The following is a 461373-nucleotide window of genomic DNA, read 5'->3' as shown; positions in this document are numbered from 1 at the left end:
CCAATGGCTCAACGCCAACTATCTGCACGTCTTCCACTGGCCGATGCCGGCGGCCTTCTACCGGGCGCTCGACGCCACGCCCCTGGTCTACGGACAGGACATCTGGGTGCAGCCGCGCGCCGAGGATTTCCTGGCCGACGATTTCCAGACGGCCACGCTGGCGATGGTGCGCGCCGCCATCGACCACACCTATGCCGTAGGGCGACCCGACCGGCTGGTGCTGTTCTCGATCGGCGACGAGCTTAGCCCCGAGTCCATTCTCGCGACCGACCGCCGACACCCCGAGGCCCGCGATTTTCAGGGCAAACACCTGAGCGTCTCCGACCGCACGCCCACCGAGATCGCGATGGCGCGTCTCATCGACGCAGCGATGGATTACGAACTGACCCGCTACGGACGGCGTCATCTCTACTGCCACACCAGCTTCACCCATGTCGGCCCGCTGGCGGATCGCCCGGATCTGGAGGTTCCCCCCGCCAGCGCCATCCTCCCGGATCTGGGCGATCTGGTCTGTCTCAACATCTACACCTATGCGCGCGGGGTGCTGACCTCGCCGCCCGGCTCGGTCACGGGCACGACCTATCAGGGTTATCTGGAAGGGCTCACGGCCATGACCGGCAAACCCATCTTCATCACCCAGGTGGGTCTCTCCACGTCACCCTATGAACCCAAGCCCTGGGTGCCGGGATTCGGCGGTCATCGGGTCGAGGACGTGCCCAAAACATTGCGCTCGGTCTGGGAGGACGCGCACACCGCCAGGGGTCACAGACAGATCGTCGGGCTTGCCTTCTTCGAGCTGCATGACGAGTGGTGGAAGAGCGGGGAAACCCCGGACGACTCGCAGCGCCGAAACGCAGAGGACCCGGAGGAGTGGTTCGGTCTCTATGCCCTGGATGAGCAAGGCCGGCTGATCCCCAAAGGCGCCATCCCGGAAACCGTGCGGGAGCTGTTTGGACGCCCGTAGCCTGTGGGATGGCGAAGGTAGTGTTGGCGAGCGGCTGGTTGCAGCATCAGCCGATTGAGCCTGAAAAGCGGTGGTTTGAACCACAAAGGCGCAAAGCGGAATTGGGTTGGAATGAGCGCTTTAAGCCTGCTACTCTGTACGGAAATAAACCGTATGGAGAAAGGGCATGCCCGAAGCCATTGAGCGATTCGACATCCGCTTGCCCGCCAACGCCAAGCAACTGCTGATGCAGGCGGCGGACATCAGCGGCAATACACTCACCGGTCTCGTTCTGAATGCGGCCCTGGACAAGGCGCGGGACATCCTGCGCAGCCACCAGCACTTCATGCTGAATGCCGAGGAATGGCAGCGGTTTACCGCCACGCTGGACCATCCCCCCGCGCCGAATGACGCCCTGCAAGCCGCCTGGCGCGACTACCAGGATGCCGGACTGGAATGAAAATCGTCGTCTTCGATCCCCGTCGCCACCGCCGCACGGGTTTTGCGTGCGGTCATGACGGGCTGGACGATTATCTGAAACGCTACGCGAGCCAGACGCTGCGCAATCGTCTGGCGCGGGTCTATGTGGCGGAGGACGACGAGGGCAAGGTTCTGGGGTATTACACCCTCTCTGCCGCGTCGCTTGGCTGCGACGAACTTCCCGAATCTTTACCCAAATACCCGGTTCCCGCTGTCCTGATCGGACGGATGGCGAGCGACCGCCAGGCACGCGCATCCGGTTTGCGCATTGGCTCGCACCTCTTGATCCACGCCCTCAAGCAAGCCCTCCGCGCCGCCGACGTGATCGGCATACGATGCGTAATCGTGGACAGCAAGCCGGAAGCCGTGGCCTTTTACCGTCGCTTCGGGTTCATACCCTTGACAGAAGATGGCCTGAAGCTCTATCTGCCGGTCAGCACGATCAAAGCGCTGGACGGACGCGACGACTGAGACGCTGCCGGGGGATGCCCGTTGCAGGAGGGGTAGAGCGCAGCGAAACCCATCATTAACGGCGTGCCTTAGTCGCTCTACCCATCCTCGCTCAGTGAAAAATGGTCTCGGGGGTATCAGCGGTAAGAATCCGATCCAGCCAGGTGTCCAGTTGCTCAAGCTCCGCCCTTTCAATGCGCTCGCGGTGCCTTTGCGCCGCTTCGGGACCGAACTTTCGATCAATCAGGCGCAACAGTGTTTTGGCTTCACCCTGCTGTAATCCCTGCTGCAACCCTTTCTCAATCCCCGCTTGTTCAACAGTCGTCACATAAGGCATACGGTGTTGCTCCTCGTAGGCATAGAGTTCTTGGCGAAAATCCGCCTCCAGCCCGGCGGGCAGGCGGATCATCCAGTCGATGAGGCGGAACAGCTCCAGGATCAGCGTCCGCTCGTAGCCGCGCTCGTACATCAGGCGGATAAGGCGGAATTTCCAGCCCTTGAGCGTCTCGGCCTCGGTGGTGATCTTGGCGCGGATCTGCGCCATGACCACCAGGGCGAAGACGTTGTCGCTCGCTTCCAGCTCCGTCCAGCGTTCCGGCTCGACGTAATCGAGCAGTTTGACCATCGGAAACCGGAAGGCGATCCCGCAACCCCAGCGGAGATGACGAAACTGGCTGGGGCGAAAGCTGGCGATGGTGTCGGTCAGGACGGCGAGGCTGACGACATCCAGGCCATACCGATCCCGTAGCCGGGAGTGGTAGACAAACATCCGCTCGCCAAAGCCGCTCTCAGGGTCGCCCTGGACTTCGACATGGATGAGCACCGCGATCTCATGACCGTCGCAGGCGCGCACGCGCACGAGTTTGTCGGCGTAGCGGCGACCGCGCGGGCTGTCGGCGCCGATCTGTTGCAGCTCCTTGTCGAGAAACACCGGCGCCATGCGCCAGTCGATCTGGGCATGAATGGCCGGGAACAGCAGCGCGAGGAACTCCGGGAAGAAGCGTTCCAGGGCTTCTTTCCAGGGGCTGTCATAATCGTTTTTGAGCGAGGTCTCGGCGCTTGGGTGTTCGGCTGTCATGGGGCGAGTGTAGTTGTAGGATTGGGTAGAGCGCAGCGAAACCCGTCATTTCCATCCTCCATCCACGTCAGTGATTGATGGGTTTCGCGACCAATCGGCATCTGTGGCAATAAATTAACGGCGTGCCATGGTCACTCTACCCATCCTACCTCGCTACCCGGCTATTGGATTCGTTCCGCAAGGATTATCTCCCCCTGAAGGAGGACTTCAATTACCGGATCATCAGAACTACCGCCTGACCAATACCTTTCTGCGACTGTCTTAGCCATTGAGTATGTGAAGTTGTTTCCGACAGCGTCAAACAGCGCCATGTCAAGCTCAACTGCTTGAGTGCAATTAGATGCATCAATGACGCAAGAGACACCACGCATTCCGTGCTCTTTTCGATAATGTGCGATGTCAGATTCGCTTTTGAATGCAAAGTAGGACATAAGCCTTGATGGAAGGTTATCAAACTTTTCTCTCCTGACCTTCTCAAAGAGATACTCCCAAAGCCTTGTTGCGTCCGATCCCGTCTCGAACTTGATGTCAAGCCTCTCAATAAGACGACAGGCCTCAAGGAATTCTTCTCTTTTCATAATTCGATTTGCGTAGTGGGAATCTCCCGGCATTACAGATGCCAGCGCTATGTCTGATCCACTCGAAAGAAGGTCAAGGCACACCGCTCCACCACCAGGCAAATTAATGAAGTTGGCCATAACCGCATACAAATCAATGCCAACATCATTTCTATCTGTTGCATCAAACAAATAGTCATAGAACTCTTCACGCTCAAATGGATCTCCAATTGAGCGTGAGTAATTCACATCTGATGTGTTAAATGAGGCGCCTTCCTTGTAGAATTTCTCATTAAGTAACTTGAACAACTTCACGATGACACTCCAGGTTGCGCTCCACCAAGGTTCCTGCGGCATCTAACGCCAGCCGTAACCGGCGCATTTGTAGTGAGCGCAGCGAACGAAAAATGCGTCCGAGTTCACGGCTTTGTTAGCGATCACTTCCCAACAAGCTCCTGCGCCTTCTTCACCAAAAACGAATGAAAATCCTTGTTATCAACGAATTGTTCATAGCCATCTCTGTCTTTGAAACGCTGAATACCCGCAGAAACTACCGCATCAACGGTATGTCTTCCGTTTCGCTTACATGCTCCATTTGCATACGCTACAACTCCGTTGACAGACGCCTTGAACTTTTCAACATTTGACGATGGAACGCCAATGTCTTCAGCGATGGAACTAAGAATTTCGCGCCACGTCCGCCCGTCGTCTACGTCGAAATGCATCTCCCCGGGCAGCACCCACCAATGGATATGCCCACCGTTTAGGATTGCCGTAAAATGTGACTCAGCATAATCGAATGGGGCAGACGGAAAGTCATTACCCCAACTCAGCGCATTCGCAATCGTTCCTTCGGTTCTTCCCGAAAACTCGGTGACACCGTTCCGTTCATAGGCGTACACAACATTCTCTGGAGCAAAGCTTGTCAATCTCTTGGCCGACGCAACAGGGGAGACTTGACACTCGCTAGCCAGCAAGCGATTAGCTTCAGCCAAATCCCGAACATTGGATAGCACGTCTTCAACATAATCTGTCGGCATAAGCAGCTCCGCCGCGAACACATTTGCTTCCGCCTCCACTTTCCAGTAGTGGCTTGATTCTTGAGCTTCTTCCGGGTTCACATGATCGATGATTGTGCCAACGTGCCACGGGATAATAACGTGGCCCAACTCATGCGCCATGGTGAACCGCTGCCGAATCGGCGGCATGTTTTGATTAACTATAACTCTTGTTGTCTTTCCAATGACTTTCAGATTCAACGAGATTCCATCTGCGCCATCAAAAGGTATGTGCGCAAAAATCAGCTCAGCGTATCTCCTAACTAATGACTCAACATCTATTGGGGGACTTAGCTTGTATTTCGCTACCAAGCGGCGAGCAAAATTTGCGGCGACGTCCACAGCTATTCCCACATCCCCTCTCTCTTGAGCCATCGCATTAGTTTTAATGCTTTTTCGGGGCCATCCGATCTCGCTGCCAAGGGAAGCGCTTCGACCTCACCTAGTATCTCGGATACGTCTCGTCCGAAATAGTGGGCGTTAATGATGTAGGGAAGCACGCCGGGATCTGCGACCCACAATGAGTATTCTGACTTCGACATTCCGAGGTAGCGATGCAAGGAAACTTTGCTATCGCCATCATGCCAAGAATCTACAAAGTCATCAATATCGTCTGGTAGCGCAAGCCCCGCAAGGCACTGCTCAATAAAATTAGACATCGATTGTCCTCCCTTTAACTGCATCTTTTATCATCGCTCCATGAGCCGGCTCAATTACCCCGAGGTGCTTGCCACGCTTATTAAACACCTCTATCTCTCCGTGTAGATGGTCCCACGTATAGATGCGCTTCCCATCATGGGATCGCCACCTTCTTTCTCCTGAGAAGACACCGATGTATTCGCAAGCATCCAGGAATGATGGTTTAGGTATTGGCACTGGCGCCATTGAGAATTCCTTACTCTTTCTTGCGCAGACCCAAGCCGGCCGCGGTTTTCGCTAACGACAATTCGACCTCAAAATTGACGCCGAATCCAGTGTGATTAAACCTCAAATGTGAGGCATAAAAATTTTCCACTCACAGCAAATGCTGTTTTTACCTTTATCTCCCAATGCGTTACATCTAATCTTCAGGTTTGATCCCTGTTTTTAGGCGGCATTTCGCTTGTCGAGCAAAAGCCTCGTTTACGGGATCAAGCCTTTCATCCTGTTCGATCACAAGCGAGGCTGGGTAAAGCGCATCTCGCGCTATCCCCAGCCACCATCAGATGCCACGCACTGAGCCAGAAGTGTAAAGTCGGAAGATGACTCAGGGAAATAGCGGTTAAAGCGAAACGTGACCGCTATCAACCTTTCGATGACGCCACCACCTGAGCCCCCTCCCCCGCTTCAACCGCCACGCCAGACTTCCCATGCACCATCTCGCGGAACCGCTGAAAGACGACATACAGCATCGGAATCAGGAAGATGCCGAGCAGCGAGGCGGCGAGCATGCCGCCGAAGACGGCGGTGCCCACCCCGCGCTGACTGGCCTCGCCCGCGCCGCTGGCGATGACGAGCGGCACCAGCCCCAGAATGAAGGCGAAGCTGGTCATGAGGATGGCGCGAATCCGCAGCCGTGCGGCCCTGGTCGCGGCGTCGAGGATGGCCGCGCCTGCCGCGCGCTGTTCCATGGCGAATTCGACGATGAGGATGGCGTTCTTGCTCGCCAGACCGATCAGGACCACGATCCCGACCTGGGCATAGAGATCGTTGGATAGCCCCGCGATCCAGAGCGCGGCGAGCGCGCCGAGCACGCCGATGGTGACTGACAGCAGCACCGCCGCCGGCATCGACCAGCTTTCATAGAGCCCGACCAGGAACAGATAGGCGAAGAGCACCGCCAGTCCGAGCACGATGGGCGTCTTGCCGCCGGCCTCTTTTTCCTGGAAGGCGGTGCCGGTCCACTCGAAACCAAAGCCGGATGGCAGGGTCGTGGCGGAGAGCCGTTCCATCGCCGCGATGGCGTCGCCCGAACTGCGTCCGGGCGCGGGACCGCCCTGGATGGTGACGCTGCGATAGTTGTTGTAGCGCTGCAGAAGCTGCGGCCCGAGGATCAGCTCCGGTGACATGAGCGCACGCAGCGGGACCATCTCACCCTGGCTGTTGCGGACATGGATGCGGTAGACATCCTCGAATGCCTGACGGTCGCGTTGCTCGCCCTGCACCTGCACCTGCCACACCCGCCCGAATCTGTTGAAATCGTTGACATAGTAGCCGCCGAGTGTGGCCTGGAGGGCGGTGAAGATGTCGTTGATCTGCACCCCCAGGGTCTGCGCCTTCTCGCGGTCGATGTCGAGATAGACCTGCGGGTTGTCGGTCGCCCAGGTTGAGAAGACCCTTGAGAGCGCCGGATCCTGATTGGCAGCCAGAATCAGCCCACGCATGGCGGCGGCCAGATCCTGCGGCGAACGTCCCTGGAGGTCTTCGAGCTGATATTCAAATCCGCCGCCGGTGCCGAGTCCGACGATTGGCGGCAGATTGAAGGGCATGACACGGGCGCTCGGCAGACCGATGGTCTGGGCGACGATGCGCTGGATCACCGCATCCACCTTGAGATCCGCCGTCGGACGTTCAGCGAATGGCTTGAGCCGGCCCACCACCAGGGCGCTGTTGGACTGCACGCTGCTATCGAGGATGCTGTAGCCGGGAACCGTCAGCACATGCGCGACCGCCGGATCCGCACCGATGATGGTCTCCAACTGCTTGACGACCTCCAGGGTGCGGTTGACCGAGGCGCCTTCAGGCAACTGGACCTGCGCCATGAAGGCGCCCTGATCCTCTTCCGGCAGGAAGCCGGTCGGCGTGACCGTGAACAGCCAGCCGGTCGCCAGACCGACACCCAGGATCAGGACCAGCACCAGCAGTGAGAAACGCACCAGACGGGCGACGATGGCGGCATAACCGTCGCGCACGCGATCGATTCCGCCCAGGATGTAACGCATCGGGCCACGGCGATGATGGGTCGGCTTGAGCAGAATGGCGCACAGGGCCGGGGCCAGGGTCAGCGCATTGAGCGCCGAGATCAGCATCGAGAAGGCGACCACGGCGGCGAACTGCTGGAACAACTGACCGGTGATGCCGGGGATGAAGGCGACCGGCAGAAAGACCGACAGCAGCACCAGGGTGATGGCGATGATGGGGCCGGTGATCTGGCCCATCGCCTTTTTCGCCGCCTCGCGCGGCGGCAGTCCGTCCTCTTCCATGATGCGCTCGACGTTCTCGACCACGACGATGGCGTCATCGACCACGATACCGATGGCGAGCACCACGGCCAGCAGCGAGATGGTATTGGCCGAAAAACCGATCATGAGCAGAAAGGCGAACGAGCCGATCAGGGCCACCGGCACCGCGATCAATGGAATCAGGGTCGCACGCCAACTGCCAAGAAAGAGAAACACCACCAGAATGACCAGCACGAAGGCTTCAAACAGGGTGTGAATGACCTTTTCCAGGCTCGCCTTGACGAAATCAGTGGTGTCATAGACGACCGCATACTCCAGATCATCCGGGAAGCGTTCGGCCAGCCGTTCCATCGCCGCCTGCACCCCGTTCGCCACCGCCACCGCATTGGCGCCGGGCGCCAGATAGATCGCCATCGCCGCCGTATCGCCGCCATCCAGCCGGCTGAGCGAATCGGACTGCTGGGAACCCAGCTCCACCCGCCCGATGTCCTTGACCAGCACGGTCGAGCCATCGGGGTTGGCGCGCACCACGATCTGCTCGAATTCGGCCACATCGGAGAGCCGCCCCTTGGTCTGGAGCGTGATCTGAAACTGCTGGTCCGCCGTCATCGGCTGGGCGCCGATACGCCCCACGGCGGCCTGGACGTTCTGGCCCTGGATGGCCGAGATGACATCCGAAGGGGTCAGACCCAGCGCGGTCAGACGATCCGACGACAGCCAGATCCGCATGCTGTAATTCAGCGCCCCGAACAGCGAAACCTGGCCGACGCCATTGATGCGCGACAGGGTGTCGATGACGTTGATGGTCGCGTAATTGCTCAGAAAGAGCGCATCGTAAGACTGCTTGGGCGAGCGTAACGCCACCACCTGAAGCATGGCGCTGGACTGCTTCTGTACCGTCAGCCCCTGACGCTTGACCTCGTCGGGGAGCTGCGCCATCGCGAGATTGGCGCGATTCTGCACATTGACGGTGTTGATGTCCGGGTCGGTGCCGAGCGCGAAGGTCACGGTCAGTGAATAACTGCCGTCGTTGCCGCTGCTCGACTTCATGTAGAGCATGTTATCGACGCCATTGATGCGCGATTCGATGGGCTGGGCCACCGCCGATTCGACCACGGCGGCATTGGCGCCGGGATAAGAGGCGGTCACCGAGACCTGCGGCGGCACGATGTCCGGGAACTGCGCGACCGGGATCTGGGTGATGGCGATCAGCCCGGCCAGGGTCAGGACGACCGAGATGACGATCGACAGCCGGGGCCGGTCGATGAAGGTATCCGAGATCATGATGCAGCGCCCTCGGTGATCGGCGTCACCGGCGCGGCCTTGACCGCCTGACCGGGCCGGACCTTCTGGATGCCCTCGGAGATGACCAGCTCGCCCTCCTTGAGTCCCTTCATCACAGCGATATTTGAACCTTTGGTCGGGCCAGTCTCGACGCGGCGGATCTGGGCCTTGCTGTCGGCATCGATGATCAGGACATAGACGCCTTGCTGATCGACCTGCAACGCCGACTGCGGGATGAGGATCGCCGATTCCGGCTCGCCGCTCTGGACCATCACGCCAACGTATTGACCGTCGATCAGGGTTCCATCGGGATTAGGCAGCGCGGCGCGCAGGGTCACCGAATCGGTGCCCTGATCGGTCGTCACGTCAACGAAGTCCAGATGTCCGGAATGGTCATAGAGCGTGCCATCCGGCAGACGAACCGTGACCGCCACGTCTTTCGGATCGCCACCCCTGGACTGGACATCGCGTCGGGCATCGAGCAGCTCACGCTGCGTGACGGGAAATTGAACATAGATGGGATCGCGACTGACGATGGTCGCCAGCACCCCGGACGAGGGGCTGACCAGATTGCCGACCGTGAGCTGCGCCAGCCCGATCCGACCGGCGACCGGCGCGATGATGCGCGTATAGCTCAGATCCAGTTGCGCCGCCGTGAGCGCCGCCTGGGCCTGGGCGATGCTCGCCTTGGCGACCGAGGCGGCGGCCTGGAGTTCATCGACCTTGGCCTGGGCGATGTTCTTCTGCGTCAGCAGTTCCAGACCGCGCTTGAGCTGGGCATCGGCGTTCTGCGAATCAGCCTGCGCCTTTGCCACATCCGCCTGACGCTGCTCGACGATGGCCTCGTATTGATCCGGCTCGATCAGAAAGAGCACATCGCCCACCGCGACCGCCTGACCTTCGGTAAAACGGCGCTCTTTCAGAAAGCCCTCGACCCGCGCCCGCAGTTCGACCCGATTCACCGCTGCGACCCGACCGACGAACTGTGCGGTCTCTTCGATGGTCTGGGATTTGGCGGCGACGGCTGTGACTGCCGGCGGCGGCATCGCGGGCGCTGCCGCCTGCTCGGGCCTGCCGCAGCCGGCAAGGAGCGCCAGGGTCATTACGATCAGAATGGACGCCGCAGTCCAGACGCGACGCTTAGACGGCTGACCGGGGATTGAGCAAGACGCCGGGACTGACCGCCGTGCCTGTAAAACCGAATCGAAAGCGTGAGTTGACATCGGTAGAGCGATCCTTGGAATGGTTTGCTGGAGGAACGGCTTTGGTAATGGTCCTGCGATCCAGGCGCACATCGAGCAGGGCGGAACCTAGCGCGAGACGCAGAGGAACGCAAGCAGGGCGAGATGCGCAGAACCAGTCTGGTGCAGCCGTGCAGATATCCCGCGACCGCATCCGATCATTGTCGTTGTCGGCTTTCGAATCTTCGACAACGACCACGAACGGCCTCGGGATTTCCAGTGTGCTGCTGCCGGAATGTCTGCGTCGGCACAGACAACGGTTTAGCCGTTGGACGGAACATAGCCGGCAGGCGGCTCGGCGCCTGCCCCAAAGAAAAAGGCCTCCATCTGTTCTTCGAGGAACCGGCGCGCATTGGGATCCAGCGGACTCAGGCGATTTTCGTTGATGAGCATGGTCTGGTGTCGCAGCCAGTCCTGCCAGACCTGTTTTGAGACCTGCGCGAAGATACGCTGGCCGAGTTCGCCCGGATAAGGCGGGCGGTCCAGACCTTCGGCTTCGCGGTCGAGCTTGATGCAGTGGACGAGACGGCTCATGCGGGTGCTCCCTGGTTCCTGTGGCGTGCGGCGTTCAGGCTGTCGAGAATGGCCTTGACCGGGGCTGGCAGACCGAGCGCCTGAAGCCCGGATGGATTCAGCCAGCGTTGGTCGTCGCGGTCGGCGATGCCGACGGGAAAACCGTCGAGACGAACCTGCGCGACCTGGATGGTCAGACTGAAGTGGCTGAAGGTGTGACGGCGCGGGGCGAACATTTCAACCCCGAGCGGCGCGACGCCAAGGCGGGCCAGACACCAGACGCCGGGTTCGGTGTCCGCCGTGGTCTCCGGCAGGCTCCAGAGTCCGCCCCAGATGCCACTCGGCGGGCGGCGTTCGAGCAGGATCTCGCCGGCTGGATTGATCGCCAGCAGCATCAGACAGCTTCGCTCGGGGAGACTCTGACGCGGGCGGCTGGCCGGCAGGTCGCGCTGTCGGCCCTGGGCGCGGGCGAGACAGGACACCGCGACCGGGCAGCGGTCACAATCCGGCCTGCTGCGGGTGCAGAGCGTGGCGCCCAAATCCATCATGCCCTGGTTGTAAGCACCGACGCGCGTCTGCGGGGTGCAGGATTCGGCCACTGACCAGAGCTGGGTCAGCACCTCGCGGTGTCCGGGCCAGCCGTCGATGGCGAAATGGCGGGCGAGCACCCGTTTGACATTGCCGTCCAGAATGGCATGACGCTGTCCGCACGCCAGCGACAGAATCGCCCCGGCGGTGGAGCGACCGATGCCGGGCAGCGCCTCGACCTGATCGAAGGTCGTGGGAAAACGGCCCTGGTGGACATCCCGAATCAGACCGGCGGCGCGATGCAGATTGCGCGCGCGGGCGTAATAACCCAGCCCGGACCAGAGCGCCAGCACGTCATCCACTGGCGCATCGGCCAGATCCAAAACGTCTGGAAAACGCGCCATGAAACGCTCGAAATAGGGAATGACGACGCTGACCTGCGTCTGCTGCAACATGATCTCGGAGACCCAGACGCGATAGGGCGTGGGCTCGCGCTGCCAGGGCAGACCGTGGCGACCGTGGCGGTCGAACCAGGCCAACAGATGGGCGGCGAAGGTGTCGGGCGGAAGGTCGTCCATTCAAATGCGGTTCGACTGGACGCGGCGCGGGGAAACTGGAGCGGGTGATGGGAATCGAACCCACGTTAGAAGCTTGGGAAGCTCCTGTTCTACCATTGAACTACACCCGCATGAGGGGGCGTAGTTTAGGCATTGCGCACGATGAAGGCAAGCTCAGCCGTCCATCCGATACATGCCGTCGATGGCCTCCTGATAGCGTTCCATCACGGCGGCGCGCTTGACCTTCATGGTCGGCGTCAGCAACCCGCTCTCGATCGACCAGGGTTCCAGGGTCAGGGTGACGCGGCGGATCTTGGCATAGCCGGGAAAACCGTGCAGCGCCAGACGGATGCGCTTGAGGACGTCCTTGTGCAGATGCGGATCATCCAGACTGGCGGACTGTCCGGGATCCAGACCGTATTCGCGGGCGAGCCCGCCCCAGAGATCGGCATTGAGCACCAGGAGCGCCGTGAGATAGGAATGACCCTCGCCGAGCACCACGACCTGATCGAACAGTGGATCCATGCTGATCGCCATTTCCAGATCGGCGGGCGGCACCTTCTCGCCGTTCGACAGCACCAGGATGTCTTTGAGCCGGCCCGTGATGAAGATGTGGCGACCCTCCATGCGCGCCTGATCGCCGGTGTGCAGCCAGCCGTCCTGGGTGAGGATTTTGGTGGTCGCGGCGTGATTGTTCCAATAGCCCTGCATCACATTCTCGCCCTTGACCAGCAGCTCGTCATCCGCACCGATACGGACCTGGATGCCACGAATCGGCACCCCGACACTTTCGGGGATGTTGGCGTGCAGCGGATTGAAACTGACCACCGGACTGGTCTCGGTCAGTCCATAGCCCTGGATCAGGGGCAGCCCGAGACCGATGAACGTCTGCGCCACGCCGGTCGGCAGCGCCGCGCCGCCGCTGACCGCGACCCGGATGCGCCCGCCGAGCCTGGACAGCACCTGCCCGGCGACCTTGCGCCTGAGCCAGGGCCAGAACAGCAGCAGCGGATGCCAGCCAGCGCGTCCCTGTTCGCGCAGAAAGGCGCGCCAGCCGGTCTTCACCGCCAGCCGGAACAGCCAGCGCACCGGCGCCGGGCGATTCTGCATCTGATCGAGGATACGCTGATGGACACGCTCGAAGACGCGCGGCACGGCGACGATGACGGTGGGACGAATGGCCTGGAGATCCTCGGCCAGTTGTCCCACCGAGCGCGCGTAGGCCACGGTGGAACCGGTCATCAGCGGCAGATAATAGCCGCCGGTGCGCTCCAGCATGTGCGACAGCGGCAGAAAGGAGAGAAAGACATCGTCCGGATAGACATCGATCAGCGTCACCACGGCATGGGCGTTGCCGAGAATATTGTGGTGACTCAGCATCACGCCCTTGGAGCGGCCCGTGGTGCCGGAGGTGTAAACGATGGTCGCCAGCTCGTGCGGATTGCCCTCCCGTTGCGGCAGGGCGGGCGCGGACTCGGGCAGCCACTGTTCGGCCACCACCACGCGCGGATCCGCCGCCGCCAGTTCGCTCGCCGCCCGACCCGGCTCCAGGATCACCACGCGCAGCGGCCAGGGCGCATCGCCGACGACCTCGGCCAGACGCTTCCAGCGCCCGGCATCCTGGATCAGCAGTACCTTGACGGCGGCGTCCTGGAGGATATAGGCGGCATTCTCTGCGCGGTCGTCGGTATAGAGCGGAACCGTCACCAGACCGAGCGAGAAGGCGGCCTGATCGAACATCACCCATTCGGGACAGTTGCGCAGCAGCATCGCCACCCGGTCGCCAGCAGCCAGCGGCTCGCCGGCCAGCGCCTGACGCCAGCGCGCGACCTGATCGCCCATCTCGCGCCAGGTCAGACCCTGCCAGCCTTTATCCCGTTCGAAATACTGGTACGCCAGACGGTCGGGCGAGCGCATGACACGCTGCATGAAGAGACCGTCCAGGGTTCTGGCGCGATCAACCGCGATCAAATCTTCGGACCATCGACTCACAGGGCTGTCCTCAGTCATCGTTATCGTCTGCGCGGTGGCGATCAGGCCGTGAGCGAGGGCCGATCCGGCCTTACCGCGCCTCAGGGTGCAAGGGTGCCAACGGTATAAAGGCTGTCATGGTTTTGCAATCATTCCTGGCGACCGCCGGGACGGATCATCCTGCGGCCGGCTGTGGCGCATGGGCGCTCAGGATCAGATCGACACTGCATTCGATGCGCTGCCGCAGGGTCTCGGCGGTCGGTCGCGGACAGCCGCCGATGAGCAGCCCGGTGGTCTGAATCCCCTGCCACATGCCAAGGAGCTGTTCAGCCGCCCGATGGCTGTCGTGCGGCCGCAGATCGCCGCGCGCCACCGCATCCGCCAGCAGACCCGCCAATTTATCGCAGGTTGCCTCAGCCCCTTCGCGATGGATCAACAGTCCGAGCCAGGGCTGCTGGACCGCCTGGGTCGCCAGCAGACGTTGCAGGGTCAGAAATTCATCCCCGGTCAGAAAGTCCATCAAACAGCGTCCGAAGTCGATGAGCGCCTGACGCAGGCTCTGAGGACCGGTTGGCAGTCCTTCCAGGGCGGCGGTCATCTGATCGCGCTGCGCCAGGATCACGGCGCGGATGATCCCCGGCAGATCGCTGAAATGGGCATAGACCGTGACCTTCGAGACCCCGGCCGCACGCGCCACCGCCTCGATGGTCAGGCGCTGGAGCCCCCCGGCAAAGAACAGAGACCGCGCGGCGGCGAGGATCGCCGCGTGCTTGGCGTCGTCCGGCGGTCGGCCACGGGTGCGGCGTGGTGTGGTTGGCGCGTCGGGCGCGCTGCCTGGTTGTGGGTAGGTCATGGATGCAGTCGGCTGGTCGGTGGATGAGCCTGAAAAGAACAGTTGAGATACCAGTCATCAGGCATCTGAATTAAGACAGGATTAAACCGCGCCCGGTGCGGTATGTGATGTTTGGGGATTGGGGCGGCCTTGGCAGCATCGACGACCGTTAGAGCTGGCGCGGTTTAAGATATTAAAAAATATAAAATTTTAAACCGCGCCTCCACTGAGGTCGATGACATCTCCAAAGCTAAACACAAAATGAAAATTACGCATATCGCGCTGGACGCGGTTTAACAAGATTAACAGGATTAAAACAATGCCTTAAAAATCCTGTGAATCCTGTCTGGATCCCCGTTGGCGATCCGGTCTTTCGTCTGATGGTTGTTGCGCCAAGGCTATTTACTAAACGATACCGTACAGCAATAATCACAGGGTCCGTCAACCCTGAGGAATCAACCGTGCGGCCTTTTGCTTTCACCATCCGTTTGGCGTTGACCAGCCTGATGCCGATCAGTCTGGTTCTGCTGTCGGCCTGCCAGCCAGATGCCCAGGAAGCGCCGCCGGAGGCGCCGCTGCCCTGGGTGCTGACGGCCCCCGTCGAAGTCTCGTCCAATGCGGCCTGGAGCCTGACCGGCACGGTGCATGCGCGGCACGAGATTCCACTGTCATTCCGGATCGGCGGCAAGATCCTGGAGCGTCAGGTCGATGCGGGTGAGCGGGTGACAGCGGGGCAGGTATTGTTCCGGCTCGATCCGCGCGATGTCATGCAGCAGCGCATCGCCGCCGAGGCGACGGTGGCGAGTGCGCGAGCCGAGACCGAAAACGCGGACCGCGAACGTGCGCGGCTGGCCGATATGCTCAAGAAAAAGCTTGCCAGTCAGCAGGATTATGACCGCGCCGCGACTGCCGCACGCGCAGCCAAAGAACAGTTGACGTCCGCGCAGGCGGCCCTGAAACAGGCGCTGAACGCCATTGAGTACGCTTCACTGACGGCCCCGGTCGCGGGCGTGGTGCTGGAGGTGAGCGGCCAGCGCGGTCAGGTCGTCACCGCCGGTCAGTCGCTCGCCGTCCTCGCGGAAGACGGTCGGCGCGAGGTGGAGGTCGATGTCCCGGAGGACCGGCGCGACGATCTGCCGCTCACCGCACAGGCCAGTCCCCTTGGCAGCGATCAGACCATCGCCGCCATCCTGCGCGAGATCGCCGGAGCCGCCGATCCCGTCACCCGCACCTGGCGCGCGCGCTATCAGTTGGCCGAAACCTCGGACACACTGTCGCTGGGCACGACCATCAGCCTGCGCTTCACGTCCGCGCTTGACGATGTGCGGCGTGTTCCCGTGGGCGCCATCCTGGAGCGCGGACAGGGCGCGCTGGTCTGGCGTCTGACAGACGACGGACGGGTGCAGCCCGAGCCGGTCGTGCTGCTGGGTCTCGACGGTGAAGCGGCGCGGATCCAGACCAGTCTGCCGCCCGGTACGCCAGTGGTCGCGCTGGGCGTGAACCGGCTTCAGCCGGGACAGGCGGTGCGGGTGCGGCAGCCATGAGTCGTTCACAGCATTCAAACCCCAGGACATCCGGCTTCAATCTCTCGGCGCTGGCGGCGCGCGAGCGGTCGGTGACGCTCTTTTTCATCCTGGCGACGGCCATCGCCGGTCTGCTTGCCTTTCTGCAACTGGGACGGGCGGAGGATCCGGCCTTTACCGTGCGGGTGATGGTGGTGTCGGCGACCTGGCCGGGGGCCAGCGCGCAACAGATGCAGGATCTGGTCGCCGATCCGCTGGAGAAGCGCATTTCCGAAGTGGATTATTTCTACAAAGTGGGGACGACCGCGCGTCCCGGACGGGTGGATATGCTGGTCGAGTTCCAGGATTACACGCCCTCGCCGAAGGTGCCGGATCTCTTCTATCAGGTGCGCAAGCGGATGCTGGACGCGATGTCCAGCCTGCCGGCAGGCGTGCAGGGCCCCTTCGTCAACGACGAATTCTCCGATGTCTATTTCGCGCTCTATGCCCTGTCCGCGCCGGATCTGCCGCCGCGCCTGCTGGTGCGTGAGGCCGAACGCATCCGCGACCGGCTCGCGCGGGTCGAGGGGGTGCAGAAGGTCCGCGTGCTCGGCGAGCGTCCGCAGCGGATCTTCGTCGAGTTCGATCAGACCCGTCTCGCCACGCTCGGACTGACCCCCGAAACGGTGAAGGACGCCCTGGATGCGCAGAACCGGCTCCTGCCGGCGGGTCTGATCGAAACCTCGGGGCCACGCATCTATCTGCGTCTGGAAAGCGGACTCGATGACCTGGAGGCGATCCGCGCGGTGCCGCTGCGGGTGGGTTCGGATCAGGACCGGCGACTCATCCGTCTGGGCGAGATCGCCAGCGTCGAACGCGGCTACGAAGATCCGCCCGGCTATCTGATCCGCGCCGGCGGTGAGGATGCGGTGCTGCTCGGGGTGGTGATGCGACGCGGCGACAACGGCCTGGAACTGGGCGCCCGTCTCGCTGATCTCGCCGCCAGTCTGGAGTCGGACCTGCCGCTGGGCATCGCCCTCACGCCCATCACCAACCAGGCCGACGCCATCGCCCATGCCGTCAACCTTTTCCAGATCAAATTCCTGGTCGCGGTCGGGGTGGTGATGCTGGTCAGCTTCGTCGCCCTGGGCTGGCGCGCCGGTCTGGTCGTGGGCATCGCCATCCCCCTGACCCTGGGGCTGACCTTTCTGCTGATGCTGATCCGGGGCGTCAATCTGGATCGGGTCTCGCTCGGGGCGCTCATCATCGCCCTCGGTCTGCTGGTGGACGACGCCATCATCGCCATCGAAATGATGCTGGTGAAGATGGAGGAAGGCTGGGACCGTCTGCGCGCCGCCGCCCATGCCTGGACAGTCACGGCCGCGCCCATGCTGAGCGGCACCCTGGTGACGGTCGTGGGTTTCGTCCCCATCGGTTTCGCACAGTCGGGCGTCGGCGAATATGCCGGCAACATCTTCTGGGTGCTGTCCTTCGCGCTGCTGGTCTCCTGGCTGGTGGCGGTGACCTTCACGCCCTATCTGGGCACGGTGCTCCTGCGTGCGCCCAAGGTCGCGGCGGCGAGTCACGACGCCGTCTACGACTCGCCGCGCTATCGACGCCTGCGCACCCTGATCCGGGGCTGCGTGCGTTACAAGCGTTGGGTGGTGGCCGCGACCTTCGGCCTGCTGGCGCTCGCCATCGCCGGTCTGGCCGGCCCGGTGCAAAAGCAGTTCTTCCCGAGTTCGGATCGGCCCGAGGTGCTGATCGACATCACCCTGCCGGAAGGCAGCGGCATCCGCGCGACGCTGGCGGTAACGGATCGGGTTGAGTCCAGTCTGCGGGAGGCGCCTGGATTGCGCTCACTATCGACCTACATCGGTGCGGGTGCACCGCGCTTTTTCCTGGCACTGAATCCCGAGCTGCCCAATCCCGGTTTTGCCAAGCTGATCGCGGTCGCCGAGAGTCCGGCGGCGCGCGATGCGCTCATCAATCAGATGCAGACGCGGATCGAAGCGGGTGAGTTTCCCGAGGCGCGGGTGCGGGTGCACAAGCTGCTCTATGGACCGCCGGTGATCTGGCCGGTGACTTTTCGGGTGGTGGGAGCGGATCCCCTGAAACTGCGCGAGATCGCCGACCGGCTGCGCGACCAGGTCGCCGCCCATCCCCACACACGGGACGCGCATCTGGAATGGGGCGAACGGGCGCCGGTGGCACGGCTCGCGCTGGATCCGGATCGGCTGCGTCTGATCGGCCTGACCCCGCGCGAACTCGCCGGGCAACTGCAATACGAGCTGTCCGGTCTGGTTGCGACCGAGATCCGCGAGGATGTCCGCAACGTCCAGCTCGTGCTGCGCGGCCTGCCCAACGAAACGGCGCGCGCCGGCACGCTTGCTGACCTCAATCTCAAGACCCAGGACGGACGCCGCATCCCGCTGGCTCAGGCCGGCGTGCTATCGATCGAATTCGAGGATCCGGTGCTCAAGCGTTACAACCGCGAACCCTTCATCGCCATCAACGCGGAGGTCGTCGATGCCCAGCCGCCCGATGTGACCCTGGACATCTGGAGCCAACTCGAACCGCTGCGGGCGCAACTGCCGGATGGCTACCGCATCGACATCGGCGGCGCCGTGGAGCAGTCGGGCAAGGCCGATGCGTCGATCCAGCGGGTGCAGCCCATCATGCTGGCGCTGATGCTGACGGTCATCATGCTCCAGATGCGCAGCTTCTCCGGCACCTTCATGGTGGTGGCCACCGCGCCGCTGGGGATCATCGGCGCAACCCTGGCCCTGTTGATCGCAGACAAGCCGTTCGGCTTCGTCGCGCTCCTGGGGCTCATCGGCCTGGCCGGAATCCTGATGCGCAACACGCTGATCCTGGCCAAACAGATCGAGGACAATCTGGCGCAGGGCATGGCCTCAGCCGCTGCCGTGGTGGAGGCAACGGTCGGACGCGCGCGTCCCGTGGTGCTGACCGCCGCTGCGGCTGTCTTTGCCTTCATCCCACTGACGACCGATACCTTCTGGGGACCGCTCGCCTATGTGCTGATCGGCGGCATCATCGTCGGCACCGCCATCACGCTGCTCTTCCTGCCAGCGCTCTATGCGCTCTGGTTCCGGGTGCGAACGGATGAAACGGGAAAAGAAAAATCATTTTAAATCATAAGCCAATGTGTCTGCGATCTACGGTCATGCCCATCAGATGCAGTACAGACAAAATTGGCGACATCAGCTTCAATTCAGTGATGACGACCGCCTGATTCTGGTTTGATTCGCAGATCTGATGGTAGATACCGCTGGGCGGCGATGACCACACCCATGCCGGTTACGATGAACCCGACCACTAAAAAACTGCTGGTTTTGACGCTCGAGTATCGTCAGTTCACCTAACTCGGCACTCGTACCTTTAGCAAAACCAGATGCCATTCTTTATCATGTCAAGCAACTGCCGCCGCGCGAGGCGGTAGATGGTGGGCTGTAGATTCTGTACCGGCGGTATTTGCAATCAATCTGGAGATCATCGTCCTATGTCACTACCGCATCGCTTGATTTTGCCTCATCGCGTGGCTGGATTTGGAGGCTGGCTCTTGGCCGGCTGGCTCGCGTGCCTCACGCCATCGCTGGCTGCACTCAATGATACCGGGGTAAAGACCTGCTCGGATGGGAGCCAAGGCGGACTACCCTGTCCGGTTGCGAATTTTCCCGGTCAGGATGCTGAATACGGCACCAACGGCTTTGATTTCACCAAGCTTGATGCCGACGGCAATGCCCTGCCGGCCGACGCCATTAATCATGTCTGTGTGCGCGATAACGTCACCGGGTTGACCTGGGAGGTCAAAACCGACGACGGCGGTTTGCATGACAAGGATTCAACCTTTAGCTGGCAAGACACCGAGGAGTACGCTCAGGACGTCAACGCGATCGGCCTTTGCGGTTTTCAGGACTGGCGCCTTCCCAGCGTGAAAGAGCTGACGGGGATTGTCGATTACAGTCGCACCTATCCCGGCCCTACGATCGATGTCGATTATTTCCCTAATACTCCAGACGGCCGCAATCGACCGGCATCGGATTTCTGGTCTTCCTCTTCTGGCGCCCGCGATCCGTCCAATGTCGCTTGGGAGGTCTTTTACGGTTTTGGAGGCGTCTACGTCGTTTCCAAAAATAACGAGAGAGGTGTACGCCTCGTACGCGGCAGACAATCGACTGAGTCCCGTTTCGTTGATAATGGGAATGGTACCGTCGTTGACCACGCCACGGGACTCATGTGGGGGAAATGCAGCGAAGGACAGGATGTCAGCCATTGCACAGGTCAGGCCAACACTGGACTGACCTGGCAGCAAGCCCTGACTGCTGCCAAGGATTCACGCTTGGGCGGCTACAGCGACTGGCGCCTTCCCAATGCCAAGGAACTGCAATCCCTGGTCGATTACAGCCACGATGCCCCCAGCATTGATCTCACTTACTTTCCCAATACCCCCTCGCTGGAATTCTGGTCCTCTTCGACTGGTTCGTGGCTGTGGTGCGTCGATTTCAACAGCGGTAAGGTTTCCGCTGACTATGGTCATTGCAAAGGCACGGGCTTTGCCACTCGCTTCGTGCGCGGCGGGCAGGTGTTTGATTTGACGGTTTTGAAGACCGGCGGTGACAATCACCGAGTGACCAGCGATCTGGCTGGCATCGACTGCGGGGACGATTGCACAGCCAGTTTCGCGACTGGAACGACGGTAACCCTGACAGCCACCCCGGCGAGCGGCTATCAGTTCAACGGCTGGAGCGGCGGAGGCTGTGCGGGAGCCGGATCCTGTACGGTCAAGATGACGTCTGCTCAGACTGTCAGCGCAGCATTCGTAAAGGGTCTGGCCCGCTTCCCGCTCTCGGTCAGCAAAGCCGGCGATGGCACCGTGACCAGCGACCCGGCGGGGATCAACTGCGGGACAGCCTGCACTGCAAATTATGCCACCGGCACCCGCGTGACCCTCACCGCGACTCCGGCAACTGGCGGCATGTTCGCTGGCTGGTCAGGGGCGTGCACCAACAGCAGTGGTACCTGTACGGTCAACATGACGATGGCCCGAAATGTGACCGCCAAATTTATCCGCCCGCAGATCACGGTCACCAAGACCGGCACCGGCTCGGGCCGTGTCACCGCGCCCGGCATCAATTGCGGGATCGATTGCAACCAGCCCTATAACCTCAACGCCCAGGTGACACTCACGGCCGCCCCGGCCAAGGGTTCCAGTTTCGCTGGCTGGACGGGCTGCACTCCGGTCGCAACCAATCCGAAACAATGTACGGTGACCATGAATGGATCCAAGAGTGTCAAGGCCAGGTTTAATACCACGACAGCCGGGACATTTGCTCTCACGGTCTATCGGAGCGGGGTGGGGTTGGGCACCGTCAGCAGCAATCCCGCAGGCATTGCTTGCGGATCCAGCTGTGTTGCCAATCTTCGTCAAGGCGCAGAAGTCACCCTGACAGCTACGCCAACTGCCGGCTCGACATTTGTCGGCTGGACAGGCTGCACCCCGCTTGCGAACAACCCCAAGCAATGCAAAGTGACCATGAACGCCGCTCGCATCGTCATCGCCAACTTCACGCGACCCTTGCTGACGGTCATCAAGGATGGAAATGGTGCGATCACCAGCGACCTGCCCGGAATCGTCTGTGGGGCGGATTGCACCCTTAGCAATCTCACTTGTAGATCGTCGAGAGAGTTGGATTTCCTTCGTCCTTCTACAGAGTCGAGATATGGCCGATCTTGATGCCGGTCCGTTCGGAAAGCTGCGCTTGACTCCAGCTCTTGTCCTGGCGCATTTATCGGATATTCCTGCCGAGAGACATGCTCTGCTCCGCTGACGACCGATGGCGCGATGGCGCAGCTTGGACATTTCAGCCTCGACCACGCAGAATGCACATCAGCAGCGGGGCCGTGCTCATTGCCAGCATCCGCCGCCGCGCCTCTTTAACAAAGACGACATCCAACAGAACCGAATCGCATCACCCATGGCTCAATACATCTTCACCATGAACCGGGTCGGCAAGATCGTGCCGCCCAAGCGCGTCATTCTGCGCGACATCTCGCTGTCCTTCTTCCCCGGTGCCAAGATCGGCGTGCTGGGTCTCAATGGCTCGGGCAAATCGACCCTGCTCAAGATCATGGCCGGGCTCGATACCGAGATCGAGGGCGAGGCGCGTCCGCAGCCCGGCATTCAGGTCGGCTATCTGTCGCAGGAACCGGGTCTGGATCCGACCAAGGACGTGCGCGGCAATGTCGAGGAGGCGCTTGGCCACATCACGGCGGCGCTCACCCGACTGGATGAGGTCTATGCGGCCTATGCCGATCCAGACGCCGATTTCGATGCACTGGCGAAGGAACAGGCCGATCTCGAAAATCTGATCGAGGCGACCGACGGTCACAATCTCGACCGTACTCTGGAGGTCGCCGCCGATGCGCTGCGTCTGCCGCCCTGGGACGCCGATGTCACCAAGCTCTCGGGCGGCGAGCGCCGCCGCGTGGCGCTGTGCCGGCTGCTGCTGTCCAAGCCCGACATGCTGCTGCTCGACGAGCCGACCAACCATCTGGATGCCGAATCGGTCGCCTGGCTGGAGCGTTTCCTGCACGAATATCCCGGTACCGTGGTCGCCGTCACCCACGATCGCTATTTCCTCGACAATGTCGCCGGCTGGATCCTGGAACTGGATCGCGGTCACGGCATTCCCTGGGAGGGCAATTATTCCTCCTGGCTGGATCAGAAAGAACAGCGTCTGGAGCTGGAACAGAAGCAGGAACAGGCCCGCATCAAGGCCATGAAGCACGAGCTGGAATGGGTGCGCTCCAACCCCAAGGGCCGGCACGCCAAGAGCAAGGCGCGTCTCGCCCGCTTCGACGAATTGCAGTCGCAGGAATTCCAGTCCCGCAACGAGACCAACGAGATCTATATCCCACCGGGGCCGCGTCTCGGCGAGCTGGTGATCGAGGCCAATGACCTGAAAAAGGGCTACGGCGATAATCTGCTTTACGAGAATCTGTCCTTCAATCTGCCGCAGGGCGGAATCGTCGGCATCATTGGCCCCAATGGTGCGGGCAAGACCACGCTCTTCCGTCTGCTGACCGGGCAGGAACAGCCCGACGCCGGCACCCTGCGCATCGGCGAGACGGTCCAGATCGCCTATGTCGACCAGAGCCGCGACGCGCTCGATGACTCCAAGACCATCTGGGAAGAGATCTCGGACGGTTCCGACCTCATCACCGTCGGTCGCTACGAGATGCCCTCGCGCGCCTATGTCGGGCGGTTCAACTTCAAGGGCACGGATCAGCAGAAGCGTATCGGCGATCTCTCGGGCGGCGAGCGCAACCGGGTGCATCTGGCCAAGCTGCTGAAAAGCGGCGGCAACCTGCTGCTGCTCGACGAACCGACCAACGATCTGGACATCGAGACCCTGCGTGCGCTCGAAGAGGCGCTGCTGACCTTCCCCGGCTGCGCCGTGGTCATCAGCCATGACCGCTGGTTCCTGGATCGGATCGCGACCCACATCCTGGCCTTCGAGGGCGATTCGCAGGTGACCTGGTTCGAGGGCAACTATGCCGACTATGAGGCCGACCGCCATCGCCGGCTGGGTAATGAGGCCGATCAGCCGCATCGTCTGAAATACCGGCGGCTGTCGGCCTGATCCGGTTTTCGACTGGAACAGGTATATGCTCCGCGCCACCCTCCTTCGCCAGCGCCTGCTGATCCTCTTCCTGGGCGGACTGCTGCTCTGGTTCTCGCCGCTGGCGTTGCAGTTCGAGGCCATGGGCCACTGGCTGGGGGTGCCGATTCTGTTTATTTATCTCTTCATGACCTGGGCGGCGATCATCCTGCTCGCCGCCTGGATCCTGACCCGAGGCCGCGACTGAGCGGATAAAGACGATGATGACCGGGCCACTCATCATTGGCGCTTCATTCATCTATCTGGCCCTGTTGTTCGCGATTGCCTACTGGGCGGATCGACGCGCCGATCAGGGGCGTTCGGTCATCGCGCATCCAACCGTCTATGCCCTGTCGCTGGCGGTCTACTGCACCGCCTGGACCTTTTACGGCAGTGTCGGGCGTGCCACCGATAACGGTCTGGGTTTTCTGCCCATTTATCTCGGGCCGACCCTGATCGCCCTGCTCTGGGGTTCGCTGCTGCTCAAGATGGTGCGGGTCAGCAAGTCCGAACGCATCACCTCCATTGCCGATTTCATCGCCTCGCGCTATGGCAAGAGTCAGGCGCTCGGCGGGCTGGTGACGATCATCGCGGTCATCGGCGTCGTGCCCTATATCGCGCTGCAACTCAAGGCCATCGCCTGGAGCTTCACCATCCTCCAGCATTATCCAGAGGTGCGGATGCCGGACTCGACATCCGCCCTGCCCTTCTGGACCGATACTGCTTTTATCGTGGCGCTGCTGCTTGCGGCCTTCACCATCCTCTTCGGCACCCGTCAACTGGATGCCAGCGAACGTCACGAGGGACTGGTGGCGGCGGTGGCCTTTGAATCCATCGTCAAGCTCGTCGCCTTTCTGGCCGTGGGTCTGTTCGTGACCTTGACGCTGCTCGGCGTGAGCGGCTCGGCGCTGCCCGGCAGCGGCGATGAGGTCCAGCTTGCCGCGCGGCTTGAGCCGCTGCTGGAGCCCGGCTTCGCGCCCGCTCAGGACTGGTTCGCGATCTCGCTGCTGGCGGCGTTCGCGGTCATGCTGCTACCGCGTCAGTTCCAGGTCGCCGTGGTCGAGAACAGCGACGAGCGCCACATCCGCCGTGCCATCTGGCTGTTCCCACTCTATCTGCTGCTGATCAATCTCTTCGTGATCCCCATCGCCATCGCCGGGCTGACGGCCTTCCCGGATGGCCGGGTGGACGCGGATACCTTCATGCTGACCCTGCCGATCCTGCTGGAACAGCCCTGGCTGGCGCTGCTGGTGTTCATTGGCGGGCTGTCGGCGGCAACCGGAATGGTCATCGTCGAAACCATCGCACTCTCGACCATGGTCAGCAACGATCTCGTCCTGCCCGCGCTGCTGCACCGCTGGCGCCGCCGTCCGCCCGACGCGGATCTGGGACGGCTGCTGCTCAACATCCGGCGCGGGGCCATCGTCGTCATCCTGGTGCTCGGCTATCTCTATTACCGCTTTGCTGGCGAGGCTTACGCGCTGGTCAGCATCGGACTCATCAGCTTCGTCGCCGTCGCCCAGTTCGCGCCAGCGGTGCTCGGCGGACTCTACTGGCGCGGCGGCACCCGCGAGGGGGCCATGGCCGGTCTGCTGGCCGGTTTTCTGGTCTGGATCTACACCCTGCTGCTGCCCTCCTTCGCCAAATCCGGCTGGCTCCCGCCCGCCTTCATGGAGTCCGGTCCCGGCGGACTGGATTTTCTCGCCCCGCTCGCGCTCTTCGGTCTGACCGGCTGGAACGAGATCACCCACGGACTCTTCTGGAGCCTGACGGCCAATCTCGGCGCTTTTCTGCTGGTCTCCTCGCTACGTGAGCCGAATGTCGCCGAGGCGGCGCAGGCGCGCATCTTTGTCGATGCGCTGCACCAGCGTCGTCCGACCAGCGCCCCGCGCTGGCGCGGTCGCGCCGAGATCGCCGAACTGATGGCGCTGGCCGAGCGTTTTCTCGGTGTCGCGCGCACCCGCGACGAGTTCGCACGCTATGCGCGCTCGCGCGGCGTCGAGCTGCCCGCCGATCTGCCTGCTGACGCCGAGACCGTCTATTTCGCCGAAACGCTCCTGTCCGGCGCCATTGGCGGCGCCTCGGCGCGGGTGATGGTGGCCTCGGTCACGCAGGAGGAAACCCTGGGTCTCGACGAGGTGCTGGATATTCTCGATGAAGCCTCGCAGATCCGCGCCTACAGCCACGAACTGGAGCAGAAGTCACAGGCACTGGAAGCCGCGACCACCGAACTGCGCGCGGCCAATCTGCGGCTGACCGAGCTGGATCGGCTGAAGGACGACTTCATGTCCTCGGTCACCCATGAGCTGCGCACCCCGCTGGCCTCCATCCGTGCCTTCTCCGAGATCCTCTGCGACGATCCCAAGATCGCGCTGGATCAGCGCCAGCATTTTCTCGGCATCCTGGTCAGCGAAACCGAGCGCCTGTCGCGTCTGGTCAATCAGGTGCTGGATCTGGCCAAGATCGAATCCGGTCACGCCGACTGGCTCACCGAGGCGGTCTCACTGCAAGGGGTGATCGAACAGGCGGTCTCGGCGACCGGGCAGCTCATCAAGGATCGCGGCATCCAGCTCAGTCTGGCGCTGCACCCGCAGCCGGCGGTCGTCTGGGGTGATCGCGACCGGCTGGTCCAGGTGCTGGTGAATCTGCTCTCGAACGCCGCCAAATTCGCCCCGACTGACACCGGTCGGCTGGAGATCCGGCTCTTTCCCGCGCCACCCCCGGCCACGGATCCGGCATCTGAGCCCGAAACCGCGCCGGTCGTGGCGCACTGGCGGGTCTGTGTCACCGACAATGGTCCCGGCATTCCCGAGGGCGAACTGGATCTGGTGTTCGAGAAATTCCGCCAGTCCGCCATCGGCGGAGCCAAGCCGGCAGGAACCGGCCTGGGATTACCTATCAGCCGTCAGATCATCGACAATCTGGGCGGTCGCATCTGGGCTGAAAACACGCCCCAAAAAGGTGCTACTCTCTGCTTCGATCTCCCTGCCCATCCTGCGGACTCCATCGACTGAAGGCATCATCATGAGCAAACGCATCCTGATCGTCGACGACGAGCCCAATATCGTTATTTCACTCGAATTTCTGATGATGCGCGAGGGCCATGAGGTGCGCGTGGCGCGCGATGGCGAGGCCGGTCTGGCGGCGGTGCGGACGCATCGACCGGACTTGGTGGTGCTCGATGTCATGATGCCCAAGCTCGACGGCTTCGCGGTGCTGGAAGCGGTGCGCGGCGATCCGACCCTTGCCGGCACCCGGATTCTGATGCTCACTGCCAAAGGACGTGAGGCCGAGCAGAACAAAGGGCTTGCGCTCGGTGCCGATGCCTATATGCCCAAACCGTTTTCGACCCGGGATCTGGTTGATAAGGTGAAGGAACTGCTGGCGCTGACCGGATGACCCTGGCACAAGTCTGCCCGGCATCTCCTGTGCGACCCTGCACCGTTGCGGTTCCATCGCTGAATGCAGACTCAGAGGCCCGTCATGACCGAGACCCATCCCCACGAGACCGGATCCGATTACACCCCGCTGCGGTCACTGGCGCACCGCCAGCCGCTGATGGTCACGCCCGCCACCACGCTGCGCGAGACGCTCTACCGCATCAGCCAGTCGCAGCATGATGCCGCCATCATCATCGATGCCGCGACCGATCTGCCGCTGGGTCTCGTCACCCTGCGCGACATGCTGCATGTCATCAGTTTCGAGGACGGCGATCTGGACGACCCGGTTGCCGCGCACATGCTCGGCGCCCCGCCCAACCTCGCCGCCGACGCACCCGTTCATCGGGCCAAGGTGATGATGGCGAAGAAGGGCGTCGCCCATCTGCTGCTGACCGAACCGGACGGGCGTCTGTTCGGGCTGGTCACTCAGGCGGATCTGCTCGGTCTGCGTGCGGGCGGCGCGGAGTCGCTGATCGCCGCCATCGGCGCCGCCCGCGATCTGGACGCCATGGTGCTCGCGGCGGATCAGGTGCGCCGACGCGGCGCCGAACTCTTCGCAACGGGGATGGGCGTCGAGGCGCTCTGCCAGTGGATGTCCGGGCTCAATGACCTGATCGGCATGCGTGTCATCGAGCTGATCGAGGACGAATTCGAGCTGCCGCCGGTGCCCTGGTGCTGGATCGTCTTCGGCTCGGAGGGGCGACTGGAGCAGACCTTCGCCACCGATCAGGACAACGGACTGCTGTTCGTCCCGCCTGAGCCGGAGAGCACGGACGCCATCCGCGACGCCTTCCTGCCCTTTGCGCAATCGGTGAACGAGGCGCTGCATCGCTGCGGTTTCGAGCGTTGCCGGGGCAACATCATGGCCGGCAATCCCGAGTGCTGTCTGAGCGCGGACGAATGGCGACAGCGTTTCGCCAACTGGCTGTGGGTGCCGGATCCGCAGGCGCTGCTGCACAGCACCATCTTTTTCGACTTCCGCCCGCTCTATGGCAGCAGCGAGCCGGTGGATCAACTGCGCGACTGGCTGATCGCCGAAGCGCCGGGCCACGACCGCTTCTTGCATGCGCTGGCCGAACAGACGCTCAGTGTCGCCCCGCCGCTGGGCTGGGCCGGTCAATTCACCTTCGACCGCAATCGCGATTTCCCCCACACCATTGATCTCAAGCTCCAGGGCGCACGCTATTTCATGGACGCCGCCCGTCTCTGGGCGCTGAAATGGGGCGTCTGGGCCACCAATACCGCCGAGCGGCTGCGCGCGACCGGCAGCGGACGCGGACGACTGGGCGAAGACACCGCCGCCGAGATCGAATCATTCCATCTGATTCAGCGTTTCCGCATCCATCAACAGCTCCAGACCAGGGATCCGGACGCCGTGAACCGCGTCGATCCGGACGATCTCAATGAGCTGCATCGACTGATGCTGAAGGAAGCCCTGAAGCAGGCACGCAAGCTCCAGTCGCGGTTACGGCAGGAGTTTCCGCTTTAAACCGCGTCCAGTGTGACATGCGTCATTTTCATTTTGTGTTTAGCTTTGGGGATGTCCGCGACCTCAGTGGAGACGCGGTTTAAAATTTCATATTATTGAATATCTTAAACCGCGCCGGCTCCAGCTTTCATCAATTCTGCCAAGGCCGATCCAATCCCCAAACATCACATACCGCCCGGGCGCGGTTTAGGAGATTGCCGGCAACGATCAGGGACGGTCTCGGAACATCTGCACTGCTGCACCAGCGCTTACAAAACCGCCCCCGGTCGCTGGTCAGTGAGCCAGTAGAAACGCAGCGGCGGAATCACCAGACGGGTGTTCAGGAGTGCCGGCGACTCGCCGGTCGCCAGATCCTTGACCTGTCCGAAACGGAACAATCCACGGTTGCCGAGATCCTTGAGATCCAGATACTGCGGCTGAAGATCGAAATTGGCGACCACCAGCACGCTGTCGGTCTGCATGGTCGGATGCGTGCGCAGAAAGGCGAACAGATGCGGGTTGGGCACGTCGAGCAGTTCGCGGTTATTGAAGTCGGCGAAGGCCGGCGTGCTCTTGCGCACCGCGATCAGACGTTTGAGACCATTGAACAGACGTTGCTCAACCGTTCCGGGTTCGCGCCGACGCTCGGCACGATTCCAGTCGATGCGCGGGCGATGGATCCAGCGGTTGTCGCCGGCCTTGTTGACATCGTCCAGAAACGAATTGTCGTTGAGGGTGCCCAGCTCGTCGCCATACCAGATCAGCGGGATGCCGCCGAAGGCCAGAATCATCCCGTGCAGGGTCAGGATCAGATTGACCGAGCGATCAATGGACTCGGTGTCGCCCGACTCCAGCGCAGTTTCCAGTCCGGCCAGCGAGGCGAGCGCCCCGGAAATGCGGGCGTCGCCGGTCCTGGGATTGACGCCGAAGGGCCGACCGCGACCGGGTGAACCCGCGAAGACGCCGGTGAACCAGTCCACCAGAAAGCGGCGGTGCGAATAGGGATCGTAATCACAGGCGCGGATGTCGGCATCGTCGAAACCCAGACCGATGTCGTCATGACAGCGCAGATAATTGAGCCAGGTCGCCCGGTCGAGCTTGCTGGGCAGGTTTCTGACCCCCTGATTGAGCAGCTTGGCGTTCCTGGTCGCGACCGCGTCCCAGAGTAGCGCCATGAAGGTGGCGTTATAGGCGATCTCGCACTCCTTGGCGATGATGGCGTCCTCACCGAAATATTTGATGATCTCGGATGGCGCAACGATGGCCTCGGCGATGAAGAGCACGCCGGGCGCGACCACCTGACAGCAGTCCTTCATGAGTTGCAGGATGAGATGCGCCTCGCGCTCGTTCTGGCTGGTGGTGCCGATCTTTTTCCAGAGGAAGGCCACGGCGTCCAGACGCACGACATCCGCGCCCTGATTGGCCCAGAAGAGAATGATGTCGAGCATTTCGATGAAGACGGCGGGATTGGAATAATTCAGATCCCACTGATAGGAATTGAAGACCGTCATCACCCAGCGTTCCATCGCCTCGTCCCAGGTGAAATTGCCGGGCGCGGTCTCGGGGAAGATCTCGGGCAGGGTCTCCTCGAACATGTCGGGCACGTCGCGGTTCGGGAAGGTGTAATAAAACTTCTGATACTCGGCATCGCCAGCGCGTGCGCGTTGCGCCCATTCGTGTTCATTCGAGGTGTGGTTGACCACGACATCGAGCGTGAGCAGCATGCCACGCTTGCGCATCGCCTCGGCCAGCGTCACCACATCTTCGACATTGCCGGCGCGCGGGTCGATGTCGCGAAAATCGCTGACTGCATAACCGCCATCGCTTGCCCCCAGCGGGCATCTGAGGATCGGCATGACATGCACCAGATTGACGCCGAGTTCCTGCAGATAAGGCAGGCGCTGCGTCAAACCCTGGAGATTGCCGGCGAAGCCGTCCGAGTAAAGCGCCATGCCGACCCATTCCTGGCTCAGAAACCAGTTGTGATCCTCCTCGCGCGCCATGTCGATCTGCTTGAGCGCCGCTGGACGCTCGATATAGGCACGCGCCAGACGTTCGGTGAGCTGGATGGTCTGTTGCCGGAAATCCTCGCGATGACCATACAGATGGTAAAACAGCGAATGGATGGCATAAAAGTTGGCGCCGAGCCGGGTATAGAAATGTCGGAGATCCTGGCGCGTGATGCGATGATCGAATTCGTCGAGGATATCGTTGAGCAGGGCGTGCGAAACCTGTTCGTACATATTTGTTCCGTTGAAAAATATAGACAGAATTAAACCGCGCGAGCTGCAACAATCGTCGATGCTGCCAAGCTCGCCTTGCTCAAGGCAAGCGGCATCGTCTTCGCTACACAGCGGGAGGCCAAGGCATGCGCTAAACTCGGCCTCGCACGCGATGCCTGCCTTGTCGCAAGATGCGCGTTTGGGAGCCCACCACACCATGCCCAACCTCTATCAGCAGGACTTTTACGCCTGGACCCAGGAACAAACCCGGCTGCTGCGTGCCGGGCGTTACACCGAACTGAACGCCGAGCATCTGATCGAGGAGATCGAGGACTTGGGAAAACGGGAGCGCAGGGCACTAGAAAACCGTCTGGCGATCCTGATCGGTCATCTGCTGAAGTGGCGCTACCAGCCCGACTATCCATACCGGAAAAGCTGGCGCGCCACCATCAACGAACAGCGGCGGCGCATCGCGCAACTGCTGACCGATAGCCCCAGCCTGCGCACGCATCTGCCGGATCTGCTCCCGGACGCCTGCGCGGACGGACGCGATCTGGTGGTGAGGGAGACGCCACTCGATTATGACGACCTGCCGCCCGACTGCCCATTCGCGCTGGACAGCATTCTCGACCCTGATTTTTGGCCCGACGCCTGAACCTCAACTAACCGTAATCAGTTGCTTGCAACCCCCACTGCCCGATAAACGGTGCATAGAACGCCGCATCGGCGCAGGTCGCGCCGCGCTGGCCGACGATCCGTGAGGCGAACGACTGGGCGCGCTCCAGCGTCGTGGTCAGCGGCCAGTCGTGCAGGATGCCGAGGATCAGGACGGCGGCGAAGGCGTCGCCGGCACCGACCGTATCCACGACCTCAGTGATCGCTGGCGGGGCGATCCGGGCCTCTGCGCCGTCGGCGGTCAGCGCCAGCGCGCCCTCGCCGCCCAGTGTCACGATGAGTCCGGTCAGCCCGTGCCGTTCGAGAAAGACGCGGGCGCGGGCGGGCAGATCGAGCGCGGGCGGGCTGTCATCTGTATCCAGCCAGATCAGTTCATCGCGATTGAGCTTGACCCAGTCGGCACCATCCAGCAAGGCGCGTGCGCTGCTGTACGACCACCGGGGCTTGCGCAGATTGACATCCAGAAAGACCGCATCCGGCCCGTCCGATTTGAGCGCCTGCAGGGTGGCGGCGGAGACCGGCTGACGCAGGGCCAGGGTGCCGTGATAGAGCAGACCGCCAGCATCCGCCGGCACATGGCGGATATGGTCATAGGCGCGATCCGGAACGATGTCATAGAGGGGTTCGCCATCGATCAGCGATACCGTCACCCGACCGGTGCCATGCGCGGCATCGGTCTGCAAACCGGCGAGGTCCATGCCCCAGGCGCGCATGGCGTCGCGAATGACCTCACCATCGGGGTCGTCGCCTACTGCGCTGATCAGACGCGGCGCGGCGCCGAAGGCGTGCAGATGCCAGGCGACATTGAAGGGCGCGCCGCCGAGCACCCGGCGACCGTCGGGAAAATGATCGAAGAGGACTTCGCCGAAGAGGCGGATGGGTGGCTGGGGCATCATGGTTTCTCCAAACAGCTTCTCAGATCAGCTTCGCCACTTTCATCAAGACGCCGATGATGACGGTTGTCTGTAACAGACCCGCGCCAATCACCCAGCGGGTCAGATCCGCCCTGGCCTCGGCGATTCGGGCGTGCGTGTCGGCAAACCGGGCCTCCATTTTCAGTTCGAGTTCGCGGATGCGGGCGTCCAGCCGCAGTTCCAATTCACGCAGATCCGGGCGGATGATCGGCTCGCTTTCAATCTGGGCCGAACGCACCGCCTCTGAGATCGCTTCGGCCTGACGCTCGGGCACGCCCGCTTCTTTCAGAGTACGGACGAATTTCAGCGTATCAAATGTGATCGTGGTCATTCCTGCTCCTCGTTCAGCCATCGCCGGGCCTGAGTCGGTCCAGCAGGTCGGGTCGAAAATGCGCCACGCCCTCCAGGATGCCGGCGCTGTAATGCCCGTTCATCCCCTGCCAGCCGCCGAGTGCGCAATAGAGCCGCTCGGTCAGACCATTCATCGCGACAGCGCGGCGGGCCTGCTCGCGAACCGGGTCAGAGGCGTTGGCGACCAGTACTGATGGAATGGAACTGGTCAGGACATCCAGATCGTTGCCGCTGTCACCGGCAAAAACGGTTGAGCCCTCGTCGCAGCCAAGTGCGCGCATCAGAAAACGCACCGCCTGATATTTTCCCGCCTGCTCGGGCAGCACGTCGAGCAGACCGATGCCGGCGGCCTCGTCGATGCTCCAGATCAGGCAGGCGCGCATCCCCGCCTGTTCCAGACGTGCACGCAGCCGCACCAGCAGGTCGTCCGCATCCAGATCGAGCGTCACGTCGTAACTCAGCTTGAACGGCGTCTGCCTTGCCGCTTCCTGCCGACGCAGACCCGACACATCGGCAAAGAGGTCTTGCAGGGCCACCGGTCCCGGCCAGGTTTGGGCCAGTTCATCCGTCCAGCCCGGCAGCGGGTTCCAGATCGCCGTGCCATCCGCGCCGATCACCACCGCCTGAATGCTCGTCCCCACGTCACCAATCACATAATCGGGCCAGGGCAGGTCATGTTCAGCGATGGCCGTCTCGACCAGGGCGCGATGACGGCCCGTGACATAGACCAGGGTCACGTCCGACCCGGCGACGAAGCGGCGGAAACGCGGACGCGCGTCGGGCGATTCAGGCTCGGCCCCGTTGGGAATCAGGGTGCGGTCCAGATCGGTGCAGAGCAGGAGGGATCTTGGCATCGTTGGCGTCATTCCAGGTCCGGACTCGGCGGCACACGGCAGGCGCCGAAGAAATCGTAATGCTCGACCGCTTCGAGAATCCCCAGCGCATGCGCCTGCTGGGCGTAATAGATGTTTTCGTGCTCGGCTAGCTGCGAGAGTTCCTCATGATGACGATTGGCGACGACCACCGCGAGGGTGTTGCCGCGCAGCATGTCCTCGTCCGCACCGGAGCCGCCCGCCACCAGGATCTGTTCGAGCGGGATCCCCAGACGATGCGCGACATAGCGCAGCGCCTGACCCTTGCTGGCGCGGATTGGCACGATGTCGAGAAATTGTCCGAAGGCATGGACGACATTGACGCTCTGCTCCTGGGTGCGCAGCAGGGTCGTCAGTTCTTCCACGCTGGGTGCAATCATGGGGTCGTAGTGATAGGAAATCTTGAAACGCCCCTGTTCGCCCTTGGATTGCGGAATGAGCCCTGGAATTTTCGCGAGTGCGCGGCGCACCGCCTGGGGTTTCCACAGATGATCGACATGATCATTCCAGTAATCGTCCGGAAGCAGACGCGAGGTGTAATGGATCTCGGTGCCGAGACTGGTGATGAGGATATCCGGCACCGGGATGCGATGCCGTTTGAGTTCGACCAGCAGCGAGTCGAGCCGGCGACCGGTGACGATGCCGAAATTGGCGCAGCGTTTATTGTCCTGCATCATGGCGACGAAGCGTTCGACGCCCTCGGCATGGCCCAGCAGGCTCTGATCCAGATCGGTGAAGAGCGCACGATCACGATAGATGAGACGGCGGCGCACCGGCGGCGTGTCCGGGATGGGCGCGGCGCGCTTGGCGAGCGGGGCGACACGACGGCGATAGCGCTCAGCATGAGCGGGCCAGGCGTAATGCTCACCAACGCCTGAGATGCCATTGCGCGAAAATGTCTGCCAGCGATCCGGATCGCTCAGGATGTCGAGCAGCGCCGCCGCGATGGCCTGACGGTCGAGCGGATCGACCAGCAGACCGTTGCCGCAGTTGCCGATGATGTCCACCGGCCCGCCGTTTTCGGTCGCCACCAGCGGCAGACCGGTGGCGGCGGCTTCCAGCAGGGTCAGACCGAAGGGTTCGGTCAGGGCCGGATTGACGAAGACCCCGCCGGAACGCGCCACCAGACGATAGATGTCCGGCACCTCGTCGGCGCTGTGATGCTTGGGTACGGCGACCTTGCCATAGAGATCACAGGCATCGACCGTCAGCAGAATCTCGGTCAGCACGGCGCGCGCGCCGTCATCCAGTTCGCGGATGTCATCGCGGTTGCCGGCGATGATCAGCAGATTGGCGCGTGCCTGGAGCGCGGGCGATTCGCCGTAAGCCTCGACCAGCGCCACGATGTTCTTGCGCTGATCGGCCCGCGACAGAGCCAGAATCAGGGGTTTGCCGGGGTCATCGAGAAAACGCTCGACCTCGGCGGCGAAGGTGCTTGGTGGATCGTCCGGGCGCGGCGGATGGAACTGCTGGAGATCGGTGCCGGGCGGCAGGACGACCATGCGCTCAGGCTGATAGTAATCATAGAGCGCGTACTGCTCGTCGATTTCGTTGTGGGTGCTGGTGATGACCAGATCCGCGCTGGCCAGCACGCTTTCCTCGGCCTCGATCCGGCGCACCATGTTATAGCGCGCATCAATCGCTTCGCCATCGAGTCCGGTCGCCAGCAGACGCTGACGCTTGTCGCGCCCCAGTGAATGACCGGTATGCACCAGCGGCACGCCGATCAGGTTCGCCAGCCGCGCCCCGACATAGCCGGCATCGGCATAGTGACTGTGGATCAGATCCGGCCATCGCCCCTGCTCCTGCAACCAGGCGGCGAGGTTATCCATGAATCCGTCGAGATGGTCCCAGAGCTGCTCCTTCATGATGTAGCCCTCGGGGCCGGCCTCGATGCGAACGATCCGCGCCCGGTCACCCAGCGGTTCGAGCGGCACGCCATAGTCCTCGCTCACAGCGGGATCGAGCACGCGCCGCGTGACCAGATCGACCTGCGTCACATCGTCGCGTTCACCGAGCGCGCGGGCGAGATCGACGACATATTTGGTCTGTCCGCCGGTATCCGCATCACGCCCGAGTTCGAGGTCATGGCCGCGAATCAGGCCATGCAGACTGAGCATCAGGATATACATGATGGGTACTCCAGATTGTCTTGCGACGCCTGATCGAACATCACGAACAGGCATTGCCATGGTCGAATGCAAGGAAGAATGGGGAATCGGAATCCAGGCGGATGCCTGATCACGCCGCCTCGTCTGTCGAGGCGGCGCCAATCAGCATTCCCCATTCGCTATCAGGCGAGGTCGTAGCGATCGAGGTTCATCACTTTCGTCCAGGCCGCGACGAAGTCCCTGACGAACTTCTCGCTGGCATCGTCGCAGGCATAGACCTCGGCGAGCGCCCGCAGCTCGGAATTCGAGCCAAAGACCAGATCGACCCGGGTGCCCGTCCATTTGTGCTGGCCGGTGGCCCGCTCCACGCCGTCGAATACCCCCTCAGTCGCAGAGGGCCGCCACTCGGTGCCCATATCGAGCAGATTGACGAAGAAGTCATTCGTCAGGGTCTCGGGTCGGTCAGTGAGTACGCCATGCCCGGACTGCCCGACAGTGGCACTCAGGGCGCGCAGGCCGCCGATCAGCACTGTCATCTCGGGCGCGGTGAGCGTCAGCAACTGGGCGCGATCCACCAGATATTCCTCGGCAGGGATCCTGACGCCGTCCCGGATGTAGTTGCGGAAACCGTCGGCAACGGGTTCCAGCACCGTAAAGGATTCGACATCGGTCTGTTCCGGCGTGGCATCCGTGCGTCCGGGCGCGAAGGGAACCTGCACCGCATGACCTGCCTTCCGCGCGCCCTCCTCGACAGCGGCACAGCCGCCCAGCACGATGAGGTCAGCCAGGGAGACCTTTTTGCCATCCGACTGTGTGTCGTTGAAATCCTTCTGAATGGCTTCCAGGATCGACAGCACTTTGGCGAGTTCAGCCGGCTGGTTCACCTCCCAATCCTTCTGCGGCGCCAGACGGATACGTGCGCCGTTGGCGCCGCCGCGCATGTCCGAGCCGCGGAAGGTAGACGCCGAGGCCCAGGCGGTCCTGACCAGCTCGGCAATGGACGGCCCGGAGGCGAGGATTCGAGCCTTCAGGGCGGCGATGTCGGCGTCGCCGATCAGCGGATGATCCACAGCGGGAACCGGATCCTGCCAGATCAGCACCTCAGCCGGAACCTCCGGCCCCAGATAACGCGGGCGCGGCCCCATGTCGCGGTGGGTCAGCTTGAACCAGGCACGGGCGAAGGCGTCGGCGAAGGCTTGCGGATCCTGATGGAAGCGCCGCGAAATCGGCTCGTAGATGGGATCGAAACGCAGCGACAGGTCCGCCGTGGTCATCATCGGGCGGTGCTTCAGCGAAGGATCGTGGGCGTCCGGGATCATGTGCTCTTCCTTGACATCTTTGGCCAGCCACTGCCAGGCGCCTGCGGGACTCTTCACCAGCTCCCAGTCGTAGCCGAAGAGCATGTCGAAATAGCCCATGTCCCAGGTGGTTGGGTTTGGCTTCCAGGCGCCTTCGATACCGCTGGTCGTGGTGCAGACACCCATGCCTGAGCCGAAGCTGTTCCTCCAGCCCAGACCCATTTCTTCAATGGGTGCGGCTTCCGGCTCGGGGCCGACCAGCGCGGGATCGCCCGCACCATGGGCCTTGCCGAAGGTATGACCGCCGGCCACCAGCGCGACGGTTTCCTCGTCATTCATCGCCATGCGCGCGAAGGTCTCGCGCACATCGCGGCCCGATGCCACCGGATCGGGATTGCCGTCCGGTCCTTCCGGATTGACATAGATCAGACCCATCTGCACCGCCGCCAGCGGATTCTCCAGATCGCGCTCGCCGGAGTAACGGCTGTTGGGCTTGTCGCTGGTCGCCAGCCATTCGGACTCGGCGCCCCAGTAGATGTCATCTTCCGGCTCCCAGATATCCTCGCGGCCACCGGCGAAACCGAAGGTCTTGAAGCCCATGGATTCCAGGGCGCAGTTGCCGGCCAGGATCAGCAGGTCCGCCCAGGAGAGCCGGTTGCCATATTTCTGCTTGATGGGCCACAGCAGACGGCGCGCCTTGTCCAGATTGCCGTTGTCCGGCCAGCTATTGATGGGTGCAAAACGCTGATTGCCGGTGTTGGCACCGCCGCGCCCGTCGGAGACACGGTAGGTGCCTGCGCTGTGCCAGGCCATACGGATGAAGAGACCGCCATAGTGTCCCCAGTCAGCCGGCCACCAGTCCTGCGAATCCGTCATCAGCGCGTAGAGATCCTGCTTCACCGCCGCCAGATCAAGCGTTTTGAATGCCTCGGCATAGTTGAAGCCTGCGTCCATGGGATTGGACTTCTCAGAGTGCAGGTGCAGGATCTTGAGGTTGAGTTTGTTGGGCCACCAGTCCTGATTCGACTGGGCAGCAACCGTCGTGCGGGCACCGTGAGCGCCCGCAAACGGGCACTTGGATTCGTTCGACATGACATTCCTCCTCTTCTTTTTGGACGAAAACGCGCGATCAGATCAGAGGTGATTCTCAAGCAGTTAAGGTGGTTTCCGGGAAAGTTTCTACCAGAGTCAAGGCTCCAAATGGACAGGATGAACAGGATTTCGCAGGATTCACAGGAGACAAGTCATTGTTTTCTGAATCCTGTCAATCTTGAAAAATCCTGTGAATCCTGTCCATTCACGACATCTCCGTGGGTAGATTGTTTTCAGGAAATCGCCTAAAGGGCCGTCCCGGATGCGGCCAGATCAACTACCGAATCCTCCTGATGGCCAAAACGATAACGTCCTCGGGCATGACTGCCCAAGGCCTTGACTGGCGCGCCGAAGAAGGCCAGCACGGTCAGATCTTCCTGAATATCGAAGAAGGCGTGGCTGCATGCGGCATGCACATACATCAGCGTGCCTTTCTGGACATCGTGCTCGGTGTCGCCGACGCGCAGATTGGCCTTGCCTTCCAGCACCAGATAGAGCTCGTCTTCCTCATGGGCGCTGGCCATATCTTTGGAGCCCACCGGCAGATAGTAGATCGAACAGGACAGCGAGGGCGTGCGCAGAAATTCCTTCAGCGTCACACCGTTGCGCTCGACCTTCGCCACCAGATCGTCAAGCTGAAAGACCATCCAATCCGCTTCGTTCATGAAATATTGACCTCTGAAACCACTGTTTTAAGGATGCAGACAGGATAGCCCCATCGTGCCGGTGACGATACCAAGGCATTGGACCCCGGACAACTGAGAAAGGTTTGCATTGGCGATCTTGATGCGCTATAAACGATAACTCATATCATTTACGCCATCCTGACGAGCCAGCGAGGTCGCCATGAACCAGTCGATTCACCATGTCCCCGGGCGTCTGCGTATTCGTTCAACGTCGTTCCGTCGTCGATCCATCACCGCCCTGAGCATTCAGGATCAATTGCTTGCCCTGGACGGCGTAACCCATGTCCGACTCAACCCGGACGCCAGCAGCATCACCATCCATTACGACACGGCCCGCCTGAGCCGCGCTCAATTGCTGGCGATGCTTGAAAGTACCGGTTGTCTTGGCGCTCAGACACGCAGCGATGCGTTTACGACCAAGACCGGCGAACTGTTCGGCAAGGTGCTGATGGGGGCTATCGTCAAGAAAGTTGCCGAGCGTTCCGCGCTCAAACTGGTCAGCGTCCTGCTTTAAACCGCGTCCTGGAGTGCAGTTTGGATCTCGGCGGGGTCCGACCCTGCCGCCTGATCGGCTGACTTGAGGCCGGATTCACAAAACTGTCGCGCATCATTGAGCGGCAGTGATCGATTGATACAGATGACCCTGCTGGTCAAAACCCTTCACGATCAATTCACGATGCCAGCCACCAGGCCGGTGAACCAACACCTCACCGCAGTCTGTTCGCCATTCAGACAGCACGAGTCGATGGATGGCTGTTCCGTCAAGCGCGAATGCGTGTTCAGCGGGCCGATGGGTATGACCGTGAATCAGCCGCGAGGCGTTGAAACGGCGCAGACAGGCAACGACCGCGCCCTGGTTCACATCCATGATCTCGGGCGGTTTGTCTGCGTTGGCGGCGCGGCTTTTATCCCGGTAATCCGCTGCGAGTGCGCGCCGGCCAGCCAGTGATTTCCAGAGAAACAATCGCCGCACGAACGGATTGCGAACGCGCCTGCGAAATTGCTGATAAGCCGCATCGTCGGTACAGAGCAGATCGCCGTGCATCAAGAGGGTTGGTTCGCCGTCGAAGTATCTGAGCGTCGGGTCGCGCAGCAGGGTGCAGCCGGTGTCGCGACAGAAGGCGCGTCCGATCAGAAAATCGCGATTTCCATGCATGAGGTCGCAGGCGGTGCCAGAGTCGGTCAGCGCGCGTAGCGCCGCGCGAACCTGCGTGTTCAGCGGCGTGTCGTCATCGTCCCCGATCCAGGCATCGAACAGATCGCCGAGAATATAGAGCCGCGCCGCCTGACGGGCGCGTCCGGCCAGAAAACGCAGGAAGAGATCCAGGGTCGTCGGGCGCTCCGGCGACAGATGCAGATCCGAGATGAAGAGTGTTTCATCCGGCCTGACGAGAGTTGCGCGCGAATCGTCAACCGTCTGAAGCCTGTGGTCTCGATTGTGATCCATGAGGTGTGGCCAAGGTATAGTGCCAAATAACAATGACCATCATTATGTCACGAGGTTTTCGGGATGGGGCGGCCTGAATGAAGGCGATGCGCTGACCGCCCGTGCCGGAGCGATCCCAAATCGTTATACTCACGGGCTTCACCCGCACCCGCAGTGTCCGACCAGTCCCCCATGAGCGAACTCCAAGAACAACTCGACAAACGCCGCACCTTCGCGATCATCTCCCACCCTGACGCCGGCAAGACCACACTGACCGAAAAACTCCTGCTGTTCGGCGGCGCCATTCAGCTCGCTGGCACGGTCAAGGGTCGCAAGGCGGCACGTCACGCCACCTCGGACTGGATGGCGCTGGAGAAGGAGCGCGGGATCTCGGTGACCTCATCGGTCATGCAGTTCCCCTACGGTGACGCCATCCTCAACCTGCTCGACACCCCCGGACACGAGGATTTTTCCGAGGACACCTATCGCACCCTGACGGCGGTTGATTCGGCGCTGATGGTGATCGATATAGCCAAAGGCGTCGAGGAGCGCACCATCAAGCTGATGGATGTCTGCCGGCTGCGCGATACGCCGATCCTCACCTTCGTCAACAAACTCGACCGCGAGGGACGCGATGCCATCGAGGTTCTCGACGAGATCGAGAGCGTGCTGAAGATTCGCTGCTCACCCGTCACCTGGCCGATCGGCATGGGCAAGCGCTTCAAGGGGGTTTTCGATCTGCGTACCGGACGCACCCATCTGTTCAGCGCCCAGCATGGCGGACGCATCACCGAAGGCGAGATCATCGAAGGTCTGGACAATCCGCGCATGGACGAGGTGCTCGGGGATCAGGCGCAGGAACTGCGCGACGAGATGGAACTAGTGCTCGGGGCCAGTCATCCGCTGGATCAGGATGCCTACCTTGCCGGCAAACAGACCCCGGTTTTTTTCGGCTCGGCGATCAACAACTTCGGCGTGCGCGAACTGCTGGACGCCTTCGTCGAGTATGCCCCGCCGCCGCGCGCGCGCCAGACGCGCCAGCGCGAGGTCACGCCGTCCGAGGAGGGCTTTACCGGCTTCATCTTCAAGATCCAGGCCAATATGGACCCGGCCCATCGTGACCGTGTGGCCTTTCTGCGGGTCTGTTCGGGCAGCTATAAAAAAGGCATGAAGATGCGTCATGTACGCATCGGCAAGAGCATCCAGGTTGCCAACGCCATCACCTTTCAGGCCGATGAGCGCCGTCATGTGGAGGAAGCCTGGCCCGGTGACATCATCGGTCTGCATAACCACGGCACCATCCAGATTGGCGACACCTTCACCGAAGGCGAGGATTTGAAATACGAGGGCGTGCCCTATTTCGCGCCCGAACTCTTCCGGCGCGTGGTGCTCAAGGATCCGCTGCGGCTCAAGGCGCTCCAGAAGGGCGTGCTGCAACTCTCCGAGGAGGGCGCGACCCAGTCGTTCCGTCCGCTCAAGAACAACGATCTGATCCTGGGCGCGGTCGGCATCCTCCAGTTCGACGTGGCCGCCTATCGGTTACGCGATGAATACGGCGTCGATGCCATCGTCGAGCCGGTCAGCGTCAAGACTGCACGCTGGATCCACTGCGAGGATCCCAGGATGCTGGAGCGGTTCAAGGAGAAATGCTACGAGAATCTGGCGCTCGACGGCGACGATCAGCTCGTCTATCTGGCCCCGACCATGGTGAATCTCAGCCTGGCGCAGGAACGCTGGCCGGACGTGCGCTTTCTGGCGACACGGGAGCTTTAGGGCTTAAACCGCGTCCAGTGCGATATGCGTAATTTTCAATTTGTGTCTAGCTCTGGGGAAGTCAACGACATCAGTGGAGACGCGGTTTAAAATTTTATATTTTTTAATACTTTAAACCGCGCCAGCTCCGATAATCCTTGAGTCTGCCAGGGCCGATCTGATCCACAAAGATCGCATACCGTGCTGGGCGCGGTTTAATCCATATCCCGCGAGTTGGTGAGCAGTCGGGTCAGCAGCCCCAGCGGCTGCACCTCGCCGGGCACGCGAATCCGCACCTGCCAGCCGGCGCCCGGCGCGACATCGAGCGCCGCCCCATCCAGAGTTTCCATCTGTTCCAGACAAAATGAGCGGTTGCCGCCGGGTGTCATCAGTTCCAGCCCGTCGCCCACAGCGAAGTGGTTTTTGACCGTAATTTCGGCCCAGCCATCACCGCCCCCGGTCACTTCGCCGACGAAAATGCTGCGCTGGTTGCGCGAGGCGCCGTCGGCATAATTCTGCAACTCGGCGGCGGCGTGGCGGCGATAGAAGCCCTCGGTATAGCCACGGTTGGCGAGCCCCTCCAGCGCAGTCAGCAACTCGGGCCGGAAGGTCCGTCCGGCCACAGCATCGTCGATGGCGGCCCGATAGACCTGAGCGGTCCGCGCGGCATAGTAATGCGACTTGGTGCGCCCTTCGATCTTGAGACAGTCGATCCCCATCGCGACCAGCCGCTCGACATGGGCGACGGCCTGGAGATCGCGCGAATTGAGGATATAGGTGCCGTGCTCATCCTCGAAGATCGGCATGAATTCGCCCGGCCGCTTGGCCTCTTCGAGCAGATAGACCGCGTCGGCGTCGGGGTGACGCATCTGACCGGAATCCGACATCTCGGCCCCCAGTCGATAGTCCCAGCGGCAGGAATTGGTGCAGGCGCCCTGATTGGCGTCGCGGTGGTTGAAATAGCCCGACAGCAGACAGCGGCCTGAATAGGCCACGCAGAGCGCGCCGTGGACGAAGACCTCCAGCTCGATGTCCGGACAGGCGGCGCGGATCTCGGCGATCTCATCGAGCGAGAGTTCGCGCGACAGAATCACCCGTGACACACCGACTCCCTGCCAGAAGCGCACCGCCGCCGCGTTGACCGTATTGGCCTGCACCGAGAGATGGATTGGAAGCTCGGGCCAGCGCTCGCGTACCAGCAGGATCAGGCCCGGATCGGCCATGATGAGCGCATCCGGCCCCAGCGCGACGATGGGCGCCAGATCCTCCACGAAGGTTCGCACCTTGGCCCCGTGGGGCATGAGATTGGCGGCGAGATAGAAGCGCTTGCCCAGGGCGTGCGCCTCGGCGAGACCGAGCGCCAGATTCGCGGCGTCGAAATCGTTGTTGCGCACCCGCAGACTGTAGCGCGGCAGACCCGCATAGACCGCATCCGCCCCATAGGCGAAGGCATACCGCAGATTGCGAAGGGTGCCGGCTGGCGACAGCAGTTCCGGGGCGCGTCGCTTGTCCGGGTTCAATGGAGTTCTACCAGAAAGGTCAGACGTTCGTCCGCGCCGACCAGTCCTTTACGCTGCACCTCGACCGGCAGGGTCTGGCCGGGCTGGCTGTCGAGCAGTGCGATGCGGATATCGGCATAGCTGGCGATAGGCTGCGTACCGATGCGGAGGATGCGATCGCCCGCGACGATCCCGGCGGCCTTGGCCCCGCTCTTCTCCGCGAAACCCTGCACCAGCATGCCCTCGCCTGCCGCCGTCTGATCCAGCATCACGCCCAGCAGACCGGCAGCCGGCAAGTCTACCTGCTTGGGAAAAAGCAGAAAATCGGCCACTGCCGGATCGAGATCGCGATCGGCACCATTGAGCACGATGGCCGAGGGGACATCGACCCGCCGCAGCAGGCGTTTGGGGATGCCCTGCCCGTATTCGAGATGACCGGACCCGGCCAGTACGACCAGGGTGCGGTCGGGATGCGCAGCGAGCGCTTGTGCGGCGCGGTCAGCCATGCCTTCGTCCCACATTAACTGCACCTCCACGAAGTGCTCGATATTGCGCTGATCTGCGCCGGGATGCTGTTTGAACACCGCCTCCAGACGCGCCCGATAGGCGGGATCCGCACGGTCGATGCCGGTTGGAATCCGCGCCCGCTCGTCCGTGCTCAGACCGGCGATGCCGACCTCGCCGACCCGGCGGGTCAATTCAGACTCCAGATTGAGCGCGATCACGGGGATCCGCTGTTCGCGGGCGAAGCGCAGAATGGGTCGATAGAGCCGATAGTCATAACGCCAGCGGTCGAAATACTGCGTCCGGCGCAGGAACTCGGCCTCATCAAGGGTTCCGGCGATATAGTCGTCGAGTGCCGGCTGAAAGGGCTGCTGGAAAAACTCCATGCCGATCACGAGCGGTTTGCCGCGCGCATGCAGACCCTGGATGATCGCCAATTGGTTCAGATGGTCTTCATAGCGGTCATGGCTCTCGCCGACGAAGATCACCCGACGGTCAGCGAGACGGTCGAGCAGCCGGTCCATGCCGCTCAGCTGCGCAAGATCGAGCACGCGGGTTGAGGTCTCGGGGAACTCCGCCCCCTTTGACTGGCCAGACAGCGCAGTCGAACAGGCCAGCGTACTGAGCGCGCAAAGACTCGCCGCGAGTGCGAATGTAAAAGGATGTTTGTGTGACACGAAATCCCCCAGTAGGTGCGAATTTATTCGCACAGGCAGTTGGCATAGGATGATAAGGCGATTTTCTGAAAAACTCGTACCTGTGCTGACCTGAAATGAACAGGATTAACAGGATTTTTCAGGATGGACAGGATTTTTCAAATCTTTGTTTTTAATCCTGTTAATCTTGATCCATCCTGTTAATCCTGTCTATTCCCTATTCAGACACATGCCAAAATCGTTCAGCACAATCAAAGTGATTCTGTCCCTGATGCTCGTCCCGGCACTGCTGCTGCCGACCCCGGCCTCAACCGCAACACCCCTGATCGAACATCAACTGGAGGTCAGCATCGATCCGGTCGCGGGCCGTTTGCAGGTGCAGGACCAGATGGGGCTGCCGGATGATGAAAACGAATGGACGATCCTGCTGCACAGCGGACTCGATCCACAGGTCACAGCGGGACATGCCGAACTGACCGCCTTGGGCAATCGGGAGCACCTGACCGCCTACCGGCTGCGCCGCCTGGACCCCGGCCCCGTGACCCTGAGCTACGGCGGGCGGATTCGTCATGACCTGGAATCCATTGATGAAGGCATGGGCCGCGTGCGTCAGTGGTCGCGTGGAAGCATCGGCCCGGACGGTATTTTTCTCGACGGCTCCAGCGGCTGGTATCCCCGCATCCCGGACAGCTTGCAGCGGTTCCGGCTCCAGGTCCAGCTTCCGGCAGGCTGGACGTCGGTTTCACAGGGCGCAGGGCCGGGCGACACCCGCACCGGACGCTCCATCTGGTCCGAGACGCAGCCACAGGATGACATCTATCTGATCGCCGCGCCCTTCCAGCTCTATCGCGAGCCGGGCGCCGGCTTCGAGGCCCAGGTCTATCTGCGCCGTCCGGATCCCGAGCTGGCCCGACGTTATCTGGAAGCCACGCTCCAATATGTCGCGCTCTATTCGGAGCTGATCGGCCCTTACCCTTTCGCCAAATTCGCCCTGGTCGAGAACGTCTGGGAAACGGGTTATGGCATGCCCTCCTTCACCCTGCTGGGTCCGCAGGTCATCCGCCTGCCCTTCATCGTCCAGACCTCCTATCCGCATGAGATCCTGCACAACTGGTGGGGCAACGGGGTTTATGTCGATTACGAGTCAGGCAACTGGAGCGAAGGGCTGACCAACTATCTGGCCGATTACTGGCTCAAGGAACGCGCCGGACAGGGTATCGAACATCGTCGCGACATGCTGAAAAGCTATGCCGATCACGTGCGCGAGGACAGGGATTTTCCGCTGATCGAATTCCGCGCGCGGCATGGCTCAGCCTCGCAGGCCATCGGCTATGGCAAGGGGGCGATGTTCTTTCACATGCTGCGGCGCAATCTGGGCGATGAATCCTTCCGGCAGGGACTGCGGCGATTTTATGCCGAGAACCGCTTTCAGCACGCCAGTTACGCTGACCTGCGGCGCGCCTTCGAGTCGGTCAGCGGTCAGGATCTACGCCCGTTTTTCCAGACCTGGACCACTCAGGCCGGCGCGCCCCGGCTCGCGCTTGCTGAGGTGCAACGGGTACGGGATGGCGATGGATGGCGGGTGACGGGCCGAATCGAGCAGGCCCAGGCTGCGCCACTCTTTCCGTTGCGGGTGCCGATCGTCATCGATCAGGAAACAGGCGAGCCGCAGCGTCTGATCGTCGTCAGCGACAGCCGCCGTGTCCCATTTGAGATCAGGCTGCCATCCGCACCGGTGCGACTCGCGGTCGATCCGGCATTCGATGTCTTTCGCGAGTTGTCACCGGGCGAAACGCCGGTTGCACTCAGCAATCTCTTCGGTTCTGACCGGGGGTTGATCCTGCTTCCAGCCGACGCGCCGTTTCCGCTCCAGACGGCCTATCGCCAACTCGCCGCTGCCTGGCAGCAAGGGCGTCCGGACTGGCGCATCGCGCTGGATCGCGAGGTGGCGATCCAGCCCGACGATCGCCCGGTCTGGCTGTTGGGTTGGGAGAATCGTCATCTCGACGACTTCGCCGCGCAGTCATCCGGCTTTCGGCTGGATGTCGCCAAACGCCGGCTGGATCTACAGGAGGCGGCGCTGGATGGTGCGACGGTCAGCCCGGTTCTGACCCGCTGGCGCAACGGCCAGCCTGCCGCCTGGCTGGCCGCGAGCGAGACCAGCGCGGTTCCCGCCCTCGCCCGCAAGCTGCCGCATTATGGGAAATACAGCTTTCTGACCTTCACCGGTCCGGAGGCGACGAACCGGATCAAGGGACAATGGCCTTCAGACGATTCGGCGCTCGTTCATTGGTTTGGCGCCCGGCGCGAATTGGGGGCGGTGCAGGATCTGCCGCCGCTGGAAACACGCTGACGATCATTGCGCGCCCCGGCCATGGCCGGGGCAGGAAGACGTTACCCCAGACTACTTGGTCAGAATCAGCTTGTTGTTGCGGGTCATGCGCAGATAATAGCTGCTGCCGGCGTGCTCAATCATCAGCAGATGATCGCTTCCCATCAGGGTGCGGCTATCGACCCGGCGCGTCTGAGGCATGGGATTGCGCCCCTGACGAGGAGACTGAAGACGGCTGTCTGTCGTGTGTTCGGATGGCATGCTCATGTCCTCAAGTGAAGGAAAAGGGGCTGGCGTGACCGCCAGAAGAAAAACAGTTAAGAATCATTCTCAAATAAAATAGAGCCGGATGCGCGTCCTGTCAAGACGACAGGGCGTCGAGATTCATCCAGGTGCCAACGTCACGCCCATGGGGCGGCGGAACGCTTCGTTATGACCCTCAAAGGCAAGACTGACGCCAGTGATCAAGCTGGCCAACTCCTGACCATCCTGCACAGCTTCGCGCAGGAGTCACGCCTGCCCGCGCCACCGGAAGGCATCACCCTGGATACGCGGCTGGAAACCGACCTGGGACTCGACAGTCTGAGCCGTTCGGAGCTGATCGCACGGGTCGAGAAGGGGCTTGGGGTGGCGCTGCCGAATGAGGCGCTGCTGGCGGCGACGGCGCGTGAACTGCTCGGACTGGTGCGCGACGGGGCAGACACGACGGTCGAAACGACGCCACGCCTGTCCGGGCTGGATGTTGCCGCCGATGCCGGCATTCCAACCTCAGCCCGGACGCTGTTGGATGTGCTCACCTGGCATCACGCGCAGCATGGCGAGCGCGTTCACATCGTTTATTACGATGGCGAGGATCGGGCGCAGCCTATCACCTATGCCGGTCTGGCCGAGGGTGCCTCACGGGTCGCCGCACGTCTGCGTCGCGCCGGTCTGACCGAAGGCGCAACGGTGGCGGTCATGCTGCCGACCGGGCCGGATTATTTCTTCAGCTTTTTCGGCATCCTCGCCGCAGGCGGCATTCCTGTGCCCATCTATCCGCCGGCGCGTCCGCAGCAGATCGAGGACCATCTGCGCCGCCATGCGCGGATTCTCGACAACGCCGGCGTCACCTGTCTCATCACGGTGCCCGAGGCGCGCACCGTCGCGCATATCCTGCGTCTTCAGGTCACGTCGCTGCGCGAGATCCTGACCCTGGAAAACCTGGACGGCGAATCGCCCGCGACCGTCTGGGCGCATCCCGAGCCCGACGACATCGCCTTTCTGCAATACACCTCCGGCAGTACCGGCGATCCCAAGGGCGTGGTGCTCTCGCACGCCGATCTGCTCGCCAATATCCGCGCCATGGGCGAGGCCATCGCCATCGGCCCGGACGATGTCTTCGTGAGCTGGCTGCCGCTCTATCACGATATGGGTCTGATCGGCGCCTGGCTCGGCAGTCTCTATTTCGCCGTGCCACTGGTCTCGATGTCGCCGCTGTCTTTTCTGGCGCGCCCGCGCCGCTGGTTGCAGGCCATCCACGATCATCACGGCACACTCTCCGCCGCGCCCAATTTTGCCTACGAACTCTGTCTGACGCGCATCTCGGAGGCCCAGCGGGACGGGCTGGATCTGAGTGGCTGGCGCTGCGCCTTCAACGGCGCCGAGCCGGTCAGCCCCCTGACCCTGCGCCGCTTCGCCGAGCATTTCGCCCCCTGCGGTCTGCGCCCCGAGGCGCTGGCACCGGTCTATGGTCTGGCCGAGGCGGCGGTCGGTCTGGCCTTTCCCCCGCTCAATCGGGGATCGCGCATCGACTGCATCGACCGTGTTCGTTTCGCCGACTCAGGCTACGCCCTGCCGGTTCCCGGCGACGATCCGGAGGCGCTGGAGGTCGTCGCCTGCGGCAGTCCATTGCCGGGTTATCGGGTGCGGATCGTCGATGGCGAAGGCCGGACGCTGCCCGAGCGTCACGAAGGACTGCTCCAGTTTCAGGGTCCGTCGGCGACGCGCGGCTATTACCGCAATCCCGAGGCGACCGCCCGTCTGATCCGTGACGGCTGGCACGAAACTGGCGACCGCGCCTATCTGGCCGGCGGCGATATCCATCTGACCGGGCGGGTGAAAGACCTCATCATCCGTGGCGGTCGCAATCTCTATCCCTACGAGGTCGAACAGGCGCTGGGCGAACTGCCCGGTATCCGTAACGGCTGCGTGGTCGCCTTCGCCGCGACCGATCCCAAACAGGGCAGCGAGCGGCTGGTCATCGTCGCCGAGAGCAAGGAGCAGGATCCCGCCCGCCGCGCCGCGCTGATGCAGCAGGCGCGTGAGCGGGCGACCGACATCCTGGGTCTGCCGCCGGATGAGATCGTCCTCGCTCCGCCGCGCTCAGTGCTCAAGACCTCCAGCGGCAAGCTGCGCCGGGGCGACACACGCACACTCTATCTCGCCGGCAGACTCGTCGCGGGTCCGCCACGTCCAGTCTGGCAACAGGTGGCGCGATTGGGTGGATCGGCGCTCCGGGGCCGGCTTTCACGCCTGATCCACCGCCTGCCGCAAAGGATTTACGCCGGTTATGCCTGGGCCGTCTTCTATCTGATCGCGCCCTGGTTCTGGATCGGCGTCATGCTGACCCCGCGTCTGACCTGGCGCTGGGGTCTGGTTCGGTTCGGGATCCGGCTGCTGCGCCGACTCGCCTTCGTGCGCCTGAGGGTCACAGGCCGCGAGCGGCTTCCGCCAGCCGGTCAGCCATTCGTGCTGGTCGCCAATCATCAGGGCTATCTGGATGCGCTAGCGCTCATCGAGGCCATCGAGCGACCGGTCAGCTTCGTCGCCAAACGCGAACTGCTGAACAATCCGTTCGTGGGTCGTTTTCTGGCGCGGATGGGGACGCTCTTCGTCGAACGCTTCGATCTCCAGCGCAGTCATCGCGAATCGTCTCAGCTCAGTGCCGCGCTGGCGCGTGGCGCAAGCCTCGCCTTCTTTCCCGAGGGCACCTTCCGCACGCAACCGGGGCTGCTGCCCTTTCGCATGGGCGCCTTTGTGATCGCCGCTCAGGCCGGGCTGCCGGTGCTGCCGGTCGTCATCAAAGGCACGCGCGAGCTGATGCCGGGCGACAGCCTGCTGCCGCATTGGGGACAGGCCGAGGTGCTGATCGGTTCGCCCATGATGGCGACCGGAGCGGATTGGGAGGCGGCGGCGGCATTGCGCGATGCGGCGCGGACAGTCATCGGCGCGCAATTGACGCCATGAATCACCGCCAGCGAGAGGCAGCCTGTGCGTTGAGAGTCCATCCTGAGAAATCCTGTTAAACAGCGTCCAGCGCGATATGCATCATTTTCATTTTGTGTTTAGCTCTGTGGATGTCTACGACCCCAGTGGAGACGCGGTTTAAAATTTCAAATAATTGAATATCTTAAACCGCGCCAGCGCAGATGGTCGCTGATGTCGCCAAGATCGATCCAAACCAAAAACATTGCTTATTGCACGGGGCGCGGTTTAATCCTGTCCATCACCCAAAGAGACAAAGCGTTCGAGTGTCCGGCGCAGCTCGGCGGGTGCGACCGGCTTGGCCAGAAAGCCATCCATCCCGGCCTCGAAACAGGTGCGCCTGACCTCTTCTTCCGCATTGGCGGTGAGGGCGATGATCGGCAGGGGCCGTCCATCGGATTCGGCCCGATAACGCCGGGCGAACCCCAGCCCGTCGAGTTTGGGCATGCGCAGATCGATGATGGCGATCTGGTATCCGCCCTCCAGCGCCGCCGCCAGCGCCGCCTCCCCGTCCTGAAAGAGCGAGCAGGAAAAGCCCATTTTGCCCAGAAAGGTCGTCAGTACCCTGGCGGCGATCCGATTGTCCTCGGCCACCAGGACACGAACCTCAGGGCCGGCATGCGGCGTCTGCCAGTCCGGCCCTGGTGCCGGACCGGCATCGTCGTCCGCCTGATCCGCCTTCTCTGACGGAGCAGGCGCGCGCAGCGTAGCGATGGCATCAATCAGCGCCTCCGCGAGAAAGGGCTTGTTCAGACAGAGAACGCCCGATGGCGGCTGCGGCAGACGACGCCCCGTATGCGTCAACAGCAGGCAGCACGTTTGAGCGCCGCAAAGACGCCGCACCTCGGCCAGGGCAGCGGGAAGGTCAGCGCCGCTCGGGGAATCGGCGAGCAACACCAGATCCGGCGCATTCATGCCGGACAGATCCACGGCGGCGAGTTCCGCCGATCCCTGACAAAGCGCCTGCTCTCGCTCCAGGATCGCGCACAGCAGTGCACGCTGCGTTGCATTGCGCTCCAGCACCAGAATCTTCACACCACGCAGTCTGTCGCCCGGCTCCAGCGTCGGCAGAACAAAATCCTCACCGAGCAGCGGCAGACGGACCCGGAAACAGCTCCCCTGCCCTTCCTCACTCTCGACCTCAATGGTTCCGCCCATCAGCGCCGCCAGATCGCGGGCGATGGTGGTGCCCAGCCCGGTACCGCCAAAACGCCGCGTGGTCGAATCGTCCGCCTGCCGAAAGCTCTCGAACAGCTGCGGGAGTTTGTCCTGGGGAATCCCAATACCGGTATCCAGTACCTCCAGCAACAGGTGTGGGCGGGGCAAGGCCGAGTCCGCCATCTGCACGCCTGCCCGCACCCGGACCTGACCCCGCTCGGTGAACTTGATCGCGTTGCCCACCAGATTGAAGAGAATCTGCCGCACCCGCAGGGAATCGCCGCAGACTGTCTCCGGCATCTCGGGCGCGACCTCGCAGATGAGTTCCAGGCCCGACACCAGGGCGCGGCCATCCAGAATCTCGCAGACCTCGCGCACCAGGGTGCGTGGATCGAATGGCGCCTGTTCGAGCTTCAGCTTGCGGGCATCGATCTTGGAAAAATCCAGGATGTCGCCGATCAGCGCATTGAGTGCATTGGCCGAACTGGTGATCGCCTGGACATAATCGCGCTGTTCCAGGTCGAGCCGGGTATCCTTGAGCAGTTCAGCCATGCCGATGACACCGGTGAGCGGCGTGCGCAGCTCGTGGGTCATGAAGGCCAGAAAATCGCCCTTGGCCTGATTCGCCCGCACCGCCTCCTCGCGCGCCCGCTGCACCTGGCGCAGCAGGGATGCCTGATACAAGGGCAACAGCACCAGCAGCAGCAGAAAAAATCCCGCCTCGAAGGGATGCCGGTTCCATTCGTCGAGTTCAAAGAGCACGATGTTGTAGGCGATCACCGCCACCACCGACGCCACGATCAGATGATCCCGACCGAAGCGGGTGCCGGCCGAGATGAAGATCAGGATATAGAGCAGATAAAAGGGGCTGATCGCCTGCTGGGTGATCGAGATCGCGAGACTGACCACAATGATGTCAAGACAGAGCGCCAGATAACGCCGCGCCGACCAGTCCGGACGACGGAGCACGCTGATCAGCAGGATGATTGTCGCGAGCAGATAGGGCACGAAAATCATCAGGTAATAACGGGTATCGACGCCATAATAGTCGGTCCAGGCACCAACCCCGATGTAGAGCGCACCGAACAGACAGACCGTGATCCGCACCAGCGCCGATTGAAACTCGGGGTTGGCACGTAGCGCGGGCGTGATCCTGAGACCTTCGTGCAAGCGGCGTGTCTGCATCTTTCCCACCTCATCGCTGCATGGTCGAAAGACCTCGCATCCGTGTTGTATCGACCTCATGCTATATTCGCCAATCCTTACACATCCATTCAGCGCGGGCTACCGCCCAGGGCGCAAAGATAACGAAGACAAGGGGGAACCATTCATGTCCAAGAAACATCCGATCGTCGCCGTCACCGGATCCTCCGGCGCGGGCACCACGACCGTCAAGCGTGCCTTCGAGCACATCTTTCACCGCGACAAGATCAGTGCGGCGGTGATCGAGGGGGACAGCTTCCATCGTTATGATCGCGTCACCATGAAGGCCGAGATGGCCCAGGCGGCGAAAGAGAACAAAAATATCAGCCACTTCGGTCCCGAGGCGAACCGCTTCGACCTGCTGGAAGATCTGTTCCGCAATTATGGTGAGAATGGCACGGGCAAAAAGCGTTATTACCTCCACAGCGACGAGGAGGCAGCGGCGCACAACGCCCGTCTCGGCACCGAACTCAAGGCAGGACAGTTCACACCCTGGGAGGATGTGCCGTCGCAGACCGATCTGCTGTTTTATGAGGGTCTGCACGGCCTGATCGTGACTGAAGAGAATCAGGTCGCCCAGCATGTGGATCTGGGGGTGGGCGTGGTGCCGATCGTCAATCTGGAATGGATCCAGAAGATCCATCGCGACAACGCCGAGCGCGGCTATTCAGCCGAGGCCATCGTCGATACCATCATGCGCCGGATGCCGGATTACATCCGCTACATTACGCCGCAATTCTCGCTGACTGACATCAACTTCCAGCGCGTGCCGACGGTGGATACGTCCAACCCCTTCATCGCGCGCGACATCCCGACCCCGGACGAGAGTTTCGTCATCATCCGCTTCAGGAACCCCCAAAAGCTGGAGGTTGATTTCCCCTATCTGCTGTCCATGATCCACGATTCATTCATGTCGCGGCGCAATTCGATGGTGGTGCCGGGGGGCAAGATGGGAATGGCGATGGAGATCATCCTGCAACCCATCATCGAGCGCATGATGGAGGCGCGCAAGGTTTGACCTTGCGGGCGTCCAGCCCGGCAGGTCGGGTTAGCCCGGCGGGCGTAACCCGACCGACTGAACGCCACTCTGCTCCTGTGCGGTTTCGCGGTTTGCACCGCTCGATAGCTGACACCTCACCGCCAGACGAGAGAATCGCCGACCCATGACCAATCCCTTCCGCGCCGTCCTCTCCAACTGCCGTGGTACCTGTCCCGGCACCCTGCTCCTGGCGCTGGTCGCCCTGCTGGCCATCGCCACCGGCTGGTGGCAGCTTGTCGCGGCGAGCGATGGGCTGCGGGTCACGCGCACGCTCGCTGGCACCGTGCCGGTCACACTTTACCGACCGGCCAGCGACACGCCCGCACCGGCAGTCGTCATCGCCCACGGTTTCGCCGGCTCGCAGCAGATGATGCAGCCTTACGCCATCACCCTGGCCCGCAACGGCTATCTCGTGGTCACCTTCGATTTCGCCGGCCACGGGCGCAATCCCAACCCGTTCGTGCCCAATCTGCTGGATCAGGACCAACGGCTGCGGGTGCTGCTCGACGGACTGGAGCCGGCGATCGAGTTCGCCCTGTCGCAACCGGGCGCGGACGGACGGCTGGCGCTGCTCGGACACTCGATGGCCGGCGATGTGCTGGCGCGCTACGCCCAGTCACATCCCGGAACGGTCGCAGCAATGGTGCTGGTTTCGCCCTATCTATCCGAGGCCGTGCACACCGCCGATCTGCGCAATCTGCTGTTGATCTATGGCGCGCTGGAGCCGGCGATGCTGCATCAGCAAGGCCTCAAGGTACTGGCTGAAGCTGGCGCCGATGCAACCGAGGTGGGGACAATCTATGGGAATCCAGCCGATGGCAGCGCCCGCCGTCTGGTGCTTGCGGATGGCGTGGAACATATCGGCGTGCTCTATGGCGCGGACGGACTGGCGGCCGCGCGCGACTGGCTGAACCGCGTCTTCGCGCGCACGGGGACGGGCTTTGTGGATGATCGCGGTCACTGGCTCGGCCTGCTCTATCTGGGTCTGGTGGCGCTGGCCTGGCCGCTGGCGCGTCTGCTGCCGCGCGCCGCCTCGCAACCGCTGGGAGCGAATCTTCGCTGGCGTCAACTCTGGCCGGTCGCGGTCGCGCCTGCGCTGCTGACCCCACTGCTACTCTGGCCTGTCCCCAGCGATTTCCTGCCGATCCTGCTCGGCGACTATCTGGCTCTGCACTTTGCGCTCTACGGGTTCATCAGCCTGCTCGGGCTGTGGCTGATCCGGCGTCGCGCCGGTCCCATGCCAGCGAGCGGCGGGCGGGTGCTCTGGCGTGGATTCGCCGTTGCAGCGTTCGCCACCACGCTCTATTTCACCTTCGCCATCGCGATTCCGACGGATCGCTTCGTTACCACGCTGCTGCCGGGAGCGGAACGGCTGCCGCTGGTACTGGCCCTGTCGCTCGGCACCCTGAGTTATTTCATCGCCGACGAATGGCTGACGCGAGGCGCCAGTGCCGCGCGCGGCGCTTATCCCGCGACCAAGGCGCTGTTTTTGCTTTCGCTGCTGTTTGCCGTTTTGCTGAACCTCAACGAACTCTTCTTTCTCATCATCATTGTCCCTGCCATCCTCGTCTTTTTCCTGGTCTACGGACTCCTGAGCGGCTGGGCCTACCGCCGCACCAATCATCCGCTGGTCGGCGCCATCGCCAACGCGCTCGCCTTCGCCTCCGCCACGGCTGTCACCTTTCCGGTGGTGGGAGGCTGAGATACAGGGCAACCTGCTAAAAGCTCACCCCGATCCCGCCGCCGACATGACCGCTACCGCCGCCGATGCCGATGTTGATGCGTGGTCGCACCGGAAAGGGTGAGAGCTGCTCGTTTACTGGGGGCGGCGCGGGCCAGAGCCGGAGCCTGGCGGCATCCAGCACGGGCAGACTGACGGCAGCGGCGCCCACCCAGCCGTCACTGACCCCGGCGAGACGACCGGTCGCCGTCACGGGGCGACCGGTGCGATAGTCCAGCGGTTCGAGATAACCCGGATGCCGGATGAGAAACCGACCCTGCGATTCACCCTGCACCAAAGGCCGTCCGCAGCCATCCAGCCGATAGCCCATGACCTCCAGCTCGGTGTGCGTCTCCAGGTTGCGCGTGTCGAGCAACATCCCGCCCCAGGTCACCATCTCACCCTCGGCGCGCGGGCTGAGGGCGGCTGAAGCGGGTGTCAATCCGCGCTGTCCGACCGGCTTGAAGCAGTCTTCCTGCGTGGCGCAGCCGCTCGACAGGACAGCGGCGCAGAGCGTGCAGACCAGCATTGGCAGAACAAGGCGCGAGACAGTGGATGGCTGCATGGCGGTCGCCCGGGTTTGATGATCGATCAGCCTGAAAGGGGGTTTGAGCGGCGCATTGGATTACCAGGGTCCATACCAGGGACCGGGGTAGCGCCCGTACCAGGGGCCATAGGGATACATGAAGGGAGCTGGATACAGCACCGGCTGAACCGGGTCGGCCCAGCGATGCAGTGCATCGACCGCGATCACCGGATACACATAGGTGAACTCGCCAATGGAACGGGGCTCAACCCGCGCCAGACGTCCGGCAACAGTCAGTCGGCGATCGGTGGGATATTCGCTCGGATCCTTGAAGCCGGCAAATTCGGCAATGAAGCGACCCAGTCCCTCGGCATCGGCATCCGGCTCACCGAACTGGCCGAGCGGTCGCGCCAGCAGTTCGATTTCAGTGGTCCGGGCATGATTGCGCACCGCGAGGATGGTGCCGCCCCAGCGCAACGGCTGGCCGATGAATCGCTCCGGCTGCCGCTGTACCTCGCTCAGGGCCGGATTCGATACCGGCGCTTCACGAATGGCCGACGGCACCCCGGCAGCGCAACCAGCGAGCAGCGGGAGGCTGACCGCCCACAGCCGCAGCCCGCGCATCGGCACCCGGCTAACGCCCCTGGCGATAGGCATCCATTTCGTCCAGCGACAGCGGCCGGGCCTCGTCTTCCAGCATGACCGGAATATCGTCGCGGATCGGGTAGGCGAGCTGCGCGGAGAGTGAGATGAGCTCGCTGCGCGTCCTGTCGAAGATGAGCGGCCCCTTGGTGACCGGGCAGACGAGGATGTCGAGCAGCTTTTTATCCAGCATCGGTTGATTGCTCCGCAGAAAAAATAAAGGAACGGGAAACGCCCCTGGCGACCGCCAGTTTAACCGTCCAATGTATCGGATGGCGACCTTTTGCAGATGCGGCGATGACTCCCTTGGCGTCTATACGTCCGGCTTCACCAGTCGCGAGTGATCGATCAGCAGCAACTGGCAGTCGGGACAGCGCCAGGCCATGTTGGAGGCCGGTCTGAGGGAAAGACTGATGGTATTGGGCAACGCCATGCCGAGATGCGCGAAGGCACCCGGCGGTCGCTGGTGTCGCGGCGACCAGATGGCGCCCTTGCCGAGCAGCACCCGGCCGGGTTGCAGCGGTTGGCAGCACTGGGGACAGGCATAATCCCGACCGTGCCACAGCGCATCGGTCGCCGGCACCTCGCACGACTGGCGGCGCAGATGACGCACGAGCAACAGCAGCGACAGCAGGGCGCCAATCGCAACGGCGGCCGCAGGCCAGAGAGCGGGATGAGCGGTCATGTCGATTCACGCTCCAGTCGTCTTTTGATATCCCCCGGCGAGCCGGTGTGGCGCGCGAGCAGGTCATAGGCGACCGGCACCACAAAGAGGGTGAAAAAGGTCGCTGCCAGCACCCCGGCGAGGATGACGGTGCCGATGACGGCACGGGTCTCGGCCCCGGCACCGCTCGATAGCAGCAGCGGAATGGAGCCGGCGGCAGTGGTGAGTCCGGTCATGACGATGGGACGCAGCCGCACGTCGGACGCCTCCAGCAGCGCGGCGCGGAATTCCTGACCCTGATCGCGCAACTGGTTGGCGAATTCGACGATGAGAATGCCGTTCTTGGCCGAGAGTCCGACCAGCATGATGAGCCCGATCTGGCTGTAGAGATTGAGCGTCTGGCCGGTGAACCAGAGCCCGAGCAGGGCGCCGGCCATCGCGAGCGGCACCGTGAGCATGATGACCAGCGGGTGAATCCAGCTCTCAAACTGCGCCGCCAGCACCAGAAAGACCACCACCAGACCCAGCAGGAAGACGAAGAGGATGCCCTGATTGCTGGTGCGAAAATCACGACTCTGGCCCTTATAGTCGAGCTGGGCCTGCTCGGGCAGGTGCTGCGCGACCTTGGCCTCCAGATAGGCGAGCGCCTCGCCGAGCGCCAGTCCCTCGGCCAGATTCGCTTCGATGGTGATGGCGCGCAGACGGTTGAAGCGTTTCAGGCTCTGCGATTCGGCGGCCTCGGTCACGCGCACCAGATTGCCGAGCGGGATGAGCGCGTCGCTGCGTGCGGAGCGCACATAGAGATTCTCCAGGCTGCCCGGCGTGCGCTGTGCGGCACGCTCGCCCTGGAGGATGACATCGTATTCCTCGCCGGCGTCGAGATAGGTCGTGACCTGGCGCGAGCCGAGCATCGTTTCCAGGGTGCGTCCGATCGCGCCGACGGTGACGCCGAGATCGGCGGCACGGTCGTAATCGATCTCGACCTTGAACTGGGGCTTGGTCTCCTTGTAATCCCAATCGATGGCGGTCAGTCCGGGATTGTCCTGGGCGATGGCGGCAAGCAGGGTGTCACGCCACTGCGCCAGTTCCTCGTAGGTCCCGCCGCCGAGAACCAACTGCACCGGCTTCTGGGTGCGCGCGCCGAAGCCCTGACGCATGACCGGCGCGGCCCTGACCCCCGGCAGATCGGCGAGCTTGGCGCGGACCTCCTCCATGATGACCCAGCCCGAGCGGCGCAGCGCGAAGTCGTTCAGCACCATGACCACCATGCCTGAGTTGAAGGTGGCGGTATTGCCGAAGGCGCGGGGTGCGCGCACCATCAGCCGCATGACCTCGCCGCTCTCGGTATAGGGCAGGAGACGCCGTTCGATCTCCTCCATATAGTCCTTCATATAGCTGTAGGACGCGCCTTCCGGGCCATTGACCATCACGAAGAAGGCGCCCCGGTCTTCCTTGGGGGTGTATTCCTGCGGGATCCGCTCGAACAGCCAGAGCGCGCCGATCAGGGTGCCGACGAAGCCCAGCATCACGATCCAGTGATGACGCAGCAGAAACCGCAGCAGGCGGCCATAGACACGCCGAACCCATTGAAAGGCGCGATCAATGCCCTCGGTGAGTGACAGACGCCCCGCGTGTTCGACATGGCTGGGCGGCAGCACCTGCGAGGCCAGCATCGAGGACAGCGATAGCGCCGCGAAGGCCGAAAAGCTGACCGCTGCCGCCATCGTCAGCGCGAATTCGCCAAATAGCCGCCCGGCATCCCCCTGCAGAAAGGCAATGGGGACAAAGACCGCCACCAGCACGACCGTCGTGGCGATCACCGCAAAACCGACCTGACGGGTACCACGATAGGCGGCGACCAGTCGCGTCTCACCGTATTCCTGCATCCGGCGATGGATGTTCTCCAGTACCACGATGGCGTCATCAACCACCAGACCGATCGCCAGCACCAGTGCCAGCAGGGTCAGGATGTTGATCGAAAAACCCAGCATCAGCAGCACGCTGAAGGTGGCGACGACGGATACGGGCACCGTGACCGCCGGCACCAGCGTCGCCCGCAGACTGCCGAGAAAAAGAAAGATCACCAGCATCACCAGGACGATGGCGATGCCGAGCGTTTTATAGACCTCTTCGATGGCGCTCTTGACGAAGACCGAGGCGTCATAGCTCTGTCTGATCTCCATCCCCGCCGGCAGGCTGGGATTGATCCGCGCCGCCTCCGCCTTCGCGGCCTCGGCCACCGCGATGGTGTTGGCGGTGGACTGTTTGATGATGCCGATGCCGACCATCGGCGTACCGTTGCCCCGGAAGAAGGTGCGATCTTCCTCGGTGCCGCGCTCGACCCGCGCCACGTCGCCCAGACGCAGCAGATAGCCATCCTCGCCACGCGCCAGCACCAGACGCGCGAAGTCCTCCGGGTCGTTGAAGGCGCGATTGACCCGGACGCTGAACTGGCGGTCGATGGATTCCACATCGCCCGCCGGCAGCTCCAGATTCTCGGCCCGCAGCGCGTTTTCCACGTCGGCTACCGTCAGCCCGCGTGCAGCCAGTTCGTTGCGGTCGATCCAGATGCGCATGGCATAGACCTGATTGCCGCCGACGCGCACGCGCGCGACCCCGTCCAGGACCGAGAAGCGGTCCACCAGATAGCGGCGCGCGTAATCGCTGAGTTCCGGCACGGTCATCGATTCGCTGGCCAGATTGAGCCACAGAATCACGTCCTCGTTGCTGTCGACCTTCTGGATCTCGGGCGGCTCGGCCTCTGTTGGCAACTGATCCAGGATGCTGGAGACCCGGTCGCGGATATCGTTGGCAGCGCCGTCGATCTCGCGCCCGGTGTTGAACTCGACCGTGATGACCGAACGCCCGTCCTCACTGGTCGATTCCACCGTGCGAATGCCCTCGACCCCGGCGATGCGATCCTCGATGAGCTGGGTGATGCGGTTTTCCACCACCACCGCCGCCGCGCCCTGATAGCGGGTCTCGATCGAGACCACAGGCGGATCGATGTCGGGGAATTCGCGCAGCGGCAGACGGTCGAAGGCGACCAGTCCGAAGGCGACCAGGAGCAGCGACAGAACCGAGGCGAGGACCGGACGGGTGATCGAAATATCGGACAGGATCACCGGGCGGACTCCGTCAGGGTCTGGAGGCTCTGGCGACCGTCATCGACGGCCAGAACCTTGAGCGGCTGGCCGGGACGGACCTTGTCCTGTCCGTCGAGAATAACCCGCTCGCCGGCGACGAGTCCGGCGCGGATCTCCACCCACCCCGGCTGGCGGGTGCCGATCTCGACCTGACGGCGCTCGGCGCTGGGCGGCTCCTGAGCCTCGATCAGGGCCATGACGAAATGATCGGTTCCATGCTGGAGCAGTGCCGCTTCCGGGATCACCAGCCCTTCACGCGGATCGATCAGCAGCTCGACACGCATCAGCAGACCCGGTTTCAGACTGCCATCCGCGTTCGGGATCAGGGCGCGCACCTGCACCGTGCGCGTCACCGGATCGACCCGGCTGTCAACGCCGCGCACCACGCCGGTGAAGACCCGCTCGCCCTGGGCGCGGGTGCGGGCCTCGATCTTCAGCCCCGGCGCGAGCGCGGACAGATGCACGCTCGGCACCGCGAAGTCGAGCTTCATGACCGTGTCGTCATCCAGGGTCGTGATCGGATCGCCGGGCTGAACCAGCGCGCCGGGACTGATCTGGCGCAGTCCCAATACGCCTTTGAATGGCGCCTTGATCAGCCGGTCGGCCAGCCGCGCCTCCAGCGCCACCAGCAGCGCGCGCGTGGTGTCCAGATCGCGCTTGCGCTCATCGAGCAGGGATTCAGAGGCCGAACGCTGCGCGACCAGCGATTTCACCCGCTCATACTGGCGCTGCGCCTCGTCCGCCCGCACCCGCGCCTCTTCGAGCAGTGCGTCCTCCTCGTCATGGGTCAGCTCGACCAGCAGCTCGCCCGCGCGCACCCGCTGCCCGTCATCGAAATGAATGGACGCGACGGTCTCGGTGGCATTGGCCGTGATCGTCACCGACTCGTTGGCCTTCAGGGTGCCCAGCGCCTCGATCCGTTCGGCGAGCGCCTGACGCTGCGTCTCGGCGACGATGACGGACAGCGGCTTGTCCGGCGGCTTGTCCGCGGCCAGCACCAGCGTCGGGAGAAGGAGTGACAGACAGGAGAAAAGGATCGTGTTTGGATGTGGCATAACGAATCATCGACCGCTTGAGGTGCCCGGATGTTTGTTTGCCAACGGACAGGGCTCATGCAACCTGGTTTTCCCTCTGTTGAACATCGGTCCAGTCAGGCATTGAGATAGACAGCCAGTTCCCGATGTCGGGGTGCAAAGCGGTCGCAGCCAGGGCCGCCGGTCTCGCCGCGCGTCCGTGGAGCCGAACCCGGATGCCAATCTGTGCGCCCGCGATCACCATGCCGGTGAGTGCGGCGGTCTCGAATTCACCCCAGCGCCGCAGTGCGTCGTAGGGGTCTTTTCCAGCCTGGAGCGCTCGCATCAGAGACATCGGGGCGCGCTGACCGACGCCGATCACCCGGACACAGCCGGCCAGTCTGGCCCGTTCAACGGCATGCCGTCCGGTGCTCAGGGCGACATCCAGCCGATGCGTATCGAGCGCGGCCTGCGTCTCCTGTCTGGACGCCTTCACGCCAGATCCCAGGTTCGCCCAGTCAGGAACGCTCTCCGACCAGCCGAGGTTTCCGGCATCGAGCATCTCGATGTCGCAGTCTGCATGTCGGGTTAAGTTTGGCGGGAAATCATCGTCAAGTGCCGCCATCATGGACTCGTGATGCGACCGGTCAGTCACGAACAGGACGACACGCAACCGCCCGCCACATCGTCCATGCCGACCGCCATCAGAGGCGGCGGGGACCGCCAGCCAGTCAGGTCTCACGAGATTCCAGCGCCTGCGCCAGACGCCGCCACGCGGACTCATCGCCCGGCAGTCCAAACCGCAGACTGGCCGGCTGCGCAAAGCGTCGCACCAGAATCCCCTGCTGCGCCAGGGCGATCTGGATCTGCTCGGCGCGCGGAGTCAGAACCCACTGAAAGAGCGAAGTTCCGCCGGCTGGCGTCAATCCCTGCTCTGTCAACAGCGCGGCGAGACGCGCGCCAGCGAGCGGCAGCGCTGCGCGGGCGGATGTCTGCCAGGCGGTATCGGCCAGTGCCTGCCGGGCGATCAGGCGCGAGGGACCGGCGAGCGTCCAGGGTCCGAGCCGAGCCTTGAGCCGCTCCCGCAGTCGTGATTCGGCATACAGAAAACCGACGCGCGCCCCGGCCAGACCGAAGAACTTGCCCAGCGAGCGCAGCAGGATGAGTCCGGGGCGACCGGCATCAGGCGTCAGACTCCCGTCCGGCGTCGCGTCCATAAAGGCTTCATCGACCACCAGCCAGCCGCCGTGAGCGGCCAGACGGGCATGCCAGTCGAGGAGTGTCGCCACCGGCCAGCGGCGTCCGGTGGGGTTGTTGGGATTGATGACGATCAGACAGTCGAGCCGTTCCGGCCCGGCATCCAGCAGCGATCCGGGATCGCCGTCAGCCAGTTCGATCACCCGATGCCCGGCGCAGCGCCAGGCATGTGCATGCTCCTGATAACCGATCTGCGGCACGCCGACGCGACCGGGTGCGCGCAGGCGCGGCAGCGCCTGAATCGCGGCCTGGGAGCCGGCCAGCGGCAAGGGATCCGGGGCGCCATAGTAGCAGGCCGCCGCCGCTTCCAGACCGTCTCCGTCCTCGGGCAGGCGTCCCCAGACATCCACAGGCAGCGGGGGAACCGGCCAGACATGGGGATTGATGCCGGTGGAGAGATCGAGCCAGTCTGATAAGGGAATGCCAAAGCGCGCGGCGGCCTGGCGCAGGCGACCGCCGTGCTCGGGTGGTGCATGGTCTGACATATGAAATCTCCTAAAGATTTCACTCTTTAGGCTTCGGCGATTCGTCAGTGGTCAGGGTGACGATCAGCAGGATGACGATGCCGATGGTGATGGCGCTGTCGGCGATATTGAACGCCGGCCAGGGATTGAACAGCGCGAGCGGGATGACTGGCAGATAGACTTGAATGAAATCGATCACATGGCCAAGCAGCGCACGATCAATCAGATTGCCGACCGCACCGCCGATGATGAGCGCCAGCGCCGCCGCCAGCCAGCCCTCGCCCGCTTTGAGACGGAGCAGCCACAGCGTCAGAACCACTGTCACCGCGAAGGCGAGCAGCGTGAAAAACCAGCGCTGCCAGCCACCCGCATCGGCGAGAAAACTGAAGGCGGCGCCCTCATTGAACATCAGGGTGAGATTGACGTTCGGCAGGAGCGCAACGGTTTCGGAAGGCTGAAAGGTCAAAAGGATCAGCCATTTGATCGATTGATCCAGGATCAGGACAATCAGTGCAAGCCAGAGCCAGTGTTTCACTGCGGTTGTATTCCTAAATAATCAATTGGTTGTCGTTGCGGCGCGATAGTAGCCAACACCGGCACTCCCCGGCTCCGCCTTGTTCAGCACAATCCCCATGCTCTTCTTCTCGCCAAGCAGATTCTGCGCCTGTTGCAGCTCTTCGCTGGTGACCTTCCCCTCCTCCACCACGAGCATGACGGCATCGAGATAGGGCAGAAAGGCAATCACATCATCGCCAGCGAGAAGCGGCGGCATGTCGAACAGGATCAGGCGGTCCTGATAACGCCCCTTGAGTTCATCAACGAGCTGAATCACACGCGGGGAGGACAGCATTTCCGACGAGTCCGTGAAGGAGTCGTTGCCCGGCAGGATGACCAGTCGTTCGATGCCGGGATTGATGAGCAAGTCGGCGAGTTCCGCCTCGCCAGTGAGATAATCGCTGATGCCACGGGTTTGACCCTTGACGAAATAGCGGCCGATGGATGGGCGTCGCAGATCCAGATCCACCAGCAAAATGGTTTGGTTGACTTCGCGAGCAAGGCTGATCGCCAGATTGATGGCGGTGACTGTCTTGCCGTTACCGATGCCGGGGCTCGTCACGGCGAGGGTCTTCCAGCCGTTGACGCGCATGCGTTGCAGGACATGGGTGCGTAGCACCTTATAGGCGTCGGCGAAGGGGTCGGTGCCTTCGGAGAGGATGATGCGCTGTTCGCGCAGCCACTTGGCATTGATCGGGATTGAGGTGGTGCGGGTGTAATCGACCTTGACATCCACCAATGGCTTGGGCGTTTGAGCCCGGATGGCGCGAACCTTCCCTGCCGTGTCGCCCGGTGCGCCTGGAGAGGGACCGACAATCGACTCCCGTTGTGCACGGGCGAGTTCCATTGCTTTCTTTAAGCGTTCCATATGAAGAGACCCCAATAACCGGATTGAGAGCACTCAGACAGCATGGGTAGCGCACGGTCAAGCCGGCGCATGAGGGTAAACCAGAGCACATCGAGTGGCATGAAGAGGAAATGTACGGCCAGGGCCATGCCAACCAATGCGGCGAAGCTGCCACCGATGAGAAGCGAGAGCCGTTTGACGCGACGACGGTGATCGTCGCGAGTGTTGATGTAGGGGATGATCGCCAGCAGGGGCGCAGTGGTCGATAGGCGGATCGCACGCGCGCCGTGGAGTCCTTTGTCGAGGCTCTCACGCAGCGCCAGATTGCCAACGCCACCCGCGACCGCCAGCACCAGACCCAACACCACGATGGCCAGCCGGTTGGGCTTGAAGGGTTTTTCCGGCAATAGCGGCGGTTCGATCAGCGAGAAACGCTCCCCTTTGCGGCTTGTTTCAAGCGATTGAGCCAACTGGGCCTGAAGCCCTTTTTCGCGGATCTCGCGGTATTTGCTCATGGCGTTGTCATAGTCACGGGTGAGCGCCCGGTATTCCTGCTCGATCTTCGGCCCCGCCGTCACCCGCGCCTCGTATCGCGCCAATTCCTGTTCCAGTTGCACGCGAGCCTCTTTGAGCGAATCGATTTCCAGGCGCGCCCCTTCCAGACGAGCGCGGAGTTGCACATAGGCCGGGTTGTTCGCGCCATCCATGAACCCTTGCCGACCCTCGCCCGAACGTCGGGCAGAGGCGATCTGGGTCTCGGTCGCCGCGATGCTTCGTTTCAACGCTACGACATCCGGGTGATCGTCCGAATAACGCTTGCGTAACGCCGCCAGTTCAGCCTTGAGTTCCGTAAGCCGGTTTTGCATTGGCGCGGCGCTCGTCTGTCCAACCAGCGATCTCAGCGACGCGATCTCACGTTCCAACTGGATCCGGTCGGGATGTTGAGGCGAATAGCGCTCTTTAACCCGCACATATTGAGCCTCCAGTTCGTCGAGGTGCGCCGCCACGCTGCTGGGCTGCTGCGCCGTACTCATCGCCGGATCGATCTGCGCCAGTTCGGACTCCAGATACAGCGCCTGCTGTTCAAGGGTTCTGGTGGACTGCGTGTTGTCCCGCAGACGCTCCTCCGTGCGCAGCATCTGCTCGCGATTGATCGCCGCCAGTTCCGGCAGGTTGTCGCTATTCTGTTCCTTGAAGGCCGCCAGTCGCGCCTCCAGCGTGCCGATTTCCTGGCCCAGCCGATCCGCCTCGGTTTGCAGAAAGACGGTGGCTTCGTTGGCGGCGGCCGTGCGCTGTTCGAGATTTTCGTTCAGAAAGAGCGAGACCAGATCGCTGGTGATTTTCTGCGCCAGCGTTGGCGAACCATCCTCGAACGAAAGCGAAAAGGCGATGGTCGCCTCCTGAGGCCGACCGCTGCGGGGATCCAGGACATCCGCGCTGATCATGTTGAGCTTGATGCGTTTACGCATCTCCTCAACCGCCATGTTGATGCTCTCTTTACGGCGGATATCCTGGTAGAGATCGTAACGCTCGATCAGGCCGCTGAGATTGCTGGTCGTCATCACCCGCTGACTGATGACCTGGATGCGCTGATCGGCAAAACCGGTGACAGTCGTCTGCACCAGCTCAGAGGGAATTTCCTGGCGTTCGATCAGGATGGTCGCCGATGAGCGGTACATCGGCGGAATCAGCAGGGCGGCGAGCAGGGCGAGGATGGACAGCAGCACAGCGGGAACGATGAGCTGCCATTTACGTCGTTTCAGGATCGCGAGATAGTCTTCGAGCGTTTGAAACTGTTCGTCCACGAATCACCTGCACCTGATCACGAAAACGTCCCGGCTGGGAATCATATCACGCGCATCCCCCAGGATTTTGCCACGACGCCCCTGTCCTGCATGCATCGGGGCGCACCCGGCTGCATCGTCAAACACACCATAATCCCTTGCAGGTCAGCACCACCAGGGCGGCGATGACACCGAGACGCAGCGGACCCCAGGCATCATTCCGCTCCGCCATCAGAACCTCAATGGCATAAAAGAGGATGATCGACTGTACCGCCACCATTCCGAGTTGCTTGAACCAGGGATCGGCAAGACTCGGCACGACGAGGGCAATGAGCAGGATCAGGAGATCCAGCGATGTGACCTGGAAGTTGATCCAGGCAAAACGAACCCAGATAGCGGTCAGGACGCCAATCGCGGCGAAAAGCGCCAGGATCGCATGGGACCATTCAGCGAGCCCGGGCGTACCTGTGACCAGATAAACGACGACGACCGCAACAACATAGAGGGTGAGACGGTCAAGATAAGACCGCAATCGCGGCTTCAGCCAGGGTGCCAGCAGCACCGGAACCAGCAGAATTCCGGCCAGACTCCCGATATCGCGACTCACCGAGCCGACAACCAGTGCACCGAGAAACAGGGTCGCGGGCACCGCCAGACTGAGCAGGACAAAGGGCGTGCCACGCAGCAGCTGGGACGGACGCCAAAGCGGTTCAGAATCCAGCGCCGGGGGACCGGATCCGGCTGCGGGATGCCGCCATGCGTGCCCTTGACGATACCGTACAAGCCGGCAGAGACCGAACAGCACCGCCGCCGCGAAGAGCAGGTAGACACCAAGCACCACGGCGTCGGCGCTATAACGCAGCAGCCAGGCCAGCAGAATCAGCAGGGACTGAGCCGCATAGATCAGGGTCACTGCCTGAGGCTGGCTCAGCCCCGCATTCAGCAGGCGATGGTGCAGATGCGAGCGATCAGCGGCAAAGGGCGAGCGGCCCTCGACAATACGTCGGACCATGACCGTGAGGGTATCGAGGACCGGCAGCCCCAGGATCAGGAGCGGCACGAGACGTCCCACGGCGGAGTCCTCACGCTGGGTCACCATGATGGCGAGCACGCCAGCGCCAAAGCCGAGAAACTGACTGCCCGTATCGCCCATGAAGATCTGCGCCGGATTGGTGTTGAAGCGCAGAAAGCCAAAGGTCGCCCCCATCATGGCCAGGGCAACCATGAAGGCCGGGTGATTCCCGCCCTGCCATGCCAGAACCGACAGACCGCCGAGCGCGAGCAGACTGATGCCGCCAGCCAATCCGTCGAGACCATCGGACAGATTGACCGCATTGGTCAGCCCAACCAGCACAAAGACCGTCAGCGGCACGGCAAAGAGCGCGGACAGAGAGTTATCGCCCAGAAAGGGAATCGTTTGGATCAGGATGCCGCCGCCAAGCGTGACGATCAGGGCGGCGAGCGCCTGACCGAGCAGTTTGAGGCGATAATCGAGATTGAACCGGTCATCCAGCACGCCAAACACAAAAAGCACCCCGACCGCCATCATGAAGGCGCGCAGATCCGGCCCCATCGGCACCCACAGCAGAATCGGCGTGACGCTACCGGCGACGATGGCGATCCCGCCGACCCGCGGAATGCGTGTGGTATGAATTTTGCGCCCATCGTCCGGTTTGTCGGTCAGACCCAGTGGTCCGGCGAGACGCGACAATGGCGGAACCAGCACCATCGAGATGAACAGGGCTAACAACAGAACATAAACGACTTGCATGATTGAATTCGCGCCGTGTGGCCATTCGCCCGACATGGCAGCAGTCGATGACCGCTGATGTGCTGGTTCCGCACCGACCCCGTGTCGGACCTGATTGCAGTCATGGACGCCATCGGCAGACTCTGCATCGGTGGCCGGTTCCAGCCCCCTTACAGAGGCTCGCCCTGCATCAAGAGCGCATTGCGAATCACGGTCCGCGCGCCCTCCTGCTCGACCAGACGTCCGCATGACTGATCGGCGAGCATGTTATCGATCATCTGTTCGGCGCTGAACCAGTCCGATTCGGCGCCGCCCGGACTGAATCCACGACGTTCCGCCAGATAATAGGCGGCAATGGCGATCATCTCCTGACGGTGCTCGGGGGCGGGCGGGGCTGTCTCAGGCGTCATCTCATGTCACTCTGGGCGCGGTTTGGTTTGTCATCAGCCCGCGCCTGTCTCTGGCGTCCGGCTGCGGTAAGATTATGCCACCGCCGCCGTTCCTGACGTTCAGCATCTTTCAACGCCCTTTAAAGACCATGAGGAATCCTGCATGACCGCTCCAGCGCCTTCCATTCTGCGGAGGGCAGCCGCCACCGTAATCCGCATTCGTGATGAACTGCGAGAGGCGGCGGTCGTCCGTTCGACCGCCAACTGGTTCAAACATCAGACGCCCAGGGTCATTGCGGCTCTGGGGCGTGCACGCCGCGAACTGGCCGATTCGCGCGCCGCTCATGCACTGGCAGACTGGATCCGCGACCGGCTCCCTGCTGATACCCGTCCGGCGCCCGCACCGCCTGCTGCGCTGGAGAAAGCGCCGCCGGATTCGGCCCTGCTGCTGCTGGGTCTGCTCCAGAAAGAGGGGCGTCTGCTGGATTTTCTCCATGAGGACATCAAGAGCTATTCCGATCAGGAGGTCGGCGCCGCTGCGCGGGTCGTGCATCAGGGCTGCCAGCGGGTGTTGCAGGAATACCTGACCATCGCCCCGGTGCGCGACGAGCCGGAAGGCAGTCGCATCACCCTGGAGCCGGGTTTCGATGCCTCGGCGATCCGCCCGACAGGGAATCTGGTCGGCGATCCACCCTTTACCGGCCATCTGGCGCATCGCGGCTGGCACGTGGTCGAGACCCGTCTGCCGCAGCTTGCCAGCACGCACGACCTGCGAATCCTGGCACCGGCGGAGGTGGAACTGTGAGCGCGACACGCTACGCCGTCGGTATCGATCTGGGCACCACCCATTGCGCCCTGTCCTACGTCGATGCGGAGAAGAGCGAGGGCGAGGACATCGTCCAGGCGCTGCTGCCGATCCCGCAGCTCGTCTCGCCGGGAACGGTCGAGGCACGTCCGCTGCTGCCGTCCTTTCTCTATCTGCCACATCCGGACGAATTCCGCGCCGACGATCTGGGCCTGCCCTGGCAGAGCGATCCCACCCGCATCGGCGGCGAGCTGGCGCGCAGTCAGGGCGCCACGACCCCGATCCGGCTGGTCTCCAGCGCCAAGAGCTGGCTCTGTCATCCGGATCTGGATCGCAAAGCCCCCATTCTCCCGGCAGGCGCGCCGGATGAGATTCCGCAGATCTCGCCCTTCGAGGCCAGCGTCCAGTTTCTCAGCCATCTGCGCGACGCCTGGAACGGGATGCATCCCTACGAGCCGCTGGATCGGCAGGAAGTCACGGTCACGGTGCCGGCCTCCTTCGATCCGGCGGCGCGCGAACTCACCGCCGAGGCGGCACGCGCCATCGGCATCAAACATCTGGTGCTGCTGGAAGAACCGCAGGCGGCGCTCTATAGCTGGGTCAACGACAGCCGGGGCGAATGGCGTCATCAGGTGCGGGTCGGCGATGTCATCCTCGTGGTCGATGTCGGTGGCGGCACCACGGATCTCTCGCTGATCGCGGTCACCGAGAACGCGGGCGCGCTGGAGCTGACCCGGGTGGCGGTCGGCGAGCACATCCTGCTCGGCGGCGACAACATGGATCTGGCGCTGGCCTATCTGCTGCGCGGGAAGCTCGCGCAGACCGGCGTCGAGCTGGACCGCTGGCAGTTGCAGGCGCTCACCCACGGCTGCCGTCAGGCCAAGGAATCGCTGCTGGCCGATCCCGATCTGGAACGGGTGCCGGTGGTGGTGCCGAGCCGTGGCTCGCGTCTGATCGGCGGCAGTATCCGCACCGAGCTGACCCGCGAGGAGGTGCGGACCAGCCTGATCGAGGGCTTTTTCCCGGCGGTCGAGGCCAGCAGCCGTCCGGCCAGCCGCTCGCGCGGCGCCTTGACCAAGGTCGGTCTGCCCTATGCGCAGGATCCCGCCGTCACCCGTCATCTTGCGGCGTTTCTGGGGCGTCAGGCGGGGGCGACCGAAGATCTGGCCGGCTTCGTCGATCAGCGCCCGGATGCGACCTTCCTGCATCCGACCGCCGTACTCTTCAATGGGGGGGTCTTCAAGGCCGAACCGCTCCAGGCGCGGGTGCTGGAGGTGCTCAATCAATGGCTGGCGGCTGAAGACGCACCGCCTGCGCGTCTGCTGGAGGCGCGCGATCTGGATCTGGCCGTGGCGCGTGGCGCGGCCTTCTATGCCCATGTGCGTCGGCATGGCGGGGTGCGAATTCGCGGCGGCACCTCGCATACCTATTATGTGGGTGTGGAAAGCGCCATGCCCGCCATTCCAGGTATGGAGCCCGAGATCCAGGCGCTCTGTCTGGTGCCTTTCGGTCTGGAGGAAGGCTCGGCCCCGGTCGCCCCGCCGCAGGAATTCGGCCTGGTGGTCGGCGAGCCGGTGCGTTTCCGCTTCTTCGGCTCCAGCGTGCGGCGCGAGGATCAGGTCGGCGATCTGCTGGACGAGTGGCGGGAAGACGAACTGGAGGAACTCGACGAGATCCAGACCACACTGCCAGCCAAGGATCGCAAAAAGGGCGAGGTGGTCGCGGTGCGTCTGCAAGCCGCCGTGACCGAGGTCGGCACGCTCGAACTCACCGCCATCCCGGTGGACGCCACGGATGAGCACTGGAATGTCGCCTTCAATACCCGAGGGAATGGCGCCTGAGAACGGCTGGACCGCCAACAAGGATGGGGGCGGTTCCGTGAAGGCTGGGTTACACTAGCACGCAGATTGCATCCTCAGAAGGAAACGAGTCCATGGCAAAAAAGCCGACTGGATCCAAACAGGTCACCACTGTCTCCCGCAAAACGGATCAAGCCGCCAGGGCTGAAGCCGCACCGCTTCGCAAACAGGCTGCGACACCGACCGAGGCAACGCCTGCTGTGTCGGTAACGGTGCCGACGCTGCCGGTGGAGAGTCAACAGCCTGATCCCGAAGCCTTTTCGTCTCTGATCAAAGGGAAGGCGGACGCCCAGTCGGCGACCGGCCAGAAAGCGAATGCGCCGGTTGTCAAACCCGCCCCAATGAAACCATCTGCCGCGCGTCCGCGCGCGCGCGCGGTCAAAGCGGCGGAACCGGCACAGGCCGCAGAGGCTCCGGCAGCCGCAGCATCGCCAGTATCCGCCCCGGCATCTGCGCCCTCCCCCGCTCCAGTCGCCACATCTGCCAAACCGGAATCCAGGCCGGTCGTCCGCGACACCCTGACCGAGATGAAGCAGCCCGAGGCGACACCGGACACGACGCCAGAGCCAGAACCGGAGATTGAAAACCGCCCGCTGACCGTCCCGAGCACAACGCCAGAGCCCGCGCTGGCGCTGGACGTGCAGCAGGGACCGGAACCCTTTCCCGAACAGGCCAATGTGGAAGAGACCTCGCCCGAGCCGGTCCATTTCCCGCCCGCACCTTCACGCCCCAGCCTCTTCATCGTCCAGATCACGCCCGAACTGGCGGCGGTGGCCAAGGTCGGCGGTCTGGCCGACGTGGTGTTCGGGCTCAGTCGCGAACTGGCGATCCGGGGCAATCATGTCGAGATCATCCTGCCCAAATATGACTCGATGCGGTATGACCAGATCTTCGATCTGCATGTGGTCTACCAGGATCTGTGGGTGCCCTGGTATGACGGCGCCATCCATTGCACGGTCTTCTTCGGCTTCGTGCATGACCGCAAGTGCTTTTTCATCGAGCCGCACTCGCCGGACAATTTCTTCAATCGTGGCCGCATCTACGGCTTCAAGGACGATGTGCTGCGCTACGCCTTCTTCTCGCGCGCCGCAATGGAATTCCTGTGGAAGAGCGGCAAGCATCCGGACGTGATCCATTGCCATGACTGGCAGACCGCGCTGGTTCCGGTCTTTCTCTATGAGTTCTATCAGACGCTCGGCATGACCCATCCGCGCGTCTGTCTGACGATCCATAATTTTGCCCATCAGGGCGTGACCGGAATCGACCTGCTGCACGCCACCGGACTGCATCGCCCCGAGCGCTTTTTCGACCAGACCCGGATGGCCGATAACCGTCATCCCAAGGCGCTGAATCTGCTCAAGGGCGGCATCGTCTACGCCAATTTCGTGACCACCGTCTCGCCGCGCTATGCCTTCGAGACCAAGGATCAGGGCCAGGGCTTCGGTCTGGAGCCGACGCTGCATACCCATCACATCAAATATGGCGGCGTCGTCAATGGCATCGATTACGATGTCTGGAACCCGGAGATCGACCGTCATATCCCGGTTCATTACAGCGTCGAATCCATCGACGGCAAATACGACAACAAGCGCGCGCTTCGTCACCGGCTGATGCTCGCCGACAACGAGAAACCCATCGTGGCCTTCATCGGTCGGCTGGATCCGCAAAAGGGTCTGGATCTGGTACGTCACGCCATCTTCTATACCCTGGAGCGCGGCGGTCAGTTCGTGCTGCTCGGCTCAAGCCCGGATGACCGCATCAATGGCGATTTCTGGGGCCTGAAGCAGATGCTCAACGACAGTCCGGATTGCCACCTGGAGATCGGCTTCGACGAAGATCTTTCGCATCTCATCTACGCCGGTGCGGACATGATGCTGGTGCCGAGCCGCTTCGAACCCTGCGGCCTGACGCAGCTCATCTCGCTGCGCTATGGCACCATTCCGGTGGTGCGCGCCATCGGCGGACTGGCGGACACCGTGTTCGACAAGGACTATTCGAATCGCCCACTGCATGAACGCAACGGTTATGTCTTTCAGGATTACGACCTGCCAGGACTTGAATCCGCGCTCGGGCGCGCCATTGCCTGCTATCGCAATCACCCCGATCATTTCCGCGAGCTGATGAAAAATGCGATGCGCTCGGATTATTCCTGGAATGTTCCGGGTCAGGACTATCTGAACATCTACGACTACATCCGCGACTCCCAATAAAATTCCGGGTACGGAATTTTATGAGATCAAATTTAAACCGATCCATAAACATCACATGCCGCGCTGAGCGCGGTTTAAATCGATGACGAATCCTCTATGAAGATATACAACCTGTTTCCGCGACTGGCCGGATGTTTCGAGGACTGGACTCCACATCTGGAGCGGGCGGCGGCGATGGGTTTCGACTGGGTCTTCGTCAATCCCATCCAGAAGACCGGGCGTTCGGGCAGCCTCTATTCCATCGCCGATTATTTCGCGATCAATCAAGACTTTCTGCGCCCGAATGCGCGGGTCTCGCCGAAGGATCAGGTGCTGGCAATGGTCGCGGAGGCCGAGCGCCTGGGGCTTTCGATGATGATCGATCTGGTCATCAATCATTGCGCGGTGGATTCCAATCTGGTCAGGGAGCATCCGGACTGGTTCCTGCATGACGGCAAAAAGATCGCCAATCCCTTCTGTGTCGAGCCGGACGGCTCCCGGGTCATCTGGTACGACCTGGCTCAGTTCGATCACGCGCACTCGCCAGATCGCGCGGGTCTGCTGGATTACTGCGTCAGGCTGGTGCTGCATCTGGTCAGTCTCGGCTTCCGTGGCTTTCGCTGCGATGCGGCCTATCAACTCCCCAACGCCTTTTGGGAACAGCTCATCGCGCGCGTCCGCCGCGAGCGTCCGGACGCGGTCTTCATCGCCGAAACCCTGGGTTGTTCACCGGAACAGAGTTGTGCCACGGCTGCCGCCGGTTTCGACGCCATCTTCAACAGCTCCAAATGGTGGGACTTCGAGGGCGACTGGCTGCTCGATCAATATGATCTGACCCGTCGGGTCGCGCCCTCCATCAGCTTTCCCGAAAGCCACGACACCGAACGGCTGTTCAGCGAGTCGGGCGGCAATCCGCACGCGATGAAGCAGCGCTATCTGTTCTCCGCACTCTTTGCATCCGGGGTCATGATCCCCATTGGTTTCGAGTACGGCTTTCGCAGCCGGCTCGACGTGGTCAACACGCGCCCGGAACAGTGGGAATCGCCGAACCTGGATCTGACCCATTACATCGCCCAGATCAACGGGATCCGCGACGCTTACCCCGTCTTCCGCCACGAAGGGCCGATCAAGCGCCTGGATCACGCCCATTCAGCGGTTCTGCTGCTGCATAAAAGCGCGCCGGACGGTCAGGGCGAGGCGTTGCTGGTGCTCAACAAGGATCCCTGGAATCGTCAGCATTTTCAGAGCGAGGATCTTTACCGCCATGTCCAGACACCTGGTCCGCTGGTGGATGTCTCGCCCGAATGGCCGATGGATTACATCCCGACACCCTTCGATTTCGATCTGGCGCCGGGCATGGGGCGGATTCTGGTCACCGAGCCTGCGGCTGCCTAATTCAGCAATGCAGATGTTGCACTGACGTGATTTCCGCGAAAGATTCGACCGGAACCAAGGCTTCAGATACGCACGAGGTCATGCCGCATGGATTCCAGACTGCTGCAAGCCGAAGAACTTGGCGTCCGGCTCGAAATCGTCGGCGGACTGCCGATCTGGGAGGCGCAGCCGCTCTATCGGCATCAGAAAGCGGTTGACCGGATCCGCAGCTCTATCGCCCCGGAAGCGGAGCGGGGCTGCGCTTGCGTGCATGTCGCCGATGTCTATGTCAGCTTCCCCGACGGTTCGCTCAAACGTCCCGATATTGCCATCTTCTGTCGCGAACCGGACGAGCAGGACGAAGCGATCCGGCTGATCCCGGAGGCCGTGATCGAGATCATCAGCAAGGGTTACGAGAGCAAGGATCTCCAGATCGGCCCGCCTTTCTATCTGGACCAGGGCGTCAAGGATGTGATTGTCTTCAATCCCTACACACTCGCCGTCCTGCATGTCCGGCGCGACGCCGTCAGTGAGCTTCGCTCTCCGGTCTCGATCCGACTGACATGTGGCTGTACGGTTGAGGTATAGCCGATCGATGCGAGACACATCCATGACATCGCTTACTCGATCCCTCTGCTCCATGCTCGTCGCCTCCACCGTTCTGGCCGGCTGCGCGCACGCGCCGTCACAGCGCGCACCCGAGCGTCTGCCCGTCGCGGAACAGGCCGTTCCTGAGACGACGCCAGCGCCGCTGGTCGAGACGGCCCAGACCGCCCCGAGCAACGACAGCCGTGTCGCACCATCAAAACGCTCGCTGACAATCAGTCTGGGGGCGCAACAGTTCGCTTATGCCGAGGATGGACAAGTGGTGCGAACCGGCCCCATCTCATCCGGCGCCGCCGGCTCGCCGACGCCGACCGGACGTTTTGCGGTCCTCAGCAAAGACCGGGACAAGGTGTCTTCGCGCTACACCAACCAGCTCGGCTGGCAGGCCTGGATGCCGTATTCAATCCAGTTCAACGGACATTATTTTCTACATGAAGGCTGGTTGCCGGGCTATCCCGACTCGCACGGCTGCGTGCGTGTCGGCGAGCCGGATGCGCGCTTTCTTTTCGAGCGGCTGAAGATCGGCGACCGGGTTGACGTGGTCGCTTCGTTTTGAGGAATGGCCGGCTCATGCCGGCGACAGTCAAATAGGCCAAGTGGCGGAGGTTCCGAAACCCTCTTTGATCGTTGTCGTTGTCGTAATCGTTGCCGGTTTGCGAATCTTCGATGACGACAACGACAACGACAACGAACAGTATCGGCGTGGTTTAATTATTTTGAATCATGATGCGCGGAAACTTCGCGGCATAATCCTTGGCCTGCAGCGACAGCTTGGCAGCGGTTTTGCGGGCGATTTCGCGATAGATGGCGGTCGCGCGCGACTCGGGCTGGGCGACGACCGTGGGCTTGCCGCTATCAGTCTCTTCACGGATATGCATATCGAGCGGAAGCGAGCCGAGCAGATCCACGCCGTATTGCTCCGACATGCTCTGCCCGCCACCCGAGCCGAAGATAGGCTCCTCATGCCCGCAGTTGGAACAGATATGCGTGCTCATGTTCTCGACGATGCCAAGCACCGGCACCTCGACCTTCTGGAACATCTTGAGCCCTTTGCGTGCGTCCAGCAGGGCGATGTCCTGCGGCGTGGTGACGATGATGGCGCCTGAGACCGGCACCTTCTGCGCCAGGGTCAACTGGGTGTCGCCGGTGCCCGGCGGCAGGTCGATGACGAGATAATCCAGATCGGACCAGTTGGTGTCATTCAGTAACTGTTCCAGCGCCTGAGTGACCATCGGGCCGCGCCAGATCATCGGCGTTTCCTCGTCGATCAGAAAACCGATGGACATGGCCTGAAGACCATGGCCGCTCATCGGCTCCAGACTCTTTCCATCCATCGATTCCGGCTGACCGGAGATGCCAAGCATGCGCGGCTGCGAGGGACCATAAATGTCCGCATCCAGCAGACCCACGGTTGCTCCTTCGGCAGAGAGGGCCAGCGCCAGATTGACAGCGGTCGTGGACTTGCCGACCCCGCCTTTGCCCGAGGCCACCGCGATGATGTTTTTGACCTGATCGATGGGTTTCAGGGACTTCTGGACCGAGTGGGCCTTGATCTCCCAGCTCACATCGACCTGCACACCGGCGACACCTTCCACATCCATCACCTTGTCTTTGACGGCGGCGGCGATGGCCTCCTGAGCGCCTCGTGCCGGAAAGCCGAGAACGACCCTGACCCGTACCTGATCGCCCTCAATGGCGATGTCTTTGATGGCATGCGCGGCGATCAGATCGCGGCCCAGATGCGGCTCTTGATAGGTCTTGATGGCGGCTTCGATAGCTTCTTTCGTGGCTGCGGACATTCAGGTGCTCCATTGATTCGGACAGACGCCCGCCAATGGCGGACGCAGGCTATGGGGATTGGCGAGGCGGGAGATGCCAGGGCATCGAGCCGGCAGGCACTCGGGTTTCGCCAGTGTTGGTCTAAACCGAACCGAATTCAAGCCCGGCGGGCGGTTGCCGCGATGGTTCGCCCGTCTTCAAATCATGAAATAATGCATGCCATTCGTTCACCCGAGCCCCGTCACGACATGAGCACTCCCCGCGACATCCTCATCACCAGCGCCCTGCCCTACGCCAATGGCCCCATTCATATCGGCCATCTGGTCGAGTACATCCAGACCGACATCTGGGCGCGCTTTCAAAAGATGCGCGGGCATCACTGCTGGTACGTCTGCGCTGACGACGCGCACGGCACCCCGATCATGCTGCGGGCGCGTCAGGAAGGCATCACGCCCGAGGATCTCATCGCCCGCGTGAGCGAGGAGCATCAGGCCGATTTCGCCGCCTTCCGGGTCGGCTTCGACAACTATCACTCGACCCACTCGCCCGAGAACCAGCATTACGCCAACCTCATCTACGAGCGCAACCGCGACGCCGGACACATCGCCAGACGCACCATCACCCAGGCCTATGACCCGGTCGAGCAGATGTTCCTGCCGGATCGCTTCATCAAAGGGGAATGTCCCAAGTGCGGCGCGCCCGATCAGTACGGCGACAACTGCGAGGTGTGCGGGGCGAGCTACTCCCCAGCCGAGCTGAAAAACGCGCGCTCGGCGGTCTCGGGCGCGGTGCCCGAACAGCGCGAGTCGGATCATTATTTCTTCCGGCTCGGCGACTTCGAGCCCATGCTGCGCGAGTGGACGCGCGGCGGCAGTCTGCAAAAGGAGGTCGCTAACAAGCTCGACGAGTGGTTTGCGTCCGGTCTTCAGGAATGGGACATCTCGCGGGACGCACCCTATTTCGGCTTCGAGATCCCGGACCATCCGGGCAAGTTCTTCTATGTCTGGCTCGATGCCCCCATCGGTTACATGGCGAGTTTCCAGAACCTCTGTGACCGCACGCCGGGGCTGGATTTCGACCAGTTCTGGGGCAAGAACTCCACTGCCGAGCTGTATCACTTCATCGGCAAGGACATCATCTATTTCCATGCGCTCTTTTTTCCGGCCACCCTGCACGGAGCCGGTTTCCGGGTGCCGAGCGCCATCTTCGCCCACGGCTTTCTCACCGTGGACGGGCAGAAGATGTCCAAATCGCGCGGCACCTTCATCAAGGCGCGCACCTATCTGGATCATCTCAACCCCGAGTATCTGCGCTATTACTTCGCCGCCAAGCTCGGGCCGGGGGTCGATGACATCGATCTCAATCTCGAAGACTTCACGGCGCGGGTCAACGCCGATCTGGTCGGCAAGGTGGTCAATATCGCCAGCCGCTGCGCGGGCTTCATCGGCAAGCGGTTTGACGGGCGGCTGTCGGGCTCGCTGTCCGAGCCTGCACTCTTCGCCGAGTTCGTCGCCGCCGGAGAGTCGATCGCAGCGGCCTATGAAAAACGCGAGTTCAGCCGCGCGGTGCGCGAGATCATGGCCCTTGCCGACCGTGCCAATCAGTACATCGACGAGAAAGCGCCCTGGGTGGTCGCCAAACAGGACGGGCGGGATGCCGAGCTTCAGGACATCTGTTCGATGGGGATCAATCTCTTCCGGGTGCTGATCGGCTATCTGCGCCCCATCCTGCCGGGCACGGCGGCGGAGTCCGAAGCCTTTCTGCGCATCGCACCGCTGACCTGGGAGGCCATCGGCACGCCGCTGCTCGATCACGCCATCGCGACCTTCAAGCCGCTGATGACGCGCGTGGAACCGGCACAGATCGCCGCCATGCTGGAGGCATCGAAAGAGGATCTGAGCGCGACGGTCATGGCCCCCGATGCCGCGCCAGCCGCCGCCAACCCGCATCTGACCCGCGATCCCATCGCCGGGCCGGTCGATTACGACACCTTTGCCAAAACCGATCTGCGCGTCGCGCTGATCCGCGAGGCGAAACAGGTCGAGGGCGCGGACAAGCTGTTGCAGCTCACTCTGGATCTGGGCGGCGAGACCCGCAACGTCTTCGCCGGCATCCGCTCGGCCTATGACCCTAGGGATCTGGAAGGCCGGCTGACCGTCATGGTCGCCAATCTCGCCCCGCGCAAGATGCGCTTCGGCGTCTCCGAGGGCATGGTGCTGGCAGCGGGGCCGGGCGGTAAGGATCTCTTCATCCTCAGCCCGGATACGGGCGCCGAGCCGGGGATGAAGGTGAAGTGATCAATGAGACAGGATTAACAGGATGAATCAAGATTGACAGGATTGAAAACAGGACTTTATAAGATCCTGTCCATCCTGAAAAATCCTGTTAATCCTGTCCATTCGAATCAGGAAACCGCCATGTCGCTGCAACCGCAACCCTATTACAGCTTCGAGGATTACCTCGCCGCCGAGCGCGAGTGCATCGACGAGAAGCACGAATATGTCGCCGGCCAGGTCTTTGCGATGACTGGCGCGAGCTACAACCACAATGTGATTTCGGCAAACCTTGCCAGAAAACTCGGGAATCAACTGGAATCCCGCCCCTGCGTCGCCCTGAGCAGCGACATGCGTCTGCGAATCGAGATCGCCGAGCCTGCACCTATCCGGATGTCGTGGTGCTCTGCGATGAACCGGCCTTTCATGACCGGCGCCGGGATGTGCTGACTGACGCCACCCTGGTGGTCGAGATCCTCTCGCCGTCCACTGAGGGCTATGATCGTGGCGGCAAGTTCGCCATCTATCGCGATCTGCCGGGGCTGTGCCAGTATGTGCTGATCGCCCAGGATCGCCATGCCATCGACTGCTTCACCCGCCAGCCGGACGGACGCTGGCTGCTTGACGCCTATACGGATCCCGCCATCATGATCCCTTTCGATTCCATTGGCTGCGCCGTCCGTCTGGACGAGATCTATGACAGGGTCCGGTTCGAGACTGATCCTTGACGCACGACCAAATCACACAGACCGGAACGGTCTGACCAACAACACGAGGCCCATCATGACCGCCAAGCCCAAACTCATCATTTCATCGCGCGACGCTGAACGACTGGAGGATCTGCTCACCTCCCTGCCCCAGGATGCCTTCCCCGGCAGGCGAGAGCTGGAACAGGAACTGGATCGCGCCGACATCGTCGATCCAGACGCAGTCCCGCCCTCGGTCGTGACCATGAACTCGACCGTCCGCTTTCAGGTCGCATCATCCGCCGACGAATTCTGCCTGACGCTGGTTTACCCCAAGGATGCGGACGCCAGTGGGGGCACCCTCTCAATCCTGGCGCCGGTCGGCAGCGCGCTGCTGGGACTCACCGAAGGCGATGAGATCGAATGGCCTGACCCAGGCGGCGGAGCACTGCGTGTGCGTATCATGGAAGTCCTCTATCAGCCGGAGCGGGCGGGCGACTATCACCGCTAAATCGCGCCCGATAACCCTACCGCATTTTGGTTGTTACCAAGCGTCTTGGAGGGTTATGCTTACGCGCTTTCGCGTCGCTCCACGGTCTTTGGCCGCTGTCAAACGGCGACCACAGGGCGTTCGCATACCCTCTCATAACCTCTGGCTCGCATGACTGAATACGCGCTCATTCTGGTCGGCACGGTGCTGGTCAATAATTTCGTGCTGGTCAAGTTTCTCGGGCTCTGTCCCTTCATGGGCGTGTCCAAAAAACTCGAAACCGCAACCGGCATGGGACTGGCGACGACCTTCGTCATGACCCTGTCCTCGGTCATCACCTGGCTGGTCAACGACTATCTGCTGGTGCCGCTCGGCATCGATTATCTGCGCACCATCGCCTTCATCCTGGTCATCGCCGCCGTGGTGCAGTTCACCGAGACGGTGATGCGCAAGACCAGCCCCGTGCTCTATCAGGTGCTCGGCATCTTTCTGCCGCTGATCACGACCAACTGCGCCGTACTTGGGGTGGCACTCCTGAATCAGCAGTCGGGACACACCCTGGTGGAAGCGGCACTCTACGGCTTTGGCGCGGCAATCGGTTTTTCGCTGGTGCTGACCCTGTTCGCCGCGATACGCGAACGGGTGGCCGTCGCCGATGTGCCCGAGCCTTTCCAGGGCAGCGCCATTGCCCTGATCACCGCCGGACTCATGTCGCTCGCCTTCATGGGTTTCGCCGGACTGGTCACGAACTGAGGCGCCGCACACCATGTTGATTGCGATTCTGGCCATCGCCGCGCTGGCGGGCGTCTTTGGACTGCTGCTCGGTTATTCGGCGATCCGTTTTCGGGTCGAAGGCGACCCCATCGCCGATCAGATCGACAGTCTGCTGCCGCAGACCCAGTGCGGACACTGCGGTTATCCCGGCTGTCGTCCTTATGCCGAGGCAGTCGCCCAAGGCGAGGCGGAGATCAATCAATGCGTGCCTGGTGGCGAGACCACGGTACTGGCATTGGCCGACCTGCTCGGACGCGAAGTGGTACCACTGGACGCCGAGGAAAAACAGCCGTCGGTCGCTGTCATCGATCCCCTGTCCTGCATCGGCTGCACACTCTGCCAGCAGACCTGTCCGGTCGATGCCATCGTCGGCGCCGCCAGACAACTGCATGGCGTGCTGGCGGTCAACTGCACCGGCTGCGAACTCTGTCTGCCGCCCTGCCCGGTGGACTGTATCCGCATGGTGCCGGTGACTGAAGACATCCCGCGCTGGCGCTGGCCCTATCCCAGTCGGGCGATTCCGGCAGCCGTTCCGCCCACGCCCGAGCGTGAAGCCGCCTGATGGACATCGCACACATGGCCGCTCTGCATTCATTCATCCCCCAGCCACCGTCGAACGCCCTGCCCCGGCTCTGGACCTTCCACGGCGGCATCCATGTGCCGGACGAGAAATCGCTCTCGAATGCGCAGGCCATCGAGCCCGCGCCACTCCCCGCGCGACTTGTCATCCCCCTGCAGCAGCATATCGGCGCCCCGGCGCGCGTGCTGGTCCAGGTCGGCGACCGGGTGCTCAAGGGCCAGATGATCGCCGAGCCCAGCGGCTTCATCAGCGCGCCGGTGCATGCGTCGAGTTCGGGCCGGATCATCGCCATCGAGCCGCATCCCATCCCGCATCCGTCCGGTCTGTCTGCGCTCTGCGCCGTGATCGAGACCGACGGCGAGGATGTCTGGGCCGAATTGCCGCCACCGCTGACCGATTATCCGCAGCGCTACCCGCACGACATCCGCGAGCGCATCCGCTGGGCCGGCGTGGTCGGCATGGGCGGCGCATCCTTCCCGACCAGCGTCAAACTCGACCCCGGCGCGGATCGACCCATCCACACACTCATCATCAACGGTGTCGAGTGCGAGCCCTATATCACCTGCGATGACCGTCTGATGCGCGAGCGCGCCGGACACATCCTGGCAGGGGTGCGCATCATGCACCACCTGCTGGGGGTCGAGCGGGTACTGATCGGCATCGAGGACAACAAACCCGAGGCCATCGCCCGGATGCGTCTCGCCCTGGCCGAGACGGATCTGCATGCCTGTACCCAGGTCGTGCCCATCCCGACCCTCTATCCAAGCGGCGGCGAGAAACAGCTCATCCGCATCCTGACCGGTCGCGAGGTGCCGAGCGGTGGTCTCCCGGCCCAGCTCGGCATCGTCTGTCAGAATATCGGCACGGCGGCGGCGGTCGCCGATGCCGTGCTGGAGGGACGCCCGCTCATCTCGCGGATCGTCACCGTGACCGGACGCGCCATCGCGGCCCCGCGCAATCTGGAGGTGCGCATCGGCACGCCCGTCAGCGAGCTGATCGCCCATTGCGGAGGCTATCTTGAGCCGCCGCACAAACTGATCTGCGGCGGCCCCATGATGGGCTTTGCGCTGACGCATCTGGAAACGCCGATCACCAAGCCGACCAACTGTGTGCTGGCACTGACCGAGGCGGAAAGCCCGGATCCCGGTCCGGCGCTGGCCTGCATCCGCTGCGGACGCTGCGCCGAGGTCTGCCCGGCCAAACTCCTGCCGCAACAACTTTACTGGCACGCCCGCGCCAAGGATCTGGACCGGGTGCAGGACTACAACCTCTTCGACTGCATCGAATGCGGCTGCTGTGCCCAGGTCTGCCCGAGCCATATCCCCCTGGTCCAGTATTATCGCTACGCCAAGACCGAGGTCTGGGCGCGCGAGCAGGAAAAACGCAAATCCGAACAGGCACGCGCGCGCCACGCCGCCCGGCAGGCCCGGCTGGAACGCCAGGAGCAGGAGAAGCAGGCCCGGCTGCGCAAACAGAAAGAAGCTGTCAAAAGTCCTCAGTAAGCAGTCGTCAGTCGTCAGTCGTCAGTCGTCAGTCGTCAGTCGTCAGTCGTCAGTCGTCAGTCGTCAGTCGTCAAAATGATGATCTGACGGGAACTTTTCAGGATCAAGCCAACCAACTGCCAACTCACCCAATGAAAACCATCATCTCCTCCCCCCATGTCCCCCGCGTGAACCGGGTTGATCGGATCATGCTGGACGTGCTGCTGGCGCTGGTGCCGGGCATGCTGGCGATGACCTGGTTCTTCGGCTGGGGACTGCTGATCAATCTGGTGCTGGCGGTGACCTTCGCGGTCGTGGCCGAGGCGGCGGTGATGCTGGCGCGCGGTCGTTCGCCGCTGATCGCCATTGGCGATCTCAGCGCCGTGGTGACGGCGGTGCTGTTCGCGATCTCGGTGCCGCCGATGCTGCCCTGGTGGCTGACCCTGCTCGGCATGGTGTTCGCCATTGTGCTGGTCAAACAGCTCTACGGCGGCATGGGCTACAACCCCTTCAACCCGGCGATGGCGGCCTATGTCTTTCTGCTGATTTCCTATCCCATCGCCATGACGACCTGGCTCGCGCCCGGCATGCTGGCCGAGCACTCGTTTACGTTCATGGAATCGCTGCGGCTGATCCTCGACGGCACCCTGCCCGCTGGACTCGACTGGGACGCCATTTCGTCGGCGACGCCGCTCGATGAAATGCGGGGCAAACTCGACCTGCATCTGACAATCGATGAAATCCGCCACAGCCCACTTTGGGGTTATGTCGGCGGTCGCGGCTGGGAGTGGATCGCGTTCTGGTTCCTGGCGGGCGGCATTTATCTCTTGTGGCGGCGCACCATCACCTGGCATATCCCGGTGTCGATGCTGCTGGCGCTGGCGATCTGCTCCGGCATTTTCTGGTCCCTTGATCCGCAGACCCACCCCTTCCCGGCCTTTCATCTCTTCAGCGGTGCGGCCATCCTCGGCGCCTTCTTCATCGCCACCGACCCGGTCACCGCCTGCACCACCAGGCAGGGACAGTTGATTTTCGGCGCCATCATCGGCATCACGGTCTTCGCGATCCGCACCTGGGGCGGTTATCCCGACGCCGTGGCCTTTGCCGTGCTGCTGATGAACATTGCCGCCCCGACCATTGACTATTACACCCAGCCGCGTGTCTTCGGACACGGTCGAGAACACCGATGAAGACCCGATCCATTCTGCTCGCCGGTTTTGTCCTCGGCGCCTTCGCCATCACCGGCGTGACCCTGGTCGCCGTTACCCATCTGACCGTCGATGAACGCATCGTCGATAATCAGCATCAGGCCATGCAGCGCAAACTCGCGACCATCCTGCCGGCCGGTCAGTCCGACAACGATCCGCTCGCCGACCGCATCCAGGTCCATGCACCCGATTTTCTGGGCATCGACACCAGCCAGGTCTATCGGGTACGCAAGGGTGATGAGCCGGTCGCCGTGGTGCTCGAACCCGTGGTGCCCGACGGTTACGCCGGCCCCATCAAGCTCCTGGTCTCGGTGTTGCACGACGGCACCCTGGGCGGGGTGCGCGTCCTCTCGCACCACGAAACCCCCGGACTGGGCGATAAGATCGAAGAGTCCAAATCGGATTGGGTGCTGCATTTCCAGGGCAAGTCGCTGACCGATCCGCCGCTCGAAAAATGGTCCGTGAAGCGCGATGGCGGCGAATTCGATCAGTTCACCGGCGCCACCATCACCCCCCGTTCCATCGTCAACGCGGTCAAGAACACCCTGATTTATGTCAGACAGCAGGGCGACCGGCTCTTTGTCCCCGTTGATACCAGTACGCCTGCCACTGTTCAGGGGAAATCCTGATGTCCGCTTCCAAAAGCGTTAAAACCATCGTCAGCGAAGGCGTCTGGACCAATAACCAATCGCTGGTCGCCCTGCTCGGGCTCTGTCCGCTGCTCGCCACCACCACCTCGGCCACTAACGGGCTCGGCATGGGGCTCGCCACCACCGCCGTACTCACCTGCTCCAACGGCACCGTCTCGCTGGTCCGCCACCTGGTGCGTCCCGAGGTTCGCATCCCGGTCTATGTACTGGTCATCGCCTCCTTCGTCACCATCGTCGAACTGGTGATGCAGGCGTTTTTCTATGAGATGTATCTGGTGCTGGGGCTCTTCATCTCGCTGATCGTGGTCAACTGCATCATCATCGGTCGCGCCGAATCCTTCGCCTCGAAGAACCGGGTGGATCTGGCACTGTTGGATGGACTGGCGGTCGGGCTGGGCTCCACGCTGGTGCTGACCACGCTCGGCGGTCTGCGCGAGCTGGTTGCTCAGGGGACGATTTTCTATCAGGCGGAACTGCTGCTGGGCGAGGCCGGCAAGGCGCTGACGCTCAATTTTGGCAACGACTATCAGGGTGCATTGATCGCCATCCTGCCGCCCGGCGCCTTCATCGGGCTCGGACTGCTGATCGCGCTCAAAAACCTGATCGACAGGCACGCCAGGCGGCGCGCACCCGCACGTGCGGCCAAGGCGCCGGTCGAGGCTCAGGCGCATCCGGCCTGACGCAATTCACAGATCAATGTGCGGTGGCCTTGATCGCCTCGTCGCGGGTATAGAAAACGCCGTCGCGGATGAAGCCGGAGACGATCTCAGGCACCGTGCTGGTCACATGCCCGTCTGCATCCCGGGCCATCACCCAGGCCGACGGCAGGCCGTCCAGCACATGGATGGGCGCCGGGTTGCCGTCACCGAAACAGGACAGGACGCACTCTCCACTGTGACGGTTGAGATAACCGGGCTGAAAACCCTGCTGGCGATTGTTCTGGCTCAGGCCGCGCGTGTTGGCGTAAAGGGTGTTTTCGTCACGCAGGGTCAGTTCGGTCAGGACACCATGCAGACGGCGCGCGCGCATCCGATCCTGTGGATCCTGGTTCACGATCAGCGTCTGAAGTTGCTCGGCGTACATGTCAGTTCTCCTGTTTTCCCGGCTGGTCAGGGGTGCCTTGATTCGATCAACGCATCTCCCGTGCCAGCGATCAAGCGTCATCTTTCCGTCGTTCGATGATCGCTGACGATCATCCGACTCATGCCTGGGTTAACGGCAGATGCGTGCGTTCCAGTACCCGTCGCAGCACGAAACTGGAATGCACGCCCGACACCCCTTCAATCCGCGTGATCCGGTTCAGCAGCAGATCCTGATAGGCGTCCATGTCACGCACCACGACCTTGAGCTGATAATCGGCATCGCGTCCGGTGAGCAGGAGACACTCCAGAACCTCCGGCATGCCTTTGACAGCGGCCTCGAAACGGTCGAAACGCTCCGGCGTGTGCCGGTCCATCGAGATGCTGAGGATGACCAGCAGATTCAGCCCGAGCTTGCGCGCGTCGAGTGCGGCGCGATAGCCAAGGATGAGCCCCGACTCTTCGAGTGCGCGCACCCGGCGCAGACAGGGTGAGGGCGAGAGACCGATGCGCTCGGCCAGTTCCTGATTGCTGATCCGCCCGTCCTGTTGGAGTTCGTCGAGAATGCGGCGGTCATAGCGGTCGAGTGTCATGCGTGATCTGCCACTATCCGGTTGGTGATTGGCGGATTATTGCGCAATCCATGCCTTGATGGGCGGATTTCGCAATCCGCTGCCGGTATCTTTGCCTTATCCTTTCGACATCCATCGACATGAGCCACAGGCGAAATTAGGACGCAACCCATGACCACCAATCCAACCCACCGCTTCGACCATCGCAAATACCGCCCCGGCCCGGTGGTCGATCTGCCCAACCGTCAATGGCCTGGCCGCACGATCCAGCAGGCGCCGATCTGGGCCAGCGTGGATCTGCGCGACGGCAATCAGGCGTTGCTGGAGCCAATGGACGTGACCCAGAAGCGCCGTTTCTGGGATCTGTTGATCAGGCTCGGCTTCAAGGAAATCGAGGTCGGCTTTCCGGCTGCCAGCCAGCCGGATTTCGACTTCGTGCGCTGGCTGATCGAGGAGGACCGAATCCCTGCCGATGTGACGGTTCAGGTCTTGGTCCAGGCGCGCGAGGATCTCATCCGACGCACCTTCGAGGCGCTCGTCGGCGCGCGGCAGGCCATCGTTCATGTCTACAACTCCACCTCGCCGGTGCAGCGCGACTGGGTCTTCGGCCAGGATCGCGAGGGGATCAAGACGATTGCGCGTCAGGGCGCGCACTGGGTGCAGCAGGGCGCACGCGACTACCCCGAGACCCGCTGGACCTTCCAGTATTCGCCCGAGAGCTTTACCGCGACCGAGCCGGATTATGCGCTGGAGGTCTGCGAGGCGGTGCTGGATGTCTGGCAGCCGACGCCTGAAAACCCCTGCATCATCAATCTGCCGGCGACCGTCGAGGTGGCGACGCCCAATGTCTTCGCCGATCAGGTGGAATGGTTTTCCACTCATGTCAGCCGGCGCGCGGGCGTGATCCTCTCGGTGCACACCCATAATGATCGCGGCGGTGCGGTGGCGGCGGCTGAACTGGCGCTGCTGGCGGGTGCGGATCGGGTCGAAGGCACCCTGCTCGGCAACGGCGAGCGCACCGGCAACGCCGATCTCCTGACACTGGCGATGAATCTCTACAGTCAGGGCATCGATCCGCGTCTGGATCTCAGCGACCCCGACGAGATCATCCGGGTCTGCACCGACTGCACCGGGCTGACGGTTCATCCCCGGCATCCCTGGGTGGGCGAGCTGGTTTATACCGCCTTCTCGGGCAGTCATCAGGATGCGATCCGCAAATGTCTGAGCCGTCAGACGGACGACCAGCCCTGGCAGGTTGCCTATCTGCCCATTGATCCGGCCGATCTGGGACGCGATTATCAGGCCGTGATTCGCGTCAACAGCCAGTCGGGCAAAGGCGGAGTGGCCTTCGTGCTGGAGCGCGATTACGGTCTGGTGCTGCCGCGCTGGATGCAGACCGAGCTGGCGCCGCTGGTCCAGCAGGCAAGCGAGAGACGCGGCGGCGAGATGGACCCGGCCAGCATTCATGCACTCTTCCGCGCCCGCTTCATCGCCGACGATCCGCAGTGGCTGCTCGGCTACCGGCTCGACCGCAACGGTCATGACGTGATCGAGGCGCGTATCGGTGATCGATCCGGTGAACGGATCCTGCGCGGCGAAGGGGATGGCGCCATTGCCGCCTTCGTCGCCGCCTGGACGGCCTGGAGCGGCAAGCGGCTGCGGATTCTGGACTATCAGGAGCACGCGATCGGCGAAGGCACGGATGCCGAGGCCGCCGCCTATGTGCAGCTCGACGTGGAGGGCGCGCGGATCACGGGCGCGGCGATCGATCGGGATACGGTTGCGGCCTCGCTGCGGGCGGTGCTGTCGGCGGTGAATCGTCAGGGCAGGGCATGAGCGCCAGCATCCGGTGATGCACTGACTACCAGGGACGGTACTCCAGACCCGGAATGGACCCGCGATCAAAGACGGCCGGCAATCCCAGGATCAGTTCCCGCAATGGTTCGAGATCGAGATGACGTCCGTAGGACGCCTTGGCGGCGTCAAGGGGCAATTCCACCCAATAACAGAAGGTATCCGGCTCGTAGAGAATCTGGAGGATGTTCTCTTCGGCGTCGATGATCCCGAGATAATCGTCCTCGCTTTGCAGGCGCGGCAACAGTTGCTCGCAGATCGTCCGGGCGCTCATCTCCACGGCGCTGGCCGACGAGACGGATTCGCCGGATCGGTCAAACAGATAAAAGACTCGATAATGCATGGTCGACGGTCATCGCTCCTTATCATCGATTAAATGTCTGCGCGGGCGTTTTAACGATCACATGCTATGATTCACGCGCTCATCGGCGCCAGCTCCGGGTGCGGCAACCCTTGCCGCCACCTTCCGGAAACGCACCGAAGCGGCTGATTGTACTCCTGATCCTGACCGGGATCATCGTTGGTATCGCGCGTGATGTCCGGGCGCGTAACAGAGACTGATCGCCTTCACCAACCCCAGCGTCACGAGCCCACCGCCCCGTGTCTCCCCAGACCACCCTTGACGCCGAATCCGCCACCCGGCTGTTTCGCGCCTATATCTTCAAGCCTGCGGAAGGCGTTTTCCTCTTTCACCCGCGCGCCATGGAGCGACTGGTCGCCGAACATCTCGATGCGCAGGGCCAGGACAGTGCGGTGCCGGACCTGGTCTATTACCTGATGCCCTCCCCCGCCTTTCTGCGCGGCCTGGAGTCGGAAAACCCCGAGGCACTGATCGTCATCGAAGGGCTCAATCTGCCCGATCAGGTGATTTTGCTGCCGATGCCGGTCGAACAGCGTCTCGATCACGCCGCTTTCAACCGTCTGCTGCGGGATTACTGGGGGCGACGTTTCGAGGCCGAGGTCGCCCGTGCCTGGCAGATCGCCCGTGACGACGACCAGAACGACCATCGATTCGGCGCGGACGCGCTCTGCGAGCTGATCGGCTCTCCCGCCTTTGCCGAGGCGCGCGACATCCTGACGCGCGACGCGATCATCCCCGCCGGACTCGATGCGGCACTGGTCTGCCGGGCGTTTGTCGCGCGCGTGGTCCGCCTGCGTTATTTCAGTCCGGGCGCGCGCGGATTTTTTTTCCCCGCCATTTACGACTGGAATACATTCGATCAGTGGCTGACGGAAAGCGGGTTCGATCTGCCTCCACCCCGCCCCGGCAGTCGCCTGCCGCGCCTGCTGGAGCAGACCCGGCCCGACCGGCGCTGCGACCATCCCAGCCAGCCGCCATTCCTGCCGGGCGGTCTGACCTATGGCTATTCGGATCCCGACTTCGATCCCATGCAGACCCGTGTCATCCGCCAGGAACCACTGGTCACGCCGGAGCGAAACAGCGACGCGAATCCGGCGAACGCACCGCCGGAGGCATCGGCCATCATCGAGACGCGCTGTCTGGCGGCCTTGCGCCAGGGACTGCGGCAGCCCAGGAAGAACTGGCGTCTGCATCTGCACGAGACGCTGCTCGGCGTCTGGGCCTTCCTGCTTTATCCTCTGCTGTGGCTGCCGACACGCATCCGGCGGCGCGGCTCACCTCCCCCGCCAGCGCGTGGGCTGCGTCTGGATGTCGCGCTGATCCGTTTTCGTCAGGCGATCCGCACCGCCAGCCAAGCGGAACTCATCGACCATTACGCCATCAGCATTGACCAGTTGGCGAGGGCGCAGCGGCGCTTCGACGCCATGCATGAGCCCTGCGCCGCGACCATTGCCCAGATCACCGGCATTCTGACCCAGCGCCGACTCGGTGCCGAGGAGGCGCTCGCCAATCTGCTGGCGGCAAAATGGAAGCTCGGCCCGGAAAGCGCAACGGAACTGGCGGCACTGGTGGAGCGTCTGGGGGCTGACTGCCTCGATTCACGGCGCGCGCGCGCGGCGCGGAGCTTGCTGAGAAACCTGGAACAGGTGCTGCTGGAGAGTCGCACCACTTACTATCACCTGCGCCCCTTGCAGTGGATGTTCAGCCTGGGTCGGGTCAGGCTGCGTCAGATCCTGCCCGTTCAGGCCCATCTCAAGGCGCTGCGCGAACTCGATGTCGCCCTGAACCGGCTGGAACAGCTCGGCTGGTCCAGCCCGGATGTCGAACATTTCGGCCAACCGCTACAGGCGCTCTCGCAGCGTCTCACCGTTCAATTGGAGGCCGCGCTCAAGCCGCATCTCAAAGACGCACTTCAGACCTCGGGCTTCACGGCCGGCAGTCACCGCGAACGGGTTGCCGTCCACAAGCTGCTGCGCGAACTCCTGGACGTGATTCAGCGCCGTCGGCATCTGAAGTTCACCGATGTGCGCGACATCGTTGCCCGCAACAGTCTGAGGCTGCCGGATCTGGCGCCGCACGAGCTGCTGACGGGCGACCGCCTGGCCCATTTCGACCGCCGCGCCGCCCGTGCCCTGCCCGGCGTCTATCAGCCGGGCGAGATCTATATCAAAGGCTTGCAGCAGATCAGCGCGCCGCTCTTCGGCACCCCGATGGGCCGGCTGCTGCTGCGTCATCTGATCGTACCGGGCGGTCTGGCCTTTCTGGGACTCAAGACCATCGACGTACTGATCGGCCTGATCATCGAGGTCGATCCCGCTTTTCATCTGGCGAATTTGTGGCTAACCGGCAGTTGTATGCTGCTGATCAACGTCATCGCCTACACCCGGCTCGGACTGCTGACTGCCCGCGCCCTGCTGCGTGGATTCTGGTGGAGTCTGCGGCTGATCCTCTTCGATGGCGTGCGGCGGCTGTTGCGCTGGCGACCGGTCACGCATTTTCTGGAGACCAGTCTGGTGCGTGGTCTGGATCGCAACCTGCTGCGCCCCTTTCTGATTGGCGCACTGCTGATCCTGCCTTTACTCGGCCTTCTCAGCTTCATTGAGGGCGCCCTGGTCAAGCCCGATCTCTCGTTGCTGGCCTTCGCCCTGGCGCTCGGCGCGCTGGTGCGCAACACCGCTGCCGGGCGACGCCTGCTCGACGACAGCATCAGCGCCACCGGCCGTTTTCTGCGACACCTGAACCAGACCCTGGTCATTGGCTTCGTGCAGGAACTGATGGGGTTTTTCAAGGAAGTGAACCGGCGTTTCCAGCAGGGACTGCACCGGATCGAGGAATTATTGAGTCATCGGCTGGGCGAATCCAGGCTCGAACTGGCGCTGAAATCCATGCTGGCGCCGCTCTGGCGTATCCTGGAAGCCATCAGCCAGTTCTATGTCACGGTACTGGTTGAACCTCAGGTCAATCCCATCAAGCACTTTCCGCTGGTTACCATCGCGCACAAGCTGATGCTGCCCTTCTTTCCGCTCATCACCAGTCTGATGATCACCCTGCTAGACCCCTTCTTACCCCGATGGATCGCCTATCCATTCATCACGATCACCATCCTGCTGCTGCCGGGTCTGGCCGGCTTTCTGGTGTGGGAACTCAAGGAGAACTGGAAGCTCTACGCCGCCAATCATCCGGCATCCGTCGAGCCCGCCATTGTCGGCAGTCACGGCGAGACCATGCGCGGCATGCTGCGCCGGGGCTTCCACAGTGGCACCCTGCCCAAGGCATTCGACCGGCTCCGGCGCGTGCTGGGCCAGCAGATTCGCGACGGCGCCCAACACCCGTCGCGCCTGCGTGAGGTACAGCGGCATCTGGCCGAGATCGAGCGGACCATCTGCGTCTTCTGTGACCGGGAGCTCACCTATGCGCTGCACCAGCGCGGCAAGGATCCGGTCTGCGCACTGAGCCGGGTCGAGACACGGCGTCCGCGTCTCGCCACCAACTCCTTTGAACTCACGCTGGATCTCTATACCCCGGCAGCGGTCAACCCCGGACCGATCGAGATTCGTCTCTGTATCTGTCTCATGGAACCCGACGACCTGCACCTGCGGATCAGGATCGCCGGCCCGCGAGACAACCTGCACGCAAGCTGCTGGGAGCTTGTTCGTGAAGACATTGAGGTGTTTGGCAGACGCGCTGGCGCCACTCAGATCCTGTTCAACTGAAGCGCCGCCTTGCGACGCTCCTCAGTGTCAGCGCCCCCGGATGACAGGCGGCCTGACCGGGTATCTGACACGGACATAGACGCTGGCGATACCGAGCAGGATGTTGACGATCCCGACCAGCACGAAGGGCGCGCGCGGATCGATGCGGTCGAACAGATGACCGCCCACAAGCGTGATCAGCAGGATGCCGATGGCCCCGGCAACATTGAAGGCACCGAGAATCGAGCCGCGCTGCGCGGGCGGAGCCTCCTGTCCGATCAGCGATTGACCGCCAAGAAAGACGCTGATCTGACCGATACCGAGCAGGATGAAAAAGATCAGTCCATGACTGGCAAGCGGATCGTCGAGCAGCAGCAGCGCCAGATTGCCGAGCGCCGCCAGTCCCATGCAGATCGCCAGTGCGGACACCCGGTCGATACGGTCGAGCAGCGGGCCGAGGATCGGCGCCCACACCAGCGCCGCGATCTGGGCGATGACGAAGATGAAGGTGCCGCTCATCACCGCCGCTGCCGGCTCCAGCCCCGCCGCCTTGCCGGCAAGCGTGCCCCAGAGAATCAGAAAGATGGCGTTGATCGACTGATCGCCGCGTGCGATGAAGGCCGCCGAATAGGCCAGCAGGATGCGCGGATTGCGCGCCTGCGAAAAACCGCCAACCAGCAGTTCGCGCACGCTGGGACGGTCTTCGTGACTGATCGGCAGGCCGGGCTTGAGTCCCCACCAGATGAAGAGCGCAACGGCCACCGAGAGCCCGGCGACGATGAAATGGGTCAGACGGCCGGCAGCGACCCCGTCGAAGCCCATACCGACCAGAACCTTGGGCACCGCGCCGAACCCCTGGCTGATGAAGACCACGCCCAGACCGCTCAGCAATCCCACCATCGCCACCAGCTTGCCGCGCGAGCGTTCGGCTGGGTAGTCGGCCAGCACGGTCGACAGACCGCCAGCGACCGCAACCACCCCCAGCGCATAGATGACGCGGTAGAGGTACAGCGCCTCAATGGACTCAGCCAGCGGATAGAGCACATAGGTGAGCGCCAGCAGGAAAAAACCCGCTACATAAACCGCACGGCGTCCGATCCGGTCCATCAGCACCCCGGCGGGCAGAAACAGCAGCAGGGTGACGACCTCGGTCAGAAATACGAGGTTGCCGCTGATGACGCCCTGCACCGACTCGGGAATGTGGAGGTGTTCGTTGAGGATATAGGTCTGGCCGATGGAGATGAAGACCATCAGCCCGATGGTGAAAAAGGCCGCGATCAGAAAGCTCCAGCCATGGCGCGGCAGCACGCCGGGCGCAAGATGGAGTGGGCCGATGCGGGCGGAATGGTCGAGGTCGGACATGGCGTGGGTCTCTGGCCGAGGGTGACGGATGAAGCGGTGTATTATTCCATCCGCCGCGCGGCGCGTCTCGACCGAAGCGACCCGTCATGCAGAAAAGGGTAGTGCCCTAATTCGTAGATGGTGATTGAGGGAGTCACCCTCTTGATGAGAGATGGAGCGGCTTCGTGGTCAATAGTCGCTCGGTTTGCATCCTACGGATTGGGGAACTACATTTCTTTTAACCGGTTGCGCATTCACTTTGGACCCCCAGCACGCAGGGCTAACGCAATGATTCGTTCCTTGAGACTGCAGCTTCTCGTCCTTGGCATGGGACTCGTAGTCCTCTTGGCGATTCCTGGCAGAGGACCAATGACAGCAGAGCCAGCCACTCCGGGATCGCCCTGCCCCGCAGGGGCTGGGGTGACCCCTTACCTCATTATGGAGACAGCAGCCGGGCGGATTGAGATCCGACTTGACCCACAGGCCGCACCAGCAGCCATCGAGCGATTCCTGTCGGTCGTACGCGGACCGGTCTTTAATGAGACCCTGTTCGGCAACAACGAGGTCGGTTACTACGATGGATTGACGTTTGCCTACACAAGGCCTCAGATTGAGATCAGAACGGCCGAACGTCAGCCCTCCGGGTTGATCCAAATCCCCGTCCAGATTGATGCTGAGTCCCTGGGTCTCCATGAGGATAAGATTGCAGACATCAATCAGGCCACGGATGTCATGCAGTTCGAGTTGCTGAAGGACTTCAGCAACTCCAAGGAGTCGGGTAAGCGTACTCCACAGCTCGACAATCTGGTTGCACACTGGTTCAACAAATTTGATGCCAAAAACTTGATCGGGGTCTCGCGCAAGGAGATCAATGAGGCCTTGGGCTATCTCTATACACCAGGCCTACCGTCGCGCCCCGTGAAACGGGGTGCAGTGGCATTGAAGCCCCTCTCGCCTAAGCTCGCGGGAATGGAGCTGACAATCGCCCTGAGTGACCTGGACGAACGAACCGGCCGATGGATGGTCATCGGAGAGGTGGTTACTGGCCTCAATCTGGCCGACAGCATTTCAACCCAGCCATTGAGGGAGCCTCCTCACGTCCGGTCCCGCACCTACATTCCTTACGAACCGGTCGTGATCGAATCGGCACGCGTCACCTGTCGGTGACACCTTGGCAAGCCGCATCGGCCATGCTTCCTTCGCCGGTTGTCATCCAGGTCGGCAGGAATGTGACTGGTAGTGAAAGGCTGCCTGTTTAGCGCCATTGACGTAATCGCTTTGCTAATAAAGGAGGTGTCACATTCCGAACAATGTCTGTCACGCCATGGGTTCCCGTCATTTACCCGGAGTCCGCGCAATGAATATTCTGACGCCTCGTATTCCAATTCGCAAACCACCCAACACTCGTCACCGGTCAATGGTCGTTGCCTGTTTTTTGGCTCTTGGAACGACATTCGGTGCCGTGTCCTTGGCAGTCAGCCAGGAGGCGCTCCCCCCCATTGACACACCCAAGGGTCTGGCCGCAGCGGTTGCGACACCCGGTTCAGACGCTCCGCTCCCATCGGAACCATTCGGTTATCCCGATGAACCTGTCGAAAGTGCGGCAGTCAAGACGAAAGGTGGCACCCCTGGTGGGGTGATCTTTCTGAAAGATATCCCCCGCGCCCTCACACCTGAGGTGTCGTATCCGCAGGTCATCCTCCAGGGCGAGCAACTGCAGCCTCTGACCGATGACCAGAGTCAGGACCCGACATCCCCCTTTTCGGTGATACCCACCGATCGCCCCTCGGCACCTCCCAAACTCGATCAGACCAATGCGCCCGGGGATGCCAAGGCACCAGGAGATTTGGTGGCTCAGTGGAAGGCAATCAGTAATACCGGCTGGATTCCGCCCGACACCGTCCACGCCGTCGGCCCTTCACATGTCATCGAGGCGGTGAATTCAGGCTTTGCTGTTTACAATAAGACGGGAGGCACGATCCAGGCCCATACGACCTACGACTCCTTCATGAACAAACCCTCTCCCTGGTCATCAGGGGCCTTCATGTATGATCCCAGGGTCATCTATGATCCCTGGCATAACCGTTTTCTGATGCTGATCCTGGGGCTCGACGAGACCAATCAGAAGTCCTACTTCTGGGTCGCCGTCTCGAAGACCTCGAACCCGACCCAGGGCTGGTGCCGCTGGCGGTGGGATTCGACCATCGGCTCAGGCAGCACGGCACAGTGGCTGGATTATGCGGGCCTGGGAGCGGACAAGTGGGGCGTCTATGTGACAGGGAATTACTTCCGCTTTGGTGGTTCATTCCAGACATCCATGATTCAGACCATCAACCCCGCTATTTTCACAGCCAACTGCGCGGGCGCCACCAACGGGGTGAAATGGACCGGACTGACCTGGCCCTCCGGCGGCTCGGCGTTTTCCCTGCAGCCTGCCCTTCCACACTCTGCGAGCTCGACCTCCAACACCTACTTCGTCAACACCTTCTCCGGCTCCGGGAACAGCATGCTGCTGTGGAAACTCGGGGGTAGCCGGACCAGCGCCGCCGCAGCCACTCTGAGCCGCAGTGCCATCGCGGTCCAGCAGTACTATGCCATCGGGAACAATGTGAAGCAGCCCGGCAGCTCAGTTCGGATCGATGGCGGCGACGCCCGGGTTATGAATGCGGTGTATTCGCAAGGCCGTGTCTTCACGACCCTCACCACCGATGTCAACAATAATGGAAACAGATCCGGATGGTTGACGGTCCGCCTGAACACCTCGAACAATTCGCGGGACTGGCAGCACCTGCTTTACGGCGGGAATGGCTTCTACTATTTCTACCCTGCCATCACCGTGCAGGGAGGAGGCTCTGCCAATGCCCACCTGGGGGTCTTCGGGGGTTGGACCGATGCGGAGACCGCCCAATCCGCAGCCACCAAGTACGGCTCTGGACTCGTCAAGATCTATGACAATCAGCCGGCGGCCACCACGGGACCCTTCCTCAATCTCGTCAATGGCCTAGGAGTTTACAATCGGGTTTCAAACGGCCGTAACCGTTGGGGTGATTACAGTGGCGCGGGCTATGACTGGTCGACGGGGAACCTCTGGGGTGCCTTCGAGTGGGCGGATACCGGAAACAAATGGGCGACGTCCATCAGTGCCCGGAAGTTCTGACGCGTAACAGAACGGTCCACATCCGGATACCCTCATGGGGCAAGATCTCGGGGCAGGAAGCCCCTGTTGCCCTGCCAGCGCGCTGTCACCGACCAATCAACGCTGGTAGTGCCCTAATTCGCAGGATGGTGATCAAGGGAGTCACCCTCTTGATGAGAGACGGAGCGGCTTCGTGGTCGATAGTCGCTCGGTTTGCATCCTACGGATTGGGGCACTACCCCCAGATCTACCCAGATAAAGAAAAAGCCGCCCCAAATCAGTGGGCGGCCTGTGAACAAGTAGGAGTGGATGATTTCGCGGGCCGGAGATTAGCAAGCCACAGCCGCGAAGGATTTGAAAATTCTCAATCGGACAATCCCAGCTCGCGCCACAGGGCCTGCACCGGCCCGGACTGATTCATGGTGTAAAAATGCAGACCGGGCGCGCCGCCGGCGAGCAGTTCGCGACAGAGCCGCTGCACCACCTCATGACCGAAGGCCCGGATGCTCTCGACATCGTCGCCGTAACCTTCCAGACGTCGGCGCACCCAGCGCGGGATCTCAGCGCCGCAGGTGTCCGAAAACCGCGCAAGCTGGGTGTAGTTGGTGATGGGCATGATGCCGGGGATGATCGGCACCTCGATTCCTTCTTTACGACAACTTTCGACGAAGGCGAAATAGGCGTCGGCATTGTAGAAATACTGCGTGATGGCGCCATCCGCGCCCGCCTCGACCTTGCGCTTGAAGTTCTCCAGATCGCGCGCCGGGCTGCCCGATTGCGGATGATATTCAGGATAGGCCGCCACCTCGATCTGAAAGGCATCGCCGAATTCCGCGCGGACGAAGCTCACCAAGTCATTGGCATAGCGGAAGTCGCCGCTGTTGCCCGCGCCCATGCCGGACGGCATGTCGCCGCGCAGCGCCACCAGACGCCGGATGCCCTGCCCCAGATACTGGTTCAGGATCTCGCGCACCTCGTCGCGACTGGAACCGATACAGGCCAGATGCGGCGCGGTCTCGATCCCCAGGCCGCGCAGCCAGGCGACGGTCTCGAAGGTGCCTTCGCGGGTTGAGCCGCCAGCGCCATAGGTCACGGAGAAATAAGCGGGGCCAAGCGCATTGAGCCTGGCAATCTCCAGCTTGAGCTTGTCCATGCCCTCGGGGGTTTTGGGGGGGAACAGCTCGACGCTGTAAAGTGGATTTGAAACAGGCGGAAATGACATGAATAGCGTTCCTGGAAGATGCGGCTTTGGCTGTCACAGCCTCAGCCATTCAAAGGCTCATGGCATGCTTCGCATCGCCAGCCTGCGCCAAGATCAATCGCGTTAAATTCATGCCGGAGGTCATTGGAGGCAGGGGCTTTGCGTCCTGTTTCAGGATGTCGATCCATTCATCGACAATCAGACAAAGCTCGTGATAAACCTGCTCCTCGTCGTCGCCATGACAGCAGGGCCAATGATTCCCGGACATTGCCCGATAAAACATTGGTCTTCTTCTGACCACTCGACGAGTTTGACGTAACAGGCACTTTCTTTCATGCGCGAATTGCCTTAGGCATGCCGAGTCATCGATTGGCGAGCGCGGTAATGGCGAACGGTCGATGCTTGAGACACAGCGTTCGCCGCGTGGCTAGTGCAGCAGTGCAGATGTTCCGAGACCATCTCCGATCATTGTCGTTGTCGTAATCGAAAATTTGCAAGCCGACGACAACGACAACGAACGGCCTCGGGATTTCTAAGGTGCTGCACACTAGTCGAGCTTAAACCACGTCCAGAACGAGAGGCTTAAGTTTCAGGCGAGTTTGCCGTTTGCCGCATTTATGGACCCTGCGGAGACGCGGTTTAAAATCTTTAATACCTTAAACCGCGCCAGCTCACATGGTCGTCAATGCTGACAAGGTCGATCCAGCCCAAAAACATCGCCTATCGCACTGGGCGCGGTTTAATTTAATACCGATAATGCTCCGCCTTATACGGCCCATCGACCGGCACGCCGATATAATCGGCCTGCGCCTGTGAGAGCCGGGTCAGCCTGACGCCGATCTTCTCCAGATGCAGCCGCGCCACATCTTCATCCAGATGTTTGGGCAGCACATAGACGCCAATCGGGTATTGCTCCGGCTTGGTGAAGATCTCGATCTGCGCCAGCACCTGATTGGTGAAGCTGTTGGACATCACGAAGCTCGGATGGCCGGTGCCACAGCCCAGGTTGACCAAACGCCCCTCGGCCAGCAGCGTGATGCGATGACCGTCCGGGAAAATGATCTGATCGACCTGCGGCTTGATGTTCACCCATTCGTACTGCTTCAGGCTGTAGACCTGGATCTCATTGTCGAAATGGCCGATATTGCAGACGATGGCCTGATCCTTCATCGCCGCCATGTGATCATGGGTGATGATGTCGGTATTGCCGGTGGTGGTGACGAAGATATCCGCCTGACCGACCACATCCTCCAGCAGCACCACGCGATAGCCTTCCATCGCCGCCTGGAGCGCACAGATCGGATCGATCTCGGTGATGTAGACGATGGCGCCCAGACCGCGCAGCGAGGCCGCCGAGCCCTTGCCAACGTCGCCGTAACCGCAGACCACGGCGACCTTGCCGGCAATCATGACATCGGTGGCACGCTTGATGGCGTCCACCAGCGATTCGCGGCAGCCGTAGAGGTTGTCGAACTTGGACTTGGTGACCGAGTCGTTGACGTTCATCGCCGGGAACAGCAGGGTGCCGCTCTTCGCCATCTCATAGAGACGGTGCACGCCCGTGGTCGTCTCCTCGGTCACGCCCTTGATGCCGGCGGCCATCTTGTGCCAGTGCTGGCGATCACGCTCGAAGGTGCGGCCCAACACGCCGAGAATGGCGGTCCATTCCTCGTTGTCGTCGGACTTGGGCGCGGGCACGGCCCCGGCCTTCTCGAACTCGACGCCCTTGTGGACCAACAGGGTCGCATCGCCGCCGTCATCGAGGATCATGTTCGGACCCTGGCCGTCGGGCCAGTTGATGACCTGCTCGGTGCACCACCAGTATTCCTCCAGCGTCTCGCCTTTCCAGGCAAAGACCGGAATCCCCGCAGCGGCGATGGCGGCGGCGGCATGATCCTGGGTCGAGAAGATGTTGCAGGAACACCAGCGCACCTGCGCGCCCAGTTCGACCAGGGTCTCGATCAGGACGGCGGTCTGGATCGTCATGTGCAGACTGCCGGTGATGCGCGCCCCGGCCAGTGGCCTGGAGGCGGCGTACTTGCGGCGGATCGCCATCAGACCCGGCATCTCGGTCTCGGCGATGGTCATTTCCTTGCGACCGAAATCGGCCAGTGACAGATCGGCAACCTTGTAATCGGTGAACTCACTCATGTGAATCAAACCTCGATAGAACGTGAGTGAGCGCCGTTGGAAAAATTGACCCCCATCGCCGAGCCTGGCCCGAATGGATTCGGGTCGCAACGCTCCTCGGCAGGGGGATTTGGAAGTCAGTTCGATTTTTTGATTATTATGAAGTCTTCGGCGGTTTGGGCAAACCGCCAGGATGCAGATGGCGCTCAGGATGTCTTTGGGGATAATGTTGCCGCCCCGGACGAGGTGTCAAGACCCGCTGCATCAGGAGCTGGACGCCGCGCTCGCCGTGATGCAAAAGCCGCAGGGATACAAGCGCCGCCTCAAAAGTGGCACACTTGCCCCAGACACCAGAGATCGGCTGGCGCTGGCCCGCCGATCATCCTTCCATCACCGAGGTTCGATGACAGCATGAAAGACGCGGTCAAATTCCTGCTCGACGAGCAACACCTTCCACGTTTCTGGTACAACATCAACGCGGATCTGCCCAAGCCGCTTGATCCGGTCCTGCATCCGGGCACCCAGCAGCCGATCACGCCGGACGAACTGGAAGTCATCTTCCCGCGTGCCGTCATTGAGCAGGAAATGAGCACCGAGCGCGAGATCGAGATCCCCGAGCCGGTGCGCGAGGTGCTGCGTCAGTGGCGCCCCGCCCCGCTTTACCGCGCGCGCCGTCTGGAACAGGCGCTCAAGACCCCGGCCAAAATTTTCTACAAATACGAAGGGGTCAGCCCCTCCGGCAGCCACAAGGCCAACACCGCTATCGCCCAGGCGTTTTACAACAAGGCCGAGGGCGTCAAACGCATCACCACCGAGACCGGCGCGGGCCAGTGGGGATCGTCGCTGGCGCTCGCAGGTTCCATGTTCGGGCTGGAGATCCTGGTCTACATGGTCAAGGTGAGCTTCAACCAGAAGCCGTATCGCCGCGCCTTCATGGAGACCTTCGGCGCCGAGTGCATCGCCAGTCCCAGCAACACCACTGAGTCGGGCCGCGCCATCCTCGCCGAACACCCGGACAGCACCGGCAGTCTGGGGATTGCCATCAGCGAGGCGGTCGAGCTGGCGGCGCAGCGCGATGACACCAAATATGCGCTCGGCAGTGTGCTCAACCATGTCCTGCTGCATCAGACCGTGATCGGACTGGAGGCACAGAAACAGATGGAGATGGCCGATGTCTATCCGGACATGGTCATCGGCTGCACCGGCGGCGGCAGTAACTTTGCCGGTATCGCCTTCCCCTTCCTTGGCGAGCAGTTGCGCGGCGGACGCAAGGTGCAGTGCATCGCGGTCGAGCCCTCGGCCTGCCCGACCCTGACCAAGGGCCGCTTCGCCTATGATTTCGGCGACACGGCGCATCTGACCCCGCTGTGCAGAATGTACACCCTCGGCTCAACCTTCGTCCCGCCCGGCTTCCATGCCGGCGGTCTGCGCTATCACGGCATGGCGCCCCAGGTCAGTCATCTGGCCGCGCTTGGTTACATCGATCCGCGTTCCTATAACCAGCTCGACTGTTTCGCCGCCGGCATCCAGTTCGCCAAGGCCGAGGGCATCATCCCGGCGCCCGAGGCCAATCATGCGGTCAAGGCAGCCATCCATGAGGCCGAAAAATGCCGCGAGACCGGCGAGGCCAAGACCATCCTCTTTAACCTGAGCGGTCACGGCAACTTCGACATGCAGGCCTATACCGATTATCTTGGCGGCAAGCTAAAAGATCTGGTCTATGCCGAGGATGAGGTAGCGATGGCGCTGGCTGGATTGCCATCCATCGGCTGATCGTCAGACCCTGCCAGGCCAGGAGCAAAGGAGATGTCAGATTCTCGCTGTCTGCGTCAACACCCGTGGCGAACACGCGTCGCGTTCGCCATGCTTCTGGCTGCGTCCGGCTGGATGTCTCTCGCGCCAGCTGATCCAACGGAGATGAAGACGCCAGCAATCACCCCGGAATCTGCCGCAGAGGCACCGCTGTCGGTCGCCCAGCTCCAGCTTCAACTGGATGAGCTCCGACTGCGCGTGCAGGGGATGGAAGGCAAGCTCAAGGATTCGGCTGCCGCGCGCAAAAGCGCCGATCAGGCGCGGATGGACGCCGAGCGCCGGCTCGCCGAAGGCGCACAGGAAAGCGACCAGTTGCGCCAGGCGCTGCTTGCGCGTGAGACGGAGGTCACGCGGCTTGGCGCCGAGTTGATGGCCGCGCGACAGGCGCATGCCGAACTGGTGGAGCGTCTGGCGGCGGCCCAGCGTGGCGATGACGCTCACCTGAACTGCACTGGCGGATCCCGATGAACTGGCATCGGGGATAACGCAGGCGATTTCATGAGAGCCAGAACCGACCACAGGCTGATGGATATCGATCTTGATGATTCAATTGGATAAGACGCCACAGAGCGGGGCGCGCCTGCGGCGACTGCCGTTACGGCGCTGGCGCAGTTTGCTGCCCGTCATGACCAGTCTCGCCCTGGTCGCCCTGGCGCTCTGGGCCGGTTTCAACGCCCTGCCATCGTCCAGAACGCTGCATCCGGTTTTTTCCACCCGCTTCGAGTCCGAGGCCAGTCTGGGGTACTGGAAGCATCGCTCGTCACTGGCCTTCGTGTTTGAAGCGGGACTGCATCCCCGCCAGTGCGGAACCGTTCAGATCGCCTCCGAGCACCAGGTTCTGCTCGCGCCCTATACCTCCGAAAAATGCCGCGATGCGCTGGCGTCAGCACGGATCGTCAGTGTGCAGCCCGCCGGTCTGCGACTGCTGTGGTCGCTGATGCCCAACAGCGACCGCGAGGCCATCGCGACCGAAGGCTGGGATCTCACGCAGCAGATCGCACGCCCCTTTGCCGAGGTGCTGGATTCGTCCTATTTCAAAGAGCACTACCGTGACGAGCTGTCGCGGACGGTTCAGGATGCCTTGCGCCAGACCTGGATGTCGCCCCGGATCCAGGTGTCCTGGCTGGATCTCGTCGGCGCGCTCGATCCCAGCTATACGGAGAGGCTGGTCAATGACCTCTGGCCGATCGCCGTCGAGAAAACCAAAACCGGCCTGATGAATACCGTGTCCGATCTTGGCAGCGCACTGCTTGGACAATCCGCTCAGACCCTGCCCGGCGCGCCTCCTCCGGGCTCGCTGACCGGTCGCATCTTCCAGGATCTGCTCGCGGATCAGCGCAGTCAGGCGCTGCTGTTCGAGACCTTTCTCAGGGTGTCGAGCGACCCCAAGGTCGTCTCCTTTGCGAATCTCTTCGCTACCGAAATACTGCTGGCGCTGATGGCCAATCCGCATCTGCCGGCGCTGGTGGACAAGGTGGCGACCGATCCACTGCTCCTGGCGCGCTGGCAGGGCAGCCGTTTCGATTTCGATTTTCTGACCCAGAAACTGCCGCGCAAGCTGCTGCGCTACCGGCACCCGCGCGATCACAACCCGCTGGTCGCCTTCCTGGTGCGCGGCATTCTGCTCGGGCATGACAACTATGTGGTTCTGCTCATGACCGACGAACAGGCGGCGGTGGCGGCCGCACAGGGCATCAGCACCGGCCTCCCGCTCCAGGCGACGACACCATGACCGATACCCCTTTAGTCCTTGAGGGTCTGCGGATCGCGACCCCGAGCGGACGTGTCCTGCTCAATGACGGCCATTTCGAGATGGCCGCTGGCGAACTGGTGCTGCTCATCGGCCCGAGCGGCAGCGGCAAATCGACCCTGGTGAATGCACTCAGCGGTCTGCTCGGCCGCGACGGCGCACGCTGGCAGCTCCGGGGCACCCTGACCCTCAAAGGGCAGGACTATGATCTGGCGCACGAGCGTTGCGACGCAGGCGGTCTGGTGTTTCAGGGCAATGCGCTCTTCGACGATCTGAGCGCGGCGCAGAATCTCGCCATCGCCATCGATCATGCCGGCCCGCCCGATCCCGGCCTGCCTGCGCGTCTCGCCGCGCTGCTACAGGATGTGGATCCGGACCAGAGTGTCGCCTCACTGAGCGGCGGCCAGCGCCAGCGCATCGCCATCGCCCGCACCGTGCTCTCGCGACGCCCGATCCTCCTGTTCGACGAACCCAATTCGGGACTGGATCCGCACGCCGCCCAGCGCCTCGGCGAACTCATCAAAGAATTGTGCCGCGAGATGAAGACCCCCGCGCTGGTGGTGGTGCATCATTTCGACGAACTGGTGCAGCTCGCCGACAAGGTCTTGATCCTGGATCCATTCAACCGCGCGCTGCATCAGATGCCGCCGGATCGCGCGCGCATTGAACGGACGCTGGCCGAGATTGGTGAGGCCATGGACACCCAGGAGGCGGTCGCCCGCGATCCGGCGCGCGCGATCCCGGTCTCCGCCTGGGAATCGCGAATGCGCAGCGCCTCCCGCTCACGCTGGTTTCTCTATTATCTGCTGGAATATTTCTGGGTGCTGACGGCCTCGCCGCTGACCCTGCTCTATGTACTGTCAGGGGCCGCCATCGTCAGTTTCGTCTCTGTCTGGTTCGGCTTCAACTACGACGTGCTGGGCGACTACATGCGCTCCTTCGTGCATGACGGCGCCCTGATGGGAATTGGCTTTCTCCTCACCACGCTCGCCGTGCCGCTCTTCTGCAATATCCTGATCGTCGCCCGCAACAATGCCATCATCACTGCCGACATTGGCAACCGGGTCTATTCGGCGCAGTTTCGCGCCATGCACAATCTGCATATCCCCGGACGCTTGTATCTGAGCGCCGCCATCACCCTGAACATGGTGCTGGGGGCGATTCTGATGCTGGCGCTGGCGACCGGTGTATCAGTCTGGTTCGCCCTTCAAACCTGGCAGATCCTGTTTCCTGATCAGCCGCTGGAACTCTGGCGCACCCATTTCTTTCGGATGTTCGTTCGGGATCCTGCCGTGCTGTGGGAAAATATCGGCTGGGTGCTGGCGAAAACCGTCATCGGCACCCTGCTCGCGTCAGCCGTCGCCATTCACGCCGGATTCGGCCAGAAAGGCTCGGTCATCGACATCAACCATGCCATCGCGCGTTCCATCGTCTATGGCGTCACCATCACCCTGCTCGTGCATGCGGGCATCGCCGTGTTGCAGCTATAACCGTCAGTGACCGGTTGTCACAGGTCAGTGTCTGTGAAGGCTGTTTTGACATTACCGCCCACACTCAAAAACGAGTGCAGTGAGTTGCGTATCATGGATATTGCCCTGCTTCAAAAGACCTATCGGCGTTACGCCAATCATTACGACTATCTGTTTGGCCCGATTCTGCATCCGGGGCGCCGGCTCACCGTCTCGCTGGCCAACACCAAACCGCACCAGCAGATCCTTGAGGTCGGCGTTGGCACCGGGCTGTCGCTGCCCTTTTATCGTCCCGACAGCCGCGTGACCGGCATCGATATCTCGCCGGAGATGCTGGACAAGGCGCGCCAGCGCGTCGCCGGCTGCAATCTCCTGCATGTCGAGGCGCTGCACGAAATGGATGCCGAGCACATGGATTTTCCCGACGCCACATTCGATACCGTGGTCGCGATGTATGTCGCCTCAGTCGTACCGAATCCGCATCGTCTGATCGATGAAATGCAACGAGTCTGCAAGCCGGGGGGCGACATCATCCTGGTCAACCATTTTGCCTCCAGGCAGCCTGTGCTGAGAAAAATCGAGGCCATGCTGCGGCCCCTGTCAGTCACACTGGGGTTTCGCCCTGACATGGCGCTTGAGAGCCTTTTCGACGCTGCGGATCTGCAACGGATTCAGGTGATCAATACTAATTTTTTAGGGTATTGGAAATTGATCCATTATCGCAATGAAGCTTCTTTGGCTTTTGCCGGATCAGAATCCCAGGCCATCTGAACGTCATAAAACCGATTAAACTATCGGCCTTGTTTTCATGTGCGCCAGTACCAACCTAGGCCGTGAGGGTGGCTCTAATGATTCGATGCGCCGGGGACGTCCAGTTAGGTAACTGTTTGAAGGCCTGTCAACGGGGAAAACCGGAAAACGAGATGGATATCTCCTGTTCATGACACCGCCATTTCATTCTTGACAGGAGAGTCGAAGCTGAATTAGGTTTCATCAGCCAGTCTTCATCGTGCGCACATCGACCTTGGTGTCAGGTGTCGGGCTCCACCACTTGACAGATCAACATTTTCCAGAAGGTATACACATGAAAGCCTTACCGATTTCCGGATTGATCGCTTTGTTTGTCGTCGCACCGCTCCAGGCAGAGCCTGTTCCCGGTCAGCCTTCCCCCGCGCCCACACCTTCCGTTGTCACCGCATCCCCGGCTGTCGCCAGTGCGACGAGCGCAGTCTCCGATGCCGCCGCAAAAACCTCACAGGAAATCGCTGAAGTCAAGGCCATGTTCAATCAGGTCTATGCCGACGCCAATAAAAATCTCTCGCCCGGCGCAGCTGAAATCCTGGCCATCGGCACTGGCGCCGGTCTTGGATTCCTGGCATCGGGCTTCATCATGAATGCCTGGATCGCCCCCGTTGCGGCTTCGCTTGCCACCACGCTCGGCCTCTCGGAGGCCGGAACCGGCATCGTCACGGCATCGGTCACGACCATCGGCATCATCTCGGGCACCTATGCCGGCGGCGTCTATGCACGGAATCTCGTCTCGAATTAAACCGCGTCCAATCATGACATGCATGGTCTTTGCTTTGGTCTGGTGTCGCTTCAGCTAACCGTCCTTGTCGGGGGCGCGGTTTAAAATTTTTAATGTTTTAAACTGCGTCCCCACCAAGTGCAGTGGATGCGCCAAAGGTTGATCTCACTCGAAACTTAGCATCTCGCTCCAAGACGCGGTTTAAAGTTGGATGCGATCCTTTTTGATTCTTTTCGACAACAGAGGATGATCATCCATGAGACGCTCAACTAAAACTGCTCTCGTCAGCGCATTTGCAATCGCCATCATCGCCGCTCAGATTCGTCCCGCCGATGTCGGCTGGGCGGAGCGCAGCTATCTCACTCAACATAAAGCCAGCCTGATTCAGGCGATGGAAGCAAAATTCAATATCAACGGCAATCCTCGCTACGACCCTTATTATCAGATGCTTGCCCAAGTCGAACGGCTGCGTTCGACCTCCTGGTTCAGCACTTCACATTAACAATTTTCATGATATATCGATGATCAGCGTCATGGGAGTGATAGAGATGTGAGCGGCGCGGAACGCCAGTTCAGCTTGAGCCGACTCAAGCGGAGATTTATTGTGATCTTCGCTTTCCTTTTTCTTATTCACAATCCTACCGGTCTGTCGGCAGTGGACTGGCTGCGCAACAGCGACAACGCCTTATGGTATCGTTTGACACTGGCGATCGTGATTCTGACGCTCCTGATCGTCCTGCTGCGTCATACCTGGACCGCGATGCGGATGCTCGGCTCGGCGGTCGTCGTCCTACTCATCCTCGCGATTGCGGCGTTGCTCTGGCATCTCTGGGATTGGGTCGAAATCAGCGAGATGACCCGCTATTTGGCGAGCATCCTGGTCATCACGTCGATCCTGACGTTCGGCCAGATCGTGCCCTTGGCAGTCCGCCAGTTGTCTGGACAAAAGGGCGTGCTCAAGTACCCCCCTTGATGGCTCCTTGCGGGTGGCTGGTGGCGTGCAAACAGGCTCGGCAGACAGTTTCCGGCTCGGCAGCCGGGCGCATTGGTTGGCAAAGGCGACCACTGTGACAGCTCGTTTTTCCCCCTCACCGTCGTGTGAAATCGTCAAGCCAATGGCCGGATCAGTAATCTGCGCAGTGTCCAGGCTTGCCCTGAGCGCCGTGAGCGAGGCATTAACGGCAAATGTCTCGGGATTACCCCGGCGAATGCCGCGACCCGACAACAGCCCGATCACATCATCCCACCAGGAATCGCGCTCGCCTTTAACTCGAACCGATGACGTAAACATTAAATTTAACCTCGGCGCTCATTAGACATCGCAAATTGGCTATTGCAACGATCCCGGAGCCTTTGATTGCATGAATGTCGAGCAGCACGTCTTATTGATTATCCAGAGCGCGATTCCAATGTTTATCCTGCCAACCTCGATGATTTTTGTCAATCGCCTGCTGATTCAGCATCTTGACAATCGCGGCATGTATTCGGTTCCACCTTTTTCATGGCTACCAATCCTGGCCGGCCTTATTCTGTGCGCCGCGGCTCTGGATGCAATGGAAGTCACCAGTTGGCTAAACCCGGAAGGCATCTGGCTTTCGGATTACTGGTCACTGCGTCTCGATGAACTCTATGACATCTGGCTGAACCCTTTTGATATCCTGTTTGCGCTGATTGCCGGCCTGATTCAATTACGTCTGGATATGCTCGACGATAGCTGGCGCCCCTGGGTGTTTCAGGCGCTGTTCTGGATCGCGCTGGCGGTGGCCCTGCTGGCGTGGCGTTCCTGGCAGGCCATGCGCGGCGTCCTGCTGTTTTGCTGGGCGACCCTGACGACCATGGTGGTTGGTTATATGGCAGTCATCATCCTGGCCTGGATCATGTATTGGCTGAATTTTTGGCTCCTGTTCGTCATTTTTATTTTTCTCTATCTCTATGATCAGGATGGCGATCTGCCGCAGCGTTCGCCGCTCTGATCGCGCTTATGATATGATCGCAAAGCCAAACGGCTTTGAATAATATACCGATCCGGGTGCCCGAACTTGTCCGAGACACAGCACAGAGGCCGACGCTTCCATGATTTCGTCATGGATCAAACGCAGCGTTGCAAATGGGTCAATAAACAACGCGAAAGCGAATGGCTGCAAAAGGCGACCTTCGATCTCGACCTGGATCCGTTCGAGGCTCGTTCCCTGATTCTGGGCGCGTCTTCGGCGCGTCTGGTTTTCGTTGAAACTGAAGTTGAGCGTCTGCTTGACGACTTGGTCGTCTCATTTGCTGATCCCCGGGGACGTCTCACCCGTGACTCTTTTCGTCAACTGGCTGCCGCCGTGCAAACCATGGCGCGCGGTGTCGTGGATAAAAAGGTCGCGGAACAGGCGGTCAAGGATGCCGCCGCCCGCAAGGGATTAAAACCACAGGGAAGCGGCCTACTGCGCTCGAAGCGTTGGTTTCGCGCCGCCGGGATCACCGACGCCAGAACTGACACTTAAAGATCATGGCGAGCAACTTTCTCGAATGGCTGGCGGAAACGCCCTTTCTGGCAGCCTTTCTGCTTCTCGCCATTCCCGGCATCCTGATTTCAGTGTTGGGGATCCTGCTCGTTCGCGCCTTTTATCCAAGCGAGTATCGCATTACCGGCACCGCCGCCCAGGCCAAAATCAATTACATGGCTGAAATTTATGCAGTCATGATCGGTTTGTTTCTGGTCTCCGCCTTCGAGCAGTACCAGGACATGCAGACGACCGTGAGAAACGAAGCCCTAGCCTTGCGTGCGCTCAGTCAGACCACGGCCCAATTTTCGCCGAGCGCACAGGGCGCCCTGCCAGATCTCATCCAGGATTATCTGCGCACCGTGATTGAGGAAGAATGGCCACTGCTGAAATTCGGCGACGAGAGTCAGGCGGCTCAAGTCGATCTTGACCGGATTTTTGCCGGCATCGCCGAGGCGGGGCGCTATTCAGCAGAGGATCGGGGGATTGCCGTCCAGGCGCAGCAGATCGCCACACAGGTGCTGACGCGGCGGGCGGAACGTGTGACGAATGGGCCAGGCAATGGTGACGCCCTGCCCAACATGCTTTCAAGCGTGCTGATTATCCTGACCCTGGTTGCCATCGCCCTTCCATGGTTCGTTTATACACCTTATGCGATTGTCCATATTCTGCTTGGCACCGCACTGGTCGTCGTCTTCATCTCGCTCATCACCCTTGCAGTGAAAATGCTCTATCCCTTCGCCGGAGAACTGATGCTTCAGCCAGACGACTTTGTCGCGGCGCTGCAAACCCTGACTGATCTCCCGAAGAACGGAACCACGCCATGAAATTCGGCATTTACAGTATCATCCTGCGCTGGTTTCTGATCGCTGCCGTGGTTTTCGGCACCTATAACCCGAGCGGACGTTCATTTATACATTGGGCGTTTGAGTCCGACGCCGATCTGTCACTAAAAATCTCGGTCGGTCTGGTGGTCTTCGCACTCAATCTGACCTTTATTCAACTGACCTTTCGCGCGCTTGGTTATGCCGGCGTGTTCCTGCTGACGATCTGCATGATCTCCATCGCGATCACTCTCTGGCGGCTGGAATTCGTCACCTTCTATAGTTGGGAATTACTGCAGTTGTATATCATCATGTTCGTGACGATCGCGCTCACGATCGGCGTCTGCTGGTCGGCAATGCGGACCCGTCTCTCCGGTCAGGTTGACTCAGACGACATCAGCAGGAGACTTTAAATCAATATGTTCGGTCATTCCCGATCACTGTGGCTTGGCGTTTTTCTGACCCTTCAGACCGGCATCGGCCAAGGCGCCGCGCCATCCGCCCCCGTCGCTGCATCGCCTTTCGCACCACCCGCGAGTACCACATCAACCGATTTCGCGCTCTTGGTCGAGCCGCTGAGTGCGGAATGGGAGGCTCGACTCGTTCCGCCCATGCTGCAAAACCTCCTGCGGATCGCGCCTTACACAACGATAAGGGCGGAACCGGCAGATGCCCTGCGTGCTGTCGCCGGATCGTCCCGACGTCTGGCGCTGCTGCGTCGCTCAAGCGCAATCGCCGCTGGTGCGGGTGACAATCAAGGCATCGAGCTGCTCGAAATCGGCCCGGCGTCCTGTCTGACGCTGGCCGTGCGCCAGGATTCCATCTGGAACACCTATGCTGATCTGAACTACGGATCTGAGCGCCCACTGCGCGTAGAGGCGGTCAGCCCGGGCGCACGTCAGGATTTTCAACGTCTGCTCAATGATTTTCCGATTGGCAGCAAAGTGCTGCTTCTGGAGCGCCCGACCCATATCGCCGTCCAGCGTCTGGTGGCCGGGGATGCGGATCTGGTGGTGCTCGATGTTCCCCGGCGGGGCGCGTCTGATCAGCCGGAAGATGTCATGACCTTCGTCACCTCGCGCGACCTGCGCCTGCTGGAACTGCCGCTGGCGCTCGACCGGGCGGCGGACGGACGCAAACTCGGCGAGATCGTCATCTCGAAGGGCTGGTTCTGGGAATCACCCAAGCTCTATCGCAGTCTCTGCGACCCCTTCGTCCTTGCCATGCCGACGACCGGCGCCGACCAACTGATCTATGCGCTCTATTCCAAGCTGGCGGAAGAAGGCGGCACCGGCGGCGCCGCCCCCGCTCAAACCGAGACGCAACCGGGCTTTTTTGCAACACTCAGCGATGCCTTCCGTCGCCTGCTGGTCGCGGCAGGGATCCTCTCGCCCTGAAAGAAACAGACAGGACGAACAGAATTGACACTGTGAATGGACTGATGGTCATTCGGGAGTCACGCTACCGACTGGCCGCTGCCTGCTGAATCCGGTCGATCAAATCAAAGGTGATCGATCCATTTGACGTTTGTCCCTCTGCCGTCTGGAAGCGCCGGATCGCCTCGCGGGTGCGGGCTCCAATCAGCCCGTCGGGGCGGCCCGCCTTGAAACCCAGATCATTGAGATGACGTTGCAGCATCAGGACCAGCGGATTGCTCAGTGGCGGCTCCTTGAGCAGACGGGGTTCGCCCTGGTCAAGCGTGCAGCGGACCAGTTCCAGGCGCGTCTCGCTCCCGGCATGTAGCAAGACATAGGGCTTTGCCGGATCGCAGATCGCGGTCGATACCGGTGTTTCCGCTTCGACCTGAACCGGCTCAGGGACCGGTACGGGCGTCTCAACATCGACCGGTGCTGGCGGCGAGGGATCAGGCGCCGGATCCGCCGCCGTCGCAACCGGTGTCCAATCCGGTATCGCAACCGACATGCCTGCACTCTCCGCAGTCGTCATCGCCCCGACCTGTCCCTTGCTCAACACGCGATGCAATGCATACACCAGACGGTCGGCCTGCCCCTTTGGCATAGCGAGCACAAAGGGGTCGCAGAGGGTGCGATAGGTTCGGGGGGATTCCCAGAACCATCCCGACGAGATCAGCACCTCGCCAGCGGTCAGACCGGGCGCCCTGGCGATCAGGGCTGGCGGGATGTCCAGCAGACGCAAGCCGCGCTCTGCCACCAGCGGCATCGTCTCGCTCGGATGAGCGCCGACACCGTGGCGCGGGACATCAAGCACGGCCAGATCACTATCCCGTGCCGCCAGACGCTGAAGTGCGATCAGTGTTGGTCGAACCTGAATCTGGACCTCGCCAGCCAGCGGAAAGGCGGTCAGCAATCGCTCGAAATCCTGATGCGCCGCAACGCTGGCGACATCCACACGCAGCGGCCGACCAGACCCGTAATTCAGATCGCCATAGCTGAACCAGTCGGCGTCGTCGCGCACAACCAGCGTCAGACAGGCGGCAGGACCGATTTCCAGCCATTCGACGGGGGACGCCGCGCCGGCAGCCAGGGCGCTCGAACGGCGCAGCAGCGCCAGATGATGGGTCGAGGCACCCACGGCTGACAGCGCATCAATGGCTGACGCACGCTGAATGACATAAGGACCAATGCGCATCAGGCTTTGCAGCAAGGGTGGCAGCAGGCTGGCTTCCCATTCCGCGCTCATGGGCTCGGCCAGCAGCCTGAACTCGCTGGCTCCGGTCGTCGGGGCAGAGAGGGTCTGCGCCGATGAAACGCCGTGCCAGCCTGCCAGAAGGACGGTTATGAACACGGCTGACCGATGAAAAGCTCGCATGATCACTGGCTCCGGTTGTCCTGGTCTATGGGGATGACGCTTGCAGACGATCAAGTAACGCGAAGTCGATCATGCCGGTCGTTTTCAGCCCCTGCGCTGTCTGAAAGCGCCGGATCGCCGCACGGGTGCGGGGGCCGATCAGACCATCGTTGCGCCCGGCGTCGAAACCCTGATCGTTGAGATGTTGCTGAACCAGCAGGACGAGCCGGTTCGTCAGTGGTGGCGCATCCAGCACACGCGGCGCACCATTGTCCTGCACGCAGCGCGGCAACTCGATCCGGGACGCACTGCCGTCATGCCGCAACACGAAGGGTTGTCCAGGATCACAGGGTGAAGGCGGCGCGATGCGCTCAACCGTCTGCGTTTGACCGCTCGAAGTCGCTGAGATGGCTTCTGTTTGCTCGACCTTGCTCGCCTCAAGCGGAATGGCCGGAACGGTTGGCCCGGACGATTGCCCCGGCGGCGCAACGGTCGCAGCAGCGACGTCATCCGGCAGACAACCGCCTTCGTTGTAGCAGATGAGCTCGGCGACTCGCAACAAGGCAATCGGCGGCAGACGATGGACGCGGCGGGCAGCGTCCACATTGACGAGAAAGGCGAAACGGTTGATCGACTCAATGGGGATCTCAGACGGACCCAGATGGTCGCGCAGAATCTGTGTCGCCTTGAAGCCGGCGAATTGTCCGACATTGTAATAGGCGCTGACCAGACCCATGGTCGCGCCACTCGCACGGACGGGATCTTCCGTGGCTGAAAAGGTGGGAATCTCAGCCGCCGCTGTGATCCCTGTAATGAGTCGGGCATGCTGGATCACAAAGGAGTCGGATGGCAGATAGATGACATCGACCTTCTGGTCAAGCAGATCCTGAACGACGCGGCTGATCGCAGCGGCGACAGCGTGGGAACCATTCGCAGGTGTGACGGGTGCGCGCAGGACGCTCAACCCGTCACGTTCAGCCAACTGCGTCAAGGCATCCACCGACAGCGCGGAATTGGGCTCCTGCGGATTATAAAGGATCCCCAGTCGCGTACAGGGCAGCGCCTCGCGCAGGGTCCGATACTGCGCGGCAATGGGAACCGTGTGCATGGTTCCGGTCAGATTGCGTCCGGATGACTTGAGATCGGGGACGAGTCCGGCGCCCACAGGATCGGCGACGATATTGAACAGGATGGGGATATCCGTGATATGCACGGCCGGATCAATGCTCCCCTGCGTACCCGCCAGGATGCGGGTCAGGGTGGTGCCAAAGCTGTAAACGAGATCCGGTCTCATGGCGCGGATGTCATCGCGCATCGCTGGAATCGCGTTGGGATCGTTGCCTGCATCCCGCACGATGAACTCGACAGGCAGATCATGATCCCGCAGATAATCCATGAAACCCTGTTCAGCCGGCGTCATACCCCGATACAGGGCCAGATAAATTCGATGGGTCGGAGGAGAGACGCTGGCACCAGCGACTTCCGAAGCCATGGCGCCAAGGCCGACGAGCAGGATCAGCAGGACGCTCAGGATGGTCGGAAAAGGCTTCATGCCGCCGCACGCTCCGCACGCAAAACCGGTTGCACGCACGCTTGCGATGAAGCCAGCCGCCGATCCTGGCGCGCGAATGCCAGCCAGATCAGACCGAAGAGCGCCACGGATAAGAGGGCGTACAGACCGAGCGCCAGGAAGGCGCCATCGAATCCCAGCGCCCCGATCAGCAGCGCCAGAACGATTGGCCCCAGCACATTGCCGAGACGCTCCATCAGCCGGAAGATCCCCATCACGGTCCCGGCACCCATGCGTTCGCTATGGATCCGGCTCACATCCATCACCAGCGAGAGCTGCGGCGAGACCCCGATGGCCTGAGCGGCCCCCAGCAGGGTGATGCCAAACACCGCCAGCAGCACGCTCGCCTTGAGTTCGAGCAGCAGGATCGCGAGCGCCGCCAGCAGACCACCCACTGTGACAAATCCAGCGCGCCGGCCCCAGGCGTCGGCGAGATACCCCACCAGCGGCGACAGGAGGATCATGGCCAGACCATAGGTCATCATGACCCGTCCGACATCGCCCGAGTTCAAGGCCAGGGTGCTCAGATACAGCGGCATCGCATAGTAGAGAAAACCGGTCAGGATCAGCTTGGCGGGGATCGCCGTCAGCAGGGTCACGGCCATGAAGCGCGGGTTGCGCAGCAGATCCCAGAGATCCGCCAGTCGCACGCGCGAACGGGCGGCGACTGACGGTCCTGCCGGAGGAATCAAGAAGCGTCCGGCAACGGCGGCGGCAATCAGGGCCAGCAGGGCCGACAGCCAGAAGACCGGTGCATAGCCGATCCGTTCGGCCAGGATGCCGCCGATTGCTGCGCCGCACAGCGAGCCGCCGAAAAAAGTAGCCAGAAACATCGCCATGCCGCGTGTACGCTGGGCGGCCGGGGTGTAATCGACCACATAGCCTTGGGCGGTGATGAAGACGACGCCATACCCCAGTGCAGTCAGTGATCGCCAGAGGATGAGATCCCAGATCCCCTGTGCCGTCGCTGTCAGCGCCAGCCCCACTCCGGCCACAAGGGCGCCGAGCAGAAAGGCGCGGCGGCGGCCTACCCGGTCGGACCAGGCGCCGCCGGCTGGCAGCGAGAGCGCCCAGACCAGCATGAAGATCGAGATCGGCAGTCCCAGCACCAGTTCCTGCGACCAGCCGGGAATGGGGGTGTAAAGCTGTCTGACATAGAGCGGGAAAAACGACAGCGACAGGGATTCGGCGAAGATGAGCAGAAAGAACGGCCAGCGGATCAGGATCAGCCGATCCTCGGCAACGGGTTGCAAGTCACCCGCCTGATCGCGGCCATAACGATCATGCAGACGGGTCAGCGCGATCCGGGTCGTCTCGGTCTGTGCCTGGGCCAGCGCCTGCCGGCAGACCTGAGCGACATGGTCAAGACGCGCGTTCAGGGCAGCGGCAAGTTGTCCAAAGTCATTGCGAGCACGAACGACGATGCGCGCGGCAAAATTGCCAGCGCACACCTCCCGCGCCAGACGCGCCACGGCAGAAAGCGGAACATGGACGAGAAAGGCGATGGCGAACAGCAGCAACTCGAAGGCGATCAGCATGGAGACCAGTGCGACCGTCCCGAGATCCCACCAGATTTCAGCCATCTGATGGTCGATAAAGCGACGCTCCTGCCCGACATGGAGATAGCCGATGAGGCCGGACACGCGATGAACCGGGGTCGGGGTATCGACATAAATGTCCGACTGAATCACGACCGGCCCTTCCGAAGCGGCATTTCGGGCTTGAAGATCAGCGCGGATCTGCTCGGGAATGGTGCCGGCAGCGGCCTGGATCTGGCCGGACGGATCGACCAGCGCGAGATAACCGACTTCAGGATGATGCGTGCGAATGGTCTCGAAATGATCGTCCAGACCTCGCAGGGACTGCGGCTGCACGCCATGCGCATCCAGAAACAGCAGCATCCGCCGCAGCGAATCGCCGATGACCTCCGCCTTGCGATGGAGCGCAGGCTCGAACTCGCGGCGGAAATCGAGCAGGGTCAGATAGGAGAGGACGCCAACACCGGACAGGATGAGCAGAAGCGCGAACAGCAGCATGCGTCGGTTGAAGCGATCCAGTCCAATCAAACGGGCAAGCGTTGCGTTTGATTCCATCTCAGGCGCCGCATCGTCTGGCCGGCCTGCCGCCACCTGTGCGAGCCGACGCAGCGCACGATTGATGGCCGCCGCAAAGGCCATGACGTTGGCGAGCATGTCGCTGACCGGATGGGCCGGTGTCTGCGCCTCATCAGGGCGCTCCAGCCTCCCTCCCCCGCAGGCTTTCGCGACATGCAATTCGGCGCGCAACGGGCGCACGAGCCGATAGACCCCCACCGCCACCAGCAGCGTCATGATGGCCTGAGTCAACACCAGATTGCGCACCAGCGCAGCGCGCATCGATACAACGGGGGCATCAACGCGCGCGCGGTCATAGGCCAGTACCAGGGTTCCCGCCGGCTGGTTGAAACTGTTTCTGAATCCCATGCCGAGCAGATAACGGTCGGGGTTCGCCAGATGCCAGCCATCCTGTTCCGCCGCGCCATGCGGCCAATCGCCTGGTATCCGCTCCGGCACGCTGACATCTCCCTGTGCGGCCTGGAAGATGATCTGACCCGATTGGTCATAGACCATGATCGCGAGAAGATCGGCATCCTCATCCAGCATGGTCTGCAAGCGTTGCGGCAGAGTCGTCAACTGCGTCAGGGCGAGACCGAAGTCCATACTCGACTCAATCAGACGATGCAGATCCTGGGTTGGAACCAGCATGCGCGAGATGGCGAGCTGCGTATGGGCGCGCCTGAAATTAGCCTCGTCGAGATAGGACGCCAGCGCCAGACCAATGGCCAGAATGAGCGCAATGGCAAGGGTCAGGGTCAGGGTCAGGCGCCCGCTGCGTGGCGCCGGCTGTAATGGCATGGATCAATCTCGGCAAAGATGGACGCAGGGGCGACGAGAAACCCAACCTCGTTCGCCCGCGTACCTGGAGACGGTTATCTGGCGTGTTACTTGGCGGGAGCCGCCTCTGGTTCTGAGAGATCGGTGCGCAGCGGATACAACAGGGGATAATCCCAACCACCATAGAAAAAATCGTAGGTTAACTGGACGCCGTAATAAACCAGAGCCGCGACTGCACTGGCGCCGCAACCCAGCATAGCCGAGACACCGGTGGTGGTCATGGCCGTTGCGGGAAGAATCTGCGTGCCGGCCATCGTAAGCGCGGCGGGGCCGACAAAGAAGGCGGTCAAGCCGAAGACAGCGCCACCGGTCAGACAGGCGCTACCGGCGCCTCCCAGAAATTCCTGGGAAGTCGGTGCGGTCGCGGCATGGACATTGGCAAGACCCGCGCTGAACAGGGCGACGGTGAAGAGGAAAGCACGAATCATAGCGTTAGCACTCCCGATTGGCAGCAAGCGATTGAATAGGATGTTGACCGCCACACCGAGGCTGAGCGGGATCGGTTGGGCGGCTAGAAGCGAACAGATACCTCAGGATTGGGGGGCGGATTCTCTGGCCATGGCCTGATCCAGCAGCTTTCGTGGAACTGACGGATCGGGATGCGTGACCAGGGCGCTTTGCAGTAGCTTGATCGCTGGATCGAATTGTCCGTGGCGCAGATAGAGCGAGCCAAGACTGGTCTGAAGCAGAGGATCGTTGGACGCCAGCGCCAAGCCCTGAACATAGACTCCGCGCGCCGCCTCATCCGCGCCGATTTTGACCAGATGGTCGCCCAACAGCGTATAGATCGGTGGGGCAAACGACGTGAGATGGTGCGTGGCGAAGTCATTCTGGTGCATCTTGACGACCGCCAATTGCATCTTCTCCAGACCACCCTTGACATCGCCCTTGGCGACCAGTGCCTCACCCCAACGCGCAAAGGCGAGCGGGAAGTTGGGGTCGATTCGCAATGCCTCCTGATATGTGAGGATCGCCTGATCATATTCGCCCAGTCGATAATGCACACGCCCCCGAAGCAATAGCGGCCACACCTTGGATACTTGCGGCAGGACGCGAACGCTATGCTCAATCATCGGCAGACTTTTGGTGAAATCACCCAGCGCGTAGTCCTGACGGAAATAATAAAGCGTCAAGACATAAGGATCGACCTTTTCGATGAAAAGCTGGGCGAGCCTATCGATGAGGACAGGTATGTCTTCATCCTGACCGCCCTTGACGGACAGATAAAACAATTGCCCATCCGCCGATTCGCCCTTGATCCCCAGCTTGACTCCATCCGGTGACTGAACGAGATAGGGATCGAGACTATAGGACTGCAAATCGAGAAATTCGCGCAGCGAATCGACGACGCCATCCACATAGAGCCGCTCCGCCAGGACATCAATGGCGGATTCATCCGCGTTGAAGACGCCCAGCGAATCACCGCGCGAGGTGCCGGCTTCCCGGGCGATGATCCGAATCCGTTCCCGCAGGAGTTTTGAGACCAACATGCCGTTGTATCCCTGATAATATTCAACCGTAAGCGGCACGTAGGCCTTGCGGACCACGATCGGATCCGTCGAAAGCAGAGCGGCAAGACCCACTGCGGATCCGGCGCCGAAAACAAGGGTGGCAAGATCGAACATCCGGATAACTCCTTCGTGAACGGCCTAAAGGTTGGGATAAGGCGACTTACTCTAGTCCAAATATCAAAAGCAGACAATACACCCAGGGTTACTTGGCCGGTGATATGACAAACAGGTCACAGAAGAGTTGGGACTCATGATCTATCGCATTGCGACATATTTTCTTTTGCTCTCCATGACGTTTTCAGGCATATCGCTTGCGCAGAGCAATCCGGACAACGTCTCGCCAACACCGGCTATTCTCGATGGTTATAGCCACTTCATGTTCGATTTCAACCATGAAGTCTATCGTTTCATTCACGAATTTGGCGCGGGCCTCGCGCCACAAACCCCGCAGGCTGCACCAAGTCAGACCGACCAGGGCGGCGGCTTCGGCAACATCGCCATCAATTTTGTCAACGAGCCCCTCACCCTGCTGTCGGGATTGCTGATCGGAGACTGGGCGACCGCCTGGACCGCCACGCAGCGGTTCGGCATCAACAGCACGGTCGGCGTGCTCGGCTGGTACGACACCGCTACCGACTGGGGTTATCCGCGTCAGGAACTGGATCTCGGGCTGGTGCTCTGCGCCTATGGGGTGGACGCCGGACCCTATCTGGTGCTGCCCTTCATCGGCCCGCGCACCGCCCGTGACGCCTTCACCGATGTCATCGTCACCAACGCCATTCTCTGGACATCCATGTGGATGCTGCTCGACCCCTCATCGGGCCTGCTGGCGATTGCCGCCGCCGAGGCGGTTGAGGTCGTGGCCGAGATCGCCGCCACGCGACAGATCGACAGCCACGCCGGCAAGCTGGAGTTCTCTGATTACGAAGCGATGCGCGCTGACTATCTGGCGCATCGCCTCGACCGCTGCAACGGGCTGCGCGGGATCGCGAGCGATTCCGGTCAGGATTGAGCGATGTTGCCTGACTCGTCGATCTCGACGAGGACGCCCGAACCATTCGGCAGCCTGACGATCACCAGCCGGCCCAGTGTGGGATGCCGGGCGGCGACGACCGTAACCCCCGACCCGGACAGTCCCTTCTCGCCCACGACATCGCTTTCGTCTGCCAGGTCAGCGAGGATGGCGGCTTCGGCATCAATCAGGCGCATCGTTGATCCTCCGGTTTCATGTTAAGGCGATTTCCTGAAAACAATCTACCCACTGAGAGATCGTGAATGGACAGGATTCACAGGATTTTTCAAGATTGACAGGATGAAGAAAACAATAGCTTGTCTCCTGTAAATCCTGCGAAATCCTGTTCATCCTGTCCATTTGGAGCCTTGACTCTGGTAGAAACTTTCCCGTGAAACCACCTCAGTCGTCAGTCGTCCTGCCAACTGGCGTTCAACCCGAGCGCGACCCCGCGCCATAGTGGGATTCGATATAGTCATCCACCATGCGTTTGAACTGGTCGGCAATTCCCTCGCCTTTGAGCGTGGTGACTTTCTCGCCGTCGATATAGACGGGCGCTGAGGGCCGTTCGCCGCTGCCCGGCAGGCTGATGCCGATATTGGCGTGCTTGCTCTCGCCGGGACCGTTGACGACGCAGCCCATGACCGCCACCTGCATGGTCTCCACGCCCGGATACTGAGTGCGCCACACCGGCATCTGGTCGCGGAGATAGGTCTGGATATTCTGCGCCAGATGCTGAAAGGTGTCGCTGGTGGTGCGACCGCAGCCGGGACAGGCCGTGACCATCGGCGCGAAGGCGCGCAGCCCCATGGTCTGAAGAATCTCCTGCGCGACCACCACCTCCCGGGTGCGCGCCTCGCCAGGGGCCGGGGTCAGCGACACGCGGATGGTGTCGCCGATACCTTCCTGCAACAGCACAGCCAGCGCAGCGGTCGAGGCGACGATGCCTTTGGAGCCCATCCCCGCCTCGGTCAGACCCAGATGCAGCGCATAATCGCTGCGCGCGGCCATCATCCGATAGACCGCGATCAGATCCTGCACCCCGCTCATCTTGCAGGACAGGATGATCCGGTTTTTGGGCAGACCCAGTTCGACGGCGCGCTCGGCGCTGGAAAGGGCCGACTGCACCATTGCCTCGTGCATGATGTGTTCGGGCTCGCGCGGCTGGGCGGAACGGGCGTTTTCGTCCATCAGGCGGGCAATGAGTTCCTGATCCAGACTCCCCCAGTTGACCCCGATCCGCACCGGGCGCTCATAGCGGCAGGCCAGATCGATCATGGTCGCGAACTGGCTGCCCTTCGTTTCGCCGGTGCCGACATTGCCCGGATTGATGCGGTATTTGGCCAACGCCTGCGCGCACTCGGGGTAATCGGCCAGCAGCCGGTGCCCGTTGAAATGAAAATCGCCGACCAGCGGAACCCTGCAACCCTGGGCATCAAGCGCCTCGCGGATCGCCGGCACCGCACGCGCGGCGGATTCGTGATTGACCGTGATTCGCACCAGCTCCGAACCCGCCCGCGCCAGCTCGGCCACCTGTTGCACGGTACCGGCCACATCGGCGGTGTCGGTATTGGTCATCGACTGGATGACAATCGGCGCCAGACCGCCAAGGGTGACGGGGCCGATGGCCACGGGAAGGGTGATGCGTCGTTGGATCGATGGTCGAACTGGGCTCATGGTGCCTGTTTCCGCAAGTGCGATGAACTGAAGATGGATTCTGACAAGATTAGATGGTTTTTGCCTGACCGGGCAAGGGTACGCGCAGACCACGGAGAATCGCCAGATAATCCGGGTCGCTTTGCTCGATCAGGCCATGACGGATCAGAAAATCGATGATGACCAGATTGCAGTTGAGCTTGAATTCCCCGGTGTCACGGACCAGATCGCGCACCTCGGCCACCGGCAGACGATAGAAGGTCTCGACCTCGCCATCGGTGCAGCGCGGCACGAAATCATCGGGCAGTTCCAGATCGTAGCAATACATGACATCGGGTTTGAGACCGTGCTCCGAGTCGCGGCAATAGGTCACGGCCCCCACCGGTACCGCGCGATCCGCCAGTTCAGCCGGCATGCCCGCCTCCTCGGCGCATTCCTTGCGCAGATTTTCGGCGAAATCCAGACCATAGGGCAGACCTCCGGCCACCAGATGATCCAGACGCCCAGGATAATTGCGGCGACTCGCCGCGCGCCGTCCGATCCACATCTCGATGCCGCGTGCGGTTCGCACAAAGCCGTTGAGATGCTGCCCGAAGGCGCGCATGCCGAAGAAGGGCGCGCAGGCGCGGTCGATCAGACAGCGCGCCTGCTCCCGATTGCCGGGGGTCACCGGATACAGCTCGCCATGCAGCGGCTCGATCACGCCGGCCTCGGCCAGATGCTGCGACACCTCTGCGAGCACGGCGGTTCGCGTCGCGAAGTCAGCGGGGGCGTCGATCCAGTGCACGGCGTTTGCCGTCAGTCGAAAATGCGGCGGCCATCGTCGCAGCGCATCCGCCGCACTCGGGCGCAGACTGCCGATGCGCTCGCCATCGAGCAGAAATGGCAGGAAATCGTCCGGATTCCAGCGATTGCAGGCCCGGATCTGGTCAAGAAAGCTCATTGCGTCCGTCCATCTTGGCTAGATTCCAGAGATGTTCCATCTCGTCGCGCACCGCCGGCCCCGGCTCCAGCCCCTTGACCCGCAGTGCGGCCTCGATCTGTCCGAAGCGTCGCTCGAAACGCCGGTTGGCCGCGCGCAGCGCCTGTTCTGCATCAACCCCCATGTGACGGGCCAGATTGACGCAGGAGAAGAGCAGATCGCCGATTTCGTGAACGCGCTCGGTCGGGTCGGTCTGTTCAGCCAGCGTTGCGCGGCATTCGCCGAGTTCTTCCTCGACCTTCGCAAAAACGCCAGCGATGTCGTCCCAATCGAAAGCGACCCGCGCCGCCCGCCGCTGCAATTTCTCGGCACGCACCAGGGCAGGCAAGGCAGCCGCTACGCCAGCCAGCAGACTGTCCGTCGCGCCCTTGCCTTTGGCTGCGCGTTCGCGCGACTTTTCGCGCTCCCAGTTGGCATGCACCGCGTCGAGATCGGGCAGATCCAGCTCAGCAAAGACATGCGGATGGCGACGGATCAACTTGTCGCAGATCCCCTGCACCACCTGCCCGAAATCAAACAGGCCCGCTTCTTCGGCAATACGCGAATGAAAGGCGACCTGCAACAGGAGGTCGCCGAGTTCCTCGCGCAGGGCGGCCGGATCTTCCTGCTCAATCGCCTCGGCGACCTCGTAGGCCTCTTCCAGGGTATAGGGGAGAATGGTGCGAAAGGTCTGTTGCAGATCCCAGGGACAGCCGCGCTCCGGATCGCGCAGCCGTGCCATGATCGCAATCAGATCATCAATGGAAGCCTCTTGGCTCAAGCAATTACCCCACTCGCTCACTCAAGTTCAGGCATCATGTTAGCGGAGCCGCTACCGGTGGTCCATGCCAAGCGCACGACGACAGAATCAAAGCCCGACACCGACCCACGGCGCTGACAATGGCGCTAAAATCGCGATCAGGCGCATCGAAAACCCAGACCGAACCGAATTTGCGGTTCAAGCCGTTCATCCCAGCCGCATCCCCCGGAGACACGCAATGACCAGCGAGCAGAAGCACGAGACGACCGACAAACTGGTGCAGGCTTACGAGCAGATGCTCAGAGAGACGCACGAGACCATCGAGAAGACCCAGCAGGAATCCGTGCCCAAATTCCGTGAGATGCTGGAAAAGGCGCGCGACAACATGGTCGAACTCGGCGAGCTGACCCGCGAGGAGGCGCAGAAGGTTTCCGAATACATCACCCGCGATATCGAAGACGCCGCCAACTATATCGCCGAGACCGGGCAGGAAATCCACGACTGGTGGCGGTTCGATCTGGAACTGATCGAAAAACGCATGCTGGACATGTTCAAGCTGGTCGCCGATCAGACCAGCCTGCAACTGGCGCAATGGGCTGAGACCGCGCGCCAGATGAGCCTCTATCAGGCCGGCGAGATCACCGGCCCCGGCACGCTCGTTTGCGACCGCTGCGGCGCCGAGACCCATTTCGTCAAGGCCGGACGCATTCCGCCCTGCGCCGACTGCGGAGCCACCACCTTCCGTCGCAGGACCGACGGGGCGAGCGGAAAATCCTGATTAAAAAAGAATTTTTATGATGGACGCGGTTTAAAGCTGCTTGATCCATGCCTGAAGATCCGCTGGCGTCTGGCTGAGGATCCAGTCCGCCAGCACCTGGAAGTCGCCGATCAGGGTGGACTCACGCCACCAGGTATCTTCCGGCAAAGGCGTCAGGGCCACCAGAAAGACCGTCATCGCCACGATGACGCCACCACGCGCCGCGCCGAAGACGAGACCCAGTAGGCGGTCGATACCCGTCAGACCGGTCCTGTCGATGAGCCTGGTCAGCAGCGCGCCAAGGATGGCACCCAGAATCAGGGTGACGAACACCAGGGCGACAAAGGCCACCGCGATCCGCGCCGAGGGCTGCGAAAGCTGCGTCGTCAGCAGCTCGGCCACCTCGCGATGGAAGATCCAGGCGACCGCCAACGCCGCGATCCAGACCCCCAGTGACAGCACTTCGCGAATCAGACCGCGCGCCAGTCCCACCAGCGCGGACAGCACGATGATCGCAATAATGACGTAATCGACCCAGTTCATTTGAATCACTGCTGATAGCGTTGAACCAGAGGTTCGACCTTCTGTTTCTGGCGCAGTCTGTCAGCGGTCTGCTCGGCGCTCGTGCGATCCGCATTGGGGCCGACCCGCACCCGATAATAGGTCTTGCCCCGCACCTCGGCCTTCTCCACAAAGGCCGAAAAACCGTCACCCCGCAATTTCTTTTCGAGATCGTCCGCCGCCTGCGCACTGCCGAGACTGGCGACCTGCACAACCCAGGTCGGCATCCCATCGGCAGGCGAACGGGCGTTGGGGGCGGTCTTCTCGGGTTTGGCAGGCGTCGCCGTTTTCGCGGGCGGGGTCGCTGCCGGTTTAGCGGGAATCGCCGGCTTGGTGGTCACAACCGGCCTGGTGGGCGTGACCGGCTTCGTCGCCGCTGGTTTCGTGGGAGTCGCTGCTGGTTTCGTGGGAGTCGCTGCTGGCTTGGCAGACGACTGGTTGAGCCGATCAGGCTGAGGTGCGGAATCGATCCGGCGCGTTCTGTCGGGCTGGCTGATCTGACCTGGCGCGACAAGCGGGGGGGCGAACGCCAGATCGTCCGTCTCAGGCGGCTCGCTTTCGACTGCCGACAGATCGCCATCCATCACCGGCAAATCGGCGTCCGCCGTACCCCGTGCTGATTCAACCGGAGGGCTCAATGTCGCCGGCTCGAAGCGGCTCGCAAAATCCGGTTCAGTCGGCAGCGGGCTTTCCACCATCGGCGGCACCGACACTTCCTCCTCGAACAGCATGGGCACAAAGATCACCGCCAGCGCGACGACCACCACTGCCCCAGTCAACCGTCTTTTGGCTCCTTCTCGCATAGCTCTTTACCCCAGATAGCGAACGCCGCCGCATCCGGCCGCGCGATGAGGGGGTCGATGCCTGGCCGACCCGCAACAGACAGCGGAGTATACCTGTCGGGATTGGAATCAGGTATCGGCAGGCGCACCGCACGTCGCATCAGCGTGACAGCGCAGTGCCTGACCGACGGTCGTGAAGGAGCCGACCACCACCAGTGTGTCGCCTGGAGCGGAGGCGGCACAGGCGGCATTCAGCGCCATCTCGACCCCGGTAAAGCAGCCCGTCGGCGGCGCTGGCAGCACGTCTTTCAGCCTTGCGGCGAGACGCTCGACCGGCAGCGCCCGCGCATCGTCGCTCTGCGCCAGATACCAGTCATCGACCAAGGGCAGCAAAGGTTGCGCGATGGATTCCGGCTCCTTGTCGGCCAGCACCGCCAGCACCGCCCGCACCCGACCGGGAGAGGCGAAGGCGCGCAGATTGGTCGCCAGCGCCTGCGCAGCGGGACCATTGTGCGCCACATCGAGAATCCAGGTCACAGCGCCCGGCAGCACCTGAAAGCGTCCGGGCAACTGGGCGCGCTGCAAGCCGATGCGCAGGGCGTTGACCGGCATCGGCAGACGCTCGCGCAACGACTGGAGCGCCGTGATGGCGGCAGCGGCGTTGTCCAGTTGAAAGGCGCCGCGCAGGGCCGGAATCGGCAGCGCCAGGCGCTCGCCCTGCGGGCCGCGCCAGATCCAGCCGGCATCCGCTGTCTCGCGCTCAAACTCGCGCCCGAGTTGGAGCGGCACGGCGCCCAGACGCCCGGCCTCCTGACGCAAGGTCGGCGGGGCATCGCGCTGCCCCATGACTGCCGGGCGACCGGAGCGAAAGATTCCGGCCTTCTCAACGGCGATCAAATCCAGGGTCTCACCCAGCCAGTCGGTATGATCGCGCCCGATCGAGGTCACGACCGAGACATCCGCATCCAGCAGATTGACCGCATCGAGCCGCCCGCCCAGACCGACCTCCAGCACCGCCAGATCCGGCCGCTCGCGGGCGAAGAGATCAAGCGCGGCCAGGGTGCCGAACTCGAAATAGGTCAGCGCGATCTCGCCGCGCGCCGCATCGATCCGCGCGAAGGTCTCGCACAGCGCGGCGTCAGAGACCGGCTCGCCATCGATGCGGATCCGTTCGTTGTAGCGCAGCAGATGCGGCGAGGTGTAACAGGCACAGCGATAACCCGCCGCCTGAGTCATGGCCTCGACCATGGCCACGCAGGAGCCCTTGCCGTTGGTCCCGCCAACCGTGATGACCGGGAAGGGCAGCGGATTGGGGCCAAGCCGCTTCCAGACCGCCGCCACGCGCTCCAGCCCCAGGTCCATGCGTTTCGGATGCAGCCTGACCTGCCAGTCGAGCCAGTCGGAGAGGGTTGTGAATCGGGGGTTCATCCGAGACAAAGGCGCCTCATGTCGCGCACCGCCTGATCCAGTCCGGTGAAGAGGGCGCGGGCGATGATGGCGTGACCGATATTGAGTTCACGCACACCTGGAATGGCTGCAACGGCCTGGACATTGTGATAGTCCAGCCCGTGACCGGCGTTGACCTGCAAGCCGAGCGAGCGGCCCAGATCGACGGCCCGGCGGATTTGCGCCAGTGTTTCCGCACGTTCCGCAGGGGTGCTCGCCTCGGCATAGTGTCCGGTGTGGATCTCGATCACCGGCGCGCCAATCGCGTGCGCGGCCTCGATCTGCGCCGGATCGGCATCAATAAAGAGCGAGACCCGCACCCCGGCCTCGGCCAGACGGGCGCAGAAATCGGTCAGGTAAGGCTGATTGCCCGCCACATCCAGACCGCCTTCAGTGGTCAGCTCCTCGCGCCGTTCGGGGACCAGACAGCAGTCGGCGGGACGGATACGGGCGGCAACCAGACCCATCTCGGCGGTTGCCGCCATCTCCAGGTTCATCCGGGTCTGAAGAATGCCGCGCAACAGCTCGACATCCCGGTCCTGGATATGACGCCGATCCTCGCGCAGATGCAGGGTGATGGCGTCCGCGCCGGCCTGTTCGGCCACCAGTGCGGCCTGGATCGGCTCCGGATAACGGGTGCCGCGCGCCTGGCGGATGGTGGCGACATGGTCGATATTGACGCCGAGCAGAACCCCGGCGGATGGTTGAATGTCTGGCTGCATGGTTTTTTCGTTGGTAGGGGCGAATTCATTCGCCCTGGCAGTTGGCAGTTTGTAGGGGCGAATTCATTCGCCTAGGCAGTTGGCAATGATGATCTGTCGGCCTGTTCTGCAACACCACTTTTTTCACGCGGGTTCATGCTCGATACGATGAAGATCGCCATACCAGCGCCGATAGAGTTCACGGCTTTGCAAGGGGCGCTCGCCCAGATGGGGCGCGAGCGCCTGTCTGCACAGCCTGCGCGCTTCGTGGCGCTGCGTGGGCTCCAGCGAGATTCCCCTCGCCAGCGCCAGCAGGGTTGAACCGGACAGGATCGGCTCGCGGGTGCCCGGTGCCGCAGTCTGCACACCGCGCTCGATCTCGAAGTAATAGGACCGATCCGCCCGCACGGGTTCACCGCTGTCGGCCTCGCGATCCAGCGTCAGTCCATAACCCAGCTCGGCCAGCAGACGCAGTTCGAATTGACGCAGCAGGGTGTCGAGATCGTCTGCTTTGGCCAACTGCGCGAGCGCGGCCTGATAAGAATCGAACAGACGGTCATGCGGATCCTGACGGCCAAGCAGACGAATCAGCAGTTCATTGAGATAGAAACCGGCCAGCAGCGCGCGTCCCTGGAGCGAGATCGGACGCCCCGCGCCTTCGATCCGGGTCAGGGTGCGCACCTCGCCGCGCCCGACGACCGCAAGCCATAAGGGCTGAAAGGGTTGCAGCAGGGCGCTGGCCGGATTGCGTGGCCGACGCGCGCCTTTGGCGATGGCCGGAAAACGCCCCTGCCCGCTGCCGAAGACCTCCAGCAACAGACTGGTATTGGTGTAATCGCGCCGGTGCAGGACGAAGCCCTGGAACCCTTGTACTACGGGAGGATTTTCAAAATGGACAGGATTGACAGGATTTTGCATGATTGACAGGGTTTTTTAGGCCATTGTTTTTAAACCGCGCCCAGCACGGTATGCGATCTTTGTGGATCAAATCGGCCCTGGCAGACTCAAGGATTATCGGAGATGGCGCGGTTTAAGATATTAAAAAATATAAAATTTTAAACCGCGTCTCCACTGAGGTTGGTGACATCTCCAAAGTCAAACACAAACTGAAAACTACGCATATCGCGCTGGACGCGGTTTAAACACAAACTGAAAATGACGCATATCGCGCTGGACGCGGTTTAATGGTCTTCGCTGTACCCAAGACTCGCAATGGCGGCCTCGTCGCTCGACCAGCTCTTTTTGATCTTGACCCAGACTTCCAGATGCACCGGGCAGTCGAAGAGCTTCTGCATCTCCTGACGCGCCTGACTGGCGGCGGCTTTGAGCGCCTCGCCCTGTTTGCCGATGATGATCGCCTTCTGGCTCGGGCGCTCGACCCAGATCAGGGCATGAATCCGATAGCGGCCATCGGCTTCTTCGAAACGCTCAATCTCGACCGATGTGCGGTAAGGCAGTTCCTCGCCGTAACGCTGCATCAACTGCTCGCGCATCAGCTCGGCGGCGAAGAAGCGTTGTGAGCGGTCGGTGATTTGATCCTCCGGGAACAGCGGCTCGGCCTCCGGCAGGGCCGCGATAACCGCACGTTCCAGCGCCTCGACCTGATCCCCGTTGGTCGCCGAGACCGGAATCAGGGTCAGAAAATCATGGCGTCCGGCGAGCGTTTGCAGATAGGGCAGCAGCGCCTGCTTGTCCGCGACCCGATCCACCTTGTTGACGACCGCGATCACCGGCACCCCGGCCTGAGCGACGGCCTCCAGCGCCTTGGCGTCTTCATCGGTCCAGCGCAGTGCCTCGACGACCAGGAGCGCCAGATCGGTGTCAGCAAGCGTCGCCCGCGCGGCACGATTCAGATAACGGTTGAGCGCGCTGCCGCCACGCTCATGGATGCCCGGCGTATCGACAAAGAGGATCTGCCCCTCTGAACGGGTCTTGATGCCGAGAATGGCATGGCGCGTGGTCTGAGCCTTGTGCGAGGTGATCGCCAGTTTCTGACCGAGGATGCGGTTCAGCAGTGTCGACTTGCCCACGTTGGGACGCCCGACGATGGCGACATAGCCGCAGCGCCCGGCAATGGCTTCGGACAGCTTGGGGTCAGACATTTTCGATTTGCTCCAGCATGGCTTGGGCGGCGGCCTGTTCGGCGCGGCGGCGACTGCTGCCCTCGCCCTGGGTGCGCACATCGGCATCCGCGAGCACACAGGCGACATGAAAGATCTGATCGTGCTGGTCGCCGCCGATGCTCAGCACAAGATAGTCGGGCAGTGGTCGCCGGCGCGACTGCAACCATTCCTGCAGACGGGTCTTGGGATCCTTGCCCGAGCGGGTCGCACTGGTCTCATCGAGCCGGTCCGCGAAGAGATCCATGACTACGGCACGGGCAGTGCCAAAACCGGCGTCCCGATAGACGGCGCCGAGCACAGCCTCCAGCGCGTCGGCCAGAATGGAATCGCGCGCATGGCCGCCGGTGCGCAACTCCCCTCCGCCCAGTCGCAGATAGTCGCCAAGACGCAGTCCCCGCGCCAGGGCGGCGAGCGATTCGCGCTTCACCAGCGAGGCGCGCATCCGGCTCAGGGTGCCTTCGTTCGCCTCGGGAAAGCGTTCCCAAAGCGCCTCGGCAATGATGAAACCGATCAGCGCATCGCCCAGAAACTCCAGACGCTCATTATTCACAGGCCCGGCGCTGCGATGCGTCAGACCCTGCTCCAACAGATCCTGCCGCTGAAATGAGTGTCCCAGGGCATGCGCCAGACGACGCGGGTCAGCATTCACGGCAGCCTGACTTCCACCTGATAGTCGAACATCACCACGGCATCGACATTGAAGAAGAGATGTCGGCGGTCTTCATAGCTGAGGATCAGGTTATAAACATTGTTATCGACCTTCTCGATGGCGAAATCGTCCTTGACGCTGCGGTCACGCAGATTATTGACGTCCATTCGTTTGCTGACCGCGTTCAAAATCCCCCGGGGACCGCCTTCGATCATCTGGGGCTGTTTGGCGACTTCGGTCATGATGGTCCGAATGGTCCAATAGTTGAGATAAGCCGGTCCCATCTTAAGCAGAATGGTGATGAAAAACGTGGCCAGACCCACAATGAGGATGAATCCCAGCATCCCGATGCCACGCTGACGCGATTGCGATCGTCTGTACATTGCCTATATCTCCGGTTATTGGATTCCACCACCCAGGCGCGACCAGGCGATGGGGAAGCCCTCGCGCTGTCCGTCCCAATGCATCCAGATCCCAAACGCCCTGCCCACCAGATTGTCTTCCGGCACGAAGCCCCAGCACCGGCTGTCGGCGCTGTTGTCGCGATTGTCGCCCATGACGAAGAAGTGACCCGGCGGCACCCTGACCGGCCCGTCCGCCAGCACCTGACAGTTGAACGGCAGGTTCGGCGCATTGGGTCGGGTCAGCATGCGATGATCGACCCCGCCCAGGCTTTCCAGCGCCTCGCGCGCCCCGGTCATCTCGCTGCCGGATCCAACCCCAGCATACGACCCGATGGGCAGTTGAGCCATGGGCTCACCATTGACGAAGATCGTTTTATTGCGATAGGCGATCTCGTCTCCGGGCAGACCGATAACACGCTTGATGTAATCGATCCGGGTATCCAGGGGGTATTTGAACACCACCACATCGCCGCGCTGCGGATCGCCAACGGGGATGATCTTGCTGTTCAGCACCGGCAGACGCAGACCATAGGCATATTTGTTGACCAGGATGAAATCGCCGGTCAACAGGGTCGGCATCATCGAATTGGACGGAATGCGGAAAGGCTCGACCACGAATGAACGCAGAATGAGCACCGCAAAGATGACCGGAAAAAAGGAGCGCGCGTACTCGACCAGCACCGGTTCCTTTTTACCCGATAAACGACGACGCGGCGCGAAGAGACGGGCATCAAGCAGCCAGATACCGCCGGTCAGAACGGACGCCAGGACGAGAAAGGCAGGGAAATCAAAGGTCATACAGGACTCTTTAAACAGGTGAAACGAATTTGGATCAATGATCCTTGCCGACCTGAAGCACGGCCAGGAAAGCCTCCTGCGGAATATCGACCTTGCCGACCTGCTTCATCCGCTTTTTGCCTTCCTTCTGCTTCTCCAGGAGCTTGCGCTTGCGGGTCGCATCGCCGCCATAGCATTTGGCGGTCACGTTCTTGCGCAGGGGCTTGACCGTGGTGCGGGCGATGATCTTGCTGCCGATGGCGGCCTGGATCGCGACCTCGAACATCTGACGCGGAATGAGATCCTTCATGCGGACGGTCACGTCATGCCCGCGCGTCTGCGAGAGCGAGCGATGCACGATCGATGAGAGCGAATCGACCTTGTCGCCATTGATGAGGATGTCCAGCTTGACCAGATCGGCGACCTGAAAACGCTTGAACGTATACTCGAACGAGGCGAAACCGCGGCTGCACGATTTGAGCCGGTCGAAGAAATCGAGCACCACCTCGCTCAGGGGCAGCTCATAGCTCACCTGCACCTGTCCGCCCAGATACTGGATCTGCTTCTGGACGCCGCGTTTTTCGATGCAGAGATTGATGACCGAGCCCAGATAATCCTGCGGCACCAGGATATGGGCCTCGATGATCGGCTCGCGCACCTCGCTGAATTTGCCCGGCTCCGGCAGGTCGGCGGGATTGTCGATCTTGATGACCTCGCCGTCGCTGCGCAGCACCTCATAGACCACGGTCGGGGCGGTGGTGATGAGATCGAGATCGTACTCGCGCTCCAGCCGCTCCTGGATGATCTCCATGTGCAGCATGCCGAGAAAGCCGCAGCGGAAGCCGAAGCCCAGCGCCTGCGACACCTCGGGTTCGTAATTGAGCGCCGCGTCGTTGAGCCGCAGCTTACCGAGCGCCTCGCGCAGATCTTCGTAATCGTCCGAGATCACCGTATAAAGCCCGGCGAAGACGCGCGGCTGCATCTGTTTGAAGCCGGGCAGCTTGTCGGCTGGCTGATCGGGGCGGGTGATGGTGTCGCCGACCGGCGCGCCGTCGATCTCCTTGATGCCGGCGATCATATAGCCGACCTCGCCCGCGCGCAGCACCTCGCGCTCGGTCTTCTTGGGGGTGAAGACCCCGACCGCATCGATCTGCTGGGTGCGCCCGGTGGACATGATGAGAATCTTGTCGCGGCGGCGCATCTCGCCGTTCATGACCCGCACCAGCGAGACCACGCCGACATAGGGGTCGAACCAGGAGTCGATGATGAGCGCCTGGAGCGGCGCGTTCGGATCGCCGGTTGGCGCCGGGATGTGCGCGACCAGCGCCTCCAGCAGATCGTCGATCCCCTCGCCGGTCTTGGCGCTCACGCGCAACGCGTCCTGCGCATCCAGACCGATGATTTCCTCGATCTCCTTGATAACCCGTTCGGGTTCAGCCGACGGCAGATCGATCTTGTTGAGGACCGGCAAGACCTCCAGACCCTGCTCGATGGCGGTATAACAATTGGCGACGCTCTGTGCCTCGACCCCCTGCGCGGCGTCCACCACCAGCAGCGCACCCTCGCAGGCCGCCAGCGAGCGCGAGACTTCATAGGAGAAATCGACGTGTCCTGGGGTATCGATGAAATTCAACTGATAGGTCTGACCATCGCGGGCCTTGTAGTCGAGCGTCACGCTCTGCGCCTTGATGGTGATGCCGCGCTCGCGCTCCAGATCCATCGAATCCAGCACCTGGCTGGACATCTCGCGGGCGGTCAGCGCACCGCTGATCTGGATGAAACGGTCGGCAATGGTCGATTTGCCATGATCGATATGGGCGATGATCGAAAAATTACGGATATGGCTGATGTCGGTCATCGTCTCGTCTGGATGCCCTGGGCTGATGAATGCGGTGCGGCAGGCTCGTCGCGCATCCGACCAGACCGCGCTCGCGAATGGACTGATCTGAGGATGCTGGCCGGGGGCTGAACCGCCCCCGGCACATCGTGCAAAACCTGCACGCTGAAAAGAGCGCGCAATAGTAACAGACCGGGGCGCGGTTTAGGGCGCGGGGATCTGGATGGCGTAGAACATGCGACTGTCACCACGCTGAATCAGCACGGCGACCGGACGCCCCGGCTCGACCGCCTCAAGGAGCGCGTTGAATCCGGACAGGTCGGCAACGGACTGATTGTTGAACATGAGGATCAGATCACCCGCCCGCAGTCCGGCGGTTTCAGCCGGCCCGGCATCGACGCTTTCCACCAGCACCGCACCCTGCTCAATGCCGATCTGCTGGCGCTGCTCGGCGGTGAGATCGCGCACGACCAGACCGATGCGGTTGGCCGGCTCCTCGTCCGGTTCGGTCGGACTGCCGGACTGCGACTCATCCTCCGGGAGTTCGTCGATTCTGAGACTGAGTTCGATCTGTTCGCCGCGCCGCAAGACCTGCACCGTTGCCGTTTCACCCACGGTCGCCGCACCGACCAGTGGCGGCAGGGCGCTGGAGGTCGGGACATCGCGGCCATTGAAACTCAGGATCACGTCACCGGGACGCAGATCCGCCGCCGCTGCCGGGCTGTTGGGTAGCACCTGCGCCACCAGCGCGCCGCGCGGCTGTTTCATGCCGAAGGTTTCGGCCAGCTCGCGGGTCACGTCCTGGATGAGCACGCCCAGCCAGCCGCGACTGACCTTGCCTTTGGTCTTGATCTGGTTGACGACATCCATCGCCACATCAATCGGGATCGCAAACGAGAGCCCCATGAAACCGCCGGTGCGGCTGTAGATCTGGCTGTTGACGCCGATCACTTCGCCACTCAGGTTGAAGAGCGGCCCGCCGGAGTTGCCGGGATTGATGGCGACATCGGTCTGAATGAAGGGGACATAGTTCTCGGTCGGCAGACTGCGCCCCTTGGCGCTGACGATGCCAGCGGTGGCGGATGACTCGAAGCCGAAGGGCGAACCGATCGCCAGCACCCACTCACCAACCTGCAAATCTTTCGAGGAACCGATCCGGGCGACTGGCAGATCCTCGGCGTCCACCTTGAGCAGGGCAATATCGCTGCGCTTGTCGGTGCCGACCAGGGTGGCGACGAACTCGCGGCGGTCGCTGGTACGCACGATGATTTCATCGCCGCTCTCGACCACATGGGCATTCGTGATGACATCGCCATCAGGGGAGACGATGAACCCTGAACCGAGCGAGCGCGACTGGAACAGATCCTCGGGAATCTCGCCCTCTTCGCCGAAGAAGTGCCGGAAGAAGTCCTGCAACGGGCTGTCTTCGGGCAGTTCGGGAATCTCAAGGCTGCGCGGCTTCTGGGAGCCGGACAGCGACTGCTTGGTGCTGATATTGACCACTGCCGGCCCATTCTCGGACACCAGCAGCGTAAAATCGGGGAGTTCGCGACTGAACGCCGTCCCGGCGATCAGAACGGAGCAAAGCAGCGCCGCCGGGACGAGCGACAGGATGGATGTGGATCGCATGGATGCTGTTCCAGTCAGGATGAATGCTCACGCCATTCAGAGGCGCGGGAGTGAGACCAGAGCCGAATGGGCCTCAAGTCGCCGCAGGATCAGCGGCTGGCGCTCCGGCTTGGGCGCTGAGGCGACACTGTAGCCGCGCAGCCACAGCAATGCCAGCACCAGACCCAGGATGGCGCCCAGCACGCTCGCCGCATCGGCCCGGTCACCACCCAGCGCATCACCGAGCATGGCGCCGGCCAGCAAAGCCAGAATCGGCACCAGATAGGCCGCCAGCGCGGCCCTGAGCAATCCCTGTTCGCTGATTCCCACCAGAACGCGATCACCGACCATGGCCTGAACCGGGTTGAGCGCCGTCAGCGCGACCGTCCGGCGACCGAAAAAACGCTCCAGGAGCGAGGTGCCGCAGGCGTCCTGCGCGACACATTTGCCGCAGGCGCTCCGGCGCTGGGTCTCCACCTGTGCATAATCGCCCTGGACGGCAATCACCGTCCCCTCTTCCTCGATCATATTATCCGTTCCGGTTGTTAATCCGTGGTCTCTGGCAGCCGGTGCACGCCCGCAATGGCGGCCTCGACGGTGGCTGCGGGCACTTCGCCGACCACCGTCACCTGATAGCCGTTTATTTTCCGGCCAATGGCATGCACGGCGCCGATATGGGTCGGTTCGTCCAGACCGTCCTGTGCGCCGCTTTCGACATAGATCGAATAGGCGGACAGAGGGTCGGTGAAGAGAAAGTGCTCGGCAGGGGCGCCGTCTGACTGCGGCATGTCCCGATGCATCACCAGTTGGAAACCCGCTGGCGGGTTGTCGAAACGCCAGCGGCTTGATGCCTGGACCTGCGTCGCCGGGGCGCTTCGCACGGACGGCTCAAATGTGGCCTCGGGCGCGACGCCATCGGAGGGCTGGAAGCTGATGGTGGTGAACATCAACTGTTCGAGCGGATCCTCATGCTGATCAATGAGATCCGATTTCAGCGGCAGGGCGGTTTCGCGGTCAATATGGAAGCGATAGCCATAGCGCAGATGATCGCGTGGCACGATGGCGACAACATCGGTCTCGCGCCCGGCGACACGGGCGACGCCGGCAGACTGGATGCGATAATGCTTGCCCAGCAGTACGGGGTTGATCCCGCCGACGCCCAGGATGCGCCCGCCGCCCTGACGCTCGATTGAAATCGGATGACCGTCGGGCAGCACGCACATGACGCGATCATGGGCCTGTGTCACCGCACGCAACGGTCCGGTCAGTGAAATCAATCGCTCCTGAATCTGCCCCTGCTCGACCCGATGCAGCAGGTTGAGGGTCTCCAGCCGATTGTCATGCAGATAGACCAGCGTGCCCTCATAATTCACTGTTCGCAGCGCCGTCGCCATGCGTTCGAGCAGAGTGTCAATAGCTGGCGCGGTTGCAGTCTGTGGTACCGGCTCGACGGGTTCACCATCGCTGGCGGCAACGACCTGGATCCAGCCGATCCCGCAGAGTATCGCGCCCAGCCCGGCTATCCAGTGCACAGGAGAGCGGCGCATCCGCGCCCGCCTGTCAACGGGGCTCGTCATAGCCAACGAGTGTCGCATAAGGCAGCATGCCCTTGGCCCCGGTCGCCGGGGCCGTCGCTTGATGGGTCACCAGGAAGCGATCAAGCTTGCTGGCGAGTTCGGGGCGATCCAGTCGCCAATGCCTGTCGGGAAGCGGGGCGTAACCGGCAAAGGTCGGGGTGAAGGCGGCGGGAGTCGGATTGGTCGGGACAGGCTGAAACAGCACCGGAGCGGCAAACAGGGCGACAAGAGCCAGCGTGGCGGCCAGCGCGACCCCGACCACGGGACGTCGCGCGTGCAGCCAGCGGTGGCGGCGATGCTGCGTCAGCGGCACAGGCTCGGCAATGAGCGCGCACCGGACCCGCTCGGCAAGATCGCGGTGGGTCAGGTCGATGTGTTCGTTCCGGATGGCCTGGCCAATCAGGTGGTAGCGTTCCCAGGTTGCTCGCAATGACGACTCACGCGCCACGGCGTCAAGCAGTCGGGAGGTGCTGGCGGCATCGAGTTCGCCGTCCTGAAGTGCGGAAAGTTGCAGTCGTTGCTCGTCGGTCATGGTTTCACGCCTGAGCTGGTCGTCAGTTGTCGATTCCGGTTTGAGCCGTCGCTGCGCGACACCAACGACCCAGTCCGCCCTGCGCGGTCGGCACGCCGAACGCACGCCTTATTCACTCTGTTATCCCTCAAGCAGCGGCCGCAGCCGCTTGTCGATGGCATCCCGCGCACGAAAGATGCGCGATCTGACCGTACCGATCGGGCAATCCATGGCGGTGGCGATTTCTTCGTAGCTCATGCCCTCGAATTCCCGCAGCACGATGGCGGTGCGCAGATCGTCCGGCAGATCGTCGAGCGCACTCTGAATGGTCCGCGCCATCTCATCGCTCAGGAGGAGCCGCTCGGGGGTCGCGGACTCGCGCAGCCGACCGCCCATATCCATCTGCTCGGCCACTTCCGCCTCGACATCATCGCCGGGGGGGCGACGCCCCTGGGCGACCAGATGATTCTTGACGGTATTGACCGCGATCCGATACAGCCAGGTATAAAAGGCGCTCTCGCCACGAAATCCAGGCAGCGCCCGATACGCCTTGATGAAGGCCTCCTGGGCCACATCCATGACTTCACTCGAATCCCGGATGTAGCGGGAAATCAGGTTCGACACCTTCTGCTGATATTTGAGAACCAGCAGGTCGAAGGCGCGCCGGTCTCCTGCCTGAGCACGCAGAACCAGCTCATGATCGCTCTGGCGCTCAGACATGAGGACGTCCAGCCAGGCTTCTGGTCAGCGGTTCCGTTGGCATGGACAATTCACCGAATAGGAAGTTCTTCGCCCGGATCAGATGTGGCCGACGTGCGCCAGATAACGCACGAAACCTTGACCCAGATCGCCAAACCGGCGAGTTTATTGTGAACCAGGGCTGCGGTACACCGCCAGCACCAACTTGATCAATGCCGGCACCGTCCGCGCAACCTCTGTTCAGCCAGCGAGCCAACTCTCCATGTCCGACAACTTTTTTCGTCATGACGTTCTGATTCTCGGTAGCGGTGCCGCCGGTCTGAGTCTCGCGCTGCGATTGCACGACGACATCTCGATCGCGGTCGTCTCCAAACGCGAGCTGGTCGAGGGTAGCACTTTCTATGCCCAGGGTGGGATTTCGGCGGTCCTGGACGCCCAGGATTCGATTGAATCGCATGTGCAGGACACACTCAAGGCCGGGGCCGGTCTCTGCAACCCGGAGGTGGTACGGTCGGTCGTCGCGCGCGGCCCCGACAACATCCGCTGGCTGCTTGATCAGGGCGTCGAGTTCACCCGCGACGCGGACAGCAACACGACCGGCGGCTATCATCTCACCCGCGAAGGCGGCCACTCGCATCGCCGGGTCGTCCATGCTGCCGACGCCACCGGACGCGCCGTCGCCACCACTCTGGAAACGCGGGTGCATGCGCAGTCGAACATCCATCTTTACGAACAGCACATCGCGGTCGATCTCATCACCTCCAGACACCTTCCCGGCCACCCCGAAAATCGCTGTCTGGGCGCCTATATCCTCAATCTTGAAACGGGCAAGGTCGAAACCTTTCTCGCCCGCTTCGTCGTCCTCGCCACCGGCGGTGCCAACAAGGTCTATCTCTACACCAGCAACCCGGATGTCTCCACCGGCGACGGCATCGCCATGGCCTGGCGTGCAGGCTGCCGGGTCGCCAACATGGAATTCATGCAGTTCCATCCGACCTGTCTCTATCATCCCGAGGCACGGTCTTTCCTCGTCACCGAGGCGCTGCGCGGCGAAGGGGCACGACTGCTGCTGCCCGACGGTGATCGCTTCATGCCGCGCTTCGACCCGCGCGCCGAACTGGCGCCCCGCGACATCGTCGCGCGCGCCATCGACCACGAGATGAAGCGCATCGGTGCCGCTTATGTCTATCTGGACATCTCGCATCGGCCCGCCGATTTCATCATCGAGCATTTCCCGACCGTCCACGCCCGCTGCCTGGATTTCGGCATCGACATCACCCGCGACCCCATCCCGGTCGTTCCTGCCGCCCACTATACCTGCGGCGGCGTCATGGTGGATCAGCATGCCCGCACCGATCTGGCCGGACTCTACGCCAGCGGCGAAACCGCCTACACTGGACTCCACGGCGCCAACCGCATGGCGAGCAATTCGCTGCTTGAATGTCTGGTGTACTCAGAAGCGGCGGCGCGCGACATCGAGCGCCTGATGGCCGGGCAGTCTCACTCCTTCCTGGAGGTGCCGCACTGGGACGAAAGTCGGGTGAGCGAGCCCGATGAGGAGGTCGTCGTGACCCATAACTGGGACGAACTGCGGCGTTTCATGTGGGATTATGTCGGCATCGTGCGGACCAACAAGCGGCTGCGGCGCGCCAAGCGACGGGCCGACCTGCTGGCCCAGGAGGTCATCGAGTATTACAGCCAGTTCCGTGTCAGCAACGACCTGATCGAACTGCGCAATCTGCTGGAGGTCTCCACCCTGATCATCCAGTCCGCACTTCGCCGACGCGAGAGCCGCGGGCTGCATTACACCCAGGACTTTCCGCTCAAGGACTCCACCCAGCGCACCCCGACCATCCTGATCCCGGACAGCTATCAGCCCCGTCGGCGGGATTGAGGTGATTTCCGGCAAAATCCGTTCGTTGTCGTTGTCGTTGTCGTTGTCGGCTTGCGAATCTTCGATGACGACAACGACAACGAACAGCATCGTGCAGTTGGCCCCGGCGAGTCGTTCTGGCTGGCCGGTACGCGATAGAGCTGACAACCTCAACGGAAGCCGTTTGCTCAACTGTCAGAGCCGTTGAGCGCTGACCACGCCCAAAGGGCATGGATTTCGACGTTACGATTAAAAACAATCATTTGAAAATCCTGTCCATCCTGGGAAATCCTGTTAATCCTGTCTATTTTGCGATGGCACCTGCCTTCAACACCTCAGCAGAACCTCCGCCGGACAGGTGCGGCAGAGCGCCCAGTCCGGGCCGAAATCTGCACTGACCCGATGATCGATCTCAACCTGGATCAGCGGTCGGGGCAGCGGCGGCATCAGCATGACGCCGCCGGACGGGATGTCCAGGTCGCCGGAGAGCGAGAGACGATAGCTGTCCGGCCCATCGCGCCACAGGCGGTAACTGAGTCTGCCGTACTGGGTGGGCAGGTCGCGCACCCGGATCCCCTCGCCGTTCAGCCAGTCCCCGGCGACCCCGGCGGCAATGACGAGACGCTGATCGGACTCGCGTTCATAGGCGAAGAATGAGCGCACCGCGAGGATGTACTCAGCCCCGATCCAGCTATGCGGCATGTCACCGATGAAGCTGGGGCCGAGCGGATCGCGCCAGGAGATCTCGGGCCACTGGTTCCAGGGGCGGATGCGCCGGTCAGCCAGAAAGAAGTCCAGCAGCTCGTGCGCCTCGCGGCGCCAGCCGAGCCGGACCAGTGCGGCGATGATGCGGATCTCGTAAGCGGTGTAATTGGCCCAGGGCGTTGCGCCGCTGACCCGTTCGCGGAAGCCGATGAGATATTTTTCAAAGGTCTGCTCAATGGCCGGACGGGGCAGACGGTGCAGCTCATCGGCAATCGCAATCGCGATGGATGTCGCCGTGGGATCGAAATCGGCGAACTCGACCGAGCCAGGCACAAAATCCAGTCCACGCTCGGCGATGACACGGTTCAGCGAGGCGTACAGGGTCTCCTGGAAGGCGTCCAGCAGGGCCGCGATGCGTTGCGCCTGATCCCGCTCGCCAAGCAGAGCGGCCATCCCGGCGGCGTCCTTGAAACCGCGCACGGCCCAGAAATCGTCCCAGTAGGCATGGACCGGATGGGCCATGTAGCCCTCATGGCTCATGGATTCCGGCAGGAGTCCGTAACAGGCGCGCCTGACCTCGGTCTGGTATTCGGGCGTCAGGCGCTGGTTGCGCAGCCGCTCCAGATAATCGACCGACTTGATGACCGCCGGCCACATCTCGACCAGAAAATCCCGGTCGCCACTGAAGCGGTAATGATCCATGACCGCGAAGATCAGCTCACCCCAGCTATCGAACTCGGGCAGCCACTCGCAGCCGTCGCGGTCGGCGCAGTCCGGCAGATTGCCGTCTTCGCTCTGAAAACCGGCGTACCAGCGGATGAAATCGCGCCCGGCGTCGGCATCGCCAACACGCGCCAGGGCCGCACCCATGAGCGCGCCATCGCGAATCCAGGCGCGCGAGTAACGGCGCGGCCCCGGATGCAGCGCCGGACCATCGCGACTGATGAGGATGTGGGCGGCTGCGGTCTTGAGAGTCTCGACGACCCCGGCGGCCTGGAATGGGAGCTGGATGTCGAACAGGTCGAGCCTCGCTTTCCAGTCGGACAGGGCGCGCGCGAACGGCTCGCCGCCGTCCAGATCGGTGGGCCAGTCTGTCGCCCGATCCGGCGTCCAGTCGCCGAAGGGGACCGCAAGAAAGACCTCCTGCTCTGATCGCGCCGGCAGTTCCAGATCGAAACGCAGCGCCCCGGAGGCGTAACCGAAGGGGTCGCAGACCCGATGCAGGGCGGGCAGTTCGCCCGCCGTCAGAAACTCGCCGAGCGCGCCCTGGGCAAAGGTCGCCGCGCCGAACCCATCGGGCGCGGTGAGCGGGATGATCCGCTTGACCGCGTTGACGCTCAGGATCCCATCCGCATAGTTCAGATCCGTGATCCGACTGACGCCGCCAAAGCCTTCCCAGTGCTGCCAGGTCGGCGTGACCTGAAAGGGCCGGATGGCGGCAAAGAGCGTCACCGCCCTCCCCTGCTCCGCGTCATTCGTAACTCGGTAGCGAATGAACAGACTGGAACTGCCGCTCTTCCCAGTCGCGCAAGCGGTGATGCGCAGGCGCAGATCGCCAGCACGCCAGTCGCTGGAGGGGATCGGCAGATAGCCCTGTTCGAGCGACTGGCTCAACTCAGCGTCGGCCCAGGCGATGAGCCGGCCATCGGCGAAGAGGAAGGGCTCGATGGAGAAACTGCCCTGATCGACCTCGACCATCCCCTCTTCGTTGAACAGCGCCTGAGTGACATCCGCGCCCGTACCGACCGGCGTCCAGTAGGTCTGACGGCCCAGGAGATATTTCGGATAGAGTCCAGGACGCGCGCGCGCGGCGATGGCGCTGAAGAAGGCATTGATGGAGCGCGAGAAGTCGTCGGGCTGGACCTCGACGGACCGGATCCCGACCCCATCGCCATCCTGACCCGGCTGGAGGTCGAGCGCCACATAGCGCGAGCGGGCGGCGGGGAGATAGACGCAGGTTTCCCTGCCCACTCCCTGCCGGGTCTCGAAGCAGGTCCACCAGTCGGTCCCGTCGGATGCAAGCTGGATGGTCAGACCCAGGGGCCGGCGTTCGGGATCCCAGCGGATGACGAGTCCGCCGTACTCCCGCTCGGCCTGGAAGTCGATCACGAGCCGCTGGGCTTGATCGGTCGGCGTACTGCGCCAGCAGGTGGCGGGCGATGGATCGCAGACATGGCACGGCTCACAGCCCGGCAGGACGCTGGTCGCCTCGACCAACGGGGTTAGATAATAGCTGGTGTCGGTGAGGCGCAGATCCTCGATCCAGACGCTGCCCTGTCCGCCGGGACCGGCGGCGATCACGAACTCGATGGCGGCGATGGCGCGCGCCCTGCCGCCGCCGAGCGGTCCCCAGGCGAAGGCGATCTGACTGCTTTTGATCCGCAGATCCAGCCAGTCCGCAGGCAGGTTGAAAACATCCTCGCGATAGCGCCAGACGTTCTGATTGGAGGCGTCCACCAGCTTGAATTCGAAGATGTTGGCCGGCGCCTGACCACGGATGCCGAAGCTGAAGGTGTAGTTCTCCGGCAGACTCAGATCGAACTCCTTGCGCGCGACCACGAAGCCCCCGCCGCCCTGAAAGTCGAAATCCAGACGCATCGCCGTTCCCTGCCGTCCGGGCTCCGGGGTGAGGTTCAGCCGCGCCTGTCCCGAGGCGATGGCGGTCCAGCCGGAGAGGCCCGCGAAGTCATCCAGAATATCGCCGTTCATGGGTGGGATCCCCTTTGGTTGGCTTGGGAAGTGAGTTGAGGTGACACCAGACTGGACGCAGTTTAGCCCAGCTCGATCTGGAGCCGATTCACACCTGGGTTCAGCCTCTCCCGCACCGCATTCAGCGCGACCTCCGCCGCGCCAGGGCGATAGGGCGAATCGCCGCGCTCGAAGCCCATCGCGACCCCATTGAGCCGCACCGCGACCGGGCCGCAACCGGCATGGCGAATCCTGTAGATCACTTCAAAGGCATGACCGGCCAACTCCAGCTCGGCCCGCAGACCATCCAGGCACGCCGGGATCACCGGATCGATCACCAGCCGCTCGCGTTCCAGCCGCAGTCCGAGCAGACCACGCAGGATCAGCCCCATACCGATGCCCGCGCCGCTCGAATAGACCCGCCAGCCGCCTTCCAGGGGGATCTCGCCGCGCATGGCCCGATCATAGTCGGCGTCGGCCTGATAGCGGTCGGCGAAGGCGGCGTCCGAGCTGGAGTAGTAACAATTGGCCTGACGCAGGGCGGCGGCGGGAACCAGGGTGCGCAGACCGATGGGGTTGGCCTGGCAGAGCGCGCGGAAAAAGCCGTCGGCATCGCCATACCGCCAGAGCGCCTCGGCGTAGCGCAGATGGGCGTGGGTGTACATGACCCCGATCTCGCGCCCGAAGAAGCTGCTGGTCTCGGCGCGCTGAAACTGGCGTGACAGACCGCCGCGATAGGTCAGGGGCCGGTCGAAGAGTCTGGCCCCATCGGGACCGAGCAGATAGCGTTCGATCAGACCCAGATGATGACGCGCCTGATCCGGGGTCAGGAGTCCGTCGATAATGGCGTGCACCATGGCAAGCAGGCTGTAGGAGAGCCCGGTGCTCCGGTCGCGCGGGTGCAGCAGATAGCTGATCACGTCCGGGTCACGGAAATCGGCGAAACCGGCCAGGGTGTCATCGACGATCAAAAGCCGCTGGAAATCCGCACGCACCGCCTCGGCCATGGCCCTGTATTCGTCCGCCAGCGCGTCCTGTCCCAGATGGCGAAAGGCGCCAGCCAGGGTGGCGAGGGTGTTGAAATGGAGCGTCACCGTCCAGGCGCTGCACAGATGCTCGCGCATGGCGGGATCGACCGGCTGGAGCGAGTCGTTCCAGTCGCCATGACCATAGGCGGCGAGCCGGGTACCGGCGATGCGGCGCGCTTCAATCACCGCCAATGCGCGCTCCAGGTGCTGACGAATGGTGGCCTGTTCGGCCTGGGTGTCGCCCTCGGGATGGAAGAAGGGGACGATCTCATCGAGCAGCGCGCCATCCCCGGATGCCGCCAGATACTGCCCCAGCGCCAGCAGCGGCCAGAAGACGATATCGCCGTGCGAATCCTCGGGTCGGATATGGCGCTCGCGTGCGAAGAACATGAACCACTGAGGCCAGTCACCATCCGGGTTCTGCTGCCTGAACAGACGCAGCAGGAGATCGCGTACCGGCGCATGGTGGCCCAGCGCGAGCAGAATCTCGACCGGCCCCTGCGCGACATCACGGGTGCCCCAGCCACCGCCCGAATACTGCTCCAGCCCGCGCGGGCTCAGATAATGGATGAGCGCGTTCTGCGCCAGCCAGGGCAGGATCTCGCCCAGCCGGGCCAGGTCTTCGGCGAGTGGACTCGCGGTCGGCGGATGCAGATGCAGCCCGGCGGTCATGCGCGACCAGTATGCCGACTCGTCGAGCGGTTCGATCGGCGTTGCAGCGACGAGATGGCCGGTCAGGCGAAAACCGACCGACATCGCAGGTTCGGTGATCAGGCAGAAATAGGGCTGGTTGCGCGAGTGACCATCGGCAAACAATAGCTCGTCGCCACCGCAACCCTCGATCCCGGTCTCCGGCAACGGATCAAGCCGGAAACCGCCCTCGGGAAAACGCCGCCCGACATCGCTGTCAGGGATAGGACGGATGAAAAAGCCATCGGCATCGCGCTCATGGACGACCGGCACCGCTCCCGAACCATCGTCCCCATTGATGGCGACATGATTGGCGAGCAGGAAGCGCGCGGGCTGACCCGCGTAGACTTCGACCGTCAGGGTCAGCTCATGGCGGTCGGTTGCGGCGCGGCTGTTGATCTGAATCCAGCCGTCCGCATGACGATAGGCCCAGTGACAGGAACCGGGAGTCATGGCGAAGGCGGATGGCACATCGAGCAGATGCCAGACCCCGTCCAGCTCCACGAACAGACGCTGACCGTGCGAGCGGAAGAGCCCCAGATAGCTGTGAGTGGTGGAGAGCAGCCGGTTGATGCTCACATGGCCTTGAGTGACCATGGAGTGAAAGACGCCGGCCATCCAGGCGGTCGAGGTCAGGCTCGATTCATCCGGGGTCGGACCCGAACCGGTGCGCAGAATCTGGCCATGTGGACGCAGAACCCGCAATTCCTTGGGCTTGAGGACGACATGGGTGTGCTCATCGGTGAAAAAGGACAGCAGCACGCCATCCTCGGATTCCAGGTGACGCCAGTCGGTGCCGAAGAGCGCGGCCAGCTCGCCCTGGGTCAGGTCCAGACAGTCCAGAATGGGCGCGCTGGCGAAGAGGCTGGCGGCATTTCCCTCCCCCTCTCCCCAACCCCTCTCCCACGGGGGGGAGAGGGGCTTTCCGGTCGCCTCGGGCAGGGCGAGTGCGCGCTCGATGAAGGTCAGATCGGCGTCCGATGTGACTTGCGGATGATCGGCCTCGAACCAGCCAAAGAAACCGCGCATCGCCCGCTCGCCCGGCCTCAGCGCAAACGCGGCTTCCTGGAGCGCCGCCATTCCATGCTCATGTTGATGGCGCATGCCCGGCAGTCCCTCGACCAGTGCAACCGGTTCCCGACCGGCGCGGGTCGCGAGTCCATGAATTTGCAGGGCGTCGGTCGCATAACTTGCGGCCTGTCCCAGCGAGCCGATCAGACACCAGGGATGGCGACCACCCATCGACTGATTCTGTCGCGTCGCCAGCACCCAGCCGTGCCGGGGATGGGCGAGCGGTGTATGGTCGAGATAATGGCTGACGTAGTACTCGTTCAGCCGCACCGCGCCAGTGTGCGCCAGGGCCAGATCCTGGGTGTGGATCAGATCCAGCGTCAGCGCCTCTGCGCCGAGATTTTCAAGCCCCAGATGCCAGAACCAGGCCGGGGCCGTTTCCGCCAGCACCAGGGCGAGGCTGAAACGGATGTCGCGCCAGACGCCGCTGATCCTGAGTCCCTGCCCGTCGCACTCCACGCGGCCCGGTGCGCGCGGGCCGAGCAGTGGGACCGATTCGATCCGCTCGCCCAGTCGGCGCAGATAGAGGTTCGCCGGCCCGCCCTCCATCTCGTTGCCGGGAAAGAGATTGAGCATGATGTCCGCATGGTCCAGTCGGTGGATGGAACCATTGACATTCACCCGCGCGACGAGTCCGCTCGGGCTGGCGATGGGCCGGGGGAAGTCGGCGGACGGGCGGTTCTCGGCGGTCATGATCATGGCTCCACTCTCGATAGGCTCGAACTTTGGCATATTACTGTCGTCCAGAAGGAAACGCGCGGCATGTTCGGCCAGAAAACGCTCGACCCGCCAGTGGATGTCCTCGGGACGCTCACGCAGTGGCGGGGTCGCAATCTCCAGCACCCGGCAATCGAGATCCTCAAGAGGGTTCGCAGGTCTGGCAGCGGGTCGCGACCCCGCCGCTGTTGTTCGTCGAGGTACTGATCGGTCTGCTCCTGTCGCTACGGTTGTCGCATACTGAAGCGAACGGGACCGGGCGCATCGACACGGATCCGCCCTGGAGGATCATCCGGCTGACCGGCATCCACTGGACTCCATCCAGGTTTTACCGGCCAGTCCGAACAGCCTGCCCGCTCCTGCGTCGGGGATCCCTCGCGAACCGGGACTCTGCGATGGAAATCAAACCGCTTCAGGACGCCTTCATCGAAGAGGAGACCCGAGGATGAGCCATACCTCACTGACCGATCCCTTTGGCCGACGCATCGATTATCTGCGTCTCTCGGTCACCGACCGCTGCGATCTGCGCTGCGGCTACTGTCTGCCCAAGGGCTTCAAGGGTTTCGCGGAACCGGCGCACTGGCTGACCTTCGATGAGATCGAGCGCGTGGTCGGCGCCTTCACCGCGCTGGGTGTGCGTCGCGTGCGTCTGACCGGCGGCGAGCCGCTGATGCGGCGCGGCCTGACCGAACTGGCCGGGCGTCTGTCGGCCCTGCCCGGTCTCGACGATCTCTCGCTGTCGAGCAACGCCACCCGGTTGGAATCGCTCGCCGCGCCGCTTGCGCGCGCCGGGGTGCGCCGGCTCAATGTCAGTCTCGACAGTCTGCGCCCCGAGGTCTTCCGCCAGATCACCGGGGGCGATCTCGAACGGGTGCTGCGCGGCATCGCGGCGGCGCAGAAGGCAGACATGAATCCGATCCGCGTCAATACGGTGGTGATGCGCGGGGTCAACGATGACGAGATCCAAGACATTCTCGACTACTGCGCGGCGCGCGGCTTCACCCTGCGTCTGATCGAGACCATGCCGATGGGCGCCACCGGACAGGCCGCCGCGAGCGCCTGCGGCGACCTGGAACCGATCAAACGGCGTCTGGAACAGCGTTTCGAGCTGATCCCGGACATCCTCCCCGGCGGCGGCCCGGCCCGTTACTACCGGGTCGCTGGCAGCGAGACCCGGCTCGGCTTCATCACGCCGCTCTCGCAACACTTCTGCGCCACCTGCAACCGGGTGCGCCTGAGCGTCGATGGCACACTCCATCTCTGTCTGGGTCAGGATCACTGTTACCCGCTGCGGGATCTGCTGCGCGGCGGAATCGGCGCGGCGGAACTCCAGGGGCATCTGCGCCAGGCTCTGGCCCTGAAGCCCGAGCGCCATGCATTCAATGAACGACCGGGACAGATCGTGCGCTTCATGTCGATGACCGGGGGCTGAAACCAGGCCGGCATCCTCCGCCGGATCAACGCGGCATCCGCGCTTCAACACTGAAACCGCTGTTGCGGTCCCCTTCCTCGCCGAGCGCCTCGACGCAGCGATGCACCAGCCAGCGCGCGTCATTGAGCCGCCATGCCGTCACCGATTCCCCGTAGGTCAGGGCCTGATAGAACTCCTCGTCATCGTCCGAGCGCAGATCGATCAGGCGGTAATCGTAGACGCAGTAACAGGGCTGACCCTGCTCGTCGTAGCCGATCAGGCGTCGCGCTGGCACCTCATATTCCCGGAAGACCCGGAAGGTAACTGGCACGACGACCTGGTCACGCCACTCGGCAGGCAGCCCGGACAGCCAGTCCGGGAGACAGTCACGGGATGGCTTCAGCCCGGATGATGGGGGACGGTGACCATAGGGACAGTGCGAGGATGGCATCGGCAGACCTCCATGGAGTCAGGATCCGGCTGGATCGGTCAGGGCAAACCGCACCTGTACATCGCGCGGCGGCGCCAGATGAGGGGCCGTGGTCACCAGCACGCGGGCGCCGGCACGGGCATAGTCTTCGGCATTACCGGCATGAATGCCGCCAGCCGCCGCAATCACCGTGGATGCCCCCCGCCCGGCGAGCCCCATGGCGACCTCCGCCACCGCAGCGGGCGAGAATTTTTCCAGTTGCAGCACGTCGGCAGCGGCCCAGTCCAGTGCCTCTGCCGGATCGGCCACCTCGACCACCACGCGCTTTTCCGGACATTGGCGACGTAACCGTGCGAGCGTCTCCGTCGGCGACTCGCCGCCCAGGAACTGGCGATGTTCGGCGAACACCAGCAGGGTCTCGGACAGCCCGTTGCGGTGCATCACGGCACCGCCTGCATGAAAGGCCTTGACCGCCAGCCGGCGGGTGCCGGGAACATTCTTGCGCGAGCCGGCCACGATGGCATCCGGGTGTCCGCGCCGGGCAGCGGCCACGATGGCGGCGGCGCTGGTGGCAATGCCGGCGCTCCATTCCATCAGGGTCTGCGCCACCTTCCAGGCCCGATGCAGCGCGCCAGCACTGCCGCTCGCCTCCAGCAGCAGGGTGTCGGTCGCGGCGAGGCTGCCCGATGGCAGCCGGATCCCGGTCTGTGCCCCGCACAATTGAAAGAGACGCGCCGCCTCCTCGACCCCGCAGACTGTCATGGCATCGCGGGCAAAAAAGCGAATGCGACCGGGCTGGGCGGCAATCCCGAGCGACTCGGTGGTGAGATCGCCAAAGGGGACATCCTCGGTCAGCAGCCGGTGAAGTTCATGGTCGCCGAGGACCGGCGGTGTCGGGTGGATCATGGGTCTCTCCTCGCAAGCGTGGCAGTCGTGAGCGGAAGCGCAAAGGGCAGGGCCGCCGATCTGGCCGGCAGGGGAATGATCGTCTCGACCGGAACATCAAGCCGGGTCCGCAACCCTGGCGTCGGACAGGGTGCGGACCTGGGCAGATGGACCCGCAGTGGCGAACGGTCGGACAGCCGGCACCAAACGGCATGATACCCCCCCATGTCGGTCACGCGGACCACCTCAATCGGCAGACCCCTTTCCGGGTCGAGTCGCGGGCCGTCCGGCGGGATGGCAATCACGTCCGCCGAGATGGTCGGCTCGTCCAAGGCGAGCGGCAGGGATCCCCAGGCTCCGCAGGCCGTTCGAGAATCCCAGGACGACACCGGCAGCAGGTTATGCCAACCCAGCACCCGCGCGACCTCAGCGTCGCACGGCTGGGCGAAGACTTCGGCGGTCGGACCAGACTGACGCAGCTCGCCGTCGATCAGGACGCCCACCCGGTCGGCGACCTGACGGACATCCTCCAGGTCGTGCGTCACCAGGATGGTCGGCACCGGGCGATCCGCGACCACCTCCTGAAACAGCAGCCGCAGTGCCTGTCGCAGACTGAAATCGACCGCCGAAAAGGGCTCGTCGAGCAGCAGTACAGCCGGCTCGGACGCCAGGGCACGCGCCAGGGCCACCCGCTGGCGCTGCCCGCCGGAGAGCGCATCCGGTCGGCGCGCGGCCAGTCCGTCGAGTTGAAGCCGCGACAGCCAGAGCGCGATGGCGGTATCCCGATCCACTCCGCGCGGCAGTCCGTAAGCAATGTTGCGTGCCACGTTCAGATGGGGGAAGAGCGCATAGTCCTGGAACAGCAGACCCACACGCCGGTGGCGCGGGGCCAGATCGATGCGGCGGGCACGGTCGAACCAGACCTGATCGCCATGCCGGATATGGCCGGCGGCGGGGGTCTCCAGTCCGGCCAGGAGCCGCAGCAGGGTGCTCTTCCCGCACCCGGACGGACCGATCAGGGCGGTGACGCCAGCCGTCGGCACCTGGATGTTCAGACACAGACGAAAACCGGGGTGGCTGAAATCGATAATGGCTTCGAGGCTGGTTTCACGATCGGACATCAGAGCCGCCCCAACCGCCGCAGCAGCATGAAGAGACTCAGCGACAGCACCCCGAGCAGCACCGACAGCCGGGTCGCACAGTCGAAATTGCCATCGAGCACCCGGTTGTAGATCGCCAGCGACAGGGTCTCGGTCGAGCCCAGGATGTTGCCGCCAAGCATCAGGGTGATGCCGACCTCGCCGAAGGAGCGCCCGACCCCCAGGGTGAGCCCGGCGGCGATGTGGCGTCGGATCACCGGGATCACGACCAGAAACAGCGTCTCCCAACGGCCCTTGCCGAGCGTGCAGGAGACCTCGATCAACTCGCGCGCCTGACCCTCGATGGCCGACTGGATCGGCTTGACCACCAGCGGCAGGCCGGCGATGAAGGCCGCCAGCACCAGTGCCGGGAAGGAAAACACCAGATCCCAGCCCAGCCACTCGTGCAGCGGACCGCCGATCGCGCCATGCCGTCCGCACAGCATCAGCAGAAAGAAGCCGATGGCGATCGGCGGGAACACCAGCGGCAGCGAGACCAGCGCGTCCAGCAGCCCGCGCAGCGGGAACGGCTGACTGAGCGCGTAGCCCAGGGCGATGCCGGCCACCAGAAAGAGGACCAGCACCACGCCGGCCACCTGGAGACTCAGCAGCAGGGCGGTCGGCGCGCAGTCGAGCAGGCTCATCAGAGACCGTACCGGATCAGGATCGTCCTGGCCTCGGCGCTGCCCAGGAAGGCCGCGAACGCCCTGGCGGCCTCCGACTCGGGCCGGTCTTTCGGAAAGGCCAGGACGATGACCGGCGGGTCGTAGAGATCGGTGGGGATCTCATCGAAGCCGGCGAGCTTGTCCGCCAGCCCCAGCGCATCGGTGATGTTGATGAACCCTGCGTCCACCGTTCCGGCCACCAGATAGGCCGAGACCTGCGGCACCGTCGCCAGCGTCATCAGCTTGTCTTTGACCGACGGCATGAGTCCGCTACGCTCCAGGAACTGGGTCGCGGCCTGACCGTAGATCGCTTTTTTGGGATCAGGCAGCGCGATGCGCTCGACCTGGGGGTCGGTCAACGCCTGATAGCCGCTCAGACGCCGTGCGCCATAGGCCAGCACCAGCCGGCCGGTGCCGAGGACGATGTCACGGTCGAACAGCCCGCTTTTGGCGAGAAACGCCTGCTCGCCGACCACCAGATCCACCCGACCGCTGTCGCGGGTCTGGGCCAGCACCTGCTGCATGTTGCCGAAAACGGCCTCGACCCTGGTGCCCGAGGACTGGGTGAAGGCGTCATAGATCGCCATCAGGGGCTTTTTGTATCCCGCCCCGGCGGCGATCAGCAGCGGCTCCGCCGAAACCGAAAGAGACAGACAAAGCGTGAGGATGAGTGTGATGAAGCGCATGGACGAACTCCTGGATCTAGAAATTGGCCGACACTGACAGCGCCAGGGTGCGTGGCGCGCCAGGGTAGTAATCGATACTGCCGGGACGTGCGTCATCCTGGCCCACGTCGATGGTTCCGATGTAACGGGCATCGAACAGATTGAGCAGCGACAGTCCGACCTCCAGCGACTGAATGCCGGCGACCGAGCCAATTCGATAGGTCGCAGTGAGATCGACCGTGGTATAGGCATCGACTTCCTCTTCATTGAGGGCATCGCCGAAGCGGGCTCCGACATAGCGCACCAACGGGGTCAGGCTCCAGTTGCCAGCGCGGTACTCGGCGCCCAGTTTCACCATCCACTCCGGCGCGTCCGGAACCTGGTTGCCGGAGGTCGCCAGCACCGACTGGCTGGCGGTGCGGATATCGTCGTCGAGCTGGTTGAGGTTCCAGGACAGGCCGCCCAGCAGAATCCAATCGCGAGTCAAGCCCCAGCTTGCCTCCAGCTCCGCGCCGTAGGCGGTCGCCTCGACACCGCTCTGGAGATAGGACACGCCCACCAACGGATCATAGGCCGTGACCTGTTTGTCGCGCAGCCGGCTGTAGAAGAGTGTCGGCGACAGGCTCAATGGCCCCTGATGCCATTCCAGACCGATTTCGACGGTGTCGGATGTCTCCAGTTGCAGCTCGTCCCACAGGGTTTGCAGTGGGATGCCGGCCTTCTGGAACGCCTTCTGATTGCTCATGTAGACGCTGTAGAGCGGCCCCATCCAGGGATTGCCGACGGTGCGTCCATAGGTGGTCCTGGCGTCGAGCGATGGGGTCAGGATCCAGCGCGACGTGAGCGTCGGGAGCCATTCGTCGAGCGTCACCGCCTGGGTACTGAGCCTGGCGTTCACGGCCGGGTCCAGCGCCAGCGCGGCGTCGTGGCTGACATCGGGGAGACCCGTCCCGTCATAGCTGGTGATGCCGGGGATGCGGAAGCTCAGATAGCGCAGTCCCAGGCTGTAACGCCAGCGGCCCGATTCCCCCGCCAGTTGCAGATAAGGGCTCTCGTAGGCGCGGTCGCCCATGTCGGCGAGGATGCCCCATTTGGAAAAGACCAGCCGGCCCCGTTTGTCGAGCGCATAGACCTTCTGACTCAGCGGCGGCGGCATGGTGGAGATGCGCTGACTCCAATACCCCAGGGTCAGTGTCTGACTGGCGGCGAGCCTGGCGACCAGTTCGGCGGTCGCCCCGTATTGCTCCTGATCGATATCGACGACGGTGACCGTGTTGGATTTACCGGTGGAACGCTGCCCTTCGTTGGAGAGCCAGTAGGGGTTGAAGCGTAACTGGAGATCCTCGCTCAGATCCCAGGCCAGCCGGGCGAGGACATTGTTTTCATCGAAGTGCTGGGTGTTGTAGGCGTAGTAATTGACGTCGTCGGCCGCGATCCCGGTCAGCTCGGCGTTGAAGTCGAAATCCCGGTAGGTTCCCAGATCCTGGCTCTGGGCATAGGTCAGAGGCCGGTACTCGTCGCGGCGGAAGTGGTTGTGCGCGGCATAGACCTCCAGGTTGCCATGCTCGCCCAGCGTCTGGTTGAAACCGGCATTGACGGTGTCGCGCGACTGATCGCCCGGCCCCCGCCATTTATCGGTTTCGGCGGTGGAGCCGGAGAGAAAGAGGCGCGACCCACCGTTGAAGGTGCCGGTGTCGATCCGGGCAAAGACCTTGTGGAAATGATCACCGCCGATGGCGGTGCGGACCCGCAGACCTGGATCCTCGGTCGGCGCCTTGATGTTCAGATCCAGGCTGCCGGCGAGATTACCCATGCCGAATCCGACATTGGCCGGCTGAGGACCGCGCCAGAGGGTGAGACCGTCCAGATTCTCCAGGTCGAAGAGGTTGCCCACACCACCGCGTCCAGCGCTCACCGAGGAGGGCGTACCGTTCACTGTCACGGCCAGATTGCTGTAGCTGTAAGCCGAGACACCGCGTATCCGCATGAAATTCTGATCGACGCTCAGGCCATAGGCATCGGTTCCGGACAGATTGACCGAAGGCATGAGGTCGAGCGCCCGGTAAGGATTGGTCTGGGCCGGACCGCCAAAGGTGGCGATGCCATCAGCCGTGACACGCGAGGCCGAATAATCCTGCCCGGACAGGGGCGCAACCGAGGGGACTGGCGAGGCCCTGACCTCGACGGTGGGCAGTTCGGCGTCCGACGCGGCGAGAGCCGTCTGCCCAATCGCGAGGGCCGGATACAACAGCATGAGCAAGGGGGTGTGACGCTGCATGGCGTTTCGATTTCTCCAGAATTTTCTTGAAAATGGATGACAGCCAATCGAAGTGAGCGCGCGCATCAGCCGGATGACGAGTTGGGCATGGCCGCTGGCGACAGCGGGAAGATCCAGGGACCCGGCTGCTGCTCATCAGAACTGGGCCGACAGCCCGACATAGAGCGTGCGCGGCGCGCCATACTGGTAGGTCGAACCGTTGCCAGTCACCCCGTTGAGCGCGGCGGTGTAGGCGGCGATGGCGTCGTCCGACGCGCTGATCGGGCCGATGTACTCACGGTCGAACAGATTCAGCACATTCAGCGAGAGCGTCAGGGCGCGAGTCAGGCGGTACTGGGCCAGCACATCGACCAGGGTCACCGCATCGATCCGCTCCTCGTTGAGGACATCGCCGTAACGCTCGCCGATATAGCGTGCATCGAGACCGACACCCCAGGACTGATGGTCATAGCGCACACCGAGCTTGAGCATGTGCTCGGGGGCGTCCACCACCTGTTTGTCCTGGCTGGCGATGGTGGCGGTCGAGGAGAGTGCGAGATCGTCCAGATAGCGGAAACGGTTCCAGGTGTAGTTGCCGGCCAGACTCCACGCCGGGCTGATCCGCAGGGTGCCTTCGAGTTCGACCCCGTAACGGTCGGCATCGGCGGCGTTCCAGGGGTAGCGGACACCGATAGCCGGGTCATAGATGGTGGATTGTTTGTTGGCGTGCCGTGCATAGAAGGTCGTGAGGCCGAGGCTCCAGCGATCCCGCGCATGGCGCAGACCAAGATCGATGCTGTTGGCCGTTTCCAGCTTCAGACGATCCCACAGCGACTGGAAACTGACGCCATTCTTCACGAACTGCGCCTTCTGCACGGAGTAATAGGGGAAGAGATTGACATCCAGCCCGTAACTGCGCCCAAGCCGGGTGAAGAGGCTGGTCGTGGGATCGACGCTCCAGGTCAGGCCCAGATAGGGCAGCCACTCCTCGAAGCTCCTGGCGTCGGCCGAGGCCATGGCATCGACCCCGCCGGCCGCACGCGCGGCACCGGGATCCGACAGCGTGGCGGCCTTGCCGGTGGCGGTGTAGGCAGTGAGCGCCCCCACACGCAGATCGACATAACGCAGACCGGCCTCGACGTTGAGTCTGTCGAAGGTTCCCTGGTAGCTGAGGAAGGGCGACAGTAGGCGGTGCGGATCGTGATCGGCCAGCATCTGCCAGCCATCGAAGACCAGCCCCGAACTGGTGACCCTGTACTTCTGCTGGGTGGACGGCGGACCGGGCGGCTCCTGGCTCTGGACCCAGAATCCGGGTTTGAGGCTCTGCGTCGGCGTCAGTTGCCAGTCCACCTGGGTCAGCACGCCCAGGTTGTCATGGTCGATCATCCAATTGACGACCCGGCTCCTGGCCGCATCCGTGGCGTTGATCGAGCTGAACCAGTAGTTGCCGGTCTCGCTGAGATAATAGGGCTTGATCGAAAGCTGCACGTCTTCGGCCAGGCGCGTGCGCAGATTGGCGTAGACGAAGCGATCGATGAATGCCTGGCGGTTGTAGTCGTAATAATCGACACGGGCCGGATCGTTCGACCAGTCGCGCTTGAAATTGGCGAAGTTGCTGGCGGTGGCGTAATCGAAGAAACGATAGTTGTGCCGCTCGTCCTGACTGTAGCCGGCATAGAGCTCGGCCTGCCAGGCCGCGCCGCCATCCAGGGCCACCCCGCCGAAGAGATTCTGGCGCTCGAAGTTGCCCTCCCCTTTCCATTTATCCCCATCGTTGATACTTCCCGACAGAAATCCGGAGAAGAGACCATGCCGCCCGCTATCCTGACGGAAGAAGAGGCGTTTGAAGTCGTCGCTGCCGCCCTCCAGTCTGAGCTGACTGGCGGCGGTCGCCTGGGGACCGAGCGTCGTCAGATTGATCTTGCCCGGCAGATTGCTGAAACCCAGCGACTTGTCCACGGGTGCCGCGCTCCGGTAAACGCTGATCCCGGAGACGTTTTCCAGATCCAGAATGCCCTTGCTCCCGCCTGGATTGACGGTGAGGGGCAGGTCGTCGATGTTGCGCGAAGAAGAGGGGCCGGTCTGACCGACGCCACGGATCTTGATGGTTTCGTGAAAACCGACCTCGGTCAGACCGTGCGGGTCGGCGCTCTGGAAATTGACCGAAGGCGTGTCGGCGATGGCCTTGAATGGCGATGACGCGGACGGCCCGGCCGCCTCGCGCACGGCACGGGCATCGAGCCGCGTGACCGTGGCGGTCGCGCCCAGATCAGGCAGCCGGTTGTCTTCTGCGACGACGGTCACCTCAGGCAGATCGGTGGTCCTGGCGTCCGCGAGACCGACTGTCGGGCCCAACAGCGAGCAGGTCACGCACAGCCCCATGGCTGTACTGCGGTGATGGGTCATGATCGTTCACTCCAGTTCAATATAACGCTGCGCGGCATTCAGGGCTCAGCCCTGCCCCAGGATGTCGCGGACATCCACCGCTTCCGGCTTCACGCCCAGAAAGAGTTCGTAGAAGGACTTGATCTCCAGGTCGGCATCCCAGGGGAAACGCTCCGGATAGAGCCGGTTGGCGAACCACTGGATGGCCAGCGCACGCATGAAGGACGGTGGACGTCCCAGCCAGTTGAAAGGCTTGGTGGGCCCGAGATGGACCTGTCCCTCGCGCACCGCGCGCAGCGCGTTCCAGGCCGGATCGGTCTTGATGTGGGTGAGGAATCTGGCATCGTCGGCGAGGATGACATCTGGATCGAGCGTCTTGATCTGGTCCAACGTCATCTTTTCGCGTCCGCACATCGCCTGGGTTTTGCAGTCCATTACGTTCTCGCCACCGGCCAGGCCGATGACCTCGGCATGGAAGGAATCGGCGCATTCGGTCAGCAGCCCATCCGGACCTTCAGCGAAATAGACCCGCTTGCGCTCGCCGTCCGGGATGGCGCCCACCGCCTGCTCGACGCGGGTCATGGCGTCGCGGATGGCGCTGGCGAGCCGGGTCGCCCGCACCTCTTCGCCGATCGCCTGACCGACCAGTTCCAGGGCGGCGGGATAGTCGGCCAGCCGCGCGAGATGGACGAAGAGACCGGGCGTGCCGAGCGTCCGGAAGGTCTCCTCGACCCGCCGGGCGTCGATGAAGGGTATGTCCCAGGCGATGCTGATCTGGGGCGCGGCACGCGCCAGGAGCTCCGGGTTCGGCGGCGGACCTTCACCCGTATAGCGTCCGACGATGGGCAGATTCATCACCTCCGGCCTGATATAGGCCGCATCCTCCGGCTTGAAGGGAAAGCTCAGGGTCACGAGCTTGCCGGGATCAATGGCGTAGACCAGCGGCACGATGGGCGGGGTGGCGGCGAAGACCCGATCCACCTGATCGGGGATCTGGACATGACGGCCGGTCATATCGACCAGCTCGGCGGCCTGGGCGGCGATACCGGTGAGGATCAGCGCCGTCGCGAGCAGAGGGCGATGGCTGGGAAAAGGAGAGCGAAAAACACTTTGCATCAGACAACTTCCTTCATGGGTTGGCGATCGAGCAACCGCATGGCAGAGCCAGCGGAATCTCTGTCAAAACAGGCGTTATTGATTGAGTTTGAATCGAATGGGAATACGCACCCAGGCGGTGATCGGCTGGCCGTTCTGGCGTGCGGGCGTAAAGCGCCAGCGCCTGACCGCCCGGATGGCGGCCTGATCGAGACTGGAGACGCCCGAGGAGCCGGCAAGATGGACTTCGCTGGCCCTGCCCCCAGCCGTGACCAGCACACGCAGAGAGACTGTCCCCTCCTGACGCGCGCGGCGCGCCGTGTCCGGATAGCCGGGCGCAGGATTATTCAGATAGGCCGCAGGCGAAGTGGGACCACTGCTGGCGGCCCGCTCCTGACCGGTGGCGGTGCCCGCTGCGCGTCCCTTGCCGGGCGCGCCAAGGTTGCCCGCAGTCGCCTGATCCGCCCTGGTTCGACTCCTGTCCGGCTGCGCCATCGCCGGCTTCGACCTGGTTTTGGCGACCTGCTTCGGCTTGGCCTTAACCTTGGGTTTTGGCTTCGGCTTCGGTTCAGCTTGCGGCGGCGGGGTCGGTCTGGCGATGGCGACCGCAGGTTCCGGATCAGGCGGCGCCAGGTCGCGCGGTTCCGGGTCGGGTGGATCTGGCGGAGGCGGCTCCGGGACGACCGGCTCGGATTCCGGGGGGGACGGCGGAGCCGGTTCGGGCTCCGGCTCTGCCACGGAAGAAAGGCCGCCCGCCATACCGGCCGCAGCGGATTCGGCCAGCATGGGGACGGCAACCAAACTAACCTCGATCGGGGCGCTCGGGGTTTGAATCATGCGTGGTGACGACCAGGCCGCGAGCCCGGCCAACACCGCGCCTTCGGCCAGCATGGCGATGGAGACGGCCAGCCACAGCGGCAGACTGGGCAGTGGTGCGCTGGCCCGTGTCACGCATCCGGCTCCCGGGTCGCAATACCGATGCGGCTGATGCCGGCGTGACGGCAGGTGTCCATGACCGTGACCAGATCGCTGAGCGCCGCCTCCTCGGCCCCGGCGATGACCACACGGGACTCCGCGCCCCGCTCGCGCAGCAGCGTCGCGAGCTGTTCCAGGCTCAGGCTCTGCCGATCGACGCTGATCATTCCCGCCGCGTCCAGACTGATCACGACCTGTGGCGATTCCAGATGCTCCGCGCTGGAGCTGGCCGGCAACCGGCTGCCGATCCCGCTGGCAGGGATCATGTTGAGCGTGACCAGGATGAAGAACACCAGCAGGAAGAACATGATGTCGATCATGGGCACGATCTCGATCCGTGCCTTGCGACGCTGGAAATAACGCATCAGCCTGCTCCAGCGCCTTTGACCGGGGCTGGCGGTTGCCCGAAACGGTTGACCAGCATCACCTTGAGCGTGTCGAGCTGGTGGACCGCGAGGCGGACCCGTTCGCTGAGTCCGTTGAAAAACACCAGCCCGATGACCGCGATCAGCAGCCCGGCGGCAGTCGCCACCAGGGCCTCGGCCACCCCGCCGGTCACCGCATTGGGCGAGGCACCCGGTTCGGTCAGGACATGGAAGGCGTGGAACATGCCGATGATGGTCCCGAGCAGTCCGAGCAAAGGGGCCAGCGTGACCGTGGTATCCAGCACCCAGAGACGCCGGTCGAGCAGCGGGACGTGACGCAGGATCACCTCGTCGAGCCGGTTGGTCAGCAGATCTTCAGACGCTGGCGGCAGCGCCAGCGTGGTTTCCAGCAGCACGCCGTGCAGAGGCCTGGCCTGCGTGTCACGGATCCATTCCAGCCCGGAACGATCCCCAGCCGCTAGTGGGGCCAGCGCCTGAGTCAGCGCCTCGCCCTGGCGCGTGACATGGCGCAGCACCCAGGTGCGCTCGACGATGACCGCCAGCGTCACCGTCAGCAGTCCCACCATCAGATAGAGGATGCCGCCCGACTGATCGGCCAGGTGCAGCCAGTAGGAAAGATTCATCCCTGTCTCCTCAGCGGCCGAGCGGCCTGACCTCGATCTCGTTCAGCCAGCGCACATGACGCGGCCCGGTGCGCTGGTCCGTGGTCGAGATGAGTGCGATGCGGCCCTCGGCGTCGTCGAGCGGCTGGCCGTCCTTGCTGAAATAGACGATGACCTGATCGCCCACCGTAGAATTGAAGATCTCGGCCCAGGAGAAGACGGCGATGTAGTCGTCCGTCGCCCTGGCGATGATCGCCATCCGGCGGAAATGATGCGGCGTGAGCGCCTTGAGCTGGGCCTGCTCCAGGATGTCGCGGAGCCGCACGCCACGCAGATTCTGCCGCTTGCCGAGATTGGCACCGCTCTCGCAGATCATCTCGAACTCACCGATCTGCTGCGGCGGAAACCGCTCCAGATCCGCGACGGAGAGGGTGCGCGGGTTGACCACGGCACCGGTGATGGCGAGGGTCTCGGAGATCGCACCGCGTTTCGGCGCGATCAAGGATGGCGTGGAAACCGGGGCAGGCGCCGGTGTGGAGACCGGCGCCCCGGCAACCGGCATCGCGACCGGCGCAGGGATCTCTGGCGCGCTCGGCGACGATTCCCTGTGGATCAGCGCCGCCAGGGCGAGGGTCAGCAGGGCGATGACGAACAGAGGCTGTTTCAAAAGTGACATGATGGATTGACTCCTAAACCGCGCCCGGCGCGGTATGCGATGTTTTGGGATTGGGTCGGCCTTGGCAGAATTGACGACTGCTTGATCTGGCGCGGTTTAAACGTGGATCAGAACTCATAACGCGCGTTGACGAACCACATGCGCCCCGGATTGGGGAAGCCGTCCGCCAGCGCGTAATCGGCATCGGCCAGATTGTCCAGCCGCGCCTCGATGACCAGCGCCTCGACCGGTTTGAAGGCGAGCTTGAAATTGGCCGTGGTGTAACTGTCCAGCTCGACGGTCTGAGAGTCCCAGCGCGGACCTTCATGCTCGACGAAGAGCACGGCCTCCCAGCGCTCGGCAGGGCGGAACGTGGCATGGGCGGTGAGCTTGCGATCCGGGACGCCGGTCAGACGGGTGTTGTCACTGCGATTCTCACGGTCGAGCAGGGTCAGATTGCCGCCAACCTCCCAGCGTTCGCCGATCGGCGCGGCCACATCCAGTTCAAAACCGGCGATGCGGACCTCACCGACGTTCTGCATCTGGTATTTCCCCGGCACGACATTGTTGACCTGCTGAATCAGATCGGTCACATCGCTGAGAAAGACGGCACTTTCCACCTGAATCTGGCCCCAGGGATTCCCCTGATAGCCGATTTCATAGTTGATGGAACGCTCCATTTCGAGGTCCGGGTTGGGAATGGCGGTCCCCAGACGCAGCGAGTAACGGTCCTTGAGCGTCGGAAAGCGGCTCTTGGTGGCGACCGTGGCATAGAGTCGCCCCACCCGGTCGAGATCCCAGAACAGACCGCCCTGACCATTGGTGGCGGACTGCACGCCCGGTGTCGGAACCGGGTCGCTGGATTTGTAGACAGTGTCGGCCTGCAACTCGCTCCAGGCAGCGCCGAGCGAGAGGGTCAGGTTCTTCGCGAGACTGACGTTGTCCTCAAGCCCGACCGAGGTCAGGGTGTCCTCGAAGTGTTCGGTGAGCCTGATGGTGTCGTCGGCCTCGTGATCGTCCTGCTTGAGCTGGACGCTGAGCCCGATGTCGTGACGGCTGAGACGGGTCGAACGCAGTTCCACCGAGCCGCCGAGGGTGCGGTCGTTGTAGACGCTCTTGCCCGCCGGCCCGACGTTGCCGCGTCCCGAGGTTCTGAGTTTGGTGTAGGTCTCGTCGGTGTAGGACGTGACCGCGTTGTCGTACTCGTCCTGATAGAGGCGCACCTTGAGCGATTCGCTCGCGCCGAGCGCGGTGTTCGAGATGAAATAGAGGCTCTCCTTGTCCCAATAGGGCCAGCGCCAGTAGCGTGCCGCCGCCGGGTCCGTGGAAGGCGGCTGTCCTTTCTCGCCATTCTGCCTGTAGTAACTCAGCGCGTATTCGTCGGTGGCATTGGGCGTCAGACCGACCTTGAGCGACAGCTTGTCGTCACTGCGGTCGGAATTGTTCCGCCTGCCCCCGTCCTCGGTGGCGGTGGGCGTGAAGTCGGACGAGAGCCGAAAGAAATCGCTGTCGATCCAGGAGGCGCCGGCCTGGACATACCAGAGACCCTGGTTGCTGCCGACATTGGCCGAGGCCGACCGTTCGGTGCCGTCGCCGAAGCCGATGCTGACATCACCCTCCAGCTCGGCGGTCGGTTTGCGCGAGATGAGGTTGATCGCCCCGCCCAGCGCGTTGGGGCCATAGGCGACCGAGCTGAAACCCTTGGCGACCTGGATGGCCGACAGATCCGCCGTGGTGAAGCGGTTGAAATCGACATAGCCGTCATAGGGGACATAGACCGGGATGCCGTCGATGAAGAGCGGCACCTGACGCGAATCGAAGCCCCGCACGAAGACCGTCTTTTCATTGCGCGAGTTGGTCGAGACGGTCACCCCGGAGAGCAGATCGAGCGCATCGCCGACGTTGTCGCGGTTGAAGCGGTGCATGTCGTCCAGCGTCACCAGGGATGACACCTGATCCGTGCCGATGGCGCCCAGCGCCACGGGTGCGGCGGTGACGTTGATGACACCGAGATCATAGACGGGTGGCTTGGACTCGGCCTGTGCACCCACGGCGAAGCCCAAAAGGGCCAGGGCAATGGTCCGGTCGAGGCATTGATGTTGAGTCAAGGTCGGTCTCTCTCTACAGCTTGGTGAATGAAGCGGATGGATCGCAGACTCGTCCACCCAATCGCTATACTTTTTTCAACATAACGAATCGCGACACCAGATCCGGGCTCGCACGCCAGTGACATGGCGATTAAGCATATTCGATGCCACTTTTTTAAAGCGCCCTCATTTGCCATTAAGCGATTGTTTTAAAAATATAAATAAATCCGACCGGAAAACAGCGCACAGCGGATGAGGCAGAAATGAGGCGAATGCGACGCTTCGTTATCATTTTTTGTATATAACGAAACATTGTCCGGCAACCGACACGGCATTCCGCAACGAGACCGGGAAACGGCCTGCGTCAACCCAGGGTGGCGAGGATCACGCTGGTGGCCTGAAACATCGCGCCGACCTGAGCGCCCACCTCCAGTCCGAGTCGGGCCGCGCTGTCCCGGGTGATGAGTGCGGTGACGGTGCGCCCGCCGGAGATGGACAGGGTCACTTCCGTATTGACCGCACCCTCATGGATGCGCTTGATCGCGCCCCACAGATGATTGCGGGCCGAGGTGTGAAGCCCCGGTTCGGTCGAGAGTAGAACGGAGGACGCCTTGATGAAGGCATGGACTTCCCTGCCGACCGTCAGGGCCAGATTCTCCGCACTTTCACGGGTGATGACTGCCGTCAGCTCCAGCCCCTCATCGACCCGCAGCCGCACCTCGGTACTCACCTGGCTGTGGTTCAGAGCCGAGATGCTGGCAATGAACTGATTGCGTGCGCTGGTTTTCATCGCCATGCGGCGCAACAGCAGACGGCACTGCCGGAGATCAGCCGCTTCGGTCAGGTCCGCGTCGCGCGACAGCCGCTCCATCGCTTCCTGATATTCCTCCTCGACCGCGCGAAACATGGCGATGAGCCGGGCGCCATAGGGCGTCAGATGGGTTCCGCCGCCGTGGCGTCCACCCACCGAACTCTCCACCAGCGGCGCTTCGGCGAGATTGTTCATCGCATCGATGGCATCCCAGGCCGCCTTGTAGGACATGGGCACGGCCTTGGCAGCACGGGAAATGGAGCCATGCCGCGCGATGGCCTCCAGGAGACGGATCCGGGTATCGCCGAGGAAACTGCCGAGTGCGGTATCGATCGACAGCCGGCTGACCAGTCTGGTCGATTGGGTGCGGTTCGAGATCATGCGGATGACGCTATATTTAATTTAATATAGCGATGAGTATACCCGGATCGCGGCTCATCGAAACAGACGCGGTTCGCTATGGTGGTCAATACCGACCGCTTTGCTCTAGATTGCATCACCCGTCTGCGATTGATCGAGACGGGTTCCCAAGCCCCATTGAATCGAAAAGTGAGATCCAAGATGAAAATCAGTGCACGCAATATTTTTCGCGGTCAGATCGAGTCCGTTAAGACCGGCGCCGTCAACAGCGAAGTGGATCTCCTGCTGTCCGGTGGCGAAAAGCTGGTGGCGATGGTGACCAACGAGAGCGTCCAGTCGCTCGGCTTAGCCGCTGGCAAAGAGGTCGTCGCACTCGTCAAGGCGTCCTCGGTGCTGGTCATGACCGACGATTCAGGCATTCGTCTGAGTGCGCGCAACTGTCTGGCCGGAACGGTCAAAACCGTGACCGCCGGCCCGGTGAGCGCGGAGATCACGATCACGCTGGCTGGCGGCGCTGAAGTCCACGCCACCATCACCCACAACGCCGAGACCGAGCTGGGACTCAAGGAAGGCAGCGCGGCGACGGCGGTCTTCAAGGCATCGGCCGTGATTCTGGGCGTGCCGGCCTGATCCTCCAGCGGCCCTGAGTGATGAGGGCCAGGGCCGGCGTCATCGCGACGCCGGCTGTTCCGTTTTCAGTCCATCAGGGCCACCGTCTTCACTTGCGCAAAGACGGGCTGCCCCACCTGCAACCCCAGACGGACGCAGGAATGACGGGTGATGCGCGCAAGCAGCGATGTGGCCGGATCATCGCCGACTGCGAGCCTGATCAGGACCTGCGCCTGTTCGATCTCCCGCAGTTCCTGAATGCGCGCGGGCAGGATGTTGAGAATGGTCGAACTGGCGGGCTCAACCAGAGCAAGACTGACATCGCGGGCATGGATGCGTGCCCGTACCGTCGCGCCCACCGGACGTTCCAGACGACCCAGCCACAGGCAACCGCCCGCGAAGGCAACGCGGGTCAGGGCGTCCCTGTCGTCGTGGCCCGCGATGGTGCATTCGATGAGTGCGCTGGCATCCTGATCCTGAGCCAGCGGCAGATCCGTCCGGCTGAACACCTCAGCAATGGGGCCAACCGCCAGCGCCCTCCCCTGCTCCATCAGCACCACCGTATCGGCCAGCCGGGCGACCTCGTCCGGCGAATGGCTGACATAGAGCACCGGAATCTCCAGTGCGTCATGCAACCGCTCCAGATAGGGCAGAATCTCATACTTGCGCTTGAGATCCAGTGCCGCGAGTGGTTCGTCCATCAATAGCAGCGCCGGCTGGACCGCCAGCGCGCGGGCAATGGCGACACGCTGACGCTCGCCGCCGGAGAGCTGATGCGGGCGACGGTCGAGCAGATGGGCGATGCCGAGCAGATCGATGACATCTCTGAGCGCCGCCGGATCCATGGCGTTGGCGGTGCGTTTCATGCCGTATTCCAGATTGCGCCGTGCGTTCAGGTGAGGAAAAAGGCTTGCCTCCTGGAAGACGTAACCGAGCGGACGCTGGTGCGTGGGCAGAAAGGTCTCGCTGTCCTGCCAGATGCGGCCATTGACGCTGAGATGACCATTCGGCACGCGCATCAGCCCGGCGATCAGCCGCAGCAGCGTGGTCTTGCCCGAGCCGGAATGACCAAAGAGGGCGGTGACGCCCTGACCGGGCAGATCAAGATCCACGTCGAGCGAAAAATCGGGGTAATCGACGCGGAAGCGGGCGTGGATCTGATCGGTCTCGATGGCAGCAGAAACCTGAGCCTGTTGGTTAGTGGGCATGCTGAAACACCTTGATCGCGGAAACGAGCAGGATGACGCCCAGGGCCGTCATCAGCACATCCGCTGGTATAACGCCCAAGAGCAGACCACCAATCGCCGCACCAAGGATCGACCCCGCCGCCAACCATCCGAATAGCACCGATTCCCGTTTTAAGACGCTAAAAGCGCCGGACTGGCTGTAGCGCGTGAAACCGACAATCATAGTCGGCAGACTGATTGCGAGAGACAGACTGCCGGCCAGCTTGATATCGAGACCATAGAGCAGAACCAGGGTTGGAATCAGCAGTTCGCCGCCAGCCACGCCCAGCAGCGCCGCCACCATACCGATGCCCAGACCGGCAGCGAGTCCAGCCAGCCAGCGCAGCAGGCCAGCGTCCAGCAAGGCTGGTCCATTCCCGCCCAGACCGAGCCAATAATGGGAGAGCATCAGCAGAGCCAGCAAGACCAGGAGCACCAATATGATCCGGTCGCGCCAGCGCCGCGACAGACGCATGGCATGCCCAGCCGCCCACCAGGCACCGACCAGACTGCCAGCGAGCAGGTTCAAGGCGATATCGACATGCGCCCACAGCACCGAGAATGAAATAGTGTCGGCACGAAACAGCAGTGCAAAGGCGACGACCACCAGACTCGTCGCCTTGTTGAGAATGACCGCCTCCAGGGTCGGCAGCCGGAAGCGTCCGACCAACACCGGCAAACGGAACTCCGCCCCGCCCAGACCGATCAGACCGCCGAGCGTGCCAATCACGGCGCCCCAGCCAAAACCCGCCGCGCCGCGCCCGGAGAGGACGCGCGGCCAAATTGATCCTGTCATCTGCTTCAGAATTTCCGCTGATTGGGATTGAGGGTATAGAGCGCCAGCAACACCAGGAAGGAGAAGATCACCATGCTCGCCGCCAGCCAGTGCGCCTCACCGTATTCCATTGCTTCCACATAATCGAAGATCTGCACCGAAACGACACGGGTCGCGCCAGGGATATTGCCGCCGATCATGAGCACCACGCCGAACTCGCCGACGGTATGAGCGAAACCAAGAATGGCGGCAGTCAGAAAGCCCGGTCGCGCCAGCGGCAGCACAACCGTGAAGAAGCGATCCCAGGGACCGGCGCGCAGGGTGGCGGCGACCTCCAGCGGACGTTCGCCCAGCGCCTCAATGGCGTTCTGGATCGGCTGCACCACAAAGGGCATGGAATAGAAGACCGAGGCGACCACCAGTCCCCAAAAGGTGAAGGGCAGCAGCCCGATGCCGAGCCATTGGGTGAACTGCCCGACAGGGCCGTTCGGCCCCATCGCCACCAGCAAGTAGAAACCGAGCACGGTCGGCGGCAGCACCAGCGGCAGCGCCACCACGGCGCCGACCGGCCCTTTCCAGCGCGAGCGGGTGCGCGCCAGCCACCAGGCGATGGGCGTGCCGATCAGCAGCAGGAGCAGTGTCACCAGACTGGCGAGACGCAGGGTCAGCCAGATGGCCTGAAGATCGGCATCGGAAAAGCCCATGGTCAGGGGATTGCGTAACCGAAGGAACGGATGATCTCCTTCGCCTTGTCGCCCTTCAGATAGTCCATCAAGGCGGTCGCAGCGGCGTTGTTCTCACCATTCTTGAGAATCACGGCATCCTGACGGATGGGTTTGTGCATGTCGGCGGGCACGATCCAGGCCGAGCCTTCACCGATCCTGCCGTCCTTGAAGACCTGCGACAGGGCGACAAAACCCAGTTCGGCGTTACCGGTACTGATGAACTGATAGGTCTGTGCGATGTTTTCGCCCTGGACCAGCTTTGGCGTGATCATCTGGTCGATGGAAAGCCCTTTCAGAACCTCCATGGCGGCGGCGCCATAGGGTGCGGTCTTGGGGTTGGCGATGGCAAGCTTGCGGAATTGGTTCCGTCCCAGCACCTTGGGGCCATCCTTGATGAGGTCGGGATCGGCGCTCCAGAGCACCAGAGTGCCGATGGCATAGGTGAAACTGCTCCCCGTTTTGGTCATGCCCTCCGCTTCCAGCTTGGCCGGGGTCGCGTCATCGGCGGACAGCAGAACCTCGAAGGGTGCGCCATTCTTGATCTGGGCGTAGAACTTGCCGGTCGCACCGAAGGCAACCTCGGCAGTATGCCCGGTGTCCTGATTGAACGCCTCGGCGATGAGCTTCATCGGTGCGGTGAAGTTGGCCGCGACCGCGACCTTGACCTCGTCGGCCAGCGCAGCGGTGCTGGCGCTGATCAGCATGAGTGCCGCCAGACCTGATTGCATCAATTTCATGGTGAATACCTCTTGGTAAGTGAGTTGCATGCGTCTCATTGCATTGAAACGTCTTCATTCGTTATATCACGAAGCAATAGCGCCTCACAATCGGGAGGCCGGAGCGACAACCCGGCGCAGCAACAGCAAAGGGCGGACGATCAGTCACTGCTCACTCCGTCCTTCCTCTATAATCATTCTCTGCCCGTGGCGGCGTGAGCCTTCACGATCCATTGCAGGGTGGCTCCGCTCCGCACAGGTTTCAGCCCCGACCAGACCAGGCACACAGCAATGGATGACACACTTTCCCGACTGCTCGATGCCGAAATGCGTGCCGAGGCGCTCGCCAGCCAGGCGGAAGCGGAACAGGAGCGCATCATCCAGCAGGCGCTCGCCGACACCAGGGCGGATAACGATCGCTTCACGGCGCGTATCCCCGAGCTGCATCGGTCATTCATCGCCAAGGCGGAGGAGCGGGCCGAGCAGACCGTCGCCGAGCTGCGGCGACGTTATGACGAGCGTCACATCCAACTGCGCAATCAGGCTGAACAGCGCGAAGAGGACGCCCTGGAGGCCGCCTTTCAGATCCTGATCGGCCCCGAGCGTTAGCGGGTTTGACTGACTTCACACGCAGAGCCGCCGCATGAGCCACACCGCCGGGCAAGCCTATCTGAATACGCGGGTATCGGTGATGTCGATCCGGCTTTTCTCGCCCGAACTGCGCGTCTCCCTGTCCCAACTGTCGCTCCCGGCGCTGGCCGAACGCTTTGGCCTGTCCGCCCTGCTGGACGAACAGCCTTCGATTGCGGCGCGCAGCCGTGCCATCGAACAGAGCCTGATCCAGGTGCTGCTGACTGAATTGCAGGTGCTGGCGCACCCCATGAGCCCCGCCGAACGCGCCCTGCTGCTGGCCTGGGGGCGCCAGTACGCGCTCTTCAACCTCAAGGCGCTGATTCGCGGCAAGCTCTATGCGCTGGATCAAGAGGCGATCCGCGCCAATCTGTTTGAACTGCCCGGGAGCATCCGTCTGCCACTGCCCGAACTCCTGCGGGCCGAAAACGTGCTGGAGCTGCTGCGTCAACTGGAAAACGGCCCTTACCATCAGATCGCGCGGCAGGCGCGCGAGGTCTATGAGCGTCAGCGCGAACCCTTTGCCCTGGAGGCCGCCATCGATCAGCGTTATTACACCGAGATCGTGCGTCGGGCGATGGGCTTCCATCATCAGCATCTGGACTCGCTGCGGCGTCTGATCGGCGCGGAACTGGATCGGGTCGCGCTGCTCTGGCTGCTGCGTTTCCGTTTTTCCTATCGTCTCTCGCCGTCCGAGACCTATTATCAACTGGTGCCATCAATGCGTCGTCTGACCCGCGAGCGACTCCTCCATCTGGTCAATCTCGACACCTTCGAGCAGGTCATCGCGGCGCTGCCACCACGTCTGCGCACCTTGCTGGCCGAATGCCAGACGATCTCCGAGGTCCAACAGCGCATCGGTCATCACACCCGACGCGAGGCGCGCGGGGTGCTGGCGCGCAGTCAATCGGCAGTGGCGCGCGCCCTGGCCTATCTGATGCTTCGCGAATCCGATCTGATGCGGCTGTTCGCGGTCGTGCAGGGGCGATTGCTGCAATTCCCCGAGCAGGCGATCGAGGCCGCGCTGGATCTGACCGAGCCGTCCGGCAACCCCGTCAATACAACCAGGCGGTGACTGAGTCATGTTGAGGTCCACGCCAATGAAACACGTCCGTCTGCTGGTCCTGACCGAGGATCTGCCGCAGGCGTCACTGGCATTGGCCGAGACCCGGTGCTTTCACCCGGACACCCGTCCGCCCACCGAAACCCGGCTCGACACCCTGCCCGGTCGCGAATACTGCGAGATCTTCAACCAGGCAAAATCGCGGCTCGACAAGATCGCGCGTCTTGTCCCGCTGGATACGGCGTCCGCAATCGATGCCATGCGGGTGGTCGAAGTGGCCGAACTCAGCGCCTTGAACGACTGGCTGGGCCGGCTCTGGGGCGAGGCGTCCGGTTATGAAGAAGATTTCCGGCGACTCGACGACGAAGAGCGGCTGGTGAAGGAGCAGCAGACGGCGCTGGAGAATTTCGCCCATCTGAACATCGATCTCGGCATGCTGCGCACCAAGACACGCTTTCTGGATTTCTATGTCGGACTGGTCCCGCGCGAGAACCTGCGCCAACTGGAGGGCGCCACCGGCCTGGCGAAGCATATCCTCCATGTTTACATGCAGCAGGGCGACACCGCCCATGTGGTCATCGTCGGCCCTCCCGGCGCTCGCCAATCGCAACTCGCCGCCGTGCTCGCGGCAGCCGGCTTCCAGAACCTGCCGATTCCCCGCGAACTGGATCGCGAGCCGGCGGCACTGCAACAGGATCTGGCGCGCCGGCTGCTCGACATCGAAGCGCAGCGTCAATCGCTGCGCAAGACCCTGGAGGGCTGGGGCGAGCCTTTCCACGATACGCTGCTGGCGGCCCGACACACCCTGATGCTGGCCGAGCCACTGGTCACGCTCGATCCCTCGCTGCGCAGCGCCGGACAGCTTGCCCATCTGGCCGGCTGGGTGCCGGTAAGCGCCGTCGCGCATCTGGAACAGCGTCTGCGTGCGTCGCTGCATCATCCATTCGACCTCACCAGCCGCGACCCCCTGCCCGACGAACGCCGGCTGGTGCCGACCATGCCGGTCACGAACCCGCTGCTCGCCCCCTTCGCGATGCTGGTCAACCAGTATGGCATTCCCGCCTATGGCGAAATCGATCCGACCCCGCTGTTCGCCGTCACCTTTCTGCTGATGTTCGGCAGCATGTTCGGTGATGTCGGCCAGGGCGCCGTGATCGCCGGAACCGCCTGGTCTTTTCGCGACCGACTCGGGCGTTTCTGGCCCTTTGGTCTGATGGCGGGGCTGTCGTCGATGGTCTTCGGCTTGCTCTTCGGCAGCCTGTTCGGCTATGAGCATATCCTGCCCGCGCTCTGGATGAGCCCGCTCAGTGACCCGCTGCTGATGCTCTCCATCGCGCTCGGCTGGGGTGTGGTCTTTCTCACTGTCGCCTGTCTGCTTGCCATCTATAACCGGCTCGCCATCGGCAACCGGGCGGACGCCCTGCTCGGCCATCATGGCGTCGTCAATCTGATCTTTTATCTGTCGCTGATCGCCGGGAGTCTTCGGGTGGCGCGGGGCGACGGCTTCGGCTCAGTGCCCGCCGCGCTGATCGCCAGCTCGCTCCTCACGCTCGGCTGGCAGAGCTGGCGGCACCAGCAGGCATCCATCGGCGAAAAGATCCTGGTCGTCTTCATCGAAACCCTGGAGACGGTCGTTGGCTATGTCTCGAATACGCTATCTTTCCTGCGTGTCGCGGCCTTCAGTCTCAACCATGTCGCCCTCTCGATTGCCGTCTTCACCCTGGCCGGGATGATGGGTGACTTCGGTCATGTGCTCACCGTCATCCTCGGCAATGTCTTCGTGCTGGTGCTTGAAGGCGGGATCGTCATGATCCAGGTGATGCGTTTACAGTATTACGAAGGTTTCTCGCGCTATTTTTCCGGTGACGGACATCTGTTTGCACCGCTGCGGTTTCGCCCCTTGAACCACTGACCAAGAGTCCTCTCTATCCCGCCTATGAATGACCCCATTACCATTGCCCGCGACTGCATTCTGACCCCCGCCGGTCTCGACGACCGGAATCTCGATCAGCTCCTGGGTCTGCTGACCAGCACCGCCGTGGACGCGGCGGACATCTATTTTCAGTCCAGCCGGCTTCAGTCCTGGGTGCTGGAGGACGACATCATCAAGGACGGCACCTTCAGCATCGAGCAGGGCGCCGGACTGCGCGCCATCAGTGGCGAGAAGACCGGCTTCGCCTATTCCGACGAACTCCAGTTTCCCGCACTGGCACAGGCCGCCGAGGCGGCGCGATCCATTGCGCGCGGCGGCCAGGAGGCGCGGGTCAGGATCAGCCATGCGCCGGGCGTGCGCCCGCTCTATGGCCCATCCAACCCGATCGGCAGTCTGCCGGACGCTGAAAAGATCGCCCTGCTGCACCGGGTGAACGCCGAGGCGCGACGCGCCGATCCGCGTGTGTGCGAGGTCACGGCGAGTCTGGTTGCAGTGCAGGACGTGGTGCTGGTGCTCGCCGATGACGGCACGCTGGCTGCCGATGTCCGTCCCCTGGTGCGGCTCAATGTCAGCGTCATCGTCGAGTCGCATGGTCAGCGCGAACAGGGCGCCAGCGGGGGCGGCGCGCGCGCCGATCTCGGGTATTTCCTGCTCGAAGACCGTGCGCTGGGCTTCGCCCGCGAGGCCGTGCGTCTGGCCCTGGTCAATCTGGATGCCGGGGAGGCGCCAGCAGGTACCATGACCGTGGTGCTGGGCGCGGGCTGGCCGGGCGTGCTGTTGCACGAGGCCATCGGTCACGGGCTGGAAGGCGACTTCAATCGCAAGGGCAGCTCGGCCTTCTCCGGGCGCATCGGCGAGCGGGTCGCTGCGCCCGGCGTCACCGTGGTCGATGACGGCACCCTCGCGGGCCGGCGCGGCTCGCTCAGTCTGGACGATGAGGGCACCATCACCCAGAACACGGTCCTGATCGAGGACGGCATCCTGCGCGGTTACATGCAGGACAAGCTCAATGCCCGGCTCACCGGCACCACGCCCACCGGCAACGGGCGGCGCGAGTCTTACGCCCATCTGCCCATGCCGCGCATGACCAACACCTATATGCTGGCTGGCGACCGCGATCCCGCCGAGATCATCGCCTCGGTCGAGAAGGGGCTCTATGCCGTCAATTTCGGCGGCGGTCAGGTCGATATCACCTCGGGCAAATTCGTCTTCTCCGCAAACGAGGCCTATCTGATCGAGAACGGCAGAATCAGCCGTCCGGTCAAGGGCGCAACCCTGATCGGCAACGGTCCGGATGTCCTGACCCGGGTCAGCCTGATCGGCAATGACCTCAAGCTCGACGAAGGTGTCGGCACCTGTGGCAAGGAAGGACAGAGCGTCCCGGTCGGGGTCGGTCAGCCGACACTGCGTATCGACGGACTGACGGTTGGCGGGACAGGTCAGTAAGCGGTCAGTTGGGCGAGTCCCGCCTCACCGACTGGCGGCTCGGGCAGCCAGGGAATCAGTGCGCAGCGTTGGCTGAGCCGATCGGCCACCCGGCGGATGAAGGGGGTCTCGCTCACCCCGCGCTGACGCAGCAGCGGATGCCGGGTACCGGAGGCGAGCAGGCTCTGGTTGATGACCCAGCCGAAGGGTTCGATTCCGGCACGGCGCAGATCCGCCTGCAGCCGCTCGGCCTCGTGCACCGGGGTGGCCTCGGGCAGGGCGACGACCAGCACCCGGGTGAACGCGGGATCGCGCAGACGCGGCAGCAACTGGCGCACCGCCTCCGGCATGTCGCCCTGGGTGCGCGAGACCTCGCGATGATAGGCCTCGGCGGCATCCAGCAGCAGAATCGTGTGGCCAGTCGGCGCGGTATCGAGCACCACGAAGCCATCCTGACCGCCATCCACCGCACGGGCGAAGGCGCGGAAGACGGCGATCTCTTCGGTGCAGGGCGAACGCAGATCCTCCTCCAGCATCGCCCGTCCGTTGGGATCCAGGTTGGCGGCGGCCTTCGCCAGTACCTCGGCCTGATAAGCGGCGACCTCAGCGGACGGGTCGATACGGCTGACGCGCAGATTGGCGACCGACTCGCCAATCGCCTCGGCGACATGGGCGGCGGGATCCGTGGTCGAGAGCTGCACCGGATGACCGCGTCGAGCGAGCGCCACGGCGATGGCCGCCGCCAGCGTGGTTTTGCCGACCCCGCCCTTGCCCATGGTCAGGATGACGCCGCGTCCGGCCTGCACCAGCTCATCCACCAGACCTGACAGCTTCCCCGGCAGGACGCAGTCGCTGTCCGGCTCATCGCCCGACGGCTGGATCAGCGCCGGATTCGCCATCTGGCGCAGGGCGTCGAGTCCCAGGGTGCCCAATGGCAGCAGCGGGGTGATGGTCGCGGGCAGCGCGGCGAGTCCGGTCGGCATCGCCGCCAGCGCCTCGGCACCGCGTCGCATCATGGCTCCGGCGATGGAGTCATCCGTTTCTGCCACGTCCAGCACACCATTGAGCGCCAGATGCAGATGGCTCACCCCGAGATCCGCCAGTTCCGCGCGGGTGCGCTCGGCCTCCCGGAGCGCGGCGGTTTCCGGGCGACTGACCAGGACCACCGTGGTCCGCTGCGGATCGGCGAGTTGCGCCACTGTCGCGGCATAAAGCGCCTGTTGTTTTTCCAGCCCGGCCAGCGGCCCGAGACAGGAGGCGCCGCCGGTGCTGGAGTCGATGAACTCGCTCCAGGCCGAGGGCAGGGTCAGGAGACGCAGGGTGTGGCCGGTGGGCGCGGTGTCGAAGATGACATGCTCGAACTGCGCTGTGGCGGCGGGATCGCCCAGCAGCTTGGAGAATTCGTCGAAGGCGGCGATCTCCATGGTGCAGGCGCCCGAGAACTGTTCTTCCATGCTGACGATAGCCGCAGCGGGCAGGAGGCCGCGATAGGGCGCAACCATGCGCTCGCGATAATCGTGCGCCGCCGCTTCGGGGTCGATGTTGAGCGCGAAGAGTCCCGACGCGCCGGGAATGGCCGTCGGCGTTTGGCCCAGCGCGACGCCCAGCACCTCATCCAGATTGGAGGCCGGATCGGTGCTGACGATCAGCACCTGCCGACCGGACTCGGCAAGTGCCAGTCCGGTGGCGCAGGCGAGCGAGGTCTTGCCCACGCCGCCCTTGCCGGTGAAGAAGAGGTGACGGGTGCGGGTGTCCGGGATCGCCATCAGCAGCACCCGCTGCCGGGCTTGCAGCAACCGGAATTGACCTGGACGCGGAAAGGGTTCGCGCTTGCTGGCGGAGCGGTCGGCGTCAAGTCCAGCTTCTCGATCAACTGGTCGCGCGACAGATAGGCACCCGTGGCGACGATCTGCCCATCGATCAGGGTCAGCGGCAGACGCTCCATGCCGGCTTCGATTTCCTTGAGCACCGACGGATTGGCGGTGAAAGCCTGGGGCTGCTGCGACAGGTTATAGCGGTTGACCGTGACGCCCTGTTCGGCCAGCCACAGCAGATCGGCATTGCACTGCACCAGCACCGGATCGACCTCGACGCCGCAGACGCCCGTGGAACAGCACATGGCCGGGTCGAAAATTTCGAGTGTTTTCATGCGAATATCTCATCAAGTTGGCAGGAATGGTTTTTTGAACCGCAAAGACGCGAAGGACACGAAGTGAAGGTGTTTAGGTGATTTCCGGAAAAGCTCGTGTCCGTGATCAAGTCTTTTTCGACAGGATTAACAGGATTGACAGGATTTTTTAAATTGCTGTTTTTAATCCTGTTAATCCTGTCTAAAAAACCGCTGCGGCTCAGTTTTCAGGCACGTGAGCCCCGGCCTCGTACCAGCCCCTGGTCCGGTTGACCACCCGCACCACCAGCAGCATCACCGGCACCTCAATCAGCACCCCGACCACCGTCGCCAGTGCCGCGCCGGACTGGAAGCCAAACAGCGAGATGGCAGCCGCCACCGCCAGCTCGAAAAAGTTGGATGCCCCGATCAGGGCCGAGGGACAGGCGACGCTGTGCTTCTCACCGACCGCGCGATTCAGCCAATAGGCCAGCGACGAGTTGAAAAACACCTGGATCAGGATCGGCACCGCCAGCATGGCGATGATCAGCGGCTGTCTGAGGATCTGTTCACCCTGGAAGGCGAACAGCAGCACCAGAGTCAAGAGCAGAGCGACGATGGAGGCATGACCCAAAGTCGCCAGAGTGGCGTCGAATTTGGCCTCGCCCTGCTTGAGCAGAACAGACCGCCAGAGCTGCGCGATGCCGACGGGAATCAGGATATAGAGCACCACCGAGGTCAGCAGCGTGTCCCAGGGCACCACGATGGACGAGAGTCCGAGCAGCAGCGCCACGATCGGCGCAAAGGCAAGGATCATGATGGCGTCGTTGAGCGCCACCTGTGTGAGCGTGAAATAGGGATCGCCCCCGGTCAGCCGGCTCCAGACGAAGACCATGGCGGTACAGGGCGCGGCGGCCAGCAGGATCAGCCCGGCGACATAGCTGTCCAGTTGATCTGCCGGCAGCCAGTCGGCAAAGACCATGCGAATGAAGATCCAGGCCAGCAGCGCCATCGAGAAAGGCTTGACCGCCCAGTTGATGAAGAGGGTGACGCCAATGCCCTTCCAGTGCGATTTGACCTGACCCAGGGCGCTGAAGTCGATCTTCATCAGCATCGGGATGATCATCACCCAGATCAGCACGCCGACCGGCAGATTGACCTGCGCCACCTCCAGCCGACCCAGAAACTGGAAGGGAGCAGGGAAGAATTGACCCAGGGCGATTCCGGTCACGATGCAGAGGGCGACCCACAGCGTCAGCCAGCGTTCGAAGACGCTCATGGGCGCCCCCGCAGCTTGTTTGGCAGTGACCTCACATTGAATGCTCATGTCGTCAGATCCCCAGTGCTTCACGGACGGCGGGCACCAGCCGCGCGCGGATCTCGTCGCGCACGGCGATGAAGGACTCCAGCGGCTCGCCGTGCGGGTCATGGAAGGGCAGATGGATACGCGGCACGGGACGCGGGAAGATCGGGCAGCTCTCTTTGGCGTTATCGCAGACTGTCACCACCAGATCGATGGGCTCGTCGAGCACGGCCTCGATGTTCTTGGGATGGAGCCCGTCGGTCGGCAGCCCGGCGTCATGCAGCGCAGCGATGGCGCCATCGGCCACCTTGGGTTGCGGACGGGTGCCGGCAGACAGGGCGCGCACCTGCCCCGCCAGATCATGCTTGAGGATGGCCTCGGCCATCTGCGAGCGGCAGGAGTTGCCGGTGCAGAGGACGAGGACCGTCTTGTGGACAGTGGTCATGAAAGCGGCCTCGTTTGATGCAGGTCGAAGTGGATGCGGTGTGGCGCGGAGATCAGGACACGCCGGAATCGCATTGGGATGGCGCGGGCATGCTCGTCTCGACTCCCATGCCGTCCCTCATGTGCATCAGGATCCGCAGCGCCCAGTCCGGCAGTTGCGGACAGATCCGATAGCGCATCCAGACCCCGTCGCGGCGCGCCAGCACCACACCTGCCTCGCGCAGCACTGCCAGATGACGTGAGACCTTGGGTTGCGGGGCATCAAGTGCGCTGTGCAGATCGCAGACGCACAGTTCATCAGCGTCCAGCAGCATGGCCAGGATGCGCCGCCGGATAGGATCGGCGAGCGCCTCGAAAAAGGCTTGGGGATTGATCATGATAAAGGCGATCTTGCTCATCAGGGGGGTATTATATGCGCAAAATCGGATATATCACAGCGAGCCAAACCACATTTAAAGCGGGATGCCTGGGAAGCATACGGTCTTGCAGGTCGGGTCAGGCGCGCGTGGTATGGCGCATTCGTGCGGCTCAAATCATTTAACGCGCCGTAACCCGATGTTTTTAGATGGAGCGGACTGCCGGCTACTTCCCGCCCCCCAGGGCATGGACATAGACCACCAGTTTTTTGATCTCCTGTTCGCTCAATTTACCCGCTGAGCTGAAGGCTGGCATCACCGCGTTGCGGGTTTCGGGAACGCCGGTCTGATTGACCCCATAGAGAATGGTATGTTTCGCACTGTCGTAACCGCCCGGCTCGAAACGCCAGATGCCATCCGTCAGATTGGCGGCGCCGACCGTGACGAAATCGCCGTTCGGCAGATCCAGCACATGGCCGTTCGCCTTCGCGCCATGGCAGGCAATGCAGCCCTTGGATTTGAACAGCGCCCAACCCTCCTCGCTGCCGCCCTGCCCTCCCGTCTCGCTCATCTGCACCACCCAGTTCGCCAGGGTGTCAGCTTCAGCATCGGTCAGGATGCTGCGATGTGCAGTCATGGCGCCCTGACGACCGCCCGCGACGGTTTCGGTGAGCTTGGCCGTGGTGCCGCCATAGAGCCAATCGTCATCAGCGAGAACCGGAAAGCCCGGATTACCCTGACCGCCGCTGCCATGACAGGCCGCACAGTTATCACCGAACAGCACCTTGGCGGAAGACAGGGTGTATTGCATCAGTCCCGGATCGGCGAGGATCTCGGTGGCGCTCAGGCTGCGGATCCGATCCTCGAATTGGGCGCGCTTGGCCGTCACCTGCTCCAAACCGCGTTCGTATTCCTTCATCTGGGTCCAGCCCATGATGCCGGGTGTCGCCTCCTGACCGACGGGCCAGCTCGGGTAAAGGATCGTATAACCGATCACAAAGAGAATTGAGGCCCAGAATCCCAGCATCCACCAGCGCGGCGGCGGATTCTGCAATTCGCGCAGATTGTCGTCCCAGACATGCCCGGTGTTGTTCTCGCCCGGAAAAGGGTTATTTTCCGCCATCGCTGTCTCCGTTGCGCTCGTTGTCTTCATCGAACGGGATATGCTTCATGGCTTCGAGCCGCTCCCGGTTCTTGGGACGAAAAACGTGGAAATAGGCCAGGATCATGAGCAGGAAGATGACAACGGTCAGGATGGTGCCGATCCAGTCATTGACCGTCATCGCCTGCCAGTTGGTCTGGAAATATTCAACCAGACTATTCACGGTAGACCTTCGAATCATCAAGCTTGACCATGGTGCCAAGAACCTGAAGGTAGCTCACCAGGGCATCCATCTCGGTCTTGCCTTCGACCAGCATGGCAGCCGCGATGTCTGCGTCGCTATAGGGCACGCCGACCACCCGTAAACCACGCATGTGACGCTTGATCGTTTTCGCCCTGAGATACGAGCTGTCGAGCCAGGGATAGCCCGGCATGACCGACTCGGGAACCAGCGCGCGCGGGTTACGCAGGTGCTGACGATGCCAGTCGTCGGAATATTTGCCCCCGACACGGGCCAGATCGGGACCGGTTCGCTTGGAGCCCCACTGGAAGGGGTGATCGAAGATCGACTCGGAGGCCAGCGAATAATGGCCGTAGCGTTCCTTTTCGTCGCGGAAGGGGCGGATCATCTGCGAATGACAGAGATAACAGCCCTCGCGCTGATAGACATCGCGCCCGGCCAGTTCGAGCGCGGTATAGGGGCGCACCCCGTCACCGGGCTTCCAGTTCCACTGTGCCTTGCCGGACTCATCGACCATGACGATGGGTTCACGCCCCGCTTTCTCCCACACAATTTCAGGGAATTGATTGTGCTCAAAGGTGTTTTTCATGATGAAGAGCGGGACAATTTCCACTAGCCCGCCCACTGACAGCACTAGCGCGGTCGCGATCAGCAGACCCCAGATATTGACCTCCAGCCATTCCTGGAAGCTCTTCACCTTGGTCTTGGGATAATCAGCCATGTTCGATCTCCCGGAGTCAGGCGGCAGCAGGCAGGGCGCGCGCCTTGTCCAGGCTGCCCCTGACGATGGACTGGCGAACGGTCATGAGCACGTTGAAGAGCATCACGGCCGCGCCGAGCAGGAAGATCATCCCGCCGATGGCGCGCATGGCGTAATAGGGGTGCATGGCGTCAACCGATTCGACGAAGGTGTAGGCCAGAGTGCCGTACTCGTCATAGGCCCGCCACATGAGCCCCTGCATGATTCCCGAGACCCACATGGCGACGATATAGATGACGGTGCCGATGGTCGCGGTCCAGAAATGGAAATTGATGAGCCGGATGGAATACATCTCGGTGTGAAAGAGGCGCGTCATCAGATGATAAATGGCACCGATGGAGATGCCGGCCACCCAACCCAGCGCGCCCGAATGCACATGACCGATGGTCCAGTCGGTGTAATGCGAGAGCGCATTGACGGTCTTGAGCGACATCACCGGTCCCTCGAAGGTGGACATGGCGTAGAAGGCCAGCGCAATGATGAGGAAGCGCAGGACATAGTCGGTGCGCAGCCGGTCCCAGGCGCCCGAGAGGGTCATCATGCCGTTTACGGCTCCACCCCATGATGGAATGATCATGGCGATGGAAACCGCCGCGCCGAGTGAACCGGTCCAGTCGGGCAGCGCCGTATATTGCAGATGGTGCGCGCCGAGCCAGACATAGCCGAACATCAGCGCCCAGAAATGTATGACCGACAGCCGGTAGGAATAAATGGGTCGCCCGGCCTGTTTGGGGATGAAGTAGTACATGATGCCGAGAAAACCGGCGGTCAGATAGAAGCCGACCGCGTTGTGACCCCACCACCACTGGATCATGGCGTCCTGCACGCCCGAGAAGATCGAATACGACTTGAACAGACCAACCGGAATGGCGAGGCTGTTCACCACATGCAGATAGACGATCATGATCATCATGCCGAGGAAGAACCAGTTCGACACATATATGTGCGAGCTCTTGCGGATGGCGATAGTCATGATGAAATTGATGGTGAAAGACAGCCAGACCACGGCGATCAGGATGTCGATCGGCCATTCCAGCTCGGCGTATTCCTTCGACTGGTTGATGCCGAAGGGAAGTGTCAGGACCGCCAGCGCGATGACTGCATTCCAGCCCCAGAAGGTGAAGCGGGCCATTTTATCGCTCCACAGCCGCACCCCGCAGGTACGCTGGACGCTGTAGAACGCCGTCGCCATCAGGGTACAGCCGCCGAAGGCGAAGATAACGGCGTTGGTATGCAACGGACGCAGACGCCCGAAGGAGAGATAGGGACTATCGAAATTCAGGAACGGCCAGGCCAGTTCCGACGCGATATAGACACCGACCGCCGCGCCCACCACCAGATAGACGACAGCCATGACGGTGAACCAGCGTACAACGTCGAAGTTGTATTTGTGCTCCAGGCTGGCTTGCATAGACCCCCCAGGGACGATGAGATGACAAGGAAAGCGACCAGGCATTCCAGCCATCGGATTCAAGGCCTCGCTCCCTGGGCGTCGTGGCCTTCATCACACTGGATCGCGTCGCGAAAGTCAACATGACTTGCTGTCACGAAATGCAGATGCTGAAATCCCCGTTCAGCGTTTGAAAGCCGCCGTCACCGTTTTGGCCGCGTTCATCTTTACGACACAGTTCCCCATTCCGCTGCAAACGCCGCCGCTCCAGCTAGCGAAAACATAGCCATTGGCAGGCTTGGGGGTCAAGGTCACTGAGGTACCACTAAAGTAGGGCTCCTTGCAGTCGCTGCCGCAGATAATGCCGATCGGGGCACTGGTGATCGTACCACCGCCGCCGTGCTTGACCGTCAGCGTGTATTTGGGGGCGACCTTAAAGGTGGCCGTCACCGTTTTGGCCGCGCTCATCGCTACCACACACTTTGCTGTCCCGCTACAACCGCCGCTCCACCCGGAAAACACATGACCGGTGGCTGGTTTGGGCGTTAGAGTCACATTTGCACCACTGACATAAGACGCCTTGCAACTGCTGCCGCAGTTAATCCCTGTCGATTGACTTGCAACAGTACCGCTACCCTCGCGCTTGACCGTCAGCGTGTATTTGGGGGCAACCTTAAAGGTGGCCGTCACCGTTTTGGCCGCGTTCATCTTTACAGTGCAGAGATCTTTGCCAGAGCAGGCGCCGCTCCATCCGGCAAAGACTGAACCAGATGCAGCCTTGGCAGTTGGGCTAACCGTCGCACCGACGGCATAAGTGCCGGCACCGCCAACCGTACCGCTACCAGCGCCCGCCTTCAGCACTTTGAGCGGATAGGTGGCGGTCGGGGGTAAAACAGCCTTGCCGTCAGCACGCTCCCGCTTGAAGGCCGGCCATAAGCCACCGTTACCGACCTGATACTCATCCGAGCCAAATTCCATGCTTTGGGCGTAGGAAAACTGATTCGACGCGTCCTCGAAGAGTTCGACGATGCCATTGCCTCCCGCGCCCAATCCAACGATCAATTCACCCCGACCATCGGCGTCAAGATCACCGACCGCCGGGCGGGTCTCGCCATTGAGCGCGCTGTACTCAGGCCAATCGACACCAACCCAGGCCATGGAAACGAGCGCGGCGGAGCGATAATCGAAGATCTCGACATTTCCGCCGCCTTTCTTGCCAAGACCCATGACAATTTCTGCGGAACCATCGCCATTCATATCACCAATGGCAGGGCGGGTTTCTCCCGATTGACCGGCATATTCGGCCCAAGAGAGATCGCCAAGCAACAACTCCTCTTCAACCAGAAGTTGATTCCGATCTGCGCTTGCAGCTGCCAGGGCGGCGGAGTCAAAGCCTTTCTTGACGAAAAAGGTTCCGCCAGGAATGTCAGCTCTCCCTGCCACCGGCCCCAAGCCAATCACGATTTCATCACGACCATCACCATCGAGATCGCCAACGGCAGGGCGTGCTGCACCATTGGACTGGTTGTATTCCGGCCAGTCGATGGCGGTCCAGCCGAGTGGCGCCAGTGCGCCGTTTTCCACCCGGAAGACCTGAATCAATCCCTGACCGCCAGCGCCAAGACCGATGAGCAGTTCATTCTTTCCATCGCCGTCGAGATCGCCAATCGCCGGATAGGTTTCGCCATTTGCTGTATTGTAATCAGGCCAACTGATCTGACCCCAGAGCAAGTGAGAAAAATCGTCATCAAGGATCTGGAAGCGTCCCCCCGGCATGCCCGGCTGTGTGGTGACCTGACCAAAACCGATGACGATTTCGTCCCGTCCATCGCCATCGAGATCCCCCGTCGCCACCCGTGCCTCGCCATTCAATGCGTTGTATTCCGCCCACCCTACGGGGACTTCCTGCTCAAACAGCCGGTTGAGATCCGCCACCTCAATCCAGCCTGACTTGTTGGATAAAGCACTGCCACCAACAACATACCGGAAGGATCCGGATGTCAGTTCATTTGAAAAACCGGATTCAGAGCCGTCATTTCCCCGCGCCTTGACTGAAAAATAATAAATGACATTCGGATCGAGATCGGAAAAGGTGAAACTGGTCTGATTGCCCACGTCCAGCGAGTGGTCGTACTGACGAGGCGCCTCGCCATAATAAATCGTGTATCCGGAGACGCGCTCATCATCGACAGGATCCCATTCCAGGACATAGGACTGAGCCGAAAATACCGCCTTGGAAGAAAAGATCAGAATGAACAAAAAACTGACCTTCAAGCTAAAATCAAAATGGTTTTTCATGAGATCGATTCCTCTCAATTCAATCCGGCAGGCCTGCACTGATCGACACTCAAGCCTATCGTTAAAATCAGACCAGAAATGATGACCGAGTCACAAAATTTATCACTCAAAAAAAAGAATCGACAGAAAAGCCCTCTTTATCAAGTATATCTCGCAAACGTCTGAGCGCATCCATCTGGATCTGACGGACCCGTTCGCGTGTCACGCCGAGTTCCAGGGCGACATTTTCGAGCGTCGAGTATTCATGACCGTGAAGACCGAAACGGCGCTCCACGACCTCGCGCTGCTTGTCGTTGAGCTGGCCCAGCCAGAGCTCAAGGTTGGTCTGGATATTGGTGTCCTGGATATGATTCGCCGGATCATTGACCGCCTCGTCCGACAACATATCAACCAGCGGTTTGTCGGCGTCCTTGCTGTAGGGCGTGTCGATTGAGGCGATGCGCTCGTTGAGTCCGAGCATGCGCTTGACCTCGCTGATGGGCTTGTCAAGCAGGGCGGCAATGTCTTCGGCGGTGGGTTCGTGATCGAGCTGCTGCGCCAGCCGGCGCGCCGCCTTGAGATAGAGATTGATCTCCTTGACGACATGAATGGGCAGCCGCACGGTGCGGGTCTGGTTCATGATCGCCCGCTCGATGGTCTGGCGGATCCACCAGGTCGCATAGGTGGAAAAACGGAAACCGCGCTCCGGGTCGAATTTCTCCACCGCTCGGATCAGTCCCAGATTGCCCTCCTCGATCAGGTCCAGCAATGGCAGACCGCGATTCAGATAACGGCGGGCGATCTTCACCACCAGACGCAGATTGCTCACAATCATGTGTGACCGCGCGGCATGATCGCCGTTCTGCGCCAGCCGGGCCAACTGGATCTCCTCCTCGGCCGTCAGGAGCCTGGATTCGCCAATTTCGTTGAGATACAGACGGGTTGCGTCGAAGTCGCCCTCACCGGAAGTGAAATGCTCGCGGCCCGATTCAACGATTTTCGCTTCGCTGACATCCGTATCAAGGAGGTCACTGACCTGGGTTTCCGTTTCCTCCATGAGCGGGCCTGAGTCATCGTCGAGCAGCAGTGATTCGCTGTCGATATCGGGCGGATTCTCGTTTGCCTGCTCGTGTGCCTGGCGGTCGTTGGCGATTGGCATCCACACCTCATTCGCGTCTCTCGAAAAGGTTTAGTTTCGTGGGGGCAGATAGAGCAGCGGATCAACGGCCGCACCCTCGCGGCGAACCTCGAAATGCAGGAGATAAGAGCCTTCGGTTCCCTGGCCGATTTCAGCAACAGGCTGTCCACGTTTGACGTGCGCCCCCTCCTTCACCAGCAGCCTGCGGTTGAAACCATATGCGCTCAGATACTGATCGTTATGTTTGACGATGATCAGGTTGCCGTAACTCTTGAGTCCATCGCCGCTATAGACCACCTGTCCGTCCGCGCTGGCAAGCACCTGCTCGCCGCTGCGTCCGCGGAGCCGGATACCCTGCCGGGTGCGATCATCGGCGCGGAATGTTTGCAGCACTGTGCCGGACAAAGGCCAGTCCCAGGTGATGCCGGAGGTATCGCGCAGCCCCCCGGCAGACGTTGCGACCTGATCCCGGCTGACCGGCTTCGCTGGCGTCACGTCACGCTGCCGGCCCGTTCCCGTCGCGACATCCGTCTTTTCGGTGATCGCTCCCGATGTTCTGGCAGCACGCCCGGGGGGAGTCGAGCCATCGGGTGGCTCGATGCGCAGCAGGGTCTCCGCATAGAGCGTGTAAGGCGGCTTCAGGTCATTCCATTGCGCCAGCCTGCGTGCATCGATGCGCAGCCGCTGGGCGACCAGACTCAGGCTGTCGCCGCGCCGCACAAGGTAATAGCCTGCTGGCACCGGTCCCGTCCAATCCCAACCCGAGACCGGGGCCGGTCCGGTCGTTGAACAACCGCCAAGCAACCAGGCCAGCCAGACACTGAGCGCCAGCGTCGGAAGCGCGCCCCGCACTGAACCAGACATGAAGTGTGGGGATCGCTGGCGCAGGAAAAAAGTCATGATTGCGGCTCAGGACAGGCTGTCAGATGATGACCGGCTCAGGAAACGGCCGCTCCCGTCAGCCAGCGCCCGAGCGTTTCCAGTGCGGCGTGCCGGGTCAGATCGACCTGGAGCGGCGTGATCGAGACGAAACCCCGGCGCACGGCATCGAAATCCGTCCCCGGCCCGGCATCCTGTTCCGGTCCCGCCGGCCCCACCCAGTAAATCGTGCGTCCGCGCGGATCCTGCCCCGTCACGACGGCTTCCGCCTTATGCCGGTGTCCCAGCCGGGTCGCCATGAAGCCATTGAGTTCGTCATACGGCCGATCCGGCACATTCACATTCAGAATGATGCTTGATTCGAGCGGTTGCTCGCACAGCCGGGTCACCAATTGCACCGCCACCCGCGCGGCCGTGTCGAGATGCCGGGGTTCATGTGAGGCGATGGAAACCGCCATCGAAGGCAGCCCCAGAAAACGCCCCTCGGTCGCCGCCGCGACCGTGCCCGAGTAGAGCACATCGTCGCCCAGATTCGGCCCGTGATTGATGCCCGCGACAACGATGTCGGGATCGGCCTCGGAGAGTCCGGTCAGGGCCAGATGCACGCAGTCGGTCGGTGTGCCATCGACCCGGATATAGCCATTGTCCATCCGTCTGGCCCGCAGCGGCACATCCAGGGTCAGCGAATTGCTGGCGCCGCTGCGGTCACGCTCCGGCGCCACCACGAACACCTCGCCAAGCTGGGCGAGTGCATCGGCAAGGGCGATCAAGCCCGGCGACTGATAGCCGTCATCGTTACTGACAAGGAGCTTCATAGGCTGTCGGGTATCCATCGGAAGCGTGAATTCAAGATGAGATGCCTGCTCGGCAAGGCGATGGGGAACACGGGGATCATACCCAAAAGGCTGGCATCCGGCATCCCGACCGCGTCAGGCGACAGGCACTGATATACTCGCGCCAAACGCCTCACCGATGACAGCCGACGAAACCGATGAAGCAACCCATCCAGGAGGCAGAGCTGGATCTGTTTCGACAGCAGGTCCAGGATGCCGAGCGGCTGCAACACGATGGCGCGGAGCCCTATCGCCGCAGACCGCCGCCCATCCCGCGACCACGTCTCCCCGAACTGCCGGAAGATGGCGTGACCCTGAGGCTGTCTGAAGCCGGGATCGAGACGCCCGAGTATCTGCTGTTTGCACGCCCGGGAATCCAGCGACGGGTGCTCGCCGATCTGCAACGGGGCGCGATTGAAGTCGGGCTGGAAGTGGACCTGCATGGCCTCCATGCCGAACACGCCCGGAAACTTCTCGCCGATTTTCTGGCCGAATGCCATCGTCGTCATGTCCGCTGCGCGCGGATCATTCATGGCAAGGGCCATCGGTCATCCGGCAATCAGCCCGTTCTCAAGCAAAAGGTCAATTACTGGCTGCGTTTATACGATCAGGTGCTGGCCTTCTGCTCGGCCCCCCAGCGTGACGGCGGTACCGGCGCGGTCTATGTGCTGCTGCGCAATCCCAACAAAAGGCAAGACCGAGAACGCTCCTGAACACCAATACCACGCTCTCCCGTTGGACCCGATGCCTCGCACTCGCCATCATGTTCGGTCCCGCCCCGTCCGTCGCGGCTGATCCGGTCATGGGCCTGGCCTATCAGCCCTATGTCGGTCAGTGGAGTCAGCAGGCGAACAATCCCTTTGCACCGGATCGCTTCTATACCCCGTCCTTCAATACCTATGCGGGCGGGATCGATATCGATCATCCTGAACAGTCGCTGCTGACCGCCCGACGCGAGGTCGATCTGCGCTTTGATCTGGCTGGACAGGTAAGCGGCATCGCCGCGCGCGGGACGCTGACCTTCAACCCGAATGCGCTGCGGGGCGGCACGCCGGAACAGTGGAGCCGCACCTGGTTCAGATTCCATGAGGGCACCACAGCCAAGCCGGCCAGCCACATCGAACATCAGGCATCGGTCTACCGTCAGCTTGCCTTTCTGGTCCAGCAGGCAAAAGGCGCACCGCTGACGCTGGCGACCTATGGCAGCGGGTTTCAGGCCGGCTACTGGCGCACGCTCAACAGTCGCAGCTATGCCGCACTCCCGGTCTGGACCGACAACCGGGTCAATTTCATCCCCGCCAATGGAGCGCCCAACCAGACTCGGGCTATCGATGAGATTTATTTTTATTTTCCGCCGACCGCCGCTTATGTGAAACCGGCACCCGAAAGGGTCACGCTGGAGACGACCGGCGCGCCCGGTCGCGATCTGGCGCTCCAGGCCACTCATCTCACGGTCTTTGAGCCGGCGCGCAAGGGCGCGCCTGACGCACGGCTCAATCCCGGATTCTTCGCTGGCGATGCCAATGGACAGATCGCGCTCGCCGCCGCCGAGATCAACGCCCAGGCGGGCAAACGACTGTTGACGATCAAGGCGGGCGTGGAGAATGTCGCGGTTGATGGTTCGCTGGTCAACGACCGCATGCGCTTCGCGATCCTCGCCGCACTGGCCCAGGCCCAGGTCGCCAATGCGCGTTATCCCGGCACCGTGACGCACCTGATCATTTCAAACGAATACGGTCAGGTTGAGGATCCGCACAGTGATCATCTCAGCAGCACCGGGCAGATCACCGAGATGGTTCGTTTTGCCAAAACCAGAATGGCATCGGGCGGGGACTTTGCCGGGCTGAATCTGCGCATCGGGGTACGGGGTCACAGCTTCCGCGCGGTCGATCCCAAATCGACGAATCCAGCTGTCCGGCGCTTCAGTCAGGATGTCGCCGCGCTGGTCAAGGAGGTGGATTTCCTCATGGAAAATCTCTATCCGAGCCCGGAAGCGGTCGCCGCCGCGCGGACAGACGGCCACTGGGATGCCTATTTTGCCCCTGACACCGGCGAACTCAACGCCCAATGGCGTCAGTTCCAGCAGGCCATCACCAGTGTCGCCAGGGGGCGGGAGATCGAGCTGATGATCGGCGAGACCGGCCATCCCACCAAGGGTATTGCATTCAACCTGCCGGGCTACCCGGCTGGCCCAGATACCGCGTCAGCGGATTCGGCGTTCGCAGTGATCGCCAGGGCGGTGGATCCTTCCGGCACCCGTATCGGTCAAAGCGGGATCAAAACCTTCCGGGAATATTTCAATGAGGAACTGGCCACCGCCTTTCTCACCGGAGTCTTTCGGTGGTCACGCGAGACTGGCGTGCAGATCCATGTCTTTGAAGCCTTCGACGAACCACAGAAATTCGTTCAGAATCTCCCTCTTCCCGGTCTGACGCTGAGGGCATCGACCCTGAATCATGCCGGGAGCCATGGCGCCGAAGGCTTCTATGGTTTGTTCGCCTATACCGGCGTGGCTGATTTCCAGGTCCGACCGCAGACGCGCACCCGGTTAGCGCCCGGTTCAAAGCTGATGAACGCGCTCCCCGCCGGTCTGGACTGGACCGCTCAGTTCGATGGGCGCTTCCATGCCAAACTGCCCGGATTCGATTTTGCCCGGACTGCCGCATCCTTTACTGTCATCTCGCACTGATACCATCCGCACCCATGCTGACCTATCCCGATCTCGACCCCGTTGCCCTCGCCATTGGACCACTCCAGGTTCACTGGTATGGGCTCATGTATCTGCTCGGCTTCGCCATTGCCTGGACCCTGGGGCGCTGGCGTGGCTCGCGTCCCGGTTCCGGCTGGACCGGCGAGATGGTGGATGATCTGGTCTTTTACTGCGTCATCGGCGTGATCGCTGGCGGACGGCTGGGCTACATGCTCTTTTACGGCTTCGATCAGATCCTTGCCAATCCCTTGAATCTGCTCAAGGTCTGGGAGGGCGGCATGTCGTTTCACGGCGGCCTGATCGGCGTGCTGCTGGCCGTCCTCTTTTTCGCGCGTAAACAGGGGATGCATTTCTTTCAGGTGGCCGATTTTCTGGCGCCGCTGGTGCCGCCCGGACTCTTCGCCGGACGTCTCGGCAATTTCATCAATGGCGAGCTCTGGGGTCATCGCACTGACCTGCCCTGGGGCATGCGTCTGCCCTGCCGCGAATTTCCGAACCAGTGCGAGGATGCTGCCACAAACGCAGTCTGGAGCGCGCCGGTCCATGCCTCGCAGCTCTACGAGGCGGTGCTCGAAGGTCTCGTGCTCTTTGCGATCCTCTGGCTCTTTTCGCGCCAGCCGCGCCCCATGATGGCCGTATCGGGTCTGTTCCTGTCGGGCTATGGAGTCTTCCGTTTCATGGTGGAGTTCGTGCGTCTGCCGGACGCCCACATCGGCTATCTGGCCTTCGGCTGGTTCACCATGGGGCAACTGCTGACGCTGCCCATGATCCTCGCGGGCGCGCTCCTGCTGGGACTGGCCTATCGCAGCCGCGCCAGCGTCGAACAAAAAGCGGATTGACGATCCAAACCATTCGGTCCGCACAAGCGGACCGAACGGTTTGAGAACAAGACATAAAAAAACCGGCCTTCAAGCCGGTTTTTTGATCAGGCCATGGCCTTGATGTGGGCGTTGAGCCGGCTCTTGTGCCGCGCCGCCTTATTGGCATGGATCAGACCCTTGCGCGCGGCGCGATCAATGCGCGGCACGGCGTCTTTATAGGCTTGGGTGGCAGCTTCCTTGTCCTCTGCCCGGATCGCCTTGATCACCTTCTTGATAAAGGTGCGCAACGCGCTGCGCTGCGCCATGTTGCGCTGACGGCGGACTTCCGACTGACGTGCGCGCTTACGGGCCTGTGGTGAGTTAGCCAACGTGGTCTCCTGAAAAATCCGGCGGTTTGAATCTGGGTTCAAATGTCAAGACCGCGCATTCTTCACAAAACCAGCCCGGTTGTCAACGTATCAGATCGCCGTGTCGTCACAGGAGGGATGCAGCATGACGGCATGAACGCATAGAATGGCGATCAGATCTGCACCTCATGAGGAGCACTGCACAGATGGCAAGCCAGCCGTTCAGGGATCGGATCTTCGCGATTCCCTGGTTCGATTTTTTCCGTCTTCGTCCCTATGGGGACAGTCTGGCCACGCCTGCCGTGATGGTCTGGCTGGGCTTTGCCTGGGTCGTCATCCTGCTGATGGCCAGTATCGAAGGCATCGTCTGGGGACTGGTCGGCGCCTCCATCGTGCCCGAAGGGGTGGCCTGGCTGCGTCCGATCGCCGGGCTGTTCCTCTTTGTGCTGATCTTCGCCATCATCTGGATCGTCGATGCCTCGCTGATCCTGTCCGAGCGCCCGCCACTGCGCGCACGACGCTGGCAGCCGGGCGCCAACCAAGGGTTTGGCGCCTTGCTGCGCTGGGGTTTCGGACTGGTGGTGCGGGTCGCCATCGTCGCCGTGTCGCTCTATGTCACGGCGCCTTTTCTGGCCAAACTGATCCGGGCCGACGACATCGCCTCCTATCATCAGCGTCAGGTCGAACAGTATTACGCCCAGCGTGACGCGACACTGAGCGGTCAGACCCGTGAGCGAACCGCACAGATCGAGTCATTGTTCCGCGAACGCGCCCAGCCGCTGGAGATGCGGATCGCGCAACTCAACCAGTCGCTGACCGCAGAACGTCAGCGGCGCGCCGAAATTGAAGCGGAATATGGACCCGAACTGGAGGTGCTGCGGCGCGATCTGACTGAGGCGCAGGCGCGCGTCGGCAATGAAATCCTGGGTCGCGAGGGTCGCCCTGAAGGACGGGGTCCGGAGGCGCGCAAATGGGAAGCGAACGCCAGCCGGCTGGCCGAACAACTGACCGCCAAGCAGACTGAAAGCGACACGCGCACCACCCTGATCGCGCAGCGGATCGCCGAGATCGAGCTGGAACTGCGCACCGCCTCGGACGAGCTGCAACGGCTGCGTCAGGAACAGCAGACACGCATCGACCAGATCGCGGCTGAGGTTGCAGCGCAACAGGTCGCCGCCCTGCCGCCGCGTCTCACCTTTGCAGCGCGCTCCAAGGCGCTGCATGCGCTGCGCGCGAGCCCGGATGAAAGCGGTGTTCCCCATTTCGAGACCGTGGAAGGTTTTGCTCAGGCGGCGCTGGGGGTTCTCTTTTTCGCCCTGATGGCACTCAAGCTGTTCGAGCCGCCAGCGGTGCGCGCCTATTTCAACGAAACCATCCAGTTGCAATACCGGAAATATCTGGTGGGCGGTCTGGCGGATATTCCGGGCTTCGAGCTGCCGGAGGATCTTGCGCAACGGCTCAATCCGGTGGAATTCGCCCGACGCTGGCAGGCTTACGAGAGCGATCCGGCGAGTTTCTACGCCGAGCGTCTGGCGCTGCTTGAAGTGCGTGAGCCCTTGCTGGCGTTCGCGGCCCAGCAGTCGTTCGAGCAGGCCGTGCTGGAGCGGCGTCAGGACAATCTGGATGATGAGCTGGAGTTTGCGCGCCGCCGCCGCGAACGCGAACTCACCGCCTATGATCAGGAGCTGGCGCTGCGGACCACACAACTGCAAACCCATTTCGAGCAGGAGGCCGAGGCGCGGCGCGAACTGCTGCGGGCCGAACTGGCGACCGAGCTGAAACAGGCGCGCGAAGACTGGGCGCGTCGCAAACACCAGGAAGAAGAGGATCTGCGCCAGCGCAAGGCGTCATTCGAACAGGCACAGGAAGAGGCGCGGGAAACGCTGCGCCTGCGCGAAAAAGAGCTGGAACAGTTGCGCGAGCAGAATCTTGCTGCCGCCCGGCAGACCGAGATCGCCACTCAGCAGGCGCATGAACGACAGCTTGCCGAGCTGGACATCAAACGCGAGCGCGAGGCCCACCAGAGGCGCCTGAACGCCATCCGTGAGGAACTGGCCCGACTGCGCGGGCTGGAGGCCAAACACAGCGGGGAACGCCAGGCCATCCGCGAGGCGGGACGCAAGCTGCGCGAATCACTCGATGCCGCCGTCAAGCAGCTCGCAACCCTGGAAATGGAGTTCACCGCGCAACAGACGCAGGCGGCCCATCTGGAGCAGATCATCGCCGATGAGGTTCGGATGGCCGAAGCGGCCAAAACGCAGCGGAAACGCTTTTGGTCGCGCGGCGACCAGGTCGATGACAGCAAACGGGCGCGCGAGGCCAGACGGGAACTCAAGACCCTCGACAAAGCGCAACGCACCACGCGCGAACGTCTCGACCGGTTACGCGAAGATTTGCACGGGCTGGAACAGCGCGGCATGGCCAACGCCGGACTGCTGCGCGAAGCGGAAGACCGTGTCGCGTCCATTCAGGCGCGCATTCTCTTCTACGAAGATCAGCTTGGCGTCCTCATCTGCTCGAACCATGACCGTGCAGAGGATGAGCCTGAGTCGCGCCTGCATAGCTGATTTCCTGAAAATTCATATCTGATACACGCCTAAAACAGACAGGATGAACAGGATTTCCCAGGATGGGCAGGATTTTCAGGTCATTGTTTTTAATCCTGTTAATCTTGAGCCATCCTGTTAACCCTGTCCATTGACAGCGTTTCGGGCGCAGGCCCGGCGAGCGTCCCAGGACGCTCGCCGGGCGGGTCTTCAGCGTGCGCCCTTGAGCGCCGCATGCGCCGCCGCCAGTCTGGCGACCGGCACGCGCGGACCCGAACAGCTCACATAGTCAAGCCCGGCATCATGGCAGAAGGCGATGGATGCCGGGTGGCCGCCGTGCTCGCCGCAGATGCCGACATGCAGGTCGGGTTTTGCCGTGCGCCCCCAGTCCACCGCCAGCCGCATCAGCTTGCCCACGCCTTTCACGTCCAGCGTCTCGAAGGGATTGTCCTGAAGGATTCCCGATTGATTGTAGAAGGGCAGGAACTTGTTCTCGGCATCCTCACGCGAGAACGAGAAAGCGGCCTGGGTCAGGTCATTGGTGCCAAAGGAGAAGAACTCAGACTCTTCGGCCAGGGCATCGGCCAGCATGCAGGCCCGCACCACCTCGATCATGGTGCCGAACTTGAAGGGCACAGCCTGACCCGCATCCGCGACGACCTCGGCGTGGATGCTGTCGACGAACGACCGGACCTTGCGCAGCTCCTGCGCGGTGCAGACCTGGGGCACCTTGATCTGCGGATGGACCTCGATCCCGGCCTTCACACAGTCGGCCGCTGCTTCCAGGATCGCCCGGATCTGCATCTGGTAGATCTCAGGGAAGGTGATGCCGAGACGCACCCCGCGATGCCCGAGCATGGGATTGGTCTCGTAGAGCGCCCGCACCTTGCGCAGCATCGCCTCCTTCTTGCCGATCGCCTCTTCGATCATCGCCGGATCGAACAGACGCCGCATCGAGTCAACATCCTCACGGACCTTGTCCGACTTGTGCAGCAGGCCCATGGTGCCGGACAGCACCGTCATGCCATAGGCCGCCTGTGAGAGCGCGTGCAATTCCTTGAGTTCGCGCCGGAGGACATCCTCGTTCGGCAGGAACTCGTGGATCGGCGGATCGAGCAGGCGGATGGTCACCGGATAGGGCGACATCACCTCGAACAGCTCGCGGAAGTCCTGACGCTGGAGCGGCAGCAGCCGGTCGAGCGCCTCCTGACGCTGTTCAGGCGTTTCGGCGACGATCATCTCAATGACGATCGGCAGTCGCGCCACGTCATTGAACATGCGCTCGGTGCGCGCCAGACCGATGCCGACCGCGCCATAACGGCGTGACCGGCGGGCGTCGTTCGGGGTATCGGCATTCGCCATGACCTTGAGTCGGGCCATCTCGTCCGCCCAGCCGAGCAGGGTGTCGAGTTCGGGGGTGAAATCCGGCTCCACCGTCGGGATGGCGCCCAGATAGACCTTGCCCGAGGTGCCGTCGATGGTGATGACATCGCCTTCCTTGAAGCTGGCGAGTCCGACCCGCGCCTCGCGCCGGTTGACATCGACGCTGATGCCCTCGGCGCCCGCGACACAGGGCTTGCCCATACCGCGCGCGACCACCGCCGCATGCGAGGTCTTGCCGCCGCGCGAGGTCAGGATGCCTTCGGAGGCGAAGAAGCCGTGAATGTCCTCCGGCTTGGTCTCCTCGCGCACCAGGATGACCTTGTTCCCCTGTTCCTTGCCCAGAAGTTCGGCACGATCCGCATCGAAGACCGCGATGCCGGACGCCGCACCGGGCGAGGCGGACAGACCCTGGGCGACCGGTTCGACCTTGACCGTCGGATCCAGATGCGGAAAGAGCATCTGTTCCAGCGATTCGGGCGCAATCCGCAAGAGCGCCTGTTCCTTGGTGATGAGCCCCTCCTGCACCATCTCGACCGAGGTGCGGACCATGGCAATCGAGTTCATCTTGCCGTTGCGGGTCTGGAGACAATAGAGCTGACCGCGCTCGATGGTGAACTCGAAGTCTTGGACCTCGTGATAATGCGCCTCCAGCTTGTCGCGCAGCGCATCGAGCTGGGCCGCGAGACCGGGCATCGCGGACTCGTTCGCCAATTGGTCGATGGCGGTCGGGGTGCGGATGCCGGCGACCACGTCCTCCCCCTGCGCATTGACCAGATATTCGCCGTAGAGCTTGTTCTCGCCGGTCGCCGGGTTGCGGGTGAAGGCGACGCCGGTCGCCGAATCGTAGCCCCGGTTGCCGAAGACCATGGTGACGACGTTGACCGCCGTGCCGTTGGCCATGTCGGGCGTGATGTTGAACTGACGACGGTAATCGACCGCACGCTTGCCGCCCCAACTGTTGAAGACCGCCTTGATCGCGATCTCAAGCTGCTCATAGGGATCGCTTGGGAAGGGACGGCCGGTCGCGGCCTCCACCACGCGCAGAAAGCGCTCGCTGACCTGCTTCAGTTCGCTGGCTGAAAGACCCACGTCCTGCTTGACGTGCGCGGCCTCTTTGATGGCCTCGAATTCCTTGTCGAAGGCGGCATCCGGTACGCCGAGCGCGACCTTGCCAAAGAGCTGGATGAAGCGCCGGTAGGCGTCATAGCCGAAGCGCGGATCGTCGGTCGCGCGAATCACGCCTTGCAGGGTTTCAGCGTTCAGACCCAGATTGAGGATGGTGTCCATCATGCCCGGCATGGACATGGCTGAACCCGAGCGCACCGAGACCAGCAGCGGATTGTCGGGATCGCCGAAGCCCTTGCCGGTCTTCTGTTCCAGGGCGCGCATCTGCGCGTGCACATCATCCATCAGACCGGCGGTCAAATTGCCATCCGGCGAATCCAGATAGGCCAGACAGGCATCGGTCGAGATCACGAAGCCCGGCGGGACGTTCAGCCCGATCTGGGTCATCTCGCACAGATTGGCGCCCTTGCCGCCGAGCAGCCGCTTGTTCTTGCCGTCTCCTTCCTCAAAGGCGAAGACATGTTTGGTGGTGAGCGTGTCCATCGATGATTGCCTCTCTCGTCAGTTGGTTTGATAGAGATTCCGATCCTCGCTGAGCCCGATGAGCATCGGGCCAGAACCCTATTCTGGCATTTTGCAGCGGGTTGTTGGCGAAAAACGGCGTTCACTGCGCTTGCGAAAATCAACGCCATCATCAGCGTCTGCCACGCAGACGACAGACCGCGCGAAACCGTGCACTGCCAGGAGTCGACCCGGACTGCCAAAATAGCGTAATCTTAGCCCCCAGATCGTCGCCACGGGCCGTCGGCTTGACAGCCTTCAGCCGCACACCTAGCATCCGCCGCCACCATCGACAGACCCCAGACACGCATGGACCTTTCCACGATTCGACACCCTGTCGCCGATGACTCGAAGGCGGTGGACGCCTTGATCCTGCGCCGACTCCAGTCCGATGTCGTGCTGATCAACCAGATCGGCCACTACATCGTCAACAGTGGCGGCAAGCGTCTGCGCCCGCTCTCCGTGCTGCTCGCGGCACGCGCCTGCGGGTACAGCGGCGAACGCCACATCGATCTCGCCGCCGTGGTGGAATTCATCCACACCTCCACCCTGCTGCACGACGATGTGGTGGACGGCTCGGAGCTGCGCCGCAACCGCGAAACGGCCAACGTCGTCTGGGGCAACGACGCCAGCGTGCTGGTTGGCGACTTCCTCTATTCGCGCGCCTTCGAGATGATGGTCGATGTCGGCAGCATGCGGGTCATGGAAGTCCTCGCCCACGCCACCAACCGCATTGCCGAGGGCGAGGTGCTGCAACTCCTCAATGAACGCGATCCGGATACCGACGAGGCGCGTTACATGGAGGTCATCACGCGCAAAACCGCGACCCTGTTCGAGGCGGGAGTCCGTCTTGGCGCAGTGCTCGCCGAAGCGCCGCAGGAGATCGAGGACGCCGCCGCCGAATACGGCCTCAGTCTCGGCATCGCCTTCCAGTTGATCGACGATGCACTTGATTACAGCGTCGATAATGCCGAGCTGGACAAGAATGTCGGCGACGATCTGGAAGAAGGCAAACCGACACTCCCGGTCATCCGCGCCATGGCGGTCGGCACACCCGAACAGCGCGCCCTGCTGCGCGACGCCATTGAGCACGGCGGACGCGACCGGATCGACGCAGTCACCGAAGCAATTGCGTCCACCGACGCAATCACCTATACTTTGCAGCTCGCGCAATCCTATGCGACGCGAGCGAAAGATGCGCTTAAAGCCTTGCCCCCATCTTCCGCGACCGAGTCGCTTGCCATGATGGCGGACTTTGCAGTCAGTCGCATGCATTGATGCGCAATTCAATTACGGGGTGTAGCTCAGCTTGGTAGAGCGCTGTCTTCGGGAGGCAGAAGTCGCAGGTTCGAATCCTGTCACCCCGACCAATTTTCCCGAATCAAATCAGCCGCTTCACAGCGGCTTTTTTGTGCCTGTTGATCCTCCTTCCTGGGTTGTGAACCGCCCCGGGAATCTCGGAGACTCGTTAATGTGAGTCACACGGCCATGGCTGACTCAGCGAGTAGCCGATAATAAGCCTCTTCGGCCTCGGCGGGTGGCACATTGCCGATCGGTCCGAGCAGGCGCCGATGGTTGAACCCGTCAACCCAAGCCAACGTCGCCAGTTCCACCGCCTCTCGGTTTTTCCAGGACTGGCGGTGGATCACCTCCGCCTTGTAGAGGCCATTGATCGTTTCGGCCAAGGCATTGTCGTACAAGTCGCCCACGCTGCCGACCGATGTCTCAATACCCGCTTCGGCCAAGCGCTCGGTATAACGAATTGACACAGATTGCACCCCGCGATCACGGTGATGGATCAAACCGCCCTGATCAGGCGGCTGGCGTGCGAAGAGGGCCTGTTCCAAGGCATCGAGCACGAAGTCAGCCCGGGCGGCGCTGGACACCGTCCAGCCCACGATGCGCCGGGCAAACACGTCGATGACGAAGGCGACGTAGACAAAGCCTTGCCAAGTCCTGACGTAGGTGAAATCGGAGACCCACAGGGCGTTGGGGCGTTCAGCCTGGAACTGACGGTTGACCCGATCCAGCGGACAGGGCATCGCCGGGTCTTTTGACTGTCCGTCCCCGGACCACGCCTTTCAACCCCATCTGGTGCATCAGGTGCTCGCCGGTGCAGCGTGCCACGTCGATGCCTTCACGTTGCAACTGCCGCCAGACCTTGCGCACGCCATATACCTGGAAGTGCTCATCCCAGATGCGCTGGATGTGCGCCATCAGCCCCGCGTCGCGCTGGGCGCGGGCCGAGCGCCGGCCAGGGTCGGCACGTTGGGCTGCGTGCCGGTCGTACGTCGATGGGGCGATCGGCAAAACCTTGCAGATCGGCTCGAATTGTCGTCGATGAAGGCCGTCATCGCTTCAAGGGGCGGTCGAGCTCCGCCTGGGCAAAATACGTCGATGCCTTGCGTAGAATTTCGTTCGCCTGGCGCAGCTCCCGCACCTCCCGCTCCAGCGCCTTGACCCGCTCGGACTCGGCGGTCGTCACACCCTCACGTTGACCGCTGTTCTTGTCGGCCTGGCGGATCCAGCGACGCAGCGTCTCAGCCGTACAGCCGATCTTGCCGGCAATCGAGACGATCGTGGCCCATTCGCTGTCATGCTCGCCCGGGTGCTCGCGGACCATCCGAACGGCGCGCTCACGGACTTCTGGGGAATACTTGGTTGCTGTTTTCATCGCTCCATCCTCTCAAAGGTTGGAACCTCCGAGAAACCCGGGGCGGTTCACCCTTTCGGCGACAGGCACGACACGACATTAGCGAGGCAGTCGTGGGAGGGCGCTCCGTTACGAAAGGGCGCGAGTCGTCGCAGCCAGCCCACCGTCACCGTCATGTCATCCTCCCTGGTTAGCATCCATCCCCACCCGGCGAACTGCCGGGGTCGGCTTGCATCTATTTTTGTTTTCCAATTCTTTCAACGGATAAGGCATTCAGACCATGAGCATCTCCAGACGCCAGTTCCTCAGGATCGCCGTCGTTTCCGCCGCCAGCGCCTCCCTGGGGGCGACCGCGAGTCAGGCCGCAACGGAATCCGCCGACATCGACCCATCCGGCGCAACGGGCGCCCCCAAGATCAGCCGCGTCCGCTTTCCGCAATCCGTGGCTTCGGGGGATCCCAAGCCGACCAGCCTGATCCTCTGGACCCGGGTGCGCAGCGATAGCGGAGCCGATGTCAGTCTCCGTTTGCAGGTGGCGAAGGATGCGGCTTTTGCGAAACTCGTGGTGGATACCGAGCTTTTGGCCAGCGCCGAACACGACCATTGCCTGAAGGTCAAGGTCGTGGATCTGGCGCCTTACACCAATTATCGATATCGCTTCCTCTATGGGAGCAAGACGCCCGTCTCCTCGCCCGTTGGCCGGGCCAGAACCGCTCCCCTGGCGGATGCCGACGTGCCCGTGCGGTTCGGCGTGGTGGTCTGTCAGGACTATATCGACGGTTACTACAACGCCTATGCCCTGATGCAAAATCGTGACCCCAACCTGGACTTCATCGTCCATCTGGGCGACTACATCTACGAATACGATCATGGCACCGGCGGTGAAGGGGACGACATCGCCGCGCGGGCCATTCGTTTTCCCGACCAGTCGCCGGGCGCCTGGGTCAAGGCCAACTGGGAGCAGGGCGGCAAGGATTCCAAGGCGGCGCGCAGTCTGGAAAATTACCGTCACCTCTACCGGGTCCACCATGGCGACCGCATGCTGCAACGGATCCATGAACGCATCCCCATGCTGCTGATCTGGGACGATCACGAATTCTCCGATGACTGTTACGGGGCGAGCGGAACCTATTCCAATGGCCGTATCAAGGAATACGACCCCGAACGCCGACGGAACGCGCAACAGGCCTTCTTCGAGTATCTGCCGGTCGATGAAGACTTCGCCGACGGGATCGACGACACTCAGGCCCTCGACCCGCCACTGAACGACACCTATCGCTCGACCGCCAAACCGGGTCGCGGCTGCTGGAGAACCCTGCGCTTCGGTCGGCACCTGGAGATGTTCCTGGCCGACTACCGCACCTATCGCCCCGATCATCTCATCCCCGAGGACGCCTTTCCGGGTCAGGTCGTTCTCGACAAGGCCGCGCTGATCGCCCTGTTCGAGGCCCAGTATCCCGGTCAGGGGGCGGCCATCTACGCCGCCCAGAGCGGCAGCTTCTCCGCCTATACCGCCCTCTCCAGTCTGCCTGCGGGTTACGCGGACCATGCCGCAGCCTACACCCAGGTCCTGATGGGAGTGCTGACCCAGGTCTATCTGGCCGAGGGCCTGACGGCGACCAAGGCGCAGGCCAAGGCCACCAGGGATCTGTCAGGGCCGATCGCCGTGCGCTGGTTCAACGGACTGCTCGCCCAATACAACGCCACCGTGCCCCCGGCCCAGCAACTGCCGCCGATCGACAGCGCCACCGAATCCAAGCTGGAGCGCGGACTGGACTACACCCTGCTGGGGAAGACCAGCTTCTTCTCCTCGGTCGGCGCCCGCTATGGGGTGGTCAAGGCGACCTATGACCTGCTGGCGGCCGCCAGATACAAGGGGCGACCGGAAAAGGTGCTCGGCGCGCAACAGCAGGCAGCGCTGGATCGGTTCATCGCCACCAGCGACGCCAGCTTCCTTTGTCTGGCGAGTTCGGTCTCCACCGCCTCGCTGGTGTGGGATCTGACCGAGGTCGACGAATTCGCGCCCATCGGCTTCAACCAACGCTTCCTCGCCAACGTCGATCATTGGGACGGCTTCCCCACCCGCCGCCAGGCCATCCTCTCGGCCCTGCAAGAGCGCGGCAAAACCTTCGTGGTTTCCGGCGACATCCACGCCTCCTTCCTGACCCAGTGGCGCCCCGATCCCGGCAACCTCAATGCGGTCGCCGATTTCACCGCCACGTCCATCTCCTCCACCGTGTTCAACCGCTTCGTCGAACTGACCGTCGAGGCGCTGTCCGATCTCCTGAACACCCCGGAGATGCAGGCCAAGGCTAGGGAATTGCTGGTGGACGGGCTCGACGACACCCTGAAATCGGGCTTCGCCAACGTCTATCCGCACTCCGAACTGCGATACGCGCTCACCCGCGAGAATGGCTATGCGGTCATCGCCGTCAACGCCGATCAGGTGCAGGCCACCTACCGCACCTTCCCTCACGCCCAGGCCAAGACCCCCGCCTCCAACACCGGCGCTGGGCTGACCGTCACCACCGCCCGGTTCCGTTTCGACGGACGGGAGATCACAGCGATTTAACCGATCCGCAGCGGGTGAGGCGCAGGGACGCGCCCGCATCCATGACCCGCGCCGGTTGGCTGGGATCCCCAGAGCGAAACACAAACTGAAAATAACACATATCGTGCTTGACGCAGTTTAATCTCGCATAGTGCGCGCGTCAGGACCGAGAGGCACGGCGGACTGTCTCAGCCGCGGCCCGTCCAGCAGAAGCACTGCCAGCAGAAAGACCGCCAGACAGAGCGTACCGACGACGAGCGCATGCCAGTCGAGCACGGGTTGCAGCCACAGGCTCGCCAGATAGAGCGCCACGCCGAAGGCGACATAGCCCAGCACCCGCCAGATTTCGTAGGGAACCGGATAATAACGCCGCCCGAGCAGATAGGACATGACGACCATGGAGACATAGCAGACCAGATGCGCCCAGGCCGCACCCGCATAACCGTAGATCGGCACCCACCAGAGCAGCAGCAGGATGGTGATCCCCGCGCCAGCCAGTGACACGCCCGCCCCCAAGAGGGTGCGATCAGTCAGCTTGTACCAGATCGAAAGATTGACATAGATGCCGAGAAACAGCCCGGCCAGCAGCAGTACCGGCACCACATCCAGCCCTTCCCGATAGGCCGCACCGACGAAATACTGGAAGAGATCCAGATAGAGCGTGACCAGCAGGAAGAGAAAGACGCAGCAGATGACGAACCAGTTGAGCACCAGCGCATAGGTCTGGCGCGCGTCCTGCTGTTTGGCATAACTGAAAAAGAAGGGCTCACCCGCATAACGGAAAGCCTGAATAAAAAGCGCCATCAGGATCGAGAGCTTGTAACTGGCGCTGTAGATGCCGAGTTGCGCCATATTGGTGGCGTCATCGAAGGGCAGCAGATATTTGAGCGCGGCGCGATCGAGCATCTCGTTGATGATGCCGGCGAAACCGATGACGACCATCGGCAGCGAATAGCGGATGAGAGGATTGAAGAGATTCGTCTGAAAGCGCCCGCGAAAACCATCCCGCAACTGGGGCGCCAGCAGCATCAGCTTGAGCAGACTCGCCACCAGATTGGCGATAAAGACATAGCCGACGCCGATGTCTGGATCCCAAAGCTGCCCAAGCAGGGAGTGCGGATCGGTCTCGAAGGCGCGCCGGCAGAGATAGATGAAAAAGATCGTCAGACCGACATTGACGCCGATCTCCAGCAATTTGATCGTGGCGAAACGTCCCGCCCGATCCTCGGCCCGCAGCCGCGCGAAGGCCACCGCGCCCACCGAATCGAGCGTCAGGATGGCGGCAATCCACCAGATGTATTCAGGATGCCCTGGATGACGCAAGAGCTCCGCAATCGGCTCGCGCAGCAGGATCGCCGCCAGCAGAAACAGTGCGTTAACCAGCACCAGAAAGCGCAGCACGGTCGCATAGACATTCTCCGCCGGCCATTCGCCACCGGCGCGAAACCGGAAATAGCCGGTCTCCAGACCGAACATCAGCAGCACCGCCAGAAAGCCCATATAGGCATAGAACTCAGCCACCACCCCATACTCAGCCGGGGCGAAGGTATAAGTCAGCACGGGCACCAGCAGATAATTGAGAAAGCGTCCGAAGACGCTGCTGACGCCATAGACGGCCGTCTGCGAGGCAAGTCGTTTGAGTGGGTTCAAGGTCGGGAGTCCGGGATGGTTTGACGGCGGATCGGGGCGCATTCTAACCTACGAATCCCGTGCCTCGGCGCCACATCACAGACCTGTCGGCGAGTGTCCTGTGATATCGGGCGAGCGCCCGTCTCCTCGTGCAGCACCTTAGAAATCCCGAGGCCATTCGTTGTCGTTGTCGAGGATTCGCAACCGATAACGAAAATGATCGTGGACGGTCTCGGAACATCTGTACTGCTGCACGAATGTTTGACAGGCAGATGCCTCAGGTGCCGTCGGATCACGATTTACCTTCAACATTGCCTGTCGAGCAGCGAGCCTGAATCATGACGACGACATTGAACCTACCAGCATCCGCCGACGAAAAAGATGCCACTCCTGGGCTCATGACGATCTGGAAGGCGAAGCCCTGGCATTGGCTGCCTGTCGTCGTGGCAGTTGGACTGCTCATCTTTATTTTTTTCGATGGCCTGACCTCCATGCTCTCCGCTTGGGAAAGCGAGGAATACAGTCATGGCTATATGCTCCCGCTGGTCGCCGCATTGCTGATCTGGCAGCGATCATCGTTATTGGCGCAAACCTGCTTCCAGACGAGCTGGTCGGGCGTGCTGCTGACGCTCTTTGGCCTTTCCGTCTATCTTGTCGGTGAACTGGGCACGCTTTATACGCTTATCCAGTATGGACTTCTGATCACACTGGGCGGCATCTGTCTTTCATTCATGGGATGGCGGGCATTTCGGATCATTCTGCCCGCTTACGCCCTGCTTTTTTTTACCGTCCCACTCCCCAGTTTTCTTTACAACAATCTCTCATCCGAACTTCAGTTGATTTCATCTCAACTGGGCGTCTTTGTCATACGACTGTTCGGCATCACCGTCTTTCTCGAAGGCAATGTCATCGATCTCGGCACCTATCAGTTACAGGTAGTCGAAGCCTGTAGCGGATTGCGTTATCTGTTTCCTTTGTCCGCGCTTGGTTTCATCGCCGCCATTCTGTTCAAAGGCGCATTCTGGAAAAAGGCAGTGCTGTTTCTCTCAACGCTACCCATCACCGTTTTGATGAACAGTTTTCGGATCGGCATGATCGGCGTGCTGGTCAACTACGGTGGCGTCGGCATGGCCGAAGGCTTCATCCATGACTTCGAAGGATGGGTGATCTTTATGGCCTGCACCGCCCTGCTGGTGCTGGAGATGTGGGTTCTGGCGAGAATTGGACCAGACCGGCTGCCGCTGCGCGACGCCTTTTCAATCGAGGGTCCGGAACCCCTGCCCCCATCGGTCAGAGTCGTCGAGCGCCGCCTGTCCTGGTCCTTTTATCCCATCATTCCTGTGCTCCTGGTGGTTGCCACTGTTTCGCAGCTCCTGCCGCAGCGCGAGGAAATCATTCCCGAACGAACCGAGTTCCTGTTTTTCCCCAGCACCCTTGCTGCGTGGCAGGGACGCACGGATCGACTCGAAAAACAATACATCGACGCCCTGCAATTCGATGACTATCTGTTGGCGGATTATGGCGACGGTTCGGGAGACACGGTCAATCTTTATGCCGCTTATTATTCTTCGCAACGCAAGGGGGCGTCGGTTCATTCACCAAAATCCTGTCTGCCGGGTGGCGGCTGGCGCATCAATGAATTTTCGCAACGCGAAATAGCCGGGGCTGGCGGTCAGCCCCTGCGTGTCAACCGCTCGCTGATCCAGATGGGCGATGAACGCCTGCTGGTTTATTACTGGTTCCAACAGCGCGGACGTGTCATGACCAATGAATATTTGGTGAAATGGTTTCTCTTCTGGGACGCGCTCACCCGTCAACGCACCGATGGCGCCCTGGTGAGGTTGACGACCCGCGTTCCGCTTGACGCGGATGTGGCGAAAAAGGATGCGCTGCTTGCCGATTTCATCCACCTGATCGATGCACCGCTGCGGCGTTTCATCCCGGAATGAGGCGTGAAATGCATTCTTCTCACTCTGAGTTTGGCGCTGGCGATGTCAGCGACCTTTGTGGAGACCCGGTTTGATCTGGCATCATGAGGCGGCTGGCGCACCTGATCGCCCTGTCTGGCCGCTCAGATGAGCGCCGCGTCACCACTCTCACCCTGTTTCCTGAAGGAGTCTTGAATGAATCCAGGTTTTGTAAAAAGCGCCGCCATCACAGCCACCGTTGCGGTGCTGATTTCCGGCTGCGCCGCTGATGGCTCGGGCATGACCGAGACGGGCCGGGGCGCTGCCATCGGTACTGCCGCAGGCGCTGCGGCAGGCGCGCTGATCGGCTCGTTCGGTGCCAACGCGGGCAGAGGCGCCCTGATCGGCGCCGTCGGCGGTGCCCTGATCGGCACGGCGGTCGGGAAATACATGGAAGACCAGCGCAAGGATTTTGAAAAAGAACTGGCAGCTGAGATCGCCAGCGGCATGATCCGGGTGCAGAAACTGCCCAACGACGAGCTGCTGGTGGGTATGACCGGCGAAACGACCTTCGCGGTGGACTCGGACCGTATCAATCCCGGCTTTTACAGCACCATGGATAAGATCGCCGCCATCATGAACAAATATGGCAAGACCGAACTCGGCATCTCGGGCCATACCGACAACACCGGTTCGGCCCAACACAACCAGCTCCTCTCCGAGCGTCGTGCCGGCTCGGTGCAGAGCTATTTCGAGGGTAGTGGCGTCATCCCGCAGCGCCTCAGTTCAGCCGGTTTCGGCAAGAACCGACCCATCGCGAGCAACGACACCGAGTATGGACGTCGTCAGAATCGGCGCGTTGACATCCTGATCGTGCCGATCAGGGCCAGTTAAACCGCGCCCTGTGCGATATGCAGTGCCTTTGGAGTAAAAAGCCACCCGCAAAGCGGGTGGCTTTGGATTAACCCCAAAGGGGGTCATTGGCTGCCGCGAGCGGCTGTCTCATGCCGCCGTGCAGAGGTTCCGAAGCCGTCTTTGATCGTTGTCGTTGTCGTTGTCGTCATCGAAGACTCGCAAGCCGATGACGAAGACGACAACGACAACGACAACGACAACGACAACGAAAAGCATCGGTGCGGTTGGCCCCGGCAAGTCGCTTCAGGCGCGCCGATCCTCGTCGGCAGTGCCCAGGCATTGCTCCGACTCAAACCACATCACATTGATGACGCCGAACGCCAGCGCCAGCAGCACCCCCAGAATCCAGGTGAAATACCACATTGGATCATCCTCTCTCGATTAAGCACGGTTCAATAGGCCAGATGATCCTGTTCGCGGATCTCCTCCACCGTGACCCGCCGCCACATCTTGGCATAGGTCCAGGTCGTATAAGCCAGGATCAGGGGCACGAAGATCGCGGCGGCCCAGAACATGATCGTCAGGGTCAGATGGCTGGACACGGCGTCCCAGACGATGAGACTGCTGTTCGGCTGCGTGCTGGAAGGCAGGATGAAGGGGAACATCGCCGCCCCCGCCGTGACGATGATGCCGGTCAGCCCCAGACTGCTGGCGACGAGTCCGAGTCCGGGGCGGTCGGCCAGTGAGGCGCGAATCGCCAGCCCCATCCCCACGAATCCCAGGGCCGGGAACAGCAGCGTCCAGGGATAGTCGCGGTAGTTCGCCAGCCAGGCCGACGCCTCGTGCGTCACCTCCTTGGCCAGCGGATTCGGGGTCGCGCCCAGCGGCGGCATGGACGCCACCCGGAAGCCTTCGATCCCGAGACTCAGCCAGATGCCCGCCAGCGCAAAGGCGGCGATGGTCGCCAGACCCGCGCGCTTCGCCCAGAGTTTGGCGCGGCTGCTGATGGGGTCCGCCGTGCGCAACTGGAGCCAGATGGCGCCCTGCGTGGTCAGCATGGCAACACTGACGATGCCGGCGATCAGGGCGAATGGATGGAAGAGCGCGATGAAGCTGCCGGTATAAAAAGGCCGCAGCATGTCGTCCAGATGGAAGGGGACGCCGAGCAGCAGATTGCCGAAGGCGACGCCAAACACCAGGGCTGGCACCACGCCACCCACGAACAGCCCCCAGTCCCAGGCACTGCGCCAGCGCGGATCGGCTATCTTGCTGCGGTAATCAAAACCAACCGGACGCAGAAAGAGGGCGAAGAGCGCCAGCAGCATGGCGAAATAAAAGCCGGAGAAGGCCGAGGCATAGACCAGCGGCCAGGCGGCGAAGATGGCGCCGCCGGCGGTGATCAGCCACACCTGATTGCCGTCCCAGTGCGGACCGATGGTGTTGATGATGACGCGCCGCTCCTCGTCGTTCTTGCCGAGAAACGGCAGGAGTGCGCCAACGCCCATGTCCATGCCGTCGGTGACGGCAAAGCCGATGAGCAGCACCCCGACCAGCACCCACCAGATGAATTTCAGCGTTTCGTAATCGAAGATCATGATGTCTGCTCCGGGTCTCTAATCCGCCTGTTGGTGAGGTGCAGTCGCCGGGGTCATGCCGCCGGCATGGCCGGTTTCGCACTCGTGATGATAGCGCCCTGTGTGCAGCGAACTCGGCCCCAGACGCGCGAACTTGAACATCAGATACATCTCGATGATGAACAGAATGGTGTAAAAGAGGATGAAGCCGGACAGACTGATGATGAGATCATTCGCGGTCAGACTGGAGGCGGCAATGCTGGTCGGCAGCACCTCGCCGATGGCCCAGGGCTGACGTCCGAACTCGGCGACGAACCAGCCGGTCTCGGCGGCAATCCAGGGCACCGGGATGCTGAAAAGAAAGAGACGCAGCAGCCAGCGTTGATTCTGAATGACGCGCTTGGCGTTGTAATAGAACCCCAGCACGATCAGGAGCAGCATCCAGACCCCGGCCCCCACCATGATGCGGAAGGTCCAGAAGAGTGGCGCCACCTCGGGAATCGAATCCTTCACCGCCATCCGGATCTGCTCCTCGGTCGCCGCCGCCGGATTCTCGGTATAGCGTTTCAGCAGGAGTCCATAGCCGAGATCGGCCTTATGCGCCTCAAAGGCGGCAATATTCTCGGGCGTCTTCTCGCCGCCGCGCAGACGCTCAAGATAGGAATAGGCGATCATGCCGCTGCGGATGCGTGCCTCATGTTCGCGCATCAGGTCCTTCAGCCCCTTGACCTCGGTATCGAGCGAGCGGGTGGCGATCAGACCCAGCAGCCAGGGAACCTTGATCGCATCCTGCGTCTCCTCGGCTTCATTGTCGGGAATGCCGTAGATGGTAAAGGCCGCTGGCGCGGGCTCGGTGTGCCATTCGGCCTCGATGGCCGCGAGCTTGACCCTCTGCACGTCACCGACTTCATAACCGGACTCGTCGCCAAGCAGGATGACCGACAGGATCGAGGCCAGACCGAACCCGACCGCGACCGAAAAGGAGCGTTTGGCAAAGGGCAGATCCCGCCCTTTGAGCATGTACCAGGAACTGATGCCGAGCACGAACATGGCGCCGGTGACATAACCGGCGGCCACGGTGTGCACGAACTTGACCTGAGCGACCGGGTTCATCACCACCTCCCAGAAGCTCACCATCTCCATGCGCATGGTCTCGTAACTGAACTCGGCACCGACCGGGTTCTGCATCCAGCCGTTGGCGACCAGGATCCAGAGCGCGGACAGATTGGAGCCGAAGGCCATCAGGAAGGTCACGGCCAGGTGCTGACGCTTGGTCAGACGTTCCCAGCCCAGGAAGAAGAGACCGATGAAGGTGGACTCCAGAAAGAAGGCCATCAGACCCTCAATCGCCAGCGGCGCGCCGAAGACATCGCCGACATAGTGGCTGTAATAGGACCAGTTGGTGCCGAACTGGAACTCCATGGTCAGCCCGGTGGTGACGCCGAGCGCAAAATTGATGCCGAACAGCTTGCCCCAGAACTTGGTCATGTCCCGGTAGATCTCGCGTCCGGTCATGACATAGACGCTCTCCATGATCACCAGGATCCAGGAGAGCCCCAGCGTCAGGGGCACGAAGAGAAAGTGATACATCGCGGTGCTGGCGAACTGCCATCGCGAGAGTTCGATCATGGAGCTGTCGAGCATGGGCGATTCTCCTGAAATCCGAAACCTTGAGGACACAAGATAAATCGAAACGGGATACGTGGGAATGACCTGGGGCAACGTCATGCGCTGAGCAAACGGTGACCGGACACGGACCCTTGAAGGGTCAGGTCGCTGCCGCGCATTCCTGCGCCAGCCGATGGCCGCAAAATTAAGCCTCGCCATGCGGCGCCGACCGCACAAACCACGCCCGCTTCAGACTACAATAGCGGCCCTTTCCAGGATTCAAGATGCCTCATGAACAGGCTTTGACCATTGCGCTCAGACATTCGCGTCTACGCACTTTATGTATGAAAAATCATTCATTTAACGAGAATATGACGATGACCTCGCGCATTTCAGGACTTCTAGCCTTGAGTTTGACCCTTGCGATCGCCGGAGGCGTGTGGGCGGGAGACGAGACCGGCGTGGTGGAGCCGGCCCCGGTTGAAGGCGCACCGGGCGAATTCACCTTTGCCGCCGTGGTGCGGCGCGCCGAGGAATTGGCCGCCAGTCCCTATGCCCCGGATCGTCCGGATCTGCCCGACTATCTGGCGAACCTGAATTACGACCAGTATCGCGACATCCGTTTCAATCGCGACCATAACCTGTGGCGCGACGAGGGCCTGCCCTTCCAGGTCAATTTCTTCCATCGCGGCTTTCTCGCCAAGGACCGGGTCAGCATCAACGTCATCGATAACGGTCAGGCAAAGCCTGTGGCCTTCAGTCACGATCTGTTCGACTACGGCAAAAACCTGGTACCCCAGGAGATGCCTGCCGATCTCGGGTATGCCGGCCTGCGTCTCATGTATCCGCTCAACCACGATCAGATCTTCGACGATCTCGCGGTCTTCCAGGGTGCCAGCTATTTCCGCGCGCTCCCGAAGGATCTCAACTACGGACTCTCGGCGCGCGGCCTGGCCATCGATACCGGACTCCCGAGCCAGGAAGAATTCCCGGTGTTTCGCGAGTTCTGGCTGCGCAAGCCTGAGCGGGATGCGACCGAGATCACCGCCTACGGTCTGCTGGACAGCGAGAGCGTCGCGGGGGCTTACCGCTTCGTGATTCGCCCTGGAGTCGAAACCGTCATCGACGTCAAGGCGCATCTCTTTCTTCGCAAATCGGTCCAGAAACTGGGTATCGCGCCTTTGACCAGCATGTTCTTCCACGGCGAGAACACTGATCGCTTCATGGACGACTTTCGTCCCGAGGTCCACGATTCCGACGGTCTGCTGGTGGAAACCGGCCATGGCGAGCGGATCTGGCGTCCGCTGGTCAATCCCATCGGACTGCGGGTGAGCGATTTCCAGGTCGAAAATCCCCGTTCTTTCGGTCTCTTCCAGCGCGACCGCGACTTTACCAACTACGAAGACCTGGAAGCGCACTATCAGAACCGCCCGAGCGTTCTGATCGAGCCGATCGGCGATTGGGGTAAAGGTGTCGTGGAACTGGTTGAGATCCCCAGTTCGGCGGAGCTGTATGACAACATCGTCGCCTACTGGATACCCGAGCAGGCAACCCGGTCCGGTCAGGAACTTGAGTTTGCCTATCGGCTGCGCTTCGCCAAAGACCCCGAGGCCGGCATGCTCGGTGGACGCGCCATTGCGACCCGTGTCGGTGCGAGCGGCACCGCCGAGCTGGACTCGAACAAGCGCAAATTCGTGGTGGACTTCGCCGGCGAGACGCTGGCCGGCCTGGATCCTGAAACGCCGGTCGAGGCGGTCATCGCCACCACCTCCGGCGAACTGTCCCAACCGGTGGTGCAGGCCAACCCCGAGACACGCGGCCGGCGGCTCTTCTTCGAGCTGACCCCGGACGGCGCAACGCCCGCCGATCTGCGCGCCTTCCTGCGTCACGGCGACAACGTCCTGAGCGAGACCTGGAGCTTCAGATGGGTGCGCGAATAATGCCGGCCAGCATCCCTGATTCCGAATCGCTGTCCAGCGGCCCGTCCGTCGCCGGGCTGGATCCGTCCGACTGGCAGCGTGCTGAACGCCGGGTCAGCGACTATCTGCGCGCCATGGGGATCAGCGATCCTCAGGAAATCGAGCGACTGCTTGATCAGGTGCGTCAGCGTGCCGCAATACGCGCCGCCGCCGCACCGCTGGAGGATCCGGTCGAGGCGGCCATTGAGGAAGCGCACAGCCTGCTGGATCAATGGCTGATCGCCGAGCTGGGGCTCGAAGGCGATGCCGACCGTCTCTGCGCCGCGCGCGCGGCGGTGCTCAACGGCGCGGTTCCCGGCTGGAGTGCGCGCTGGGCCGGGTTCGCCAGCGACTCACTCGCCCCGGCGATTCTTGCCGCGCATCTCCCTGCGACGCCCGAACCCGCGCCGTTGAACATGGAACCGAACCGGATCGATCTCCTGTTTCACCGTCTGGGACACCGTTTCCTCGCGTCCATCTGTCGTGTTCTGTGCCGCTCCAGCCTGGGCGGCGGCTCACCTGGGGTGCGCTCATGAGCAGTCTTCCTGGTTCGTTCGCCGGACTCGGGCGTCATTTTCACCGTCCGATCTACTTCTCGCTGGTGACGATCACCACGCTCTGGACCATGTCGCTGCTGACGGCGGCGATCCAGGACGGCGGCATCACGCCGCTCGAACTGGTGCTCCTGATCCTCTACGCCATCCTGATGCTGTGGATCAACGCCTCCTTCTGGACCGCCGCGCTCGGCTTCGTGCGGCTTCTGCGTCATCAGAACGATGCGGACACTTTTGGGGAGGCCGCTCCGGCCTCCCCGGACGAGTCCGACGGACCGTTCAAGACCGCGCTGGTGATGCCGGTCTATAACGAGGATCCCGAGCGGGTCTTCGCCGGCCTGCGCGCCATGTATCAGTCGCTGGTCGAAACCGGTCGCCATCAGGGCTTCGAGATCTTCATCCTCAGCGACACCCGCGACCCCGACACCTGGGTGCGCGAGGAATGGGAATGGCGCCGCTGGGCGCAGGAGCTGGGCCATCCGGCGCGGATCTTCTACCGCAACCGGGTCGAGAACACCGCCCGCAAGAGCGGCAATCTGGCTGAATTCTGCCGACGCTGGGGCGGTCGCTACCGCTACATGATCGTGCTCGATGCCGACAGCATCATGTGCGGGACCACGCTGGTGGAGATGGTGCGGCGCATGGAGGCCGACCGCCGGCTGGCGCTGATTCAGGTACCGCCGGTACCGGTCAACCGCTCCTCGCTGTTCGCGCGCATGCTGCAATTCGCCGGCAGTCTCTACGGACGCATGTTCGCCGCTGGTCTGGCTTACTGGCAGCAGGACACAGCGAATTTCTGGGGTCATAACGCCATCATTCGGGTCAGACCCTTTGCCCAACATTGCGGACTGCCGCAGTTGCCGGGACGCGAGCCATTCGGCGGCGACATCCTGAGTCATGATTTCGTCGAGGCCGCGCTGCTCGCGCGGGCGGGCTGGAAGGTGCGACTGGCGGACGATCTGGGCGGGAGCTATGAAGAAATCCCACCGACCCTCATCGACTATGCCAAACGCGACCGGCGCTGGTGTCAGGGCAATCTGCAACACACGCGGCTCATCCTGGCGCGGCACTTCAAATCGTTGAGCCGCATCCATTTCGCCATGGGCGTCATGTCCTATCTAGCCTCGCCGCTGTGGCTGCTGTTCCTGATCGCCACCGGGGTCGAGGCCTATTTCAGAAGCCTTACGGTGCCGGTCTATTTCTTCGGCAACAATGTGCTCCCGGTCTGGCCTGAGTCCTATGCGGTCGAAATGGCCACCGTGCTCTGGGTCACGCTGACGATGCTGTTCCTGCCCAAGCTGCTCGCGCTGATCCTGCTCGCCGTCAAGCGCGATCTCGCACCGCGTTTCGGCGGTCTGGCCCGCGCCACGATCAGCGTGGTCATCGAGAGTCTGCTGTCGGTGCTGTTGGCCCCGGTGCTGATGCTCTTTCAGAGCAAGTTCGTGGCGGCAATCCTGCTGCGCACCACGGTCGGCTGGCCGACCCAGGAGCGCGGCGACCATCAGACCGGCTTCGCCGAGGCCTTTGGCGCCCACGCCGTCCACACCCTGATCGCCGCCGTCGTCGGCGTCGTGACCTATGTCTATGTCCCGGACTTTTTCTGGTGGTTCACCCCGGTGCTGGCCGGACTCGCGCTTTCGATCCCGGTGTCCATGATCACCAGCCGCACCTCGCTCGGTCTGCTGGCGCGACGCGCCGGGCTCTTTCTCACCCCCGCCGAATCCGACGAGCCGCGCGTGCTCAGGCTGCTTGATGACAACCTCGCCGCGTCCCAGCCCACACCACAGACGACAGGCCGCGATCTCTGGTCCTGGGCCGTGGTCGAGCCGAGCGCCTATGCGCTCCACGCCTCGCTGCTGCCGGACGAAAACCCGAGCCGCCGCCGCCGTCATGCACTGGAGGGCATCATCTTCAAACTCCAGGACGAGGGGCCGCAAAGCCTGAACACCGCCGAGAAACGGGCGCTGCTCTCCCATCGGGATGGGCTTTATGAGCTCCATACCCAGTTGTGGGCGGGAGCGGAGCCGCCTGTGAGCGTGCAGCGATTGAATTGAGACAGGATGGCGTATCCGAGGCCGTCTCTGATCGTTGTCGTTGTCGAAGATTCACAAGCCGACAACGACAACGAACAGCATCGGTGCAACTGGCTCCGGCGAATCGCTCTGGCTGGCTGGTACGCGACGGCGCTGACAGCCTCAACGGAAGCCATTTGCTCAACTGACAGAGTCGTTGAACCCTGACCACGCCCAAAGGGCGTGGATTTCTAAGTTACGATTAAAAATCCTGTCAAAAAAGACCTGATCACGGGTACGAATGCTGCCGAAAGCCGCCTAATGCCCGCCGCCCTTGAGCGCATTGTTCATGCCGTCGATCGTATCCTTGGCATCGCCGAACACCAGCGAGGTGTTCTCCTGATAGAAGAGCAGATTATCGACGCCTGAGTAACCCGGACGCATGGAGCGCTTGAGGAAATAGACCTGACGCGCGCGACCGGCCTCCAGGATCGGCATGCCATAGATGGGGCTGGTCTTGTCTTCCTTGGCTGCCGGGTTGACGACATCGTTGGCACCCACCACCAGCACCACGTCGGTGCTCGGAAAATCGGGATTGATCTCGTCCATCTCCAGCACGCGGTCATAGGGGATGTCCGCCTCGGCGAGCAGCACGTTCATATGTCCCGGCATGCGTCCGGCGACCGGATGGATGGCGAATTTGACCTCAACGCCGCGCGCCTCCAGCAGTTCCATCAGCTCTTTCAGCGAATGCTGGGCCTGGGCGACGGCCATGCCGTAACCGGGGATGATGATGACCCGGTTGGCGTCTTCCATCCAGTAGACGGCATCCTCGACCGCCGCCGATTTGACACCCTTCTCCGCCGCCTGCGCGCCCGCACTGTCGCCCACCGCATCGTCCGAGCCGAAACCGCCAAAGACGACATTGATGATCGAGCGGTTCATCGCCTTGCACATGATGTAAGACAGGATCGCGCCCGAGCAGCCGACCAGCGCGCCGACGATGATCAGCAGATCGTTGTGCAGGGTGAAGCCGGTCGCCGCCGCCGCCCAGCCCGAATAACTGTTGAGCATGGAGATGACGACCGGCATGTCGGCGCCGCCGATGGGGATGATGAGCGTCACACCGATGATGAGCGCCAGCAGGGTCATGAGCGCGAGCGCCCAGACCGAGCCGGTCAGCGCAAAATAAACACCCAGCGCGATGGTCGCCAGTCCCATCGCCGCATTGAGCAGATGCTGGCCGGTGAACTTGACCGGCGCGCCACTGAGCAGTCCCTGGAGCTTGCCGAAGGCGATGACCGAGCCGGTGAAAGTGATGGCGCCGATGATGACCCCGGCTGAAAGCTCACCCATCATCACCGCGCCCGGACTGGCGGTCTTGATGAAGGTGCCGATGGCGACCAGCACTGCCGCCAGACCCACGAAGCTGTGCAGCGCCGCGACCAACTGGGGCATGGCGGTCATCTGGATCCGTTGCGCCAGGATGGTGCCGATCACGGCGCCGCCGGTCATCCCGGCGATGATGAAGCCATAGGACTGGACCTCGCGGCTCAGGAGTGTGGCGACGACGGCGATCAGCATGCCGAGCATGCCATAGACATTGCCGCGCCGCGCGGTCGATGGGTGGGTCAGCCCTTTCAGACCCAGAATGAAAAGGATCGCCGCGACCAGATAGGCCAGCGCCTGATGATTGACTGTGAAATCCATCGCTATTGGCCTTTACTTTTTCTTCTTGAACATGGAAAGCATGCGGTGGGTCACCAGAAACCCGCCGAAGACATTGATCGAGGCCAGCAGCACCGCAATGAAACCGATGAGCTGCGCCAGGATCCCCGCCTGCGGATCGCCCGCGACCAGCAGCGCGCCGACCAGCACGATGCCTGAAATGGCGTTGGTCAGGGCCACCAGTGGTGTATGCAGTGAGGGCGTGACGCCCCAGACCACCCAGTAGCCGATGAAGCAGGCCAGGACGAAGACATAGAGGGCGATGATCGAAGGATCGAGTACCTCGGGCATGGGTGTGACTCCTTAATTTGAATAGACAGGATTAACAGGATTTCTCAGGATGGACAGGATTTTTCAAACCATTTTTCAATCCTGTTAATCCTGTCTGATCGATAATATGACAGATGGCGCCGACCGGCAGATTTCGCTGCCGCCCGACGCGCCATAAGGTGGTTTCCGGGAAAGTTTCTACCAGCGTCAAGGCTCCAACATGGACAGGATGAACAGGATTTCGCAGGATTCACAGGAGACAAATCATTGTTTTCCGAATCCTGTCAATCTTGAAAAATCCTGTGAATCCTGTCCATTCAAATCCTCTCCGTGGGTAGATTGTTTTCAGAAAATCACCTAAGCGCCAACCAGCATCGCCGCCGTGATGTCGTCTGCGGCGAGATCCTTCCAGGTCGGCCCGGACTCGCCCGGCTGGATCATGATCTCGATCAGGTTATAGAGATTGCGGGCATAGAAGGCGCTGGCGTCCGCCGGGATGAGCGCGGGGTAATTGGTGATGCCGACGATGGTCACACCATGCCGCTCGACGATCTCGTCAGCCACGGTCAGCGGACAGTTGCCGCCGCTGGCAGCCGCCAGATCGACGATGACCGAACCGGGACGCATGCGCTGCACGACCGCTTCAGTCACCAGCACCGGCGCGGGGCGGCAGGGAATGAGCGCGGTCGTGATGATGACATGCGCCTTGGCGAGTTCATCGGCCAGCGCGGCCTGCTGACGCGCCTTGGCCTCGTCGGACAATTCTTTGGCGTAACCGCCCTCCCCTGCCCCGCTCTCACCAAGATCCAGCACGATGGGCTTGGCGCCGAGCGACAGGATCTGTTCGCGGGTCTCGGGACGCACGTCATAGGCGTGGACATCCGCGCCCAGACGGCGCGCGGTGGCAATCGCCTGCAATCCGGCGACGCCCGCACCCAGCACCACCACCCGCGCCGGTTTGGCGGCGCCGGCTGAGGTCATCATCATCGGGAAGAAACGGCCATAACGCGCGGCGGCTTCAAGCGTGGCGCGATAGCCGGCAAGATTGCCCTGCGAGGAGAGCGCATCCATCGATTGCGCACGCGAGGTGCGCGGCATGCGCTCCATGCCGAGCACGCGCACATTCTTCGCCAGCATGGCCGCAACCACCGGATCCTCGCCGCAGCTTTCCAGGAGTCCGATATAGAGCCCGCCCGGCTGCATCAGATCCACATCCTCGGCGTCCGGACGCCGCACCTTCAACAGCAGATCGACCGCAAAGGCGCCGGCGCGATCCGTCAGACGTGCGCCAGCCTGTTCGTAATCCGCATCCGGATAGCCGGCACGCACGCCGGCCCCGGACTCGACCAGGAGGTCGAAGCCCTTGCCAATCAGTTTTTTGACCACTTCAGGCGTAGAGGCAACGCGCGTCTCGCCGGGCCGCGTCTCCATTGGGATACCGATTTTCATGGATAGCATTTCCTGTCTTCGCTAGAGCCGCCCGCAGGCGAAAAATTGCCGCATTATGAGAAGCCGATGCCGGTCGATGCAACCGCACTCATGCCCGTTCAATCGGAAAGGTCAGCACCTCGTCAATATGCACGGCGCCAACAGCCGTCATCAGCAGCCGGTCGAGCCCCAGCGCGACACCCGCGCACGCCGGCATGCCAGCGGCGAGTGCGCCAAGCAGACGCTCATCAAGGGGCGGAATGAACTGTCCCCCCTGTTCCCGCACGGCCAGATCCGCAGCAAAGCGCGTGCGTTGCTCGACGGCATCCGTGAGTTCATGGAAGCCATTGGCCAGCTCGACGCCATCAAGATACAGCTCAAACCGTTCGGCGACCGGGAAGGGATCGGAACGGATCCGCGCCAGCGCCGCCTGACTGGGTGGATAGTCATGGAGAAAGGTCATGCCACCACGACCCAGGCCGGATTCGAGTGTCTGCGTCAGCAGCAGATCGAGCCAGGCGTCCGCGTTCAGGTCCAGATCAGCGGCATCAGCAATGCCCACTGCGAGCGCCGTCGCGCGCAGATCCGCGAGGGTCGCAGTCCAGGGATCGAGATCCAGCCGCTGACGAAACAGATCGCGGTAGGCGATGCGCTCGACCGGCAGATCCGGACGGGCGAGCGCCGCGCGCACCAGCCCGGCCAGTTCGTCCATCAGCCGGTGATGGTCCCAGCCGGGACGGTACCACTCCAGCAATGTGAACTCCGGATGATGGCGGCGTCCGCGTTCATCGTCACGAAAGACCTTGCAGATCTGATAAACAGGCCCGCTGCCCGCCGCCAGCAGACGTTTCATCGGAAACTCGGGCGAGGTCTGGAGATAGAGCGGCCGACCCAGGCCGCTCACCCCGGTCCTCAGACTGGCGAGCGCCGGATCGGTGACGGCCGCCTGAGACAGGATCGGCGTCTCCACTTCCAGCACCCCGACTGCCGCGAAGAAGTCACGGATACGCCCGAGCATGGCAGCGCGGGCCCGGATCGTCCCCAGCCGCGCGCTCGGCTGCCAGTCGGCGCAGTCGCCCGGCGACGGATCCGCGATCATGCTTCCTTGGCGCGCGAGACATAGTCGCCGGTGCGGGTATCGACCTTGACCAGCTCGCCGGTCTGCACGAACAGCGGGACACGCACCACGGCGCCGGTTTCCAGCGTGGCCGGCTTGCCGCCGCCGCCGGAGGTGTCGCCTTTCAGACCCGGATCGGTTTCGGTGATCGCCAGCACCACGAAATTGGGCGGCTCGACCGACAATGGGGCGCCATTCCAGAGCGTAACCTTGCAGACATCCTGCTCCTTGATCCACTTGGCGGCATCGCCAACCGCGTTGGCATTGGCGGTCATCTGCTCATAGGTGGCAGGATCCATGAAATGCCATTCCTCGCCATCGTTGTAGAGATACTGCATCTCCGTATCATGGACATCCGCCGCCTCGACGCTGTCGCCCGACTTGAAGGTCTTTTCCACCGTCCGTCCGGTCTTGAGATTACGCACGCGCACGCGGTTGAACGCCTGACCCTTGCCGGGCTTGACGAACTCATTCTCGACGATGTTGTACGGATCGCCGTCCAGCATGATCTTGAGCCCGCCTTTGAATTCGCTGGTACTGTAGAAAGCCATGTCATCCTCAATTACTGTGAAACCAAACGCCGTGAGGCGAAAGCGCGCAATGGTAGCGCGAAGCACGACCGCTTGTCAGACCGGTGCCTGTCAAACCGAACGCTGGAAGCAGGATCTGGCCGATGCCTTCAGCGATGCGGAAACGCTGCTGCAATCGCTTGGTCTGCACAGTCAGGACATCCCGGATCTTGATCCGACACCTGCCGCCTGGCGCATGCGGGTGCCACGCGGCTTCGCCGCCCTGATGCAGCCGGGCGACCCCGATGATCCGCTCCTGCGCCAGGTGCTGCCGCGCCAGATCGAGCGCGCCCTTGTCCCCGGTTATGTGACGGATCCGGTCGGCGATGTAGCGGCGGGTCTGAGCCAGGGTCTCATCCGGAAATACGCCGGTCGGGTGCTGCTGATCGCCAGCGGCGCCTGCGCCATCCATTGCCGCTACTGCTTCCGCCGTCACGCCCCCTATTCCGCCCTGGGCGCACAGGCGCCGCGTCTGGCTGCCGCCATCGCCCGCATCGCGGACGATCCCACGCTTGACGAGGTCGTCCTCAGCGGCGGCGATCCGCTGATGCTTGACGACGACCAACTCGACGCGCTCATCGCGCAATTCGACGCCATCGGACATCTGCAACGGCTGCGCATCCACAGCCGACTGCCGGTCGTTCTGCCGACGCGGGTCACGGAGCGACTCTGCGCCCGGCTCGCCGGCTCACGTCTCGCGCCGGTACTTGTCATCCACGTCAATCATGCCAGGGAGCTGGGTGAGGCCGCCGCCGAGGCGCTGCGAAGACTGAAAGAGGCCGGCGTCACGCTCCTGAATCAAAGTGTCCTGCTGCGCGGCGTCAACGATGACGCCAGTCGCTTGATCCGGCTCAGTGAACGGCTGTTTGCCTGCGGTGTCCTGCCCTATTATCTTCATCAACTGGATCCGGTGCAGGGCGCAGCCCATTTCCAGGTCAGCGACGCCGATGCCGCCGGGTTGATGGAAACTCTGCGGGCGCAACTCCCCGGTTATCTGGTGCCGCGTCTGGTCCGCGAGGTACCGGGAGCCGACGCGAAGCGCCCGATCCATTAAACTCTGCGCCAGCACAAATCAAATCGTGTTGCCCTTTCCTTCACTGCATGCAAGGGCCGATAATCGGTCCCAGCGATTTATTCAGGTGCGCCCACGCCAGCATGTCCGTACAAACTCAAAACGCCACACTGCTCATCATCGCTTCCGAGACCAGCGAGGCCGAACGGCTGATCAGCGCCCTGCGTGAAGACGGCTTCGCAGCCAAAAGCGTCGCGGTTCCCCATGCGGAACGTCTTGACGAAGCCATCGCGCAGCGTGGCTGCGACATGATTCTCTGCTGTAGCCATGACCGCAATATCGATCTGGATGCCGTGCTCACCGCCTATCGGAAACTGGATGGCGATGTCCCGCTGATCCTGATCGCGGACGCCGAAAACGCCGCCGCCGATCTCGCCAAGGCCCGGCGCGGCGGCGCACGCGATCTGATCCGGCGCAATGACAACGAGCAGCTCAAACTGGCGGTGACGCGCGAATTTGCCGATCTGCTGCGGCGACGCGACGCGCGCGGACTGATCGAACGGCATCAACTCTGTGAGCGGCGCAGCCGCGAACTCATCGAGGTCACCAGCGCGGGCGTGGCCTTCATCCAGGACGGTCTGCATATTGACGCCAATCCGGCCTATCTCGCGCTTTTTGGCTATGACTCCATGGATGACCTGCAGGGCGCGACCTTTCTCGATCTGGTTGTCCCCGAACAGCAGAAATCACTTCGCGATGTTCTGCGCGGCGGCGATGGCTCCGCGCAAGCCGCTCCCCTGGAACGTGACCTGACCTGCCGCCGCGCCGACGGGACTGAATTCAAGGCGCACCTGTTCGCCGCCTTCGCCGAGTTCGACAGCGAACCCTGTCTGCGACTGCTTCTGAACGCAATGAATGGTTCTCGCACCGTCAATCAGACAGGAAGCGACCCGGCTCACGGGGAGGTCGGCCAAAGGTCGGAACTCACGCGCCTGCTGGACGAGATCGAAACCCATATCGGCGCGGAGGACCGTCGCGTCGAGCGACCCTTTGCCATCTTTTACATCCGCGTCAAGGACAGCATGACCCTGATGCGCGATCTGGGTTTGACGAGCGGCCTTGAACTCCTCAATGCATTCGCCAGCGCCCTGGCCGCCACGGTTGCCGGGCGCGGTTTTCTTGCGCGTCTGAGCCAGGACGGTTTTGGACTCATCGTCGATGGACTCGGAGAATTCGACGCCAAGGCGCTGGCCGAACAGATCGCGGCGACAGTCCGTCTGCCATCGCACGCCACAAAAGGCGACAGCGCCACAGCCGATTGTGACATCGGCTACTACCTCGTCAGTGATCGCGCCGCCGCAGCGGAAGACATCATCAATGCCGCTCACCGGCTCTGTCTCGACCACGCGCACCACGCACCAGTCGGCAGCCCGCCCACATCACTGGCTGCACGCACCAAACAGGAAGACGCAGACGACGATACCGCCATCGCGAGAAAGATCGAAGACGCCCTGCACCATGACCGGCTCAAACTGGTCTATCAGCCCATCATCAGTCTCATGGGCGACAATCAGGAAAACTACAGCGTCCTGATGCGCCTGCTGGACGCCGAGGAGAATCTGCTCGAAGGCAAGGATTTCATCGGCCCGGCCATTCGTGGCGGACTGATCGAAGAGATCGACAAATGGGCCATCCGCACCGCCATCCGGGTCATTGGCGAACAGCGCCGCGCCGGACATAACCTGGGTCTCTTCATCAATCTGTCTGAGGACACCTTTCGCAATCCGAGCGTTGTGCTCTGGATCTGTGACTGTCTGCGCGAATTCGATGTCCGTGGCAACTGGCTGACATTCCAGTTCCAGGAAGAACTGGTGACCAGCAATCTGACCAGCATCAGCAAACTGGTCGAATCGCTCAAGAAAATCAAATGTCGGGTCGCCATGAATCGATTCGGCGAAAACGCCCATCCCGAGCGACTGCTCCAGGGGCTCTCGCTCGATTTCGTGCTCATGAAACCGGAGTTTGCTCAGGGACTCGCCGACGATCAGACCAAACAGCAGCAGATCCTCAAACTCGCCAATCTCGCACGCGAATTCAACGTCAAAAGCATTGTCACCGGGGTTGAAGACGCGCGCGCCCTGACCGTCCTCTGGACCGCCGGGGTCGATTATGTGCAGGGCAATTTCCTGCAACGCCCGTCCCCCACGCTTGAGGTTCAGGCCTGACCAGCGTAACGGCCTCAGTCCGCCACGGCGCGGGACACCTGCCTGACCGACCGTCCCGACAACCCGGCTGCGGCACGCCGCGCCGGATCGGTCAAACGGCTCTTGAGCAACGAATGTCCGGGCACGGCGAGACGGGACGACAACGTTGTCGCGCGGATTCGCGGGCCAGGCGCGCCGCCGCTCTGCCACCTCGCGGTTTGTGTCTGCGCGGACGACGCGCCCGGAAACATGGCGGACGAGCGGGGAGTCGCGAACCGACGCAGAGCAGACGAACCTCCCCCGGCCACGGCCATTTCCGGCGTCAGCGCCATGCCCAGCGCACGTCGGGCGTCCGACGAGTAAGGGTGAATGCCTTTCCTGATCAGGTAGTCGCTCAAGACCTGATGTGTGTAACGCTGCGTTTCCGGATACTCAACAAATCCCTGCCCGCGCTCCAGCGCCCCCTCGCCCGCGTTGTAAGCCATGACGGCGGCACCGATGCCATCGTATTTTTCGAGCAGCCGCTTCAAATGACGCATCCCCGTGTGCAGATTGATTTCCGGCTCGAAGAGTTGATCAATTGAATCGATACCATAATCAACCGCCGTCTCCGGCATCACCTGCATCAGTCCGACTGCTCCCGCGTGTGAAACAGCCTGCGGATCATAAGCCGATTCGACACGGATCAAGGCATGCACGAGATCGGGATCCAGACCATAATCCCCGGCAAACCGGTCAATCATTGACTGGATTTCGGCCTTGTCGGGCAAAGACCGGTGCGACGGCGCCGGGGATGTCATGGTCTGAGCGGATGCATCACTGCCCGTCTGTTTTGCAGCGAGCTCGGGGACGGCGGAAGTGGATGGCGCTGGCGCACTGGCGATGTCGGCGTCGCGCGCGTTGACCGCTGTCGCGGTCAGCGCCAGAATCCAAACCGGGGTCCAGGCCAGAACACAAGCCAGAACACCAACAAGCCGTATCAGATTGTTTCGCATACGCTGAACCATGGTTTACAGGGGAGGGAACCCGGATCGAAACGCGAAGCATCGGATGACGTCTTCGAGTTTTCGAATTGATTTTTGATTATCCGAGAACTGTAAAAGATGTACGAATCTTTTTTTGGCCTTCGCGAAAGGCCATTCTCACTGCTTCCCGATCCCAGCTTTCTGTTTCTCAGTAAAATTCATCAGGAAGCCCTGACGCTGCTTGAATACGGATTAGTGAGTCAGGCCGGCTTTACCATCCTGACCGGAGAGATCGGTTCCGGCAAAACCACACTGATGCGTTATCTGCTCGAACGACTGGACACTGACGTTACCGTTGGCCTCATTTCCCACACGCACCAGTCGCTCGGCCAGCTCATGGACTGGATCTGTCTGGCCTTTGACCTGAAAGCCGATCAAGGCAGCAGACTCGACCAGCATGAGGCATTCGTCAATTTTCTGATCGAGCAATACGCAAAGGGAAAAAGAACCCTGCTCATTGTGGATGAAGCCCAGAATCTGGGCATTGAGAAACTTGAGGAACTCAGGCTTCTGTCGAACATCAACGCCGACAAGGACGTTGTTCTGCAACTGATGCTTCTCGGTCAGCCGCAACTGCGCGATCAATTGCGCAAACCGGAACTCGAACAGTTTGTACAGCGCGTTTCCGCCTCTTATCATCTTGGCCGTCTCAACTCGGAAGAAACTTATAAATACATACGCCATCGCATCAGAGTCGCCGGAGGTGAAGCAGAAATTTTCACCTCCGATGCCTGTCATGGCGTTTACCATTACAGCAAAGGCATTCCCCGCATCATCAATTTAATCTGCGACGCGGCGCTTGTTTATGCCTATGGGGCCGGAGAAAACATCATCTATGGCGAAGCGATCGATGAATTTGTCAAATCGCATGCGCCACATCTTTTAATCTCGTTCGAAACCGAAGAGCGATCCAGGCCGGATGGTCCCAGGCCCGTCTTTACCATCCCGACGGCAAAGATCAGTGAGCCTGAGCCTGAGCCCGATGTGGCCGAACCGGCAGCAGTCAGGCTGGATGAGGTCACACGGAAACCGGATGGCTTCATCCAGCATCCATCTCCTGAAGAAAAACCTGCCTCGACTCCAGACCTGCCCGCCCCGCCCGAATCCGGCATGCAAACAACATCAAGGGCAATGCCAGTAGACAGCCATGCACAGCAACCGCCGGCAGCCGCTCCGGTTCCCGAGAGAAGGCCGATTCCGCTGATCGCGATAGCGACTGCCGTGTCGATCAGTTTTGCGCTGATCCTCTGGTATGGGTTAAAGGACAGTCCGCCCAATTCAATCGATCCACCAGCCGAGTCGATCAAGCCGATATCGACCGAGTCAGCGCAAGTGGCGACCGACCTCCAGAATCAGACCCAGGATCCTCTCGCATCCGAGACCAGGGAAGATCCGGTTGATGTCGCGACAAAGAATAGCCCGATGCTTGAACAGATGACTGCGCCAGTCCATGCGCCGACGCCTTCCGACCAACCCGCTCATCAGTCTGTGGATGCCCTGGATACAGGGCCAGACGCCCCGGTTGATCCGAATCCAATCGCCGAAGATATCGAAGAGGCTCCCATCAGTGCCTCAGCCGCGCCTGATCAGACAACTGGAAACCATGCCGAAAATCAGGTTCTGACTCCGTCCGATGCAATCGCGGTGGAAACACCCGTTCCTGCCTCCAGCATCTCGGCGGTGACTGCGCCGAGCGCAACCACCGAGGCGTCATCCACGACAGACGAATCCGTCACGGATCAATCCGCAGACGGGCCCGTGACGCCAGCACTTCCCGAATCCAAGCCAATGGCCGATCTGGAGCAGAAAATCAAAGATTTCTCCATTGCCTTGACCAGAACCGATGACAGCCATCTGAAGGTCGATTTTGCAGACGCCATTCAATTCGCAGACGGCAGTGTCCAATTGAATGAAAAATCGAAGACGATCCTCAAACAGTTTGCCGAATTGCTGCTGGAATTTGATCATGTCCAGGCCAAAGTGATCGGACACACCGACAGCATGGGCGGCGGCGAGATCAATCGACGGCTATCGGAAAAGCGCGCCAACGAGGTCGCCCGTTTTCTTGCCAGCAATGGCGTGCCGACTGATCGCCTGACCCATGAAGGAATGGGAAAAACGCAACTGAAGGTCACCCGCGAGCAGGAGCAGCGTCTCGGATCATGGGTCAACCGACGTATCGAAATCGATCTGACAGAGCCGGATTCGCCCTGACATCAAGCCTGTTTTGCGACAGGGCGTCCCCGGAGGCCGTCAAGACCCATCCAGCGTCACCGGCGTCACGAAGCTGGGCGGCTTGATGGCGAGCACATCGCAGTCGCAGCGGCCGAGGATGGTCTCGGCGGTGTTGCCGATCAGGAGACCGGGAATGCCGCTGCGTCCAAGCGTGCCCATGACGATGAGATCGACCGCCAGCTCCGCCGCCAGAGCGGGGATCAGTTCGGCGGCGGCACCGCGCGGCAGATGCGACGACAGCTTGAGATAATCGAACGCCTCGTCGCCGATGATCTCGCGCAGATCGTTCAACAGGGTTTTGAGCGAATGGGCGTGCCGGGTACGCATCTCCTCGACATAGCGATATTCGGCCGCCACCGTGTCCTGTGCCTGAACGCCGGCATCCCACAGCCGCAGCATCCCCGCCGCCGGCGCCTCCCAGACATGCGCCACATGGAGTTCGGCGAATTCGGTCAGCGCCAGCGCACTGGCGCGCAGCAGGATGGCGCGATTGACGGCGCCGATATCCTCTTCGGTGTCGAGATCGGGCGTGACATCGACCGCCGCCAGGATCCGGCTGTACGGATTGGCGCCACCGCTTTTCAGCAACCAGACGGGGCAGGGACATTTGCGCAGCAGATGCATATCGCGACTGCCGAACAGACGTTCGCGAAAGCTGCCCTCCCCTTCGGCGGCCTTGATGACGAGATCATAATCGCCACGCAGGACCTCGCGGATCACCTCGATATGCAGCCGACCGAAGACGATCTTCGGCTCGACTTCATGCTGCGGATCGAAGTATGCGAGTTGAGCATCCAGGCGCGTGCTGTAATCGTTGCGAATCGCCCGGTCGATCTGCTCCTGGGTCAGACCGCCGCCAGCCGGAACCGGCTGCGCCACCCCGATCAGGGTCAGGCGCGCCTGTGCGCTCCTGGCCAGGGTCCAGGCGCGTTCGAGCGCCCAGGGACGCGCGACCAAAGGGTCGGCAACATAGAGAATGTGCTTGAACTGATGCATCGTGACTCCTGCTGAAATGAGCGCCTGACGTGCACGCCAGCGGGCTGACTGGTCCGCGCAGGCGCCCCTGACCTTGCGCACCGCCGACCAGCAGCGGCAGAAAGTCCAGATTCCGTACCGGCAGATCCACCTCGGCATCGAACCAGGGAATGGCCAGGGCCATGATGCCTGTGCTCTCCGCAATGGCGAAGGGCGGGATCTCGATGCGACCTTGATTGCGGCGTCAGCACTGACGTCCTGATCGCCGCCGATTGCCAGGGACTCAAGCCGCAGATCCAAGGTGCCGTCCGCCAGACCGCGCAGCTCCACACGCAGCGGATACCAGCTCCAGGCCCGCGACCACTCGATGGCGAAACGCTCGGGCGCGATCCGGTTCAGATAGCCGCGGGTCAGGGTCTACTCGCAATCGGCCATGGTGACATCGACGATGGATCGGTAATGTCCATCGACCGTGCGCGCCGTGACGCAATGCGAACCTTTGAGCCAGGTCGAATAGGCGCTGTCGCCACCCTTCTCCGTGGAGATGAACTCATAGCCGCGCGACTCCAGCTCCGCCTCGCCACTACTCGCCCGCGCACCGACCAGATCCTGAAGCGCGGCGGCGCCGGATCCGCCATGCCCGGTGTGGTGGGTCTCGGTACTCGGATGCTTGCTCGCCTCGCTGGCGGCGATCCCAACGGCGATCGCAGCGGCCGCGCCAACCGCCAGCTTCTCGGCCGTCCCCATGCCCTTGGGCTTGGGACCGCTGTACTCGGCGGTGGTCACATGACGATTCTTGACCTCGCAACTCCAGGCATGCCTGTCGCCATCGACCTTGGCCATTCCCTGCACCTTGTAATGATGATCGCTGTCCATGATTTTCTCAGCCGTGGCATCGCGCAGATCATTGAGATGATATTCGCTGCGCAGCCGGCTCTCGCAATCGCGGATGGCGTCTTCCTTGCCATAGGCGAAGGCAGCGCCCGGCATCGCAATCGCTAGGGTCAGCAGGACGGTTACGGATGATTGGATGGAGTGATGTCTGTGCATGGCAGTTGCCTCTCTGGGTTGGGTGAATCGTTCAGGGCTGATAGGACGATTCGCGCAGAGAGCGTCCGGCAACCCAGCCTCTGGTGCGGTCATCGTCCGATCGCGCCACCTGACACCAGCGCTGGCCATCGACCCGCTTGCAGCCCAGGTTGCGCACCACATCGCCCTCGTTCAGTTCGTCGATCGCACGGTCCTGAAACGAGGGACCGGCCCGCAGATTCAGGGTATCGATCTCCAGTTCAAGGTCTTCAGGATGGCGCAATCTTGTGTGGGGATCACCCCGAAATCAAGGCTCCCGCTCACGGGAACACTGACAATGCCGGATTCTCCCTGCCACAGGTGTTGGCGAGCAACCACAGAGAGCCTGTAATGCCCCATGACATCAGCCTCATCAGTACCATCGCCGCTGCCTTCGGGCTCGTGCTGGTGTGCGGTTTTCTGGCTGCGCGGCTGCGTCTGCCGCCACTGGTCGGCTATCTGGTCGCGGGCATCCTGATTGGCCCGGCAACCCCCGGCTTCGTCGGCGATCTGCACCTGTCGGGCCAGCTTGCCGAGATCGGCGTCATGCTGCTGATGTTCGGCGTCGGACTGCACTTTTCGCTGGAAGAACTCTGGGCGGTCCGACGCATCGCCCTGCCGGGGGCGATGGTGCAGATTGCGGTCGCCACCGCGATGGGCGCGCTGCTCGCTCTGAGCTGGGACTGGAGCCCGGCGGAGGCACTGATCTTCGGTTTGTCGCTGTCGTGCGCCAGCACCGTGGTCCTGCTGCGTGCACTGGAGGCGAAAGGCGTGCTGCAATCGGTCACTGGACGCATCGCGGTCGGCTGGCTGGTGGTGGAGGATCTGGTGATGGTACTGGTCCTGGTGCTCCTGCCCTCGCTGGCCGGTCTGCTGACCGACAGCGCGGATGCGGCGTCGCACGCGGTCAGCCGCACTGATATCTGGCTGGATGTGCTCATCACCTCGGCCAAGGTCGCCGCCTTTATCGCCCTGATGCTGGTGGCGGGCAAGCGCCTGCTGCCCCAACTGCTGTGGCTGGTGGCGCGCACCGGCTCGCGCGAACTTTTTACCCTGGCAGTCGTTGCCTCGGCGGTCGGGATCGCCTTCGGTGCGGCAAAACTCTTCGATGTTTCCTTCGCGCTCGGCGCCTTCTTTGCCGGGATGATGATGCGCGAATCGCCGCTCAGTCATCGTGCCGCCAGCGAATCGCTGCCGCTGCGCGACGCCTTTTCGGTGCTCTTTTTCGTCCTGGAACGCATCTCCGCTCAGGCTTGCAAGACATCGGCGAGCGATTTGGGCAACACCCGGATCTGAGCGCGGAGTCGCGGCAGCAGACGGTTATAAAGCAGTTCGCGCTCGCTGACGCCGCTCTGACCGAGCGCCACCAGATAATCCCTGGCGAAGAGCGTCGGCAGGCGTGAACCGTCCTGGTGCAGGGCATGATAGAAACGCCGGGCCAGATAAAGCACGGCGACATTCGTCCGCACATCCTCCGGCACGCGCGACGGTGGCGCGAACTGGGGGTAATGCTGATACTCAAGACTGCTGCACAGGGCTTCGGGCAGCTTCCAGCTCCGCAGCAGTTCGGCGCCCATCTCAGCCGGCTCCAGAAAATCGAAGAGAATGCTCAGACGCTGGTTGTACGCCTTCAGCAGTTCGATCACGACAAAGCCGATCTCACTCAGAATGCCCAGCGTGGCAACCTCCGCCGGTTTGGCGACATTCACCGTCTGCGACAGGACGAAGGCAATCCGCGACACCTCGACCGCCCGCTGATGGAGGTCGGCAAAAAACGGCGTGCCCGGCAGACTCTGACGCACGCTTTCGGACATGATGATCTGATAGACGACCTGATGTCCCAGCATCACCAGCGCCTGGCTGACATTGGTCACTTTCTGCTGCAAGCCATAGGCCGGCGCATTCGCCGCCTTGAGCAGCAGGCTGGTCAGGGCCGGATCCTGCGTCACCAGATCGACGATCTCGCCCTGAGTGGTGCGCTCGTCGAGAATCCTGTTGAGCAGCGCCATGGTGGAGACCGGCAGGGCCGGCACCTTGGCAAAGAGCTGGCGGGCGACGGGCGTCTGCGCGAAGCCGGTTTGGGTGCGAGCCTCAAAGAGGGCGTCGATGAGTTCGCCATTGAGCGTGGTCAGCGCACGCTGACGACGTGCCAGTCGGCGCAGGCGATCCAGATTCAAGCGCGCCATGTGCTCAATCAGATAGGTCTTGAGCGAGGCGTCGAAGGACGTAAAGGTCGGGGTGTCGATGATCAGGAGCGTGGTCGGCACGCGCGCGACCGCACCGGCATCACGGGCAGCCGGGGCCGCGAAATCGACATCACAGAGCCAGTCGCCTGCGCCGAAACCCTCACTGCGGGCAACGTCCGTCCCCTGCAGATCGATGCGCCCAGCCAGGATGATATACAGCCGATCCGCTGGATCTCCGGCGTCGAACAGACGCTCGCCCGCTGTCAGTTTCGCCAGCACGGCGGTATTGAACAGGCGCACCAGATCGGGATCGGGCAAAGCGGGAAACGCGCCCGCCTCGCCAGCATCCCGCAGCCCCTGAGCCAGGGACTCCTGTGTCTCATCGGCGTCACTCTCGTGTCCGCGCGCGCCCTGCTTCCAAAATTTCAACATCTAACTCCGCCCCGAGAGATCAGTGAGTTGAGATGACACCGGATCAATGTCAAAACCAGGCGTACCATCATCGATCGATTTTAGGATCAGGATTTCGGCGTCCCGGCACGACGCAACTCGCCAAGACGCTGCGCGGTGAGCGCCGACCACTTGTCGAAGGCGTTTTTGGCGTAGGCCCAGCTCTGGAACGAATTCACATAGCCGCTGGCCCAGGTCTGCGCCGCACCTGCCGCGCCCGCATCCAGGTCGGCGGCATATTTGCGCCCGATCTCGGTATCGCGGCACTCGGCGATCACCGCGCCCGAAGCGCCATCGCGGAACTGCATCTCCATCCCCGTCTCGCCGAGATAAGGCGTCAAGCCGGCAGGCCGCCCCGTCGCCACCCCGGAACCCGCTTCGGCCACAAAGCCATAGGGCACCAGCGTTCCGGTCACGCTCCGATCGACCTGGGTCGGAACCAGATTGGTCAGCGCCACCCGCAGGACCAAGACCCTCCGTCCCGGCTTCTCGACCACCTGCAACTGCGGTTTGAGCGCCTTGGTCAGCGAACTGTGGAAATAGTCGGTCAGCGTCTTAAGATCGGTCGGATCGATACCCTGCTGCTGGTCCGGCTTGAGCGTGACGACCATGCGCGAGATCAGCACCTTGTCATATTGACTCGCGTCGAGTTTGGGATCGCGCCAGCACTGAATGCCATTACCCCAGGGCGCAGGCTTGAGCCGTGCATAATCGGATAGAAAACCGCTTTGGGTGAGACGGGTCGGATCGCTGGCAGTGACGCCCGTGCCGCTGCCTATGAGATTGGTATCGGTGGATGCGCAGCCCGCGATGAACATCGCGCCAGCCAGGGTGACGCCGCGCCATCCGACAGCCGGTCGATTGATTTCGATCATGTTCGATGTTCCAGGAGATGGTGGTTAAAAGGATCGCAGCAGATGCGCCCGGTAGTACCGCAGCTCATCGATGGACTCGCGAATATCGTCGAGCGCCAGATGGCGGGACTCCTTCCTGAAGCTCTCCGCCACTGCCGGGGCCCAACGCTGGGCGAGAATCTTGAGCGTGCTGACATCCAGATTGCGATAGTGGAAATAGGCCTCCAGCTTCGGCATCCAGCGGGCCATGAAACGGCGATCCTGACAGATGCTGTTGCCGCACAGCGGTGACGCCCCCGCCGGGACATGGGCCGCCAGAAATTCCAGCGTCGCCGCCTCGGCCTCGGCCTCGCTCACAAGGCTTGCACGCACCCGCTCCAGCAGACCGGAGGCGCCGTGATGCTCACGGTTCCAGTCATCCAGCCCGGCCAGAATCTCATCCGACTGATGGATCGCCAGCACCGGCCCTTCGGCCAGAATCTGAAGCTGGCTGTCGGTGACGAGTGTGGCGATTTCCAGGATGCGATCCGTGAAGGGATCCAGCCCGGTCATCTCCAGATCCACCCAGATCAGGTTGAGTTCGCTCATGCTGTGCTGTCCAGTCGGAGCCTCGGCGAAGAGGCGGGAAGATTGCCCGGCGCCAAGTCTAACGCAGGCGGTAAACGCGAGGATGCCAGAAATCAGCGACATCGAAATCCCGTCAATATCTGTCAAGCAGGATTCCTGGTTGCTAAACCGCGTCCAGTGCGATATGCGTAATTTTCAATTTGTGTTTGGCTCTGGGAAAGTCAACGACATCAGTGGAGACGCGGTTTAAAATTTTATATTTTTTAATATCTTAAACCGCGCCAGCTCCGATAATCCTTGAGTCTGCCAGGGCCGATTCGATCCACAAAGATCGCATACCGTGCTGGGCGCGGTTTAGTATCAGACTTTCTGGAGCCGTCTGAAACCGTGCAGCAGACAAGGAGCGCATTCGCATGACGCATCAACCGGCCATCTTCTGCAAACGAACCTGGCTCTTCGTGGTGCTGGCCATCCTGCCGATCCTGGGGATGGAGCAGCTCATCGAGCATTTTGCCCGCCAGAGCGCGCTGGAGCAGAAACGACTGACGACCCTGGACAGCCTCGCGATCCTGCGCGCACGGCTGGAAGGGCTGATCAATTCACACCGGCTGCTGGTGCATGGTCTGACCGCCGTCATCTCTGCGCACCCGGATATCGGACAGGCCGAATTCGCCCGAATCTCGCACGGACTGGTGAATGAACGCCATGCCCTGCGCAACATCGCTGGCGCGCCCGACCTGGTCATCTCGCTCATGTACCCGCTCGCCGGCAATGAGGGCGCCATCGGCCTCAATTACCGAACGCATCCCATCCAGCGCACCACCGCACTGCGGGCGATGCGGACGGGTCAGTCGGTGCTGGCCGGTCCCGTACCGCTCGCCCAGGGCGGCATCGGCATCATCATCCGCGAGCCGGTGTTCATCGGGTCATCACAACCGCAGGAAACGCCGCGCTTCTGGGGAATCATCTCGGCTGTCATGGATATCATGGTGTTCTATCAGGAATCGGGCGTCCTGGACGCCGGATCGAATCTGCGTCTCGCACTGCGCGGCACGGATGGAACCGGCGCCGCCGGGGAGATCTTTTTTGGCGATCCGCACGTCTTCGCCAGCAACCCGGTCATACGCGACATCGCGGTGCCCGGCGGCACCTGGCAGCTTGCGGCCATTCCGAGGTCGGGCTGGAGCCAGCCGACGACGACGCTGTGGCTCATGCGTGTGATCGGACTGCTGGCCGCGCTGGCCGCCGGTTTGATGATCACGCTGCTGGTGCATGCCAATGAGTTGCTGCATCGGCAAAAGCAGATCCTGGATCGCACCGGACGTCTGGCCAGGGTCGGCGGCTGGGAATTCGAGGTCGCCACCCTGCAAGGCACCTGGACCGATGAGACGGCACGGATCCATGACCTTGAACCGGGCGCCCATCCCAGCGTGTCCGTGGGACTCAGCGTCTTTCAGGGGCCGTCGCGTGCGGCCATCGAAGCGGCCCTGCACGAAGCGATCAAATACGCCCGACCCTATGACCTGGAACTGGAGATGACCACGGTGAAGGGAACGCGCAAATGGGTGCGGACCATCGGCCTGCCGGTGCTGGAGAGCGGTCGGGTCGCCCGGCTGGAGGGCGCCATTCAGGACATCACCGACCGCAGACAGCGCGAGGACGAGATCCGTCAGCTCAATGCCGAGCTGGAAGAGCGGGTCGCGGCGCGCACCGCCGAACTCGCCACCATCAATAAGGAGCTGGAGACCTTCAGCTATTCGGTCTCGCATGACCTCAAGGCGCCGCTGCGCGGGATCGATGGTTACAGCCGACTGCTGCTGGAGGATCATCTGGAGCAACTGGACGCGGAAGGCCGGCTCTTTCTTGCCAATGTCCGCCAGGGCGTGACGCAGATGAATGATCTGATCGAGGATCTGCTCGCCTATTCGCGCATGGAGCGACGCGGAATGCTCGGGATCCCGGTGGATCTGGCGCAGCTGATTGAGCGGGTGCTGGTGGAGCGCGGTGAGGATATCAATGCCCGACACGGGGTCGTCAGACTGGATCTGGACGATGAACTCATCGCGCAAGCCGATCCGGATGGTCTGGCCATCGTGCTGCGCAATCTGCTGGACAACGCGGTCAAGTTCAGCCGCACTGACCGTCCGCCGGAGATCGACATTCACGGAAAGGTTATGGAAGAATCCATTATCCTTTCCATCCAGGACAATGGAATCGGTTTTGACATGCAGTTTCATGACCGCATCTTCGAGATCTTCCAGCGTCTGCAACGCGCCGAGGACTATCCGGGCACCGGCGTCGGTCTCGCCATGGTGCGCAAGGCCATGCTGCGCATGGGCGGACGGGTACGGGCCGAGAGCGCACCCGGCGCCGGCGCCACCTTTCATCTGGAGCTGCCGCGATGATGAGCGACGCATGCCCCCGCCCCATCCTGCTGGTCGAGGACAATCCGATGGATCTCGACCTGACCCTGCGCGCCTTCGCCCGCCGCAGGCTGGCCAATTCCATTGAGGTGGCACGCGACGGTCAGGAGGCGCTGGACTGGATTCCGCGCTGGGAGGCGGGCGAACCGCTGCCGCTGGTGGTTCTGCTCGACCTGAAACTGCCCCGCGTCAGCGGACTGGAGGTGTTGCGCCAGTTCCGCGTCCATCCGGTCAGTCAGGATCTGCCGGTCGTGGTGCTGACCTCGTCCAGCGAAGACAAGGACATCGAAACCGCTTATCGCCACCACGCTAACTCGTACATCGTCAAGCCGGTCAATTTCGAGAAATTCATGGAGGTGGCCGCTCACATTGAACTCTACTGGTGCCTGCTCAACCATCCGCCGAGGTAAGCGAATGCGTGTCCTGCATGTCGAAGACAACCCGGTCGATGTCGATCTGACCCGCCGTCTCCTGTTCCGTCAGGCACCGGAGATCCAGCTTGAACCGGTCTCCACCCTGGTAGCGGCGCGGGCCTGTCTGCAGACCCCGGATCTCTACGATCTGGCCCTGGTGGATCTGAAACTCCCCGATGGCTCCGGGCTGGAACTCCTGACCGAAATCCGCGAACGCACCCTGCCGCTGGCGGTGGTGATGCTCACCGGCTCCGGCGATCCCGAAGCGGCCATCGCCGCGCTTCAGGCTGGTGCCGACGATTATCTGGCCAAGGGCGAAACCGCCCTGGAGCGGCTGCCCACCACACTGCGCGATGCCCGAAAACGCTTTCGCGAGGCGCACGACCGTCACGCCCATCCGCTGCGGGTGCTCTACGCCGAGCACAATCTCGCCGATATCGATCTGACTCGCCGCCATCTGGCCCGTTACGCCCCGCATGTCCGCCTGACCCCCGTGACCGATGTCGCCCGGATCCTCACCCGTCTGCCGTCCAATCCGCACACCCCGTGCGATTATGATCTCGTCCTGCTCGATTACCGTCTGCCCGGCCTGGATGCACTGGAAGCGGTCAAGATCCTGCGCGCCGAACGTGGCCTGGACATTCCCATCGTCATGGTTTCAGGCCAGGGCAGTGAAGCGGTGGCGGCACAGGCCATGCATCTCGGGGTGAACGATTACCTCTCGAAACACCATGGCTATCTGCACAAGCTGCCGGCCATTCTGGACAAGGCGCTGAGTCAGACCAGACTGGCCCGTGAACGCGCAACACTGCGCGAAACCGCTCACCGGCTGGAACTGGCGCTCGCCGCCAGTCAACTGGCCGAGCAGACGCGCGAAACCCGACTGGCGGTGCTTGACGGTCTGGTCGAGAACCAGCCTCTGGAGAACATTCTCGACCGGATCATCACCCGCCTGGAGGCCATTCATCCGGATCTGCGTGTCTCCATTCAGCTCCCGTCAGAAGACCCCGCCATTCAGGACGCGGCGGCCCCGCTCGATGCCTCCATCAGTTGGCCCATCCCGTTGCAGGGCACGCCCGATCAGCCGCAGGGCCGCTTCACCGTCACCTCGACCGAGTCGCGCACGCTGTCTCCAGACGAAATCAACCAGATCGATGAATTTGCCCATCTCGCCAGTCTGGCGGTGGTCCGGGTAAGCGCTGACGCGCGACTCCGCCAGGCCGCAGCCGTCTTCGAGAGCACGCACGAAGGCGTCATCATCACCGACCTTCAGACCCGCATCCTCACCGTCAATCGCGCCTATACCGAGATCACCGGCTACAGCGAAGACGAGGTGCACGGACGTCAGCCCAACATCTCCTATTCCGGTCGTCAGGATCGGGGCTTCTATCAGACGCTCTGGAGCAGCGTGAAGGCCAGCGGGCACTGGCACGGCGAGATCTGGAACCGGCGCAAAAATGGCGAGATCTATCCCGCGCTCCTGAGCATCAGCACGGTTTACGACAGCCAGAATCAGCCCAGCCATTATGTTGGCATCATCACCGACATCAGTCAGATCAAGGAATCCGAGGCACGACTGGAACACCTGGTTCATTACGACCCGCTGACCAACCTGCCCAACCGGCGCCTCGTCCAGTCCCGGCTGCAACATGCGCTCGAACAGGCGGAACGACAGCGATGGCGGCTCGCCGTGCTCTTCCTGGATCTCGACCGCTTCAAGAATGTCAACGACAGTCTCGGGCATCCGGTCGGCGACGAGCTGCTGGAAGCGCTCGCCAGACGACTGAGCGCGCGGCTGCGCGAGGACGACACGCTCGGACGTCTGGGCGGGGATGAATTCCTGCTGCTGCTGGAACGTCTGGCGCGTCCGGAAGACGCGGCCGATGTCGCGCAGATGCTGCTTCAGTTACTGGAACAGCCCTTCATCCTGCCCAGCGGACCCGAGATCTATATCGGCGCCAGCATCGGCATCAGTCTCTACCCGGACGATGGTCACTCCGTCACCGAACTCATCAAGCACGCCGATGTCGCGCTCTATCAGGCCAAGGAACAGGGACGCAACACCTACCGCTTCTATACCCCGACACTCACCACTGCCGCCAACGAGCGGCTGGCGCTGGATGCGCGCCTGCGCCGGGCGCTGGCCAACGGCGAGTTCGTCCTGCATTACCAGCCGCAATTCGAGAGTCAGAGCGGCGCGCTGATCGGCTGCGAGGCGCTGGTACGCTGGCTCTCGCCCGAGGAGGGCATGATCTCACCCGCCCGTTTCATTCCGCTGGCGGAGGATACCGGGCTCATCGTGCCGCTGGGTGAATGGGTGCTGCGCACCGCCTGCGCGCAGGGCAGGGTCTGGCTGGATGCCGGTCTGCCGGCCCTGACGATTGCGGTCAACCTGTCCGGCCGTCAGCTACAGCAGCCTGATCTGGTCCAGCGCGTGGCCGACATCCTGGAGCAGACCGGACTGCCGGGCGAGCGGCTCAAGCTGGAACTCACCGAGAGCATGATCATGGGCTCCGGCGATCAGACGCTGGATCTGCTGCGGGCGATCAAGGCGCTGGGACCGCGTCTCTCCATTGATGACTTCGGCACCGGCTATTCGTCGCTGGCCTACCTCAAACGCTTTCCCATCGACGAGCTCAAGATCGACCAGAGTTTCGTGCGCGACATCCCGCAGGATGAAAGCGACATGGAGATCGCCGCCACCATCATCGCCATGGCCCGCAATCTGCACCTGAAGGTCATTGCCGAGGGGGTTGAAACACCCGAGCAACTGGCATTCCTCACCAGCCAGGGATGCCATGCCTGCCAGGGCTATCTGCTCGGCCACCCGGTCCCGGCGAACGAGTTCGTCCGCACGGTGTTTGGGCGCGCTTCCGGTCTTCATCCGGTTTAGAGCGAGCTACTCCCGCCGCAGCGCCTCAATCGGATCCAGACGCGCCGCGCGCCGCGCCGGGAAATAGCCGAAGATCACGCCAACTGCGGCGGAAAAACAGAAGGCCAGCAGCACGATGCCGCCATTGAAAACAAAGGGGACATTGAGCAGCGGGGCGAGCCCCAGCGAGGCGCCGATGGCAAGCAGAATGCCGAGGATGCCGCCAAGCGAGGACAACGCCACCGCCTCGACCAGAAACTGGGTCAAAACCTCGCGCTCCAGCGCACCGATGGCGAGCCGGATACCAATCTCGCGGGTGCGCTCGGTCACCGAGACCAGCATGATGTTCATGATGCCGATCCCGCCCACCAGCAGACTCACCGCCGCCACCGCCGTCAGCAGCGCCGTCAGCACCTGCGTGGTGCCGGTCAGCATGCTGGCGATCTCCTTCATGTCGCGCACGCTGAAATCATCCTGTTCGCCGGGCCGGATATGGCGGCGTTCGCGCAGCAGACGTTCCAGATCGCCCTTGGCGCTGTCAGTGGATTCGCCGTCGCGGATCGAGACCTGGATCAGGCTCACGTCCTGATTCCCGGCGATGCGTCGCTGGAAGGTGCGCAGCGGCATCAGCACCAGATCGTCCTGATCCGAGCCCATGCTGCTCTGGCCCTTGCTCTGCAAGAGTCCAATCACCTGACAGGCCATGCTCTTGAGCCGGATCTTCTCGCCGATGGGATCGAGCGCACCGAAGAGTTCCTTGCGCACCGTCGCGCCGATCACGCACACCGAGCGTCCGCCCTGGAGATCACCGTCGCTGAAGAGCCGACCGGATTCGAGCGTCCAGTTGCGCACGCTGAAAAAGGCGTTATCGGTGCCGGTCACAGAGGTCGACCAGTTGCTGTTGCCGACGATGGCGATCATCGACTGACTGGCCGAGGGCGCAACGGCGCGCACTGACGGGACATCGCGCCCGACCGCCACGGTGTCCGCCAGACTGAAGGGTGGCGCGTTCGAGCTTTGTCCCGGCCCCATGTGCTGACCCACGCGGATCATCAGCAGATTGGTGCCCAGACTTTCGATCTGGGTCGTCACCTGACGGGTCGCGCCATCGCCCAGCGTCACCATGACGATGACCGCTGCGACACCAATGACGATGCCCAGGATCGTGAGCACCGAGCGCAGCACGTTGCGACGGATCTCGCGCAGGGCGAGAAGAAAAGCGTTCCAGATCATTTATGCGTCCGAAATCCGCCCATCCCGAAAATGAATGACCCGATGGGCGTATTCGGCCATGTCGGGCTCGTGAGTGACCATGAGGACGGTAATCCCCTGCTCGCGGTTGAGACCGGCCAGCAGTTCCATGATTTCATGGCTGCGGGCGGTGTCGAGATTGCCGGTGGGTTCGTCCGCCAGCAGGAGACTGGGCTGGGTGACGATGGCGCGGGCGATGGCGACGCGCTGCTGCTGACCGCCGGACAGCTCGCCGGGCGTGTGGCGCTCCCAGCCGGTGAGGCCGACCAGATCCAGCGCCTGACGCGCGCGGGCGTGACGTTCGGCGCGGGGCGTGTGCCGATAGATCAACGGCAGTTCGACGTTTTCCAGCGCCGTGGTGCGGTTGAGCAGATTGAAACCCTGGAAGACGAAGCCGAGATAATGGCGCCGCAATCGCGCGCGCTGATTGCGGTCGAGCGACTCCACCGGGATCCCGCGAAAGCGATAGGAACCGGCGCTGGGCGTATCCAGACAGCCAAGGATGTTCATGGCGGTGGATTTGCCGGACCCGCTCGGACCCATCACGGCGACAAACTCGCCCTGCTGAATCACCAGATCCACTCCATCCAGCGCGCTGACCGCCGCCAGACCGGCGCCATAGATCTTCGTTACCGCTCGGAATTCGATCAGCGGGGCCGGCTCGCCGGTCGATGTCGCATCATCCGCCGCCATCACGACTTGCGCCCTGCCCGCTCCACATCCACCAGCACCTGCACGCCGGGCGCGAGCCCATCGCCGAGCACCTGGGTCACGACGCCATCGGTCAGCCCGGTTTTGATCTCGACTGCGGTCGGCTCGCCATCGCGCAGGATCCAGACCCGCCCCGATTTGCCAGTGCGGGCGCCCGCTTCCGGCTGACGCTTGGGCGAACGGGGAGGACGCGGCAGCAGCATGCCCAACAGATTGGGACCGGCCTGCTCGGATCTGGCTTGAGGCGGTGTGAAGCGCAGCGCGGTATTGGGAACCAGGAGCAGATCGTCTTCCTCATGCACCAGGATCTCAGCCGTCGCCGTCATCCCCGGACGCAGCGACAGATCGACGTTATCGACTGCCAGCAGCGCGCCGAAGGTCACTACGCCATTGACCGTTTCGGGAGCGAAACGCACCTGAGTGATGGTCGCCGGAAAGGTGCGGGCCGGATAGGCATCGACCGTAAAAATGGCCTTCTGCCCTTCGTTGACCTGACCAACATCGGCCTCGTCCACCGCGACCTTGAGTTCCATCTGGGTGAGATTCTCTGCCAGCGTGAAGAGCACCGGCGTCTGGAGCGAGGCGGCGACGGTCTGTCCCGGCTCCACATCGCGTTTGAGCACGATGCCATCGATGGGCGAGCGAATGGTTGTCTTGTGGAGGGTGCGACGGTCGGCGTCGAGCTGCGCCTGTGCCTGATCGACCTTGGCGCGGGCGACCGCCAACGCGGCGGCCGCGCGTTCGGCGGCGGCGGAAGCCGTGTCGAGCTCCTCTGGCGAGGCCAGACGTCTGCCCATCAGGTCGGTCGTGCGACGCAGCTTGTTGGCGGTCTCGTTGACCGTCGCCTGGGCCTCATCGACCTGCGCCTTCGCCAGTTCCAGCGCCGCCGCCGACTGCCGTTCCTTGGCTTGAGATTGATCAGGATCCAGCCGCGCCAGCACCTGTCCCTGCTTGACCCGATCATTGAAATCGACTTCGACCGCCTGGATGGTGCCCGAGACCTCGGTTCCCACGTCCACCTGCGTCACTGGCTGCAACTGCCCGGTCGCCGTGACCCTGATCGTCAGCTCGCCACGCTTCACTTCCGCCGTCTTGAAACTAGCCCGATCCGCTGGCCGCGTTGACATGAAAGCGACCGCCGCCAGCACCAGCCCCAGGACTGTCAGACCGGCAAACCAGAGCCAGCGGCGGCGATGAGATGCCGGGCGTCCAGTCAGATCGATCTGTTGCGCGATAGCGGAATCGGGAAGACTTCCCTGTTGTGTCATGCGCCAAATACTCCAAGCGTTTTAACCAGCGGATGGCAATCAGCATACCGTCAAATGAGGGAAGAATAAGGGAACAAAACAACGCAGACCGGCTGGCCCCTGCCAGCCGGCTTCGGACTTCAGGCAGGCGTGTTCAGGCTCAGTTCCTCCGCCCAGCATCCGGTCGGCGGACCCAGTACCAGATCCGCGCCCTCGAAGCGCACCAGAAAGAGTTCCCGGTCCGGGCTCTCTTCCAGATGACCGATATTGACGATCACGCCCCGCGTCCCGGCGCTGGCGATGAGTGCATGCTCAGGCAGATCGGGGATGCCACCATCGTTATGGATGTCGATCAGGGCATAGACCAGATCGCCCGGCTGGGTATCGGGCGGTAAAGCGTTATGTGTTTGGTTGGCTTCCATGGCGGACTCCTGTTGTCGGGTTTATCACCAGCGAACCCTCGGCCACCTGTTTCAGATATGACAAAGGAACTGGTCTATTTTTGAAAATGACCTTATAAATCAGCGATTTTTCAACGCTGACCAGCATGGCATAAGGTTTGCTGAAGTCTACTTCAAGAATCAAGCAAGACGTAAGCCATGCGCCGGATCCGATCCGCGCGCCCAAGCCAACGACGCTGGAGACAAGCCATGTGGGATTATTCGGACAAGGTTCAGGAACATTTCTTCAGCCCCCGCAACGCCGGGGCGGTGCAGGACGCCAATGCGGTGGGCGACATCGGGTCGCTGTCCTGCGGTGACGCGCTGCGTCTGACCCTGAAGGTCGATCCGGCGAGCGAGGTCATCCTCGAAGCCGGCTTTCAGACCTTCGGCTGTGGCTCCGCCATCGCCTCCAGTTCAGCCCTGACCGAGATCATCAAAGGCATGACGCTCGATCAGGCACTCCTGGTCAGCAATCAGGACATCGCCGATTATCTTGACGGTCTGCCGCCCGAGAAGATGCACTGTTCCGTCATGGGACGCGAGGCGCTTCAGGCCGCCGTCGCCAACTATCGCGGCGAGGAGTGGAAGGACGACCATGAGGAAGGCGCCATGGTCTGCAAGTGCTTCGCGGTCGATTCCAAGCTGGTCGAGAACACCATCCGCTCCAACAACCTGACCACGGTTGAGGAAGTCGTCAACTACACCAAGGCCGGCGGCGGCTGCTCCGCCTGTCATGAAGGGGTCGAAGAGATCCTGACCCGTGTGCTGGCCGAATCGGGCCAGACCTTCGCGCCCGGCAGTGCGGCCACGGCGCCCGCACCGGCGCGCGGCAAGCTGACCAATCTGGAGCGTATCCGTCGCATCGAAAACGTCATCGAGAGCATCCGCCCGAACCTGAAACGCGATCACGGCGATGTGGAACTGGTCGATGTCGATGGCAAGAATGTCTATGTGAACATGAAAGGCGCCTGCGTCGGCTGTCAGATGGCGTCCGTTACCCTGGAGGGTATCCAAGAGCGCATCGTCGAGGATCTGGGCGAATTCGTACGGGTGCTGCCGGTCGCGGCGAAGCGGCTGAACGGCTGATCCTGACCTGAGTTCGAGCTTTTTCGATTGGCGCACAAGACGAGGCGAACGTCATGACCACTCTCACCCAGGGCATCTATTTCGACAACAACGCCACCACCATGGTCGCGCCCGAGGTCGTCGCGGCCATGCTGCCCTATTTCACCGAGCAGTTTGGCAATCCCTCGTCGATCCACCAGTTCGGCAACCGGGTCGGGGTGGCGATCAAGCAGGCGCGGGCACAGGTTCAGGCGCTGCTCGGCGCGGAGCACGATTCGGAAATCGTCTTCACCTCCTGCGGGACGGAGTCCGACTCCACCGCCATCCTGTCAGCCATCCGTACCCAGCCGGAGCGCAGGGAGATCATCACCACCGTCGTCGAGCATCCGGCGATTCTGGCGCTCTGCGAGCAATTGGAGAAAGAGGGCTACACCATCCACCGCCTGCCGGTCGATGGTAAAGGGCGGCTGGATCTGCACGCCTATCAGGCGCTGCTGTCGGAGCGGGTCGCCATCGTCTCGGTGATGTGGGCCAACAATGAGACCGGCACCCTCTTTCCGGTCGAGGAAATGGCCGAGCTGGCGAAATCAGCCGGCGTGCTCTTCCACACCGACGCGGTGCAGGCGGTCGGCAAGCTGCCAATCGATCTTAAACGCACCGCGATCGATATGCTGTCGCTGTCCGGGCACAAGCTGCACGCGCCCAAGGGCATCGGGGTGCTCTATCTGCGCCGTAACACCCGCTTCCGTCCGCTGCTGCGTGGCGGTCATCAGGAGCGCGGACGGCGCGCCGGGACCGAGAACAGCGCCGCTATCATTGCGCTCGGCAAGGCGTGCGAGATGGCGCTGGAACACCTGGAGCAGGAACAGACCCAGGTTCGCACGCTGCGCGACCGGCTGGAGCAGGGCATCCTCGCCGCCGTGCCCAATAGTTTCGTCACCGGCGATCCCGACAACCGGCTGCCCAACACCAGCAATATCGCCTTCGAGTACATCGAGGGGGAGTCCATCCTGCTGCTGCTGAACAAGCTCGGCATCGCGGCGTCGAGCGGTTCGGCCTGCACCTCCGGCTCGCTGGAGCCTTCGCACGTCATGCGCGCCATGGGCATCCCCTACACGGCGGCGCATGGCACCACCCGTTTCTCGCTCTCGCGTTACAACACCCTGGATGAGGTCGAGCGGGTCATCGCCGCCATTCCGCCCATCGTCGCCCAACTGCGCAAGCTCTCGCCCTATTGGGGCGAAAACGGGCCGGTGGAGAATCCCGAACAGGCGTTTGCGCCGGCCTACAGCTGAAAGCATCACGTAAAAATCTACAGCCAAACCTAAAGGATTCGTTGTTGCATGGGCGGGTTTCGGGCAGCGTCGTAACCCAGCCGGTGAAGCCTAATCTGTCGTCAGAACTTGAAGCAGCAGATAGCAGAACTCAGAAATACTGCTATCTTTTAGGGGAAGAAATTTTGGGACAACCCCACCCGAACGAACAAAGTCGAAGAACATTGCATACATCTGTATGCATTTACCGTTGCTGACGTAAGATCAGCATCTACATAACTCAAAATCCTTCCTTCTGGAAGGGTGATCTACACATTCAGGAGGTTATAGATCGACTTAAAATGAGCGCTCAGAGCGGTCTCTCGAATCTCAGAATGTAGAGCAGTAGAGCAGTGACTGACAAGGTATCTAATGCTCTTTACTTTTATTCAGTTTCGTTCAAGGGGATTGCCATGAAAAAAATGACCGTTGCTTTAGTCTCCAGCCTTTTCCTGTTTTCCGCAAACTCTTTCGCTGACGCAACATGCCAGGCGCTAATGAGTAATTTAATTGCTTATGCACAGATGCCTCCTGCGTCATGCAACAAACATTACAACACGATAAGCGTCGAAATGGCCACCAACCGGAATGATATGAAATATGTTTCGTATGCTTCCGGCATACTCTATAAGAAAAAAAAGACTATCCCAGTAATCAGTTATTTTCTTGAAGGTGACGCGAACCAGCAATTTAGCGACCGCAGCTATGACATTGGCACCACGCCTCCAGGCGGCATTCACGTTCCTATAATGCAGAATTTTTCTGTGAAGAATGAAGATTTACTTGGCCTGAATATCAAACCAAATGGCGATTTCACCTACACCCTTAAATCATGGGGGAATGCAAAATCCACAGTCAGCGGAGCCTGCATAAACAACATTCTTTACGGAGTGAAGGATGGGACATTTTATACCTTGTCATTTAAGAAAACGAAGCTAGGATACACTGGACCATGCTAGTAGCAATGCAGTCGCGTTGAAATATTCAAATATAGGCGCGCCGGATCACGGCGCGCTTCCTACAGGCTTCGGTTACGTGGCAGCCAGATCCGCCGCTCACTCATGCCCTACTTGCAAGCTTGCAAATCAGCGCGTCTTGAAGCGCATCGAAATAAAAAGATCTCGCGTTAAAAAAGATCGTCCATCACCCGTGGCGTCGAGCGTTTGACGGTCGCCGTGTTCTCCTGGCGTCGGGCCCCGGTTTCCGGGCTGGCAACTCGCACCGGTTGCGGGCCAAGCAGCATGTCGCGGTATTCCTCCTGCACCATCTCCAGGATGCCGCCCTTGGATGTGGTCTCGACACCACGGCTCGGATCAATGCGGACCTCGACCAGTCCGGGCGGCGGATCCAGTGTGGCGACGGGCTGATCCTTGAGCGCGGCGGCCATGAAATCGACCCACATCCCCAGGGCGGCTTTGCCGCCCTCCTCGCCCCGACCGAGTTTGCCGAAATCGTCGTGACCCATCCAGGCGATGGTGACAAAGTTTGCCTGATAGCCGGCGAACCAGGAATCGCGCACATCGTTGGTGGTGCCGGTCTTGCCGACGACATCCGTGCGGTTCAGCGCCTTGGCGCGCGTACCGGTTCCGGCATCAATGACCTCGCGCAGCAGCGAGGTCATCTGATAGGCCGTGCGCGGATCAATCACACGCTCGGCAAGTCCGTCCGACTGGATGCCCTGCGTGGTGGCTGCCGTCTCGCCAAAGCGATACCAGCAGTCAGCGCACGCCTGCAGGGGACTGGCATCGAAGAGCACCCTTCCGTTGACATCCTCAATGCGCTGAATGAAATAGGGGATGACGCGATAGCCGCCGTTGGCGAAGACCGCATAGCCCTCAGCGAGTTTCACCGGCGAAAGCGCGCCGCTGCCAAGCGCCATCGACAGACCGCGCGGCATGGCGTCATCGCCGAAACCGAAACGGCGGATGTAATCCTGCGCCTCATCAAGCCCCACGCTTTGCAGGAGATTGATGGTCGCAAGATTGCGCGAGAGCGCCAGCGCCTTGCGCAGACGGATGGGTCCCATCTCCTTGTGGTCGAAATTCTGTGGATTCCAGCGTTCCTTGGTGTCGAGCTTGACCGCCTGGTCTCTGAGCAGACTGGCCGGGGTCCAGCCCTGATTGAGCGCAGCGGCATAGATGAAGGGTTTGAAACTGGAGCCGGGCTGGCGACGCATGTCCACCGCCCGGTTGAATTTGGTTTCGTTGAAGCTGTAACCGCCGACCAGCGCGCGCACCGCACCGTCGCGCGGGGCGATGGACACCAGCGCACCCGCCACGCGGGGAATCTGGCTCAATTCCAGGCCGCCATCCTCAGTCCGCTTGAGACGAATCAGATCACCGGGGAGCACCACGTCCGCTGACTTGCGTCGCGAACCGCGCCAGTTGGCGAGATCCCGTTGATTGCGCGCCCAGGACATCTGGCTCGACGTCAGGTCGATGCGCTGCCCCTGCCCCAGGTACACCTCCGCCACCCCTGCCTTCACCCGAGTCACCAGTCCCGGTTGCAGATCCGGAATACGGGTCACGCCCGCCAGATAGTCGTCCAGCTCCAGGTCAGACAAGCCGGCCAGTTTCAGTGTCGCCTCGGGGCCGCGATAACCATGACGCTGGTCATACTGACGCAGGGCCGTGCGCAGGGCGTCCTGCGCAGCGTTCTGCAGCCAGGACTCGATGGTCGTGATCACGCGATAACCCTGACTGACCGCCGCCTCACCATAAAAGCGGGCGATCTCGGCCCGCGCCATCTCGGCCACATAACCGGCATCCAGCTCGGACTGGCGACGGTGCAGACGCCCGGTATCGGGTGCAGCGATGGCGCGCTCGTATTGCTCCGCGTCGATATAACCGAGTTCGCGCATACGTCCGAGGATGTAATTGCGCCGTTCCAGCGCCCGCGCCGGATTGGTCACCGGATTATTGATGGATGGCGCCTTGGGGATACCGGCCAGCATCGCCGCCTCAGCCACCGTCAGTTCGTTCAGACTCTTGTCGTAATAGAGCGAAGCGGCAGCCGAGATGCCGTAGGCGCGATGGCCGAAAAAGATCTGATTCAGATAGAGTTCGAGGATCTCGTCCTTGGTCAGGGTCTGCTCCACATGCAGGGTCAGCAGCACCTCCATCAGCTTGCGCCGAAAGGTCTTCTCCGGGGTGAGAAAGAAATTGCGCGTGACCTGCATGGTGATGGTGCTGGCACCCTGAGCTTTTTCGCCCGTCGCGAGATAACTCATGAGCGCGCGGCCCATGCCGATGGTATCGACGCCGCCATGCTCGAAGAAGCGGCTGTCCTCGGTGGCGAGAAAGGCCTGAATCACCAGCGGCGGAATCTCGCCGATCGCCACCGGCTGACGGCGCTCGACGCCGAATTCGGAGATCAGCGCCCCATCCGCGCTGAAGACCTGCAAAGGCGCTTGCAATTGCACCGAGCGCAGGCTCTGCACATCGGGCAACTCCGGGAGCGCCACATGAACGAATACACCCCCGCCCAGCAGACCCAGCATCAGGAGCTGCAAGGGCACGCCCAGTGCGCTGCCGAGAAAATGGCCCAGCCAGCCCAGCACCGAACGTGGCGCGCGCGACGCTGGCCGACGTGTCGACGGCTTGGGTTTAGGCTTGTGCCTGGCCGGAGGATCGGCGGCGGTCTGGCGCGGGGCGGTCGAGCGATAGGAGGCAGCGGGGCGCACCGGTGGCGGGGAAATCCGCGCGCGATTCGGTTTTGGTTCCAAATTCCACTCCGCTCGCCTCAGACGAGCCGGTCAACAAAGGGGCTTGCAGATTGCTGTGACGGCGGGATTATAGCCCAGAGCCATGGCTGGGGATGCGGCGATGCCAGAGGGCGCGGATCAATGCGCGTTTCCGGTTGGTGGCGGGATCGTCTGCGCCACACAGACGCGGCCTTTAACAATAAGAGCCGTTGGTGCTGGCGAGCGGCGCAACGGGCGACTGGTCGCGGTTACGCACCGTCACGCTGAAATTTTGGATCTGCTCCGGCGTGGCTTGGGGGTACAGCAATCCAGCTCGCTGGTCCTGTAGGCCACGCTATAGCGGGTGCGTGCCCGGATCCGTTCCCATAGCGCGAGGAACTGCGGGTCGGTCTCAAAACTGAGGGAACCTCAGTCCAACGGTGCCAAACCCGAGCGGCTACTGGCCTTTCCTCTCATCTCAGCCGGGATAAGGTGACACGTGCGCCGGTGCGGCAGTCACCTGCTCTCGTCTGATGGCCGCCCCGCCCGGAATGGCCAGCACGAAGCGGCTGCCTGTCGCGCTGCTCGTCACGGCGACCGTACCGCCATGCCGCTTCGCGATGCGCTCCACCAAGTAGAGCCCGAGTCCCGCGCCAGGTTTGTTTTGCGCGCCACGGCCACGGAAGTATTTCTGGAAGAGTCTCGGCATTTCGTCCGCCGGAATGCCGCCTCCCGCGTCCGCTACCGCGAAGTCAATACCTCCGTCGACACGTCCTTGTGCGTGGAACTGCACCGGCACGCCCTCGGGTGAATGACGCACGGCGTTCGCCAACAGATTGCGCAAGGCGATGCGCAGCAAACCGGCGTCGCAGGCAAGGCACTGAGGTAAATCGGCGCAGGCGACGTCGATGCAACCGCGATCCCATTCAGCCGCCGCCCCACGCACGATCGCTGCGGCGTCCTCATCGACCGCCGTGAAGCTGACCAAGTCGCCATCCACGCGGTCCAATGACAGGAATTCGTCCATCAGCCGTATCATGCGACGCGTGGCTTCGCGAATATTGCGGCAGCGTTCCTGCGTCGCCGCGGACGGCTCGCTGCTGGCGATGCGCTGGACGCTGGTGTCGATGATCGTCAGCGGCGTGCGGAATTCATGGGAGGCCATCTCCACGAAGTCGCGCTGCTCCTGCCGCGCCAGCCTCTCGACTTCCAGGCTTCTGCGCAGCTCCGTCTCCAGTTGCTCGCGCCGCACGATCTCACTGGTCAGCGAGCGGGTACGCGCGGCCACTTCCTCCTCCAGTTCCTCGGCGCGCTGGATCTTGAGCCGCAAGGTCTCTGCCTGGGCCTGCTCCGCGGCGGCTTTGATCCGCTTGTAGCGGTACATGATCGCCAGACTCATGACCACCATGTGGGTGATGGCGCTGATCTGAAAGCTATTGTCGGTCAGCAAGTTGGGCGGCAGCAGCATGAAGTTGCGCGCTACACGCAGCACGATGCCGAGGCAATACAACCCAAAGGCGGCAAGAAAAAGGGCGGCTGGCGAATAGCCTTCCCTCAGCAGGTGCAGAGAAATAACGATGAGGACGGCCACCTCGATGACCCCCGCAAGTTGCGCGGGCGCCACACCGGCTACATAACTCACCGTCAACGACAACAGCGCGGTCAGGGCGGACAGGGCTGCCATCGAACGGACCAGCCAGCGCGCCGTGCGCGGCATGCGCGGCGCGAGTTCGAGCACGCCCACGCTCATCTTCGCCCCCACCCATAGCGACACGCAGATCAGTAACGACAGCGCCAGATCGCTGATGCGTCCCGGCATCCCGGTGTATTGCTGAAGAAAACCGAAGGAGAGCACGATATGGAAAAGGCTATTCACGACGTAGAGCGCATACCAGCCGTTCACGACGGAGCGCGTCGAGCGCCAGAACAACAGATGAATGGTAATGATCGTGAGGTAGATGCCCAGCAGCAGTCCGTAAGCCAGCGACTCGCCGCGTGAGGCTTCGCCGAAAAACGCGGGACGCCAAAGCGTGATCTGCGCCGAGATCGAATTGCGCGAGGTGACGCGCAGCCACAGGGTCTGTTGGGTCGGTTCGGCCAGATCGATGAGAAAGGCCGGATTGCGATAGGGCAGGTCCCACTGGTCGCGGGGGATGTCTTCTCCGGCGCGGTGCTCTTCCCAGGTGCCGGCCGCGGTGCGTTGGTACAGCCGCACGTCATCGAGGACCGCGTTATTGACCTCCAGGATCCATTCGCGCGGGCTGCCGGCGGGACGTTCGATCTGCACGCGCAGCCACAGCGCCTCCTGGGTGAATCCCCGATTGAAAGCGCCGCGCAACGCCTGCCAACCGGGTGAACCCGCCACGTCCGCCACGCCCATCGCTCCGCCCGCATCCCGCAGGAGACTCAGATGGGGCGCCAGATCGGCACGTGTCATCTCCGGCGAAAGGACAAGCGGCGTCTGCGCCCAGGCGTGAACCGAGACCAAAGCCAACCACAGGAGGCAAAGCAGGCGAAGCGGCATGGGCGCGCATTCTATCAGTCAATAGGATGCAGGACCGCCGCGCTCAGATTTCCTCAGATTCGCGCCTCGGCCGCCCTCTATACTCGACGTTATGGCCCATCTGATCCTACTCGAAGACGAACCCATCTTGCGCCATGAACTCGCCGGCTACCTGGCCGAGCAGGGGCACATGGTCGACGCCGTCGGCTCGGCGGCCGAGTTCCACACGACCTTCTCGCCCGCCAACCACCTGATTGCACTGGTGGATCTCGGCTTGCCGGACGGCGACGGCATCGACCTGATCGACGGACTGCGCGGCCAGGGAAAGCGCCTGGGCATCGTGGTCATCTCCGCGCGCTCCAGGACTGGCGACAAGGTACGCGGTCTCGTCGTCGGTGCCGACTATTACCTGACCAAACCCATCGAACTGGAAGAGCTTTCCGCGGTCGTGGCCGCCCTGGCGCGCCGTCTCGACACCGGCGGCGTCAGCCTGCGCTGGGTACTGGACGCGGTCCGGGGCGAACTGATCCCACCCGGCAAGGCCCCGGTGGCGCTCACGACGCACGGCACCGTCGTCCTGGCGGCGATTGCGGGCGGCGGTGGCAAGCCGGTGGATCGCCGCTGCATCGTCGCCGCGTTGGGCGAAGATTTCCTGCAATACGACCAGCGTCGGCTGGATACGCAAATCCACCAGTTGCGCAAGGCGGTGTGGGATGCCGCGGGGGTGGAACTCCCGCTGCGCGCAATCCGCAACCGTGGCTACCAGTTCCTGGTCGATGTTGAGATCAAGCAGAAGAATCTGATCGTGGCCTCCAAGGTCGCGGTCGATTCCGAGCTCAACGACAACAACGGGAAGGTGGAGCACTAAATCGGCGAGACCGCGATCGGGCTGGGTGTCGATCTGAACTGGAAGCGCGAGAACAAACTGGTCTACACCGTTCTCGCGGCCTCGCAGGATACGACACCCGGCGCCGGGCTCCCGCCGGTCAGTTCGTGGGCGGCAAGGGCTCGGCATCGACGGTGGGGGCGGGGCGCTGGCCGGTGGCGGTCAGGCGAATCTGACCCTGCAACCACTGACACTGGAGAAGAGCAAGGGGCTCGGCATCGCGGGGGGGCGTGAGCTATTTGACGCTCAAGCCGGCGAACTGATCGGCGGCGGCGCGGGGCGCGCGATCCGGTCGTATGCCTGATTTCTCAACTCGACCGCTACAGGTTGTCTGCGCCGACTCTGGATTTTTCATGAACAAAGATATTCTCGGCTTTATCAATTCCAATCGTGATCTTCTCGATCTTATTATAGACATGGTTCCAATCCCTTTGTTCGTGAAAGACAGAGCAGGACGGTATATCGACTGCAACATGGCTTTTAAGAATTTCTTATCCTTTAGTCGTGAGCAAATCATTGGAAAAACCGTATACGACATATGGAGCAAGGACGAGGCTGATGTATTTTTTTACAAAGACAAGGAGTTGCTTGATCGGGGTGGATTACAGATTTATGAAGCGAGAATCACCTCTTCTGGAGGGGTTCACTACGACGTGCAGTTCCACAAACAGACATTCACTGACTCATCCGGTGCCGCGATAGGTTTTCTTGGTGCGGTTTTTGATATTACCGAGAACAAGAGGCTGGAGAACGCCTTGGTCAGACTGGCATCTACTGACGAGCTGACTGGCCTGCTAAACCGCCGCGAGGGTATGGCTCGATTTGAAACACTACACAAAGACAGCGAAAGAAAGAAGCGGCCATATTGTTTGGCGATTATCGACTTGGATCATTTCAAGGGTTTAAACGACAAATATGGTCATGCCAGCGGCGATCTGGTGCTGAAGGCATTCTCCGACCTAATGAAAAAGATATTGCGATGTGGCGACGTTTGCTTTCGCTATGGAGGCGAGGAATTTATCGTTCTACTACCGGAGACTCAGCTTGAAGAAGGGTTCCGCGTTGTCGAGCGATTGCGCAAAAACTGGGCTATAACCAAAGTCGCCCTGTCGGATTGCCAGTTTGTTCAGTCAACAGTCAGCATCGGTCTCGCCCAATCCATAACGAATAATTTTTCGTTCGATTATTTGATTCAGGCAAGCGATAAAGCGCTTTACGATGCCAAGAACAATGGACGAAACTGTACCGCCTGTGCGCAATCCCGACCAATCTAAAGGATGAGAGTTGGCCAATCGCTTTTTATGCATTGACTCTGCTTCACCATGATGAACGGCAAGATCACCCGTCGTAACGGGATATAGGGGGAAAATATGATGAAAACGATCAATACCAGAACAGCACCTAACCTGAATATGCCTGCGTCTGACCGGGATGAGCATCGGGATGGCCCGAGTGGCGCAAGTGGCGATGATGAATGCCTAAAAGGAAATCTAACAGAAGGCATGAAAATGGATCGGCGGACTTTTGCCGCTTGGCTGCTTGCAGCGCCGTTCGTGATGAAGTCTGGCCTCCCGGCGGCGGCATCCGATCTGCCAGCCGCGGAAGCCGTACCCGCCGACCCGCTCTGCTATGCGTCGGTCGACGAGCTCAAGGCCATGTTCCAGGCCGGGAAGGCCTCGCCGGTCGATCTGCTGAAGGCGCAGATCAAGCGGGTCGAAGCGCTCAACCCGAAGGTCAACTGCATCACCTACGAACATTTCGATCAGGCGATGAAGGAAGCCCGCGCGTCCGAAGCGCGCTACCGGAGCGGCGAGGCGAGACCGCTGGAAGGGATTACGGTCGCCCTCAAGGACGATTGCAGCCGGGTGGGCTGGAAAACGACCCAGGGCTCGCTCCTCTTCAAGGACTCGCCGCCGGCAACGGAAAACGCGGCCATCGTCGATATGCTCGAGGCGGCCGGCGCCGTCATGCCGTTCCAGACGACCGTGCCGGAGTTCTATCTTTTCGTCGGCGCTTCCACCCGTGCCTTTGGCACGACCCGTACTCCGTGGAACCTTGAATACTCCCCCGGCGGGTCTTCGGCGGGATCGGGAGCGGCGCTTGCCGCAGGCTTCGCGACGCTCGCCACAGGGTCGGACATGGGTGGCTCGATCCGCCTTCCCGCCTCGCAAAACGGTGTCTATGGCTACCGGCCGACGCACGGGCGGGTGGCGAGCGGGGAAGTTCCCATGTGGACCCACGGTCCGCTGGCCAGGCGCTTTGACGACCTGGTTCATTTCCAGAACGTCATAGTCGGTCCCTCCGAGAAGAGCATGTCCGCCATCCGGCCGCGTCTCGATTATCCTGCCCAATACCCGGACCTTTCGGGGTGGCGTATTGCCGTGGACTGGGGCGCAAACATCGCCACGGTCACGCTGGCGATGAAAGACGCGATGCTGAGAGGCATCGAGGTGCTCCGCGCCGCCGGCTGCGTCGTGGACGAAGTCGACTGCGGCTTCTCGAAGAAAGACTTCAACACTTTTTCTCATGGTCTGATGGCGACCTCCATCGGCGTCATCATCGATATCGCGAACGCCCATCGCGAACAGCTCTCACCCTATATGAGCGAAATCCTCGACCAGGTTGCCGGCACACCCATCGGGCCGCATCAGGCTGAAGAAGCCGAGGCGTTGGTGGCGCGCTGGCATCAGCAGATTCAGCAGCGCGTATTCGGCAAGGGCTACCGCATCCTGCTCATGCCGACCATGGCGACGTCCCTCGTGGGTGCCGACATGTTCAAGAGCAAGGAAAGAAATGTGCCCCTGATGGAAGGCTGCGGGCTGGACTATGCGCTGACCTGGCCGTGGAACCTCCTCAACCGCTACCCGATTGTCGATGTCCCACTCGGGATCGTCGAGGAGCGGATGCCCGCAGGCATGCAGGCGATCGGACAGACCTTCACCGATCTCGATACCTTCCAGTTCGCGTCCAACTGGTCTCGCCTGCAGCCGCCGCTGTTTGCCGACGGGCGGTTCCCGACCTTCTCATGACACGTGCCTATGGTCGCATTCCGAGGGTTCGGTAGATCCCGCACGGTGTCAGTGGTCAGGTCGGGTGAGCGCAGCGTAACCCGACGGCGGCGGTGCTGTGTCGGGTTACGGCGCGTGCCCTGCTCGGCGTAACGGGCACGGTCGGCAGGGTGCGCCTAACCCGACCACCGGTCCGGCTGAGGAATAGCGTCAATCACCAATCGTCAAGACCTTCGGTTGCAGTGAAAATGCTTAACGAGCCGGACCCCGGTCTTTTCAGTGGGCCTGTCTAGGCTGAGGATCATGGTATGAATCAGTGGATCTTTCTTTCCGTCGCAATTGTCAGCGAGGTGATCGGGACTTCTGCTCTAAAGGCAGCGGAGGGGTTCTCCCGTTTATGGCCATCAGTGACTGTTGCTGTCGGTTATGCGGTTTCTTTCTACTTTCTCTCACTCACGCTGAGGACAATGCCGATTGGAGTGGCCTACGCAATCTGGTCGGGAGTCGGAGTTGCCCTCATCGCGCTGATTTCATGGGTTCTCTTCGGACAGTCACTCGACCTTCCAGGAATCCTCGGCATCTCTCTCATCATGGCCGGGGTCATCGTCCTCAATCTATTTTCGACGACCGTGTCCCACCCATAAGCCGCTCACCCTGTCATTCCACTCCCAACAGGAGACGAGGCAGAATGCACCCACAAAGACTTGTCGCCGCGCTGCTGCTCGGCTCCGCCGTCGCTGTCTCGCCGGCTGTCGCGAATGGTCCATCCGCCGAGGAGCTTGCGCGCAAGGCGCAAGACCCCCTCGCGGATACCAAGGCGATCATGACGGACAACACCATCGGCTTTGGGACCGCAGACCACGAAACCGCCTACGGCTTCCAGGTCCAGCCGGTTTACTCCATTCCGACCGGCGACAGACCCTACAACCTGATCTTGCGATCAGTGATTCCGATTGTCGGCGCTCCTGTCGGTGCAGCGCTTCCCCGGCTGGGCGATGCGCCGATCCAGGATCGCGGAACGGAATGGGGACTGAGCGATACCTTTCTCCAGGCGTTCTGGTCGCCAAAAACCGATGACGGCATCAAATGGGGTATCGGTCCGCAGGTTTCGCTCAGGACCCGAACCTCCGATCGCGTCGGCGGACCAGGCTGGGGCGGCGGGATTTCAGGCGTGTTTTTCGGGGCAGTCGGCGAGTTCTCCTATGGTGCGCTCATCAACCACCACTGGGGCGAGGAGAACTACAACGTGACTTCGTTTCAGCCGATGATCTACTACAACCTCAAGGCGATCCCCGGCGCCTACGTTGGCTACAGCAACACGACGACGTACAGTTGGAAAGCAGACTCCGGCGATCGCTGGCAAGTCCCACTGGGCCTCGTCGTGGGCCGGACTTTTCCTATCGGCGGCAATGGTCACGCCCTCGACCTGAACCTGGGGGCCTACAAACTTGTCGCCAAGCCGGAAGGTGGGGCGGACTGGCAGCTCAAGTTCGGTCTCTCCTGGTTCCTGCCTTGACCGTGGTATCGTGGGCTCGGTGGTCATGAACATCCGCTGGGACGTCGGCTACAGTCGCTCCAGATAGGCCGTCCCGCCCAGTTGGCGCATCTGGCCCCGGATCCGCTCGGCGCGGCGTTGCACGCTGGCGGACGGGGGATCCAGTCGATAGCGGTGCGGATTCGGCAGCACGGCGGCGAGCAGCGCCGCCTCCCGATTGCCAAGGGCAAAGATGGGCCGGTCGAGATAACGCCAACTGGCGGCGCCGACGCCATAGGTATCGGGGCCAAATTGGGCGATGTTGAGATAGACCTCCAGGATCCGCTGCTTGGGCCACAGCGCCTCGATCAGCACCGTGAACCAGGCTTCCAGTCCCTTGCGCAGATAATCGCGCCCCGACCAGAGAAAGAGATTCTTCGCCGTCTGCTGGCTGATGGTGCTGGCTCCGCGCAGCCGTCTTCCATTCTGGAAGGCCGACCAGGCGTTGCGCAACTCCACCATGTCGAATCCGGCGTGCTGCGGAAAACGCTGATCCTCGGCGGCAATCACGGCCAGTGCCACCGGCGGCGGAATCAGGCTCCAATCGACCCATTCGTGATGAAGCGTGCGCGGTGCATCGTCCTGCCAGAGCGCGGCGATGTGCTGCCCCAGCATGACCGCCGAGGTCGGCGGATTGACCCAGCGCAGGAGCAGCACCGCCAGCGCGGACAGGAGCATGAAGCCCGCTACGCCGAGCAGAATCCATTTCATGGCGGCGCGCAGCCGATTCCCGATTTTCATGCGGCTTTTCACGTCTCCGGTTTGCCCGCCTGACGCACCGCCCAGGCGATCTCCGCCGCCTGACGGTTACCGGCCACATCATGCACGCGGAAGACCTGGACGCCGGCCATGACGCCGAGGGCCGTGGTCGCGCAGGTCGCGGGCATGAGCGCGGCGGGGTCCGGTTCGTTACAGAGCGTCGCCATGAAACGCTTGCGGCTGGCGCCCAGCAGGACCGGAAAACCCAGCGCGACCAGTTGCTCCAGTCCGGCCAGCAGGGCCAGATTATGTTCCAGCAGCTTGCCAAAGCCGATCCCCGGATCGAGCAGGATCCGGTCCTCGCGGACCCCGGCGGCCAGCGCGGCATCGACCCGCGCCAGCAGCGCCGCGCGAACCTCGCCGACCACATCGTCATAGTGCGGATTGGCCTGCATCTGCACGGGCCGTCCCTGACGGTGCATGAGCACGATGGGGACATTGCGTTCCGCCGCCAGCGGCAGCATGTCGGGGTCGTCCTCGCCCGCCGAGGTGTCGTTGATCCAGTTCGCGCCCGCATCCAGCGCGGCGCGGGCGACCGGGGCCAGCGTGGTGTCGATGCTCATGAGGATCTCGGGGGGGATCCGCTCGCGCAGACGGCGGATCGGCTCGATGACACGCCGCGCCTGTTCCGCTGCCGTTACGGGCTGCGAGCCGGGCCGGGTCGATTCGCCGCCAATATCGATAATGGCCGCGCCCTGGTCCAGCAGGCGCAGACCCTGGGCGATGGCGGCATCCAGATCGAGATACCGACCGCCGTCCGAGAAGCTGTCCGGGGTGAGATTCAGGATCCCCATGATGCGGGGGTGCGTGGGATCTGACGAAGCCTTGTTCATGTGCTGCGGGCCAAATGCCGGGCGACTTTGACGCCCAATGAAATTAAGAGGCATGATCCGGGCCTTCAAGACCGGTCATTCACCATCCAGAGCCAATCGAGAGCCATCGCCATGCCCCGGAAACCCCTGATCTGCATTGCTGCACTGCTTGCGACCGCACTGGTCGCCGGGTGCGCCTCCGGCAAGATCGGCACCGCGCCTCAGGTCCAGCGGCCCACCGAAGCCGGTACCCTGACCTTAACCCGTGACGGCTCGCTGGTCGGTCTGGGGGTGCCCTTTCATATCCGGCTTGATCAGGCCGATCTCTATCGGCTTGGTCGCAACCAGAGCTATACCCTGCAACTCGATCCGGGCGAATATCTGATCGAATATACGATTGGTTTGAACGAATGCAGTCTGATCGTCAACATGCGGTCGCGACAGATCAAGCGTCTGCGTTTGACCGCCAATTGCATGATTTTTTCGGGCTAAACCGCGTCCGCGCGAACGGTCATCGATTCTGCCAAGGCCGACTCAATCCTCAAGCACCGGGCGCGGTTTAAAGCGCTTCCAGCCTTGATCTGCCAGCTTTTGGCATCAACCTGATCGCTGGCGGCCGGGGTCTCACCGCCCTTTATCAGGCCAAATGATCGACCCGGTCTATACTCATATCCCATCAATGCTTTGCAAACCACAACAAGGGGGAGACTTCGATGATGGCGGACACGAAAGCAGACGAACGGCGGATGTGCGAACGGATGTCATGGGCCTGTCAGGCACGCCTCCTGCCACTCTCGCTCGAATTGAGCATGCCCACGCCCGGCATCCGGCATGCGATGGGACGGGACATCAGCGAAGGCGGGATCCAAGTCTGGAGCGATCGCCTGTTCGCGGTCAAGTCGAGACTGCTGCTTGAACTGGACGCACCCGAGATCCCGGAAGGCATTCAGGCGGTCGGCTCGGTGGCCTGGGTCTCGCCGACAAATTCGGATGATCGATGGTGTGTCGGCATCGAGTTTTCGGATGTCGGCGATACCGCCCTGACCAGCCTCCGCGCCCTGATGCAGCCTCCGGCGGCCTGAACCGCAAATTTATGATCTTTGCGCCCTTGCGGTTCAACTGCTCTTTTTACATGTTCCCAGGTGCACATAGAGGTCGCGATACAACTGACCCGAGCGGGTCCAGGAATGATCGGCGCGCATCCCATTGAGCCGTAGCTGGCTGAAATACTCCGGAAAACGCCGCCATAAGTCGATGGCGCGGCTCATGGCGCTTTCCAGCCCGTCCGGGGTCGGCTCGTCGAAAACATAGCCATTGCGAACCGCGAAGGGCCGGGTTGAGTAATTGGCGTCGAAGACGGTATCCGCCAGACCGCCGACCCGCCGCACGATGGGCACCACGCCGTATTTCATCGCGATCATCTGCGCCAGACCGCAGGGCTCATACAGGCTCGGAATGAGGATCAGGTCCGCGCCGGCATAAATCAGATGTGCCAGCCTCTCGTCGTAGGTCAGCTCCAGCCGACAGTCCGGGTTGGTCGCTGTTTCCTGTTGTAACCGCCGAAACTGCCCGTCGATCTCGGGATCGAGCGCCGCACCCAGCAGCGCCACCTGAGCGCCCTGCGCCAGGGCATAACGGATGCCATGCAGGATGAGCGTCACCCCTTTCTGATGATCCAGACGGCTGACCACGGCCAGGATCGGCTTCTCCGTCTCCTGCAAACCCAGACGCACGCGCAGCGCCTGACGATTGGCCGCCTTGCGCGGCAGCCTGTCCGGCCCGAAGTGCGCGGGGATCAGCGGGTCGATCTCGGGATCCCAGACACTCTCGTCGATTCCATTCAAGACGCCCCCGAACTTGCTGGCGTGAGTCTTCAACAGCGACTCCAGCCCCATACCCTGCTCGGTGTTCTGGATCTCCCAGGCGTAACGGGGCGAGACGGTGTTGACGACATCCGCATCGACAATCCCACCGCGCATCAGATTCGCCATGCGCCCGTCGCCTGCGTGGAGCAGCCGCTCCGGCAGCATGAGCCGCGCCGGATCCAGCCCGACCTGCCGCAGAATCGACACATCGACCACACCCTGATAACCGACATTGTGCAGGGTGTAGCAGACCCGGCTGTCGGGAAAACCCCGCGCCCGATAGCGCTCGCGCAGCAGGACCGGAATCAGTCCGGTCTGCCAGTCGTGACAGTGCAGAATGTCCGGCTGCCGACCCGATTGCAGGATGAACTCCAGCACCGCGCACGCAAAGACGGCAAAGCGTTCAGGGTCATCCGTCTCGCCATAGATCCGACCACGCTGGAAGAATCGCTGCTCGGATTGCGGATCGATGAAGCCGCAATCGATGCCGTCCACCGTGCCGGCCAGCACGCGGCAGGTCAGCCAGTGATCATGAAAGGGCACGCGCAGGTCAGGATGAACCACGCGCAGACCGGCGATGCGATCCAGAGGCAGGGTGTCGTAATACGGCAGCAAGACCTCAAGGGTCTCGCCCCGGGCGATCAGATCATGTGACAGACCCTGCACGAAATCGCCCAGACCGCCCGCCTTGGCGATGGGCGCACATTCGGCGCTGATCATGACGATTGACAGAGGCATCGGTTTCGCAGTGGGCAGTTTTACAACATTCGCGCCGACATCGCGGGCGGGGTCAGTCGTCGCGTGGAGAAAACAGTTCATCAGGTGGATGGAGCGCCAGCGCCTGTCGCAACAGGGCCGGGTCATCCACCTTGAGCACGAACTGAAAGCGTCCTCCAGGGCCGACAAAATAGGGATGACCAAAGAGATCGATCCGGGTATTGGGCGCGGCCCAACCCTGGATGCGCAGTTCGGCCTCGATCAGAAGCCCAGCCGCCGGAACGACCGGCTGACCGTAGATCAGGGTCGGGATCGTCGATTGCCGATCCAGCCGCCGCATCATCGCATCGCTATCGATGGAAGGCGCTGCCGTCCCGCCCGCCGTGACCAGACAGACTGGATCGGCTGCCACCGATGCCAGCGATTGATGCGTCGCGGACAGGATCGGCGCGGATGGCCGGGTCTCGTCAAATCGAACCGCCTCCTGCACACCGTCACCGGTGGCATGCGCCGGAAACGCCAGCCCGATGCCGGGGGCATGCTGGAACCGGTTGGACCGCGCCAGCAGCAGCCAGCCGCCATCCTCATTGACGAGACCCAGCTCGGCCGCGAAACGCGCACCTTCCCGCCCGACCTGAAAGCCGCTCTGCCCGGTCCCGCCCCGTCCGGCGAGTCGCAGCCGAACGGTGGCGACCGGCTCGGCAGCGCCATCCTCGTCCAGCCGCAACAGACGCAGGACTGGCTGCGGTTGTCCGCCAGCGGCTGGAAAATCGCCGCCGATGCCGATGACATCGCTGGCACGCAGAAACCAGCGCGCCCGCACTTCTCCCGGCGCGCCATCATGGAGAACCACGCGGGTATCCGGGATCGAGAGCGGAAAAACCGGCGTGAGCGGCGATGTCGGTGGCGCCAGATCGGGGGTTGGCGGAGTCTGCTCCGCGTGGCGGGCAAAGGTCATGTCACCCGGTTGAACAAGACGGCAGGATTCCATTCCGGGTCAATCATGAGGCGCGTCGAAAGGCGCCGCTATCGTGACATCCGCTGGCGGCGCACCCGTCCCAGCAGTCGCGCTGTCAGACTGCTCCTTCAAGGCATCCTCGACCTCGCTCAAAGCGGTCTCAGCCGACCCGGTGCGGGCCTGGAGATAGGGCATCCAGGCCTCGCCCCAGAAGAGGAAACAACTGGTCTCGGCCTCTAGGATCAGGCGCCGCGCGCGGAACATGGCCGCGCTGGCAAGCCCGTAAACATCCGACTGGCAGCGGCACAGTTCCCAATAGCGCTCGCTGAGTCGCTGCACGGCGGCGAGCGCCTCGTTCTGATGCGCGCTGCCGGTCCATTGGGATAACTCTTCACCAGAGTTGGAACCGACATTCCAGGCGCCGCTCTGCACCTGCGCCTGCGCCTGGGGTCGCACCTGGGCCAGATACTGACTCAGACACACCGGCCTGACCGGCGAGTCGCCTGCCCGGACCTGCTCCATGCAGGGCGCGAAAAAGTGACCGAAAAAGCCGGATGGCTCATGCATCTGACGAAACCAGCCGCCGTTCTCGCCGTCAGTCCAGGTCGTCACCAGACGGTCTTCGTAGGGTCGCGGCGAAGCGGCGGCGCGGGCGCAGACTTCATTCCGAAACCAGTCAGGATGCAGACCGCTCTGCTGGGCGCTGGACAGTTCGCGATCCCGTGGCACGACATTGAGACAGACACCGTCGCGACAGACGACATAGGGCCGGAAGATATCGCTGATGCCATCCTGCGGACGCACATGCACCCCATCGACCACGGCATATTCGTAACCGGTCTGGATCAGCGCCGGAATCATCTCCATGCTGAAGGCCATCTCGGGCGGCCAGAAGCCGCGCGGGGCGCGTCCGAAGACCCGCTCCATGATGGCACGTCCGCGTTCAAGCTGCTCCGGCCAGTCGGCGCGCGGGATCAGCGGGAAGATCGGGTGGTAATAGCCCATGCCGACCAGTTCGATATTATCAGCTTCGCAATATTGGTTGAGCATCGCCGGAATGTCGATGATATGGCGATAGCGGTCGATGACCTCCGGATCCAGGAACTGCTCCAGCAGGACACCGGAGAAGCCGACATGCAGTCGCGCCACATCCCGATACAGCAGGGCGTAACGGGCAGGCCGCTCATAGCAGCGCATGATGGCTTCCGCTTCCTCGGGATTGGCATCGATCAGGAGACGCAGATTTCCCGGAGGCTGGTGCATGTGCAGCCCGAGCGCATGATGGATGGTGGTCTCAGTCATGGATCCTCACAAAGACGCTGACACCGCGCAGCCGATGCAAGGCAACGGGAGGCATCATCTCCCTGTCGCCTGTCGCAACCTGAAAAGGCGCGCGCCACACTCACGCGCGCCTCTTGCCGGTTTGGATAAAACTAAACCAATGAACAATATTAAACAATCCGGCCATGCCTGCCGACCTCACAAAGACCGATTGCGAATGTTATTCTGAGTGCTCTTTAGCGACTGGAGATCACCATGGCCCATCTCATCCTGGCGGAAGTGACCGCCAGCGTGTCCGAATTGAAGCGAAACCCCATGGGGACCGTGGCGGCTGGCGAGGGCTTCCCGGTCGTCATCCTCAACCGCAACGAGCCCGCGTTCTACTGCGTGCCGGCACATGCCTACGAGGCGCTGATGGATCGATTGGAAGACCTGGAATTGAATGCGCTGGCCGATACCCGCCTCGCGGACGGACAGGCACCGCTCAAGGTGTCATTGGATGAGCTATGAACTGGCCTTTCATCCAGAGGCGCTGAAGGAATGGAGCAAACTGGACACCTCGGTGCGAACCCAATTCAAGAAGAGGCTCGCCGAACGCCTGCTCAACCCGCGCGTCCCGGCAGCGCAGCTTGCAGGACGCTCCGACCGCTATAAAATCAAACTGCGAACGGTGGGCTACCGACTGGTCTATGAAGTTCGGGATGCCGAACTGATCATCCTCGTCGTCGCGGTGGGAAAGCGCGAACGCAATACGGTCTATCAGATCGCCATGAAACGGTAGACGAGCGATGCCGGGCGGTTGGTTGTAACCCAGACTCAAACCCACAGCTTGAAGGCACCCACAATGCACGCCCTTTCGCTTACCGCCCCCTTCGGTTCAATCCGCGTCCACTGGCACCAAGAGACCCTGACCGGGATCGATCTGAATCCGGCGGAGTCCGCCCTCCAGGATTCCGCTGAGCCGGATCCGGATGCGGCGTCCGTCATGCCCGTGCTGATCGTCAGTCAACTGCACGCTTATTTCAGCGACGGCTCGGCCCGCTTCGAGCTGCCGCTGGCGCTGTCCGGCACGGCGTTTCAGCAGCGTGTCTGGGCCGTGCTGCGCACCATCCCGTCCGGTGAGACGCGCACCTATGGTGAGGTCGCCCGCGTCCTTGGCAGCGCCGCCCGTGCGGTGGGCCAGGCCTGCCGCGCCAATCCCTGCCCCATTGTCGTCCCCTGTCACCGTGTCGTGGCGGTGCAGGGTCTGGGGGGCTTCTCGGGCGACACCAGCGGATCCCGGCTCGCCATCAAACGCTGGCTGCTGCATCATGAAGGGGTCCGGATCCCTGACCATCACTGAACCACTCGCCATGATGCAAGACGACCAGGCGGTCATCGAAGGCTTTGCCGACATGCTCTGGATGGAGCGGGGGCTGAGTCAGAATACGCTCGCGGCCTATCAATCCGATCTGCGCGCCTTTGCCGTCTGGATCCTGCGCGAACGCGGCCACGGTCTGATCGCCGCCGAGCGGTGCGATCTGCTCGACTATCTGGCCCTGCTCGCCCAGCAGGGACGCAATCCACGCTCGACCGCGCGGCTGCTGTCCTGTCTGCGCCAGCTCTATCAGTATTTTCTGCGCCAGCGCCTGATCCAGGAGGATCCGAGCGCGCGGGTGTCGATGCCCAAACTGGGTCGGCCATTGCCCAGGAGTCTCAGCGAGTCCGAGGTCGAGGCGCTGCTGCGCGCGCCGGATACCGGGGATACGCGCGGACACCGCGACCGCACCATGCTGGAGGTGCTCTATGCCAGCGGTCTGCGCGTGACCGAGCTGGTCACCCTGACGCCAAGCCAGGTCAGCCTGACTCAGGGCGTGGTGCGCATCGCCGGCAAGGGTGGCAAAGAGCGTCTGGTGCCACTGGGCGAGGACGCCTGCGACTGGCTGCGCGATTATGTCCGGGGACCGCGTCAGGATCTGCTCGGCGGGCGCGTCAGCGATTATCTTTTTCCGACCGGTCGCAGCGATTGCATGACCCGCCAGGCGTTCTGGCTCCTCATCAAGCGTTACGCCATCGAGGCCGGGGTGATGAAACCACTGTCGCCCCATACATTACGCCATGCCTTTGCGACGCACCTGCTCAATCATGGCGCCGATCTGCGGGTGGTGCAGATGCTGCTTGGTCACAGCAGTCTGTCGACCACGCAGATTTACACCCATGTGGCGCGCGAGCGCCTCAAGCAACTGCATGCACGGCATCATCCGCGCGGATGATGTGCGGAATGGGCGAAAATTCGAGTGCAAGCATGTATATTTAGCGTCTTTCCCGGAATGAAGCGAGATTCTCAGCCATGCCATCGTTCGACGTTGTCTCCGAAATCGATCTCCAGGAAGTGCGCAATGCGGTCGATCAGGCCAGTCGCGAGATCGGCACCCGCTTCGATTTCAAGGGCGTCGATGCCAGCTTTGAACTGAGCGACGACAAGATTCTGATGGTTGGCGAACAGGAATTCCATCTGCAGCAGATGATGGACATCCTGCGTCAGAAACTGGTCAAACGTCAGGTCGATCTCGCCTGCCTGGACCCTGCCGATCCGGTCTCCACCCTCAACGCCGCCCGTCAGGAGATCAAACTCAAGCAGGGCGTCGATACCGAGACCGCCAAACGCATGGTCAAATTCATCAAGGCCAGCAAGCTCAAGGTCCAGTCCCAGATCCAGGGCGATCAGGTGCGCGTCACCGGCAAAAAGCGTGACGACCTCCAAGAGGCCATCGCGCATTTGCGTGGCGAGGACTGGGGCTTGCCGTTACAGTTCACCAACTTCAGAGACTAGAGATTCCATCCGCATGAAAATGATTCGCGCCTTTGCCCTGGTTGCTGCATCCATCACACTCGCTGGTGCGGCCCTGGCTGCCAAGCCAGAGGAAACGATTCGCGCCGCGCTCGAAAGCGTCATCCCCGACATCAAGATCAGCCAGATCCAGCCCTCGCCGATCAAGGGCATCTACGAGGTCATGGCCGGCACCCAGATCATGTATGTGACGGGCGACGGTCGCTATTTCGTCGGCGAGCGGATCGTCGATCTCAAGACCCGCGAGGATCTCACCGAACCGCGTCTGGCCGCCGCACGCAAGGCCCTGATCGATGGCATCGGTGAGGATCAAATGCTCGTCTTCGGTCCGGCGGACGCCAAATACACCGTGACCGTCTTCACTGACATCGACTGCGGCTATTGCCGCAAGCTCCACGGTCAGATCGCCGACTACAACAAAGCAGGCATCCGTGTCCGCTATCTGTTCTTCCCGCGCGCAGGTAAAGACAGCTCGGCTTATGACGAGGCCGTTTCGGTCTGGTGTGCGGGCGATGCGACCGCACAGCGCGCCGCCCTGACCGACGCCAAGGCCGGCAAACCGATCGAATCCAAAACCTGCGCCAACCCGGTCGATGCCCACATGGCCATCGCCGCTGAACTCGGGCTGCGCGGCACGCCGGCCATCCTGACCGCATCCGGCGATCTCATCCCCGGTTATGTCGATCCCAGCCGGCTGGCGGCCCAGCTCAACAGCACGGCCAAAAATTGAGCGCAACCAGTATTTTTCCTCATTTCACCACGCATTGAGACTCATGACCGCTCATCCGCTCTCCGCCTTTGAGTTGGAATTTGCCTGGCGTACCGATCAGGGTCGCGTGCGCAAGCGCAATGAAGACGCGGTTGCGGTGCATCCTGAGTGCGGTCTGGTGGTGGTCGCCGACGGTGTGGGCGGCGCCAGTGCTGGTGATGTCGCCAGCCGACTGGCCGCCGACACCATCGCCGAACGCTATCAGCGCCGCACCCTTCCCCGCCGCGATCCGGAAAAAGCGCGTCTGTTCGTCGAGGCAGCGGTTGAAGAAGCCAATATCGGCATCTGGCGTCAGAGCAAGGAAAGAACCGGTTGCACCGGGATGGGCACCACGGTCGTTGTGGGTTCAATCGGCTGGGATTGGATGGCGTTTGCCCATGTCGGCGATTCGCGCATCTATCGCCTGCGCGAAGGGTTGTTCGAGCAGCTTTCGCGCGATCACTCATTCATCCAGGAAGTCATTGATCAGGGCTTTTTCGCCTCGCGCGAAGACGCCAAACGCTATGGCATCGGCGAAAACATCCTGACCCGCGCGCTCGGTTCATCTCCCGCCGTCGGCATCGCCTCGGACGTGACCGAGCTGGCGAGCGGCGATCTCTATCTCTTCTGCACCGACGGACTCACCGGCATGATCCCCGACGACTGGCTGCGTCAGGTGCTGATGGCCGTTGCCGGCAATTCGCTCGACTCAGCCGCCGATGCGCTCATCCGCATGGCGAATGAGCGCGGCGGCAATGACAACATCACCCTGGCGATGATTCGGGTTGGCGAGCGATTGGTTGCAGCATCGGGGGGTTGAAGCTGAAAGTCTGCAATTGGGATCCAAAGGCGCAAACGGAGCTTTATCAACATGCCGTCTCAAACATAATAATGTTTTTGACGGACTGGATGATCTTCATGAACCATAACCACATCAACCTGCCACAGCACACTGTCTGATGGACGGTAAAGATGATCCACAATATCATGTAATACAAAACCATAAGGCCGAAAAAAGTCGATAATTTTAGGAAAGCGAGGTTGATCGACCAGCATTGCCGCCTCAACAACAAATATGCTTTCCGGGTTAATCAGCGTCGATGCCCCTTTGAGAACCTCAATTTCCACGCCATCGACATCAATCTTGATCAAGAATGGCCCGCTGTAGCCCCCGCTATTGCATAAATCATTAAGCGAAACAGCCTGAACCAGACGATTGTTGAGCGGATCGCCAATCTGCTCAGCAATTGATGAATACTGCAGACTGTCAGTAACGCTGAGCGAAACCATTCCTGATCGGCTGGTCACGGCAACCATCATGCACTCTGCGCTTTTTAATGACTGACAGATACCCTGAAGAACCGATTCATTTTCCTGAACAGGCTCCAGCATAACGTGATGAGCTTCGGGAAATGCTTCGTAAAGAGGTTGCGTGCCCACCTGCGCCCCTACATCGATCACCGTTGCAGGCATAAAGCCGTTCCTTTTAAGATTTAAAAGAGCGGCAAGCTTCGACGAGCGCAAGTGAACAGACTGCATTTGAATTAAATTGATCAGGACGGGCGCAAAAATACCACCCGGATCCGCGACCATCACATCTTTATAAATATCATAAGCGGATTCAATATCACCTGAAAGATGGCTTTCAAATGCGCGAACCAACTTTTGCTTTTGATGATCCATTTTCAACCTCAGCCAAGGCTTTTGATGGCGGAAAGAATGAACTTTAAAATCATTGGGTATCCTGAGTTTTGATTAATATCCTTCTGGAGCATCTTAATCAACGCCGTTCGCTGACGTAAATTTTCGGGGCGTGAAAAATACTTCACGCGGTCTTCAAGGTCGGAAATCGTCCGAAACGAAATATCATCATAAGCAGATGTGAGCTCAGACAGCCCTGGAAGCGGTTCAGTCAAGCAAAGCCCGCCGGACATCGTGACATCGTGGAAGCGATTAACAACCGCATGATCAAATTGCAGGGACGTTATGTTGATGTTAATTCTGCTTTGACGAAAAATTTCTTTTGTTTTTTGCAAGTCATGAGTCGCCGGGGAATAAAAAATCCCAGGACGATCAATTTTAATATCTCTATCAACACCATGAAGATAAGCAGGATCTCCTCCAAAAATAGTCAACCGTCCAATATCCGCATGCTCAAGCAACCATCCCCGGAACTGTAAACTTTGGTTTTTCAATTGCGTGCGCAACCACTGCGAATAAGCGATTCGAATAATTTCCCGATCTTCTTTATCGCCCAAAATCTCAGCGGCAGATTTCGAAAAATAACCCACATGATCGTGCAAAGAAGCAGCAAAATCACCGCACTTTATTTCAAGGGCCCTATCTATAAAATCCTGAATCCTTTTTTCGTCGAATAAAGAGCGATAAGAACTGGGAACAACATGACCAACAAAGGAAACATTGTAGTCAAAGAAATTTTCGCATGGATCGGATGGCTCGATTTCCGTCGCATGTGGCACAATCGCGGCGTTAAAAATGCCAACGGATTTTAAATCCACCAAGTCATTAGGTTCGATGCAAAGATGAAATGAGCGGGAAGCGATATTTTTCCAAGCGATTATTTTCAATATGTTTTCGACAAAATTTAATCCACTAAGAATTTTATCCTGGTGGAGAAAAATCAATTTCCCCGGAAATACCTCGAAAAAATATTCTTTTCTATCGGGAATTCTGGATTGAATGATATTGCTTGCCCCGCCGTTTGACACATATAACGAAGAGCCATCTTGAACAGATAAAAAATCCTGAAAAGATGATGCGTTAAATCCTTTTGGCTTAACGGTAAAAACATCCATTCCGGAACTCGCCAAATAACGCCCCAGAGAATGAGCGATACGCTGATAAATCGGCGTGCTGGATTCTTCTATGTAAGCCCGCATCAGTAGAGCAGTCCCGTTGTCCAGAAATCAATCCGCAGAGCAAGAGGGTAAAATTTCAGACCAACAAGGGACTGACTGCCTTGAATCGCCGTAAATTTTCACCATGTCACAACCAGCTTCTCACACAGGAAATCAAGCCCGAAACTCTAAACTCGAAAGATCGATCAATCTCATCCAGTTTTTCTATATATGCCATGCGTTTCCTGCAAAATTCAACGAAATCAACCTGAGGCCGATATTCATCCTTGACAATTTCATAAAAAGGAAAGCCGGCGCCTGAATCAAGCATTTCCTCCCTTGAAAAAGGCTTAAAGCAAAGAATAACGGGAATTGCACCAAGCAGCACGGACTCCATAAGCACGGCAGTCAGCACATCGTAAGAAAAAACAAAATTCGTATTCTCCAGAAGATGAATATACTCATCCCTAGTTTCAGGCCATGAACGAGTCATCAGCACGCTGTCTCTAAACACCTTTGGGTCATCGACATAAAGACCACCCTTTCCGATATAAGTCAAATTTAATTTCCTGGGCTCCATCTTCAGATTTCTTGCGTACTCCAAATTTATTTTCCCATTATATTGCGGCAAAAAAAAATCCGACTCGCCAACAAAAAGAGGCGAGAAAGAGAGCTTAAATTCGTCGTCATTAACACGCGGAAAAATGCCAAGCACGCCAAGCCTGTTCAAATAATAACGAACAACTTTCATGCCCGCCAGCCATCTTGAACAAAAAACCTCCGGCACAATGAAAACAGGTTTATCTTTGCCGGACGAATAATAATCAGGCAACGATCTTTCATGACAGCAATACCAGCTTTTTCCGTCCGGGGAAATAGTCATGGTTTGATCAGAATAGCTGCAAAACAGGCAAACTTTCACCGCCTGCCCTTTGTTTTTCAATGCCTCGATCAATCTCCATAGCGCGAGAGAACCGCCGCTCCTTTCACTGTAAGGAGGCGTCATTACAACGAAATTCAAATGCGCATCAGATTTGAAAAAAGGTACCGATTTAAAATTTTCCGCTTCGCGAAAAAGCAGGCTCAAAAACAAAAACTCCAAATTGGAACAAAACTTCCCGCTATCGAAAAAGCGACCCGCCTCCCTGCTTTCCTTTAAATGCACTTTGATTCTGAGCAATTCTTCCGGATTGTTGGCCAATTCAAGCGCCAGAGATTCATATTGCTCTAAAGACTGACCGACAAGATTTCCCAGCCCAACCGAATACAGCAAGCTACCCGCCACACGCGACGGAAAGGCATTGCCCATATAAGTCACAACCGGCAAACCCGCCATGAGCGCATCAGCGGCAGTGGTATGAGCGTTATAGGGATGCGTGTCGAGAAAGAGATCGGCCTGACGGTAGCGGGCGAGATGATCCTCGATCCGTGGCACGCGGCTGGCAAAGATCAGACGCGCGGGGTCGACGCCATGCCGGCCGGCTTCACTGCGCAGATTACGCTGCGATAATTCGTTGCGAGACATCAGCCATAGAACACTGCCGGGCACCTGATTGAGCAGACGCATCCAGACGGAAAAGATGCTCGGGGTGATCTTGTAATCGTGACTGAACGAACAGAAAACAAAGCCGGTTTCGGGCAATCCGCATTCGGCGCGTGTTGGAGTGCGTTCGGAAATCCGGATGCTATCGTCGGTTGGCAGATAGCTCTCGGGCAGGTAAAGCACACGCTCGCTATAAAATGGCTGGTGTTCTTCTGGAATCACATGCCGATCCGCGATGATGTAATCCATGTAATCGGTGCCGAGAGTGCCGGGATAGCCGAGATAGCCGACCTGCACCGGTGCAGGACGATAGGCGAAGACATGAATGCGGGAGTCGGCGGTGTACCCGGACAGATCGATCGCGATATCGACTTCCATTTCGCGCATCTTTTCGGCGATCTGCCGGCTGCCCATCAGACGGGCATCGATGAAATGATCGAATGCCTTGACCATGCGCTCGCGCAGTCGGCTCTGATCATCGATGCCGACCGAAATGGCGATGGTCTCGAAGCGAGATTTGTCATGATGTTCGAAAACCCCCGCCATTAAATGGCCAACGGGGTGCTCGCGCAGATCAGCCGAGACATAGGCGATACGAATCCGGTCATGCTTATATTGCTCGCCCTGCCACAATGCAATGGGCTGACGCGGGCAATAGCTTTCGGCAAAGATCCTGGCGGCCCGGAAATGATCCTCAGCGGAATCGCAAATCGCCATCAAGGCCAGGGTTTTGCAGACACGGCGACCGGCGCGAAGACCTTCGATAATCCTGGCAGCCTGCGACTCGTAATCGGTCCAGTCGCAGATGTGCAGGCGCTCGTAACACAGCAGGCCCAGGCCGTAATCGAAATCAGGATTGAGTGCGAGCAGGCGCTCGAACAGTTTGATCGCTTCTTCGCTTTGCTTGAATTCGGTCAGGAGAATGGCGCAGTTCGCCAGCGCCGTGGTCGAATTGGGGTCGATGGTCAGGATGCGATTGAAACGCTCAAGCGCCTCTCCGTGACGCAGGAGCTCCCGCAGCAGCACGCCGCTGTTGGTCAGCGCTTCGAGATAGTCGGGTTGAATCTCAAGCGCCCTGTCGTAATTTGCGAGCGCCTCTTCCTGGCGTCCGAGCGCACGCAAAGCGGTGGCATGGGCGAACCAGATGGGCGCGAAGTCCGGCGCGGCGAGAACGCCCGTTTCGGTCAGACGCAACGCCTCCTCCGGGTCGGCGCGATCCATGGCGATGACGGCCAGCGAATAAAGCGCGGCGGGATGGTTGGGGTGAGCCGCCAAGACCGCTTGGAACAAGCGCGCGGCCTCATCCGTCCGGCCTTGGTGCTGGAATTCGATGCCCTGGATCAGGATGTCATGCGGCGAAGGTGCCGCCTGGGGTTGCAGAAACATCACGTCACCTCGCCAGCGGCGGCAGAAGGGTTGTCGGCCAAGCCAGCGGACCTTGGGCTGTTTATCGGCCGGATCGAGAACCGCGACCTTGCCGACAGCACCGTGTCGGGCGCCGACGACGATCAGGCCGGTGCCGTCGGTCAGACGCGCCAGGAGCGGAAATCGCTTCTGCTGCGTCAGAAGGTTTTTCCAGGAGAGCGTTCCGGGGCTGGCGTCGAGGCCGATGTCAGTGGCGAGGGTCTGTAACCGTGCAGTGTCCGGTTCCTGCGCTCCCAGGTCATGCGCTTTGATCAGCTGCGCGGGATCGGCTGACAGGCCGTGATGCTGCGCGATGGCGGCGAGACAGCGTAGGATGCTCTGAATGCGCAAATCGGGCATGGTTCGCTTGGCCGAATCTGGTTGGGACCGTTCGCGGGGGTGACGACAATACGGCGACACCCACACGCGACCCGATTCTAGGCGCTTGGGCCGCTGCCACGCAAACAGGCGTTTGCAAAGAAAATCTCTTTGGCTGACAGGGTTTGATACCTGGCGCAATTTTGTGACGCCGTTTGCAGATTGGCCGATATGTCGAATCTTTTGTTCGATTTATCCTAAAGTTTTGACACGGGCAACCGATCTTATATGCGATACCGGCACGATTGAACTGGAAGCATTTTAAGTGCCAAATATATTCTTTACACGAACATTCAGCAGGAAGGGCGCGACAATGAGCATTACAGCCACCACAGATATCACCACTTTAGGCACTGCGGACATCGTCGCGTTAACCGAAAGTGAAATCAAAGCCTTAACGGCAACGCAGGTCAAGGCGCTATCCGCAGTTCAAGTGACTGCCTTCACCACGGCGCAAATTCCACATTTTGGTGGAGCACAGTTCAAGTCATTCGGCAAGACCCAGGTGGATGCCTTACAAACCAACCAGATCGTGGCCTTGACCGTCTCACAAATTCCCGAGATCACCCCAATCATTAAACTTCTGACCACCACCCAGGTCGCGGCGCTGGAAACCGAGGATCTGGCCACGTTCGATGCCAAAACACAAATCAAGCTGCTGTCCGCCGCGCAGACGGGCGCCCTGGGCACATCCCAGATCCAGGCACTCACCAACGCCCAGCTCGGCGCCTTCGCCAAGAATCAGGTGGCCGGTCTGACCACGACCCAGATCGCGGCCTTCACCACCGGACAGATCGGCGGACTCGCCGCAGCGGCGATCAAATCCTTCACCGCCACCCAAATCGGGGCGCTGGAAACTCAGGATGTGCAGCAACTCACCGCCGCACAATTCAAAGGATTCACCAAGACCCAGGTACCCGGTCTGACCACCAGCCAGATCGTGGCGCTGGAAACGTCGCAGATTGCCGGCATCACCCCGCTGATCAAGCTCCTGAGTACGTCACAGGTCGCGGCGCTGGAAACCCAGGATCTGGCCGCGTTCGATGCCAAGACACAAATCAAGCTGCTGTCCTCCGCGCAGACAGGCGCCCTGGGCACATCCCAGATCCAGGCGCTTACCACCGCCCAGCTCGGCGCCTTCGCCAAGAATCAGGTGGCCGGTCTGAGCACGGCCCAGATCGCGGCCTTCACCACCGGACAGATCGGCGGACTCGCCGCAGCGGCGATCAAATCCTTCAGTTCCACCCAGATCGCGGCGCTGGAAACCGTCGATGTGCAGCAACTCACCGCCGCACAATTCAAAGGATTCACCAAGACCCAGGTACCCGGTCTGACCACCAACCAGATCGTGGCGCTGGAAACGTCGCAGATTGCCGGCATCACCCCGCTGATCAAGTTCCTGAGCACGTCACAGGTCGCGGCGCTGGAAACCCAGGATCTGGCCGCGTTCGATGCCAAGACACAAATCAAGCTGCTGTCCTCCGCGCAGACAGGCGCCCTGGGCACATCCCAGATCCAGGCGCTTACCACCGCCCAGCTCGGCGCCTTCGCCAAGAATCAGGTGGCCGGTCTGAGCACGGCCCAGATCGCGGCCTTCACCACCGGACAGATCGGCGGACTCGCCGCAGCGGCGATCAAATCCTTCAGCTCCACCCAGATCGCGGCGCTGGAAACCGTCGATGTGCAGCAACTCACCGCCGCACAATTCAAGGGGTTCACCAAGACCCAGGTCGATGGTCTGACCACCGCGCAGATCGTGGCGCTGGAAATATCGCAGATTGCCGGCATCACCCCGCTGATCAAGCTCCTGAGCACTGCGCAGGTTGCGGCGCTGGAAACCCAGGATCTGGCCGCGTTCGATGCCAAGACACAATTCAAGCTGCTGTCCAACACTCAGGTCGGTGCGCTCAATACCAGCCAGATTCAGGCTCTGACGAGCGCGCAGATCCAGGAGATCGATGCCAAGAAGCTGCCAGGGCTGACAACCAGTCAGATCGCCGCCCTGACATCAACCCAGATCGGCGCATTCTCTGTGGCTACTGTTCAGGCATTGAGTGACAATCAGATCCAGGCGCTGGGAAGTGATATTGTCGGTCTCACCCAGATCGGCTCACTGAAAAACAGCCAGATCGTGGCCTTGACGACCGCCCAGGCCGCTCTTTTGACCGCCACACAAATGGGCGCGTTAACCGCTGCTCAGATTGGCGCGATAGAGACGGCGGATCTGGCCGTTCTGTCATCCACTCAGTTGAATGTGTGGAGTAAGGCGCAAACCATGGGTCTGTCAACGAACCAGTTGGGCGCGCTGACAACAAGTGGTGTCACATGGCTGACAACCACCACCGCCCAAATCTCGCCGCTGGTTCTCGACCTCAACGGCGATGGCATCAAGACGCTGAGTCTTGCGCAGGGCACGCAGTTCGCGCTGGATCCGGATGTCCCAACTCTGCGCAACGGCTGGGTGGATGCCAATGACGGTCTGCTGGTCCGCGATCTGAACGCCAATGGCAAGATCGACGATGGCACCGAACTCTTCGGCACCGCCACCCGTCTGGCCAATGGCGAGAAGGCGACCGACGGTTACGCCGCATTGAGCGAGCTGGATAGCAACGGGGACGGCGCCATCACGGCGGCAGACGCTGCCTGGTCCGAGCTGAAAGTCTGGCAGGACAGCAATTCGGACGGCGTGAGTCAGGCGGGCGAGCTGAAGAGTCTAGCCGAGCTTGGCATCAAGCAGATGGATCTGAATGCGCAGGCCACCTCGGTCATGAACAACGGCAACTGGGTGGGTCTGGTCTCCAGCTTCGAGACGGTGGATGGTGAGACGCACGAGATGGCGGATGTCTGGTTCACGGTCGAGAAAGCCGGAGTACAGGTGGCGGGAGACGTGCTGCGCACCCAGGTCGGCGGCATGGTGCAGGCGATGGCCGAGTTCGCAAGCGGCGCCGGAACACCGACCGGCACCACCGGCTCGCTGACCGACGCGCCCGATCCAACCCGCTTTGCCGCCAGTGTTGCGAGTATGGCGACGACGCTTACCAGCTTCATGCAAGGCAACCCTGACTTCGGCGCGCACTCCGGAACAGCGCTCGCTTCGGTCCTGAAGCCGCAGGAGCCCGGCAAACCGCAGACGGATCTCCTGACGGTCTCGCCAATGCTCACGTCTTCGTCATGATCTGAGTCCGCAAGGATGCAAAGCGACCAGGCTGAATGGCCTGGTCGCTTTTTTGTTTGTCACGCAACCTTGATTTTGCCACGCTGCAAACCGGCTGCTTTGGGTCTTGCGCGCTGAAAGAATGAGAAAACCATGACAAGCATCGCTTTCGATACCCTGAAATTCGTCCGCACCCTCAAGGATGCCGGCATTCCCGAGCCGCAAGCCGAATAAAGTCGCAAAGTTGATTTAAGCCCCGTCAAATCGCTGAACCGCGACGAGATTCACCGGCATCAAAACTGGATTTACGGCACAATCCGCTCCAAGATCCAGGCGGATTCCCAACAATGCCCAACGCCTTTCCTCATACCGTCATCCAATGCCTGACGGCCATTGCCCAGCATCATGGCTTGCAGATCAATCCCGAGCGGTTGATCGATGAGTATGCCCTGAAAGCGGAAGAGCCGGGCGATGCGCGTCTGCTGCGGATCGCTTCAGACATTGGACTCAAGGCCCGAACCGCCAAACTCTCCTGGGAGGCGCTGCTGGAGCAGACTGGCGTTTTTCCGATCATGGCCCGTCTGATCAATGGCAACGGTGTGATCGTGGTCGGCGCACGCGCTGAGGACGGCGGCAAGGTCGCGCTGATCGATCCGCTGGTGCAGCAGGTGGGCGTTTTTCTGCTTGATCGCGAGCAGTTCTGTGCCCGATGGGACGGCGCGGTGGTGCTGCTCAAACGCCAGCACAAACTGACCGACCCCAATCAGCCGTTCAGCCTGCGCTGGTTCATCCCGGAGATCCTCAAGCAGAAGGCCGCCTTTCGCGACATCGCCCTGGCGGTGATGGTCATGCATGTGCTGGCCCTGGCGACGCCGATCTTTTTCCAGATCGTCATCGACAAGGTGCTGGTCCATCAGAGCATATCAACGCTCTGGGTGCTGGGGATCGGCATCGTGATCGCGATGGTGTTCGATGCGCTCTTCGGTTTTGTGCGCAATCTGCTGAGTCTGGCCGCGACCAACAAGATCGACATGCGGCTCACCCGCCGCACCTTCAGCCATCTGATGTCGCTGCCCATCGATTATTTCGAGACCATGTCGGCGGGGGTCATCACCCGTCACATGCAGCAACTGGAAGGTATTCGCGGCTTTTTGACCGGCCAGCTTTTCTTTACCGCGCTGGAAGCCACGGCGCTGATCATTTTCCTGCCGATCCTCTTCACCTATTCGGTCAAGCTGGCGGTCATCGTGCTGGTCTTCACGGTCATCATCGCCGGCACCATCGGCGCACTGCTGCCGACCTTCCGCCGACGGCTGGAGGCGCTCTATACCGCCGAGGCCAAGCGTCAGGCGCTGCTGGTCGAGACCATTCACGGCATGCGCACGGTCAAGGCGCTGGCGATCGAACCGGTGCAGCGGAAGAACTGGGATCAGTTTTCGGCTGAGGCGATCACGATGCATTATCGGGTCGGGCATCTGTCGATCATCGGCAACACCTTCATTGATTTCATGGGCAAGCTGCTGCCGATCGCCATCATCGTGGTCGGCGCGCAGGATGTCTTCAATCAGGAACTGACGGTCGGCGCGCTGATCGCCTTTCAGATGATCTCGGGGCGGGTCTCCGCGCCGCTGATCCAGATCGTCGGTCTCATCAACTCCTATCAGCAGACCGCGCTCTCGGTGCGCATGCTGGGCGAGGTCATGAACCGTGCGCCGGAAGGCCGCCCCGGTGCGGGCGGTCTGCGTCCGGCCATCGTCGGCGAGATCGCCTTCGACGAGGTGACCTTCCGTTATCCCGGCGCGAGCGTGGCAGCGCTGGACCGCGCCAGCTTCACCATTCCGGCCGGCACGGTGGTCGGGATCGTCGGACGCAGCGGTTCGGGCAAAACCACGCTGACACGATTGATTCAGGGACTTTACAGCGTCCAGGAAGGACTGGTGCGGTTCGATGGCATCGACGCCCGCGAGATCGATCTAGCCCATCTGCGCCGTCAGATCGGCGTGGTGTTGCAGGAAAACTTTCTGTTCCGGGGCTCGGTGAAGGAAAACATCGCGGTCGCCAAGCCGGATGCCTCCTTCGAGGAGATCGTCGCTGCCGCCCAGGCGGCGGGGGCGGATGAATTCATCGAGCGTCTGTCGCAGGGTTACGATACCCTGCTGGAAGAAAACGCCGCCAACCTGAGCGGCGGACAGAAACAGCGGCTCTCCATCGCCCGCGCGCTTCTGACCAAACCGCGTATTCTCATCCTCGACGAGGCGGCCAGTGCGCTCGATCCTGAAAGTGAGTCGATCTTCATCCGCAATCTGTCGCGTATCGCGGTGGGGCGAACCGTAATCATGATCTCGCACCGTCTCTCCACCCTGGTCAATGCCCATGCCATTCTGGTGATGCAGCAAGGGCGGCTGGTGGATCGGGGGCGTCATGACGAGCTGCTGACGCGCTGTGAGACTTATCAACAGTTATGGCATCAACAGACCAGTCACGTTTAACTGCGTCCACGCCGGCCAAGGGCAAAGGTCAGGACGCAACGGTCGTCGCCTTTCTGCCCGATGCCGACGAGATCGAGCGCCGTCCGCTACCCTGGATGGCGCGCACAACCCTGTACATTCTGCTGACCCTGATGATTGCCTTTGTGCTGTGGGCGAGCCTGTCAGAGGTCGATAAGGTCGTGGTGGGGAGCGGGCGTCTGGTCACGCCGCTGCCCAATATCGTGGTGCAGCCGCTCGAAACATCCATCATCCAGCGGCTGGACGTGCGGATCGGCCAGGTGGTGAAACAGGGCGAACGGCTGGCGACGCTTGATCCCACCTTCACCGGGGCTGACGAGTCACAGTTACGCACCCGCCTGCTCAGTCTGGATGCGCAGATCGAACGCATGCAGGCCGAGTTGAGCGATCAGGCGAGATTCGCGCCGGCCCAGACCGATCCCGACTACCGGCTCCAGGCGCAATTGTTCATCGAACGCCAGGCCAACTATCGGGCGCAACTGATGCGGATGGATGAAAATCTCGCCCGTCTGCGTGCCTCGCAGGATACCTTCCAGCGCGACCAGAAATCGCTGGAGGCGCGCATCAAGCCCTTGCGCGAAATGGAGACCATGCAGGAAAACCTGCTGGCCAAGCAGGTCGGCGCGCGGATCATGCTGCTGGACGCGCAGCAGAAACGCATGGAGGTCGAACGCGATCTGGAGCTGGCGAAAAATCGTGAACAGGAACTCAAGCGCGAACTGGCCTCGACCGAGGCCGATAAGACCGCCTTCGAGAGAAGCTGGCGCGAAAAGACGATGGAAGATCTGCTGGCAACCCAGCGCGAGCGCGATGGCGTCAATGAGCAACTGCAAAAGGCCACCAAGCGCAGCCAACTGGTAACGCTGCTCTCGCCGGCGGATGCCGTGGTGCTGGACATCGCCAAACTCTCCCAGGGTTCGGTGGTTGCCGCCGCCGAAAAGCTCTTTACCCTGGTCCCACTGAATGCCCCGCTGGAGGCCGAGGTCCAGATCGACTCGCTCGATGTGGGCTATGTGCAGGTCGGTGATGCCGCACACCTCAAGCTGGCAACCTATCCCTTCCAGCGTCATGGCATGCTGGAAGGGACCGTGCGCACCATCAGCGAGGACGCCTTTCATCGCGATACCAGCGTCGGCTCAGGACTGGATACCTATTATCTCAGCCGCATCGACTTCGGCGACTCACGTCTGAAAAGGATGCCCGAGCAGGCGCGACTGCTGCCGGGCATGGCCGTGACGGCTGAAATTGCAGTGGGCAAGCGTTCGGTGATCTCTTATCTGTTATGGCCGCTCACCAAAGCATTGGATGAATCGATTCGGGAACCTTAGACGATTCCCGAAATGATCGATATGAGCCGCGATCCGGACCTGAATAGACAGGAGTAACGGAGTCTAAGCGCCCGTTTTCAATCCTGCCTCAATTCCTGCAACGATATGTTCATCACGATCCTCTTCACCCTGGCCGGACTGGCCGTCGGTTTCTGGCGCGACGAGCCGCTGCTCGATGCGCTGCTCGGATTTCTGCTGGGGCGGGTCATGGCGCTCGATCTGTCACGGCAGACGCTGGCACAGCAGGTCGCCGCCTTGCGCACCGAACTGCTGAGGGTGCGCGCGCTGGCGAGATCGGCGGCAGATCGGGTCGCCATTGATGACCCGGCAGAACCGGCTCAAGGGGTGCGCGATCAGGCAACCCCGACCGGACCGGCAATGGCGTCAGCCGTAACGCCTGACCGCGATCCAGACTCGGAACCGCTCTCGCTGGATCTGGACTGGGAGCCGGCACCGGAGCCTGTACGTCATCAGCCACGCGGCGCGGCGGACAGCGGTTTCCGCCCCACTCCGCGCCCCCTGCCCGAGACCGCGCAGGGTATCGGCTGGATCATGGATCTGCGCGACTGGTTCCAACGCGGCAATCTCTTCGTGCGGGTCGGGATCCTGCTGCTGTTCCTGGGCGTCGGTTTTCTGCTCAAATACGCCGTGGACCAGGAATGGCTGGTCTTCACCCTTGAACTGCGTCTGGCCGCCGTCGCCGCTGCCGGGCTTGGGTTACTGGGGCTGGGCTGGTCGCAGCGTGAACGACGCCGGGACTATGCCCTGCTGTTGCAGGGCGCGGCGATCGGTATCCTTTATCTGGATGTCTACGGCGCTTATCAGCTCGCGCATCTGCTGTCTGCGGGCACCGCCTTTGTGCTGCTGGCGCTGATCGGGCTGCTGGCGGCGGCTCTGGCGGTGATCCAGAATGCGCACTCGCTGGCCTGGTTTGGCTTTGCTGGCGGTTTTCTCGCACCCATCGTCGCTGCCTCCGGGCGCGATGACCATATCGCCCTGTTCGGCTATTACGCCCTGCTCAATCTGGCGATCCTGGCCGTGGCCTGGTTCAAGAGCTGGCGGGCGCTGAATCTGCTCGGCTTCGGCTTTACCTTCGGCATCGCCGTGATCTGGGGCGTCCTGCGTTACGAACCCGAACGCTTCGCCACCACGGCGCCCTTTCTGCTGCTGTTCTTTCTCTTCTATGTGAGCATCACGGTGCTCGAAACGCTGCGCCAGCCAGCGCGTCCGCGCGGTTATCTGGATACCACGCTGCTGTTCGGTACGCCAATCCTGACCTTCGCCTGTCAGGTCGAACTGGTGCGTCACATCGAATACGGCATCGCCTGGTCGGCAGTGGCGATGGGCGTCTTCTATCTCTTTCTTGGCTGGCGGCTCCCGCGTCGGGACGCGGCGCAGATCGCGCTGCTGTCGCAGGCATTCATCGCGCTCGGGGTGATTTTTCTGTCGGTGGCGATCCCCTTTGCCCTAGCGGCGGAGACGACAGCGGGCGTCTGGGCACTGGAGGGCGCGGGTCTGGTCTGGATCGGCGCGCGTCAGGGACGCCCGTCGATCCGCGCCTTCGGGCTGATCCTGCAGGCGGGCGCGGCGGTCGCGCTGGCGGCGGCCTATCCCTTCCCGGACGCGCTGCCTTTTCTCAACGGCGGTTATCTCGGCGCGGCCATGATCGCCATCGCGGGTGTCATCAGCGCCTGGTGGCTGGATCGCGACGACCCCGACAAACCGGCCTGGGAGCGCGGCGGTGCGCCCTGGCTGCTGATCTGGGGGTTGATCTGGTGGTTCGGTGCGGGGCTGGCCGAATGGCAGCGCAGCGATGTTCCGGCAACCATTCCAGCGCATTTCCTCTGGTATGGCGTCTGTACCGCGCTGATCGCCGAGGTCATCGCCAGCCGGCTCTCCTGGCGGTTGCTGCACCGGGCACAGGCGGCTTTTCCACTGGTGGGGCTGGTGGCGCTCTGGATCGCCTTCGAGCATCTCGCCCATCCAGCCGTTGCCTGCGGCGAATTGGCCTGGCCGCTGTTTTTCGTGGCCGGATATCTGTCGCTGTGGCGGATCGAACGCCGCGAGGCGCACCCGTCCCTGGCGTGGAGCCATGCGGTCACGGGGCTGCTGCTGCTCGGCGTGCTTCAGTGGGAAGTCGTGTGGCGTCTGCTCGAACAGATGGGCGTGATGCAGGGCTGGCGGGTGGCAACGGTCGCGCTGGTGCCGCTGCTCGGGCTGTCGCTGCTCACGACCCTGAGCCTGTGGCCGCTGCACCGCTGGCCGTTCGTCTATCGGATCCTGCTGGGCGGGACGCTGGCCGTCTCGCTGTTGTTATGGATCCCCTGGTCGAGCCACTCGCCCGGCGGTGCCGCGCCCTGGCCCTGGCTGCCGCTCCTGAATCCCCTGGATGGGATGCTGGCGCTGGTGCTGCTCGCGCTGTGGCAGTGGTGGCAGGGTCTCGGTGCGCGCAAGCTGATCCGTCCGCACCGGGATACGCAGCGTCTGGTCTGGGCGCTGCTCGGCAGTCTCGCCTTTCTCTGGATCAATCTGGCCCTGCTGCGTGCACTGCATCATCTGTGGGCGATTCCATACGACCTGGATGCACTCTTTGCATCCAATCTGGCGCAGATGGCGGTTTCGGTGCTCTGGGGTCTGGTCGGCGTCGGGCTGCTGCTGGTCGCCCGCGCCCGTCAGTCGCGCGGGGTCTGGATGAGCGCGGCACTGATCCTCGCCGCCGTGGTGGTCAAGCTCTTTCTGGTCGATCTCGCCGCCAGCGGCACCATCGAGCGCATCGTCTCCTTCCTCGCCGTCGGCGGTCTGCTGGTCGGGATCGGCTGGCTGTCGCCGCTGCCGCCGCGCGGAGACGGCTCGGAACGTCGCGACACGGTTTAGAATGTGTTCTCAATGCCGTCAGCGGTTGCAATGCTGACCGCGACGCGCAGATGGCTACCTACTCAACGACAGCAAGATCGAGGAGGACCGCATGCAAAGACGTGATTTTCTGACCTCAGCCGGGCTCGGCGCCGTCGCCGCCGGATTCGCCCTGCCCGCCAGAGCCGAAACCCCCGCCATCAAATGGCGTCTGGCATCGAGCTTTCCCAAGAGTCTGGACACCATCTACGGCGGCGCGGAGACGCTGGCGAAACGGGTGACCGAGCTGACCGATGGACGCTTCGAGATCCGGGTCTTCGCTGGCGGCGAGATCGTGCCGCCCTTTGGAGTCATGGACGCCGTGCAGCAGAACACGGTCGAATGCGGACACACGGCGTCTTACTATTACTACGGCAAGAACCGGGCGCTGGCGCTCGAAACCACCATGCCCTTCGGGCTCAACACGCGCCAGCTCACCGCCTGGGTCTACGAGGGCGGCGGGATGGAGATCCTGCGCGAGATGTTCGCCGAGTACAACATCGTCCACTTCCCCGGCGGCAGCACCGGGGCGCAGATGGGCGGCTGGTTCCGCAAGGAGATCAAGTCGCTCGCCGATCTCCAGGGGCTCAAGATTCGCATCCCCGGCTTCGGTGCCGAGATCTTTTCGCGTCTGGGGGCGGTGCCGCAGTCGCTGCCCGGCGGCGAGATCTATCCGGCCCTGGAGCGCGGGGCCATCGACGCCGCCGAGTGGACTGTGCCTTACGATGACGAGAAGCTCGGTTTTCAGAAGGTCGCCAAATATTACTACTACCCCGGTTGGTGGGAGCCAGGTACCCATCTGGTCTTCTATGTGAACAAGGCCCAGTGGGAATCGCTGCCGCCCGCCTATCGCGCCGCCTTCGAGGTCGCGACGCAGGAGGCGCATCTCATGATGCTGGCCCGTTACGACGCCCGCAATCCACCCGCCCTGCAACGTCTGATGCAGAACGGCGCCCAGTTGCGGCGCTTCCCGGACGATGTGCTGATCAAGGCTTACGAGACCGCGCAGACGGTCTATGCCGAGGAAGCCGCCAGCAATCCGACCTTCAAACGGATCTACGACTCCATGACCGCCTTCCAGCAGACGTCGGATGTCTGGTGGAACGTCGCTGAGTCCTCCATGGCCAATTTCATGCAGGCCATGCGGCGCAGGAAGTAGGCGGGTTTCCGAGGGGGGGAATAGACAGGATTAACAGGATTAACAGGATTTCGCAGGATTCACAGGATTCACAGGATTAAAGACATGATCTTGAGAAGCACTGTTAATCGTTGTTAATCCTGTCAAAAAGACTGGGCACTGGGTATCTGGATTCCAGAAAGTCACCCAAAAAATCCTGTCAATCCTGCGAAATCCTGTTAATCCTGTCTGTTTTCGCTGGAATGCGATGTTTCGGATCCCTCTGATGCCACACTATCCCCTGATCCTGGTCGATGCCTCCGGCTATCTGTTCCGCGCCTATCACGCCCTGCCCAAGCTGACCAATTCGCGGGGCGAGGCGACCGGGGCGCTGCTGGGTGTGCTCAACATGCTGCGCAAACTGATCGAGACCCATCGACCCGAGTATCTGGGTGTGATCTTCGATGCTGGTCGGCGGACCTTTCGCAACGATCTCTATCCAGACTACAAGGCCCATCGCCCGCCGATGCCGGACGATCTGCGCGAACAGATCGAGCCGCTCCAGGCGGTGATCCGGGCGATGGGTCTGCCGCTGCTGGTGATCCCCGATGTCGAGGCGGACGATGTCATCGGCACCCTGGCGACCCAGGCCGCCGCCGCCGGTATCCCGACCCTGATCTCGACCGGCGACAAGGATATGGCGCAACTGGTGGGCGAGCAGGTCACCCTGGTCAACACCATGACCGACACCCTGCTCGATCCGGCTGGTGTGACGGCAAAATTCGGCGTGCCGCCCGAACGCATCGTCGATTATCTGAGCCTCATGGGCGACACCGCCGACAATGTCCCCGGCGTGCCGGGATGCGGCCCCAAGACGGCGGCGAAATGGATCGCCGAATATGGCGGTCTGGACGGGGTCATCGCCAATGCCGGGGCGGTCAAGGGCAAGGTCGGCGAGAGTCTGCGCGCGGCGCTCGGCCAGCTTCCTCTGTCGCGTGAACTCACCACGATCAAATGCGATGTCGATCTCGGGCTGGGACCGACCGATCTCAAACCGACCGCACCGGACATCGACACCCTGCGCGGCTGGTACGAACGCTTCGAGTCGCGCCGGCTGCTGGCGACGCTGGACGACCTGGCCGCGACCTGGCCGAGCACAACGCCCGCGCCAGCGACCGAACCAGTCCCGCCGATCCAGACCGAATACGATCTGGTGCTGACCCAGGATGTCTTCGAGACCTGGATGAGCCGTCTGCAAGCCGCCGCTCTGTTCGCCATTGACACCGAAACCACCAGCCTCGACACCCAGCGCGCCGAGCTGGTCGGACTCTCGTTCGCCGTCACGCCGGGACAGGCCGCTTATGTCCCGCTTGCGCATGTCTATCCCGGCGCGCCCGATCAGCTCAACCGCGATGCGGTGCTGGCCCGATTGAAACCGCTGCTGGAAGATCCCGACCGCGCCAAGGTCGGTCAGAATCTCAAATATGATCTGAGCGTGCTGGCGCGCTACGGCATCGCACTGCGCGGTATCGCCCACGACACCATGCTTGAAAGCTATGTGCTCGACAGCACCGCGACCCGCCACGACATGGACTCGCTGGCGAAAAAATATCTGGACCATGACACGGTCCATTTCGAGGACATCGCGGGCAAAGGGGCCAGACAGATCACCTTCGACCAGATCCCCATTGAACCGGCCGGACACTATGCCGCCGAGGATGCCGATGTGACGCTGCGTCTGCATCGCACGCTCTGGCCGCGTCTGCAAGCGATACCCCGGATGGCCGAGGTGTATGAGTCCATCGAGATGCCGCTGGTGCCGATTCTTGCGCGAATGGAAGGCACCGGAGTCCGCATCGACTCCGCACGGCTCGCACACCAGAGCCAGGATCTGGGGAGGCGTATCGCCGCGCTGGAGATTGAGGCTTACGAGCAGGCCGGTCGTCCCTTCAATCTGGGCTCACCCAAGCAGATCGGCGCCATCTTCTTCGACGAGCTGGGACTGCCGGTCGTCACCAAAACACCCAAGGGCGCGCCCTCCACGTCGGAAGAGGTTCTGGAGCGGCTGGCCGCCGAGGGTCATGCGTTGCCGGCGATCATCCTCCAGCACCGGACGCTGTCGAAGCTCAAATCGACCTACACCGACAAGCTGCCGCAGATGGTCAACCCGGCAACCGGACGGGTCCATACCTCCTATCATCAGGCGGTCGCCGCCACCGGACGGCTCTCATCGAGCGATCCCAATCTCCAGAACATCCCCATCCGTACCGAAGAAGGCCGGCTGATCCGGCGCGCCTTCATCCCCGAGCCGGGCTGGCGGATGCTCGCCGCCGACTATTCGCAGATCGAGCTGCGGATCATGGCCCATCTCTCCGGCGACGAACGGCTGCTGGCGGCCTTTGCCAGCGGGCTGGACATCCACCGCGCCACCGCCGCCGAGATCCTGGGGCTCGCGCCGGACGAGGTGACAGGCGAGCAACGCCGCTCGGCCAAGGCGATCAATTTCGGGCTGATCTATGGCATGTCGGCCTTTGGACTGGCGCGCCAGCTCGGCATCGCACGCGGTGCGGCACAGGAATATGTGGATCGCTATTTCGCACGCTATCCAGGGGTCAGGGACTTCATGGAGCGCACCCGCATCCAGGCGCGTGAGGATCACTATGTGGAAACGCTCTTCGGACGCCGGCTCCATCTCACCGACATCGCGCACAGCAATCAGAACCGCCGCGCCGGTGCCGAGCGCACCGCCATCAACGCGCCCATGCAGGGCACGGCGGCGGACATCATCAAACGCGCCATGATCACGGTGGACGACTGGATCCAGACCGAGCAGCCGCCGGTGCGGCTCATCATGCAGGTGCATGACGAACTGGTATTCGAGGTGGCGGAAGCTGCCATCGATTCGGCCAGCGCACGCATTCGCGAGTCGATGGAATCAGCGGCGGAGCTGGCGGTGCCGCTGGTGGTGGATATTGGCACGGGCGAGAACTGGGATGAGGCGCATTAAACCGCGTCCAGCGCGATATGCGTAATTTTCAGTTTGTGTTTAGCTTTGGAGATGTCATCCACATCAGTGGAGACGCGGTTTAAAATTTTATATTTTTCAATATCTTAAACCGCTCCCGCGCGAACACCCGTCGATTCTGGCAAGGCCGGCTCAATTCTCAACGATGACATGCCGCACCGGGTGCGGTTTAAACCTGGGCAGTGCCAAAAAGGCGCTGGAAAACGAGCCGCGGACCGAACCGATCCTCAGTCGGTGTTGAGCGTCTCGTCCGTCCTGATCCTGTGAGGTGTGCGTTGCTCGATCAGTGCCCGCCCAGCACCAACGTCTGAACCGGCAGCAGCAGCGCCTGCATGCGCAGAATCATCGCATGCACCAGACCGACCGTATCGATGGCATGCAGCCCGAACCGATGCAGGCCGCCGAGGTCGGGATCGGCAAGCGCCTCATGGTTGTTGGTGTAGGTGTTGGCGATGCAGTTGCCGCCCTGGGGCAGATCGTCGAGCTGGCCCTTGTAGAGCGGCTCCAGAATGACCGTGAGGGTGCCGGGACGCGCGAATTGCTGGACATCGACTAACTGGTCGGTCGGGCGGACCTGACCGGAGGCGATGACATCCTGCACCTCGGTGACGACCACCGGGATGATCTGCCAGGGCTTGGCGATGCAGGTGACCTCGCCGATCATGCCGACCTTGAGCACCGATGCCTCGATCTGGCCGAACCCGGCCAGCAGACCAGTGACCCGGCGTTCCGGCACCAGGATGCCGGCGGGCCGCAGCATGGGATTGACCACATCGCCCGGACGCAGCGCAAACTGCTGCACGACGCCATCGGTTCCGGCCACGACCAGACTCTTGTCGAGCGCGATCTGGGCCTCGCGCAGCGCGGCCTCGGCGCTCGCCTTCTGGGCCGGGAGTTTGAATTCGATCTCCGAGACCACGGCCTCGCGGCTGGCCTGAGCCGCATCGAGCGCGCCCTGCTGGGTCTCAACCTGCACCCGTGCGCGCTCGACGTCGCGCTCGGCGACCGATCCCGGACTGCGCTTCTGCACCTCGGAACGCGCCTTGAACTCGTCGGTCGCCTGTTCGAGCATCCCGCGCGCCTGGACGATCCGCCCGTCGGCCTCCGCCAGTTGCGACCTGGCGACGATCATCGACGCCTCGATCTCGGCGATCTTGCGCCGGGCGGTTTCGATGGCGGCCTCCTGTTCGGTGCTGTCGAGTCGGAACAGCGGCTGACCGGCCGTGACCCGCTGGTTGATCTCGACATAGGTCTCGGCCACTCGCCCGCTGCGCTCCGGCAGTACGGTCACGGTGCGGAACACCGAGCTTGCCGCCTTGGTCGAGGGATGAAAATAGAAAATGGTCGTGATCAGACTCAGGGTCAGGATCAGACACAGCGTGATCCCCCAGCGCAACTCGAACCAGACCGAGAAGAGGTTGATCTCCTGTCCAAGACGCTTGCCCTGGACGAAGCGGCGAAAGAGGAAATCGGGAAAGATCGTCAGCATCGAGCAGAGGAAGAGTTCCAGCATGGCTCAAGACTCCATCGGTTCGGCGGGCTGATCGGCGGCGGGCGGTGCGGCTTTCTGAGCGGGTTTGGCGGGCGGTGAAGGTGCGGTTTCGTGCGCCGCCGTGACGGGTGCGGGTGCCGGCACCCCTTCGGCAAGCCGTTCCAGCGAGCGCGCCATCGAGCCGAGCGGCGTCGTGAAATCGGGCAGCGGCACCAGCGCCAGCAGCAGTCCGGCGATCCAGAAGGCGTGGTTGTGGGTGAAGAGCGCCAGCAGTCCCAGCACCGCAACGAGTTGGAACTGGATCTTCTGACCGCGATGCGCCAACTGCTCCGGCAGCGCGTGGAGTTTGAAGTAGAAAAGACCGATGCCGACCACAGCCAGCAGCACGAAGATGGCCATTACCACGAACAGTACATCCGTCTCCCCCGGCGCGGTGACGAAGGGCGGCAGGTGATGGATCGCGACCGGGTGTAACAATGAGTCCGTCATATCGATAAGGCTCCTGAATGGGACGATCAGTCGCGCAGTCGCTTATTCTAGTCGCGGCTGGACGGTATTTTGTAACGGGTTGCGTGAGCGCGGGTTTCGTCATGGCGCGATTGATGAATTCGAGCCGCGATGGCAAAGAACAGGGAGGCTGACAAAACGAGGATCATCGGCTTGCTGTCGGGGATGGGTAGTTTGCCTGATAGTGCCGGATCACCTCCCGCGCATTGAAGAACAGTCGTTCCGATCCGAGCCGGGCGGCAAAACCGGACGCGCGGACATAGTCCAGGACACTGGGGCTCAGGCCGGCGAGCCAGAGCGTGATACCCGCCTCCGCCGCCCGCCGTTCGCCCTGAATCAGCATCTGGAGGGCCGAGTATTCGATGTCGAAGACACGGCTCAGATCAAGGGCCACCACCTGCGGACGGTGTGCTCTGGTCAGTGCCAGGATCTGGTCTCCGACATTCTGGGCATTGGCAAAGAAGAGTCGGCCCTCGGGCCTCAGGATCAGGAGACCGGGGAAGGTCTCGTCGTCTGGATGCTCGGGCGAGAGAGGTCGCAGCACGTCCGCGCCACGCTTGCGTCCGATGACATGTACGGGCGGGTGCGCCACCTGACTGGCGAGACCGATCAGCGAGAGCACGATGGCGACGACGATACCCTTGAGCGTGCCGAACACCAGCACCCCAACGAACGCGGCCAGCGCCCAGTGAAACTCCATGTTTCTGACGCGGCGAATCGCCCGGAACTCGCCGGGCTGGATGAGCCCGAGCGAATAGACGATGACCACCGCCGCCAGCACCGCATTCGGCAGCAGACCGAGCAGCGGGGCCAGCACCAGCATAGTGGCGGCGGTGGCCCCGGCCGTGACCAGCGAGGCGGCTTGCGAATGACCGCCCACCGCGCGCACCACGGAGGTCTGCGACGTCCCGCCGCCCGCCGGCATCGCACCGAGCACGGCGCCGCCCAGATTGGCGGCGCCGATGGCCAGTAGTTCGCGATTCGGCTGGATGGGCGGCTCCCCAGAGACCGCGAAGGCGCGCCCGGCGGCGATGGTCTCGGTAAAGCTCATGAGGGCGATACCGAAGGCGCCGGGCAATAGCTGCTGCAACAGTGCGGGATCGGGCAGGGTCAGGGACGGCAGACCCTGCGGAATCAGGCCCACCGTCGAGACTCCCAGGTGCTCCAGACCGAAGAGCCAGGACAGCGCGATGCCGCCGCCCACCGCGATCAGCGGCGCGGGTGAATGGGGGTGCAGACGTTCCATCGTCGCCAGCAGAACCAGCGTCAGGACCGCCAGACCCAGGGTGATCAGCGAGGTCTCGGGAAGCGCCTGGATCAGACTCAAGAGGTCGCGGAAAAAGCCCTGCTTGTCGATGTGGAGTCCCAGTAGCTTGGGCACCTGATCGAACACGATCACGAGACCGATGCCGGCCTTGAAGCCGGTCAGCACCGGGGTCGAGATGAAATTGGCGACAAAGCCCAAACGCAGGGCCGAGGCCAGGATCAGAATGGCGCCGGTCAAGGCCGACAGCGTCGCCGCTGCCACGAGCAGCCGCGCCGGATCGCCATCCGGGACCGCCAGCCCGAGCTGGGTTCCGGCCAGGATCGCCAGGGTCGCCGTCGAGCTGACACTGAGCACCCGTGACGTGCCCAGCAGCGCATAGACGATCATGGGCACGAAGGCGGTATAGAGTCCCACGGCCACCGGCAGACCGGCGACGGTGGCGTAGGCCATCGCCTTGGGCAGGACGACCGCCGCCGCCGTGAGACCAGCGACGAGATCCAAACGGAGCCTCGGGAGCATGGCCGACCTTTCCATGCGGTCAATAACGCTCAGGGATAACCTTGAATGGATAGTCCGGTTCCCGATAACCCTGCGGCTTCTGCCGCCTGGGCAGGACGATGCGCTCGCGCGGCAGCTCCTCGTAAGGAATCTGGCTCAACAGATGACGGATGACGTTGAGCCGGGCACGCTTCTTGTCATCGGAGTGCGCCACGAACCAGGGCGCGAACGCGGTGTCGGTGGCAGCGAACATGGCGTCGCGCGCCCGCGAATAGTCGTACCAGCGACTGTAGGAGGCCAGATCCATCGGCGAGAGCTTCCAGAGCTTGCGCCCATCCTCGATGCGCGCCTCCAGACGCCGGGTCTGTTCCTCGGGACTGACCTCCAGCCAGTATTTGAGCAGGATGACGCCCGAATCGACCATCGCCTTCTCGAACATCGGGGTCAGACTCAAGAAGCGTTCGGTCTGCTCCTCGGTGCAGAAGCCCATGACCCGCTCGACCCCGGCGCGGTTGTACCAACTGCGGTCGAAGATGACGACCTCGCCAGCGGCCGGAAAATGGCGCATGTACCGCTGGACGTACATCTGGCTCTTCTCGCGCTCGGTCGGCGCTGGCAGCGCCACCACCCGAAAGACGCGCGGACTGACCCGCTCGGTGATGGCCTTGATGGTGCCGCCCTTGCCAGCGCCATCGCGGCCCTCAAAGACGAGGCAGACCTTGAGTCCCTGGTGACGCACCCACTCCTGGAGCTTGACCAGCTCGACATGGAGCTTCGCCAGTTCCTTCGCGTACTGCTTCGCCTTGAGTTTGGCGGGGGCGCTGGTGTCTTCCGGCGCTGCGGCTACAGGTTTGGTGTCGCGCTTCATGTCCGATCCTCCGAGGGCTGGGTGCCGCGTTTGGCGGTCTTGGGACGAGCATGATCGATCAGGATATAGAGACTGATCAACAGCACCCAGACGGGAAAGACCATCAGGATCCATTCGACATAGCGTCCGCTGAACAAAAGCGACAGGGCCAGAACGAAGCCGACGAAGGCGATCCAGCGGGCAAGGAAACCGGTTCGCAGGGCGAGCGTCGAGGTCACGATCATGAAGACGCCCGCCATCTTGACGGCATAGACGTTCATGATCTCATAGGTCATGGCGCGCCCGAGGGCGAAGGTCGGCGAGCCGAGCAACCGCGCCTGATCGGCGGTATAGGCGATGATGAGACCGCCCACCACCGCCGCCGAGAAAAAGAGCATGGCGAGGAAGAGCAGTCCGCTGCCAAGAAAAACGGTGGCGAAGAAACGATCCTCGCGCTCGCCCAGCCGATCGCGCAGCACCCCGATGAACCAGAGAAAGGCGATGCCGGCGAAGGGGATCAGATTGAGCGCCACCGCCACCGTGCTGGCGCGGGTTGTGAGCCAGATGCCCGCCTCCAGCGGATCGGCAGGAACCGCCAGACGCAGCAGGACGATGCTCGCGGTCAGCAGGAGCGAAAAAAGGATGCCCGCGATGGCGGCGGCGCGGGGTGCGCGCAGCCGCCCGGCGGTTGTGTCCGGCATTGGCGCTGCCCTGGACATGGCTCAACCCGCAGGACAGGAATCGAAGAGGGCCACGATCCGCGCCAGTCGCTCGGCGCGCTCGCCAGTGGGCAGGCCGATGGCGGAGACGACGCGCCGGATCCGCGCCAGCGTATCCGCACGGATCGCCGGATCGGACATCAGCATGTCCGGGATGGCGTCAAGCGCGGCCTTTTCGTCGAGCAGCAGGGCAAAAAACTGCTCGCGCAGCGCACGCTTGAATTCGTCCAGCGTCATGGCGTCCTGCTCGACGCGCATCTGGCGCAGGACGTTGAAGGCGCGTTCGTCCACCCCCGGCCCACCCATGCCGATATAGACCAGACTGCGGATCGCCGCCTCGCGCACCCCGCCCTCGGCCAGCCGCAACTTGATCTCGTCGATCCGCTGCTGGATGAAGTTGAGCCGCTCCGGTTCCAGCCCCGGACGGCGTCGTGGCGGCTCGTCGGTGGCGCGGATGCCGACCAGCGCCTGCAACACCGGCGAGCCATAGATGGCGAGAAAGACCTCCTCCAGGCTCCGATCGCGCAGATCACGAAAGCCGTCGAGCGCGGCGATCACCGACTCCGAGACCAGCGCCTGCCACTGCAAAAATGGATTGTCGGACGCGGCAGGGCGACGCTCCTGGCGCACCTGCCCGGCCAGTTCGGCCAGCGGCTGCATCAGCGGATTGCGCGCCGAAAAGAGCTCGTCGGACAGACTGGCGGGTTTGAGCAGGGCCAGCCAGGGATTGCGGGCCAGCGCCTGGACGAAGGGCTGGAACAGAGTCCGATAGAGCCCGAGATTGATCTCGGACACGCGCCGCACGGCGGCAAAACGGCGCTCATTCTCGGGATCGGGCCGGACGATGGTCCGCACGTCATCCAGTGTGCGCGGCTCGAAGCGCACGATCCAGTCGCCGACGATCAGCTCGGGGTTGACCGCATCCGCCGTCCTGGGGGTCAGCACCGCTTCATAGAGACCGGGCGGCAGCACATCGAGCAGATCGATGTTAGTGGCGAACTCCTCATGTTCCTTGCGGGCGACGCCGCCCGAGACGAAGATCCCGAGATGACCGACGCTGTCATGGATGGCGTAGACGATGGTCTGACCGGCTGCCAGCAGATCATGGTCGGTCTCATAGAGATCGACGATCCAGCCCAGCGCCTGTTGTGGCGGGGTGATGTTGTCGCCCCTGGAGCAGAAACAGAGGATCGGGGAGCGGATATTGCGCAGATCGATCCGCACCCCGTCGTCGGTGACGATCTCGGCGGTCGCCAGCCGGTTGCCGACGAAGAGCTGATCGACGATCCACTGGATCTCTTCGGCATTGAGATTGACGTGCCCGCCCCACCACTTCTCGAATTCCAGAAAGCGCGGTGCCTCACTGTCCACCCTGGCCCAGAGATTGTAGTGTTTGGTCCAGAAGGTATTGGCCGGATTGAGGTTCTCGAAATTCCTGACCAGATGACCGCCGTCAAAGCGGCCGCCGCCCAGATCGCCCATCAGCGCCGTCATCCAGCTTCCGCCGGCCAGCCCCCCGGTGTAGCGCATCGGGTTCTCTCCTTCGACCCCGGCCCAATAGGACAGCGGCGAACCGGGGACGATGATTGGCCCGCAGAGTTCGGGGCGGGTCGCGGCGAGCATCATCACCGCCCAGCCGGCCTGACAGTTGCCGATGACACAGGGCCTGCCTTCGGCCTGCGGATGCAGCGCGATGACCTCCTCCAGAAAACGCGCCTCGGCATGCATGATGTCTTCGATGGTCTGGCCCGGCATGGGATCGGGGGTGAAGCCGACGAAATAGGCGGGATGACCGGCGCGCATCGCCACGCCCAGCTCGCTGTCGGCCTTGAAGCCCCCGATCCCAGGTCCGTGACCGGCGCGCGGATCGATCACGACGAAGGGGCGTTTGTGCTGGTCGATCGTCACCCCCGGCGGTGGCTTGATCCGCACCAGGAGATAATTGACCGGACGCTCGAAGGTGCGTCCATCGCGCACCAGCTCGGCATCGAAACTGAGCACATGCGGCACCGCCCTGGCCTTCTGTTCCGCGTCCTGTTCGCTGCGTCGGCGCAACACATCCCAGAAGAGGATGGTTCGCTGGGTGGCGTCCAGCAGATAGTCGCCCAGCGGTCCCCAGGCTTGCAGCAGCGCCATCGGATCCGGATTCGGCGGGGTTGATTTGCCGGGCGAGCCGTTCGGTTGAGTCGTGGAGGCTTTAGGCATCGCGGCGTTCGCTCCAATTTAAGAGTTAATCCTGTCAAAAAATGCACATCGACGGAGCACCGACCGGGCCGGATCGGGGCGATCATTGCAGATAACGCAGCGCCGCCGTCACCAGATCCTCGCGCTCGGGCAGATCGCCGGGCACGATGGTCAGTGGCAGCATGACGGCCCGCCGACCCAGGGCATTCCGCAGTTCCCAGAGATCGATGCAACGCGCGGCTGGATCACGCGCATCGCGCTGGATGTTCATGGCGTCGAGAACGAGTGTGATGGGCTCGGCCCAGATTTGGCGCGGGGCATCGTCGAGCAACTCGACGACGATGTCGAGATGTGCATCGAGCACGCCCTGATCAACGCCCAGTTCGTTCAATTGCTCCATGATGCGGTCGAGTTCGGCTTCCAATGCCGCTGCATCCGGGTGATCCGCATCCGCTGCCGCAAAGCTCCAGCCGCCATGTTCGAGCGCGTTCAGCTTGCGCCGCAGCAGATCGCGCTGACGGGTCAGATCGGCTCGCTCCTCGCGCACCTCGGCGATCCGGGTCAGCGCCAGGGTCAGCAGATGGTCGAAGGCGCGGCGCTTCAACAGACGACGGGTCTCCGCCTCGCTGGTGGTCGGATCCAGCAACCGGTGCGCGGTGAAACTGACCGCTACCTGCTGCACATCCTGCCGCACCTGATCGCCGACCAGATCCATGCCGAAAATGGTGCGCTCACGCCGCTCGGTCAGCAGCAGGGCAGTCACGCGCTCGGCACCCCGTCCCTCCGGACTTGACCGAAAGGTCGATAGCGCCTCGTCGCGTCCAAACATCGCCAGCATGTCCCCGGCGGAAGCAAAGACCGCCCCCAGACGCGGCTCGACACTGTGATCGCGCGCACCTGCCGGTAGCGGCTCCTGAATGGCGTCCACCAGCGCGACCACATGATCAATGGCGGCAATCACCGGCTCGCGCAGCCGTTTGCGATAGCCAGGCAGCAGACGCAGCCGCGAGTCCGTACCATCGACGGCGCGCTCGATGGCCAGCTCGATGAGTGACTCAGGATAGCGACCGCGCGATTCGCCACCGCCGAAGATGGATTGGAAGAGTTTCATCGGGGCCGCTCCAGGGCAGGCGGCGTATAGCCAATCCCCTCGCGGTCGAGTTCGCGGCACAGGGCGTCCATCGCCTCGGTCAGATCGCCCCGGCCACGGAAGCCGAGCAGGATATGCGGATCCTCGTCCATGTGCGGCAGACTGAACAGCTTGAGCGCGGGGAAATCCCCGCCCAGACGCCGCATCGGCAGAATCAGTTGGCTCTCCGAGACGCCGCGCACCTCGACGGCGGCCTCATGCAGACGTTCGCCATGACCGAACCGCTGTTCCAGCACCCATTCGGCCATCGGCCAGGCCATCTTGGGAAAACCGGGCAGAAAGCAGTGTCGCGCCAGCGCAAACCCCGGCACCCGGTTGACCGGGTTGGGAATCAGATCGGCCCCCTCCGGCAGGTCGGCCATCAGGATGCGATGGGGATAGGCCTCGGCGCCAAATCGATCCGCGATCAGTTGCGCGGCTTCAGGATGACGGACCAGCGCCACATGCGCCGCCGCTGCCGCGCAGGCGCGGGTGTGATCATCCGGCGTGGCACCGATGCCGCCACAGACAAAGACCGGCTCCGGTCGTCCCATCGAAAAACGCAGATGCGCGGTCAGCACGTCCGGGTCGTCCGGGAGCATCCAGTGCCAGGCCAGATCATGACCGCGCTCGCCGATCAGGCGCTTGAATGTCGTCAGATGGAGATCGGTCCGCCCGCCATTGAGCACCTCGTCGCCAATGACGATCAGACCAAAGCTGACAGGGGAGCATTCAGGGTCGTCACGCATCATGGATCTCCAAAAGAGCAGATGAACCTTTTCTTTGCGTCCTTTGTGCCTTTGCGGTTCAAACCGCCTGATTCAAGGCAAATGCTCCCTGAGCGCATCCCGCTTGCGGTAGACGGTCCCTTGCATCAGCGCAATCAGGGTCTCGTCTTCGTCGAGGACGCGGATCAGATAGGTGGCGAGTTTCGGATTGATGGAGACCTCTTCCGCCTCGGCAGTCAGGGCGCCGCGTCGCGCCGCCTTCATGAAGGAGACCGAGACATTCACCCCGAGCGCCACGGTGCCATGCGAGTTGGACGCCACGGCAAAGACCAGATCGGCCAGACTGAAGATCGCCGCGCCGTGCGCGACACCAACCGCGTTCAGATGCCGGTCATCGATCACCAGCCGGGCGCGGGCACGACCGGGGGCGGCCTCCAGCAGTTCGATCCCGACATGCTCGGCAAAACGGTCGTTGCGGAAAAAATCATGGAGTTCAGTGGGAGACATCATTGGATTTGGGCTTAATTGGGCAGTTGGCAGTTGCTGGTGCATGGCTGAAGAATATTTTTGACAGGATTAAACCGCGCCCGGTGCGGTATGTGATGTTTGGGGATTGGGGCGGCCTTAGCAGCATCGACGACCGTTAGAGCTGGCGCGGTTTAAGATATTAAAAAATATAAAATTTTAAACCGCGCCTCCACTGAGGTCGATGACATCTCCAAAGCTAAACACAAAATGAAAATTACGCATATCGCGCTGGACGCGGTTTAACAGGATTTTTTAAATCATTGTAAATCGTGTCAATCCTGTCTAAAAATTTTACATTCGTCAGGGCGCGAACCTGATTTGACGACGGACGACTGCTAAGAAACGCTGTCATCCTGAGCAATCTCTTTGGGCCTGCGACGTGGCAGGATGCGCGCCGGCTGCTCGACTTCAAGCGCCCGATATTCTCGCTCCTCGGCGGCCAGACGTTTGGCGGCGATCAGTTTTTCCTGACGCATCCGCACCGTATAGCCCAGCGCCGCGCCACCAGCAGCGGTCAGCGTGACCAGCCCCAGGGTCATGAACTGGGCCACCATCATGGCGACACCCAGCCCGACCGTGCCGCCGACGACCACCCCGGTCTTGAGGCTCACGCCCGCCGAGGAGCGGCTGCGCGCCTTGGCCGCGAGCCGTTCGTTGGAACGCCCGTCCTTGGCCCGCTGCTGCTCGGCCTTGACCCGGATCTTTTCGCGCTCCTTGGAATAACGCTCGCTGAGCCGGGAGACGGCGCGATGCCGGTCGGCGCTGACGATGGTGTTGAACCAGAGCGCGACCAGAAAGCCGATGGCGCCGCCAAGCAGCGCAAACAGCGGCCAGGTGGTCAGCCAGTCGGTCTGAATCGCGGTATAGACCAGGAGCACGGTCACGCCCTGGAGGAGAAAGATGCCGATCAACAAACGGATGAGACTGCCGAGACCAAAGGGAATGATGTTCATGGCTGAATTGGATTGCTCTGTCAGATGTTCGTTTGCTCGATCTGCCGCGCCAGCTCAGTGACGCGCTGACGCCGCACGGTTGATCTGTCGCCGATCTGCCCGAGGCTGAAGAGCCAGTTTGGCTGTTCGCCCCTGTTATCAAGCGCGTCAGCAGGCAGCAGGGGCAAATTCAGCAGACGCTCGCGGATGAGCCTGAGACTCTCGGGGCGACCGCTCGCGCCAGACGGAATCGGACGATCATAGGCATCGACGATGCCATACAGGTGTTCGGGGCCGAGCCGGGACAGATCCGCCACCAGCCGGAATGCGGACGGATCGCTCGACAGGAGACGCGGCTCCAGGGTCGTGATCAGAAAGGGGCCGTCACCTTTTTCCAGATGCGCCGCCAGTCTGGCCTGACCTTCCAGACGCAGGCTCTGGCTGAACTGACGGTGCATATGCCGCGACAGATCGACGGCGATCTGGTCGATCAGAGGCTCGTCCAGTTTCGCGGCGTTGACCGGGATCAGAAAGGCATGGGCCTCGGCACTCGGGCCATCGCCTTCGTTCTCGGTGGTGGCAACATAGGTCTCGATGATCCGCAGAAGTTCGCGCAGGCGCGCGGCGGAGGCACCCGACGCTGGGGGCAGTCCACGACCAGGGAGCACGAAGGTATAGATCCCATAGCCGGGAATGCCATTTTCATAGAGCTGGTTCAGGGCCATTGAGGTATCGATTCGCGCCCCCTCGCCCACCGATGGGAAATAGAGCATCCCGTAAGCCGGTGGTGGATCCGACACCGGGACAGTCTCCGCATCCGGCTTGCTGGCATAGCGGGCCAGACCCGCCGTTACCGCTGCATCGATCCGGCGTGCGGAGCCAGGACCGGCCACGGCGCGGGCACGGGCGCTGACGGCGTCGCCACTCGCCGGGCCACCCTGCGCAACCATTTCAGTCAGGATCTCAGGAAGGGTTCCGCACTCGCCCAGCAGCAGCGCCTCGGTTGCCACCGCCGGATCGACCCCGGAGAAATAGAGATCGGCCACCAGCGATCTTAAAAAGCGGCGATCATTGGCCGCGCGCGATCTGGCGCAGGCGGTTGCGACCTCGCGTCGCAATGGCAGCGGATTCTGAGAATAGAGCACGGTGGCCGGTTCGGTACCTTCGGACAAGGCCTTGCCATTGCCGGACAGCCTGCCGTCAGCAGACCCTTCGCCGGATTGCCAGGCGGCGGTCGGCGGACGCTGGTGCCGGTCGTCAACCGCCGCTCGTCCTTCGGCAAGCGGCTGTACGCCACTGCATCCGACCAGACAGAACAGAAGAAAGAGCCACAGCCAGCGTCGCGCCGTCTTGCTGAGGACGCTCGAACGCGCACGCAGGGAGGGCGAAACATTGAGTGTGAGGGATAGGCGACGCAGCAGCTTCAAGGTTTCGCGGTCTCGAACGGGAAAGGCGCATGATAGCGGATCGCGGATCCTAACCCGAGTGCCTTTTAAGCCTGCACGTCCAGGTATCGACGCAAATACCTGACCGACGGGGCCGGCTAAAGCCCTTGCTTGAGTCGGCGGAGCTCCTCCTTGAGCGCGCGCACATCCTGATCGACTGCTTCAACGCCCTGCGTGTGCAGGTGTTCATGCTTGGCCTGATTCAGCGCGATCTGGCGTATGTATTTCCGCAGTTCGTGAAGATCGCTCTCAACGCGCCCGAGACTCACAAGGGTCTGATCGAGTCGTTCATCGAGTCGCGCGAGACGGTCGTCGGCTGGACTGGATCCGGCATCGCTCCCCTCTTCGCCTGCCACCCGTCTCTGCTCGCCAGCGGTTCGATGCAGATGCTCATCAAGCCGGCTCAGGCGTTCATCGACCTGAGCCTGATGCGCGTTGGTCTGATCCTGGCGTTCATTGAACTCCTGTCGCAGTTTTAGAATGCTTTCGCGAATCTCCCTCAGGAGAACGAGGACGAAACCGGTGGACATGGTGGACTCCAGAGACAAAGGCAAGGATGAGGCCCGATCCCGCCGGAACACCTCAGTCGGATGATGCTCAAGACGGGAAGCGAGAGAAAGCGCCGGCTTTCCGCGTCAGTCGGGTCCGGCATGAACGGCTATCCCTGACCCCGTGTGCGCGTCTTGCCAAGCACGGCATTCTTCTCAATGAATTCGATCATGAGGGCGGCCACGTCTTTTCCAGTCGCCCGTTCGATTCCTTCCAGTCCCGGTGACGAATTGACCTCCATCACCACCGGCCCGTGATTGGAGCGCAGGATGTCCACGCCGGCCACATTGAGCCCCATGATTCTGGCCGCGCGCGTCGCGGTGGACCGTTCTTCCGGGGTGATGCGGATCAGTGTGGCGGTGCCGCCACGATGCAGATTGGAGCGGAACTCTCCCTCTTTGGCCTGACGCTTCATGCTCGCGACCACTCTGTCGCCGATGACGAAACAGCGGATATCCGCGCCGTTGGCCTCCCTGATGTATTCCTGCACCAGAATGTTGACCTTGAGTCCCATGAAGGCCTCGATCACGCTCTCGGCGGCCTTCTGTGTCTCCGCCAGCACCACGCCGATGCCCTGCGTGCCTTCCAGCAGCTTGATGACCAGTGGCGCACCGCCAACCATCTTGATCAGGTCTTCCACATCGTCCGGCGCATGGGCGAAGCCGGTGATCGGCAGTCCGATTCCTTTGCGTGAGAGGAGTTGCAGCGAGCGGAGCTTGTCACGGGCGCGCGTGATGGCGACCGACTCATTCAGCGGATAGACCCCCAGCATCTCGAACTGACGCAGCACCGCCGTGCCATAGAAGGTCACTGAGGCGCCGATACGCGGAATCACCGCATCGAAATCATTGAGCTCCTCGCCCCGATAATGCATCGAAGGCGCGTGGGAGGTGATGTTCATATAACAGCGCAGGACATCGATGACCTTGGTCTCATGTCCGCGCGCGCGCGCGGCCTCCACCAGGCGGCGAGTGGAAAAAAGCGACGGATTGCGCGAAAGGATGGCGATTCTCATCGTAGGGCCGAATGACTGCGGATCGGGGGCGGATGATACGGGTTCCCGCTCCCGGCCTCCAGCTTTCAGCGTCCCGGCGCCAAAACAGACTTGAGCCTGATGTCAGGCTTCACACCCGACAGCCAGGGCTCATGTCGTCAAACACTGGGGGACTCCCGACCCAGCAGCGCCGCCAGACCGGCCTCGTCGATAACCTCAACGCCGAGCGACCGCGCCTGTTCGAGCTTGGAGCCGGGCGACTCGCCGGCCAGCAGATAATGGGTGTTGCGCGAGAGACTGCCAGTGACTTTCGCCCCCTGCCTTTGCAGCCAGTCTTTGATGGCGTCGCGCGGTTGGCTCAGGGTGCCGGTGATGACGAGGGTCTTGCCAGCCAGCGGCTGTTCGGCTTTCGGCGGCGCGGCGGCTGGCGTCTCGGGCCAGTGCACGCCCACCGCGAGCAGGCGTCCGATGGCCTCGCGATTGTGCGGCTGGGCAAAAAACGCGGCCAGATGCGCAGCAACCACCGGCCCCACGCCTTCGACCAGCCGGCTGCTGTTGGCATAGAGGTCTTCCAGTTCAGCCGCGCGCAGCGCCTCAAGCGTCGTGAATCGCTGCGCCAGCAACCCGGCACGACTAGCGGTCAGACCGCGAATCCCCTGCCCCGCCAGCCAGTCGGCCAGCTCGCCTTTGACATCGAGATCCGGGCGCTCGGACAGAAAGCGATGCAGCGCGGTCGCCGTTTCGCGTCCGATGCCCTTGACACCCCGCTCGCACACGAAGTCGGTCACGCGGGCCTGCATCAGCGCCTCAATGCCGTCGAAACGGGCCGCCAGTGCCTGGGCGGTTGACTCGCCGACCTCGCGAATTCCGAGCGCGAAGATGAAGCGCGCCAGCGTGGTGTCCTTGCTGCGCTCCAGTGCCGCCAGCAGATTGGCGGCGGACTTCTCGCCCATGCGCTCCAGCCCGGCGAGCTGTTCCAGCGACAGACGATAGAGATCCGCCGGCTCGCGCACCCAGTCGAGATCGACCAGTTGTTCGATGAGCCTGTCGCCCAGACCCTCGATGTCCATCGCACGTCGTGAGGCGAAATGCCTGATCGACTCCTTGCGCTGCGCGGGACAATAAAGCCCGCCCGAGCAGCGGGCGACCGCCTCGCCCTCGGGACGGATGACATCGGAACCGCATACCGGGCATTGCGCCGGCAGTTCGACGACACGCGCATCCGCCGGGCGGCGTTCGACGACCACCCGCGCCACCTCCGGGATGACATCACCGGCGCGGCGCACAACCACGGTATCGCCGATCCGCACATCCTTGCGGCGCACCTCGTCCAGGTTGTGCAGCGTCGCGTTGGCGACGGTCACACCGCCGACCTGTACCGGCTGCAATCGCGCCACAGGCGTCACCGCGCCGGTGCGTCCGACCTGAAATTCCACCGCCTCGACCAGGGTCAGTGCTTCCTGTGCGGGAAACTTGCGGGCGATGGCCCAGCGCGGATGATGGCTGGTCGCACCCAGCCGCTCCTGATCGGCAAGCCGGTCGAGCTTGAACACCACACCGTCGATGTCGTAATCCAGCGTATCGCGACGGCGGCCCAGATCCTCGAAATAGGCGCGACACGCCTCCAGCCCCGCGACCTGACGCAGCTCGCGCGAGATAGGAATCCCCCAGGCGGCGAGCCGTTGCAGCATGGCGAACTGGCTGGCAGCGGGCGGCGCGGAGAGATCGCCCCAGCCATAGCAGCAGAAGGCCAGCGGACGGCTGGCGGTGATGCGCGGATCGAGCTGACGCAGACTGCCAGCTGCGGCATTGCGCGGATTGGCAAAGGGCTTGTCACCAGCACGCTGCATGGCGTCATTCAGTCGGGCGAAGCCGGTGCGGGTCATATAGACCTCGCCACGCACCTCCAGCACCGCCGGCCAGTCGTCGCCAAACAGACACAGCGGCACGCTCTGAATGGTGCGGACGTTGTGGGTCACATCCTCGCCGGTGGCGCCGTCGCCGCGCGTGGCGGCCTGCATCAGCCGACCCCGCTCGTAACGGATGCTGACCGCCAGACCGTCGAGCTTGGGCTCGGCGGTGTAGAGAACGGAATCCGTTGTCTGGAGTGCCGCCTGGGTTTTGCGGTCGAAATCGGCCAGTTCAGCGTCGCTCATGGCGTTATCGAGCGAGATCATGGGGACGGTATGGCGCACCGCCGCGAAGTCCGGACGCGGCGCGGCGCCGACCCGCTGCGTCGGCGAATCAGGTGTCACCAGATCGGGGAAATCGGATTCCAGCGCCTGGAGTTCGCGCACCAGACGGTCGTAGTCAGCGTCCGGAATCTCGGGATCGTCGAGGACGTAATAGCGGTGATTGTGATGGCGGATGTCGGCGCGCAGCAACTCGACCCGCCGCCCTGCCTCGTCCGGGGTCGTCATTGAGGATAGGCCTGCGCCCAGCGGCGTTCGTTGGCGAGCACAGCCTTGCGCATCGCCTCTTCGTGATTGACCGTCAGCGGACGCCGGGCGTCGTCGAGCACATCACCATTGAGCGCGACAGCCAGCTTGCGCGCAGCGGCGATCATTTCCTCCAGAATGGTCATGTCTTCCGGGTCGCCTTCGAGCTGCGCGAACAGCATGAGTCCGGGCGTCGTGAAGTCGTCCATGTCATCGAAGGGGAAGGTGCCGGGCTTGACCATGTTGGCCATGCTGAAATAGATGCGGGTCTCGTCTTCGAATTCGTCGAGACAGTGGAAGATGTCCATGTCGCCCGGATGCAGGCCGCAGGTCTCGGCCACATCCAGCAGTTCGGCCCCCTTGAAATGAGCGCGGCGGGCACTGACGCTGACCTGGATCAACAGTGGTTCGAGTGGCGCCTCGGCAGGGGCGGCTGATCGGGGTCTGGGTGGCGGCGCGTCTTCCTTGGACTCGGCGACGGACGGTTTGGCGGCCTTTGGCGACTCGTCCGCGTCGGTCAGCGCGCCGAGGCGTGGCTCCCGTTTGTCGGTGCGCACGCCATAGGGCGAATCCTCTTCGTCATCATCCGCAAATCCGGCTTCCTCATCGAACTCATCCGCACCAGCCTCCTCGGCCTTCTCGCGATGACGCTCCCACAGGTAGAGCAGCAGGATCAGCAGCGCTCCAACGACAATCAGGATAAGGCGAATCGTATTGGCGTCCATTCGAGTTCTGGTTGCAGCATGGGTTTGAAATCAGGAGTGCGGGAGTATAGCAACGCTGGTCGAGGCTGTATCCTTAGGATCAACCCGGTCACGGATAAATTCGGCTGGAGGCGGGGTCCGCGAACGGACGAATCTGATTGCCCACCAATTGCCCACCAATATGTCGGCGAGCGCAATGCGGATGTCTTCCCCTTTTCTGCTGCGGTGCCTGTTGCTGTCATGCAGCATCAACGCGGAAGCCGCCACCCGCGATGTCCCGGTACAGGGACCACAGCGGGAGCAGACGGTGCGGCAGGTGGTGATTCATGCCACGGGCGGGCCGGACTGTGACCCGTTACGCCGCTTTCGCGGCGACACACTGGATGGAATCGTGGGGCATTTTCTGCGCCATCAGGGACGGATCAGCATCCATTACATCATCGGTCGGGACGGCGAGGTGGTGCGCATGGTCCCCGAATCCATGGTCGCCTATCATACACGCGGTCAGAATGCGGATTCGATCGGGATCGAACTGATCAACGATGGGGACGGACAGGATCCCTTTGCCGACGCTCAGATCGCCGCCCTGACATCCCTGCTGCGCGACATTCTGGATCGTTATGGCCTGACTGGGTCCGACATCAGGACGCATGCGGAGCTGGACGATTCCTCTCTGACCTGCAACGGCAAACAGATCAAGCGCAAACAGGATCCCGGCCCTGCGTTTCCCTGGACCGCGCTGCAACGCCAGTTGAAACAGCGGGCGGTCACGCCCAAGCCGGAGCAGAGGGCGCAACTGGATCGGCGCGAAGCCGAACTGCGCGCGGCGCTCCAGGCCATCGAGCGGGATCTGGACGACGCCCGCAACGCGCTTGGCCGGAACCGACCCCGGCGCGCCTCCAGTCCGCCGGTCGCAGATCCGGTGGCGCAAGCGGAAGACGACCGCCGGGGATCGATCCAAGAGGCGATCAGCCAACTGTTGCGGCGTGAGACCGAGCTGCGAGCCGAGATCAGGGCGCTCAGAAGGGCGACGGGCGACGGCTCTTTGACTGGAGAGAAGTAAAAAGCCACCCGCAAAGCGGGTGGCTTTGGGTTAAACCCAAAGAGGTCAATTGGCTGCCGCGAGTTGCTGCCGAGTGCCGCAGTGCAGAGATTCCGAGACCATCTCCGACCATATTCGTTGTCGTTGTCGTAATCGCCATCGACTTGCGAATCTTCGATTACGACAACGAACAGCCTCGGGGGACAGTGTCAAAACCCAGCGCTATGTCACCAGCGTCCCCTTGTCCAGATGCAGGGTGCGCTGTGCGAATTCGGCGGCCTTGGGGTCATGCGTGACCATGATCAGGGTCTTGCCATAGTCGCGGTTGAGCCGTTGCAGCAGGGTCAGCACCTCTTCCGCCGCGTGACGGTCGAGATCGCCGGTCGGCTCGTCGCAGACCAGCAGGGTCGGATCCGAAACGATGGCGCGGGCGATGGCGACCCGCTGCTGCTGGCCGCCGGAGAGTTCGGCGGGCTTGTGGCTGGCGCGGTCACTGAGCCCGACCAGCTCCAGTGCAATCGCGGCATGACGGCGACGGCGGGCGGCTGAGAGTCGGGTCAGCAGCAGCGGCAGCTCGACATTCTTCTGCGCCGACAGCGCTGGCAGCAGGTTATAGAACTGGAAGACGAAACCGACATGGGCCGCGCGCCAGCGGGCCAGTTCGGTGGCTGACAGACGGTCGATGCGCTGGCCGGCGACACTCAGTGCGCCCTCGGTGGGCAGATCCAGACCGGCGATCAGATTGAGCAGGGTGCTCTTGCCGGAGCCGGACGGCCCCATCAGGGCGAGGAAATCGCCTGCCGCGATGTCCAGATCGACATGATGCAGCACCTCGACCCGCTGTCGGCCACGTTCGTAGACCTTGCTCAAGCCCCGGATGGTGACCAGCGGCGCGGTTGGATCTGTCATCGCTTCACTCTAAGGTGTCGCGGTTCCGTCACGGGCGACCACGCGCGTGCCGTCGATGAGTTCCGGCGGCGGATCGCGCACCACCCGCTCGCCTGCCGTCAGCCCCTGCTCGATCAGTCGCCGCTCGCCGCGTGTCTCGCCCGGCGTGATGACGCGCTCGCGCACATGCTCGCCATCCAGAACCAGCACCACAGCGCCCGTTTCGCGCTCGACGATGGCGCTCGCCGGCACCAGCACCGCCGCCGTCGGCTCCGCGCCGGTCGGCGTTTCGGCGAGAAAGGACACGCGCACACCCATCTCGGGGAGCAAACGCGGATCCTTCTGATCGATCGCGATCCGCACCTTGACGGTCGCCTTGCTGCGGTCGGCGGTCGGGATGATGGCGATCACCGAGGCGGGAATCTGCCACTCGGGATAGGCGTCCAGAATGGCCTGGACCGGCTGCCCCGGCTGCACCCGATTGATGAAGGATTCGTTGACATCGACCTCGATCTCCAGCGAATCCATATCGACGATGGTGCCGATGCCGGTGCGGGTGAAGCCGCCGCCGGCTGACATGGGCGAGACGATCTCACCGGGCTGGGCCGCCTTGGCGACGACCATGCCGGTGAACGGGGCGCGAATCACCGTGTTGTCATGGTCCACCTGCGCAATCCGCAGCTCGGCCTCCGCCACCTCGACCTGACTGCGCTGCGCCGCCAGCAGCGCGGTCTGGATCTCGACCTGGGTGCGGGCGTTCTCCAGCGATTCGTCAGAGGTCAGCTTGCGCGGCGCCAGCCCTTCCTGCCGCCCGAGATCGCGTCTGGCCTGCTCCAGTCTGACCTGGATCTGCGCAAGCTGGGCGCGGGCCGCCGACAGGCGCGCCTGCATCAGATCGAGCTGCGCGCTGGCATCCGTGTCGTCGAGACGCGCCAGCACCTGCCCCGCCGTGACCTGCACGCCCTCCTCGATCAGCACTTCGGCGAGCTTGCCCGAGATCTTGCTCGACACCGTGGCCTGACGCCGCGCGATCACATAGCCGGTGGCGTCCAGCACCGTCAGCGGTCCCGCGCCCGGCGCTTCGGCGATGGCAAGCTCGACCGTCACCGCCCGGTTGGACAGGGCGAAGTAGCCGCCGACCGCCAGCCCGCTGACGATCAGGGCCACCAGCAGCCGCCACGGCCAGCGCCGCCCGTCGTCCTCGCGGGCGGCGCGATCAAGGCGCAGTTCGTTCAGGAGATCCGATGGAGGCATGTCAATGTGGCAACCAGTCGTCTTCAAGCACCTCTGACGCGGTCCAGGGACAGACCGACGGAAAGACATCGAACCCCATCCCGGTTTCTTTCGCCGCATCCGTTCTGGCATCGAGCCAGGTGTCGCTCCACCAGTCGGGATCGGTGAGACAGCCACGCAGGCTCGGTGTTTTCTGGAGACGCCGCGCCAGGGCACGGCGCTGTTCGCGAATGGTGCACTCCCAACTCGCGCCGCGCCGTTGCGGCTGATGCGCCCACTTGAGCAGATGGGTCAGGAGCACAGCCATTCTGGCCGCCAGTTCGCGCTGTTCGCTTTTTCCCACGTCCTCAATCTCCCCGGCGAGATGCTCGATATCCAGAAGATCGAAACGTCCGGCGCGCAGCAGCCGGGCCTGTTCGTTTGCCCAGGCGACGATGTCGAGATCATAAGTCTGCATGCGATTTCTCCAGTTTGGCCGGATCCGCCCCGGCAGCGGGCGGCGCAGGCGGATCGATTTCGTCCTCGTCCATCAGGATGCGTCGCCCGTCGCCGTCGAGATCCTCGAACTGACCGGTGCGCGCCGCCCAGAAGAGCACCGCGACCGTCGCCAGACCCAGAAACAGCATGCCAGGAATCAGACCGTAGATCACATCCATCGCATCGCAATCTCATCAATAAAACATCGAACCGGATTTAGACAGAAACCGCGACACTGAACAAGATCATGTGAGCCGGAAAATCAAGGCGCGGTTCTTCCCGGCCAGCGTATCGATTCGGCACATGGCGCAGATCCGGCATTTGCAGATGAACCGGCGATATCTCGTCCACTCACGGCTTGACAAGCGGAAGGAAAACCCGCATAGGTCAGACTTTCCTCAAAGACATATCATCCCCCAAGATGGACTTTGCTGAGATGGTTATCCTGCGACAGATCTTTGAGCTGCTTCCGGGACGAATCCGGCGATCCAGTTTCAACACTGGTCGTTTCCCGGTGCCACTCAACCCGCTTTCCTTAGAACCCGCTGGGCGGCCTTTCCCTTCCACAATCCAGCACGCCCGCATTGACCAGGCGTTCGCCGCCTTGCGGGGAACACGGTGAACGCCCCCGCCGCTCGCTCGCGTCCCGATTGGCAACCCTTTTTGCTGGCGCTGCTGGTTACACTCATCATCCTCACCCTGTGCGGTTCAGGCATTCTCTATGTTCTGAATGAAAAACAGGACCAGGAGGGCGCCCGTCTGCAAGCCATTGTCGATCTGCAAACACGCCAGATCGCCGACTGGCTGCGTGAGCGTCAGGACGATGCCGAGATGGTCCGTCTCAGCCCCACCCTGCTGGATGAATACCGGCGCTGGCTCGATCAGGGCGATCTCGCCGCTGCTCAACAGGCGCAGGCGCGACTCGCGCGGCTGACCGTCAAGCGCGACATCGGAGCGGTCTATCTCCATGACCCCGACGGAAGGCGCGTCTGGGGTACCGAAAACATGCCTCAGCACCTTGACCCCGAGCTGGCGCGGGCGCTCGCCGCCAGTGCGACGACCAACCGCATCCAGCGGATTGGACCCTATCTGGACGATCTTGGACAGATCCATCTCGACCATGTGGTCCCACTCGCGGATGAGGGCCGATCACCCCTGGTGGTGCTGCACAGCGATGCCGAGGACTGGCTGTGCCCGACCCTGCGCGCCTGGCCGATTCTCAGCGACAGCGGCGAGACCTTCCTCTTCCGCCGCGATGGCGATCAGGTGCTCTATCTCTGTCCCCTGCGTCATCTGCCCAATGCCGTGCTGCGGCTGCGGCTGCCGGTTTCCAGCGAGCGCCTGCTGGCCGCGCAATGGCTGCGCGGCGAGGTGGGGGCGGGCGACCTGATCAAAGGGGTCGATTATCGGGGCGTTCCGGTTCTGGGCGTGGCGGAAGCCATCCCCGGAACCGACTGGTTCATGATCGCCAAGCTGGATCAGGCGGAGATCCGCGCCCTGGCCGTGCCGAAAATCCTGCTGATCGGACTGGTTGGCGGACTCATGCTGGTCATTTTTTTCGCTGGATCGCTTTTGCTGCGTCATCGTCAGCAACTCGCACTGGCGACCGCCACCCACGCGGCCCAGAGCGAGCGACTGGACGCCCTTGAGCGGCTTCACGCGAGCGAACGGCGTTTCCTCGCCACCTTCGAGCAGGCGGCCGTGGGCATCGCCCTGGTCGCCCCGGATGGCCGCTGGCTGCGCATCAACCGCCGGTTCTGCGAGCTGCTCGGTTACGCCGAGACCGAACTGCTCGATAAAACCTTTCAGGACATCACCCATCCCGAGGATCTGGGTCGCGATCTGGATCTGGTGGGCCGTCTGCTCGCCGGGGAGATCGAAACCTATGCCCTGGACAAGCGATACATCCGCAAGGACGCCAGTCTGGCATGGGTCCATCTCACCGTTGCCCTGGTCCGCCAGGACGACGGTGCGCCTGACTACTTCATCTCCGTGATCGAGGACATCTCAGCGCGCAAGGCGGCGGAGTCACGGCTCGCGCTCTGGAACGACGCCTTTGAAAAAGCCGAACTGAATCTGGCGCTGGGCGATGCGATCCGACAGCGGCTGCTGGCCGTCAATCCGGCCTTCGCGAAGCGGCGCGGCTATCGCCCGGAGGACATGACGGACATGCCCGTCGCTTCACTGTTTCCGGCGGATCGGCTGGACGAGACCTTGAGCCAGATACGGGAAGCGGACGCGAAAGGACATCACGTCTTCGAGGCCGAGCACCTTTGCAAAGACGGCGAGCGTTTTCCGGTGCTGCTGGACGTGACCGTGACCCATACGGAAGACGGTCGCCCCGCAACGCGCATCGTCTACGCCCTGGACATCAGCGCCCGTCTCGCGGCCGTCGCCGCGCGGCGCGAGAGCGAGGCGCGACTGCGCGAGGCGCAGCGGATCGCCGGCCTTGGGCACTGGGAGTGGGACGCACGCACGGATCGCCATACCTGGTCGGAGGAGATCTACCGGTTCTATGGCCGCGATCCCGCGCTGCCTCCAGCCAGATACCCGGAGGTCGCAGAGTATTTCACCCCGGAGAGCTGGGCCGGCCTGACGCAGGCGGTGGAGACGGCACTGTCCGAGGGCAAAGCCTATCAGTGCGACGCCGAGGTGGTGCGCCCGGACGGAAGCCATCGCTGGATCACGGCGCGTGGCGAACCCGTGCGCGATGCCACAGGCCAGGTGATCCTGTTGCGCGGCACGGTGCAGGACGTCACCGCGCGCAAAGAGGCTGAGATGGATCTGCGCACGAGCCGCCAGCGTTTCCAGGACATCGTCGATGCCTCCGCCGACTGGGTGTGGGAGGTGGATCCCCAGGGGTGTTACACCTATGTCTCGGAAAGCGTGGTGAATGTGCTCGGCTACACCCCCGAGGAGTTGCTCGGCCGCTCGCCTCTTGAGCTGATGCCCCCGGCAGAGGCGGAGCGGGTGGCGGCGGTGTTTGACGACATCGTCGCCCGCCGCGTGTCCTTCCGCGATCTGGAGAACATCAACCGGCATCGGGACGGGTCTCTGCTCCACATCCATACCACCGGCATGCCCATTCTGAACGCCACTGGCGAGCTGTTGGGCTATCGGGGTCTGGACCGTGACGTGACCGACAAACGGCAGGCCGAGATCGCGCTGCGTGACAGCCGGGAACTGCTCCGAACCCTGGTCCGCAGCATCCCGGATCTGGTGTGGTTGAAGAACCCGCAAGGCATGTTCATGATTTGCAACGCTCGGTTTGAAGACCTGCTTGGCGCGCCGGAGGCACAGGTCATCGGCAAGACCGACTACGATTTCGCGCCCCGCGCGCTGGCCGACACCTTCCGTGCCAATGATCTCGATGCCATCGCCGCTGACGGTCCATGGCTCAACGAGGAGGAGCTGACCTTCGCCAGCGACGGTCATCGGGAACTGGTACAGGTGATCAAGACACCCGTGTATGACACGACCGGCGCCCTGATCGGCGTGCTCGGCATCGGACGCGACATCACCCGGATCAAACGCACGGAAGACGAGCTGGAGCGCCACCGTCATCATCTGGAGGAACTGGTGGAGGAGCGCACCACCGAACTCATGGCCGCGCGCACCGAGGCCGAGCGGCTGGCGCGAGCCAAGAGCGAGTTCCTGGCCAACATGAGCCATGAGATCCGCACCCCGATGAACGCGGTGCTCGGACTGGCCTATCTGCTGGAGCGCCAGGATCTGAACGCGGAGGCGCGCGAGCTGGCGCGCAAGATCCACCACTCCGGACGCAGTCTGCTCGGCATCATCAATGACATCCTCGACTTCTCCAAGATCGAGTCCAATCGCATCGAGATCGAGCGTGCGCCCTTGCGGCTCGATGAGGTGCTCGACAATCTGGCGACCATCATGACGGCCAGCGCCGCCGACAGGTCGCTCGAACTGGTCATCCGTCCGCCGGACTGTCTCGACTGCACCCTGCTCGGCGATGCGCTGCGGCTCGGTCAGATCCTGATCAATCTCACCGGCAATGCCATCAAATTCACCGACAGAGGTGTGGTCGAGGTCAGGATCGATATTCTCCAGCGCATCGAGTCAAGCATCAGTCTGCGTTTTGCGATCCGGGATACCGGCATCGGCATCGATGCCGACGCCCAGGCGCGTCTCTTCCAGCCCTTCGCCCAGGCGGATGCCTCCACCACGCGCCGCTTCGGTGGATCGGGTCTTGGACTGGCCATCTCGCGGCGTCTGGTGGAGCTCATGGGCGGACGCCTGGAACTCGACAGCACGCCGGGCGAGGGCAGCACCTTCTGGTTCGATCTGACATTCGATGTCCTGGACACCGGCCCCAGACGCCGCGACGACCTGGCGCGGATTCGGGTTCTGATCGTCGATGAGCATGCCGTCGTGCGCGAGGGCGCGGCGGCCACGGTGGCGGCGCTGGGCTGGACCTCGACTCAGATCGCATCGGGCCGTCAGGCGCTGGGTCACGTCCTGCGCGACAGGTCGCTGCAGGGACCGGACGCCGTGGTGCTGCTGGACTGGCGCGAGCCTGGACCGGACGTTCTGGGCATCGCCAACGCCATCCGGCACACCCTGCCGGCCTCGTCCCAGCCGCTGCTGTTCCTGCTCGCCGCGCACAACAGCATGGCGCTGCTGGAGACGCCGAACATGCGGGTGGTGGATGCGGTGCTGACCCAGCCGTTGACGCCCTCGACCTTCCACGACGCCGTGGTCAGGGAGCGTCGCCGACGGCTGGGCGGTCTGCCGCTCGACCAGGTCACGATGGCGAGCGAGCGCCGGCTGGCCGGTCTGCGCCTGCTGGTGGTCGATGACAGCGATATCAATCGCGAGGTCGCCCAGAGCATCTTTGCCGACGAGGGTGCCGAGATCCATCTGGCCAGAGATGGCCGAGAGGCCGTGGACTGGTTGTGCGCCCATCCCACCGCCGTGGACATGGTGCTGATGGACGTGCAGATGCCGGTCATGGATGGACGCGCAGCGACGCGGCTAATCCGTCAGATCCCCGAGATCGCCGCACTGCCCATCGTGGCCCTGACCGCCGACGCGCTGCGCGATCAGGAAGCCGCCGCGCTGGAGTCCGGCATGGACGCCTTCCTCTCCAAACCATTCGATGTCGCCGAGGCGGTGACGCTGATTCGCATCCTGGCGAGACGTCCGGCCGATGTTCAGGCCACGGACAGAATCCGGCCCCCTGGGACACATCACGACCATCGGGAGAGACCCGCCGTGCCGGTCGTCTCAGCGCCCGTCCCGGCGGACCTGATTCACAACGAGCGGGATCCGGCCCGACAGCATCCCCCCTGCGACGACCAGGGCGCCGAGCTGCCCGGCATTGATCTCAACCAGGGGCTGAAGATCTGGAAGGATCCGAACGTCTATCGCCGCTACCTGCGTCGCTTCGCGGACAGCTATGCCGACAGCGTTCAGGTCATGGCCGCCGCCGAACCCGACGCAGCGCGGCAGTTCGCCCACAAGCTCAAAGGAACGGCGGGCAACCTGGGGTTGCCTGAGGTCGCGGCCCAGGCCGGCGCCATGGAGAAACAATTCGCGTCGGGGCTCCCGGTCTCGGTCGAACCGCTGCGGGAGGCGCTCGAACGCGCACTGGATTCCATTGCGCGCTATGCTCCTGATGTCATCGCCGTTGTCCCGGCGGACGCTCGACCCGCGACCTCACTGAACCTTCCACAGGTTCAGATCGCCTCCCTGCTCCGCGAGGCACTGAGCGCCTTCGAGCGGTTCGATCCGGCGGGCGCTGCACCGGCGCTGGAGGCGCTGGCCGCTTACCTGCCTGCCGTGCAACTTGTCCCGCTGCGCCAGGCGATCACTGAGTTCGATGTTACCGCTGGCACGGCAGCCGTGCATGACCTCGCCGGCCGCCTCGCCATTCAAATGGAGAATTGAAGATGCCTGACAGGCCACTGCTCATCGTCGATGACGAACCGGAGAATCTGGCCGCCATGCGCCAGATCCTGGCCGGAGACTACCGGCTCATCTTTGCCCGCAACGGCGCCGAGGCGCTTGCGGCGACGGCCCGCTGCACGCCCGCGCTCATCCTGCTCGACATCCAGATGCCGGACATGGACGGCTATCAGGTCTGCCGCACCCTCAAGGCCGATCCGGCGACCGCCTCCATTCCGGTCATCTTTGCAACCGGGCTTGCCGACGTGGGTGACGAGGCCGCCGGTTTCGCGGCCGGCGCGGTCGATTACATCGTCAAGCCCTTCTCCCCGCCCATCGTGCGCGCCCGTGTCGCGACGCATCTCTCGCTGGTGCAGTCCTCGCGACTCCAGCAGAGCTATCACGACGCGCTCGCCATGCTGGGCATGGCGGGGCATTACAACGACACGGATACCGGCGTGCATATCTGGCGCATGGGCGCCTATGCCTGCGAACTGGCCAGCGCCTGGGGCTGGACGCACGCCGCCTGTGACGAACTGCTGCTGGCTGCGCCCATGCATGACACCGGCAAGATCGGCATTCCCGGCGAGATCCTGCGCAAACCGGGAAAGCTCGATGCGCGTGAATGGGAAACGATGAAACAGCACACTCGCATCGGTCACGAAATTCTTTCCAAAAACGATGCACCCATTTTCAAACTGGCCGCCGAGATCGCGCTGCGTCATCACGAAAAATGGGACGGCAGCGGTTATCCGGATGGGTTGGTGGGCGAGGCTATCTCGGAATCCGCCCGGATCGTCGCCATCGCCGATGTCTTCGATGCGCTCACCATGAAGCGTCCCTACAAAGAGGCTTGGCCGATCGAGCGCACCATGGCGACCATGCGCGAGAGCAGCGGGAGCCACTTCGACCCGCGTCTGTTCGGGCGCTTTGAGGAGATTCTGCCACGCATCCTGTCGATCAAGCAGGAATGGGATGCGCGCGAGATTGCCGGGGCCGACATATCCATCGTATCGCAATCCATCGAGTCAAAAACGTAAAAATCCACATCCCAAGCGGGTAATTGGCTGCCGCGAGTAACTGTTTCGTGCAGCCGCGCAGAGGTTCCGAGGCCGTCTCTGTTCGTTGTCGTCATCGAAGATTCGCAAGCCGACGACAACGACAACGAACAGCATCGGTGCAACTGGCTCCGGCGAATCGCTTTGGCAAAGCGTCTCCGCAACACGTCTGAATCGCGCCCGGTGCGGCATGTGATGTTTGGGGATTGGGGCGGCCTTGGCAGCATCGACGAGCGTTAAACCGCGCCCAGCACGGTATGCGATCTTTGTGGATCGGATCGGCCTTGGCAGACTCAAGGAGTATCGGAGCTGGCGCGGTTTAAGATATTAAAAAATATAAAATTTTAAACCGCGTCTCCACTGATGTCGTTGACTTCCCCAAAGCTAAACACAAACTGAAAATTACGCATATCGCGCTGGACGCGGTTTGACAGACGTTTTGTGCAAAAGACGCGCCGAGTTGCCGATCACCGCAAGTGAACTCAACGGCATCGCAATGGCAGCGATCAGGGGCGTGACGATCCCGGCCATGGCGAGCGGGACCATGATGAGGTTATAGACCGCCGAGATCCCGATATTCTGGCGAATGGCGCGCAGGGTCTGCCGCGAGAGTTCGGCGGCCTCGACCACGCGCCCCAGTTCACTCGACATGAGCACGATGTCGGCGCTGGCGATGGAGACATCCGTGCCACTGCCCAAGGCGATGCCGACATCGGCCCGCACCAGCGCCGGGGCATCGTTGACGCCGTCGCCGACCATCGCCACCCGCTGACCGCCGCGCTGGAGGTCGCCGATCACCCGATCCTTGTCCTCGGGCAGTACCTCGGCGATGAGGTCGATCCCGCCCAGTTGCGCCGCGATCCGCTCCGCAACCTCGCGGCGGTCGCCGGTCAGCAGGGTCACACGGATGCCCTGAGCGCGCAGCCGGGCGATGATCTCAGCGGCATCGGGACGCAGCCGGTCCTGGATGCGCAGTCGTAATACCTCGCGACCATTGAACGCGCAATGGATCAGGCCCGCATCCTCATGGTGGACACAAGCCGCAACACCATGACGCGCCAGCCATTCCGCACTGCCGATCACAACCATCATTCCCGCGACTCGTCCCCTGAGCCCCAGCCCCGGCGCAATCACGACCGCCTCGACCTCGCCCCCGGCAGTCGCAATCCCCGCGCGCGCGCAGAGATCCAGGATCGCAACCGCCGCCGGATGCTCGGACAGACGTTCGAGCGCACCGCACAGACGCAGAGATCGCCGCTGGATTTCGGTCAGCCCGGCGGCATCGCTGGCGACCGGCTGCCAGCCCGAATCACCTTCCAGATCGTACAGCGCCACCACCGCCGGTCGCCCTTCGGTCAGGGTGCCGGTCTTGTCGAAAACGATGTGATCGATCCCGGACAGGCGTTCGAGCACCGCGCCGTTCCTGACCAGAATGCCGCGTGCCGCGCCGCGCCCGGTGGCGACCGCGACCGCCATCGGCGTCGCCATGCCGAGTGCACAGGGACAGGTGACGATGAGCACGGACGTCGCCGCCATCAGGGCGAACTCGACATCCCTGCCCATCCAGCCAAGGAAGGTGAGCGTCGCCAGACCCAGGGTCGCGGCCACGAACCAGGGCACGATACGGTCGGCCAGACGCTGGATCGGCGCGCGACTGGACTGCGCCGCTTCAACCAATTGGATGATGCGTCCGAGCGCGGTCTCGCGCAGCAGTCCGGTGACGCGCACCCTCAGCACGCCTGCCCGGTTGATGGTCCCCGCCGCGACCCGGTCGCCGACGGCCTTGGCAATGGGGCGCGATTCGCCGGTCAGCATCGACTCGTCCACCTGACTGGTCCCGCTCAACACCTCGCCATCGACCGGGATCCGCTCACCCGGACGCACCAGCACGCCGTCATCGATCTGGAGCGCGCGGATCGGCATCACCGCCTCCTCTTCGCCCCGCAGACGGGTCGCAACCCTGGGCTGGAGATCGAGCAGACGCTGGGTCGAGGCGACCGCACGCCGTCGCGAGATGGCCTCCAGATAGCGCCCGACCAGGATCACGAAGAGAAAATTGACGACCGTATCCCAGTAGACCGCGCCCTGTGCCGCGAGACCGAGCGTGACCGCCAGCGAATAGCCATAGGTGACGCTGACCCCGATCGCGATCGGCAGGTCCATGCTCAGACGCCGGGCGCGCAGACCCGACCAGGCACCCCGGAAGAAGGGCGCGCCCGAGTAAAGGATGGTCGGGGTCGCGAGCAGGAAGCCGATCCAGTGAAAGAGGTCGCGGAACTCGCCCTGATCGGCGCCGCTGTAGAGCGCGATGGAGATCCACATCAGGTTCATCATCGCGAACCCGGCCCAGGCCAGACGATAGAGCAGCGCGCGGTTCTCGCGGCCCAGCGCGCCTTCGGCTGAATCGGGATCGAAGGGGGCGGCGCGGTAGCCAAGATCGGCCAGCCGCCCGATGATGCGCGAGAGCGCCAGCCGACCGTTATCCCAGCGGACCCGCAACCGTCGCCCGGTGAGATTGACCCGCGCCTCTGCGACGCCGGGCAGGGTCTGCAAGCCCTTCTCGATCAGCCAGACACAGGCTGCGCAGTGGATGCCCTCGACCAGCAGATGGATCTCGCGGGCATCGCCGCTGACATCGGCGAATTCCTCCTGGACGGCGTCCAGATCGTAGACGGCGAGATGTGGCGGCGGCTCGGGCGGCGGTCCCAGCACCTCGCCCGCCGGGGTGCGGCGGTAGAATCCTTCGAGTCCGGCGGCATGGATGGCCTCGCAGACCGCCTTGCAGCCGGTGCAGCAGAAGGCGCGCTCGGCACCAGCGACGACTGCCGTTTCGCGCGCCGCAGGCGAGACCGGCAGGCCGCAGTGAAAACAGCCGGTTGGTGAGTCGGTCATGATCCGCTCAGGATGTTAAATCCTGTCCATTCGATGTCAGTTCACCGCCCAGCAGCGCCTCGGGATCGCGAATCTCGGCCAGCGGCGGCAGCTCGTTGAGTGAGCGCAGACCGAAATAGTCCAGGAACTTGCGGGTGGTGGCATAGAGTGCCGGGCGACCGGGCACGTCGCGATGTCCGACCACCCGCACCCACTCGCGTTCGGTGAGTGTCCTGATGATGCTGGTGCTGACCGCGACGCCGCGAATGTCCTCGATCTCGCCTCGGGTGATGGGCTGACGGTAGGCGATCAGCGCCAGCGTCTCCAGCAGGGCGCGCGAGTAACGCGGCGCCTTTTCGTCCCAGAGCCGCGCGACCCAGGGCGCAACGCTGGCGCGCACCTGCACCCGGAAACCGCCAGCGACCTCAATGATCTCGATGCCGCGCGACTGATACTCCGTCTCCAGTTCGCGGATGGCGGCCAAGATCAGCGCCCGCTCGGGCCGTTCGTCCTCGCTGAACAGCGCCAGGATCTGGTCCAGGCTCAGGGGTTCGCCAGCGGCGATCAGCGCCGCCTCGACGATGAGTTTAAGCGACGGCGCTGTCATCGATCCCGGCCTGCGGCGAAGACTCGCGCAATCGCACATGAATAGGCGTGAAGGGTTCGGTCTGGACCAGTTCCAGGATGCTGGACTTGATCAGCTCCAGCAGGGCCAGAAAGGTGACAACAGCCCCGGCACGGCCTTCGTCGAGATTGAACAGATCGGTGAAGTTGAGAAAACGCCCGCCCATCAGACGCTCCATGACCTGCGACATGCGCTCGCGCAGCGAGAGCGATTCCTTCTCGACCCGGTGACTGGTAAAGAGATCGGCGCGCGCCAGCACCCCGCGCAGGGCCATCAGCAGTTCGCCCAGATCGACCTCGGGCGGCAGGCGCTGGCTGAGTCCGGGCGGAATGGCGGCGCTGACCGCGAAGACATCGCGCTCCAGTCGCGGGAGCGCATCGAGATCCTGGGCCGCCTGTTTGAAGCGTTCATACTCCTGAAGCCGCCGCACCAGATCGGCGCGCGGATCGATGCCATCCTCCTCTTCCTGACTGGTGCGCGGGAGCAGCAGACGGGATTTGATCTCGGCCAGCATGGCCGCCATCACCAGATACTCGGCGGCCAGTTCGAGCCGGAGTTCGGTCATCAGCTCGACATACTCCATGTATTGCGCAGTGATCTCGGCGATGGGGATGTCCAGAATGTCCAGATTCTGCCGCTTGATGAGATAGAGCAGCAGATCGAGCGGCCCCTCGAAGGCATCGAGAAAGACCTCCAGCGCATCCGGCGGGATATAGAGATCCAGCGGCAGGGTCAGGAGCGGCGCACCCTGCACCATGGCGAAGGGCAATTCAGGCTGGGTGTCAGCCGGCGTGGTCTCTGCAACATCAAGCGTGGCCGGGGCTGATCCGTTCGCTGACCGCTCGCGCAACCTGGTCCGGGTCGCGGGGACGCTGCCCGCCCCGTGCGACGCAGTGGACAGCTCAATGACGGTTTCCGCTTCCATCATCTTTTCATCATCTAAACCGCGTCCCACTGACGGCCATTGGTCGCCGCCAGATCGAACCAAACCGCAAGTGGTCTTTGGTCACACCGGACGCGGTTTAGATTGAGATTAAGCCATGACGAGTGACATGGCGTGCCGCACTTCTTCAAGGGTCTCATGGGCCACATCGCGCGCCTTCTCGCAGCCTTCGTTGAGGACGCTGCGCACCAGCTCGGGCTGGGCCTCGTATTCCTGCGCGCGGGTCTGGATCGGCAGCAGTTCGGCCAGCACGGCATCGACCACGGGCTGCTTGCATTCAAGACAGCCGATGCCGGCAGACTTGCAGCCCTGCTGCACCCACTCATGCACCGCTTCATTGGAATAGACCTGATGGAACTGCCACACCGGACACTTGGCCGGATCGCCCGGATCGGTGCGCCGCACCCGCGCCGGATCGGTCGGCATGGTCCGCAGCGCCTTCTCGACCTCAGCCGGGGTATCCCGCAGTGAGATGGTGTTGTGGTAGGACTTGGACATCTTCTGTCCATCCAGGCCCGGCATCCGCGACGCCTTGGTCAGCAGCGGCTGCGGCTCCGGCAGGATCACCCGCCCGCCGCCTTCCAGATACCCAAGCAGACGTTCGCGATCGGCCAGGGTGATATTGCCCTGGCCCTCGATCAGTGCGCGGGCGACGGCGAGCGCCTCCTGATCACCCTGCTCCTGATAGCGGCGTTTGAGGCTGTCGAAGAGCTTGGCGTTCTTCTTGCCCATCTTGCGTTTCGCTTCTTCGGCCTTTTCCTCGAAGCCCTTTTCGCGCCCGTAGATGTGGTTGAAACGCCGTGCCACCTCGCGGGTCAGTTCCACATGGGCGACCTGATCCTCACCGACCGGCACCTGTCCGGCCTTGTAGACCAGAATGTCCGCGCTCTGGAGCAGCGGATAGCCGAGAAAGCCGTAGGTGGCGAGATCCTTCTCCTTGAGCCGCTCCTGCTGATCCTTGTAGGTCGGCACACGTTCCAGCCAGCCAAGCGGCGTGATCATGGAGAGCAGCAGATGCAGCTCGGCATGTTCAGGCACCCGCGACTGGACGAAGACCGTCGCCGAGCCGGGATTGATGCCGGCGGCCAGCCAGTCGATCACCATCTCGCGAGAACTCTCGGGGATGGCCGATGGATCTTCGTAATGGGTCGTCAGCGCGTGCCAGTCGGCGACGAAGAAAAAGCACTCGTACTCGTGCTGCAACGCCAGCCAGTTCTTGAGCACGCCATGATAATGGCCGAGATGCAGCCGGCCCGTGGGACGCATGCCCGAAAGCACGCGCGCGTGTTGTGCGGAGACAGAAGCCAAGGGAGACGACCTCGCGTCAGATGGAGCGGACGAAAAAAAGTTCTTTCACGATCCCCGAGCCGGGGAGCAGATCGACGGTACCGATGACGACCGGCAGCAGGATGGTGCTCAACAGCCCCGTGACCAGCAGCGCCAGCAGGACGATGAGCCCGAAGGGCTCAAGCCGGGAAAAATAGTAGCTGAGCTTTGGCGGCAGCAGCGCATTCAGCACCCGCCCGCCGTCCAGCGGCAGCAGGGGAAGCAGATTCAGGACCATAAGAAAGACATTGATGAGCACCCCGGCAGCGCCCATGTAGACCAGCGGCAGCGCGACCCATTGATAGATGGGCAACAGCAGCAGACCCAGATGGATCGCGAGCCCCCAGAGCAGGGCCATCAGCAGATTGGCGCCGGGACCGGCCACCGCCACCAGCGCCATGTCGCGCCGGGGATGGCGCAGATTGCGCCAGTTGACCGGCACCGGCTTGGCCCAGCCGAAGAGAAAACCGGTGAAGAGAAAGGCCAGCGCCGGCACCAGAATGGTGCCGACCGGATCGATATGCCGGAGTGGATTGAAGGTGACGCGCCCGAGCATGAGCGCGGTGCGGTCGCCCAGCCGGTTGGCGACCCAGCCGTGGGCCGCCTCATGCACGGTGATCGCGAAGATCACCGGCAGGGCCAGCACCGCCAGCAGTTGCATTTGGTTCAATGTGTCCATCATTCCTCGAAGAGGGTCGAATCGCCCTTGCCGCGCCGCACCAGCGCGGGCGGATCGGCCATCATATCGACCACAGTGGTGGGTTCCAGGCCACAGAAGCCGCCGTCGATCACCAGATCCACATGCTTGTCGAGGATCTCGCGCATCTCATAGGGATCGGTCAGCGGCTGATCGTCATCCGGCAGGATCAGGGTCGTGCTCAGGATCGGCTGATTGAGTTCGCTCAGGAGTGCGCGGCAGATCTCGTTGTCCGGCACCCGCATCCCGATGGCCTTGCGCTTGGGGTGCAGCAGGCGTCGCGGCACCTGTTTGGTCGCTTCATGGATGAAGGTATAGGCGCCGGGCGTGAGCGACTTGAGCATCCGGTAGGCCTGATCGTCGATCTTGGCATAGGTGGCGATCTCGGAGAGATCGCGGCAGACCAGGGTGAAGTTGTGCTTGTCGTCCAGACGGCGGATGCGGCGGATGCGCTCCATCGCCGATTTCTCGCCGATCTGGCAGCCAAGCGCATAGGACGAGTCGGTCGGATAGACGATCACGCCGCCTTCCAGCAGGATCTCGACCGTGCGCCGCACCAGCCGCGCCTGCGGATTCTCGGGGTGAATCTGAAAGAATTGCGCCATTTATTGAACCGCGTCCAGAGCGATATGCTTGATTTTCAGTTTGTGTTTAGCTCTGGGGATGTCACCAACCTCAGTAGAGACGCGGTTTAAAATTCATCTTATTGAATATATTAAACCGCGCCAGCTCTCACGGTTGTCGATGCTGCCAAGATTGATCCAACCCAAAAACATCGCCTGCCGCACCGGGCGCGGTTTAGCGCATATTTTCCTGCATCAGCGTCAGAATGCGCCGACCGCTCTCGGTCTGTTCGGGTTTGCCGTTTGCGTCCAGCACGCTGACACGCGACTCCTTGTCATTGCCTGTGACCTGGATCTGGTATTGCTTCACCTGATCGATGTCTTTATTCCGCCAGAAGGCCAGCCGGGAGATGAAGCCGGGCTTTTCGGTTCGGGTGTCGCCTGAGGCGTCTTTTCCCGCATAGCGCACATAATAGATACCGCGACTCTGGTCGCGGTCTTCCACCGCGAAGCCGGCACGATCAAGCGCCGACCCGGTCAGACGCCAGGCGCCACGGAAATCTTCCGGAACCAACAGCGATTGAGCACTGCCTTCGGTCACCAGTCGCGCCCGCGAACCCTGAGCCGGCGCCGCACCGGACGGTCTGGCGCTCACCTCGGTCGCACTCTGCTTCGAGGCGCCCATGAAGACCATCAGACGCCTGAGCATCTCGGCCTCTTTGTCCGGATCGCTGCCGCTCGGCTCCCAGATGGTGCGGCTGCCATCGCCGATGGCGCTGGTCACCAGTTTTTCTTCCATGCCACGATGGGTGAGATGAATGTCGGCGGTGCCCGGTCGCGTCCCTTCTTCGATCCGCACACTGTACTGGTCGCGGGTGGAGGTGGCGTAGAGTCCCTCGGCGACCTTGCTGACCATGCGGGTCAGGAAGTCCTGGCGGATCTCGGCGCGATTGTCGAGCCAGTCGGTCTTCATCACGCCGATTGCGGGATTCTGCTCCACCAGCAGGATGCCCTGCTCGCGCCAGAAGGCGACGACCTTCGGCCAGACCTGCTGGGCCGGCGCCTGCACTTCCAGCCAGCGACCCTTGTCCGTCCGTCTGAGTTCGACATTCGGGACCGCTGGCAGCACGGTTCCGCTTGAGGCAACCTGCTGGCGCTGCGCACGTCCGCCTGAATATTCGGAGAAGGTGGCGGGCGCTCCGCCATCGGGAATATCCAGGGCGTCATCGAAGCTGCTGCCGGCGAGATCGGGCGGAACCTCCAGGTTCTCGCTCGCTTCGCGCTGCTTCTTGTAGATCAGCCGCTGATCGGGCAGAGCCTCATCGAGACCAAGCGAACTGCAACCAGGGAGTTGCAGGTACAGGGCCAGTGCGGCAAGGGTCGCGATTACCTTGAAACCGGGTCTCAATGTCAAAAACCTCTGAGTGAAATGGGGTGTTCCCGACGCCTCTCGGCGACGGATGCCTTGTCAAAGAAGGTCGGCCTGCTCCATCGCCTGCCGGACACGCGCCTGACAGTCCTCGGCCAGCCAGGTCAGCGGCAGGCGGATGCCGGGCTGACAGAGCCCCATCTGTGCGGCGGCCCATTTGACCGGGATCGGATTGGACTGGACGAAGAGATCGTGATGCAGCGCGTCCAGAGGACCATTGATGGCCTCCGCCCGCTCGCGGTCGCCACTCAGGGCGGCCTCGCACATTGCCTGCATGGGTCCGGGCGCGAGATTGGATGTCACTGAAATGACGCCGTCGCCACCACGCAGCATGAATTCGCAACCGGTCGCGTCGTCGCCGCTGTAAAGTGCAAAGGCGTCGCCACAGAGCTCGCGCAGCCTGGACACGCGGCTCAGATCGCCGGTTGCCTCCTTGACGCCGATGATGTTGCTGATCGGCGCCAGCCGGGCGATGGTCTCGGGCTGCATGTCGCAGGCGGTGCGACCCGGCACGTTATACAGGATCTGCGGGATATCGACCGCCTCGGCCACCGCCCTGTGATGGAGATAGAGTCCTTCCTGGGTCGGCTTGTTGTAATAAGGTGTGACCAGCAATGCCGCGACGGCGCCGGCCGCCTTCGCACAGCGGGTCAGCAGGATGGCCTCGCGGGTCGAATTGGCGCCCGTGCCGGCGATGATCGGAATGCGTCCGGCGGCGAACTCGACCGTGCGCCGGATGACCGCGCAATGCTCGTCCTCGTCGAGGGTCGCCGATTCGCCGGTGGTGCCGACGGCGACGATGGCCGTGGTCCCGGCAGCGACATGAAAATCGACGAGACGTTGCAGGCTCGCGTCATCGATTTCGCCATCCGGATGCATGGGCGTAATGAGCGCAACGATGCTGCCGCGAAACATGCTCCAACTCCATATTGGTAAACAGGCATTGAACGGGGTGGGTTCATGGTAGCTCGCGCGACCCTGCCGAGACAACCGGCAGCCGCAACCGCAATGCACAAGTCACCATTCTCCGACCATGCCGGGGCACCTGGCTCCCAGAGGATCGCTTCCGGGCGGAATCGGCTTCGGTTATGATCAGCACCCCGCAACGCCCCGTCGGATGCCGGACGCCGGATCCCCGATTCACCCATGAAGGTTGAAACATCCCCATGTTCGACATTGGTTTTTCAGAACTGGTCATGATCGCGCTGGTGGCGCTGATCGTCATCGGCCCGGAACGGCTGCCGAAGGCCGCGCGCGTCGCCGGCATGTGGGTGGGACGTGCGCGACGCTCACTCGCTTCAGTCAAGCAGGAGATCGATCGCGAACTCAAGGCCGATGAACTCAATGAGATACTCAAGCGACAGACGCACATCGAGTCGCTGGAAACCATCTTTGAAGAACCGCCGAAGCCCGCCGCCGGCCTCGCACCCAATCTGCCGCCAGCCCCGGCGTCGCCCAGCCCTGCCAAATCCGACGCCCTGCGCGAGCCGCCGCCGCGCGGTTAAACGCGGTCAATCCATCATGCTCTTTATTTAAGAGGTTGAACGTGTGAGCCCTTCATCGACCTGGATCAGTGTCCGCCATCTACTGGCGCCCTTGCCTTCGCAGGACCGGCACATGCGCTGGCCAGCAGTAATCGTCCTGATCCTGCTGCTGACGCCGTTCGCCGCCGCTGCCGCGCCGCCCATGCACGAAATCGCCGTTTTCGGCATCCCGGTGGAGTTCATTCTCTTCGCCTTCACCCTGCTCGGGGTGGCCTTCTTCCACAACCATACGCTTGCCGTGGCCCTGACCGGGCTGACCGCCATCGTCAGCTACAAACTGGAGTTCACCGGCTTTCACACCGGCGCCGGGCTGGCCGGTCTGGCGGGCCATCTCGAACACGAGTGGGTGATTCTGACCAATCTGCTTGGTCTGCTGCTCGGCTTTGCGCTCCTGGCCCGTCACTTCGAGGACAGCGGTGTCCCGCACATCCTGCCCCGTTACCTGCCGAACGGCTGGTTCGGCGGACTGGCACTGCTGGTCGTCATCTTCGTGCTGTCGAGCTTTCTCGACAACATCGCCGCCGCCCTGATCGGCGGCACCATCGCCGCCAGCGTCTTCCGTTATCGGGTGCATATCGGCTATCTCGCCGCCATCGTCGCCGCCTCCAATGCCGGCGGTTCCGGTAGCGTGGTCGGCGACACCACCACCACCATGATGTGGATCTCCGGGATCGCGCCACACGAAGTTTTCCATGCCTATGTCGCCGCTGGCGTGGCACTGCTGATCTTCGGCATTCCAGCCGCGATTCAGCAGCATCGCTTCTCGCCGATCGTGCGCGATGTCCCGCAGGATGCCCGCATCGACTGGACGCGGCTGGGAATCGTGGCGGGGATCCTGTTCGCCGCCGTCGCCACCAATGTCGTCGTGAATTCCGCCTTCAAGAGTCTGGCTGACAGCTTCCCCTTTCTCGGGGTGGCGGTGTGGGTCGCCATCCTGTTCGCCGCACGCAAGCGCCAGCCCGAGTGGAGCCTGCTGCCGGAGGCATTCAAGGGCAGTCTCTTCCTCCTGACCCTGGTGGTCTGCGCCTCGCTGATGCCGGTCGAAAAACTGCCGGAGGCGTCCTGGTATTCCGCCCTCACGCTGGGCTTCGTTTCCGCCGTCTTCGACAACATCCCGCTGACCGCGCTGGCCATTGAGCAGGGCGGATTCGATTGGGGGATGCTGGCCTATGCCGTGGGCTTCGGCGGTTCCATGATCTGGTTCGGCAGCTCGGCGGGCGTCGCCCTGTCGAACATGTTTCCGCAGGCCAAATCCGTCGGCGCCTGGCTGCGTCACGGCTGGCATGTCGCGCTGGCCTATGTGATCGGCTTTGCCGTGCTTTTCTTCACCCTCGGCTGGCAACCGCTTGCCACCGAATCCGGAACGGCTCAGGCGATCGAGTCGCTGCCAGCCGCCGCGCCCCAGATCGAAAACCCGCTCATGGCGGTTCGGGAGACACTCCGATGATGACCTTTCTGGTTCCAACCGACGGCTCCGAGTACGCCGAGCGCGCCGTCCGCTATCTGATCAAGCTCGCCGGCAGTCAGACGCCGGGAACGATCCATCTGGTCAATGTGCGCAGGCCCATCGACGCCTGGGAGGTGCGCCGCTTCCTGACCGACGAGGAAATTCAGGCGACGCAGCACCGCGAGGGCGAGCAAGACATGGCCTCCGCTTGCGCCCTGCTGGATGAGGCGGGCATCACCTACAGCAAGCATGTCCTGATCGGCCCGATCGCACCGAGCATCGCCCGTTTCGCCGCTGAGCAGGGCTGCGACGCCATTGTGATGGGCAGCCATGGCCGGGGCGAGCTGGGGAACCTGCTGCTGGGATCGATCGCGACCAAGGTCATCCATCTGACGACGATTCCGGTGACGCTGGTCAGATAAGCCGCATCGCACGGCGGGCGATGTCAGTCAAACGAACGCCAGCGACACGGCATTGCGTCCGCGCTCTTTTGACCGGTACATCGCCTCGTCCGCACGCTGCGCCAGTTCGATCGGATTGGCGCCATGATCGGGGTAGATCGCGATCCCAATGCTGGTTGAGATATCGATCTCATGGCCTTCAATCGTGAAGGGCACATCAATGGCGGCGCGAATCTTTTCCGCTACCTGAAGGGCATACTCGGGCTGGCGCGCATTGCGCAGCAGCACCACGAACTCATCGCCGCCGATGCGGGCGACGGTATCCGACTCGCGCACGCACTGCCCCAGACGCTGGGCGACATCCCGCAGCAGCAGATCGCCGACACGGTGCCCGAGCTGGTCGTTGACCGGCTTGAAGCGGTCCAGATCGATGAACATCAGCGCAAACCGGGTCCGTTCGCGTCGTGCCTCAACCAGCGCCCGCTCGACCCGGTCATCGAAGAGTGCGCGATTCGGCAGACCGGTCAGGGCGTCGTGCTGCGCCATCAGCCGGATCCGTTCCTCGGTCTCTTTCTGGGTCTGAATGTCGGCAAAATAGCCAAACCAGACCAGACTGCCATCTGGTTCGACATCCGGGGTCGCCTGTCCCTCGAACCAGCGATAATCGCCGAGCGGCTGACGGATGCGGAACTGTGTCTGCCAGAGCGAGAGGGTCGCCGCCGAGTCGTTGAGTCCCTGCAACACGGCGTCGCGATCCTGATCATGCAGACGCGCGAAAAAAGGCGCCGCATCCCCGGCCAGAGCATCTGCCGTGAGGCCGAAGATCTTGACCCTGGGGCTGATGTAGGAAAAATGCGCGACCCCGTCGAGGGGGCGGCGATAGCGGAACATCACGCCCGGAACGCTGTCGGCGATGCGTCGCAGGAATTCCACGCTGGCGTCCAGCTCGGCCACCCGCCGACGCTGATCATTGATCGTCATCTCCAGACGCGCCGCCATCTGATCGAGCAGGACCGAAATCGCCGCCAGCTCATAACGACCGACGACGCCGATCCGGTGGGTCAGATTCCCCTGCTCGAACTGGCTGGCACTGCGATGGAGAATGACCAGCGGCGCGACGATTTCATGCCGCGTAAAACGCTCGGCGCGGCGAACGCAATACACCACTCCGCTCAGTGCAAACAGCGAAACACCGATGAGGGCGGACAGCCCGAACACCAGATCGCGAATCGGCTGCCGGGCGACGGCCAGCAGTCCGCCGCGCACCGCGCGTGCACTCAGAGACAGAACGATGGCGCCATCGCGGTCGCGCAGCACACCCATCGCCATGCTTGCGTGCAGACCGATGCGCTCCGGATACAGATCGTCGAGCGAGGTCGCGCCGCGCATATAGGCCAGCTTGCGATGGAGAACGATGCGTTCGGACGAGTCAATGACAAAGACCGTGCCGGTCTTGCCGACCTGAAGGGCATTGATCTGAGTCCATAATCTGCTCAGGTCGATGCGTGCGACCAGACTGCGGGCGAAGCGACCGCCGGCATCGGGTACGGCCACCGCCAGAAACAGAGATGGCAGGGGTTGCCGGTCGTGTTCAGGGGGACCGATATAGGTCAACCCCTGACGCACCGGATCGAGCCAGGGCTGTTCATCGAAGCGCAGACGCGAGGGCAGCGCGACCCATTGCTGCTGCGCCAGCACAGCGCCGTCCTGTCCGACCAGATAGAGCCCCTGAAAGCCTGACTTCTGCACCAGATTGCCGCGAAAGAGCGGATCGGGATCGCTGGTCGTGGCCAGATAGTTGGCGATGGTGTTCAGATCGATCTCGACATTGAGCAGATAATCATCGATCAGGGCCGCCCCCTGACGCGCCTGCTCGGTCAGGTGCCAGGCCAGTTGCTGCCAGACCAGCAGACCGCAGACCGCCACCAGCAGCAGAATGACCAGCTTCGCCAGCCGGCCAAGCCGACCCACCCGGCGATACAGGGCAAGGGCAATGCTGGATTCATCCTCTCTGCCAAATGGACGGGCTGACGCCGGCATGTCCATTTCAATGATTTCCGGCTGGAACATCGGCTTCCAGCGTCTCGCGATCAAGCAGCGGCATTTCCCGCCAGACGGACTGAGCGGGATAGGTCTCACCGCGTTCGAGATGGCGCACCAGCAGTTGCACCGCAGCGCGCGCCTGCGCCTCGGGCGACTGTTCGATGGTGACATGCATCCGCCCGGCACGGATGGCGGCGAGCGCCTCGGGATTCGCATCGACCCCGGTGACGAGAATCCCGGTGCGACCGGCGCGGGCGATGGCGTCGGCGGCACCCAGCGCCATGGTGTCATTGGCGGCCAGAATCGCGTCGATATGCGGGAAACGATCAAGCCAGCCGCGCGTGACCCGTTCGGCCTGCCCGCGCAGCCAGTTGGCCGACTGCATGTCAAGCACCTCGATGTCGCTCGCGGCGAGCGCGTCAAGAAAGCCGTTGCGCCGCTCGATGGCGTTCTGACCCTCTTCCTGCCCCGAGAGGATCAGCACCCGGCCACGACCGTCAAGCCGGCGCATGATCCATTCCGCAGCGAGCCGTCCGGCCTGTTGATTATCGAAGGCGAGCTGGGTCAGGACCGCGCGCGAACTGAGCGGCGTATCCAGGATGACCACCGGCTTGCCGGCGGCGACCACACGCTCGACCGGCTCGACCAGGAGATTGCTGTTGATCGGCGCCAGCACCAGACCGTCGATGTCACTGTGCGCCAGCCGATCCACCAGATTGACCTGAAGGGCGACATCGTAACGCTCGCTATCCGGAGTCATGACCTCGACCCTGACCCTGAAATCAGCACCGGCCTGCCTGGCGCCCTGAGCTAAACGCCGCCGATAGGCGTTCCCGCCCTCCCCGGCCTTGGTCACGAAGGCGATCTTCCAGGGATGGGACGCCTGAATGTCGCGTGCCGGAGAGAGATGGTCATCGGCGTTCGCCCGGCCCACGCTCATCAGCACCAGCCAGAGAGCGAAGCAGCGTGCAACGGGCCGGATCATGGCAGACCCTGAGGCGAAAACGCTTCGCGGTCCATTGCGCCCGGCAGCGGGAAATCGTCTTGATTGACCTGGAGCATAATGTCATCACCATAGAATGCAGCGGGATCGGCAACGAAGGTCAGGCCAGCGTCCGCTCTGGCCGGAACAGTCCTCAGCCGTTCGAGGAGCCCGTCATCTCGCTTTGAATGTCCTGCGCCCAGGCAAAGGCTTCCAGGAAATAGGCCGAGAGCGACGGCATGTCCAGACCGGCGGGCGGCGTGACGGTCGCCGATCCATCCGACTCGAACCGCTTGGCGATCACCAGCACCTGCCCCATCAATCCCTCATGGCGCAGAATCGCGCCCTTGATTTCCTCGTCCAGCGGAAGCGGTTGGAGCGCCTCGTCCAGCGATACCTCAAGGAGTTCATCGAGATTGGAAAAAAGCCCCACCGTGAAAAGCGCATCTTTTGCAGCATGCAGATGGCGTTCGCCAACGATCTGACAGAAGCGGGCGTAAGTCAGTGAGCGGGTAATGGAAAACTGACTCTCGACATTCAGCCCGCCCAGCATGATGAGCGCGGCCCAGCGGCGGATGGCACGCAGCCCGACGAGGGCGATGGCCTGCTTGAGATTGTGGACGGGGCGTCCCTGCGAGATCGCGGCGTTGCCGAGAATCCGCAGCAGACGGTAACTGAGGGTGACATCCTGTGCGATCAGGTGCTCGACCTGTTGCAGACTGATGGAGTCGTCCTGCAGCTGCGCCAGCAGGTTGAGGATCTGGATCCGGTTGCCGGGAGGACGCTTGCCCGAGATGACGCGCGGGCGGGCAAGATAATATCCCTGGAAGAGATCGAAGCCCAGATTGAGACATTCGACGAACTGAAATTTGTTTTCTACCTTTTCGGCCAGGAGCTGGGGCCGGTTGCGCCGGGGCAGCGACTCGAATTTGGCGCGCATGGCGCGCTCATCGTCGCCCAGCACATCGAATTTGACGATGTGACAGAGATCCAGCAGCGGATCCCAACTGGTGTGATAGATGAAATCATCCAGCGCGATCCTGAAACCCTGACCGACCAGTTGGCGCACCGCGTCCACCAGCTCGGGTGTGATCTGCGCCGTCTCCAGGATCTCCAGCACCACCCGCTCCGGCGGCAGCATCTGGATGATGTCGCTGGCAAGCAGGCTTTCGGTCAGATTGAGGAAGAGGAGTTTGTCGCGCCCCAGGCGCTCAACGCCGATGTCGGAAAAGGCATTGATGATCACCTGCGAGGTGGCGGCGTCGCCATCGAGCCGGCTGCCCTCGAAGCCGCCGCTGGCGTCGCGAAACAGGAGCTCGTAAGCCACGACCTGCCGATCACGGTCGAAGATCGGCTGCACGCCGAGAAAAATGTTGTTCATGATTTAAACCGCCAGGCGGTCCAGAATGCCGAAAAGCACCGCATTGAGCTGCGCGTAATCCTGCTCGCTTGCCGCCAGCATGCGTTCGGCGGTCTGGACATGGGCCGCCGGAATGATCTCGTCGGCGCAGTGGAGCAGGATGTCGGCGACGCTTTCGGGTGTGGATTCCAGGTGACACTGAAGCCCGAGCACGCGCCCGTCATAAAGAAATGCCTGTTGCGCGCAGGCGGCGCTGCGGGCCAGATGGACCGCGCCGGGGGGCAGTTCAAAGGTGTCGCCGTGCCAGTGATAAACCTGAAACACTGGCGGCAGAAAGCCGAAGAGCGGGGATGACCGGCCGGCCTCGGTCAGTTCGATGGGGAACCAGCCGATCTCTTTTTCCGGATTGCGCGCAACGCGCGCACCCAGCGTCCCGGCGATCAACTGGGCGCCGAGACAGACACCGATCAGGGTTTTGCCGACGGCGATGCTCTCGCCGATGAAGCGTTTTTCGGGGACGAGCCAGGGGTGATCCGCCTCGTCATGAACGCCCATCGGGCCGCCCATGATCACCAGCCAGTCGAACGCGGTCTGAGCGGGCAGCGACTCGCCGGCATAGACATGGGTCGTCGTGATGGCATGACCGCGCCGGGCCGCCCAGTCGGCGATGCCGGCCGGGCCTTCAAAGGGGACGTGTTGCAGACAATGTATACGCATGATAGGAAATCGCCCGTCTCAACAGCCCTGATCCTCAGACAGCATCTCCGCCGCACCCTGAATGAAGGCGTCGGCGCGATAGAGACCGATCAGGGTCTTGCCGTCGGTAATGGTTCCGTCGTGACACCAGTCCAGCGCCTGACTCAGGGGCAGCCAGTGAATTTCGATCAGCTCGCCATGCTCATGGGCGACCGGCAGCGCGGTCAGGCCGCGCGCCAGCCACAGATGAATCACCTCGGTGAAAATGCCCGGCGAACTGTGCATCGGCCCCAGATCCGTCCATTCCGCCGCCTCCAGCCCCGCCTCTTCAGCCAGTTCGCGGCGTGCCGTCGCGAACGGTGCTTCGTCGGGATCGATGCGTCCGGCAGGCAGCTCCCACAGCCAGCCCCCGCTGGCATGGCGGAACTGACGCAGCAGACAGACCCGATCCTGCTCATCCAGGGCCACGGCGGCCGCCCCGCCAGGATGGCGCACGATCTCCAGCTCGACCTGGCTGCCGTCCGGCAAGGCGACGCTTTCGAGCGCAACCTCGATGACCCGTCCCTGATAGATGGGTTCGCGTTTCAGGATGTGGCCTTCACTCATCGCAATCTCCTCATTATGAAGCCGCTGCGGCGGCGCCTAAACTAGCCTTCTCGCGCCGATTCGACAAGCCGGATCGCGGTCTCTGTGGCGATCTCGACACGGTCATCTGGCTGTAACCTGTTGTCAATAAACTAATGCAATCGCTTATAAACCCCGAAGCCGTTCGTTGTCGTTGTCGTTGTCGTTGTCGTTGTCGTCTTCGGCTTGCGCATCTTCGATTACGACAACGACAACGACAACGACAACGACAACGATCGGAGATGGTCTCGGAACCTCTGCATTGCTGCACCAAACCGCCGATCAGCTCAGTCAAACTTAACAGGACCCTTGTGCATGACAACCATTCTTGTCGTTGATGACGAACCGGATATCCGCGAAGTGATGCGCTTTGCGCTGGAAAATGCGGCGTTTCAGGTCATGGAGGCGGGTCATGCGGACGACGCCCGCAAACTGTTGAACAACGAATGTCCGGATCTGATCCTGCTCGACTGGATGCTGCCCGGACGTTCGGGCCTGGAACTGGCGCAGCAGCTCAAACAGAATCCCAAGACCCGGGACGTGCCCATCATCATGGTCAGTGCGCGCGGTGAGGAAGAGGATCGGGTCAAAGGTCTGGAAACCGGTGCCGATGATTATATCGCCAAACCTTTCTCGCCCCGCGAGATGGTGGCCCGCGTCAAGGCCGTGCTGCGCCGCAGTCAGCCGGACGAACCGACCGATGAGATCGAGATCGGCGGTCTGCGCATCGATCATATCAGTCACCGCATCACGGCGGCAGGACAGCCCATTGAGGTGGCGCCGACCGAATATCGTCTGCTGCATTTTTTCATGACCCATGCCGACCGCGCCTTCAGCCGTTCGCAACTGCTGGATCGGGTCTGGGGGGATCAGGTCTATGTGGAAGAGCGCACGGTCGATGTCCATATCCGGCGGCTGCGCAAGGCGCTGGAGGCCACCGGACACGATCATCTGCTGCAAACCGTGCGCGGTGTCGGCTATCGTTTTTCGGACAAGCCATGACCGGCCTGGCCAGCGGATCGCACCCACAGGGGGCGTCCATGCGCGACTCCCTGCTGGTCGAACTGGCGTTTTTCATGCTGCCCATCGGCATTGGCGCCGGACTGTGGCTGCTCGGCGCCAATCCATCCTGGATCTGGCCGCTGGTGCTGCTGTCCTATGCACTGCGCCATGTCTATCATCTGCTCCGGCTCGCGCTCATGATCCACCGCCGGCATCGGCTGGCCCCCCCTTTTCCACGCGGACTCTGGGGCGACATCCACCGCAGCATCGCCCATTATCAACAGCTCGGACGCAAGCGTCGCAAACGCCAGATCCGCTTCACCCGGCGCTTCCGCGAGGCCGCCAATGCGGTGCCGGACGCCCTGGTCGTCCTCGACAAACAGCATCGCATCGACTGGGCCAATCCGGCGGCGGGGCGACTGATGAACATTCACTGGCCGCAGGATGACGGGCGACGTTTTACCGATATTCTCACCCATGCCGAACTGGGCGCTTTCATCGATGCCGGCGACTACACGCGCCCGCTGGACATCGCGCCCGAGCACAACCGCACGCTCATGCTCTCGCTGCGGATCACGCCCTTCGGTGAACGCAAGCGGCAGCGTCTGGTGGTCGGGCGCGACATCACCAAGATCTATCATCTGAACATGATCCGGCGCGACTTCGTCGCCAACGCCTCGCACGAACTGCGCACCCCGCTGACCGTGATCGCGGGCTTTCTGGAGCCTTTGATCGATGCGCCGACGACCCCGGCCAACCATCAACGACCGCTCATCCTGATGCACAATCAGACCGAGCGCATGCGCTCGATCATCGAGGATCTGCTCACCCTGTCGCGACTGGACATGAGCGACCATCCCGATGAACAGCAATCCGTCGATGTCCCGGACGAACTCCATCTGATCCTGCAGGAGGCGCGGACGCTGAGCAACGGACAGCACTGCGTCGAGACCGACATTGACGACGATCTGCTGCTGTTCGGTAATCAGCCGGAGCTGCACAGCGCCTTCTCGAACCTGATCTTCAACGCGATCAAGCACACGCCGGAAGGCACACGGATCCGTATCGGCTGGAGCACGGACCGGAGCGGTCCCTGTTTCTCAGTGGAAGACGACGGTCCCGGCATCGCCCCGGAGCACCTGCCGCGACTCACCGAGCGGTTTTATCGGGTGGATCGCGCGCGCTCGCGCGAATCGGGTGGAACCGGGCTGGGACTGGCCATCGTCAAGCACGTCCTGAATCGACATGATGGACGCCTGACCATCTCCAGCGAGGTCGGACAGGGGACGATTTTTTCCTGCCGCTTCCCGCCTGCTCGCGGGTCGTGCAGAGATGAGATGGACGTGCTGGGGGCGGGTTGAGTGGGATGGAATGGATTAACAGGATTTCGCAGGATGGACAGGATTTTAAAAGCCCCGCTTTATCATCCTGTCAAACCGCGTCTGGAGTGAAATGCGTGGTTTTTCTTTTGTGTTCAATGCTGTGGATCTCAGCGACCTCGGTGGAGACGCGGTTTAGAAATTGATATTTTTTAATCTCTTAAACCGCGCTGCCTCCGACAATCCCTGAATCTGTCGGGGCCGGCCCGATCCATAAACATCGCATACCGCGCTGGACGCGGTTTAATCCTGTCTATTTTTCCTGGTCGGAAGGTTCCTGCAATTCCTGAAACGCCTGATTGACGCGATCCCGCAGTTCCTTGCCGGGCTTGAAATGCGGAACATGCTTGCCAGCCAGGGATACGGATTCACCGGTCTTGGGATTGCGCCCGATGCGTGGCGGACGGTAATGCAGCGAGAAACTGCCGAATCCGCGAATCTCGATCCGCTCACCGGAAGACAGCGCACCGCTCATGCGTTCGAGAATCCTGCGAACCGCCTCTTCGACATCTTTGTGGGGAAGATGATCCTGCTCGGCGGCCAGAATGTCGATCAGCTCGGATTTCGTCATGGTATCGACTCCTGGGAAAAGATCGCGGGGTCCAGTGGACCCCGCATTCTGATCAGGAGCAACGCAGGAATCAGTTCCCGCGCTGCGCCTCTTCCATCTGCTCCTTGAGGAGGTCGCCGAGGCTGGTGCCGCTGGAGGCGTCACGCGAATAGCCCTTGATCGCCGACTGCTCTTCTTCCATGTCCTTGGCCTTCATGGAGAGTGAGAGCGTGCGGTTCTTGCGATCAACGCCCAGGAACTTGGCTTCGATCTCTTCGCCAACCTTCAGCACCAGACGAGCGTCTTCGATACGGTCACGCGAGATTTCGGAGGCCCGCAGGTAGCCTTCGACGCCATCGGCCAGGGTGATGGTCGCGCCCTTGGGATCGACATCCGCGACCACGCCGGTGACCACGCTGCCCTTGTCATGCAGCGCCACGAAGCTGGAGAAGGGATCCTTGTCGAGCTGCTTGACGCCGAGCGAAATGCGCTCGCGCTCCGGATCGACCGAGAGCACGACCGTTTCCAGCTCATCGCCCTTCTTGTAGCGACGCAGCGCCGATTCACCGCCCTCTTCCCAGGAGATGTCGGACAGATGAACCAGACCGTCGATGCCGCCGTCGAGACCGATGAAGATACCGAAGTCGGTGATCGACTTGATCTTGCCGGAGACATGGTCGCCCTTCTTGTGGGTGACCGCGAACTCGTCCCAGGGATTCAGGGCGCACTGCTTGATGCCGAGCGAGATGCGGCGACGCTCCTCGTCGATGTCCAGCACCATGACCTCGACCTCGTCGCCCAGCGACACGATCTTGCTCGGATGGATGTTCTTGTTGGTCCAGTCCATTTCGGAGACGTGGACCAGACCCTCGACACCCTCTTCGATCTCGACGAAGCAGCCGTAATCGGCGATGTTGGTGACCTTGCCGAAGACGCGGGTGCTCTCGGGATAACGGCGCGAGATATTGACCCAGGGATCCTCGCCCATCTGCTTGAGACCGAGCGAGACGCGCTGACGGTCGCGATCGAACTTGAGCACCTTGACATCGATCTCGTCGCCGATCTCGACCACTTCGGACGGGTGCTTGACGCGGCGCCAGGCCATGTCGGTGATGTGCAGCAGGCCGTCGATGCCGCCCAGATCCAGGAAGGCGCCGTAATCGGTGAGGTTCTTGACCACACCCTTGACCTGCATGCCCTCTTCCAGGTTCGCCAGCAGGGTATCGCGCTCGGCGCTGTATTCCTCTTCCACCACGGCGCGGCGGGAGACGACGACATTGTTGCGCTTGCGGTCGAGCTTGATGACCTTGAATTCCTGCTCCTTGCCTTCGAGGTAGGTGGTGTCGCGCACCGGGCGCACATCGACCAGCGATCCCGGCAGGAAGGCGCGAACCGTGTCCAGCTCGACGGTGAAGCCGCCCTTGACCTTGCCGTTGATGAGACCCTTGACGGTGTCGCCGTTCTCGAAGGCCTTTTCGAGGAAATCCCAGGCGGCGAAACGCTTTGCCTTCTCACGCGACAGGCGGGTCACGCCAAAGCCATCTTCGACGGCATCCAGGGCGACTTTCACGACATCGCCGACAGCGACCTCAAGGCGGCCTTCCGCATTGAGGAACTGGCTGCGCGGGATGACGCCTTCGGACTTGAGCCCGGCGTTGATCACGACATTGTCAGCCGTGATCTCGACGACCGTTCCATCAACGATGGTGCCCGGCTGGAGTTGAGTGGTGCTTAGACTCTGTTCAAAAAGTTCGGCAAAGCTTTCGGTCATGGGATCCGGTTATCCTGAAGATCGGCGCGCAAACCCGCTCCATCCGGAGCGAGGGGTATGTATGAAATGAAAAGGCCGGCGCATTCTGCACCGACCCTGTTTTTTGGTCTTCCCGCATCATCACGCTGCAATGATGCGGGACGGCCAGTCACATCAGAGGACCAGCTCCGGGAAGACGCGCCTCACCTCTTCCAGGACCCGATCGAGCACTTCAACGATGGACATTGCGGTGGAATCCACCAGGACAGCGTCAGCAGCGGCGATGAGCGGCGCCACCGAGCGGGTGCGGTCACGCGCATCCCGTTCGCGAATGTCTGCAACGAGGTTCGGCAGGTTAGCATCCAACCCCTTTCCTTTCAACTGTTTATATCGACGTTCAGCGCGTGCGTCGGGGCTGGCGTCGAGAAAGATCTTGAGCGGCGCCTCAGGGAACACCACGGTGCCCATGTCGCGTCCATCGGCGACCAGTCCGGGCGGGCGCGCCAGGCGGCGCTGCCAGCCCAGCAGCGCCGCGCGCACCGGCGGATGCACGGCCACACGCGAGGCCGCCATGCCGGCTTCCTCGGTGCGGATCGCCTCGCTTACATCCTCGCCATCCAGGATGACCTGATCAGCGGCAAAGGAAACCGGCAGCGTCGCAGCCAGCGCCGCCATGCTGATCGGGTCATCGCATGACAGCCCGCGCCGCGCGGCGGCCAGCCCCAATACGCGATAGAGCGCGCCACTATCCAGGGTATGCCAGCCCAGCCGCTCGGCGACCAGGGCGGCAAGCGTGCCCTTGCCGGTGCCGGACGGACCGTCGATGGTGATGACCGGAATCATGCGCCGGACGCCTCGATCCCGAGACCGACGCCTGCCGCCAGTTCGACAAACCCCGGAAACGAGGTCTCCACATTGGCGCAGTCGCGGATCGTCACCGACCCGCTCGCACGCAGCCCGGCGATGGCGAAGGACATGGCGATCCGATGATCGCTGTGGGCATCAATCGGCTCGCCGCCAGCAGTCGAACCGAATTCGCCGCCGACGATACGGATGCCATCCGGAAGCGGTTCGGCGAGAATGCCAAGCCGGGTCAGGCCATCGGCCATGACCTGAATCCGGTCACTCTCTTTCACCCGCAGTTCCTCGGCACCGGTGAGGATGGTCTCGCCCTCGGCGCAGGCCGCAGCGATGAAAATGGCGGGAAACTCATCAATGGCGAGCGGCACCTGATCCACCGGGATCCGGATGCCCTTCAGACGGGCGGTACGGACGCGAATGTCAGCCACCGGCTCGCCGCCCAGGGTGCGCCGGTCGAGCAGTTCGATGTCCGCCCCCATGCCGCGCAGGATATTGATGACGCCCACCCGGGTCGGATTGATGCCGACCTCTTCCAGCAAGAGATCCGAGCCCGGCGCGATACTGGCGCCGGCCAGAAAAAAGGCCGCCGACGAGATGTCCGCCGGGATCTGCAGCTGACAGCCGCGCAGACGGCCGCCGCCGTTCAGACAGGCCCGCGCGCCCTGGCGGCGCACCGGATAACCGAAGGCGGTCAGCATGCGCTCGGTATGGTCGCGGGTGGGCGCCGGCTCGGTCACGCCGGTCTCGCCCCCGGCATAGAGTCCCGCCAGCAGCAGGCTCGATTTGACCTGGGCGCTCGGCACGGTCAGCCGATAGTCGATGCCGGTCAGATGCGGCACCGGCTCGATGACCAGCGGTGCGGTGCCGTCAGCCGTCGTGCCGATGTGCGCACCCATCAGCGCCAGGGGCTCGGTCACGCGCCGCATCGGACGCCGCGACAGCGAGGCATCGCCAGTGAGCGTGACCGGGAAGGACTGGCCCGCCAGCAGGCCCGCCAGCAATCGCATGGAGGTACCCGAATTGCCCATGTCGAGCGGCCCGTCCGGCGCACGCAGACCGCGCAGACCGACCCCGTGCACCCGCACCCGACCGGCATCAGGGCCGTCGATCTCAACCCCCATCCGCCGAAAGGCAGTCAGGGTCGCCAGCGCGTCCGCGCCTTCGAGAAAACCGGCGATGCGGCTCTCGCCCTCGGCGATGGCTGAGAGCATGATGGAACGGTGCGAGATCGATTTATCGCCGGGCACGCGCAAACGTCCGCGCAGCGCGCCGCCGGGCGCGATCTGGAATCGAAGGTCGGTGACTGCGGTCAATGCCACTCCCGCACGGGCGTGTCGGATTCGGGAAAACCCGGCATTCTAATCGTGCCGATAAAAATGGTTCAAACAGTTTCTGTCCGAGCGGGATCCGCCCTAGATTCGCAGATGGGTTTGAATGTCAGCCGCAAGCGGTTGCGCGCGTCCTGATCTTCAAGCTCCGACAAACTGACCACACCCGGATTCTGCGGCTGTCTCGGGACGACTCGTCGCGGCGACAGACGCCGGTTGCTGTGGGATTCGTTCGAGAATGTCGGTAATGCCACAGTCCCGATTCGGCAAGTACCCGATTGATCGACGGTTTCCGTCTGGCCCCTGTTTTGCTTCCGGCTCGCTATGAACGCGCATTCACCATCCCCAGACTCCGCTGCGATGCCCGACCAGCCGCCGCTTCCGGAAAACCTGCTGACCGGCTTCGCGCGTCGCGAACTGGACAGGGGCTGTCTGCTGGCCACGCCATCGAGCACGCGCGATCAGGTGTTCATCGTGCACAGCGGACGCCTGCGGGTCTATTTGATCGGCGAAAATCGCGAACTCAGCCTGACCTTTCTCGAACCGGGCGACATCTATACCACCCACACGCCGACCTATGTCGAGGCGGTGGCGACGAGCGTCATCTATCTCCTCGACACCGCCGAATTCGCCCGCAAGCTGATCAGCGAGCCATCCGTCTCGCCGGCCATGATGCGCGTGCTCGGCAAGCTCCTGAACAATGCCGTGCATCTGATCGAGGATCTGGCGTTTCGCGAGGTGCCGGCGCGACTTGCCCGTTTCCTGCTCGGTCTGGCCGACCGGCGCGGAACACCGCTTGAGCGGGGCTGTCTGGTGCCGCTCGACCTCAGCATGGAGGACGTTGCAAGCCTGCTCGGCACCACCCGGCAGACCGTCTCCTCGCTCATCAATCTGTGGGAGCGCCAGGGGCTGATCGAGCGGCGGGGACGTGGCAACCTCTGCATCTATTCGCGCGAGGCGCTGGCCCGACTCTGCCCGCCAAGTGTCGGCCAGCCGACGGACAATCTGCGTCAATCACGCTAAAGTCCTGGCGTCGCAACGTTAAACCGCGTCCAGAGCGAGAGGCTGAGCTTCGAGTTGAATCCGACGTTTGGTGAATCCACGGCCCTTGGCGGGAACGCGGTTTAAAATTTTTTATTTTTAATGGTTTAAACCGCGCCAGCTCCCACGTTTGTCGATGCTGCCAGGGTTGATCCACATCGCATACCGCACTGGGCGCGGTTTAGGAGACGAACATGAATGCAGAATCCACCACCCTGATCGATTGCCCCTGCCAGCAGCAACAGGCCGACCGCTATATCACCTTCGACGGCATCGATTGCGACGGCAATGCCCGCCGCGTCATGGAATGCATCGAACGCAACCAGGAGGCGGCCGGCGCCGGACGGGCCTTCTGGGACTATTTCATGGCCAAACGCCAGCCGGCGCACGGCCTGGCGCCGGACGATCTGTTCCTGGTGCACTCGCACCTGAACCAGATCCGCGAACTGTTCGAGACCACCGGCGACGATGAGGCGCTTGAGCTGTTGTTGCAGCTTGAGGAAGAGTGTTGTTAAACCGCGCCCGGTGCGGTATGTGATGCCTGGGAATTGGGTCGGCCTTGGCAGAATTGACGACTGTTGGCGCCTGCGCGGTTTAAGATATTCAATTATTTGAAATTTTAAACCGCGTCTCCACTAAAGTCGGTGACATCCCCAGAACTAAACACAAATTGGAAATGACGCATATCGCGCTGGACGCGGTTTAGCGTAGAAAAATGTTGAATCTCTTCAGAAAAAACCAGGCATCGACCGATGCGGCGGGATGTCCCCGCACGCCAGAGGACATGCGGATCTACGCCATCGGCGACATTCATGGACGCGACGATCTGCTGCGTCTGCTGCATGAACGGATACTGAACGACGCCACGCGGCATCCGTACCGGCAGAAGATTGCCATCTATCTGGGCGACTATGTCGATCGCGGTCCCGCTAGCTACGATGTGCTCGAACGCCTGATCACATGCCCGCTCCCGGATTTCACGTCGATCCATCTGATGGGCAATCACGAACAGGTGATGCGCAATTTCATGCGGCATCCGGAAGCCCACTCCAGTTGGATACTGTATGGCGGTCTCGCCGCCCTGAGTTCCTATGGGGTCAGCACGCGGATTCAGAATGCACCGAAACCCCTGCATCAAGTGGCAGAGGAGCTGGCGCTCAGGATGCCGGCGCATCAGCTCGACTTTCTCGACCGGCTGGAGACCTGGCGGGTGTTCGGCGATTACTGCTTTGTTCATGCCGGCATTCGGCCCAACATCCCGCTTGAGCGGCAAAACCCGGACGACCTCATCTGGATCCGGGATGAATTTCTGCATTACGCCAAACCGCACCCCAAGGTCGTGGTGCATGGGCATCAGATCTGCGACGAGCCGGAAGTCAAGAGCAACCGGATCGGTATCGACACCGGCGCCTTCGCCACCGGGCGGCTGACCTGTCTGGTGCTCGATGGCGAGGAGCAGACCTTTATCGACACGCGCCGCTTGCCTTAAAGCGCCGTCAGCCGCCAGCGATCAGCTTCCAGCGGACGGCCAACCGCTCGACTCCGTTCAGGATCCGGCCTCCAGCGCCTCACCCAGTGTCCGCACGGCGACGATGTCCAATCCCTCCACGCCTTCCTTGGGCGCGTTGCCCCTGGGGACGATGGCACGACGGATGCCGTGCTTGACCGCCTCGCGCAGCCGGTCCGGTCCATTGGGGACGGGGCGTACCTCGCCCGACAGACCGACCTCACCGAAAACCGCCAGATCCAGCGGCAGCGGGCGGTCGCGATAGCTCGACAGCACGGCCATGATGAGCGGCAGATCGACGGCGGTTTCAGCGATCCGCACCCCGCCGGCGATGTTGACGAAGACATCCTGATTGAAGAGCGCGACGCCGCCATGCCGGTGCAGCACCGCCAGCAGCATCGACAGCCGGTTCTGATCCAGCCCCAGCGCGACCCGGCGCGGATTGGCGAGCGGGCTTTCATCGACCAGCGCCTGGACCTCGACCAGTAGCGGTCGCGTGCCCTCGCGCGTGACCATCACCAGACTGCCGGAGACGGGTTCGTCATGCCGGGAGAGAAAGATGGCCGACGGATTCTTGACCTCGCGCAGACCGTGATCGCCCATGGCGAAGACACCCAGTTCGTTGACCGCGCCGAAGCGGTTCTTGATCGAGCGCACGATACGAAAGGGTCCGCCGTGCTCGCCCTCGAAATAGAGCACGGTATCGACCATATGCTCCAGTACACGCGGCCCGGCCAGCGAGCCGTCCTTGGTGACATGGCCGACCAGAAAGACGATGGTGTCCTGTTGTTTGGCGAAGCGCACCAGTTGCGCCGCCGAATCGCGCACCTGCGACACCGATCCGGGGGCCGATTGCAGCGCCTCGGTGAACAGGGTCTGGATCGAATCGACCACCATGATGCGGGGACGCTCGGCTGCCGCCTGTTCCAGGATGCGCTCGACGCAGGTTTCGGCGAGCAGCCGGATGCCATCGCCGGCCAGACCCAGCCGGCGTGCACGCAGCCCGATCTGCTGGGGCGATTCCTCGCCGCTGACATAGAGCACCGGATACGCCGTCGCCAGCGCGGCGCAGGCTTGCAGCAGCAGGGTCGATTTACCGATCCCCGGATCGCCGCCGATCAGCACCACCGAGCCGCTGACCAGACCGCCGCCGAGCACCCGGTCCAGTTCGCCGATTCCGCTCAGGATACGCTCGCGCTCCTCGGGGCTGACCTCGGACAGAATCTCGATCCGGCTGGACTCCGCCGCGCCGGTGTAACCGCCACCCCGCTGTGCCGGGCGTTTGCTCTCGGCGACCTCGACCAGACTGTTCCAGGCACCGCAATCGCTGCACTGACCGGCCCATTTGGGATGACGCGCGCCGCAGGCGTTGCAGACATAAGCGGTGCGGGGTTTGGGTGCGGCCATTGCTGGTTTCTCAAGTCGGGTTACGACGCGCGTTTCTCTGGTCACGAAGCTCCGGCTTCGTGACCTCAGCGATGAAGCTCTGCTTCACAAGACGGCGGCTTCGAGCTTTCGCCTGGATCAACCTGAGCACTCATCACTCGGAGTCGCGAAGCGGAGCTTCGTCTCGCGGGTGACGAAGCTCCAGCTTCGTCACCAGATCTCCGGATCAGGAAATTCCTATGCAACGCGTTCGGCCTCGATGAGCGATTTGAGATTGCTCACCGTCCGCTCGGTGCTGTCCTGGGCGACGCGGCGGATCAGGGACTCGAAGGGGCGCAGGATCGGCTTCAGGTGCTGGAGTTCAAAGACGAAGACGACACGGGTCTGGGCGCCGACCGGCTCGAACCAGTAGTCGATCTGATAGGGATCAGAGATGCCCTGAAAGATCAGACAGCGTTCGGGCTCGAAGGCGATGACGCGGAACCGGCTGTCGCTCCGGCGTCCGGCATCGATCCGCACCTGCTGCCCAGTCCAGCCGACCTGGATCGGGCCATCGGTCAGGGCATCGATCCGCTTCACCTCGGGCGACCAGCGCGGATAATTGCGGACGAAATCCTCGGCGACGAAGCCGAATACCTGCGTGGCGGGACAGTGGATCAGGGTTTCGGCCTGGGTCTTGACCATGGCGCATCAGTCTCCCAGCAGGCGGCGCTTGGCGGCATTGATCTGCGCCGCCAGATAATCGGAACCGCCGCGATCCGGGTGCAGACGCTGCATCAGCCGGCGATGGGCGGCGCGGATGGTCTCGGGATCGGCGTTGGGTTCGAGACCCAGGATCGAACAGGCCTCGGCCTCGGTCAGTCTGGCCGTATTCGCTGGCGGGCGTCCGGTACTGGCACGGGCGTCCATCCGCTCGCGCCAGTCGGCGTCACGCTCACGGTCCAGATAGGCTTCGAGGACGGGGACCGACCGGGGATCGCTGTCGCGATAGAACTCCAGCATCCGCAGCAAGTCTTCGAGCGCCAGTTCGCTGAGCTGACGCCCTTTGAAGGGACCGTCGAGCACGCTGCCATCGAGCACACCCGTGGCATGGTCCAGACGCATCTCCAGAAAGCGGGTGCGGATGCTTGATGCCTGACCGGCGCCGCCCGTGCGCGCAAACCCCGCCCCGCCGCCGAGACCCAGTCCGCGCAGTAGCCGTTGCAGCAAAGGGAAAAACTGCATGAGCTGCGCGACCCGCGCCAGCAGCACGATGACCGCGCCCAGCGTGGCGCCAAACGCGGCGAGGATGAACGGCAGACGCCCGGTCAGTACCGCCAGCGCCAGCAGACCGCCGCCGCCCCAGAGCAGCGTTTTGCGCAGGATCCGCCTGGCCCGCTCCGGCGGCAGACGGCGGAACCAGTAGATCAGCCAGAGGATCGCCAGAATCAGCGCAATCAGGAGCAGCAGGCGAACGAGCATGGCAGTCTCAGGTTCCTTTGCGGGTCATCTGATGCGTTAACTGGAGAATGGCCCCGCCGCGCGACTGTCCATACTGTTCCAGTGCCCGGCGACCACCGGCGGCATAGACGGCCACGGCACTGAGCAGATCGCGCAGCAGGTGTGGACTGTTGACATCGAAGGGGCACCAGGCGCCGCCGCTCAGTCGGGCGATGTCGCGCAGACAGTGTTCGGCCTCGGGATCGCGGCTCTCCTGAAAGACGAAGGCGGGCACGCCCAGCAGTCCGAGCTGACCGGCCAGACCGGCGAGTCGATCACGATTTTCTTCCATGCAGTCGCCAACGAACACCAGTGCATTGACGCGCTCCCGCGCCGCCTCATCGAGCGCATGCTGGAGCACCCGACCGATCTGGGTCAAGCCCGCCGCGCAGACGACGCGATTCATGCGTTTCAGCAGTGTATCCGCATCCTGGCACCAGTCGGACGCCTCGAATTCTTCAAAGCCGCGATAGAAACAGAGCTGGATCGCCAGTCCGCCCAGATCGCGGGTCTCGACGAACATGTTCGACTGGATCTGCGCGGCCTGATCCCAGGTCGGTTCACGGCTGGCGGTGGCGTCCAGGGCAAAGATCAGACGCCCGCGCCCGCCCGCCGGGCCGGCTTTAGGCGTGGTCGCGACCTGACGCAGAAAAGCGTTGACGGCGCTGGCGTTAGAAGCGGTGTCGATGTCCGTGCGTTTCGTCGGCATTGCTCATCCCCGATGTGACACCATTCAGTCCGCGCCAAAAAAGGCCCGCACATCCTCGATCTGGCGCGTGCGGGCCATCGCCGGCAGGCTGTCGAGAAAGGTCTGGCCATAGGATTTCGACAGCAGGCGCGGATCGCAGACCACCAGCACGCCGCGATCCTCGCTCCCCCGGATCAGACGCCCCGCACCCTGTTTGAGCGCGATCACAGCCTGCGGCAACTGATAGTCGCGGAACGGATTGCCGCCGCGCTGACGCAGCGCATCAATGCGCGCGGCCAGCACCGGATCGCCCGGCGAGGCGAAGGGCAGACGGTCGATCAGCACGCAGGACAGCGCCTCACCGCGTACATCGACGCCCTCCCAAAAACTGGAGGTGCCGAGCAGGACCGCATTGCCCAACTCACGAAAACGCTCCAGCAGTTCGGCGCGAGGCGCCGTGCCCTGCACCAGGAGCGGATACTCGATTCGGCCCTCCAGCCCGGCGGCCGTTTCACGCAGGGCGCGATGGCTGGTAAAAAGCAGAAAGGCCCGCCCGCGACTGTAGCCGATGACCTCGCAGGCCAGTTCGAGCACCTGCCGGTTATAGCCCGGCTCCGAGGGTTGCGGCAGGCCGCGCGGGACGAACCAGAGCGCCTGATGCGGATAATCGAACGGGCTGTCCCAGCGCTCGGTCAGCGCCTCCTCGATGCCGAGTTGACGCGAAAAATGCGCGAACCCCTGGCCGACCGCCAGTGTGGCCGAGGTGAAGACCCAGGCGGTGCGTCCCTGACCGATCTGCTCGCGAAACAGATCGGCGACCTCCAGCGGGGTCTGATGCAGACGGAAGCCGCGTCCCTGGGTCTCGAACCAGCGCACGCTGTCCGCCGTTTCGGCGGCGGTCAGGGTGTGCATACGACCGAGCAGATCTTTGGCGCGGGCCAGACAGGCATCCAGACCCTTGCCGCGTCCGGCGGTCGCTTTGAGCGCGTCGGCCAAGGCCGACAGACGCCGCTCGACCGTCTCCAGCGCCCGCTGCACCCCTGATTCAGCGTCGAGTTCGCGCCAGGGGCCGCGCCGATCCGCATCGCCCAAGCCCAAACGCAGATCCTGCGTTGCGCGTCTCAGGCGTGCGGCACGGTCGGGCAGTTCCGGCACATCGCCTGCCTCGTGGCGCGCCTCAAGTTCGGTGTCACGGGCCAGATCGAGCAACTGGCGGCTGCTGAGCGAGATGCCGAAAAAGCTGGAGGCGGTCTCGGGGAGCTGGTGGGCCTCGTCGATCACGAAGCAGTCAGCACCCGGCAGGATCTCACCGAAACCCTCGTCCTTGAGCGCCAGATCGGCGCAGAGCAGATGATGGTTGACCACCACCAGATCGGCGGCCTGGGCCTCGCGCCGTGCGGCGACCAGATGACAGCCCTGCCATTCCGGGCAGTCCTGTCCCAGACAGTTATCCGTGGTGGAGGTCACCGCCGGCCATACCGGCGCATCCTCCGGGATGGAGAGTTCGGCGATGTCGCCCCGCTGGGTCGCCTTCGACCAGTCGCGCACCTGTCCGAGATGGGCGCGCAGGGCGAGGTCCAACCCCGTGAGATCCTCTAAGGCCAGATTGAGCCGATGCCGGCACAGATAATTGGCGCGTCCTTTGAGCAGCGCGGCGGAGACCGGCAGTCCCAGCGCCGCGCGGATCAGGGGCAGATCGCGATGGAACAACTGATCCTGAAGGTTGCGCGTGCCGGTGGAGAGGATGGTCTTGCGCCCCAACAGCAGCGCCGGCACCAGATAGGCGAAGGTCTTGCCGGTGCCCGTCCCCGCCTCGCAGATGAGCACGCCGCCCGCCTCCAGCACGGCGGCAATGCGCTCGGCCATCGCCTGCTGCTGCGCCCGAAAGGCGAAGCCGGGCACCCGCTCGGCCAGCAGCCCTTGAGAGCCGAAGATGTGAGAGAGATCGGTCATGGCGCTCAACGGATCGCAGGAAATACGGACGGCAGTGTCCCGATTCGCAGGATGGATGAATTCAATTCAGACAGGATTAACAGAATTAAAAACAACCATTTAAAATCTTGTGCATCCTGAAAAATCCTGTTAATCCTGTCTATTCGAGGCGCGTTATCAGGTATGGATTTCTCAGGAAATCACCTTGATCCTGTCAAAAACACGCGCATCGGCAGATGCGCCGACACCGTTGCCGCTCAATTCGCAGTGGCGCGGCGCTCGGCCTCGCTGGCACCCGCCACATCGCCGGCACGACGTTTGGATTCGGCGATGATGCGCCAGTTGTCCTGTTTGACCGTCGCGTTGCCGCCAGCCAGATCGTTGGAACGGGACGCGAAACTCGCTGCCTGACTGGTCTGACCCTGCTCCATCCGCACCCGCGCGAGCCGGTTCCAGAGATACGCCTTGCTGTCAGACGGGGCATTGATCCGTAGCGAGCGCTCCAGCGAGGCCGCCGCACCTGCATAGTCGCCAGCCTGACGCTGCTGCTCGGCCTGACTCGCGAGTGCCTGCGCGGCTGGCGGCAGACTGGGTGCTGCCAGTGGCGGTGCAGGTGGACTCGGTGCGCGCTCCGCCGGTCGCGGCGGCGTGGGCGCTTCGGCCACTGGGGACTGCGGTTTGGGCGTGGTTGGTGGCGGCTTGGGGGCTTCGGGCGGTTTGGGCTCGACCTTCGCCAGCGTCTGTTCCGGCGGCTTGATCGGGGTGGAAGCGTTGGGCGCAGGCTGTGCAACCGTGGATGCCGGGGCTGGCGGTGCCGGCGCGTTGGAACTGGACGGCGGCGCCGGTCTTGATGGAGCCATTGGGGATGCCACCGATCCGGGTGCAGTCGGTGCGGTACCCGGCGGTGCGGTTGTGGCGGTGCCAGCGCTCGGGGTCGCTCCCTGCGCCGACTCTGGAGCGGGCCCCGGCACGGCTGGCGCCGGCTCCGGCGGTGCGGACGGATCCTGGTAGGCATAGACCTGTGTGACAGGCTTGGATGGCGCGACCGGTTTAGGGGTTGCGACGCGCACCGGTTCGGTCTCTGGCGGCTTCACGGGTGCGGAGTCACGCGGCGTCACCTGCACGACCGGCGCCGCCGGTCCCTCCCGCGTCTCCATGCCGCAGGCGGTCAATCCCAGCAGTGCAATAAGGCTCGTCAGCCGTGTCGTGGATGCTTGCATTGGCTATGTTGTCTTCGTTAAACCAGTCCTGCCTGAACGATGGTTCAGGCGGAACCGGTGTCAGTTTACAGATTTTCCAGAAAGGGGCTCTGCGTGCGGGTGGGCGGTTTCGGCGGCGGCGCAGGCGTCGGCTCGCGTTCAGGCTTGGACACCGCATCCTGCTCTGCCGCCTGTTCCGTTGCGCCGCCGCCTGCCTCGCGTTTGGCAGCGGGTTTGCCACCGCCGCCACATTTGACGCGCGAGGCGCTGTTGCCAATATAGGGGACATTGGCGCGTCCACAGGCATCGGCGAGCACCACGCCATCCGGCGGGGAGGCCGACAGCGGCTCATTGTCCAGCGCCAGCATGAATTCGCCCCACACCCGCAGCGCGCCCGCGCCGCCAGCCAGCCCCATCGGCTGATAGTCGTCGCGACCGACCCAGACCACGGCCACTTTGTCGCCCGAGAAACCGGCGAACCAGCTATCGCGCAGACCGTCGGTGGTGCCGGTCTTGCCGGCCATGGTCATGCCTTCGGGAAGCTGATCGCCGAGCCACTTGGCGGTGCCATTCGTCACCACCCGCTGCAGGGCCCAGGTCGTCAGAAAGGCCGCCTTGGGATCGACAACGGCCTCGACCGCCAGCGGATAGCGGTTCAGCGGTCGGCCATGTGCATCCACCACCTCGCGAATCGCCCGCAGCGGAGCGCGATAGCCGCTGGCGGCGATGGTCTGATAGATCTGCGCCACTTCCAGCGGCGAGAGCGCGACCGCGCCCAGCATCAGCGAGGGCCGCCCGACGATCTTGCGCTGCGCGCCCAGACGATGCAGGGTGTCGGCAACCTTGCTCGTCCCCAGACTCAGCCCGAGATTGACCGTCGCCAGATTCAGCGAGCGGGCCAGGGCGTCATAGAGCACGACCGAACCATAGACCCGATGGTCATAATTTTTCGGCTCCCAGCGTTTGTTACCGTCCGGCAGACTCACCGGACGGTCATCAATGCTGCTGGTCAGGGTATAGCGATCAGGTTGCGACAGCGCCAGCAGATAGACCGCCGGCTTGACCAGCGAGCCGATTGAGCGCACCGAATCCAGCGCACGGTTGAATCCGGCATAACCCGGCTGGCGTCCACCGGCCACCGCCAGCACCTCGCCCTGATCCACCGAGGTCACGACCGCCGCCGTTTCCAGGGTGCCGGGTTTCATGCGCTTCGACTTTTCCAGCTCGGCCAGCCGTTTGGGCAAGGCGCGCTCGACCGTCGCCTGAATCAGCGGATCCAGGGTGGTAAAGATGTTCAATCCTTCGGAACGCAGATCCTCGTCGCGATAATCGCGTTGCAGTTGACGCCGCACCAGGGTGATGAAATCGGGGTAGCTCCCGACCGGACGCCCGCCTCCTTCGTGCAGTCCAAGCGGCGCTTTCTTGGCGCGGTCGGCCTCGGCGAGCGTAATGACACCGTCGCGGACCATGACATCCAACACCAGATCGCGGCGTTTTTGGGCCGCTTCGGGATGACGGCGCGGATCCAGGCTGGACGGCGCCTGGATCATGCCGACCAGCAGCGCGGTCTCGGGGATGCCGAGCTGGCTGAGGGATTGATTGAAGAAGAAATTGCTCGCCAGTCCGAAACCGTGGATGGCGCGGCTGCCGTCCTGGCCCAGATAGATCTCGTTGGCATAGGCTTCCAGGATCTCGTCCTTGCTGTAGCGCAGCTCCAGCAGGAGCGCCATGTAGGCCTCCTTGATCTTGCGCTCGAAGGTGCGATCCGCGCTGAGATAAAAATTCTTGACCAACTGCTGGGTCAGGGTACTGGCGCCCTCGACCACCGCACCGGCCTGGAAATTGCTGTAAGCGGCACGCAGGATGCCTTTGGGATCGACGCCGAGATGACGGTCAAAATTGCGATCCTCGACCGCCATCAGGGTCTTGATCAACAGTTCGGGCAGCTCCTTGCGCCGCACCAGCACCCGATCCTCGTTGTGGGTGGGATAGATGCTCGCGATCAGCATGGCGTCGAGCCGCACCAGCGCCGGATCCGCGCCGCCGTCGGCGTCTTTCAGACTGGCGACCTGCCTGTCCGCGAACTGAATCGCCAGATGACGACCGGGCTCCTGACCATCCCAGAAGCGGAAGGGTCGCGTCTGGATCTCAAAGCTCTCACCTTCGCGGTGATAGGTTCCCGGCTCGGACGGCCTGGCGACCGCACGATAATTCAGGCGCTTCAGTTCGGACTCGAAGGCATCGGCGCTCAAGGCGCGATTGGCGTAGAGTTCCAGCGGACGCGCAAAAACACGCGCCGGCAGCGCCCAGCGCTGGCCCTCGAACTTACCCCGCACCACGCGGTCGAGATGGACGCCATAGGCCAGCCCGGCCAGACCGATGCCGATTGCCAGCAGCAGGGTCCAGCGAAACAGAAAGGCGCCCAGACGGAAACGCCTGGGCGCGGATCGGCGTTTGCGTCCGCGCGTGGCGGAGCGAGATTTACCCGTCGCCACCGGTCAACACCGCCCCGGCGACAGGGCGCGGCTGGCTTGCGAGTGAAACAGGGTCAGAAGCGGATTCGGAAACATCAGGAACTCGGTCTTGTTGCGGGATTTTCAGGTGTGGATGGTCCCATTTGCAGCGCCGCGATACAACCTGTTACAGCGGGTCGCGTTAGAATCCGCCTCCGCACGCTGCATGTCAGCCCCTTTTCAGGTTCGATCTTATGCCAGACCAACCCAATACCGCCATGCCCTGCCAGCCGCCCGAGCTGGCCATCATCGTGCCGACCTACAAGGAAGCGGACACGGTCGCCGAACTGGCGCGGCGCCTGTCCATCGCGCTCGACGGAATCGCCTGGGAGATCATCTTCGTCGATGATGACTCACCGGACGGAACCGCTGCACGGGTGCGCGAGCTGGCGCGGCGCGACGCCCGCATTCGCGTGATTCAGCGGATCGGACGCCGGGGTCTGTCGTCCGCCTGCATCGAGGGCATGCTGGCGACCTCGGCGCCCTTTCTGGCAGTGATGGACGGCGATCTTCAGCACGATGAATCGCTCCTGCCCACCATGCTCCAGACGCTCCGCGACGAGGAGCTGGACATCGTCGTTGGCAGCCGTTATGTCGCAGGCGGCGGAGTCGGCGACTGGAGCGACCGCCGCCAGTCGATGAGCCGTTTCGCGACCCGTATCGGCCAGCGCCTGATTCATGCCGAGTTGCAGGATCCCATGAGCGGCTTTTTCATGGTGCGGGCGGATGTTGTTCAATCCTGCGTGCGACGTTTGAGCGGGGTCGGCTTCAAGATCCTGCTGGATATTTTCTCATCCGCCGAACAGCCGCTGCGTTTTCGTGAACTGCCATTCGTCTTCCGCCAGCGCCATGCCGGAGACAGCAAGCTCGAACAGGCCGTGCTCTGGGAATATCTGCTGATGCTGACGCAGAAGGTCATCGGGCCGGTGATCCCGGTACGCTTCATCGCCTTCTCGCTGATCGGCGGTCTGGGTGTCTTCGTGCACATGGCCGTGCTGTGGCCAATTCTGACCCTCCTCGGCGGCGGCTTTCTGCTCGGTCAGGCCATCGCCACCCTGGTCGCCATGACCAGCAACTTCTTCCTCAACAATCTGCTGACCTACCGCGACATGCGGCTGCGCGGACGACAACTGCTCTGGGGCTGGCTCACCTTTGTCCTCGCCTGTGGGGTCGGCGCGCTCGCCAATGTGGGCATCGCCAATTATCTCTTCGAGCAGGGCGATTCGGGCTGGTTTCTCTCCGCCCTGGCGGGAATCCTGGTCGGCGCGGTCTGGAATTATGCCGTCACAGCGGTTTACACCTGGAAGCGGCCACGGAGTGATTGATGTTTGAGATCAGGGCGGGTCGCCACCCGACCTCGGGCTCATCAATGGCGGCGTGACGCCGCCCTGGAACCCCCGGAAGCGGCATCCTGGGCATGCAGACTGAAGAGCAGATCCACTTCGGACTGGGTCAGTCCGCACAGGCGACGGACCTCTTCGCGACTCCGGCCATCGTGAATCATCTGGATGGCCTGGGGATACAGGCCTTCATCAACATCGCGCAGACGCAGTTCGCTTTGCCCGTCGGTCAGACGCTCAAGCGTGCGCCGCACTGAAGACTGGGTCTGAGCATGCGCGATCACATCCTCGGCAATCACTTTCATGGCACCGTGCAAGGCCAGCAGCGAGGTGTTCTGACGCTGGACATCGCGCCTGATCTCGCGAAGCTGACGGCGCAGAGCGGAGATGGAAAACAAGGCCGAAACAGCCAGGATCATCGCCAGCACGGCCACAACAGGCGGAAGCCAGGTCAGGCCGAACGTCAGGATGTCGTTCATCGACTGGCGCACAAGGAGCGCACAGAACCACCCGAGGGGACGAATCCGGCGCCAGCCGTCACCTCAGGCATAGTCATCGACCAGCCTGCGACGTCCACGCGGTGACAGTGGCACTTCGGCTGCCGGTTGCTGCGCACCGCGCACCTGCCGCGTTTTAAGCAGGCGACGATCCGCCGCACGCCGATCAGTCGCCCGGCGGTCGTCAAGCCGCCGCTCGACAGCACGCCGCTCCACCAGACGACGGTCACCTGACAGGCGCTCGCCCAGACGGCGTTCGTCCGCACGACGCTCATCCAGACGGCGTTCGGATTGACGGCGTTCATCCGCGCGCCGTTCTCGTCCGCGACGCTCCGACCGCGCGCTGGCGCGTCGCCCGCCTCTGCCGCTCCGCGGCGCATGCCGGGCCAGCTCACGATCCTGCTCGTCACCCAGCGACCGTGCCGGGATCTGTGCGTGCACCGGCTTCAAGGGTGTGAAGGAATCGCTCATGTGCATCTCCTGAGCTTCCCGCTGACAGGCGATCATTCTTGCAGGACAGCGCCTGGATCAGAGTTCGCGGATGCTGGCCCACTCATCGTCCGACAGCAATTTATTGATATCGATCAGAATTGTCAGACCTTCTGCGGTGCTGGTCACACCCAGGATGAAGCGACTGGTCTGATCGTTGCCAACCGCTGGCGCGGGATCCACCGCATCCGGCGAAATCTGCACCACTTCGGCGACCGAATCGACCAGGATGCCGACATTCTGATTATCGACATCGATGATGACGATGCGCGAGGCATCGTCCAGCTCCCGTTCAGGCAGCATCATCCGTCGGCGCGCATCGATGACGGTCACCACGTCGCCGCGCAGATTGATGATACCCAGAATGTAATCGGGCACACCTGGAACCGGGGCGATGTCAGTCAGCTTCAGGACTTCCTGGACCTGAAGCACGTCGATGGCGTAGGTCTCTTCCGCCAGACTGAATGTGACGAAAGCCGACGAGGCCCCCTTGGTCTTCTCATGTGAATCGACTGCGGTCATTGCTTCCTCGCGATAGTTGCGGAATCTGTTAAACCGCGCCCCGTGCGGTCTGTGATGTTTTTGGTCTGGATCAGCCTTGGCAGCATCGACGACCCTGGGAGCTGGCGCGGTTTATAGAGATTAAAAATAAAATTTTAAACCGCGTCCCAGCCAAGAACCGTCGATGCGCCAAACATCGAACTCACTCGAAACTCAGTATTTCGCTCTGGACGCGGTTGAATCCTGTCTGTCTGCTACCCGCCAGCGCGACGTGTACGGACTTAACGGATGCTGCCGATGCCCTCATAGTCACTGCGCAGCCGCTCCGGCTCATCGCTGCTTTGAACCGCAGGTGCAGGCGGATTGGGGAGCACGATCACTGCCACCCGACGATTCTGCGCCCGGCCCGCTTCCGTCTCATTACCGGTTAACGGCTGAAACTCGGCATAACCGATTGCGACCATGCGTTTCGGGTCAACGCCGTTCTGGGCGAAGAGGTTGACGACCGTTGCGGCGCGACCGGAGGACAGCTCCCAATTGGACGGATAGATGGGATTGCGGATCGGCAGATTGTCGGTGTGGCCCTCGACATGGATCCGCGCATCCCGCTTGACGAGCAGTTTCGCCACCTCCGCCAGCGCAGGACGCGCGGCGGCTTCCAGTGTGGCCGACCCGCTGGTGAAGAGCAGGCTGGTGTTGATGGTGATTTCGAGCCAATAGGGCTTGCGTTTGACCTGAATATTGCCCTCCTGGATCAGAGGCTCCAGTGCGGCCTCCATTTCCTTTGACATCTCGCTGATCTCACTCAGGATACTGCTGCGGTCCTGAGCGGCGACCGCATCAAGCGTGCTCTCAATGGCCAAATCCGTGGGTGACAGCGGATCCAGTGTCTGGCCAGAGTTGGATAACGCTCCCAGATCGACTGGCGCCAGCGAACGCAGCACCTCGTCGCTCAGGGGTTCCAGCGCCAGGGTCGGATCTCCGACCTGGATGGGCGCGACCGGTATCCGCGCGCCGAAGGCCTCGACCAGCGAGTTGGACAAGACGCGGTATTTGCCGGTATCAACTACCGATATCGCATAGAGGACGACGAACAGGGCCATCAAAAGGGTGACCAGATCGCCATAGGGGATCGCCCATGCCTCATGATTGGTGTGTTCTTCATGCCTCTTGCGCCGTGTCATGACTGCGATCAGCCCTGAATGAAGCCGCTCAGCTTGTTTTCGATGTTACGTGGGTTTTCGCCTTCGGCGATCGAGATCAGCCCTTCTATCAGCATCGCCTGGTAGTTCGCCCGCGCCTGAATGATTCCCTTGAGTTTATTGGACACCGGCAGAAAGAGCAGGTTTGCCAGACCAACGCCATAGATGGTCGCCACAAAGGCGGCCGCGATGCCATGCCCCAGCTTGCTGGGATCGGCCAGATTCTGCATGACCGCCATCAGGCCCATTACCGCGCCGATGATGCCCATGGTCGGCGCATAGATGCCCATGCTCTCGAAGACCTTCGCCCCCTGCAAGTCGAAGGCTTCGCGGTTGTCGAGGTCCGCCTCCAGGATCTGACGCAACGACTGTGGCTCGGTTCCATCGACCAGCAACTGCAAGCCCTTACGAATAAAGGGATCTTTTTCCTGATCCGCAAAATTTTCCAGACCCAGCAGACCCTGCTTGCGCGACAGGTGGGACCACTCGACGAGACGTGCAATCATGGCCTGCGGATTCAGGCGCGGCGGTCGGAACACCCAGATCAGAATCTTGAAGGCATGGAGAAAGACCGGCGTGCGCGCCTGCACCAGCACCGCACCCAGGGTGCCGATCACGACGATGATGAACGCAGCCAGATTCCAGAGCGCGCCAACCGTGCTGCCTTTCGCAACCGATCCGCCCAGGATGGCCACGAGACCCAGCAGGATCCCGAGCACGCTCAGGATGTCCACCTCAGCAGAAGCCTTTGACCAGCGCCGGCCCCACGTCCTTGAGCGCCAGGATCTGATCCGCGAGACCGGCATCGACCACCGCCGCCGGCATACCGTAGACCACCGAGCTGGCCGCGTCCTGCGCCCAGACATGAGCGCCCAGCCCTTTCAAGGCCCGCGTGCCTTCGCGTCCATCGGCGCCCATGCCGGTCAGGATCACGGCCAGCACCTGTGATTTCAGCGCGGTCACGGCCGAGTTGAAGGTGATATCGACGCTCGGCTTGTAGATGGTTCCCGGTGGACTCTCCTCGATCCGGATGCGGGTCTGGGAACCACCGCCTTCGAGCACCAGTTGCACGCCTCCCGGCGCCAGCAGGGCGCAGCCGGGTTTCAGAACATCGCCCGCCGCCGCTTCCCGCACCTCGATCTGACAGAGGTTGTTCAGACGCTCGGCAAAGGCCGGAGTAAAGCTGGCGGGCATGTGCTGGATCAGCACGATCGGCAGGGGAAAGGTTTTCGGCAGCACTTTCAGCACTTCCTGCAAGGCCACCGGCCCGCCGGTCGAGGTGCCGATGAGCACCGCACGCAGGGAATGAAGTGGTGTGCCGCTGGCTGGCGCTCGCGGCGGAATGGGACGCGGGACATCAGGCGCAGGTGAACGGTCGTGCGGCTCGGCGCGGGTGATCGCAGGCCGGCGACTGCGGGCGAGCGCCCGCACCCGGCGGCGCAGCAGGATCTTGGCGGTGTCTTCGTCGCTGGCCATTTCGCTGAAACGCTTGGGCAGAAAATCCATCGCCCCCGCATCCAGCGCATCCAGGGTCGCCTTGGCCCCCTCAGTCGTCAGGGTCGAGAACATCAGCACCGGACGCGGGGATTCGGCCATGATGCGACGCACCGCCGTAATGCCGTCCATCACCGGCATTTCGATGTCCATGGTGACCACATCCGGATCCAGACGCTTGACGACCTCAATCGCCTCCTGGCCGTTGACGGCGGTGCCAACCACTTCGATGCCGATGTCGGCATTGAGAATCTCGACGATGCGTCGGCGGAAAAATCCGGAATCATCGACGACAACCACGCGCAGCGCCATGACTCAGACTCCCGCTGCTGCCGGCATTCGGGGTGCGCGTGACGCGCGACCGCCGTAACCCGGACGGCCCATGAGCCGCAGGAGTTCGGGGACATCAATGATCAGGGCGATCCCGCCATCGCCGGTGATGGTCGCGCCAGCCAGACCGGGAACGCCCTGTAACCCCCGGCCAAGCGGCTTGATGACGACCTCCTCCTGACCCACGAGGCCATCCACGACCAGCCCGACCTTGCGTTGCGCGACATGGACCACGACCACATGGGCATCGGTACGCGGCTCGACCAGCCGGCTCGGATGCACCCAGCGACCGATGTAATAGAGCGGGAGCGCATGATTGCGCACCATGATGGCTTCCTGATCATCGACAAAATGGCTGCGTGTCAGATCAAGGTCGAGGATTTCCGAGACCGATGCCAGGGGAATGGCGAAGCGCCGACCATCCAGAATGACCATCAGCGCCGGCAGGATCGCCAGGGTCAGGGGCAGCTTGACCAGCAGTTTCGTGCCGCGCCCGACCTCCGAATCGATTTCGACCGTGCCATTGAGCTGGGCGATGCGCGTCTTCACCACATCCATGCCGACCCCGCGCCCGGACACGTCGGAAATCTCCTCCTTGGTGGAAAAGCCGGCCATGAAGATCAGATTGAAGGCATCGCGATCGGACAGGCGTTCGGCCATGGCCGGATCCAGCAGACCCTTTTCGACCGCCTTTTCGCGCAGAATCTGCGGATTCATGCCGCGTCCGTCATCCTGAATGATCAGGGAGATATGGTCGCCTTCCTGCGCCGCGCCGAGGATCACGGTGCCTTTGCGCGGTTTGCCGCTCGCCTCCCGGACATCCGGCATCTCGATTCCGTGATCAACCGCGTTGCGGATCAGATGCACCAGCGGATCGGCCAGCGCCTCGACCAGATTCTTGTCGAGATCGGTTTCCTCACCGAAGGTTTCGAGATCGATCTCCTTGCCCAGACTGCGCGCCAGATCGCGCACGACACGCGGAAAACGGCTGAAGACCTTTTTGATCGGCTGCATGCGGGTCTTCATCACCGCCGTTTGCAGATCAGCGGTTACCAGCGCCAGGGCGCCGATCGCCTTACCCAGCTCCTCGTCCATCGTCCGGGTGCGCAGCATACTCATGCGGTTGCGGACCAGCACCAGCTCGCCGACCAGATTCATGATCTCGTCCAGACGCTGGGTATCGACCCGTACCGAGGTTTCGGCGACGGCTGCGCTGCCGCGCGGGGATTTGGACGAGGCGGCAACCGCATCCTCCTTCTCGCTTCCCGCAGCGGTCGTTTCTGACTGAACCGGAGTCGGGGCCGGACTGGCTGGCGGTGCTTGAGGCGACGGCGTGACAGGCGCCGGGGGTGCCGACGGAGCACTGGCGGAAACCGTTCCCTGACCATGCAACTGACTGATCAGCGCATCAAATTCATCCTCCGTCATGAGATCGTCCGCAGCGGCGGGCGGCGGCGCGGGCGCGGCAGGCGGCGGCTTGATGGCAACCGGTTCAGCGGAGTCAACAGCGAACGACCCGTCGGCGCCGGGCAGCGCATTCAGCAGCGCCTCGAATTCTTCCTCGGTGATGTCGTCTGCGGCGGCAAGCGTCATTGAGGCGTCAGCGCCTCCCGCAGCGACCGGCTCGATGATCTCAGGCGGTGGAGAATTCGTGACTGGCGGGGCCGCCGGGACAGCGGAGACCGTCGGCAGCGGTGTCGCATCACCGGGCACCGCCAGCTTTTCGAGATCCCTGATCAGACCGTCAGGGGCCGGCTCCGGCTCATGGCCGGCCTTGAGATCGCCGAACATGACATTGAGCACATCCAGGACACGCAACACGGTGTCCATGAGGAACGGATTGATTTTGCGCTGATTGTTGCGCAGCAGATTGAAGACGTCCTCGGCGTGGTGACAGACCAGCACCAGGGCGTTGAGATTGAGAAAGCCCGCGCCGCCCTTGATGGTGTGGAAGCTGCGAAAGACCGCATTGAGCAGATCACGATCCTCGGGGTTCTGCTCCAGATCGATCAACTGCTCATTCAGCGCTTCGAGCAGTTCTCCAGCCTCGACCAGAAAATCCTGGAGAATCTCGTCATTCGGGTCGATTGCCATGCCTGATTACCTGATAGCAGCGGGCTTAGAAGCCCAGGCTGGAAAGCAGCGCGTCCACGTCGTCCTGTCCGCTGACCACATCCGCCACCGCGTCGTGCGTATTGGGAACGATCGGCCCCTGGCCTCTGACAGTGGCGTCTTCCGCTTCATTCGCCGACTGGACCACTCTGGAGGGCTCCATGCGGGCGCTCGACAGACGAATCAGCCCGACCAGATTCTCCTCGACCTCGTGGACCAGACGGATGACGCGCCGGATGATCTGGCCGGTCAGATCCTGAAAATCCTGGGCCATCATGATTTCGGACATCAATGAGCGCAGACGCTCGGTCTCCTCGCCGCTTGCCACGAAAAAGACATCCAGGCCACGGGCGAATTCACGAAACTCGACGACCGAGAGTTCACGGTGGCGAAAGCGGACCCAGCTCTCGGTGAGTTCCGCCGAACGCGCGTGCAGGGACTCCGCGATGGGCATGGCCTCGTCGATGGCATTGAGCGTGCGGTGAGTCGCCTGCTCGGTCATGGAGACGACATAATGGAGACGCTCCTTCGCATCGGGGATCTCGTCACGGGTGAGTTCCACCAGACGGGAATCGCCGCGAAAGCTGTTCAGCGCCTCGTGCAGGTCGCGTGTCAGTTTGCCCAATTCATCGAAGAGTTCCCGCTCATAGGGGATTCTCAACTGGCGGATCACATTGGATGCGGCGTCTTCATTGCCGACCTCCAGATGCCCGACCAGTTGGCGCGCCAGATCCAACTGACGTGTCAAGCGTTCTTCATCATTGTCCATCGATCATTCCCGGGCGAACTGTTTGATGATCCTTGACCGTTGATCGGCAGGGTGATCTCGGGTCTGACGTCGCAACGAAACACCGACGCCCAACCGGCATCCGCCAGCAGACAGCCTGAACAGCCATCAAAAGCGGACGCGCGGCATTCACCTTTATCACTGGGCGTCGATGCGCTCAAAGATCTTGTCGATCTTCTCTTTAAGCGTCTCAGCAGTGAACGGCTTGACGATATAGCCGTTGACCCCGGCCTGCGCCGCTTCGACGATCTGATCCCGTTTGGCCTCAGCCGTCACCATGAGAACCGGCAGGGATTTCAGATCCGGATCGGCACGGACGGCCTTCAGCAGGGCGATGCCTTCCATGTTCGGCATATTCCAGTCCGTCACCAGGAAATCGAAATTGCCGTTTTTCAGCATCGGCAGCGCGGTACTGCCGTCGTCCGCCTCCATGGTGTTGTTGAAGCCCAGTTCACGAAGCAGATTTTTGATGATGCGTCTCATCGTGGAAAAATCGTCCACGATCAGAATTTTCATGCCTTTGTCCACGCAAAGCTCCCAGTGGCATTGGTCGGGTTGATAATCATGAACCAGTTTGTCTCCACTCGCTCAGACGCACGCGCAAACGGTGGAGCGCCTGACTGCGAATCTGGCTCACGCGCGATTCGGTTAACTCAATCACGGCGCCGATTTCCCGGAGGTTGAGTTCTTCATCGTAATACAGCGCGAGCACCAGACGCTCTTTTTCGGGCAGACTGGCCAGCGCCTGCGCCAGGGCGTCGCGCAATCGCTCGCGCTCGAACAGCTCGCCCGGCGCCGCACTCTCGCCCGGCAGCAGGCGGTCAGCCTCCATATCCTCGCCGAAAAGATCCTCCAGGCCAAGAATCTGGGCGCTGGCGGTATCCTGAAGCATGGCGTGGTAGTCGTCGAGCGTGACCTCAAGCTCGGCGGCAATCTCGCGATCCTGCGCCGCCCGCCCCTCGCGCGACTCGATCTGATGAATCGCGGCGGCAATCCGGCGACTGTTGCGATGAACGGAACGCGGCGTCCAGTCGGCGCGGCGCAGCTCGTCGATCATCGCGCCCCGGATACGAATGCCGGCATAGGTGGCGAATGTCGCGCCCTGCCCGGCCTGGAACTGCCGGGAAGCCTCGATCAGGCCGATCATGCCGGATTGCACCAGATCCTCGATCTGCACCGACGCCGGCAGCCGCGCTGCCAGATGATGGGCGATGCGCCGCACCAGATCGAGATGAGCCGCAACCAGCTCTTCCGCCCGGTCGGCAACCTTCGCATATCCTGGTAAGGAACGGTTGAGAACCATCAGGCACTTTGCAACATCCGTTCAACGAAAAAGCCGATTCCACCGGTGTCGGCATCCGCCGCCGCCCAGCGGTCACTCTGTCTGGCCAGCTCGGTGAAGGCGCGCCCGGCGGGACTGCCCGGATAGAGACTCACCACCGGCTGGCGTTTCTGCACCGCCTGACGCAGATGCTCGTCCATGGGAATGATACCCGAAGCGTCGAGCAATACGTCAGGCAGATATTGCGCGCACACGGAAGAGAGTTTGTGCATCAGACGCCGCGCCGATTCGGCATCGCGCACCATATTGCAGATGACGCGAAAGCGCCGCAAGCCATGATCCTGATGCAGCACCTTGATCAGCGCATAGGCGTCGGTCAGGGAGGCCGGCTCGTCGCAGACCACAATGAAGACGTTTTGCACCGCCCGGCAGAAACTGGTGACCGAGTCCTGAAGACCGGCAGCGGTATCGACGATCAGGACGTCGAGCGGCTGGTCGTAGGTGCTGAAGGCGCGAATCAGACCGGCGTGCTCCACCGGACTGAGATTGGCCATGTCGCTGATGCCGGAGGCGGACGGCACCAGCAGCATGCCTTCCGGACCTTCCACCAGAATCTCGTCGAGCGTTTCCACCGTGCCGGCCACCAGATCGCGCAGCGTCCGGGTCGGCCGCAGACCGAGCAGCAGATCAGCGTTCGCCAGACCCAGATCGGCATCGAAGAGCATGACGCGACGCCCCAGCTTGGACAGGGCCACGGACAGATTGACCGCCACATTGGTCTTGCCGACACCGCCCTTGCCGCTGGCGATGGCAATGCTCTTGAGTCGCCGGTTCCTAATGGGCTGCATGGACGGCTTTCCTGAAAGGCACCACCGACTCCAGCACCATGGTCTCCGGCTGGGATCGGGTCTGAGCGTTAAACGGGAGACCGCTCGGCGGCGGATCCGTCAGTGGACGCCGCTCGGCGTCGGCTGACATCCGCACGGCGCGGGCCGGCTCCTGGAGCGCAAGCCGGGTCAGATACATGGTGTCCGCCTTGTGAAAATCGTCGTCAATCCGCTGCCCATCGCTGTAAAACGCCAATCCCAGACGCTGTTCGAGCAAAACCGACAGGGTTTCGCCCAACTGTTCCGCCTCATCCACTTTCGTCAACACCAACGCAGACGGATCGCTCGCCTGGAAGGATTGCAGAATCTGTTTCAACACCCCGGCCTGATGGGTCGCCGCGATCACCAGCCAGGTGTCGAGCTCGACCTGATTGCGAATCTGGGCAAAGAGTTTGCGCTCCGCCGCGTCGCGCGCTGCCTGTCCCTCGGTATCGATAAGGATCAGTTTCCCATCGCCCGCGCGATTCGACAAGGCAACCAGATCGCGCTCGCTTTCGAGCAGCATGACCGGCACGCCTGCCATCTGACCGAATGCCTGCAACTGTTTGTAAGCGCCGATGCGCTGCCGGTCAAGGGTCACGAGCATCACCGAATCGCGACCCATGCGCCGGATCTGACGCAGGGCGAGACGACTGATGGTCGTGGTCTTGCCCACGCCGGTGGTGCCGACGAGCGCGAGCATACCACCCTGTTCGAGTACAGTGGGCGACGCCGTGGCGATGGAGGCCGAGATGCGGGTTCGCAGACGCGACCAGACGATCTCGGGGGTGCTGTCTTCCTGTACGCCGCTGGCCAGACTGCGGGCGAGTTTTTCGCCAAACCCGCAGGTCTGGAGACGCTCGATGCACTCCGCCGCCAGCGGATGACGGATCGCCCATTGGTCGCGCTCGCTCAGGCTCTGCTGCTGCACCAGGAGTGCGCGCAGGTCATAGAGTTCACGGCGCATGGCGGCGAGTTCGGGATCGGTTGCACCTCTCGTGCCGCGCGGCGGCGGCTCAAACGCGGGCTGACGGGGCGCGGACAGCGCCGGCTCGACCGATGCCACCACTTCCAGCATCTCGCCAACCCGGCGGCTGGACAGAATGACCGCATCCGGACCCAGTTGCTCGCTCACCTGCCGCATGGCGTCGCGCATGTCCCGAGCCGTATATCGCCGTACATTCATGTTCCACCCCTTCCTACTGCATCATGCCCGCGCCTGAGCGGTCTCGCTTTGACCGACCGTGGCCACGACCCGAATCCGCCGGTTATCGGGAATCTCGGTAAAGGCCATGACGGTCAGATTGCGCACCGCACCCCGCAGCCAGCTTGCGATCCAGGATCGGATCTCCGGCGCCACCACCAGCACGGCCGGGATGCCTTCCGACTCCTGACGCCGCGCGGCATCGATCACTGATCGCTGCACCCGCTCCGCCAATCCCGGCTCGATGCCGATGGTCTCGCCCTGACTGCCCTGAAGCGACCTGTGCAAAAGTTGTTCCAGCGATGGGTCCAGGGCGATGAGCGGCAGTTCATCGTCCGGGCCGATGAGATCCTGCACGATGGAACGGGCCAGGGCCACGCGCACGGCGGCGGTCAGGGTGGCGGGATCCTGACTCTTGAGCGCCCGTTCCGCCAAGGTTTCGGCGATTGTCCGCAGATCGCGGATCGAGACCTGTTCGGCCAGCAGGTTCTGCAGGACCTTGAGCACCACGCCCAATGACAGCGCCTTCGATGAAAAGAGATTTTCGATCAGTTTCGGCGAACGGCGACCGAGTTGGTCGAGCAGATGCTGCACCTCTTCGTGGCCGATCAGACGGTGCGCATTGTCGCGGAAGATCTGTGACAGATGGGTCGCGATCACGGTGGCAGCATCCACCACCGTGTAACCGGCACCCTGTGCGGATTCACGGTCTGCCGGGTCGATCCAGAGCGCATCCAGATTGAAGGTCGGATCCTTGGTCGGCGTCCCGGCCACGGCGCCAAAGACCTGTCCGGGATTGATCGCCAGCTCGCGATCCGGGAAGACCTCGGCCTCGGCCGCCGTCACGCCCAGCAGTGAGATCCGATAGTGATTAGGGCCAAGCTCAAGGTTATCGCGGATATGCACCGGCTGAATCAGGAACCCGAACTCCTGCGACAGCTTGCGCCGGATGCCCTTGATGCGCCCCATGAGCTGTCCGTCCTGACTGCGATCAACCAGGGGGATCAGACGATAGCCGACTTCCAGCGAGACCAGATCGACCGGCGGGACGTCTTCCCAGGACAGATCCCGATCCTCGGGCGCGGGAAGCTCGACACCATCAGGCAGACGTTCGACGACATCGGTGTCGAGCACCGGCGCTTGCCGGCTGCTCAGATAGGCGCCGCCCGCCAGCATGGATGACAGACCGAGGAACACCAGATTCGGCATCCCGGGCACCACGCCCAGGATGCCGATGACACCCGCCGTCACGTAGAGCACGCGGGGATTGGACAATAACTGTCCGACGACCTGCTTACCCATGTCCTGCGCGGTGTTGGCGCGGGTGACGATGATGGCGGTAGCGGATGACAGTAGCAGCGCCGGGAGTTGCGCAACCAGGCCGTCGCCGATGCTCAGGAGCACATAGTTGTTCGCCGCATCGCCAAACGTCATGCCATGCTGCGTCGTCCCGATGACGATGCCGCCAATGACGTTAATGAAGAGGATCAGGATGCCAGCGATAGCGTCACCGCGCACGAATTTGCTGGCACCATCCATGGAGCCATAGAAATCCGCCTCCTGCGCCACTTCAGCGCGCCGCTTGCGGGCGTCGTCCTGCGAGATCAGACCCGCGTTCAGATCCGCATCGATCGCCATCTGCTTGCCCGGCATGGCGTCCAGGGTAAAGCGGGCGGTGACTTCGGAGACGCGCCCGGCACCCTTGGTGACGACCACGAAATTGATGATGACCAGAATCGTGAACACCACGACGCCGATTGCAAAATTGCCGCCCAGAACGAACTGACCGAAGGCCTCGATGACCTGACCGGCGGCCTCCGTGCCTTCGCTCCCATAGAGCAGAATCACCCGGGTCGAGGCCACATTCAGCGCCAGACGCAGCAGGGTCGCCAGCAGCAGCACGGTCGGGAAGGCGGCAAAATCGACGGGGCGCGGCGTGTAGACGGCCACCATGACCACGATCAGCGAGAGCGCGATATTGAAGGTGAACAGCAGATCCAGCGCCAGCGGCGGCAAAGGCAGCACCAGCATCGCCAGCAGCGCAATCAGCAGGACCGGCGCCCCCAGTCCAAAGCGGCCGATGATGCTGGCGCGTTCAGCCAGCGTGGTCATTCCTGACTCCGCGCCTGACGCGCCCTGTGCGGATCGAGATACTCATCCGGGACCGGCAGATCATCAGGCAGATCGACATCCGCATCCTCGCGCCGGATCTGATAGACATAGGCCAGGATTCTGGCCACGGCCACGAACAGGCCGCCGGGGATCTCCTGCTTGAGATCGGTGGTGAAATAAATGGCGCGCGCCACTCGGGGCGCTTCGACCCGCATGATTCCGTGCTCCTCAGCCAGGGCGCGGATGGCGGCGGCCACATCATCGATACCTTTGGCCAGCAGACGCGGGGCGCGCATGACACCGGGCTCATAGGCAATGGCGACGGCAAAATGAGTCGGGTTGGTGATCACGACATCGGCCTTGGGCACCTCGCCCATCATCCGTCGCTGCGCCATTTCCATCTGGAGCTGACGGATACGGCCCTTGACCTCGGGCTTGCCGTCGCTTTCCTTGAACTCGTCCTTGATTTCCTGGAGCGTCATCTTGAGCTGTTTGTTGTGATTCCAGAGCTGGAAGGGGACATCAATCGCCGCCACCAGAATCAGCGCCGCCGAGGTCAGGATAAAGGTCCAGAGCGCCATGCGCCCGGCCTCAATGATGCCCCGCTCCACGGGATGTTCGCCCAATGCCAGCAGTTGATCCAGAAAAGCACTGATGGTCAGCCAGGCGACGATCAACACCAGGGTGAACTTGCCCAACGCCTTGAAGAGTTCCACCAGCCCCTGAACCGAAAACACGCGTTTCATCCCGGTGATTGGATTGACCTTCGAGAATTTCGGCGCCAGCGCCTGGGTGGAGAAATTGAACCCGCCGATCAGGATGGGTCCGAAGAGCGCAATCGCCATGAGGATCGCGAACAGGGGCGTGATGATCAGCAGGGCGCGGGTCAGGAGATCGCGGAGATAAGGCAGAAGCAGGCCCGGATCGAAGATCAGGCTGCGGTCCAGAGTCAGGGCGTCGGTCATCAGTGCACTCAGACGAATGCCCAGATAACTGCCAAAGAACAGGAGATAGGCTCCGCCCACTATCAGGATCATAAAGGTGTTGAACTCACGCGAGCGTGCGATCTGCCCTTTTTCGCGCGCATCGTTCAGACGTTTGGCGGTGGGCTGTTCGGTTTTTTCCTGGCCATTTTCGTTTTCGGCCACGTCACATCCTCAGAATCTGCTGGACCAGCGCAAAGGCAACCATGAGCAACTCGCCGATGCGAGCGGGGAAGCCCGGAAGAATCAGGAGAATGATCAGAAAACCGGCCAGGATCGTCAGCGGAAAACCCACGGCAAAGATATTGAGCTGCGGCGCGGCGCGGGTCATCACCCCCATCGCAATATTGACAAGCAGGAGGGATGCCACAGCGGGCAGGGCAATCAGCATGGCGCCGGCAAACATCTGACCGCCAAAACTCACGACCAGCCAGAGCTGGTCGCGGGTCACGCCCTCGGCCATGATCGGCAGGGTGTCGAAGCTGCGAATCAGCAGCTCGATCAACACCAGATGACCATTGAGCGCCAGAAAGATCAGGGTCGCGAGAATGGTGAAATACTGCGAGATCATGGGTACCTGGACACCGCCGACCGGATCCACAGCCGAGGCGAAACCCAGCCCCATCGACAGCGCGACCAGTTCACCGGCCTGGGTCAGTGCTGAAAAGACCATTTGCAGCACAAAACCCATCGCGATGCCGATCAGCACCTGATGGATGGCCACCACCAGACCGTTCAGACTGAGCGGATCGATCAACGCCTGCCCGGAGACCTGCGGCGCCACCACCAGCGCCAGCAGCAGGCCCAGTGACAGGCGTGCGCGGACATTGACATTGCGGGCGCCAAAGACGGGCGCGACCAGCAGCATGGCGCTGATGCGCACGAAAGGCCAGATCACCGAACCTGCCCAGACCTGAATGTCTTCAGCCGCAAAGGTCATGAGGGATCAGCCGATCAGATTCGGAATGCTGTGATAGAGCCGGATGACATAACCGGTCAGGAGCGACAGCATCCAGTGACCGGCGATGACCAGCGCCGCGCCGACCGCCAGCAGTTTGGGGATGAAGCTGAGGGTCATCTCCTGGATCTGGGTCGCCGCCTGAAACAGACTGACCAGCAGACCCACCGCCAGGCCGGCCAGCAGTGGCGGCGCCGATAGCAGAACGATGATTTCGCCCGCCTCTTTTCCCACATCGATCACCATCTCGGGCGTCATTGCGATTCATCTCAACTGAAAAAGCTCTGGGCCAGGGTGCCCATGATCAGCGACCAGCCATCAATCAGGACGAAGAGCATGAGCTTGAAGGGGAGTGAAATGATCATCGGCGACAGCATCATCATACCCATCGACATGAGCACGCTGGCCACGACCAGATCGATGATCAGAAACGGAATCAGGATCAGAAAGCCAATCTGGAACGCGGTTTTCAATTCGCTGATGACAAAGGCCGGCACCAGCATATTGAGCGGAATGGCGTCGGGCGACTCAAAGCCGTCGAGCCCCCGGATCTCAGCAAAGATCGCCAGATCGGTCTCACGGGTCTGCTCCAGCATGAAGGCGCGCAGCGGCTTGAGCGCCCGGGTCATCGCCTCTTCAGTTCCCAGTTTCTCCTCGGAGTAAGGAATGATCGCCGTGTCATAGATTTCCTGAAAAATGGGCGCCATGATGAAGAAGGTCAAAAAAAGTGCCAGACCAAGCAGAATCTGATTGGACGGTGTCTGCGAGGTGCCCAGCCCCTGACGCAGGATGCCCAGCACAATGATGATGCGGGTAAAGGAGGTCAACATGATGAGCGCCGACGGCAGCAGCGTCAGCAGGGTCATCAAAATGATAATCTGCAGGGTCACCGAATAGACCTTGCCGCCATCCGCCGCCGTGGTGACGGTCACCGCATTGAGCCCGCCGATCTGCGCCAGGGCCAGACCCGGCAACAGCAGCAAGACCAGCATCAGCCCTGCGCGCCCCATCCCGCTCATGCTTTTGGCCCGGTTTTCGCGCGGACGCGGTTGAGCAGACCCGCGAAATCGCTTGGCCAGTCCTCGGCGGACGGCCTCTCGACCGGCTGCCGCAGGGTATGGAGATGACGCATCCCCGTCGGCGTCAGACCCACGAGGATCTGTTCCTCGCCGATCTGCACCAGCAGCAGACGCTCGCGCGCACCCACCGCACGCACCGCCAGGATCTCGATGACCTGTGGCCCCTGCCCCGGCACGCCCGGCATCCGGCGTAGAATCCAGGCCAGAATGATGATGACCAGGATCACCAGCGCCAGACCGCCCACCAGTTGTGTCAGATAGCCGGCCGCCATCTGGGCGTTTTGAGCGGACGGTTCGGCGACCGACAGCGATGGAATCAGGATGCCGCCTGCCGCCAGCGGCATGAAACCAGGATTGCGGATCCGGATTAAACCGCACCCGGTCCCGGTCTGATATATGTTGCTTCTGCGTTGACCCAGAGTCATCTCAATTCACCGAATATAAAATTTTAAACCGCGTCCCCACTGAAGTCGGTGACATCTCCAGAGCCAAACACAAAATAAAAATAGCGTCTATCGCACTGGACGCGGTTTAAAGCGGTTTAACGCAGTTTCCGCACCCGCTCACTGGGACTGATCACATCGGTCAGACGAATGCCGAATTTTTCATTGACCACCACCACCTCACCATGTGCGATCAGGGTGCCGTTCACCAGCACGTCCAGCGGCTCGCCGGCCAGCCGATCCAGCTCCACGACCGAGCCCTGATTCAGCTGCAACAGATTGCGGATCGGGATACGGGTGCGACCGATCTCCATCGCGATGGTGACCGGCACATCCAGCAGCATCTTGAGATTGACATCCCCGCTGACAGGCATCTCAGAACCGGAGAAATCTTCCGGATTCAAGGGTGTCGCCTGATGCGTCTCGGCCGAAAATCCACCGAAGTTGCGTCGTTCGGGCGGGGGCGCGGACGGGCCGGACGCTGCACTCTGCGCAGGCGTTTCAGTGGCTTCCTTCTGTTCTTCCAGAGCCGCAGCCCAGTCGTCAGCAATGCCGTCATCGGCGGCGCCTGCCTGTTCCAGCATGGCGTCAATATCGGATTGGGTGCTCATGTTTCAATCCATTTTCGATTCGAGACGTTGGAGAGATTCAATGATTAATGATTAATGATTTCAGCGATCTTGATGGCATTGACACCATTGGAAACACCGAATTTGCCACGAAAAATCGGAATATCCTCGACATTAAGAATCACTGTTTCAGGCAGGTTAACCGGAATGATGTCCCCCGGACGCATTTCGAGCAGTTGCTGAACCGTGAGGGTGGCCTCGGTCAGGGTCGAACTGATTTCCACCTTGGCGAACGGAATCTCGTCCTGCAATGCGTTCAGCCAGCGTCGATCAACCCCGGAGCGATCGGACTGAAGCCCCGTGTCCAGTTGTTCGCGAATGGGTTCGATCATGGAATAGGGGAAGGTGACATGCAGATTGCCCCCTCCGCCATCCAGCTCAATATGAAAATCGTTGATGACCACAATCTCGGTCGGACTCACGATGTTGGCGAACTGCGGATTCACTTCTGAGTTAATGAACTGGAACTCCAGTTTCATGACCGGCTCCCACGCCTTCTGCATATCCTCGAATGAGGCATCCAGCAGATTCTTGATAACCTTGAGCTCCATCGGCGTGAAATCGCGGCCTTCGATGCGCGAATAATAGCGTCCGTCGCCACCGAAGAAATTATCGACCAGACTGAACACCAGCTTGGGATCAAAGACGAAAAGCCCGGTTCCATGCAATGGAATAACCCGCACCAGATTCAGACTCGTTGGCACATACAGCGAGTGGAGATATTCCGAAAATTTCGTCACCCGCGCGCCGATCACCGATATTTCAGATGAACGACGCAGCATGTTGAACAAATGGATGCGCAGATAACGGGCAAACCGTTCATTGATCATGTCCAGCGTGGGCATGCGCCCACGCACGATGCGCTCCTGCGTGGCAAAGTCGAATGGGCGCGCCCGACCATCCGCCGGAAAGGCATTGGTATCGGTATCGACATCGCCATTATCGACGCCATGCAGTAGTGCATCGATTTCATCCTGGCTGAGAATGTCGGTCTGCTGTGACATGCCGATACCTACTGCATGACCAGATCGGTGAACAGGATCTCCTGAATCCCGGACGGTTCACTGGCGCGCGTGAGAATTCCGGCAATCAGTTTTCTCAATTCCTCGCGCAATGCCGCCTTTCCTTCCGGAGTGTTGATGGCTGCCGCATCCAGGGCCGAAAGCTGCGCGAGCAGATCATTGCGAATCATCGGCAAATGCTTGTCGATGGCCGCAATGACCAGCGGGTTCTGGGTCACAACGGTGAGACTGATGCGCAGAAAGCGCACCGATCCGGGGGTCGTAATATTGACCGTGATCGGCTCAAGGGCATGGTAGATCACTTGGGTGTGCTCAGCCGCTGGCGCCGCATCTGTTTCAGGCTGATGTGCTGGCGCGGGTTCCTGATGTGTCTCAGTCGCGGCATGCCCCTCGGTCGTCTCTGCGGCAGGATCCGCAGGATCCGCTGCTTTGTAGAAGAAAAAATAATAAGCGGCTCCGCCCCCGCCGCCGAGGACCAGCAGCGCGATCAGGATCAGCAGAATCAATTTGAATTTGCTGCCGGAGCCTTTTGGGGATTCCGGCTTGTCGGCTTTTTTCTCGGCCATGTGTCACCTTAAAAATAGAGATATCCAAACGACGCCTAATCATACCGGATGACGTCCAGGCAAACTTTCAAACAAAGTAATCGAGTCGTCTCGCCAGAACGCTCAGGGTGCTATCGTTGAACTCAGGCGCTTCGCTCACATCTGCGCCAAAATCGTCAAAATTCTGACGCTCATGCCCTGATCCAGCCCGACCCTGGCCCTGATCGGGTTCGCCGCGCCTGGGAGCCTGATCGGAGACCGAAACATTACCCAGCGACAAACCGTCCTGCGCCAGCGTTTCACGCAAGCGCGGCAAAGCCGCCTCGATCACTTCGCGCACGACCGGATGAGGCGACAGGAACTGCACATGCGCCTTGTCGGCCTCCATGGTCACGCGCACGTCCAGCGTCCCGAGATTGGCCGGATGCAACTTCATTTCGGCGGTTCCGAGACCGGCCTGTACGAACCATTTCACCTGTTCCGCCAGACGCGCGTCGCCACCGGGCTGAAGCAATTTGGACAGATCCAGAACCGAGGCGCGCTGCAAGCCGCTCGGGGCGTCGGCTGAGGTCGCGCCAGCCGTCGAGAGTCCTGCCAGCGACAGACCGGTTGGCGAGGCAGGCAAATCCGGACTCTCACGCCCGGCCAGTTGCGCCAGGCCATCGGCCATCAAGCCGGGCAAGGATTCACGCAGCAGTGGCAGAGGCTGCCCTGCCCGCGCCTTGATTGCCAGATCGGCGGCGGATTGCCTGTCATCGTCACCAGTCCGGGACTGTTCCTGACTGATTTGGTGTAACAGATCCAAAGAGACCGCTTTCAGGATCGCGGTCTGCTCGGTATCACCATCGCCCGCCGCCGCACCGGGCGTCATGGTCGCACCTTCCACCGGGAGCGATTGCAGCAATCGGCGCAAAGTGTCCGCTGGCAACGATTGCAGCCGTTCACTCAGCTCCTGAACAACATCATCCGCTACCGGGGTGACGGCTGTCCCCGTCGCCGGGAGCGATTGCAGCAACTGACGCAGGGCATCCGCTGGCAGCGATTGCAGCCGTGCGCTCAACTCCTGCACGGCATCCTCTGCTGAGGCGCTGGCAGTCGGGGTGACGGCCGCCCCTGTCGCCGGGAGCGATTGCAGCAACTGACGCAGGGTATCCGCTGGCAGCGATTGCAGCCGTGCGCTCAACTCCTGCGCGGCATCCCCTGCTGAGGCGCTGGCAGTCGGGGTGACAGCCGTCCCTGTCGCCGGGAGCGATTGCAGCAACTGGCGCAGGGCATCCGCTGGCAGTGATTGCAGCCGCGCGCTCAACTCCTGTGCGGCATCCTCTGCTGAGGCGCTGGCAGCCGGAGCAACGTCAGCCCCTGTCGCCGGGAGCGATTGCAGCAACTGACGCAGGGCATCCGCTGGCAGTGATTGCAGCCGCGCGCTCAACTCCTGCGCGGCATCCTCTGCTGAGGCGCTGGCAGCCGGGGTGACGGCTGTCCCCGTCGCCGGGAGCGATTGCAGCAACTGACGCACGACGTCCGCTGGCAATGCCTTGAGCGATGCCAGATCGCTCTCAGGCAACAGAGGCGATGTCTGCCCCGTCTCATCCGACGCCGTCGAGGCAGTTGGACGCCAGACGCCCTCCGATCCATCCGGCGGCGCGGACTGCAAGAGTTTCTGCAATAAATCGGAGGGTGTTGCGGCCGCCTGGGTCGAGGTCGGGGTGATCGACAACAGGGCCTCCCCAACCGCCAGTTTTGGCGCGGCAGTTGGCGACGCCGGTGGCTGCATGAGCGCCATGAACTGGGCCATCAGCGCCTCTGCATCGAGCGCCGCGATCTCGTCAGGATCTTCGCCAGCATCGACCAGGAGCGACCTGATCTGTGTCTGCAAGGTGTCAAGGAATCCCTGCCCCGCCGCCGGATCGCTGACACCGGTCTCGCCGATGCCGCCGAGCAATGCCGACAGCAAGCCGGCACCGTTGATTTGCACGCCGCCTGATTGCATCATCTCAGACCTCACCGATCAGATTATGACGATTCATCGCTGCGATCCCGGTCGAACGCCTTGCGTGTCGCCCACATGTCCAGTTCCCGCTGCTGTTTGCGTCCGTCCAGAATATTTTCGGCCCGACGCCGTCGCTCGATCAGTTTTTCCAGCGACAGGCTGGCCTGATGCCGTTCCATCCACACATCTCTGGCCCGTTCAACCTGCGCCTGTGCGGCGGCAACCCGCAACTCCTGCTGCTCAATCGCCTCACGCAACTGCTGGCGCATGAAGGCGATCTGTTTGAGCATCTGCGCATCGTTCGGCATCAGCGCCTGGAAGTAGAGCGCCTGATAGTCAGTCAACTGATCGCGCTGCTGTTCGGCCCGGCTCAAGTCGGCCAGACGATCCGCCAGCACCACGGCGACCTCGTTTTCCTGTGCCTCGCGAATCTTGAGCAGACGCTGGAAACGCTTCACGCTCATGCGGTTTAACCCTGGCCGAAGCCACCTGCCGAGGCGAGCAGATCGAACAGCGCCTGCCTGGATTGCTCGAAACTGGCGCCCTCATCGCGGTGCTGTCCGAGATAGGCCTCCAGACGCGGGTTCATGGCGACCGCTTCGTCCAACTGCGGATCGGTCCCTTTGCGATAGGCGCCGACCGCGATCAGATCGCGGTTGCGTGCATAATTCGCCAGCAGGCTCCGAAAACGATAGGCGGCCTTTTGATGCTCAGGCGTGACCACGGCGCTCATGACGCGCGACACCGAGGCACCGACATCAATGGCCGGATAGCGCCCGGTCTCGGCGATGTCGCGCGAGAGCACCACATGACCGTCGAGGATGGCACGGGCCGAATCAACGATGGGATCATTCTGATCGTCGCCCTCCGCCAGCACGGTATAGAAAGCAGTAATCGAGCCACCGCCATGATCGCCATTGCCGGCGCGTTCCACCAATTGCGGCAGACGGGCAAAGACCGAGGCCGAATAACCCTTGGTGGCCGGCGGCTCACCGATGGCCATCGCGATCTCGCGCGCGCCCTGGGCGAAGCGGGTCAGCGAGTCCATCAGCAGCAGCACATTGAGCCCGCGATCACGGAAATACTCCGCGACCGTGGTTGAGACCCAGGCGCCATGCTGACGCAGCAGCGGTGACTGATCGGCCGGCACCGCCACCACCACGGTGCGCCGACGCGATTCGTCGTCGAGAATATCCTGAATGAATTCGTTGACCTCGCGCCCGCGTTCGCCGATCAGACCCACGACGATCACGTCCGCTTCGGTATGTTTGGTCATCATGCCCAACAGCACGCTCTTGCCGACGCCGCTGCCGGCAAAGAGCCCGATACGCTGACCGCGCCCGACCGACAGCAGACCGTTGAGCGCACGGATCCCCACATCCAGCGGCTGTCTGACCGGCGCCCGTGTCAGGGGATTGATGGGGCGGCCTTCGAGCGGAACCATCTCCTGGGTGCGGAGCGGCCCGCCGCCGTCCAGCGGCTTGCCGAGCGCATCGATGACGCGCCCCAGCAGCTCAGGCCCGACCGGAATGCGGCGGCTCTGCTCCAGCGGCTCGATCCGTGCGCCGGGAATCAGACCTTCCAGCTTGCCTTCGGGCATCAGAAAGGTCCGTTCGCCCTGAAAGCCCACCACCTCGGCGCCGAGCCGGCGGCCAGTGGCGGTATGGATGGCGGCGCGTCCACCCACCGGCAGACGGATGCCCTCGGCCTCCAGGGTCATGCCGACCATGCGCGACAGCCGACCTTCCGGCTGCGGATCCGGGGTCTTCTCCAGCCGCTGGCGTGATTGGGCCAGACGCTCGCGCAGCCCCGTGACCAGTTGCCGGGAACCCTGCTCCTGCAAATCGCGGATGACATCGGTCATATACCCATTCCAATGTTTAATCAGACAGGATTAACAGGATTAACAGGATTAAAAATAATCGATTAAAGAGCCCTGTTAATCCTGTTAAAAACCAGTGCAGCACCTTGGCAATCCCGAGACCGTTCGTTGTCGTTGTCGTTGTCGAAAATTCGCAAGCCGAAGACGATTACGACAACGACAACGACAACGACAACGACAACGATCAGAGACGGTCTCGGAACCTCTGCACTGCTGCACTAGGCAGCGGCCTGATCCGGCTCCGGTGCAGATTCCAGTTCATCCGGCAGCGGTTCATCCGCTTCTGACACAGTATCCAGCGGATCCGCTTGCAGAATCTCCGGCATCACGTCAGTCAGGGCGTCCAGCACGGTTTCCGACGTCGCCTCTGTCGTCGTGGCAGACACATCGTCCGCTAAAATCTCGTCTGGAGTCGTCTCCTGACGCGCCGCCGGAACGGGTTCGGCAGGCTGCGCCAGTTCGCCCCAGATGGCGTCAATGGACTGGCGCAGCCGGGTATCCAGGCTGGCGTCAATCCGGCTCGGACCGCTGTCGATGAGACAGCCGCCGCGCTCGATGGCTGGATCCGCTACCCAGGTCAGGTTCTCGCCGCTGGCCTCGGCATAGGCGGCGAGCGTCGCCTGCTCGTCGGGATGCACATGCACCCGCACCGGATGATGACGGGATGGCAACTGGGCCAGCGCCTGCCGCAACACCCCCTGAATCAACTCTGGACGGAGGTTCAATTCTTCCATGATGACGCGCCGGGCCAGGGTTGCCGTCAGCGACAGCAATTCGGGTTCCAGGGCATCGACCGTGGCGGCCAGCGGATCGGCCAGCGCCTGGGCAATCCCTTCGAGCGCCGCGACGGTCTCGCGCAAGGTCACCTCCTGAGCCGTCCGCCAGCTCGCCTCGCGCTCTTCGCGCACCTGCCGTTCGGCTTCGGCCTCCTGTGCAACCTGCTCGCGCGCCTCCCGCTGCCCGGTTTCATAGCCAGCCTCATAGCCAGCCTGATAACCTGTCTCAGCCCCGATCGTCCGCGCGGCTTCCTTGATGGCCTCAACCTCCTCCACCGTCGGCTGCGGCACCACAGGCACGGGCTCGGGTTCATTCTGAGGTGGTGGCGGCGGCATCCCGACATCTGGCGGCATCCAGCGCTGTGCCTCATGGCCGGCCTGCTCAGACAGCATGGATTGAAAACGGCTCACATCAAGGTCTCCCCGCCTTTGCCACCCAGGACGATCTCGCCGCTTTCGGACAGACGGCGGGCCACCGCCAGGATCTCCTTCTGCGCCGCTTCGACATCACTGATACGCACCGGACCCTTGCTTTCCAGATCGTCGCGCAGCATCTCGGCGGCCCGTTTGGACATGTTGCGAAAGATCTTGTCGCGGAGCGCTTCTTCGGCACCCTTGAGCGCCAGGATCAGCGACTCGGTCGAAACCTCGCGCAGCAGGGTCTGGATCCCGCGATCATCGACATCGACCAGACTGGCGAAGACGAACATCAATTCCTGAATCCGTGTCGCCAGGTCTTCATCCACCTGCTGGACGCTTTCCATCACCACTGATTCCTTGGACGAATCCATGAAATTGAGGATATTGGCCGCCGTCTTGACGCCGCCGATCATGGACGACTTGGCGGTGCTCTTGCCGGAAAGCTGGCGCTCCAGAATCTCGTCGAGTTCCTGCAGGGCCGCCGGTTGCACGCCGTCGAGTGTGGCGATGCGCAGGATGAGATCGGACTGCATCCGATCAGGAAGATATGAGAGCGTTTCAGCCGACTGATCGGGATCCAGATGGGACAGCACGATGGCAACGATCTGCGGATGCTCATTGCGGATCATCTCAGCAATCGCACGCGGATCGAGCCATTTGAGCGCCTCCAGACCTTTCGAGTTGCGTCCCAGCAGGATGCGGTCAATCAGACCCTCCGCCTTGTCGTCGCCCAATGCCGAACGCAGCACGCTGCGGACATAATCGTCGGCGCCAATGCCGAGCGAGGTCTGATCCTCGACCAAATGCAGGAATTCCTCCAGCACTTGATCGATCTCGCCACGCGTAACACGCTCCAAGGTCGCCATCGCCGTGCCGATCTTCTGTACCTCCTTGGGCCCCATGTGCCGGAGGATTGCTGCTGCCGATTCCTCGCCAAGAGACATCATAAAAATCGCCGCACGCTCGGCACCCGGTCGATTGGTTGGATCAGTTGCCATCTTCAGTCAACCATATTTTCATGACTTGCACCGTTCGCTTAGGATCCTTTTGCAAGACATCACGGACCCGCTCCAGATTCAACTGCCGCTGATCAGATAACTTGGCTGCCTTCGCTGCGGTGACGGCGGATTCCTCCCGATTTAAGGATCGTGTCGCCGTACCCTCTGCATTCCGCACGTCCTCCACACCGGGCGCTGGCGCCTCTTCCGTGCTTTTCGCATGCTGCGCAGACTCGCGATCTGCCGTCTCTGCCGTTTCTGCCGTCTCCTCCCTCTCCTCTTCTCGCTCAATCTGTGGTGGGCTGTCTGCCAGCAACAGTGTTTCGTCTCCCGAAACAGCCGGCTCATCTCGCTTTGACTTGGGATTGCGAGTCGCTTCCGGGAGCGCGAGCAATAACTGCTGCAAGGTCGGCTTGACCACTCCCAACAAGACGGTCAGAGCGAATAACAAGCCACCGACGAGCTTGACCAAATTCAGAAGCCCGTTTGGATCAACTGCCATCTTCGGTCAACCATGTCTTCATGACCTGAACCACCCGCTTGGGATCCTCTTTGATCATTTCGCGAATGGTCTCAAGATTGATTTGTCGCTGATCAGGCACATTGGGTCCGGTCAACGAAGCCATCGCAGTACCTTCCTGGCTCAAAGCCAGCTGCTCCTCGTCGCCCTCTTCGCCTTCCAGTCCATCGGTGAGCGCCAGGGTTTCGTTGCCCTCCCCTTCCAGCGCCGCCACCGGTTCCGGCTCTGGAGGCTTAGGCAGGAGCTGCCGCAGGGCCGGTTTGACCACCGCCAGCAGCACGATCAGCGCAAGTAACAGTCCGCCAACGACCTTGACCAGATCCAGGAACCAGCTTTGCTCCCAGATGGGGCCGGCCGTTTCGTCGAGCGTGTCCGGCACAAAGCTGGCTGAACTCAGGTTCAGCGAATCGCCGCGTTTTTCGCTGAAACCGACCGCCTCACGCACCAGCGCACGGAGATTGTCCAGATCGGCCTCCGAACGCGGAACCCGCACGACCTCGCCCGCCTCATTCGTCTGATCCTGATAATCGACCACGACCGCCGTGGACAGACGACGAATCCCACCCGGCGTTTCCTGAATATGCGAAATGGTCCGATCGACTTCGTAATTGCGTGTCGTCTGCTGGCTGCGGCTGCTTGGCGTCGGCGGCGCGCCAGCGGCATTGGCCGCCGGTTGACCGACCGCGCCGCCCTGTGGCGGCTGATTGGTCAGGGCGCCCGGAATGCCGCCAATCGCCGGATCGTTGCCGACCTTTTCCTCTTCGTTGCTTTGCTCGGAGCGCACCGCCGTGCGATCCGGATCGAAGGTCTCCTGGGTCCGCTCGACGCGCGAGAAATCCAGTTCCGCCGCAACCTGCACCCGTACCCGGTTGCGCCCGACAATGGGCGTCAGCAGCGACTGCACACGCTCCACAAAGCCGCTCTCGACCCGATTCGTATAATCGAGGTGGTCGAGCGAGAGATTCATCTTCTTCTTGTCTTCGTCGTCGTTCGTCAGCAGACGCCCGGTCTGATCCACCACCGTCACCCGCTCTGGTGTCAGTTGGGGCACGCTCGATGAGATCAAATGCACGATGGCCCCAACCTGGGCATCGGTCAAGGTCTCATTGCCGCGCAATTGCACCACGACTGAAGCAGTCGGCGGAGTGCGCTCGCGCACGAAAACGGATCGCTCGGGCTGGGCAATATGCACCCGCGCCTGTTCCACCGGCTTGAGCGAGGCGACGGAGCGTCCCAGCTCGCCTTCGAGCGCACGCTGGTAACGGGCACCCTCGATCAGCCGGCTGGCGCCGAAGCCGGCGTCCTGCTGCAACAATTCAAAGCCGATATCGGTTTCTTTCGGGAATCCCTGGCCGGCGAGCAGCAGGCGGGTCTCGGCGATCTTCTGCTGGGGGATCTGGATCTGTCCCGACTGGCTGTCAACCTTGTAAGGCACACCCATCTGGTTCAGCGACTGCATGACCTCAGACGCCTCGGCAGGATCGATCTGGGCGAAGAGCGGGGCATAAGTGGGGCGCAGCGCCCAATAGAGGATGGCGGCCGTCACCACCAGACCGCCCGCAATCATCCCCAACAGCGCGACCTGTTTGCCGACCGGCATCTCGGTGAAGGTCTGCGCGGCGGTTGACAACGCCTCGGTGAGTGACGCCATGGATCAGTTTCTCCGTCGACCCGATCATCCGTCCGGTCAGACTTGCATGCTCATAACTTCCTGGTAGGCCGACAACAGACGATTGCGGACCTGGTTGGTCGCCTCGAAGGCGACCGTCGATTTATTCATGGCGATCATGACCTGGGGCAGGCTGACCTGATTGTCGCCGAGTTCAAAGCGGGTTTGCAGTGTCGTGGCGTCCTGCTGCACGTCGTTGACATAGCGCACCGCCTCTTTCATTTTGGAGGCGAAATCCTCGCCTTCGACCCGCCGCACCCCTGTGACCGGTGCGACCGGCGCCACGCCTTCGCTGCGCCCGGACTGCTCAATGCGACCCGACTGCGACATTGCGCGCATCTGCTGCAGGACGCTCTGGATCTGCATTTCGCTCATGCCCGGCCTCTCCTGCTTTGCGCCGCGCGCCCGGAACTCCGGGGTCCGGAATCGCCTCGATTAGGTCAGGCGCAAAGCGCCGCACCGATGATGATGGCGATAGAGCAATTTCGATGCCGACAGGAGACGGCGTTTTTTTGACGCTGCCGGAGGGTGGAAGCAAAGAAGTCGCCAGGCAGGATCGTGTGATGAAGGATCAGGGTCAGCTCACGGCGTCCGATCCGTCCCGTTCGAGCCCGAACTTGCGCATGCGTTCGACCAGCGTGGTGCGACGCATCCCCAGCCGACGGGCGGCGCGGGCAACCACCTGACTGTTCTGTTCCAGCGCGGCGACGATCATGCCACGCTCCAGGTCGTTGAGGTAGTCACGCAATTCGATCCCCTCCGGGGGCAAGACGATCGGATCGGCAGTGGGCACAAGGTCACGCGCACGCCGACGCTCCTCCAGCACCGGCAGCAACTCCACATCCAGCGGACGGAAGCGGGCCGGCAGTTGCGGCAGATCGACCAGCAGCCCCGGATACATGATCGAGAGCTGTTCAAGCAGATTCGCCAGCTCGCGGATGTTGCCCGACCAGGCCTGTCGCTCCAGATGGGCTACCACGGACGGGGTCAGCGCGGCCGGTTCCGCCCCCTGCTCGCGCAGACGCCGTTCGAGCGTCTCAATCAGCAGCGGAATATCGCTCTGGCGTTCGCGCAGCGGGGGCAGATCGATGGGAAAGACATTGAGACGGAAAAAGAGATCCTGTCTGAAATGGCCGGCGACGACGGCCGTTTCGAGATTGCGATGGGTTGCGGAAATGATGCGGGCATTCGTCTGAATCGATTTGTTCGAGCCGACCCGCTCGAAGGTGCGTTCCTGGAGCACGCGCAGGAGTTTCACCTGCATCGGCAGCGGCATGTCGCCGATCTCGTCGAGAAAGAGCACCCCGTCTGCGGCCAGCTCGAAACGTCCCGCGCGGGCTGTAAAAGCGCCGGTAAAGGCGCCTTTCTCGTGACCGAAGAGTTCGCTTTCGAGCAGATCGGCCGGAATGGCGCCGCAGTTGACCGCAACGAACGGCTTGCCGGCACGACTCGATGCGTCGTGAATGGCGCGCGCGACCACCTCCTTGCCGGAACCGGTCTCACCAAGAATCAGCACCGTGGCATCGGTTCTGGCGACCTGGGCGATCAGCCGTTTGACCGCCAGCATCGCCGGATGGCGACCCACCAGATCGGTCTCAGACGCCGGATCGGCTGTCTGTCCGAGCTGTAATCGCTGCAAAATCTGGATCACCTTGCCCGGCGTCAGTGGCGACTCGGCCAGAAAGGCGCGCCGGGTCTCGAAGGCGATGCCGTCGGTTGGCTGGCAGACCAGCGGCAGGGCGCTGGCGTGGGGCAGCACGTCGAGCAGCGCGTCCAGGTTCGCGGACGACTCGCACAGCCAGAGCCCCGCCAGGTCCGCCTGGGTCATGGCGCTCAAGGCGGTCAGCTCCCGGACCTCGCAACCCAGAAATTCGAGAATGCAGCGCGTCGTCGCACGCGCTGGATCCTGACCAAAGAGACCGATTCTCATCACCTGGGCAAATTCCGGTTGTCCGGCATCGTCAACACCATCTTCAATTCAAGCTGCCGCGATCCTAACCGCTTCGCGTCCGGTGGAAAAGCCGTTCACACCTTCGGCGCCCGGGCTTGGTAAGATCGGCGCATCGACACGACATCAACAATCTTTCCACGCCATTCACATCTCCATTTGCATCGGCTCGGATCAACAAGGTGAGGATCATGCTCTCCAGTATCGGCAATTACTATGAACGGCTTGTCATGGAACGCATCCATGACACCCTGCTCCAGCAGGACGAGGCGACCGGCAGCGACTATGTGGACGACCTGGCCTGTGTGGCGCTGAACTACCTGCCACCGCGCTATGTGCGCTATTCAATCGATCTGGCGGCCCATCTCACTGACCAGGAACACGCCACCATGCGCGAGGAGGTGGCGGACGCTGTCGGCTTCGCCATCGCAACCCTCCGGCGACGCAGCGCTGGTCGTGACGACGAGCGGGAAGGTTGAAGATGAGCGCCTACTCGGCCAGATGCTCCAGACAGCGAACCGCCTGACCGACCAGCTCGCGAAATGACTGGTAGCTGCGCGCGTCCAGATGACAGCTCTCGGTGCGCCGATCCGCGTAAACCAGTCCAATGACGCGCCCCCTGACCCACAGCGACATGACGAAAAAGCGCGTAACGCCGATCAGTTCCAGGAGAGGCACCGGGATCCGGGGGGCGAGAGCGGCCTGATTATCATCGTTGAGCCAGACGGCGGATGGCGCGTCGAGCAACCCGGCAAAGAGCCCGCCGTCCGGGCGCGACAGGCTGAAGCGGTTGAAGGAGGGCTCGAAATCGGTGCCGACCAGATATTCCGCGACCAGGGCATCCTCGCGGGCGCGATAAGCGGCAAACACCACGCGATTCAGCCCCAGGCCACGGTGCAGACCGCGCAGCAGGATCGCAAACACCGACTCGCGATCAACCGGCTCGCCCTCGCGCAGGGCGGTCATGGCGGCTGCGTAATCGTCCTGACGCGGTGCCAGACCAAACACCACCTGTCGCATTGCAGGCAGAACCGCCGGCCGACCAGTGTCATCGATCGGCAGACTCTTGAGCGGCGCCAGACCATAGTCGGCTGCCGTTCGATTGAAGTGATCCAGCACGCGGTTGATCCGCTGCGCCAGGTCGGGCAGCTCCAGTTCCAGCACGATGCCCGCCAGATGCAGGTCGTCCATCTGCATCGGATGACGCCAGGCGGAAAAGGCGTAACGGGCGATCTGGGTCGCCAGCATCACGCACAGAGCCCTCGGATGTCGCGCATTGCGGGCGCGCATCGCCTCGCGCACCATCTCGGGCAAGCCCCACTGCACCGCCAGCACATGCCCAAGATCTTCCAGGCTCTCACCCAGTGAGACATATTCGGCCTCATGCGGGAGCACATGGCAACCTTCGACTAACTCCAGATAGCGGCTGATACGGGCATCGCCATGCGCAAGCAGGAACAACTCACCCAGATTATTCAACAGTGCAGCCAGACTCACTTCGGACGGAAAGCGGTCATGATCGATCTCGGCCCAGTCGTAGGCGAATAGGGCCGCCAGCACCGCGCGCCCCGCGCTTCGCCGGTATGGAGCGAGACGTTCGGCATTCAGTACCCGCTCGTCCACGGCGGCCTCGGACTCCAGACGCAGCAGCGTCTGGGTGCCCAGCATGTGCGCCGCATCCTCCAAAGTCACCACATCCGCCCTGAAATGGCGGTGCGGCACGACATTGGCCTGTTGCAGCACCCGCAACGCCATGGCCGGATCGCCCATGAGCGCCATGGAGAGGGTTCGCAACGGTGCCAGATCATCCGTCAGCAGTCGCGCCAAACCCTGCCGCGACCGCGCCAGGATCGGCAGCTCATCCGGCACGGCATTGGCCGTCACCGCCTTCAGCCAAACTGAACACACAGTGCGCATCCCCCTGTAATCAGTATCATGAAGGGTCATCCCAGCGATCCTGAGTCAAGCAAAGAATGCCCCAATTCGCTATTATTGGCCGCCAATAACCTTCGTCACAAGCAAGCCGCCCGACCTGCAAAACGTCCCTGAGGACCTGACAGCGTGAATTTGATCCTTGGTTCCATCGTCGTATTGGGTGCCGTCCTCGGCGGATTCGCGGCGGGTGGCGGTCACGTTGCCGCCATCTGGCAGCCTTTCGAACTCATCATCATCCTGGGCGCAGCCTTGGGTGGCTTCATCATCGCCAATTCCATGGGCGTCGTCATGAAGTCGCTGAAATCCATTCCCTCCTTGTTTACCGGCTCTAAGTACAAAAAGGCCGATTATCTGGAGGCATTGGGGCTAATGTATGACCTCTTCACCAAGGCGCGCAAGGAAGGGCTCATGGGCATCGAGTCGGATATTGAGGAGCCATCCAGCAGCGCGCTCTTCCAGAAATATCCGCGCCTACTGAAAGATCATCACGCCTGCGAATTCATTTCCGATTACATGCGGCTCGTGGTCAGTGGCAACATGAATCCATTTGAGCTAGATAACCTCATGGACGTCGAGCTGACCACCCATCACCATGAGGCCGAAGAGACCTCGCATGCCGTGCAGCAGGTCGCCGACGGACTGCCCGCCTTCGGCATCGTGGCCGCTGTCCTCGGCATCGTGCATACCATGGCTGCCTTGGGCGGCCCGATGTCCGAAGTTGGCAGTCTGGTCGCCGCCGCCCTGGTGGGAACCCTCAGCGGCATTTTGATCTCCTATGGTTTCGTCAGCCCGATCGCCACCATGCTGGCGCGTTATGCGGCCGAGGAGACACGCTTTCTCTCCTGTCTCAAGGCCTGCATCCTGGCTAATGTCCAGGGTTACAGCCCGCAGGTGGCGGTGGAATTTGGCCGAAAAACCATGGCCTCCGACTTCCGCCCCAGTTTCAGCGAACTGGAAAAGCATCTGCGTGGCGGCGGCTAACAGGAGTCATCAGGCATGGCAATCGAGACCAACAAGCAGCCCATTGTCGTCAAGAAGGTGTTCAAGGGAGGGGGCCATCACGGTGGCGCCTGGAAGATCGCCTTCGCCGATTTCGCCACCGCCATGATGGCGTTCTTCATGCTGCTCTGGCTCATGGGATCGACCACCAAAGAGCAGAAAGCGGCCATCTCGGAGTATTTCAACAACCCCTCGGCGTTCGAAGGCATGAGTACCGCACCCTCGCAGTCAACCGGCGAGGGAACCGGTTCGTCACCCTCCATCATCAGTTTCGATGGCGCCATCGACATGGCCCCCGAAGCGCCGCAAACGGCAGCGCTGGATCAGGAGCGGATTGATGAGCTGGCCCAGGAGCAGGATCAGGCCCGCCTGGAGTCGCTGCAAACGGCGCTTGAAGATGCACTGGACAAGAGTCAGGCATTGGCCCCCTTCAAGGATCAGCTCCTGATCGACATCACGCTGGAAGGACTGCGGATCCAGATCGTCGATAAGGAAAACCGCTCCATGTTCGACCTGGGCAGCGCCCAGCTCAAGGACTATACGCATGACATCCTCAAGGAACTGGGCGCCATCATCAATCAGGTGCCAAACCGGATCAGCCTGACCGGCCACACCGACGCCCGCCCTCTCGAACGTGCTGGCTTCAGCAACTGGGAACTTTCCACCGAACGGGCCAATGCCGCCCGACGTGCACTCATCGCGGGCGGTATGCGGGAAGACAAGGTCGGTCGGGTGGTGGGCCTTTCCTCCACGGTTCCTTTCGACAAGACCGATCCTGACAATCCCATCAATCGGCGCATCAGCATCATCGTCATGAATAAAAAGACCGATGAAGCCGTCCAGGAAGAAACAACAACCGTAGAAGAATTGACTAAACCGAAATAATCCTCCTCGCCAAGGCTTGCCCGTCAAGCGCCGTCTCAAACAGCATTCCTCAAATCGTTCCGCGTCGTCAGGATCTTGACGCTCGCAGCCGACACCCTTTCGACATCCGGCCAACCCAGCGATGGGTGGCCGCCTCGCCACGGCTTGACTGATCGTGTTGGCCTGAATTGTGCGTTGCTTTCCGCAGACACGCCTGACAGCAGGCGGCGCATCCCGATACACAAGAGCGGAAGGTGGTTATGTTCGAATCCATTGCCGGTGGCATGTTCGCAACGCTGAGTCATCTCGATGATGCCAACATGGTCATCGGTGTCTTCACGTTCATTCTTCTCGCGTTGTTCAGTAGCGCGCTGGTCCTGATCCTGCGCAATCGCGCGCCCACCTTTTATCGCAGTGTCCCCACGCTGCTGACGACTTTCGGCATCCTTGGCACTTTTCTCGGGATTTCCACTGGACTACTGCATTTTGATGTCAACGATATCGAAGCAAGCATTCCAATGTTGTTGGATGGTCTTAAGCTTGCCTTCGTCACCAGCATTACCGGGATTCTGCTGGCCGTCTGTCTGCGTCTCATACTGGTTCTGAGTCGAGACGCGGCAGCGAATGCGGATCATCAGAACCCAACTTCCCTGGCCAATCCTGGCAATCTGACGGCGCTCGTGCAGTACCAGGCACAGGCGGCCGAGGCGCAATTAGCGGCGATCCAGCAACTGGTCCAACAGGTTGCGCGACTGGATGATCGCCTGATCCAGACCTTGGAACATCAGCATACGCAGCAGCTCGACGCCATGCGCGGCTTCGCCGATCAACTCAGCGAGATGGGGTCGCGCCAGCTCATCACCGCGCTGGAATCGGTGATCCGCGATTTCAACAGCAATCTGGGGGAACAGTTCGGGGAGAATTTCCGCCGACTGGATGCCTCGGTGGAAAAACTGTTGCGCTGGCAGGATCAATATCGTGAACACATGGAATCGCTCGGCCAGCAGCTCGACCACGCCACGGCTGGCGTGGCCAAATCCGAAGCCAGTCTGCAAGCGCTCACTGAGCAGGCCCGTCAAATCTCCTGTCACGTCGAGGATCAGGCATCGGCCATCGTCGGCCTGCGCCGCGAATCCATCGAACTGGAGTCACTGCTCGGCAGCATTGCGGACTTGCGCGACCGCGCGAAGGAGGCCTTCCCGGCGATCGATCAGCGTCTGAAGGCCATGCTGGAAAGCATCGAAAACGCCGTACTGTCGGCATTGAGCGCGCAGCAGCGCTTAGGTCAATACGGCATGGATGGCAGGTATGACGATGGCATACGTCACGCTTCACCGATGAGGGCGCATGCATGAACAGCCTGCCACTCGCTCCGCCCAAAACACCCCAGCAGGAAGACGATTTCCATTGGGTGGCCTTGTCCGACCTCATGTCATCGCTGATGATGATCTTTCTGTTTCTCGCCCTGCTGCACATGCTTCAGCTTGAGCGTTCGCGCGCCATCGAAGCGGATGTCAGAATGACGGCGGTTGAGGTGCGACAGGCCATTTACTCGGCCCTCGATCGTGAATTCAGGAAGGATTTACAACGCTGGAACGCCGAGTTTGATCGGAACAGCCTGACGCTGCGTTTTCGTGAACCGGATGTGTTATTTGATCGTAACTCGGCCCGTATCAAACCCGAGTTCGAGGCCATCCTGCGCGATTTCCTGCCGCGCTATGCCGCCCAGCTCACGCCTTTCCAGGAGGTGATCCGCGAGATCCGCATTGAGGGCCATACGTCCAGCGAATGGGCGCCCGGCAGCAGCCCGTTGGATGCCTATTTCGCCAATATGGAATTGAGCCAGCAACGCACCCAGGCCGTCCTGCGCTTCGCCTATGGCCTGGACAGACTACGCGATGAGGTCTGGTTCCGGCATCGGGTGGCAGCGGTCGGACTCTCTTCGTCACGACCGATTCGGGACGCATCCGGCCGGGAGAATGCAGCAGCGTCGCGACGGGTCGAATTCAGCGTGCTGACCAATTTCGAGGCCCGTCTGCTGGAGCCGGTCAGTCTTGCAGAGCCGGCAACCTTCGGGCGTGACCGGCTTCAGACAGAGCAGCCGCAGCGGCCTTGATTCCAGTCAGGCCATCGGGGGTATCTAAATTCGGCAATTGGAACCGCAAAGGCGCAAAGTACGCGAAGAAAAAGAACGATTACTTGGCGTTCTTTGTGTTCTTTGCGGTTCGACAGATCTTTATCGGGCTTATCCAGCCAACTGCGGATTGCGCAGGGCTTCCACGGCCAGCACCTGATGCTGCGCCTTTTCGACGCTCTCCAGGAGCGCTTCAGGACGCATGCGAACGGCCGCCCAGACAGCGGGGTCCACCGGCGGGGCATCGCGCCAGTCTCTGGAGTCGAGTTCGGCAAGATGCGCGCCGGTATTGGCCAGATGCACCAGCACGACCGGCAGACGGAAGGTTTCGGGCGCATCCAGGGGTGAATGATGGAAACGCAGACAGGCGCAGAGTACATCCGGCAGTCCCCAATGCGCCGCCAGGGCGCCGCCGAGCTGGGCGTGATCGAAGCCGAGTTCGGCGCGTTCAGCGGACTGTGGCGAGATGGAGTCAGGCTCGCTCAGACTGCGCAGGAAGGCCAGATGGGCCGCTTCCGGTGCCTGAGAGAAAAGAATCAATTGACCCAGATCATGCATCAATCCGCCCAGAAAAACGGTTCCGGCCAGATCGGGGGCCTCCAGCTCGGCCAGCAGACGCGCGATGACCGCGCAATAGGCCGAATGACGCCAGAAGACCTCCAGCGGGAGCAGATTCTGCATCGGCAGCCGCTCGGATGCCTGAGTCACGGCGCCGGCAATCACCAGCCGTCTGAGATGATCGCGCCCCAGCAGCATGATGGCGCGCTCGACCGAATCCACGGTACGGGCCGGCGCAAAGGCCGGACTGTTGGCCAGACGCAGCACGATCGCCACCAGCGCGGGGTCATGCGCCAGCAGCGCCGCAATCGCCGACTGGCGGCTGTCCGGATCGCTCAGCAGCTTCAGTACTTCGCCGACCACCCGGGGGATGGCCAGCAGACGACCGGTGCGCTGCACCAGGGTATCGAGAGTCATGGATGACACGCGCGCATACTCCAACACAGACAGGCTGGCGAGAATCGTGGAAGCATAACAGTCGGAATGCCCCTGAACATATCGACCGGCATCACATGTTGAACATGGATTTCAGCGCCGCCAGCGACTCACCGCTGTCGGCAAGCTCGGCAATCGGCTCGCCGGGCGGCGGCGGCGTCAGACCGAGCGTTTTGAACGCGGCCACTTCTGTCGCATCGGGATGTGGCCGACCTTCGCTTTGCAGGACCGCCCAGCGGGCCACCATGGCGATGCTCGCGTAATCCGGCTCGCCGGCCAGGTAATCCCAGTTGCCGAACTGCTCGGCCACCGCGACCAGATCCTCGCCCAGACCCCAGTAATTGATCACGAGCACGCCAGTGATGCTGCTCAATTTCGCAACGAGCCGTTCGATCTGTTCAAGCTGCGGGTTGGGATCGCGCATTTCGATGAACTGGATGATGGGCACGGCACCAATTCCCGCCACCAGCCCGGCCAGCAACGCACGCTCGCGATGCAGCATGTTGAGGACATCCGACAGGACATAGCTGAAGGCCGAACAGAGCACACCGTCGGTCCAGACCGCCTTCATGGCCTCGCGCGTCACCTCGTGTCTGGCCTTGAAGGTCTGGCGCAGCGCCAGACTGGTCGTCAGCATCCGGGTGTTGCGAAAACCGAGACGCATCACCGCATCGCGCACCGAAAGAATCTCTTTGGTACCACGAAACAGCGGACTGTTGGTCGCATGGAGCAGCGCACCGGCAATGGTGCCATCGCGCTGGATGACCTCGGTGAGCTCGGTCACTCCGGCATCCGGATCGTTGGTGAGTTCCTGAATCTTCAGTGCCACCTCGGGTCGCGCCGGCAGCTCCAGTCGGTTGCTGGTGATGAGACCATAGAGTTCGGCGAGAAACTCACCTTCGGTGGAACTGAGTTCGATGTCACTGACTTCGAGGCTGGATGCAAGCGCCGATTCCAGGGCGGAGACCGGCATCCGCAGTACGATGCAGGGGGTCTCGGTGATGACGCAATCGCCTGGATCCTCGGAATCGCTGAACAGATCGATCGGCTCGCTGAGTCCCTGATAGCTTTCCAGACGCTCGCCAATGCCGTTGATCATCCGTACCGCATGCCCATCGATCAGAAAGAGCCGGTGTCCTGCGATATCCGTCACCCGAATCCGCTTCTTGGGGGCAAGCCCGCCCACACGGCATTGCGTGGATAGTTCCTGGAGAGTGGTCTCTGAAAGATCGCGGGTCAGGTCGATTTCCGTCAGGAGCGACAAAACCTCTGATGTCTGCTGCATGGGTGGATTCCTGGATGAACAAAACGGCTCTTCACCCCTAGTCTAGCAGCATCGGGCGGCAAACTGATGCCACCGCATAAACTGGATTGACCGTCAAAAAGCAGATCGTCGCCCCCCGCTGATGCCTGTTCGTGGCACGCACGATCCGCGTTGGAATCAACTGAACCGCGCCCAGCACGGTATGCGATGTTTTTTGGATCAGATCGGCCCCAGCAGACTCAAAGAATTGTCGGGGCCGACGTAAAAGGGTAACCATCCCCCGGCAGAGCCGGGGGCTTTGAATTCGTGAGCCGCTCAAAGCGGCAAGGGGTCGCTAACGCGGCCCCACGGTTTATTGGGCCGCCTAAAGGCGGCAGATCAGCGCCACAGATTCAACTGCTCAAGTCGCTGACCCTCGGCCTCTTGGCGCTGTATGTACGTTCGGATCGTGGCCTCATCGCGACCTACCGTCGAGACAAAATAGCCACGTGCCCAGAAATGCTGACCACGGTAATTGCGTTGCCGCTCGCCGTAGACTCGTGCCAAGTGGATGGCGCTCTTCGGAGACGGCGTACTTCGGTGGAATCGAGATCAGCATGTGAACATGGTCGGCCATCAGATGCCCTTCTTCGATGCGACATTCCTTGTGGCTCGCAAGCTTGTGGAACACCTCTCCGAGATGTGACCGCAACTGTCCATACAGAACCTTTCGGCGACACTTCGGAATTGTCGCATCCCGTATGATTATATCCCGAACAGGAGCTATCCTTTGTTCCAGGCTCGCGAGGCGCTGCGCACACTTGGCGATGAGCTGAGGCGGACCAAGCGCCCACTGCCAACGACGCCCTCACCGACCTGACGGGATACCTGACCATGAATCTGAACCTGCATCGCAACGCCCGCACCACGCCCGCCATTCGTCAGGAATTGCGGGAGTCCACCAAGTCGGAGCGCGAACTGGCGCGTGAATACAACCTGAATCGCGCCACCGTGCGCAAATGGCGGCGACGCGAAACCGATCAGGATGCCTCCCACCGTCCACACCGGATTCATGCCACCCTGAGCTCCGTGCAGGAGCAGGTGGTGGTGGCGTTACGCCAGACCCTGCTGTTGCCGCTGGACGATCTGTTGGCGGTCACCCGGGAGTTCATTCACCCCGCCGTCTCGCGTTCGGGCCTGGATCGCTGTCTGCGGCGTCACGGGGTGTCCAACCTCAGCGCCCTGATCCCGCAACCCGAAGGGGAAACCCAGCCGGTCAAGACCTTCAAGGATTATGAACCCGGTTTTGTCCATAAGGAATTCACCGACCGCTTCTGCGCGACGGGCGAGCGCGAGCCGACTGGACGCCATCTTTTCGACCAGGGCTGCGCGCATCACGGCATCGAACACCGACTCATCGCCCCCCGCCACCCGCAGACCAACGGCATGGTGGAACGCTTCAACGGGCGCATCGCCGAGGTGCTCGCCACCACCCGCTTCGATTCCGCGCAGAACCTCGCGGACACCCTCACGGGCTATGTGCGGTTATACAATCACCAGATCCCGCAGTCAGAGCATACCGCCTGATTCCAAGCCAAGATGCCCGAGCCATGCCTGAAGTGCACCCGCAATTTCTCACTGATCCAGACGGTGAACGGCTGTCGCTCCCGCTGCCCATCGCCGAAAACACAGACGCCACACTCCCGCTCACGCTTTGCGCAAATAACCGTTCGGACCAAATAGTGTTGATCGACTCAAGTGTCGATTGAAGTATCGACAGGAGGGTTCACCAACGTGCAGGCACGCCATGCAAGCCCCTCCCGCATCGGTGCATCCCGGATCCAATGCGCAACGATGCTCGTCATACATGACGGCGTTGAGTAGAGGATGCAGCTCTGTCTCGAACACGGCTTGAAGCCCACCCAGTACGAAATCCCCTCGCGCCGCCGCGTAGATGAAGAATCCAAGGTGCAGTGGTACCAAGAGTTCGGAGAGGGCGTTTCGATCGATGCCGGCATGAACAGCGGATATCCTCAGGAACCGATGTGCATAGGAATGCACGAGGCAGAGGAGCGAACTCCCAACGGAACCCTCATGCGTCTCTGTCGAAGACGGCAGCCGAGCGGCTTCCAAAATCGCGATGCGCGCCGTGCGGTCGTCCGTCCAAGTTGGGAGATCATGGCCCATGGCAACGAGCCAGTCGGCGACACGCACTGGATCCAGTCGAACGAACAGGGCCTCCGTCTCCGCGATATCCGCATACACCTTGTACCCTTGTCCGTGTCGACCCTTATAGGGAACAAGTCTTCCCGCTCCGGGGTCATGGGCGCCCCGGGTATAGCCGAAGTGGCCCGTGAGCACGGGGAACCGCTCGATCAAGTCGAGAGCGGACAAGCCGGCGGAACCTAGGGCATCGGGGTAGCGATGCCGGTAGAGCATCCCGAGTTCACTGGCTGCGTCGGTTGCGTCGATCAGATCCTCGATTCGAATTCGAGATTCCAGCGTCGCCAGCGCAATGGTCACGGCCTGGGCCTCTGCGTCCTCTTGCTGACCAGCGGAAAGAACGATGTCCTGCCCTTGGATCCCACCCGAGACAGTACCGGCGATGTCCAGCATCTTGTCGATGACCTCGACCGACAATCCCTGCCCCTCCAACTGCCGGCGCAAGGTCTCACGACTCGCGGGCACCTCTTCGACGGTTCTCGTGGACATTCCATCGACGACCCACGACAACGCCTTGGGTGGGCCTCCTGCTTCGGCGATCGCCCGGATACGCTCGCGCGACGGAGGATTGACGATCACGATGCTCCGGGCCGTATAGACCGACGATGCCCGATGCGGTTGGAAGACGAGATTGCCTTGGCCGCAATGGCACGGGACATGGCCGAATCCGCGTCGGATCTCCCGATCGCAGACCGGACACTCGAACCGGATCTCAGTCGCCGACGAGGTCCCGGGGAAGACGACACGAACTTGCTTGTGATCTGGGCACTTCGGGATCCAGGGTGCCCGTAGCGCTCCGCATTTGTCGTGATAGCCCACGAAGAAGAGTTGCCCCTTCTGCCCTCTGGCTCCGCAAGGACAGGTTGCATCCGGCGTCTCGTGAATCCGTTTGCAAGCCTTGCATATCCACGAACGAGGGAAGGGTTCGACTTCGACGCCATTGTTCTCATCGAGCGTCAGCACCTTGATCTCCGCTCCAGCGTGCAGGTGCTCGACATAACCCGCGTCCATGCCCGCCAGCCGCCAAGGGGTCGCCTGGCGAATGATCTCGCGGCGCAGGGCCGCCGAATCGATCTCGCTGCGCACCTTGGGATGCCGCCAATCCTTGACCTTCCAGACTCCGCCACGCAGGTCGACCGTTTGCTCCGGCAGGAAACCGAACAGAATCTGGGAGGCGCTTCGTGACTCTCTCATGTCGTCGTCTCCTTCAGACTCTGGTTCCGATGACGGGAACTTGCTTCTCGACATCTCGTAATGACAGCATCGGAGGCCCCGAAGGAGACAGGTCGGACGGGAAGCGAGCGTCATTGGGCGGTGTCGACACGTTGTGACGCAGTTCCTCGAACCAGATCGCCAAGTCTCGCTTCAATGGCTCGTCGAGGTCGCTCTGCAATTCCAGGGTCGCCTGCATCGCTTCGAGTTCGGCGGTGAAGTCGAATCTTCCACTCGCCACGTACTGCTTGAATGCCTGCACTGTCGTCAAGGGCATACCAGCTACGGCTTCATGGATCATCAGCAGACGCGCCAATTCCAGGCCAGCGATCGTTCGATCGAGCACCCTGCGGCTGCGTTTCGTGACGGGGATGGGTTCGACGAACCGATCGCCCTGCGCAATGAACTGCGGGAAGGAGCGATAGACCCCGGCATCACGTTCTCGTCCGATCTTGTGGACCACGAAGACGATTCCCGGATAACGACGCCCGACCCGCGCGGTCGCCTGGATGAACTCGGCGGCCGACAAGGGGATGCCCAACATGACCATCACGTTCAAGCGATCCACGTCCACGCCGTGGGACATCATGGACGACGCCGAAATGATATGAAGCCGTTTCTCGAACTCGGCTTCCGGACTCTGCAAGCGTTCGAGGATCTCCCTGACCTCACCGAAGTCCGTCTTACCGGTCAAGGTTGCCGTATTGATCTGGCCGGGGACGATTACCTGCGTCTCCATCGATCGCATCACGGCTTCGAGGTCGCGCAGTGTATTTCCATAGACGACGTTGGTCCCATACAGGGACAGCAGATCCCCGGCGGACGATGGATCGACCCCGATTTCCGCACAAATCGAGACGGGATCTTCCGCAAGCCCTCTCAATGCGATCTGCAGTTCCGTCAGTAATCGGTCGACCGTGTATTCGAGGGTCACCCCCCGAGGTGCGATCGCGATGAAGCGTCGCATCAGGCCGCTCGAGTCCGACGTCCAGAATCCACCTCCCGAACGTGGTGGAGGTACGGGAAAGACGCGAGCCGATCGGCGGTACAGGACATCGACCTGCTTCTCGTAGCCCGTGAGCGTTGCGGAGGACGCGAGGATCTTCGGCTTGCGACCGCAGAGTTCCTTCTGGAGCGCGTCATACAAGGCTTCGTAGTGTGAATCGACCGCACCCAGACTATCCCGCAGTAAATGCAGTTCGTCTTGTAACCGGAACGAAGGGCCGTAACGCTCGGCATCCATGGGCAGGGCTTGCGAGGTACCCTGACAGCCTGGCACGAGACAGCCGGACGGTCGCGAGCTTCTCGGAGCATAGGTATAGCCATGCCCTTCCTTCGAGCACACACCGCGCGGTGCACCGACCATCCCCCGCATGGATGCCTGTATTGCGATGGATGCCGCCTTGTCGAGCGTGCCGACGACGATGGTCGGGAGGAACCTGTAGATCTCCTCATCCACGACATAGACCGGCAACGCCCGGCCCGCTGAAGCGCAAGCGGAGTCGTTGCAACGGTGCTCCAGCTTCCAGAGGCGGCGATCGAAAGCCATCACGATGGATCGCTGATGACAGAACGGGCAGTACTCCAGGATCTGATACCGTGCCGGCATCTGGTCGTCATCGGGATCCGCTTCGCCAGGCTTGGGTTTCTCAGGGATTCGGTTGGGGGTCGCCGTTTGTCCGACGAAGAATCCGAGCGAAAAGGGGGCGCCAGGAATCCGCATTTCTCGGCGGACCAGCTCTGCTGCCGCGATGGCGTCCGCGAAGCGCTGAGTCTGCTGCAATGAGAGCATCCGCAACGGGAAGCGGCTCCAAGCCGTGATTCCAGACACCTTGCCCGTCAGTCGATCGTAGAGCGCAGCCGTGACGAGTAGTCCGAGATAGGTCTCCGTCTTGCCACCGCCCGTCGCGAACCAGACGACATCCACGATCTCGGATTCGTCATGAACATCGACGATCGATCGGAGGTTGGCCAGGAGGAAGCCGAACTGGAAGGGGCGCCACGCATCGTATTTACCATTGGCGCTATGCGACATCGCACGGTTCATCCCCTGGAAAGCACGCAATAGCCGTTCGTTCGACCGTAAGAGTTCGATGCCATTGGTGAGTCGTTCGCACTCATCCTCGAACTGGGCCGCCGCCTTGGATGCCTGCATCCGCATCTCCGCCGACCAGTCTTCTTCGGCTGCTCGCAGATCCAGGATGTCAGCCGCCCAATTGGCCCGTCCCCAGCGCCGGAGGCACGATAGAAGGGCTTCTGCCGGTGAAATCGGGTCTAGCGCCAAGTCGTCGAACCGCATGGTGGGCATTTGCTCATCCACGCTCCAGTAATGTGGTCTCCGGCGATCGACCGTCACGGCGTCCTCGGTGACGAAGACACCAGTGTCCAGATGCTGGACACCGCAGTTGATGCCGTAAGCGGGCACCCGTCGATCGTAACGGAACGAGTCCTCCAGCGATTCGAGCATGAAGGGCGTCGGCTCCAATCCTTCCAACCGCATCTCGCATTGATAGAGCCGGGTATCCTTGAATTCCGAGTGCTCCTTGGGAGAACAGTTGACGAGCGAGATCGTCAGTTCATGGTCGCCCGACCGTCCGATCTCGACATCTACGTCGATCCGTGCCGAGAGCCCTTGGCGTCCCGTCACGTCTTCGAGTGCACGAGCGAATTCGTCCTCCCCGAACCTATGCGCGCCGATCTGCGCAGGCACGTCCACCGTCGTTCGCACATCCGCCGCGTTGGTCTTCCGCCACTGCCGTTCGGACTTGTCCCAGAGCCATACTCGGCACGAAGCAACGACATGGAAGTGCCAAGGCCCGTTCTGGGCCGGTTTGACCTTGATACCGAAAGCACAGGGCTCTAAACGTTCCCCCCTGTCCCCCCAGTCGCTCTCGATCACAGCTTCGGCAGATTGCAATCGACCCAGCCAGTACTTCCCCGATGGCTCGACCGTCAGCAGATCTTCACGATCACCCCGGCCGGCAAGAGTCATGCGCTGCGCCAGCCAATCGACGAATCTCTCGCGATCAGACTCAAGAGTCATTCTCGTTACCCCCTAATCCTGCTGGTCTAGGTGTCGTCCTGGCATTTCCTGCCTTCATGAATCCAGGAATTCTCGGAGTACAGTCCCACGACTCGGATGCCTGAGCCTAGCGAGGGCTTGGGCTTCTATCTGCCGGATCCTCTCACGGGTCACCCCAAACATCAGTCCGATCTCTTCTAGAGTCGCTTGATATCCGGAAGTGCTCAACCCGAACCGAAGCCGCAATATATCGATCTCGCGCTGTTTCAAACCGCCCAGCGCATCTTCGACGCATCTCGCAAGCTCACTGCGCTCCAGTTGATCCGTCGGCGATGGGAGATTCGACACGAGACTATCCATCAGCGTGAAATCGTCGTGCCCTTCGATCGGATCGTCCAACGATGCTGGTACGAAACTGGCGACTTGCTGGATGAAGTGCACTTTATCGATGGTCCAGGCCAATTCATCGGCAAGTTCGTGCATGCGGATGCGTCTTTCGGGATGCGTCTGCTCCAAGAGACGGCGCGCCCGTCTGAAGCGGTGTACATCCAAATAGGCATGCACGGGAAGTCGGATAGTCGCCCCGCGGTCGGCGATCGATCGTGTGACGGATTGCCTGATCCACCACATCGAGTAGGTGGAGAACCGATAACCGAGCGCATGGTCGTATTTGTCCGCCGCACGCATCAACCCGGTGACGCCTTCTTGGAAGAGATCATCCAGGCTTAGATCGGAAAAGCCGACAAAAGGTATGGCAACATGGAGAACGAGTCGGAGATTCGCCATGACCATGGCTTCCTTCGCGCGTTTGGCCCGTTCGATGACACTGTCATGTTCCTCGGATCGTGATATGCCGGCATCCAGTTCATCCTGGGCGCGGCGTCCGAGTGCCATGCGACGCCCCAGATCGACTTCTTCCTCGGCAGTCAGGAGTTTGGTCCTCCTGATGTGCCACTTCAAAGCGAGGTACTCATGGACCTCTTCGCGGTCGGTAGGGAGATAGGCGTCAGCATCGAAGTCCTTGATCTCAGAGTCGTCAAGACTCTCGGGCTCTTCCTCCAAGCTGATGCCCAGTTCGCTCAGTTGCCGAAAGACCTCGGCGCCTTCCTCGACGCTGAGTTGTCGCTTCTCGAATAGTCTTTCGACATGATCTTTGGGCAGAGATCCATCACGTCGGTCATGATCTGCAACCAGGTCTTTGACAACCCTGTCTATTCTCGACTCGTCCACACTTCCTCCGTCGCTGATCCTGAAAATCCCTCCTTCCGTGGATGTGCTGCATGACTGAAGAGCATTCCCGTCACTGGGAATCTGATTTGCGTCCTTGATCGGTTCGGCGAGCCCGAACCAAGCGGGCGAGCCTGGCGACGACCTCGTCCGGATCTTCATGCTCCCAGACTCGTACGACCTCCCACCCGGCTTTCTCCAGCCGAGCATTCGTGTCTCGATCACGTCGCTGATTGGTTTCGATCTTTTCGCGCCAGAAGGCGGAGTTGCTCTTCGGCGCAGTCCCATGCTCGGGGCAACCATGCCAGAAACATCCATCTACGAAGATGGCGATGCGAGTCCGAGTGAAGACGATATCAGCTCGTCGACGGGGTTGGTCGGGGAGTGGATAATCAACACGGTAGCGCAATCCAAACGCATGGAGGCGGCGTCGAATTCGCATCTCCGCCGAGGTATCCCGAGGACCAGTTCTCGCCATACGGCGACTCGCCGCCTCGGACGAGGGCGCCGGTCCCTTGCTGGTCAAGAATGACTCCGCACCATACTCACCCAATCGCCTTCGTTGCCTTGAGCCAACTGATACGCTCAATGCTTGATCATATTGTGAGATTCAGGCGAGCCTAAATTCAACTCCAATAAATGCCTCAGGATACTCCGAGCAATGGCGCGACCCAGATCGACTGGCACGGCATTCCCTATCATTCGACCGAGCGGAGCGAATTGAACCGGCTCGTGGGGCTGAACGAATTGGTAGTCGAGGGGAAAACTCTGAAGGATCGCCGCTTCGCGCAATGAGATCGCCCGATTCTGGTCCGGGTGTCCGAAGCGCCCATTTCCATAGCCGTGGCATTGTGTCGTGATCGTCGGCGCGGGCTTGTCCCACTCCATCCGTCCATAGACACTCGGGTAGGTCCTTCCAGTGGATTCCCTATGGCAATCGGCGATCAGATGCTCTGGCCAGTCACGCCACGATCCCCCCGGCTTCGATTCTTTGATCCTTTCGAGGTTCTTAGGCGACAAGGATGAGGCCGTATGCAACCTGTCGGCCGATGCGCATTCACCGGCTTCGATCTGTTCTAGGCCAAAGATCGCGTCCTTGACACTGCGCGGTTCTGCGTGAGTCGGCTCGATCATCCGGATCGGCCCATGGCGGGACGCCAGCAAGACCAAACGCTTCCTCGTCTGAGGCACGCCATATCGAGCACACTCGACGACGTCACTCCAGACCTCGTACTCGAGATCTTTCAGTCTGGCGACGAAGTCTCCGAAAACAGCATGGCGCACGACTCTGGGCACGTTCTCCATGGTGACGATATCTGGTCCGATCCCTTCCACCAAGCGGGCGAACTCATATAGGAGGCTCCATTTGGCATCTCGATGCGTTTCGTATCGCTGACTGTAAGTCGAGAACGGTTGGCAGGGTGCACATCCAGCAAGAACGCGGAGTTGATTTGGTACGAAGAGGCCGTCGACCTCTTCGACAGTCATATCGGCGACGTCTCGTTCGAGAAAGGTAGCATTGTTATTGTATTCATAAGGGAAGCGACAGAGATGATCCGAATCGATCCCGGCGACAACGAGGAGCCCCTCTCGGATAAACCCATGCGTAAGTCCTCCGACCCCACAGAAGAGATCGACGCAGCAGGCCTGAATGTTCGACGGAATCGGAACCATCTGTTCAGCTCCTTTTCGCCATAAGTAGTCCCCTTCTCTCAGCAGAAGCTGATACCAACCCGATTATATTACACGAATCGATTGGGCCAATGATTGGGCTCCGATCTCGACAGAGGACATTGATCGATATCAAGATCCATTGTTGGATTCGTTTTTTCCTTTGGAAGGATACGACACGCACAATGATCAGTCCGCAGAAACCGAAGGTTCCTTCAGGGCCGAGAGCCGAGGATGACTCAGTCGAATCCGACTGAAGGTCTAAGTTTAGGAGAAGGGCTAGAGTCGCTTGAACTGGGAGAGCCAGGGACAAAAATCCCCGGAAATGCACCAGAGCAAGGGACCAGCAGGCATAAAAAATCCCCGTGTCTCAGCGAAACACGAGGATTTTCAACGCTTATTTGGCTCCCTGGGACGGGCTCGAACCGCCGACCTAGTGATTAACAGTCACCCGCTCTACCGACTGAGCTACCAGGGAATGTTGCGAGCCCGGAATATTAGTGACCTTTCAGCCTCAAGTCAAGCCCCCGCTGCCACGTTGGCGATGCGCTCCACGGCCTGCTCCAGATTGGTGGGGCTGGTGGCGATGGAGATGCGGAAACAGCCTTCCAGTCCGAACGCGGAGCCGGGGACGATGGCGACGCCGGCCTGTTCGATCAGGTACTCGGCCAGTTCCAGGTCGTTGTTGACGCCGGGCAGACGCTCGATCAGGCCGGTGGCCTTGGGGAAGACATAGAAGGTGCCGTCGGTCGGCAGGCACTCGATGCCGGGGATGCGGTTGAGCCGGTCGACGACAACATCGTGACGTTCCTTGAATGCCCTGACCATCATGCCGATGAAGTCCTGCGGGCCTTCCAGCGCGGCCTGGGCGGCGACCTGCGAGATGGAGGTCGGGTTGGAGGTGCTCTGGCCCTGGATCTTCTTCATCGCCTTGATGATGTCGGTGGGACCGCCGGCATAACCGATGCGCCAGCCGGTCATGGAATAGGCCTTGGAGACGCCGTTGAGCACCAGGGTGCGGGGCGTCAGGTCCGGGCAGGCATTGAGGATGTTGACGAAGGGCTGCTCCAGGCGCCAGCGGATGTGCTCATACATGTCGTCGGTGGCGATGACGACCTGCGGGAAATCGCGCAGCACGGCGCCAAGCGCCGCCAGTTCGGCGTGGCTGTAGGCCATGCCGGTGGGGTTGGAGGGACTGTTGATGACGACCAGGCGGGTCTTGTCGGTGAGCGCGCCGCGCAACTGGTCGGGCGTGATCTTGAAGGACTGATCAGCGCCGGCATGCACCAGGACCGGAACGGCGCTGGCCAGCAGCACCATGTCGGGATAGGACACCCAATAGGGCGCCGGGATCACGACCTCGTCGCCCGGATTGAGCAGGGCCTGGGCGAGATTGAAGAAGCTCTGCTTGCCGCCGCACGAGACCAGGATCTGATCGTGGCCGTACTCCAGCCCGTTATCGCGCTTGAATTTGTCGATGACGGCCTGCTTGAGTTCGGTGGTGCCGTCGATGGCGGTGTATTTGGTGAAGCCCGACTGGATGGCGGCGATGGCGGCGGCCTTGATGTGGTCGGGGGTGTCGAAATCGGGTTCACCGGCCCCGAGTCCGATCACGTCCTTGCCCTCGGCGCGCAGCGCCTTGGCGCGGGCGGTGATGGCAAGGGTCGCAGACGGCTTGACGGCCTGAACGCGGGCGGCGAGTTGAATGGTCATCGATGGTGGTCTCTGAAATGTCTTGATGGTGGCTGGATTGGGTGTTGCAGGAGGCAATCATAGCGAAACGCTCGCCTGGCGGCACGTCGATCATCTTGCGGGCATGTTTTGATGGTGTGCGATACTCATCGCTGCGCCAACCGCCAACCGCTTCTGACCCATGCCCCTTAGTCCGCATCCGCTCCCCGATCTTCGCGCCCGGCTCGACGAACTGGAGACCGCGCACCTTTACCGCCGTCGGCGCGTGCAGGATGCGCCCCAACAGCCGCAGGCGCTCATCAATGGCCGTCCCATGCTGAGTTTTTGCAGCAACGATTATCTGGGGCTCGCCAATCACCCCGAGGTCATCGCTGCACTGCAACGCGGCGCGGCGCGCTGGGGGGTGGGCAGTGGGGCGGCGCATCTGGTGAGTGGTCACAGCGCGGCCCATGAGGCGTTGGAGGAGACGCTTGCGGCCTTTACCGGATACCCACGGGCGTTGCTGTTTTCCACCGGTTACATGGCGAATCTTGGGGTCATCGCGGCGCTGGCCGGGCGCGGCGACAGGGTCTGTGAGGACCGTCTGAATCATGCCTCGCTGCTGGATGCGGCCTTGCTCGCGCGGGCAGACCTGCGCCGTTATCCGCACGCCGACGCCCCCGCGCTCGCCCGTCTGCTGGGCGATGCGGCAACACGGCTGATTGCGACCGATGGCGTCTTCAGCATGGATGGCGATCTGGCCCCTTTGCCGGCACTGACGCAGATCGCCCATCGCGCCGGGGCCTGGCTGCTGATCGACGATGCACATGGTCTTGGTGTGCTCGGACGTGGCGGGCGCGGCTCGCTGGATCATTTTGGGCTTGCCCCCGATGCGTCCACCATCCTCATGGGCACACTGGGCAAATCATTTGGCACCTTCGGCGCCTTCGTTGCCGGTTCTGAGGATCTGATCGAGACCCTGATTCAGCGCGCCCGACCCTATATCTACACCACGGCCAGCCCGCCGGCACTGGCTGAGGCGACCTGCGTCAGTCTGGGGCTCGTCGAGCGCGAGGACTGGCGCCGGGAGCGGCTCCGCGCGTTGATCGCGCGTTTCAGACAGGGGGCGGCCCAACTCGGACTGCCGCTCGCCGATTCGCAGACGCCCATTCAACCTTTACTGGCCGGCAGCGCCGCACGTGCGCTGGCCTGGAGTCAGGCATTGGAAGCGCAGGGCATTCTGGTGAGCGCCATCCGTCCGCCCACAGTTCCCGAAGGCACCGCCCGACTGCGCATCACCTTCTCCGCCGCGCACACCGAAGCCGATATTGATCGCCTGCTCGGCGCACTGACCCGGATCCTCGCCGATGAGTTAAGCGGTGGGTTATTTCGACCTCTGGAACGCACCGGTAACGCTGGCCATCGCCTATGAGGCCGCCCATTTCGCCAGTGAACAAGGACGGATCCCAATGCCCAGTCTGCATCGCATCATCCTGATCAACACCCACCTCCAGGGTCTGGACGGACAACCCTGTCGGCCGTGCCGGCCGCCGCTACGGACGGCAAGAGCGTCGCCTACCGCCTGGTGCACAAAGCATTCGACCTAGACGACTATACCCGCGCCCGCCACGGCGACACCCTGAGCTGTCTCAGCATGGCCGAGTTGAGCCGTCAACTCAAGCAGGCCGGTGTGACCGTCAGTAGATTGCTCAGTACCATCGACTACCGGACATCCTGCAGAATGATCGCTGCCAGGTTGCCGCGCGCGCGGCATACGGCCGGCGGGCATGGTTGTATGGCTCGCGCTCGCGCAAGAACTGCTGAGGTTACGGGTGACAACGCATGGGTTGTCCAATATAATGCGCGCTTGGCTGAGTGGCAGAGTGGTTATGCAGCGGCCTGCAAAGCCGTGCACCCCGGTTCGATTCCGGGCTCAGCCTCCAAACACCCCTTTCAAGACATTCCAAGACGTTTCCCAGACCGGCCTAAGTGCCGGTTTTTCTTTGCCTGTTTATTCTTTAACTGCCAAGTCACGCAAGGCCATAGGCCAGCCAGGTGCAGCGACCCAACGTGATAACCATACATGCCCTTTCGGTTGCCTTTCATCAGTAAAGATGGCAATCAAGGGGACAGGATGAGCATCACGTCAAGCCGCATCAAGTCCCGTGAGATGCATTAAACCGCGCCCAGCACGGTATGCGATCTTTGTGGATCGAATCGGCCCTGGCAGACTCAAGGATTATCGGAGCTGGCGCGGTTTAAGATGTCACCCCCAATACAGACAAACAGGACAATAAAAAACCCGCACTTAGGCGGGTTCTCGGATCGTGCTGGACATGCCTGGATGCTTGATTGGTGGAGCCGAGGGGGATCGAACCCCTGACCTCCGCATTGCGAATGCACGGCCCCCGTGCAACAGCTTTCTTATTCAACACGTTAGCGCATCCGCCCCGCGCCTTTCGTGACTCAACGTGACTCAAGCCGCCCCAACGTGACCCGAGCGCGTCACGATTGTGTCACGCTCGCACCAGCAAATAACCGGCTACCACATGATCGCCGATTTCCACGCTACCGCTGACTGCGCGGGCATCACGCAACACAAGACGAACGCGGCTGAACATCAGTTCGCGGGATCGCCTCGCCGCCCACAGTCACCGCGCGCAACGTCAACAACAGTTGCACATAGCCCTCCTTGCTGACCGGAAACGGGCTGTCGAGCGAGCGCAGCATGGCCCATTCATCCGGGCGGATCTTCAGCAACGCCAACAACCCCTGATCCTGCGCCAGCGCCAGCAGGCCGGGCGCGGTTCGGTAGTCCGACAAGACCGCAATCCGCTGGTCTTTCTGCCATGCTGACGGTGGCCCAGACTGTTCCGCTTCCATCGCGGAATCGTCGGGATCCACGCGCAACGCAGACACCGGCAGATCAAGCGCCTTCGCCAAGCGTTCGAGGACATCATCTGACGGCTCGCGCTCGCCGCGCTCAATTAACGCAATAAAGGGCTGGGAGATCCCGGCCAATTCACCGAGAGCCGTTTGTGACAGTTTCGCATGCAAGCGAGCAGATTTTAAACGAGGACCGATCATAGCTGAATACCTGGCAATAATAACCCAAGTATGACACACCGTAATCTGTAATAATGTGTTATAATACAACCTTTTTAATAACAATCTTAATTAGGAGACGGTATGAACATTGGCAACAAGATCAAGACGGTACGCCTGGAAAACGGGCTGACGCAATCAAAACTCGCGAATGAGCTACCCGTCACACAAGGCTACCTGTCGCAGATTGAAAACGGGATTAGAACGCCAAGCATTCAAACGCTGGACGCCATTGCCAAACGTCTGAATGTCAAAGTTGCGGATCTGATGAAGGAGGCTTAAGACATGCGCAGGCAAACAAAACGTGAATTCACGGGAGTTATTGCGCCTGAAATTATTACATGGATTGTAATTATATCTGAGGGCGCTGTTATATCTGCGAGCCGCCTGCGATGAGCCTCTCAGCCATTCAATGGGCGTGGACCCAACAAGGATGCAGCCCTGGCGCAAAGCTCTTGTTGCTCGCGCTCGCGGATCACTGCAACGGCACCACCAACGGCTGCGAATGCTGGCCCAGCCTCTCCCGACTCGCCGACATGACGGGATTATCAAAAGCCAGCATCTGCCGCCACACCGACGAACTGGAGCGACTCGGGCACATCCGACGCGACCGCACAGATGGACGCGCATCGACCATTTATCACCTGACGATCCGGCCCGAGACAAAAGACACCCTGTCTCACGGTGAGACACCCCCTGTCTCACACAGAGACACCCCCCTGTCTCATGGTGAGACACCCCCTGTCTCACACAGAGACACCCCCCTGTCTCACGGTGAGACACCCCCTGTCTCACACAGAGACACCCCCCTGTCTCACGGTGAGACACCCCCTGTCTCACACAGAGACACCCCCTGTCTCACGGTGAGACACGAATCAGGAATAGAACCAGGAAGTGAACCGGTAAAGCAGAGAGCAGGCAAAAAATCGCCATCTGCAAACGGCTCGCGCCTAACCCTCTCGACCCTCCCGGTCGAGTGGGACACCTGGGCGCGCACCGAACGCCCGGATCTCGACCCCCAACGCACCTGGGCACTCTTCGCCGACTACTGGACAGCCAAGCCGGGCGCCAGCGGCTGCAAAGCCGATTGGTTCGCCACTTGGCGTAACTGGGTGCGCCGCGAACAGGGCCAAGCCAGCCGCACCAACCGCACCGGAGGACAGCGCCATGCCGCCGCTTCAGAATTTGTTGCCAAGGACTACACCCGAGGCGCGACCCGCCCCGAGGATCTGCCCGACTGGGCGCGCGACTACGCTGGTAGCGGATAGCGCCACCGCCCTCGCCGAATTGGAAGCCTTTGGCCGCGCCGAGATCGAGGCGCTGGCACGCGAACGCCAGCACATCAGCCAGCGCCGGCTTGAAACCGCCATCGGCCGGGCTGGGATCCCGCCCCGCTTCCAGACCCGCACCTTCGACGCCTTCACCGCCCGCACCCCAGAGCAGCAATCGGCCCTCGCCGTCGCACGCCGCTATGCCGCGAACTTCCAGCGCGTGCGCCAGCAGGGTAACTGCCTGCTGCTGGTCGGTGGACCCGGCACCGGCAAAACCCATTTGGCCTGCGCCGTCCTGCAGGACGTCATCCGCCAGGGTCATACCGGGCTCTTTGTCGGCATGTCCGAAGCCTTGCGCACCATCCGCTCGACCTATGCCCCCGGCAGCCAACTCACCGAGCTGGATGCCTTCGCCACATTCACCCGCCCCGATCTGCTGGTGCTGGATGAAATCGGCGTGGCCATCGGCGACGACGAGAAGCGTCGCGCGATGCTGTTCGATCTGCTCAACGCTCGCTATGGCGCGATCAAGCCCGTCGTCCTGATCGGCAACCTGACCGAAGCCGAGCTTCACGCTTACCTCGGCGAGCGGATCATGGACCGCCTGCTTGAAGGCGGCGTGATCGTCCCCTTCACCTGGGCCAGCCACCGCCGCCAGCGTCAGCCGGAGGAATCCACATGACATCGCCTCAGCGCCTCGCCACGGCCTTTCCGGGTACTTGGGAAGGCGATCCCCCCAGCGCGACCGCTCAGGCGCTCTCCGCGCATTGCTGGGCCGGTCCTTTTCGCCTGACCGCCGACACCGCACCGGGTGCACCGGGACCGCTCGCCGCCCTGCCGACCTGCACCAGCCCGCACGCCTACCGCGCCGCGATCCGCTGGCGCTACACCAACTGCCCCGCGAGCCGGCAACAGCTTTGGGTCTTGGCGCGACACCTGAACGGCGACGGGCACCGCGCGCCGCTGAACCTCAGCGGCCCCTTCGCCGCCGAGGCCCGCGCGATCCTGAACCAGATGCGCGAGCAAGCCGGCCAGGGCGGGTAAACTCAGCGTGTCTCGTCAACAAAAAACAACCGGCGATGAAAGGCCGTCAAATGCCCAAGGTGCGGACGATCCGTGCCGGGCGAGGGTCAGAGCAGGGGGTGGGGATGGACAATCGCGTCACGCGCGTTCAGCGCGATCTGAGGGGCATCGTCGGGGGCGAGTCCCGACCCGATCCCGACCTGCGGACCAGGGTCGAGCGGCAGCTTGCCGACCTGCTGCGCGCCGAGGGCATCCCCCCGCGCGCCGTCTACCGCCCCGGCGAGGTGTGCCGCCTGCTGCGGATCTCGCGCTCGACCCTGCTCGCCCTGTGCCAACTGGCCGAGCATCCCGCCGTCCGGCGGGCGCATCCGCGCGCCCTCGATTCCTTCCTCGTCGGCTGTCATCACCGTATTTCGCATGTGGCGCTGGTGGAGTGGCTGGAGCGGAATCAGACTTTTCAGCGTGATAGCGCGTAAACGCCGAGGGCAAAATAAGCACAAGGCGCACATTGTACGATTTTGGCACGATCTGAGCGATGTGCCTTGCAACCTTGACGATGCGTCTACCAATCCGCATGTGTTAAATGTGTTAATCTTGAAGAAAACAAAATCAATGGCTTAACCCATTACCAGAGACACAAGATATTGTGTTTGATCAGCGGTCAACACACTAAATTTCACAGAGCAAACACGATGAACGCTGAAGCTGTCCACGGTTACAACGAGAATCGCCACGTGGTCGAGATTGGCAACCTACGGGTGCTCGTGACCGAGCAAGATGGCGAATGGTTCGCGCAGGGGATCGAAATCGACTATGCCGCTAGCGGTTGGTCACTGGAAGAAGCGCAACGGCACTTTGAGCGTGGGCTGTCGGCCACGGTTGATTTGCACTTGCGGCAGTTCGATTCGATCGAACGGTTGTTGAAGTTCGCGCCCGAGAGCGTCTGGAGCCAACTCAAAGCGCCCCAGGCATTCGATTTCAGTCTGATGACGGTGCATGATGTGTCCGCGTTAGGGCGAGGAATGCAGCGTTTGCCTTTTGATCGCATCGCCTATCTTCCCGAGACGAGAGCCCATCATGCGCTTGCCGCCCAAGGATGACCCGCAGGGCGACATGGAGGGCCGCTTACCGTTAGAAGATGTCCTCACCGTGCTGCGCCGTCATGACGTGAGCGTCACGACTGAGGCATCCTGCTTGGATGGTGCGGTCTGCTGCACGCTGATTTCCGAAGATGTGTCGGAAGTCCAATTTCTCTCCGATCCGGTCGGCGGTGTGATGGTCAAGTATCTGGCGCGCAAGTTTGAAATCGAAACTGTAGAATTCTACTACTTCCGGCAACTTGACGCGCAGCGCGAGCGACCGCCGTTGCATTGAGTGAGTAATGCAAAGCGCCCACCTCGCGGTGGGCGCTACCTCTTCCTCTAGCGTTTCGGTTTGTTGGTATCCACAACTTGCGTCCAGCGTTCGCCCTTGCTGGGCGTCGGCGGTGCGGGCTCGCCCTTCACCATCGTTGCGCGTCGCTTCGACTGCGACGATTGGTAGATGCCTGAATCCGGAACTGAGCCGCCGGGTCGAACGGTAGGTTTCTTCGTACTCATATCGATGATCTCCAATGAACATGCGCTGAGACGGGGCCGAAGCCCCGCCGGTTAGTTAAGCCCTGACGAGGAACGCCCAGCACTCATGACCGTAGTCCCGAGCGTCGAGGACGCGCGTTGAGTTCCGCACACGACGGAAGCGAGTGAAGACCCAACGAAACCCCTTGGGGGCAGGCTTTACGCGGTTTTGCACATACATCACCTCCTTTCGGAAGGAGATTTGTGCTTGGAATCACTGACCCAGCGGACTACTATTGCAGTTGCTAGACATACAATATCGCTCGGCGATGTTCCAAGGGTGAAGCGCCTCCCGAACCGCCCCACTCTGACGCGACGGCTTCGAGTTGGCGCTCGAAGCCGATCGTTTTTAAACCAGTCCATCCTTCTGAAAAGCTCTCCACTGCGCTGCGGCTGCGGTATCTGACACCCCAAACAGGCGCGCGACATCGCGAACTGACTTGCACTGCTGTATGAAGTGGGCAGCCACCAACAGCTCTCCTCCAAACGCATCGCTTTGCCACTCACTTTGTCGATAAGGTTTGACCGAACTGTCGGCCATTTTGCGCGCGTAACCGGGTTTTCCATGTAGAAACAGATGCCCTAGTTCGTGCGCAAGTGTCAGCCGATCACGGCCATGTCCGGCCTCAGCGCGTTTCCAGATGTCTTCTCTGACCTGAATGAGTTGATCTGCGGGAAATGCCATTGCATGGGCATCGCCATGCAAGCTCTGCATTTCATTAACCGTCAGAAACTCAAGCATGTAATCGTTAGAATATTTTGCGAGGGTAACGTCCAGGAAATGGACGATATCAAAGAAAGGACGGTCAGTTATGCGACCCTCAAGCTCGCAGGCGATCTGCCTGAGCTTGCGGGTCATGCCTCTGATGTTAAGGCGGGAGAGTGGCGGAACTTCGTAGCTGAGGCCAGACACGCGCTCAGTCCTCCGTCTCCAAGATGTCCCGCAAGCGGGCCATTTGTTGTTCGCTCAGCCCGCCGTCCTCAAATTTCCTCGCGAACCCAAGAACCAGCTCGCGACTGGGATTGCTCAATTTCTGCATGTTGATCTTTACCTCCGCGCGTGACACATCAGCCAAATGCCTAAGATTCGAAGCCTGCTCGGGGGGCAACCCGAGATGCCGCGAGAGCTTTTCGAGTAAATCCCCTGAGATATTTTTCTTGCCAGTCTCGATGCCCGACCAAAACGCGACAGACACGCCTACAGCATGCGCAATGTCTGATTGAGTTTCATCACGGTCCACCCGGTGCTTACGAACCGCTTGCCCAAACGGTGTGAGCCTGGCCATCGTCGTCACCTCTATTGTGTTGAGTCACCCTGTTCTCCAGTTTTGTTGTTGCCGTTTCGCCCCATGGCAACAGCAGTTTAAACCGAATGCACAAAATAATTCAACCGCAGAAGGTAAAATTTTCGAGAAGCCAGATAATCGCCGATGTCACACCCCCAACCACGGCCACCCTTCCACAATCCGCACGATCTCCAAGCTGATGCGCACGATGCGCCGGAGCAGCTCCACGATGCAGCGTGGGTCGTCTGACCAGTCGTTGGAGTCGTTGCGGATTCCGCTGGCCTTGTCGATCGTGACCGCTTACCGCGCCATGACCCACTCGATCGCGGAGTTGCCGTTGACCACTGGATAGCGTTGACCTGACATGATCAAGCCTCCCCATCAACCAACTCACACAGACTCACCATCAACCTCCGCCCATTCGCTACCAACCACTGCCGCGCGCGGTCCGTTTGCGGGTAAAGACTCTGCACCGTGAGCCAGAACTTCGGCGAGTGGTCGGGAATCGCCAGATGCACGACCTCATGGGTCACGATGTAGCGCAGCACCTCATCCGGGGCCATGATCAGACGCCAGTTAAAGGACAGGTTGCCGAGCCCGGAGCAGTTTCCCCATTTGGTACGCTGGTCCATGATGTAGACCTGATGCGGTGCCCGGCCAACCTGCTTGGTCGCGACCGCTAAGGCTTGCTCAATCCGGCGCCGCGCCTGTTTGCGTAACCAGTTCTCCAGGGACTGCGAGGGCCGCAGCCGTGGTGTCGTGCCGCTCGTGATCCAGATGGTTCCATGCTCCAGCGCGACGCGGTTCGGTCCCCGCCAGGACGCCAGACGCACCACCTTGACCGGAACCTCCTCGCCCCGATAGAGGATCTGCCCCGTCAACCGCTGCTCAGGCCGCCTCACGCCCTGAAGTTGGCGGGCGCGCTCCAGTTGCTCGACGACCCAGGTCTGATGTTCGAGCACGAAGGCCAGACCCTCGGCGATGCCCCGACCCTGGGGAACCACGATCTCCACCTCATCGGGATGGACTTTGATCCGCAGCTTCCGAGCGGCCTTGGAGCGCACGAATCGACAGCACACCTCGCGCCCCGCGAGCAGGAGGCCGCGCACGTCGTTTTCATGAATCGCTTCAGCAGGTGGCATCGGCGTTGGCGAGTTCATTCACGGCGGGCTCCAGGAAGGCGGGATGCGGGTCGCTGGAGTCAAAGCCGAGTGCGGCGTAACGCCGGTTCCAGGATTCGGCGAGCAACGAGTCCTCAACCCGCATGCGTCCCCCTTTGGAATGGGTCCAGCCCGGCAACAAGAGTTTGTGATGGCACAAAGAGCTGATCATGTTCCGCGCACACTCGCTCAGATAGATCTCGTCCTGATTGCTGGAGCACTGCCGCAAGACCGCGAAGAGCGGGTATTCGCCGGGCCGAGTCAGATTGAGTCGGTTGGGTTCGCCGTCCGCTTTGACCTTCTCGTCGGCGATGGCCTGTAACGCCTTCAAACGCTGCTCGGCGGCTTTGTCGGCCGCGTCCTTCTTGGCCTTCAAGCGGGCCAGCCGCTCGCCGAGTTGGCGGTAGACGAATCCCGCCGCATCCTCGCTCAATTCGGCGGTCAGCAGCGCCTCTAGCGCGGCGGCTTTGTCTGCTGGACTCGGCAAGTCATCGAGCTTGGCGATATAGTCCTTGTCGATCTTGAAGACCGGCAGGGCCAATGCCGTATCCATGAAGGTCGTATTCTGATCGATCAGTTCCCGCGTCTTGGCCGAGAGTTCGCCGTGGGTGCCCTGGTTCGCCGCGCCTCGCTGCCGACGCCGATAGGCAATGTAGAGGCTGCACAGCCAGTTGTAGACATGGCGATGCGGATAGAGGCAGGGATCGGGCGACAGCGCCTCCCACAGCCGCTCCAGGCTCTTGAAATGGTGTTCGAAGGCTTTGGCTGCGTCGGGATCCTTGAGCGCCCGCAGCGCGGCCAGCAGGCAATCGCGCGTGTCGGCGATCTGAATACCCTTGAAGCTCTCCAGGCAGCGCGCGACCTCGCCCGGCACGGTGGCTTTCAGTGCATCCCAATCGATCAGCGCCTCCTCGCGGATGTTCTCGTCGAAGTTCAGCGCCTTGGACAGATCCGCAAACACGCCGAAATAGTCCACCACCACGCCGGTGCGCTTGCCCAGGGCGGGCAACGGTCGGTTGGTGCGGGCGATGGCTTGCAGCAGGTTGTGATCGCGCAGCGGCTTATCGAGATACATCACTTGTTCGATGGGGGCATCGAAGCCGGTCAGCAGCCGGTCGCAGACGATCAGGATCTTCAACGGTGGACGCCAGGTGTCGCGGTTCTCGCCGAATCCTTCGCGGTTCCAGTCCTCCCACTGGCGCGGGGTCAGCTTGAAGTAGTCGATCAGATCGTCCTGTTTCTGCTTGCCGTAGTGGAAACGTGCCAGATCCTCATCGTCGTTCTGCCCCTCGGAGATGATGACATCCGTCCAGCCCGGCGGCAGACCGCGCGCCTTGAGCTGTTTGTCCAGCTCATCCTTGTAGCGGGCGCAGGCCAGACGATCCACGACTACCAGTTGCGCCTTGAAGCCGCTCGGGTCGGGATAGGCCAGAAAATGGTCCAGCAGCTTCCGGGTCACGATCTCGACCCGCTCAGGATGTCGGGCTAGTTCCTTCCACTGCGCGCGCTGGCGCTGGATCAGATCCTTGGCTTCTTCGTCGTCAAGTTCCATCTCCTCGCACATCTGCTCGAAGCCGACATTGAGCGCCTTCTCATCGACGATGAAGGCCACCTTGTCGCGGATGTAATGCACCTCCAGCGTCGCCCCGTCCTTGATCGCGCGCTTGATACCGTAGTAGCTCAGGTAACGCTCCTGCTGCCCAGCGACGACCGGGCCGAAATCGCGATGCGTGTTGACCATCGAGCGATCGATCGGGGTGCCGGTCAGCCCGAAGCGGAAGGCATTGGGCAGCTTCACCCGCATGGTCATGGCGTAGCTCTCGGCGTGCTTGCCCTTCTGCGAGCGGTGGCATTCATCCACCAGGGCGATGATGTTGTCATCGTCCAGCGGTTGCAGATCGGTCATCTTCTGGAATGACTGAACCGTTGTGACCAGGGTGCCGCGCCACCGCTGCCTGAGTCTGGCCTTGAGATCGGCCACCCCCATGGCCTTCTCGACGTTGGGATAATCGCAGGCGTCGAAATCATCCGAGATCTGCGTTTTCAGGTCGCGCCGGTCCACGACGATGATCACCGTTGGATTCCGGAGCACCCCTTGCCGCCGCAGCTTATAGGACGCGAACACCATCGTCAGCGACTTGCCCGAGCCCTGGGTGTGCCACACCAGCCCGGTCCGGTTCTGCGCCTCGACCGCTTGGCCGATCAGTGCCAGCGTGCGGTCCAGGATGTCGTTCACCGCCTCGAACTGCTGATAGCGGGCCACCTTCTTGATGGTCCTGCCCTTCTTGGTCTCGAACGCGATGAAGTGTTGCAGGAAATCGAGCACATGGCAGGGCGCCAAACGCAGCAGCCCCTTGACCGGGACTTCCAGCGGATCGTCCGGGTCATCGGCCTCTGGCTCGTTCCACCAGCCCTTTTTCTCTGGATACTGCGACAGCCACGGCCCCCAGGTATCGAGATGGCGGTTGATCTCATCCTGGCTGGCATCGTGAAAGAGCACCGTCCCGTAACGGAAAGCGTCTTCATCGGCGGCAATGCAGAACACATTCGGGGCCAGCATCAGCGGCGCCTGACGCTGGTAGCGGTGAAGCTGATGCACCCCTTCAGTCCACTCCTTGCCGCTACTGAGGTAGCTCTTGTATTCCCCGATCACCAGCGGGATGCCGTTGACCAGCAGCACCGTATCCTCGCGGCATTGCTTGATGCCCTGCACCCGATACTGATTGGTGGCGGTAAAGTCGTTGAGATGCTGTTTGGCGGGATCGAACGCGATGAAATAAACCGTCTTGGCCTCTTCGCCGGGGATCAGCTCAACCTTGACCCCATCGCGCAGGCGGTCGAGCGTTTCGCGGTTGGCCGTGAGCCTGTCCGGGAGAGCCATCGTCTGGCGCAGCGCCTTGATCGCGAGCCGGGCCTGATCGGCGGTCTTGACGTGGTCGTTGATGCGGATGATCGCCTCGACCAGCAGTGTTTCGACCAGTGGATCGGTCAGCGGGCGGTTGAAGGCCGCCATCTCGGCCTCAGTGCGATAGGTCCAGCCCAGCCCCTGATCGCCGGGGGACGAGCTACCATGACCAGACAGCCATTGGAGGATAGGGAGTTCGACGTAACCGGCTTCGCTCATAAGGCAGTCCTTTTTGATGCGTTTTTTGATTTACTGCGCCGAAGGACAAACTGATTCGGCCTCGCTATCAATAAAATTCCGTATAGTTCACAACTCGATAAGCAGCTCTTTTTGATCGCCGCCAAGGTTTCCCGTTGCTCGATGGCTAGCGATTTATCAAAACCCAGCGTGAACTTCTGCGGCTCCCCTCGTTGCGGATAAGACCCTCCTTCGCCAGCTTCCCGAGCAGATTGTGAATGCGGTTCAGCTTTTGCTGTTCGTCCAGCACTTCCGGGAGCTTGTCCAGCAACAGCCGGTCGATGTCCTCCCGCGTCACCGGCTGATGTTCTTGGATCAAGGCCAAAATCAGATCTTGATAATATTTCCCGTCGAATCCCCGATCCCGGATGTGCTTCGCCTTCTCGCCCACCACGGCGGCCACACTGGCAGCCACCACCACATTCGGATAACGCCCCTCCACGAGCTTGCGGGCCTTGAGCAAGCGATGATCTTCTGGGGCAATCGTCCGCCCCTTCTGAACCTTGTCCAGCAGCATGATGATGAACAGATCAAGGTCGGTGTTCGCCATCAGGAGACGGGTATAGCGTTCGTCGAGAATCCGCCCCTGAAGCGTCACCTTGACCCGCTCCGGCTCGGCGAGGTCGTAATCCGGCAAAGGGAAAAAGCGGCTGCGCTGCTTGAGAAACATGCGCTTGATGCCGCCACCCTGGGTATCGATCATGTTCAGGTTGACCATCGTTTCCGCCAACAGGGGATTGCGGTAGATTTCCAGCGGCGCATCGCGCTGAATCACCGTTTCCACCGTGCCCGGCAGAAAAGATCCCACATTGCTCAGGATCAGGCCACCCGGTGTCTCGACGATGTTGATGCGCCCCCGTAGTCCGTAATCCTGATGCGCGATGCAGTTATGCAACGCCTCGCGGATCACCCAGGGGTCGTATTGCGACATCTCGACGGGAAACAGCGTGCCATCCGGCAGCTCGCGCACGGTGAGATTGCGGATGCGTGCCAGCACCTGATCCACATTGAGCAGGAAGGGCGGGCCGAAGTGCGCGTAATCCTGCTCCTCGTTGCGGTCGTTCTTGAGGATCCAGCTCATCCGCGCCACCGCCGGCGTCAGCAGCGTGCTGGATTCCTCGCGCCCCAGCAGCAGCAAGGCGGCATGCGTCAATCCGCCACGGCTCGCCAGCTTGGTTTTGTTGAGAAAGGTGATCGCATCCCAGCCGTCCACCTCGGCGGTCTTGGCGGGAAATTTGGCCTTGTACTCGGCGCGCGCCTTGGTGATGGCGTCCGGGTCGAGATCGTCCAGGGTCGCCCGCTCGCACACCTCCGCGCTCCAGTCGATCCGGCTGTTCCAGATCTGCCGCGCCTTCTGCGGATATTTGCTCAGTTCGGTCTTGCTGGAACCATCGCGGATATAGGCCGTCCCGTCGAATTCCACCGGACGGTCATAGGCCGGATGGATCTCGAACAGCACCACCCGCTGGCCCTGGTACGCGAAGGGATGGATCTCGTAGCCGGTGTTGGGCTGTAGATGCAACGAGAGCCACAGCGGCAGCAATTGGTTGCCCTTGGTGTCCTTGTCCTTGACCGTTTCCGCTGCCGGGTCGAACGTGGTGCCCACCACCTCATGGGTGCCATCCGCGATGCCGAACACCAGATAGGCGCGGGTCCGGCCCAGCAGGCAGGCCGAATTCGCCAGCGCAGACACATACTCGCCCAACGCGCGCGGCTCGAAGCGGTTGGCCTTGAACTCCAGCCATTCGCTTTCGCGTGGCTCGGCCCGTAAACGGTCAAGCAGGGCGGTGAGTTCTGGCGTGTTCATGGGGTCGGAGCAATGCCAGCATCGCCAACCCGAACGGTGCCGGTGAGGAGGTCGTGCAGAAGGGATTGCTTGAGTTGTTGTAGAGCTTGTTCCTTCTGCTCAAGGGCGCGAATCTTCGCCTTTGCTGCTTGCACGATCTCAGCGATCTGTTGCTGTTCATCCAACGGCGGCACGGGAAAGCGGAAGGCGCGGACCTGGGTCTTATTGGTCGATGCCAAGTTCGTTGTCCGCTTGGCAACGCGCATGAAATACCGCTTCGCGATGTCTGACTCGACCACATAGGAGAAGAAACGCGGGTCAAGCAGCGCACGATTGGCACGGACCCGAAAGATGTGATTCTGATGCAGGCAATCGGGAATCTGGCCTTCCCACAAGGCTCCTCGTCCGAGCTTGTCGAGGTCTCCGCCTTCGGTCATCAGTACGTCGCCGGCTTCGAGTCGATACTGATCGACTTCATCCAGTCGTACCCTGACGGTTTTGATGGTGCTCAAATCCAGATGTCCATCCTGGACATTGGCGACCCGCAGATAGGGCAGATCGACGTTCTTGAAGCCCGTGACATCCTTGCCCAGAGTCAACCCAGATCCAACCTCCGCAACCTCATCGACTCGCTTCAACGGCCATTGAGCGGCGGTCTTTGATTTGTGGGCGCCGGTTCTTGGCTCGATCAACTCGTGCAGTAAGGAGTGGTCGAGATCCTTCGCCTTACGCAACGCCTCACGCGCCCGCTCAATCGCCACATCTACGGCATCGAGAATACGGGCGATGGCGGTTTGTTCGTCAGGGTTTGGAATCGGAACCAGTAAGCGACGATCAAAAACATCTTCCGGGACACGTTGACGGCCTGTAGATCCTTCCATTCGCGCAGTCGCCCGCCCTCGAACGGCATGTGAACATAGCAAGTGATAAAGAAATCTCGGGTCTGTGCCGTTCCTTGGGGACAACACGATGAATTCAGTGGAGCCGATACCAAACTCGTCTGGCAAGCTGTCAACGAATGCGACTTTTCCGTTTTCTGGGCAGGGTGTGATTTTCGCGAAAAGCGTGTCGTTCACCTTGAAACGCGATAGTCCAGAACCTTCCAGTTTTCTGGTGTCGATCTGAAGAATTCCACGGCAGTTCTCGGCGACCGATGCCATTTCGATGAAAGGATATTCCTTGCCTCCCTTCAGTGGATAACGAGGATTCTGTTGTGCGAGAGAGCTGACAGACGCTTTGGGCCAAACTGTCACAGCCTCGGGAAAGCAATCATTCTGCATAACCAACTGCCTTCAAGAGCTTGCTCAATTCCTGGTCGGCATCGGCCAATGCAGCTTCAGCCGCGTACAGTCCCGATAGCGCGTCTTTAACCCCCACCCTCGGCTCCGGCTCAAACGTATCCACATAGCGCGGAATATTGAGGTTGTATTCGTTCTCCGCGATCTCCGCCATCCCGACCACGCGAGCCTGTTTCAGCAGCTCGTCAGGGTCGCCATAGAGCGCGACCAACTCGGCCCCGACCTGATCGACATCGCGCCGGTCATCCTCGGCCCGGCGGCGGGCTTCGGCGATCTTTTCGTCTCGCTCGCCGATCTTGGCGGCGGCGCGGTCGCGTTGGGCCTGGAGCATGTCCAACGCCTTTTTGGTTTTGGTCTGCTCGCTCTTCACGGTGAGCTTGGCGAGTTTTGCCAGCGTGTCGGCGATCTGGGGACCGAGCTTGTCCAACCGCTCGGCCCAATCGGCAGATTCCGCTTCCAACCGCTCCACTTCGTCATGCTCGCGGGCGCTGATCTGCTCGCGGATGCGCTGGCTGTGCTGGGCGACCAGGGCGGGCACCCTGGCGGCGTCGCCGTAAGCCTGAACATGGACCAGCATCCGCATCACATCCTGCGGGCGCAGTTCGTTCTTGTTGGAGAGTTCGCGGTAGTGACGGGCGGCATAGACGAGCAACACCTGATCGTGACGCTCGGGCGGGCGCTGCTTGTTCAGCAGGAGCAGACAGGCCGGGACACCGGCCCCATAAAAGACATTGAGCGGCAGCGAGATGACCGCATCGATCAGCCGCGCCTCCAGCAGCGCCTTGCGGATCAGATGCTCATCGTCGGCCTTGCGGCGCTTGATCTTGGGGTTGCCGTCCGCGTCGAATTCGCCGGTTTCCTCTTCCACTTCGGGTTGACCCCGGAACAGCACGCCTTGCGGGCAGACGATGCCGGCGCGCCCGGCGTCGGTGAGCGAGGCGAGGATATGCAGAATAAAGGCATAGTCGCCGTAACCCGCTGGCGGGGCTTTGAAGGCGGTGCCGCGTCCAAAGCGACCGAAGGGATCCTTGTAGCCTTCCTTGCTGAAAACCTCTTTCTTGAGCCGGTCCTTTTTCTTTTTGTCGTCGGTCTGGAGTTCAGGCTTCAACCACCAGAATTCGTCAGAGAACGGGAAATTGGCGAGCACGAGCGAGAACTTGCGCGGTTTGCCCAGGTTGTCGCGAAAGGAGGGGTCGGTAATGGTGCTGGCCCCGGCGGCGATTTGCGCCTCTAAGCCGTGCAGGACCGAGTTGATCTTACCGATGGCGGCATTGCCCCAATTCATCTCCTGCCCGAAATACTGCGCGGCGGTGGCATGATGGCCGCACTCGCGCAGATAATCGGCGGCGTGCACCAGCATCCCGCCGCTGCCGCAGGTCGGGTCATAGAGGGTGTCGCCGGGCTGCGGCTCCAGACAGCGCACCAGGGTATCCACGACTTCGGGCGGGGTGAAGAACTCGCCCGCCTTGGCCCCGGCATCGTCGGCAAACTGCTTGATGAGATATTCGTAGGCGCGCCCCAGGATGTCGGGCGGGACGCTCGCATTCGACAAATCGTGCGTGTTGAAATGCTGGACCAGCGCGTGAACCACTTCGTTGGGAATCAGCGGTCGCCCGCTGCCATCGGGGGCCGGTTGATTCCAATCGACGGTAAAGACCCCGCGCAGCTCGCTGTTGGCATCGGCCACGGCCCACATGGCTGAGGTGAGGACTTCGCCCAGGTTGACCGACGCCTCCCGCACGTCACCCCAGCGGCAACCCTTGGGGATGTTGAAACGATGCGCGCCGCGTGCCCGGAAGACCGCCTTTTCGGCGTCCGTGAATAACCGGCCCTGCTGCCGCTCCTGCTCGGCGATGGCCTCATCTGCCTCGTTCTCCCACTGGTCGCAGAGGCGTTTGTAGAACATCAGCGAGAGGATGTAATTCTTGTAGTCCTGCCCGGCAGTCTTGCCCCGGAGGATATTCGCCGCACCCCAGAGGTGGGCTTCGAGCTGTTGTTGCGTGAGCTTCATGTCGTCCTGCATCGATTCCGCTGTCGGCATCCAGGCCAGTCAAGGTTCGGGGTATCCGCTACCGAGTGGCGAGAATATCACTCTTGGGAATCTTCACGGATGCCCACCTGCTGTGGCACGACTGGCGATGATGCAGACGATTAGGGTCGATCTGTCACGATCGCTTGTGCGGATGCACTCAGGATCACCTGACCCCTTTCCCCCACAACCCCCCGTTTTTCTGGCGTGCGGGGCGAGTGGGACAATGGGCGGATGCACCTCACCGCTCTCCGCACCCCCAACCAACCCGATTGGTTCAATCTCGGGTCCGCCGTGTTTGAAGGCCGCGCCGCCGGTCCCGACTGTTTCCCGCCGCTCAACGACATGCAGGCCCAACGGTATTGGCTGGCCGGCTTTAGCGCGTCCTGGATCGAAGCATCCGAGCGTCATGACCGCGACCCCGCCCGTCATCCGTCCACGCTGGGGATTGAGGCGCACCTGAGCCGCGCCCTGGCCGGTCGCCCCGAGTTGCTGCGCCAGCTCGGCGCGTATCGCCTCGGCGCGCAGAGTTGGTACACTCACTGAGACGGCGGCGCGACTCGGCCCGCCCCGCGATCTGACCCACTGACCGCCATTCTCGGGAGACGACATGGACCCTGCCGCCCTGGCCTTAACCGCCCGCATCGGCCAGCGCCTGCGCGCCGAGCGCAACCGCCACCGCTTGAGCCTCGCCGACTTGAGCGCCCGCACCGGGCTGTCGAAATCGCGCATCAGCAACTACGAGCAGGGGCTCCGCCGTCTCGGCCTCGAATCGGCCTGCACGCTTGCCGCCGCTCTGGAGACGGTCACGCCGGCCTGGCTGTTCGGTCTCGACCACGCCCCGGATCCGCTGACTGACGAGGAATTGGAATTGCTGCGCCGCTTTCGCGCCGCCGACGCCGGCGGACAGCGGACCATCGTTGCGGTCACGCGGGCGATTGCGATCTGCTGTCTGAACCGGCGCGAGCCGTGAGGCGCTGACGCCTGCCGCTTCCGTCCGCCAATAACCCTAAATTTCCCGCGCTTAAACTCCAAATCATCCACAACCCGCACGACACCGCCTGATCCCTCCGCGATCCTCGCCGCATCTTGTCGAGGATCGCACCATGAGCCGCTTTCACCGCTGCATCGATTTCGTCCTGCTCGAAGAGGGCGGATTGGTCAATCACCCCAAAGACCCCGGCAAACTCACCAAGTTTGGCATCAGCCAGCGCAGTTACCCCCGGCTCGACATCCGCCGTCTGACCGTCGCCGACGCCAAAGCCATCTACCAGCGCGATTTCTGGGACCGCATCCGGGGCGATGCGCTGCCGGTCGGGCTGGATCTGGTGGTGCTCGATATGGCGGTCAATGCCGGTGCGGTGCGCGCCGTGCAACTCCTGCAACAGATCGCCGGGGTTGCTGACGATGGCCACATCGGCCCGATCACCCTGGCCGCTATCCAGGGCCGCCCCCCGGCGGACCTGATCGAAGCCTATTCCCGCCTGCGTTTGACCTATTACCGCTCGCTCAAGCACTGGCCGACCTTTGGCGAGGGCTGGGAGGCACGCGCGCAGCGCAGCCGACAGATGGCGTTGGCGCTGGCGCTCGACCACGCCCGCCCGCTCCCGGAGGCATCCGCATGAACTGGAAGAACCTTGCCCGCGAACCCTCCACCTGGCGCGGCCTGATCTGGCTCCTGACCGCTGCCGGCGTGGTGCTCACCCCCGACCAGCAGGCCGCAGTGATCGCGGGCGGGATGGCGCTTGCCGGTCTGGTCGGTGCCTTCGTGACCGATTCCACCCCACCGCGAGACTGACCCCATGAACGCCATTGCCTACAAGGGTGGCTATCGCTACCAACTGCAACAGGATCTGATCTGTCCGGCGCTCGCGCCGCCAGACGGGGCGACGATCCGCACCCGCTTCATCGACCTGACCGCCGAGGGCTGGCTGACCATTCGCGCCGGCTACGCCTGGGACGGCCCCAGCGGCCCGACGCTGCACAGCCCGTCCTTCATGCGCGGCTCGCTGATTCATGACGCGCTCTATCAACTCATCCGCGAGGGTCATCTACCCCGCACCCACCGCCGCGCCGCTGACCGGCTGCTCTACGACCTTTGCCGCCGTGATGGCATGTGGGCCATCCGCGCCGCCTGGGTCTGGCTCGCGGTGCGCCTCGTCGGCGGGCTGGTCCTGCGCCATGCCGCCAATCCGATCCGTTACGCGCCCGAGGGTCGCCCGACCTGACGGCTTCGCCCGCGCCGCTGCCGGCGCTTTTGACTGACGTTCATCACGAGGTTTTACCATGTCCAAGCCCAGCACCGCCTACCGGCTCTTTTACCCCGATACCAACACGGTCAGCGCCGCCGTGTTCCATGACCCGAGCGGCGCGGTCATCGCCCCCGCGTCCATCGCCGATGGCGCAGACGATCCGCCCGGCTGGAAGTCCAAAGTGATCGCTTTGACGGCGGCGGCTGAATTGCTGTTTGCCCTGCCGACCTTTGCCGATCCCGCCAACCCGGTGCCGGTCTATCTCACGCGCGACGAGGGCGGCGCCTTTTACAAGGCGCTGGATGAATTGCTGTTCGATCCCCTCAACCCCGGACGCCCCACGGTCGGCGTGACCGCCGCGCAGGAATACCGGCTGTTCGAGACCAAGAGCACGCACAACGGCGGAGCCGTCTACACCGTCAAGGCTCCAGCCCATGCCGTCGCGCTGGTCAATGCGCGCGGCAAGGATCCGATCACGGGCGATCCCATCGCCGGCAATGACATCCTGTTCCGCTGGTTCGGCGCGGTGCCGACCCTGATCGAAGTCGAGGCGGATGTCGAAGATATCGCCGATCCGCGCGGCTTTGTGCCGGTGCCCGTGACCAACGTCACCACCTATGCCGAAAGCTCGGTCGGGCTGTCGCTGGTGAGCGCCGAGGATCAGATCGTGCCGCGTGACGGCTTGGGCCATGCGGTCAACTTCCGCCTGCGCTACAACGTCAACGGCGATCCGTCGGAGTGGGTGACGCTTGACAATCAGTTCATCACCTACGACATGGATCCGCCACTGCCGCCGCGCAGTCTGACCGCCACCCTGCTGCGTGACCGGAACGACGTGATCAGCGATGTGGTGAAACTGGATTGGGAACTCGACCCCGAGAACCCCGGCACCGGCGTGCAGATTTTCTGTACTTCGTATCTGGGCAAAAAGCACACCCTCTACACCAGCGACAGCCCCGCCACCACGGTGCGCCTGGAGAACATCAGCCGCTTTGTGGTGCAGGATGTTGGCCCCGCCGTGGCGCGTCCCTATCGCTTCCACATCATCGCGACCAATGTCAGCGGCAAGAGTGCGGAGACCTACGCCGCGCCCGCGCTCGACATCACCAGCCGCGTCAAGGCCGTTGCCCCGCCGACCCCCGATCAGATCGCCGGCACCGCGCGCGACGTGGTCTATGCCGTGTTCAAGGCCGAAGTCTTCGCCGATGTCCTGTCCGCGCTGGGTGCCTTGCCCGCCGAAGGTCAGGCCATCGTCAACGCCGCCATCGATCATGTCGTGCTCAAAATCAAGGATGTCATCGCCAAAGGCGGCAGCGTCGAGCTGGATGATTTCGGGCTCTTTGAGGCGAAGTGGACCAAGGAACGGCTCGGGCGCAATCCCGCTACCGGCGAGCCGGTCATCACCCCCGCCTACCGCAGTCAGGGCTTTACCCCGTCCATCGGCTTCAAGGCCGGCACCCGCGCCGGCACCATCCTGACCGATGCCGCCGCCAAGCCGTAAGCCGTCCCCGCTGGCCGGCGTCGTCTGACGCCGGCTGTCCGTCCGGTTCCACTTGCGAGGCTTGATCATGATCAGTTATTTCCTGGCCGACATCCTGACGCGCTATTTCCGCACCGCCGCGATCACCAAGCCGGCCGGGATCTATGTCGCCCTGTTCACGACCCTGCCCACGGCGGCAGGCACGGGTGGCGTCGAAGTCAGCGGCGGCGGTTATGCCCGCGTCAAGGCCGGCCCGAGCGATCTGGATTGGGGGACGTTCGGCAACGGCGTGATCTACAACGCCAAAGACATCACCTTTGCCACGCCCACCGCCGATTGGGGCGACAGCGACATCATCGGGGTCGGACTCTATAACGCCCTCGTCAACGGGCAGCCGCTGGCCCTCGCGGGACTCAACCGCCCGCTCAGGGTCAAGGCGTTTGACCCGCCGGTCAAATTCGGCTTTGCCGAACTCATGATTCTGGTCGAGTAACGCGCGATGGCGATCAACTTTAAAATCAAGGTCGCGCTGGTCTCGAAGCTGGCCCCGCGCGGCGCGGGCGCCAAGCTCAAACTCACCACTGATCCGCTGTCCAAGGCGATTCTCAGTCAAGAACTCTGGGTCTGGTGGCAGGGCGACCCGCACCAATCGCGCCTGACCCTGCAACTGGACGACCAGCCGGAAGCGGTCCCGATCTGGGTCTGGCTCAATCCCGGCGTCACGGATCGCGCGATTGTGCGAATCACCGACCCCGAGATTCCTGACGATGGCGTGACCCACCGTCTCACGGTGCGGATCTGGGAACTGAAAGACGGCGAACCCTGTTCCGCGCCGGCTGTCCTGCCGCTGGCTGGCGGCATCAAGCGCCTGCCGACCACCGAACAGCCGGAATGGTGCGGGGCCACGCTGCGGCGACAGGCGACCCCCGACACCGACGCGCTGATCCATGTGCAATGGCGGCATCCGGGCGCGGTCAAGATCGTGGCCCACGCCACCAAGGCCGGGACTTTCATTCTGGGCTACGCCGATGCCGACGAGCACGAGTGTTTCATTGAGGATCTGGGCGGCAAGCTGACCGACCACACCGAACAGGTTCGGATTGGCGTCTGCGCCATCGATGGCGGGCAATTTGGCCTGCCGACCTGGAGCGAGCCCCTGCTGTTGAACTGGCACAAGCCGCCAATGGTGTACCCGCGCAACCCCGATCAGGCAACCGCCGTCAAGCTGAACCAGTACGGGCTCGAATCGTTCATCACCAGCACCATCAATGCCAATCCCAACCTGCCCGACATCACCAGTTGGACCACCACGACCATCCTGAACACGCTCACCCGCCGCATCAAGGACATCGTGAGGAAGGGCGGCAGCGTCACCCTGGATGATCTGGGGCGTATCGAGGCCCGGTGGAACCCTGACCGCACCACGCGCGGCATCGGCTTTAGCGCCAGCCCTGGCTTTATCGAAGGCACCCGGCGCGGCCAGCCGCTGACCGATGCCCAGGCCAAGGGGGCAGCATGAGCGAGATCATGCGCCTGACCTACACCTATGACGGCGACACCTTGGGCGCGCGGCGCACCCTCAACGGAGCCGATGAACAGGTCCGCATCCGTCTGGCCTACCTTGATGCCCCGGAGATCGACCAGGGGAATTGGGGTATCCGCGCCCGCGCCTATCTGCGCAGTCTGCTGGTCATCAACGAACATATCGCGGTGCAGATCAAGGGGCGCGACGATTACGGACGCCTGATCGCCGAGGTCTTGCGGACCCGCGATTACGGCAACTGTGGGCTACGGCTGGTATTGGGCGGGTATGTCGCGCTCTGGCAGTGCCCCGCCACCCAGCCGGCCTATTGGGCCGCGCAAGACATGGCCCGCGATGCCCGGCGCGGCATCTGGGCCGTGCCCGGCCTGCACCAAACCCCCTGGCTTGCCCGATGAACCCGTCACCACCCGACGAGGAAACCGCCATGCACGACGACCAGGACGAACTTCGGCGGCGGATTGAGCGCATCGAGCAGACCGCCACCGATCTCGCGATGATGCTGCGCGAAAACACGCTGATGATTGCACGGCTCAATGACACCCTCGCCGAGTTCAAGGCAGAAATCATCAAAGTGCATGCCATCGAAAAAGACCTGAGCAATCTCGCGTTCGGCTTTTCCGCGCTCAAATGGCTCGCCACCGCGATTGGCGGCTCGGCGGTCGTGCTCATCATGGCCTATCTGTTCAAAGGCCAAGCGATCTAACCCGCCCCGGCCCCTCTCATCTGAGGGGGAGGGGGATAATAGGGGGAGGGGGAGCAGGTGGTGAGGGCGACTGTGGAGGCATGGACGAGGGGGCGTGTGAGGGGCGTCTGTGAAGGGGCGCGATCCCCCGCACAGGAGAGGACCGCCCGCACCCGACCGCCGACCCGGCCCCGACTCCCGACTCCTACGGCGGTGGATCCTGCTGTGCTGACGCCTGCTGATTTGACCAGGGCGACCACGGCGGCGGCGGTGCTGATCCCTGCTGCGGCGACTCCTGCTGATCTGGCGGAGATGGTTCCTGCTGTTGATCCGACTCCTGGTGATCTGATCCCCGCTGCTGTGACTCCTGCCGATCTGACTCCTGCTGCTGTTCTGATCCCTGCTGTTGGACGCTTGCTGATCTGGCGGCGATGACTCCTGCTGCTCTGACTCATGCCCCTGTGATGTCTGTTGATCTGACTGATCGGGTTGATCTGGCCGTTGCGACTCCTGCGACGACTGGCGGCTGACGACTGATCCGTAAGCGATGCCGAGAGCGGACAGTAACGACCCATGCAGCAAGGCGAGGCGACGGGTGCCAGATTCCGCGCGCGACTCGCCCCCGCCTGACGGCGTGGTCTCGGCTCGCGCGCGCGGGGTTTCAGTTTCGGTTAACGCTTGTGCACAGCGCGCGCTCGCGACAGCCTGGAGGTAGGGCCGCTATCTATCTGCTCTCTGCCTGCCCCGGCATTCGTTCCGCTTTTTCTTTTGGGATGATGCGGTCGGAGCGGTCAGCGAGTGTGACACCTATTCAGCCAGCCTCGCCGCCGCCTGCCCGCTGCTGTCGCGTGGTTTCGTCAAGGTCGGTGCTCTATCTGAGACGGTATACGGTCCCTGTAGGCTCGCGCTCCCGGCGCGCGCTGGACGTTGCGTCTGCCGGGCGTCTGAGGCCGCGCCACGGCGCCGCAAACGCAGCGGCACCGCGTCGCTGTCTCTCGTCGGATCAGGTTGTCCCCGCTGCGGTGTGGCCCTGCTACGCAAGCTCCGCAGCGCCACGGCCTGATTTCATCTGGTGCCAACCGCGATCTCGACGCCAACCCGAAAGCTGTCAGGTTCAACGAGGTCGTCAGAGCAGGCTCGAATTAGTGTGCGGCACCGTGCGCCACCACCTCTCAGCCACAACGCCAGCGATGGAGCAAGCGCACGGAGCCGCAACGCCGAGGTGCCCGCAAACGCTCGTGCACCTGCCCGCGCCCCAACCTCGTACCAAAAATCAAGCATCGTGCTGGCGCGGTCAGGTGCACCAGCTTATTGCGGGCTTCGGGAAGCGCACGCCCAAGCAGACTCGCTCCCTAATTGCCGATTACAACATTCGGTTTCTCCTTGGCGGCCTGAAAAGCGGTCTACAGGGCGGTAGTTTGCAGGCTTCATGCCAGCTTCGCGCGGCGTAAGCGGTTATTTTTTATCGTTTTTTCCTGTAATTATTTCAGCTTGTGTTATACTTATAACATCAAGCCATTGTTTACAGGGTCGCCGCCATGTCTCAGCCGTCCTTTGCCGCCGTCCCCGCCCGCATCGCTGGCCGCGTCGTGTTCCGCGTGCATGCGCGCGGTTCGGTGTGGGCCATTCGCATCCCCCGCGCCGGCCAACTGCCGCCGCCCGCTTGCCTGTTCCTGCCGGCTCCCCGGCTCCAGCTCGCCCTGGCGTTCGCCGCCCTGGCGCGTGGTCTTGGCTGGCGCGCTCAGGTTCGCCCTGGTGTCGGGAGCGCGGTCTGGCGCTCCGGCCCGCTGGCGGCTCAGTGCCCGGCTTATGCGGTCAAAATCTGGCTGCCTGTTGGTGTGTCGGCGGCTCAGGCGCGCGCCGCCCTGCGGGGTGCATTCAATGCTGCGCAGTAGTGCCCGCATCCGGGCGCTGTGGGGCGGTCGCGGCTGGCGGCTGCCTTCCCGCGCCTTCCTCGTTGCCGCCTGCCCGCAGCCGTGGCGCGGTTGGCTGTTGCGGCTGTCTGGCGCGCTCAGTTGCTGGCGCCAGCTCGCGCGGTTTCACGTCGTGCGGTCGGTCGCTGGCTGTCTGTTCGTGCAGTCGCTTGCGCTGGCTTTTTTGTGGGCCTGGTCGGTCGTGGTGCCGGTCATTCAATCTGTGTTTTTTCTGTAATCGTCATCCAGCTTGGAGGTTTTCATGTCCGTTCAGTCTCAGCTTGCACTGTTCCCCGTCGGTGTCCCCGCTGTCTCGGAGGTCTGGGCCTTCGGCGGCTCGCGTGTGTTGGGCTCGGAGTCCTCACAGTTGGCAACCGCCGCCGCGTCTGCGCTCCTCGCGCGCGGTCATCGGCTCGCCGTTGGGTGCTGCACCGGCGCGGATGCGTGCGCGCTGTCCGCTGCCGTGGCGCTCGGCCTGGCATGCAGGGTCGAAGTCTTCGCCGCGTTCGGCGCGTCCATCCCACCTGGGCGTTGGCCGTTGGGTGCATGTCCGGCGTCTGCCGTCAGCGAGGTACGCCGCGCCGTCTCGGAAGGGGCGCAGTTGCGCGCGTGGGCTGGCGGTGGTGTCTCGGTACCCCTCTCCACCCGGCTCGCGGCTCGTACTCGCGCGGTTGCTCGCGCGTGCAATGCCGGTGCGGTCGTGGTGCTGGCCCCTCACTCCAAGGGCTCTCTCATCCTCGCGCGCGCCGTGGCTGGCCGCGGGCTACCCGTCGTCGTGGTGCCGGTCGCGGGTGCCGCGCTCCCGGTCCTGTCTGCTGGCGGTCGTTGGTCGGCGGTATCTGCTGCGCCGCTGGCATCGCTCGGGGCGCAAATTTGGCGCGCGTGAAATTATTACAGCGGCTTGTAATTATAACATACCGCTGTTATATTATGACTGTAGGCAATCGGGAACGGCCCCCGTCACGGTCGGAGCCTCTGCGGATCCAGGACGGAAACAACGAGCGCGAGGAAACAGCCGGCAACTGCCCGCGATGCCTCGCATGCCATCAACTCAACGAGGTGACACATGGCACAAGTCAATCCGCAATACATCGAGACCATCCCCGCACGCATCGCCGGCATTCCTTGCCTGATCGGCGTTGAAAGCTATACGCACGCCCCGTCGTTTCGCGGCTCGCCGTGGAAATGCGACAGCGCCGACGATTATTGGGGTTGGACAGAAGCAGAGTGGGAGGTATTGGACCAGCGCGGCAGGCCGGCCCCGTGGCTGCAAAGGAAGATCAGCCAGAAGGACGAGGACGCCATCAGCGAAATGATCGATCACCATTTCGCCGAGGAACGCCGCCAGGATCGCTATGAGCGTGAGATTGATCGCGCAATGGATGCGAGCGAGCGCGAGTTAGACCGCGCAATGGATTTGTATGAAGCCCGTTTTGGGCTGTAACGAAAACGGCTTACCTAGCGGTAACTAGGCAAGCCGTCAGATCCACAAAACCGGAACAGGCCATGAGGATACGCGAATGTATACCGAATTCCCCCACGACATCAACCGACCCGCCGATCCCTTCGAGGATTGGGCAATGAGTTTAGACGCCTATCTCGACACGCCCGCCGGTCTGCGCTGGCTCGCCGAGCAAGGCGACGTCGCCGACATGCAGCGTGCCGCCGAGCGGTATGGCTCCCGCCCCGGCATCTGGGAGGCCGCGCCATGACGCGCACGCAATACAAGCAGTGTTTTCGTGCCGCGCGCCAGCTCGCGCGCTTTCATCGCCGCCCGCACGACCGCCACGAGGCCGCAACTTGGGCGATGCACGAAGCTCAGGCAATCGGCATCAGACACCCATCACTCGACGATTACCGAGCCTTTGAGCGCATCGGTCGGCGTGTGATGCAGGCCATTTAACCCGTCAGCCGCCCGGCCTCGCGCCGGGCAGGAGCCAGCCATGAAAGAGCAATCCATGCAACCGAATGTTCGCTACCCGATCAGGTTAATAGGGGGGCGCATGGCTTGGGTTGAAGTGCCCGACCTGTTCTATGAAGCGGACAAGAAGAAGCTTCAAGCGCAGATCGCGATCATTGGAACGGTTAATGATGGGGGTCCAATGTACGTTTACATCCGAACCGAACCCGGCCTGTTTACCGTCGGCTTTTACGATCCTGAGGGAGTATGGCACCCGGAAAGCGATCACCCGGACAGCGAAAGCGCCGCGCGCCGTGTGGCGTGGCTGAATGGTGCCAACGTGTCTTTCGCCGAATAACCCTCAGCGCCCGGCCACGCGCCGGGCAGGGGTGAGACATGAAAGAGCAGTTCATCATCATCGATCTGGGCAGACGGGTCGTCGGTCATCAACTCGCCGGCACCAAGGCCCGCGCCGTTTATCTCTTCGCCGCCAAGTTCGGGCTATCTGCCAGCAATCTGAAGGCTGTCACCTACGCCGAGTTCATGCCGCCAATCAAGACGACCGCCACCGCGAGCAAATGATGTTGCACGGCACCGAATAACCAACCGATCGCACGACGGGGCAGGCATGACGCTTCAAGCGGTCAGAGACACGGACAGCACGTAGGCGGAAACGCTGGGTCATGGAGACCGCCGCGACGACACAGGGACGACGAGCCAAAGCGAACCAACCCACCGACCCGGCCCCCGCGCCGGGTTTCTTTTTGGAGGATCGAATCATGACGGAAACCAACACCGCTTTACAGACGCTCGATCTGTCCGAGATCCAACTGAACCCGGTCGCCATCTTCGCGCCCGGCGGGCTGAATGATCTACTCGGGCGCATCGAAGCGGAGGCCCGCGCGCTCGTCCCCGATCTGAGCACTGCCAGGGGACGCAAAGCGATTGCAAGCCAAGCCGCCAAGGTCGCCAAGAGCAAGGTCTACCTGGATGGTCTCGGGAAAGACCTCACGGCAACCCTGAAAGCGCAGACCGCCGCCGTGGACGCCGAGCGCCGCCAGATGCGCGAACGCCTGGACGCCCTGCGCGATGAGATCCGCCAGCCCCTCACCGCGTGGGAGACCGCCGAAACCGCCCGCATCGAAGCGATTCGCCAGCGTGTCGAAGCCCTCAAGTCGCCCGTCAGCGGTCCCTCAGCGGTCATTGCGCAACGGATCGCCGAGATCGAGGCGACCCCCATTGATGAGAGTTGGGGGGCATTCGTCGCCGACGCCGCCCGCGCCAAGGATGCGGCCTTGATGCAGGCCCGCGCCGCGCTGGTCCTCACCCAGGCCGAAGAGGCGGCAGAGCAGGAGCGCCAAGCCGCCGCCGAAGCCGCCGAGCGTGCGCGCCGCGAAGCGGCAGAACGGGAGCAACAAGAACGCGAAGAACGTATTGCCCGCGAAGCCGCCGCCCGCGCGACCCAAGAGGCGGAGGCCAAGGCCGCCGCCGAACGTCAAGCCGCTGAACAAGCCGCCAAGGAGGCAGAGGCCAAAGCAGAAGCGGAGCGTCAAGCCGCCGAACGCGCCCGGCTGGAGGCGATTCAGGCCCAACAGGAGGCCGAACAGCGCGCCGCCGAAGCGGAGCAACGCCACCAGCAGGAAGCCGCCGAGGCCGCGCGCCGCCAACAGGAAGCCGAGGCCCGCGCCCGCCTGGAAGCCGCCCAAGCGGAACGCGAGCGCATCGCCGCCGAACAGCGCGCCGAGGCGGAGAAAGCTCGCCGCCAACAGGAGGAAGCCGCGCGCTTGGCAGCCAACCGCGAACATCGCGCCTCAATCAATCGGGGCATTCTCACCGCCCTGGTCGCTATCGGGTTAAGCGAAGACGCGGCCCGCCTCGTCATCACGGCCACGGCTCGCAACGCGATCCCGCACCTGTCCATCAACTACTGAGCCAACCAACCCGGCCCCGCCGGGTTTTCTTTGTGGAGGCCACCATGACCGATCAAGCCAACCTCGCCGCGCAACTGGCGGACCTGCAAGCGCAGATGGCCGCACTCCGGCCCGCCGCGCCTGCGCCGTCGGCATCCGCCTGGGCGAACGCCATGCCCGCCCTGAGCGCCGCGCCAACCATCAATGGGGTCGCCGTTCCGGTGAAGATCCAGACGCCCGCCGGCTCCATCCGGGTTTATCTCTCGCTCCCCGCTGAATGCGCCGCCTCGCCCGATGCCTTGATGTCCGCCCTGGAAGCCCTCGCCGCCGCCGGCCTGCCACTCGACACCTGGAGCGGAGCCCGCGAGAGCGGCAGCGCCTGGGGCAACAGCCGCAGCAACGGCGGCTGGTCTGGCAACAGCAACCGCAACACCTGGAGACGCTGACATGATCGCCACCCCGCACACCGCGCACGTCGTCACCCTCACGCAAACCATGCCCGTCGCCCGCTTCGTGGTCCTGGACCTGGAGACCGGCGACGCCCCCGAGGACGCCATTCAAGCCGCCATCCGCCAATGGAAAGCGCCGAGCAACTGGAAACCTGAGACGGTCGAAAAGAACCGCGCCGAACAGGCCGAGAAAATCCGCGAGAAGGCCGCTTTACTGGACGCCTCGCCCATTCTTTGCGCTGGCCTCCGCAGTGACCGCGAAGCCGTGATGTTCAACGGCATGGGCGACACTGGCCCGCTCGATCTGCCCGGCTGGACCATCGAGAGCCACCCCGATGAGTGCGCCATGCTCGCCGCGTTGGGTCAATGGCTCAACGCCCACACCGACGACGTGACCGCATTAGTCGGTCACAACGTGCGTGGTTTCGACCTGCCGAAACTGCGCGGCGGATTCGTCCGTCATCGGCTCCCGCTCCCCGCCTGTCTGAAACCGCGCGACGGCCAGGGCCAACCCGTGACCGACACCATGAGCCTGTTCAAAAGTTTCAGCATGGAACATCGCGATGACTTCGCCGTGAGTCTGGATGTCGTGGCGACCGCGTTCGGGATTCCGAGGCCGAAACAGTACGTCAGCGGTGCAGATGTGCCGCGCCTGCATCGTGAAGGCCAGATCGCCGCGATTTTGACCTATAACGCCATCGATATTGATGCCACCGCCGAGATTTACCGGCGGATGATGGCCTGACCGATTAAACGCTGGCCGGCGGGAGCCATTGACCAGAGACCGCTATTTCAACCGCGCGGGATGCGTCCCGCGCGGCGCACCGCCACCCCGGAGGGCAGACCGTGAAAGTCAAAGACAAGGCACTACGCGAGCTGGTCAACGTCTGCGAACCCGCCTGTCTCAAACGCCCCTGCTACTGGCCGCGCCCGGATCCAGGCATGTTCACGCCAGGGCAGGGCTACCGCTCCCGCGAAAGCGGCAGCAAGGGGTATCTGTGCGGCACCCGTGAAGCTCGCGGGTGCCCTGACGAGGTGACCAGCCACTAATCAGCTACCAATCGCTGTCAATTTAGTTTTGCTTGACGACAGGCCCGCTTGCGGGCTTTTTGTTGCCGCCACTCACAGGGCCTGAACATGAACAAACAGACATTTAACCTGCGCCGAGGCGGGTTTTTCCTTGGGACGATTAGCCTGCTCTCAAGGACGTCGCACGACGCGACTGCAACGCGCCTGCGCCGGCATATCGAAGCGAGACGACCGGGGTGTGGCGTCTCAGTCCATCCGGTCCTTAACCCCTGACCCGAAGCCGGCACAATCACCACAAACCCGCCTTACGCGGGTTTTTTTATGTCCAGCATTCAGGAGCGCCCCATGAACCCGATCCGCACCACCAACGCCCCCCTTTTTCGCCTGCGCCTCGCCTGGGACGGCGAACCCGTTGCCGTCAGTGCCGAACTGCTCGAACCGCTCGCCTGGAAGCTGGCGCTGCACCGCGACCCCAGCAACACCTTCTGGAGTGTTTCCGACATCCCGACCGGACGCCTGATCGAGACCGGTTGGAGTCGTGACGATGCCATCAACGCCGCTCATCGCAGCCTGCAAGCCGCCGCCAGCGCGCGCGGCACCACCATCAAAGAGCTGCTTGAAGCCGCTCGCACAAAACGGGAGAACAGCGTCATGCCCCCCGACACCGGTCGGACAGCCGAGCGGGCCACGCGATGAGCCTACATGAGCGCATCCAGTTCTGTGGCGTCATGGCATGGCTACTGGCAACCATCGCCATGCTGCTGACGCTGCCCGTGCTGACAGTCGCTCTGTTTGCGCTCGGCACCGTGCTGACCGTCGCAGGGCTAATTCTGGACGAAGACTTTTAAATGAATCACGCACCAGAGATCCGTATGAACGCCGTCGATCCCGGCTATCTCAACCTGCGCGCCGCCGGCTATCGCTGGGACAACTGCGGAGTGATGCTCGGGGATCGGCCCCGCGATCCCAATGCGACCACTTACGGCACCTATGCGCCCAACGGTGCGTTGATCGGCTATGCACGCGGGATGTGTCGCGCGTATCGCCTCGCCCTGGAGCACTGGCGTCGATCAGATGCCGACCAATTTTCGTTTTGACCGGAGGAATCCCATGCCGCTGACCCTGCGCGATCTCGAAACCCAACTCGCCGACTGCCGCCGACTGGGAGCCACCGGCGACGAGCCTGTTTTTCTGGAAGGCTCGGTCATCACAGGCATTGAAGGATTGAAAATCACGACCAGGACGCGCGCGCGACAAGTCGCCCTGTGCGCCCCCGCCACGCTGAACGTGGGCCAAATCGTGCTGATCTGGGGCGTGCCCGAGCAGGACCGGGAGGGCGAGACGTCATGACCACACCGATCCAGGAAATGACTCATGCCGAATGGATCGCCGAAGGCCGCCGCCGCTTCGGTGACGACATGATGAACTGGCGATTCGTGTGTCCGGCCTGTGGCCATGTCGCCGCCGCCCGCGACTGGAAGGACGCCGGAGCGCCACCCAACGCGGTCGCCTTCTCCTGTGTCGGACGCTGGCTGCCGACCGCGCGCGAGGCGTTCGCGGACGCGGGTCACGGTCCCTGCAACTACGCGGGAGGCGGACTTTTCAGGCTGAATCCGCTCCACGTCCGCCGGGAAGACGGACAGATCGAACCGGTTTTCGCCTTCGCGGAGGATAACCGCATGCCCCCCGACACCCCCTTGGCCCGCACCGTGAGGAGAACCCAATGTTAAGCGAGATCCGCCACTTTCATTTGTTTTGCGGCTTGGGCGGTGCCGCCGCCGGCTTCAACCGCGGCCAAGCGCGCATCGGTGCCATGCAAGCCAATTTTCGCTGTCTGGGTGGCATTGATTCCGACCCGGCCGCTGTGCGCGACTTTGAGCATCTTGTCGGAGTTCAAGGGACCTGTCTCGACCTCTTCAGCCGCACCCAATACCGTGCTTGGCATGGGTGCGAACCGCCCGCAGAGTGGCGTGAGGCGCTACCGGAAGACCTACGCCGCGCCGCCGGCAACGCAGCGCCGAATGTCCTGTTCACGAGTCCGCCCTGCAAAGGCTTCTCAGGGTTGCTGTCCACCGCCAAGAGCGAGACCGCACGCTATCAGGCATTGATGGAATTGACCCTGCGCGGCATCTGGCTCGCGCTCGAAGCCTGGGCAGACGATCCGCCGGAATTCTTCATCCTGGAAAACGTCCCACGCATCGCGACCCGCGGCGCGCACCTGCTTGACCAGATCGAGGGACTGTTGCGTCAATACGGCTACGCCTGCGCGAGGACAACCCACGACTGTGGGACGCTCGCGGGTCTTAGCCAGTCGCGCAGGCGCTTCCTGCTGGTCGCCAGACACATCGCCAAGGTTCCGCCCTGCCTCTACGAGCCGCCCTATCGCCCCCTGCGCGGTATCGGCGATGCCATCGGACGCTTGCCGTTGCCGAGCACGCCGGAGGCAGGCCCCATGCATGTGCTCCCCGCGCTCCAATGGAAGACCTGGGTCCGCTTGGCTTTCGTGCCAGCCGGCAAAGACTGGCGCGCGTTGCAGATGCTGCGCATCGGCGCCGACGGGAACTTGATCGATTACCTGATCGTCCCGGACATGTACCGCTGCGCCTATGGAGTCACCGCATGGGACGCCCCGAGCGGGACGATTACCGGCGATGCGCGACCGTCCAAGGGCGGGTTCGCGGTTGCAGATCCACGGCGCGTCAAAGAGCGGGCTGAGTATGGGCAATACGGGGTTCAAGCCTGGAACAAGCCGAGCCAGACAGTCACCGGGCAAGCGCTGGTTGGCGGCGGGCGCTTTGCGGTGGCCGATCCGCGCCTACCGGAGCAAGACTGTCGGCACGCCACGAAATACCGCGTGGTCCGCTGGACTGATGCGGCCCCCACAGTCACCGGCACCGACCGCATCGGCAGCGGCGCGCAATCCGTCGCCGATCCACGGGTCATGATCTCCGGCGCAAAGGGCTTCCTCGGCTCCGGCCATTACGGCATTGTCCCATGGGGCGCCAGCAGTGGCGCGGTCACTGGCTCGGCAGGTCCGGATAATGGCCGATGGAATGTCGCCGACCCGCGAATACCCGAGGGGCACGAAAACGTTCGGGCGATCATCATTGCGGAAGACGGCACTTGGCACCGCCCCCTCACAACCCTTGAGCTTGCCGTGCTGCAAGGTCTGTACGATCCGGAAGAGCGATCACTCGACCTTGACGGCGCCTCACACAGCGCATGGCGCGAGCGCATCGGCAATGCCGTCCCCCCGCCAGCAGCGGCAGCGATCGCCAGCGCGATGGGTCAAGCCCTATTGCTGGCGCGCGCGGGCGAGCGCTTCGTCTTGTCGAGTACCCCGGTATGGGTGCGTCCGCTGGCTATCGCCCTGTCCGTGCAGAGCCGGGGCGACGTGTCATGACAACACCGCTGCTACTCAACATTAAGCGCGCCGCCGAAGTCCTGGACGTCAGCCCGCGCACCATCCGCCGTCTGCTCGATACCGGCGAACTGGCCCCGGTCCGCATCGGGCGATCCGTGCGGATCTCCGCCGAGAGTCTGCGCGCCTATGTGGACCGCGCCATACCTCAGAGTCATAATCATCCGGGCGTGGGGCCGGATGTGCGGGAGACCAGCACATGCCGAGAAAACGCAAGCAAGACCAAGACGGCCTCTATCGTCGTCCCGATTCGCCCAACTGGTGGGCGAGCTACACCGACGCGAGCGGCCAGCGAGTTAGATGCTCTACTGGCGCGACCGACCGACAGGAAGCCGACGCGCTGTTAGCCAAATGGAAGCTCGAAGCGCATCGCGAGAAGCAATGGGGCGAACAGCCCAGCCGGACCTTCGATGAACTGATGATTGGCTACCTGAAAGCCAGCGAAGCCGACAAACGGCCATCTGGTTTTCAGCGCGACAAGGAAATTGTCCGTAACCTGCGACAGCATTTCGGCGGCTTGGAACTCACCGCCTTGACCCCGGCGCTGGTGCGTCGTTACGTCGATCAGCGGCGCGTGCAAGTCACCAATGGCACCGTGAATCGAGAGCTTTGCGTCTTATCCTCGGCGATCAACTACGCCCGCCGCGAATGGGAGTGGGACATCCCGAATCCCGTGCCCGGACGCAAGCTGCGGACCCCGGAAGGACGGATCCGCTGGATCACGCGCGAGGAATCGAAGCGACTGCTGGATGAAGCCAGCCGCGAACCCCAAGCGCCGCACTTAGTCGATTTCATTCGGCTGGCGATCAACACAGGATGTCGGAAAGGCGAATTGCTGGGGCTGGAATGGAAGCGGATCGACCTCCGGGCGGGGCTCATCCACCTGGAAGCCGACCACACCAAAACACTCAAACGAAGAAGCGTGCCGATCAATGCGGATGCCCGCGAAGCGATCCTATCACGGGCGCAATTTCGGATGCGACACTGCCCGGCGAGCCCCTGGGTATTCTGTCACGAGGACGGATCACGGGTGCTGGACGTGAAGCGGAGTTTTACCACGGCACGGAAGCGAGCCGGGATTGAGGATTTCAGAGTACATGACCTGCGCCACACCTGCGCCGCGTGGCTGGTCTCGGCGGGAGTTCCGTTGACAGCCGTGCGTGATCTGCTGGGTCACACGACGGTCAAGATGACCGAACGCTATGCGCACCTGGCGCCGGAGAATGTTCGGGCAGCGGTCGCCTTGCTGGAAGGCATGGCGTCACGATCAGGTCACGTCGAGAAACTGAAAGTGGTGTCTGGCGGGCTTTAAGCCCTTGATTGGATTGGTGGAGCCGAGGGGGATCGAACCCCTGACCTCCGCATTGCGAACGCGGCGCTCTCCCAGCTGAGCTACGGCCCCATGAGGGGAAACTGCGGGTCTTTCGTCCCGCTTATCGGAAGCGGGACACCAAGCACTGGCTGGCGGGGGAATTCTGCACCCTTTTGGCGTGCCGAGACAAGCTCGATTAGATGCCTCAGGGCTTGAGGATGAATTCAAGCACGATCTTGCTGCCGAAATAGGCCAGGATCAGCATGACGAAACCGCCAAGCGTCCAGATGATCGCCGTGCGTCCGCGCCAGCCTTTGCGGAAGCGTCCGATCAGCAGTCCGCCGAACACCAGCCAGGCCAGCACCGAAAGCACGGTCTTGTGCACCAGATGCTGGGCAAACATGTTTTCCAGAAAGGCGAAGCCGCTCAGCAGCGCCAGCGTGAGCAGGACGAAGCCGGCGCTGATCATCTCGAACAGCAGGCTTTCCATGGTTTGCAGCGGCGGCAGGGTGCGGACAAAACCGCCGGGATGACGACCCCGCAACTGCCGATCCTGCACCGCCAGCAGAATCGCCTGCACGGCGGCCAGCGTGAGCAGACTGTAGGCGAGCATCGACAGCAGGACATGAATCTTGAGCGACCAGCTCGCCGAGGGACGCATGAAATCGATCTCGGCGAAATTGGCCTCCAGAATCAGACTCAGGGCCGCGACGGGCAGCAGAATCAGACCGAGGTTATCGACCGGCTTGGTCAGGCTGGAGACCAGCAGCAGGGCGATGATGGTCCAGGAGGTGAGGGCCAGCGCGTGATAGAACCCGAGATTGATCCCGGCACTGCTGAAGATGCTGTCCCACAGCACCCAGCTATGCAGAATCAGGCCGGCAAAACCGGCCGCAAGCGCAAGCCGACGCTCAGGGATCCAGCCTTCCTTGCGGAACAGGCGCAGCCCGATGAAAACGGCGGCAGTCAGATAGCTGAGAGTGGCGATGGTGGCAAGAAGGGTATGAGTCATAGGTTCGACATCATGGTGCAAGGCGTTGGCACGGAAAACGGCGTGTGGTCATATCGTCCCACATTGAGCCTGCATTATACTCAACAAGTCACGCCGTAAACCGATGGTCATGGTTTTTTCTTGAAGGCGCCGGGGCTCTGCCCGCGCCCATTTCGAGGTTGGAACATGTTTGAAAATTTACAGGATCGCTTCGAGCGTGTCCTGACCAATCTGCGGGGTCAGGGTCGCCTGACCGAAGAGAATATCAAAGACACCCTGCGCGAGGTGCGCATGGCGCTGCTGGAAGCGGACGTGGCGCTGCCGGTGGTGCGCCAGTTCGTCGAGGACGTGCGCGAAAAAGCGCTTGGCGAGACCGTCACCAAGAGCCTGACTCCCGGCCAGGTGCTGATCAAGATCGTCAATGACGAGCTGGTCATGCTCATGGGCGAGGCCAATGAGCGGCTCGATCTCACCGCCCAGCCGCCGGCAGTGGTGCTGATGGCCGGCCTACAGGGCTCGGGCAAAACGACCAGCGTCGCCAAGCTCGCGCGCTGGCTCCAGGAAAAGCAGAAAAAATCGGTCATGGTGGTGAGTTGTGACGTGTATCGTCCCGCAGCCATCGAGCAGTTGCGGACGGTCGCCGCTGAGGTCGGCGCAGATTTCCATGCGAGCCAGGGCGACGAGGATCCGGTGACCATCGCCCGCCGCGCGCTCGATGACGCGCGCCGTCATTTCAAGGACGTACTGATCGTCGATACTGCCGGTCGGCTGCATGTCGATGCCGCCATGATGGACGAGATCAAGGCCATCCATGCCGCGCTGAACCCCATCGAAACCCTGTTCGTGGTCGATTCCATGACCGGTCAGGACGCCGCCAATACGGCTAAAGCGTTCGATGAGGCGCTGCCGCTGACCGGCGTGGTGCTGACCAAGACCGATGGCGACGCACGCGGCGGCGCGGCGCTCTCGATCCGCCAGATCACCGGCAAGCCGATCAAATTCCTCGGCACCGGCGAGAAGACCACGGCGCTCGAACCCTTCCATCCTGACCGCGTCGCCTCGCGCATCCTCGGCATGGGCGACGTGGTGTCGCTGGTCGAAGAGGTGCAGGCCAAGGTTGACCGCGATCAGGCCGAGAAGCTGGTCAAGAAGCTCAAGAAGGGCAAGGATTTCGATCTGGCCGACTTCAAGGAGCAGCTCGAACAGATGAACAGGATGGGGGGCATGATGAGCCTGATGGAAAAGCTCCCCGGCATGAACCAGATCCCGGATCACATCAAGAACAAGGCCAACGACAAGGAGATGGGCAAGCTGGTCGCCATCATCAATTCCATGACGCCCAAGGAGCGCCAGTTTCCGGCCATCATCAAGGGTTCGCGCAAGCGCCGCATCGCCGCTGGTTCCGGCACCCAGGTTCAGGACATCAATCAACTGCTCAAGCAGTTCATGCAGATGCAGAAGATGATGAAAAAGATGAAGGGCGGCGGCATGGCCAAGATGATGCGCTCGCTCCAGGGACGACTGCCGCCGGGGATGCTGCCGCCCGGCGGTGGTTTCCCGCCGGGTGGCGGCTTTCCTCCGGGTGGCGGTTTTCCGATGTAGGGCCCAGCCACCGATTCGGCCGGGTTGGACCTGGTGACGAAGCTCCGACTTCGTCACCCGCGAGACGAAGCTCCGCTTCGCGAATCCGAGGAGCGCGCTGATCGATCCCGGCGAAGGCTTGAGGCAGCCGTCTCGTGAAGCAGAGCTTCGTTGCTAAGGTCACGAAGCCGGAGCTTCGTAACCAAATAGGAGCTTCGTGACCAGAGAACACACCATCGACGCCTTCATCGCCCGCTGGGGTAACGGCATCAGCCACGGCGGCAACGAGCGCGCCAATCTGCAACTCTTCATCGTCGAACTCTGCGCCCTGCTCGATCTGCCGCCGCCCGATCCCGCCAGCGCCAATCGCCACGACAACGCCTATGTCTTCGAGCGCGGCATCACCGAGCAGTTCGCCGATGGCGGCAGGACCGTGCGCAAGATCGATCTCTACCGCCGCGCCTGCTTCATCCTCGAAGGCAAGGACACCGGCAAAGAGACCGGCAGCGGCGGCTGGGATACCGCCATCCTGAAGGCGCGCCAGCAGTCCGAGAACTACGTCCGCTGTCTGCCGCCCGCTGAAGGCCGACCGCCCTTCATCGTCGTCGTCGATGTCGGCAAATCCTTCACGCTCTATGCCGAATTCAGCCGCTCGGGCGGTCACTATGTCGCCTTCCCCGACGCGCGGAGCCACACCATCCGCCTGGAGCAACTGCGCGAGGCCAGGATCCGCGAGCTGTTGCGCGCACTCTGGCTCGACCCGCTCAGTCTCGACCCCACCCGTTACGCGGGCCGGGTCACGCGCCGGATTGCCGACCGGCTCGCCGCGCTCGCCCGGTCGCTGGAAACGGACGGCCATCCCGCCGCCGAGGTCGCCAGTTTCCTGATGCGCTGTCTGTTCACCATGTTCGCCGAGGATGTCGGACTCCTGCCGGAGCGCAGCTTTACCGAGCTGCTGGAACGCCGCCAGCACAACCCGGCCACCTTTCACCGCCAGATCGAAAGTCTGTGGCGCACCATGAACAGCGGCGGCTTCTCCGAGTCGCTGGATACCGAGGTGCTCCGCTTCAACGGCGGACTCTTCGCCGATGCCTCCGCCATCCCGCTCAACGCCGGGCAGATCGGGCAACTGATCGCCGCCGCGCGGGCCGACTGGCGCTATGTCGAACCGGCCATCTTCGGCACCCTGCTGGAGCGCGCGCTCAACCCCCGCGAGCGCCACAAGCTCGGCGCGCACTATACGCCGCGCGCCTATGTCGAGCGTCTGGTCCTGCCGACCGTGATCGAGCCGCTGCGCGCCGAATGGGCCAATGTGCAGGCCGCCGCGCTGGCCTGCCGACAGCAACGCAAGACGAAGGAAGCCATCGCCGAAATCCAGCGTTTCCTGTTTCAGCTCTGCAACACCCGCATCCTCGATCCCGCCTGCGGCAGCGGCAATTTTCTTTATGTGACGCTGGAACACATGAAGCGTCTGGAAGGCGAGGTGCTGGAACTGCTGGGCAGTCTCAAAAAAACCGGCTCATTCGACATGGAAGGACTGACCGTCGATCCGCACCAGTTTCTCGGTCTGGAGATCAACCCGCGCGCCGCCCGCATCGCCGAACTGGTGCTCTGGATCGGTTATCTGCAATGGCACTTCCGCACCTATGGCGACGTCAAGCCGCCCGAGCCGGTGCTGCGCGATTTTCACAACATCGAACACCGTGATGCGCTGATCGACTCTGACGGCGTCGAGACGATCACGGATGCCGACGGCAACCCGGTCACACGCTGGGATGGCGTCACCTTCAAGACCAGCCCGATCACCGGCGAGCAGATCCCGGACGAGTCGGCGCAGGTCGAGCAGGTGCGCTACCTCAACCCGCGCCGGGGGGTGTGGCCGCAGGCGGATTACATCGTGGGGAATCCGCCCTTTGTCGGGAACAAACGCATGCGCTCGGCATTGGGAGATGGCTATGTGGATGCCGTGCGCCGCACTTGGCAGGAAGTGCCGGAATCGGCGGATTTCGTCATGTACTGGTGGCATATCGCCGCTGAAACGGTGCGGGCCGGAGAGGCTCGCCGCTTTGGTTTCATCACAACCAATAGCATCAGGCAGACCTTCAACCGCCGTGTGCTTGAACACCACCTGAGTGCTACCGTGCCTTTGTCGTTGCTCTATGCGGTTCCGGATCATCCTTGGGTGGATTCTGCTGATGGCGCGGCTGTCCGAATTGCCATGACCGCTGGCGCAAGCGGCGAGCATATAGGGCGACTGGGAACGGCTGTTTCTGAACTGGAAAGTGAGAGTGAAGGGATTGCAGTCACCTTGGACGTGCAGACAGGAAAGCTGTTAGCAGACCTGCGTATCGGGGCGAATACCGCCGCCGCCGCATCGTTGCAAGCCAACGCTGGCCTTGCTCTACGTGGGGTGACTTTGGTTGGAACAGGTTTTATCGTCACACCCGATCTATGCGAAAAGCTCGATGGTGGCGCTCTAATGAGACCCTACAGAAACGGGAAAGACCTGACGGACAAACCCCGTGACGTCATGGTCATCGACACTTTTGGCCTCACCGAATCAGAACTGCGAAGCCAATACCCCGACTCTTGGCAGTGGTTGCACGACCATGTGAAGCCGGAGCGCGATCAAAACGTGCGCTCTTCATACCGCAAGAACTGGTGGATCTTTGCCGAACCTCGCAGCGAATGGCGCACGGCAGCGCGAGGATTGGCTCGCTATATCGCAACACCGATGACCGCCAAACATCGTATCTTCATTTTCCAGGAAGCCAATATCCTTCCCGATCAAGGGCTTGTACCAGTCGCATCCGACGATGCGTTCGTGCTCGGGATGCTTTGCAGCTATTTGCACATCATGTGGGCGCTGGCACAGGGAGGAACATTGGAAGACCGACCTCGTTACAACCAATCACGCTGCTTCGAGACCTTCCCCTTCCCCGACGCCACCCCCGAACAGCAGGCGACCATCCGCGAGCTGGCCGAACAGCTCGACGCCCACCGCAAGCGCCAGCAGGCCGCGCATCCCGAGCTGACCCTGACCGGGATGTATAACGTGCTGGAGAAACTGCGCGCGGGCGAAACCCTGACCGCCAAGGATCAGACCATCCACGCTCAGGGTCTGGTGTCGCTGCTGCGCGAACTGCACGACGCGCTTGATCGCGCCGTCTTCGCCGCCTATGGCTGGGACGATCTGGCCGCGCGGCTGGTCGGTCTGCCCGGTGCGACCACGCCGCTGCCCGACAAGCCCGATGCTCAGGTCGAAGCCGAAGAGGAACTCCTGCGCCGTCTGGTCGAACTCAACGCCGCACGCGCGGCTGAAGAGGCGCGCGGCCACATCCGCTGGCTGCGTCCCGCGTATCAGAATCCCAATGCCCGGACCGTGCCGCAACAGACATCCGCCGCACTGGATACGGACGAGGAAGCAAGCGCCGTGGTAAGCGCCAGGGTCAAAAAACGCGCATGGCCGAAAGGCATGCGCGACCAGATCGCCGCCGTGCGCGAGACCCTGGACACCGGGGCGATGACGCTGGAAGAACTGGTGTCGCGCTTCAGGGATCCCGGCAAAACCGCCTCGCTGATCGTCGAAGCACTCGCGGCGCTGGAAGATCTGGGCATGCTGCATCGGGATGGCGACCGCTACCGCATGGCGGGCTGATGCCCACGTCCCGCCAACGTAACCAATCTAAAGCAGCGGACGCAGATCCAGGAACATCCTGCATGGAAACGTCTCGCTCAACGGCTGGCACCCGAAGTGGGCATAGAAGGATCGCGCCTCTACGTCGATGGCATCAGTGACCAGCAGCCGGAAGGTGACGGGGCCGGCGTGAGCCAGTTGCAGGGTCAGCCCCAGCGCCTCCTCGAACAGATAGCGGCCCAGTCCCTGCCCCCGGACACGGGTATCGACCGCCAGCCGCGCCAGCAGAATCCCCGGAATCGGGAAGCGCGGCAGCCGGTCCAATGCGGGGAGCGGGGCCACCGCGTCGCGCTCGACACTGACGGTCGTGAGGCTGAAATAGCCCGCCAGCCGGGGCGGATCGATCCCGGCATCAATCACGACATAGGTTCTCGCCAGGAGATCCTTTTCGGCATGACGCCAGGCGAACCGACGCAGATACTCGGCCAGACTGGAATGCGGATTCTGAAAATCGGTCAGCAGCGGGCGATGGGCACGGTTCAGCGGCTCGATGCGGATCGTCATGCGTCAGTCCGATGCCGGCCAGCGGAGCGATGGAGGTTGACGCGGCGTCTGCGCCAGATTCGCCAGCGCCATGCGCAAGGCGGGCGGCGGGTCAAAGCCCTGGTCGAGCAGGTTCGCCAGACGTTCCGTCTCTGCCTCACTCAAGACCAGTCGCGCGCCCATCGGATGCTTCGCCGTGGCCTGCAAACGGTCCAGTGTCGGATGCAGAAGCTGCTCGACCGCCTCGCCACGGCGTGCCTCAATGATTCGCCCCTGCTCGGCCTGACGCGCCACCCAGCCCGTGATCGCCGCCATTTCACGCAGGAGATCCGCCTTTTGATTGGGTCCGAGTCCGAACCGCTCGCGCAACAGATCGAGTTCGGCGTCGAGAACCGCATTCGTGAGAGCCTGAAAGCGCGCCATATCAACCTCCTCTTTTTTGAGTAAAATCTTACTCATATCAGCCCGACTGCACAAATGCGATTTTCTCTCGCGCTTTTCTTGATCCCATCCATCGTTCCATTCAATCTACCCACTGTTCAATTTTAGATCCGGCACCGGCATCGATTCCCGGCGCCTCGGAGACCGCGCATGTCGATCACCATCAGCCTGACACCCTCCACCATCAAAGGCTCCGCCGGGCTTGGTCTGGCGCTGGCACTGTGCGCACCACTCGCACCGGCGCTGGCCTCGCCCTGGGGCGCGATCACGCAGCCCTCATCAGGAGCACCCCAGGTCATCGGCGCGACGGCCAACGGCTGTATCGGCGGGGCGGAGATCCTGCCCGCAACCGGGCCGGGCTATGTCAGCGTGCGCCGTTTCCGTAATCGCTATTACGGACACCCCAACCTGCTCCGCTTCATCTCCGACCTGGGGCGCGCCCAGCAGCGTCGGCACGATCAGCTCGTCATGGTCGGCGATCTCAGCCAGCCGCGCGGCGGGCGCATGTCGTCCTCGCATCGCAGCCATCAGAACGGTCTGGACGTGGACATCTGGTTCACCCTGGCGCCCTCCCCCGCCGCCGCCAACCGGCTGATGGACAAGACGACCGATCCACCGAGCATGGTGCGATCGGACGGTCTCTTCGTCAGCGAGCGCTGGGGCGAAAATCAGCGTCTGCTGATCGAGAGCGCCGCACGCCATCCGGCGGTGGACCGCATCTTCGTCAATGCCGCCATCAAGCGCGCACTGTGCGAGGAAACACGCGGGGATCGCGGCTGGCTGCGCAAGGTGCGGCCCTGGCGCGGGCATGATGCCCATTTCCATGTGCGTCTCGCCTGCCCCAGCGACAGCCCGCAGTGCGTGATGCAGGATCCGCTGCCGCCCGGCGACGGCTGCGGCGCGGATCTGGCCTGGTGGTTCAGCGAAGAGGCCCGCAAACCGAGCAAAGGCGGCGCGCCCACCGCGCCCGAGCCGGTCATGCCAGCGGCCTGTCAGGCCGTGCTGCGGGATTTTTAACCGGATGAACGGGGCCGAACAGCCGGATCCTTCGAGGCGGCAATGAAGGCAGGTCTGGACCCCGGACGGAAGCGGCGGCGCGGCGTCCGCCAACATCTGCACCATCACGCTCCGCTGATCGCGGTGGTCTTCATGGTCGGGACGCTGGTCGGCGCCATCACGCTGGCCTCCGGTCAAACCAGGTCGTCGGCTGGCGATGACGCGACGGCTCAGGGGTCGGGCATCACCCTCACCGCAGAAGAACAGCGCTACCTGGACCGGCTCGGCCCGCTCACCATCGGCGCCGATCCCGACTGGCGACCCTTCCAGTATCGTGATCGGCAGGGTCAATTCAGCGGGATCGCCACCGACCTGCTTGAACTGGTCGCCACCCGACTGGGGCTTGCCTTCAACTATGCGCCGGTGCGGGACTGGGATGAGGCGGTCGAACAGTCGCGGGCTGGCCGGATTCATATCCTGCACTTTCTGAACCAGACCCCCGCGCGCGATGAGTGGCTGCTGTTCACCGAGCCGCTGCTGGTCGATCCCAATGTTTTCATCACCCGCGAGGAACATGCGTTCATCACGGACGCCACTCAGTTGACCGACGAGACCATCGCCCTGCCAGGGGGAACCTCGATTGAGGAGCGTGTCCGGCGCGATTTCCCCAACCTGACCATCTTCAAGGTTCCAACCGAAAACCAGGTCTTTCAGGCGGTCTCAAACCGGGAGGCGGATCTGACACTGCGCTCCCTGACCATCGCCGCCGACACCATCCGCAAGGAAGGGCTCTTCAACCTGAAGATCGCCGGCCAGGCGCCCGAACCCTATGTCAACCGTCTGCGCATGGGCGTGCTGAAGAGCGAATCCATGCTGCGCGACATCCTGAACAAGGGCATCGCCAGCCTCACGCCGCGTGAGCGCGAGGAAATCGTCAACCGCCATGTCAGCATCACCATCGTCAATCCTGTGGATTACGGGTTCATCCTGCGCATCGCCGGGGTGCTGGGTGCGCTCATCGCGGTGTCGTTCTACTGGAATCTGCGGCTGAAAACGACCAATGCCGCCCTGCGCGAAAGCGAGCGCAGCAAGGCGGTGCTGATCGCCAACCTGCCCGGAGTCGCCTATCGCTGTCGCCATGACCGCGACTGGACGATGGAATTCATCTCCGACGGCTGTCTGGAACTGACCGGCTACCGCAGCGAGGACTTTCTGCATAATCGCCGGCTGTCGTTCAACGAACTGATTCTTCCGGAAGATCGCGACGCGGTCTGGCAGATCTGGGACGAGGCCCAGGACAGCGGGCAGCCGGTCAAGCTGGAGTACCGCATCCTGGCGGCGGATCGGCAGGAAAAATGGGTTTTCGAGCAGGGGATGTTCGTCGAGCCTGCCAACCGCCATCCCCGCACTCCCCGGTTCATCGAAGGGCTCATCATCGACATCACGGATCGCAAGCGGGCGGAAGCCGACCTCTACCGGGTGTCCATCCATGACGAGCTGACCGGACTCCACAACCGGCGTCATCTCATGGAACGGCTCGCCAGACTGGCCGCCGAACAGGCGCGCAATGGCCGGATTTTTTCGGTCGCCCTGATCGACCTGGATTTCTTCAAACGGATCAACGACACCTACGGACATCCCGCTGGCGATTTCATCCTCGCCGAGTTTGCCGCGATGCTGGAGGCGAATGTGCGTCCTTACGATCTGGTGGGGCGTCATGGCGGCGAGGAGTTCATCCTCGTCACCCTCGATACCGATGGCGACCAGACCGCCGCGCTGCTCGACCGGCTGCGGATCATCGTCAGAGACCGGATTTTTGTGTTCGAGGGTCAGTCGTTGCGCATCACCTTCAGCGCCGGCGTCGCCAGCAGCCAGGAGACCGTGCCCGTCAGCGCCGAGTCACTGATCGCCGAGGCCGACAGGCGGCTCTATACCGCCAAGGCGCAGGGACGTGATCAGATATCACATGCCGCACCGGGCGCGGTTTAAGACTCCCGCAGCGCCGTCGTGACCGGCAGGCTGGCGGCACGCAAAGCCGGAAAGAGTCCGCCGACGAAGCCGATGCCGAGCGCCCATTGCAACCCGCGCAGCATGAGTTCAGGCGTCACCTGAAACTGGAACACGACCTGGCTGAAATTGGCGCCCAGGGTGGAGACCGTAAAGCCGTTGAACAGCCCCCAGGCGATGCCAGCGCCCAGGATGCCGCCGACCCCGGCCAGCGTCATGGTCTCCAGCATCACCGCCACCACGACCGGCACTCCGGTAAAGCCGAGCGCGCGCAGGGTGGCGATCTCACGCGCACGATTGGCGACGGCGGCGTACATGGTGTTGAGCGCGCCGAAGACCGCGCCGAGCGCCATGATGACGGCAACCCCGGTGCCGATACCTCGGATAACCTTGGTCAGCCGCTCGGACTGCTTGCTGTAATAGGCGCGCGTGGTCTCGACATCGACCCGCAGACGCGGATCGGCGGCGAGCGCGGCGCGCAGTGGTTCAATGGCCGCCGGCTCGGTCAGACGTGCGGCGACCGACTGAAAGCCGTTGCGCCGGTAGGCCGCCATCAGCAGTTCGGCATCGGTCCAGACCTCGGAGGCATGGGTATCGCCGGAGGCGAAGACGCCGACGATCCGCCACTGCTGGTTGTTGAGGTTCAGATGATCGCCGATCTCCAGTCCGCTGAACTGGCGCTGTGCGCCCTCCCCCACGATCAATTCGCGCAGACCCGGCGTGAAGCGCCGCCCGGCAGTGATGCGCACCTGCGGACGCAGCTCCCAGGCGGCGGGGCCGACGCCGCGTACCTCCAGATTGGCGTCCGTGCCCGTGGTGCGCTTGGGGACATTGGCGACCACGATCACCTCACGCGACGCGATGGGGATATCGCGTGCATCGCGCGCGATGCCGGGCGCCTGCGCAATGAGCGTGGTCGCCGGTCGATCCAGCGCGGAAGAGAGTTCAGCATTGGCCCCGGCGCGCAGCACCAGCACGGTCTGTTCGTTGCCCGCCGCCTTGAGCGTCGCCTCGAACCCTGCCGCCATCGCCTGCAGGGCGACCAGCACGCCCACCACCCCGGCGATGCCGACCACCACGACCGAGGTCGCGCCCAGACGCTCTGGCACTGTGGCGAGACCGACCCAGGCAATCGCCAGCGCCTGCCCCCCGCCGCGCGTCAGCAGCAGCCAGCCGGTCAGCAGGACCGCGAAGACCAGCATCAGCAGCGGCGCGGCGATCCAGATGCCGCCGACGATGAGCAGTGCGGCAATGGCGGCGAACTGACGTGCCAGGTTTTTAAGGCGACTTGGTAACAAGCTCATGCCTGTAAGCATCTCAAATGGACAGGATCAACAGGATTCCTCAGGATGGACAGGATTTTTAGATCATTGTTTTTCATCCTGTTAATCTTGAAAAATCCTGTCCATCCTGTCCATTTTCCGAATCAAGGCTCAACGCCCGGCCAGGGCATCGACGATGCTCAGACGCATCGCCTTGAGCGCCGGTGGCAGACCGACCAGGACACCGATGAGGGTCATGAGCCCCAGACCCAGCATCCAGGTCTCGGGCTGCATGGTCAGATCGAACTGACCGCCGGTGGCCTCGCGGATCGCCGGCAGCGACAGACGCGCCAGGATCAGACCCAGCAGGCCGCCGAGCAACAGCAGCAGAATCGACTCGGCCAGCACCAGCCAGAGCACCGCCCGGTTGGTGAAACCGATGGTCTTGAGCACCGCCAGTTCGGGGATGCGTTCGCGGATCGACTGCGCCAGGGTGTTGCCGGTCAGGAGCACCAGGGTAAAGAAGACCGCGCCCATGATAGCCTTGACGATGAGCCCGATATCGCCAATCTGCTTGGCGAACGACAACTGAAACTCGCGCTCGCTCTGGGTGCGGGTCTCGAAGGCCGAATTGGCGAACTGGCGGTCGATGGCCTGCGCCACGCGGTCGGCCTGCGCCGGATCATCCACCCGCGCGATATACCAGCCAATCGTGCCCTGAGACTCCAGACTGCGCCCCTCATCGAAGTAATCGTGATGAAAGAGCATCTGTTTCTCAGACGGTCGCAGCGCCGGCTCCGAGGCATGAAAGATGCCGACCAGATCGAAGGTCCAGACCTCGCCGCCATCGCGATGCGGAAAGATGGTCGCCTTGAGCGGAATGCGGTCGCCGACCTTCCAGCCGAAGCGGTCAGCCAGCGATTGGCCGACCACTGCGCCGGTGCGGGTCTTGATGAATGCCTGCCGCTGCGCCCGGGGCAGCACCAGTTCAGAATACATGTCGAGATAGGTCTCCGGCTCGACCGGAAAATTCGGGAAAAAGTTCTTGGGGTCCTGATAGATGCCACCGAACCAGCTCGCATAGGTCACGGTCTTGACACCGGGGACCGACTGGATGCGGTTGAGATAGGCAGCCGGCAACGGCTGGATCAGCGACAGACGCGATGAAATGATGAGCCGGTCGATCCCGGCCACATTCTGCGGCGATTCAAAGGCCACCCGCACGGCATCCAGCATGCCAAAGAGCGTAAAGGCCGCCGCCACCGAGAGCAGGGTCAGCAGGGTGCGTGTCTTTTTGCGCAGCAGGGCGGCGAGCAGGAGCGGAAAATATTTCACGACATCACAACCGGCAGGGTTTGCAGTCATTTAAAAGTCGAGCCCGATCTTCAGGAACGACTCACAGCCTGGGGCCATCTTGCCTGACAGCGACAGAATCACGCACACATTCAACCGGAGCGAATCGAATTGACCTGGATTCATCTTTTATTTTGGCTGTTTTTCACACTCGTCGGCAATGCAGCCAGTGCCGGCGATTCCATCCATACCAATGGCTTGGATCAGGAGATCGCTGTCTCCTCGGGCGCTGCATCATCCACCCTCATCAACGCCTGCTGGACGGCGGACGAACTGCGCGGTCGGCCTGATGAGCGGAAAATCCGCTCTCATCTGCCCGTTGATCACAACCCGCCGGAGCAGCTCGCACCGAGCGCGCCCGCGCAACCGCTGGGGCCGGATCTGGCGCGCTCGATCCGTTCGGTGAAACCGGCCAATGACGCAAAGCTGGTGGCGCTGACCTTCGATCTGTGCGAGCAGTCGAATGACATCACCGGCTACGATGGCGCGCTGGTCGATCTGCTGCGCACCGAACAGGTGCCCGCCACCTTTTACGCGGGCGGCAGATGGATGCGCTCGCACCCCGAACGCACCATGCAGCTCATGGCCGATCCGCTGTTCGAGCTGGGCAATCATGCCTGGACGCATGGCAATCTGCGGGTGCTGCGGGGACAGGACATCACCGATCAGATTCAATGGACCCAGGCGCAGTACGAGATCCTGAGAAATCAATTATTGAGCCGCTCCTGTGCGGCGGCGCTGCCTGAGGCGGCGCGGTCGATTCCGCGCCTGCCGGCCACCTTTCGCTTCCCCTACGGGACGTGCGACGCCAGCGCCCTGGCCCAGGTTGCAGCAGCCGGGCTCTATCCGATTCAGTGGGATGTCGTGACCGGCGACCCGGCCAAGGGTCAGAGCGCGCAGCAGATCGTCAGGGCCGTGCTGAATCAGGTGCGTCCCGGTTCCATCGTGGTTGCCCACGCGAACGGTCGCGGCTGGCATACGGCTGAGGCCATGCAGACGCTGGTCCCGGCCCTGCGCAAGCGCGGTTATCGCTTCGTCACGGTCAGCGATCTGCTGCAAGCCGGCGCGCCGGTCGCGGTCGAGGCCTGCTATGAAATGCGTCCGGGCGATAACCTGAAATATGACCGATTGTTCGGGCGGGGTACGGAATGAAGATGCGTGAACTCTTCTCCCCCTCCCCCCAGCCCCCTCCCGCCGGGGGAGGGGGAGATGTCTGCCTGACGCCAACCCTGACCCTGCGCCCGCTCGATGCCAACGAGGCGACCATCCTCGCGGCCAAGCTGGTGGAGATGGAGCCGTGGCGCGGGCTTGGCTCGACCGTCTCAGGTCTGGAGCGGTATCTGACCCGCGACGATTGCGCCCTGTCCCGTCATGCCATTCTGCATCGGGGCGTCCTCTCGGGTGTGATGACGGTGCGCGAGCCCTGGCTGCGCGGCGCTTATCTCGAACTCTTCGCACTCTGTGATGGCGCTCAGGGACAGGGTCTGGGGCAGGTCATCATCGACTGGCTGGCTGCCCGCACGACCCGCACAGCGCCCAATCTCTGGGTGACGGTGTCGGCCTCGAATGACCGGGCGCGGCGTTTCTATGCACGGCAGGGCTTCGTGCCCGTCGGCGATCTGCCCGATCTGGTGCGCGATGGCTGCACCGAGATCCTGCTGCGTTTATCCCCGCGCGACAGAACCTGAACCAAAACAACACACCCGCCAGCCGTCAGGCCACCCCGGCCAGACGCACCGCCTCGTCCACATCCACCGAGACCAGCCGCGAGACGCCCGGCTCGTGCATGGTCACGCCCAGCAGATGATCGGCGATCTCCATCGTCACCTTGTTGTGACTGATGAAGATGAACTGCACCTGTTCGGACATCGAACGCACCAGCTCGCAGAAACGCCCGACATTGGCGTCATCCAGCGGCGCGTCCACCTCGTCGAGCATGCAGAAGGGCGCCGGATTGAGCTGGAAGATGGCAAACACCAGCGCCACCGCCGTCAGCGCCTTCTCGCCGCCCGAGAGCAGATGGATGGTCGAGTTGCGTTTGCCCGGCGGACGCGCCATGACGCTGACCCCGGTCTCCAGCAGATCCTCGTCGGTCAGGGTCAGATAAGCCTGTCCGCCGCCGAAGAGACGCGGAAAGAGCTGTTGAAAGCCCTCGTTGACCTGCTCATAGGTCTCTTTGAACCGGTGTCGCGTCTCGCGGTCGATCTTGCGGATTGCCTGCTCCAGGGTCTCCAGCGAGCGGCTGATGTCGTCATGCTGCGCGTCCAGATAGGTCTTGCGCTGCGACTGTTCCCTGAATTCGTCGATGGCGGCCAGATTGATCGCCCCCAGACGCTGGATGCGCGCCCCGACCTTGGTCAGTTCCTCCTGCCAGCGCGACTCGCTCCCCGGCTCCGCACTCAGGGCCAGGGTCGCCGGATCCATCGACTCCAGCACCGCCGCCGGTTGACTGTCGGCCTCGGCAAGCTGTTCGACCAGGGTCTGACGCCGCACCAGACGCTCCTGACGTTCGAGCCGCAGCGCATCCAGCCCGCGCTGGCTGGTCTGAACCGACTGTTCCACCCGCTGACGCTCTTTCTCCAGGGCACGCACGGCGGCATCCAGTGACTCGCGGTGGTTGCGTGCCGCATTCAGTTCCTGTTCGACCTCGACCTGTCGCGACAGGAGTTCGTCGAGTTGTTCGCGCTGCTCGGCCAGCGGCTCGACGCTTTCTTCAAGTGCCTCCAGCAATTCGTCGCGCCGCTCCTGAAGCTGAACCCGCTGCTCCTGGGCGCGGGTCAGACTCTGCTGGGTCGCTTCGCGCGCCGCACGGTTGGATTCGACGCTGACCCGCAGGCTCTGGCTCTGTTCGCGGCAGTGGCGCTCCCGTTCGCGACCCTGGGCGACCGCTGCCCGCAGCGACTCGCGCTCGCGCGTCATGGTCTCGCGGCGTTCGGCCAGCGTCTCCAGTTCGGTCAGAAGCGCATGCAGCCGTTCGCGGGTCTCTTCCATCTCGGCGACGGCCTCCGCACTCTGCTCGGTCAATTCGGCGCACTCACCGGCGAGCGCCCGCAACCGCTCCTGCTGATGCTCGCGCCGGATGCGCAGACCGCTGAGTTCATTGCGCAACGCGGATGCCTCGCGCTCCAGCGCGGCGCGTGCCTGTGCGGCGTCGAGTCGCGCCTGTTCGGCTGCGTCCCGCGCCTCGCGCAGACGTTCGTCCTCGTCCAGCAGGTCCGTCTCGCGCGCCAGATGCTCCGCGATCCCGGCTTGCAGTGTCCTGATCGCCTCCGCCCGCGCCAGCACGCCGCCGCCGGCATCATTCGCTGGCACACCCAGCCAGTTGCGACCGATCTGCATGCCCTCAGGCGTGATCAGGCGTTCGCCCGGCCCCAGCGTCTCGCGCACCGCCAGCGCATCTGCGAGCCGATCCGCCACCCGCGCACCGCCGAGCAGACTGTCGAGCGGCCAGGGGGCGCGGACATGCGACAGCAGCGCATCGGTCTGCGCCGCTGCACCCGTCGGCGACCCAGCCGCCGACCCGCCCGTCTCCAGCAGCACCAGTCCCGGCGGTAGCGCATCAGTCGCGACGCCATGCCGCTCCAGCCCGCTCGTGCCCACTGCCCGCAGCGCGTCGCCGAGGACGGTTTCCACCGCCAGCTCCCAGCCGGCATCGACCTCCAGATGATCGACAAGACGCGGAGCATCGGCGAGCCCCTGCCCCGCCAGCCAGTCGGCGCGCGCGCCATCGGTATCCGCCAGCGCCGATTCCTGCAACGCGGTCAGCGAGGCCAGACGGCCTCTGGACTCCTGAAGCCCGGTGCGCAACTGATCGAGTTCATCGGCGAGTTGGCGCAGGTCATCGTCGCGCTCATCGACCTCGTCGGCACACTGCCGCTCGCGGCCCTCCAGCGCGTCGATCCGTTCGGCGAATTCGCCCTCACGCTCGGCCAGTTCATCAATGCGGGGCGAGATGTCGGCTGACGCCAGACGCGCCATCTCGTCCTCGATCCGGCGCAGACGCTCGCGCTCGCGGCCCAGGCTCTGTTCCAGCGCATTGATCCGCGCCCGCTCGGCCTGCGCCTGCTCGCCCGGACGGGCAGCGGTCTGATTGAAGGCATCCCACTCGGCCTCCCAGCCTTTGAGCTGATCCTCCGCCGTCATGACCACCCCGGCGGCGGCGCTCAAGGCGTCTTCGGCGGCGCGCCAGTCGGGCTCATCGCGCGCCAGTTCCTGCGCGATCCCGGCCAGACGCGCCTGATCGCGCTCCAGATGACGCCCGGCCTCGTACAACTCCTGCTCCAGACGCACCAGTTCAGCCTCGCGCCGACCACGCGCCTCGCTGGCGAACTGGATCGCCTGCTCGGCGCGCGCGATCTCGGCGCCGACGGCATAGAATCGGCCCTGAACCGCGTTGAAGCGATCCGACGCCGCGTTGAAGTCCTCGCGATGCGAGTCGATATCGGCTTCAAGCCGGCGCTGACTGGCGAGACCGGCCTCGGTCGTCGTCTCCGCCTCGCCCAACTGCCGCTCCTGTGCCTGGATCTCAGTGTCCAGCGCGCGCCAGCGCAGCGCCTTCAATTCCAGATCCAGACGCCGCTCCTCGGCCCGCAACTGGGTGTATTTCTCGGCGGTCGCGGCCTGACGCTCCAGATGCTGCAACTGCTTGCCGACCTCTTCCCGCAGATCGTCCAGACGCTCCAGATTCTCGCGGGTGTGGCGCATCCGGGTCTCGGTCTCGCGCCGCCGCTCCTTGTATTTGGAGATGCCCGCCGCCTCTTCCAGAAAGAGCCGCAGATCCTCGGGCCGGGCCTCGATGATGCGCGAGATCATCCCCTGCTCGATGATGGCGTAAGAGCGCGGCCCCAGGCCGGTGCCGAGAAAGAGATCCTGAATATCGCGCCGCCGGCAGCGCGAGCCGTTGAGAAAATAGCCCGACTGACCGTCGCGCGAGACCTGCCGCTTGACCGAGATCTGATTGAAGGCGGCATATTCGCCCCCGACCCCGCCGTCGCTGTTGTCGAACACCAGCTCGATGCTGGCAATGCCGACCGGCTTGCGTCCGGTGCTGCCATTGAAGATGACATCCGCCATCGACTCGCCGCGCAGCATCTTGGCCGAACTCTCGCCCATCACCCAGCGCACCGCATCGATCACATTCGACTTGCCGCAGCCGTTGGGACCGACCACACCCACCAGATTGCTCGGAAAGAGCACGGTCGTGGGATCGACGAACGACTTGAAGCCGGCGAGCCTGATCTTTTCGAGCCTCATCGCGCGGCCCCCGGAGACCGCGTCTGAACAACAGGGCCGGAGTTGGCTGACAGCCGGCCAAGAGCGATCCCGCCCTGAATCGGATCGCAAGAGCCAGTGCGGCGTGGAACGGTCAGCATGGCAGGATCGAGGTCACGGATAATCAACTGGTTCGCACCAATGAGCGGAAGCGCATGATTTAAGGTTCGGGACCGGGTAGATACCCCGTCCTGCGCGGGATAGTCAACAAGGGATGGACGGGGTAAGCTGAATTTTTCAAGCCCGCCAAACAAAAAATGATCCTGGACCCCGCTCCCATCTGGTACGGCCACCGTCACCCTCTGGCGTTGCTGCTGTTGCCGCTGTCCTGGCTCTATTGCGCCGTGGTGCGGCTGCGCCAGATCGCCTATCGGCGCGGCTGGCTGACCTGTCATCGTCTGCCGGTTCCGGTCATCGTGGTCGGCAATCTGACCGTAGGCGGGACGGGCAAGACGCCGCTGGTGCTGCGACTGGCGGCCCTGCTGCGCGAGCGCGGCTGGACGCCCGGCATTCTCACGCGCGGTTATGGCGGTGGGGCGGCGCAGTGGCCGCAGCGGGTGCAGATCGACAGCGATCCGGCACTGATCGGCGATGAGCCGCTGCTGCTGGCGCGGCGCAGCGGCTGCATGGTGGTGGCGGGGCCGGATCGGGTTGCGGCGGGACGGCTGGCGCTCGGCGTGGGATGCGATATTCTGCTGACCGACGACGGTTTGCAGCATTGGCGGCTGGCGCGGGATCTGGAGATCCTGCTGGTCGATGGCGAGCGGGGTTTCGGCAATGGACATTGTCTGCCTGCCGGGCCGCTGCGCGAACCGGCAAGCCGTTTGACGCGCGTCGATCTGGTGCTCTATCACGGCGGAAGTGGTCATGAGCACGCTATGCGCCTGGTTCCCGGCGCGGCGGTGAATCTTGCGCACCCCGATCTGACCCGACCGCTGGCCGATTTTCGCGGTGAGCGGGTGCAGGCGGTCGCGGGGATCGGCAACCCCGGTCGTTTCTTCGCGCTGCTGCGTGAGGCGGGACTCGACATCGAGCCGCATCCTTACCCGGATCATCATCGCTTCTCGGCGTCCGATCTGGCGCGCTGGTCGGATGCGCCGGTGCTGATGACCGAAAAGGATGCCGTCAAATGCGCGTCCTTCGGTGGCGACCGGCACTGGTTTTTACCGGTGGAAGCGGTGCTCGATGACCGCTTTCTGGAGCGGTTTTTCTCTCAACTTTCAGGGTTGACTCATGACTAGTGGCTTCAAGGTTGTCATTCCGGCCCGTTACGGCTCCACCCGTCTGCCCGGCAAGCCGTTGCTCGACATCGCCGGCAAGCCGATGATCCGGCATGTGATCGAGCGGGCGCTGGAGAGTGCGGCAGCGGAGATCCTGGTCGCCGCCGACGATCCGCGCATCATTGATGCGTGCGCAGGGTCAGGCGTGGAGGCCATGCTGACTGATGCCGCACACCGCAGCGGCACCGACCGTGTGGCCGAGGTGATTGAGCGGCGGGGCTGGGATGACGAGACCATCGTGGTCAATCTTCAGGGCGATGAGCCCTGCATGCCGGCGGCGCTCATCGATCAGGTGGCAGCCGATCTGGGCGCGCTGGCCGGGGTCGGCATGTCCACCCTGGCCTACCCGATCCATGACAGCGCCATCCTCTTCGATCCGCACGCGGTCAAGGTCGTGACCGATGCCGCCGGTTTTGCGCTCTATTTCTCGCGCGCGCCGATTCCCTGGCATCGCGACGAGTTTCTAGGGCAGCATCATCCAGTCCTGCCTGCGACGGTCGGGTTTCTGCGTCACATCGGGCTCTATGCCTACCGTGCCGCCTTTCTGAAGCGCTATGTCGCCTGGGAACCCGCGCCGCTGGAACTGGCCGAATCGCTCGAACAGTTGCGGGTGCTCTGGCATGGCGAGCGGATTCATGTGAGCGTTGCTGCCGAGGAACCGGGGCCGGGGGTGGATACGGCGGATGATCTGGCGCGGGCGGTGCGGCAGTCGCTATTAAGGTGATTTCTGGAAACCACCTGAAGATGTTGGGGTGTGCGATATGAGTCGATTGTGGCGCGGCGTCCGGGCGACGGATCTGGAACGCGGTTTGGTCCGGCTGGCCTTCTGGACTGGTCTGGGGGGCGTGCTGCTGTTATCGCTGTTGCCGAATTCAGCCCTGCCTCCTGTGGATCTGGGTTGGGATAAGGCAAATCATATCGCGGCCTTTGCCGTGCTCGGGCTGTTGGGCTGGCGGTCCTTTCCGCAGGCACGCGGACGGCTGCTGGTGATGCTGCTGTTCTATGGTCTGGTAATCGAGGGCTTGCAGTCGCTGACTGCGGACCGGCAGGCGGAGTGGCTGGATATCGTTGCCGATGCGGTCGGGTTGGCGCTGGCGCTGGCTGTGACGGGTCTGATGCGACTGAGAGGCCGGGCAGGAAAACACGATGAGTGAGAAGGAAGATGTAGGCGTCGAAGGGGCGGGCACCGCCAGTGGCGCGGATTCTGGTCTGGCCTTGGAGCTGCGGATCCAGCAGCTCGAACTGGAGCGGCAGCGCCGCGAACTCCACCAGATCCAGACCGAGCTGGAGCTGTCGCGCGATCGCTATGCGCGACTCTTCGATGAGGCGCCGGTGGGCTATGTGGTCTTTGATCGCGCCGGTGTGATTCGTGCGGTCAATCTCACTGCGGCGAAGATGCTGGGACGACCGGATTCCGAGCTTGAGGGCGGTTCCTTTCTGCCGTTCCTGGTGGCGGCCCAGCACGACGCCTTTTTGAATCATCTGCGGCGGGTCTTCGATCAGTCCGGATTGCCGTCGGCGGCTGACGATCTGGTGCTGGATTTCAACTCGCACGCCACTGAGCGGGTGATGCGTCTCCGCTCCAGTCGGCGCGAGTCATTGGTCGGGGTCGAGTGTTTTACGGTGCTGGTCGATATCACCGAGCGTCGGCTCGCCGAAGAGCAGATGCGACGGGCGCGTGATGCCCTGGCGCAGGTCGCGCGCTTGAACGCGGTCGGGATTCTCGCCTCTTCGCTGATCCATGAATTATTGCAACCGTTGAGCGCGGCCGGGTTTTTCTGTAGCGCGGCGGGGCAACTGGCGCAAGGGCCGGCTGCCGATCCCGAGCGTCTGATCGGTGTCATCGACCGCATCAATGGTCAGGTGCGGCGGGCCAGCGACATCATGGAGCGGCTGCGAACCTTTCTGCGTGGCCGGCAGATGTGCAAGGTGGCGGTGCCGCTGGAGCAGGTGCTGACGCGCGCCTGCGACCTAGTGTGCTGGTTTGCATCGGATCACAAGGTCCAGCTCCGGTGTGCGGCGGACACGGATCTGCCGGAGATTTTCGCCGATCCGGTGCAGATCGAGCAGGTGCTGGTCAATCTGCTGTGCAATGCCGTACAGGCCATCGAAGATGCCGGATCGGCGCGGCGCGAGATCGCGATCGAGGCGATGTTGCGCGCGTCCGAGGTCGAGCTGATCGTGCGCGACACCGGGCCAGGTTTGGGGCCGGGTCGGCATGAGAGCGTATTCGACATCTTTGCGTCCACCAACGATTCCAGCTTGGGTTTGGGACTGGCCATCAGTCGCGCCATTGCCGAGGCGCACGACGGGCGTCTGTGGGCTGAGCCGGAACCGGAAGAGGGTGCCGTGTTTCATTTCACCCTGCCGCTGATGCGCACAGCGGCGGCAACGCCTCCAGCGGCCAGCGCGCCCTCGGTTTGAAGGCCAGCGGCTCAGACTGACCGGCGCGCAGCCGCTGCCAGCCGGCATAGGCGATCATGGCGCCATTGTCGGTGCAGAACATGGGGCGCGGATAGTAGGTCTCGCCACCCTCGGCGGCGATGGCTGAATCCATCCGCTCGCGCAGACGCCGGTTGGCGCTGACCCCGCCGGCCAGGATCAGGCGCCGGTGTCCGGTCTCGCGCAGGGCGCGGCGGCATTTGATCACCAGGGTATCGACCACGGCCTCCTCGAAGGCGCGCGCGATGTCGGCGCGGGTTTGTACCGGATCGGCTGCCAGTGGCAGTTCGGTGCGAACCGTGTTCAGGGCAAAGGTCTTGAGTCCGCTGAAACTGAAATCCAGCCCCGGACGATCCGTCATGGGGCGCGGAAAACGAAAGCGCTGCGGATCGCCCCGTTCGGCGAGCCGCGCCAGTTCCGGGCCGCCGGGATAAGGCAGATCGAGGATCTTGGCCGTTTTATCGAAGGCTTCGCCAGCGGCATCGTCGAGCGATTCGCCCAGGATGCGGTAACGCCCGACACCTGCGACATCGACCAGTTGGGTGTGACCGCCCGAGACCAGCAGCGCGACGAAGGGAAACGCCGGTGCGGGTGATTCAATCAGCGGCGCCAGCAGATGGCCTTCCATGTGATGCACCCCGATGGCCGGCACGCCCCAGGCCCAGGCAAGGCTACGCCCGAGGGCGGCTCCCACCAGCAGGGCGCCGATCAGTCCCGGCCCGGCGGTAAAGGCCACGCCATCGATGGAAGCGGGTGGCAGACCCGCCTCGTCGAGCACCTGGCGGATCAGCGGCAGGGTCTTGCGGACATGATCGCGCGAGGCCAGTTCGGGCACCACGCCGCCATACTCGGCATGAATCGCGACCTGCGTGTAGACTGCATGCGCGAGCAGACCCTGCTCGCCGTCATAGATCGCAATCCCGGTCTCGTCGCAGGATGTCTCGATGCCCAATACGCGCATGTTTTTCCGTCCCAAAATGCGAAAGCATGGATCATAACGGAACGCGCGTCTGATGGCCCCGCTCGATTTGTTGTCCCGATTTGCAATCCAGGTTGAATGACCGCTACAATCCGCGACTTTATTTCGTTCATTCCACTCGTCTGGAGACACTGAAGGACACTCTATGCCCAGCGTTCGCGTCAAAGAAAACGAGCCATTCGAAGTCGCTATGCGGCGTTTCAAGCGGTCCTGCGAAAAGGCAGGGGTGCTTGCTGAGGTCCGCCGTCGTGAGTTCTACGAAAAGCCCACGTCCGAGCGGAAGCGCAAGAAAGCCGCTGCCGTCAAGCGTCATCAGAAGAAGTTGCAGCGCGAATCCCGTCGCTGGGAACGTCCGTACTGAGTGGAGCAAGCCTGCATCCCGGCTGGTTTCGGGGTGTGGTTCCGATTGCTCGACTGCCCGCCTGCCGATTCGCGCAGGCGGCAGATTTCATCTTTCCCCGCGACAGCCGCCCCGCAACAGGTGTCAGCCCATGCTCAAGCAGCAAATCCAGGACGACATGAAGACCGCCATGAAGGCGGGCGAAAAGGTCAGGCTTGGCGTCATCCGTCTCATCCTCGCCGCCATCAAGCAGCGCGAGGTCGATGAGCGTATCGAACTCGACGATGCGCAGGTGCTCGCCGTGCTCGACAAGATGGTGAAGCAGCGGCGCGATTCCATCACCCAGTACAGTGCCGCCGGGCGCGAGGATCTGGCCGAGGTCGAGCGGGTCGAGGTCGGTGTGATCCAGGACTATCTGCCTGCCGCCCTGACCGACGCCGAATTGAGCCGGTTGCTGGACGAGGCGATGGCGGCATCCGGTGCGGTGGCGATGAGCGACATGAGCAAGGTTATGGCCGTGCTGCGTCCGCAGGTACAGGGTCGTGCCGACATGGGCGCCGTCAGTGCGCTGGTCAAGCAGCGGCTCGGGGTCTGAATAGACAGGATTCACAGGATTTCCCAGGATGGACAGAATTCTTAACGAATTGTTTTTACTGTTAATCTTGAAAAATCCTGTTAATCCTGTCCAATTGAAGATCTGACAATCACCTGAAGCTGCTCGCGCTCAAATCATGGCCGGCAGAATCCCACCTGAATTCATCGACAATCTGCTGGCACGGACTGACATCGTCGATCTGATCGGCTCGCGCATCCAGCTCCGCAAGGCCGGCAAGGACTATCAGGCTCTCTGCCCCTTCCACGACGAAAAAACCCCCTCTTTTACCGTCAGTCCCAGCAAGCAGTTCTATCACTGCTTCGGCTGCGGAGCGCATGGAACCGCCATCGGTTTTCTGATGGACCACGATCACCTCCCGTTTCGCGAGGCGGTCGAGGAACTGGCCCAGCGTGCCGGTCTGGAGGTTCCGACTGACGGCGAGGTGGTTCAGGCCGGCCCGGATTACGCCCCCCTTTATCAACTGCTCGAACAGGCCGCTGCGCTCTACCGCCAGCAATGGCGGGAACATCCGCAGGCCGCCCGCGCGGTCGAGTATCTCAAGACGCGCGGCCTGACCGGTGAGATCGCCGCCCGCTATGAACTGGGTTTCGCGCCGCCGGGTTACGATTTTCTGCTGTCGCGTCTTGGCCGCAGCGCCACTGAGCGGGAGCGGCTGATGACCTGCGGTCTGCTCGCCGAGCAGGATGGTCGGCACTATGACCGTTTTCGCGAGCGCATCATCTTCCCCATTCGTGACCGGCGCGGACGGGTGATCGGCTTCGGCGGACGACTCATCGGCGAGGGCAAGCCGAAATATCTGAACTCGCCCGAAACCCCGGTCTTTCACAAAGGGCGCGAACTCTACGGCCTGTTCGAGGCCCGGCAGGCCAATCGCCGGCTGACCTCGCTGCTGGTGGTCGAGGGCTATCTGGATGTCATCGCCCTGGCTCAATTCGGCGTCACCAACGCGGTCGCGACGCTGGGCACCGCCACCACGGCCGACCATCTTCAGCAACTGTTGCGCACCGCGCCGGAGATCATCTTCTGTTTCGACGGCGACCGCGCCGGTCGCGAGGCCGCCTGGAAGGCGCTGGAAACCGCGCTGCCGCTGGCGACCGGTCATCAGTCGATCCACTTTCTCTTTCTGCCCGATGGCGAGGATCCCGACACCCTGGTGCGTGGCGAGGGGGCCGAAGGCTTCACGGCCCGCGTGCAGACGGCGCGACCGCTCTCTGAGTTTCTGTTCGGGCATCTGTCGGAGCAGTTGGATATGACCGCCCCCGAGGGTCGCGCGCGACTCGCCAGCCTCGCCAGACCGCTGATCGAACGGATGCCCGTCGGCCTCTATCGCGAACTGCTGTTCAAGCGGCTGGCCGAGCTGGCTGGATTGCCCGCACAGCCGCCAGCGCCTCCGGTGCACGCGCGCCGTCGGGTTGGCCGGCCCGGCCAGCCTCAGCGTCTGAGCCTGATCGCCCAGGCCATCGCCCTGCTGCTCGATCATCCCGAGCTGGCGGCCCAGGCCGCACAAGCGCCTGATGACTGGCGTCGCTCCACAACTCCCGGCATCGAGGTGCTGGCGCAGTTGCTTGACACGCTTGCGGCTCACCCCGCCATGAGCACGGCCGCGCTACTGGAACGCTGGCGCGAACACCCCCATTTTGCCTATCTCCAGCGTCTGAGCGTGGCGTCCTTTCTCCAGGACATTGCCGCAGAGGATGTCGCCGCCGATTTTACCGGCGCCCTGGCGCGACTGAGCGAGCAGGTGCGCAAGGCCGAGCGCAATCGCTCATTCAATCAGCGCAGCACGGCGGACTGGTCTGCTGAGGTGCGCGCCGAGATGGAGCGCGAGGCCGAAGCGGCGCGGGTTCGGCGTGACGAACGGCACTGACTCTCCTGGCCGCGACTTGGTTTTTCAATGGGTTTCGACTATTTAGGGTTGGGTGAGAAACGAGTTGGGTTTCATCCATCGCAAACGTTGGCAGAGGATTTCAAGATGATCGTTTTGCTCTAAGTGAAATTGAATTTTTATGCTACAATTCGCGGTTCACTTTTAAGCCGCCTTCCGCCGCACCGAGTCAAGGTATCCCATGGATCAAGAACAGCAGCAGTCCCAACTGAAGCAACTGATCGCCAAGGGCAAAGAACAGGGTTATCTCACCTATTCCGAGGTCAACGACCACCTGCCTCCCGGCATTGTCGAGACGGATCAGATCGAAGACATCATCCGCATGATCAACGACATGGGGATCATGGTGCAGGAGGTCGCGCCCGATGTCGTCGATCATACCCTGAGCGATTCGGCCGTCTCCGACGATGAAGCGGCTGAGGCCGCCGCTGCCGCGCTGGCCACGGTCGATAGCGAATTCGGTCGCACCACGGATCCGGTCCGCATGTACATGCGCGAGATGGGGACAGTCGAGCTGCTGACGCGCGAAGGCGAACTGTTGATTGCCAAGCGCATCGAAGAAGGGCTCAATCAGGTGCTGGGCGCGCTGTCGGTTTACCCGCGCTCGGTCGAGAAGCTGATCGAGATCTTCGACCGGGTTGAGCGTGAAGAAACGCGCTTGACCGACGTCATCTCCGGTTTCAACGATGCCGAAGACGATCACCCGGTCGTCGTCGCGCCCGTTGTTGTCGTTGCCGAGACGGACATTCTGGCCGAGAAGACGGATCTCGATGCCGCCGACACCGACCTTGACACCGATACCGAAGACGACGAAGCCGTGGTCGTCGATACCGGCCCGGATCCGGAAGACGCCGCACGGCGCGCCAATCTCCTGCGCGAACGGTTCGATGTGCTCCGCGCCGCGCTCGAAGCCCATGGCCGGGACGATGAGCGTTCGCGGGCTGCCATGACCGAGGTCTCCGAGGTCTTTCTGCAATTCAAGCTGGTGGCCCCGGTCTTTCAGGAGCTCGCCGAGCTTCTGCGCCAGACCATCGAGCGGATTCGCGGTCAGGAACGGCTCATCATGAATCTCTGCGTTGAACAGGCGCGCATGCCGCGCAAGCTGTTCATCGACACCTTCCCGGATAATGAAACCAACCCGGACTGGCTCGAACAGCAGCTTGCCAGCAGCCAGGCTTATGCGCCCCGTCTGGCCGAACTGGCCCAGGACATCCGTCGCGCCCAGCGCAAGCTACAGGATGTCGAGCGCGAGAATATCCTCACCATCGCCGAGATCAAGGAAGTCAACCGCAAGATGTCCATCGGCGAGGCCAAGGCCCGTCGCGCCAAAAAGGAAATGGTCGAGGCCAACCTGCGACTGGTGATCTCCATCGCCAAGAAATACACCAATCGCGGGCTGCAATTCCTGGATCTGATCCAGGAGGGCAATATCGGTCTGATGAAGGCGGTCGATAAATTTGAATATCGTCGCGGCTACAAATTTTCCACCTACGCCACCTGGTGGATCCGTCAGGCCATCACCCGTTCGATTGCCGATCAGGCGCGCACCATCCGCATCCCGGTGCACATGATCGAGACCATCAACAAGCTCAACCGCATCTCGCGCCAGATGATCCAGGAAATGGGTCGCGAGGCCACTCCGGAAGAGCTGGCGGCGCGCATGGACATGCCCGAGGACAAGGTGCGCAAGGTGCTCAAGATCGCCAAGGAACCCATTTCGATGGAGACCCCGATCGGCGACGACGAAGACTCGCATCTTGGTGACTTCATCGAAGACTCCGGCGTCATCTCGCCGGTCGATTCGGCGACCGCAGAAGGATTGCGCGAGGCGACTCAGAACATGCTTGCCAGCCTCACCTCGCGCGAGGCCAAGGTGCTGCGCATGCGCTTCGGCATCGACATGAACACCGACCACACGCTCGAAGAGGTCGGCAAGCAGTTCGATGTCACCCGTGAGCGCATCCGTCAGATCGAGGCCAAGGCGCTGCGCAAGCTGCGTCATCCGACGCGATCCGATAAACTGCGCAGCTTTCTGGATACCGACTGAACCGCATCCCTGCGCGGCCAGGGATGGCGGCGCGACGGTCAATGATTCCTGCCACGCCCCAGTAGCACAGCGGTTAGTGCAGGCGACTCATAATCGCTTGGTCGGGAGTTCAAATCTCTCCTGGGGCACCATGAAAACAAGGGCTTACCGGCAATCCGGCAAGCCCTTTTTGTTGCCCGGTGTAATCGCGTCAGGATTTTTTGACGACTGCCAGCTTGGGGCGCGCGTCCGGTTCGGCGGCTTGTGCAGGCGGGCGGTAGTGAACCGCCCCGGGTTTCGCGGAGGCTCCAACTCTTGAGAAGATGGAGCCATGAAGAAGTCTGTGAAGTTTTTCCCCGAGGTCCGCGAGCGTGCCGTGCGCATGGTGCTCGAGTCGCGGCCCAATCATCCGTCCCTCTGGGCGGCGGTTGAATCGATCGCCGCCAAGATCGGCTGCACGGATCAGACACTGCACAACGGGGTTCGACAGCACGAACGCGGTACCGGTTAGCAATAAACGGACTACCTGTACGTCGAGCAGGCCAGCTTCGGTGCCGAACTTCTCTGCGTCCTCGTATTCATGCTAGATGGACAGCCGTTCAAGGTCGAGCATGACATGAGGCTCGTGCTGTATTAGTTAGGTGCCGCTATTCGTTTTGTACTGTACTGAGCTCCATCCCAGAAGCGGACGGTTACCCGAGCACGCGGGAAAAAACCAGACAAATACTTCATCAGCGAGGTTTGATGCAATGCCACAGAATATCGAGAGCCAGGTTCGTGCGCCTCTTGGTATCGACGATACCTATTCCGGAGTGACTGATGAACTAGCCAGCGAGGAAGAATCGACTGATGACCGCGAGGCTGGCGCCGAAGCCATGAACGTGTCATTGAAGAGGACGACCCATGACGGCGACGAGTGCATTGAGGTTTACGCGCACCGCGATCCAAATCCACAGGAAGGTCAGAATAATACTCAGCAGACGGTGCTGTTGGCGCGCGTGACTGAGCGGAAGCTCGATATGTTCCCTCTGGTCTCTGCGTCTTATCGCCAGACGTTTTTGAAGCCTAAGTACAACGAACTCACCACGATCACGGTTGTAGCGGAAGAGCATGAGCCTTGGCCGCTTCCAGAAACGATTAGCGAGTTTGACGCACTGCTCGAATCTCTTCCAGTTGGGTTCGGTCGGCACGCCAAATATGGGCTGGGGTTCAAGTGGGAATATCGGCTTATCCCCCATGCCATCCTCGAAATGGTTGGAATCACCGAACTGATGATCGAGCCCGGTGACGAGGCTTTTGTACAACTCCCAAGATTCCATCTTGGGATAGATCGCTTCTCTAAAATCAAGCGTTCCCTCGACTCCATCACCCATCGGCTGAGGACCTGCTCCCTCCGAGAACGGCAGTTGCTCGCATATATACCGCTCTCATTTGAGTTTTTCGCCGACAGGCATTTTGTGACACATCAACCGGATCTGTAGAATCTTCGCCATGTCTGACTACTGTCTCAC

Annotated in this window: 401 protein-coding genes, 6 tRNA genes, 7 pseudogenes, 1 riboswitch and 1 other annotated feature (1 of these 416 only partly in view); of the genes and pseudogenes, 180 read left to right on the top strand and 234 right to left on the bottom strand. The window is 62.3% G+C overall.

Features of this window, described 5'->3' with window-relative positions:
* From EDC35_RS10200 to EDC35_RS10190, 3 genes are all read left to right on the top strand, one after another.
* A protein-coding gene (locus EDC35_RS10200) for a hypothetical protein (RefSeq protein WP_132977132.1) crosses the window boundary here: on the top strand, positions 1–964 show its 3' portion. It extends 272 nt beyond the left edge of the window; the window shows 964 of its 1236 coding nt (coding positions 273–1236); the start codon falls outside the window, past its left edge; the stop codon is at positions 962–964.
* A 166-nt stretch (positions 965–1130) separates the two neighbouring features.
* Complete coding sequence (locus tag EDC35_RS10195; protein ID WP_132977131.1) at positions 1131–1403, top strand: type II toxin-antitoxin system TacA family antitoxin; 273 nt, start codon at positions 1131–1133, stop codon at positions 1401–1403.
* Positions 1400–1894 (top strand): GNAT family N-acetyltransferase, encoded by a 495-nt coding sequence (locus EDC35_RS10190; protein ID WP_132977130.1) that lies wholly within the window; start codon positions 1400–1402, stop codon positions 1892–1894. Before EDC35_RS10195 ends, EDC35_RS10190 begins: the two co-directional genes overlap by 4 nt.
* Positions 1895–1985: 91 nt before the next feature.
* On the opposite strand, the gene EDC35_RS10185 is transcribed toward EDC35_RS10190, so the two are convergent.
* From EDC35_RS10185 to EDC35_RS10130, 12 genes are all read right to left on the bottom strand, one after another.
* Positions 1986–2951 carry an RpnC/YadD family protein gene (locus EDC35_RS10185; RefSeq protein WP_132977129.1) on the bottom strand — a complete coding sequence of 322 codons (966 nt, stop codon included), beginning with the start codon at positions 2949–2951 and terminating at the stop codon, positions 1986–1988.
* A 161-nt stretch (positions 2952–3112) separates the two neighbouring features.
* Positions 3113–3823: a hypothetical protein gene (locus tag EDC35_RS10180; RefSeq protein WP_132977128.1), complete on the bottom strand. Its 711-nt coding sequence runs from the start codon at positions 3821–3823 to the stop codon at positions 3113–3115.
* Between the two features lie 122 nt (positions 3824–3945).
* Complete coding sequence (locus EDC35_RS10175; RefSeq protein WP_165903401.1) at positions 3946–4908, bottom strand: ImmA/IrrE family metallo-endopeptidase; 963 nt, start codon at positions 4906–4908, stop codon at positions 3946–3948.
* A gap of 2 nt (positions 4909–4910) precedes the next feature.
* On the bottom strand, positions 4911–5225 hold the full coding sequence (locus EDC35_RS10170; protein ID WP_132977126.1) for a hypothetical protein: 315 nt from the start codon (positions 5223–5225) through the stop codon (positions 4911–4913).
* Entirely contained in the window at positions 5218–5451 is a 234-nt protein-coding gene (locus EDC35_RS19115) for a colicin E3/pyocin S6 family cytotoxin (RefSeq protein ID WP_132977125.1), read from the bottom strand. The genes EDC35_RS10170 and EDC35_RS19115 overlap by 8 nt, the downstream gene beginning before the upstream one ends.
* A 398-nt stretch (positions 5452–5849) precedes the next feature.
* Positions 5850–9011, bottom strand: a complete 3162-nt coding sequence (locus EDC35_RS10160; protein ID WP_132977124.1) for an efflux RND transporter permease subunit — start codon at positions 9009–9011, stop codon at positions 5850–5852.
* On the bottom strand, positions 9008–10114 hold the full coding sequence (locus tag EDC35_RS10155) for an efflux RND transporter periplasmic adaptor subunit (protein ID WP_243651589.1): 1107 nt from the start codon (positions 10112–10114) through the stop codon (positions 9008–9010). Before EDC35_RS10155 ends, EDC35_RS10160 begins: the two co-directional genes overlap by 4 nt.
* A gap of 399 nt (positions 10115–10513) precedes the next feature.
* On the bottom strand, positions 10514–10786 hold the full coding sequence (locus EDC35_RS10150) for an oxidative damage protection protein (RefSeq protein WP_132977122.1): 273 nt from the start codon (positions 10784–10786) through the stop codon (positions 10514–10516).
* A complete protein-coding gene (gene mutY / locus EDC35_RS10145) occupies positions 10783–11871 on the bottom strand; it encodes an A/G-specific adenine glycosylase (RefSeq protein WP_132977121.1) in 1089 nt (362 codons plus the stop codon). The genes EDC35_RS10150 and mutY overlap by 4 nt, the downstream gene beginning before the upstream one ends.
* 36 nt (positions 11872–11907) lie before the next feature.
* Positions 11908–11981: transfer RNA gene (locus tag EDC35_RS10140), tRNA-Gly, on the bottom strand.
* 43 nt (positions 11982–12024) lie between these two features.
* Positions 12025–13842: an AMP-dependent synthetase/ligase gene (locus EDC35_RS10135; protein WP_132977187.1), complete on the bottom strand. Its 1818-nt coding sequence runs from the start codon at positions 13840–13842 to the stop codon at positions 12025–12027.
* Positions 13843–13996: 154 nt separating this feature from the next.
* Positions 13997–14674 (bottom strand): TetR/AcrR family transcriptional regulator, encoded by a 678-nt coding sequence (locus tag EDC35_RS10130; RefSeq protein WP_132977120.1) that lies wholly within the window; start codon positions 14672–14674, stop codon positions 13997–13999.
* A 440-nt stretch (positions 14675–15114) separates the two neighbouring features.
* On the opposite strand from EDC35_RS10130, the gene EDC35_RS10125 reads away from it, so the two are divergent.
* The 8 genes from EDC35_RS10125 to EDC35_RS10090 all read left to right on the top strand — a co-directional run bounded on the left by EDC35_RS10125 (position 15115) and on the right by EDC35_RS10090 (position 28769).
* Positions 15115–16197, top strand: a complete 1083-nt coding sequence (locus tag EDC35_RS10125; protein ID WP_132977119.1) for an efflux RND transporter periplasmic adaptor subunit — start codon at positions 15115–15117, stop codon at positions 16195–16197.
* The gene (locus tag EDC35_RS10120) at positions 16194–19310 is read left to right on the top strand and encodes an efflux RND transporter permease subunit (protein ID WP_132977118.1); all 3117 of its coding nucleotides are present in this window, start codon (positions 16194–16196) and stop codon (positions 19308–19310) included. The genes EDC35_RS10125 and EDC35_RS10120 overlap by 4 nt, the downstream gene beginning before the upstream one ends.
* Before the next feature lie 428 nt (positions 19311–19738).
* Entirely contained in the window at positions 19739–21913 is a 2175-nt protein-coding gene (locus EDC35_RS10115) for a DUF1566 domain-containing protein (RefSeq protein ID WP_165903400.1), read from the top strand.
* Positions 21914–22154: 241 nt separating this feature from the next.
* Positions 22155–23822 carry an energy-dependent translational throttle protein EttA gene (ettA, locus tag EDC35_RS10110; RefSeq protein ID WP_132977116.1) on the top strand — a complete coding sequence of 556 codons (1668 nt, stop codon included), beginning with the start codon at positions 22155–22157 and terminating at the stop codon, positions 23820–23822.
* 25 nt (positions 23823–23847) lie between these two features.
* Positions 23848–24048, top strand: a complete 201-nt coding sequence (locus tag EDC35_RS10105) for a hypothetical protein (protein WP_132977115.1) — start codon at positions 23848–23850, stop codon at positions 24046–24048.
* 13 nt (positions 24049–24061) lie between these two features.
* Positions 24062–26854, top strand: a complete 2793-nt coding sequence (locus EDC35_RS10100) for a sensor histidine kinase (protein ID WP_132977114.1) — start codon at positions 24062–24064, stop codon at positions 26852–26854.
* 10 nt (positions 26855–26864) lie between these two features.
* Positions 26865–27239 carry a response regulator transcription factor gene (locus EDC35_RS10095; RefSeq protein ID WP_132977113.1) on the top strand — a complete coding sequence of 125 codons (375 nt, stop codon included), beginning with the start codon at positions 26865–26867 and terminating at the stop codon, positions 27237–27239.
* An 84-nt stretch (positions 27240–27323) separates the two neighbouring features.
* Complete coding sequence (locus EDC35_RS10090) at positions 27324–28769, top strand: DUF294 nucleotidyltransferase-like domain-containing protein (RefSeq protein WP_243651588.1); 1446 nt, start codon at positions 27324–27326, stop codon at positions 28767–28769.
* A 248-nt stretch (positions 28770–29017) separates the two neighbouring features.
* Here EDC35_RS10090 and EDC35_RS10085 read toward each other — a convergent pair whose 3' ends face one another.
* The gene (locus EDC35_RS10085) at positions 29018–30991 is read right to left on the bottom strand and encodes an alpha-amylase family glycosyl hydrolase (RefSeq protein WP_132977111.1); all 1974 of its coding nucleotides are present in this window, start codon (positions 30989–30991) and stop codon (positions 29018–29020) included.
* Positions 30992–31187: 196 nt separating this feature from the next.
* On the opposite strand from EDC35_RS10085, the gene EDC35_RS10080 reads away from it, so the two are divergent.
* The gene (locus EDC35_RS10080) at positions 31188–31625 is read left to right on the top strand and encodes a DUF29 domain-containing protein (protein WP_132977110.1); all 438 of its coding nucleotides are present in this window, start codon (positions 31188–31190) and stop codon (positions 31623–31625) included.
* A gap of 7 nt (positions 31626–31632) precedes the next feature.
* On the opposite strand, the gene EDC35_RS10075 is transcribed toward EDC35_RS10080, so the two are convergent.
* The 6 genes from EDC35_RS10075 to EDC35_RS10050 all read right to left on the bottom strand — a co-directional run bounded on the left by EDC35_RS10075 (position 31633) and on the right by EDC35_RS10050 (position 38948).
* Positions 31633–32538 carry a PfkB family carbohydrate kinase gene (locus tag EDC35_RS10075; RefSeq protein ID WP_132977186.1) on the bottom strand — a complete coding sequence of 302 codons (906 nt, stop codon included), beginning with the start codon at positions 32536–32538 and terminating at the stop codon, positions 31633–31635.
* A 22-nt stretch (positions 32539–32560) separates the two neighbouring features.
* Positions 32561–32890 (bottom strand): hypothetical protein, encoded by a 330-nt coding sequence (locus EDC35_RS10070; protein ID WP_132977109.1) that lies wholly within the window; start codon positions 32888–32890, stop codon positions 32561–32563.
* Positions 32891–32903: 13 nt separating this feature from the next.
* A complete protein-coding gene (locus tag EDC35_RS10065; protein WP_165903399.1) occupies positions 32904–33764 on the bottom strand; it encodes an HAD family hydrolase in 861 nt (286 codons plus the stop codon).
* An 8-nt stretch (positions 33765–33772) separates the two neighbouring features.
* Positions 33773–35914, bottom strand: coding sequence for an HAD-IIB family hydrolase (locus tag EDC35_RS10060; RefSeq protein ID WP_132977107.1), 2142 nt, complete (start codon positions 35912–35914; stop codon positions 33773–33775).
* Between the two features lie 161 nt (positions 35915–36075).
* Entirely contained in the window at positions 36076–38283 is a 2208-nt protein-coding gene (gene katG, locus EDC35_RS10055) for a catalase/peroxidase HPI (protein ID WP_132977106.1), read from the bottom strand.
* A 245-nt stretch (positions 38284–38528) separates the two neighbouring features.
* Complete coding sequence (locus EDC35_RS10050; protein WP_132977105.1) at positions 38529–38948, bottom strand: cupin domain-containing protein; 420 nt, start codon at positions 38946–38948, stop codon at positions 38529–38531.
* A gap of 181 nt (positions 38949–39129) precedes the next feature.
* Here EDC35_RS10050 and EDC35_RS10045 point away from each other — a divergent pair, with 181 nt between their 5' ends.
* Positions 39130–39483 carry an HMA2 domain-containing protein gene (locus tag EDC35_RS10045; RefSeq protein ID WP_132977104.1) on the top strand — a complete coding sequence of 118 codons (354 nt, stop codon included), beginning with the start codon at positions 39130–39132 and terminating at the stop codon, positions 39481–39483.
* Between the two features lie 93 nt (positions 39484–39576).
* Here EDC35_RS10045 and EDC35_RS10040 read toward each other — a convergent pair whose 3' ends face one another.
* A complete protein-coding gene (locus tag EDC35_RS10040) occupies positions 39577–40416 on the bottom strand; it encodes a UDP-2,3-diacylglucosamine diphosphatase (RefSeq protein ID WP_132977103.1) in 840 nt (279 codons plus the stop codon).
* A 171-nt stretch (positions 40417–40587) separates the two neighbouring features.
* On the opposite strand from EDC35_RS10040, the gene EDC35_RS10035 reads away from it, so the two are divergent.
* Positions 40588–42168 (top strand): peptide chain release factor 3, encoded by a 1581-nt coding sequence (locus EDC35_RS10035; protein ID WP_132977102.1) that lies wholly within the window; start codon positions 40588–40590, stop codon positions 42166–42168.
* Between the two features lie 194 nt (positions 42169–42362).
* Here the strand turns inward: EDC35_RS10035 and trhP are convergent, their stop codons facing one another.
* Together trhP and EDC35_RS10025 are read right to left on the bottom strand one after the other, a co-directional pair.
* A complete protein-coding gene (trhP, locus tag EDC35_RS10030) occupies positions 42363–43667 on the bottom strand; it encodes a prephenate-dependent tRNA uridine(34) hydroxylase TrhP (RefSeq protein WP_132977101.1) in 1305 nt (434 codons plus the stop codon).
* Positions 43664–44701 carry a ChaN family lipoprotein gene (locus EDC35_RS10025; RefSeq protein WP_341539434.1) on the bottom strand — a complete coding sequence of 346 codons (1038 nt, stop codon included), beginning with the start codon at positions 44699–44701 and terminating at the stop codon, positions 43664–43666. The genes trhP and EDC35_RS10025 overlap by 4 nt, the downstream gene beginning before the upstream one ends.
* Positions 44702–45077: 376 nt before the next feature.
* Here EDC35_RS10025 and EDC35_RS10020 point away from each other — a divergent pair, with 376 nt between their 5' ends.
* Positions 45078–47159, top strand: a complete 2082-nt coding sequence (locus tag EDC35_RS10020) for a M1 family metallopeptidase (protein ID WP_243651587.1) — start codon at positions 45078–45080, stop codon at positions 47157–47159.
* 51 nt (positions 47160–47210) lie between these two features.
* Here EDC35_RS10020 and hemP read toward each other — a convergent pair whose 3' ends face one another.
* Positions 47211–47399, bottom strand: coding sequence for a hemin uptake protein HemP (gene hemP, locus EDC35_RS10015; protein ID WP_132977099.1), 189 nt, complete (start codon positions 47397–47399; stop codon positions 47211–47213).
* Between the two features lie 171 nt (positions 47400–47570).
* On the opposite strand from hemP, the gene EDC35_RS10010 reads away from it, so the two are divergent.
* Complete coding sequence (locus EDC35_RS10010) at positions 47571–50363, top strand: 1-acylglycerol-3-phosphate O-acyltransferase (RefSeq protein WP_132977098.1); 2793 nt, start codon at positions 47571–47573, stop codon at positions 50361–50363.
* 246 nt (positions 50364–50609) lie between these two features.
* Here the strand turns inward: EDC35_RS10010 and EDC35_RS10005 are convergent, their stop codons facing one another.
* The gene (locus EDC35_RS10005) at positions 50610–52724 is read right to left on the bottom strand and encodes an ATP-binding protein (RefSeq protein WP_132977097.1); all 2115 of its coding nucleotides are present in this window, start codon (positions 52722–52724) and stop codon (positions 50610–50612) included.
* 145 nt (positions 52725–52869) lie between these two features.
* Between EDC35_RS10005 and EDC35_RS10000 the strand changes: the two genes are divergently transcribed.
* Both EDC35_RS10000 and EDC35_RS09995 read left to right on the top strand, forming a co-directional pair.
* Entirely contained in the window at positions 52870–53760 is an 891-nt protein-coding gene (locus EDC35_RS10000; RefSeq protein ID WP_132977096.1) for a phosphoribulokinase, read from the top strand.
* Between the two features lie 145 nt (positions 53761–53905).
* On the top strand, positions 53906–55483 hold the full coding sequence (locus EDC35_RS09995; RefSeq protein ID WP_132977095.1) for an alpha/beta hydrolase: 1578 nt from the start codon (positions 53906–53908) through the stop codon (positions 55481–55483).
* Positions 55484–55499: 16 nt separating this feature from the next.
* On the opposite strand, the gene EDC35_RS09990 is transcribed toward EDC35_RS09995, so the two are convergent.
* From EDC35_RS09990 to EDC35_RS09930, 13 genes are all read right to left on the bottom strand, one after another.
* The gene (locus EDC35_RS09990) at positions 55500–56066 is read right to left on the bottom strand and encodes a Slp family lipoprotein (protein ID WP_132977094.1); all 567 of its coding nucleotides are present in this window, start codon (positions 56064–56066) and stop codon (positions 55500–55502) included.
* Between the two features lie 60 nt (positions 56067–56126).
* Entirely contained in the window at positions 56127–56684 is a 558-nt protein-coding gene (locus EDC35_RS09985) for a Slp family lipoprotein (protein WP_243651586.1), read from the bottom strand.
* The gene (locus EDC35_RS09980; RefSeq protein WP_132977183.1) at positions 56662–56859 is read right to left on the bottom strand and encodes a Trm112 family protein; all 198 of its coding nucleotides are present in this window, start codon (positions 56857–56859) and stop codon (positions 56662–56664) included. Before EDC35_RS09980 ends, EDC35_RS09985 begins: the two co-directional genes overlap by 23 nt.
* A gap of 123 nt (positions 56860–56982) precedes the next feature.
* Positions 56983–57354, bottom strand: coding sequence for a PF20097 family protein (locus EDC35_RS09975; protein ID WP_132977093.1), 372 nt, complete (start codon positions 57352–57354; stop codon positions 56983–56985).
* Positions 57351–60458 carry an efflux RND transporter permease subunit gene (locus EDC35_RS09970; protein WP_132977092.1) on the bottom strand — a complete coding sequence of 1036 codons (3108 nt, stop codon included), beginning with the start codon at positions 60456–60458 and terminating at the stop codon, positions 57351–57353. The genes EDC35_RS09975 and EDC35_RS09970 overlap by 4 nt, the downstream gene beginning before the upstream one ends.
* Positions 60455–61534, bottom strand: coding sequence for an efflux RND transporter periplasmic adaptor subunit (locus EDC35_RS09965; RefSeq protein WP_132977091.1), 1080 nt, complete (start codon positions 61532–61534; stop codon positions 60455–60457). Before EDC35_RS09965 ends, EDC35_RS09970 begins: the two co-directional genes overlap by 4 nt.
* 55 nt (positions 61535–61589) lie before the next feature.
* Positions 61590–62120 carry a nicotinate-nucleotide--dimethylbenzimidazole phosphoribosyltransferase gene (locus tag EDC35_RS09960; RefSeq protein ID WP_165903398.1) on the bottom strand — a complete coding sequence of 177 codons (531 nt, stop codon included), beginning with the start codon at positions 62118–62120 and terminating at the stop codon, positions 61590–61592.
* 103 nt (positions 62121–62223) lie between these two features.
* Positions 62224–63234, bottom strand: coding sequence for a threonine-phosphate decarboxylase CobD (cobD, locus tag EDC35_RS09955; RefSeq protein ID WP_132977089.1), 1011 nt, complete (start codon positions 63232–63234; stop codon positions 62224–62226).
* 19 nt (positions 63235–63253) lie between these two features.
* Positions 63254–63748, bottom strand: a complete 495-nt coding sequence (gene lspA, locus EDC35_RS09950; RefSeq protein ID WP_132977088.1) for a signal peptidase II — start codon at positions 63746–63748, stop codon at positions 63254–63256.
* Positions 63749–63769: 21 nt separating this feature from the next.
* A complete protein-coding gene (locus EDC35_RS09945; protein ID WP_132977087.1) occupies positions 63770–64636 on the bottom strand; it encodes a CpsD/CapB family tyrosine-protein kinase in 867 nt (288 codons plus the stop codon).
* Positions 64624–66420 carry a Wzz/FepE/Etk N-terminal domain-containing protein gene (locus EDC35_RS09940; RefSeq protein WP_132977086.1) on the bottom strand — a complete coding sequence of 599 codons (1797 nt, stop codon included), beginning with the start codon at positions 66418–66420 and terminating at the stop codon, positions 64624–64626. The genes EDC35_RS09945 and EDC35_RS09940 overlap by 13 nt, the downstream gene beginning before the upstream one ends.
* A 118-nt stretch (positions 66421–66538) precedes the next feature.
* Positions 66539–68170 (bottom strand): glycosyltransferase family 4 protein, encoded by a 1632-nt coding sequence (locus EDC35_RS09935; protein ID WP_165903397.1) that lies wholly within the window; start codon positions 68168–68170, stop codon positions 66539–66541.
* Positions 68171–68319: 149 nt separating this feature from the next.
* Positions 68320–68559, bottom strand: a complete 240-nt coding sequence (locus EDC35_RS09930; protein WP_132977084.1) for a DUF2934 domain-containing protein — start codon at positions 68557–68559, stop codon at positions 68320–68322.
* A 142-nt stretch (positions 68560–68701) separates the two neighbouring features.
* Here EDC35_RS09930 and EDC35_RS09925 point away from each other — a divergent pair, with 142 nt between their 5' ends.
* From EDC35_RS09925 to EDC35_RS09900, 6 genes are all read left to right on the top strand, one after another.
* Entirely contained in the window at positions 68702–69343 is a 642-nt protein-coding gene (locus tag EDC35_RS09925; RefSeq protein ID WP_243651585.1) for a DUF2760 domain-containing protein, read from the top strand.
* Complete coding sequence (locus EDC35_RS09920; protein ID WP_132977083.1) at positions 69340–71184, top strand: Hsp70 family protein; 1845 nt, start codon at positions 69340–69342, stop codon at positions 71182–71184. Before EDC35_RS09925 ends, EDC35_RS09920 begins: the two co-directional genes overlap by 4 nt.
* Before the next feature lie 92 nt (positions 71185–71276).
* Positions 71277–73412 (top strand): glycogen synthase GlgA, encoded by a 2136-nt coding sequence (gene glgA, locus EDC35_RS09915; RefSeq protein ID WP_165903396.1) that lies wholly within the window; start codon positions 71277–71279, stop codon positions 73410–73412.
* Between the two features lie 96 nt (positions 73413–73508).
* Positions 73509–74786, top strand: a complete 1278-nt coding sequence (locus tag EDC35_RS09910; RefSeq protein WP_132977082.1) for an alpha-amylase family glycosyl hydrolase — start codon at positions 73509–73511, stop codon at positions 74784–74786.
* 87 nt (positions 74787–74873) lie between these two features.
* A complete protein-coding gene (locus EDC35_RS09905; RefSeq protein ID WP_132977081.1) occupies positions 74874–75353 on the top strand; it encodes a Uma2 family endonuclease in 480 nt (159 codons plus the stop codon).
* 22 nt (positions 75354–75375) lie between these two features.
* Positions 75376–75927, top strand: coding sequence for a L,D-transpeptidase (locus tag EDC35_RS09900; RefSeq protein ID WP_132977080.1), 552 nt, complete (start codon positions 75376–75378; stop codon positions 75925–75927).
* A gap of 151 nt (positions 75928–76078) precedes the next feature.
* Here EDC35_RS09900 and apbC read toward each other — a convergent pair whose 3' ends face one another.
* Positions 76079–77170, bottom strand: a complete 1092-nt coding sequence (gene apbC / locus EDC35_RS09895; protein WP_132977079.1) for an iron-sulfur cluster carrier protein ApbC — start codon at positions 77168–77170, stop codon at positions 76079–76081.
* A gap of 228 nt (positions 77171–77398) precedes the next feature.
* Between apbC and metG the strand changes: the two genes are divergently transcribed.
* The 10 genes from metG to EDC35_RS09850 all read left to right on the top strand — a co-directional run bounded on the left by metG (position 77399) and on the right by EDC35_RS09850 (position 85972).
* Positions 77399–79447, top strand: coding sequence for a methionine--tRNA ligase (gene metG, locus EDC35_RS09890; RefSeq protein WP_132977078.1), 2049 nt, complete (start codon positions 77399–77401; stop codon positions 79445–79447).
* A gap of 120 nt (positions 79448–79567) precedes the next feature.
* Complete coding sequence (locus EDC35_RS18850) at positions 79568–79873, top strand: Uma2 family endonuclease (RefSeq protein ID WP_243651584.1); 306 nt, start codon at positions 79568–79570, stop codon at positions 79871–79873.
* On the top strand, positions 79867–80151 hold the full coding sequence (locus EDC35_RS18845; protein ID WP_424565289.1) for a Uma2 family endonuclease: 285 nt from the start codon (positions 79867–79869) through the stop codon (positions 80149–80151). Before EDC35_RS18850 ends, EDC35_RS18845 begins: the two co-directional genes overlap by 7 nt.
* A 55-nt stretch (positions 80152–80206) precedes the next feature.
* Entirely contained in the window at positions 80207–80620 is a 414-nt protein-coding gene (gene rnk / locus EDC35_RS09880) for a nucleoside diphosphate kinase regulator (RefSeq protein WP_132977077.1), read from the top strand.
* Between the two features lie 150 nt (positions 80621–80770).
* Positions 80771–81352 (top strand): electron transport complex subunit RsxA, encoded by a 582-nt coding sequence (gene rsxA, locus EDC35_RS09875; RefSeq protein WP_132977076.1) that lies wholly within the window; start codon positions 80771–80773, stop codon positions 81350–81352.
* 13 nt (positions 81353–81365) lie between these two features.
* Positions 81366–81935 (top strand): electron transport complex subunit RsxB, encoded by a 570-nt coding sequence (gene rsxB / locus EDC35_RS09870; RefSeq protein ID WP_132977075.1) that lies wholly within the window; start codon positions 81366–81368, stop codon positions 81933–81935.
* Between the two features lie 14 nt (positions 81936–81949).
* Entirely contained in the window at positions 81950–83455 is a 1506-nt protein-coding gene (rsxC, locus tag EDC35_RS09865; RefSeq protein WP_132977074.1) for an electron transport complex subunit RsxC, read from the top strand.
* A gap of 131 nt (positions 83456–83586) precedes the next feature.
* On the top strand, positions 83587–84624 hold the full coding sequence (rsxD, locus tag EDC35_RS09860) for an electron transport complex subunit RsxD (RefSeq protein WP_132977073.1): 1038 nt from the start codon (positions 83587–83589) through the stop codon (positions 84622–84624).
* Entirely contained in the window at positions 84621–85271 is a 651-nt protein-coding gene (gene rsxG, locus EDC35_RS09855) for an electron transport complex subunit RsxG (RefSeq protein WP_132977072.1), read from the top strand. The genes rsxD and rsxG overlap by 4 nt, the downstream gene beginning before the upstream one ends.
* Positions 85271–85972, top strand: coding sequence for an electron transport complex subunit E (locus tag EDC35_RS09850; RefSeq protein WP_132977071.1), 702 nt, complete (start codon positions 85271–85273; stop codon positions 85970–85972). Before rsxG ends, EDC35_RS09850 begins: the two co-directional genes overlap by 1 nt.
* A 13-nt stretch (positions 85973–85985) precedes the next feature.
* Here the strand turns inward: EDC35_RS09850 and EDC35_RS09845 are convergent, their stop codons facing one another.
* Together EDC35_RS09845 and EDC35_RS09840 are read right to left on the bottom strand one after the other, a co-directional pair.
* Positions 85986–86375, bottom strand: a complete 390-nt coding sequence (locus EDC35_RS09845) for a hypothetical protein (protein ID WP_132977070.1) — start codon at positions 86373–86375, stop codon at positions 85986–85988.
* A 118-nt stretch (positions 86376–86493) separates the two neighbouring features.
* Complete coding sequence (locus tag EDC35_RS09840; RefSeq protein WP_132977069.1) at positions 86494–86964, bottom strand: Lrp/AsnC family transcriptional regulator; 471 nt, start codon at positions 86962–86964, stop codon at positions 86494–86496.
* A gap of 150 nt (positions 86965–87114) precedes the next feature.
* Here EDC35_RS09840 and leuA point away from each other — a divergent pair, with 150 nt between their 5' ends.
* Complete coding sequence (gene leuA, locus EDC35_RS09835) at positions 87115–88779, top strand: 2-isopropylmalate synthase (protein WP_132977068.1); 1665 nt, start codon at positions 87115–87117, stop codon at positions 88777–88779.
* A 25-nt stretch (positions 88780–88804) separates the two neighbouring features.
* On the opposite strand, the gene EDC35_RS09830 is transcribed toward leuA, so the two are convergent.
* Positions 88805–89140, bottom strand: coding sequence for a hypothetical protein (locus EDC35_RS09830; protein ID WP_132977067.1), 336 nt, complete (start codon positions 89138–89140; stop codon positions 88805–88807).
* A 257-nt stretch (positions 89141–89397) separates the two neighbouring features.
* Here EDC35_RS09830 and EDC35_RS09825 point away from each other — a divergent pair, with 257 nt between their 5' ends.
* The gene (locus tag EDC35_RS09825; protein ID WP_132977066.1) at positions 89398–92871 is read left to right on the top strand and encodes a sulfite exporter TauE/SafE family protein; all 3474 of its coding nucleotides are present in this window, start codon (positions 89398–89400) and stop codon (positions 92869–92871) included.
* Positions 92872–92898: 27 nt separating this feature from the next.
* Here EDC35_RS09825 and EDC35_RS09820 read toward each other — a convergent pair whose 3' ends face one another.
* A complete protein-coding gene (locus tag EDC35_RS09820; RefSeq protein ID WP_132977065.1) occupies positions 92899–94212 on the bottom strand; it encodes an MFS transporter in 1314 nt (437 codons plus the stop codon).
* 399 nt (positions 94213–94611) lie between these two features.
* Here EDC35_RS09820 and EDC35_RS09815 point away from each other — a divergent pair, with 399 nt between their 5' ends.
* Together EDC35_RS09815 and EDC35_RS09810 are read left to right on the top strand one after the other, a co-directional pair.
* Entirely contained in the window at positions 94612–95358 is a 747-nt protein-coding gene (locus tag EDC35_RS09815) for a peptidylprolyl isomerase (RefSeq protein ID WP_165903395.1), read from the top strand.
* Positions 95359–95548: 190 nt separating this feature from the next.
* Positions 95549–97348 (top strand): hypothetical protein, encoded by a 1800-nt coding sequence (locus EDC35_RS09810; RefSeq protein ID WP_132977063.1) that lies wholly within the window; start codon positions 95549–95551, stop codon positions 97346–97348.
* Positions 97349–97691: 343 nt separating this feature from the next.
* Here EDC35_RS09810 and metF read toward each other — a convergent pair whose 3' ends face one another.
* From metF to ahcY, 3 genes are all read right to left on the bottom strand, one after another.
* Positions 97692–98549 (bottom strand): methylenetetrahydrofolate reductase [NAD(P)H], encoded by an 858-nt coding sequence (gene metF, locus EDC35_RS09805; protein ID WP_132977062.1) that lies wholly within the window; start codon positions 98547–98549, stop codon positions 97692–97694.
* A gap of 49 nt (positions 98550–98598) precedes the next feature.
* Positions 98599–98811 (bottom strand): hypothetical protein, encoded by a 213-nt coding sequence (locus tag EDC35_RS09800; RefSeq protein WP_243651582.1) that lies wholly within the window; start codon positions 98809–98811, stop codon positions 98599–98601.
* A gap of 461 nt (positions 98812–99272) precedes the next feature.
* Positions 99273–100679 carry an adenosylhomocysteinase gene (gene ahcY / locus EDC35_RS09795; RefSeq protein WP_132977061.1) on the bottom strand — a complete coding sequence of 469 codons (1407 nt, stop codon included), beginning with the start codon at positions 100677–100679 and terminating at the stop codon, positions 99273–99275.
* A gap of 21 nt (positions 100680–100700) precedes the next feature.
* A riboswitch (S-adenosyl-L-homocysteine riboswitch) is annotated at positions 100701–100783 on the bottom strand.
* 286 nt (positions 100784–101069) lie between these two features.
* Between ahcY and EDC35_RS09790 the strand changes: the two genes are divergently transcribed.
* The 13 genes from EDC35_RS09790 (at position 101070) to EDC35_RS09730 (ending at position 111927) form a co-directional block, all read left to right on the top strand.
* A complete protein-coding gene (locus EDC35_RS09790; RefSeq protein ID WP_132977060.1) occupies positions 101070–102431 on the top strand; it encodes a TrpB-like pyridoxal phosphate-dependent enzyme in 1362 nt (453 codons plus the stop codon).
* Between the two features lie 144 nt (positions 102432–102575).
* The gene (locus tag EDC35_RS09785; protein ID WP_132977059.1) at positions 102576–102938 is read left to right on the top strand and encodes a hypothetical protein; all 363 of its coding nucleotides are present in this window, start codon (positions 102576–102578) and stop codon (positions 102936–102938) included.
* A 73-nt stretch (positions 102939–103011) separates the two neighbouring features.
* Positions 103012–104202 (top strand): hypothetical protein, encoded by a 1191-nt coding sequence (locus EDC35_RS09780; protein ID WP_132977058.1) that lies wholly within the window; start codon positions 103012–103014, stop codon positions 104200–104202.
* The gene (locus tag EDC35_RS09775) at positions 104199–105710 is read left to right on the top strand and encodes an ATP-binding cassette domain-containing protein (protein ID WP_132977057.1); all 1512 of its coding nucleotides are present in this window, start codon (positions 104199–104201) and stop codon (positions 105708–105710) included. The genes EDC35_RS09780 and EDC35_RS09775 overlap by 4 nt, the downstream gene beginning before the upstream one ends.
* Positions 105711–105803: 93 nt before the next feature.
* Positions 105804–106460: a class I SAM-dependent methyltransferase gene (locus tag EDC35_RS09770; protein ID WP_132977056.1), complete on the top strand. Its 657-nt coding sequence runs from the start codon at positions 105804–105806 to the stop codon at positions 106458–106460.
* A gap of 313 nt (positions 106461–106773) precedes the next feature.
* Positions 106774–107238, top strand: a complete 465-nt coding sequence (locus EDC35_RS09765) for a hypothetical protein (RefSeq protein ID WP_132977055.1) — start codon at positions 106774–106776, stop codon at positions 107236–107238.
* A gap of 235 nt (positions 107239–107473) precedes the next feature.
* Complete coding sequence (locus EDC35_RS09760; protein WP_132977054.1) at positions 107474–107719, top strand: hypothetical protein; 246 nt, start codon at positions 107474–107476, stop codon at positions 107717–107719.
* Between the two features lie 48 nt (positions 107720–107767).
* Positions 107768–108190, top strand: coding sequence for a DUF6524 family protein (locus EDC35_RS09755; protein WP_132977053.1), 423 nt, complete (start codon positions 107768–107770; stop codon positions 108188–108190).
* Positions 108191–108578: 388 nt separating this feature from the next.
* Entirely contained in the window at positions 108579–109190 is a 612-nt protein-coding gene (locus EDC35_RS09750) for a hypothetical protein (protein ID WP_132977052.1), read from the top strand.
* A gap of 111 nt (positions 109191–109301) precedes the next feature.
* Positions 109302–109706: a hypothetical protein gene (locus EDC35_RS09745; RefSeq protein ID WP_132977051.1), complete on the top strand. Its 405-nt coding sequence runs from the start codon at positions 109302–109304 to the stop codon at positions 109704–109706.
* A 5-nt stretch (positions 109707–109711) separates the two neighbouring features.
* A complete protein-coding gene (locus tag EDC35_RS09740; protein ID WP_132977050.1) occupies positions 109712–110533 on the top strand; it encodes a bestrophin-like domain in 822 nt (273 codons plus the stop codon).
* Entirely contained in the window at positions 110530–110943 is a 414-nt protein-coding gene (locus tag EDC35_RS09735) for a DUF6524 family protein (protein ID WP_132977049.1), read from the top strand. Before EDC35_RS09740 ends, EDC35_RS09735 begins: the two co-directional genes overlap by 4 nt.
* Before the next feature lie 6 nt (positions 110944–110949).
* On the top strand, positions 110950–111927 hold the full coding sequence (locus tag EDC35_RS09730; RefSeq protein WP_132977048.1) for a hypothetical protein: 978 nt from the start codon (positions 110950–110952) through the stop codon (positions 111925–111927).
* 64 nt (positions 111928–111991) lie between these two features.
* On the opposite strand, the gene EDC35_RS09725 is transcribed toward EDC35_RS09730, so the two are convergent.
* The 5 genes from EDC35_RS09725 to EDC35_RS09705 all read right to left on the bottom strand — a co-directional run bounded on the left by EDC35_RS09725 (position 111992) and on the right by EDC35_RS09705 (position 119427).
* Positions 111992–113320 (bottom strand): peptidoglycan-binding domain-containing protein, encoded by a 1329-nt coding sequence (locus EDC35_RS09725; RefSeq protein WP_132977047.1) that lies wholly within the window; start codon positions 113318–113320, stop codon positions 111992–111994.
* Positions 113321–113345: 25 nt separating this feature from the next.
* Positions 113346–114851, bottom strand: a complete 1506-nt coding sequence (locus EDC35_RS18840; RefSeq protein ID WP_132977046.1) for an ABC transporter substrate binding protein — start codon at positions 114849–114851, stop codon at positions 113346–113348.
* The gene (locus tag EDC35_RS09715) at positions 114848–117763 is read right to left on the bottom strand and encodes an MFS transporter (RefSeq protein ID WP_132977045.1); all 2916 of its coding nucleotides are present in this window, start codon (positions 117761–117763) and stop codon (positions 114848–114850) included. The genes EDC35_RS18840 and EDC35_RS09715 overlap by 4 nt, the downstream gene beginning before the upstream one ends.
* Positions 117764–117849: 86 nt before the next feature.
* Positions 117850–118230 (bottom strand): hypothetical protein, encoded by a 381-nt coding sequence (locus tag EDC35_RS09710; RefSeq protein WP_132977044.1) that lies wholly within the window; start codon positions 118228–118230, stop codon positions 117850–117852.
* A gap of 102 nt (positions 118231–118332) precedes the next feature.
* Complete coding sequence (locus EDC35_RS09705; protein WP_132977043.1) at positions 118333–119427, bottom strand: tetratricopeptide repeat protein; 1095 nt, start codon at positions 119425–119427, stop codon at positions 118333–118335.
* A gap of 136 nt (positions 119428–119563) precedes the next feature.
* Between EDC35_RS09705 and EDC35_RS09700 the strand changes: the two genes are divergently transcribed.
* Entirely contained in the window at positions 119564–120325 is a 762-nt protein-coding gene (locus EDC35_RS09700; RefSeq protein ID WP_132977042.1) for an MlaA family lipoprotein, read from the top strand.
* Here EDC35_RS09700 and EDC35_RS09695 read toward each other — a convergent pair.
* The 4 genes from EDC35_RS09695 to mazG all read right to left on the bottom strand — a co-directional run bounded on the left by EDC35_RS09695 (position 120316) and on the right by mazG (position 123723).
* Positions 120316–120522: a hypothetical protein gene (locus EDC35_RS09695; RefSeq protein ID WP_132977041.1), complete on the bottom strand. Its 207-nt coding sequence runs from the start codon at positions 120520–120522 to the stop codon at positions 120316–120318. The two genes, EDC35_RS09700 and EDC35_RS09695, sit on opposite strands and share 10 nt — an antisense overlap.
* A 235-nt stretch (positions 120523–120757) precedes the next feature.
* Entirely contained in the window at positions 120758–122002 is a 1245-nt protein-coding gene (gene ispG / locus EDC35_RS09690) for a flavodoxin-dependent (E)-4-hydroxy-3-methylbut-2-enyl-diphosphate synthase (RefSeq protein ID WP_132977040.1), read from the bottom strand.
* A 49-nt stretch (positions 122003–122051) separates the two neighbouring features.
* Entirely contained in the window at positions 122052–122924 is an 873-nt protein-coding gene (locus EDC35_RS09685) for a DUF4743 domain-containing protein (RefSeq protein WP_132977039.1), read from the bottom strand.
* Positions 122911–123723 carry a nucleoside triphosphate pyrophosphohydrolase gene (mazG, locus tag EDC35_RS09680; protein WP_132977038.1) on the bottom strand — a complete coding sequence of 271 codons (813 nt, stop codon included), beginning with the start codon at positions 123721–123723 and terminating at the stop codon, positions 122911–122913. The genes EDC35_RS09685 and mazG overlap by 14 nt, the downstream gene beginning before the upstream one ends.
* 217 nt (positions 123724–123940) lie before the next feature.
* Between mazG and EDC35_RS09675 the strand changes: the two genes are divergently transcribed.
* Entirely contained in the window at positions 123941–124480 is a 540-nt protein-coding gene (locus tag EDC35_RS09675; protein WP_132977037.1) for a zinc ribbon-containing protein, read from the top strand.
* 30 nt (positions 124481–124510) lie between these two features.
* Here the strand turns inward: EDC35_RS09675 and EDC35_RS09670 are convergent, their stop codons facing one another.
* The 15 genes from EDC35_RS09670 to rpoE all read right to left on the bottom strand — a co-directional run bounded on the left by EDC35_RS09670 (position 124511) and on the right by rpoE (position 138155).
* Positions 124511–125002 carry a CvpA family protein gene (locus EDC35_RS09670; RefSeq protein ID WP_132977036.1) on the bottom strand — a complete coding sequence of 164 codons (492 nt, stop codon included), beginning with the start codon at positions 125000–125002 and terminating at the stop codon, positions 124511–124513.
* A gap of 5 nt (positions 125003–125007) precedes the next feature.
* Complete coding sequence (locus EDC35_RS09665) at positions 125008–125799, bottom strand: SPOR domain-containing protein (protein ID WP_165903394.1); 792 nt, start codon at positions 125797–125799, stop codon at positions 125008–125010.
* A gap of 132 nt (positions 125800–125931) precedes the next feature.
* Positions 125932–127230 carry a bifunctional tetrahydrofolate synthase/dihydrofolate synthase gene (gene folC, locus EDC35_RS09660; protein WP_132977034.1) on the bottom strand — a complete coding sequence of 433 codons (1299 nt, stop codon included), beginning with the start codon at positions 127228–127230 and terminating at the stop codon, positions 125932–125934.
* Positions 127227–127970, bottom strand: coding sequence for a pyridoxine 5'-phosphate synthase (gene pdxJ, locus EDC35_RS09655; RefSeq protein WP_132977033.1), 744 nt, complete (start codon positions 127968–127970; stop codon positions 127227–127229). Before pdxJ ends, folC begins: the two co-directional genes overlap by 4 nt.
* Before the next feature lie 123 nt (positions 127971–128093).
* On the bottom strand, positions 128094–128867 hold the full coding sequence (recO, locus tag EDC35_RS09650) for a DNA repair protein RecO (protein WP_132977032.1): 774 nt from the start codon (positions 128865–128867) through the stop codon (positions 128094–128096).
* 263 nt (positions 128868–129130) lie between these two features.
* Positions 129131–130051: a GTPase Era gene (gene era, locus EDC35_RS09645; RefSeq protein ID WP_132977031.1), complete on the bottom strand. Its 921-nt coding sequence runs from the start codon at positions 130049–130051 to the stop codon at positions 129131–129133.
* Positions 130044–130721: a ribonuclease III gene (gene rnc / locus EDC35_RS09640; protein WP_132977030.1), complete on the bottom strand. Its 678-nt coding sequence runs from the start codon at positions 130719–130721 to the stop codon at positions 130044–130046. The genes era and rnc overlap by 8 nt, the downstream gene beginning before the upstream one ends.
* Positions 130718–131104: a DUF4845 domain-containing protein gene (locus EDC35_RS09635; protein ID WP_132977029.1), complete on the bottom strand. Its 387-nt coding sequence runs from the start codon at positions 131102–131104 to the stop codon at positions 130718–130720. The genes rnc and EDC35_RS09635 overlap by 4 nt, the downstream gene beginning before the upstream one ends.
* A gap of 15 nt (positions 131105–131119) precedes the next feature.
* Entirely contained in the window at positions 131120–131923 is an 804-nt protein-coding gene (lepB, locus tag EDC35_RS09630) for a signal peptidase I (protein ID WP_132977028.1), read from the bottom strand.
* 34 nt (positions 131924–131957) lie between these two features.
* Positions 131958–133760: a translation elongation factor 4 gene (gene lepA / locus EDC35_RS09625; RefSeq protein WP_132977027.1), complete on the bottom strand. Its 1803-nt coding sequence runs from the start codon at positions 133758–133760 to the stop codon at positions 131958–131960.
* Between the two features lie 183 nt (positions 133761–133943).
* Positions 133944–135368, bottom strand: coding sequence for a DegQ family serine endoprotease (locus EDC35_RS09620; protein WP_132977026.1), 1425 nt, complete (start codon positions 135366–135368; stop codon positions 133944–133946).
* 36 nt (positions 135369–135404) lie between these two features.
* Positions 135405–135875 (bottom strand): SoxR reducing system RseC family protein, encoded by a 471-nt coding sequence (locus tag EDC35_RS09615; protein WP_132977025.1) that lies wholly within the window; start codon positions 135873–135875, stop codon positions 135405–135407.
* Positions 135876–135892: 17 nt separating this feature from the next.
* Positions 135893–136894 carry a MucB/RseB C-terminal domain-containing protein gene (locus tag EDC35_RS09610; RefSeq protein ID WP_132977024.1) on the bottom strand — a complete coding sequence of 334 codons (1002 nt, stop codon included), beginning with the start codon at positions 136892–136894 and terminating at the stop codon, positions 135893–135895.
* Positions 136895–136907: 13 nt separating this feature from the next.
* The gene (locus EDC35_RS09605; protein ID WP_132977023.1) at positions 136908–137456 is read right to left on the bottom strand and encodes a sigma-E factor negative regulatory protein; all 549 of its coding nucleotides are present in this window, start codon (positions 137454–137456) and stop codon (positions 136908–136910) included.
* A gap of 120 nt (positions 137457–137576) precedes the next feature.
* On the bottom strand, positions 137577–138155 hold the full coding sequence (gene rpoE / locus EDC35_RS09600; RefSeq protein WP_132977022.1) for an RNA polymerase sigma factor RpoE: 579 nt from the start codon (positions 138153–138155) through the stop codon (positions 137577–137579).
* Between the two features lie 241 nt (positions 138156–138396).
* Here rpoE and nadB point away from each other — a divergent pair, with 241 nt between their 5' ends.
* Positions 138397–140028, top strand: a complete 1632-nt coding sequence (gene nadB / locus EDC35_RS09595) for an L-aspartate oxidase (protein WP_132977021.1) — start codon at positions 138397–138399, stop codon at positions 140026–140028.
* 306 nt (positions 140029–140334) lie between these two features.
* Here the strand turns inward: nadB and EDC35_RS09590 are convergent, their stop codons facing one another.
* A complete protein-coding gene (locus EDC35_RS09590) occupies positions 140335–143421 on the bottom strand; it encodes a galactose-binding domain-containing protein (protein WP_132977020.1) in 3087 nt (1028 codons plus the stop codon).
* Between the two features lie 62 nt (positions 143422–143483).
* Positions 143484–147032, bottom strand: coding sequence for a GH36-type glycosyl hydrolase domain-containing protein (locus tag EDC35_RS09585; RefSeq protein ID WP_207896171.1), 3549 nt, complete (start codon positions 147030–147032; stop codon positions 143484–143486).
* 319 nt (positions 147033–147351) lie between these two features.
* Between EDC35_RS09585 and moaA the strand changes: the two genes are divergently transcribed.
* Positions 147352–148338: a GTP 3',8-cyclase MoaA gene (moaA, locus tag EDC35_RS09580; RefSeq protein ID WP_132977019.1), complete on the top strand. Its 987-nt coding sequence runs from the start codon at positions 147352–147354 to the stop codon at positions 148336–148338.
* 25 nt (positions 148339–148363) lie between these two features.
* On the opposite strand, the gene EDC35_RS09575 is transcribed toward moaA, so the two are convergent.
* The 14 genes from EDC35_RS09575 to EDC35_RS09510 form a co-directional block, all read right to left on the bottom strand.
* The gene (locus EDC35_RS09575) at positions 148364–148768 is read right to left on the bottom strand and encodes a hypothetical protein (RefSeq protein ID WP_132977018.1); all 405 of its coding nucleotides are present in this window, start codon (positions 148766–148768) and stop codon (positions 148364–148366) included.
* An 18-nt stretch (positions 148769–148786) separates the two neighbouring features.
* Entirely contained in the window at positions 148787–149653 is an 867-nt protein-coding gene (modD, locus tag EDC35_RS09570) for a ModD protein (protein WP_132977017.1), read from the bottom strand.
* Positions 149650–150753, bottom strand: coding sequence for a sulfate/molybdate ABC transporter ATP-binding protein (locus EDC35_RS09565; protein ID WP_132977016.1), 1104 nt, complete (start codon positions 150751–150753; stop codon positions 149650–149652). The genes modD and EDC35_RS09565 overlap by 4 nt, the downstream gene beginning before the upstream one ends.
* Positions 150753–151418 carry a molybdate ABC transporter permease subunit gene (locus EDC35_RS09560; RefSeq protein WP_132977015.1) on the bottom strand — a complete coding sequence of 222 codons (666 nt, stop codon included), beginning with the start codon at positions 151416–151418 and terminating at the stop codon, positions 150753–150755. Before EDC35_RS09560 ends, EDC35_RS09565 begins: the two co-directional genes overlap by 1 nt.
* A complete protein-coding gene (modA, locus tag EDC35_RS09555; protein ID WP_132977014.1) occupies positions 151415–152122 on the bottom strand; it encodes a molybdate ABC transporter substrate-binding protein in 708 nt (235 codons plus the stop codon). The genes EDC35_RS09560 and modA (EDC35_RS09555) overlap by 4 nt, the downstream gene beginning before the upstream one ends.
* 16 nt (positions 152123–152138) lie before the next feature.
* On the bottom strand, positions 152139–154379 hold the full coding sequence (locus tag EDC35_RS09550; RefSeq protein WP_132977013.1) for a TonB-dependent receptor: 2241 nt from the start codon (positions 154377–154379) through the stop codon (positions 152139–152141).
* A gap of 135 nt (positions 154380–154514) precedes the next feature.
* A complete protein-coding gene (locus EDC35_RS09545) occupies positions 154515–156764 on the bottom strand; it encodes a TonB-dependent receptor (RefSeq protein ID WP_132977012.1) in 2250 nt (749 codons plus the stop codon).
* A 45-nt stretch (positions 156765–156809) separates the two neighbouring features.
* Positions 156810–157859, bottom strand: a complete 1050-nt coding sequence (locus tag EDC35_RS09540; protein WP_132977011.1) for an ABC transporter substrate-binding protein — start codon at positions 157857–157859, stop codon at positions 156810–156812.
* 75 nt (positions 157860–157934) lie between these two features.
* Positions 157935–158789, bottom strand: coding sequence for an energy transducer TonB (locus EDC35_RS09535; RefSeq protein WP_243651581.1), 855 nt, complete (start codon positions 158787–158789; stop codon positions 157935–157937).
* Positions 158786–159178 carry an ExbD/TolR family protein gene (locus EDC35_RS09530; protein WP_132977010.1) on the bottom strand — a complete coding sequence of 131 codons (393 nt, stop codon included), beginning with the start codon at positions 159176–159178 and terminating at the stop codon, positions 158786–158788. Before EDC35_RS09530 ends, EDC35_RS09535 begins: the two co-directional genes overlap by 4 nt.
* Positions 159178–159822 (bottom strand): MotA/TolQ/ExbB proton channel family protein, encoded by a 645-nt coding sequence (locus EDC35_RS09525; RefSeq protein WP_132977009.1) that lies wholly within the window; start codon positions 159820–159822, stop codon positions 159178–159180. The genes EDC35_RS09530 and EDC35_RS09525 overlap by 1 nt, the downstream gene beginning before the upstream one ends.
* A gap of 10 nt (positions 159823–159832) precedes the next feature.
* Positions 159833–160477, bottom strand: a complete 645-nt coding sequence (locus EDC35_RS09520; protein WP_165903392.1) for a molybdopterin-dependent oxidoreductase — start codon at positions 160475–160477, stop codon at positions 159833–159835.
* Positions 160478–160584: 107 nt separating this feature from the next.
* Positions 160585–162564, bottom strand: a complete 1980-nt coding sequence (locus EDC35_RS09515) for a TonB-dependent receptor plug domain-containing protein (RefSeq protein ID WP_132977007.1) — start codon at positions 162562–162564, stop codon at positions 160585–160587.
* A 343-nt stretch (positions 162565–162907) separates the two neighbouring features.
* Positions 162908–163735, bottom strand: a complete 828-nt coding sequence (locus EDC35_RS09510) for a TOBE domain-containing protein (RefSeq protein ID WP_132977006.1) — start codon at positions 163733–163735, stop codon at positions 162908–162910.
* Positions 163736–163915: 180 nt separating this feature from the next.
* On the opposite strand from EDC35_RS09510, the gene EDC35_RS09505 reads away from it, so the two are divergent.
* The gene (locus EDC35_RS09505; RefSeq protein WP_132977005.1) at positions 163916–164344 is read left to right on the top strand and encodes a TOBE domain-containing protein; all 429 of its coding nucleotides are present in this window, start codon (positions 163916–163918) and stop codon (positions 164342–164344) included.
* A 65-nt stretch (positions 164345–164409) separates the two neighbouring features.
* Here the strand turns inward: EDC35_RS09505 and modC are convergent, their stop codons facing one another.
* The 4 genes from modC to modA (EDC35_RS09485) are packed head-to-tail and all read right to left on the bottom strand — an operon-like array spanning position 164410 to position 167786.
* Complete coding sequence (gene modC / locus EDC35_RS09500; RefSeq protein ID WP_132977004.1) at positions 164410–165531, bottom strand: molybdenum ABC transporter ATP-binding protein; 1122 nt, start codon at positions 165529–165531, stop codon at positions 164410–164412.
* Complete coding sequence (locus tag EDC35_RS09495; RefSeq protein ID WP_132977003.1) at positions 165521–166345, bottom strand: sulfite exporter TauE/SafE family protein; 825 nt, start codon at positions 166343–166345, stop codon at positions 165521–165523. The genes modC and EDC35_RS09495 overlap by 11 nt, the downstream gene beginning before the upstream one ends.
* Positions 166346–166350: 5 nt before the next feature.
* Positions 166351–167028: a molybdate ABC transporter permease subunit gene (gene modB / locus EDC35_RS09490; protein ID WP_132977002.1), complete on the bottom strand. Its 678-nt coding sequence runs from the start codon at positions 167026–167028 to the stop codon at positions 166351–166353.
* 2 nt (positions 167029–167030) lie between these two features.
* Positions 167031–167786 carry a molybdate ABC transporter substrate-binding protein gene (gene modA, locus EDC35_RS09485; protein WP_207896169.1) on the bottom strand — a complete coding sequence of 252 codons (756 nt, stop codon included), beginning with the start codon at positions 167784–167786 and terminating at the stop codon, positions 167031–167033.
* Between the two features lie 270 nt (positions 167787–168056).
* Between modA (EDC35_RS09485) and EDC35_RS09480 the strand changes: the two genes are divergently transcribed.
* From EDC35_RS09480 to tldD, 4 genes are read left to right on the top strand one after another with little or no spacing between them, the layout of a single operon-like run.
* Positions 168057–168374, top strand: coding sequence for an ATPase (locus EDC35_RS09480; RefSeq protein WP_132977001.1), 318 nt, complete (start codon positions 168057–168059; stop codon positions 168372–168374).
* A gap of 34 nt (positions 168375–168408) precedes the next feature.
* Positions 168409–169470 carry a V0D/AC39 family V-type ATPase subunit gene (locus tag EDC35_RS09475; protein WP_132977000.1) on the top strand — a complete coding sequence of 354 codons (1062 nt, stop codon included), beginning with the start codon at positions 168409–168411 and terminating at the stop codon, positions 169468–169470.
* Between the two features lie 25 nt (positions 169471–169495).
* Complete coding sequence (locus tag EDC35_RS09470; RefSeq protein WP_243651579.1) at positions 169496–171370, top strand: V-type ATP synthase subunit I; 1875 nt, start codon at positions 169496–169498, stop codon at positions 171368–171370.
* A 24-nt stretch (positions 171371–171394) separates the two neighbouring features.
* On the top strand, positions 171395–172837 hold the full coding sequence (tldD, locus tag EDC35_RS09465) for a metalloprotease TldD (RefSeq protein WP_132976998.1): 1443 nt from the start codon (positions 171395–171397) through the stop codon (positions 172835–172837).
* On the opposite strand, the gene arsA is transcribed toward tldD, so the two are convergent.
* From arsA to surE, 13 genes are all read right to left on the bottom strand, one after another.
* Positions 172831–174612: an arsenical pump-driving ATPase gene (gene arsA, locus EDC35_RS09460; protein WP_481557208.1), complete on the bottom strand. Its 1782-nt coding sequence runs from the start codon at positions 174610–174612 to the stop codon at positions 172831–172833. The genes tldD and arsA overlap by 7 nt on opposite strands.
* Positions 174582–174965: an arsenite efflux transporter metallochaperone ArsD gene (gene arsD, locus EDC35_RS09455; protein WP_132976997.1), complete on the bottom strand. Its 384-nt coding sequence runs from the start codon at positions 174963–174965 to the stop codon at positions 174582–174584. The genes arsA and arsD overlap by 31 nt, the downstream gene beginning before the upstream one ends.
* Positions 174966–175164: 199 nt before the next feature.
* Positions 175165–176250 carry an ACR3 family arsenite efflux transporter gene (gene arsB / locus EDC35_RS09450; RefSeq protein WP_132976996.1) on the bottom strand — a complete coding sequence of 362 codons (1086 nt, stop codon included), beginning with the start codon at positions 176248–176250 and terminating at the stop codon, positions 175165–175167.
* 4 nt (positions 176251–176254) lie between these two features.
* Positions 176255–176671, bottom strand: a complete 417-nt coding sequence (locus tag EDC35_RS09445) for an arsenate reductase ArsC (RefSeq protein ID WP_132976995.1) — start codon at positions 176669–176671, stop codon at positions 176255–176257.
* A 52-nt stretch (positions 176672–176723) separates the two neighbouring features.
* Positions 176724–177047 (bottom strand): ArsR/SmtB family transcription factor, encoded by a 324-nt coding sequence (locus EDC35_RS09440; protein WP_132976994.1) that lies wholly within the window; start codon positions 177045–177047, stop codon positions 176724–176726.
* 205 nt (positions 177048–177252) lie between these two features.
* A complete protein-coding gene (ccoP, locus tag EDC35_RS09435) occupies positions 177253–178149 on the bottom strand; it encodes a cytochrome-c oxidase, cbb3-type subunit III (RefSeq protein WP_132976993.1) in 897 nt (298 codons plus the stop codon).
* Positions 178136–178351, bottom strand: a complete 216-nt coding sequence (locus EDC35_RS09430; RefSeq protein ID WP_132976992.1) for a cbb3-type cytochrome c oxidase subunit 3 — start codon at positions 178349–178351, stop codon at positions 178136–178138. Before EDC35_RS09430 ends, ccoP begins: the two co-directional genes overlap by 14 nt.
* On the bottom strand, positions 178344–179090 hold the full coding sequence (gene ccoO / locus EDC35_RS09425; RefSeq protein ID WP_132976991.1) for a cytochrome-c oxidase, cbb3-type subunit II: 747 nt from the start codon (positions 179088–179090) through the stop codon (positions 178344–178346). Before ccoO ends, EDC35_RS09430 begins: the two co-directional genes overlap by 8 nt.
* A 16-nt stretch (positions 179091–179106) precedes the next feature.
* Positions 179107–180540: a cytochrome-c oxidase, cbb3-type subunit I gene (gene ccoN / locus EDC35_RS09420; protein ID WP_132976990.1), complete on the bottom strand. Its 1434-nt coding sequence runs from the start codon at positions 180538–180540 to the stop codon at positions 179107–179109.
* Positions 180541–180702: 162 nt separating this feature from the next.
* On the bottom strand, positions 180703–182817 hold the full coding sequence (locus EDC35_RS09415) for an InlB B-repeat-containing protein (RefSeq protein WP_132976989.1): 2115 nt from the start codon (positions 182815–182817) through the stop codon (positions 180703–180705).
* 106 nt (positions 182818–182923) lie between these two features.
* Positions 182924–183955 carry an RNA polymerase sigma factor RpoS gene (gene rpoS, locus EDC35_RS09410; RefSeq protein WP_132976988.1) on the bottom strand — a complete coding sequence of 344 codons (1032 nt, stop codon included), beginning with the start codon at positions 183953–183955 and terminating at the stop codon, positions 182924–182926.
* Positions 183956–183985: 30 nt separating this feature from the next.
* Complete coding sequence (locus EDC35_RS09405) at positions 183986–184834, bottom strand: peptidoglycan DD-metalloendopeptidase family protein (protein WP_243651578.1); 849 nt, start codon at positions 184832–184834, stop codon at positions 183986–183988.
* A gap of 38 nt (positions 184835–184872) precedes the next feature.
* Positions 184873–185628, bottom strand: coding sequence for a 5'/3'-nucleotidase SurE (gene surE, locus EDC35_RS09400; RefSeq protein WP_132976987.1), 756 nt, complete (start codon positions 185626–185628; stop codon positions 184873–184875).
* Between the two features lie 176 nt (positions 185629–185804).
* Between surE and EDC35_RS09395 the strand changes: the two genes are divergently transcribed.
* The 3 genes from EDC35_RS09395 to lgt are packed head-to-tail and all read left to right on the top strand — an operon-like array spanning position 185805 to position 189195.
* Positions 185805–186359: a Smr/MutS family protein gene (locus tag EDC35_RS09395; protein ID WP_132976986.1), complete on the top strand. Its 555-nt coding sequence runs from the start codon at positions 185805–185807 to the stop codon at positions 186357–186359.
* Positions 186360–186409: 50 nt separating this feature from the next.
* Positions 186410–188335: a hypothetical protein gene (locus tag EDC35_RS09390; protein WP_132976985.1), complete on the top strand. Its 1926-nt coding sequence runs from the start codon at positions 186410–186412 to the stop codon at positions 188333–188335.
* A 14-nt stretch (positions 188336–188349) separates the two neighbouring features.
* Positions 188350–189195 carry a prolipoprotein diacylglyceryl transferase gene (gene lgt, locus EDC35_RS09385; RefSeq protein ID WP_132976984.1) on the top strand — a complete coding sequence of 282 codons (846 nt, stop codon included), beginning with the start codon at positions 188350–188352 and terminating at the stop codon, positions 189193–189195.
* Between the two features lie 86 nt (positions 189196–189281).
* Here lgt and rpsT read toward each other — a convergent pair whose 3' ends face one another.
* The gene (rpsT, locus tag EDC35_RS09380) at positions 189282–189545 is read right to left on the bottom strand and encodes a 30S ribosomal protein S20 (RefSeq protein WP_132976983.1); all 264 of its coding nucleotides are present in this window, start codon (positions 189543–189545) and stop codon (positions 189282–189284) included.
* Positions 189546–189730: 185 nt separating this feature from the next.
* On the opposite strand from rpsT, the gene EDC35_RS09375 reads away from it, so the two are divergent.
* Positions 189731–192091 (top strand): DUF4407 domain-containing protein, encoded by a 2361-nt coding sequence (locus tag EDC35_RS09375; RefSeq protein ID WP_132976982.1) that lies wholly within the window; start codon positions 189731–189733, stop codon positions 192089–192091.
* A 189-nt stretch (positions 192092–192280) separates the two neighbouring features.
* On the opposite strand, the gene ppdK is transcribed toward EDC35_RS09375, so the two are convergent.
* A complete protein-coding gene (gene ppdK, locus EDC35_RS09370; RefSeq protein WP_132976981.1) occupies positions 192281–195061 on the bottom strand; it encodes a pyruvate, phosphate dikinase in 2781 nt (926 codons plus the stop codon).
* Between the two features lie 327 nt (positions 195062–195388).
* Between ppdK and EDC35_RS09365 the strand changes: the two genes are divergently transcribed.
* Both EDC35_RS09365 and EDC35_RS09360 read left to right on the top strand, forming a co-directional pair.
* Positions 195389–196357 carry a polyprenyl synthetase family protein gene (locus EDC35_RS09365; protein ID WP_132976980.1) on the top strand — a complete coding sequence of 323 codons (969 nt, stop codon included), beginning with the start codon at positions 195389–195391 and terminating at the stop codon, positions 196355–196357.
* Positions 196358–196372: 15 nt separating this feature from the next.
* A tRNA-Pro gene (locus EDC35_RS09360) sits at positions 196373–196449 on the top strand.
* A 108-nt stretch (positions 196450–196557) separates the two neighbouring features.
* Here the strand turns inward: EDC35_RS09360 and EDC35_RS09355 are convergent.
* Positions 196558–197753: pseudogene (locus EDC35_RS09355) on the bottom strand (IS3 family transposase).
* Positions 197380–197475, bottom strand: a sequence feature (AL1L pseudoknot). (Overlaps the previous pseudogene by 96 nt.)
* 259 nt (positions 197754–198012) lie before the next feature.
* On the opposite strand from EDC35_RS09355, the gene EDC35_RS09350 reads away from it, so the two are divergent.
* Positions 198013–200304: an alkaline phosphatase D family protein gene (locus EDC35_RS09350; protein WP_132976979.1), complete on the top strand. Its 2292-nt coding sequence runs from the start codon at positions 198013–198015 to the stop codon at positions 200302–200304.
* Positions 200305–200421: 117 nt separating this feature from the next.
* On the opposite strand, the gene EDC35_RS09345 is transcribed toward EDC35_RS09350, so the two are convergent.
* A complete protein-coding gene (locus EDC35_RS09345; protein ID WP_132976978.1) occupies positions 200422–201933 on the bottom strand; it encodes a lipopolysaccharide biosynthesis protein in 1512 nt (503 codons plus the stop codon).
* A 317-nt stretch (positions 201934–202250) separates the two neighbouring features.
* Here EDC35_RS09345 and xrtD point away from each other — a divergent pair, with 317 nt between their 5' ends.
* The gene (gene xrtD, locus EDC35_RS09340) at positions 202251–203861 is read left to right on the top strand and encodes a VPLPA-CTERM-specific exosortase XrtD (protein WP_243651576.1); all 1611 of its coding nucleotides are present in this window, start codon (positions 202251–202253) and stop codon (positions 203859–203861) included.
* A gap of 174 nt (positions 203862–204035) precedes the next feature.
* A complete protein-coding gene (locus tag EDC35_RS09335; RefSeq protein ID WP_132976977.1) occupies positions 204036–204713 on the top strand; it encodes a YiaD family glycine zipper/OmpA-like lipoprotein in 678 nt (225 codons plus the stop codon).
* Between the two features lie 264 nt (positions 204714–204977).
* Here EDC35_RS09335 and cydX read toward each other — a convergent pair whose 3' ends face one another.
* The 3 genes from cydX to EDC35_RS09320 are packed head-to-tail and all read right to left on the bottom strand — an operon-like array spanning position 204978 to position 207892.
* Positions 204978–205097 (bottom strand): cytochrome bd-I oxidase subunit CydX, encoded by a 120-nt coding sequence (gene cydX / locus EDC35_RS09330; protein ID WP_132976976.1) that lies wholly within the window; start codon positions 205095–205097, stop codon positions 204978–204980.
* Between the two features lie 29 nt (positions 205098–205126).
* Positions 205127–206269 carry a cytochrome d ubiquinol oxidase subunit II gene (cydB, locus tag EDC35_RS09325; protein WP_132976975.1) on the bottom strand — a complete coding sequence of 381 codons (1143 nt, stop codon included), beginning with the start codon at positions 206267–206269 and terminating at the stop codon, positions 205127–205129.
* 18 nt (positions 206270–206287) lie between these two features.
* Complete coding sequence (locus EDC35_RS09320; RefSeq protein ID WP_132976974.1) at positions 206288–207892, bottom strand: cytochrome ubiquinol oxidase subunit I; 1605 nt, start codon at positions 207890–207892, stop codon at positions 206288–206290.
* Positions 207893–208263: 371 nt separating this feature from the next.
* Between EDC35_RS09320 and EDC35_RS09315 the strand changes: the two genes are divergently transcribed.
* The 3 genes from EDC35_RS09315 to mdoH are packed head-to-tail and all read left to right on the top strand — an operon-like array spanning position 208264 to position 212422.
* Positions 208264–209796 carry an OpgD/OpgG family glucan biosynthesis protein gene (locus EDC35_RS09315; protein ID WP_243651574.1) on the top strand — a complete coding sequence of 511 codons (1533 nt, stop codon included), beginning with the start codon at positions 208264–208266 and terminating at the stop codon, positions 209794–209796.
* On the top strand, positions 209781–210350 hold the full coding sequence (locus tag EDC35_RS09310; RefSeq protein ID WP_132976972.1) for a hypothetical protein: 570 nt from the start codon (positions 209781–209783) through the stop codon (positions 210348–210350). Before EDC35_RS09315 ends, EDC35_RS09310 begins: the two co-directional genes overlap by 16 nt.
* The gene (mdoH, locus tag EDC35_RS09305; protein ID WP_132976971.1) at positions 210347–212422 is read left to right on the top strand and encodes a glucans biosynthesis glucosyltransferase MdoH; all 2076 of its coding nucleotides are present in this window, start codon (positions 210347–210349) and stop codon (positions 212420–212422) included. The genes EDC35_RS09310 and mdoH overlap by 4 nt, the downstream gene beginning before the upstream one ends.
* Before the next feature lie 276 nt (positions 212423–212698).
* On the opposite strand, the gene EDC35_RS09300 is transcribed toward mdoH, so the two are convergent.
* The 5 genes from EDC35_RS09300 to efp all read right to left on the bottom strand — a co-directional run bounded on the left by EDC35_RS09300 (position 212699) and on the right by efp (position 217474).
* A complete protein-coding gene (locus EDC35_RS09300) occupies positions 212699–214090 on the bottom strand; it encodes an NAD(P)(+) transhydrogenase (Re/Si-specific) subunit beta (RefSeq protein ID WP_132976970.1) in 1392 nt (463 codons plus the stop codon).
* Positions 214091–214102: 12 nt separating this feature from the next.
* Entirely contained in the window at positions 214103–214399 is a 297-nt protein-coding gene (locus tag EDC35_RS09295; protein ID WP_132976969.1) for a proton-translocating transhydrogenase family protein, read from the bottom strand.
* 336 nt (positions 214400–214735) lie between these two features.
* Positions 214736–215827: a Re/Si-specific NAD(P)(+) transhydrogenase subunit alpha gene (locus EDC35_RS09290; RefSeq protein WP_132976968.1), complete on the bottom strand. Its 1092-nt coding sequence runs from the start codon at positions 215825–215827 to the stop codon at positions 214736–214738.
* Positions 215828–215915: 88 nt separating this feature from the next.
* A complete protein-coding gene (gene epmA / locus EDC35_RS09285; RefSeq protein ID WP_132976967.1) occupies positions 215916–216905 on the bottom strand; it encodes an EF-P lysine aminoacylase EpmA in 990 nt (329 codons plus the stop codon).
* Positions 216902–217474: an elongation factor P gene (gene efp, locus EDC35_RS09280; RefSeq protein WP_132976966.1), complete on the bottom strand. Its 573-nt coding sequence runs from the start codon at positions 217472–217474 to the stop codon at positions 216902–216904. The genes epmA and efp overlap by 4 nt, the downstream gene beginning before the upstream one ends.
* Before the next feature lie 49 nt (positions 217475–217523).
* On the opposite strand from efp, the gene epmB reads away from it, so the two are divergent.
* Positions 217524–218546, top strand: a complete 1023-nt coding sequence (gene epmB / locus EDC35_RS09275; RefSeq protein WP_132976965.1) for an EF-P beta-lysylation protein EpmB — start codon at positions 217524–217526, stop codon at positions 218544–218546.
* 101 nt (positions 218547–218647) lie between these two features.
* The gene (locus tag EDC35_RS09270) at positions 218648–220729 is read left to right on the top strand and encodes an EAL domain-containing response regulator (protein WP_132976964.1); all 2082 of its coding nucleotides are present in this window, start codon (positions 218648–218650) and stop codon (positions 220727–220729) included.
* Between the two features lie 14 nt (positions 220730–220743).
* Here the strand turns inward: EDC35_RS09270 and EDC35_RS09265 are convergent, their stop codons facing one another.
* Positions 220744–221451: a lytic transglycosylase domain-containing protein gene (locus EDC35_RS09265; RefSeq protein ID WP_165903391.1), complete on the bottom strand. Its 708-nt coding sequence runs from the start codon at positions 221449–221451 to the stop codon at positions 220744–220746.
* Between the two features lie 360 nt (positions 221452–221811).
* On the opposite strand from EDC35_RS09265, the gene EDC35_RS09260 reads away from it, so the two are divergent.
* On the top strand, positions 221812–223947 hold the full coding sequence (locus EDC35_RS09260) for an AAA family ATPase (RefSeq protein WP_132976962.1): 2136 nt from the start codon (positions 221812–221814) through the stop codon (positions 223945–223947).
* 39 nt (positions 223948–223986) lie between these two features.
* Here the strand turns inward: EDC35_RS09260 and EDC35_RS09255 are convergent, their stop codons facing one another.
* On the bottom strand, positions 223987–224964 hold the full coding sequence (locus tag EDC35_RS09255; protein WP_165903390.1) for a universal stress protein: 978 nt from the start codon (positions 224962–224964) through the stop codon (positions 223987–223989).
* 73 nt (positions 224965–225037) lie between these two features.
* Between EDC35_RS09255 and EDC35_RS18530 the strand changes: the two genes are divergently transcribed.
* Positions 225038–225205, top strand: coding sequence for a hypothetical protein (locus EDC35_RS18530; protein ID WP_165903389.1), 168 nt, complete (start codon positions 225038–225040; stop codon positions 225203–225205).
* A gap of 155 nt (positions 225206–225360) precedes the next feature.
* Here EDC35_RS18530 and EDC35_RS09250 read toward each other — a convergent pair whose 3' ends face one another.
* Together EDC35_RS09250 and EDC35_RS09245 are read right to left on the bottom strand one after the other, a co-directional pair.
* Positions 225361–225993, bottom strand: coding sequence for a hypothetical protein (locus tag EDC35_RS09250; RefSeq protein WP_132976960.1), 633 nt, complete (start codon positions 225991–225993; stop codon positions 225361–225363).
* Between the two features lie 31 nt (positions 225994–226024).
* Positions 226025–226255, bottom strand: coding sequence for an SH3 domain-containing protein (locus EDC35_RS09245; RefSeq protein ID WP_132976959.1), 231 nt, complete (start codon positions 226253–226255; stop codon positions 226025–226027).
* Between the two features lie 107 nt (positions 226256–226362).
* Between EDC35_RS09245 and EDC35_RS09240 the strand changes: the two genes are divergently transcribed.
* Entirely contained in the window at positions 226363–227307 is a 945-nt protein-coding gene (locus EDC35_RS09240) for a cation:proton antiporter domain-containing protein (RefSeq protein WP_132976958.1), read from the top strand.
* On the opposite strand, the gene EDC35_RS09235 is transcribed toward EDC35_RS09240, so the two are convergent.
* The 3 genes from EDC35_RS09235 to orn form a co-directional block, all read right to left on the bottom strand.
* Positions 227259–228629 carry an HDOD domain-containing protein gene (locus EDC35_RS09235; RefSeq protein WP_132976957.1) on the bottom strand — a complete coding sequence of 457 codons (1371 nt, stop codon included), beginning with the start codon at positions 228627–228629 and terminating at the stop codon, positions 227259–227261. The two genes, EDC35_RS09240 and EDC35_RS09235, sit on opposite strands and share 49 nt — an antisense overlap.
* 86 nt (positions 228630–228715) lie before the next feature.
* Positions 228716–229522: a DUF3313 domain-containing protein gene (locus tag EDC35_RS09230; protein WP_132976956.1), complete on the bottom strand. Its 807-nt coding sequence runs from the start codon at positions 229520–229522 to the stop codon at positions 228716–228718.
* 24 nt (positions 229523–229546) lie between these two features.
* Positions 229547–230089, bottom strand: coding sequence for an oligoribonuclease (gene orn, locus EDC35_RS09225; protein ID WP_132976955.1), 543 nt, complete (start codon positions 230087–230089; stop codon positions 229547–229549).
* Positions 230090–230481: 392 nt separating this feature from the next.
* Here orn and EDC35_RS09220 point away from each other — a divergent pair, with 392 nt between their 5' ends.
* Genes EDC35_RS09220 through EDC35_RS09210 form a run of 3 tightly spaced genes read left to right on the top strand, consistent with a single transcriptional unit; the run spans position 230482 to position 235797 of the window.
* The gene (locus tag EDC35_RS09220) at positions 230482–232473 is read left to right on the top strand and encodes an ATP-binding protein (RefSeq protein WP_243651572.1); all 1992 of its coding nucleotides are present in this window, start codon (positions 230482–230484) and stop codon (positions 232471–232473) included.
* Complete coding sequence (locus EDC35_RS09215; protein WP_132977173.1) at positions 232473–232901, top strand: response regulator; 429 nt, start codon at positions 232473–232475, stop codon at positions 232899–232901. The genes EDC35_RS09220 and EDC35_RS09215 overlap by 1 nt, the downstream gene beginning before the upstream one ends.
* Positions 232902–232905: 4 nt before the next feature.
* Positions 232906–235797, top strand: a complete 2892-nt coding sequence (locus tag EDC35_RS09210) for an EAL domain-containing protein (protein ID WP_132976954.1) — start codon at positions 232906–232908, stop codon at positions 235795–235797.
* Between the two features lie 6 nt (positions 235798–235803).
* On the opposite strand, the gene EDC35_RS09205 is transcribed toward EDC35_RS09210, so the two are convergent.
* The 4 genes from EDC35_RS09205 to EDC35_RS09190 form a co-directional block, all read right to left on the bottom strand.
* A complete protein-coding gene (locus tag EDC35_RS09205) occupies positions 235804–237009 on the bottom strand; it encodes an ABC transporter permease (RefSeq protein ID WP_132976953.1) in 1206 nt (401 codons plus the stop codon).
* Positions 237010–237720 carry an ABC transporter ATP-binding protein gene (locus EDC35_RS09200; protein WP_132976952.1) on the bottom strand — a complete coding sequence of 237 codons (711 nt, stop codon included), beginning with the start codon at positions 237718–237720 and terminating at the stop codon, positions 237010–237012.
* Complete coding sequence (locus EDC35_RS09195) at positions 237720–239006, bottom strand: efflux RND transporter periplasmic adaptor subunit (protein WP_132976951.1); 1287 nt, start codon at positions 239004–239006, stop codon at positions 237720–237722. The genes EDC35_RS09200 and EDC35_RS09195 overlap by 1 nt, the downstream gene beginning before the upstream one ends.
* 119 nt (positions 239007–239125) lie before the next feature.
* The gene (locus EDC35_RS09190) at positions 239126–239407 is read right to left on the bottom strand and encodes a nitrogen fixation protein NifZ (RefSeq protein WP_132976950.1); all 282 of its coding nucleotides are present in this window, start codon (positions 239405–239407) and stop codon (positions 239126–239128) included.
* A gap of 228 nt (positions 239408–239635) precedes the next feature.
* Between EDC35_RS09190 and nifU the strand changes: the two genes are divergently transcribed.
* From nifU to EDC35_RS09175, 3 genes are all read left to right on the top strand, one after another.
* Positions 239636–240514, top strand: a complete 879-nt coding sequence (gene nifU / locus EDC35_RS09185) for a Fe-S cluster assembly protein NifU (protein WP_132976949.1) — start codon at positions 239636–239638, stop codon at positions 240512–240514.
* Between the two features lie 53 nt (positions 240515–240567).
* A complete protein-coding gene (gene nifS, locus EDC35_RS09180; RefSeq protein ID WP_132976948.1) occupies positions 240568–241788 on the top strand; it encodes a cysteine desulfurase NifS in 1221 nt (406 codons plus the stop codon).
* A 431-nt stretch (positions 241789–242219) separates the two neighbouring features.
* A complete protein-coding gene (locus EDC35_RS09175; protein ID WP_132976947.1) occupies positions 242220–242765 on the top strand; it encodes a hypothetical protein in 546 nt (181 codons plus the stop codon).
* Positions 242766–242932: 167 nt separating this feature from the next.
* On the opposite strand, the gene EDC35_RS09170 is transcribed toward EDC35_RS09175, so the two are convergent.
* Both EDC35_RS09170 and EDC35_RS09165 read right to left on the bottom strand, forming a co-directional pair.
* A complete protein-coding gene (locus EDC35_RS09170) occupies positions 242933–245530 on the bottom strand; it encodes a penicillin-binding protein 1A (protein WP_481557207.1) in 2598 nt (865 codons plus the stop codon).
* 436 nt (positions 245531–245966) lie between these two features.
* Positions 245967–248012 (bottom strand): sensor histidine kinase, encoded by a 2046-nt coding sequence (locus EDC35_RS09165; RefSeq protein ID WP_132976946.1) that lies wholly within the window; start codon positions 248010–248012, stop codon positions 245967–245969.
* A gap of 91 nt (positions 248013–248103) precedes the next feature.
* Here EDC35_RS09165 and EDC35_RS09160 point away from each other — a divergent pair, with 91 nt between their 5' ends.
* The 5 genes from EDC35_RS09160 to EDC35_RS09140 all read left to right on the top strand — a co-directional run bounded on the left by EDC35_RS09160 (position 248104) and on the right by EDC35_RS09140 (position 253401).
* On the top strand, positions 248104–248859 hold the full coding sequence (locus EDC35_RS09160) for a response regulator transcription factor (RefSeq protein ID WP_132976945.1): 756 nt from the start codon (positions 248104–248106) through the stop codon (positions 248857–248859).
* 371 nt (positions 248860–249230) lie between these two features.
* Positions 249231–250151 (top strand): GGDEF domain-containing protein, encoded by a 921-nt coding sequence (locus tag EDC35_RS09155; RefSeq protein WP_165903388.1) that lies wholly within the window; start codon positions 249231–249233, stop codon positions 250149–250151.
* A 228-nt stretch (positions 250152–250379) separates the two neighbouring features.
* Complete coding sequence (locus EDC35_RS09150) at positions 250380–251906, top strand: amidase (protein ID WP_165903387.1); 1527 nt, start codon at positions 250380–250382, stop codon at positions 251904–251906.
* A 287-nt stretch (positions 251907–252193) separates the two neighbouring features.
* Entirely contained in the window at positions 252194–252529 is a 336-nt protein-coding gene (locus EDC35_RS09145; protein ID WP_132976942.1) for a DMT family transporter, read from the top strand.
* Between the two features lie 44 nt (positions 252530–252573).
* Complete coding sequence (locus tag EDC35_RS09140; protein WP_132976941.1) at positions 252574–253401, top strand: hypothetical protein; 828 nt, start codon at positions 252574–252576, stop codon at positions 253399–253401.
* A 48-nt stretch (positions 253402–253449) separates the two neighbouring features.
* On the opposite strand, the gene mtgA is transcribed toward EDC35_RS09140, so the two are convergent.
* Positions 253450–254160 (bottom strand): monofunctional biosynthetic peptidoglycan transglycosylase, encoded by a 711-nt coding sequence (gene mtgA, locus EDC35_RS09135; protein ID WP_132976940.1) that lies wholly within the window; start codon positions 254158–254160, stop codon positions 253450–253452.
* Positions 254161–254168: 8 nt separating this feature from the next.
* Entirely contained in the window at positions 254169–255011 is an 843-nt protein-coding gene (gene folP, locus EDC35_RS09130) for a dihydropteroate synthase (protein WP_132976939.1), read from the bottom strand.
* A 111-nt stretch (positions 255012–255122) separates the two neighbouring features.
* Here folP and EDC35_RS09125 point away from each other — a divergent pair, with 111 nt between their 5' ends.
* Positions 255123–255482: a hypothetical protein gene (locus tag EDC35_RS09125; protein WP_132976938.1), complete on the top strand. Its 360-nt coding sequence runs from the start codon at positions 255123–255125 to the stop codon at positions 255480–255482.
* 221 nt (positions 255483–255703) lie between these two features.
* Positions 255704–256072 carry a PilZ domain-containing protein gene (locus tag EDC35_RS09120; RefSeq protein ID WP_132976937.1) on the top strand — a complete coding sequence of 123 codons (369 nt, stop codon included), beginning with the start codon at positions 255704–255706 and terminating at the stop codon, positions 256070–256072.
* 33 nt (positions 256073–256105) lie between these two features.
* Here the strand turns inward: EDC35_RS09120 and EDC35_RS09115 are convergent, their stop codons facing one another.
* From EDC35_RS09115 to EDC35_RS09105, 3 genes are read right to left on the bottom strand one after another with little or no spacing between them, the layout of a single operon-like run.
* Positions 256106–257587, bottom strand: coding sequence for a glycogen synthase (locus EDC35_RS09115; RefSeq protein ID WP_132977171.1), 1482 nt, complete (start codon positions 257585–257587; stop codon positions 256106–256108).
* 58 nt (positions 257588–257645) lie between these two features.
* Entirely contained in the window at positions 257646–258530 is an 885-nt protein-coding gene (locus tag EDC35_RS09110; protein ID WP_132976936.1) for a hypothetical protein, read from the bottom strand.
* A 39-nt stretch (positions 258531–258569) separates the two neighbouring features.
* A complete protein-coding gene (locus EDC35_RS09105) occupies positions 258570–259832 on the bottom strand; it encodes a polysaccharide deacetylase family protein (protein WP_132976935.1) in 1263 nt (420 codons plus the stop codon).
* A gap of 234 nt (positions 259833–260066) precedes the next feature.
* Between EDC35_RS09105 and EDC35_RS09100 the strand changes: the two genes are divergently transcribed.
* From EDC35_RS09100 to EDC35_RS09070, 7 genes are all read left to right on the top strand, one after another.
* Positions 260067–260321, top strand: coding sequence for a type II toxin-antitoxin system Phd/YefM family antitoxin (locus tag EDC35_RS09100; RefSeq protein ID WP_132976934.1), 255 nt, complete (start codon positions 260067–260069; stop codon positions 260319–260321).
* On the top strand, positions 260311–260592 hold the full coding sequence (locus EDC35_RS09095; RefSeq protein WP_132976933.1) for a type II toxin-antitoxin system RelE family toxin: 282 nt from the start codon (positions 260311–260313) through the stop codon (positions 260590–260592). The genes EDC35_RS09100 and EDC35_RS09095 overlap by 11 nt, the downstream gene beginning before the upstream one ends.
* 63 nt (positions 260593–260655) lie before the next feature.
* A complete protein-coding gene (locus tag EDC35_RS09090; RefSeq protein ID WP_132977170.1) occupies positions 260656–261153 on the top strand; it encodes a methylated-DNA--[protein]-cysteine S-methyltransferase in 498 nt (165 codons plus the stop codon).
* 13 nt (positions 261154–261166) lie between these two features.
* Entirely contained in the window at positions 261167–262063 is an 897-nt protein-coding gene (xerD, locus tag EDC35_RS09085) for a site-specific tyrosine recombinase XerD (RefSeq protein ID WP_132977169.1), read from the top strand.
* 77 nt (positions 262064–262140) lie between these two features.
* The gene (locus EDC35_RS09080) at positions 262141–262623 is read left to right on the top strand and encodes a YajQ family cyclic di-GMP-binding protein (RefSeq protein ID WP_132976932.1); all 483 of its coding nucleotides are present in this window, start codon (positions 262141–262143) and stop codon (positions 262621–262623) included.
* A 13-nt stretch (positions 262624–262636) separates the two neighbouring features.
* A complete protein-coding gene (locus EDC35_RS09075; RefSeq protein ID WP_132976931.1) occupies positions 262637–263371 on the top strand; it encodes a DsbC family protein in 735 nt (244 codons plus the stop codon).
* A gap of 43 nt (positions 263372–263414) precedes the next feature.
* Positions 263415–264209, top strand: coding sequence for a PP2C family protein-serine/threonine phosphatase (locus EDC35_RS09070; protein WP_132976930.1), 795 nt, complete (start codon positions 263415–263417; stop codon positions 264207–264209).
* Positions 264210–264268: 59 nt separating this feature from the next.
* Here EDC35_RS09070 and EDC35_RS09065 read toward each other — a convergent pair whose 3' ends face one another.
* From EDC35_RS09065 to EDC35_RS09055, 3 genes are all read right to left on the bottom strand, one after another.
* The gene (locus tag EDC35_RS09065) at positions 264269–265072 is read right to left on the bottom strand and encodes an FkbM family methyltransferase (RefSeq protein ID WP_132976929.1); all 804 of its coding nucleotides are present in this window, start codon (positions 265070–265072) and stop codon (positions 264269–264271) included.
* Positions 265073–265080: 8 nt separating this feature from the next.
* Positions 265081–266289, bottom strand: coding sequence for a glycosyltransferase family 1 protein (locus EDC35_RS09060; protein ID WP_132976928.1), 1209 nt, complete (start codon positions 266287–266289; stop codon positions 265081–265083).
* Between the two features lie 106 nt (positions 266290–266395).
* On the bottom strand, positions 266396–269554 hold the full coding sequence (locus tag EDC35_RS09055) for an O-linked N-acetylglucosamine transferase, SPINDLY family protein (RefSeq protein WP_132976927.1): 3159 nt from the start codon (positions 269552–269554) through the stop codon (positions 266396–266398).
* Between the two features lie 556 nt (positions 269555–270110).
* Between EDC35_RS09055 and EDC35_RS09050 the strand changes: the two genes are divergently transcribed.
* The 6 genes from EDC35_RS09050 (at position 270111) to polA (ending at position 283577) form a co-directional block, all read left to right on the top strand.
* Positions 270111–272747 (top strand): hypothetical protein, encoded by a 2637-nt coding sequence (locus EDC35_RS09050; RefSeq protein WP_132976926.1) that lies wholly within the window; start codon positions 270111–270113, stop codon positions 272745–272747.
* Between the two features lie 326 nt (positions 272748–273073).
* Positions 273074–275215: a peptidase domain-containing ABC transporter gene (locus EDC35_RS09045; protein WP_132976925.1), complete on the top strand. Its 2142-nt coding sequence runs from the start codon at positions 273074–273076 to the stop codon at positions 275213–275215.
* Positions 275188–276561, top strand: coding sequence for an HlyD family type I secretion periplasmic adaptor subunit (locus tag EDC35_RS09040; protein ID WP_132976924.1), 1374 nt, complete (start codon positions 275188–275190; stop codon positions 276559–276561). The genes EDC35_RS09045 and EDC35_RS09040 overlap by 28 nt, the downstream gene beginning before the upstream one ends.
* Before the next feature lie 105 nt (positions 276562–276666).
* A complete protein-coding gene (locus tag EDC35_RS09035; protein ID WP_132976923.1) occupies positions 276667–279435 on the top strand; it encodes a DUF2339 domain-containing protein in 2769 nt (922 codons plus the stop codon).
* Between the two features lie 91 nt (positions 279436–279526).
* Positions 279527–280612: a TRAP transporter substrate-binding protein gene (locus tag EDC35_RS09030; protein ID WP_132976922.1), complete on the top strand. Its 1086-nt coding sequence runs from the start codon at positions 279527–279529 to the stop codon at positions 280610–280612.
* Between the two features lie 241 nt (positions 280613–280853).
* Complete coding sequence (polA, locus tag EDC35_RS09025; protein WP_207896176.1) at positions 280854–283577, top strand: DNA polymerase I; 2724 nt, start codon at positions 280854–280856, stop codon at positions 283575–283577.
* A gap of 301 nt (positions 283578–283878) precedes the next feature.
* Here the strand turns inward: polA and EDC35_RS09020 are convergent, their stop codons facing one another.
* The 11 genes from EDC35_RS09020 to EDC35_RS08970 all read right to left on the bottom strand — a co-directional run bounded on the left by EDC35_RS09020 (position 283879) and on the right by EDC35_RS08970 (position 295853).
* A complete protein-coding gene (locus EDC35_RS09020) occupies positions 283879–285108 on the bottom strand; it encodes an HlyD family secretion protein (protein ID WP_132976920.1) in 1230 nt (409 codons plus the stop codon).
* A 3-nt stretch (positions 285109–285111) separates the two neighbouring features.
* Positions 285112–285576: a hypothetical protein gene (locus EDC35_RS09015; RefSeq protein ID WP_132976919.1), complete on the bottom strand. Its 465-nt coding sequence runs from the start codon at positions 285574–285576 to the stop codon at positions 285112–285114.
* A 163-nt stretch (positions 285577–285739) separates the two neighbouring features.
* Positions 285740–287380: a SulP family inorganic anion transporter gene (locus tag EDC35_RS09010; protein ID WP_132976918.1), complete on the bottom strand. Its 1641-nt coding sequence runs from the start codon at positions 287378–287380 to the stop codon at positions 285740–285742.
* 19 nt (positions 287381–287399) lie between these two features.
* Positions 287400–288227: a polyphosphate kinase 2 gene (gene ppk2, locus EDC35_RS09005; protein ID WP_132976917.1), complete on the bottom strand. Its 828-nt coding sequence runs from the start codon at positions 288225–288227 to the stop codon at positions 287400–287402.
* Positions 288224–288907: a hypothetical protein gene (locus EDC35_RS09000; protein WP_207896165.1), complete on the bottom strand. Its 684-nt coding sequence runs from the start codon at positions 288905–288907 to the stop codon at positions 288224–288226. Before EDC35_RS09000 ends, ppk2 begins: the two co-directional genes overlap by 4 nt.
* 21 nt (positions 288908–288928) lie before the next feature.
* Positions 288929–291130: a DUF3141 domain-containing protein gene (locus EDC35_RS08995; RefSeq protein WP_132976915.1), complete on the bottom strand. Its 2202-nt coding sequence runs from the start codon at positions 291128–291130 to the stop codon at positions 288929–288931.
* Positions 291131–291212: 82 nt separating this feature from the next.
* Entirely contained in the window at positions 291213–292220 is a 1008-nt protein-coding gene (locus EDC35_RS08990; protein ID WP_132976914.1) for a hypothetical protein, read from the bottom strand.
* Positions 292217–292987, bottom strand: coding sequence for a competence/damage-inducible protein A (locus tag EDC35_RS08985; protein ID WP_132977168.1), 771 nt, complete (start codon positions 292985–292987; stop codon positions 292217–292219). The genes EDC35_RS08990 and EDC35_RS08985 overlap by 4 nt, the downstream gene beginning before the upstream one ends.
* A gap of 72 nt (positions 292988–293059) precedes the next feature.
* Positions 293060–293476, bottom strand: a complete 417-nt coding sequence (locus EDC35_RS08980) for a PaaI family thioesterase (protein ID WP_243651568.1) — start codon at positions 293474–293476, stop codon at positions 293060–293062.
* Positions 293477–293829: 353 nt separating this feature from the next.
* Positions 293830–294447 carry a hypothetical protein gene (locus EDC35_RS08975; protein WP_132976913.1) on the bottom strand — a complete coding sequence of 206 codons (618 nt, stop codon included), beginning with the start codon at positions 294445–294447 and terminating at the stop codon, positions 293830–293832.
* A gap of 20 nt (positions 294448–294467) precedes the next feature.
* Positions 294468–295853, bottom strand: coding sequence for a hypothetical protein (locus EDC35_RS08970; protein WP_132976912.1), 1386 nt, complete (start codon positions 295851–295853; stop codon positions 294468–294470).
* A 125-nt stretch (positions 295854–295978) separates the two neighbouring features.
* Between EDC35_RS08970 and EDC35_RS18525 the strand changes: the two genes are divergently transcribed.
* Positions 295979–296350, top strand: a complete 372-nt coding sequence (locus EDC35_RS18525; RefSeq protein ID WP_165903386.1) for a hypothetical protein — start codon at positions 295979–295981, stop codon at positions 296348–296350.
* Between the two features lie 179 nt (positions 296351–296529).
* On the opposite strand, the gene rimK is transcribed toward EDC35_RS18525, so the two are convergent.
* The 3 genes from rimK to EDC35_RS08950 form a co-directional block, all read right to left on the bottom strand.
* Positions 296530–297435 carry a 30S ribosomal protein S6--L-glutamate ligase gene (rimK, locus tag EDC35_RS08960; protein WP_132976910.1) on the bottom strand — a complete coding sequence of 302 codons (906 nt, stop codon included), beginning with the start codon at positions 297433–297435 and terminating at the stop codon, positions 296530–296532.
* 137 nt (positions 297436–297572) lie between these two features.
* Entirely contained in the window at positions 297573–299834 is a 2262-nt protein-coding gene (ligA, locus tag EDC35_RS08955) for an NAD-dependent DNA ligase LigA (protein WP_132976909.1), read from the bottom strand.
* On the bottom strand, positions 299831–300577 hold the full coding sequence (locus tag EDC35_RS08950) for a cell division protein ZipA C-terminal FtsZ-binding domain-containing protein (protein ID WP_132976908.1): 747 nt from the start codon (positions 300575–300577) through the stop codon (positions 299831–299833). The genes ligA and EDC35_RS08950 overlap by 4 nt, the downstream gene beginning before the upstream one ends.
* 181 nt (positions 300578–300758) lie before the next feature.
* Between EDC35_RS08950 and EDC35_RS08945 the strand changes: the two genes are divergently transcribed.
* On the top strand, positions 300759–301619 hold the full coding sequence (locus EDC35_RS08945) for an N-acetylmuramoyl-L-alanine amidase (protein ID WP_243651567.1): 861 nt from the start codon (positions 300759–300761) through the stop codon (positions 301617–301619).
* A 201-nt stretch (positions 301620–301820) separates the two neighbouring features.
* Here EDC35_RS08945 and EDC35_RS08940 read toward each other — a convergent pair whose 3' ends face one another.
* From EDC35_RS08940 to ccoS, 4 genes are read right to left on the bottom strand one after another with little or no spacing between them, the layout of a single operon-like run.
* Entirely contained in the window at positions 301821–302507 is a 687-nt protein-coding gene (locus tag EDC35_RS08940) for an ABC transporter ATP-binding protein (protein ID WP_132976906.1), read from the bottom strand.
* Positions 302508–302516: 9 nt separating this feature from the next.
* On the bottom strand, positions 302517–303740 hold the full coding sequence (locus EDC35_RS08935) for an efflux RND transporter periplasmic adaptor subunit (RefSeq protein WP_132976905.1): 1224 nt from the start codon (positions 303738–303740) through the stop codon (positions 302517–302519).
* A 1-nt stretch (position 303741) separates the two neighbouring features.
* Positions 303742–304176, bottom strand: coding sequence for a DUF29 domain-containing protein (locus tag EDC35_RS08930; RefSeq protein WP_132976904.1), 435 nt, complete (start codon positions 304174–304176; stop codon positions 303742–303744).
* A complete protein-coding gene (gene ccoS / locus EDC35_RS08925) occupies positions 304163–304375 on the bottom strand; it encodes a cbb3-type cytochrome oxidase assembly protein CcoS (RefSeq protein ID WP_132976903.1) in 213 nt (70 codons plus the stop codon). The genes EDC35_RS08930 and ccoS overlap by 14 nt, the downstream gene beginning before the upstream one ends.
* 439 nt (positions 304376–304814) lie before the next feature.
* On the opposite strand from ccoS, the gene EDC35_RS08920 reads away from it, so the two are divergent.
* A complete protein-coding gene (locus EDC35_RS08920; RefSeq protein ID WP_132976902.1) occupies positions 304815–310112 on the top strand; it encodes a PAS domain S-box protein in 5298 nt (1765 codons plus the stop codon).
* 2 nt (positions 310113–310114) lie between these two features.
* Entirely contained in the window at positions 310115–311149 is a 1035-nt protein-coding gene (locus EDC35_RS08915) for a response regulator (protein WP_132976901.1), read from the top strand.
* Positions 311150–311569: 420 nt separating this feature from the next.
* On the opposite strand, the gene EDC35_RS08910 is transcribed toward EDC35_RS08915, so the two are convergent.
* The 8 genes from EDC35_RS08910 to dapA form a co-directional block, all read right to left on the bottom strand.
* Positions 311570–314059 (bottom strand): heavy metal translocating P-type ATPase, encoded by a 2490-nt coding sequence (locus tag EDC35_RS08910; protein WP_132976900.1) that lies wholly within the window; start codon positions 314057–314059, stop codon positions 311570–311572.
* A gap of 7 nt (positions 314060–314066) precedes the next feature.
* Positions 314067–314645 (bottom strand): SMC-Scp complex subunit ScpB, encoded by a 579-nt coding sequence (gene scpB, locus EDC35_RS08905; RefSeq protein ID WP_132976899.1) that lies wholly within the window; start codon positions 314643–314645, stop codon positions 314067–314069.
* Positions 314626–315420, bottom strand: a complete 795-nt coding sequence (locus EDC35_RS08900; protein ID WP_207896174.1) for a segregation and condensation protein A — start codon at positions 315418–315420, stop codon at positions 314626–314628. Before EDC35_RS08900 ends, scpB begins: the two co-directional genes overlap by 20 nt.
* A gap of 276 nt (positions 315421–315696) precedes the next feature.
* Positions 315697–316914: a tryptophan--tRNA ligase gene (locus EDC35_RS08895; RefSeq protein WP_132976898.1), complete on the bottom strand. Its 1218-nt coding sequence runs from the start codon at positions 316912–316914 to the stop codon at positions 315697–315699.
* 16 nt (positions 316915–316930) lie between these two features.
* Positions 316931–317611: a site-2 protease family protein gene (locus EDC35_RS08890; protein WP_132976897.1), complete on the bottom strand. Its 681-nt coding sequence runs from the start codon at positions 317609–317611 to the stop codon at positions 316931–316933.
* The gene (locus EDC35_RS08885) at positions 317611–318234 is read right to left on the bottom strand and encodes an L-threonylcarbamoyladenylate synthase (RefSeq protein WP_132976896.1); all 624 of its coding nucleotides are present in this window, start codon (positions 318232–318234) and stop codon (positions 317611–317613) included. The genes EDC35_RS08890 and EDC35_RS08885 overlap by 1 nt, the downstream gene beginning before the upstream one ends.
* A 193-nt stretch (positions 318235–318427) precedes the next feature.
* Positions 318428–319606, bottom strand: a complete 1179-nt coding sequence (gene bamC / locus EDC35_RS08880) for an outer membrane protein assembly factor BamC (protein WP_341539432.1) — start codon at positions 319604–319606, stop codon at positions 318428–318430.
* Between the two features lie 54 nt (positions 319607–319660).
* The gene (gene dapA, locus EDC35_RS08875) at positions 319661–320536 is read right to left on the bottom strand and encodes a 4-hydroxy-tetrahydrodipicolinate synthase (RefSeq protein WP_132976895.1); all 876 of its coding nucleotides are present in this window, start codon (positions 320534–320536) and stop codon (positions 319661–319663) included.
* 251 nt (positions 320537–320787) lie between these two features.
* Here dapA and tatB point away from each other — a divergent pair, with 251 nt between their 5' ends.
* The 3 genes from tatB (at position 320788) to EDC35_RS08860 (ending at position 323034) form a co-directional block, all read left to right on the top strand.
* Complete coding sequence (tatB, locus tag EDC35_RS08870; protein WP_132976894.1) at positions 320788–321126, top strand: Sec-independent protein translocase protein TatB; 339 nt, start codon at positions 320788–320790, stop codon at positions 321124–321126.
* Between the two features lie 112 nt (positions 321127–321238).
* Complete coding sequence (locus tag EDC35_RS08865; RefSeq protein ID WP_132976893.1) at positions 321239–322612, top strand: citrate transporter; 1374 nt, start codon at positions 321239–321241, stop codon at positions 322610–322612.
* A complete protein-coding gene (locus EDC35_RS08860) occupies positions 322609–323034 on the top strand; it encodes a universal stress protein (RefSeq protein WP_132976892.1) in 426 nt (141 codons plus the stop codon). The genes EDC35_RS08865 and EDC35_RS08860 overlap by 4 nt, the downstream gene beginning before the upstream one ends.
* A 27-nt stretch (positions 323035–323061) precedes the next feature.
* Here EDC35_RS08860 and EDC35_RS08855 read toward each other — a convergent pair whose 3' ends face one another.
* The 5 genes from EDC35_RS08855 to EDC35_RS08835 form a co-directional block, all read right to left on the bottom strand.
* The gene (locus EDC35_RS08855; protein ID WP_165903385.1) at positions 323062–325053 is read right to left on the bottom strand and encodes a diguanylate cyclase domain-containing protein; all 1992 of its coding nucleotides are present in this window, start codon (positions 325051–325053) and stop codon (positions 323062–323064) included.
* Positions 325054–325060: 7 nt separating this feature from the next.
* Positions 325061–326041 carry a sugar ABC transporter substrate-binding protein gene (locus EDC35_RS08850; protein WP_132976890.1) on the bottom strand — a complete coding sequence of 327 codons (981 nt, stop codon included), beginning with the start codon at positions 326039–326041 and terminating at the stop codon, positions 325061–325063.
* A gap of 151 nt (positions 326042–326192) precedes the next feature.
* Positions 326193–327419, bottom strand: coding sequence for an EAL and HDOD domain-containing protein (locus tag EDC35_RS08845; RefSeq protein ID WP_132976889.1), 1227 nt, complete (start codon positions 327417–327419; stop codon positions 326193–326195).
* Between the two features lie 3 nt (positions 327420–327422).
* Positions 327423–328115 (bottom strand): type 1 glutamine amidotransferase, encoded by a 693-nt coding sequence (locus EDC35_RS08840; RefSeq protein WP_132976888.1) that lies wholly within the window; start codon positions 328113–328115, stop codon positions 327423–327425.
* A gap of 18 nt (positions 328116–328133) precedes the next feature.
* Positions 328134–328700, bottom strand: coding sequence for an NUDIX domain-containing protein (locus EDC35_RS08835; protein WP_132976887.1), 567 nt, complete (start codon positions 328698–328700; stop codon positions 328134–328136).
* Positions 328701–329033: 333 nt separating this feature from the next.
* Between EDC35_RS08835 and phoB the strand changes: the two genes are divergently transcribed.
* Both phoB and phoR read left to right on the top strand, forming a co-directional pair.
* Entirely contained in the window at positions 329034–329720 is a 687-nt protein-coding gene (gene phoB / locus EDC35_RS08830; protein ID WP_132976886.1) for a phosphate regulon transcriptional regulator PhoB, read from the top strand.
* A gap of 38 nt (positions 329721–329758) precedes the next feature.
* Positions 329759–331081 (top strand): phosphate regulon sensor histidine kinase PhoR, encoded by a 1323-nt coding sequence (phoR, locus tag EDC35_RS08825; RefSeq protein WP_132976885.1) that lies wholly within the window; start codon positions 329759–329761, stop codon positions 331079–331081.
* 271 nt (positions 331082–331352) lie between these two features.
* Here phoR and EDC35_RS08820 read toward each other — a convergent pair whose 3' ends face one another.
* The 4 genes from EDC35_RS08820 to aroA all read right to left on the bottom strand — a co-directional run bounded on the left by EDC35_RS08820 (position 331353) and on the right by aroA (position 335573).
* On the bottom strand, positions 331353–331670 hold the full coding sequence (locus EDC35_RS08820; protein WP_132976884.1) for an integration host factor subunit beta: 318 nt from the start codon (positions 331668–331670) through the stop codon (positions 331353–331355).
* 70 nt (positions 331671–331740) lie between these two features.
* Positions 331741–333420 carry a 30S ribosomal protein S1 gene (rpsA, locus tag EDC35_RS08815; protein ID WP_132976883.1) on the bottom strand — a complete coding sequence of 560 codons (1680 nt, stop codon included), beginning with the start codon at positions 333418–333420 and terminating at the stop codon, positions 331741–331743.
* Positions 333421–333573: 153 nt separating this feature from the next.
* Positions 333574–334242, bottom strand: a complete 669-nt coding sequence (gene cmk / locus EDC35_RS08810) for a (d)CMP kinase (RefSeq protein ID WP_132976882.1) — start codon at positions 334240–334242, stop codon at positions 333574–333576.
* The gene (gene aroA, locus EDC35_RS08805) at positions 334239–335573 is read right to left on the bottom strand and encodes a 3-phosphoshikimate 1-carboxyvinyltransferase (protein WP_132976881.1); all 1335 of its coding nucleotides are present in this window, start codon (positions 335571–335573) and stop codon (positions 334239–334241) included. Before aroA ends, cmk begins: the two co-directional genes overlap by 4 nt.
* Before the next feature lie 375 nt (positions 335574–335948).
* Between aroA and EDC35_RS08800 the strand changes: the two genes are divergently transcribed.
* The 3 genes from EDC35_RS08800 to EDC35_RS08790 all read left to right on the top strand — a co-directional run bounded on the left by EDC35_RS08800 (position 335949) and on the right by EDC35_RS08790 (position 338118).
* Positions 335949–336611 carry a Crp/Fnr family transcriptional regulator gene (locus EDC35_RS08800; protein ID WP_132976880.1) on the top strand — a complete coding sequence of 221 codons (663 nt, stop codon included), beginning with the start codon at positions 335949–335951 and terminating at the stop codon, positions 336609–336611.
* A gap of 212 nt (positions 336612–336823) precedes the next feature.
* A complete protein-coding gene (cowN, locus tag EDC35_RS08795) occupies positions 336824–337144 on the top strand; it encodes a N(2)-fixation sustaining protein CowN (protein WP_132976879.1) in 321 nt (106 codons plus the stop codon).
* Between the two features lie 200 nt (positions 337145–337344).
* The gene (locus tag EDC35_RS08790) at positions 337345–338118 is read left to right on the top strand and encodes a metallophosphoesterase family protein (RefSeq protein WP_132976878.1); all 774 of its coding nucleotides are present in this window, start codon (positions 337345–337347) and stop codon (positions 338116–338118) included.
* Positions 338119–338175: 57 nt separating this feature from the next.
* On the opposite strand, the gene radA is transcribed toward EDC35_RS08790, so the two are convergent.
* From radA to mrcB, 7 genes are all read right to left on the bottom strand, one after another.
* Entirely contained in the window at positions 338176–339543 is a 1368-nt protein-coding gene (radA, locus tag EDC35_RS08785) for a DNA repair protein RadA (protein ID WP_132976877.1), read from the bottom strand.
* A gap of 216 nt (positions 339544–339759) precedes the next feature.
* Positions 339760–340206: an SRPBCC family protein gene (locus EDC35_RS08780; protein WP_132976876.1), complete on the bottom strand. Its 447-nt coding sequence runs from the start codon at positions 340204–340206 to the stop codon at positions 339760–339762.
* Positions 340207–340212: 6 nt separating this feature from the next.
* A complete protein-coding gene (locus EDC35_RS08775; protein WP_132976875.1) occupies positions 340213–340983 on the bottom strand; it encodes a J domain-containing protein in 771 nt (256 codons plus the stop codon).
* Between the two features lie 7 nt (positions 340984–340990).
* Complete coding sequence (locus EDC35_RS08770) at positions 340991–341710, bottom strand: VWA domain-containing protein (protein WP_132976874.1); 720 nt, start codon at positions 341708–341710, stop codon at positions 340991–340993.
* Between the two features lie 24 nt (positions 341711–341734).
* On the bottom strand, positions 341735–343642 hold the full coding sequence (gene yoaA, locus EDC35_RS08765) for a DNA repair helicase YoaA (protein WP_132976873.1): 1908 nt from the start codon (positions 343640–343642) through the stop codon (positions 341735–341737).
* Between the two features lie 236 nt (positions 343643–343878).
* A complete protein-coding gene (locus tag EDC35_RS08760) occupies positions 343879–344841 on the bottom strand; it encodes a hypothetical protein (RefSeq protein WP_132976872.1) in 963 nt (320 codons plus the stop codon).
* A 65-nt stretch (positions 344842–344906) separates the two neighbouring features.
* Positions 344907–347315: a penicillin-binding protein 1B gene (gene mrcB / locus EDC35_RS08755; RefSeq protein ID WP_132976871.1), complete on the bottom strand. Its 2409-nt coding sequence runs from the start codon at positions 347313–347315 to the stop codon at positions 344907–344909.
* A 212-nt stretch (positions 347316–347527) separates the two neighbouring features.
* Between mrcB and EDC35_RS08750 the strand changes: the two genes are divergently transcribed.
* Positions 347528–348658 (top strand): glycosyltransferase family 2 protein, encoded by a 1131-nt coding sequence (locus EDC35_RS08750; protein WP_132976870.1) that lies wholly within the window; start codon positions 347528–347530, stop codon positions 348656–348658.
* A 41-nt stretch (positions 348659–348699) separates the two neighbouring features.
* On the opposite strand, the gene EDC35_RS08745 is transcribed toward EDC35_RS08750, so the two are convergent.
* The 30 genes from EDC35_RS08745 to EDC35_RS08600 form a co-directional block, all read right to left on the bottom strand.
* A complete protein-coding gene (locus EDC35_RS08745) occupies positions 348700–349152 on the bottom strand; it encodes a DUF2802 domain-containing protein (RefSeq protein ID WP_132976869.1) in 453 nt (150 codons plus the stop codon).
* Between the two features lie 63 nt (positions 349153–349215).
* Positions 349216–349641, bottom strand: coding sequence for a hypothetical protein (locus EDC35_RS08740; protein WP_132976868.1), 426 nt, complete (start codon positions 349639–349641; stop codon positions 349216–349218).
* A gap of 57 nt (positions 349642–349698) precedes the next feature.
* A complete protein-coding gene (locus tag EDC35_RS08735) occupies positions 349699–350181 on the bottom strand; it encodes a chemotaxis protein CheW (RefSeq protein WP_132976867.1) in 483 nt (160 codons plus the stop codon).
* A 260-nt stretch (positions 350182–350441) separates the two neighbouring features.
* Positions 350442–351344, bottom strand: coding sequence for a flagellar motor protein MotD (gene motD, locus EDC35_RS08730; protein WP_132976866.1), 903 nt, complete (start codon positions 351342–351344; stop codon positions 350442–350444).
* Positions 351345–351352: 8 nt separating this feature from the next.
* Positions 351353–352096, bottom strand: a complete 744-nt coding sequence (locus EDC35_RS08725) for a flagellar motor protein (protein WP_132976865.1) — start codon at positions 352094–352096, stop codon at positions 351353–351355.
* A 1-nt stretch (position 352097) separates the two neighbouring features.
* Positions 352098–353168: a protein-glutamate methylesterase/protein-glutamine glutaminase gene (locus tag EDC35_RS08720; RefSeq protein ID WP_132976864.1), complete on the bottom strand. Its 1071-nt coding sequence runs from the start codon at positions 353166–353168 to the stop codon at positions 352098–352100.
* Between the two features lie 3 nt (positions 353169–353171).
* Positions 353172–355280, bottom strand: coding sequence for a chemotaxis protein CheA (locus tag EDC35_RS08715; RefSeq protein ID WP_132976863.1), 2109 nt, complete (start codon positions 355278–355280; stop codon positions 353172–353174).
* Positions 355281–355305: 25 nt separating this feature from the next.
* Entirely contained in the window at positions 355306–356067 is a 762-nt protein-coding gene (locus EDC35_RS08710) for a protein phosphatase CheZ (protein ID WP_132976862.1), read from the bottom strand.
* 156 nt (positions 356068–356223) lie between these two features.
* Positions 356224–356601 carry a chemotaxis response regulator CheY gene (gene cheY / locus EDC35_RS08705; protein WP_132976861.1) on the bottom strand — a complete coding sequence of 126 codons (378 nt, stop codon included), beginning with the start codon at positions 356599–356601 and terminating at the stop codon, positions 356224–356226.
* Positions 356602–356647: 46 nt separating this feature from the next.
* A complete protein-coding gene (locus EDC35_RS08700; protein WP_424565290.1) occupies positions 356648–357391 on the bottom strand; it encodes an RNA polymerase sigma factor FliA in 744 nt (247 codons plus the stop codon).
* Entirely contained in the window at positions 357388–358215 is an 828-nt protein-coding gene (locus EDC35_RS08695; RefSeq protein WP_132976859.1) for a MinD/ParA family protein, read from the bottom strand. Before EDC35_RS08695 ends, EDC35_RS08700 begins: the two co-directional genes overlap by 4 nt.
* Entirely contained in the window at positions 358202–359419 is a 1218-nt protein-coding gene (gene flhF, locus EDC35_RS08690; protein ID WP_132976858.1) for a flagellar biosynthesis GTPase FlhF, read from the bottom strand. Before flhF ends, EDC35_RS08695 begins: the two co-directional genes overlap by 14 nt.
* Before the next feature lie 21 nt (positions 359420–359440).
* Complete coding sequence (gene flhA / locus EDC35_RS08685) at positions 359441–361549, bottom strand: flagellar biosynthesis protein FlhA (RefSeq protein WP_132976857.1); 2109 nt, start codon at positions 361547–361549, stop codon at positions 359441–359443.
* Positions 361546–362697, bottom strand: a complete 1152-nt coding sequence (gene flhB, locus EDC35_RS08680; RefSeq protein WP_132976856.1) for a flagellar biosynthesis protein FlhB — start codon at positions 362695–362697, stop codon at positions 361546–361548. Before flhB ends, flhA begins: the two co-directional genes overlap by 4 nt.
* A 1-nt stretch (position 362698) precedes the next feature.
* Entirely contained in the window at positions 362699–363472 is a 774-nt protein-coding gene (gene fliR / locus EDC35_RS08675; protein WP_132976855.1) for a flagellar biosynthetic protein FliR, read from the bottom strand.
* 6 nt (positions 363473–363478) lie between these two features.
* On the bottom strand, positions 363479–363748 hold the full coding sequence (gene fliQ / locus EDC35_RS08670) for a flagellar biosynthesis protein FliQ (protein ID WP_132976854.1): 270 nt from the start codon (positions 363746–363748) through the stop codon (positions 363479–363481).
* A gap of 11 nt (positions 363749–363759) precedes the next feature.
* Complete coding sequence (gene fliP / locus EDC35_RS08665) at positions 363760–364509, bottom strand: flagellar type III secretion system pore protein FliP (protein ID WP_132976853.1); 750 nt, start codon at positions 364507–364509, stop codon at positions 363760–363762.
* On the bottom strand, positions 364506–364913 hold the full coding sequence (fliO, locus tag EDC35_RS08660; protein ID WP_132976852.1) for a flagellar biosynthetic protein FliO: 408 nt from the start codon (positions 364911–364913) through the stop codon (positions 364506–364508). Before fliO ends, fliP begins: the two co-directional genes overlap by 4 nt.
* 197 nt (positions 364914–365110) lie before the next feature.
* A complete protein-coding gene (gene fliN, locus EDC35_RS08655; protein WP_132976851.1) occupies positions 365111–365623 on the bottom strand; it encodes a flagellar motor switch protein FliN in 513 nt (170 codons plus the stop codon).
* 44 nt (positions 365624–365667) lie between these two features.
* Positions 365668–366645: a flagellar motor switch protein FliM gene (fliM, locus tag EDC35_RS08650; RefSeq protein WP_132976850.1), complete on the bottom strand. Its 978-nt coding sequence runs from the start codon at positions 366643–366645 to the stop codon at positions 365668–365670.
* Positions 366646–366653: 8 nt separating this feature from the next.
* Positions 366654–367229, bottom strand: a complete 576-nt coding sequence (locus EDC35_RS08645; protein ID WP_132976849.1) for a flagellar basal body-associated FliL family protein — start codon at positions 367227–367229, stop codon at positions 366654–366656.
* Positions 367230–367296: 67 nt separating this feature from the next.
* Complete coding sequence (locus EDC35_RS18835; RefSeq protein WP_243651565.1) at positions 367297–369201, bottom strand: flagellar hook-length control protein FliK; 1905 nt, start codon at positions 369199–369201, stop codon at positions 367297–367299.
* 20 nt (positions 369202–369221) lie between these two features.
* The gene (gene fliJ / locus EDC35_RS08635; RefSeq protein ID WP_132976848.1) at positions 369222–369662 is read right to left on the bottom strand and encodes a flagellar export protein FliJ; all 441 of its coding nucleotides are present in this window, start codon (positions 369660–369662) and stop codon (positions 369222–369224) included.
* A gap of 5 nt (positions 369663–369667) precedes the next feature.
* A complete protein-coding gene (fliI, locus tag EDC35_RS08630) occupies positions 369668–371062 on the bottom strand; it encodes a flagellar protein export ATPase FliI (protein ID WP_132976847.1) in 1395 nt (464 codons plus the stop codon).
* A gap of 236 nt (positions 371063–371298) precedes the next feature.
* On the bottom strand, positions 371299–372267 hold the full coding sequence (locus tag EDC35_RS08625; protein WP_132976846.1) for a FliH/SctL family protein: 969 nt from the start codon (positions 372265–372267) through the stop codon (positions 371299–371301).
* A complete protein-coding gene (gene fliG / locus EDC35_RS08620; RefSeq protein WP_132976845.1) occupies positions 372264–373274 on the bottom strand; it encodes a flagellar motor switch protein FliG in 1011 nt (336 codons plus the stop codon). Before fliG ends, EDC35_RS08625 begins: the two co-directional genes overlap by 4 nt.
* A complete protein-coding gene (locus tag EDC35_RS08615; RefSeq protein WP_132976844.1) occupies positions 373264–373776 on the bottom strand; it encodes a hypothetical protein in 513 nt (170 codons plus the stop codon). The genes fliG and EDC35_RS08615 overlap by 11 nt, the downstream gene beginning before the upstream one ends.
* Positions 373766–375445: a flagellar basal-body MS-ring/collar protein FliF gene (fliF, locus tag EDC35_RS08610; protein ID WP_132976843.1), complete on the bottom strand. Its 1680-nt coding sequence runs from the start codon at positions 375443–375445 to the stop codon at positions 373766–373768. The genes EDC35_RS08615 and fliF overlap by 11 nt, the downstream gene beginning before the upstream one ends.
* A gap of 36 nt (positions 375446–375481) precedes the next feature.
* Entirely contained in the window at positions 375482–375838 is a 357-nt protein-coding gene (fliE, locus tag EDC35_RS08605) for a flagellar hook-basal body complex protein FliE (protein ID WP_132976842.1), read from the bottom strand.
* A 202-nt stretch (positions 375839–376040) separates the two neighbouring features.
* The gene (locus EDC35_RS08600; RefSeq protein ID WP_132976841.1) at positions 376041–377393 is read right to left on the bottom strand and encodes a sigma-54 interaction domain-containing protein; all 1353 of its coding nucleotides are present in this window, start codon (positions 377391–377393) and stop codon (positions 376041–376043) included.
* Between the two features lie 209 nt (positions 377394–377602).
* On the opposite strand from EDC35_RS08600, the gene EDC35_RS08595 reads away from it, so the two are divergent.
* On the top strand, positions 377603–377890 hold the full coding sequence (locus EDC35_RS08595; protein WP_132976840.1) for a late competence development ComFB family protein: 288 nt from the start codon (positions 377603–377605) through the stop codon (positions 377888–377890).
* A gap of 10 nt (positions 377891–377900) precedes the next feature.
* Here EDC35_RS08595 and EDC35_RS08590 read toward each other — a convergent pair whose 3' ends face one another.
* Complete coding sequence (locus tag EDC35_RS08590; RefSeq protein WP_207896163.1) at positions 377901–379319, bottom strand: HDOD domain-containing protein; 1419 nt, start codon at positions 379317–379319, stop codon at positions 377901–377903.
* Positions 379320–379472: 153 nt separating this feature from the next.
* Between EDC35_RS08590 and motA the strand changes: the two genes are divergently transcribed.
* The 4 genes from motA (at position 379473) to EDC35_RS08570 (ending at position 383325) form a co-directional block, all read left to right on the top strand.
* A complete protein-coding gene (motA, locus tag EDC35_RS08585) occupies positions 379473–380327 on the top strand; it encodes a flagellar motor stator protein MotA (protein WP_132976839.1) in 855 nt (284 codons plus the stop codon).
* Positions 380328–380342: 15 nt separating this feature from the next.
* Positions 380343–381230, top strand: a complete 888-nt coding sequence (gene motB, locus EDC35_RS08580) for a flagellar motor protein MotB (RefSeq protein ID WP_132976838.1) — start codon at positions 380343–380345, stop codon at positions 381228–381230.
* Positions 381231–381469: 239 nt separating this feature from the next.
* A complete protein-coding gene (locus EDC35_RS08575) occupies positions 381470–382564 on the top strand; it encodes a hypothetical protein (protein ID WP_243651563.1) in 1095 nt (364 codons plus the stop codon).
* On the top strand, positions 382561–383325 hold the full coding sequence (locus EDC35_RS08570; protein WP_132976837.1) for an OmpA/MotB family protein: 765 nt from the start codon (positions 382561–382563) through the stop codon (positions 383323–383325). Before EDC35_RS08575 ends, EDC35_RS08570 begins: the two co-directional genes overlap by 4 nt.
* Before the next feature lie 129 nt (positions 383326–383454).
* Here EDC35_RS08570 and EDC35_RS08565 read toward each other — a convergent pair whose 3' ends face one another.
* The 3 genes and pseudogenes from EDC35_RS08565 to tnpA all read right to left on the bottom strand — a co-directional run bounded on the left by EDC35_RS08565 (position 383455) and on the right by tnpA (position 386378).
* On the bottom strand, positions 383455–384318 hold the full coding sequence (locus tag EDC35_RS08565) for an HDOD domain-containing protein (protein ID WP_132977162.1): 864 nt from the start codon (positions 384316–384318) through the stop codon (positions 383455–383457).
* Between the two features lie 91 nt (positions 384319–384409).
* Positions 384410–385621 (bottom strand): HDOD domain-containing protein, encoded by a 1212-nt coding sequence (locus tag EDC35_RS08560; protein WP_132976836.1) that lies wholly within the window; start codon positions 385619–385621, stop codon positions 384410–384412.
* 357 nt (positions 385622–385978) lie between these two features.
* Positions 385979–386378 (bottom strand): annotated as a pseudogene (gene tnpA / locus EDC35_RS08555) (IS200/IS605 family transposase).
* 95 nt (positions 386379–386473) lie between these two features.
* Between tnpA and EDC35_RS08550 the strand changes: the two are divergent.
* Positions 386474–387148: pseudogene (locus EDC35_RS08550) on the top strand (integrase core domain-containing protein); the annotation flags it as partial.
* Positions 387149–387286: 138 nt separating this feature from the next.
* Here the strand turns inward: EDC35_RS08550 and EDC35_RS08545 are convergent.
* The 7 genes from EDC35_RS08545 to EDC35_RS08515 all read right to left on the bottom strand — a co-directional run bounded on the left by EDC35_RS08545 (position 387287) and on the right by EDC35_RS08515 (position 396647).
* The gene (locus EDC35_RS08545) at positions 387287–388996 is read right to left on the bottom strand and encodes a hypothetical protein (RefSeq protein WP_132976835.1); all 1710 of its coding nucleotides are present in this window, start codon (positions 388994–388996) and stop codon (positions 387287–387289) included.
* Between the two features lie 13 nt (positions 388997–389009).
* Entirely contained in the window at positions 389010–392057 is a 3048-nt protein-coding gene (locus tag EDC35_RS08540; protein ID WP_132976834.1) for a helicase-related protein, read from the bottom strand.
* Positions 392058–392111: 54 nt separating this feature from the next.
* The gene (locus EDC35_RS08535) at positions 392112–393425 is read right to left on the bottom strand and encodes a sigma-70 family RNA polymerase sigma factor (protein WP_132976833.1); all 1314 of its coding nucleotides are present in this window, start codon (positions 393423–393425) and stop codon (positions 392112–392114) included.
* Positions 393337–393741 carry a very short patch repair endonuclease gene (locus EDC35_RS08530; protein ID WP_132977161.1) on the bottom strand — a complete coding sequence of 135 codons (405 nt, stop codon included), beginning with the start codon at positions 393739–393741 and terminating at the stop codon, positions 393337–393339. The genes EDC35_RS08535 and EDC35_RS08530 overlap by 89 nt, the downstream gene beginning before the upstream one ends.
* A 107-nt stretch (positions 393742–393848) precedes the next feature.
* Positions 393849–394937, bottom strand: a complete 1089-nt coding sequence (locus EDC35_RS08525; RefSeq protein WP_132976832.1) for a DNA cytosine methyltransferase — start codon at positions 394935–394937, stop codon at positions 393849–393851.
* Between the two features lie 399 nt (positions 394938–395336).
* Positions 395337–395412, bottom strand: a tRNA-Asn gene (locus tag EDC35_RS08520).
* Between the two features lie 41 nt (positions 395413–395453).
* Positions 395454–396647 carry a pyridoxal phosphate-dependent aminotransferase gene (locus EDC35_RS08515; protein WP_132976831.1) on the bottom strand — a complete coding sequence of 398 codons (1194 nt, stop codon included), beginning with the start codon at positions 396645–396647 and terminating at the stop codon, positions 395454–395456.
* A gap of 160 nt (positions 396648–396807) precedes the next feature.
* Between EDC35_RS08515 and bioF the strand changes: the two genes are divergently transcribed.
* From bioF to EDC35_RS08500, 3 genes and pseudogenes are all read left to right on the top strand, one after another.
* Positions 396808–398037 (top strand): 8-amino-7-oxononanoate synthase, encoded by a 1230-nt coding sequence (gene bioF, locus EDC35_RS08510; RefSeq protein ID WP_132976830.1) that lies wholly within the window; start codon positions 396808–396810, stop codon positions 398035–398037.
* A gap of 108 nt (positions 398038–398145) precedes the next feature.
* Positions 398146–398277: pseudogene (locus EDC35_RS18830) on the top strand (hypothetical protein); the annotation flags it as partial.
* Between the two features lie 197 nt (positions 398278–398474).
* Positions 398475–398548, top strand: a tRNA-Cys gene (locus tag EDC35_RS08500).
* A gap of 646 nt (positions 398549–399194) precedes the next feature.
* Here the strand turns inward: EDC35_RS08500 and EDC35_RS08490 are convergent.
* Positions 399195–399692: a helix-turn-helix domain-containing protein gene (locus EDC35_RS08490; protein ID WP_132976829.1), complete on the bottom strand. Its 498-nt coding sequence runs from the start codon at positions 399690–399692 to the stop codon at positions 399195–399197.
* 102 nt (positions 399693–399794) lie between these two features.
* Here EDC35_RS08490 and EDC35_RS08485 point away from each other — a divergent pair, with 102 nt between their 5' ends.
* The 8 genes and pseudogenes from EDC35_RS08485 (at position 399795) to EDC35_RS08455 (ending at position 403378) form a co-directional block, all read left to right on the top strand.
* The gene (locus EDC35_RS08485) at positions 399795–399992 is read left to right on the top strand and encodes a helix-turn-helix domain-containing protein (protein WP_132976828.1); all 198 of its coding nucleotides are present in this window, start codon (positions 399795–399797) and stop codon (positions 399990–399992) included.
* A 110-nt stretch (positions 399993–400102) separates the two neighbouring features.
* Positions 400103–400300 (top strand): annotated as a pseudogene (locus EDC35_RS19110) (helix-turn-helix domain-containing protein); the annotation flags it as partial.
* Positions 400301–400573: 273 nt separating this feature from the next.
* Positions 400574–400978, top strand: a complete 405-nt coding sequence (locus EDC35_RS18825) for a hypothetical protein (protein WP_243651561.1) — start codon at positions 400574–400576, stop codon at positions 400976–400978.
* Between the two features lie 19 nt (positions 400979–400997).
* Positions 400998–401663, top strand: a complete 666-nt coding sequence (locus tag EDC35_RS08475) for an ATP-binding protein (protein ID WP_243651558.1) — start codon at positions 400998–401000, stop codon at positions 401661–401663.
* Positions 401660–402025 (top strand): hypothetical protein, encoded by a 366-nt coding sequence (locus EDC35_RS08470; RefSeq protein WP_132976825.1) that lies wholly within the window; start codon positions 401660–401662, stop codon positions 402023–402025. The genes EDC35_RS08475 and EDC35_RS08470 overlap by 4 nt, the downstream gene beginning before the upstream one ends.
* Positions 402026–402129: 104 nt before the next feature.
* Positions 402130–402480 carry a helix-turn-helix domain-containing protein gene (locus EDC35_RS08465; RefSeq protein WP_165903383.1) on the top strand — a complete coding sequence of 117 codons (351 nt, stop codon included), beginning with the start codon at positions 402130–402132 and terminating at the stop codon, positions 402478–402480.
* Positions 402481–402696: 216 nt separating this feature from the next.
* Positions 402697–403104: a hypothetical protein gene (locus tag EDC35_RS08460; RefSeq protein WP_132976823.1), complete on the top strand. Its 408-nt coding sequence runs from the start codon at positions 402697–402699 to the stop codon at positions 403102–403104.
* Entirely contained in the window at positions 403082–403378 is a 297-nt protein-coding gene (locus tag EDC35_RS08455; RefSeq protein WP_132976822.1) for a hypothetical protein, read from the top strand. Before EDC35_RS08460 ends, EDC35_RS08455 begins: the two co-directional genes overlap by 23 nt.
* A gap of 591 nt (positions 403379–403969) precedes the next feature.
* On the opposite strand, the gene EDC35_RS08450 is transcribed toward EDC35_RS08455, so the two are convergent.
* Positions 403970–404479, bottom strand: coding sequence for an ImmA/IrrE family metallo-endopeptidase (locus tag EDC35_RS08450; protein ID WP_132976821.1), 510 nt, complete (start codon positions 404477–404479; stop codon positions 403970–403972).
* Between the two features lie 58 nt (positions 404480–404537).
* Complete coding sequence (locus tag EDC35_RS08445) at positions 404538–404906, bottom strand: helix-turn-helix domain-containing protein (protein WP_132976820.1); 369 nt, start codon at positions 404904–404906, stop codon at positions 404538–404540.
* Between EDC35_RS08445 and EDC35_RS08440 the strand changes: the two genes are divergently transcribed.
* On the top strand, positions 404893–405258 hold the full coding sequence (locus EDC35_RS08440; protein WP_132976819.1) for a hypothetical protein: 366 nt from the start codon (positions 404893–404895) through the stop codon (positions 405256–405258). The genes EDC35_RS08445 and EDC35_RS08440 overlap by 14 nt on opposite strands.
* Before the next feature lie 16 nt (positions 405259–405274).
* On the opposite strand, the gene EDC35_RS08435 is transcribed toward EDC35_RS08440, so the two are convergent.
* The 5 genes from EDC35_RS08435 to EDC35_RS08415 form a co-directional block, all read right to left on the bottom strand.
* Positions 405275–406066: a M48 family metallopeptidase gene (locus EDC35_RS08435; RefSeq protein ID WP_132976818.1), complete on the bottom strand. Its 792-nt coding sequence runs from the start codon at positions 406064–406066 to the stop codon at positions 405275–405277.
* Positions 406035–409190: a type I restriction endonuclease subunit R gene (locus tag EDC35_RS08430; protein ID WP_132976817.1), complete on the bottom strand. Its 3156-nt coding sequence runs from the start codon at positions 409188–409190 to the stop codon at positions 406035–406037. Before EDC35_RS08430 ends, EDC35_RS08435 begins: the two co-directional genes overlap by 32 nt.
* 145 nt (positions 409191–409335) lie before the next feature.
* Positions 409336–411015 carry an RNA-binding domain-containing protein gene (locus EDC35_RS08425; RefSeq protein ID WP_132976816.1) on the bottom strand — a complete coding sequence of 560 codons (1680 nt, stop codon included), beginning with the start codon at positions 411013–411015 and terminating at the stop codon, positions 409336–409338.
* Positions 411012–412274 (bottom strand): restriction endonuclease subunit S, encoded by a 1263-nt coding sequence (locus EDC35_RS08420; protein WP_132976815.1) that lies wholly within the window; start codon positions 412272–412274, stop codon positions 411012–411014. Before EDC35_RS08420 ends, EDC35_RS08425 begins: the two co-directional genes overlap by 4 nt.
* Complete coding sequence (locus tag EDC35_RS08415) at positions 412264–414303, bottom strand: type I restriction-modification system subunit M (protein ID WP_165903382.1); 2040 nt, start codon at positions 414301–414303, stop codon at positions 412264–412266. Before EDC35_RS08415 ends, EDC35_RS08420 begins: the two co-directional genes overlap by 11 nt.
* A gap of 252 nt (positions 414304–414555) precedes the next feature.
* Here EDC35_RS08415 and EDC35_RS08410 point away from each other — a divergent pair, with 252 nt between their 5' ends.
* The 29 genes and pseudogenes from EDC35_RS08410 (at position 414556) to EDC35_RS08280 (ending at position 432212) form a co-directional block, all read left to right on the top strand.
* Complete coding sequence (locus EDC35_RS08410; RefSeq protein WP_132976813.1) at positions 414556–414867, top strand: histidine kinase; 312 nt, start codon at positions 414556–414558, stop codon at positions 414865–414867.
* Between the two features lie 64 nt (positions 414868–414931).
* On the top strand, positions 414932–415294 hold the full coding sequence (locus EDC35_RS08405; RefSeq protein ID WP_243651556.1) for a helix-turn-helix domain-containing protein: 363 nt from the start codon (positions 414932–414934) through the stop codon (positions 415292–415294).
* 133 nt (positions 415295–415427) lie between these two features.
* Positions 415428–415946 carry a glycoside hydrolase family 108 protein gene (locus tag EDC35_RS08400; protein WP_132976812.1) on the top strand — a complete coding sequence of 173 codons (519 nt, stop codon included), beginning with the start codon at positions 415428–415430 and terminating at the stop codon, positions 415944–415946.
* On the top strand, positions 415943–416119 hold the full coding sequence (locus EDC35_RS18520) for a hypothetical protein (protein ID WP_165903381.1): 177 nt from the start codon (positions 415943–415945) through the stop codon (positions 416117–416119). Before EDC35_RS08400 ends, EDC35_RS18520 begins: the two co-directional genes overlap by 4 nt.
* A 4-nt stretch (positions 416120–416123) precedes the next feature.
* Positions 416124–416549, top strand: a complete 426-nt coding sequence (locus EDC35_RS08395; protein ID WP_132976811.1) for a DUF1353 domain-containing protein — start codon at positions 416124–416126, stop codon at positions 416547–416549.
* A 58-nt stretch (positions 416550–416607) separates the two neighbouring features.
* Positions 416608–418074 carry an HU family DNA-binding protein gene (locus EDC35_RS18680; RefSeq protein WP_207896161.1) on the top strand — a complete coding sequence of 489 codons (1467 nt, stop codon included), beginning with the start codon at positions 416608–416610 and terminating at the stop codon, positions 418072–418074.
* Between the two features lie 67 nt (positions 418075–418141).
* Positions 418142–418546: a phage tail fiber protein gene (locus tag EDC35_RS08385; RefSeq protein ID WP_132976810.1), complete on the top strand. Its 405-nt coding sequence runs from the start codon at positions 418142–418144 to the stop codon at positions 418544–418546.
* A 6-nt stretch (positions 418547–418552) separates the two neighbouring features.
* Positions 418553–419572, top strand: a complete 1020-nt coding sequence (locus EDC35_RS08380) for a hypothetical protein (RefSeq protein ID WP_132976809.1) — start codon at positions 418553–418555, stop codon at positions 419570–419572.
* Complete coding sequence (locus tag EDC35_RS08375; RefSeq protein ID WP_132976808.1) at positions 419569–419991, top strand: thermonuclease family protein; 423 nt, start codon at positions 419569–419571, stop codon at positions 419989–419991. Before EDC35_RS08380 ends, EDC35_RS08375 begins: the two co-directional genes overlap by 4 nt.
* Positions 419988–420299, top strand: a complete 312-nt coding sequence (locus EDC35_RS08370; protein ID WP_132976807.1) for a hypothetical protein — start codon at positions 419988–419990, stop codon at positions 420297–420299. The genes EDC35_RS08375 and EDC35_RS08370 overlap by 4 nt, the downstream gene beginning before the upstream one ends.
* A 1517-nt stretch (positions 420300–421816) precedes the next feature.
* Entirely contained in the window at positions 421817–422173 is a 357-nt protein-coding gene (locus tag EDC35_RS08365; protein ID WP_132976806.1) for a hypothetical protein, read from the top strand.
* On the top strand, positions 422160–422429 hold the full coding sequence (locus EDC35_RS08360; RefSeq protein WP_132976805.1) for a hypothetical protein: 270 nt from the start codon (positions 422160–422162) through the stop codon (positions 422427–422429). Before EDC35_RS08365 ends, EDC35_RS08360 begins: the two co-directional genes overlap by 14 nt.
* Positions 422430–423257: 828 nt before the next feature.
* Positions 423258–423635 carry a hypothetical protein gene (locus tag EDC35_RS08355; RefSeq protein WP_132976804.1) on the top strand — a complete coding sequence of 126 codons (378 nt, stop codon included), beginning with the start codon at positions 423258–423260 and terminating at the stop codon, positions 423633–423635.
* A gap of 76 nt (positions 423636–423711) precedes the next feature.
* Positions 423712–423903: a hypothetical protein gene (locus EDC35_RS08350; RefSeq protein WP_132976803.1), complete on the top strand. Its 192-nt coding sequence runs from the start codon at positions 423712–423714 to the stop codon at positions 423901–423903.
* Positions 423900–424094: a hypothetical protein gene (locus EDC35_RS08345; protein ID WP_132976802.1), complete on the top strand. Its 195-nt coding sequence runs from the start codon at positions 423900–423902 to the stop codon at positions 424092–424094. Before EDC35_RS08350 ends, EDC35_RS08345 begins: the two co-directional genes overlap by 4 nt.
* A 40-nt stretch (positions 424095–424134) precedes the next feature.
* The gene (locus tag EDC35_RS08340) at positions 424135–424449 is read left to right on the top strand and encodes a hypothetical protein (protein WP_132976801.1); all 315 of its coding nucleotides are present in this window, start codon (positions 424135–424137) and stop codon (positions 424447–424449) included.
* A 38-nt stretch (positions 424450–424487) separates the two neighbouring features.
* Positions 424488–424673 (top strand): hypothetical protein, encoded by a 186-nt coding sequence (locus EDC35_RS08335; RefSeq protein ID WP_132976800.1) that lies wholly within the window; start codon positions 424488–424490, stop codon positions 424671–424673.
* Positions 424674–424870: 197 nt separating this feature from the next.
* A complete protein-coding gene (locus EDC35_RS08330; RefSeq protein ID WP_132976799.1) occupies positions 424871–426022 on the top strand; it encodes a hypothetical protein in 1152 nt (383 codons plus the stop codon).
* 44 nt (positions 426023–426066) lie between these two features.
* The gene (locus EDC35_RS08325) at positions 426067–426447 is read left to right on the top strand and encodes a hypothetical protein (RefSeq protein WP_132976798.1); all 381 of its coding nucleotides are present in this window, start codon (positions 426067–426069) and stop codon (positions 426445–426447) included.
* A gap of 1 nt (position 426448) precedes the next feature.
* Complete coding sequence (locus EDC35_RS08320) at positions 426449–427195, top strand: ribonuclease H-like domain-containing protein (RefSeq protein ID WP_132976797.1); 747 nt, start codon at positions 426449–426451, stop codon at positions 427193–427195.
* Positions 427196–427296: 101 nt separating this feature from the next.
* Entirely contained in the window at positions 427297–427500 is a 204-nt protein-coding gene (locus tag EDC35_RS08315) for a hypothetical protein (RefSeq protein ID WP_132976796.1), read from the top strand.
* 324 nt (positions 427501–427824) lie between these two features.
* Complete coding sequence (locus tag EDC35_RS08310) at positions 427825–428175, top strand: hypothetical protein (RefSeq protein WP_132976795.1); 351 nt, start codon at positions 427825–427827, stop codon at positions 428173–428175.
* On the top strand, positions 428172–428327 hold the full coding sequence (locus EDC35_RS18515; RefSeq protein WP_165903380.1) for a hypothetical protein: 156 nt from the start codon (positions 428172–428174) through the stop codon (positions 428325–428327). Before EDC35_RS08310 ends, EDC35_RS18515 begins: the two co-directional genes overlap by 4 nt.
* The gene (locus tag EDC35_RS08305) at positions 428328–428576 is read left to right on the top strand and encodes a hypothetical protein (protein WP_132976794.1); all 249 of its coding nucleotides are present in this window, start codon (positions 428328–428330) and stop codon (positions 428574–428576) included. It begins immediately after the preceding gene.
* A 13-nt stretch (positions 428577–428589) separates the two neighbouring features.
* Entirely contained in the window at positions 428590–428829 is a 240-nt protein-coding gene (locus EDC35_RS08300; RefSeq protein WP_132976793.1) for a hypothetical protein, read from the top strand.
* The gene (locus EDC35_RS08295; protein ID WP_132976792.1) at positions 428826–429209 is read left to right on the top strand and encodes a VVA0879 family protein; all 384 of its coding nucleotides are present in this window, start codon (positions 428826–428828) and stop codon (positions 429207–429209) included. Before EDC35_RS08300 ends, EDC35_RS08295 begins: the two co-directional genes overlap by 4 nt.
* On the top strand, positions 429203–430882 hold the full coding sequence (locus EDC35_RS08290; RefSeq protein WP_132976791.1) for a DNA cytosine methyltransferase: 1680 nt from the start codon (positions 429203–429205) through the stop codon (positions 430880–430882). The genes EDC35_RS08295 and EDC35_RS08290 overlap by 7 nt, the downstream gene beginning before the upstream one ends.
* Positions 430825–431028, top strand: a pseudogene (locus tag EDC35_RS19105) (helix-turn-helix domain-containing protein); the annotation flags it as partial. The gene EDC35_RS08290 and the pseudogene EDC35_RS19105, both read left to right, overlap by 58 nt.
* A 71-nt stretch (positions 431029–431099) precedes the next feature.
* A complete protein-coding gene (locus EDC35_RS08280; RefSeq protein ID WP_132976789.1) occupies positions 431100–432212 on the top strand; it encodes a tyrosine-type recombinase/integrase in 1113 nt (370 codons plus the stop codon).
* A gap of 14 nt (positions 432213–432226) precedes the next feature.
* On the opposite strand, the gene EDC35_RS08275 is transcribed toward EDC35_RS08280, so the two are convergent.
* Together EDC35_RS08275 and EDC35_RS08270 are read right to left on the bottom strand one after the other, a co-directional pair.
* Positions 432227–432302: transfer RNA gene (locus tag EDC35_RS08275), tRNA-Ala, on the bottom strand.
* Positions 432303–432417: 115 nt separating this feature from the next.
* Positions 432418–433224, bottom strand: coding sequence for a cytochrome C assembly family protein (locus EDC35_RS08270; protein WP_132976788.1), 807 nt, complete (start codon positions 433222–433224; stop codon positions 432418–432420).
* Between the two features lie 165 nt (positions 433225–433389).
* Here EDC35_RS08270 and ffh point away from each other — a divergent pair, with 165 nt between their 5' ends.
* A complete protein-coding gene (gene ffh / locus EDC35_RS08265; protein ID WP_132976787.1) occupies positions 433390–434805 on the top strand; it encodes a signal recognition particle protein in 1416 nt (471 codons plus the stop codon).
* 196 nt (positions 434806–435001) lie between these two features.
* Positions 435002–438442 carry a class I SAM-dependent DNA methyltransferase gene (locus EDC35_RS08260; RefSeq protein ID WP_132976786.1) on the top strand — a complete coding sequence of 1147 codons (3441 nt, stop codon included), beginning with the start codon at positions 435002–435004 and terminating at the stop codon, positions 438440–438442.
* Between the two features lie 27 nt (positions 438443–438469).
* On the opposite strand, the gene EDC35_RS08255 is transcribed toward EDC35_RS08260, so the two are convergent.
* A complete protein-coding gene (locus EDC35_RS08255) occupies positions 438470–438985 on the bottom strand; it encodes a GNAT family N-acetyltransferase (protein ID WP_132976785.1) in 516 nt (171 codons plus the stop codon).
* Between the two features lie 3 nt (positions 438986–438988).
* A complete protein-coding gene (locus EDC35_RS08250; protein ID WP_132976784.1) occupies positions 438989–439423 on the bottom strand; it encodes a hypothetical protein in 435 nt (144 codons plus the stop codon).
* A gap of 132 nt (positions 439424–439555) precedes the next feature.
* Between EDC35_RS08250 and mepA the strand changes: the two genes are divergently transcribed.
* Both mepA and EDC35_RS08240 read left to right on the top strand, forming a co-directional pair.
* The gene (mepA, locus tag EDC35_RS08245) at positions 439556–440422 is read left to right on the top strand and encodes a penicillin-insensitive murein endopeptidase (protein WP_132976783.1); all 867 of its coding nucleotides are present in this window, start codon (positions 439556–439558) and stop codon (positions 440420–440422) included.
* Between the two features lie 42 nt (positions 440423–440464).
* Positions 440465–442390: a diguanylate cyclase gene (locus EDC35_RS08240; protein WP_243651553.1), complete on the top strand. Its 1926-nt coding sequence runs from the start codon at positions 440465–440467 to the stop codon at positions 442388–442390.
* Here EDC35_RS08240 and EDC35_RS08235 read toward each other — a convergent pair.
* Positions 442387–443712, bottom strand: a complete 1326-nt coding sequence (locus tag EDC35_RS08235; protein WP_165903379.1) for an ABC transporter permease — start codon at positions 443710–443712, stop codon at positions 442387–442389. The two genes, EDC35_RS08240 and EDC35_RS08235, sit on opposite strands and share 4 nt — an antisense overlap.
* A 129-nt stretch (positions 443713–443841) precedes the next feature.
* On the bottom strand, positions 443842–445035 hold the full coding sequence (locus EDC35_RS08230; RefSeq protein ID WP_243651552.1) for an ABC transporter permease: 1194 nt from the start codon (positions 445033–445035) through the stop codon (positions 443842–443844).
* Positions 445036–445134: 99 nt separating this feature from the next.
* On the opposite strand from EDC35_RS08230, the gene EDC35_RS08225 reads away from it, so the two are divergent.
* Together EDC35_RS08225 and EDC35_RS08220 are read left to right on the top strand one after the other, a co-directional pair.
* Positions 445135–446175, top strand: coding sequence for a polysaccharide deacetylase family protein (locus tag EDC35_RS08225; RefSeq protein WP_165903378.1), 1041 nt, complete (start codon positions 445135–445137; stop codon positions 446173–446175).
* Positions 446176–446177: 2 nt separating this feature from the next.
* A complete protein-coding gene (locus tag EDC35_RS08220; RefSeq protein ID WP_165903377.1) occupies positions 446178–446711 on the top strand; it encodes a GNAT family N-acetyltransferase in 534 nt (177 codons plus the stop codon).
* A 25-nt stretch (positions 446712–446736) separates the two neighbouring features.
* On the opposite strand, the gene smc is transcribed toward EDC35_RS08220, so the two are convergent.
* Positions 446737–450276, bottom strand: coding sequence for a chromosome segregation protein SMC (gene smc / locus EDC35_RS08215; RefSeq protein WP_132976780.1), 3540 nt, complete (start codon positions 450274–450276; stop codon positions 446737–446739).
* Positions 450277–450551: 275 nt separating this feature from the next.
* Here smc and lpxK point away from each other — a divergent pair, with 275 nt between their 5' ends.
* From lpxK to EDC35_RS08195, 4 genes are read left to right on the top strand one after another with little or no spacing between them, the layout of a single operon-like run.
* Positions 450552–451535 (top strand): tetraacyldisaccharide 4'-kinase, encoded by a 984-nt coding sequence (lpxK, locus tag EDC35_RS08210; protein ID WP_132976779.1) that lies wholly within the window; start codon positions 450552–450554, stop codon positions 451533–451535.
* Positions 451528–452298, top strand: a complete 771-nt coding sequence (gene kdsB / locus EDC35_RS08205) for a 3-deoxy-manno-octulosonate cytidylyltransferase (protein WP_132976778.1) — start codon at positions 451528–451530, stop codon at positions 452296–452298. Before lpxK ends, kdsB begins: the two co-directional genes overlap by 8 nt.
* Positions 452299–452335: 37 nt before the next feature.
* Complete coding sequence (locus tag EDC35_RS08200; RefSeq protein ID WP_132976777.1) at positions 452336–452728, top strand: VanZ family protein; 393 nt, start codon at positions 452336–452338, stop codon at positions 452726–452728.
* The gene (locus tag EDC35_RS08195) at positions 452721–453998 is read left to right on the top strand and encodes a sensor histidine kinase (protein ID WP_132976776.1); all 1278 of its coding nucleotides are present in this window, start codon (positions 452721–452723) and stop codon (positions 453996–453998) included. The genes EDC35_RS08200 and EDC35_RS08195 overlap by 8 nt, the downstream gene beginning before the upstream one ends.
* On the opposite strand, the gene tsaD is transcribed toward EDC35_RS08195, so the two are convergent.
* Positions 453934–454977 (bottom strand): tRNA (adenosine(37)-N6)-threonylcarbamoyltransferase complex transferase subunit TsaD, encoded by a 1044-nt coding sequence (gene tsaD, locus EDC35_RS08190; RefSeq protein ID WP_132976775.1) that lies wholly within the window; start codon positions 454975–454977, stop codon positions 453934–453936. The two genes, EDC35_RS08195 and tsaD, sit on opposite strands and share 65 nt — an antisense overlap.
* A gap of 163 nt (positions 454978–455140) precedes the next feature.
* Here tsaD and rpsU point away from each other — a divergent pair, with 163 nt between their 5' ends.
* From rpsU to EDC35_RS08155, 7 genes and pseudogenes are all read left to right on the top strand, one after another.
* Positions 455141–455356 carry a 30S ribosomal protein S21 gene (rpsU, locus tag EDC35_RS08185; RefSeq protein ID WP_007041206.1) on the top strand — a complete coding sequence of 72 codons (216 nt, stop codon included), beginning with the start codon at positions 455141–455143 and terminating at the stop codon, positions 455354–455356.
* Between the two features lie 130 nt (positions 455357–455486).
* Positions 455487–455930: a GatB/YqeY domain-containing protein gene (locus EDC35_RS08180; protein ID WP_132976774.1), complete on the top strand. Its 444-nt coding sequence runs from the start codon at positions 455487–455489 to the stop codon at positions 455928–455930.
* 136 nt (positions 455931–456066) lie between these two features.
* Positions 456067–457818 carry a DNA primase gene (dnaG, locus tag EDC35_RS08175; protein WP_132976773.1) on the top strand — a complete coding sequence of 584 codons (1752 nt, stop codon included), beginning with the start codon at positions 456067–456069 and terminating at the stop codon, positions 457816–457818.
* Positions 457819–458017: 199 nt separating this feature from the next.
* Complete coding sequence (gene rpoD, locus EDC35_RS08170) at positions 458018–459883, top strand: RNA polymerase sigma factor RpoD (protein ID WP_132976772.1); 1866 nt, start codon at positions 458018–458020, stop codon at positions 459881–459883.
* A 55-nt stretch (positions 459884–459938) separates the two neighbouring features.
* Positions 459939–460014, top strand: a tRNA-Ile gene (locus tag EDC35_RS08165).
* Between the two features lie 179 nt (positions 460015–460193).
* A pseudogene (locus EDC35_RS08160) lies at positions 460194–460370 on the top strand (IS3 family transposase); the annotation flags it as partial.
* A gap of 241 nt (positions 460371–460611) precedes the next feature.
* Positions 460612–461343 (top strand): hypothetical protein, encoded by a 732-nt coding sequence (locus EDC35_RS08155; RefSeq protein WP_132976770.1) that lies wholly within the window; start codon positions 460612–460614, stop codon positions 461341–461343.
* The last annotated feature ends 30 nt before the right edge of the window (positions 461344–461373 follow it).

Origin of the sequence: Thiobaca trueperi (assembly GCF_004342175.1) — a bacterium.
Classification (GTDB): Bacteria; Pseudomonadota; Gammaproteobacteria; order Chromatiales; family Chromatiaceae; genus Thiobaca; species Thiobaca trueperi.
Note: the sequence above shows the minus strand (reverse complement) of the source record. Positions and strands in the feature narration are given on the sequence as shown.

What these genes read in the sequence shown, in the direction of transcription:
- fliE (WP_132976842.1), bottom strand. Translation starts at nt 375,838, where the DNA reads ATGAGCGAAATGCAGATCCAGAGCGTCCTGCAGCAGATGCGCGCAATG.
- EDC35_RS09740 (WP_132977050.1), top strand. Translation starts at nt 109,712, where the DNA reads ATGGCGAGCAACTTTCTCGAATGGCTGGCGGAAACGCCCTTTCTGGCA.
- EDC35_RS08560 (WP_132976836.1), bottom strand. Translation starts at nt 385,621, where the DNA reads ATGCAGCAGACATCAGAGGTTTTGTCGCTCCTGACGGAAATCGACCTG.
- EDC35_RS09235 (WP_132976957.1), bottom strand. Translation starts at nt 228,629, where the DNA reads ATGTTGAAATTTTGGAAGCAGGGCGCGCGCGGACACGAGAGTGACGCC.
- epmA (WP_132976967.1), bottom strand. Translation starts at nt 216,905, where the DNA reads ATGATCGCGGATCCGTCGCCGGGCGACTGCGCCGACTGGCAGCCGAGC.
- EDC35_RS09125 (WP_132976938.1), top strand. Translation starts at nt 255,123, where the DNA reads ATGCCCCGGAAACCCCTGATCTGCATTGCTGCACTGCTTGCGACCGCA.
- motD (WP_132976866.1), bottom strand. Translation starts at nt 351,344, where the DNA reads ATGACACGGCGCAAGAGGCATGAAGAACACACCAATCATGAGGCATGG.
- EDC35_RS08320 (WP_132976797.1), top strand. Translation starts at nt 426,449, where the DNA reads ATGATCGCCACCCCGCACACCGCGCACGTCGTCACCCTCACGCAAACC.
- mdoH (WP_132976971.1), top strand. Translation starts at nt 210,347, where the DNA reads ATGAGCAGTCTTCCTGGTTCGTTCGCCGGACTCGGGCGTCATTTTCAC.
- rpoD (WP_132976772.1), top strand. Translation starts at nt 458,018, where the DNA reads ATGGATCAAGAACAGCAGCAGTCCCAACTGAAGCAACTGATCGCCAAG.
- pdxJ (WP_132977033.1), bottom strand. Translation starts at nt 127,970, where the DNA reads ATGCAGCCAGACATTCAACCATCCGCCGGGGTTCTGCTCGGCGTCAAT.
- EDC35_RS08750 (WP_132976870.1), top strand. Translation starts at nt 347,528, where the DNA reads ATGCCAGACCAACCCAATACCGCCATGCCCTGCCAGCCGCCCGAGCTG.
- EDC35_RS09015 (WP_132976919.1), bottom strand. Translation starts at nt 285,576, where the DNA reads ATGACGGACTCATTGTTACACCCGGTCGCGATCCATCACCTGCCGCCC.
- EDC35_RS09590 (WP_132977020.1), bottom strand. Translation starts at nt 143,421, where the DNA reads ATGAACGGCGATATTCTGGATGACTTCGCGGGCCTCTCCGGCTGGACC.
- arsB (WP_132976996.1), bottom strand. Translation starts at nt 176,250, where the DNA reads ATGAGCATTCAATGTGAGGTCACTGCCAAACAAGCTGCGGGGGCGCCC.
- fliQ (WP_132976854.1), bottom strand. Translation starts at nt 363,748, where the DNA reads ATGACGCCCGAGATGGTGATCGATGTGGGAAAAGAGGCGGGCGAAATC.
- EDC35_RS08535 (WP_132976833.1), bottom strand. Translation starts at nt 393,425, where the DNA reads ATGAAGATCCGGACGAGGTCGTCGCCAGGCTCGCCCGCTTGGTTCGGG.
- EDC35_RS08930 (WP_132976904.1), bottom strand. Translation starts at nt 304,176, where the DNA reads ATGCAGACTTATGATCTCGACATCGTCGCCTGGGCAAACGAACAGGCC.
- EDC35_RS08910 (WP_132976900.1), bottom strand. Translation starts at nt 314,059, where the DNA reads ATGACCGACTCACCAACCGGCTGTTTTCACTGCGGCCTGCCGGTCTCG.
- EDC35_RS09770 (WP_132977056.1), top strand. Translation starts at nt 105,804, where the DNA reads ATGGATATTGCCCTGCTTCAAAAGACCTATCGGCGTTACGCCAATCAT.
- EDC35_RS09725 (WP_132977047.1), bottom strand. Translation starts at nt 113,320, where the DNA reads ATGCGAGCTTTTCATCGGTCAGCCGTGTTCATAACCGTCCTTCTGGCA.
- ettA (WP_132977116.1), top strand. Translation starts at nt 22,155, where the DNA reads ATGGCTCAATACATCTTCACCATGAACCGGGTCGGCAAGATCGTGCCG.
- dnaG (WP_132976773.1), top strand. Translation starts at nt 456,067, where the DNA reads ATGGCCGGCAGAATCCCACCTGAATTCATCGACAATCTGCTGGCACGG.
- EDC35_RS10095 (WP_132977113.1), top strand. Translation starts at nt 26,865, where the DNA reads ATGAGCAAACGCATCCTGATCGTCGACGACGAGCCCAATATCGTTATT.
- EDC35_RS08200 (WP_132976777.1), top strand. Translation starts at nt 452,336, where the DNA reads ATGAGTCGATTGTGGCGCGGCGTCCGGGCGACGGATCTGGAACGCGGT.
- EDC35_RS09270 (WP_132976964.1), top strand. Translation starts at nt 218,648, where the DNA reads ATGTCCGTACAAACTCAAAACGCCACACTGCTCATCATCGCTTCCGAG.
- EDC35_RS08235 (WP_165903379.1), bottom strand. Translation starts at nt 443,712, where the DNA reads ATGAGCTTGTTACCAAGTCGCCTTAAAAACCTGGCACGTCAGTTCGCC.
- EDC35_RS09925 (WP_243651585.1), top strand. Translation starts at nt 68,702, where the DNA reads ATGACCGCTCCAGCGCCTTCCATTCTGCGGAGGGCAGCCGCCACCGTA.
- EDC35_RS08470 (WP_132976825.1), top strand. Translation starts at nt 401,660, where the DNA reads ATGACATCGCCTCAGCGCCTCGCCACGGCCTTTCCGGGTACTTGGGAA.
- EDC35_RS08715 (WP_132976863.1), bottom strand. Translation starts at nt 355,280, where the DNA reads ATGGCAATCGACCCGAATGACGAGATTCTCCAGGATTTTCTGGTCGAG.
- EDC35_RS08415 (WP_165903382.1), bottom strand. Translation starts at nt 414,303, where the DNA reads ATGAAGCTCACGCAACAACAGCTCGAAGCCCACCTCTGGGGTGCGGCG.
- EDC35_RS08340 (WP_132976801.1), top strand. Translation starts at nt 424,135, where the DNA reads ATGAAAGAGCAATCCATGCAACCGAATGTTCGCTACCCGATCAGGTTA.
- EDC35_RS10120 (WP_132977118.1), top strand. Translation starts at nt 16,194, where the DNA reads ATGAGTCGTTCACAGCATTCAAACCCCAGGACATCCGGCTTCAATCTC.
- radA (WP_132976877.1), bottom strand. Translation starts at nt 339,543, where the DNA reads ATGGCCGCACCCAAACCCCGCACCGCTTATGTCTGCAACGCCTGCGGC.
- EDC35_RS09035 (WP_132976923.1), top strand. Translation starts at nt 276,667, where the DNA reads ATGTTCATCACGATCCTCTTCACCCTGGCCGGACTGGCCGTCGGTTTC.
- recO (WP_132977032.1), bottom strand. Translation starts at nt 128,867, where the DNA reads ATGCAAAATCCTGTCAATCCTGTCCATTTTGAAAATCCTCCCGTAGTA.
- EDC35_RS09910 (WP_132977082.1), top strand. Translation starts at nt 73,509, where the DNA reads ATGAAGATATACAACCTGTTTCCGCGACTGGCCGGATGTTTCGAGGAC.
- xrtD (WP_243651576.1), top strand. Translation starts at nt 202,251, where the DNA reads ATGACGACGACATTGAACCTACCAGCATCCGCCGACGAAAAAGATGCC.
- modA (WP_132977014.1), bottom strand. Translation starts at nt 152,122, where the DNA reads ATGCGCTTCATCACACTCATCCTCACGCTTTGTCTGTCTCTTTCGGTT.
- EDC35_RS08195 (WP_132976776.1), top strand. Translation starts at nt 452,721, where the DNA reads ATGAGTGAGAAGGAAGATGTAGGCGTCGAAGGGGCGGGCACCGCCAGT.
- ahcY (WP_132977061.1), bottom strand. Translation starts at nt 100,679, where the DNA reads ATGAGTGAGTTCACCGATTACAAGGTTGCCGATCTGTCACTGGCCGAT.
- EDC35_RS09520 (WP_165903392.1), bottom strand. Translation starts at nt 160,477, where the DNA reads ATGTCACTTTTGAAACAGCCTCTGTTCGTCATCGCCCTGCTGACCCTC.
- EDC35_RS10040 (WP_132977103.1), bottom strand. Translation starts at nt 40,416, where the DNA reads ATGGATCACAATCGAGACCACAGGCTTCAGACGGTTGACGATTCGCGC.
- rsxG (WP_132977072.1), top strand. Translation starts at nt 84,621, where the DNA reads ATGAAGACCCGATCCATTCTGCTCGCCGGTTTTGTCCTCGGCGCCTTC.
- glgA (WP_165903396.1), top strand. Translation starts at nt 71,277, where the DNA reads ATGGCAAAAAAGCCGACTGGATCCAAACAGGTCACCACTGTCTCCCGC.
- rpoS (WP_132976988.1), bottom strand. Translation starts at nt 183,955, where the DNA reads ATGCCAATCGCCAACGACCGCCAGGCACACGAGCAGGCAAACGAGAAT.
- EDC35_RS09240 (WP_132976958.1), top strand. Translation starts at nt 226,363, where the DNA reads ATGCCCCATGACATCAGCCTCATCAGTACCATCGCCGCTGCCTTCGGG.
- EDC35_RS09620 (WP_132977026.1), bottom strand. Translation starts at nt 135,368, where the DNA reads ATGCGATCCACATCCATCCTGTCGCTCGTCCCGGCGGCGCTGCTTTGC.
- modD (WP_132977017.1), bottom strand. Translation starts at nt 149,653, where the DNA reads ATGATCCACCCGACACCGCCGGTCCTCGGCGACCATGAACTTCACCGG.
- EDC35_RS09635 (WP_132977029.1), bottom strand. Translation starts at nt 131,104, where the DNA reads ATGTACAGACGATCGCAATCGCGTCAGCGTGGCATCGGGATGCTGGGA.
- xerD (WP_132977169.1), top strand. Translation starts at nt 261,167, where the DNA reads ATGCAAGACGACCAGGCGGTCATCGAAGGCTTTGCCGACATGCTCTGG.
- EDC35_RS09215 (WP_132977173.1), top strand. Translation starts at nt 232,473, where the DNA reads ATGAGCGACGCATGCCCCCGCCCCATCCTGCTGGTCGAGGACAATCCG.
- EDC35_RS08345 (WP_132976802.1), top strand. Translation starts at nt 423,900, where the DNA reads ATGACGCGCACGCAATACAAGCAGTGTTTTCGTGCCGCGCGCCAGCTC.
- efp (WP_132976966.1), bottom strand. Translation starts at nt 217,474, where the DNA reads ATGGCTTTCTACAGTACCAGCGAATTCAAAGGCGGGCTCAAGATCATG.
- EDC35_RS09140 (WP_132976941.1), top strand. Translation starts at nt 252,574, where the DNA reads ATGCACCCACAAAGACTTGTCGCCGCGCTGCTGCTCGGCTCCGCCGTC.
- EDC35_RS08270 (WP_132976788.1), bottom strand. Translation starts at nt 433,224, where the DNA reads ATGACTCATACCCTTCTTGCCACCATCGCCACTCTCAGCTATCTGACT.
- lpxK (WP_132976779.1), top strand. Translation starts at nt 450,552, where the DNA reads ATGATCCTGGACCCCGCTCCCATCTGGTACGGCCACCGTCACCCTCTG.
- EDC35_RS08465 (WP_165903383.1), top strand. Translation starts at nt 402,130, where the DNA reads ATGGACAATCGCGTCACGCGCGTTCAGCGCGATCTGAGGGGCATCGTC.
- lgt (WP_132976984.1), top strand. Translation starts at nt 188,350, where the DNA reads ATGCTGACCTATCCCGATCTCGACCCCGTTGCCCTCGCCATTGGACCA.
- EDC35_RS10080 (WP_132977110.1), top strand. Translation starts at nt 31,188, where the DNA reads ATGCCCAACCTCTATCAGCAGGACTTTTACGCCTGGACCCAGGAACAA.
- EDC35_RS09930 (WP_132977084.1), bottom strand. Translation starts at nt 68,559, where the DNA reads ATGACGCCTGAGACAGCCCCGCCCGCCCCCGAGCACCGTCAGGAGATG.
- EDC35_RS08995 (WP_132976915.1), bottom strand. Translation starts at nt 291,130, where the DNA reads ATGCCTAAAGCCTCCACGACTCAACCGAACGGCTCGCCCGGCAAATCA.
- fliF (WP_132976843.1), bottom strand. Translation starts at nt 375,445, where the DNA reads ATGGCGTCACTCACCGAGGCGTTGTCAACCGCCGCGCAGACCTTCACC.
- EDC35_RS08800 (WP_132976880.1), top strand. Translation starts at nt 335,949, where the DNA reads ATGCCCGACCAGCCGCCGCTTCCGGAAAACCTGCTGACCGGCTTCGCG.
- EDC35_RS10100 (WP_132977114.1), top strand. Translation starts at nt 24,062, where the DNA reads ATGATGACCGGGCCACTCATCATTGGCGCTTCATTCATCTATCTGGCC.
- EDC35_RS08255 (WP_132976785.1), bottom strand. Translation starts at nt 438,985, where the DNA reads ATGACGATCCGCATCGAGCCGCTGAACCGTGCCCATCGCCCGCTGCTG.
- EDC35_RS08420 (WP_132976815.1), bottom strand. Translation starts at nt 412,274, where the DNA reads ATGCAGAATGATTGCTTTCCCGAGGCTGTGACAGTTTGGCCCAAAGCG.
- EDC35_RS08600 (WP_132976841.1), bottom strand. Translation starts at nt 377,393, where the DNA reads ATGAGAATCGGTCTCTTTGGTCAGGATCCAGCGCGTGCGACGACGCGC.
- EDC35_RS09150 (WP_165903387.1), top strand. Translation starts at nt 250,380, where the DNA reads ATGAAAATGGATCGGCGGACTTTTGCCGCTTGGCTGCTTGCAGCGCCG.
- EDC35_RS09120 (WP_132976937.1), top strand. Translation starts at nt 255,704, where the DNA reads ATGATGGCGGACACGAAAGCAGACGAACGGCGGATGTGCGAACGGATG.
- rsxB (WP_132977075.1), top strand. Translation starts at nt 81,366, where the DNA reads ATGTTGATTGCGATTCTGGCCATCGCCGCGCTGGCGGGCGTCTTTGGA.
- EDC35_RS10105 (WP_132977115.1), top strand. Translation starts at nt 23,848, where the DNA reads ATGCTCCGCGCCACCCTCCTTCGCCAGCGCCTGCTGATCCTCTTCCTG.
- EDC35_RS08565 (WP_132977162.1), bottom strand. Translation starts at nt 384,318, where the DNA reads ATGACTCTCGATACCCTGGTGCAGCGCACCGGTCGTCTGCTGGCCATC.
- EDC35_RS09730 (WP_132977048.1), top strand. Translation starts at nt 110,950, where the DNA reads ATGTTCGGTCATTCCCGATCACTGTGGCTTGGCGTTTTTCTGACCCTT.
- rpsA (WP_132976883.1), bottom strand. Translation starts at nt 333,420, where the DNA reads ATGACCGAAAGCTTTGCCGAACTTTTTGAACAGAGTCTAAGCACCACT.
- EDC35_RS08760 (WP_132976872.1), bottom strand. Translation starts at nt 344,841, where the DNA reads ATGCAAGCATCCACGACACGGCTGACGAGCCTTATTGCACTGCTGGGA.
- EDC35_RS09545 (WP_132977012.1), bottom strand. Translation starts at nt 156,764, where the DNA reads ATGACCCATCACCGCAGTACAGCCATGGGGCTGTGCGTGACCTGCTCG.
- EDC35_RS09070 (WP_132976930.1), top strand. Translation starts at nt 263,415, where the DNA reads ATGACCGCTCATCCGCTCTCCGCCTTTGAGTTGGAATTTGCCTGGCGT.
- rsxD (WP_132977073.1), top strand. Translation starts at nt 83,587, where the DNA reads ATGAAAACCATCATCTCCTCCCCCCATGTCCCCCGCGTGAACCGGGTT.
- EDC35_RS09195 (WP_132976951.1), bottom strand. Translation starts at nt 239,006, where the DNA reads ATGACACAACAGGGAAGTCTTCCCGATTCCGCTATCGCGCAACAGATC.
- EDC35_RS09205 (WP_132976953.1), bottom strand. Translation starts at nt 237,009, where the DNA reads ATGATCTGGAACGCTTTTCTTCTCGCCCTGCGCGAGATCCGTCGCAAC.
- EDC35_RS08450 (WP_132976821.1), bottom strand. Translation starts at nt 404,479, where the DNA reads ATGACCCGCAAGCTCAGGCAGATCGCCTGCGAGCTTGAGGGTCGCATA.
- ppdK (WP_132976981.1), bottom strand. Translation starts at nt 195,061, where the DNA reads ATGGACACGCTCACCACCAAACATGTCTTCGCCTTTGAGGAAGGAGAC.
- modB (WP_132977002.1), bottom strand. Translation starts at nt 167,028, where the DNA reads ATGGGCTTTTCCGATGCCGATCTTCAGGCCATCTGGCTGACCCTGCGT.
- EDC35_RS09670 (WP_132977036.1), bottom strand. Translation starts at nt 125,002, where the DNA reads ATGAACTGGGTCGATTACGTCATTATTGCGATCATCGTGCTGTCCGCG.
- EDC35_RS08310 (WP_132976795.1), top strand. Translation starts at nt 427,825, where the DNA reads ATGAACCCGATCCGCACCACCAACGCCCCCCTTTTTCGCCTGCGCCTC.
- EDC35_RS09480 (WP_132977001.1), top strand. Translation starts at nt 168,057, where the DNA reads ATGGATGACACACTTTCCCGACTGCTCGATGCCGAAATGCGTGCCGAG.
- EDC35_RS09715 (WP_132977045.1), bottom strand. Translation starts at nt 117,763, where the DNA reads ATGCCATTACAGCCGGCGCCACGCAGCGGGCGCCTGACCCTGACCCTG.
- EDC35_RS08940 (WP_132976906.1), bottom strand. Translation starts at nt 302,507, where the DNA reads ATGACAGATCCAACCGCGCCGCTGGTCACCATCCGGGGCTTGAGCAAG.
- EDC35_RS09695 (WP_132977041.1), bottom strand. Translation starts at nt 120,522, where the DNA reads ATGCGCCTGATTGATGCCGAAGCCGCCATCCTCGCTGACCTGGCAGAC.
- EDC35_RS08645 (WP_132976849.1), bottom strand. Translation starts at nt 367,229, where the DNA reads ATGGCCGAGAAAAAAGCCGACAAGCCGGAATCCCCAAAAGGCTCCGGC.
- EDC35_RS08860 (WP_132976892.1), top strand. Translation starts at nt 322,609, where the DNA reads ATGATGACCTTTCTGGTTCCAACCGACGGCTCCGAGTACGCCGAGCGC.
- EDC35_RS08780 (WP_132976876.1), bottom strand. Translation starts at nt 340,206, where the DNA reads ATGGTCAAGACCCAGGCCGAAACCCTGATCCACTGTCCCGCCACGCAG.
- arsD (WP_132976997.1), bottom strand. Translation starts at nt 174,965, where the DNA reads ATGAAAACACTCGAAATTTTCGACCCGGCCATGTGCTGTTCCACGGGC.
- EDC35_RS08290 (WP_132976791.1), top strand. Translation starts at nt 429,203, where the DNA reads ATGTTAAGCGAGATCCGCCACTTTCATTTGTTTTGCGGCTTGGGCGGT.
- EDC35_RS09255 (WP_165903390.1), bottom strand. Translation starts at nt 224,964, where the DNA reads ATGCATCAGTTCAAGCACATTCTCTATGTTGCCGACCCTTTGGTCGCG.
- cheY (WP_132976861.1), bottom strand. Translation starts at nt 356,601, where the DNA reads ATGAAAATTCTGATCGTGGACGATTTTTCCACGATGAGACGCATCATC.
- EDC35_RS09820 (WP_132977065.1), bottom strand. Translation starts at nt 94,212, where the DNA reads ATGTCCGACCTCGACCATTCCGCCCGCATCGGCCCACTCCATCTTGCG.
- EDC35_RS09700 (WP_132977042.1), top strand. Translation starts at nt 119,564, where the DNA reads ATGATCTATCGCATTGCGACATATTTTCTTTTGCTCTCCATGACGTTT.
- EDC35_RS08250 (WP_132976784.1), bottom strand. Translation starts at nt 439,423, where the DNA reads ATGAGTAAGATTTTACTCAAAAAAGAGGAGGTTGATATGGCGCGCTTT.
- EDC35_RS09845 (WP_132977070.1), bottom strand. Translation starts at nt 86,375, where the DNA reads ATGTACGCCGAGCAACTTCAGACGCTGATCGTGAACCAGGATCCACAG.
- EDC35_RS09765 (WP_132977055.1), top strand. Translation starts at nt 106,774, where the DNA reads ATGAAAGCCTTACCGATTTCCGGATTGATCGCTTTGTTTGTCGTCGCA.
- EDC35_RS09995 (WP_132977095.1), top strand. Translation starts at nt 53,906, where the DNA reads ATGACCAATCCCTTCCGCGCCGTCCTCTCCAACTGCCGTGGTACCTGT.
- ligA (WP_132976909.1), bottom strand. Translation starts at nt 299,834, where the DNA reads ATGACGACCCCGGACGAGGCAGGGCGGCGGGTCGAGTTGCTGCGCGCC.
- EDC35_RS08370 (WP_132976807.1), top strand. Translation starts at nt 419,988, where the DNA reads ATGAACCCGTCACCACCCGACGAGGAAACCGCCATGCACGACGACCAG.
- EDC35_RS08575 (WP_243651563.1), top strand. Translation starts at nt 381,470, where the DNA reads ATGTTCGAATCCATTGCCGGTGGCATGTTCGCAACGCTGAGTCATCTC.
- EDC35_RS09075 (WP_132976931.1), top strand. Translation starts at nt 262,637, where the DNA reads ATGAAAATGATTCGCGCCTTTGCCCTGGTTGCTGCATCCATCACACTC.
- mepA (WP_132976783.1), top strand. Translation starts at nt 439,556, where the DNA reads ATGTCGATCACCATCAGCCTGACACCCTCCACCATCAAAGGCTCCGCC.
- EDC35_RS09745 (WP_132977051.1), top strand. Translation starts at nt 109,302, where the DNA reads ATGGATCAAACGCAGCGTTGCAAATGGGTCAATAAACAACGCGAAAGC.
- fliO (WP_132976852.1), bottom strand. Translation starts at nt 364,913, where the DNA reads ATGCCGCTGGCGGCAGGCGGCATCCTGATTCCATCGCTGTCGGTCGCC.
- epmB (WP_132976965.1), top strand. Translation starts at nt 217,524, where the DNA reads ATGGTAGCGCGAAGCACGACCGCTTGTCAGACCGGTGCCTGTCAAACC.
- EDC35_RS09440 (WP_132976994.1), bottom strand. Translation starts at nt 177,047, where the DNA reads ATGATCAATCCCCAAGCCTTTTTCGAGGCGCTCGCCGATCCTATCCGG.
- EDC35_RS08745 (WP_132976869.1), bottom strand. Translation starts at nt 349,152, where the DNA reads ATGAACGACATCCTGACGTTCGGCCTGACCTGGCTTCCGCCTGTTGTG.
- EDC35_RS10085 (WP_132977111.1), bottom strand. Translation starts at nt 30,991, where the DNA reads ATGTACGAACAGGTTTCGCACGCCCTGCTCAACGATATCCTCGACGAA.
- EDC35_RS10020 (WP_243651587.1), top strand. Translation starts at nt 45,078, where the DNA reads ATGCTCGTCCCGGCACTGCTGCTGCCGACCCCGGCCTCAACCGCAACA.
- EDC35_RS09445 (WP_132976995.1), bottom strand. Translation starts at nt 176,671, where the DNA reads ATGACCACTGTCCACAAGACGGTCCTCGTCCTCTGCACCGGCAACTCC.
- lepA (WP_132977027.1), bottom strand. Translation starts at nt 133,760, where the DNA reads ATGACCGACATCAGCCATATCCGTAATTTTTCGATCATCGCCCATATC.
- EDC35_RS19115 (WP_132977125.1), bottom strand. Translation starts at nt 5,451, where the DNA reads ATGGCGCCAGTGCCAATACCTAAACCATCATTCCTGGATGCTTGCGAA.
- EDC35_RS08885 (WP_132976896.1), bottom strand. Translation starts at nt 318,234, where the DNA reads ATGGCGCAATTCTTTCAGATTCACCCCGAGAATCCGCAGGCGCGGCTG.
- EDC35_RS10075 (WP_132977186.1), bottom strand. Translation starts at nt 32,538, where the DNA reads ATGCCCCAGCCACCCATCCGCCTCTTCGGCGAAGTCCTCTTCGATCAT.
- EDC35_RS08695 (WP_132976859.1), bottom strand. Translation starts at nt 358,215, where the DNA reads ATGCAGCCCATTAGGAACCGGCGACTCAAGAGCATTGCCATCGCCAGC.
- EDC35_RS09790 (WP_132977060.1), top strand. Translation starts at nt 101,070, where the DNA reads ATGAAAGACGCGGTCAAATTCCTGCTCGACGAGCAACACCTTCCACGT.
- hemP (WP_132977099.1), bottom strand. Translation starts at nt 47,399, where the DNA reads ATGCCATCCGAACACACGACAGACAGCCGTCTTCAGTCTCCTCGTCAG.
- EDC35_RS09190 (WP_132976950.1), bottom strand. Translation starts at nt 239,407, where the DNA reads ATGGAAGCCAACCAAACACATAACGCTTTACCGCCCGATACCCAGCCG.
- EDC35_RS09175 (WP_132976947.1), top strand. Translation starts at nt 242,220, where the DNA reads ATGAAAAAAATGACCGTTGCTTTAGTCTCCAGCCTTTTCCTGTTTTCC.
- EDC35_RS08985 (WP_132977168.1), bottom strand. Translation starts at nt 292,987, where the DNA reads ATGCGTGACGACCCTGAATGCTCCCCTGTCAGCTTTGGTCTGATCGTC.
- EDC35_RS09830 (WP_132977067.1), bottom strand. Translation starts at nt 89,140, where the DNA reads ATGCATTATCGAGTCTTTTATCTGTTTGACCGATCCGGCGAATCCGTC.
- EDC35_RS08775 (WP_132976875.1), bottom strand. Translation starts at nt 340,983, where the DNA reads ATGCTCGTTCGCCTGCTGCTCCTGATTGCGCTGATTCTGGCGATCCTC.
- EDC35_RS10065 (WP_165903399.1), bottom strand. Translation starts at nt 33,764, where the DNA reads ATGCCAAGATCCCTCCTGCTCTGCACCGATCTGGACCGCACCCTGATT.
- EDC35_RS09390 (WP_132976985.1), top strand. Translation starts at nt 186,410, where the DNA reads ATGTTCGGTCCCGCCCCGTCCGTCGCGGCTGATCCGGTCATGGGCCTG.
- EDC35_RS08455 (WP_132976822.1), top strand. Translation starts at nt 403,082, where the DNA reads ATGCGCTTGCCGCCCAAGGATGACCCGCAGGGCGACATGGAGGGCCGC.
- EDC35_RS08865 (WP_132976893.1), top strand. Translation starts at nt 321,239, where the DNA reads ATGCGCTGGCCAGCAGTAATCGTCCTGATCCTGCTGCTGACGCCGTTC.
- fliJ (WP_132976848.1), bottom strand. Translation starts at nt 369,662, where the DNA reads ATGAGCGTGAAGCGTTTCCAGCGTCTGCTCAAGATTCGCGAGGCACAG.
- EDC35_RS09750 (WP_132977052.1), top strand. Translation starts at nt 108,579, where the DNA reads ATGAATGTCGAGCAGCACGTCTTATTGATTATCCAGAGCGCGATTCCA.
- ccoN (WP_132976990.1), bottom strand. Translation starts at nt 180,540, where the DNA reads ATGCAAGCCAGCCTGGAGCACAAATACAACTTCGACGTTGTACGCTGG.
- EDC35_RS08915 (WP_132976901.1), top strand. Translation starts at nt 310,115, where the DNA reads ATGCCTGACAGGCCACTGCTCATCGTCGATGACGAACCGGAGAATCTG.
- EDC35_RS08365 (WP_132976806.1), top strand. Translation starts at nt 421,817, where the DNA reads ATGTCTCAGCCGTCCTTTGCCGCCGTCCCCGCCCGCATCGCTGGCCGC.
- EDC35_RS09160 (WP_132976945.1), top strand. Translation starts at nt 248,104, where the DNA reads ATGGCCCATCTGATCCTACTCGAAGACGAACCCATCTTGCGCCATGAA.
- EDC35_RS10190 (WP_132977130.1), top strand. Translation starts at nt 1,400, where the DNA reads ATGAAAATCGTCGTCTTCGATCCCCGTCGCCACCGCCGCACGGGTTTT.
- EDC35_RS09610 (WP_132977024.1), bottom strand. Translation starts at nt 136,894, where the DNA reads ATGCGCCGCTCTCCTGTGCACTGGATAGCCGGGCTGGGCGCGATACTC.
- EDC35_RS08900 (WP_207896174.1), bottom strand. Translation starts at nt 315,420, where the DNA reads ATGGTGCAGGGTGCGCCGCTCCTGACCCTGCCGCTGGATCTCTATATC.
- EDC35_RS09020 (WP_132976920.1), bottom strand. Translation starts at nt 285,108, where the DNA reads ATGCTGGAACTCTTCCTCTGCTCGATGCTGACGATCTTTCCCGATTTC.
- EDC35_RS08710 (WP_132976862.1), bottom strand. Translation starts at nt 356,067, where the DNA reads ATGGACAATGATGAAGAACGCTTGACACGTCAGTTGGATCTGGCGCGC.
- EDC35_RS08335 (WP_132976800.1), top strand. Translation starts at nt 424,488, where the DNA reads ATGAAAGAGCAGTTCATCATCATCGATCTGGGCAGACGGGTCGTCGGT.
- EDC35_RS09705 (WP_132977043.1), bottom strand. Translation starts at nt 119,427, where the DNA reads ATGTTCGATCTTGCCACCCTTGTTTTCGGCGCCGGATCCGCAGTGGGT.
- EDC35_RS18835 (WP_243651565.1), bottom strand. Translation starts at nt 369,201, where the DNA reads ATGATGCAATCAGGCGGCGTGCAAATCAACGGTGCCGGCTTGCTGTCG.
- nadB (WP_132977021.1), top strand. Translation starts at nt 138,397, where the DNA reads ATGTCCGACAACTTTTTTCGTCATGACGTTCTGATTCTCGGTAGCGGT.
- EDC35_RS09505 (WP_132977005.1), top strand. Translation starts at nt 163,916, where the DNA reads ATGAAAATCAGTGCACGCAATATTTTTCGCGGTCAGATCGAGTCCGTT.
- mutY (WP_132977121.1), bottom strand. Translation starts at nt 11,871, where the DNA reads ATGGACGACCTTCCGCCCGACACCTTCGCCGCCCATCTGTTGGCCTGG.
- EDC35_RS09575 (WP_132977018.1), bottom strand. Translation starts at nt 148,768, where the DNA reads ATGCCATCCTCGCACTGTCCCTATGGTCACCGTCCCCCATCATCCGGG.
- leuA (WP_132977068.1), top strand. Translation starts at nt 87,115, where the DNA reads ATGACCACCAATCCAACCCACCGCTTCGACCATCGCAAATACCGCCCC.
- EDC35_RS08300 (WP_132976793.1), top strand. Translation starts at nt 428,590, where the DNA reads ATGCCGCTGACCCTGCGCGATCTCGAAACCCAACTCGCCGACTGCCGC.
- yoaA (WP_132976873.1), bottom strand. Translation starts at nt 343,642, where the DNA reads ATGACCGATCTCTCTCACATCTTCGGCTCTCAAGGGCTGCTGGCCGAG.
- bioF (WP_132976830.1), top strand. Translation starts at nt 396,808, where the DNA reads ATGCCCCTTAGTCCGCATCCGCTCCCCGATCTTCGCGCCCGGCTCGAC.
- EDC35_RS09295 (WP_132976969.1), bottom strand. Translation starts at nt 214,399, where the DNA reads ATGCCCGAGGTACTCGATCCTTCGATCATCGCCCTCTATGTCTTCGTC.
- nifS (WP_132976948.1), top strand. Translation starts at nt 240,568, where the DNA reads ATGACCACTCTCACCCAGGGCATCTATTTCGACAACAACGCCACCACC.
- EDC35_RS08230 (WP_243651552.1), bottom strand. Translation starts at nt 445,035, where the DNA reads ATGACTGCAAACCCTGCCGGTTGTGATGTCGTGAAATATTTTCCGCTC.
- apbC (WP_132977079.1), bottom strand. Translation starts at nt 77,170, where the DNA reads ATGTCCGCAGCCACGAAAGAAGCTATCGAAGCCGCCATCAAGACCTAT.
- EDC35_RS09095 (WP_132976933.1), top strand. Translation starts at nt 260,311, where the DNA reads ATGAGCTATGAACTGGCCTTTCATCCAGAGGCGCTGAAGGAATGGAGC.
- EDC35_RS09760 (WP_132977054.1), top strand. Translation starts at nt 107,474, where the DNA reads ATGAGACGCTCAACTAAAACTGCTCTCGTCAGCGCATTTGCAATCGCC.
- EDC35_RS09320 (WP_132976974.1), bottom strand. Translation starts at nt 207,892, where the DNA reads ATGCTCGACAGCTCCATGATCGAACTCTCGCGATGGCAGTTCGCCAGC.
- era (WP_132977031.1), bottom strand. Translation starts at nt 130,051, where the DNA reads ATGTCTGACCCCAAGCTGTCCGAAGCCATTGCCGGGCGCTGCGGCTAT.
- katG (WP_132977106.1), bottom strand. Translation starts at nt 38,283, where the DNA reads ATGTCGAACGAATCCAAGTGCCCGTTTGCGGGCGCTCACGGTGCCCGC.
- mtgA (WP_132976940.1), bottom strand. Translation starts at nt 254,160, where the DNA reads ATGAAAATCGGGAATCGGCTGCGCGCCGCCATGAAATGGATTCTGCTC.
- EDC35_RS08990 (WP_132976914.1), bottom strand. Translation starts at nt 292,220, where the DNA reads ATGAAACTCTTCCAATCCATCTTCGGCGGTGGCGAATCGCGCGGTCGC.
- EDC35_RS09470 (WP_243651579.1), top strand. Translation starts at nt 169,496, where the DNA reads ATGAAACACGTCCGTCTGCTGGTCCTGACCGAGGATCTGCCGCAGGCG.
- EDC35_RS09605 (WP_132977023.1), bottom strand. Translation starts at nt 137,456, where the DNA reads ATGACCGACGAGCAACGACTGCAACTTTCCGCACTTCAGGACGGCGAA.
- EDC35_RS08595 (WP_132976840.1), top strand. Translation starts at nt 377,603, where the DNA reads ATGCTCTCCAGTATCGGCAATTACTATGAACGGCTTGTCATGGAACGC.
- cydX (WP_132976976.1), bottom strand. Translation starts at nt 205,097, where the DNA reads ATGTGGTATTTCACCTGGATTCTGGGGGTGCTGCTGGCGCTGGCGTTC.
- EDC35_RS10160 (WP_132977124.1), bottom strand. Translation starts at nt 9,011, where the DNA reads ATGATCTCGGATACCTTCATCGACCGGCCCCGGCTGTCGATCGTCATC.
- EDC35_RS09155 (WP_165903388.1), top strand. Translation starts at nt 249,231, where the DNA reads ATGAACAAAGATATTCTCGGCTTTATCAATTCCAATCGTGATCTTCTC.
- EDC35_RS08570 (WP_132976837.1), top strand. Translation starts at nt 382,561, where the DNA reads ATGAACAGCCTGCCACTCGCTCCGCCCAAAACACCCCAGCAGGAAGAC.
- EDC35_RS08735 (WP_132976867.1), bottom strand. Translation starts at nt 350,181, where the DNA reads ATGACCGCAGTCGATTCACATGAGAAGACCAAGGGGGCCTCGTCGGCT.
- EDC35_RS09525 (WP_132977009.1), bottom strand. Translation starts at nt 159,822, where the DNA reads ATGAATCTTTCCTACTGGCTGCACCTGGCCGATCAGTCGGGCGGCATC.
- EDC35_RS09090 (WP_132977170.1), top strand. Translation starts at nt 260,656, where the DNA reads ATGCACGCCCTTTCGCTTACCGCCCCCTTCGGTTCAATCCGCGTCCAC.
- tatB (WP_132976894.1), top strand. Translation starts at nt 320,788, where the DNA reads ATGTTCGACATTGGTTTTTCAGAACTGGTCATGATCGCGCTGGTGGCG.
- EDC35_RS09735 (WP_132977049.1), top strand. Translation starts at nt 110,530, where the DNA reads ATGAAATTCGGCATTTACAGTATCATCCTGCGCTGGTTTCTGATCGCT.
- EDC35_RS10045 (WP_132977104.1), top strand. Translation starts at nt 39,130, where the DNA reads ATGAACCAGTCGATTCACCATGTCCCCGGGCGTCTGCGTATTCGTTCA.
- metF (WP_132977062.1), bottom strand. Translation starts at nt 98,549, where the DNA reads ATGTCATTTCCGCCTGTTTCAAATCCACTTTACAGCGTCGAGCTGTTC.
- EDC35_RS08350 (WP_132976803.1), top strand. Translation starts at nt 423,712, where the DNA reads ATGTATACCGAATTCCCCCACGACATCAACCGACCCGCCGATCCCTTC.
- EDC35_RS09405 (WP_243651578.1), bottom strand. Translation starts at nt 184,834, where the DNA reads ATGACTTTTTTCCTGCGCCAGCGATCCCCACACTTCATGTCTGGTTCA.
- EDC35_RS08430 (WP_132976817.1), bottom strand. Translation starts at nt 409,190, where the DNA reads ATGAGCGAAGCCGGTTACGTCGAACTCCCTATCCTCCAATGGCTGTCT.
- EDC35_RS08515 (WP_132976831.1), bottom strand. Translation starts at nt 396,647, where the DNA reads ATGACCATTCAACTCGCCGCCCGCGTTCAGGCCGTCAAGCCGTCTGCG.
- EDC35_RS08355 (WP_132976804.1), top strand. Translation starts at nt 423,258, where the DNA reads ATGGCACAAGTCAATCCGCAATACATCGAGACCATCCCCGCACGCATC.
- EDC35_RS09840 (WP_132977069.1), bottom strand. Translation starts at nt 86,964, where the DNA reads ATGACACTCGACCGCTATGACCGCCGCATTCTCGACGAACTCCAACAG.
- EDC35_RS09145 (WP_132976942.1), top strand. Translation starts at nt 252,194, where the DNA reads ATGAATCAGTGGATCTTTCTTTCCGTCGCAATTGTCAGCGAGGTGATC.
- EDC35_RS08400 (WP_132976812.1), top strand. Translation starts at nt 415,428, where the DNA reads ATGAGCCGCTTTCACCGCTGCATCGATTTCGTCCTGCTCGAAGAGGGC.
- cydB (WP_132976975.1), bottom strand. Translation starts at nt 206,269, where the DNA reads ATGATCTTCGATTACGAAACGCTGAAATTCATCTGGTGGGTGCTGGTC.
- EDC35_RS09165 (WP_132976946.1), bottom strand. Translation starts at nt 248,012, where the DNA reads ATGCCGCTTCGCCTGCTTTGCCTCCTGTGGTTGGCTTTGGTCTCGGTT.
- EDC35_RS10170 (WP_132977126.1), bottom strand. Translation starts at nt 5,225, where the DNA reads ATGTCTAATTTTATTGAGCAGTGCCTTGCGGGGCTTGCGCTACCAGAC.
- EDC35_RS09365 (WP_132976980.1), top strand. Translation starts at nt 195,389, where the DNA reads ATGGACCTTTCCACGATTCGACACCCTGTCGCCGATGACTCGAAGGCG.
- EDC35_RS09990 (WP_132977094.1), bottom strand. Translation starts at nt 56,066, where the DNA reads ATGCAGCCATCCACTGTCTCGCGCCTTGTTCTGCCAATGCTGGTCTGC.
- EDC35_RS09550 (WP_132977013.1), bottom strand. Translation starts at nt 154,379, where the DNA reads ATGCAGCGTCACACCCCCTTGCTCATGCTGTTGTATCCGGCCCTCGCG.
- EDC35_RS08530 (WP_132977161.1), bottom strand. Translation starts at nt 393,741, where the DNA reads ATGGCGAGAACTGGTCCTCGGGATACCTCGGCGGAGATGCGAATTCGA.
- EDC35_RS18840 (WP_132977046.1), bottom strand. Translation starts at nt 114,851, where the DNA reads ATGAAGCCTTTTCCGACCATCCTGAGCGTCCTGCTGATCCTGCTCGTC.
- EDC35_RS09710 (WP_132977044.1), bottom strand. Translation starts at nt 118,230, where the DNA reads ATGATTCGTGCTTTCCTCTTCACCGTCGCCCTGTTCAGCGCGGGTCTT.
- EDC35_RS10050 (WP_132977105.1), bottom strand. Translation starts at nt 38,948, where the DNA reads ATGAACGAAGCGGATTGGATGGTCTTTCAGCTTGACGATCTGGTGGCG.
- EDC35_RS09045 (WP_132976925.1), top strand. Translation starts at nt 273,074, where the DNA reads ATGCCCAACGCCTTTCCTCATACCGTCATCCAATGCCTGACGGCCATT.
- smc (WP_132976780.1), bottom strand. Translation starts at nt 450,276, where the DNA reads ATGAGGCTCGAAAAGATCAGGCTCGCCGGCTTCAAGTCGTTCGTCGAT.
- EDC35_RS09960 (WP_165903398.1), bottom strand. Translation starts at nt 62,120, where the DNA reads ATGATGGCGGCACTTGACGATGATTTCCCGCCAAACTTAACCCGACAT.
- EDC35_RS08375 (WP_132976808.1), top strand. Translation starts at nt 419,569, where the DNA reads ATGAGCGAGATCATGCGCCTGACCTACACCTATGACGGCGACACCTTG.
- EDC35_RS09975 (WP_132977093.1), bottom strand. Translation starts at nt 57,354, where the DNA reads ATGACCGCTCATCCCGCTCTCTGGCCTGCGGCCGCCGTTGCGATTGGC.
- EDC35_RS08820 (WP_132976884.1), bottom strand. Translation starts at nt 331,670, where the DNA reads ATGACGAAATCCGAGCTGATCGACATTCTGGCCGCCGAGCAGGATCAT.
- ppk2 (WP_132976917.1), bottom strand. Translation starts at nt 288,227, where the DNA reads ATGAAGCGCGACACCAAACCTGTAGCCGCAGCGCCGGAAGACACCAGC.
- EDC35_RS09900 (WP_132977080.1), top strand. Translation starts at nt 75,376, where the DNA reads ATGACATCGCTTACTCGATCCCTCTGCTCCATGCTCGTCGCCTCCACC.
- EDC35_RS08935 (WP_132976905.1), bottom strand. Translation starts at nt 303,740, where the DNA reads ATGCCTCCATCGGATCTCCTGAACGAACTGCGCCTTGATCGCGCCGCC.
- EDC35_RS09220 (WP_243651572.1), top strand. Translation starts at nt 230,482, where the DNA reads ATGACGCATCAACCGGCCATCTTCTGCAAACGAACCTGGCTCTTCGTG.
- EDC35_RS08460 (WP_132976823.1), top strand. Translation starts at nt 402,697, where the DNA reads ATGAACGCTGAAGCTGTCCACGGTTACAACGAGAATCGCCACGTGGTC.
- rsxC (WP_132977074.1), top strand. Translation starts at nt 81,950, where the DNA reads ATGGCCGCTCTGCATTCATTCATCCCCCAGCCACCGTCGAACGCCCTG.
- EDC35_RS18515 (WP_165903380.1), top strand. Translation starts at nt 428,172, where the DNA reads ATGAGCCTACATGAGCGCATCCAGTTCTGTGGCGTCATGGCATGGCTA.
- EDC35_RS09810 (WP_132977063.1), top strand. Translation starts at nt 95,549, where the DNA reads ATGAATATTCTGACGCCTCGTATTCCAATTCGCAAACCACCCAACACT.
- EDC35_RS08410 (WP_132976813.1), top strand. Translation starts at nt 414,556, where the DNA reads ATGCACCTCACCGCTCTCCGCACCCCCAACCAACCCGATTGGTTCAAT.
- EDC35_RS10005 (WP_132977097.1), bottom strand. Translation starts at nt 52,724, where the DNA reads ATGCAGACACGCCGCTTGCACGAAGGTCTCAGGATCACGCCCGCGCTA.
- EDC35_RS09530 (WP_132977010.1), bottom strand. Translation starts at nt 159,178, where the DNA reads ATGCGTTATTTCCAGCGTCGCAAGGCACGGATCGAGATCGTGCCCATG.
- EDC35_RS09030 (WP_132976922.1), top strand. Translation starts at nt 279,527, where the DNA reads ATGCAAAGACGTGATTTTCTGACCTCAGCCGGGCTCGGCGCCGTCGCC.
- moaA (WP_132977019.1), top strand. Translation starts at nt 147,352, where the DNA reads ATGAGCCATACCTCACTGACCGATCCCTTTGGCCGACGCATCGATTAT.
- EDC35_RS08325 (WP_132976798.1), top strand. Translation starts at nt 426,067, where the DNA reads ATGACCGATCAAGCCAACCTCGCCGCGCAACTGGCGGACCTGCAAGCG.
- EDC35_RS08890 (WP_132976897.1), bottom strand. Translation starts at nt 317,611, where the DNA reads ATGGACACATTGAACCAAATGCAACTGCTGGCGGTGCTGGCCCTGCCG.
- EDC35_RS08155 (WP_132976770.1), top strand. Translation starts at nt 460,612, where the DNA reads ATGCCACAGAATATCGAGAGCCAGGTTCGTGCGCCTCTTGGTATCGAC.
- EDC35_RS08380 (WP_132976809.1), top strand. Translation starts at nt 418,553, where the DNA reads ATGGCGATCAACTTTAAAATCAAGGTCGCGCTGGTCTCGAAGCTGGCC.
- EDC35_RS09935 (WP_165903397.1), bottom strand. Translation starts at nt 68,170, where the DNA reads ATGCAAGTCGTTTATGTTCTGTTGTTAGCCCTGTTCATCTCGATGGTG.
- EDC35_RS08975 (WP_132976913.1), bottom strand. Translation starts at nt 294,447, where the DNA reads ATGAACATCATTCCCTTTGGTCTCGGCAGTCTCATCCGTTTGTTGATC.
- flhF (WP_132976858.1), bottom strand. Translation starts at nt 359,419, where the DNA reads ATGAATGTACGGCGATATACGGCTCGGGACATGCGCGACGCCATGCGG.
- cobD (WP_132977089.1), bottom strand. Translation starts at nt 63,234, where the DNA reads ATGTCAGACCATGCACCACCCGAGCACGGCGGTCGCCTGCGCCAGGCC.
- metG (WP_132977078.1), top strand. Translation starts at nt 77,399, where the DNA reads ATGAGCACTCCCCGCGACATCCTCATCACCAGCGCCCTGCCCTACGCC.
- EDC35_RS09310 (WP_132976972.1), top strand. Translation starts at nt 209,781, where the DNA reads ATGGGTGCGCGAATAATGCCGGCCAGCATCCCTGATTCCGAATCGCTG.
- EDC35_RS09210 (WP_132976954.1), top strand. Translation starts at nt 232,906, where the DNA reads ATGCGTGTCCTGCATGTCGAAGACAACCCGGTCGATGTCGATCTGACC.
- EDC35_RS09335 (WP_132976977.1), top strand. Translation starts at nt 204,036, where the DNA reads ATGAATCCAGGTTTTGTAAAAAGCGCCGCCATCACAGCCACCGTTGCG.
- EDC35_RS08945 (WP_243651567.1), top strand. Translation starts at nt 300,759, where the DNA reads ATGTCTTCCCCTTTTCTGCTGCGGTGCCTGTTGCTGTCATGCAGCATC.
- ccoP (WP_132976993.1), bottom strand. Translation starts at nt 178,149, where the DNA reads ATGGCGGAAAATAACCCTTTTCCGGGCGAGAACAACACCGGGCATGTC.
- EDC35_RS08855 (WP_165903385.1), bottom strand. Translation starts at nt 325,053, where the DNA reads ATGCCGGCGTCAGCCCGTCCATTTGGCAGAGAGGATGAATCCAGCATT.
- EDC35_RS09040 (WP_132976924.1), top strand. Translation starts at nt 275,188, where the DNA reads ATGGCATCAACAGACCAGTCACGTTTAACTGCGTCCACGCCGGCCAAG.
- EDC35_RS08220 (WP_165903377.1), top strand. Translation starts at nt 446,178, where the DNA reads ATGCGTGAACTCTTCTCCCCCTCCCCCCAGCCCCCTCCCGCCGGGGGA.
- cowN (WP_132976879.1), top strand. Translation starts at nt 336,824, where the DNA reads ATGAATGCAGAATCCACCACCCTGATCGATTGCCCCTGCCAGCAGCAA.
- EDC35_RS09260 (WP_132976962.1), top strand. Translation starts at nt 221,812, where the DNA reads ATGTACGAATCTTTTTTTGGCCTTCGCGAAAGGCCATTCTCACTGCTT.
- EDC35_RS08360 (WP_132976805.1), top strand. Translation starts at nt 422,160, where the DNA reads ATGCTGCGCAGTAGTGCCCGCATCCGGGCGCTGTGGGGCGGTCGCGGC.
- EDC35_RS08485 (WP_132976828.1), top strand. Translation starts at nt 399,795, where the DNA reads ATGAACATTGGCAACAAGATCAAGACGGTACGCCTGGAAAACGGGCTG.
- ispG (WP_132977040.1), bottom strand. Translation starts at nt 122,002, where the DNA reads ATGAGCCCAGTTCGACCATCGATCCAACGACGCATCACCCTTCCCGTG.
- phoB (WP_132976886.1), top strand. Translation starts at nt 329,034, where the DNA reads ATGACAACCATTCTTGTCGTTGATGACGAACCGGATATCCGCGAAGTG.
- EDC35_RS08545 (WP_132976835.1), bottom strand. Translation starts at nt 388,996, where the DNA reads ATGAGAGAGTCACGAAGCGCCTCCCAGATTCTGTTCGGTTTCCTGCCG.
- fliM (WP_132976850.1), bottom strand. Translation starts at nt 366,645, where the DNA reads ATGTCACAGCAGACCGACATTCTCAGCCAGGATGAAATCGATGCACTA.
- phoR (WP_132976885.1), top strand. Translation starts at nt 329,759, where the DNA reads ATGCGCGACTCCCTGCTGGTCGAACTGGCGTTTTTCATGCTGCCCATC.
- EDC35_RS10000 (WP_132977096.1), top strand. Translation starts at nt 52,870, where the DNA reads ATGTCCAAGAAACATCCGATCGTCGCCGTCACCGGATCCTCCGGCGCG.
- ccoO (WP_132976991.1), bottom strand. Translation starts at nt 179,090, where the DNA reads ATGGCTGATTATCCCAAGACCAAGGTGAAGAGCTTCCAGGAATGGCTG.
- EDC35_RS08425 (WP_132976816.1), bottom strand. Translation starts at nt 411,015, where the DNA reads ATGAACACGCCAGAACTCACCGCCCTGCTTGACCGTTTACGGGCCGAG.
- EDC35_RS09300 (WP_132976970.1), bottom strand. Translation starts at nt 214,090, where the DNA reads ATGGATTTCACAGTCAATCATCAGGCGCTGGCCTATCTGGTCGCGGCG.
- EDC35_RS09965 (WP_132977091.1), bottom strand. Translation starts at nt 61,534, where the DNA reads ATGCCACATCCAAACACGATCCTTTTCTCCTGTCTGTCACTCCTTCTC.
- EDC35_RS09415 (WP_132976989.1), bottom strand. Translation starts at nt 182,817, where the DNA reads ATGAAAAACCATTTTGATTTTAGCTTGAAGGTCAGTTTTTTGTTCATT.
- EDC35_RS09945 (WP_132977087.1), bottom strand. Translation starts at nt 64,636, where the DNA reads ATGGAACGCTTAAAGAAAGCAATGGAACTCGCCCGTGCACAACGGGAG.
- EDC35_RS08405 (WP_243651556.1), top strand. Translation starts at nt 414,932, where the DNA reads ATGGACCCTGCCGCCCTGGCCTTAACCGCCCGCATCGGCCAGCGCCTG.
- EDC35_RS10090 (WP_243651588.1), top strand. Translation starts at nt 27,324, where the DNA reads ATGACCGAGACCCATCCCCACGAGACCGGATCCGATTACACCCCGCTG.
- ccoS (WP_132976903.1), bottom strand. Translation starts at nt 304,375, where the DNA reads ATGGATGTGATCTACGGTCTGATTCCTGGCATGCTGTTTCTGGGTCTG.
- EDC35_RS08850 (WP_132976890.1), bottom strand. Translation starts at nt 326,041, where the DNA reads ATGATCCGGCCCGTTGCACGCTGCTTCGCTCTCTGGCTGGTGCTGATG.
- fliN (WP_132976851.1), bottom strand. Translation starts at nt 365,623, where the DNA reads ATGAGCACCCAATCCGATATTGACGCCATGCTGGAACAGGCAGGCGCC.
- EDC35_RS08770 (WP_132976874.1), bottom strand. Translation starts at nt 341,710, where the DNA reads ATGCCGACGAAACGCACGGACATCGACACCGCTTCTAACGCCAGCGCC.
- EDC35_RS09080 (WP_132976932.1), top strand. Translation starts at nt 262,141, where the DNA reads ATGCCATCGTTCGACGTTGTCTCCGAAATCGATCTCCAGGAAGTGCGC.
- EDC35_RS09350 (WP_132976979.1), top strand. Translation starts at nt 198,013, where the DNA reads ATGAGCATCTCCAGACGCCAGTTCCTCAGGATCGCCGTCGTTTCCGCC.
- tldD (WP_132976998.1), top strand. Translation starts at nt 171,395, where the DNA reads ATGAATGACCCCATTACCATTGCCCGCGACTGCATTCTGACCCCCGCC.
- surE (WP_132976987.1), bottom strand. Translation starts at nt 185,628, where the DNA reads ATGAAGCTCCTTGTCAGTAACGATGACGGCTATCAGTCGCCGGGCTTG.
- fliP (WP_132976853.1), bottom strand. Translation starts at nt 364,509, where the DNA reads ATGAGCGGGATGGGGCGCGCAGGGCTGATGCTGGTCTTGCTGCTGTTG.
- EDC35_RS09780 (WP_132977058.1), top strand. Translation starts at nt 103,012, where the DNA reads ATGATTCAATTGGATAAGACGCCACAGAGCGGGGCGCGCCTGCGGCGA.
- EDC35_RS10130 (WP_132977120.1), bottom strand. Translation starts at nt 14,674, where the DNA reads ATGACCTACCCACAACCAGGCAGCGCGCCCGACGCGCCAACCACACCA.
- EDC35_RS09290 (WP_132976968.1), bottom strand. Translation starts at nt 215,827, where the DNA reads ATGAAAATCGGTATCCCAATGGAGACGCGGCCCGGCGAGACGCGCGTT.
- modC (WP_132977004.1), bottom strand. Translation starts at nt 165,531, where the DNA reads ATGCCCACTAACCAACAGGCTCAGGTTTCTGCTGCCATCGAGACCGAT.
- EDC35_RS09615 (WP_132977025.1), bottom strand. Translation starts at nt 135,875, where the DNA reads ATGATCGAGGAAGAGGGGACGGTGATTGCCGTCCAGGGCGATTATGCA.
- EDC35_RS09060 (WP_132976928.1), bottom strand. Translation starts at nt 266,289, where the DNA reads ATGCGGGCTTACATAGAAGAATCCAGCACGCCGATTTATCAGCGTATC.
- EDC35_RS09200 (WP_132976952.1), bottom strand. Translation starts at nt 237,720, where the DNA reads ATGGCGGCGGATGATGCGACATCGACCGGCGAGCCGGCCCCGCTGATC.
- EDC35_RS10060 (WP_132977107.1), bottom strand. Translation starts at nt 35,914, where the DNA reads ATGTATATCCTGATGCTCAGTCTGCATGGCCTGATTCGCGGCCATGAC.
- EDC35_RS09375 (WP_132976982.1), top strand. Translation starts at nt 189,731, where the DNA reads ATGGCAAGCCAGCCGTTCAGGGATCGGATCTTCGCGATTCCCTGGTTC.
- EDC35_RS09230 (WP_132976956.1), bottom strand. Translation starts at nt 229,522, where the DNA reads ATGATCGAAATCAATCGACCGGCTGTCGGATGGCGCGGCGTCACCCTG.
- scpB (WP_132976899.1), bottom strand. Translation starts at nt 314,645, where the DNA reads ATGACAGCGCCGTCGCTTAAACTCATCGTCGAGGCGGCGCTGATCGCC.
- EDC35_RS09905 (WP_132977081.1), top strand. Translation starts at nt 74,874, where the DNA reads ATGGATTCCAGACTGCTGCAAGCCGAAGAACTTGGCGTCCGGCTCGAA.
- EDC35_RS09100 (WP_132976934.1), top strand. Translation starts at nt 260,067, where the DNA reads ATGGCCCATCTCATCCTGGCGGAAGTGACCGCCAGCGTGTCCGAATTG.
- EDC35_RS08490 (WP_132976829.1), bottom strand. Translation starts at nt 399,692, where the DNA reads ATGATCGGTCCTCGTTTAAAATCTGCTCGCTTGCATGCGAAACTGTCA.
- EDC35_RS09055 (WP_132976927.1), bottom strand. Translation starts at nt 269,554, where the DNA reads ATGCCCGATTTGCGCATTCAGAGCATCCTACGCTGTCTCGCCGCCATC.
- rpoE (WP_132977022.1), bottom strand. Translation starts at nt 138,155, where the DNA reads ATGTCTGAGCGCCAGAGCGATCATGAGCTGGTTCTGCGTGCTCAGGCA.
- EDC35_RS09540 (WP_132977011.1), bottom strand. Translation starts at nt 157,859, where the DNA reads ATGCAAAGTGTTTTTCGCTCTCCTTTTCCCAGCCATCGCCCTCTGCTC.
- folC (WP_132977034.1), bottom strand. Translation starts at nt 127,230, where the DNA reads ATGAACCCCCGATTCACAACCCTCTCCGACTGGCTCGACTGGCAGGTC.
- EDC35_RS08180 (WP_132976774.1), top strand. Translation starts at nt 455,487, where the DNA reads ATGCTCAAGCAGCAAATCCAGGACGACATGAAGACCGCCATGAAGGCG.
- ffh (WP_132976787.1), top strand. Translation starts at nt 433,390, where the DNA reads ATGTTTGAAAATTTACAGGATCGCTTCGAGCGTGTCCTGACCAATCTG.
- kdsB (WP_132976778.1), top strand. Translation starts at nt 451,528, where the DNA reads ATGACTAGTGGCTTCAAGGTTGTCATTCCGGCCCGTTACGGCTCCACC.
- EDC35_RS08845 (WP_132976889.1), bottom strand. Translation starts at nt 327,419, where the DNA reads ATGAACAACATTTTTCTCGGCGTGCAGCCGATCTTCGACCGTGATCGG.
- EDC35_RS08740 (WP_132976868.1), bottom strand. Translation starts at nt 349,641, where the DNA reads ATGAGCGATTCCTTCACACCCTTGAAGCCGGTGCACGCACAGATCCCG.
- orn (WP_132976955.1), bottom strand. Translation starts at nt 230,089, where the DNA reads ATGAGCGAACTCAACCTGATCTGGGTGGATCTGGAGATGACCGGGCTG.
- fliG (WP_132976845.1), bottom strand. Translation starts at nt 373,274, where the DNA reads ATGGCAACTGATCCAACCAATCGACCGGGTGCCGAGCGTGCGGCGATT.
- EDC35_RS09985 (WP_243651586.1), bottom strand. Translation starts at nt 56,684, where the DNA reads ATGCCTATCGCCAGGGGCGTTAGCCGGGTGCCGATGCGCGGGCTGCGG.
- folP (WP_132976939.1), bottom strand. Translation starts at nt 255,011, where the DNA reads ATGAACAAGGCTTCGTCAGATCCCACGCACCCCCGCATCATGGGGATC.
- fliI (WP_132976847.1), bottom strand. Translation starts at nt 371,062, where the DNA reads ATGACCGATGTCATCCGCGATTTGCAGGAGCAGGGTTCCCGGCAACTG.
- EDC35_RS08525 (WP_132976832.1), bottom strand. Translation starts at nt 394,937, where the DNA reads ATGGTTCCGATTCCGTCGAACATTCAGGCCTGCTGCGTCGATCTCTTC.
- EDC35_RS10010 (WP_132977098.1), top strand. Translation starts at nt 47,571, where the DNA reads ATGACCCTCAAAGGCAAGACTGACGCCAGTGATCAAGCTGGCCAACTC.
- tsaD (WP_132976775.1), bottom strand. Translation starts at nt 454,977, where the DNA reads ATGCGCGTATTGGGCATCGAGACATCCTGCGACGAGACCGGGATTGCG.
- flhA (WP_132976857.1), bottom strand. Translation starts at nt 361,549, where the DNA reads ATGACCACGCTGGCTGAACGCGCCAGCATCATCGGCCGCTTTGGACTG.
- motB (WP_132976838.1), top strand. Translation starts at nt 380,343, where the DNA reads ATGGCAATCGAGACCAACAAGCAGCCCATTGTCGTCAAGAAGGTGTTC.
- EDC35_RS08280 (WP_132976789.1), top strand. Translation starts at nt 431,100, where the DNA reads ATGCCGAGAAAACGCAAGCAAGACCAAGACGGCCTCTATCGTCGTCCC.
- EDC35_RS08980 (WP_243651568.1), bottom strand. Translation starts at nt 293,476, where the DNA reads ATGATGTCTCCCACTGAACTCCATGATTTTTTCCGCAACGACCGTTTT.
- EDC35_RS08240 (WP_243651553.1), top strand. Translation starts at nt 440,465, where the DNA reads ATGAAGGCAGGTCTGGACCCCGGACGGAAGCGGCGGCGCGGCGTCCGC.
- EDC35_RS09675 (WP_132977037.1), top strand. Translation starts at nt 123,941, where the DNA reads ATGACCAGCGAGCAGAAGCACGAGACGACCGACAAACTGGTGCAGGCT.
- EDC35_RS08395 (WP_132976811.1), top strand. Translation starts at nt 416,124, where the DNA reads ATGAACGCCATTGCCTACAAGGGTGGCTATCGCTACCAACTGCAACAG.
- EDC35_RS10035 (WP_132977102.1), top strand. Translation starts at nt 40,588, where the DNA reads ATGAGCGAACTCCAAGAACAACTCGACAAACGCCGCACCTTCGCGATC.
- EDC35_RS09395 (WP_132976986.1), top strand. Translation starts at nt 185,805, where the DNA reads ATGAAGCAACCCATCCAGGAGGCAGAGCTGGATCTGTTTCGACAGCAG.
- nifU (WP_132976949.1), top strand. Translation starts at nt 239,636, where the DNA reads ATGTGGGATTATTCGGACAAGGTTCAGGAACATTTCTTCAGCCCCCGC.
- EDC35_RS09250 (WP_132976960.1), bottom strand. Translation starts at nt 225,993, where the DNA reads ATGCACAGACATCACTCCATCCAATCATCCGTAACCGTCCTGCTGACC.
- EDC35_RS09565 (WP_132977016.1), bottom strand. Translation starts at nt 150,753, where the DNA reads ATGTCCGATCGTGAAACCAGCCTCGAAGCCATTATCGATTTCAGCCAC.
- EDC35_RS08305 (WP_132976794.1), top strand. Translation starts at nt 428,328, where the DNA reads ATGAATCACGCACCAGAGATCCGTATGAACGCCGTCGATCCCGGCTAT.
- EDC35_RS09065 (WP_132976929.1), bottom strand. Translation starts at nt 265,072, where the DNA reads ATGGATCATCAAAAGCAAAAGTTGGTTCGCGCATTTGAAAGCCATCTT.
- fliR (WP_132976855.1), bottom strand. Translation starts at nt 363,472, where the DNA reads ATGACCTTTGCGGCTGAAGACATTCAGGTCTGGGCAGGTTCGGTGATC.
- EDC35_RS09475 (WP_132977000.1), top strand. Translation starts at nt 168,409, where the DNA reads ATGAGCCACACCGCCGGGCAAGCCTATCTGAATACGCGGGTATCGGTG.
- EDC35_RS09265 (WP_165903391.1), bottom strand. Translation starts at nt 221,451, where the DNA reads ATGATTGACCGGTTTGCCGGGGATTATGGTCTGGATCCCGATCTCGTG.
- cmk (WP_132976882.1), bottom strand. Translation starts at nt 334,242, where the DNA reads ATGATTCCGGTCATCACCATCGACGGTCCGTCCGGCACCGGCAAGGGC.
- EDC35_RS09800 (WP_243651582.1), bottom strand. Translation starts at nt 98,811, where the DNA reads ATGTTTTATCGGGCAATGTCCGGGAATCATTGGCCCTGCTGTCATGGC.
- rsxA (WP_132977076.1), top strand. Translation starts at nt 80,771, where the DNA reads ATGACTGAATACGCGCTCATTCTGGTCGGCACGGTGCTGGTCAATAAT.
- EDC35_RS08385 (WP_132976810.1), top strand. Translation starts at nt 418,142, where the DNA reads ATGATCAGTTATTTCCTGGCCGACATCCTGACGCGCTATTTCCGCACC.
- lepB (WP_132977028.1), bottom strand. Translation starts at nt 131,923, where the DNA reads ATGACCTTTGATTTCCCTGCCTTTCTCGTCCTGGCGTCCGTTCTGACC.
- EDC35_RS18520 (WP_165903381.1), top strand. Translation starts at nt 415,943, where the DNA reads ATGAACTGGAAGAACCTTGCCCGCGAACCCTCCACCTGGCGCGGCCTG.
- EDC35_RS08840 (WP_132976888.1), bottom strand. Translation starts at nt 328,115, where the DNA reads ATGCGTATACATTGTCTGCAACACGTCCCCTTTGAAGGCCCGGCCGGC.
- EDC35_RS18850 (WP_243651584.1), top strand. Translation starts at nt 79,568, where the DNA reads ATGTCGCTGCAACCGCAACCCTATTACAGCTTCGAGGATTACCTCGCC.
- modA (WP_207896169.1), bottom strand. Translation starts at nt 167,786, where the DNA reads ATGAAATTGATGCAATCAGGTCTGGCGGCACTCATGCTGATCAGCGCC.
- EDC35_RS08615 (WP_132976844.1), bottom strand. Translation starts at nt 373,776, where the DNA reads ATGGCAGTTGATCCAAACGGGCTTCTGAATTTGGTCAAGCTCGTCGGT.
- EDC35_RS08950 (WP_132976908.1), bottom strand. Translation starts at nt 300,577, where the DNA reads ATGGACGCCAATACGATTCGCCTTATCCTGATTGTCGTTGGAGCGCTG.
- EDC35_RS10185 (WP_132977129.1), bottom strand. Translation starts at nt 2,951, where the DNA reads ATGACAGCCGAACACCCAAGCGCCGAGACCTCGCTCAAAAACGATTAT.
- EDC35_RS09850 (WP_132977071.1), top strand. Translation starts at nt 85,271, where the DNA reads ATGTCCGCTTCCAAAAGCGTTAAAACCATCGTCAGCGAAGGCGTCTGG.
- EDC35_RS08720 (WP_132976864.1), bottom strand. Translation starts at nt 353,168, where the DNA reads ATGGCGCTGCGCGTGGTTGTCGTCGATGATTCCGGATTTTTCCGCCGA.
- EDC35_RS10150 (WP_132977122.1), bottom strand. Translation starts at nt 10,786, where the DNA reads ATGAGCCGTCTCGTCCACTGCATCAAGCTCGACCGCGAAGCCGAAGGT.
- EDC35_RS08790 (WP_132976878.1), top strand. Translation starts at nt 337,345, where the DNA reads ATGTTGAATCTCTTCAGAAAAAACCAGGCATCGACCGATGCGGCGGGA.
- EDC35_RS08540 (WP_132976834.1), bottom strand. Translation starts at nt 392,057, where the DNA reads ATGACTCTTGAGTCTGATCGCGAGAGATTCGTCGATTGGCTGGCGCAG.
- EDC35_RS09775 (WP_132977057.1), top strand. Translation starts at nt 104,199, where the DNA reads ATGACCGATACCCCTTTAGTCCTTGAGGGTCTGCGGATCGCGACCCCG.
- rnk (WP_132977077.1), top strand. Translation starts at nt 80,207, where the DNA reads ATGACCGCCAAGCCCAAACTCATCATTTCATCGCGCGACGCTGAACGA.
- dapA (WP_132976895.1), bottom strand. Translation starts at nt 320,536, where the DNA reads ATGTTTCGCGGCAGCATCGTTGCGCTCATTACGCCCATGCATCCGGAT.
- EDC35_RS09510 (WP_132977006.1), bottom strand. Translation starts at nt 163,735, where the DNA reads ATGATCTCGAACCGCACCCAATCGACCAGACTGGTCAGCCGGCTGTCG.
- EDC35_RS08330 (WP_132976799.1), top strand. Translation starts at nt 424,871, where the DNA reads ATGACGGAAACCAACACCGCTTTACAGACGCTCGATCTGTCCGAGATC.
- EDC35_RS09785 (WP_132977059.1), top strand. Translation starts at nt 102,576, where the DNA reads ATGAAGACGCCAGCAATCACCCCGGAATCTGCCGCAGAGGCACCGCTG.
- EDC35_RS09110 (WP_132976936.1), bottom strand. Translation starts at nt 258,530, where the DNA reads ATGACCTTTGCCCGCCACGCGGAGCAGACTCCGCCAACCCCCGATCTG.
- EDC35_RS09495 (WP_132977003.1), bottom strand. Translation starts at nt 166,345, where the DNA reads ATGACAGGATCAATTTGGCCGCGCGTCCTCTCCGGGCGCGGCGCGGCG.
- EDC35_RS08295 (WP_132976792.1), top strand. Translation starts at nt 428,826, where the DNA reads ATGACCACACCGATCCAGGAAATGACTCATGCCGAATGGATCGCCGAA.
- EDC35_RS09685 (WP_132977039.1), bottom strand. Translation starts at nt 122,924, where the DNA reads ATGAGCTTTCTTGACCAGATCCGGGCCTGCAATCGCTGGAATCCGGAC.
- EDC35_RS09000 (WP_207896165.1), bottom strand. Translation starts at nt 288,907, where the DNA reads ATGCCGGACACAACCGCCGGGCGGCTGCGCGCACCCCGCGCCGCCGCC.
- EDC35_RS09010 (WP_132976918.1), bottom strand. Translation starts at nt 287,380, where the DNA reads ATGCTCCCGAGGCTCCGTTTGGATCTCGTCGCTGGTCTCACGGCGGCG.
- EDC35_RS10195 (WP_132977131.1), top strand. Translation starts at nt 1,131, where the DNA reads ATGCCCGAAGCCATTGAGCGATTCGACATCCGCTTGCCCGCCAACGCC.
- EDC35_RS08445 (WP_132976820.1), bottom strand. Translation starts at nt 404,906, where the DNA reads ATGGCCAGGCTCACACCGTTTGGGCAAGCGGTTCGTAAGCACCGGGTG.
- EDC35_RS10155 (WP_243651589.1), bottom strand. Translation starts at nt 10,114, where the DNA reads ATGACCCTGGCGCTCCTTGCCGGCTGCGGCAGGCCCGAGCAGGCGGCA.
- EDC35_RS18680 (WP_207896161.1), top strand. Translation starts at nt 416,608, where the DNA reads ATGTCCAAGCCCAGCACCGCCTACCGGCTCTTTTACCCCGATACCAAC.
- rpsU (WP_007041206.1), top strand. Translation starts at nt 455,141, where the DNA reads ATGCCCAGCGTTCGCGTCAAAGAAAACGAGCCATTCGAAGTCGCTATG.
- EDC35_RS08835 (WP_132976887.1), bottom strand. Translation starts at nt 328,700, where the DNA reads ATGAGTGAAGGCCACATCCTGAAACGCGAACCCATCTATCAGGGACGG.
- EDC35_RS09105 (WP_132976935.1), bottom strand. Translation starts at nt 259,832, where the DNA reads ATGACTGAGACCACCATCCATCATGCGCTCGGGCTGCACATGCACCAG.
- EDC35_RS08435 (WP_132976818.1), bottom strand. Translation starts at nt 406,066, where the DNA reads ATGAACTCGCCAACGCCGATGCCACCTGCTGAAGCGATTCATGAAAAC.
- rimK (WP_132976910.1), bottom strand. Translation starts at nt 297,435, where the DNA reads ATGAGAATCGCCATCCTTTCGCGCAATCCGTCGCTTTTTTCCACTCGC.
- EDC35_RS10070 (WP_132977109.1), bottom strand. Translation starts at nt 32,890, where the DNA reads ATGACCACGATCACATTTGATACGCTGAAATTCGTCCGTACTCTGAAA.